Origin of the sequence: Aminobacterium sp. MB27-C1 (genome assembly GCF_030908405.1) — a bacterium.
GTDB lineage: Bacteria > Synergistota > Synergistia > Synergistales > Aminobacteriaceae > Aminobacterium.
In genome coordinates this window covers 1,614,806-2,076,178 of record NZ_CP133089.1, presented here as the reverse complement: position 1 = coordinate 2,076,178, position 461,373 = coordinate 1,614,806, and the positions used below count along the sequence as shown (strand labels likewise).

427 protein-coding genes, 12 tRNA genes, 6 rRNA genes, 5 riboswitches and 1 other annotated feature (2 of these 451 only partly in view) are annotated in these 461,373 nt (G+C 41.5%); of the genes, 298 read left to right on the top strand and 147 right to left on the bottom strand.

What is annotated here, in order from left to right; all coding sequences use genetic code 11:
- Window positions 1-482, top strand: partial view of an ABC transporter ATP-binding protein gene (locus RBH88_RS10050; RefSeq protein ID WP_307879604.1) — the 3' portion only. It extends 262 nt beyond the left edge of the window; 482 of the gene's 744 nt are visible here — the last part of the coding sequence; its start codon lies off the left edge, out of view; the stop codon is at window positions 480-482.
- Between the two features lie 72 nt (window positions 483-554).
- Here the strand turns inward: RBH88_RS10050 and RBH88_RS10045 are convergent, their stop codons facing one another.
- Together RBH88_RS10045 and RBH88_RS10040 are read right to left on the bottom strand one after the other, a co-directional pair.
- Complete coding sequence (locus RBH88_RS10045) at window positions 555-1,676, bottom strand: aminotransferase class I/II-fold pyridoxal phosphate-dependent enzyme (RefSeq protein ID WP_307879603.1); 1,122 nt, start codon at window positions 1,674-1,676, stop codon at window positions 555-557.
- A gap of 23 nt (window positions 1,677-1,699) precedes the next feature.
- Window positions 1,700-1,981: a MoaD/ThiS family protein gene (locus RBH88_RS10040; protein WP_213690576.1), complete on the bottom strand. Its 282-nt coding sequence runs from the start codon at window positions 1,979-1,981 to the stop codon at window positions 1,700-1,702.
- Window positions 1,982-2,132: 151 nt separating this feature from the next.
- Here RBH88_RS10040 and RBH88_RS10035 point away from each other — a divergent pair, with 151 nt between their 5' ends.
- From RBH88_RS10035 to RBH88_RS10015, 5 genes are read left to right on the top strand one after another with little or no spacing between them, the layout of a single operon-like run.
- The gene (locus RBH88_RS10035) at window positions 2,133-2,549 is read left to right on the top strand and encodes an Rrf2 family transcriptional regulator (RefSeq protein ID WP_213690577.1); all 417 of its coding nucleotides are present in this window, start codon (window positions 2,133-2,135) and stop codon (window positions 2,547-2,549) included.
- A 28-nt stretch (window positions 2,550-2,577) separates the two neighbouring features.
- The gene (nifS, locus tag RBH88_RS10030; RefSeq protein WP_307879602.1) at window positions 2,578-3,768 is read left to right on the top strand and encodes a cysteine desulfurase NifS; all 1,191 of its coding nucleotides are present in this window, start codon (window positions 2,578-2,580) and stop codon (window positions 3,766-3,768) included.
- A 2-nt stretch (window positions 3,769-3,770) separates the two neighbouring features.
- Window positions 3,771-4,214, top strand: coding sequence for a Fe-S cluster assembly scaffold protein NifU (gene nifU / locus RBH88_RS10025; RefSeq protein ID WP_213690579.1), 444 nt, complete (start codon window positions 3,771-3,773; stop codon window positions 4,212-4,214).
- A 2-nt stretch (window positions 4,215-4,216) separates the two neighbouring features.
- A complete protein-coding gene (locus tag RBH88_RS10020; protein ID WP_213695244.1) occupies window positions 4,217-4,903 on the top strand; it encodes a HesA/MoeB/ThiF family protein in 687 nt (228 codons plus the stop codon).
- On the top strand, window positions 4,900-5,484 hold the full coding sequence (locus tag RBH88_RS10015; protein ID WP_307879601.1) for a DNA-3-methyladenine glycosylase I: 585 nt from the start codon (window positions 4,900-4,902) through the stop codon (window positions 5,482-5,484). The genes RBH88_RS10020 and RBH88_RS10015 overlap by 4 nt, the downstream gene beginning before the upstream one ends.
- Window positions 5,485-5,546: 62 nt before the next feature.
- On the opposite strand, the gene RBH88_RS10010 is transcribed toward RBH88_RS10015, so the two are convergent.
- Entirely contained in the window at window positions 5,547-7,370 is a 1,824-nt protein-coding gene (locus RBH88_RS10010) for an aldehyde ferredoxin oxidoreductase family protein (protein ID WP_307879600.1), read from the bottom strand.
- Between the two features lie 101 nt (window positions 7,371-7,471).
- On the opposite strand from RBH88_RS10010, the gene RBH88_RS10005 reads away from it, so the two are divergent.
- Entirely contained in the window at window positions 7,472-8,419 is a 948-nt protein-coding gene (locus tag RBH88_RS10005; RefSeq protein ID WP_213690582.1) for a cation diffusion facilitator family transporter, read from the top strand.
- Between the two features lie 99 nt (window positions 8,420-8,518).
- Window positions 8,519-9,490 carry a DnaJ C-terminal domain-containing protein gene (locus tag RBH88_RS10000; RefSeq protein WP_213690583.1) on the top strand — a complete coding sequence of 324 codons (972 nt, stop codon included), beginning with the start codon at window positions 8,519-8,521 and terminating at the stop codon, window positions 9,488-9,490.
- 1 nt (window position 9,491) lies between these two features.
- On the opposite strand, the gene pbpC is transcribed toward RBH88_RS10000, so the two are convergent.
- Both pbpC and RBH88_RS09990 read right to left on the bottom strand, forming a co-directional pair.
- Window positions 9,492-11,723, bottom strand: a complete 2,232-nt coding sequence (gene pbpC / locus RBH88_RS09995) for a penicillin-binding protein 1C (protein ID WP_307879599.1) — start codon at window positions 11,721-11,723, stop codon at window positions 9,492-9,494.
- Entirely contained in the window at window positions 11,716-17,007 is a 5,292-nt protein-coding gene (locus tag RBH88_RS09990) for an Ig-like domain-containing alpha-2-macroglobulin family protein (protein WP_307879598.1), read from the bottom strand. The genes pbpC and RBH88_RS09990 overlap by 8 nt, the downstream gene beginning before the upstream one ends.
- A gap of 300 nt (window positions 17,008-17,307) precedes the next feature.
- Between RBH88_RS09990 and clpB the strand changes: the two genes are divergently transcribed.
- The 9 genes from clpB to RBH88_RS09945 all read left to right on the top strand — a co-directional run bounded on the left by clpB (window position 17,308) and on the right by RBH88_RS09945 (window position 28,842).
- The gene (clpB, locus tag RBH88_RS09985; RefSeq protein WP_307879597.1) at window positions 17,308-19,920 is read left to right on the top strand and encodes an ATP-dependent chaperone ClpB; all 2,613 of its coding nucleotides are present in this window, start codon (window positions 17,308-17,310) and stop codon (window positions 19,918-19,920) included.
- Between the two features lie 106 nt (window positions 19,921-20,026).
- Window positions 20,027-21,634, top strand: coding sequence for a dipeptidase (locus tag RBH88_RS09980; RefSeq protein WP_307879596.1), 1,608 nt, complete (start codon window positions 20,027-20,029; stop codon window positions 21,632-21,634).
- A gap of 1 nt (window position 21,635) precedes the next feature.
- Window positions 21,636-23,591, top strand: a complete 1,956-nt coding sequence (locus tag RBH88_RS09975; protein WP_213689968.1) for a transporter substrate-binding domain-containing protein — start codon at window positions 21,636-21,638, stop codon at window positions 23,589-23,591.
- Window positions 23,584-24,255, top strand: a complete 672-nt coding sequence (locus RBH88_RS09970; RefSeq protein ID WP_213689967.1) for a response regulator — start codon at window positions 23,584-23,586, stop codon at window positions 24,253-24,255. The genes RBH88_RS09975 and RBH88_RS09970 overlap by 8 nt, the downstream gene beginning before the upstream one ends.
- 239 nt (window positions 24,256-24,494) lie before the next feature.
- Window positions 24,495-25,823, top strand: a complete 1,329-nt coding sequence (locus RBH88_RS09965) for a C4-dicarboxylate ABC transporter (protein WP_213695936.1) — start codon at window positions 24,495-24,497, stop codon at window positions 25,821-25,823.
- Between the two features lie 6 nt (window positions 25,824-25,829).
- Window positions 25,830-25,994 (top strand): hypothetical protein, encoded by a 165-nt coding sequence (locus tag RBH88_RS09960; protein WP_213691305.1) that lies wholly within the window; start codon window positions 25,830-25,832, stop codon window positions 25,992-25,994.
- Between the two features lie 19 nt (window positions 25,995-26,013).
- Window positions 26,014-27,183 (top strand): succinylglutamate desuccinylase, encoded by a 1,170-nt coding sequence (locus tag RBH88_RS09955; protein WP_213691304.1) that lies wholly within the window; start codon window positions 26,014-26,016, stop codon window positions 27,181-27,183.
- 85 nt (window positions 27,184-27,268) lie between these two features.
- On the top strand, window positions 27,269-27,586 hold the full coding sequence (locus tag RBH88_RS09950; RefSeq protein ID WP_213699471.1) for a cupin domain-containing protein: 318 nt from the start codon (window positions 27,269-27,271) through the stop codon (window positions 27,584-27,586).
- A gap of 77 nt (window positions 27,587-27,663) precedes the next feature.
- On the top strand, window positions 27,664-28,842 hold the full coding sequence (locus RBH88_RS09945; RefSeq protein WP_213701548.1) for an MFS transporter: 1,179 nt from the start codon (window positions 27,664-27,666) through the stop codon (window positions 28,840-28,842).
- Between the two features lie 48 nt (window positions 28,843-28,890).
- On the opposite strand, the gene RBH88_RS09940 is transcribed toward RBH88_RS09945, so the two are convergent.
- The 9 genes from RBH88_RS09940 to RBH88_RS09900 form a co-directional block, all read right to left on the bottom strand.
- Window positions 28,891-30,633, bottom strand: a complete 1,743-nt coding sequence (locus RBH88_RS09940) for a histone deacetylase family protein (RefSeq protein ID WP_213699472.1) — start codon at window positions 30,631-30,633, stop codon at window positions 28,891-28,893.
- A gap of 2 nt (window positions 30,634-30,635) precedes the next feature.
- Complete coding sequence (ablA, locus tag RBH88_RS09935) at window positions 30,636-31,922, bottom strand: lysine 2,3-aminomutase (protein WP_213689963.1); 1,287 nt, start codon at window positions 31,920-31,922, stop codon at window positions 30,636-30,638.
- Window positions 31,923-31,938: 16 nt separating this feature from the next.
- Window positions 31,939-32,412, bottom strand: a complete 474-nt coding sequence (locus RBH88_RS09930) for an N-acetyltransferase (RefSeq protein ID WP_213701547.1) — start codon at window positions 32,410-32,412, stop codon at window positions 31,939-31,941.
- A complete protein-coding gene (locus RBH88_RS09925) occupies window positions 32,405-33,454 on the bottom strand; it encodes an ATP-grasp domain-containing protein (protein ID WP_213695250.1) in 1,050 nt (349 codons plus the stop codon). Before RBH88_RS09925 ends, RBH88_RS09930 begins: the two co-directional genes overlap by 8 nt.
- On the bottom strand, window positions 33,451-34,551 hold the full coding sequence (locus tag RBH88_RS09920) for an ATP-grasp domain-containing protein (protein WP_213689960.1): 1,101 nt from the start codon (window positions 34,549-34,551) through the stop codon (window positions 33,451-33,453). The genes RBH88_RS09925 and RBH88_RS09920 overlap by 4 nt, the downstream gene beginning before the upstream one ends.
- A gap of 252 nt (window positions 34,552-34,803) precedes the next feature.
- Entirely contained in the window at window positions 34,804-35,952 is a 1,149-nt protein-coding gene (locus tag RBH88_RS09915; protein WP_213689959.1) for a hypothetical protein, read from the bottom strand.
- Window positions 35,953-36,025: 73 nt separating this feature from the next.
- On the bottom strand, window positions 36,026-36,838 hold the full coding sequence (locus tag RBH88_RS09910; protein ID WP_213689958.1) for a family 1 encapsulin nanocompartment shell protein: 813 nt from the start codon (window positions 36,836-36,838) through the stop codon (window positions 36,026-36,028).
- 13 nt (window positions 36,839-36,851) lie between these two features.
- Window positions 36,852-37,208 carry an encapsulin-associated ferritin-like protein gene (locus tag RBH88_RS09905; RefSeq protein WP_213695251.1) on the bottom strand — a complete coding sequence of 119 codons (357 nt, stop codon included), beginning with the start codon at window positions 37,206-37,208 and terminating at the stop codon, window positions 36,852-36,854.
- A 64-nt stretch (window positions 37,209-37,272) separates the two neighbouring features.
- Entirely contained in the window at window positions 37,273-37,764 is a 492-nt protein-coding gene (locus RBH88_RS09900) for an Hsp20/alpha crystallin family protein (RefSeq protein ID WP_213699475.1), read from the bottom strand.
- Window positions 37,765-37,995: 231 nt separating this feature from the next.
- Here RBH88_RS09900 and RBH88_RS09895 point away from each other — a divergent pair, with 231 nt between their 5' ends.
- The gene (locus tag RBH88_RS09895; protein WP_213689955.1) at window positions 37,996-38,568 is read left to right on the top strand and encodes a flavin reductase family protein; all 573 of its coding nucleotides are present in this window, start codon (window positions 37,996-37,998) and stop codon (window positions 38,566-38,568) included.
- Between the two features lie 102 nt (window positions 38,569-38,670).
- Window positions 38,671-40,500, top strand: coding sequence for an oligoendopeptidase F (gene pepF, locus RBH88_RS09890; RefSeq protein ID WP_307879595.1), 1,830 nt, complete (start codon window positions 38,671-38,673; stop codon window positions 40,498-40,500).
- Window positions 40,501-40,694: 194 nt separating this feature from the next.
- On the opposite strand, the gene RBH88_RS09885 is transcribed toward pepF, so the two are convergent.
- Window positions 40,695-41,603: a LysR family transcriptional regulator gene (locus tag RBH88_RS09885; protein ID WP_213689953.1), complete on the bottom strand. Its 909-nt coding sequence runs from the start codon at window positions 41,601-41,603 to the stop codon at window positions 40,695-40,697.
- A gap of 110 nt (window positions 41,604-41,713) precedes the next feature.
- On the opposite strand from RBH88_RS09885, the gene RBH88_RS09880 reads away from it, so the two are divergent.
- The 15 genes from RBH88_RS09880 (at window position 41,714) to RBH88_RS09810 (ending at window position 59,382) form a co-directional block, all read left to right on the top strand.
- Window positions 41,714-42,907: a YgeY family selenium metabolism-linked hydrolase gene (locus RBH88_RS09880; protein WP_307879594.1), complete on the top strand. Its 1,194-nt coding sequence runs from the start codon at window positions 41,714-41,716 to the stop codon at window positions 42,905-42,907.
- 43 nt (window positions 42,908-42,950) lie between these two features.
- Window positions 42,951-44,192 carry a threonine synthase gene (locus RBH88_RS09875; RefSeq protein WP_307879593.1) on the top strand — a complete coding sequence of 414 codons (1,242 nt, stop codon included), beginning with the start codon at window positions 42,951-42,953 and terminating at the stop codon, window positions 44,190-44,192.
- Window positions 44,193-44,440: 248 nt separating this feature from the next.
- Window positions 44,441-45,907, top strand: coding sequence for a pyridoxal-phosphate dependent enzyme (locus tag RBH88_RS09870; protein WP_213701543.1), 1,467 nt, complete (start codon window positions 44,441-44,443; stop codon window positions 45,905-45,907).
- A gap of 57 nt (window positions 45,908-45,964) precedes the next feature.
- Window positions 45,965-47,005, top strand: a complete 1,041-nt coding sequence (locus tag RBH88_RS09865; protein ID WP_213689949.1) for a DctP family TRAP transporter solute-binding subunit — start codon at window positions 45,965-45,967, stop codon at window positions 47,003-47,005.
- Between the two features lie 38 nt (window positions 47,006-47,043).
- Window positions 47,044-47,619: a TRAP transporter small permease gene (locus RBH88_RS09860; protein ID WP_213689948.1), complete on the top strand. Its 576-nt coding sequence runs from the start codon at window positions 47,044-47,046 to the stop codon at window positions 47,617-47,619.
- Window positions 47,620-47,640: 21 nt separating this feature from the next.
- Window positions 47,641-48,930: a TRAP transporter large permease gene (locus tag RBH88_RS09855; RefSeq protein ID WP_213689947.1), complete on the top strand. Its 1,290-nt coding sequence runs from the start codon at window positions 47,641-47,643 to the stop codon at window positions 48,928-48,930.
- Window positions 48,931-48,948: 18 nt separating this feature from the next.
- A complete protein-coding gene (locus RBH88_RS09850) occupies window positions 48,949-50,169 on the top strand; it encodes a YgeY family selenium metabolism-linked hydrolase (RefSeq protein ID WP_307879592.1) in 1,221 nt (406 codons plus the stop codon).
- Window positions 50,170-50,189: 20 nt separating this feature from the next.
- Window positions 50,190-51,176, top strand: a complete 987-nt coding sequence (locus RBH88_RS09845; protein WP_213689946.1) for an ornithine carbamoyltransferase — start codon at window positions 50,190-50,192, stop codon at window positions 51,174-51,176.
- A gap of 27 nt (window positions 51,177-51,203) precedes the next feature.
- Window positions 51,204-52,199 (top strand): BMP family protein, encoded by a 996-nt coding sequence (locus RBH88_RS09840; protein WP_213689945.1) that lies wholly within the window; start codon window positions 51,204-51,206, stop codon window positions 52,197-52,199.
- 69 nt (window positions 52,200-52,268) lie between these two features.
- Entirely contained in the window at window positions 52,269-53,816 is a 1,548-nt protein-coding gene (locus tag RBH88_RS09835) for an ABC transporter ATP-binding protein (protein WP_213699480.1), read from the top strand.
- The gene (locus RBH88_RS09830) at window positions 53,806-54,882 is read left to right on the top strand and encodes an ABC transporter permease (protein ID WP_213695672.1); all 1,077 of its coding nucleotides are present in this window, start codon (window positions 53,806-53,808) and stop codon (window positions 54,880-54,882) included. Before RBH88_RS09835 ends, RBH88_RS09830 begins: the two co-directional genes overlap by 11 nt.
- Window positions 54,879-55,799 carry an ABC transporter permease gene (locus tag RBH88_RS09825; protein WP_213701540.1) on the top strand — a complete coding sequence of 307 codons (921 nt, stop codon included), beginning with the start codon at window positions 54,879-54,881 and terminating at the stop codon, window positions 55,797-55,799. Before RBH88_RS09830 ends, RBH88_RS09825 begins: the two co-directional genes overlap by 4 nt.
- 2 nt (window positions 55,800-55,801) lie before the next feature.
- Window positions 55,802-57,166 carry a dihydropyrimidinase gene (gene hydA / locus RBH88_RS09820; protein ID WP_213701539.1) on the top strand — a complete coding sequence of 455 codons (1,365 nt, stop codon included), beginning with the start codon at window positions 55,802-55,804 and terminating at the stop codon, window positions 57,164-57,166.
- Window positions 57,167-57,170: 4 nt separating this feature from the next.
- Window positions 57,171-58,115 (top strand): carbamate kinase, encoded by a 945-nt coding sequence (arcC, locus tag RBH88_RS09815; protein ID WP_213689940.1) that lies wholly within the window; start codon window positions 57,171-57,173, stop codon window positions 58,113-58,115.
- 106 nt (window positions 58,116-58,221) lie between these two features.
- Entirely contained in the window at window positions 58,222-59,382 is a 1,161-nt protein-coding gene (locus RBH88_RS09810) for an MFS transporter (protein WP_307879591.1), read from the top strand.
- Here the strand turns inward: RBH88_RS09810 and RBH88_RS09805 are convergent.
- From RBH88_RS09805 to RBH88_RS09790, 4 genes are all read right to left on the bottom strand, one after another.
- Window positions 59,360-61,111 carry a ferrous iron transporter B gene (locus RBH88_RS09805; protein ID WP_213689938.1) on the bottom strand — a complete coding sequence of 584 codons (1,752 nt, stop codon included), beginning with the start codon at window positions 61,109-61,111 and terminating at the stop codon, window positions 59,360-59,362. The two genes, RBH88_RS09810 and RBH88_RS09805, sit on opposite strands and share 23 nt — an antisense overlap.
- Window positions 61,101-61,361 (bottom strand): FeoA family protein, encoded by a 261-nt coding sequence (locus RBH88_RS09800; RefSeq protein WP_213689937.1) that lies wholly within the window; start codon window positions 61,359-61,361, stop codon window positions 61,101-61,103. Before RBH88_RS09800 ends, RBH88_RS09805 begins: the two co-directional genes overlap by 11 nt.
- Window positions 61,333-62,382: a 23S rRNA (adenine(2503)-C(2))-methyltransferase RlmN gene (rlmN, locus tag RBH88_RS09795; protein WP_213689936.1), complete on the bottom strand. Its 1,050-nt coding sequence runs from the start codon at window positions 62,380-62,382 to the stop codon at window positions 61,333-61,335. The genes RBH88_RS09800 and rlmN overlap by 29 nt, the downstream gene beginning before the upstream one ends.
- A 75-nt stretch (window positions 62,383-62,457) precedes the next feature.
- Window positions 62,458-62,757 (bottom strand): NAD(P)H-dependent oxidoreductase subunit E, encoded by a 300-nt coding sequence (locus RBH88_RS09790; RefSeq protein ID WP_213689935.1) that lies wholly within the window; start codon window positions 62,755-62,757, stop codon window positions 62,458-62,460.
- Between the two features lie 123 nt (window positions 62,758-62,880).
- Between RBH88_RS09790 and RBH88_RS09785 the strand changes: the two genes are divergently transcribed.
- From RBH88_RS09785 to RBH88_RS09755, 7 genes are read left to right on the top strand one after another with little or no spacing between them, the layout of a single operon-like run.
- Window positions 62,881-63,693, top strand: a complete 813-nt coding sequence (locus tag RBH88_RS09785) for a ZIP family metal transporter (RefSeq protein ID WP_213701538.1) — start codon at window positions 62,881-62,883, stop codon at window positions 63,691-63,693.
- 36 nt (window positions 63,694-63,729) lie between these two features.
- Window positions 63,730-64,281, top strand: coding sequence for a manganese efflux pump MntP family protein (locus tag RBH88_RS09780; RefSeq protein ID WP_213689933.1), 552 nt, complete (start codon window positions 63,730-63,732; stop codon window positions 64,279-64,281).
- Window positions 64,242-65,279, top strand: coding sequence for a Mur ligase family protein (locus RBH88_RS09775; RefSeq protein ID WP_213695675.1), 1,038 nt, complete (start codon window positions 64,242-64,244; stop codon window positions 65,277-65,279). The genes RBH88_RS09780 and RBH88_RS09775 overlap by 40 nt, the downstream gene beginning before the upstream one ends.
- Window positions 65,272-65,721, top strand: a complete 450-nt coding sequence (locus RBH88_RS09770) for a poly-gamma-glutamate biosynthesis protein PgsC/CapC (protein ID WP_213701537.1) — start codon at window positions 65,272-65,274, stop codon at window positions 65,719-65,721. The genes RBH88_RS09775 and RBH88_RS09770 overlap by 8 nt, the downstream gene beginning before the upstream one ends.
- 3 nt (window positions 65,722-65,724) lie before the next feature.
- Entirely contained in the window at window positions 65,725-66,816 is a 1,092-nt protein-coding gene (gene pgsW, locus RBH88_RS09765) for a poly-gamma-glutamate system protein (protein WP_213701536.1), read from the top strand.
- On the top strand, window positions 66,813-67,448 hold the full coding sequence (locus tag RBH88_RS09760; RefSeq protein WP_213689929.1) for a response regulator: 636 nt from the start codon (window positions 66,813-66,815) through the stop codon (window positions 67,446-67,448). The genes pgsW and RBH88_RS09760 overlap by 4 nt, the downstream gene beginning before the upstream one ends.
- Complete coding sequence (locus tag RBH88_RS09755) at window positions 67,445-68,698, top strand: nickel-dependent lactate racemase (RefSeq protein WP_213695678.1); 1,254 nt, start codon at window positions 67,445-67,447, stop codon at window positions 68,696-68,698. Before RBH88_RS09760 ends, RBH88_RS09755 begins: the two co-directional genes overlap by 4 nt.
- Window positions 68,699-68,770: 72 nt before the next feature.
- On the opposite strand, the gene RBH88_RS09750 is transcribed toward RBH88_RS09755, so the two are convergent.
- On the bottom strand, window positions 68,771-69,526 hold the full coding sequence (locus tag RBH88_RS09750; RefSeq protein WP_213699486.1) for a transporter substrate-binding domain-containing protein: 756 nt from the start codon (window positions 69,524-69,526) through the stop codon (window positions 68,771-68,773).
- A gap of 127 nt (window positions 69,527-69,653) precedes the next feature.
- On the opposite strand from RBH88_RS09750, the gene RBH88_RS09745 reads away from it, so the two are divergent.
- From RBH88_RS09745 to RBH88_RS09715, 7 genes are all read left to right on the top strand, one after another.
- Window positions 69,654-70,850 (top strand): PLP-dependent aminotransferase family protein, encoded by a 1,197-nt coding sequence (locus RBH88_RS09745; RefSeq protein WP_213689926.1) that lies wholly within the window; start codon window positions 69,654-69,656, stop codon window positions 70,848-70,850.
- 344 nt (window positions 70,851-71,194) lie between these two features.
- Window positions 71,195-72,487: a diaminopimelate decarboxylase gene (gene lysA, locus RBH88_RS09740; protein WP_213689925.1), complete on the top strand. Its 1,293-nt coding sequence runs from the start codon at window positions 71,195-71,197 to the stop codon at window positions 72,485-72,487.
- A 40-nt stretch (window positions 72,488-72,527) separates the two neighbouring features.
- Window positions 72,528-73,967 carry a YfcC family protein gene (locus RBH88_RS09735; protein ID WP_213689924.1) on the top strand — a complete coding sequence of 480 codons (1,440 nt, stop codon included), beginning with the start codon at window positions 72,528-72,530 and terminating at the stop codon, window positions 73,965-73,967.
- A 24-nt stretch (window positions 73,968-73,991) separates the two neighbouring features.
- Window positions 73,992-75,650 carry a Na+/H+ antiporter NhaC family protein gene (locus tag RBH88_RS09730; RefSeq protein WP_213695680.1) on the top strand — a complete coding sequence of 553 codons (1,659 nt, stop codon included), beginning with the start codon at window positions 73,992-73,994 and terminating at the stop codon, window positions 75,648-75,650.
- A 95-nt stretch (window positions 75,651-75,745) separates the two neighbouring features.
- Window positions 75,746-76,579: a diaminopimelate epimerase gene (gene dapF, locus RBH88_RS09725; RefSeq protein WP_307879590.1), complete on the top strand. Its 834-nt coding sequence runs from the start codon at window positions 75,746-75,748 to the stop codon at window positions 76,577-76,579.
- Between the two features lie 47 nt (window positions 76,580-76,626).
- The gene (locus RBH88_RS09720) at window positions 76,627-79,998 is read left to right on the top strand and encodes an AsmA-like C-terminal region-containing protein (protein WP_307879589.1); all 3,372 of its coding nucleotides are present in this window, start codon (window positions 76,627-76,629) and stop codon (window positions 79,996-79,998) included.
- 37 nt (window positions 79,999-80,035) lie between these two features.
- Window positions 80,036-80,776 (top strand): flavodoxin family protein, encoded by a 741-nt coding sequence (locus RBH88_RS09715; RefSeq protein WP_307879588.1) that lies wholly within the window; start codon window positions 80,036-80,038, stop codon window positions 80,774-80,776.
- Window positions 80,777-80,784: 8 nt separating this feature from the next.
- On the opposite strand, the gene RBH88_RS09710 is transcribed toward RBH88_RS09715, so the two are convergent.
- The 3 genes from RBH88_RS09710 to malQ are packed head-to-tail and all read right to left on the bottom strand — an operon-like array spanning window position 80,785 to window position 85,498.
- Window positions 80,785-82,236, bottom strand: coding sequence for a glycogen synthase (locus tag RBH88_RS09710; protein ID WP_213695683.1), 1,452 nt, complete (start codon window positions 82,234-82,236; stop codon window positions 80,785-80,787).
- A gap of 15 nt (window positions 82,237-82,251) precedes the next feature.
- A complete protein-coding gene (gene glgP, locus RBH88_RS09705; protein ID WP_213689918.1) occupies window positions 82,252-83,985 on the bottom strand; it encodes an alpha-glucan family phosphorylase in 1,734 nt (577 codons plus the stop codon).
- A 19-nt stretch (window positions 83,986-84,004) separates the two neighbouring features.
- The gene (malQ, locus tag RBH88_RS09700) at window positions 84,005-85,498 is read right to left on the bottom strand and encodes a 4-alpha-glucanotransferase (RefSeq protein ID WP_213689917.1); all 1,494 of its coding nucleotides are present in this window, start codon (window positions 85,496-85,498) and stop codon (window positions 84,005-84,007) included.
- Window positions 85,499-85,605: 107 nt separating this feature from the next.
- Here malQ and glgB point away from each other — a divergent pair, with 107 nt between their 5' ends.
- The 8 genes from glgB (at window position 85,606) to RBH88_RS09660 (ending at window position 96,098) form a co-directional block, all read left to right on the top strand.
- On the top strand, window positions 85,606-87,510 hold the full coding sequence (gene glgB, locus RBH88_RS09695; RefSeq protein ID WP_213689916.1) for a 1,4-alpha-glucan branching protein GlgB: 1,905 nt from the start codon (window positions 85,606-85,608) through the stop codon (window positions 87,508-87,510).
- Between the two features lies 1 nt (window position 87,511).
- Complete coding sequence (locus tag RBH88_RS09690; RefSeq protein WP_213689915.1) at window positions 87,512-89,893, top strand: DUF3536 domain-containing protein; 2,382 nt, start codon at window positions 87,512-87,514, stop codon at window positions 89,891-89,893.
- Window positions 89,894-89,989: 96 nt separating this feature from the next.
- Window positions 89,990-91,114 (top strand): glutamate 5-kinase, encoded by a 1,125-nt coding sequence (gene proB, locus RBH88_RS09685; protein ID WP_213689914.1) that lies wholly within the window; start codon window positions 89,990-89,992, stop codon window positions 91,112-91,114.
- A 27-nt stretch (window positions 91,115-91,141) separates the two neighbouring features.
- Window positions 91,142-92,392, top strand: coding sequence for a glutamate-5-semialdehyde dehydrogenase (locus RBH88_RS09680; protein WP_213689972.1), 1,251 nt, complete (start codon window positions 91,142-91,144; stop codon window positions 92,390-92,392).
- A 71-nt stretch (window positions 92,393-92,463) separates the two neighbouring features.
- Window positions 92,464-93,507: a TRAP transporter substrate-binding protein DctP gene (gene dctP / locus RBH88_RS09675; protein WP_213689913.1), complete on the top strand. Its 1,044-nt coding sequence runs from the start codon at window positions 92,464-92,466 to the stop codon at window positions 93,505-93,507.
- Window positions 93,508-93,531: 24 nt separating this feature from the next.
- Window positions 93,532-94,038 (top strand): TRAP transporter small permease, encoded by a 507-nt coding sequence (locus RBH88_RS09670; RefSeq protein WP_213689912.1) that lies wholly within the window; start codon window positions 93,532-93,534, stop codon window positions 94,036-94,038.
- Window positions 94,038-95,330, top strand: coding sequence for a TRAP transporter large permease (locus tag RBH88_RS09665; protein WP_213689911.1), 1,293 nt, complete (start codon window positions 94,038-94,040; stop codon window positions 95,328-95,330). The genes RBH88_RS09670 and RBH88_RS09665 overlap by 1 nt, the downstream gene beginning before the upstream one ends.
- Window positions 95,331-95,351: 21 nt before the next feature.
- Entirely contained in the window at window positions 95,352-96,098 is a 747-nt protein-coding gene (locus tag RBH88_RS09660; protein ID WP_213689910.1) for a M15 family metallopeptidase, read from the top strand.
- Here RBH88_RS09660 and RBH88_RS09655 read toward each other — a convergent pair.
- From RBH88_RS09655 to RBH88_RS09635, 5 genes are all read right to left on the bottom strand, one after another.
- Window positions 96,095-96,802: a DUF554 domain-containing protein gene (locus RBH88_RS09655; RefSeq protein WP_213689909.1), complete on the bottom strand. Its 708-nt coding sequence runs from the start codon at window positions 96,800-96,802 to the stop codon at window positions 96,095-96,097. The genes RBH88_RS09660 and RBH88_RS09655 overlap by 4 nt on opposite strands.
- A 21-nt stretch (window positions 96,803-96,823) precedes the next feature.
- Window positions 96,824-97,753, bottom strand: coding sequence for an ABC transporter permease (locus RBH88_RS09650; RefSeq protein WP_213689908.1), 930 nt, complete (start codon window positions 97,751-97,753; stop codon window positions 96,824-96,826).
- A 2-nt stretch (window positions 97,754-97,755) separates the two neighbouring features.
- Window positions 97,756-98,826 carry an ABC transporter permease gene (locus tag RBH88_RS09645; RefSeq protein ID WP_213689907.1) on the bottom strand — a complete coding sequence of 357 codons (1,071 nt, stop codon included), beginning with the start codon at window positions 98,824-98,826 and terminating at the stop codon, window positions 97,756-97,758.
- A gap of 2 nt (window positions 98,827-98,828) precedes the next feature.
- On the bottom strand, window positions 98,829-100,397 hold the full coding sequence (locus RBH88_RS09640) for an ABC transporter ATP-binding protein (protein WP_307879587.1): 1,569 nt from the start codon (window positions 100,395-100,397) through the stop codon (window positions 98,829-98,831).
- Between the two features lie 62 nt (window positions 100,398-100,459).
- Window positions 100,460-101,542, bottom strand: a complete 1,083-nt coding sequence (locus tag RBH88_RS09635) for a BMP family ABC transporter substrate-binding protein (RefSeq protein ID WP_213689906.1) — start codon at window positions 101,540-101,542, stop codon at window positions 100,460-100,462.
- Window positions 101,543-101,753: 211 nt separating this feature from the next.
- Between RBH88_RS09635 and gpt the strand changes: the two genes are divergently transcribed.
- The gene (gpt, locus tag RBH88_RS09630; RefSeq protein WP_213689905.1) at window positions 101,754-102,245 is read left to right on the top strand and encodes a xanthine phosphoribosyltransferase; all 492 of its coding nucleotides are present in this window, start codon (window positions 101,754-101,756) and stop codon (window positions 102,243-102,245) included.
- A gap of 52 nt (window positions 102,246-102,297) precedes the next feature.
- Here the strand turns inward: gpt and RBH88_RS09625 are convergent, their stop codons facing one another.
- On the bottom strand, window positions 102,298-102,468 hold the full coding sequence (locus RBH88_RS09625) for a hypothetical protein (protein WP_213689904.1): 171 nt from the start codon (window positions 102,466-102,468) through the stop codon (window positions 102,298-102,300).
- Window positions 102,469-102,570: 102 nt separating this feature from the next.
- On the opposite strand from RBH88_RS09625, the gene RBH88_RS09620 reads away from it, so the two are divergent.
- Together RBH88_RS09620 and RBH88_RS09615 are read left to right on the top strand one after the other, a co-directional pair.
- Window positions 102,571-103,047 carry a hypothetical protein gene (locus RBH88_RS09620; protein ID WP_213689903.1) on the top strand — a complete coding sequence of 159 codons (477 nt, stop codon included), beginning with the start codon at window positions 102,571-102,573 and terminating at the stop codon, window positions 103,045-103,047.
- A gap of 60 nt (window positions 103,048-103,107) precedes the next feature.
- Complete coding sequence (locus RBH88_RS09615) at window positions 103,108-103,431, top strand: DUF3870 domain-containing protein (RefSeq protein WP_213689902.1); 324 nt, start codon at window positions 103,108-103,110, stop codon at window positions 103,429-103,431.
- A 59-nt stretch (window positions 103,432-103,490) separates the two neighbouring features.
- On the opposite strand, the gene RBH88_RS09610 is transcribed toward RBH88_RS09615, so the two are convergent.
- From RBH88_RS09610 to RBH88_RS09600, 3 genes are read right to left on the bottom strand one after another with little or no spacing between them, the layout of a single operon-like run.
- Window positions 103,491-104,306, bottom strand: a complete 816-nt coding sequence (locus tag RBH88_RS09610; RefSeq protein ID WP_213689901.1) for a serine hydrolase — start codon at window positions 104,304-104,306, stop codon at window positions 103,491-103,493.
- 1 nt (window position 104,307) lies between these two features.
- Window positions 104,308-105,612: a Na+/H+ antiporter NhaC family protein gene (locus RBH88_RS09605; RefSeq protein ID WP_307879586.1), complete on the bottom strand. Its 1,305-nt coding sequence runs from the start codon at window positions 105,610-105,612 to the stop codon at window positions 104,308-104,310.
- Window positions 105,613-105,630: 18 nt separating this feature from the next.
- A complete protein-coding gene (locus RBH88_RS09600; RefSeq protein WP_213689899.1) occupies window positions 105,631-106,719 on the bottom strand; it encodes a dipeptide epimerase in 1,089 nt (362 codons plus the stop codon).
- 436 nt (window positions 106,720-107,155) lie between these two features.
- Between RBH88_RS09600 and RBH88_RS09595 the strand changes: the two genes are divergently transcribed.
- Window positions 107,156-107,779: a TetR/AcrR family transcriptional regulator gene (locus RBH88_RS09595; RefSeq protein ID WP_213695710.1), complete on the top strand. Its 624-nt coding sequence runs from the start codon at window positions 107,156-107,158 to the stop codon at window positions 107,777-107,779.
- Between the two features lie 27 nt (window positions 107,780-107,806).
- Here RBH88_RS09595 and RBH88_RS09590 read toward each other — a convergent pair whose 3' ends face one another.
- Complete coding sequence (locus RBH88_RS09590) at window positions 107,807-108,325, bottom strand: type 1 glutamine amidotransferase domain-containing protein (protein ID WP_213689897.1); 519 nt, start codon at window positions 108,323-108,325, stop codon at window positions 107,807-107,809.
- 113 nt (window positions 108,326-108,438) lie between these two features.
- On the opposite strand from RBH88_RS09590, the gene RBH88_RS09585 reads away from it, so the two are divergent.
- From RBH88_RS09585 to thiE, 12 genes are all read left to right on the top strand, one after another.
- Entirely contained in the window at window positions 108,439-109,125 is a 687-nt protein-coding gene (locus RBH88_RS09585; RefSeq protein ID WP_213689896.1) for a DUF5752 family protein, read from the top strand.
- Window positions 109,122-110,369, top strand: a complete 1,248-nt coding sequence (locus tag RBH88_RS09580; protein ID WP_307879585.1) for a glycosyltransferase — start codon at window positions 109,122-109,124, stop codon at window positions 110,367-110,369. Before RBH88_RS09585 ends, RBH88_RS09580 begins: the two co-directional genes overlap by 4 nt.
- Entirely contained in the window at window positions 110,366-111,166 is an 801-nt protein-coding gene (gene otsB / locus RBH88_RS09575) for a trehalose-phosphatase (RefSeq protein ID WP_213689894.1), read from the top strand. Before RBH88_RS09580 ends, otsB begins: the two co-directional genes overlap by 4 nt.
- A gap of 16 nt (window positions 111,167-111,182) precedes the next feature.
- On the top strand, window positions 111,183-112,706 hold the full coding sequence (locus RBH88_RS09570) for a trehalose-6-phosphate synthase (RefSeq protein WP_213695713.1): 1,524 nt from the start codon (window positions 111,183-111,185) through the stop codon (window positions 112,704-112,706).
- The gene (locus RBH88_RS09565; RefSeq protein WP_307879584.1) at window positions 112,687-113,214 is read left to right on the top strand and encodes a nitroreductase family protein; all 528 of its coding nucleotides are present in this window, start codon (window positions 112,687-112,689) and stop codon (window positions 113,212-113,214) included. Before RBH88_RS09570 ends, RBH88_RS09565 begins: the two co-directional genes overlap by 20 nt.
- A 14-nt stretch (window positions 113,215-113,228) precedes the next feature.
- Window positions 113,229-113,756: a nitroreductase family protein gene (locus RBH88_RS09560; protein ID WP_213689891.1), complete on the top strand. Its 528-nt coding sequence runs from the start codon at window positions 113,229-113,231 to the stop codon at window positions 113,754-113,756.
- A gap of 152 nt (window positions 113,757-113,908) precedes the next feature.
- Window positions 113,909-116,362 carry a DNA gyrase subunit A gene (gene gyrA / locus RBH88_RS09555; RefSeq protein WP_213689890.1) on the top strand — a complete coding sequence of 818 codons (2,454 nt, stop codon included), beginning with the start codon at window positions 113,909-113,911 and terminating at the stop codon, window positions 116,360-116,362.
- Entirely contained in the window at window positions 116,362-116,994 is a 633-nt protein-coding gene (locus tag RBH88_RS09550) for a phosphatidylserine decarboxylase family protein (protein ID WP_213689889.1), read from the top strand. Before gyrA ends, RBH88_RS09550 begins: the two co-directional genes overlap by 1 nt.
- Window positions 116,978-117,712: a CDP-diacylglycerol--serine O-phosphatidyltransferase gene (gene pssA / locus RBH88_RS09545; protein WP_213689888.1), complete on the top strand. Its 735-nt coding sequence runs from the start codon at window positions 116,978-116,980 to the stop codon at window positions 117,710-117,712. The genes RBH88_RS09550 and pssA overlap by 17 nt, the downstream gene beginning before the upstream one ends.
- A 26-nt stretch (window positions 117,713-117,738) precedes the next feature.
- Window positions 117,739-117,843, top strand: a riboswitch (TPP riboswitch).
- Between the two features lie 52 nt (window positions 117,844-117,895).
- Window positions 117,896-118,741: a bifunctional hydroxymethylpyrimidine kinase/phosphomethylpyrimidine kinase gene (gene thiD, locus RBH88_RS09540; protein WP_213689887.1), complete on the top strand. Its 846-nt coding sequence runs from the start codon at window positions 117,896-117,898 to the stop codon at window positions 118,739-118,741.
- Complete coding sequence (thiM, locus tag RBH88_RS09535; protein WP_213689886.1) at window positions 118,716-119,564, top strand: hydroxyethylthiazole kinase; 849 nt, start codon at window positions 118,716-118,718, stop codon at window positions 119,562-119,564. Before thiD ends, thiM begins: the two co-directional genes overlap by 26 nt.
- Window positions 119,561-120,181 carry a thiamine phosphate synthase gene (gene thiE, locus RBH88_RS09530; protein WP_213689885.1) on the top strand — a complete coding sequence of 207 codons (621 nt, stop codon included), beginning with the start codon at window positions 119,561-119,563 and terminating at the stop codon, window positions 120,179-120,181. The genes thiM and thiE overlap by 4 nt, the downstream gene beginning before the upstream one ends.
- 70 nt (window positions 120,182-120,251) lie before the next feature.
- Here the strand turns inward: thiE and thiW are convergent, their stop codons facing one another.
- From thiW to thiT, 5 genes are read right to left on the bottom strand one after another with little or no spacing between them, the layout of a single operon-like run.
- Window positions 120,252-120,782 carry an energy coupling factor transporter S component ThiW gene (gene thiW, locus RBH88_RS09525; RefSeq protein WP_213689884.1) on the bottom strand — a complete coding sequence of 177 codons (531 nt, stop codon included), beginning with the start codon at window positions 120,780-120,782 and terminating at the stop codon, window positions 120,252-120,254.
- Complete coding sequence (locus tag RBH88_RS09520) at window positions 120,757-121,701, bottom strand: ABC transporter substrate-binding protein (RefSeq protein ID WP_213689883.1); 945 nt, start codon at window positions 121,699-121,701, stop codon at window positions 120,757-120,759. Before RBH88_RS09520 ends, thiW begins: the two co-directional genes overlap by 26 nt.
- A 28-nt stretch (window positions 121,702-121,729) precedes the next feature.
- Window positions 121,730-122,476: an ABC transporter permease gene (locus RBH88_RS09515; RefSeq protein ID WP_213689882.1), complete on the bottom strand. Its 747-nt coding sequence runs from the start codon at window positions 122,474-122,476 to the stop codon at window positions 121,730-121,732.
- The gene (locus tag RBH88_RS09510) at window positions 122,473-123,210 is read right to left on the bottom strand and encodes an ABC transporter ATP-binding protein (RefSeq protein WP_307879583.1); all 738 of its coding nucleotides are present in this window, start codon (window positions 123,208-123,210) and stop codon (window positions 122,473-122,475) included. The genes RBH88_RS09515 and RBH88_RS09510 overlap by 4 nt, the downstream gene beginning before the upstream one ends.
- Window positions 123,211-123,216: 6 nt before the next feature.
- On the bottom strand, window positions 123,217-123,720 hold the full coding sequence (thiT, locus tag RBH88_RS09505) for an energy-coupled thiamine transporter ThiT (RefSeq protein WP_213689880.1): 504 nt from the start codon (window positions 123,718-123,720) through the stop codon (window positions 123,217-123,219).
- Between the two features lie 51 nt (window positions 123,721-123,771).
- Window positions 123,772-123,880: riboswitch (TPP riboswitch) on the bottom strand.
- A gap of 106 nt (window positions 123,881-123,986) precedes the next feature.
- On the opposite strand from thiT, the gene RBH88_RS09500 reads away from it, so the two are divergent.
- Together RBH88_RS09500 and RBH88_RS09495 are read left to right on the top strand one after the other, a co-directional pair.
- Complete coding sequence (locus RBH88_RS09500) at window positions 123,987-125,312, top strand: methyl-accepting chemotaxis protein (protein ID WP_307879582.1); 1,326 nt, start codon at window positions 123,987-123,989, stop codon at window positions 125,310-125,312.
- 13 nt (window positions 125,313-125,325) lie between these two features.
- Window positions 125,326-126,135 (top strand): alpha/beta hydrolase, encoded by an 810-nt coding sequence (locus tag RBH88_RS09495; protein ID WP_213689878.1) that lies wholly within the window; start codon window positions 125,326-125,328, stop codon window positions 126,133-126,135.
- A gap of 2 nt (window positions 126,136-126,137) precedes the next feature.
- Here RBH88_RS09495 and RBH88_RS09490 read toward each other — a convergent pair whose 3' ends face one another.
- A complete protein-coding gene (locus tag RBH88_RS09490) occupies window positions 126,138-126,818 on the bottom strand; it encodes a prepilin peptidase (protein WP_213689877.1) in 681 nt (226 codons plus the stop codon).
- Window positions 126,819-126,913: 95 nt separating this feature from the next.
- Between RBH88_RS09490 and RBH88_RS09485 the strand changes: the two genes are divergently transcribed.
- Entirely contained in the window at window positions 126,914-127,372 is a 459-nt protein-coding gene (locus tag RBH88_RS09485) for a universal stress protein (RefSeq protein ID WP_213689876.1), read from the top strand.
- Window positions 127,373-127,423: 51 nt separating this feature from the next.
- On the opposite strand, the gene RBH88_RS09480 is transcribed toward RBH88_RS09485, so the two are convergent.
- Window positions 127,424-127,810 carry a hypothetical protein gene (locus RBH88_RS09480; RefSeq protein ID WP_213689875.1) on the bottom strand — a complete coding sequence of 129 codons (387 nt, stop codon included), beginning with the start codon at window positions 127,808-127,810 and terminating at the stop codon, window positions 127,424-127,426.
- Window positions 127,811-127,969: 159 nt separating this feature from the next.
- Between RBH88_RS09480 and mce the strand changes: the two genes are divergently transcribed.
- The 7 genes from mce (at window position 127,970) to sfsA (ending at window position 133,669) form a co-directional block, all read left to right on the top strand.
- The gene (gene mce, locus RBH88_RS09475; RefSeq protein ID WP_213689874.1) at window positions 127,970-128,371 is read left to right on the top strand and encodes a methylmalonyl-CoA epimerase; all 402 of its coding nucleotides are present in this window, start codon (window positions 127,970-127,972) and stop codon (window positions 128,369-128,371) included.
- 17 nt (window positions 128,372-128,388) lie between these two features.
- Window positions 128,389-129,948: an acyl-CoA carboxylase subunit beta gene (locus tag RBH88_RS09470; protein WP_307879581.1), complete on the top strand. Its 1,560-nt coding sequence runs from the start codon at window positions 128,389-128,391 to the stop codon at window positions 129,946-129,948.
- Between the two features lie 21 nt (window positions 129,949-129,969).
- Window positions 129,970-130,413 carry an OadG family protein gene (locus RBH88_RS09465; protein ID WP_307879580.1) on the top strand — a complete coding sequence of 148 codons (444 nt, stop codon included), beginning with the start codon at window positions 129,970-129,972 and terminating at the stop codon, window positions 130,411-130,413.
- Window positions 130,414-130,449: 36 nt separating this feature from the next.
- Complete coding sequence (locus RBH88_RS09460) at window positions 130,450-130,875, top strand: biotin/lipoyl-containing protein (protein ID WP_307879579.1); 426 nt, start codon at window positions 130,450-130,452, stop codon at window positions 130,873-130,875.
- A gap of 21 nt (window positions 130,876-130,896) precedes the next feature.
- Complete coding sequence (locus tag RBH88_RS09455; protein WP_307879578.1) at window positions 130,897-132,018, top strand: sodium ion-translocating decarboxylase subunit beta; 1,122 nt, start codon at window positions 130,897-130,899, stop codon at window positions 132,016-132,018.
- 79 nt (window positions 132,019-132,097) lie between these two features.
- On the top strand, window positions 132,098-132,589 hold the full coding sequence (locus tag RBH88_RS09450; RefSeq protein WP_213691983.1) for an AbrB family transcriptional regulator: 492 nt from the start codon (window positions 132,098-132,100) through the stop codon (window positions 132,587-132,589).
- Window positions 132,590-132,601: 12 nt separating this feature from the next.
- Complete coding sequence (sfsA, locus tag RBH88_RS09445; RefSeq protein WP_213696023.1) at window positions 132,602-133,669, top strand: DNA/RNA nuclease SfsA; 1,068 nt, start codon at window positions 132,602-132,604, stop codon at window positions 133,667-133,669.
- Here the strand turns inward: sfsA and RBH88_RS09440 are convergent.
- Window positions 133,659-134,465 (bottom strand): universal stress protein, encoded by an 807-nt coding sequence (locus tag RBH88_RS09440; RefSeq protein WP_213696022.1) that lies wholly within the window; start codon window positions 134,463-134,465, stop codon window positions 133,659-133,661. The genes sfsA and RBH88_RS09440 overlap by 11 nt on opposite strands.
- A gap of 123 nt (window positions 134,466-134,588) precedes the next feature.
- On the opposite strand from RBH88_RS09440, the gene RBH88_RS09435 reads away from it, so the two are divergent.
- Genes RBH88_RS09435 through RBH88_RS09420 form a run of 4 tightly spaced genes read left to right on the top strand, consistent with a single transcriptional unit; the run spans window position 134,589 to window position 137,845 of the window.
- Window positions 134,589-135,470, top strand: a complete 882-nt coding sequence (locus RBH88_RS09435) for a lysophospholipid acyltransferase family protein (protein WP_213691980.1) — start codon at window positions 134,589-134,591, stop codon at window positions 135,468-135,470.
- A 2-nt stretch (window positions 135,471-135,472) separates the two neighbouring features.
- On the top strand, window positions 135,473-135,925 hold the full coding sequence (locus tag RBH88_RS09430) for an endonuclease (protein ID WP_213691979.1): 453 nt from the start codon (window positions 135,473-135,475) through the stop codon (window positions 135,923-135,925).
- Between the two features lie 24 nt (window positions 135,926-135,949).
- Window positions 135,950-136,435, top strand: coding sequence for a chemotaxis protein CheX (locus RBH88_RS09425; RefSeq protein ID WP_213691978.1), 486 nt, complete (start codon window positions 135,950-135,952; stop codon window positions 136,433-136,435).
- Between the two features lie 15 nt (window positions 136,436-136,450).
- Window positions 136,451-137,845 (top strand): chloride channel protein, encoded by a 1,395-nt coding sequence (locus RBH88_RS09420; protein WP_213691977.1) that lies wholly within the window; start codon window positions 136,451-136,453, stop codon window positions 137,843-137,845.
- 68 nt (window positions 137,846-137,913) lie between these two features.
- Here the strand turns inward: RBH88_RS09420 and RBH88_RS09415 are convergent, their stop codons facing one another.
- Window positions 137,914-139,200 carry a dicarboxylate/amino acid:cation symporter gene (locus tag RBH88_RS09415; protein ID WP_213691976.1) on the bottom strand — a complete coding sequence of 429 codons (1,287 nt, stop codon included), beginning with the start codon at window positions 139,198-139,200 and terminating at the stop codon, window positions 137,914-137,916.
- A 200-nt stretch (window positions 139,201-139,400) separates the two neighbouring features.
- On the opposite strand from RBH88_RS09415, the gene RBH88_RS09410 reads away from it, so the two are divergent.
- The 6 genes from RBH88_RS09410 (at window position 139,401) to RBH88_RS09385 (ending at window position 146,947) form a co-directional block, all read left to right on the top strand.
- Window positions 139,401-141,491, top strand: a complete 2,091-nt coding sequence (locus RBH88_RS09410) for a patatin-like phospholipase family protein (RefSeq protein WP_213691975.1) — start codon at window positions 139,401-139,403, stop codon at window positions 141,489-141,491.
- 46 nt (window positions 141,492-141,537) lie between these two features.
- Window positions 141,538-142,977 carry a proline--tRNA ligase gene (gene proS / locus RBH88_RS09405; protein ID WP_213691974.1) on the top strand — a complete coding sequence of 480 codons (1,440 nt, stop codon included), beginning with the start codon at window positions 141,538-141,540 and terminating at the stop codon, window positions 142,975-142,977.
- A gap of 95 nt (window positions 142,978-143,072) precedes the next feature.
- Window positions 143,073-144,032, top strand: coding sequence for a Ppx/GppA family phosphatase (locus RBH88_RS09400; protein ID WP_213691973.1), 960 nt, complete (start codon window positions 143,073-143,075; stop codon window positions 144,030-144,032).
- A 22-nt stretch (window positions 144,033-144,054) separates the two neighbouring features.
- Window positions 144,055-145,722: a Na/Pi cotransporter family protein gene (locus RBH88_RS09395; protein ID WP_213695691.1), complete on the top strand. Its 1,668-nt coding sequence runs from the start codon at window positions 144,055-144,057 to the stop codon at window positions 145,720-145,722.
- The gene (gene phoU / locus RBH88_RS09390) at window positions 145,655-146,386 is read left to right on the top strand and encodes a phosphate signaling complex protein PhoU (RefSeq protein WP_307880082.1); all 732 of its coding nucleotides are present in this window, start codon (window positions 145,655-145,657) and stop codon (window positions 146,384-146,386) included. Before RBH88_RS09395 ends, phoU begins: the two co-directional genes overlap by 68 nt.
- A 165-nt stretch (window positions 146,387-146,551) precedes the next feature.
- Complete coding sequence (locus RBH88_RS09385) at window positions 146,552-146,947, top strand: rhodanese-like domain-containing protein (protein WP_213695692.1); 396 nt, start codon at window positions 146,552-146,554, stop codon at window positions 146,945-146,947.
- Window positions 146,948-147,040: 93 nt separating this feature from the next.
- On the opposite strand, the gene RBH88_RS09380 is transcribed toward RBH88_RS09385, so the two are convergent.
- Window positions 147,041-147,580, bottom strand: a complete 540-nt coding sequence (locus tag RBH88_RS09380; protein ID WP_213691970.1) for a nitroreductase family protein — start codon at window positions 147,578-147,580, stop codon at window positions 147,041-147,043.
- Between the two features lie 351 nt (window positions 147,581-147,931).
- Between RBH88_RS09380 and RBH88_RS09375 the strand changes: the two genes are divergently transcribed.
- The 3 genes from RBH88_RS09375 to rrf (RBH88_RS09365) all read left to right on the top strand — a co-directional run bounded on the left by RBH88_RS09375 (window position 147,932) and on the right by rrf (RBH88_RS09365) (window position 152,756).
- Window positions 147,932-149,462: ribosomal RNA gene (locus tag RBH88_RS09375) — 16S ribosomal RNA — on the top strand.
- Between the two features lie 127 nt (window positions 149,463-149,589).
- Window positions 149,590-152,574: ribosomal RNA gene (locus tag RBH88_RS09370) — 23S ribosomal RNA — on the top strand.
- 66 nt (window positions 152,575-152,640) lie between these two features.
- Window positions 152,641-152,756 (top strand): 5S ribosomal RNA (gene rrf / locus RBH88_RS09365).
- Together the 16S, 23S and 5S rRNA genes form the textbook arrangement of a ribosomal RNA operon.
- Window positions 152,757-152,838: 82 nt before the next feature.
- On the opposite strand, the gene RBH88_RS09360 is transcribed toward rrf (RBH88_RS09365), so the two are convergent.
- Genes RBH88_RS09360 through RBH88_RS09350 form a run of 3 tightly spaced genes read right to left on the bottom strand, consistent with a single transcriptional unit; the run spans window position 152,839 to window position 155,176 of the window.
- A complete protein-coding gene (locus tag RBH88_RS09360; RefSeq protein WP_307879577.1) occupies window positions 152,839-154,014 on the bottom strand; it encodes a hypothetical protein in 1,176 nt (391 codons plus the stop codon).
- A 24-nt stretch (window positions 154,015-154,038) separates the two neighbouring features.
- Complete coding sequence (locus RBH88_RS09355; protein ID WP_213691724.1) at window positions 154,039-154,785, bottom strand: hypothetical protein; 747 nt, start codon at window positions 154,783-154,785, stop codon at window positions 154,039-154,041.
- 19 nt (window positions 154,786-154,804) lie between these two features.
- Window positions 154,805-155,176: a hypothetical protein gene (locus tag RBH88_RS09350; RefSeq protein WP_213691725.1), complete on the bottom strand. Its 372-nt coding sequence runs from the start codon at window positions 155,174-155,176 to the stop codon at window positions 154,805-154,807.
- A 157-nt stretch (window positions 155,177-155,333) separates the two neighbouring features.
- On the opposite strand from RBH88_RS09350, the gene RBH88_RS09345 reads away from it, so the two are divergent.
- The 41 genes from RBH88_RS09345 to RBH88_RS09145 all read left to right on the top strand — a co-directional run bounded on the left by RBH88_RS09345 (window position 155,334) and on the right by RBH88_RS09145 (window position 184,839).
- Entirely contained in the window at window positions 155,334-156,383 is a 1,050-nt protein-coding gene (locus tag RBH88_RS09345; protein WP_213691726.1) for a homoserine dehydrogenase, read from the top strand.
- A gap of 8 nt (window positions 156,384-156,391) precedes the next feature.
- On the top strand, window positions 156,392-156,910 hold the full coding sequence (locus RBH88_RS09340) for a YfcE family phosphodiesterase (RefSeq protein WP_213691727.1): 519 nt from the start codon (window positions 156,392-156,394) through the stop codon (window positions 156,908-156,910).
- A 30-nt stretch (window positions 156,911-156,940) separates the two neighbouring features.
- Window positions 156,941-157,462, top strand: a complete 522-nt coding sequence (locus RBH88_RS09335; RefSeq protein ID WP_213691728.1) for a chemotaxis protein CheW — start codon at window positions 156,941-156,943, stop codon at window positions 157,460-157,462.
- Between the two features lie 4 nt (window positions 157,463-157,466).
- Window positions 157,467-158,294 (top strand): PHP domain-containing protein, encoded by an 828-nt coding sequence (locus RBH88_RS09330; RefSeq protein WP_307879576.1) that lies wholly within the window; start codon window positions 157,467-157,469, stop codon window positions 158,292-158,294.
- Window positions 158,295-158,360: 66 nt separating this feature from the next.
- The gene (ltaE, locus tag RBH88_RS09325; protein WP_307879575.1) at window positions 158,361-159,395 is read left to right on the top strand and encodes a low-specificity L-threonine aldolase; all 1,035 of its coding nucleotides are present in this window, start codon (window positions 158,361-158,363) and stop codon (window positions 159,393-159,395) included.
- Window position 159,396: 1 nt separating this feature from the next.
- Window positions 159,397-160,755 carry a TldD/PmbA family protein gene (locus RBH88_RS09320; RefSeq protein ID WP_213696058.1) on the top strand — a complete coding sequence of 453 codons (1,359 nt, stop codon included), beginning with the start codon at window positions 159,397-159,399 and terminating at the stop codon, window positions 160,753-160,755.
- The gene (locus RBH88_RS09315) at window positions 160,733-162,340 is read left to right on the top strand and encodes an N-acetylmuramoyl-L-alanine amidase (RefSeq protein ID WP_307879574.1); all 1,608 of its coding nucleotides are present in this window, start codon (window positions 160,733-160,735) and stop codon (window positions 162,338-162,340) included. The genes RBH88_RS09320 and RBH88_RS09315 overlap by 23 nt, the downstream gene beginning before the upstream one ends.
- Window positions 162,341-162,360: 20 nt before the next feature.
- Window positions 162,361-163,101: a GerMN domain-containing protein gene (locus RBH88_RS09310; RefSeq protein WP_213691733.1), complete on the top strand. Its 741-nt coding sequence runs from the start codon at window positions 162,361-162,363 to the stop codon at window positions 163,099-163,101.
- Window positions 163,102-163,123: 22 nt separating this feature from the next.
- Window positions 163,124-163,909: a ribonuclease PH gene (gene rph, locus RBH88_RS09305; protein ID WP_213691734.1), complete on the top strand. Its 786-nt coding sequence runs from the start codon at window positions 163,124-163,126 to the stop codon at window positions 163,907-163,909.
- The gene (gene rdgB, locus RBH88_RS09300) at window positions 163,875-164,459 is read left to right on the top strand and encodes an RdgB/HAM1 family non-canonical purine NTP pyrophosphatase (RefSeq protein ID WP_213691735.1); all 585 of its coding nucleotides are present in this window, start codon (window positions 163,875-163,877) and stop codon (window positions 164,457-164,459) included. Before rph ends, rdgB begins: the two co-directional genes overlap by 35 nt.
- A 61-nt stretch (window positions 164,460-164,520) precedes the next feature.
- Window positions 164,521-164,745: a preprotein translocase subunit SecG gene (gene secG / locus RBH88_RS09295; RefSeq protein ID WP_213691741.1), complete on the top strand. Its 225-nt coding sequence runs from the start codon at window positions 164,521-164,523 to the stop codon at window positions 164,743-164,745.
- A 12-nt stretch (window positions 164,746-164,757) separates the two neighbouring features.
- Window positions 164,758-165,801, top strand: a complete 1,044-nt coding sequence (locus tag RBH88_RS09290) for a nicotinate phosphoribosyltransferase (RefSeq protein WP_213691736.1) — start codon at window positions 164,758-164,760, stop codon at window positions 165,799-165,801.
- Between the two features lie 162 nt (window positions 165,802-165,963).
- Entirely contained in the window at window positions 165,964-166,398 is a 435-nt protein-coding gene (gene rplM / locus RBH88_RS09285) for a 50S ribosomal protein L13 (protein WP_213691737.1), read from the top strand.
- A gap of 21 nt (window positions 166,399-166,419) precedes the next feature.
- Entirely contained in the window at window positions 166,420-166,815 is a 396-nt protein-coding gene (rpsI, locus tag RBH88_RS09280; RefSeq protein WP_213691738.1) for a 30S ribosomal protein S9, read from the top strand.
- A 244-nt stretch (window positions 166,816-167,059) separates the two neighbouring features.
- Window positions 167,060-168,418 carry a magnesium transporter gene (gene mgtE / locus RBH88_RS09275; protein ID WP_213691739.1) on the top strand — a complete coding sequence of 453 codons (1,359 nt, stop codon included), beginning with the start codon at window positions 167,060-167,062 and terminating at the stop codon, window positions 168,416-168,418.
- Window positions 168,419-168,542: 124 nt separating this feature from the next.
- A complete protein-coding gene (locus RBH88_RS09270) occupies window positions 168,543-169,151 on the top strand; it encodes a TetR/AcrR family transcriptional regulator (RefSeq protein WP_307879572.1) in 609 nt (202 codons plus the stop codon).
- Window positions 169,141-170,496, top strand: coding sequence for a TolC family protein (locus RBH88_RS09265; RefSeq protein ID WP_307879571.1), 1,356 nt, complete (start codon window positions 169,141-169,143; stop codon window positions 170,494-170,496). The genes RBH88_RS09270 and RBH88_RS09265 overlap by 11 nt, the downstream gene beginning before the upstream one ends.
- A gap of 11 nt (window positions 170,497-170,507) precedes the next feature.
- Window positions 170,508-171,599 carry an efflux RND transporter periplasmic adaptor subunit gene (locus tag RBH88_RS09260; protein WP_213699426.1) on the top strand — a complete coding sequence of 364 codons (1,092 nt, stop codon included), beginning with the start codon at window positions 170,508-170,510 and terminating at the stop codon, window positions 171,597-171,599.
- Window positions 171,596-174,709, top strand: coding sequence for an efflux RND transporter permease subunit (locus RBH88_RS09255; RefSeq protein WP_213692157.1), 3,114 nt, complete (start codon window positions 171,596-171,598; stop codon window positions 174,707-174,709). Before RBH88_RS09260 ends, RBH88_RS09255 begins: the two co-directional genes overlap by 4 nt.
- Window positions 174,706-175,005, top strand: a complete 300-nt coding sequence (locus RBH88_RS09250) for a PG0541 family transporter-associated protein (protein ID WP_213692156.1) — start codon at window positions 174,706-174,708, stop codon at window positions 175,003-175,005. The genes RBH88_RS09255 and RBH88_RS09250 overlap by 4 nt, the downstream gene beginning before the upstream one ends.
- A gap of 79 nt (window positions 175,006-175,084) precedes the next feature.
- Window positions 175,085-175,160: transfer RNA gene (locus tag RBH88_RS09245), tRNA-Thr, on the top strand.
- Between the two features lie 18 nt (window positions 175,161-175,178).
- A tRNA-Tyr gene (locus RBH88_RS09240) sits at window positions 175,179-175,264 on the top strand.
- Between the two features lie 14 nt (window positions 175,265-175,278).
- Window positions 175,279-175,354, top strand: a tRNA-Thr gene (locus RBH88_RS09235).
- Window positions 175,355-175,751: 397 nt separating this feature from the next.
- Window positions 175,752-177,263, top strand: a complete 1,512-nt coding sequence (locus tag RBH88_RS09230) for a sodium-dependent transporter (protein ID WP_213699425.1) — start codon at window positions 175,752-175,754, stop codon at window positions 177,261-177,263.
- Window positions 177,264-177,692: 429 nt separating this feature from the next.
- Entirely contained in the window at window positions 177,693-178,895 is a 1,203-nt protein-coding gene (tuf, locus tag RBH88_RS09225) for an elongation factor Tu (RefSeq protein WP_307879570.1), read from the top strand.
- 20 nt (window positions 178,896-178,915) lie between these two features.
- Window positions 178,916-179,068 carry a 50S ribosomal protein L33 gene (gene rpmG, locus RBH88_RS09220; RefSeq protein ID WP_213691346.1) on the top strand — a complete coding sequence of 51 codons (153 nt, stop codon included), beginning with the start codon at window positions 178,916-178,918 and terminating at the stop codon, window positions 179,066-179,068.
- Window positions 179,069-179,089: 21 nt separating this feature from the next.
- Window positions 179,090-179,165: transfer RNA gene (locus tag RBH88_RS09215), tRNA-Trp, on the top strand.
- A gap of 31 nt (window positions 179,166-179,196) precedes the next feature.
- Entirely contained in the window at window positions 179,197-179,379 is a 183-nt protein-coding gene (gene secE / locus RBH88_RS09210; protein WP_213691345.1) for a preprotein translocase subunit SecE, read from the top strand.
- Window positions 179,380-179,462: 83 nt separating this feature from the next.
- Entirely contained in the window at window positions 179,463-180,005 is a 543-nt protein-coding gene (gene nusG / locus RBH88_RS09205; RefSeq protein ID WP_213691348.1) for a transcription termination/antitermination protein NusG, read from the top strand.
- Between the two features lie 87 nt (window positions 180,006-180,092).
- A complete protein-coding gene (gene rplK, locus RBH88_RS09200) occupies window positions 180,093-180,518 on the top strand; it encodes a 50S ribosomal protein L11 (RefSeq protein ID WP_213691344.1) in 426 nt (141 codons plus the stop codon).
- A 68-nt stretch (window positions 180,519-180,586) separates the two neighbouring features.
- A complete protein-coding gene (gene rplA, locus RBH88_RS09195) occupies window positions 180,587-181,300 on the top strand; it encodes a 50S ribosomal protein L1 (RefSeq protein ID WP_213699467.1) in 714 nt (237 codons plus the stop codon).
- A 43-nt stretch (window positions 181,301-181,343) separates the two neighbouring features.
- Window positions 181,344-181,503, top strand: a sequence feature (ribosomal protein L10 leader region).
- Window positions 181,504-181,512: 9 nt separating this feature from the next.
- On the top strand, window positions 181,513-182,043 hold the full coding sequence (rplJ, locus tag RBH88_RS09190) for a 50S ribosomal protein L10 (RefSeq protein ID WP_213691342.1): 531 nt from the start codon (window positions 181,513-181,515) through the stop codon (window positions 182,041-182,043).
- A gap of 64 nt (window positions 182,044-182,107) precedes the next feature.
- The gene (gene rplL, locus RBH88_RS09185) at window positions 182,108-182,497 is read left to right on the top strand and encodes a 50S ribosomal protein L7/L12 (RefSeq protein ID WP_374047608.1); all 390 of its coding nucleotides are present in this window, start codon (window positions 182,108-182,110) and stop codon (window positions 182,495-182,497) included.
- Between the two features lie 74 nt (window positions 182,498-182,571).
- Window positions 182,572-183,264, top strand: coding sequence for a deoxyribonuclease V (gene nfi, locus RBH88_RS09180; RefSeq protein ID WP_307879569.1), 693 nt, complete (start codon window positions 182,572-182,574; stop codon window positions 183,262-183,264).
- On the top strand, window positions 183,261-184,100 hold the full coding sequence (locus RBH88_RS09175) for an amidohydrolase family protein (RefSeq protein ID WP_213691340.1): 840 nt from the start codon (window positions 183,261-183,263) through the stop codon (window positions 184,098-184,100). Before nfi ends, RBH88_RS09175 begins: the two co-directional genes overlap by 4 nt.
- Before the next feature lie 173 nt (window positions 184,101-184,273).
- Window positions 184,274-184,348: transfer RNA gene (locus tag RBH88_RS09170), tRNA-Val, on the top strand.
- A 34-nt stretch (window positions 184,349-184,382) separates the two neighbouring features.
- Window positions 184,383-184,459, top strand: a tRNA-Asp gene (locus RBH88_RS09165).
- A gap of 18 nt (window positions 184,460-184,477) precedes the next feature.
- Window positions 184,478-184,553: transfer RNA gene (locus RBH88_RS09160), tRNA-Phe, on the top strand.
- Between the two features lie 22 nt (window positions 184,554-184,575).
- Window positions 184,576-184,650, top strand: a tRNA-Gly gene (locus tag RBH88_RS09155).
- 16 nt (window positions 184,651-184,666) lie between these two features.
- Window positions 184,667-184,740, top strand: a tRNA-Cys gene (locus RBH88_RS09150).
- Between the two features lie 23 nt (window positions 184,741-184,763).
- Window positions 184,764-184,839, top strand: a tRNA-Asn gene (locus RBH88_RS09145).
- Between the two features lie 102 nt (window positions 184,840-184,941).
- On the opposite strand, the gene RBH88_RS09140 is transcribed toward RBH88_RS09145, so the two are convergent.
- Together RBH88_RS09140 and RBH88_RS09135 are read right to left on the bottom strand one after the other, a co-directional pair.
- Complete coding sequence (locus tag RBH88_RS09140; RefSeq protein WP_213701398.1) at window positions 184,942-186,090, bottom strand: double-cubane-cluster-containing anaerobic reductase; 1,149 nt, start codon at window positions 186,088-186,090, stop codon at window positions 184,942-184,944.
- A gap of 15 nt (window positions 186,091-186,105) precedes the next feature.
- Window positions 186,106-186,876 (bottom strand): acyl-CoA dehydratase activase, encoded by a 771-nt coding sequence (locus RBH88_RS09135; RefSeq protein ID WP_307879568.1) that lies wholly within the window; start codon window positions 186,874-186,876, stop codon window positions 186,106-186,108.
- Window positions 186,877-187,050: 174 nt separating this feature from the next.
- On the opposite strand from RBH88_RS09135, the gene RBH88_RS09130 reads away from it, so the two are divergent.
- The 9 genes from RBH88_RS09130 (at window position 187,051) to RBH88_RS09090 (ending at window position 195,237) form a co-directional block, all read left to right on the top strand.
- Window positions 187,051-188,334, top strand: a complete 1,284-nt coding sequence (locus RBH88_RS09130; RefSeq protein WP_213701396.1) for an ABC transporter substrate-binding protein — start codon at window positions 187,051-187,053, stop codon at window positions 188,332-188,334.
- A gap of 97 nt (window positions 188,335-188,431) precedes the next feature.
- On the top strand, window positions 188,432-189,325 hold the full coding sequence (locus RBH88_RS09125; protein WP_307879567.1) for a carbohydrate ABC transporter permease: 894 nt from the start codon (window positions 188,432-188,434) through the stop codon (window positions 189,323-189,325).
- Between the two features lie 24 nt (window positions 189,326-189,349).
- On the top strand, window positions 189,350-190,174 hold the full coding sequence (locus tag RBH88_RS09120; protein ID WP_213701394.1) for a carbohydrate ABC transporter permease: 825 nt from the start codon (window positions 189,350-189,352) through the stop codon (window positions 190,172-190,174).
- Between the two features lie 12 nt (window positions 190,175-190,186).
- Entirely contained in the window at window positions 190,187-191,287 is a 1,101-nt protein-coding gene (locus RBH88_RS09115) for an ABC transporter ATP-binding protein (protein ID WP_374047586.1), read from the top strand.
- A gap of 330 nt (window positions 191,288-191,617) precedes the next feature.
- Window positions 191,618-192,814 carry a M20 family metallopeptidase gene (locus RBH88_RS09110; protein ID WP_213701392.1) on the top strand — a complete coding sequence of 399 codons (1,197 nt, stop codon included), beginning with the start codon at window positions 191,618-191,620 and terminating at the stop codon, window positions 192,812-192,814.
- Between the two features lie 4 nt (window positions 192,815-192,818).
- Window positions 192,819-193,517, top strand: coding sequence for a DUF5058 family protein (locus RBH88_RS09105; protein WP_213701391.1), 699 nt, complete (start codon window positions 192,819-192,821; stop codon window positions 193,515-193,517).
- A 12-nt stretch (window positions 193,518-193,529) separates the two neighbouring features.
- Entirely contained in the window at window positions 193,530-194,225 is a 696-nt protein-coding gene (locus RBH88_RS09100; protein ID WP_213701390.1) for a hypothetical protein, read from the top strand.
- A gap of 238 nt (window positions 194,226-194,463) precedes the next feature.
- A complete protein-coding gene (locus RBH88_RS09095) occupies window positions 194,464-195,087 on the top strand; it encodes a TetR/AcrR family transcriptional regulator (protein WP_213695386.1) in 624 nt (207 codons plus the stop codon).
- A 74-nt stretch (window positions 195,088-195,161) separates the two neighbouring features.
- Window positions 195,162-195,237: transfer RNA gene (locus tag RBH88_RS09090), tRNA-Asn, on the top strand.
- 106 nt (window positions 195,238-195,343) lie between these two features.
- Here RBH88_RS09090 and RBH88_RS09085 read toward each other — a convergent pair.
- The 14 genes from RBH88_RS09085 to RBH88_RS09025 form a co-directional block, all read right to left on the bottom strand.
- The gene (locus tag RBH88_RS09085; protein WP_307879565.1) at window positions 195,344-199,258 is read right to left on the bottom strand and encodes a LamG-like jellyroll fold domain-containing protein; all 3,915 of its coding nucleotides are present in this window, start codon (window positions 199,256-199,258) and stop codon (window positions 195,344-195,346) included.
- On the bottom strand, window positions 199,255-200,862 hold the full coding sequence (locus RBH88_RS09080; protein ID WP_307879564.1) for a Hint domain-containing homing endonuclease: 1,608 nt from the start codon (window positions 200,860-200,862) through the stop codon (window positions 199,255-199,257). The genes RBH88_RS09085 and RBH88_RS09080 overlap by 4 nt, the downstream gene beginning before the upstream one ends.
- A gap of 166 nt (window positions 200,863-201,028) precedes the next feature.
- Complete coding sequence (locus RBH88_RS09075) at window positions 201,029-202,228, bottom strand: HAMP domain-containing sensor histidine kinase (protein ID WP_213691269.1); 1,200 nt, start codon at window positions 202,226-202,228, stop codon at window positions 201,029-201,031.
- A gap of 110 nt (window positions 202,229-202,338) precedes the next feature.
- The gene (locus RBH88_RS09070) at window positions 202,339-203,016 is read right to left on the bottom strand and encodes a response regulator transcription factor (protein ID WP_307879563.1); all 678 of its coding nucleotides are present in this window, start codon (window positions 203,014-203,016) and stop codon (window positions 202,339-202,341) included.
- Between the two features lie 36 nt (window positions 203,017-203,052).
- Window positions 203,053-203,472 (bottom strand): GtrA family protein, encoded by a 420-nt coding sequence (locus RBH88_RS11745; RefSeq protein WP_374047585.1) that lies wholly within the window; start codon window positions 203,470-203,472, stop codon window positions 203,053-203,055.
- Window positions 203,453-204,226 (bottom strand): dolichyl-phosphate beta-glucosyltransferase, encoded by a 774-nt coding sequence (locus tag RBH88_RS09065; RefSeq protein WP_213691271.1) that lies wholly within the window; start codon window positions 204,224-204,226, stop codon window positions 203,453-203,455. The genes RBH88_RS11745 and RBH88_RS09065 overlap by 20 nt, the downstream gene beginning before the upstream one ends.
- Window positions 204,219-205,892 (bottom strand): glycosyltransferase family 39 protein, encoded by a 1,674-nt coding sequence (locus RBH88_RS09060; protein WP_307880081.1) that lies wholly within the window; start codon window positions 205,890-205,892, stop codon window positions 204,219-204,221. Before RBH88_RS09060 ends, RBH88_RS09065 begins: the two co-directional genes overlap by 8 nt.
- A 104-nt stretch (window positions 205,893-205,996) precedes the next feature.
- Window positions 205,997-206,191, bottom strand: a complete 195-nt coding sequence (locus RBH88_RS09055; RefSeq protein WP_213691275.1) for a YwbE family protein — start codon at window positions 206,189-206,191, stop codon at window positions 205,997-205,999.
- Between the two features lie 35 nt (window positions 206,192-206,226).
- Window positions 206,227-207,159, bottom strand: coding sequence for a DMT family transporter (locus RBH88_RS09050; protein ID WP_213691276.1), 933 nt, complete (start codon window positions 207,157-207,159; stop codon window positions 206,227-206,229).
- A gap of 85 nt (window positions 207,160-207,244) precedes the next feature.
- Complete coding sequence (locus RBH88_RS09045; protein WP_213701385.1) at window positions 207,245-208,270, bottom strand: amidohydrolase family protein; 1,026 nt, start codon at window positions 208,268-208,270, stop codon at window positions 207,245-207,247.
- A 13-nt stretch (window positions 208,271-208,283) separates the two neighbouring features.
- On the bottom strand, window positions 208,284-208,928 hold the full coding sequence (locus RBH88_RS09040) for a GntR family transcriptional regulator (protein WP_213691278.1): 645 nt from the start codon (window positions 208,926-208,928) through the stop codon (window positions 208,284-208,286).
- Between the two features lie 36 nt (window positions 208,929-208,964).
- Window positions 208,965-209,627 carry an amino acid ABC transporter permease gene (locus RBH88_RS09035; protein ID WP_307879562.1) on the bottom strand — a complete coding sequence of 221 codons (663 nt, stop codon included), beginning with the start codon at window positions 209,625-209,627 and terminating at the stop codon, window positions 208,965-208,967.
- Window positions 209,617-210,420, bottom strand: coding sequence for an amino acid ABC transporter ATP-binding protein (locus RBH88_RS09030; RefSeq protein ID WP_213695379.1), 804 nt, complete (start codon window positions 210,418-210,420; stop codon window positions 209,617-209,619). Before RBH88_RS09030 ends, RBH88_RS09035 begins: the two co-directional genes overlap by 11 nt.
- Before the next feature lie 15 nt (window positions 210,421-210,435).
- The gene (locus RBH88_RS09025; protein ID WP_307879561.1) at window positions 210,436-211,311 is read right to left on the bottom strand and encodes an ABC transporter substrate-binding protein; all 876 of its coding nucleotides are present in this window, start codon (window positions 211,309-211,311) and stop codon (window positions 210,436-210,438) included.
- A gap of 208 nt (window positions 211,312-211,519) precedes the next feature.
- Here RBH88_RS09025 and RBH88_RS09020 point away from each other — a divergent pair, with 208 nt between their 5' ends.
- The 4 genes from RBH88_RS09020 (at window position 211,520) to RBH88_RS09005 (ending at window position 214,492) form a co-directional block, all read left to right on the top strand.
- Window positions 211,520-211,684 (top strand): hypothetical protein, encoded by a 165-nt coding sequence (locus RBH88_RS09020; RefSeq protein WP_213695378.1) that lies wholly within the window; start codon window positions 211,520-211,522, stop codon window positions 211,682-211,684.
- A gap of 193 nt (window positions 211,685-211,877) precedes the next feature.
- Window positions 211,878-213,071, top strand: a complete 1,194-nt coding sequence (locus tag RBH88_RS09015) for a M20 family metallopeptidase (RefSeq protein ID WP_213691283.1) — start codon at window positions 211,878-211,880, stop codon at window positions 213,069-213,071.
- A 41-nt stretch (window positions 213,072-213,112) separates the two neighbouring features.
- On the top strand, window positions 213,113-213,811 hold the full coding sequence (locus RBH88_RS09010; RefSeq protein WP_213691284.1) for a DUF5058 family protein: 699 nt from the start codon (window positions 213,113-213,115) through the stop codon (window positions 213,809-213,811).
- A gap of 15 nt (window positions 213,812-213,826) precedes the next feature.
- Window positions 213,827-214,492 (top strand): hypothetical protein, encoded by a 666-nt coding sequence (locus RBH88_RS09005; RefSeq protein WP_213691285.1) that lies wholly within the window; start codon window positions 213,827-213,829, stop codon window positions 214,490-214,492.
- A gap of 64 nt (window positions 214,493-214,556) precedes the next feature.
- On the opposite strand, the gene RBH88_RS09000 is transcribed toward RBH88_RS09005, so the two are convergent.
- The 5 genes from RBH88_RS09000 to RBH88_RS08980 form a co-directional block, all read right to left on the bottom strand.
- Window positions 214,557-216,158 (bottom strand): PucR family transcriptional regulator, encoded by a 1,602-nt coding sequence (locus RBH88_RS09000; RefSeq protein ID WP_213691286.1) that lies wholly within the window; start codon window positions 216,156-216,158, stop codon window positions 214,557-214,559.
- A gap of 97 nt (window positions 216,159-216,255) precedes the next feature.
- A complete protein-coding gene (locus RBH88_RS08995) occupies window positions 216,256-216,609 on the bottom strand; it encodes a hypothetical protein (RefSeq protein WP_213691287.1) in 354 nt (117 codons plus the stop codon).
- On the bottom strand, window positions 216,599-217,879 hold the full coding sequence (locus RBH88_RS08990) for a DUF1576 domain-containing protein (protein ID WP_213691288.1): 1,281 nt from the start codon (window positions 217,877-217,879) through the stop codon (window positions 216,599-216,601). Before RBH88_RS08990 ends, RBH88_RS08995 begins: the two co-directional genes overlap by 11 nt.
- 65 nt (window positions 217,880-217,944) lie before the next feature.
- On the bottom strand, window positions 217,945-218,250 hold the full coding sequence (locus tag RBH88_RS08985) for an MTH1187 family thiamine-binding protein (protein WP_213691289.1): 306 nt from the start codon (window positions 218,248-218,250) through the stop codon (window positions 217,945-217,947).
- 16 nt (window positions 218,251-218,266) lie between these two features.
- Window positions 218,267-219,556: a radical SAM protein gene (locus tag RBH88_RS08980; protein WP_213696026.1), complete on the bottom strand. Its 1,290-nt coding sequence runs from the start codon at window positions 219,554-219,556 to the stop codon at window positions 218,267-218,269.
- A gap of 68 nt (window positions 219,557-219,624) precedes the next feature.
- Here RBH88_RS08980 and rarD point away from each other — a divergent pair, with 68 nt between their 5' ends.
- From rarD to RBH88_RS08955, 5 genes are read left to right on the top strand one after another with little or no spacing between them, the layout of a single operon-like run.
- Entirely contained in the window at window positions 219,625-220,530 is a 906-nt protein-coding gene (gene rarD / locus RBH88_RS08975) for an EamA family transporter RarD (protein ID WP_213691290.1), read from the top strand.
- A gap of 37 nt (window positions 220,531-220,567) precedes the next feature.
- Window positions 220,568-221,812 (top strand): HDOD domain-containing protein, encoded by a 1,245-nt coding sequence (locus tag RBH88_RS08970; protein WP_213691291.1) that lies wholly within the window; start codon window positions 220,568-220,570, stop codon window positions 221,810-221,812.
- Between the two features lie 20 nt (window positions 221,813-221,832).
- Window positions 221,833-223,950, top strand: a complete 2,118-nt coding sequence (locus RBH88_RS08965) for an ATP-binding protein (protein WP_213696028.1) — start codon at window positions 221,833-221,835, stop codon at window positions 223,948-223,950.
- Window positions 223,951-223,959: 9 nt separating this feature from the next.
- Window positions 223,960-224,841, top strand: coding sequence for a diguanylate cyclase (locus RBH88_RS08960; protein ID WP_213696029.1), 882 nt, complete (start codon window positions 223,960-223,962; stop codon window positions 224,839-224,841).
- A gap of 20 nt (window positions 224,842-224,861) precedes the next feature.
- The gene (locus RBH88_RS08955; protein ID WP_213696030.1) at window positions 224,862-225,320 is read left to right on the top strand and encodes a hypothetical protein; all 459 of its coding nucleotides are present in this window, start codon (window positions 224,862-224,864) and stop codon (window positions 225,318-225,320) included.
- Window positions 225,321-225,349: 29 nt separating this feature from the next.
- Here the strand turns inward: RBH88_RS08955 and mutY are convergent, their stop codons facing one another.
- Window positions 225,350-226,435, bottom strand: a complete 1,086-nt coding sequence (gene mutY, locus RBH88_RS08950) for an A/G-specific adenine glycosylase (protein ID WP_307879560.1) — start codon at window positions 226,433-226,435, stop codon at window positions 225,350-225,352.
- Window positions 226,414-227,154: an acyl-[acyl-carrier-protein] thioesterase gene (locus tag RBH88_RS08945; RefSeq protein WP_213691382.1), complete on the bottom strand. Its 741-nt coding sequence runs from the start codon at window positions 227,152-227,154 to the stop codon at window positions 226,414-226,416. The genes mutY and RBH88_RS08945 overlap by 22 nt, the downstream gene beginning before the upstream one ends.
- A gap of 84 nt (window positions 227,155-227,238) precedes the next feature.
- Here RBH88_RS08945 and RBH88_RS08940 point away from each other — a divergent pair, with 84 nt between their 5' ends.
- Both RBH88_RS08940 and RBH88_RS08935 read left to right on the top strand, forming a co-directional pair.
- Window positions 227,239-227,910: a protein-L-isoaspartate(D-aspartate) O-methyltransferase gene (locus tag RBH88_RS08940; RefSeq protein ID WP_307879559.1), complete on the top strand. Its 672-nt coding sequence runs from the start codon at window positions 227,239-227,241 to the stop codon at window positions 227,908-227,910.
- A 3-nt stretch (window positions 227,911-227,913) separates the two neighbouring features.
- Window positions 227,914-228,279, top strand: coding sequence for a cyclophilin-like fold protein (locus RBH88_RS08935; RefSeq protein WP_213691384.1), 366 nt, complete (start codon window positions 227,914-227,916; stop codon window positions 228,277-228,279).
- A gap of 88 nt (window positions 228,280-228,367) precedes the next feature.
- Here RBH88_RS08935 and RBH88_RS08930 read toward each other — a convergent pair whose 3' ends face one another.
- Entirely contained in the window at window positions 228,368-230,197 is a 1,830-nt protein-coding gene (locus tag RBH88_RS08930; protein ID WP_307879558.1) for a TonB-dependent siderophore receptor, read from the bottom strand.
- Between the two features lie 123 nt (window positions 230,198-230,320).
- Window positions 230,321-230,496, bottom strand: a riboswitch (cobalamin riboswitch).
- Window positions 230,497-230,596: 100 nt separating this feature from the next.
- On the opposite strand from RBH88_RS08930, the gene RBH88_RS08925 reads away from it, so the two are divergent.
- From RBH88_RS08925 to RBH88_RS08915, 3 genes are read left to right on the top strand one after another with little or no spacing between them, the layout of a single operon-like run.
- Complete coding sequence (locus RBH88_RS08925) at window positions 230,597-231,739, top strand: ABC transporter substrate-binding protein (RefSeq protein ID WP_213691386.1); 1,143 nt, start codon at window positions 230,597-230,599, stop codon at window positions 231,737-231,739.
- On the top strand, window positions 231,736-232,746 hold the full coding sequence (locus tag RBH88_RS08920; protein WP_213691387.1) for an iron ABC transporter permease: 1,011 nt from the start codon (window positions 231,736-231,738) through the stop codon (window positions 232,744-232,746). Before RBH88_RS08925 ends, RBH88_RS08920 begins: the two co-directional genes overlap by 4 nt.
- Window positions 232,743-233,765 (top strand): ABC transporter ATP-binding protein, encoded by a 1,023-nt coding sequence (locus tag RBH88_RS08915; protein WP_213696034.1) that lies wholly within the window; start codon window positions 232,743-232,745, stop codon window positions 233,763-233,765. Before RBH88_RS08920 ends, RBH88_RS08915 begins: the two co-directional genes overlap by 4 nt.
- Window positions 233,766-233,768: 3 nt before the next feature.
- On the opposite strand, the gene RBH88_RS08910 is transcribed toward RBH88_RS08915, so the two are convergent.
- Genes RBH88_RS08910 through RBH88_RS08900 form a run of 3 tightly spaced genes read right to left on the bottom strand, consistent with a single transcriptional unit; the run spans window position 233,769 to window position 235,507 of the window.
- Window positions 233,769-234,479, bottom strand: coding sequence for an energy transducer TonB (locus RBH88_RS08910; protein WP_213690943.1), 711 nt, complete (start codon window positions 234,477-234,479; stop codon window positions 233,769-233,771).
- A 3-nt stretch (window positions 234,480-234,482) separates the two neighbouring features.
- The gene (locus RBH88_RS08905) at window positions 234,483-234,872 is read right to left on the bottom strand and encodes a biopolymer transporter ExbD (RefSeq protein WP_213690944.1); all 390 of its coding nucleotides are present in this window, start codon (window positions 234,870-234,872) and stop codon (window positions 234,483-234,485) included.
- Between the two features lie 2 nt (window positions 234,873-234,874).
- Window positions 234,875-235,507 (bottom strand): MotA/TolQ/ExbB proton channel family protein, encoded by a 633-nt coding sequence (locus RBH88_RS08900; protein ID WP_213690945.1) that lies wholly within the window; start codon window positions 235,505-235,507, stop codon window positions 234,875-234,877.
- A gap of 222 nt (window positions 235,508-235,729) precedes the next feature.
- Here RBH88_RS08900 and RBH88_RS08895 point away from each other — a divergent pair, with 222 nt between their 5' ends.
- Entirely contained in the window at window positions 235,730-237,136 is a 1,407-nt protein-coding gene (locus tag RBH88_RS08895) for a sodium-dependent transporter (protein ID WP_307879557.1), read from the top strand.
- Between the two features lie 71 nt (window positions 237,137-237,207).
- Here RBH88_RS08895 and speE read toward each other — a convergent pair whose 3' ends face one another.
- Window positions 237,208-238,059, bottom strand: coding sequence for a polyamine aminopropyltransferase (gene speE / locus RBH88_RS08890; RefSeq protein ID WP_213690947.1), 852 nt, complete (start codon window positions 238,057-238,059; stop codon window positions 237,208-237,210).
- Window positions 238,060-238,079: 20 nt separating this feature from the next.
- Window positions 238,080-239,267, bottom strand: coding sequence for a type III PLP-dependent enzyme (locus tag RBH88_RS08885; protein ID WP_307879556.1), 1,188 nt, complete (start codon window positions 239,265-239,267; stop codon window positions 238,080-238,082).
- A gap of 189 nt (window positions 239,268-239,456) precedes the next feature.
- Here RBH88_RS08885 and RBH88_RS08880 point away from each other — a divergent pair, with 189 nt between their 5' ends.
- Together RBH88_RS08880 and RBH88_RS08875 are read left to right on the top strand one after the other, a co-directional pair.
- A complete protein-coding gene (locus tag RBH88_RS08880) occupies window positions 239,457-240,407 on the top strand; it encodes an MBL fold metallo-hydrolase (RefSeq protein WP_213690948.1) in 951 nt (316 codons plus the stop codon).
- A gap of 118 nt (window positions 240,408-240,525) precedes the next feature.
- On the top strand, window positions 240,526-241,509 hold the full coding sequence (locus RBH88_RS08875) for a glucokinase (RefSeq protein WP_213690949.1): 984 nt from the start codon (window positions 240,526-240,528) through the stop codon (window positions 241,507-241,509).
- Here RBH88_RS08875 and RBH88_RS08870 read toward each other — a convergent pair.
- From RBH88_RS08870 to RBH88_RS08860, 3 genes are read right to left on the bottom strand one after another with little or no spacing between them, the layout of a single operon-like run.
- Window positions 241,455-242,252 (bottom strand): LmeA family phospholipid-binding protein, encoded by a 798-nt coding sequence (locus tag RBH88_RS08870; RefSeq protein ID WP_213690950.1) that lies wholly within the window; start codon window positions 242,250-242,252, stop codon window positions 241,455-241,457. The genes RBH88_RS08875 and RBH88_RS08870 overlap by 55 nt on opposite strands.
- Before the next feature lie 40 nt (window positions 242,253-242,292).
- Window positions 242,293-242,889, bottom strand: a complete 597-nt coding sequence (locus RBH88_RS08865; RefSeq protein ID WP_213690951.1) for a class I SAM-dependent methyltransferase — start codon at window positions 242,887-242,889, stop codon at window positions 242,293-242,295.
- Window positions 242,886-244,856 carry an ATP-binding cassette domain-containing protein gene (locus tag RBH88_RS08860; RefSeq protein WP_213690952.1) on the bottom strand — a complete coding sequence of 657 codons (1,971 nt, stop codon included), beginning with the start codon at window positions 244,854-244,856 and terminating at the stop codon, window positions 242,886-242,888. Before RBH88_RS08860 ends, RBH88_RS08865 begins: the two co-directional genes overlap by 4 nt.
- Before the next feature lie 137 nt (window positions 244,857-244,993).
- Between RBH88_RS08860 and RBH88_RS08855 the strand changes: the two genes are divergently transcribed.
- Entirely contained in the window at window positions 244,994-246,310 is a 1,317-nt protein-coding gene (locus tag RBH88_RS08855; protein WP_307879555.1) for an MFS transporter, read from the top strand.
- 108 nt (window positions 246,311-246,418) lie between these two features.
- A complete protein-coding gene (locus RBH88_RS08850) occupies window positions 246,419-246,619 on the top strand; it encodes a cold-shock protein (RefSeq protein WP_213690954.1) in 201 nt (66 codons plus the stop codon).
- Window positions 246,620-246,706: 87 nt separating this feature from the next.
- Here RBH88_RS08850 and RBH88_RS08845 read toward each other — a convergent pair whose 3' ends face one another.
- On the bottom strand, window positions 246,707-248,377 hold the full coding sequence (locus RBH88_RS08845) for a DEAD/DEAH box helicase (protein WP_213696038.1): 1,671 nt from the start codon (window positions 248,375-248,377) through the stop codon (window positions 246,707-246,709).
- A gap of 241 nt (window positions 248,378-248,618) precedes the next feature.
- Between RBH88_RS08845 and RBH88_RS08840 the strand changes: the two genes are divergently transcribed.
- The 6 genes from RBH88_RS08840 (at window position 248,619) to RBH88_RS08815 (ending at window position 256,980) form a co-directional block, all read left to right on the top strand.
- On the top strand, window positions 248,619-249,935 hold the full coding sequence (locus RBH88_RS08840; protein WP_307879554.1) for a TolC family protein: 1,317 nt from the start codon (window positions 248,619-248,621) through the stop codon (window positions 249,933-249,935).
- 14 nt (window positions 249,936-249,949) lie between these two features.
- Window positions 249,950-251,008: an efflux RND transporter periplasmic adaptor subunit gene (locus RBH88_RS08835; protein WP_307879553.1), complete on the top strand. Its 1,059-nt coding sequence runs from the start codon at window positions 249,950-249,952 to the stop codon at window positions 251,006-251,008.
- Complete coding sequence (locus RBH88_RS08830; protein ID WP_213690958.1) at window positions 251,005-254,040, top strand: efflux RND transporter permease subunit; 3,036 nt, start codon at window positions 251,005-251,007, stop codon at window positions 254,038-254,040. Before RBH88_RS08835 ends, RBH88_RS08830 begins: the two co-directional genes overlap by 4 nt.
- Before the next feature lie 99 nt (window positions 254,041-254,139).
- Window positions 254,140-255,405 carry a D-serine ammonia-lyase gene (locus RBH88_RS08825; RefSeq protein ID WP_213701375.1) on the top strand — a complete coding sequence of 422 codons (1,266 nt, stop codon included), beginning with the start codon at window positions 254,140-254,142 and terminating at the stop codon, window positions 255,403-255,405.
- Window positions 255,405-256,100 carry a transglycosylase SLT domain-containing protein gene (locus RBH88_RS08820; protein WP_213690960.1) on the top strand — a complete coding sequence of 232 codons (696 nt, stop codon included), beginning with the start codon at window positions 255,405-255,407 and terminating at the stop codon, window positions 256,098-256,100. The genes RBH88_RS08825 and RBH88_RS08820 overlap by 1 nt, the downstream gene beginning before the upstream one ends.
- A complete protein-coding gene (locus tag RBH88_RS08815; RefSeq protein WP_213701374.1) occupies window positions 256,087-256,980 on the top strand; it encodes a DMT family transporter in 894 nt (297 codons plus the stop codon). The genes RBH88_RS08820 and RBH88_RS08815 overlap by 14 nt, the downstream gene beginning before the upstream one ends.
- Here the strand turns inward: RBH88_RS08815 and RBH88_RS08810 are convergent.
- On the bottom strand, window positions 256,965-258,164 hold the full coding sequence (locus tag RBH88_RS08810; protein WP_213690962.1) for a sugar diacid recognition domain-containing protein: 1,200 nt from the start codon (window positions 258,162-258,164) through the stop codon (window positions 256,965-256,967). The genes RBH88_RS08815 and RBH88_RS08810 overlap by 16 nt on opposite strands.
- A gap of 500 nt (window positions 258,165-258,664) precedes the next feature.
- On the opposite strand from RBH88_RS08810, the gene RBH88_RS08805 reads away from it, so the two are divergent.
- The 5 genes from RBH88_RS08805 to RBH88_RS08785 all read left to right on the top strand — a co-directional run bounded on the left by RBH88_RS08805 (window position 258,665) and on the right by RBH88_RS08785 (window position 264,261).
- On the top strand, window positions 258,665-259,963 hold the full coding sequence (locus tag RBH88_RS08805; protein ID WP_213690963.1) for a DUF3798 domain-containing protein: 1,299 nt from the start codon (window positions 258,665-258,667) through the stop codon (window positions 259,961-259,963).
- A gap of 137 nt (window positions 259,964-260,100) precedes the next feature.
- Complete coding sequence (locus RBH88_RS08800; RefSeq protein WP_213690964.1) at window positions 260,101-261,711, top strand: sugar ABC transporter ATP-binding protein; 1,611 nt, start codon at window positions 260,101-260,103, stop codon at window positions 261,709-261,711.
- The gene (locus tag RBH88_RS08795; RefSeq protein ID WP_374047607.1) at window positions 261,711-262,754 is read left to right on the top strand and encodes an ABC transporter permease; all 1,044 of its coding nucleotides are present in this window, start codon (window positions 261,711-261,713) and stop codon (window positions 262,752-262,754) included. Before RBH88_RS08800 ends, RBH88_RS08795 begins: the two co-directional genes overlap by 1 nt.
- A complete protein-coding gene (locus RBH88_RS08790) occupies window positions 262,751-263,857 on the top strand; it encodes an ABC transporter permease (protein WP_374047584.1) in 1,107 nt (368 codons plus the stop codon). The genes RBH88_RS08795 and RBH88_RS08790 overlap by 4 nt, the downstream gene beginning before the upstream one ends.
- A gap of 26 nt (window positions 263,858-263,883) precedes the next feature.
- Window positions 263,884-264,261 carry a DUF6672 family protein gene (locus RBH88_RS08785; protein ID WP_213701373.1) on the top strand — a complete coding sequence of 126 codons (378 nt, stop codon included), beginning with the start codon at window positions 263,884-263,886 and terminating at the stop codon, window positions 264,259-264,261.
- Between the two features lie 75 nt (window positions 264,262-264,336).
- Here the strand turns inward: RBH88_RS08785 and RBH88_RS08780 are convergent, their stop codons facing one another.
- The 5 genes from RBH88_RS08780 to RBH88_RS08760 form a co-directional block, all read right to left on the bottom strand.
- On the bottom strand, window positions 264,337-264,936 hold the full coding sequence (locus tag RBH88_RS08780) for a nitroreductase family protein (RefSeq protein ID WP_213701372.1): 600 nt from the start codon (window positions 264,934-264,936) through the stop codon (window positions 264,337-264,339).
- 23 nt (window positions 264,937-264,959) lie between these two features.
- A complete protein-coding gene (gene mnmE, locus RBH88_RS08775; RefSeq protein ID WP_213701371.1) occupies window positions 264,960-266,327 on the bottom strand; it encodes a tRNA uridine-5-carboxymethylaminomethyl(34) synthesis GTPase MnmE in 1,368 nt (455 codons plus the stop codon).
- Window positions 266,328-266,434: 107 nt separating this feature from the next.
- A complete protein-coding gene (locus RBH88_RS08770) occupies window positions 266,435-267,640 on the bottom strand; it encodes a PLP-dependent aminotransferase family protein (RefSeq protein ID WP_213690969.1) in 1,206 nt (401 codons plus the stop codon).
- Window positions 267,641-267,699: 59 nt separating this feature from the next.
- Entirely contained in the window at window positions 267,700-268,923 is a 1,224-nt protein-coding gene (locus RBH88_RS08765; protein WP_213690970.1) for a PLP-dependent aminotransferase family protein, read from the bottom strand.
- A 184-nt stretch (window positions 268,924-269,107) separates the two neighbouring features.
- Complete coding sequence (locus RBH88_RS08760; protein ID WP_213690971.1) at window positions 269,108-269,737, bottom strand: M48 family metallopeptidase; 630 nt, start codon at window positions 269,735-269,737, stop codon at window positions 269,108-269,110.
- A 327-nt stretch (window positions 269,738-270,064) separates the two neighbouring features.
- Here RBH88_RS08760 and carB point away from each other — a divergent pair, with 327 nt between their 5' ends.
- Both carB and RBH88_RS08750 read left to right on the top strand, forming a co-directional pair.
- On the top strand, window positions 270,065-273,193 hold the full coding sequence (carB, locus tag RBH88_RS08755; protein ID WP_307879552.1) for a carbamoyl-phosphate synthase large subunit: 3,129 nt from the start codon (window positions 270,065-270,067) through the stop codon (window positions 273,191-273,193).
- Between the two features lie 92 nt (window positions 273,194-273,285).
- A complete protein-coding gene (locus RBH88_RS08750; protein WP_213701370.1) occupies window positions 273,286-275,247 on the top strand; it encodes a transglycosylase SLT domain-containing protein in 1,962 nt (653 codons plus the stop codon).
- 99 nt (window positions 275,248-275,346) lie between these two features.
- Here the strand turns inward: RBH88_RS08750 and RBH88_RS08745 are convergent, their stop codons facing one another.
- The gene (locus tag RBH88_RS08745) at window positions 275,347-277,467 is read right to left on the bottom strand and encodes a CDC48 family AAA ATPase (protein ID WP_213690974.1); all 2,121 of its coding nucleotides are present in this window, start codon (window positions 277,465-277,467) and stop codon (window positions 275,347-275,349) included.
- Between the two features lie 119 nt (window positions 277,468-277,586).
- A complete protein-coding gene (locus RBH88_RS08740; RefSeq protein ID WP_213701369.1) occupies window positions 277,587-278,798 on the bottom strand; it encodes a pyridoxal phosphate-dependent aminotransferase in 1,212 nt (403 codons plus the stop codon).
- A gap of 156 nt (window positions 278,799-278,954) precedes the next feature.
- On the opposite strand from RBH88_RS08740, the gene RBH88_RS08735 reads away from it, so the two are divergent.
- From RBH88_RS08735 to RBH88_RS08715, 5 genes are all read left to right on the top strand, one after another.
- Entirely contained in the window at window positions 278,955-280,166 is a 1,212-nt protein-coding gene (locus tag RBH88_RS08735; RefSeq protein ID WP_213690976.1) for a 2,3-bisphosphoglycerate-independent phosphoglycerate mutase, read from the top strand.
- Window positions 280,167-280,184: 18 nt separating this feature from the next.
- On the top strand, window positions 280,185-281,204 hold the full coding sequence (locus RBH88_RS08730; protein WP_307879551.1) for a 3'-5' exoribonuclease YhaM family protein: 1,020 nt from the start codon (window positions 280,185-280,187) through the stop codon (window positions 281,202-281,204).
- The gene (locus RBH88_RS08725; protein WP_213701368.1) at window positions 281,205-282,176 is read left to right on the top strand and encodes an RluA family pseudouridine synthase; all 972 of its coding nucleotides are present in this window, start codon (window positions 281,205-281,207) and stop codon (window positions 282,174-282,176) included.
- Between the two features lie 236 nt (window positions 282,177-282,412).
- The gene (locus RBH88_RS08720; RefSeq protein ID WP_307879550.1) at window positions 282,413-282,535 is read left to right on the top strand and encodes a hypothetical protein; all 123 of its coding nucleotides are present in this window, start codon (window positions 282,413-282,415) and stop codon (window positions 282,533-282,535) included.
- A gap of 268 nt (window positions 282,536-282,803) precedes the next feature.
- On the top strand, window positions 282,804-284,084 hold the full coding sequence (locus RBH88_RS08715; RefSeq protein WP_213691821.1) for a Glu/Leu/Phe/Val dehydrogenase: 1,281 nt from the start codon (window positions 282,804-282,806) through the stop codon (window positions 284,082-284,084).
- A gap of 55 nt (window positions 284,085-284,139) precedes the next feature.
- Here RBH88_RS08715 and RBH88_RS08710 read toward each other — a convergent pair whose 3' ends face one another.
- Both RBH88_RS08710 and asnS read right to left on the bottom strand, forming a co-directional pair.
- Window positions 284,140-285,876 (bottom strand): PEP/pyruvate-binding domain-containing protein, encoded by a 1,737-nt coding sequence (locus tag RBH88_RS08710; protein WP_213696003.1) that lies wholly within the window; start codon window positions 285,874-285,876, stop codon window positions 284,140-284,142.
- A 49-nt stretch (window positions 285,877-285,925) separates the two neighbouring features.
- A complete protein-coding gene (asnS, locus tag RBH88_RS08705; protein WP_213701367.1) occupies window positions 285,926-287,230 on the bottom strand; it encodes an asparagine--tRNA ligase in 1,305 nt (434 codons plus the stop codon).
- Window positions 287,231-287,316: 86 nt separating this feature from the next.
- Between asnS and RBH88_RS08700 the strand changes: the two genes are divergently transcribed.
- Genes RBH88_RS08700 through RBH88_RS08690 form a run of 3 tightly spaced genes read left to right on the top strand, consistent with a single transcriptional unit; the run spans window position 287,317 to window position 291,272 of the window.
- Entirely contained in the window at window positions 287,317-288,708 is a 1,392-nt protein-coding gene (locus tag RBH88_RS08700; protein WP_213691818.1) for a hypothetical protein, read from the top strand.
- Between the two features lie 38 nt (window positions 288,709-288,746).
- On the top strand, window positions 288,747-290,225 hold the full coding sequence (locus RBH88_RS08695) for an AMP-binding protein (protein WP_213691817.1): 1,479 nt from the start codon (window positions 288,747-288,749) through the stop codon (window positions 290,223-290,225).
- Between the two features lie 3 nt (window positions 290,226-290,228).
- A complete protein-coding gene (locus tag RBH88_RS08690) occupies window positions 290,229-291,272 on the top strand; it encodes a bifunctional heptose 7-phosphate kinase/heptose 1-phosphate adenyltransferase (protein WP_213691816.1) in 1,044 nt (347 codons plus the stop codon).
- Here RBH88_RS08690 and RBH88_RS08685 read toward each other — a convergent pair.
- Window positions 291,223-292,077, bottom strand: coding sequence for an HAD family hydrolase (locus tag RBH88_RS08685; protein ID WP_213691815.1), 855 nt, complete (start codon window positions 292,075-292,077; stop codon window positions 291,223-291,225). The genes RBH88_RS08690 and RBH88_RS08685 overlap by 50 nt on opposite strands.
- A 94-nt stretch (window positions 292,078-292,171) precedes the next feature.
- Between RBH88_RS08685 and RBH88_RS08680 the strand changes: the two genes are divergently transcribed.
- A complete protein-coding gene (locus RBH88_RS08680; protein ID WP_307879549.1) occupies window positions 292,172-293,170 on the top strand; it encodes a hypothetical protein in 999 nt (332 codons plus the stop codon).
- Between the two features lie 70 nt (window positions 293,171-293,240).
- Here the strand turns inward: RBH88_RS08680 and RBH88_RS08675 are convergent, their stop codons facing one another.
- From RBH88_RS08675 to RBH88_RS08650, 6 genes are all read right to left on the bottom strand, one after another.
- The gene (locus RBH88_RS08675; RefSeq protein WP_307879548.1) at window positions 293,241-294,758 is read right to left on the bottom strand and encodes a BCCT family transporter; all 1,518 of its coding nucleotides are present in this window, start codon (window positions 294,756-294,758) and stop codon (window positions 293,241-293,243) included.
- Between the two features lie 74 nt (window positions 294,759-294,832).
- Window positions 294,833-296,158, bottom strand: coding sequence for a glycine/betaine/sarcosine/D-proline family reductase selenoprotein B (locus RBH88_RS08670; RefSeq protein ID WP_307879547.1), 1,326 nt, complete (start codon window positions 296,156-296,158; stop codon window positions 294,833-294,835).
- Between the two features lie 16 nt (window positions 296,159-296,174).
- Entirely contained in the window at window positions 296,175-297,485 is a 1,311-nt protein-coding gene (locus tag RBH88_RS08665) for a glycine/sarcosine/betaine reductase component B subunit (protein ID WP_213701366.1), read from the bottom strand.
- 90 nt (window positions 297,486-297,575) lie between these two features.
- Window positions 297,576-298,052 carry a glycine/sarcosine/betaine reductase complex selenoprotein A gene (grdA, locus tag RBH88_RS08660; RefSeq protein WP_213691810.1) on the bottom strand — a complete coding sequence of 159 codons (477 nt, stop codon included), beginning with the start codon at window positions 298,050-298,052 and terminating at the stop codon, window positions 297,576-297,578.
- Window positions 298,053-298,205: 153 nt separating this feature from the next.
- The gene (locus RBH88_RS08655; protein WP_213691809.1) at window positions 298,206-298,871 is read right to left on the bottom strand and encodes a response regulator transcription factor; all 666 of its coding nucleotides are present in this window, start codon (window positions 298,869-298,871) and stop codon (window positions 298,206-298,208) included.
- Window positions 298,868-300,016 carry an ATP-binding protein gene (locus RBH88_RS08650; protein ID WP_213691808.1) on the bottom strand — a complete coding sequence of 383 codons (1,149 nt, stop codon included), beginning with the start codon at window positions 300,014-300,016 and terminating at the stop codon, window positions 298,868-298,870. Before RBH88_RS08650 ends, RBH88_RS08655 begins: the two co-directional genes overlap by 4 nt.
- Before the next feature lie 146 nt (window positions 300,017-300,162).
- On the opposite strand from RBH88_RS08650, the gene RBH88_RS08645 reads away from it, so the two are divergent.
- Window positions 300,163-301,539, top strand: coding sequence for a PLP-dependent aminotransferase family protein (locus tag RBH88_RS08645; protein ID WP_213696007.1), 1,377 nt, complete (start codon window positions 300,163-300,165; stop codon window positions 301,537-301,539).
- On the opposite strand, the gene RBH88_RS08640 is transcribed toward RBH88_RS08645, so the two are convergent.
- Window positions 301,530-301,751 (bottom strand): hypothetical protein, encoded by a 222-nt coding sequence (locus RBH88_RS08640; protein WP_213691806.1) that lies wholly within the window; start codon window positions 301,749-301,751, stop codon window positions 301,530-301,532. The two genes, RBH88_RS08645 and RBH88_RS08640, sit on opposite strands and share 10 nt — an antisense overlap.
- A 192-nt stretch (window positions 301,752-301,943) precedes the next feature.
- On the opposite strand from RBH88_RS08640, the gene RBH88_RS08635 reads away from it, so the two are divergent.
- From RBH88_RS08635 to rrf (RBH88_RS08560), 16 genes are all read left to right on the top strand, one after another.
- On the top strand, window positions 301,944-302,600 hold the full coding sequence (locus RBH88_RS08635) for a GntR family transcriptional regulator (protein ID WP_213691805.1): 657 nt from the start codon (window positions 301,944-301,946) through the stop codon (window positions 302,598-302,600).
- A 157-nt stretch (window positions 302,601-302,757) separates the two neighbouring features.
- Window positions 302,758-303,891, top strand: coding sequence for a DegT/DnrJ/EryC1/StrS aminotransferase family protein (locus tag RBH88_RS08630; protein ID WP_213691804.1), 1,134 nt, complete (start codon window positions 302,758-302,760; stop codon window positions 303,889-303,891).
- Window positions 303,892-303,996: 105 nt separating this feature from the next.
- Window positions 303,997-304,692 carry a zinc metallopeptidase gene (locus RBH88_RS08625; protein ID WP_213691803.1) on the top strand — a complete coding sequence of 232 codons (696 nt, stop codon included), beginning with the start codon at window positions 303,997-303,999 and terminating at the stop codon, window positions 304,690-304,692.
- 88 nt (window positions 304,693-304,780) lie between these two features.
- Complete coding sequence (locus tag RBH88_RS08620; RefSeq protein ID WP_213691802.1) at window positions 304,781-305,476, top strand: DUF6391 domain-containing protein; 696 nt, start codon at window positions 304,781-304,783, stop codon at window positions 305,474-305,476.
- Window positions 305,473-306,801, top strand: coding sequence for an RsmB/NOP family class I SAM-dependent RNA methyltransferase (locus RBH88_RS08615; RefSeq protein WP_213691801.1), 1,329 nt, complete (start codon window positions 305,473-305,475; stop codon window positions 306,799-306,801). Before RBH88_RS08620 ends, RBH88_RS08615 begins: the two co-directional genes overlap by 4 nt.
- Before the next feature lie 2 nt (window positions 306,802-306,803).
- A complete protein-coding gene (locus RBH88_RS08610; RefSeq protein ID WP_213691800.1) occupies window positions 306,804-307,988 on the top strand; it encodes a PASTA domain-containing protein in 1,185 nt (394 codons plus the stop codon).
- Window positions 307,967-308,698: a ribulose-phosphate 3-epimerase gene (rpe, locus tag RBH88_RS08605; protein ID WP_213691799.1), complete on the top strand. Its 732-nt coding sequence runs from the start codon at window positions 307,967-307,969 to the stop codon at window positions 308,696-308,698. Before RBH88_RS08610 ends, rpe begins: the two co-directional genes overlap by 22 nt.
- Window positions 308,667-309,590, top strand: coding sequence for a RodZ domain-containing protein (locus RBH88_RS08600; protein WP_213691798.1), 924 nt, complete (start codon window positions 308,667-308,669; stop codon window positions 309,588-309,590). The genes rpe and RBH88_RS08600 overlap by 32 nt, the downstream gene beginning before the upstream one ends.
- Window positions 309,587-310,879, top strand: a complete 1,293-nt coding sequence (gene rimO, locus RBH88_RS08595) for a 30S ribosomal protein S12 methylthiotransferase RimO (protein ID WP_213691797.1) — start codon at window positions 309,587-309,589, stop codon at window positions 310,877-310,879. The genes RBH88_RS08600 and rimO overlap by 4 nt, the downstream gene beginning before the upstream one ends.
- Entirely contained in the window at window positions 310,876-311,343 is a 468-nt protein-coding gene (locus tag RBH88_RS08590; protein ID WP_213691796.1) for a phosphatidylglycerophosphatase A, read from the top strand. The genes rimO and RBH88_RS08590 overlap by 4 nt, the downstream gene beginning before the upstream one ends.
- A gap of 6 nt (window positions 311,344-311,349) precedes the next feature.
- Entirely contained in the window at window positions 311,350-312,573 is a 1,224-nt protein-coding gene (locus RBH88_RS08585) for a CinA family nicotinamide mononucleotide deamidase-related protein (protein WP_213691795.1), read from the top strand.
- On the top strand, window positions 312,570-313,136 hold the full coding sequence (gene thpR, locus RBH88_RS08580) for an RNA 2',3'-cyclic phosphodiesterase (protein WP_213691794.1): 567 nt from the start codon (window positions 312,570-312,572) through the stop codon (window positions 313,134-313,136). The genes RBH88_RS08585 and thpR overlap by 4 nt, the downstream gene beginning before the upstream one ends.
- 57 nt (window positions 313,137-313,193) lie before the next feature.
- Window positions 313,194-314,309, top strand: a complete 1,116-nt coding sequence (recA, locus tag RBH88_RS08575; RefSeq protein ID WP_213691793.1) for a recombinase RecA — start codon at window positions 313,194-313,196, stop codon at window positions 314,307-314,309.
- Between the two features lie 289 nt (window positions 314,310-314,598).
- A 16S ribosomal RNA gene (locus RBH88_RS08570) occupies window positions 314,599-316,129 on the top strand.
- 127 nt (window positions 316,130-316,256) lie between these two features.
- Window positions 316,257-319,241, top strand: a 23S ribosomal RNA gene (locus RBH88_RS08565).
- 66 nt (window positions 319,242-319,307) lie between these two features.
- Window positions 319,308-319,423, top strand: a 5S ribosomal RNA gene (gene rrf / locus RBH88_RS08560).
- Between the two features lie 165 nt (window positions 319,424-319,588).
- On the opposite strand, the gene RBH88_RS08555 is transcribed toward rrf (RBH88_RS08560), so the two are convergent.
- Complete coding sequence (locus RBH88_RS08555) at window positions 319,589-320,584, bottom strand: FlgT C-terminal domain-containing protein (RefSeq protein ID WP_213690907.1); 996 nt, start codon at window positions 320,582-320,584, stop codon at window positions 319,589-319,591.
- 38 nt (window positions 320,585-320,622) lie between these two features.
- Window positions 320,623-321,390: a Sir2 family NAD-dependent protein deacetylase gene (locus tag RBH88_RS08550; protein ID WP_307879546.1), complete on the bottom strand. Its 768-nt coding sequence runs from the start codon at window positions 321,388-321,390 to the stop codon at window positions 320,623-320,625.
- Window positions 321,391-321,513: 123 nt separating this feature from the next.
- Between RBH88_RS08550 and RBH88_RS08545 the strand changes: the two genes are divergently transcribed.
- The 6 genes from RBH88_RS08545 to RBH88_RS08520 all read left to right on the top strand — a co-directional run bounded on the left by RBH88_RS08545 (window position 321,514) and on the right by RBH88_RS08520 (window position 326,686).
- A complete protein-coding gene (locus RBH88_RS08545) occupies window positions 321,514-322,881 on the top strand; it encodes a uracil-xanthine permease family protein (protein WP_213690909.1) in 1,368 nt (455 codons plus the stop codon).
- A 214-nt stretch (window positions 322,882-323,095) separates the two neighbouring features.
- A complete protein-coding gene (locus tag RBH88_RS08540; protein ID WP_213690910.1) occupies window positions 323,096-323,461 on the top strand; it encodes a desulfoferrodoxin in 366 nt (121 codons plus the stop codon).
- 3 nt (window positions 323,462-323,464) lie between these two features.
- Window positions 323,465-323,980 (top strand): ferritin, encoded by a 516-nt coding sequence (locus RBH88_RS08535; protein ID WP_213690911.1) that lies wholly within the window; start codon window positions 323,465-323,467, stop codon window positions 323,978-323,980.
- 88 nt (window positions 323,981-324,068) lie between these two features.
- On the top strand, window positions 324,069-324,593 hold the full coding sequence (locus RBH88_RS08530; RefSeq protein ID WP_213690912.1) for a flavin reductase family protein: 525 nt from the start codon (window positions 324,069-324,071) through the stop codon (window positions 324,591-324,593).
- A 37-nt stretch (window positions 324,594-324,630) separates the two neighbouring features.
- Window positions 324,631-325,839 carry an FprA family A-type flavoprotein gene (locus RBH88_RS08525; protein WP_307879545.1) on the top strand — a complete coding sequence of 403 codons (1,209 nt, stop codon included), beginning with the start codon at window positions 324,631-324,633 and terminating at the stop codon, window positions 325,837-325,839.
- Window positions 325,820-326,686, top strand: coding sequence for a TIGR02757 family protein (locus RBH88_RS08520; protein ID WP_307879544.1), 867 nt, complete (start codon window positions 325,820-325,822; stop codon window positions 326,684-326,686). Before RBH88_RS08525 ends, RBH88_RS08520 begins: the two co-directional genes overlap by 20 nt.
- Here the strand turns inward: RBH88_RS08520 and RBH88_RS08515 are convergent.
- Window positions 326,673-327,689 carry an asparaginase gene (locus RBH88_RS08515; RefSeq protein WP_307879543.1) on the bottom strand — a complete coding sequence of 339 codons (1,017 nt, stop codon included), beginning with the start codon at window positions 327,687-327,689 and terminating at the stop codon, window positions 326,673-326,675. The two genes, RBH88_RS08520 and RBH88_RS08515, sit on opposite strands and share 14 nt — an antisense overlap.
- Before the next feature lie 28 nt (window positions 327,690-327,717).
- Entirely contained in the window at window positions 327,718-329,001 is a 1,284-nt protein-coding gene (locus RBH88_RS08510; RefSeq protein ID WP_307879542.1) for an MFS transporter, read from the bottom strand.
- A 129-nt stretch (window positions 329,002-329,130) separates the two neighbouring features.
- Between RBH88_RS08510 and RBH88_RS08505 the strand changes: the two genes are divergently transcribed.
- The 10 genes from RBH88_RS08505 to RBH88_RS08460 all read left to right on the top strand — a co-directional run bounded on the left by RBH88_RS08505 (window position 329,131) and on the right by RBH88_RS08460 (window position 339,666).
- The gene (locus RBH88_RS08505; protein WP_213690941.1) at window positions 329,131-329,631 is read left to right on the top strand and encodes a dCMP deaminase family protein; all 501 of its coding nucleotides are present in this window, start codon (window positions 329,131-329,133) and stop codon (window positions 329,629-329,631) included.
- Between the two features lie 30 nt (window positions 329,632-329,661).
- On the top strand, window positions 329,662-330,237 hold the full coding sequence (locus tag RBH88_RS08500) for an HDIG domain-containing metalloprotein (protein WP_213690917.1): 576 nt from the start codon (window positions 329,662-329,664) through the stop codon (window positions 330,235-330,237).
- A gap of 114 nt (window positions 330,238-330,351) precedes the next feature.
- Window positions 330,352-330,987, top strand: coding sequence for a response regulator transcription factor (locus tag RBH88_RS08495; protein WP_213690918.1), 636 nt, complete (start codon window positions 330,352-330,354; stop codon window positions 330,985-330,987).
- On the top strand, window positions 330,984-332,360 hold the full coding sequence (locus RBH88_RS08490) for a sensor histidine kinase (RefSeq protein WP_213690919.1): 1,377 nt from the start codon (window positions 330,984-330,986) through the stop codon (window positions 332,358-332,360). The genes RBH88_RS08495 and RBH88_RS08490 overlap by 4 nt, the downstream gene beginning before the upstream one ends.
- A 38-nt stretch (window positions 332,361-332,398) precedes the next feature.
- Window positions 332,399-334,009 carry an MBL fold metallo-hydrolase RNA specificity domain-containing protein gene (locus RBH88_RS08485; protein ID WP_213690920.1) on the top strand — a complete coding sequence of 537 codons (1,611 nt, stop codon included), beginning with the start codon at window positions 332,399-332,401 and terminating at the stop codon, window positions 334,007-334,009.
- A gap of 86 nt (window positions 334,010-334,095) precedes the next feature.
- Window positions 334,096-335,610, top strand: coding sequence for a hypothetical protein (locus tag RBH88_RS08480; protein WP_213690921.1), 1,515 nt, complete (start codon window positions 334,096-334,098; stop codon window positions 335,608-335,610).
- A 37-nt stretch (window positions 335,611-335,647) separates the two neighbouring features.
- Entirely contained in the window at window positions 335,648-336,931 is a 1,284-nt protein-coding gene (gene tyrS, locus RBH88_RS08475) for a tyrosine--tRNA ligase (protein WP_213690922.1), read from the top strand.
- A gap of 5 nt (window positions 336,932-336,936) precedes the next feature.
- Window positions 336,937-337,833: a hypothetical protein gene (locus tag RBH88_RS08470; protein WP_213690923.1), complete on the top strand. Its 897-nt coding sequence runs from the start codon at window positions 336,937-336,939 to the stop codon at window positions 337,831-337,833.
- A gap of 2 nt (window positions 337,834-337,835) precedes the next feature.
- The gene (locus RBH88_RS08465) at window positions 337,836-338,696 is read left to right on the top strand and encodes a lysophospholipid acyltransferase family protein (RefSeq protein ID WP_213690924.1); all 861 of its coding nucleotides are present in this window, start codon (window positions 337,836-337,838) and stop codon (window positions 338,694-338,696) included.
- Between the two features lie 49 nt (window positions 338,697-338,745).
- Entirely contained in the window at window positions 338,746-339,666 is a 921-nt protein-coding gene (locus tag RBH88_RS08460) for a hypothetical protein (RefSeq protein ID WP_213690925.1), read from the top strand.
- A gap of 43 nt (window positions 339,667-339,709) precedes the next feature.
- Here RBH88_RS08460 and RBH88_RS08455 read toward each other — a convergent pair whose 3' ends face one another.
- The 3 genes from RBH88_RS08455 to RBH88_RS08445 form a co-directional block, all read right to left on the bottom strand.
- On the bottom strand, window positions 339,710-340,363 hold the full coding sequence (locus tag RBH88_RS08455; protein WP_213690926.1) for an amino acid ABC transporter permease: 654 nt from the start codon (window positions 340,361-340,363) through the stop codon (window positions 339,710-339,712).
- Complete coding sequence (locus RBH88_RS08450; protein ID WP_307879541.1) at window positions 340,363-341,139, bottom strand: amino acid ABC transporter ATP-binding protein; 777 nt, start codon at window positions 341,137-341,139, stop codon at window positions 340,363-340,365. The genes RBH88_RS08455 and RBH88_RS08450 overlap by 1 nt, the downstream gene beginning before the upstream one ends.
- Window positions 341,140-341,328: 189 nt before the next feature.
- A complete protein-coding gene (locus RBH88_RS08445) occupies window positions 341,329-341,460 on the bottom strand; it encodes a hypothetical protein (protein WP_307879540.1) in 132 nt (43 codons plus the stop codon).
- A 144-nt stretch (window positions 341,461-341,604) separates the two neighbouring features.
- Here RBH88_RS08445 and RBH88_RS08440 point away from each other — a divergent pair, with 144 nt between their 5' ends.
- Window positions 341,605-342,495: an MBL fold metallo-hydrolase gene (locus tag RBH88_RS08440; RefSeq protein WP_213690928.1), complete on the top strand. Its 891-nt coding sequence runs from the start codon at window positions 341,605-341,607 to the stop codon at window positions 342,493-342,495.
- 88 nt (window positions 342,496-342,583) lie between these two features.
- On the opposite strand, the gene RBH88_RS08435 is transcribed toward RBH88_RS08440, so the two are convergent.
- Window positions 342,584-343,966, bottom strand: a complete 1,383-nt coding sequence (locus RBH88_RS08435; protein WP_307879539.1) for a phosphomannomutase/phosphoglucomutase — start codon at window positions 343,964-343,966, stop codon at window positions 342,584-342,586.
- 103 nt (window positions 343,967-344,069) lie between these two features.
- On the opposite strand from RBH88_RS08435, the gene RBH88_RS08430 reads away from it, so the two are divergent.
- Both RBH88_RS08430 and RBH88_RS08425 read left to right on the top strand, forming a co-directional pair.
- The gene (locus tag RBH88_RS08430) at window positions 344,070-345,011 is read left to right on the top strand and encodes an AEC family transporter (protein ID WP_307879538.1); all 942 of its coding nucleotides are present in this window, start codon (window positions 344,070-344,072) and stop codon (window positions 345,009-345,011) included.
- 32 nt (window positions 345,012-345,043) lie between these two features.
- Window positions 345,044-345,172, top strand: a riboswitch (molybdenum cofactor riboswitch).
- 265 nt (window positions 345,173-345,437) lie between these two features.
- On the top strand, window positions 345,438-346,748 hold the full coding sequence (locus tag RBH88_RS08425) for an HD-GYP domain-containing protein (protein WP_213699892.1): 1,311 nt from the start codon (window positions 345,438-345,440) through the stop codon (window positions 346,746-346,748).
- Here RBH88_RS08425 and RBH88_RS08420 read toward each other — a convergent pair.
- Together RBH88_RS08420 and RBH88_RS08415 are read right to left on the bottom strand one after the other, a co-directional pair.
- Complete coding sequence (locus RBH88_RS08420) at window positions 346,745-347,938, bottom strand: YibE/F family protein (RefSeq protein ID WP_213690932.1); 1,194 nt, start codon at window positions 347,936-347,938, stop codon at window positions 346,745-346,747. The genes RBH88_RS08425 and RBH88_RS08420 overlap by 4 nt on opposite strands.
- Window positions 347,935-348,645 carry a FadR/GntR family transcriptional regulator gene (locus RBH88_RS08415; RefSeq protein WP_213690933.1) on the bottom strand — a complete coding sequence of 237 codons (711 nt, stop codon included), beginning with the start codon at window positions 348,643-348,645 and terminating at the stop codon, window positions 347,935-347,937. Before RBH88_RS08415 ends, RBH88_RS08420 begins: the two co-directional genes overlap by 4 nt.
- 93 nt (window positions 348,646-348,738) lie before the next feature.
- Here RBH88_RS08415 and RBH88_RS08410 point away from each other — a divergent pair, with 93 nt between their 5' ends.
- Together RBH88_RS08410 and RBH88_RS08405 are read left to right on the top strand one after the other, a co-directional pair.
- Window positions 348,739-350,382: a nucleoside kinase gene (locus RBH88_RS08410; RefSeq protein WP_213690934.1), complete on the top strand. Its 1,644-nt coding sequence runs from the start codon at window positions 348,739-348,741 to the stop codon at window positions 350,380-350,382.
- 27 nt (window positions 350,383-350,409) lie between these two features.
- Complete coding sequence (locus RBH88_RS08405; protein WP_213690935.1) at window positions 350,410-351,243, top strand: LacI family DNA-binding transcriptional regulator; 834 nt, start codon at window positions 350,410-350,412, stop codon at window positions 351,241-351,243.
- On the opposite strand, the gene RBH88_RS08400 is transcribed toward RBH88_RS08405, so the two are convergent.
- Entirely contained in the window at window positions 351,238-352,521 is a 1,284-nt protein-coding gene (locus RBH88_RS08400; protein WP_213701305.1) for an ArsB/NhaD family transporter, read from the bottom strand. The two genes, RBH88_RS08405 and RBH88_RS08400, sit on opposite strands and share 6 nt — an antisense overlap.
- Before the next feature lie 153 nt (window positions 352,522-352,674).
- On the opposite strand from RBH88_RS08400, the gene RBH88_RS08395 reads away from it, so the two are divergent.
- Window positions 352,675-353,511 (top strand): Mrp/NBP35 family ATP-binding protein, encoded by an 837-nt coding sequence (locus RBH88_RS08395; RefSeq protein ID WP_213690937.1) that lies wholly within the window; start codon window positions 352,675-352,677, stop codon window positions 353,509-353,511.
- A 54-nt stretch (window positions 353,512-353,565) separates the two neighbouring features.
- Here RBH88_RS08395 and RBH88_RS08390 read toward each other — a convergent pair whose 3' ends face one another.
- From RBH88_RS08390 to RBH88_RS08380, 3 genes are read right to left on the bottom strand one after another with little or no spacing between them, the layout of a single operon-like run.
- The gene (locus RBH88_RS08390) at window positions 353,566-354,687 is read right to left on the bottom strand and encodes a diguanylate cyclase domain-containing protein (RefSeq protein WP_307879537.1); all 1,122 of its coding nucleotides are present in this window, start codon (window positions 354,685-354,687) and stop codon (window positions 353,566-353,568) included.
- A 23-nt stretch (window positions 354,688-354,710) separates the two neighbouring features.
- The gene (locus RBH88_RS08385) at window positions 354,711-355,523 is read right to left on the bottom strand and encodes an MBL fold metallo-hydrolase (RefSeq protein ID WP_213699888.1); all 813 of its coding nucleotides are present in this window, start codon (window positions 355,521-355,523) and stop codon (window positions 354,711-354,713) included.
- 39 nt (window positions 355,524-355,562) lie between these two features.
- Window positions 355,563-357,062, bottom strand: coding sequence for a mucoidy inhibitor MuiA family protein (locus RBH88_RS08380; RefSeq protein WP_213695482.1), 1,500 nt, complete (start codon window positions 357,060-357,062; stop codon window positions 355,563-355,565).
- Between the two features lie 109 nt (window positions 357,063-357,171).
- Here RBH88_RS08380 and ychF point away from each other — a divergent pair, with 109 nt between their 5' ends.
- On the top strand, window positions 357,172-358,263 hold the full coding sequence (gene ychF / locus RBH88_RS08375; protein ID WP_213699886.1) for a redox-regulated ATPase YchF: 1,092 nt from the start codon (window positions 357,172-357,174) through the stop codon (window positions 358,261-358,263).
- Between the two features lie 72 nt (window positions 358,264-358,335).
- A complete protein-coding gene (locus RBH88_RS08370; RefSeq protein ID WP_213691772.1) occupies window positions 358,336-358,776 on the top strand; it encodes a hypothetical protein in 441 nt (146 codons plus the stop codon).
- Between the two features lie 117 nt (window positions 358,777-358,893).
- On the opposite strand, the gene RBH88_RS08365 is transcribed toward RBH88_RS08370, so the two are convergent.
- Complete coding sequence (locus tag RBH88_RS08365; RefSeq protein WP_213695481.1) at window positions 358,894-359,610, bottom strand: lipid-binding SYLF domain-containing protein; 717 nt, start codon at window positions 359,608-359,610, stop codon at window positions 358,894-358,896.
- A gap of 167 nt (window positions 359,611-359,777) precedes the next feature.
- Between RBH88_RS08365 and RBH88_RS08360 the strand changes: the two genes are divergently transcribed.
- The 9 genes from RBH88_RS08360 to RBH88_RS08320 all read left to right on the top strand — a co-directional run bounded on the left by RBH88_RS08360 (window position 359,778) and on the right by RBH88_RS08320 (window position 369,226).
- The gene (locus tag RBH88_RS08360) at window positions 359,778-360,701 is read left to right on the top strand and encodes a hypothetical protein (RefSeq protein ID WP_213695480.1); all 924 of its coding nucleotides are present in this window, start codon (window positions 359,778-359,780) and stop codon (window positions 360,699-360,701) included.
- Between the two features lie 19 nt (window positions 360,702-360,720).
- Window positions 360,721-361,272, top strand: a complete 552-nt coding sequence (locus RBH88_RS08355) for an ATP-binding protein (protein ID WP_213690242.1) — start codon at window positions 360,721-360,723, stop codon at window positions 361,270-361,272.
- 30 nt (window positions 361,273-361,302) lie between these two features.
- The gene (locus RBH88_RS08350) at window positions 361,303-362,118 is read left to right on the top strand and encodes a formate/nitrite transporter family protein (protein WP_213690243.1); all 816 of its coding nucleotides are present in this window, start codon (window positions 361,303-361,305) and stop codon (window positions 362,116-362,118) included.
- A 249-nt stretch (window positions 362,119-362,367) separates the two neighbouring features.
- The gene (locus RBH88_RS08345) at window positions 362,368-363,204 is read left to right on the top strand and encodes a MurR/RpiR family transcriptional regulator (protein ID WP_213690244.1); all 837 of its coding nucleotides are present in this window, start codon (window positions 362,368-362,370) and stop codon (window positions 363,202-363,204) included.
- Between the two features lie 123 nt (window positions 363,205-363,327).
- Window positions 363,328-364,632: a citrate transporter gene (locus RBH88_RS08340; RefSeq protein ID WP_307879536.1), complete on the top strand. Its 1,305-nt coding sequence runs from the start codon at window positions 363,328-363,330 to the stop codon at window positions 364,630-364,632.
- A 24-nt stretch (window positions 364,633-364,656) separates the two neighbouring features.
- On the top strand, window positions 364,657-365,478 hold the full coding sequence (locus RBH88_RS08335) for a carbon-nitrogen family hydrolase (RefSeq protein WP_213690246.1): 822 nt from the start codon (window positions 364,657-364,659) through the stop codon (window positions 365,476-365,478).
- 29 nt (window positions 365,479-365,507) lie between these two features.
- Window positions 365,508-366,671, top strand: coding sequence for a M20 family metallopeptidase (locus RBH88_RS08330; protein WP_213690247.1), 1,164 nt, complete (start codon window positions 365,508-365,510; stop codon window positions 366,669-366,671).
- Window positions 366,672-366,971: 300 nt separating this feature from the next.
- Window positions 366,972-367,949, top strand: coding sequence for an HAD family hydrolase (locus RBH88_RS08325; protein WP_213690248.1), 978 nt, complete (start codon window positions 366,972-366,974; stop codon window positions 367,947-367,949).
- Window positions 367,946-369,226: a replication-associated recombination protein A gene (locus RBH88_RS08320; RefSeq protein WP_213690249.1), complete on the top strand. Its 1,281-nt coding sequence runs from the start codon at window positions 367,946-367,948 to the stop codon at window positions 369,224-369,226. Before RBH88_RS08325 ends, RBH88_RS08320 begins: the two co-directional genes overlap by 4 nt.
- Before the next feature lie 47 nt (window positions 369,227-369,273).
- On the opposite strand, the gene RBH88_RS08315 is transcribed toward RBH88_RS08320, so the two are convergent.
- Window positions 369,274-369,960: a GntR family transcriptional regulator gene (locus RBH88_RS08315; protein WP_213690250.1), complete on the bottom strand. Its 687-nt coding sequence runs from the start codon at window positions 369,958-369,960 to the stop codon at window positions 369,274-369,276.
- 85 nt (window positions 369,961-370,045) lie between these two features.
- Entirely contained in the window at window positions 370,046-370,576 is a 531-nt protein-coding gene (locus RBH88_RS08310; RefSeq protein ID WP_213690251.1) for a cob(I)yrinic acid a,c-diamide adenosyltransferase, read from the bottom strand.
- Window positions 370,577-370,739: 163 nt separating this feature from the next.
- Here RBH88_RS08310 and RBH88_RS08305 point away from each other — a divergent pair, with 163 nt between their 5' ends.
- The 5 genes from RBH88_RS08305 to RBH88_RS08285 all read left to right on the top strand — a co-directional run bounded on the left by RBH88_RS08305 (window position 370,740) and on the right by RBH88_RS08285 (window position 373,292).
- The gene (locus tag RBH88_RS08305) at window positions 370,740-372,029 is read left to right on the top strand and encodes a lipopolysaccharide biosynthesis protein (RefSeq protein ID WP_213690252.1); all 1,290 of its coding nucleotides are present in this window, start codon (window positions 370,740-370,742) and stop codon (window positions 372,027-372,029) included.
- A 61-nt stretch (window positions 372,030-372,090) separates the two neighbouring features.
- Window positions 372,091-372,176: transfer RNA gene (locus RBH88_RS08300), tRNA-Leu, on the top strand.
- 218 nt (window positions 372,177-372,394) lie between these two features.
- The gene (locus tag RBH88_RS08295) at window positions 372,395-372,670 is read left to right on the top strand and encodes an AbrB/MazE/SpoVT family DNA-binding domain-containing protein (protein WP_213690253.1); all 276 of its coding nucleotides are present in this window, start codon (window positions 372,395-372,397) and stop codon (window positions 372,668-372,670) included.
- Window positions 372,664-373,017: a type II toxin-antitoxin system PemK/MazF family toxin gene (locus RBH88_RS08290; protein ID WP_213690254.1), complete on the top strand. Its 354-nt coding sequence runs from the start codon at window positions 372,664-372,666 to the stop codon at window positions 373,015-373,017. The genes RBH88_RS08295 and RBH88_RS08290 overlap by 7 nt, the downstream gene beginning before the upstream one ends.
- Before the next feature lie 53 nt (window positions 373,018-373,070).
- Complete coding sequence (locus tag RBH88_RS08285) at window positions 373,071-373,292, top strand: YdbC family protein (protein WP_213690255.1); 222 nt, start codon at window positions 373,071-373,073, stop codon at window positions 373,290-373,292.
- A gap of 4 nt (window positions 373,293-373,296) precedes the next feature.
- Here RBH88_RS08285 and RBH88_RS08280 read toward each other — a convergent pair whose 3' ends face one another.
- Window positions 373,297-373,431 (bottom strand): peptide-methionine (R)-S-oxide reductase, encoded by a 135-nt coding sequence (locus tag RBH88_RS08280; RefSeq protein WP_307879535.1) that lies wholly within the window; start codon window positions 373,429-373,431, stop codon window positions 373,297-373,299.
- On the bottom strand, window positions 373,391-373,600 hold the full coding sequence (locus tag RBH88_RS08275; protein ID WP_307880094.1) for a hypothetical protein: 210 nt from the start codon (window positions 373,598-373,600) through the stop codon (window positions 373,391-373,393). Before RBH88_RS08275 ends, RBH88_RS08280 begins: the two co-directional genes overlap by 41 nt.
- A gap of 140 nt (window positions 373,601-373,740) precedes the next feature.
- On the opposite strand from RBH88_RS08275, the gene RBH88_RS08270 reads away from it, so the two are divergent.
- From RBH88_RS08270 to RBH88_RS08235, 8 genes are all read left to right on the top strand, one after another.
- The gene (locus RBH88_RS08270; protein ID WP_213690256.1) at window positions 373,741-374,295 is read left to right on the top strand and encodes a helix-turn-helix domain-containing protein; all 555 of its coding nucleotides are present in this window, start codon (window positions 373,741-373,743) and stop codon (window positions 374,293-374,295) included.
- Window positions 374,296-374,318: 23 nt separating this feature from the next.
- Window positions 374,319-376,691, top strand: coding sequence for a formate C-acetyltransferase/glycerol dehydratase family glycyl radical enzyme (locus RBH88_RS08265; RefSeq protein WP_213701316.1), 2,373 nt, complete (start codon window positions 374,319-374,321; stop codon window positions 376,689-376,691).
- The gene (locus RBH88_RS08260) at window positions 376,678-377,481 is read left to right on the top strand and encodes a glycyl-radical enzyme activating protein (protein WP_307879534.1); all 804 of its coding nucleotides are present in this window, start codon (window positions 376,678-376,680) and stop codon (window positions 377,479-377,481) included. Before RBH88_RS08265 ends, RBH88_RS08260 begins: the two co-directional genes overlap by 14 nt.
- 69 nt (window positions 377,482-377,550) lie before the next feature.
- Window positions 377,551-378,345 (top strand): mechanosensitive ion channel family protein, encoded by a 795-nt coding sequence (locus RBH88_RS08255; protein ID WP_307879533.1) that lies wholly within the window; start codon window positions 377,551-377,553, stop codon window positions 378,343-378,345.
- A gap of 294 nt (window positions 378,346-378,639) precedes the next feature.
- Window positions 378,640-379,431, top strand: coding sequence for a nitrilase-related carbon-nitrogen hydrolase (locus RBH88_RS08250; protein WP_213690391.1), 792 nt, complete (start codon window positions 378,640-378,642; stop codon window positions 379,429-379,431).
- Between the two features lie 19 nt (window positions 379,432-379,450).
- Window positions 379,451-379,900, top strand: coding sequence for a hypothetical protein (locus RBH88_RS08245; RefSeq protein ID WP_213690390.1), 450 nt, complete (start codon window positions 379,451-379,453; stop codon window positions 379,898-379,900).
- Between the two features lie 31 nt (window positions 379,901-379,931).
- Window positions 379,932-380,834, top strand: a complete 903-nt coding sequence (locus RBH88_RS08240) for a PhzF family isomerase (RefSeq protein ID WP_213701317.1) — start codon at window positions 379,932-379,934, stop codon at window positions 380,832-380,834.
- 37 nt (window positions 380,835-380,871) lie between these two features.
- Window positions 380,872-382,083, top strand: a complete 1,212-nt coding sequence (locus RBH88_RS08235) for a PLP-dependent aminotransferase family protein (RefSeq protein ID WP_213695553.1) — start codon at window positions 380,872-380,874, stop codon at window positions 382,081-382,083.
- A 31-nt stretch (window positions 382,084-382,114) separates the two neighbouring features.
- Here the strand turns inward: RBH88_RS08235 and mprF are convergent, their stop codons facing one another.
- A complete protein-coding gene (gene mprF, locus RBH88_RS08230) occupies window positions 382,115-384,664 on the bottom strand; it encodes a bifunctional lysylphosphatidylglycerol flippase/synthetase MprF (protein WP_213690387.1) in 2,550 nt (849 codons plus the stop codon).
- Window positions 384,665-384,819: 155 nt separating this feature from the next.
- On the opposite strand from mprF, the gene RBH88_RS08225 reads away from it, so the two are divergent.
- The 8 genes from RBH88_RS08225 (at window position 384,820) to RBH88_RS08195 (ending at window position 391,402) form a co-directional block, all read left to right on the top strand.
- A complete protein-coding gene (locus RBH88_RS08225) occupies window positions 384,820-386,046 on the top strand; it encodes an aminotransferase class III-fold pyridoxal phosphate-dependent enzyme (protein WP_213690386.1) in 1,227 nt (408 codons plus the stop codon).
- A gap of 12 nt (window positions 386,047-386,058) precedes the next feature.
- Window positions 386,059-386,289, top strand: coding sequence for a DUF1848 family protein (locus RBH88_RS11740; RefSeq protein WP_213690385.1), 231 nt, complete (start codon window positions 386,059-386,061; stop codon window positions 386,287-386,289).
- A gap of 400 nt (window positions 386,290-386,689) precedes the next feature.
- Window positions 386,690-387,262 carry a 2-oxoacid:acceptor oxidoreductase family protein gene (locus RBH88_RS08220; protein ID WP_213690383.1) on the top strand — a complete coding sequence of 191 codons (573 nt, stop codon included), beginning with the start codon at window positions 386,690-386,692 and terminating at the stop codon, window positions 387,260-387,262.
- A complete protein-coding gene (locus RBH88_RS08215; protein WP_213690382.1) occupies window positions 387,259-387,585 on the top strand; it encodes a 4Fe-4S dicluster domain-containing protein in 327 nt (108 codons plus the stop codon). The genes RBH88_RS08220 and RBH88_RS08215 overlap by 4 nt, the downstream gene beginning before the upstream one ends.
- Before the next feature lie 16 nt (window positions 387,586-387,601).
- On the top strand, window positions 387,602-388,768 hold the full coding sequence (porA, locus tag RBH88_RS08210; RefSeq protein WP_213690381.1) for a pyruvate ferredoxin oxidoreductase: 1,167 nt from the start codon (window positions 387,602-387,604) through the stop codon (window positions 388,766-388,768).
- Window positions 388,769-388,781: 13 nt separating this feature from the next.
- Window positions 388,782-389,726, top strand: coding sequence for a thiamine pyrophosphate-dependent enzyme (locus RBH88_RS08205; RefSeq protein WP_213695555.1), 945 nt, complete (start codon window positions 388,782-388,784; stop codon window positions 389,724-389,726).
- A 53-nt stretch (window positions 389,727-389,779) separates the two neighbouring features.
- Complete coding sequence (locus tag RBH88_RS08200; RefSeq protein WP_213690379.1) at window positions 389,780-390,580, top strand: acetoacetate decarboxylase family protein; 801 nt, start codon at window positions 389,780-389,782, stop codon at window positions 390,578-390,580.
- A gap of 15 nt (window positions 390,581-390,595) precedes the next feature.
- On the top strand, window positions 390,596-391,402 hold the full coding sequence (locus RBH88_RS08195) for an SDR family oxidoreductase (RefSeq protein WP_213690378.1): 807 nt from the start codon (window positions 390,596-390,598) through the stop codon (window positions 391,400-391,402).
- A 15-nt stretch (window positions 391,403-391,417) separates the two neighbouring features.
- Here RBH88_RS08195 and RBH88_RS08190 read toward each other — a convergent pair whose 3' ends face one another.
- Entirely contained in the window at window positions 391,418-392,623 is a 1,206-nt protein-coding gene (locus RBH88_RS08190) for a hypothetical protein (protein WP_213690377.1), read from the bottom strand.
- A gap of 170 nt (window positions 392,624-392,793) precedes the next feature.
- Between RBH88_RS08190 and RBH88_RS08185 the strand changes: the two genes are divergently transcribed.
- The 4 genes from RBH88_RS08185 to ftcD all read left to right on the top strand — a co-directional run bounded on the left by RBH88_RS08185 (window position 392,794) and on the right by ftcD (window position 397,057).
- On the top strand, window positions 392,794-393,384 hold the full coding sequence (locus RBH88_RS08185; RefSeq protein ID WP_307879532.1) for a GrpB family protein: 591 nt from the start codon (window positions 392,794-392,796) through the stop codon (window positions 393,382-393,384).
- A 187-nt stretch (window positions 393,385-393,571) separates the two neighbouring features.
- A complete protein-coding gene (locus RBH88_RS08180) occupies window positions 393,572-394,813 on the top strand; it encodes an amidohydrolase family protein (RefSeq protein WP_307879531.1) in 1,242 nt (413 codons plus the stop codon).
- Window positions 394,814-394,894: 81 nt separating this feature from the next.
- Window positions 394,895-396,127: a sodium/glutamate symporter gene (gene gltS, locus RBH88_RS08175; RefSeq protein WP_307879530.1), complete on the top strand. Its 1,233-nt coding sequence runs from the start codon at window positions 394,895-394,897 to the stop codon at window positions 396,125-396,127.
- A gap of 33 nt (window positions 396,128-396,160) precedes the next feature.
- On the top strand, window positions 396,161-397,057 hold the full coding sequence (gene ftcD / locus RBH88_RS08170) for a glutamate formimidoyltransferase (RefSeq protein WP_307879529.1): 897 nt from the start codon (window positions 396,161-396,163) through the stop codon (window positions 397,055-397,057).
- Window positions 397,058-397,155: 98 nt separating this feature from the next.
- On the opposite strand, the gene RBH88_RS08165 is transcribed toward ftcD, so the two are convergent.
- The 8 genes from RBH88_RS08165 to RBH88_RS08130 all read right to left on the bottom strand — a co-directional run bounded on the left by RBH88_RS08165 (window position 397,156) and on the right by RBH88_RS08130 (window position 403,979).
- On the bottom strand, window positions 397,156-397,677 hold the full coding sequence (locus tag RBH88_RS08165; protein WP_307879528.1) for a GNAT family N-acetyltransferase: 522 nt from the start codon (window positions 397,675-397,677) through the stop codon (window positions 397,156-397,158).
- A gap of 196 nt (window positions 397,678-397,873) precedes the next feature.
- Window positions 397,874-398,431, bottom strand: coding sequence for a DNA protection during starvation protein (gene dps, locus RBH88_RS08160; RefSeq protein WP_213699831.1), 558 nt, complete (start codon window positions 398,429-398,431; stop codon window positions 397,874-397,876).
- A gap of 94 nt (window positions 398,432-398,525) precedes the next feature.
- Window positions 398,526-399,212 carry an ATP-binding cassette domain-containing protein gene (locus RBH88_RS08155; RefSeq protein WP_307879527.1) on the bottom strand — a complete coding sequence of 229 codons (687 nt, stop codon included), beginning with the start codon at window positions 399,210-399,212 and terminating at the stop codon, window positions 398,526-398,528.
- 1 nt (window position 399,213) lies between these two features.
- Entirely contained in the window at window positions 399,214-400,032 is an 819-nt protein-coding gene (locus tag RBH88_RS08150) for an ATP-binding cassette domain-containing protein (protein WP_213699832.1), read from the bottom strand.
- Window positions 400,029-400,829 (bottom strand): ABC transporter permease, encoded by an 801-nt coding sequence (locus RBH88_RS08145; RefSeq protein WP_213695562.1) that lies wholly within the window; start codon window positions 400,827-400,829, stop codon window positions 400,029-400,031. The genes RBH88_RS08150 and RBH88_RS08145 overlap by 4 nt, the downstream gene beginning before the upstream one ends.
- Complete coding sequence (locus RBH88_RS08140; protein ID WP_213691215.1) at window positions 400,826-401,755, bottom strand: ABC transporter permease; 930 nt, start codon at window positions 401,753-401,755, stop codon at window positions 400,826-400,828. Before RBH88_RS08140 ends, RBH88_RS08145 begins: the two co-directional genes overlap by 4 nt.
- Window positions 401,743-403,281, bottom strand: a complete 1,539-nt coding sequence (locus RBH88_RS08135) for an ABC transporter substrate-binding protein (protein WP_213691216.1) — start codon at window positions 403,279-403,281, stop codon at window positions 401,743-401,745. Before RBH88_RS08135 ends, RBH88_RS08140 begins: the two co-directional genes overlap by 13 nt.
- Window positions 403,282-403,295: 14 nt before the next feature.
- Window positions 403,296-403,979 (bottom strand): class I SAM-dependent methyltransferase, encoded by a 684-nt coding sequence (locus tag RBH88_RS08130; RefSeq protein WP_213695563.1) that lies wholly within the window; start codon window positions 403,977-403,979, stop codon window positions 403,296-403,298.
- 132 nt (window positions 403,980-404,111) lie between these two features.
- Between RBH88_RS08130 and RBH88_RS08125 the strand changes: the two genes are divergently transcribed.
- Entirely contained in the window at window positions 404,112-404,852 is a 741-nt protein-coding gene (locus tag RBH88_RS08125) for a 4Fe-4S binding protein (protein ID WP_213691218.1), read from the top strand.
- Window positions 404,853-404,855: 3 nt separating this feature from the next.
- Here the strand turns inward: RBH88_RS08125 and RBH88_RS08120 are convergent, their stop codons facing one another.
- Window positions 404,856-405,326 carry a methylated-DNA--[protein]-cysteine S-methyltransferase gene (locus RBH88_RS08120; RefSeq protein WP_307879526.1) on the bottom strand — a complete coding sequence of 157 codons (471 nt, stop codon included), beginning with the start codon at window positions 405,324-405,326 and terminating at the stop codon, window positions 404,856-404,858.
- Window positions 405,323-405,937, bottom strand: coding sequence for an NAD(P)H:quinone oxidoreductase (gene wrbA, locus RBH88_RS08115; RefSeq protein WP_213691220.1), 615 nt, complete (start codon window positions 405,935-405,937; stop codon window positions 405,323-405,325). Before wrbA ends, RBH88_RS08120 begins: the two co-directional genes overlap by 4 nt.
- Window positions 405,938-406,046: 109 nt before the next feature.
- Between wrbA and RBH88_RS08110 the strand changes: the two genes are divergently transcribed.
- Window positions 406,047-406,688, top strand: a complete 642-nt coding sequence (locus RBH88_RS08110) for an L-fuculose-phosphate aldolase (protein WP_213691221.1) — start codon at window positions 406,047-406,049, stop codon at window positions 406,686-406,688.
- Between the two features lie 42 nt (window positions 406,689-406,730).
- Here RBH88_RS08110 and glsA read toward each other — a convergent pair whose 3' ends face one another.
- The gene (gene glsA, locus RBH88_RS08105) at window positions 406,731-407,648 is read right to left on the bottom strand and encodes a glutaminase A (RefSeq protein WP_307879525.1); all 918 of its coding nucleotides are present in this window, start codon (window positions 407,646-407,648) and stop codon (window positions 406,731-406,733) included.
- A 67-nt stretch (window positions 407,649-407,715) separates the two neighbouring features.
- Entirely contained in the window at window positions 407,716-409,110 is a 1,395-nt protein-coding gene (locus tag RBH88_RS08100) for a sodium:alanine symporter family protein (protein WP_213695572.1), read from the bottom strand.
- Between the two features lie 356 nt (window positions 409,111-409,466).
- On the opposite strand from RBH88_RS08100, the gene RBH88_RS08095 reads away from it, so the two are divergent.
- From RBH88_RS08095 to RBH88_RS08060, 8 genes are all read left to right on the top strand, one after another.
- Entirely contained in the window at window positions 409,467-410,432 is a 966-nt protein-coding gene (locus RBH88_RS08095; RefSeq protein WP_213691223.1) for a tripartite tricarboxylate transporter substrate binding protein, read from the top strand.
- A gap of 33 nt (window positions 410,433-410,465) precedes the next feature.
- On the top strand, window positions 410,466-410,933 hold the full coding sequence (locus RBH88_RS08090; RefSeq protein ID WP_213691224.1) for a tripartite tricarboxylate transporter TctB family protein: 468 nt from the start codon (window positions 410,466-410,468) through the stop codon (window positions 410,931-410,933).
- Window positions 410,934-410,945: 12 nt separating this feature from the next.
- Window positions 410,946-412,424, top strand: a complete 1,479-nt coding sequence (locus RBH88_RS08085) for a tripartite tricarboxylate transporter permease (RefSeq protein ID WP_213701337.1) — start codon at window positions 410,946-410,948, stop codon at window positions 412,422-412,424.
- Window positions 412,425-412,596: 172 nt separating this feature from the next.
- A complete protein-coding gene (locus RBH88_RS08080) occupies window positions 412,597-413,361 on the top strand; it encodes a FadR/GntR family transcriptional regulator (RefSeq protein ID WP_213699836.1) in 765 nt (254 codons plus the stop codon).
- A 185-nt stretch (window positions 413,362-413,546) separates the two neighbouring features.
- Window positions 413,547-414,074, top strand: coding sequence for a TRAP transporter small permease (locus RBH88_RS08075; protein ID WP_307879524.1), 528 nt, complete (start codon window positions 413,547-413,549; stop codon window positions 414,072-414,074).
- On the top strand, window positions 414,068-415,375 hold the full coding sequence (locus tag RBH88_RS08070; RefSeq protein ID WP_213695566.1) for a TRAP transporter large permease: 1,308 nt from the start codon (window positions 414,068-414,070) through the stop codon (window positions 415,373-415,375). Before RBH88_RS08075 ends, RBH88_RS08070 begins: the two co-directional genes overlap by 7 nt.
- A 53-nt stretch (window positions 415,376-415,428) precedes the next feature.
- Window positions 415,429-416,451 (top strand): TRAP transporter substrate-binding protein DctP, encoded by a 1,023-nt coding sequence (dctP, locus tag RBH88_RS08065; protein WP_213691228.1) that lies wholly within the window; start codon window positions 415,429-415,431, stop codon window positions 416,449-416,451.
- Between the two features lie 106 nt (window positions 416,452-416,557).
- Window positions 416,558-417,844, top strand: a complete 1,287-nt coding sequence (locus RBH88_RS08060; RefSeq protein WP_213691229.1) for a serine dehydratase subunit alpha family protein — start codon at window positions 416,558-416,560, stop codon at window positions 417,842-417,844.
- 67 nt (window positions 417,845-417,911) lie between these two features.
- Here RBH88_RS08060 and RBH88_RS08055 read toward each other — a convergent pair whose 3' ends face one another.
- A complete protein-coding gene (locus RBH88_RS08055) occupies window positions 417,912-418,991 on the bottom strand; it encodes an NAD/NADP-dependent octopine/nopaline dehydrogenase family protein (protein WP_213691230.1) in 1,080 nt (359 codons plus the stop codon).
- A 133-nt stretch (window positions 418,992-419,124) separates the two neighbouring features.
- Here RBH88_RS08055 and RBH88_RS08050 point away from each other — a divergent pair, with 133 nt between their 5' ends.
- From RBH88_RS08050 to RBH88_RS08040, 3 genes are all read left to right on the top strand, one after another.
- Entirely contained in the window at window positions 419,125-419,901 is a 777-nt protein-coding gene (locus tag RBH88_RS08050; protein WP_213691231.1) for a transporter substrate-binding domain-containing protein, read from the top strand.
- A gap of 15 nt (window positions 419,902-419,916) precedes the next feature.
- On the top strand, window positions 419,917-420,909 hold the full coding sequence (locus RBH88_RS08045; RefSeq protein ID WP_213691232.1) for an ornithine cyclodeaminase family protein: 993 nt from the start codon (window positions 419,917-419,919) through the stop codon (window positions 420,907-420,909).
- A 78-nt stretch (window positions 420,910-420,987) separates the two neighbouring features.
- Window positions 420,988-421,200, top strand: coding sequence for a hypothetical protein (locus RBH88_RS08040; protein ID WP_213691233.1), 213 nt, complete (start codon window positions 420,988-420,990; stop codon window positions 421,198-421,200).
- Here RBH88_RS08040 and RBH88_RS08035 read toward each other — a convergent pair.
- Window positions 421,189-422,490, bottom strand: a complete 1,302-nt coding sequence (locus RBH88_RS08035) for a GGDEF domain-containing phosphodiesterase (RefSeq protein WP_213695568.1) — start codon at window positions 422,488-422,490, stop codon at window positions 421,189-421,191. The two genes, RBH88_RS08040 and RBH88_RS08035, sit on opposite strands and share 12 nt — an antisense overlap.
- A gap of 356 nt (window positions 422,491-422,846) precedes the next feature.
- On the opposite strand from RBH88_RS08035, the gene RBH88_RS08030 reads away from it, so the two are divergent.
- Window positions 422,847-423,506: a helix-turn-helix transcriptional regulator gene (locus RBH88_RS08030; RefSeq protein ID WP_213691235.1), complete on the top strand. Its 660-nt coding sequence runs from the start codon at window positions 422,847-422,849 to the stop codon at window positions 423,504-423,506.
- Between the two features lie 27 nt (window positions 423,507-423,533).
- On the opposite strand, the gene RBH88_RS08025 is transcribed toward RBH88_RS08030, so the two are convergent.
- Window positions 423,534-424,439 (bottom strand): DMT family transporter, encoded by a 906-nt coding sequence (locus RBH88_RS08025; protein WP_213691236.1) that lies wholly within the window; start codon window positions 424,437-424,439, stop codon window positions 423,534-423,536.
- 114 nt (window positions 424,440-424,553) lie between these two features.
- Here RBH88_RS08025 and RBH88_RS08020 point away from each other — a divergent pair, with 114 nt between their 5' ends.
- Window positions 424,554-425,084 (top strand): L,D-transpeptidase, encoded by a 531-nt coding sequence (locus RBH88_RS08020; protein WP_307879523.1) that lies wholly within the window; start codon window positions 424,554-424,556, stop codon window positions 425,082-425,084.
- Window positions 425,085-425,088: 4 nt separating this feature from the next.
- Here RBH88_RS08020 and RBH88_RS08015 read toward each other — a convergent pair whose 3' ends face one another.
- A complete protein-coding gene (locus RBH88_RS08015; protein ID WP_307879522.1) occupies window positions 425,089-426,870 on the bottom strand; it encodes a C69 family dipeptidase in 1,782 nt (593 codons plus the stop codon).
- A 102-nt stretch (window positions 426,871-426,972) separates the two neighbouring features.
- Between RBH88_RS08015 and RBH88_RS08010 the strand changes: the two genes are divergently transcribed.
- A complete protein-coding gene (locus RBH88_RS08010; protein ID WP_213691238.1) occupies window positions 426,973-427,644 on the top strand; it encodes a phenylalanine--tRNA ligase beta subunit-related protein in 672 nt (223 codons plus the stop codon).
- Window positions 427,645-427,693: 49 nt separating this feature from the next.
- On the opposite strand, the gene RBH88_RS08005 is transcribed toward RBH88_RS08010, so the two are convergent.
- Window positions 427,694-428,812: a M20 family metallopeptidase gene (locus tag RBH88_RS08005; RefSeq protein ID WP_213695570.1), complete on the bottom strand. Its 1,119-nt coding sequence runs from the start codon at window positions 428,810-428,812 to the stop codon at window positions 427,694-427,696.
- Window positions 428,813-428,959: 147 nt separating this feature from the next.
- Here RBH88_RS08005 and RBH88_RS08000 point away from each other — a divergent pair, with 147 nt between their 5' ends.
- The 7 genes from RBH88_RS08000 (at window position 428,960) to RBH88_RS07970 (ending at window position 435,941) form a co-directional block, all read left to right on the top strand.
- Complete coding sequence (locus tag RBH88_RS08000) at window positions 428,960-429,289, top strand: cupin domain-containing protein (RefSeq protein WP_213691240.1); 330 nt, start codon at window positions 428,960-428,962, stop codon at window positions 429,287-429,289.
- A 168-nt stretch (window positions 429,290-429,457) separates the two neighbouring features.
- A complete protein-coding gene (locus tag RBH88_RS07995; RefSeq protein WP_213691241.1) occupies window positions 429,458-430,732 on the top strand; it encodes a TolC family protein in 1,275 nt (424 codons plus the stop codon).
- The gene (locus RBH88_RS07990; protein WP_213691242.1) at window positions 430,729-431,904 is read left to right on the top strand and encodes an efflux RND transporter periplasmic adaptor subunit; all 1,176 of its coding nucleotides are present in this window, start codon (window positions 430,729-430,731) and stop codon (window positions 431,902-431,904) included. The genes RBH88_RS07995 and RBH88_RS07990 overlap by 4 nt, the downstream gene beginning before the upstream one ends.
- Window positions 431,882-432,577 carry an ABC transporter ATP-binding protein gene (locus RBH88_RS07985; protein ID WP_213691243.1) on the top strand — a complete coding sequence of 232 codons (696 nt, stop codon included), beginning with the start codon at window positions 431,882-431,884 and terminating at the stop codon, window positions 432,575-432,577. Before RBH88_RS07990 ends, RBH88_RS07985 begins: the two co-directional genes overlap by 23 nt.
- On the top strand, window positions 432,571-433,794 hold the full coding sequence (locus tag RBH88_RS07980; protein ID WP_213691244.1) for an ABC transporter permease: 1,224 nt from the start codon (window positions 432,571-432,573) through the stop codon (window positions 433,792-433,794). The genes RBH88_RS07985 and RBH88_RS07980 overlap by 7 nt, the downstream gene beginning before the upstream one ends.
- 26 nt (window positions 433,795-433,820) lie before the next feature.
- Window positions 433,821-434,702: a GyrI-like domain-containing protein gene (locus RBH88_RS07975; RefSeq protein ID WP_307879521.1), complete on the top strand. Its 882-nt coding sequence runs from the start codon at window positions 433,821-433,823 to the stop codon at window positions 434,700-434,702.
- A gap of 111 nt (window positions 434,703-434,813) precedes the next feature.
- A complete protein-coding gene (locus tag RBH88_RS07970; RefSeq protein WP_213701350.1) occupies window positions 434,814-435,941 on the top strand; it encodes a C45 family peptidase in 1,128 nt (375 codons plus the stop codon).
- A gap of 54 nt (window positions 435,942-435,995) precedes the next feature.
- Here the strand turns inward: RBH88_RS07970 and RBH88_RS07965 are convergent, their stop codons facing one another.
- On the bottom strand, window positions 435,996-437,252 hold the full coding sequence (locus RBH88_RS07965; protein WP_213691247.1) for a hypothetical protein: 1,257 nt from the start codon (window positions 437,250-437,252) through the stop codon (window positions 435,996-435,998).
- 110 nt (window positions 437,253-437,362) lie between these two features.
- The gene (locus RBH88_RS07960; protein ID WP_307879520.1) at window positions 437,363-438,376 is read right to left on the bottom strand and encodes a homoserine dehydrogenase; all 1,014 of its coding nucleotides are present in this window, start codon (window positions 438,374-438,376) and stop codon (window positions 437,363-437,365) included.
- 370 nt (window positions 438,377-438,746) lie between these two features.
- Here RBH88_RS07960 and RBH88_RS07955 point away from each other — a divergent pair, with 370 nt between their 5' ends.
- The 7 genes from RBH88_RS07955 (at window position 438,747) to RBH88_RS07925 (ending at window position 445,053) form a co-directional block, all read left to right on the top strand.
- Complete coding sequence (locus RBH88_RS07955) at window positions 438,747-439,001, top strand: cold-shock protein (RefSeq protein WP_374047583.1); 255 nt, start codon at window positions 438,747-438,749, stop codon at window positions 438,999-439,001.
- A gap of 153 nt (window positions 439,002-439,154) precedes the next feature.
- Window positions 439,155-440,195: a metallophosphoesterase gene (locus RBH88_RS07950; protein WP_213691250.1), complete on the top strand. Its 1,041-nt coding sequence runs from the start codon at window positions 439,155-439,157 to the stop codon at window positions 440,193-440,195.
- A 176-nt stretch (window positions 440,196-440,371) separates the two neighbouring features.
- Complete coding sequence (locus RBH88_RS07945; RefSeq protein ID WP_213691251.1) at window positions 440,372-441,598, top strand: NRAMP family divalent metal transporter; 1,227 nt, start codon at window positions 440,372-440,374, stop codon at window positions 441,596-441,598.
- Window positions 441,599-441,630: 32 nt separating this feature from the next.
- Complete coding sequence (gene pxpB / locus RBH88_RS07940) at window positions 441,631-442,383, top strand: 5-oxoprolinase subunit PxpB (RefSeq protein ID WP_213691252.1); 753 nt, start codon at window positions 441,631-441,633, stop codon at window positions 442,381-442,383.
- On the top strand, window positions 442,380-443,459 hold the full coding sequence (locus tag RBH88_RS07935) for a biotin-dependent carboxyltransferase family protein (protein ID WP_307879519.1): 1,080 nt from the start codon (window positions 442,380-442,382) through the stop codon (window positions 443,457-443,459). Before pxpB ends, RBH88_RS07935 begins: the two co-directional genes overlap by 4 nt.
- A gap of 26 nt (window positions 443,460-443,485) precedes the next feature.
- Window positions 443,486-444,259: a LamB/YcsF family protein gene (locus RBH88_RS07930; RefSeq protein WP_213699846.1), complete on the top strand. Its 774-nt coding sequence runs from the start codon at window positions 443,486-443,488 to the stop codon at window positions 444,257-444,259.
- Window positions 444,256-445,053: a putative hydro-lyase gene (locus RBH88_RS07925; RefSeq protein ID WP_307879518.1), complete on the top strand. Its 798-nt coding sequence runs from the start codon at window positions 444,256-444,258 to the stop codon at window positions 445,051-445,053. The genes RBH88_RS07930 and RBH88_RS07925 overlap by 4 nt, the downstream gene beginning before the upstream one ends.
- 64 nt (window positions 445,054-445,117) lie before the next feature.
- Here RBH88_RS07925 and RBH88_RS07920 read toward each other — a convergent pair whose 3' ends face one another.
- The 10 genes from RBH88_RS07920 to RBH88_RS07875 all read right to left on the bottom strand — a co-directional run bounded on the left by RBH88_RS07920 (window position 445,118) and on the right by RBH88_RS07875 (window position 456,008).
- Window positions 445,118-446,986 (bottom strand): aldehyde ferredoxin oxidoreductase family protein, encoded by a 1,869-nt coding sequence (locus tag RBH88_RS07920; protein WP_307879517.1) that lies wholly within the window; start codon window positions 446,984-446,986, stop codon window positions 445,118-445,120.
- Between the two features lie 8 nt (window positions 446,987-446,994).
- Window positions 446,995-447,115, bottom strand: a riboswitch (molybdenum cofactor riboswitch).
- 109 nt (window positions 447,116-447,224) lie between these two features.
- Window positions 447,225-447,629, bottom strand: coding sequence for a VOC family protein (locus RBH88_RS07915; RefSeq protein ID WP_213701150.1), 405 nt, complete (start codon window positions 447,627-447,629; stop codon window positions 447,225-447,227).
- Window positions 447,619-449,223 carry an amidohydrolase family protein gene (locus RBH88_RS07910; protein ID WP_213691180.1) on the bottom strand — a complete coding sequence of 535 codons (1,605 nt, stop codon included), beginning with the start codon at window positions 449,221-449,223 and terminating at the stop codon, window positions 447,619-447,621. The genes RBH88_RS07915 and RBH88_RS07910 overlap by 11 nt, the downstream gene beginning before the upstream one ends.
- Before the next feature lie 5 nt (window positions 449,224-449,228).
- A complete protein-coding gene (locus tag RBH88_RS07905) occupies window positions 449,229-449,906 on the bottom strand; it encodes an aspartate/glutamate racemase family protein (RefSeq protein WP_213691179.1) in 678 nt (225 codons plus the stop codon).
- Window positions 449,907-449,926: 20 nt separating this feature from the next.
- Window positions 449,927-451,288, bottom strand: coding sequence for an allantoinase AllB (gene allB / locus RBH88_RS07900; RefSeq protein ID WP_213691178.1), 1,362 nt, complete (start codon window positions 451,286-451,288; stop codon window positions 449,927-449,929).
- Between the two features lie 18 nt (window positions 451,289-451,306).
- Window positions 451,307-452,632 carry a TRAP transporter large permease gene (locus RBH88_RS07895; protein WP_213691177.1) on the bottom strand — a complete coding sequence of 442 codons (1,326 nt, stop codon included), beginning with the start codon at window positions 452,630-452,632 and terminating at the stop codon, window positions 451,307-451,309.
- 24 nt (window positions 452,633-452,656) lie between these two features.
- Complete coding sequence (locus RBH88_RS07890) at window positions 452,657-453,181, bottom strand: TRAP transporter small permease subunit (RefSeq protein ID WP_213691176.1); 525 nt, start codon at window positions 453,179-453,181, stop codon at window positions 452,657-452,659.
- Between the two features lie 75 nt (window positions 453,182-453,256).
- On the bottom strand, window positions 453,257-454,312 hold the full coding sequence (locus RBH88_RS07885) for a TRAP transporter substrate-binding protein (RefSeq protein ID WP_213691175.1): 1,056 nt from the start codon (window positions 454,310-454,312) through the stop codon (window positions 453,257-453,259).
- 105 nt (window positions 454,313-454,417) lie between these two features.
- The gene (locus RBH88_RS07880) at window positions 454,418-455,110 is read right to left on the bottom strand and encodes an aspartate/glutamate racemase family protein (RefSeq protein WP_213701146.1); all 693 of its coding nucleotides are present in this window, start codon (window positions 455,108-455,110) and stop codon (window positions 454,418-454,420) included.
- A gap of 220 nt (window positions 455,111-455,330) precedes the next feature.
- Window positions 455,331-456,008, bottom strand: a complete 678-nt coding sequence (locus RBH88_RS07875) for a GntR family transcriptional regulator (protein WP_213691173.1) — start codon at window positions 456,006-456,008, stop codon at window positions 455,331-455,333.
- A gap of 229 nt (window positions 456,009-456,237) precedes the next feature.
- On the opposite strand from RBH88_RS07875, the gene RBH88_RS07870 reads away from it, so the two are divergent.
- The 7 genes in view from RBH88_RS07870 to RBH88_RS07840 are tightly spaced (at most 15 nt apart) and all read left to right on the top strand, a layout consistent with a single transcriptional unit that may run on beyond the window.
- Window positions 456,238-457,395, top strand: a complete 1,158-nt coding sequence (locus RBH88_RS07870) for a 2-oxoacid:acceptor oxidoreductase subunit alpha (protein ID WP_213691172.1) — start codon at window positions 456,238-456,240, stop codon at window positions 457,393-457,395.
- On the top strand, window positions 457,395-458,210 hold the full coding sequence (locus tag RBH88_RS07865; protein ID WP_213691171.1) for a thiamine pyrophosphate-dependent enzyme: 816 nt from the start codon (window positions 457,395-457,397) through the stop codon (window positions 458,208-458,210). The genes RBH88_RS07870 and RBH88_RS07865 overlap by 1 nt, the downstream gene beginning before the upstream one ends.
- Entirely contained in the window at window positions 458,207-458,755 is a 549-nt protein-coding gene (locus tag RBH88_RS07860; RefSeq protein ID WP_213691170.1) for a 2-oxoacid:acceptor oxidoreductase family protein, read from the top strand. Before RBH88_RS07865 ends, RBH88_RS07860 begins: the two co-directional genes overlap by 4 nt.
- 4 nt (window positions 458,756-458,759) lie before the next feature.
- Window positions 458,760-459,893 carry a succinate--CoA ligase subunit beta gene (locus RBH88_RS07855; protein ID WP_213691169.1) on the top strand — a complete coding sequence of 378 codons (1,134 nt, stop codon included), beginning with the start codon at window positions 458,760-458,762 and terminating at the stop codon, window positions 459,891-459,893.
- Window position 459,894: 1 nt separating this feature from the next.
- Complete coding sequence (gene sucD / locus RBH88_RS07850; RefSeq protein ID WP_213691168.1) at window positions 459,895-460,761, top strand: succinate--CoA ligase subunit alpha; 867 nt, start codon at window positions 459,895-459,897, stop codon at window positions 460,759-460,761.
- 5 nt (window positions 460,762-460,766) lie between these two features.
- On the top strand, window positions 460,767-460,967 hold the full coding sequence (locus tag RBH88_RS07845; RefSeq protein WP_213691167.1) for a ferredoxin family protein: 201 nt from the start codon (window positions 460,767-460,769) through the stop codon (window positions 460,965-460,967).
- A gap of 15 nt (window positions 460,968-460,982) precedes the next feature.
- Window positions 460,983-461,373 carry the 5' end (the start) of a pyridoxal phosphate-dependent aminotransferase gene (locus RBH88_RS07840; RefSeq protein WP_213691166.1) on the top strand. The gene runs 812 nt beyond the window's last position, so 391 of the gene's 1,203 nt are visible here — the first part of the coding sequence; its start codon is at window positions 460,983-460,985; its stop codon lies off the right edge, out of view.

Genomic DNA, 461,373 nt, shown 5'->3' with positions numbered 1-461,373 from the left:
CTGAGGGGCGGCGGGTCTTTGCGCCGCTAAGTGTGTACGAAAACCTGATGATGGGAGCTTTCCCCCGCAAGGATTCCAATAAAGTGCAAGAAGACCTCGAATGGGTCTACTCTCTCTTTCCTCGCTTAGAGGAGAGGCAGAATCAGTATGCTGGAACTCTTTCTGGAGGAGAACAGCAGATGCTTGCTATTGGCAGGGCTCTCATGTCGAGGCCTCGTCTTTTATTGCTTGACGAACCTTCTTTAGGGCTGGCTCCAATCATTATTAAAGATATTTTTAAGGAGCTTCGGCGAATAAATTCTGAAGGAGTAACTATCCTCTTGGTAGAGCAGAATGCTCGTCAGGCGTTGTTGCTCTCTCACAGAGGCTACGTTTTACAAACAGGCAATATCGTTATGACAGGAATTTCTGAAGATCTTTTGAATAGCGCTGATATTCGGGATGCTTATCTCGGAACAGGGCGAAAAAAGGGTCTATTGTAGGCGAGTACGTATAAAGATCAGGAGCCTTTTGTTCAAATACAGGCTCCTGATTCTTTCTCTCTTGAGTAGCGTTTACCCTTTCCAGTTCTTCAGAAAGACTGCAAACTGTTTCAACGCCTCAGAAAAAGATGCCCGTCCAAAACCGACTCTGAACCGATTTTCTACTGAGCCGAATACAGTGCCTGGCAAGATCATAACTCCATATTGCTCAATAGCTTTTTGGCAGAAGGTTTCAATAGAAATATCACTTTTCAATTCAGGATAGGCGATAGAACCGCCTTTTGGCGGTGTCCAGTGCAATAAATTCCCATATTCGCTAAAAAGTTTTTCTACTTCTTTAAGATTCTTGGCAAGAAGAGTTCTGTTTCGATGCAGAATTCTTTCTTTGTTTCGCAACCCTATAAGAGAAAGAATTTCTGCCGGGGAGCTTGCACAGATAGTTGTGTAATCCTTAAGCTGAGCACATATATTAAGGAATGTGGAGTTTTGACTGGCCAACCATCCCATACGCAAACCTGGAAGGCCGAAAGCTTTCGAAAGTCCGCCCAACGTAATGGCTTTCTCGTAGAGGGTACAAGGAGAAGGAAGGCGGGAAGCTTCATCAAACTCTAAAAAGCGGTACATTTCGTCTGAGAAAAGGTAGAGGTCATGATGAGATGCAATATCAATTATTTTTAAAAAATCCTTCTCAGTCGGCATATATCCTGTTGGGTTGTGGGGAAAATTTACAACAATCATTTTAGTTGTTGGCCTGATAAGAGCTTCAAGTCCATCTATATCTATAGTCCATTCTCCCTTTTCTTCTCTGACAGGCCAGGAAGTTACTGTACATCCCATGCTTTCTGGAATGGAATAAAGAGACTGATAGGCTGGTGTAAGGGCAATAATATGATCGTGAGGTTCTAGTATACTGTTAAAGGCTAGAAAGATTCCCTCTTCGGGAACAGCAAGCAATATATTTTCGCTCGAAAGGCCAGTGTAGAGGGATGCTATTTCTTTTCTCAGCAGAGGAAGCCCTTGCGATTCTGTGTATTCCAACCGTAGATTTTCCCAAAGAGTACGGCTTTCATCATCAGCCATACTCAAGAGTTCTGAGAGAGAAAAACTTTCACAATCCGATGGGCAAAGGTTAAATTCGGTTTTAAATTCGTAGCGGGCGAAGTATCGTTCAAGTTCAAAAGCTGGAAGTTTCATGTGCTTTTCCTCCTTACCTTATTTTAGCCGCCTCCGACAGGTGGAAAAATATTAACGACGTCATCATCACAAAGGGCAGTGTCAATCCCATTAAGATGAGCTATGTGTTTGCCATTGACCATGATAATAGTGCCCATCATGAGTTTTTTGCCATCTTCTTCTTCCGACCAGATCCATTTATCAAATTTTTCTCCATATTCGGCAGAGAGTTTTTCTAAAAGTTCTTTCACAGTAGCAGGGGCTTTTATAGAAAATTCTCTTTGCCCTGCAACGTACATAAGAAAAGCATGTAAACGAAGTATCATGTGCTTTCCTCCTTTTATCTGTTTCTCTATTTATATCATTATCTATTTTCGAGACATAGATTGCAAATATAGAGCTGTTTATTCTTGACAAATCTAGTAGGGTATAGTATGAATACCTATGTAGAAGTTGAGAAAAAGTAGGTGGAATCGTATGAAACTTTCAACTAAAACGCGGTATGGTCTTCGGGCCATGATTGAGCTGGCTCGACAATATAATGGGCGTACACCTTTAAGTATTGTCGATATAGCGTCAAGGGAACATATTTCAGAGCGATATCTTGAGCAGCTCTTTTTGAAACTGAGACGGCAAGGATTGATAGAGAGCATTCGTGGCCCTCAAGGCGGTTATCTTTTGAGCCGCTCCCCTGAAGAAATAACAATTTCAGAAATAGTCGAAGTTCTTGAAGGACCAATTCAAATAGCAGATTGTCTGGAAGGAACAGAATGCTTGCGTGAAGGAGTATGCCCGGCTCGTAAACTTTGGGTCAGGCTTCGAGAGAGTATGGATGAGGTTTTAATGTCAACAACTCTTAAGGATCTTGCAGAAGACGAAGAGTCTCTCGAATAGATTTATAAAGAAAGGCAGGCTAAAAATAATGCGACAAGTCTATATGGACCATGCAGCAACAACGCCAGTGGCTACAGATGTTCTCAATGCGATGATACCTTACTTTACTGAATCTTTTGGGAATCCATCGTCTCTTTATACAGTGGGTCAGAAGAACAAAGAAGCAATAACTGCTGCCCGCGAAAAGGTAGCGAAAGTTTTGAATGCATCACCAGACGAAATCTATTTTACAAGTGGAGGAACAGAGTCTGATAACTGGGCTCTTAAGGGAACGGCATTTACGTATCGCAGTAAGGGAAACCACATTATTACAACAAAGATTGAACACCATGCGATACTACATTCTGCCGAATATCTAGCCAAGTTGGGATATGACGTAACGTATCTTGATGTAGATTCTGAAGGCCGAGTTTCTGTAGAGGATGTAGAGAAGGCCATTACAGATAAGACAATTCTCGTTTCAATTATGTTTGCAAATAATGAGATTGGAACGATTCAGCCAATCGCAGAGATAGGAAAATTGTGCCATAAAAAGGGTATCCTTTTTCATACCGATGCAGTACAGGCTGTAGCCCATGTTCCTATCGATGTGAAAGCTATGAATGTTGATATGCTTTCTCTTTCGGCCCACAAATTTTATGGCCCTAAGGGAACTGGCGTTATGTATATCAGAAAAGGTGTTAAGCTCGACAACTATATTCACGGCGGAGGTCAGGAACGAGGTCGCCGGGCTACGACAGAGAATGTAGCAGGTATCGTTGGTTTAGGAGCGGCTATAGAGCGAGCAAATCTGAAAATGGAAGAAGAGAGAAGACGCCTTTCTGAGTTGAGAAATAATCTTATAGCTGAAATCATGAACCGGATTCCATATGCCAAGCTTAACGGCGCATTGGGGGAAAACAGACTTCCCAATAACGTCAATGTCAGTCTTATTGGAGTTGAAGGGGAAACGTTAATTATGGATCTCGACATGTTTGGAATTTCGGCTTCCACTGGAAGTGCCTGCTCGTCAGGTTCTCTTGATCCATCTCATGTGCTTATGGCAATAGGTTTAAGTCACGAACAGGCTCACGGCTCGCTTCGTCTTAGTCTTGGAGAATCGACAACGAAAGAAGATATAGACTACGTAGTGGAGAAATTAATAGGAATTGTCGAACGCCGTCGTAACATGTCGCCGCTGTGGGAAGATTTCATAAAAGCTCAAGAGAGGAGTAATTAAGTATGCTTTATAGTGAAATTGTAATGGACCATTTTCAGAATCCCCGTAACGTGGGAGAGATAGAGAACGCCGATGGAATAGGAGAGGCAGGAAATCCCAAGTGTGGAGATATTATGAAGATCTATCTCAAAGTAGAAGATAATCGCATTGTCGATATTAAATTTAAAACCTTTGGGTGTGCTTCTGCTATAGCTTCTTCAAGCATGGCTACTGAACTTGTTAAGGGGAAAACTATAGAGGAGGCATGGAATCTGACGAATAAAGCTGTTGCCGATGCCCTTGATGGTTTGCCTCCTGTTAAAATGCACTGTTCTGTATTGGCGGAAGAAGCAATTCATGCAGCTATTAATGATTATCGCCGACGTCAGAAACTTGAACCCTGGAGCGAGAAAAGCCACGATGAACTGGTGGATGAACATAGCCACCACGTTCATCATCACGAATAGTTATGTCTTTTCACCGCTATGATCGAAATCGTGGAACATTGGGGATCGAAGGCCAGGATCGGCTCTTTCGATCCCGTGTTCTTGTCGTAGGATGTGGCGGTTTAGGTGGAGTTGTTGTTGAAATTCTGGCCAGGGCGGGTGTCGGGATGCTTACGTTAGTTGATGGAGATGTTTTTTCAGAGAGCAACTTGAATCGCCAGCTTTTAGCCAGAGAAAAGGATATAGGAACGCTCAAAGTTGAAGTTGCGCAAAAAAGAGTTTCGGCTATCAACAGTGAAGTGCAGACTCGTGTTATTCCTTTTATGTTATCTGAACAAAATTGTCGGGATTTTTTACAGAACGTAGATCTGGTTATTGATGCTCTCGATAGTAATGATGCGAGACAGATTTTGTATCGTGAGTGCGCGTCAGCGAAGATTCCGGTTATTCACGGGGCTCTTGGAGGCATGATTGGGCAAGTTGGGCGATATAAACCGTGGCAGAAGACTCATTTCGATCTCTTTGAAAATCCCCTGCCGAATCAGGGAATAGAAAAAGATTTGGGAACTCCTAGTTTTACGCCTTTTGTGATAGGCTCTCTCGAAGCATCGGAAGCTATAAAATATCTGGCTGGGGTAGAATCTGTGAGATGGGGAACTTTAACTTTTATAGATCTCGCTATGATGAGTATGGAGACTATCGAGCTATGAAGAATCAAGATAAGACCGTGTTGAATCGATGTCCTTGGGCTGAGGGGCATCCATTATTGATGGCGTATCACGATGAGGAGTGGGGTATTCCACTCTATGATGACCGGCGTCTCTTTGAACTTTTAATTCTTGAATCAGCTCAGGCTGGATTAAGCTGGCTTACCGTTCTGAAGAAACGAGAGGCTTATAGAGAGGCCTTTGAAAATTTTGATGTAGACAAAGTTGCTGCCTTTGATCAAGAGAAGATAGCAACATTGTGTAATCACCCCGGTATCATTCGAAATAGGCTGAAGATCGCGTCAGCTGTCAAAAATGCTCGCTTTTTTATTGATACAGCGGAGAAATTTGGTTCCTTTTCTACATTTTTATGGAATTTTGTTGATGGAAATCCGATTAAGAATCATTGGAGAGATGAACGCGACGTTCCAGCAACTACTCCTCTTTCAGAGAAGCTGAGCAAAGAACTGAAGCGAAGGGGGTTTACCTTCGTAGGTTCCACTATTTGTTATTCGTATATGCAGGCTATAGGAATGATTAACGATCATCTCGTTGACTGTTTTTGTTATTCCAGGGAAAAATAAGGTTTGTAAAAGAGCCATATGAAGAGAGAATCTCTTCATATGGCTCTTTTCGATGTGTTTATTCATATGGCTAAAAATTCTTCAATACCAAGTCTTTTCAGTTGTTCATAGGTAGGGAGCCCATCTTCATTCCATCCCCGAAGGCTATAGTATTCTTTTAGTTGCTTTTCAAGGTCGGGTAGGGTATCTGCTGCTCCTCCTGTTTTGCGTGGTTCCTTGAGAATCCTTTCGGGCAGGGTGTCATCTTTTTTTGTAAGACCACACCGGCCATTGAATAGTCGCTTTAATGTGAATATCCGGTCGGCAATTTCTTCGAGCTCTTCTCGTGTCATTTCCCAGCCTGTAATACCGTGAATCCACGTGAGAAGATCGTTGATCGATACGGTAGCCAGAAATGGAAATTTGCATATCTTCAGTGAGTCGAGAATTCCCATGTAATTTTGAAAAGGAACGTTCAATTTTCCTTTCTCTTCATCTGTTGATCTGTCGAGAACTTCTGTGATGCCAAAATCAGGGTATGTTGCATTACGTTCGCAAGCGTAGGTATAGCCAGAGAGATGACAGGCTCCCCTATTTGACGTGGCATATCCGGTGGCGAGACTTTTATAACAGCGAGGGTCGTGGGCGGGCAATTCAAGTCCCTTTACGTGAATGGCATAGTGCTCGGCACCCTTACCAATTTTTTCAGCAGCTTTTCGAGTTCCCAAACTGAGAATAGCGCCGATTCCTTCTCTTTTCCCAATGGTTTCTACCATTCGAATAACAGCTTTTCCATCTCCCCATCGAAGAGGAAAGCCAATTTCCTCTTCTGTAATAATGTGGCGATCAAAAAGCTCCATGGCAAAGGCTATGACAGATCCAGTTGAAATAGTGTCGAGGCCGTAACGGTTACAAAGATCGGCAGCACGGGCAACATCCTTAAGATCATTCACGAGGCAGTTGCTTCCAAGCATACCAATCGTTTCGTATTCAGGGCCAGCTCCTGCGACAGTATCGAAGGCGACTTCCCGACCGCAACGAATAGGACATGCCATACATCCGTAATTTTCTGTAAGAATAGTATCGGCCATGGCTTCTCCAGTGAGTGATGACACTTCCGGTTTCCAAGAACCCTGTTGCCAGTTTTTAATTGGCAGGTCTCCATATTCTTCAGCAAGCGAAACGCCTCCTGCTGTTCCGAAACGAGTCATGCCTTTCAGCTTTTGCGAAAAAAGAAGATGTTTTTCCTTTGAGAGAGCATTAACTTCTTCTTTGTCAAAAAGATCGGGACGATAAGATCCTCCAGCAACTATAGCTTTGAGTTTTTTGCTTCCCATAACAGCACCGAGGCCACATCTTCCTGCAGCTCTGGCATGGGAACCGTCGTGCATTATTCCAGCAATCAGGGCGAGCTTCTCTCCAGCCGGTCCAATGCATGAAACCCCGCAGGGCGCATTAAACTCTTTTTTGAGAAATTCTTCCGTTTCAAAAGAGTCTTTTCCCCAGAGAGACGAAGCGTCGCAAAGAGAAATTTCACCATCTCGAATAGAGAGATAGAGAGGTGTATCAGCTTCACCTTCAATAATTATTCCGTAATAGCCGCTTCGTAAGAGATGATATCCAAAGGTGCCTCCGGCATCCGATTCGCCGAATGTCCCCGTTAAAGGTGATTTCGAAATGATTTGGTGTCGTCCAGAGGTTGGAATGCCTGTCCCCTGAAAGGGGCCGTTCATGAATATGAGTGAATTCTCTGGACTTAAAGGTTCAACTTCGGGCTGAGAGTATTTGAAAAAGAAATAAGTGCCGAGGCCTGAGCCGCCAATATAGCGACGAGCAATGCTTTCTTCAACGGAGAATGTTTCAATCGCCTTTGAAGAGAGATTTACGTGTACCATTTGCATTTTCATAAATCAGTTCCCCCCTTTGTTGCTTGTTACACCCTTTTCATTATATACTGCAACTATTTTAAGATTTTGATTGAAAGAATGAAAAGAGGGGATAGGTGTTGGTGGAAATCAACAGGGGAGATCGCGCCCTAGCCGTGACGCTGCGAGGTTTCTGGGTCAATTTGATCCTCACTATTCTGAAGTATATTGCAGGTTTTGTCGGCCATAGCGGAGCCATGGTTGCTGACGCAACTCATTCCCTTTCAGATTTGATAACCGATGTGGTTGTATTTTTTGGCTTTAAAGTTGTAAATAAGCCTGCAGATAGCAGCCACAGATATGGACACGGTAAAGTTGAAACGCTATTGGCTTCCTTGTGTGGCGTTGTTCTCTTTATAGCTGGAACAGGTATTCTTCTTGAGGCGGTGCATAAAATTCTCTTAGTTTTAAAGGGAGAAACCTTTCCGCGCCCCGGATTGCTTGCTATAGGAGCTGCGGTTGTGTCTATAGTTGTGAAAGAGGTTTTATATCGCTATACGGCTGTCTGGGCTACTAATATAAACAGCCCGGCTCTTATGGCGAAGGCTTGGGATCATCGTTCAGATGCCTTTTCTTCCATTGGTGTTCTTTTTGGCATTGTTGGCGCTCGTTTTTTTGGTGCGGGAGGACGCATTCTTGATCCTATTGCGGCGGCAGTAGTGAGTTTCTTTATTATTCGAGTATCTTTGCCTATTATGATGGAGAGCCTGAACGAGCTTCTGGAAGGTTCTTTGGATAAAGAGACTGAAGATCGAATTATGGCTCTTATACGGGAATCGAAGGAAGTACGTGATGTTCATCGTCTTCGTACTCGTCGGGTCGGACCGTATATTGCCATGGAAACTCATATTCTTGTAGATCGTACAATGGGGCTTGTAGAGGCTCATAATATTGCCTCTACAATTGAAGATAGAATTCATAACGAATTTGGGTCTGAGACTCTCATTTCTCTTCATGTGGAACCTTTGCCTGAAAAAGGCGGCAATCACAATGACGATCATGTAACGAATGAAGCAGTCTCTTCTCACTAAAGAGAGGAAGATAAGAGCCTGGACAGAGAGTTGCCCGGGCTCTTTTTTTGTCGTATAATCTTTGGTTAGTAAAGGTCAAATTAAAAGAAGGTGGTAAATATGCCTGTTACATATAAAGATTACTACGCTATTCTCGGTGTTGATCGGAAAGCTTCTCAGGATGAAATTCGTAAAGCCTATAGAGCTTTAGCGAAAAAATATCATCCTGATGTAAACAAAGAGCCGGGAAGCGAAGAACGCTATAAAGAGATTAATGAAGCTTACGAAGTTTTGAAAGATCAAGATAAGCGGCAACGATATGATACTTTAGGGAACCAATGGAGTGAAGGTCAGAATTTTACACCGCCTCCCGGATGGGGAGATGGTGGCACATTCCGTATGGACTTCGGTAATGGAAGTGGCGGTTTGGGAGATTTCAGCGATTTTTTCAAAACCATCTTTGGAGGATTTAATGGCTCGACGGGTGGGGCTGAGAGCTTTTTCTTCGGAGGGGCCCCTCGCCGGCGTAAGGGGGAGGATATTGAAGTTCAGATGGAACTTTCCCTGATAGATGTTATTCGCCGTGAGCCAAAATCTATTTCAATAGAAAAGCATGACGTGACTTCTGATGGGCGGAGGATTCCCCGAAGACAGACATTGACGGTGAATTTTCCCCAAGGAATGACTGATGGAAGTCGCATTCGCCTTCCTGGAAAGGGAAGCAGAGGAATAGGAAATGCCTCTAATGGAGACCTTTACATTACTATTAAATTGCGAGAGGATTCTCGTTTCGAAGTGAATCAGTACGACCTGACGACAGTTGTGAAGGTTACTCCGTGGGAAGCGGCTTTGGGAACGTCTCTGAATATTGAAACGTTGGAAGGCGGCGTAACGATGAAATTGCCGGCAGGAACCCAGAGTGGTCAGCTTCTTCGCTTGAGGGGAAAGGGATTGCCTCGTCGTAAGGGGGCTCAGCCTGGAGATTTGTATGTGAAGATAGAGATCGTTGTGCCGAAAAATCTTTCACTTCGTGAAAAAGAACTGTTTGAAGAGTTGGCGAAAATCTCTTCTTTTAATCCGAGAAGGCAGTAATTTATTGAAGCTCCAGAGGTTTCAAAGGCAAAACAGCTGGAGAAGAGAGAGAAAGAACTTCAATAGTGATTGAATCGGAACGGCCTTTTTCATCCATTACGGATATATTATGTTGCCCCGGAGAGAGTTGCCAGAAAATCTCTTTCGGGGCTTTTATTTTGCCGAAAAATTGATTATCTATATACCAGAACAAGAAGCCACTTGCACCTTCGCTGCGAAGGGCAATCTTTTGTTTTCCCCCAGTCGGTGTTATAAAAAACTGGGTATTATTTAGTGGAGACGTAATTGTTATAGGAGAATCTTCTGTATAAACTCTTCTTGTTGAACTCATGAGAGCCAGTTCGGAAGGCCAGACAATCACAGGCTCCCCTCTCCGCATTTGATGAATGGAGCAGCGGTCATTTCTAGATATTCCAGGAATATACCAATCAATTCTATGTGTAGGACAACTTTCCGAGGGTGGAAGCCCAGATAGAGCGCAGACTGTTCTGCGACCTAGACTACTTGGCGGAGCATACCATTTTATTTTGTTTTGTGTTGCCCAGCTCAGCATTTCTATTGCGGTAGGAGCAGCTAGTTTCAAACCAGTAAGAACAGGATTGGGAAAGCCCGCCGGATCCCCAAACCAAACGACGATAGTGTATTCAGGGGTATACGCAGCTGTCCAGGCATCTCTTAAACCGTAAGACGTTCCTGTTTTAAAGGCTATGTTCATATTCTGATCGACTAAAGCTTCTCTACGCATGGGGAGGAGACGGGTTTGATCTTTCAGAATATCGGCAATAAGAAAGGAACTTGCTTCGTCAAAAATTCGTTTCTCGTAAGAAGGAGTCGAACCTTTAATCATCTGAAGAGGTCGCTGAATTCCCAAGTTGGCTATAGTTTCGTATGCCAAAGCCATTTGCATAACAGTTGTTTCGCACCCTCCTAAAATAAGGGAATCTCCGTAGTAGAGAGTATCTTCATTCAAAGAGGTGATTCCCGCAGACCGTAATGTTTGGAGCAAAGTTTCTCCTCCTACTTTTCGGAGAACTCTTACGGCTGGAACATTCAAAGATTGGGCCAGGGCTTGTCTGGCTGAGACGGGGCCTCTATATCGCAAGTCGAAGTTGCGAGGGGAAAGCCCTCCAAAAGAAAGAGGAGTATCGGCTAAAAGAGAAGAAGGGGTAAGAATACCTCGACTAAAGGCTTCAAGATATGCAAAAGGCTTCAAAGCTGATCCTGGAGAACGCAGAGCCTGGCAACAATCAATCCAGCTTCCCGACTGGCGGGTTCCAAATCGGCCATTCCCTACATATGCCAAGATATTACCGGTAGGATTGTGAATGAGTAAAGCAGCTCCCGTAATTGAAGATGGAAGAGTGTTGAGTGTTCGTTGAAGAGTGTGCTCTATCTGATTCTGAAGCTCTACATCTAGCGTCGTTTCTATGCGCGAGCTCGTTACTTTCTGCAAAACTTCATGCGCAAAATGAAAAGCCATAGCGGGCATATCAAAAGAGCGTTCAGGAAGTGGTGCTTTTTTCCCTTCGATACACTTTTCTTCTGAAATAATCCTCTGTTCGACAAGAGAGTTCAATATAGAGTCGCGAAGTGTTTTTGCTCTTTGAGGGTTGCGATCTGGACGGTAGAGAGATGGGCCACGCAACATTCCGATGAGAAGAGCCGCCTCTTCCACAGAGAGAGATGATGCTGGTTTCCCAAACCACATGCGACTTGCAGCTTCTACGCCTCTTATATTGCTCCCAAAGGGAGCTCTATTCAGGTAAATTTCAAGAATATCTTTTTTTGATACTCCCTGTTCGAGTTTCATTGCTTGAAGAAATTCAGCCGCCTTGACAAGTATCGTTCGAGGACGGGGATTGGAGAGGCGAATGACTTGGCTCGTAATGGTAGAGGCTCCAGAAACAACTCTTTTGGCCTTTATATTTTGCAACGCGGCACGAATAATGGCCTGAAAATCAACACCATGATGTGACCAGAATTTTCGGTCTTCGATAGCTACGGCTATTTGAGGAAGCCATGGGCTCATCTGTTCGTAAGGTATTGGAATACACCATTCTGATTCTGGAGAGAGCCCCACGTAAAAAGTTTTTCCTGTTCTGTCAAGAAGGACTCGCGATACTGGCCAATGTTGCACTTTTTCAATTTGGAGCGGGACGAAAGAGGGGCTGGCCCAAAGGAGCAATAAGAGAGAAGTTCCAATAGCCAGCCCTTTTATCCATTTCTTATTCAATAGTGAATATGCCTCCACGACTCAAACTTCTGACACCTGGATTGTACATGTCTTCTATATAGACGGGAGGAAGAGCAAAAGTACCTTTTGTTACAGCGCGCACTGTATAACGATAGATAAGAGATTCTTCAATGTTTGAGATAAAGAGTATCAGACGATCATCTCGTTTCTCTGCTCGCACATTGGCTCCGCTGGCAGGCATGAAGTAGATTTCTCCAGCAGATTCAATCTCAACGCCGCCAGGAAGGATATCAGAAAGAACAAGAGAGGTTATTGGTGCCTGTGGCCTTATGTGCAATTCTACAGTGATTTTTTCTCCCAAAGACGCATGTTCTTTTATGAGCCGTTCTACCTCAATTCCTTTGTTATAAGGATCTTGAGGAGTTGTCGGTATACCAGAAAGAGTCATGCCATAATGGAGAACGCCGTTGCCACGTTTTTGAAGTTTAAGGTCTGTAGCAACATCATCAAGAGATATTGCCGTACTCTCTTTTTCTGTAGTTTTGGCGAGTGTCGTTCCATCAGCAGCGAGAATATCTGCTGTAAAGGGTTCTTTTTGAAGAGCGTAGGTTTTCTCTATATATCGTCCGAGAGCAATAAGGGCAAATGCATTTTCCTGTGTTGTTGACCAGCCCTCTTTTTTCATATTTTGTATAAGTCCAGAAGCCAATGCCGTAGTTTCCGGTGCCATTGGATCAAGACTATTCCACATGAGAAGAAGTAATGCTCTGTTTCTCCAATAGAGTTCAAAGGTTTTACCAGGAGTTGTCTCTTCCTTTCCTTCATCTGTGGGCGCTACCACATCCCCAAGTTCTTTGAGGGGAGCTGTGTTTTTAGAATAGAGGGCATAGGCTCCAGCAAGGAAAATCCGTCCCGAGTCTTTCATATTCTCTTTCTGACTTTTAAGATGCTCCATCCATCCCAATGGTGGCTCCCCATGAAGGGTGAGGACGTAAGCAGCGTAGGCACGGGTAGAGAAGCCATCAGCACCTTCTTCGTCGCTCAAAGAAAGAATTTGGCGCATATAAGATAACGCTCCGCTCAAAAGGGTTTCGGAAATAGGTATATTCTTTTGAGAGGCTTCCACAAGGAAATGGGTAGCATATATGCTGCCCCACATATTGGCAATTCCATCTCCGCTCCATGAAACAAAACTTCCATCGAAGAGTTGCAGGTTAGCGAGACGACGCAGAATAGCTTCAAGTTGGTCTTTTACTTCTTTCTCCGACGAGAGAAGGGGATCAAGTTTTTGAGCCAGATCGGGCAGTACAAGAAGTGGCCATCCCTTTGATACTGTTTGTTCCAGACAATCATAAGGATATGTTCTCACGAAATTGAAAGCCCCTGTTAGATTGGCAGTAGGAAGCCCCGAAAGAAGAAGAGTGCCTTTCTGTGTTCCCGGGAACCATGATGTGTCAATATGAAGGAAATGATCTCCCTCTTCTGAAATCGTGCCATTTTTTACAATGGAGATTCTGGGGAACGGTGGCCGGATGGTAATCTCTTTTGAAAGCGTAAAGCTTTTCTCTCCCCATGTTGTTTTTATGTCAAGGGACCCAATTTGTGCCTTTTCGCCAATAAAAACTGGTACTTCTGTGTGTGTGCGCCCATTGGCAGGAACAGTAAGGCTCAGCGTATTGTTTTCTTCAACGGTCAGTCCTTTTGTTTCTATAATTTGAAGAGTTACCTTTTGTTCCTTATCACTTCGAGAAAAGACGGTAATGGGCATCATAAGACAATCTTTTGGTGCAACAGCTCGAGGAAGAGTCGTCTCTACAACAATATCTCTTTGAATAATGACGGGGCGGGATGCAGATCCAAAAGCTGAGTCTGTTGCAGCGATAGCCATTAAACGTCCCTTCCCGCTGAATTCAGGAATATCGAGAGATATGCTGGCTTTACCATCGTTATCTGTCTCGATGTCTCCCTCAAAAAGTGACAATATTGTAAAAGACTTTCCTGTAAGAAGAGGAGAGAGTAGTCCCCCCATAGCGGCACTGTACATGGCTTCTGCGCTGTCTCCTCCAGCTGGATGAAGCTGCTGTGTTTTTCGAGATTCAAGAGGCATCAATTGGTCGTACATATCGTTTGTCAGGGGCGACAGCTCTCTTTTACTTAAGAAAAATGTATCAGGTGAAGGTGTCGCATACCCTGTCAGACCAAGAATTCCTTCATCGACCAAGGCCAGAGCTACGTGTCCCTTTACAGGTTTATCTTGATAATTTTTAAGCTGAATGGTGACAGGAAGCGTTTTCCCTGGTTCGACCTCTTCTGAGCTTTCAATAGAAACAGATAGGTGACTTTCCGGTGAGTCAACAACGAGTGGTACTGTTCCTAAAGCTCTGTGAGCTCCCCAAGCATCATAATCTTTTTCAGAAACCGGCCGAATAACCCAAGCCGTGCAGTAAGCATTAGGAATCATTTCATCAGTTATTTTTACCTTTAATGTCGTTTCGCCAGATTTTATCTCCTCAATTTTGCGAGTGATCTGTTTATCTGTTTCTACAGTGAAAAGAAGCAGCCCCTCAAAAGGAGATCTGATTTGGATAGTTGCCGTTTCTCCTGGAACGTATTTTTCTTTATCTGTTGAGAGAAGCACTCTATCGATAAGGGGAGATCCTCCATCACCCTCTCCAAAGGCGTACCATACCTCAAGTCGTGTAGAGGCGGAACTTCCTGTTGCCTGATCTTCAAAACGGACGAGATATTCTCCAGGATCTTGTGGTGTAAAAGAAAATGTTCCGATGCCTTCTGAAAGAGCGATTTCTTTTACATCTGGTGTTCCGATTTCTTCCTGTTCTTCCATACGAGTTTGTTCACCGTAGCGTTTGAGAGTATAGTGTTTCATTACTTTGGCTACAGAGGCGGTAACAGAGTTCAGAGGGGCAGCACCTCCGTCTGGAGTTACTGCGGCTACGCGCATTTCGTATGGTTTTTGTGGAACAGGAGTCTCTTTGCTTTTCTCAATTCCCAACATATAGAGAGTGGGATAATAGGGAATCTTTATTGTTTCAGGAACCCAACGTCCACCTTCTTCTCTGACTTTGACGGTAAAAAGAAAGTGAAGTATTGATGGCGCTTCTAGCCCTTCTTTTATCGTGTAATTCAGTGTTCCCTTGCCTTCTTCATCAAGGTTGCCTTGTCCAATAAATTCTGTAATACTCTTATGCTCTTTTTCTGCATCTCCGAAAGTGTAGGCTGCCCATTGGGAATTAGTGAAAGAGACGGGCATGGTCCTAACCTCCGCCTCCCATGGAAGATCGGATGCTGGAGCTCCAAAAAGATACTGAGAGGAGAAGGAAAGAGTAACATCTTCTCCCGGTTCAAGAGTCTTTATACTTTCATCTATTGCGACTTCAAGACGAGGTGGAGCAAATTCCTCTATATAAAATGTCATTGTTCCAAGAGGAGCTTTTTCATTTCCAGGTAGAGAGAGGGCCAATTGGTAGGTGCCCGTCATGCTGTTTTCAGGAACAGCCCATGAATAGAGCAACGTTCCCTCTTTTGATAGTTCCGCCGTAGAACGGGCAAGCTCTTTCCCATTGCCAGATCGAATAGTTACAAGAAGGGGGAAAGGCTTGGGAGCTTGTCGTTTCTCATCTCTGACGATAGCCTTGAATTGAGCTGTTTCTCCAGGTCTGAATATATTCCTTGGGGCGAAACAAAAAGCTTCATATCCCTTTCTGAGATATGGACGGCCGGATATATCGAAGCCGTTATCTGCAAGAATATTTCGGTCAAGACGCAGAAAAGAGAGATCATCGTCTTTTTCTACGGTGAGCAGATAGGGGTGTTGATTGTCATCCCATGGAGAGGTTCGATGAAGCATAAAAACACCGTCTCGGCCCGTTTTCCCCTCTGCTATGAGTTGATTACTTCGTGAATAGATTCTGACATTGGCTCTAGATGTAGGTGTGAGTTTCTGAATAGAATTAACCCATACCATAATTCCCTCTGAATAGGTTCTTGCCACAATGCCAATATCTGTTACGGCAACAACCTGCTGTGCTTCTTGCCACGTGTTGGGGTCAGCATTTTTAGCAGTAAGCAGGAATACGCCTTTATGGTCTTTTGCCAAATCGCGAATGTCTACGGCACGTCGTTCAATCTTGTTGGGAGCGCCGGAAATTCGGGCTTTCTTTTGCACAACAAGGCGAGAGAGCTCTCTTGGGATAGCGTTGGTGCCTGTGAGCATTGCGTAGGAAATATTGTTTTCGTAGAGACGCCAAAGAGTCAGGTCAACTTCATTGATATTGACAGTTTCAATAGGAATCCTCAGATCTTCTGCCGGTGTCAGAAACATCCCAGCGTTAGGAAAGTCTATAGCTGCATCAATATCTGAAAAAACAAAAGCCTTTATAAAATCTTCTTCCAGTGTGCTTCCTGAACGGGCAGCTAGTCCTTTCTTAAGCGTAACCACGTATCTTTGACGAGGTTGAAAAGCCCCTTCGATAGAGAAACCACTGTACTCTGGATTTAACGTAAAAGGTATTTCAGGTTCAAGAGAAATATAATTTTTCGCTTTTGCAACATCAACCGGAGTAGATGTCTGCATCGTAATTGATCCTCGGCGTGGAGATTGAGCATATGCCCAGGAACTACGTATAGTTAACCTCTTTGAAAGAGAAATTTTCTGCAATATTTCCTTTTCGAGTGGAAGAGGACCACTTTCGCTTGTAAGTCCAGAGGCAATATTTAAAGTCAAGGAGTCTCCGTCAAAAGAACGTGTAGTAAGAGATATGGAACGAGAAGGGCGTTCCCCTATAACAGCATATGGAACAGATCGCCCCAGAGAATCTTTTAGAGTTGCAAATCCCCTAAGCCTGATGGGTGAGACGGGAAGGGAAAAGATAAGCTCAAGTGTAGCGCTTCCATCTTCTGTGAAATCAACTTGACGGGCTTCCATAAAAGATAACGGTTCCGTATTGAAAGAAAATGTATGCCGTCCGGCAAGCAACCTCCCCTTCTGATCACGAATATTCTCTTTGAGTTCCACGTTATATTGTGTGGCTGGAGAAAGTGGAGCGAGAGGCTTTAAAGTAAAGGTTTGAGAATCGTTCCACGTTCCTTCTGCAGGAAGCTCAGGCCGGATTATTATGGGCCATGAGTCGGTGGTTGTTACTGGCGAAGAAAAGACTACCGTAATGTGAGGCGTTCCTTCTTTAACTTGTCCTTGAGGTTTAAAGTCGGTAACGACGAAGTCTTCTGCTCCAAAGGCGTATCCGGAAATAAGAATGGAGAGAAGAACACCCAAACACAGAAAACGAATTATTTTTTTATTCATGGAAGTACCTCCATATCTATAGGTCTACCATTAATTGTACATGCTTATGGACATGATGAATATTGTTTCCATTATATCCACTCTTGTTTTATTGGCCTAAAAGATAAAATTTCACCTAATTTAAAAAACAAAGAAAAAAAGAGAAAATAAGATGTAAATAGAATAAATCATAAATAAAATGGATTAGTTCAAACTCTGCTCTCTTGAATGACCAATCCTGACCTTTATAATACTTATTGGTTAGTAAAGGTCAAAGCCGTCGAAGATAGAGTGAGGCGGTCTTTCGGGGAGGTTCTAATTATGGATATAACGAAATTTACACGAAAATCACAAGAAGCACTCTCGTCTGCTCAGGATATGGCTCTTCGATGGGGTCATCAAGAGGTAGATGGCGAGCATTTGCTTCTTGCTCTTCTTGAACAGTCGGAAGGTTTGATTCCCCGTATTCTTCAGAAAATGGACGTATCTGTAGATGCCTTGAAAAGGGATGTGCAAAGAGAACTGGAGAAACGACCGCGAGTTTCTGGGCCTGGGCTTGAGCCCGGAAAAATTTACATTTCACGGCGAGTTTCCCAGATTCTTATTGAAGCACAGGAACGGGCAGAACGTTTAAAGGACGAGTACGTTTCTGTCGAACATATTTTTTCGTGTCTTTTAGAAGAAGGTTCAACAACGGTTTCTGGCCGAATTCTTGCTCAGCACCATATTACGTCAGAGGCTTTTTTAGAGACGTTGACTGCTGTTCGAGGAGCTCAGCGTGTATCGAGTGAAAACCCAGAAGAGACATATGAAGCCCTCGACAGATATGGACGGGATCTCGTGAAAATGGCTCGTATGGGCAAACTTGATCCTGTTATTGGCCGAGATGAAGAGGTACGAAGAGTTGTTCGTATTTTAAGCCGTAAAACGAAGAATAATCCTGTCCTTATCGGAGATCCCGGCGTAGGAAAGACAGCTATAGTTGAAGGACTCGCGCAACGTATTGTACGTGGCGATGTTCCTGAAGGGTTAAAAGATCGCAGTATTTTTGCCCTTGATATGGGCTCACTTGTGGCTGGTGCGAAATTCAGGGGAGAGTTTGAGGAGAGGCTAAAAGCTGTTCTAAATGAAATAAAAAATAGTGAGGGTCGTATTATCCTCTTTATTGACGAACTACATACAATCGTTGGAGCCGGGGCGGCAGAGGGGGCAATTGACGCTGGGAACATGTTAAAACCCATGCTGGCCAGAGGCGAGCTTCATTGTATAGGGGCTACAACGGTAGACGAATATCGCAAACACATAGAAAAAGATGCGGCTTTGGCTCGTCGCTTTCAGCCTGTTTTAGTTGAGCAGCCCGACGTGGAAGATACAATTTCAATTTTGCGAGGTTTGAAAGAACGTTTGGAAGTTCATCACGGAGTGCGTATTCGAGATAATGCCCTGGTTGGAGCTGCCGTTCTTTCCAATAGATATATTACTGACCGTTTTTTGCCAGATAAGGCTATTGATTTGGTCGATGAAGCCTGCGCCATGATTCGAACGGAAATTGACTCTTTGCCAGCAGAGCTTGATGCAGCATCTCGAAAGGTTATGCAGCTCGAAATAGAAGAAGCTGCTTTGAAGAAAGAGAAGGATGAAGCAAGTCTTGAGCGGCTGAAGACACTTCAGAAAGAACTTCAGGAAGCACGGGAAGAAGCAGATACTCTCAGAGCCCAGTACGAAAGTGAAAAAGAAGTTATAACACGTGTACGCTCGTTACGAGAAGAGATAGATACAGTAAAAAGAGAGATCGAAAAAGCTGAGAGAGAATACGATCTGAATAAAGCTGCTGAATTGAAACATGGACGTCTTCCCGAGCTTCAGCAACAGTTGAAAAAAGAAGAGGAGTCACTTGCTTTAAGGCAGGGAGGTTCCCGGCTTTTAAGAGAAGAAGTTACTGAAGATGAGATCGCAGATATTGTTAGTCATTGGACTGGCATTCCCGTGACACGCCTTATGGAAGGGGAGCGGGAAAAGCTTCTTAAGCTTGATGAAATTCTTCATAAGCGTGTGATAGGACAAAACGAAGCGGTAGATCTTGTGGCAGATGCTGTTATACGGGCACGATCAGGAATTAAAGATCCTCGTCGACCTGTTGGTTCCTTTATTTTTCTGGGGCCCACAGGTGTAGGAAAAACAGAGCTTGCCAAAACATTGGCAGAGGCTCTTTTTGATAGTGAAGAGAACATGATCCGAATTGATATGTCTGAGTATATGGAAAAGTTTTCTGTATCTCGTCTTATAGGAGCCCCTCCCGGATATGTGGGCTATGAAGAGGGAGGTCAACTTACGGAGGCCGTTCGACGCAGACCCTATTCTGTTATTCTTTTCGATGAAATAGAGAAGGCTCATCAGGATGTTTTTAACGTATTGCTTCAAATTCTTGATGATGGACGTGTTACCGATAGTCATGGACATGTAGTGGATTTCAAAAATACCGTGATTATTATGACGAGTAATATAGGCGCCCCCTATCTTCTTGACGGAATTACAGCGCAAGGTGAAATTAAGGAAGATGCACGAAACGCTGTTATGAGAGAGCTTCGTCAGTCTTTCCGTCCGGAGTTCTTAAACAGGGTTGATGACATTGTCCTTTTTAAGCCTCTTCAGAAAGAAGAGATAGAGAAGATTGTGTTGTTACTTACAGAGGCGTTACGAGATCGCTTAAGAGATCGCCGTATCGATCTAGAACTTACAGATGAAACTGTTCAATTTATAGCGGATGCTGGATACGACCCTGTTTTCGGAGCACGTCCCCTGAAAAGATACATTGTGAGACAGCTTGAAACCCGTATAGCTCGAGCTCTGATCTCTGGAAAGATACGGGAAGGGAGTGTCGTTTCTGTCACTGTTGAAAACGGGGCTCTTGCAATAGATACAAAAACTAAGTAACAGTTCGGATCAGAACTGATCGTAATATAGAGAAAAGCGTCGGAGGACATTCCGACGCTTTTTTGTATATAATGAGTATCTGAGGGGTGAGGAAGGAGTTGACATAGTGAAACGCAGTGTACACGGTTTATTTTTGATTTTCTTAGCAGTCTTTTTTGTCGTAAATCCATATCTTGCGGAAGCATGTACCACTGTTTTAGTTGGTAAAGATGTGAGTATTGACGGTTCGGTTATTAACTCTCATACGGCAGATAGTTGGTATGATTCTAATTTGAGAGTTGTTCAAGGTGCAAAGTATCCAAAAGGAACAATGATGGATGTCTATATAAACCTTTTGGGAGAAGATAGAAATCCTCCACGTGTTATTGGACAAATACCCCAGGCAGAAGAGACATATACCTATTTTCATGTTGGGTATTCATGTTTCAATGAACATCAACTTTCTATTGGCGAGAGTACTGTGGGGCAGAAAGATGAATTACAAGCATTCTTACCAGATGCGAGGGGAATTTTAACTATAGAGCAACTTGAGATTTTAGCCCTTCAACGAACCAAAACGGCTCGCGATGCAATTCGTCTTATCGGTTCAATGGCTGAAAAATATGGCTTTCTTCCTTCTTGTGCAGGCCAGGGGGAGTCTCTTACAATTGCAGATCCCTATGAAGCCTGGATTTTTGAAATACGCAGTGTGGGCTTTGGCTGGACACCAGAAAGTAAAAAATCAGGTGCTGTCTGGGCTGCTCGGCGTGTTCCCGATGATGAAGTTGCTGTTGTAACAAATGGTAGCGTTCTTACATATATAGATCTTTCAAAGCCAGATTATTTTATGGCGTCAAAGAATTACATAGATGTAGCTATTGAACATGGTTGGTACGACCCTAAAAGGGAAAAATCTTTCAACTGGAGAAACGCCTATACCCCAAAAACGGGATATTGGTCGATGTACGCTCCATGGGTAAGAGAACGTTTGCATTACCTCTATAAATCATTGGCACCTTCAAAAGAGTGGGATCCCAATGGTGATCTCGCCTGTTATCCTTTTTCTATTAAACCAGAGAAAAAACTTGGAGTTCGAGACGTCATAGCTTTGCTTCGTTCTCCCCTTGAAGGAACTCCATTTAACATGGAGGAGCATCCGGCGTGGCTTGTTCCTGATGTAAATGGTCACTTGTCAAAAAGTGAGTTGGCAACGCCATTTCCAGATAGGGCCATGCGGACTCTTCTAAACATTCCTTATCACAGACCTGTATCGGCAAGAACGTCTTATAGCTTTGTTTCCCAATCGCGATCGTGGTTGCCTGATAGTGTCGGTGGAGTCATGTGGTTTTCGTTGGGACACCCTCACATGAGTACGTATGTTCCTGTTTATGCCGGTGTGACGCAAACTCCAAGTGAATGGCGCAATTTCAATATGGATCAGTTTTCACCTTCTTCTGCTCGATGGGTTTTTATGCTCACGGGAGATTTGGTCAATAAGAGATATCAGCAGGCTTTTCGTGATTTAGAAGAAATGAGAAGGCCAATAGAAGGTGACATCTTTAAAAGGCAGTCAGAAGTGGAGAAGAGGGCTCTTGATTTATTGAAAAAAGATAAGGATGCGGCTGTTAGTTTTCTAAATGAAGAGACAGAAAAAAATATGAACGAAGTCAAACAAAAATTCTGGGATTTTTGTACATTCCTTATAGCTAAATATACGTGGAACAGGTCTTGGTAGTATGAGCTTTGGGAAAAAATGCGGGTTGTATTTACTTGTTGTAATATTTTTGGCAGGGTTTTTGCTGCTTTTCCCTCAACATGGATGGAGCAAATCTTCTGGGCGTGTGATCTATGTTGTTGGGGACAAAGCATTGACTCCCTTTGAGTATCTTAACGATCGTCAGTTGCCAGAGGGGTTCTTTATCGATGTTTTGGAAACCATTGCCAAGAAGCAAGATCTTTCTCTTAATTTCCAAATGGTGCACTGGACAGAAGTGGAGTCTCTTCTTTATTCTTCTCGCGTTGATTTGATACTTGGCGTGGTAAGCGCAAGAGAAGAATCAGCTATTCTCCCCCATATGGCACCTATTATAAATATCCCCTCCGTTCCAGATGTATCTCAGAGAGAAGCAGCTTTTTTGCCTGATGTTTCTGGTAAGGAAATAGGCGAGTTCTATTTTTCTTTACCTGTCATCAAAGTTCCATACGCTGTTTTTACAAGAAAAGGTCTTGAAGGCAGCCGCTTAAGTGACGTTGCAGGAAAGACGGTGATTGTGGAGCAGGGAAGTGCAGAAAAAGCATATCTTCAATCAAGCTACCTCACGTCGAAAGTTTTAATCGTAGATAATCCTGTCGAAGGCATACATCTCGTTTCTTCGGGACAGTATGACTTTGTGCTGATGGGGCTTTATCAGGGATTATCTATGTGTAAAAAGCTCAAAATCAATAATGTAGTTCCGTTGGAATCCTCTCTTTTTACCAAAGAGTGGGGATTTACCATTACTCATGGGGATATTACATTGGCTCGAATGCTTAAACAAGGTTTGAGTCAAATATACAGTGACGGGACATATGAGAAACTTTATAAAAAATGGTTTGATCAATTTAAGCATGAAGGATTTGTTGATAAAACGCTTCTCATAAAGGTACTCAGTGCCTTTGTCGTTGCCATTTTCCTTATCCTTTTATGGAATTTCTCTTTGAAAAAACAGGTTGCACGAGTTGTGAAAGAGAGAGAAAAGTTGATCGACTTCATTCGAGATGGAATATTGGCTGTCGATTCTGTGGGACGTATAACTCTCATTAACCATTCAGCTATGAAGTTGCTTGGAATTCATTATGATGCTGAAGGTGAGGATGTCGACTCATTGGTTCCTGAAATTAATCTGAAGGGAGTTCTTTCTTCAAAAGAGGCTGTTTATGACCTTGAACAAAATGTAGGTGGCGCCCCTTTGATTATTAACAAGGTTCCAGTGACGATCAATGGTCAGATTTGCGGTGCAATAGCCAGTTTTCGTGATATGTCTGAAATACACGCCATGGCTGAAGAAATGACAGGTGTGCGCATGTACGTTGAATCGCTTCGCGTGCAGAACCATGAATTTATGAATAAGTTGCAAGCTATAGCAGGGCTTATCCAGCTGGGAAAATATACAAAGGCTCTGAATTTTATTTCTCAGGAACAGGCTCCAGGGCAAACAATGGCTTCTATGATAGCTGAACGAATTAAGAATCCGGCAGTAGGAGGTATTTTGCTTGGGAAAATGGGACGATGCCGAGAGCTTGGCATAGGTTGTGAAATTACCCCAGATAGCTACTGTGGAGAATCAATTAAAATTAGTGATCAGGCTCTGGTTATTATTGTGGGCAATCTTATGGAGAATGCTATCGAAGCCATGCTTCAAGCTTCAATAAAGGTTCCTCGTATCAGCTTTTCCATTTTCGATGAATCGAACCAGATTATGTTGAGTGTCTGGGATAATGCCGGAGGGCTAACGGAAGAAAATGCAGAGAAAATTTTCGAAAAGGGCTTTTCAACAAAGGCGCGACCACGAACGTCAGGTTATGGCCTATATAATATCAGGCGGATGGTTGATGCTTTAGGTGGCGATATTTGTCTTGATTTCAAATATGGAGAATATACTGAGTTTATAGTGACTCTCCCCAACGGAGAAGGAGGAGATCTGATTGAATAGAATAGACGTTCTCGTTGTGGAAGATGATCCAATGGTGGCAGAAATTCACCAGAACTTTATTAATTCACTTGAAGGGTTCCGTGTTGTAGCTGTCGCGGGAGATGGCCAAAAAGCGCTGGATTTACTCGACACGCTTTCTATACGGCTATTAATTCTTGACATTTTCCTTCCCGGACTTGATGGTCTCAATGCACTGCGTAAAATAAGAGAACAGAAGAAAAACGTTGACGTCATTATTGTCTCAGCGTCACGCGATGCAAATACAGTAAACGAAGCAATACAAGCAGGAGCTTTTGATTATATAGTGAAACCCTTTGTTTATGACCGTTTGAAAGCCTCTCTTGAATCTTTTAGGCAAATGGATAGTAAGCTTAGAAAAGGATCAGGAGATTTTGATCAATCAGAGATTGATAGCTTGTTTCAGGTGAAAAATAGAAAAAACTATCAGACGACTCTTCCCAAAGGACTCAACCCCGAGATGTTAAAAAAAGTTATCACCTTACTAAAAAAAAGCAATTGTTCGCTTTCTGCGGTGGAAACGGCAGAAGTCTTGCAGGTTTCCCGTATTACTGCTCGAAGATATCTTGAATATCTCGTCGCTTCTGGAAAGGCGACGATGAAGCGAGAGTATCAGGAAATCGGCCGTCCTATCAATAAGTACTGACTTCTATAACTTGGGAACCGGATGGTTCCCTTTTATTTTGTTCATTTTGTTCATTTTTACGAAATACGCAGGGCTCGCACCTGAGAGCTTTTTTAAGCAGTGTAGTATTGTACTAAACATTACACTTTGAAACAATAGGTTCAAATCTCTTGTCGTAATAAGGTTTCCTTACCTAAAATAGAGACGTTTGTTACTAAACTATCAATGTTCTCATCCTTTATGACAGGAGATCGGATCTAATGTTCACACACTCAGTAGTAATTTTATTAGTCATAGCCGTGGCTTTCATCATTCCGAAAGTCATGAAGCTGAGCACGGAGCTTTCGATGTTCGTAGCAGCCTTGGCAGGAGCTGCCGCTCACTCCATCATGCTCAGCGTAACGGGAAGTCCCCACAATCCCGTGGCCCTTCTTCCCATTCGTCACATTGTGGAAGGCGCTTTCACCTACTTTGATGTCTGCCTCATTTTTCTCACGGCTACCTTCTTCATGGCCCTTCTTCGGGAAAGTGGCGGCGTCGCCTTTATTGTTCGGAAGATCGTTTCGACCTTCCATTCAAGACGAACCATCTGCCTTTTGCTGCTCACCTTCGTGCTGCTTCTTCCCGGAGCCCTGACCGGTTCCGGTGCAACAACGGTTCTTACCGTAGGAGCCCTCGTTGGTTCTGTTCTGGCTGCCATGGGTGTCGATGAAACGAAACGGGCGGCCATCATCTTTTTAGGAGCAGCCATGAGCGCTGCCGCTCCTCCTATCAACCTCTGGGCCATGATGGCTGCCGCTGGTGCCAACATGCCCTACGTGGGATTCGGCAAACCGCTGTTTGTCCTCTCCGTTGCCGGAGCGCTCTTCTCCATGTTCTGGCTTGCAGGACGAGGAACGAAGAAGATTGATCTCGACCAGGCTCTGGCCAATCTTCCGGAAGCGCCGGAAGGACAAAACTGGTTCAGAGTTCTTGCCCCATTCATTCTACTGTTGGCTTGCGTTATTGCGGGACGAATCTGGTTCTTCTCACTGCCCGTACTGGGATTGCCCCTGCTCTTCATGGTCGCTTCTTTCGCAGTGGTGCTTCTCAGCCCGCGCAAACTTCAGTTCTGGTCTATCGCCTGTTCCACCGTTCACGGCCTTCTTCCTCTCGTAGGCATCATGGTGGTTGTAGGTGTACTTATACAGATTATGGCCCTGAGCGGAGCGAGAGGGCTCATCTCCCTGGCGGTGGTTACCCTTCCCCTGGGAGTGCTCTACCTCACCCTCTGCATTATTCTGCCCCTCTCTGAGGGACTGGTGCAGTATGCTGTTGCTCCGTTGCTGGGCGTACCGCTCATCATGCTCTTCAACATGCGCGGTCTCGACCCCATCATCGCCTTATCGGCCATGGCGGTCATATGGCCTCTGGGAGACTGTTTGCCGCCAACCGCCGTCGTGGGACGGGCCACAGTTATGGAACTGGGGTATAAGGGACGGTATTTCGGGGATTTTGTGAAAGCCTGTCTGGTGCCCATGGCCTTCATCGCCATCTTGGGAACGCTCTTTCTCATCTTCAGCACCAGACTGTCATTTCTTGGAGGCTAGAGAATCATGATATTGGCAAATACCATCATTATGTACCTGTATTACGCTATGGTCCTCTTCTTCGGAGGCGCCATACTCTGCAACTTCATCAAGACAAGGAATGCCCAGGAAGCAGTGCTCTACAGCATTGTGCTCATGCCCTTCGTGCTGAGAATCCTTCGGCTGAAGTAGGAAGAGGGGTGAAGAGAAGATGAAGGGAAAACTGAATGGCATCAAGATACTTTCGTTGGTCGTAGCCCTTGTTTTCGTGGCTATTGCCGGACGGGAGTTTTACGGACACCGACATTTCAAGGAACCGGTAGTTCCCTCTCCCTCACTTACTGAGGTGAAGAAACTCTCAGACTACGAACCGACGTTGAAGGGAACGCCCAACGACAGCAACGTCTACATTTTTGACAGTGGTGTTCCTGGCGGAACGGCTCTGCTTATTGGAGGAACCCACCCCGAGGAGCCGGCGTGCAACCTCGGAGCCCTTCTCGTCGCCGAGAACGTGAAGGTGGAGCAGGGACGGCTCATCGTCATTATTCGGGCGAACCGAAGCGCTTCTACATGCACTCGTATGGGCGAGGCCTACCCCACGTACTACTACGTAAAGACGCCGTGGGGACAGAAGCAGTTCCGTATGGGCGACCGCTGCACCAATCCACTGGACTCGTGGCCCGATCCCGAAGTGTATATCCACTATCCCAGCCGTCAGATGTTGGCCTATATGGATATCAGAAACCTGAACAGAACCTGGCCGGGTCGACCCAACGGCGCCCTTACAGAGCGAACCACCTGGGCCATGACCCAGCTCATTCGCCAGGAGAAGGTGGATATCGCCGTGGATCTTCACGAGGCCGAGCTTGAATATCCGGTGGAAAATACCATCGTAAGCCATGAGAAGGGGCAGGCCGTAGCGGCCATGACATCCATGACCCTCACCGCCGAGCTTTTCGAAGTGCCCCTGAGCATGGAGTTTTCACCCAAGGCCCTTCACGGCTTGTCTCACAGAGAGATCGGCGATCATACCGACGCCATGTCTCTTCTCGTTGAGGTTGCCGAACCCATGCTTGACCGTATTCGTGGCATTACCGACGAATATCTGCTCATGACGGGCCGCGATGAGTTTGTTATGAAGGCGGGGGAACACAAGCTCCTCTACGCTCCTATCGACGAGCGGGGCTGGCCTATCGATGTTCGGGTGGGACGCCATTCCTCCACATTCCAGAAAATGCTTGAATTTTATTCTCTTACAGCCGTTGATCGCCCCGTTGTTATCTCTGGGGTTCCAGGCTATACGGAAGTTATAGAGAACACGCTGGGCACCTATATGAAAAACCCTGAGGATGCACCAGCTCAAAACATCTACTACGATTAATCCACAATAAGATCGTTCCCCTCAGAAGCGGGTCTTTTAAAGACCCGCTTTTTGTGTATCATAATATAGGGTGAGGAGGGGAAAAATGAAGAATCTTTTTGATAAAAAGAATATTGATTGGAGTAAAGAGATTTCAGAGATATTAGCGGCAGGTAGCAACGTTAGAGTTGAACGTATTGTTTCTACAGGTCAATCTTCCCCGAAGGATTTTTGGTATGATCAGGAAGAATTCGAGTGGGTTTGCGTAATACAAGGCGAAGGTATAATCGATTGGGCTGATGGGGCTCGACGTACTTTAAAAGTTGGAGATTGGGTTCTTATCTCACCTCACGAAAAACACCGTGTCTCCAGCACTACAAAAGAGCCACCGTGTATTTGGCTTGCTTTTTTTTGGAAAGAGTAATACACCCCTACGGTTCTTTTTTTTATTAAGACGTGTTACGATATAAAAAGTTTTTGTTATTCAGGGGGCAAAAAATCATGATAGACAGAACCGTATGTGTGGATCGTCCTAAATTTAAACTTTCTCTTCTTTCGATTGGACATTTTTTCAATGACCTTTATGCAGCGTTTCTCCCGACATTTGTTCCAACTCTTATATCTCGACTTGGTATTACTATGGCTCAGGCGGGATTACTTAATTCTGTGGTTGGTATTATACATATTTTTCTTCAGCCATTACTCGGATATGTTTCAGATCGGACTGCACGTTCATACTTAGTTATGATTGGGCCCATCTTGACATGTCTCGGGGCAACCTTTCTTCCAAGTTCTCCTACGTATGGAATGGCTCTTTTTTTAGTGGGACTTTGGGGAGTAGGTAGTGCCACCTTTCATCCTCAGGGACATGGAGGAGTGGGACATGTTGTTCCTCAGGAAAAATTAACCGTTTCATTGGCAATTTTTAGTGTTGCCGGAAATATAGGAGTAACGATAAGTCCTCTTTTTGCAGTTGCTTTGGCAAAAATAGTGGGGGTAGAGAAAATCCCTTATATTGCCATTGTACCTGTTCTTATTCTCGCGATTGCTATTTATCGGTATATGCCTGTTTTAAGTGAAGAAGCGGCCGAGTTCCCTAAGAATCAGGGGGGACTTTTTCACTCTTTATTTTCAGTGCTTGGAGTAATCTATCCAGTATGGATGGTTTCTATGGCGCGAGATGCAACGAGCCAGGGAATTCGATTCTTTCTCCCCATCCGTATTGTTTCTGAAGGCGGCAACATTAGTATGGTTGGAACTATTCTCTTTTTGATTATGCTGTGTAGCACAATTGCTATGCTTATTAGCGGTAAACTTTCTGATAGATGGGGAAAGGTTCGAGTTCTTATATTTGTTCTTATCGCTGGTCCCATCTGTATGATTCCTGCTGCTTATATAGGTGGAAAAACATCAATAATATTATATATTCTGGGAACATCTTTTCTTAATTCAAGTATGCCTATAACGGCGGCAGTAGCTCAGGAACAGGTTCCTCATTCTCGAGGTATGGCGAGTTCCATTGTTATGGGATTATCGTGGGGGGTAGCCAATTTGTTGACAGGGCCGTTAGGAAAGTTGGGCGATGTCTTTGGAATTACCAGCACAATGCTTGTGGTTGCGGCACTTCCTCTTCTTGCTCTTCCCATGGTTTTTATGAAGTCGTTTCGATCCGCTGAATAAGAAGATTTAAAGACAAGAGGCATGAATATTGTTTGTGCCTCCTGTCTTTTATCTAAAAAATGTTCCTTCCCATAAACCTGTAAAAAAGGAACGGGCGTTTATTCCTATCCTTTTGGTATCGTATCCGCCCTCTTGAACGACAAGAGTAGGGTATTTCTCCTTACCAATATCTCTGCCATTTGCGTAAAAATCTTTAGCTGTTAAGTTCCAACTTCCTGTAGGGTCTTTTTGTGCAGTATCGAATCCAAGAGCTACAACAAGAAAGGAAGGAGAGAAGCGGCGTATTATTTTGAGGGCACGATGAAGGGCCTCTCCATATTTTTCCCCGTCAATATTCTCCGATAAAGGAATATTAACGTTATATCCCTTTCCTTCCCCTTCCCCTTTTTCGTCTTCAAATCCACTGAAATAGGGATAGGCAAAGGATGGGTGACCGTGAATCGAGATTGTGAGGACGTCATTTCTTTTGTAGAAAATATTTTGTTGTCCATTGCCGTGATGATAGTCAATATCAAGGATGGCTACCGTACCCCTATGACTGAGATACTGGGCTGCAGCGGCTGTACTATTTAGATAACAGAACCCTCCAAAGGCTCTTCGTTCACTATGATGGCCTGGAGGGCGAATTAAGGCATAGGCAAGGTGATGGCCTTCTTCGAGAAGCTTGGCTCCAGTAATGGCACAGTTTATTGCTTGACGGGCCGCTTGCCATGCAGGGCCGTTTAGAGGTGTAAATGTATCTATACAATAGTATCCTGCACGTATAACAAGTTCTTTGGGAGGTCGGGTTGCATTTCGTATGGGGAAAACATAAGGATAGACTGACGGATTTTTGCCTATAGATGTGCATACTTTTTTAAGATAGTCTAAAAAATCTCCATCGTGAATATTACGAAGCCATGAATCAGGTATAGGGCGAAGTCTTTCTTCTTTGAAAAGCCCGCTTTTCTCTAGATGGGAAAGAATTCGACCAATGCGAACAGGGGATTCGACATAACCTCTTTCATGTACATGATGAATAATATGTTCTTTGTTCATAAGTAGCGCTATCTTTTCATCATCTGGAATATTTCGAACAGGTAAGGATGCCTGTGCTTCTTTTATATAAACAAATGGACGTAAACGTATAGGATCGTCATTGAATGAGTTAACGACCATACTTATATACTCTGGTGGACAGATCCCTTTGTATTTCTTTTCAAGTATTGTTCGTACAATGCGTCGGGCCAGACCTTTTGAAAGAGGTCGGTTTTGCCCCAAATCATCAAAGACAAGATATGGAGGATTGTCTCCCCCTTCTTTGAGAGGTGTTTCATAGCGAGTTCCGATTATGGGGCGGGCGCCAAAGTACTCATAGAAGTGGAGGCGGGCTCTATTTTCTTTTCGTATCTCTGGGTTTCTGGAAATGGCAGGATCATCAGGTAAACATTCAAAAAATATTCCACGACACTCTAAGAGAAGAGCTTCTTGTCGTATTCGTTCATATAGAGCTCCTCCTATGCCTCGCCCTGTTGTCAATTTTGCGGCTGCAAGATAGTCAAGATACATAAAGTGAAGAAGGGGATCCACAAGAGTCAAAGCAAAACCCTGAACCTTGCGATGAGCCCCTTCTGCTACAAAAAGTATAGTTTGAAATCCATATTTTAATTGATCCCTGATTCTAAAAGGGAGTGCTTCTATTTCTTCTGACGTCAGTCCTGGAAATTGTTGTCTCAAAATTGCCTGAATCTGAATAAGAGCTTCTTTGTTAATCAAGAGCGTGTTATCGTAGATTCGGCGAATTCTGAACATAGTTACATCCTTTCTGTCTTTTCTGAAGACCACATCTCACTTCTTTTCTTGCGGGGAAGATTTTCAGGCTCCATTGAGGCTCCTTCCCGTTCAAAAAGAGTTGCGACTCCTCCTGACGAAAGTTCTTTTTGATGATTGCATATAGAGCTGCATTGGCCGTTGCAGCGACTTTGGTTGTCATCTGGCTCAGTATAGACCGTAAGGACACCCTCAAAGTTACGTAAGACTGTTTTGCGATCTGATTGAGAAATAACATAATTGGGCATTACAGGAATTTTCCCTCCACCGCCAGGCGCGTCGACAACAAATGTAGGAACAGCAAGCCCGGAAGTATGTCCTCGAAGAAATTCCATAATTTCGATGCCCTTTCCAATAGACGTTCTGAAATGTTCTATTCCTTGTGAAAGATCGCATTGATATATGTAATACGGCCGCACGCGAATCTTCAATAACTGCTGGTTGAGTTCTCTGAAGATATAGGGACAGTCGTTAATGCCTCTTAGCAGTACGGATTGATTTCCCAAGGGGATTCCGGCATCCGCCAATTTTCTGCACGCTTCAGCAGATTCTGGCGTTATTTCCTTAGGATGGTTGAACTGTATGTTCATCCAGAGGGGATGATATTTTTTTAACATGTTGCAGAGAGTATCAGTGATTCTCATTGGCATAACGACGGGAACACGAGTTCCTATTCGAATGATTTCTACATGGGGAATGGCCCGTATTTCACGAAGAATTGATTCGAGATAGTCGTCTGCTAGAGTTAGAGGGTCTCCGCCAGAGATAAGAACGTCGCGTATTACCGGCGTTTTACGAATGTAGTCTATGCATGCTTCTATCTCTTTTTCACTTCGAGGATGATCTGTTTGGCCAGCAAAGCGTCTTCGAGTACAATGTCGGCAATACATGGAACATTGATCCGTAACCAACAAAAGGCAACGATCAGGGTAACGATGAGTCAGGCCGGGAACAGGTGAATCAATCTCTTCGTGAAGAGGATCTCTACGATCAGTCTGAGCAATAAGTGTTTCTTGCAGTGTGGGGATGCACTGCTTGCGTATAGGGCACGAAGGATTATTCCTATCCATAAGAGAGGCGAAGTATGGAGTGATAGCCATTCTAAGCACGTTAAGGCTGCGTTTAATGGTAGCCGACTCACTCTTCGTCAACTCTACAACGCGTTCAAGTTGTTCGACATTTGTAATACGGTTTGCCAGTTGCCAATGCCAATCATTCCAGTTTTCTTCACCTGCTTCCTCTCGCAGATTCCGAACTTGGGTTAATTGCATCGGTTTTCTTTCTAACTTAACACGAGGTTTTAATTTCTTTTGTGTAGATGACAAGGTCATCACCTTCCCCATAAAAATTGTGGATTCGACCACTTTCTTCATATCCGGCATGCACATAAAAGTGACGTTGCCCGGCATATGCTTGTTTCCCAGATGTCTCTACACGTATAACCGCATTTTTATGAATATTGAGAAGCTCTGCCTCCATTTTTTCTTGAAGGACTAATCCAATCCCTTGTCTTTGAAAATCAGGGCTCACAACAATCCAGTACAAATCCCATGCGAATGCTGTCATAGGAGTAGCGCCGTAAATGAGGAATCCAGCAAGAATTCCCTTTCGATATTCTTCTAAAAGTACATAATCTTTTGATGGATAGGCTTGCCATTCCAAAAGGACTTCTTTTAATACAGAGCATTCTTCGGTTGTAAAAGCCTTTGTTGCTTGTGCAATGGCAAGATATTCATCGATTGAGAGATGACCGCTATTCATGACCTGACCTCTTTTCACTGTTCTCTATTGCCAGCTGGAGTATCTCACTCACAAGTTGTTCATAGGTTCCGCCATTTTTTACATATTGTCTGGCCAGTCCGCTATCACGTGTAAGAGCAGGATTGGGGTTAATATCGATAACGAAAAAATTCCCGTTGTGTTCTCGTATATCGACGCGAAAATATCCTTTACAACCTGCAACCTCTGCGGCCGAAGAGGCCATAGCGAGAATGTTTTGCTTTATGGAGCCGGAAAGGTCTACATGTTCAGGCCATAGATTCCATTCAGGGCTCTCTTCGTCCCATTTAGCATCATAAGATAGATATGCTGGAACGTTTGGATAGCGGCTGTAGTCAAGGGTCCACAGTGCAATTGTCTTAAACGGGGCATTGCCAATAAAACTTACGCTGTACTCTGAGCCTGAGAGAAACTCTTGAGCCAGAATTCCTTTAGGGAACATCTCCAGCTTTTCTTCAACACTTTCTTGAAGTTCCTTCTCGTTACGGACCAAGGATTTTGAGTCTATACCTACGCTCCCGTCTTCTGATCGAGGTTTGATAAACAACGGAAAACGTAATTCATGTATTTTCGCGATATCTTCCCTAGTTTGTAAGTAATATGTTAACGGAACGGGAATGCCCTCCTTTTTAAGTTGAGACTGAAGGGCAAATTTATCAATACATAGGCGGAGTGCTGATGATGGATTTCCTGTGTAGGGAATGTGGTTTTTTTCTAAAAGTTCACAGAAGGTAGCTTCAAGCCATGGGGCAGATCCAAAACCTTCAAAGAGATTAAAAATACATAATGGATTTGCATTTTTAAGATGCTCTATAAGGTGCTTAGGGTGAGCCATATCAGCCTGAAAAATGTCTAGATTGTAGACAAAATACCCCTCAGAACTGAGCGCACGACCAACTTCTTCGCGACATAAAAGGCTGTCGAGAAGATCTTGACGAAGAGTATTTTCCTTAGCGGCAGTTATGAAAACTGGACGTTGACCGCAACCAGGAGGTTCTATCGATTGTTCTTTGGTATTCATCATAGGGCCTTCTCTCTTTGAAGTTCCTGTTTTTTCAAGCAGGCGGCACTTAAGTTGTACCGTGAGAAGGCCTCGCGAAGGAGCATTTTAATAAGATGTGTATATTCCCCTCCGCTAAGGCGATAAAGGATGGGTAAATCGCTATATGCAGGTGACAATCCAGGCAGTGGATTGATATCAATAACACGAGGTTCTCCACTTTCGTCGAGGCGAAAATCAATTCGTGCTATATCACGAAGTTCAAGGGCTTTAAAAGCTTCTACTGCTAATTTAGCCACTTTTTGCCGAAGATTGGCACTGATTGTTTCGGGACCGTTATATCGAATTCGCTCGAGATAATTTCTTTTTTCTTCAAGAGAGTACAAAAAGGTTTTAGTTTTGTTTACTGGCGAAATAGTCATCATTCCAATACACTCTGGATTGGAATTCCCGGCAACTCCAGCCGTTATCTCAACACCAGGTAAGAATGCCTCCACTACAGCAGGCTGATCGTAGCGTTTCCAGACTCTTTCTATACACTCTTCCATTTTTTGAGGAGTATTTACAACTGAGTCGAGGAAAATCCCCTTTGACGACCCTTCCCAGCGAGGTTTTACTATGCATCTTTTACTGACGGAGAATAGCTGGCGTGCTTTATCCAAGTCTTCTGTGGATCTTACTACGTAGCTTTCCGGTACGGGAACATTCGAGGCACGAAGAACGTGTGTGGTCAAAACTTTATCCAGCCCTATAGCCAAAGATGTGGAGTCTGAACCACTAAAAGGAATGCCAAGACTTTCGAGAATGCATGGTACCTGCGACTCTCTTCCTCTGAAGTTTCCTACCCCTTCGGCTATATTCAATACAAAATCCGGAGCAACGGATTCAAGTTTCTGTACGAGGAATTCATTCTGTTCAAAAAGAAATACCTGAAATCCGAGACGGGTCACTTCTGTACAGAGTGATTCCACGGTTTCCAGGCAGTCATATTCTTCATACTTGTCATCAGGTTCTCCCATTTGGGCTTCCTGACGTAAGTTATAGGTAATGCCAATAATGTTTACTTCTTTTTTCGTGAGAGGTAGAGGATTCTCTCGTTCCTCTTCATATAACCCTTCCATAATTTTTAACCCCCGATTATGTTTCTTAGTAGTTCTCTCCCCCAAGAGGAAGGTCTTTATTTAAAAAGTTCTTAAACGTCTTTATAAGCCTTTTGGCTCATTATTCCCCTCCTATAAGCGGAAAAATCCGCTTTCTAATCGCGGGTCCTTCTTGAGCGGATTATATTCCTTTTGTGTCTAAATACAAGTAGGAAAATAAAGGAAGCGGGACAGAAAAAATCCCGCTTCAATTTTATTTTCTAGAAACTTTCTTTAGAAACGGAAAAGAGATGCAACGCTTGATGTGTCAGGCATATGTTCTGGGAGAAGAGCATATACTCGACCTCCCCGTAGCAACGTGTGAGATGCTATGAAATCTAGCAAGTCAATATCTCCGACTTGCTTTTCAGAATGGATTGTAGTCTGTAATGTTTTTTCGTCGAATGTTCCCCATATCTGATGATTGAGGGCGACAAAAACAGTATCTACTTTTCCAGTGAAAGCGGCACGAGTTGTTTCTTCTACGTCACAGGATGTTTTACCCGTTCCCTTCATTTCCACATATCGTTCTGCCAGTGTTTTTTCTTCTTTTTTGAAGTGGATATGTGCAATTTCCCAACCTTTTTCCCCAAGTTCCTGTGTTGAAAAAGTGTCAGGATTTCCGTAGATTCCTTCCTCTAGCAAATCGGCGTATGTATTGGCTTCTTTATATATGGGATGAAGATAATCTACACCTGCGAGAACAAGGGGAGCATGTTCCCCTTCAAGGAGGTCTGAAATTCCTTTATCTATAGTTTGAAAATATTTAAGAATATATTTTTTCTCTACTTCGGCTCCCATAGCCTGGCCTCTGGTTACTGTCCCTTTCATTCCTGAAGGACTATAGCCAATGACAGGGTATTGAAGTTGCCGTTCAGGAGAATCGAAACCAAGTGCTTCTGTTACATTTTGAGGTAAATTCTCTACGTTTAATTCTCTTATACTCGTGCGGGTTCCTTCTAGCAAACGGACTCCTTTTTGACTCAGACCGAGAATAAAAAATTTACCATCTCCACTTAACAACGGGAAAAGGGGTTTTAAATAAAAGTTTTCACCAGTTACCACAATATCTGAAAACGGAAAAGGTTCGTTGAATGTCTCGAAAAACTGAGAAGAAACAAACATTGCCAAACCGTTTTCGAGATTTTGCCAAAAGACAGAATTAGAAAGCAATGCTTTGGCTTGAGTAAGAAGGTTATCAATTTCTTGATCTTTCATCCCGAGGTCTTTAAGAGCTTTTTCACCATTTTGAAGTAAGCTTTTAAATCGTATTTGAGCCTGACGAGGATCTCCTGGTGCTGGGTTGGTCATGTAGAGAGAGAGGCACGGTTTCTGACCTTCTTCTAAAAGATTCTTCAAATCATCTCTGGTCAGTATTTTCACATCTTCATCCTCCCTTCAACTTACAAAATCGAGAGGAGGTATGTAGAAGACCTCCTCCCATATTAAAACAAAACTACGAGATTCTAAGAGGAATGATAGCTTCAGGGTTAATTACTCTAAATGTAAAAGATTCTGTAAAGAAGAATGTTCCCTTACGTGAATCATTGCCAACGAACCCAAGAGAAAGATCTTGTCCGATAACAAGTTCCATATCGTCCCCTCGTGTGGAGACAAGGAAAGATTCTTTCTCATGTGTGGAAAGAATAACCGGACCATTGAGGACTTCCTTTATATTTTTAATAAGAGGATAGCATTCAGATACAGAGTAAATGATTTTCCATAATTCGGGAGAAGCTACCAGAGCATAGGGGCCCTCTACGGCGTCTTTTTGAAAACGGTAAAGGGCAGAACTGATAGCATCCATTATTCCTCGTACAGAAGAAGTATCGGTCATAGGCATCATTCTGTCTTTAGCCGCTTCTGCAAGACCAACAATACCAGCAGAGGGTAGGCCTTCATAAATAGCGCGTTCTTCAAAGATCGCAATATTTCGAGCTGCTTCTTCTAAAGGGGCGAGATCGGGGTTTTTCAGCCCGCGAGTTATGTTGTCTAATTCCCATAAATCAAGATCAAATGTAATTCGAGGTTCCACTAAGGGGAGAACCTGATGAATGCCGTAGGCTACGTTATTTTTTGTCGTTTCCGTTTCTGATTGCACTTCAAGGCGGCCACATGGATGGGCAGCATAATCCCAACCTTTGGGAGGAGCAACGTCAATGAACTTTCGTGCTGAAAGGTGCGATTCTAAAACCCGTTTGGCCTGCTCATCCATTTCATGCCAAGCCTCTTGACTGACCATTTCTGTTGTTCTTCGAAGTATATCCATATAGGAAACCTCCTTATCTTTTAAGACTGCCAATATTCAAGGTTCCTGATAAAGATTCCTCTGTTTTCGATGGAGAGTCGGATGCACCTTCTTCTACTTGGAGTAAAGGCCTTTCTGTAAAAAGATATTGGCGTAATTCATTATCCCATCCAGGCATATTTCGCCGTAGCCACTCAATGAGCATAGCCGCATGTTCAATTTCTTCATCTCTGTTATGTCCCAGTAAAGATTTGAGTTCGTCGTCTTCAGTAGCGGCAACCCTCTGGTTATACCAGTTAATGGCTTCTAGTTCTTCCTGTAAACTTTTGAGCACCATAGCGCAGCGACGAGTAGTGTTGTCCAGATGTTCTACTGGTTCCGTATACTGCATTCTTTCACTCCTCTCAAAAGTAAAAAATGGCGGGCAGATTCCATAATCCACCCGCCTTTCTACATTAGTTGGTCTCTTCGTTCTTTATCTCAATACTTTTATATTTTTCTGGTTGTTTCTTTTCTGTGATTTCTATGGTCAAAATACCATTTTTGTACGAAGCTTTTGCACTTTCCGGATCCACTTCTTCGGGAAATTGCAAGATACGGGAAATATTTCCATAGTATCTTTCGGCTCTGTAGTAATTCTCGTCTTCTATTTGCCGTTCGTCTTTTTTCACCACATTAAGAACGAGTCTATCGTGGTAGATTTTTAAGTCGACCTGGGCAGGATCTACTCCTGGTAGCTCAAGCTCCGCAATAATCTTGCCGTCTTTCCTGTACATATCACCACGAGGAGTCATGGATGTCGAAGCTGACTCTTCATTCCATGGGAAAGATGACATCACGTCATCAAAACTCCTAAACATGTTTTTCATCATATTCTCCATGGGAGAACTAAAAAAAGTTGAAGGAAACACTCTGTCTAAAGGCCTCCGAGCTAAATATCGTTTCATAAGCTCCACCTCCTAAAATACTGACCTTTATTGACCTTTCAGTAATTATTATATACGTCAGCATTGGTTAGGCAAGTTCCCATGACCTTCTAAAAAGGGGAATAATCCAATTTATTTCTTAAAATATGAAGTAACGTTAAATTTCCTTGTGTAATCTCGTTTTTCTGCAGGAATTTTTAGGTTCAACCTTACGTTATAATGAAAAGGATGAAGAGAGAGGAGGTTAATAATATGAAAAAAACTATTGGCATTCAGATGCCACTCTATCCGGCACCTGTTCTTATTATCGGGAATTATGACGAAAAAGGCAAGCCGAATGTTATGACAGCTGCGTGGGGAGGTATATGTTGCTCTGTGCCTCCTTGTATAACTATCTCTGTGCAGAAGATTCGTTATAGCTACAAAAATATTCTGGATAGGAAGGCTTTTACCGTCAATATACCGTCTGATAAATATGTGAAAGAAGCAGATTTTTTTGGTATGGTTTCAGGGCGCGATCATGATAAATTTGAGGAAACCAAACTTACTCCAATTCGGGGAGAAAAAGTAGATGCTCCCTATATTGAAGAGTTTCCCATCTCCATTGAATGTCGGTTAGTACACACTCTTGAGCTAGGAACTCATGTAATGTTTGTTGGGGAGGTCCTTAATGCATTGGCCAGTGAAGAGTGTCTTGCCAATGATGGCTATCCAGATCCGACTCTTGTTCAGCCTGTAATATTTTCTCCGAAATTTCGCCACTACTATGCTTTAGGTTCTGATTTGGGAGAAGCATATAAATTAGGAAAGTTTTTCATTAAATAAAAGGTACGTTTTCAGTAAAGATCCCGCGGGGTGTACTTTCTTTCCTCGCGGGTTTTTTTGTAGGGATATAATAAAGTAAGTTTTTAAACAGGAGGAGTAAAGATGCTTTATCAACAAGAAAATAATTCAGCTTTTTCCGGAGTGCTCCCTAAAAGAGAAGATATGGATTCTATGTATATGTGGAAATTAGAGGATATTTATATTTCTATTGAAAAATGGGAAGAAGACTTTAAAAATCTCGAAAAAATGTTGCCTCGTTTTCAAGAGTATCAGGGGCATCTTTTCGAATCTCCCCAAAAATTGTTTGAGAGTATTCAACTTATGGAAAATGCCGAAATTATAATGGGGAAGCTTTATGCATACGCAGTAATGAAAAGTCATGAGGATACGTCAAAAGAAATCTATCAGGCATTGGCAGATAGGGCAGGTTCTCTGCTTACCAAATTGTCTGCAGCTGTTTCTTTTTATACCCCAGAGATTTTATCTGCAGAGGATGGTCTTTTGCAGAGCTTCATAAACCAGTCTTCGGACTTGAAGAAATACGTTTTTTTCTTTGAAAATATTTTACGAATGAGACCTCATACTCTCTCTCAATCTGAGGAAGAATTGCTTGCTCGCGCTGGAGAAGTGGCCCGAGGACCAGAAGAGATATTCTCTCTTTTTACCAACGCAGATATGAAATTTCCCACTGTCGTTGACGAAAAGGGAAATGAAGTGGAACTCAGTGAGGAAAGGTACATTCGGTTTATTCGCTCAAAAGATCGTCGTGTTCGCCAAGACGCTTATGAAAGCCTTTTTGATACGTACAGCAAGTATAAAAATTCTTTGGCAGCCATGTATAGTTCAAGCGTCAAAAGCGACCTTTTTTATGCTCAATCAAGAAAATATGAAAGTTGTCTGGAGGGGGCTCTTGATTCAGATCATATCCCCTTGTCGGTTTACGATGCTGTTGTAGATACTATTCGTGAAAATCTCGCTCCTCTTCATGAATATGTGGCTTTGAGAAAAGAGGTTCTCGAGGTTCCTGAGTTGCGCATGCACGATCTTTATGTTCCCCTCGTTGATGAACCGCATAAAGATATTTCTTACGATGAGGCGTGCTCTATGGTTTTAAAGGGATTAGAACCTCTTGGAAAAGAGTATCTGTCGATTTTAAAGCATGGATTTGAATCTAGCTGGATTGATGTTTATGAAAACCAGGGGAAAAGAAAGGGTGCCTATTCGTGGGGGAGTTATGGAACTCATCCCTATGTTTTGCTGAATTATAATGGCACCATTAATGACGTTTTTACTATTGCTCATGAAATGGGACACTCTATCCATACGTGGTATTCTCATAAGAATCAGCCCTTTATCTATGCGGATTACACTATATTTTTAGCAGAAGTTGCTTCGACTACAAATGAAGCGTTGTTACTTCATTATCTTATTGAGAACTCTACAGACCGAAACACTCGAATCTATTTATTGAATTACTTCCTTGAACAGATACGTACAACTGTATATCGTCAGGCCATGTTTGCAGATTTTGAGCGAACATCTCACTCTATGGCAGAAAAAGGAGATCCCCTTACGGCAGATCGTCTATCTACTATATGGCATGATCTTAATGTTGCTTATTATGGGCCGTCTATCTCTGTTGATAATCGTATTGATATTGAATGGGCGCGAATTCCCCATTTCTATTCTGCCTTTTATGTGTATAAGTACGTTACGGGATATGCTGCTGCAACATCTCTTTCACAACAGATTTTGAATGATGGGGAAATAAAAAGAACCCGCTATCTTGATTTCTTGAAACAGGGAAGTTCTTCTTATTCCATTAATATTCTTAAAAATGCGGGAGTAGATATGACATCATCTGCACCTCTCGAAGAAACAATTGCTGTTTTTAAAGAAAAGATGGCAGAGCTTAAAGAGTTACTTGGATAAAATTAGAAAGAGAGTTCCTGAGGGCACTTCAGGAACTCTCTTTTTTCTGGGGAATCTCTTAAACATCTGGAGGTGGTGATTTCCATATAAATTACATATCTATAGCATATACAAAAAAACGTTCAATTACATGGGACTAATATACAAAATACAAAGAAAGTACAGCCCCTTTTTTAGACATTTGCACCATGTTCTTAATATAAAAACTGAGGCGCTATATTTTCTGCTATTTTCCCCATCTCCCACCCTGCATAAGTTAACCCCTTTACTTTTGAATGAACGATCAATATCTCACGGTTTATATCATTAAGTCCCTCCAGAGGGAGTATCACTACATCCTTTTGCTTCACTTCTTTTCTTGCCGCTGTTTCCATTACAATGCCGATACCAAAACCTCTCGAAACAAGTTGAATAAGCAGTTCTTGATTATCTACTTGAATTAAATGGGGCATTTTCAATTTATTTTTGATGAAGAAATCATTTACAAAGTAATGCAATGGCGTATCTGCGCTATATGAAATGAAGTGTTGGTCTAACAATTGCTCTGGGTAAACTATTTTTGATTTTGCCCAAGGATGCCCTGTGGGAGCAATAAGAGCAAAAGCGCTTCGTCCCAATGTTTGGCTTATTAAAGATGAAGAGGGGGTGAGAAGAGGATTATGTTCCCAAAAGGCAAGTTCTATATTGTCATTTTCTATCATGTCAATAAGGGCTTGTTCGGTTGCTGTTTTAATTTGAAGCTCTATATGAGGAAATTTACTCCTATATGTAGAGATGATTAAAGGTAATAGTGTCTTTCCGCAACTTGGTGTCGTTCCGATACAGAGCTCTCCATATTTGAGAAGTTGCATTTCCCGAAATTTTTCTGGAATGGAATCTACTCGTTTTAACAGGTCCTGAGCCAGAATGTACAGAGCCCTGCCTTCGGGGGTCAGAGAGATAGAGCGTCCACGGCGAACAAACAATTTTACATCATATGATTTTTCAAGTGTTGCTATGTATTGGCTTACAGAAGGCTGTGAGAGAAATAGTTTTTCTCCCGCCAGCCGGAAGGATCCCTCCTCAACAATAGAACAGAAAACACGTAATTGATTAAGGTTCATAGGTATCCCTTCTTTTCCATAAGATTTATATGATGATTCATATTAGGTATTGTTTATTGAAATAAATAGTAACAGATGTATGCTTGTTTATAAAATAAGGAGGAGGCAATATGGTTCTCAGTGGAAAACGACAAACTGATTTGATCCGATTATGCCAAGAATTAATCCGAAGGCCGAGTCTCTCAGGAAAAGAGCGGGAAGTTGCACTTTTTACGGCAGAAATAATGCGGTCGGTAGGGTATGATGATGTAACAATAGATGCTTATGGAAATGTAATTGGACGTATTTTTTTTGCCACCCCTGGGAAAAGACTTTTATTTGAATCTCAAATGGATCATGTTGATCCAGGAATCCCGACGGATTGGAGCTATTATCCTTACGGAGCATTTATAAAAAATGGTTGCATTTATGGCCGAGGAGCGTCAGATCAGAAGGGGTGTCTGGCTGCTATGATTATGGCTGGGGCAGCTTTGAAAGAGGATCAGCATAAAAATCTTCAGGGTGAGATTGTTGTTGCAGGAACGGTTTTTCAAGAACGTTTTGAGGGAATCTCATCGCGGGCAGTTGCTCTTTCTTACCCTCCTGATTTTGTAGTTATAGGGGAAGCTTCTCAACTTGAAGTAGAACGTGGGCAGAGAGGTCGAGCTGAAATTGTTATTGAAACACAAGGACGTATGGCCCATTCTGCTCAGCCTGAATACGGAACAAACGCGGCGGACGCTATGACCCGCATTCTTTCTTCTATTCATTGTTCCTTTAAACCTGATTCAGATCCTTATCTTGGACAAGGCATTCTTGTTTTAACGAATCTTCGTACTTTCCCCGAATTTACGAATGGAATGGTGCCTCAAGTCTGTAAAGCTACGTACGATCTTCGTCTTCTTCCTTACGATACTCCCGAAAAAATATTAGATCGACTTCAAATTATTGTTAACACGAAAAAAAACGATATGGAAGGTATTCGCGCCTTAATTTATATATCAGCTACAGAAGATCGCTGTTATACAGGTGCCCCTATACGTGGAAAACATTTTGCCAGAGCATGGGTTTTACCTGAAGACTCTTTCTATTTGAAAAAAGTTTTAGAAGGGGTGGAAAAGGCAGGGCTTGCTCCTCGTCTTTCAGAATCTCCTGGTTTCGGAACGAACGGTTGTTACTATGCTGGTGAAATGGGAATTCCTACCGTGGCTTTTGGCCCTTCTTGTCGGGAGTTAGCTCATACTGTTGATGAATATATTGAAATAGAGCAGCTTGCCTTAGCTTATCGAGGGTATTGCGGTATAGCAGAATCTATTCTTTCTTGAATATTAATTTTTAGAAAAATAGATGAAAGGGGCGAATAGAGGTATGGGATATCCGTTAGAATTGAAGTGTGTTCTATGTGGAAAAACCTTTAAGCTTGAAGAAGTAAAATATACGTGTCCTTTTTGTGGGCAAGATGGAACACTGGACGTACTTTATGATTATGATGAAGTGGCGCAATCTTTCTCCCGTGAACGTCTGAAAAAAGATTCTTCTCCTTCTTTATGGCGTTATGCTCCCCTGCTTCCTGTTATCAATTCTGAACATATTCCTTCTTTATCCGTAGGTTGGACACCTCTCTATATGAGCAAAAAGGTGGCGGAGACCTATGGAGTTTCGGCTGTTTTTATAAAAGATGACGGCAGAAATCCCACTGGGTCTCTCAAAGATCGTGCAAGTGCCGTTGGCGTAGCAAAAGCTCTTGATTTTGGATATACAACAATCGCATGTGCCTCTACGGGAAATGCGGCTAGTTCTCTTTCAGGATTTGCAGCGGTGTCGGGGCTTCCCAGTTTTATTTTTGTGCCGGAAAAAGCTCCAGAAGCAAAAATTACACAGCTTCTTGTTTATGGAGCTACTGTTGTTCTTGTAGAAGGAGATTATAGCGATGCTTTTGACTTGGCAGCTGCCGCTATCGATCGTTACGGTTGGTACAACAGAAGTTGCGCTATAAATCCTTACCTTGTAGAGGGGAAAAAGACGTGTGCGTTAGAGATAGCCGAGCAATTAGGATGGCAAGTCCCCGATCGTATTTTTATTTCTGTAGGAGATGGTTGTTGTATTGGTGGATTATATAAGGGGTTTTGGGATCTGCTGAATATCGGGTTTATTGACCGTATTCCCAAAATAGTTGGAGTTCAGGCTGAACATGCAGCGCCAATTTATGAGGCTTTTAAAGCTGGTTCTGAGAGGGTTTTATTTGGCCCTGTTCAGACTGTTGCCGATAGTATTTCTGTGGGAGCACCCAAGAATTGGGCAAAAGCTCTTCGCGCTGTTCGAAAAAGTAACGGAGATATGGTTGTTGTTTCGGACGAAGAAATTCTTTCTGCTATACCCGAATTAGCTCGATCAACTGGAGTCTTTGGTGAGCCGGCAGGTGCCGCTGCTTTTGCTGGTTTTAGAAAGATGGCAATGGCAGGAATGCTTGAGAGTTCCGAGAGCGTAGCGGTTGTAGTAACAGGTAACGGTTTGAAAGATATTTCAAATGCAAGAAAAGCTGCTGGGGCGCCTCTTTCTGCACCTCCTGATATAGATGCTTTTGAAGAAATCCTGAACGCCCATCTTTGACAATTGGTATCTTTAAAAAATTTTTATGTATTTCATAAGTAACTCATTATTGAAAGTAATAGTATTAGATGTATCCTTATACATACAAATCTAAAATATCCGTCATTCCTATCTACCTTCTTCCATTGCGTATTATTTCTGCAAATTAGCATTCATAAATATCGCTTCTTTAACGTTCTCCTTTTTCTTTTTTAAAAATGAGGCAATCTGCTTGAGGATAAAAAATAAAAGAACAGGAGTGAGCACGAATGATCGATTTGACCATTCATGAAGAGAAACTCAAGAAAGCGGTAGCGCGGGCAAAAGAGCGAAATATTATTATCCCAACCTTTAAACAGATGAAGAATCCAGAGCGTTACACACCTGAAAAGATCAAAGAGCGTCTCAAAAAGACTGGCCTTTGGGATGTGGATTCAGCTAATTTATTCCGCATCACCTGGAAAAATGAACCTAAAAAGCAAGGTGGGCTATTTGGGAAAGTTAATTATGTAGAAATTCCTAAAGAAATAACAGGTGTGAAGGCTCGGATTGTTGCTCTTGTCGGTAAGTGGTTTCCCACAGGTGCACATAAGGTCGGAGCCAGCTTCGGATGTTTAGCCCCGCGTCTTGTTACAGGTCAATTTGACCCTACCTCACAAAAGGCCGTGTGGCCATCTACTGGAAACTATTGCCGGGGAGGTGCATATAACGCGCAACTATTGGGGTGTGAATCAATAGCTATTCTTCCAGAAGGAATGAGCCCGGAACGATTCGAGTGGCTTAAAACAGTTGCAGGCGAAGTTATTGGAACTCCCGGAACAGAGAGTAACGTGAAAGAGATTTATGACAAAGTTTGGGAGCTTCGCAAGACCCGTGACAATATAGTAGTTTTTAACCAGTTTGATGAATTTGGTAATCATTTATGGCATTACGAGGTTACTGGACATGCTATGGATGAAGTTTTACAGGAAGTTTGCGGTGAAAAGGATCGTTATTTTGGAGTTGTTCTCACATCAGGGTCTGGAGGAACTCTTGGAAGTGGTGATTATCTCAAAGATAAATATCCATGGAGCAAAATCGGAGTGGGAGAGGCATTGCAGTGTCCCACGTTGCTTTGGAACGGTTTTGGAGCTCATCGGATAGAAGGCATAGGCGATAAACACGTTCCCTGGATTCATAACGTAAAAAACACCGATATGGTTATTGATATAGATGATGCAGACAGTATGGCAATGATACGTCTTTTCAACGAACCTGCAGGTCACGAATATTTAAGGAAAAACGGAATAACTGAGCAATTTATCGAGAGTCTTCCTCTTATTGGTATTTCCGGAGCGGCCAATATCTTGATGGCGGTAAAAATGGCTAAATACTACGAGCTTGACGAGCATAATGTAATTATGACCGTTTTGACAGATTCTATGGAAATGTATGGTTCTAGAGTGAAAGAGATGGCCAAAGAGATGGGAGAATACAGTGAGATGTGTGCTGCTGTTGACCATCATCGTCACATTCTGGGTGTTGGCATTGACTACATGCAAGAACTTTCCTATTACGATCGCAAACGAATTCACAATCTTAAATATTACACATGGATAGAGCAACAGGGGCGTTCCTCCGACGAATTAAATGCTCAGTGGTATGACTACGATGAGTATTGGGGATCTATTCATGGAATGGCTGATGCTATCGATGAAAGAATAGATGAATTTAATGCGTTGACAGGGCTTCTTTAATGTTTGGGAGAAAAGGAATAGCCTATATAACATAGGCATAAAAGGAGGCGAAAAGTAATGAAAAGAAGGTTGATTGCCCTTGGACTTGCCATGCTTTTACTAACTGCTTCTGGTATGGCCCTAGCTGCTGAAAAGACAATTAAACTCGCGCATTTGAACCCTCAGCAACCCTTCGAAGTGGCAACTGCAGCTATGGCAGCTGTCTTTAAGAGTATGGTCGAAGCAGAGAGTAACGGAACTATTAGCGTTGAGATTTATCCTGCAGGACAGCTGGGTAACGAACGAGAGACAATGGAGCAGGTAAAAGTTGGTGTCGTTCAGAGCTACATTGCTTCAGCGGGTGGCATGGCTTCCTTCTATCCGCTGTATAGCATTCTCGACATTCCTTTCGCTATTCCAAACTATGATATCGCATGGAAAGTTTTCGATGGTTCCTTTGGAAAATACCTTGCTAACGATATTGAAACTAAAGCAGGATATAAGGTTCTGGGGTTCGCAGAAGCAGGTGGTTTCTTCCAGCTTTCCAATAGTAAGCGGCCAATAAAAACTGTAGCAGATATGAAGGGCTTGAAGATGCGTACCATGACTCTGCCCTCTCATCAGCAGTTGATGAAGCTTTATGGAGCTGCTGCAACACCAGTAGCCTGGGCCGAGGTTTATACAGCTTTACAGACAGGTGTTGTTGATGGGCAGCATAATCCCATTCCTATTATTCTCACCGGCAAACTTTATGAAGTTCAGAAATATCTCACTATAACCAACCATATTTACAGTACATATTGCTGGGTTATGAATAAGGAATTCTATGAGGGGCTCTCTGATAACGAAAAAGCCATTATTCACTCTGCTGCACAAACAGCTATTGTTGCAAGTCGCGGTCTTAACAGAATAATAGAGGCTTCCGATAAGGGGTTGCCCGCACTTGCAAAAGCTGGCATGGAAATTAATACTCCAACACCAGAAGCAATGGAGGAATTCCGCGAAGTTGGACGAAAAGGGACCATGGAATTTATTGAGACAACATTTAAAGATGAAGGGGTAGATATGGCGGAACGTTTCTTAAAGGCCATTGATGAAGCTATTGAAGAGAGTAAGTAGGGGCATTTGCCCCTACTTTTACCCTAGAGGTACGTATCATGGGAAGTAATGGGAATAACCGTACTGGTCTTTTCAAAATAATTGAGAGGGTGGGAAATACTCTTGAACGTCTTATTGAGATTCCGGTTTTTATCCTTTCCATTATTATGACAATGACAGTCTTGCTTGGCGTTTTTTCTCGCTATGTTATTCGTTCTCCTCTCGGTTGGACAGAGGAATTCTCTCGATATGTAATGATTTGGATGGCTCTTCTCTCAGTTGCTTTATGCATATGGAGACATGAACATGTGGGAGTGACCATGGTCATCAAAAAATTTCCTCGTAAGATTGCTAAAATCCTCATTTTTATATCAAACGGTTTTGTCTTCTACTTTCTTTACATTTTGGCAAAGTATGGCTTCAAGATGGCTGAAGGAGGCAAAGTTCAGCTTTCTACAGCTCTTAATACCTCTATGAAATGGTGGCTTATGGCTGTTCCAGCCAGTGCTGTTATCTGTATGGTTATGTTACTCTGCAAAATGATACTTGATGTCCGCAGAGAGAACCTCGATGAAATACTGATGTCCGAAGAAGTAGTCGATACGGTAAGAAGAGAAGAAGGTCTTGATTTTTAATAGGGCGAGGGGGGACTCTGCATGACGGGATTTTTATCAGGAGTATTTCTTCTTTTTATAGCAGTGGGAATGCCCATTGGTTTTGTTTTGGGCGTAACAGGCTTGTTTGGTATGATCAAAACAGGTATTCCCTCTGTTTTACAGCTTGTCCCGCAACGTTATTTTGCTGGAGTAGATATGTTTACCCTTATGGCTATGCCGTTTTTCATATTAGCCGGTGAGATTATGAACAAGGCAGGGATTACACGTCGCCTTGTAAAATTTAGTAATGTTTTAGTGGGTCACCTTCAGGGTGGTCTGGCTCACGCAAATATTGTTGCCTCTGTTTTCTTTGCAGGAATAACTGGAGCGGCAGTGAGTGATACGGCGGCTATTGGTTCTATGTTAATTCCTGCAATGGTGGATGAGGGGTATGACAAAGATTTCTCTGCGGCTGTAACCGCAGCTTCTTCCATTATCGGTCCGACTATTCCTCCCTCAAATATTATGGTGATATATGGAGCTTTTATGCAGGTTTCCATAGCAGGGCTTTTCCTGACAGGATTCCTCCCTGGTCTGATTCTTGCTGGAGCAGAAATGCTTCTTACAGCGAGAATAGCTAAGAAGAGAGGATACCCTGTGGGGGAACGCAGGGCAACTCTGAAAGAGATATGGTTGGCTTTTAAAGAGGCGGCAGTAGCTTTGCTTATGCCGGCTATTATCTTGGGAGGAATTTTAAGCGGAATGTTCACGCCGACGGAAGCGGCAGCAGTTGCTGTTGCCTATGCCTTTTTTCTCGGCTTTTTTGTGTATAAAAATATTACATTGAAAGATATGTGGCCTCTTTTTATGAAGATGGCACGTACAACTGGTGTCGTTTTTTTGGTCATAGCCGCGGCTTCTATCTTGGGATGGGTTTTGACCATGGAACAGATTCCAGAAAAGGTAGCTACCATGATGCTGAGTGTCAGTACAAATAAGTGGATTATTATGTCGATGATTTTACTGCTGTTGCTTTTTATCGGCATGTTCATGGATATAGCTGCTGCCCTTATTATATTAGGTCCCATTCTTCACCCGCTTGCAGTAAGTCTCGGATTTCACCCGCTTCATTTTGGAATTATTATGGTGCTTTCTCTCAACATCGCTCTCATGACACCTCCTGTAGGTGCTTGTCTCTTTGTGGCATGTGGCATTAGTAAGCTGACAATTGAGCAGCTGAGTCGAGAAATACTTCCCTATATTTTTGTAGCTTTGATCGTGCTCCTTGTAATTACCTTCATTCCTGATATACCGCTCTTCCTCCCTCGCTTGATGGGGCTGGCCAATTAATTAAAAGAAGGGAGTTTGATGATTGTGGATTTTGAAAAAATCCTTCAACAGGCAGAGGAGTATCGTTCAGACATTTCTAAATTTCTTCGAGATATGGTTGCTATTCCGAGTGAGAGTTGCCAAGAGGAAAGGGTGATACAGCGAATCAAAGAAGAGATGGAGAAAGTGGGATTTGACAGAGTAGAAATTGATCCCATGGGGAATATCTTAGGTTATATAGGACATGGCTCTCATCTTATTGCTATGGATGCTCATATTGATACCGTTGGTGTCGGAGATCGAAGCCTTTGGAACGTTGATCCGTATGAAGGCTATGAAGACGACGACATTATCATGGGTAGAGGCACGAGTGATCAAGAAGGCGGCATGGCCTCTATGGTTTACGCCGGGAAGATTATAAAAGACCTTGGACTTGAGGATGATTACACTCTTCTTGTAACAGGAACGGTACAAGAGGAAGATTGTGACGGCCTTTGTTGGCAGTACATCATTAATGAGAGTGGAATTCGACCTGAATTTGTAGTGATAACAGAGCCAACGTCTCTTAATATCTATCGGGGACAGCGTGGACGAATGGAGATTAAAGTGGCGACTAAGGGAATAAGTTGTCATGGATCTGCTCCTGAGCGGGGAGATAATGCCATCTATAAAATGGCCCCTATCCTTGAGGAACTGCGTGCTCTCCACGAAAATCTTCATTTTGATCCGTTCCTGGGGAAGGGGAGTCTCACTGTTTCTGAGATTTTTTTCAGTTCTCCTTCACGATGTGCTGTAGCTGATGGGTGTTCCATATCTATAGATCGTCGTCTTACTGATGGAGAAACATGGGAAAAAGCGTTACAGGAGATTAGAAATCTTCCATCTGTCAAAGAACGAGGTGGAGATGTATCAATGTACACGTACGAACGTCCTTCATACACGGGACTGGTGTATCCTACAGAATGTTTTTTCCCCACATGGGTTCTTGAAGAAGAACACCCTGCCTGCCAATCCTTAGTGCTGGCCTATCAGAAGCTTTTTAAAAATGAACCTCTCGTAGATAAGTGGACCTTTTCCACAAATGCTGTCTCTATAATGGGACGTTTTGGTATTCCATGTGTAGGTTTTGGACCTGGTCATGAAGATCAGGCACATGCTCCTAACGAAAAAACCTGGAAGGATGAATTAGTAAAAGCTGCTGCTATGTATGCGGCTATTCCTACAGTTTATGTTCAGACATATGGAAAGTGGACGAAATAGAGAAGTAGGAGGGGAAAAAGATGCAGACAATATTCAGAGGAAAACATTTTATTACCTTGGAAGAGTGGAGCAAAGAAGAAGTCGATACTCTTCTTGACGTGTCTTACGAATTAAAACGTGCTTTTGCTATGGATCGTCCTACTAGCTATTTACCGAACAAAACGGTTTTTCTTATGTTTTTCGAACAGTCAACACGTACTCGTAACTCTATGGAAGCTGGTATTACCCAGTTGGGAGGACACGGGCATTTTCTCGATACAAGCAACATGCAGATTGCTCACGGGGAAGTGGCAAAGGATACGGCCATTATTCTTTCCAGAATGGGACATGCCATAGCGTGCAGAAATTGTTTCTGGAAGATAGGGAATGCCTATCTCAGAGAAATGGCCAAATGGTCAACTGCACCGATTATAAATATGCAAGATGATTTATATCATCCCCTTCAGGCGATTGCTGATCTTATGACAATTCAGGAAAAGCGCGGCCGTTCTTCCAGAAATTTGAAAGTATCAGTTATATGGGCTTATGCTACAACTCATAAAAAACCCATATCTGTTCCTGTAAGCCAGGTTCTTCTTTTCCCTCGTTACGGAATAGATGTTACTTTGGCCTATCCAGAAGGATACCAACTTCCTGATTGGGTTATAGAAAAAGCGAAGAAGAATGCTGAAGAAAACGGCGGATCTCTTCGGATTACCCATGATCAGGAAGAAGCATACAAAGATGCGGATGTGGTATTCCCTAAAAATTGGGGAAATTGGGTTACAAATGAAGGAACGGATGTTATTGATTCCCTTCTTGAAGCGAATAAGCATTGGAAATGTACCGAAAAACTTATGCAGCTTACTGCCAAGGATTCTCTCTATATGCACGCTCTTCCAGCAGATCGTGTAAATGAAGTAGAAGACTCTATTATTGATGGACCTCATTCTGCTATTTATGACGAAGCTGAAAACAGACTTCATACGGCTAAAGCCGTTATGGCTTTGACCATGGGAGGACGTTAGGTCATAAAGATAAGGGAGGTGTTTCATGTGAGAACGTGGAAAAGGGTGTCTCTATTGTTTCTTGTTCTTTGTTTGGCAATAACAGGTTCGGTTGTTTCTGCTTCAGCGAAAGCCCCAGGGGAGTATAAAATGGTGCTCATTCTTCCTGGGCCGATTAACGATCAGAGCTGGAATGCGACGAACTATGCCGGTCTTGTTGCGGCCAACGAAGAATTGAAAACAAAAATAGAGTATGTCGAAAATGTACAGGCAAGTGATTATGAGTCTACGTTCCGTAACTACGCCGAGCGAGGGTATGACCTTATTATGGCAGCCGGGACTCAGTTTGATGAAGCTGCCCAGCGCGTAGCTCCCAAATATCCTAAATCAACGTTTTGTGTTATCAATGGCATGATAGCTGTAGAACCAAACGTATGTCCAGTCTTACCCAAGGAGTATGAAGGCAGCATTCTCGCAGGAATAATTGCTGGTAAAACAACAAAAACAGGAAAAATAGGTTTGGTTGGAGGTTTTCCCAACAAGCTTATGATTCGTTTGCTGAATACCTATGAATTTGGTGCCCGTGTTGGAATGCCTGAAGTAAAGGCGCTTCGTGCCTATGCGAACTCGTGGAGTGACGTCGCTCTTGGCAAGCAGATGGCAAGTTCCATGATTGATAACGGTGCCGATGTCCTTTTCTTTTATGCCAACCAGGTTGGACTTGGAGCTATTCAGGCTGCAAAAGAGAAGGGCGTAAAGTTCGTGGGTTTTGCCAGTGACCAAAACAGTGTTGCGCCGGGAACAGTCGTCGCCAGTGTGTTTTTTGATTTCAAGGCTATGTATGTATGGGCCGTTGGGAAATTCCTAAATGGAGATTTGAAACCTATAGTTAATGAGGCAGGTATTGCTGAGGGCATTGTTAAGGTTGCCTATAGTGACGAAGTAGCTTCGGAAGTTCGAGATCTAGTATCTCAGGCGGAAGAGGCTATAAAAGAAGGACGATTTGTAAAATTCCTTTCACAGTTCCCAGAACCCTTAGATTGATAACTCCTTTTATGAAGCGGGGGGAATTCTCTCCCCGCTTATCCAGGTTTTGAACAGACGGTGATAAAAATGCCTATAAAAGAGACAGATCTAGCCGTAGAGCTTATAGGAATTACAAAATATTTTCCTGGAACTATTGCTAATCACGACGTATACCTCAAAATTAAAAAAGGCGAAGTTGTTGCACTTCTCGGCGAAAATGGTGCGGGAAAATCAACATTGATGAAAATTTTGTACGGGATGTATCAACCTGATAGCGGATCTATAAAGGTAAATGGAAAAGATGTCAAAATACGTTCTCCACAGGATGCCATGGCGTTGGGGATTGGAATGATTCACCAGCATTTTACGTTGGTTCCCGTTCATACCGTAGTGGAAAACGTTCTTCTTGGAGCAGGGGCAGAAGATAAAGGTCGAGCCTCTGTTTCAGAAGCGGTAAAAGAAATAGAACGTATGGGGAAAGCTTATGATCTTGAGGTTGATCCCTTTGCTTTCGTTCGTCAGCTTGCTGTTGGTATGCAGCAACGTGTAGAAATATTAAAAGCTCTTTATCGAGGTGCTCAGACTCTTATTATGGATGAGCCCACAGCTGTTTTGACCCCTCAGAATACAGAAAGACTTTTTTCTTTTATTCGTGATTTTCGAGAGGCCGGTCACTCCGTTATTTTCATAACGCATAAGCTTAATGAAGTTCTCGATATTGCGGATCGTATTGTTGTTCTCCGTAGCGGAAATGTCGTTGGCGAACTTTTACGTTCAGAAGCCTCAGAGCGAGAACTTGCGCAGATGATGGTGGGGCGTGAGGTTGCAGACCTTTCATCAGAAGTTAAAGCTCAAGAGAAAGATGTACATAAAAAAGAAAGTATATTACGAGTTGAAAATATAAAAGTAAAAGGAGACCGGGGGCATTGGGCCGTGGACTCCCTGAGCATGAATATTGATGGGGGAGAAATTTTTGGAATTGCCGGTGTCAGTGGAAATGGGCAGGAAGAACTTGCTGAAGCTCTTTGCGGACTTCGTGCTGTTAGTGAGGGGCAGATTATTCTTAGAGACAACTCACTTGTGGGGAAAAGTGTACATGATCTGATTCATGAAGGGATAGGATATATTCCGGCAGATAGACATCGAGAAGGGCTCGTTCTTGATATGTCGGTAGAGGAAAATCTTATCCTAAAACGTTTCTCTTCTTCGGAATTTGCAAGCCGTGGCGTTCTTTCTGAAAAAAATATTCAGCTTTACGCACAAAAAATTATAGAAGATTACGCCATTAAAACCCCTTCTTCTGCTACGAAGGCTAAGGCTCTTTCCGGAGGTAACCAACAGAAAATTGTTATTGCCAGAGAACTTGGCATAGCTTCCTCTCTTCTTGTAGCTGTGCAACCTACGCGAGGTCTTGATTTGGGAGCTGCTGATTATGTGCATAGAGCTCTTCTTAATGTTCGTAACGAGGGGCAGGCCGTTCTTCTTATTTCTACGGAATTGTCAGAAGTTCTAACACTTTCAGATCGAATAGGTGTTATGTATCGAGGCCGTATCCTCAAGGTCTTTAGGCGCGAAGAAGCAGATATTGAAGAGATAGGTCTTCTTATGGTGGGGGTGACTCACGATGAAACATAATCGGCGTCTCTGGCTCTCACTTTTTCCTCTTTACTCTGTTTTTTTAGGCCTGGCATTAAGTGGGATTATGATGCTTTTTCTTGGACAAAATCCTTTGGTTGTATATAAGGAGCTTGTCATTTTTGCCTTTCGAGATATATACAATATTGCTGATATTTTTGCTAAAGCAACTCCTCTTATTCTTACGGGGTTGGCTTTTGGATTTGCTTTTCGGTCTACTCTCTTCAATATAGGCGCACAAGGACAGTTTTATATTGGTTGTCTTGCTGCCGTCTCGTGCTCACTCTTTTTTCAAGTGTTGCCTTTGCCAATTTTACTTCTTATTTGTTGTGTCGCCAGTATGCTTGCAGGAGGTCTATGGGGATCTTTTGTCGGCTATGCCAAGGCGCGTTTCAATGCTAACGAATTCTTGCTGAGCATGATGTCGACGTATGTGGCAGTGGCCATAATGAACTATCTTATCCGAGGTCCTCTTATAGAAACGAAGGGAGAATATCCACAAACAGATGTTATTGTTGAAAATGCCTGGATACCTCAGCTTATTCCCCATACTCGCCTTCATTGGGGGTTTATTCTTGCTCTTTTAGTTGCGTTTTTTGCCTATTTTATCCTTTGGAAAACAACGTTGGGTTTCAAAATACGCGCGGTAGGAATGAACAGAGATGGTGCCAGATATGCTGGCATTAATGAGAAGAAGGTTTTTGTTACAGTCTTTTTTATAAGTGGGGCTTTTGCGGGTCTTGCTGGTTTTATGGAAGTCAACGGCATTCAGCATATGCTTGTGCAAGGTTTCAATCCATTTATTGGAGCAGAAGGCATAGGCATTGCCATTCTTGGGAATGCCCATCCGCTGGGGATAGTACTCTCGGCACTGCTTTTCGGTGCTCTTAAGGTTGGTGGAAATCTCGTTGTACAAACGTCACCTATTCCCTCAAGCATTATTGGCATTATGGAGGGATTTGTCATGTTATCTGTTATCGTGTCGTACTTTATTCGAGAGCGGATTATTGTTGCCAGCGAAAAGAAGCGACTTCGAGAAGAAGAGAGAAGGGAGGAATCCCAATGATTTTAGTAGGCCTTTTGGCCCGCGCAATACAGATGAGCACGCCTCTAATGGTAGGAGCGCTAGCAGAAGTATTTGTAGAAAGAACGGGTGTAATGAATATTGCCATAGAAGGCATTTTTCTCATGGGGGCCTGGGCTGGTTTCGTGGGAACCTATCTCTCTGGAAGTCTCTTTGTAGGATTTTTGAGTGCTGCTGTTGTCGGTCTTTTCGTGGGAAGTTTTTACGGGATTCTTACTGTGTATCTTAAACAACATCAAATTGTTACAGGTACTGCGATAAACATTCTTGCTCCAGGTTTGGCTCTCTATCTCTACCGTGTCTTTTTCGGAGTTCCTCTTCTTCCCTTAACTGTAGAACCTTTACCTGTTTTTGCTATTCCCGTGTTAAGTCACATTCCTATTATTGGAGAGGCCCTTTTCCGGCAAAATATAATGACATATGCAGCCTTTATATTTGTTGGTATAGGGTATTGGATTCTTTTTAAAACAAGAACAGGGCTTATTCTCAGGTCGACAGGAGCAAATCCAGAAGCAGTGGATGCTGCCGGTATAAATGTAGAAAAGATTCGATTCAAGGCGGTTTTATTTTCTAGTGCCATGAATGGGCTAGCTGGTGCTTTCTATTCCATAGGTTTTTTAGGACTTTTTACAGAAGATATTATAGGCGGTCGTGGCTGGATAGCTTTTGCTATCTGCTTTCTGGGAAATTGGAATCCTTTGGGTGCGATGATTGGGGCTCTTGTTTTCGGATTGGCAGATGCTACCTCTATCGCGATACAGACCTCAGGCTTTAGATTGATCCCGAATGAATTTCTTATAGCTATTCCTTACATATTAACGATTATTGCAACTATCTCTCGAAAACAATTTAATGTGCCGGCTTTTCTGGGTATTCCGTATATAAAAGAGAGGAGATAGGAATGTATGATCTTGTAATAAAGAAGGGAAGAGTTGTTACTGAAGAGAAAATTCTTGACACGGATATAGCGGTAGAGGGAGAAAAAATAGCAGCTATCGGCGAGGGTTTGACGGGAAAACGTGAGATATTAGCGGAAGGAAAGCTTGTACTTCCCGGAGGAATAGATATACATACTCATATGGCTTTGCCCGTGGCAGGAACGGCTTCTAGCGATAGCTTTTATACTGGTACTGTGGCTGCTGCCTGCGGGGGGATAACCACAATTGTTGACTTTACGGTAGGTAGTTCCGATACATCGCTAATACAAAATATAGAAGAAAGAATAAATATGGCTCGTGAAGCAGTCATCGATTATACTTTCCACTGCGAAATTGTTGGCTGGAATGATCAGCGCCTTCGTGAAATATATGAAAGTTACAATAAGGGATTGCGGAGCTTCAAGTTTTTTACGGCTTACGGAGATTCAGGCCGGAGAACGGATAATGGGGCTCTTCTTGAAGCATTTAACGCCATTGCTTCTTTAAATGGCGTGGCGCTTATTCATGCAGAAGATGACGATATAATAAGGCAGCTTGAGAGAAATCTTTCAGAAAAAGAATGGGGAAAAATGTCGAGCCTCGCCAGAACACGGCCAGATGTATGCGAAGCTTCCGCTATTTCGACTGTCTCTTGGCTTGCCAGGCAGAGTAGAGCTCATGTTCATATCGTTCATTTAAGTTCGGCTTTGGGCCTGCAAGAAGTTATTCAGGCCAGGAGATTGGGAACATGTATTTCAACAGAGACATGTCCTCAATATTTGTTTTTGACTGAAAGTGTATATGATTCTCCTGAAGGGTACCTTTTTTCAGCGAGTCCGAGTTTAAAAACAAAGCAGGACAACGAGAGACTTTGGATGGGACTTCTGAACGGAGATATAGATATAATTGCAACTGATCACTGTCCTTTTACGAAGAAGCAAAAGGAGTGGAAGGGGTCTTTTAAAAAATTACCCTATGGATTACCAGGCGTAGAGACGTCACGCGTTCTGCTCTTTTCGGAGGGGGTTCGGAAAAAGAGGATTTCTCTTTCGAATTTTGTCCGTTTGACGGCGGGATCTCCTGCAAGATTGATGGGAATGTATCCCCAAAAAGGGGTTCTTGCCCCTGGTTCTGATGCTGATATCGTTATTTTTGATCAGGAAAAGAAATGGACACTTTCTGCTGGTACACTTCATATGGCAGTAGACTTTTCTCCCTATGAAAATGTACCCGTTATTGGAAAAACGTGGTGTACTCTTTCGCGAGGCACCGTTATCGTTGAAAATGGAGAATATGTTGATTTACAACGAAGAGGTCACTTTCTTCAATATAGAGAGACTGGAGCGTGAGGGGATGAATAAGAGAGTTCTTGTGGCTTTAGGTGGTAACGCTATTCTACAGCCGGGACAAAGAGGAACAGCTGTCGAACAGATGGCAAATATCGATCATACTGTAAAACAACTTTTGGATGTCGTTGAAGAAGGATATGAATTGGTATTGACTCATGGGAACGGTCCCCAGGTTGGTGCTATTCTCATTCAACATGAAATGGCGAAAGATAAAATTCCGCCTATGACTCTTGATCTCTGTGGGGCCGAAAGTCAAGGGCTTATTGGGTATATGTTGTGCCAAAGCATTAGAAATGAATGTGCTGGTCGAGGATTGAAAAAAGATGCAGTATGCCTTGTAACTCAAGTGGAAGTAGATCCTCAAGATAAAGCCTTCCGTAATCCCACAAAACCTGTGGGGCCATTTTATGCGCAGTCAGAAGCGGAACTTCGTATGGCGGAGCGTGGAGAACGGTGGATTGAAGATGCGGGACGAGGATGGCGTAAGGTTGTTCCTTCTCCCAATCCGAAGAAGATTGTTGAAAAAGACGTTATCCTTGCCCTCGTTGAACAAGGAACACTGGTAGTGGCGTCAGGCGGCGGGGGAATTCCTGTGTGCCGCGATCAGCAGGGGCTTTTATATGGAGTAGAAGCTGTTATTGATAAAGATTTAGCAGGTGAATGCCTAGCTCATGATGTACGGGCCGATATTTTTGTTATATTAACAGATGTTCCCAACGCTATTCTTTATTACAATACGCCCGATCAGAAACCTTTGGGGAAAGTTTCTGTAGAAGATATGGAAAGATACGTGGAAGAGGGACATTTCAGAGCTGGTTCCATGGGGCCTAAGGTTGAGGCAGCGCTGCGTTTTGTCAAGAATGGCGGGGAGCGAGCTATAATAGCCAGACTTGATCAGGTTATAGCAGCATTGAAAGGAGAAGCGGGAACACAGATTATACGTTCTTAATACGTGTCGAAAAATACTTATAAGTCAGGATGAGGGGATTAAAACGTTACATTCTCAAAGAGTTGATCAAAGGGTAAGTCGCAACACTCATGTTATTTTTTCTATTTTGTTATTGGCATATTTTATGTCGTATTTCTTTAGAATATCCCCCTCTGTAGTTATGCCTATTTTCTCAACACGTTTGGGAATGAGTGCTTCTTTAACAGGTTTTGTCGCAAGTTTTTATTTTTATGCCTATGCTGCTATGCAACCTGTTTGCGGCCTTCTTCTTGATCGTTTGGGGCCTTTGCGGGTCGTAGCTTTAGGTCTTTTGATTACGGCGTCTGGCACGGCCTTGATTTTATTTACTCAGACGCCTTTTTCTATTGCACTCTGGCGTCTTTTAACAGGCTTGGGGTTAGCTCCTATGTTTTTAGGCGCTTTAGTCTATCAATCAGCGGCTTTTCCTCTTGAACGATATGCCTTTTATTCAGGATTGACGTTAGCAGTGGGAAATTTCGGAGCCGTTGTTGGGGTTGCGCCTCTTGGCTGGGCCATAGATTCATGGGGGATATCGTTTGTCTTTGCTTTTCTGAGTTTCTTATGTGTTGTTCTTGCTTTGTCTCTCTTTTTAAAGAGAAAAGAGGATCCTATCTTTTGTAAAAAGGGAAAGGCGCAGAAGAGTTTGCTGCAAAATCTCAAGGAAACAGGTGTTTTTGTCTTTACGTCACCCGTCGTTCGTTCTATTGCTCTTATTTGGAGCATGTTAATGGGAGCTCTTCTCTCTTTACAGGCTCTTTGGGCTGTATCGTGGTTTGCCCATGTGTACGACCGCCCCTTTGCAGAATGTCGCATTTGGGCAACGTCCATTGGAATAGGTGTTATGGTTGGAACTCTTGCAGCTGGCTCTTTGGGGACTTCAAAATCGAGTCGTGAGAAGTTGCTTTTTTCTTCTACTGCCTTGTTTGTTATTGCTCTTTTTCTTCTCAACATATTTTTGTTTTTACGTCTTCCTGTATTTATTGCCGGAGGTGCTAGTTTTGTTCTGGGTGTAAGTTTCGGATCGGGAGCGGTGTGTTATGCAGCTCGCATTAACGAAGAAGCTCCGCAACATCTGCGCGGAGCTGTAATGGGAATAGTTAATTCCCTTATTTACGTATCAGTTATCTTCTTCCAATGGGGAACTGGCACTCTTATTGACAAAGAAGGTTATGCCGTTACATACTTCATCGTTTTTTTACTTGTAGCAATGAGTCTCTTCTCCCTTAAGAAATTATGGCAACATTAAGGGCAAGTCGTAAAAGTGTTCCTGCAGTTAAGGCCGAGAGAATCATAATAGCTAAACTTGCAGCGAGTTTTTTGCCGCCGAGCTCTTTCCATAAAACAATGAATGTAGCAATACAAGGGAATGTCATAGCTAAAGTCACAGTTGCTATAACCAGTTGTTGCGGCGTCATATTGAGTGTTGCCAACATTCCGACAGCAACGTCTTTGCGCAAAAGCCCCATAATAATTGGTCCTGCTGCTTCTGCCGGTAAACCGAGTAGCCCGGTAAATATGGGTTTGAGCAGTTGCGTAATAACGTTTATAAAGCCTGTCATATAGAGAAGATTTACCAAAAACACTCCCACCATCACAAGAGGAATAGCTTCAATAAAAAATCCCTTTAAGCGAAACCAGAGTTTATACAAAAGGTCTCGTGCTGATGGAACTCTGTATGGAGGTATTTCTACAATAAGTTCAGGACTGTATCCTGGCATAAATAAGTGCAGTATTCGCCCGATAACAACCCAAGCGAGAAAAAGAACCCCATATGTTATGAGAACATATTGTATTCCTAGGTGCCCGATAACGCCTACGATCATGGCCTGCAACCCTGCGCAGGGTATTGCTACTGAAATGAGCGTGGCAGCAATAAAACGTTCCCGATCCGATTCGAGAACTCGTGTTGCGAGAATTCCGGGGACATTGCAACCTAATCCCAACAAAGCCGGAACTACAGCGTATCCATGAAGGCCAAGTCGGTGGAAAAGGGCATCGAAAAGAACTGCAAAACGTGGCAAATAACCAACATCTTCCAAAAAACTCAATGCCAGATAAAACGAAAGAACGTAAGGTAAAACCATAACGACTGGTACATAAAGACCTGTAGAAAGCAACCCGAAACTTTGCTCCATATCTATAGCGCCATTAAAGAGTGTGCCAATAAGAAGCTGATGAACAAGGGGCCATCCTGCCACGAGAGAGGAAAGTTTCATAAGTAATGGAATCCATACCCGCTCTACCAGTGGATCAAGAAGCAGATTGATCAAACCCTCTCCAATGAGACGAATCACATAAAAACTTATAGAGATAACGAAAATTCCTATTATTCCTCCCCATATAGGGTGAACAGATAGGTCTTCAAGAGTGTCTCTTAGAGTATGATGCCGGTGAACAACTTTTTGAGTTTGTTCGATAATTGAGCCAATTCGTTTCCATCGTTCTTCGCTTGTAAGCGTTGGAAGATTACATTTTTTAGCTTCCGGTATTCGTGCAATAATCTGATTTATTCCCTGCCCGGAAAGCGCTACAGTAGGAACAACAGGAACGCCAAGAAGTTCTTCAAGCTTCTCTACATTGATGCTAATTCCACGATGGCGGGCTTCATCAATCATATTTAACGCCACAATAGTGGGAATTCCTCTTTCCATTGCCTGAAAAGCCAAATAAAGATTGCGTTCAAGTGCTGTTGCGTCGAGAACGATAATAGCCAGATCCGCGCCTTCATCAATCATGCGACGAGCTACGTGCTCCGCTTCATTTGTAGGATCGAGTGTGTACGCACCAGGAACATCTATGATTCTATATACCTCAGAATCATAGCGAAGCCAGCCTTCCATAAAACCTACTGTCGTTCCCGGATAATTTGAAGAAAGGGCGCGAACTCCTGTTAATCTTGAAAAGATAACGCTTTTCCCAACGTTTGGGTTTCCAATAAGGAGTAGTGTTTTTGTTAAAGGAGGTTCAGTTGCCATGACAATTCTCCTTAACTGGTACAACCATTACTCGGGAAGAGATACGCCATCCAATAGCTATCTGACGACCATCCACAATAATAGTAATTGGTCCATGAAAGGGCATGCCCGAAATTTTTTCTATAATTTTCCCCTCGCGAAGGCCAAGGGCTTCCAAACGCCGTCGGCTTTCGCCTAAAGGCATTTGGACAATTTGAGCCCTTATTCCATTTTCGAGATCTTTAAGATTTAGACTTAGAGTCTGATTCATCCCGTCTTCGCAGTTGGCCACATGCTGCATTGATATCAGATCCTTTTTCTCGGCGTATTTCATATTCGATGTTAAGCTCTTTGAGAATAGAGCCAAAAGCTTTTATCCGCTCCGGTGTTGAACGTTTATATCTGGAATCGACCGGATTATAAGGAATTAGATTTACGTATATTGACAAGTTATTTGTCAAAGCCGCAAGTTCGTATGCCTGCTCACTGGAGTCATTTACTTTATCGATCATAACGTATTCAATGGTGATACGATCGCCGGTTTTTTCCTGATAATAACGAAGGGCTTCTATAAGAGAACCCAAAGAGTACTTCTGGTTTACTGGCATAAGCTTGTTTCTCAACGTGTCATTTGTAGCGTGAAGAGAGACTGAGAGACGAACAGGAATGTCTAGCTCTGCCATAGCGCGAATACCAGGAACTATTCCCGATGTTGAAACAGTTATGTGGCGAGCGCCAAGTCCCCTCATTTTAGGATGGTTCAGAATCTTTATGCTCTTAAAAAGAGCTTCTTGATTGAGCAACGGTTCTCCCATACCCATAAATACAATATTCGTAATGTTTTGTCCTGCCACCTTTTCCATAGCAAGAAATTGTCCGACGATCTCTCCTGCAGTGAGGTCCCGAACAAAACCGCTCATTCCCGTAGCACAGAAAGTACATCCCAGAGGGCAACCTACCTGGCTTGAAATACAAGCTGTGTTGTGATTCCCATGAGAGAGAAGAACAGATTCTATCTTCTGCCCGTCCTGCAACTGCCATAGAAATTTTCGTGTGCCGTCTTTTGATGTCTCATGCCTTACCAGAGTTGGAGGCAATACCAATAGCTTATAAGAAAGATCCTCTCGCAGGTCTTTCCCAAGATTTGTCATGTCATAAATATTAAATACTTTCTTTTGGTATATCCATTGGCAAAGCTGATCTGTTCTGTAACGCTGAAGCCCGAGTTTTTCTGTGCACAACTCAAGCCATTCATCGTAATTCATTTCTAGAGCTACAATGGCTCCATCCATATTTGTTCCTCCTGACTCAAATAATCTCAATAACAAATAGTATATATGTTCATGGTAAAAAATGATATGCGAAAATTATGAAAGGGAAAAGGAAGACTTGAGCAGCGAAGCAAGCTTTTCTTTTGTCATGAACCCATATATTTCTTTTCTCCACTCTATTGCAGGAGGAGAAGCGCAGGCTCCCAAGCAAGTCGTGATCTTTATTTGAACACTCTCTTCAAGAGAGAGCTCTTGTATAACCTTTTCTGCTACAGGGGCGAAATCCCGACTACATGGTCCACAGATATATAATATTTCTGGTTTTCCTCCAGCTAATCCTGAGAGGGACGAGAAAGAGACTGCTACTAAAACCAGTATAAATAAAAGTCTTTTCATTTTGTTCACCCTCTTTTTTATATAGTATTATAAATATACGTATAGCCCCTATTTTTATTTTATACAGCAGCTTTTTCACTGTATTAGAGGCACGTATTATTACAGAGAAATGGAGTGAGAACGGTGTTTGATTTCTTTATATCACTGAGTCCTGTTGTACAAGCTCTCATTGGCACTCTCTTTACTTGGGGATTAACTGCTCTTGGTTCTGCTGCTGTTTTTTTACGAAAAAATCCCAGTCAGAAGATGCTCGATATTATGCTGGGATTTGCTGCTGGCGTTATGATTGCTGCCAGTTATTGGTCTTTACTTGCTCCTGCCATTGATATGTCCTCGGAAATGGGGATGCGGCCGTGGCTCCCTCCTGCTATAGGTTTTCTCTTCGGAGGTATTTTCCTCAGAATCATAGACCGTTTATTGCCTCACCTTCACTTGGGACAGCCTCGTCAAGAAGCCGAAGGAATTGCTACGACATGGAAAAGAACAACATTGCTTGTTTTGGCCATCACTCTTCACAATATTCCTGAAGGAATGGCTGTAGGAGTGGCGTTTGGGGCTGTCGCCTATGGTATCCCTTCTGCCTCGCTGGCAGGAGCCATTGCTCTTGCCTTGGGAATTGGCATTCAAAACTTCCCTGAAGGAATGGCTGTCTCCATGCCATTGCGACGGGAGGGGTTTTCTCCATTAAAAAGCTTTTGGTACGGGCAGCTTTCAGGTATAGTGGAACCTATTTTCGGAGTTTTGGGCGCTATCGCTGTTGTTGCAGCCAGACCGATTTTACCATATGCTTTGGCTTTTGCAGCTGGAGCCATGATTTTTGTTGTTGTAGAAGAGGTTATTCCTGAATCACAACAGGGAGGTAATGGAGATCAGGCTACAATGGGAGTCCTTTTGGGTTTCACTATAATGATGATATTAGATGTGGCTTTAGGGTAAAATAATAAAAAGCTGGTTTTGAAGGGACGGAAGATAATGTCAATTATAGAGCTTTTGTTGACAGCAGCGGCTCTTTCTATGGATGCCTTTGCTGTGTCGCTTGGCGTGGGGGCATGTTTACCTCTGTTAAGTCCCGGCCCGGCGTTTCGAATGGGGGCTGCCTGTGGTGGTTTCCAGTTTTTAATGCCCGTTTTGGGATGGGTTATGGGAATACGGTTACTTTCTTTTATAGAAGCTTACGACCATTGGGTTGCCTTTATTATCCTTTTTATTCTTGGTGTCAATATGATCAGAGAATCGAGAAAGGAAGAGACATGCGAAGGGAAAGATAGTACTCATGGATTGACTCTCCTTTCTTTGGCTATAGCTACCTCTATTGATGCGTTAGCTGCTGGTATCGGTGTAGCAGCCTTGAAAGGACCTGTTATGATCTTGGCTGTTCCCGCAGGTGTTATCACCGGTTGTCTATCAACGGCAGGTGTATTCTTGGGGTTCCAGGCAGGACGTTTTCTTGGCAAGTATGTTGAAATTGTTGGCGGAGTCGTTTTGTGCTCCATTGGGTTGAGAATTCTGCTAACCTCAATATGACCCAGATACAAATTGTTGTAACAGGAAGCCGTGGAAAAAGTAGTGTAGCAAGATTATTGTTTTGCGCCCTTTCTTCCTATGGGCTTCAGACATGGGCGAGAATTACTGGCGTTGTTCCTAGGGAACTGTCTCCTTTTGGAGAAAGAGCTATTTTGCGAAGTGCGGGGGGGCATGTAGAAGAGATGCGCTGGTGGCTTCGTTCTCTTCCTCCTCATGCAGAAGCAGTTGTTTTGGAAAATAGCGCGGTAGCGCCAGAACTTCAGAAACTTCCATCATGTTGGCTTAAAAATCCCATTTTTGTCATAACCAACGTGCGGTCAGATCATCAGGATGCATGGGGACCAGGAGAGGAGGGGGCTGTCTTAGCTCTCACCCAGGGAATTCCGCGGAAGAGTACTGTTTTTATTCCTGAATCAACATCCTCGTCTCCTTTGCTACTCAGCGTTTTGACTCAAAAACAATGTCAAATACATATAGCTGCATTTTCTTCTCTTGAAACATGTGTTATGTGGAAAGAAGAAAACATGGCGATAGTGAGAGATATTCTTTCTTTTTTGGGGCTTGATCCCAAATTGGGAGAAGAAGCAATGACGCGTCTTCTCCCTGATATAGCAGATTTTCAGGAAATAAAGTTTGGAGAAAATATTTTAGCAGTTGCTTTTTCAGCCAATGATGTAGAGACAACGCAGCGACTTTTTGAAAGTCTTCGATGGCCCGTGGAGGATACGACTCTTCTTTTCAACAATCGAAGGGATAGACCTGAGCGATTAAAAGCTTTTCTCCCTTGGCTTAGGCGAAAAGATTGGAAGAAAGTCTATTTAATGGGGGCTCGTCCCTTTTGTGGTCATGAGGGGATTGAATATATAAAAATGGTATCTACACAAGAATTCGCGAGTTTTATGAGGCAGAAAAAACGAGTATTAGGATGCGGAAATGTGGCAGGTCTACCACTCGAATATCTTCTTGAATATACATATAAAAGGTGTAAACATGCATAATCTTCAGTTTGCGACAATAGGGATAGGAATTGCTTTAGGAATGCTTTTTTATCGTCGAACGGGACGTTCTTGTGGTGGAATTATTACCCCAGGTTTTATCGCCCTTCAGTTAGGAAATCCTCTTTCTGTAGGAATAGCTATAGGAACGGCACTTTTTCTTGCTTTACTTCTTGAGATAATTGTCCGTTTTACGGGTATATATGGTCGACAGCGCATTGCACTGGCAATGCTCATGGCTTTGGGATGTAAAGTACTTCTCGATCTTTTCTTCCCCTCTACATCTCTTTGGCTTGGCTGGGTGGTTCCTGGCCTTTTAGCAGCCGATATGCAACGCCAAGGGATAGGGGAGACCCTTATTGGAGCGGTTATCGTGACTTTGCTTACGGCGATGTCTTTTGATGTATTGGTTGGTTTAGGGCATCTTTTAGAGAGGTCGATATAAGTTATGAACGAAGAACATATCCCGTCTTTAAACGATTATCTGAAGAAACAACGAGCCTTTGTTTTGAAAAGTCGTATGCGTCTTTTATTTTTGGCTTTTGTTCTTGTGCTCTTATGGTTTTTGCCGAGACGCTGGGGATTTTCCTCTGAAGAAATGCGATTATGGAACGATGTCCGTCAAGCAGAACTTTATATCTGGCAGTTGCGAGAAGATCAACAGATAGGAGCAGGGGGAGCAGATCCGTGGAAACTTGGACTTATAGGTGTGGAGTGGAGTCCTCTTTCGACGACTCTAGGAAGTCTTGAATCTAAGCGAACAGCGTGTCATCCTGGCTGGTCTGTGACCATTCTTAGAAAATTTGATAGTATGGGGTTGAAAGAAGGAGATCCAGTGGCAATACTTTCTTCATCCTCTTTCCCGGGATTATTGCTTAATGCATTGAAAGCTGCGGAATATCGAAAACTAAACGTGCTTCTTATCGTCTCGTTGGGATCGTCAACATGGGGTGCCAATGTGCCTGAAATTCCTTGGCCCATAATGGCAGAAGAACTTAGAAAAAACGGATTATTACATACGAAAGCTAATTACTATACCCTTGGCGGTGATGACGAAAATGGAGGAGGAATTGCTCCTGAAGGGGTAGAGATAATGATTCAAGCGGCGGAAAGGGAAGGTGTGCCCCTTCTACGTGAAGAGAATCTCGAAAAAATGATAGAAAAGAAGATGAATATTGTAGAAAACTTTGTTCCCAAACTTGTGATGAGCATAGGTGGTTCTCATGCAAATATGGGTAATGATGATGAAATCTTGACTCTCTCAGGAGGTTTACATCTTCCTTCTGGAAGAGAAAACGCAGGAGATGGCATTATAGGTCGGGCTCTCTCTGCAGGGTACCCTGTCTTCCATTTTCTCAATCTTCATGATTTGAGCCTAAAATATGGTATCCCGTATAATTCCTCTCCTTCGAAAGAGATGGCATCTCAAAAAAGTTGGTTTTTTTCTTTACTTGGCGTTTTCTTGGGCGGATGGGTTTTGTTTTCTCATCGAAGATGGATGCTCTTTTGTGACAAGAAAAATGGGGGAGAAGAAAAGTGACTCTATATTTGGGAGCTATAGACAACGATCGGAAAGTTCTCTACCAGCTTGAAAAAATGGCGGAAGCAGAAGAGTGGCGTTTTTACGCTACAGTTGATCCCGAAGAAGCTCTTGCTTGGATACGTGATGATGAAATAGATATCCTTCTCTTGAATATTAAAATGCCCATTGTTAGTGGGTATCAGCTTATACAAAAAGCGAGGGATCTTTCGGAAAAAGTGGTTCTCATTGCTTTATCAGAAACAGAAGAAGAAGATACGGCTTCAAGGGCCTTATTGGTAGGAGCTGATGATTTTATTATAAAACCGTTACGGCTCTCAGATTTCAGAGCTCGTTTGCGATTACATGAAAAGTTGGTTAGCTATAGGGAGCAGCTGAATTGGGATATACGTAAAAAAGGCATTAGTGTCGATACTATGAGGGAAGTTATATATTGTGTTAAGCGAAATAAGGAAGCTATGGATTGTGATGAAGTCGCAGCTCAGACCGGACTTGCTTATGTGACTGCCCATAGGTATCTCGATTTTCTAGCCGATCGGGGAATGGTAGTGCGTGTATCTGCTTCTTTGGATGGTCGTCCTGGGCGTCCTAAAACGTTTTATGAATGGAAAGGTGGACTTAAAACAGTATGAAATCTCTTCACAGTTTTGCTCTTGGCCGTCGAACTCTTGATATCTCTTTAGAACGGCCAATATTGGAAACTCAGATTCTGGGAAACCGTCCAATCCCTAATTCTCCAGAGAAAGCTTTGGCTCTTCCGTGCGAGAGTCCTCTTTTGCGTAATATGGCTAGAGAAGTTTCAGATATTACTGTTGTTATTCCTGATGCAACCCGTTCTTGGCAAGATGTTCCACGTATGGCTCAGGCTATTCGAAGAGAACTACGCGAAGGCGGTCGTATGCCGGTGACGTGGATTATTGGCGGAGGGCAGCATAGATTACCTACAAAGAACGAAATACAAATGCTTCTTGAAGATATACCATTGAGTGGTGACAAAATTCTTTGCCATGACAGTACTCAGGGAGTCAGAACTGGAGATGTGACTTCTCGTGGAACTCCTGTGATTTTGCACCAATCTGTGGCCAGGGCTGACTTGATTGTTCCCATTGGCGGAATAGCCTATCACGATCTTGCTGGTTTCAGCGGTGGTCGTAAGGCACTGCTTCCCGGTATATCAGGAGCAGAAGCCATTCAGCATAACCATGCACTTTCTCTTGTGGGCGCGACAATTGCTTCTTCTGTTCAGTGCGGAGCATTAAAGGGCAATCCCGTAGCTGAAGATATGGAGGAGTATGCACAAATAGTTTTTTCTGAACGAAAAGGATTTTTGCTAAATGTGATTCCTGATGAAAATGGGAACCCATATTGTTATGTAGCAGGAGATCCTTTCCAGGCATGGTTGAAAGGAACAGAGTTGGCGCAACAGCTTCAGACCCTTTGGATATCTGAAAAAGCGTCTTTGGTTCTGGTTTCGTGTGGTGGCTATCCATACGATATTGATCTATACCAATCGACAAAAGCTATTTCAGCCGTACTTCATGCACTGGATTCCAAAGGAGGTCTAGTCCTTTTTGCAGGTCTTGAAGATGGCGCTGGACCAGGAACTTTCGGCGAAGATTTTCGCCTTGCTATAGAAGAGCCCGAGAGGGCTATGCAGAAATTGCAACAAAATTTTTCCATTCCTGCTTTTATTGCTTCGAAAATAGTGGCAGACCTTAAGGGGCATCCAGCGGCACTTGTTTCGGATCGTTCTGACCTGCCTTTTCCAGGGGAAGTTTTTACCAATGAAAAAGAGGCTTTGGAATGGATCGAAAAAAAGATTCCAGTGGGTCCTGCTTTGTGCGTTCCTGCAGGAAATTGTGTGACAGTAAGAAGAAAATAATAAATAATAAAGGGAAGCACATAAAATAAAGTGTGCCTCCCTGTGTTCTTTCTTCGTGTGTTTCTATTTAGTTTATTGTTTAAACCATTTGTTTCTGAGATTTTCCAGCTCATCAGAGTTTTGCATTTCGTTAAGGGCTCCATTTACAGCATCTAAAAAGTCTTTTTCTTCAAGATGAATAGCTAGCGCTTTGCCAGCTCCAGTAATTTCTTGTTCAAATGCGATAGAAATTTTACCGTCAAAATCTTTTTGATCGAGGAATTTTTTAGCTACTGGAACATCCATCAATGTAGCATCAGCCCTTCCCAGCGTAACTTCTCTCACACAATCATCAAATTTTTGGAAGGTCTTTACGTTTGCTCCTTCTATTGTGCGAGAAAAAGTTTCTTGAACAGTTCCAAGCTGAACAGCTATAATTTTCCCCTTCATGTCGTTTAGTGTTTTGAGCGAAGTGTTCTCAGTTTTTGCTAAAAAAGCGCTCATAGATATTTCATAGGGGGTAGAAAAAGCTACTCGTTTGGCTCGTTCGGGGGTTGCGCTCATTCCTGCGGCGACAATATCGATCTTATGGGCTAGTAGCGCTGGGATAAGACTATCGAAGGGCATATCTACCCACTCAATCTTTTTCCCGAGTTTATTTGCAATACTTTCCATAAGTTCAATGTCAAATCCCTGAAGATTGTTCTTTTCATCCCGAAATTCATAGGGGGGATATGTGCTCTCTGTTCCTATAACTATGGTATCTTTATCTAGAACCTTAGCATGCGCAGAAATGGGTGAGAGAACGAACAAATAAAGAAATAGTACTGAAACGATAATTTTTTTCAATTTCCTACACCTCCACCTTAAACAAAGGTTTACAGATTGATAAAAATATGTTTTAAAGTTTATGGAGAGATGGTATCAGATTTATCATCTCTGTCAAGTGAATTTTTATGTTGAGGTGATTGTTATTATGCATTGGGAATCTCTCTTTAACGCCCGCGCTCAAAAGCTACAACCATCGGGGATTCAGGAAATGATGGTTTATGCTTCTCGTCCAGGAACTATCTCTTTCGCTGCAGGTCAACCTTCCGAAGACCTCTATCCGGTTGAAGTTATTAAACAAGGGTTCAATGAGGCACTGAACGATATGTCTGTTTTGGCTTATCCCCATACAGCAGGCGATCCTTTGCTGCGTAAATGGGTTTCTGATTGGATGGCTGATGAAAAACTTGTTTTAGAAGCTCCAGGCGAAGATCGCATTCTTTTGACTACTGGTTCTCAGCAGGGATTGAATATTCTTTCGCAGCTTTTTCTGAAAGATGGGGATGTCGTTATTGTTGAAAACCCCTCCTATCCAGAAGCAATGCTGACCTTTGAAAAAGAGGGGGCTCGTTTTCTTACCGTTCCCATAGATGAAGAGGGACCTGACCCTATGCGACTTGAGAAAGTTTTAAAAAAAGAAAAAGTAGCCTTTTTTTATACGATCCCTACATTTCAGAATCCATCAGGGGCAAGCACTTCTTTAAAACGAAAAAGAGAAATTCTGGCTCTTTTGAAAAAGTATGGGGTGACTCTTGTTGAGGATGATCCATATAGACAGTTGTGGTTTGATAGCCAGCCTGAGGCCACTTATCTTAGTATTGCAGAAGAAGATGATCCTGTAATTTATCTTGGCAGCTTCTCTAAAATTGTAGCGCCAGGACTTCGTTGCGGATGGATGGTTTTACCTCCTGAGGTTATGGAAAAAGCTGTTCAGCTACGTCTGACTCTTGAACTGGGATCTTCGGCGCTTTTGCAGAGAATTGTCTTTTTTGTGGTATCACAGCCTTCTTTTGACGAACATCTTCATTCACTCAGAGATGAGTATAAAGAGCGGAGAGATGCTATGGCCGAGGCGATTTCCAAATATTTAACCCCCTTAGGCTTTTCCTTTTCTCTTCCCCATGGTGGTTTCTTTTTTTGGGGAGAAAATAAAAAGATAGATGGAGTGGCTTTTGCCCGTTTTGCTGCAAAAGAGCACAAGGTTGCCGTTATCCCAGGAGAAATTTTCTTCGCGTTTCCAGAGGAAGGGAAACACTTTATACGTCTCTCCTTTGCAAAGGTAAAAGCTGGTGAGATGTCTACGGGAATAGAAAGGATTGCTGAAGCTTTCAGAGAATTCTGTTAAAAAGATAAATTCAAACACTATGTTGACGTAGTAAAGTGGGTTCGTTATAATACCTCCAAATGTTTTTAAGAAACAGCGATGAAACAGGGCGCGCATTTGGCATATCGTGATACCAGGGATGAACATTCGATGGACTGAGAGGTGTTCTTATCACGGCTGAAGAGCTTAAAACCTGTGGAGCTGGAGCGGAAAAGATAGAGCCATATCTGGAGTACGTTCCCGGGTAGTCTCCGTTATAAGACCAGAGCGAGATACGTGTATGTATCTAAGCAGGGTGGTACCGCGAGTACAAGGACTCGTCCCTTCGGGGACGAGTCCTTTTTTTATATTGAGGAGGAAACAAAATGAGTTCGAGGGAACATTTGGTTTTTGATGGTTGCGATACTGTAGAGCTTGCCAATACTTTTGGCACGCCGCTTTATGTGCTTTCGGAAACAGCAATACGTGAGCGTTGCCATGAAGTGAAGGAAGATTTTCTTCATAAATATCCCAACACAAAAGCTGTCTATGCGAGCAAAGCCTTTCTTACTATGGCTATGGCCAAAATTATTGCCAGTGAGGGATTGGGGCTTGATGTTGTTTCCGGAGGAGAGATTTATACGGCTTATAGGGCCGGTTTCCCCATGGAAAGAACAGTATTCCACGGAAACAACAAAACGTTGGAAGAGCTTCAGCTTGCCTTGGAAACCGGGGTGGGACGTATTGTTGCAGATAGCGAGTCTGAAATAGATATTATCGAGGAAGCGGCACGACGAAGAGGCAAAAAAGCAATTCTTCTTCTTCGGGTGGCTCCAGGAGTTGATGCAGAAACCCATAAATATATTGCTACAGGACATACCACATCCAAGTTTGGCTTTTCGCTAGCTGGTGATACGTTGCTGCGAACGATTCGCCGGATCATGGCTTCCGATCTTCTTGAACTTAAAGGATTCCATTTCCATGTAGGCTCTCAACTTCAGAGTAATCGTTCTCATGTTTTGGCCGTAGATGCTTTAGTGAATGAAATGAATCTGATGTTCAAACAACTGGGGTTTGTTACAGAAGAACTCAATATAGGCGGAGGGTTTGGCGTTCCTCAACATCAGGGAGATACGAGAACCACTCTCAAATACTTTATCGATCCCATTATGTCTCACGTAACAACAGAGTGTGAAAAGGCAGGGCTTGTTCGTCCCATGATCATTATTGAGCCAGGTCGATGGATCGTATCTGAAGCTGGCATCACTCTGTACAGAGTCGGGAGCATAAAGGATGTTCCTGGGGGCATTACCTATGTCGGTGTGGATGGAGGAATGACAGATAACCCAAGACCAGCCCTATATGGAGCTCAGTATTGGGGAGTTGTTGCCAATAAAGCCGATGAACCTGCTGAGAAAAAAGTAACAGTTGTAGGTAAATGTTGTGAGTCTGGTGACGTGTTAATGCGAGAAGTTTTTGTTGCTAACACCATCAGCCGTGACGATATTTTAGCGGTATTTAATACAGGCGCATACAACTTCTCTATGGCGAGTAATTATAACCGTATTCCGAGAGCAGCTGTTGTTCTTGTTCGTAATGGAGAATCTCACGTTATTGTGAATCGTCAAAGCTACGATGACCTCCTTTTGGGAGAGGGTATTCCTCAACATTTGCTCTAAAAATATTTCTTATCAATATATAACGGAAAGGATGTAAAGAATGACCGACACAAACACCGACACGAATACTGAAACAAGTACCGGAACACGAAAGAAGTTTAAACTTCCTCACGTCTTTGTATTGCTTTTTATCATGATCTGTCTGGCTGCCGTTCTGACTCATCTTCTGCCAGCAGGGCAATTTGACAGACAAGCTATGGAAATAGGCCCTAATCAGGTACGCCAAGTTCTTGTGCCGGGAAGCTATCATACCGTTGAATCGTCGCCTGTAAGTCCTTTTGAAACGATGATTTCAATTTATAAGGGAATGGTTGCTGCTGCTGACATTATTTTCCTTGTTTTTCTGCCGTATGCGTCTTTTTGCATTGTTGTCCGGACAGGAGCAATGAACAGTTTTGTCGGTTGGTTGTTACGCGTAACGCAGGGGAAGGATGTTCTTCTGATTCCTTTGTTCTCTATCGTATTCAGTCTTGGCGCATCTCTTTTTGGGATGTTTTCAGAGTTTTATGGTTTTATTCCTCTTTTTGTAGGTTTGGCGATTGCGCTGGGATACGATGCCATGGTGGGATTAGCCATTGTCGGTCTCTCTACCGGTGTTGGCTTTGCAGCATCCATGACCAATCCTTACACTGTTGGAATTGCACAGAAAGTTTCTGAGGTTCCTCTTTTTTCGGGGCTTGGCTTTAGATTTTTCCATTGGGCTCTTTTTACTGCGATTGCTATCTGGTGGACTCTTCGATATGCTCGAAAGGTAAAAAGAAATCCAGAATTAAGCATTGTAAATGGAACCGATTTTAGCCATATCGCGATGAACAGAGAAGAAATAATGAGCAACACGACAACATGGCGAGACAAAGGTGTTTTGGCCATTGTTGCAGTAACGATGGTTCTTCTTGTTTACGGAACACTTAAATTGGGGTGGGGATTCAACGAGCTTTGTGGTCTCTTCCTAACCATGGGAATATCAAGTGGACTTGTAGCTGGTTGGTCTCCAAACAAAATAGCGAAAGAATATGCAAGTGCATGCAGTGATGTTGTGGGTGGAGCTTTTGTAGTGGGACTGGCGCGAGGCGTATTGGTTGTATTGGCAGAGGGAAATGTTATAGATACCGTTATATATGGTCTTTCTTTACCTCTTTCAGGGTTGCCTCGTTTTATATCGGCGCAGGGCATGCTTATAACGCAGACTCTCATTAACTTCTTTATTCCTTCCGGGTCTGGACAGGCGGCAACTACAATGCCGATCATGGCGCCTTTGGCTGATATTTTAGGCGTGACAAGGCAGACAGCAATTCTGGCTTTCCAGTATGGCGATGGATTTTCCAATCTTCTTTTCCCTACATCAGCCAATATCGTAATTATGTGTGGTATTGCACATGTAACGTTAGATCAATGGTGGAAATTTTTTGTTCCTCTTTTTGGATTTGCGTATCTTATTCAAATGGGACTTCTCGCTCTTGCACAGGTAATAGGGTACTAACTCTTAAATAAGGGAGGTATGGTGATGGACGAGAGAAACAGAGGCAAAAGAGTTTTTATCCTGAGTGTATCAGCAATTCTGGGGTTGCTGTTTATGACCGGGATCGCATGGGCAGCGGAAGGTGAGGTCAAGCCTGACTTCGGAATCCTTTCTTTGTTGCCTCCTCTTATTGCCATAGGGCTCTGTATTCTTTCAAAGGAGGTAATTCCTTCTCTTTTTATTGGTGCATGGTTTGCAGGAACGATGATGGCAGGATGGAACCCTATTGTAGGTTTTGGAAAAGCTGTGGAGTTGCTGTGGAATAATTTAGGTGATCCTTGGGGAGCCAGAATTGTACTTACCAGCCTTACCATGGGCGGACTTGTAGGGATAATGCAAATTGGCGGTGGTATTGAAGCCACTGTTCAATGGATTACCAAGAAGATCAAGAGTGTTCGCGGAGCAATGCTCGTTACCGAACTTGCAGGTTTTATCATCTTCTTCGAAGATTACGTCAATACGCTCGTTGTGGGAACGACAATGAGTCCTATTACTGATAAATATCGGATTTCTAAAGAAAAATTGTCGTATATCGTTGATTCGACATCGGCTCCTATTGCCTGTATTGCAGGTATTTCTTCATGGGTTGCCTATATGGTTGGACAGATTGGTAATCAGTTTAATGCTCTTGAGATAGGCTACTCTCCGTATGTAGCATATCTTCGTTCTATTCCATATGTGTTTTATAACATTATTGCCCTTGTGCTTTTAACCTTTGTTATTTATACACAGCGAGATATGGGACCTATGCTTCATGCAGAGCGGAGAGCCAGACAGACGGGGCAGGTTCTTCGGGAGGGAGCAAAACCTCTTATTACAACTAAGCATGCAGATTTCGAACCAGAGGAAGGAACGCCGAGACGCATTGTTAATTTTTTGGTTCCCCTCGCATTTATGGTTGGGTTGATTTTCCTCATGCTTATTGTTACCGGCGGGTGGCCAAATGTCTCTTTGGCTACGGCTGTAGGAGAAGGCGACAGTTCAAAGGCTTTGGTTTGGGGGTCTTTCGGCGCTGTTTTCCTTACCCTCGTTTTCTTTAAAGCTCAGAGACTAGCTTCCTGGAACAGACTTTTCGCCGGTTTCATGCAAGGAATGAGTTCTATTTTCTTTGGAACCCTGATCCTTATCTTTGCCTGGGCTATCGGATCGGCTATTAAAGAGGTAGGAACAGCTCAGTACATAGTCAGAATAGCAGGAAATGCCCTTTCGCCAGCATGGATTCCGCTTTTGACTTTCTTTACTGGCGCTATCATTTCATTCTGTACGGGAACATCATATGGAACCATGGGCGTACTTATGCCAATAGTTGTTCCACTCGTTTATAACGTTACGCAAATTCATGATGCAGGGTTTATTGAAATATTACTTCCTACGATTGGAGCTGTCTTTGCTGGCGCCGTGTGGGGAGATCACAGCAGTCCCATTTCTGATACTACAATCATGAGTTCCATGTTCAGTGGTTCTGACCACGTTGATCACGTGAACTCTCAGATTCCCTATGCTTTTGTGGCTGCGGCAGGAGCGGCAGCAGGGTATGTCCTCATTGGTTTCGGACTTCCTGTTTTCTTCTCTCTCGTTTTGGGAGCAGTTGCGTCATGTTCTCTTTTCTTCTTTGTTTCGAAACCAATCGAAGAAAAAGCCTGAGTTTTTACTGACGCGAACTTTTAATTGGTACGGTACAATAATGGCAGAGGAGAGATTCCTCTGCCATTTTTAATGCAGAATACGAGGTGTCGGTTATGTTAGAATTTACAAAAATGCAGGGTAATGGCAACGATTTTGTTGTTATTGATAATAGAGACAATCAGATGGGGACATTAGCTCTCTCGCAATTGGCAGAACGTATCTGTCGACGTTGCGAGTCTGTTGGTGCTGACGGCCTTTTAGTTGTTGAGAAATCGGAGCATGAAGATTTTAGAATGCGTCTCTTTAATAGGGATGGCTCTGAGGGCGAAATGTGTGGAAATGGGGCTCGATGTATTGCTCGTTATGCTTGGGAAAAAAAATTAGCGGGAGAAAGTATGTCTTTTGAAACCTTGGCAGGCCCTATTCGCGCTAAAGTTGAAGCTCCCTTTGTGGAACTCGATATGGGGAATGTTGATTTATCAGAGGGGTTTTGGGGAGAAAGCCTGAATGTAGGTGGTGAGACATTTCCTTTTGTCTATCTGATCGTAGGCGTTCCTCACTGCGTTCTTTTTATAGAAAATATTACAGATTTTTCAAGAGAGACGTTAGTCGAAATCGGGCGAACTGTTCGTTATGATACACAACGTTTCCCCAACGGAACAAATGTTAACTTTATTCAGCGAGTAGGAGAATCTGAACTCAAGGTAGTGACATACGAGCGTGGAGTTGAAGATCTGACTCTCTCTTGTGGAACGGGGTCTGCGGCTTCTGCCGTAGCGGCATCTATTGTGTTGGAAATGACTTCTCCTATACATGTGCATAATCCAGGGGGAGACAACTGGGTTTCTTTTTCCTTTGATGAAAAGCGAAATTATTGTAAAACCTACCTTAAAGGCAAGGCTGTTATGGTAGCCGAAGGAAAACTTTATGATGAGTGCCTGGCGTAGAGAAAAACGGAAAAACGTTTTTTGTGGCGTATAAGGAGGTGTAATAAATGAAGCGAAGTAAAAAAATGACACTCGCGCTTTTTATAGCCGTTGGAGTTGTCGGAATACTTCTTATCATAGGGAGTATGAACGTTGGTGGAGATATTGTCAGACGGGAAGCGACAACAGCTGTCTCTGAAATTCTTGGTGCTGATTTGGCTATTGAAAGCGTTACAGGTAATCCTTTAAAAGGCTACAACCTTTATGAAATCACCCTGAGTAAAAAGGGAGCATTATTACTTTCTGCTGATTCTTTGGGAGTAAAAGTGAATCTTATGTCTGTTTTTTCAGGATCACCCCGACTTTCTCGGGTTACTATTCATGGTCTTGATGTTGATGCAGAGAAGCTCTCTAAGGAATTCGCTGCAATAAAGATGAAACCTGGAGAAGGAGAAGCTCCTATAGAGGCTCTTTCTATTAGAAATGGCAGAGTCCATACTCCTTGGGGAGAGACAACTATTGCTCAAACGGATTTTGATCTAAGCAAAGATGGTATAAAAGCCGATGTAGATTTATTAATGAATACCGTTCCCATTAAAGGTGGAATAAACCTTAGACGTGAGAAAGAAGTTCTTGAATTCAAGGATCTTAATATGAAAATTGGAGAGGGAAGGATAATGGCGAAGGGTGCTATTCTTCCAAGCCTTTCCATTAAGGGCGAGATAGAGAAACTGAACGTAGCTCAGCTTGCTCTTTTTTGGCCCACATTACGAGGAAGCGCCTATGATGGTCTTTTCTCGTCATCCTTCATTGCAGAAGGGATATGGAATAACCCTATTCTTTCCGGTCATCTTTCCTTTTCTGGAACGTCTCTTGCAGGATATCCCGTACAATCAGTGGAAAGTAATTGGAGGTATGAAGCTTTTCGTTTGAATCTTGAAGATTTAAAGGGAACAGCTTTGGCTCTTCCTCTTAGTGGGCGTGCTGCTTTTGCTTTTGTTCCGGGGAAAGCCCCATTTATTGATATCGCACTGGAAGGGAAAAATGCTTCTTTGGAAGAGTTAAAGAAAACCGTTCCAGCATTAGCTTCCGCTAAGGGAAAAGTTGATATTTTTTCAGTGGTTGTGAAGGGGTCTCCGACAACTCTTGCAGGGAATATAGATCTGAAAGCCGCTCAGATAGAAGCTTATGGTCAGCAGCTACAAAATACGTCTGCCAATGTGGCTTTCAAGGGAAGCACAGCAACAATCAAAGGGAATTCCGTTATTGATGGAGGGGCACTTGCGTTAAGCGGATCTGTGAGCCAATTACAAAAAAATCCTCGTCTTGATATTCTTTTCAAGGCTCGAAGTATAGATGTAGGCAAAATAACAGCTTCTCTTCCTAAAGCCCCGAAAATTGTTCCTAAAGGGGCCGTGAGCGCTGATGTTGGTATTAAGGGTGTTGTAACTGCCCCCCGCCTTGAAGGCAGAACATGGTCTGATCGACTCTCTTATGGAGAAGAGGCTTTTAATGATCTTAACGTTGTCTTTGTTTTCGAGAAAGATGTGCTGACTCTCTCTTCGGCTCGTGGACGTTGGCGTAACATACCAATGACTGGTAAAGGTGCGATAGCAGGAGTGGGAAGTCCCTCTCCCTCTTTAAACCTTACCGTGCAGGCAGCTGAGGTTGACCCTAAAAATCTTGAACCCTTTTTCCCTGAGTTGAAAAATTATGCTTTACGGGGAAACGTAACAGCGACGGCTCGCATAGAAGGAAAGACAACTTCTCCGAAGATACAACTTTCTGCTGTTTCCCCTCGTTTAGGTTTTATGGAACAGGGGCATGTAGCAGATTTTTCTTTGCAAACAGATCTCGCTCTGAAAGAGGGGATTCCCAAACAGGTTCAGCTTGATGTTAAGGCTGGATCCTTGGGGTTTGCAGGTGTAGGAGCAGAAAAGATAGCGGCTCGTATCGATGCCTCGAAAGAGAGTATTTCTCTTAGTACACTTACGGCTCGTTTGGGATCTGGAGAAATATCTGGCTCTGGATCTGTGAAATTGCAGCCTAAGGCCCCAGCAGATCTTGATCTTACTTTTGAAATAAAAGAAGGAGATTTAGCCGTGCTGGCGAGGGCAGGAAAGCTTCCCTACTCTCTCTCTGGAACATTAAGCGGAAAGACGGCAGTTAAAGGTAAGGCCGATAACCCATCGATATCGGCAGAGTTCTCTTCTCCCAGAACTGTTTTCTCTGGTTTTGCTTTTACAAACCTTAACGGTGCTGTGGAAGGCAACATGGGGAAAATGTCGTTGAAAAACTTTAATGCATCTGTAGGAGGAGGTACTGTCTCCGCTCAAGGAACGTTTAATTTAAAGAAAGATGTTCCGGAAGCGACCCTTTCTCTTTCTGGAAAAGGGTTGGATGCGGCTGCTCTTACTTCCGGTGTAAAAGAGATGGCTGCGTATAAACCCTCTGGAACGATTAACGTTGATTTTGATGGAACTTTTTCTGGAGTGTCAAGTGAGGGGAAAGGATCATTATCAGCTCCTTCTCTATCTTTTGCTGGCCTCAAGCTTTCGAATATTTCTTATCCTTTCACATTAAAAGGTATGAATGTTATATTTGCAAATGCGCACGCAGAACTTTATGGGGGAACAGCTTCAGGTAAGGGTGAAATTGATCTTGCCAAAGGCACATTTACAAAATCTGTACATATGGAAAATGTAAATGTTGATCCTCTCTTGCAAGATGCAACAGGAGGACTTGAAGGACATATTAACGGCAAAGCTAAGGGCGATGTGTCGCTTTCAGGGCGCATGGCAAAAGGATTGAGCTTTAACGGTAAAGGAGAGGTACATATAGGTGAAGGCTCTATTAGTGACTTCAAAGCGGTAAAACTGGGAGCATCACTTTATGGCCAATCTGCAATTCGTTTTGCTTCAGTTGTGGCTCCTTTCCGGGTTGAAACGCGACGTATTATACTCGATAATGCAAAAGCAACAGCGTTCCAGAATGATCCTATATATCGTTTCCTTAAAGCTTCAGGGCCTGTAGGTTTCGATACAACTTTAGCTCTTCAATGTCAGGGAAACGCTAATATTCAGGTTTTAAACGCTTTGTTCGGAGGTGTTGCCGGTATTTTAGGCGCTGGTGGAACGTCATCTCTTGAGGGTATCTTGAAGGGAGCTCTTACAGGAGCAAAAGCTGGACTTGAAAAATCTGATTTTAGAGATATTTCTTTTAATGTAGGCGGAACGATAGGGAAGCCATCTGTTTCTAATGTCAAAATAGCTCCGGCGCCTCAGACAGTGGATAAAACAACGCCTCAAGGAACACAACCTTCAGCTGTTGAAGAGCAGATAGCTCCGCCTAAAGATTCCACTGGAGAAACAGAAAAGAAGCCTGAAAACCTTTTAGAAGAAGCTATTCAGGAAGGTTTAAAGAATATACTAAAGAAATAGCACTATAAAGACTTATTGTGAAAAGCAGGTGGGATGTTTGAAAATTGTAGCTTTTAATGGTAGCCCTCGTGGAGGACGAGGCGCTACCTCGATTATGATAGAAAATTTCTTGTTGGGAGCTCGAAATGGAGGAGCAGAAGTATCTTCTGTTGTGCTTGTAGATAAAGTTATCCATTCGTGCTTAGGGTCTCTCTATTGTTGGACAAAGACCCCTGGGCGTTGTATTTTGCAGGATGATATGCGGGAGTTGCGGAAGAAAGTTATAGAATCTGATGCTATTTTGCTTGCCACTCCCCTTCATTTTTCGGGTATGACTTCTATTATGAGAGTTTTTATTGATCGACTTATGCCCTGCTTCCAGCCTGAAATTTCTGAAGAGACAGGCCAAGTGAAGCTCATTTTCAGAGATAGGGAGAAGCCTCTTTCCCTCATTGTTATGGCAAGTGGAAGTTTCTCTGAAAAAGAGGCTTTTGTTCCTCTTCACAGCTATTTTGAACGTTGGGCACAAAATATATCAGGAATGCAGCTTGATCTTGAGATGTACAGGTCTCAGGCCGACTTCCTTCACAACAAAAATGAAGAGGTTCATGATGCCGTCTCCTTGTATCTTTCTTCTTTGACAAAAGCGGGGGAACAATTTGCTCATTCGGCAAAGATTTCTAACGATATAAGAGTTCAATTGGAAAAGCCACTTGCTGATAATAAACAGTACGCACGTTTTTTCTCAGACTATTGGAATTCCATTTTTCAGGTTAATGGAGTTAATGGTGGGCGGTAGAAGGTTTTCTACCGCCTTTTTTCGCGTAACATTTTTTGATACAAGTCAAAATACTTTTGAGAAGAGTTTTTCCACGAAAAATCTTTTACCATGCCTCGTTGCATAATTTCTTCCCAGCGTTTCTGATTTTTGAACGCATCAAGGGCCCGTTGTACCGTTTTAACGAGAGCTTCTGTTGTATATGGTGAGAAAGTGAATCCGTAGCCATCAGAGAAGTGATCTGCATCGAGAATCGTATCTATAATTCCACCTGTCATTCGTGCAACCGGCACAGTTCCATATCGTAGGGCTATGAGCTGGGAGAGGCCACATGGTTCGAAATGTGAAGGCATAATGAGCATATCTGCTCCCGCATAGGCAAGGTGAGAAAATTTCTCATGAAAACCGTTTAAAAAAGAGATACGATCTGGGTAAAGTGTGGCTTTTTCACGCAGAGAAGTGGAAAAGAGAGGATTGCCGCTTCCTATAAAAAGACATCGAATTCCCATATCTCTTATAGTATCAAGAGCTGGAATCAGTATGTCATATCCTTTCTGCATGGCTAAACGGCTAATTGAAAGAAGAAGCGGAGATTCGTCATCTTCCCATCCCAGTTGTTCCAGAAGGTTTTTCCGGCAATTTTTCTTGCCATTTAACTCTTCAGATGAATAGTGACATGAGAGAAGAGGGTCTCTTTCAGGAGACCACGTATCATCTATTCCATTTAAGATTCCATATAATTTGTTTTTATTTTCTTTGATAACACCATCAAGTCCGAAGCCCATTTCCTGGGTTTGAATTTCTTCTGCATATTGCGGACTGACTGTTGTTACACTATCTGCAGTTACAATACCTCCTTTTAGAAGGTTGACATGCCCGTAAAATTCAAGACCATCAATGGAGAATGACTGTGTATCGATTCCCCACTCTTCAAGTACGTGAAAAGGAAGCACTCCCTGATGGGCAATGTTGTGTATGGTCAATACAGTTAGAGGATAGGGCTTTTGGGTACGATAAAATTTATGCCACCTAAAACTAATAGGGACGAGGGCCGAAGGCCAGTCATGGCAATGGATAATATCGGGATCCCAACGGCTCTTTTGTTCGAGTTCAAGAGCAGCAAGAGAAAAGAAAGCAAATGGGAGAGAGCTTTCAACAGTGAGTTCATCTGGATAAATAGGTATTTTCTCAAAGAGCGAGTTATTTTCAATAATATAAATAGGAACATCTTCTATTATCGTTTTCCATACTTTAGCGCTAATGACATGCCACTGTAACGCGACATGAATAAGAGGAGGAAGGCGAGTAATCTTTTTCCCTTCTTCACGAGCTTTGTCGAGAACGCCAGGCCATGCCGGAGTTATGATTCTTACATCAGCTCCGAGCCTGTGGAGAGCTTTGGGAAGAGAACCGGCAACATCGCCGAGACCTCCAACTTTTGAAAGAGGTGCTACTTCACTGGCTACATGCAAAATTTTCATAAAAGTAGCACCTCCTTATATTCCACGAAATGAAATCCCATAGGCTTTTTCACAATACTCTTTTATAACTCTATGAGTATGGAAATAGCTGCCATTCAGCGCGATTGCATTTTTCATCATTCTTATCCAATGCTCCCGATCTGAATAATAGGCAGGGATAATTTTCTTTTCGAGTTTTTCGTAAAGATCTATGGCGTCTTTCGATTCGTCATAGGCATGAAGATCTGTATCGCTGGGCGTTGGGCCAATGGCCCAGCCTGTAACGTCTTCTATCCAGCCTTCAATCCACCAACCATCAAGAACAGAAAAATTCATGACCCCATTTAAAGCACACTTCATTCCGCTTGTACCTGAAGCTTCTCTTGGACGAAGTGGAGTGTTGAGCCAAATATCTACTCCTTGGGTAATAAGACGACCAAGCTCCATTGTGTGATTTGGAAGGTAAACCATGAGTATAGAGTCTTTGATTTTATTTGACGTATTCATTATTCTTTGTATAAGGGCTTTGCCCCCATCGTCTTTAGGATGGGCTTTACCGGAAAAAATAAGCTGAATTTTACCTGTTCCTATCTCTATGAGTTTTTTTAGATTAGAAAAAATGAGGTCAGCTCGTTTATATGTAGCAGCTCGACGTGCGAAACCGATTGTTAAAATGTCAGATTTGAGAGATACTCCCGTTTCTTCGAGAATATATGCAAGAAGTCGCATTTTAGATGCTTGATGTACAGACCAGAGTTCGTCAGAGGGAAGAGTCAGAGCTTGGACAAGACGACCTGGATCATTTTCCCAACCCGGAATGTGACGAGAAAGAAGCTTTCTCATCCCAGGACTGACCCATGTTGTAGGATGTATTCCATTGGTGACACTTTGAATTGTAGGCGCATTGAAAAGTTTACGGCTTATTTCTGCGTGCTTTTTTGAGACTCCATTTACAAATCGACTATATCGAAGGCCTAATTCGGTCATAGAGACGCCCTCTGAAGGAATCATTCTCTTAAGTGTTGTTAAAGCATCTGAAGACATAACCTTTTCAATGAGCTCGTATTTAAAAAAATCGTGCCCTGCTGCTACAGGGGTATGAGTTGTAAAAACAACGTGTTCTCTGACTTTTGCCGGATCGTAATATCCCATTTCTCTCATGAGTTCCAAAGAGAGGAAGCCGGCGTGCCCTTCGTTGAGATGGAATGTTTCTATGTTGTTGTAGCCTAAATCTCGCAACATTCGAAGTCCACCTACACCAAGAACTATTTCTTGGCATAGGCGGTAGAGGGTTTCCCCACCGTAAAGATACCATGAGAGTTGACGATCTTCCGGATGATTTGACTCTATATCAGTATCAAGAAAGTATATTGGGATAGAGTATCCGGATGAACCTGCAATTTCGTAGAGCCACGTCTGTATGTTGACATCCCGATTTTGAATTTTAATAGAAACTTTATTGTGGAGGGGCGTAAGTTCCTGTTCAGGATGCCAAAGAACAGGTTTTTCTGTTTGCCATTGTTCATTATTAAATTCTTGTTCAAAATACCCTCTTCGATAGAGCAAAGTGATTCCAACCATGGGAACTCCCATATCTGCAGCGCTTTTTAATATATCTCCGGCGAGAATACCTAAACCACCGGCGTATGTGGGGATAGATGTTTTTATTCCTATTTCCATGGAGAAATACGCCACAGTTCGAAAGGAGGGATCTTGCTCAAGGAGATCCTGTATAGATTTTCCTAAATTTTTTTGAGGCTGAAACTGCATTGGTCATCACCTTCTTTCTTTATATCCTTCCATAAACGGTCATGAGGGAATGAAGAGATGCAGCCAGAGAATCTGTTAATTCTTTTCCCGTTAACATCCATTGCCAGTTCCCTTCTATTGTTGATGGAGTATTGATTCTTCCTTCGCTCCCCAGATTGAGATAATCCTGAAGAGGAATAATTGCTGTGTCAGCTACAGACATGAGGGCGAGCCGGGTAAGAACGGTTGTTACGTTGTTGCGATTGAGAGGCGTATTGGTATAGGTGCTTAGCCTTTCTTTTTCTTGGGTGGTGGAGTCTTCGTCAAACCAACCTTTTACAGTATTATTATCGTGTGTTCCCGTATATATGAAGTTGTTGGGAGTATGATTATGCAGAATATATGGGTTACGAGGCATCGATTCATCAAAGGCAAAGAGTAAAACGAGCATCCCGGGTAGATCGTATCTTTTCATGGCTTCAGTTACGTCAGGGGTAATAATTCCCAGGTTTTCGGCAATGAAGGGCATAGTTGAGAATTTCTCTTTTATTGCGGAAAAAAAGTTGTCGTTCGGGCCTTCTTCCCAATGTCCCTTTACAGCAGTTTTCTCTTCATATGGGATACTCCAGTAGGCAAGAAATCCTCTAAAGTGATCGAAGCGGACCAGATCGAAAAAGTGCAACGCATGTTCGAGTCGTTTTATCCACCAATGAAAAGAATTATCTTGAGCGTAATCCCATCGATATAGAGGATTCCCCCATCGTTGTCCCGTAGAACTGAAATAATCAGGTGGAACTCCTGATACGGCGATGGGAGTCATATCAGCATTCAGTTGAAACATTTCAGGACAACCCCATACATCTGCACTTTCAAAACTTACGTATATGGGAAGATCTCCAATGAGTTCAACATTTCGGGAACGACAGTAGGAACGTAATTTTTGAAATTGAGAAAATACGACATACTGAACAAATACGGTAAAAAGGATATACTCTTTTTCTTCTGATCTGATCGTATCTAAAGTTTGCTTCTCTCTTTGTCTGATGGAAGCTGGCCATAAGTTCCATCGATCATCTTCTATTCTATGGCGAATAGCCATAAAAAGGGCAAAATCGTTAAGCCACCATCGCTGTTCTTCCCAAAAAAGATAAAGGGGATCCATGTTAGCCCGTTGGATAAAGCGCTGAAAGGCTTTCTCCAAAAGAGGCATTTTCAGCTTTTCAGCCAGACCATAGTGCACCTTGCCGACCTTTTCTTCATTGAAGAGGGGAATTTCATTGGGGTAGATCAAACCTTCATCAATTAAATCTTCAATGCTTGCAAGTAGGGGAGAACATGCGAAGGCAGAGAGACTGCTATAAGGAGAATTCCCGAAGATTTCTTTTGTATGTGTCAGGGGCAGCATTTGCCAATAGTGTTGGCCTGCCTGGGCAAGCCAATCTACGAAGTTCCTGGCACGAGATCCCACATCGCCAATGCCCCATGGAGATGGAAGAGAAAAAACTGGCAGCAAAATTCCACCATGTCTTGTCATATTTTCCCTCCTCTCTCTTTTTCTAAGTATTGACATTCTACACCACAGAGGGTAGAGATTGTTATAATTTAAAAAATAATTTTATTTATTTTGCAAGGGGGACAATTATGAGCGGCAAAGATTTACCATTATCCCTTTTTTCAGATATTGATACTTATCTTTTCAAAGAGGGTACCCATTTGAAACTCTATACAAAAATGGGAGCTCACGTCGTGTCTATAGATGGTGTCGAGGGGGTATATTTTGCAGTATGGGCTCCTAATGCTGCTGAAGTTTCTGTCATTGGAGATTTTAATAATTGGAATCCTGAGGCAGATCATCTCTCTAATAGATGGGATGAAAGTGGCATTTGGGAAGGGGTAGTCTTTTCTGCTTCTTGTGGTGATTTTTATAAATATCATATCCGTTCGAAGAAAGGAGAAATTTTTGATAAGGGAGATCCCTTTGCCTTTATGTGTGAAAAGCCTCCTAAAACGGCATCAGTTATTACATCCCTCAATTACGAATGGGAAGATACTGAGTGGCTGGAGAAAAGAAAAACAATCAATTGGTTTTCTTCCCCCCTTTCTTTATACGAAGTCCATTTAGGTTCTTGGATGAGAAAAAAAGGAGAGTGGTTTTCGTATAGAGATATTGCAGATCCTTTGGTTGCTTACGTAAAAAAAATGGGATTTACGGCTGTGGAGCTTATGCCTGTTATGGAACATCCTTTTTATGGATCCTGGGGCTATCAGGTAACGGGTTTTTTCGCTCCCACGAGGCGTTATGGAGCTCCACAAGATCTTATGTTTCTTATAGACATGCTGCACAGGGCCGATATTGCTGTTTTTCTCGACTGGGTTCCTTCTCATTTTCCTTCCGATGCTCATGGTCTTGCCTATTTTGATGGAACATCTTTATATGAACATTCAGACCCTCGACAGAAAATTCATCCAGAGTGGAGAAGCTATATTTTTAACTACGGTCGAACTGAAGTGCAGGAATTTCTCATTAACAGCGCTCTTTTCTGGATTGATTATTACCATGTAGATGGACTTCGTCTCGATGGCGTTGCCTCTATGCTCTATCTCGATTATGCGAAAAATGACGGAGAGTGGATTCCCAACCAATATGGGGGGCGTGAAAATATGGAGGCTGTCTCCTTTTTACGTCGTCTTAATGAAGCAATTTATCTCTATTTCCCTGACACTTTGACTATTGCTGAAGAATCTACGGCATGGCCTCTTGTAACTCGTCCACCCTATGCAGGAGGATTGGGTTTCGGAATGAAGTGGAATATGGGCTGGATGCACGATATTTTGGAATATATGAAGAAAGATCCCTTTTATAGACAATACCATCAAAATGACCTGACCTTTAGCCTGATGTATGCCTTCTCTGAAAATTATATTCTTCCCTTTTCTCATGATGAAGTTGTCTACGGAAAAAGATCGTTGCTTGAAAAAATGCCTGGAAATCTCGAAGAAAAATTTTCGCAGCTACGTTTGCTTTTGGGATATATGTATGCCCATCCAGGGAAGAAATTAATTTTTATGGGAGATGACTTTGCGCAAAGGAGAGAATGGAGTCATGAGGAATCCTTAGATTGGTCTCTTTTGGATTTGCCTTTTCATAAGGGAGTTCAGCGATGGGTGCATGATATCAATAAGATATATGTTAGCGAAAAAGCATTGCATGTTAATGATTTTAAACAGCAAGGTTTTCAATGGATTGCATGTTCTGATAGCAGCGCAAGCATTGTCGGCTTTATTCGGAAAGATGAAGAAGAGAATATGATTTTGGCCATTTTTAACTTTACTCCTGTTGTTCGTTATAACTATCGTGTCGGAGTTCCTGTTGCTGGATATTGGCGAGAGCTCCTTAACAGCGATGGAGAAATGTATGGAGGAAGAGGAGAGGGAAATTTCGGCGGAAAGGAAGCCATTCCTGAACGTTGGAAAGAACACTCCGCTTTCCTCTCTTTGACTCTTCCTGCTTTTGGAGCTCTTTTCTTCAGAAAAGAGGAAGAGTGAAATGAAAAATATATGTGTACATGGACATTTTTATCAACCGCCACGAGAAAATCCGTGGCTTGGCGATATTGAGTTGCAAGAGTCAGCAGCTCCTTGGCATGATTGGAATGAACGGATATCTGCCGAATGTTATGCTCCGAACAGGGTTGCCAGAATTCTAGGCAAAGACGGCAAAATAATTAAAATTATCTCGAACTATGAGCGAATGAGTTTTAATGTAGGGCCTACTTTACTACAGTGGATGGAACGACACGACCATGACACATATGAAGGATTGCTAGAAGCAGACCGTAGAGGAAGAGAAAGATTTTCCAATCATGGTCCTGCGCTTGCTCAAGTTTACAACCACATGATAATGCCTTTGGCCTCCATGAAAGATAAAGTAACTCAAGTAGTTTGGGGTATTCAGGATTTTACGTCTCGTTTTGGACGTTTCCCAGAGGGAATGTGGCTTCCTGAAACGGCTATTGATGTGGAAACTCTGGATGTTCTGGCAGCTGAGGGTATTCGATTTACTCTTTTGGCCCCTCATCAGGCTAAAAGATGGAAAAGTATAATCGAAACGAATTGGCATGATACTAGCCAAAAACCTATTGAAACATGGCATCCATATTTATGCCATCTTCCGTCGGGAAGAAGTATTGCTCTCTTTTTCTACGACGATTTTTTAGCAAGAGACATTGCATTTGGTTCCCTCTTACAGAATGGCCAGCTTTTAGCTCAAAGATTTCTTTCGTCAATAGAGAGAGTGAAAGAAAAAGCACCTCTTGCTCATGTTGCTACTGATGGGGAGACCTTTGGCCATCACCATAAATATGGAGATATGGCTCTTGCCTGGTGTTTGAACTACATGGAACAAAGAGAAGATACACGACTTACCATATATGGAGAATATCTTGATAACTTTCCGCCTCAATATGAAGTACAAATTCGTGACGAAACATCATGGAGCTGTGTTCATGGCATAAAACGATGGAAAGAGGATTGCGGCTGTAATAGTGGATTACATCCAGGATGGCATCAGAAGTGGAGGCAGCCGCTGAGAGAATCTTTGGATTGGTTGCGGCAAAAAATAGATGAATTTTATGAAAAAGACGCATCTTCTCTCTTTACGGACCCATGGCAGGCGAGAAATGTCTATGTGCAATGTCTACTGGGCAATTCAACTGGATCTCGCCAAGAATTTTTCTCTGCTGTTTCTCCAAGGGAGCTCTCTTCAGAAGAGCAAATACGGGCGTTAAAGCTTTTGGAGATGGAACGTAGCGCTATGTTTATGTATACGAGCTGTGGTTGGTTTTTCGATGAAATATCTGGTATAGAGGCTCTTCAAGTTCTTTTATATGCATATCATGCTCTATCGTTGCTTGAAGAATTGTCAGGTAAAGGTATAAAAAACAACTTTATGTCTTTGCTCGAAAAAGCTCCAAGTAACGTACGAGAGTTTAAAAATGGTGGCGTCATTTTTGAAATTTTTGTGGTTCCTTTTTATGTTGACTTTTTCCGAGTTGCGGCCCATTATGCTGTAAAGACGCTTTTTGAAGAAGATGTTGCGGAAGAAGATATTTTTTCTCTTTATAATTATCAAATACAAGCCGAGAAGAAGGTTCTTCTTAAAGAAAAAGGAGAACGTCTCTCTTTGGGTGTTGCCACTCTTTTACATATGGTGACAGGTGAGAAACAGAGAATCTTTTTCGCAGCATTCCATAGGGGAGGACACGACGTCCTTTGCGGCGTTCGAGCTTCGGCGAGGCAGGAAGACATGCTCCAATGGCAAGAATCTCTTCAAGAGAAATTTCCTCAAGAAACAGAGAAATTTTTCGTAGAACTCTTCGGGCATCGCACTTATTCACTTCGACATCTTTTTAAAGATGGACAGCGGCGAATTATGCACTCTATTATTGATAGAGATGTTACTCGTATAGAAAATTATTTGAAGAGTGTTATTCGTGATTACGATAGCCTCCTTGCTTTTATGGGATTAATACGAATGCCTTTGCCTGACGTGCTTCTGAGTGCTGCTGAAGTTGTCTTGAACGGAGAACTCAAAAGAGTTATTTGGGATGGCGATCCCGATTTGGAACAAATAGAAAGGCGACTTACACAAGCACATTCGTGGAGAGTTGATATTAATGAGGCAGAGTTGCAACACCATATTCGAGGGCGTCTTGAGCGAGAAATGATCTATCTTGCTGAGCAGACAGATAGGGAATTGCAATTTTCTTCATTGGCCAAGGTGGAAAGAATGCTGGAGTTTGTTCGTCGTCACCATTGGGATATTAATTTATGGAAGGTACAAAATGTATATGCGTCTCTTTTTGATCCTTTAATCTTTGAAACCCCCGCATATAAAGCGGTTGGAGATTTACTTAATATGAGACTTTAAACATTTAAATTTTTGTTCTATAAATTATAGTTATATCAAGTGTTACACTTGTACGTAATCGTTAATTTGGAGAGTTGTGCGGAGGGTGAATCAAGAATGGTACAAAGAGAACGTTTAAAGTCGTGTAAACGTGTTGTTATAAAAGTTGGAACGAGTACTGTAACCCACTCGACGGGGAAAATAAATCTACTTCGCATGGAGACTTTAGCGAGGGAGATTTCAGACTTGCAAAGTAGCGGGCGTGACGTTTGTCTCATCAGTTCGGGAGCGGTTGGAGCTGGCGTGGGTAAAATCAATTTTCCAGACAGGCCTAAAACCTTGCCGGAGAAGCAGGCTCTTGCCGCTATCGGGCAGGGACGGCTTGTTCACATGTATGAAAAATTCTTTTCAGAATACGGCAAGACAGTGGCTCAGGTTTTGTTGACTCGTGACGTCTTCTCTAATCGTCTTCGCTATTTGAATGCTCGACACACTTTATTGACCCTCTTTGATTTTGCCGTTGTCCCCATTATTAATGAGAATGATACTGTCGCTGTAGACGAAATAAAATTTGGAGATAATGATACTCTTTCAGCAATGGTGTCGTGTCTTATCGATGCAGATCTTTTAATTATCCTTTCTGATATAGATGGGCTTTTCAGCGATGATCCAAGAATCAATCCTGAGGCCCACCTGCTTCCTGTTGTGGAGGAGGTCTCTCAGGAATTATTGGCTCATTCCCGTACGAAGGGAAGCAAGCATTCCAGTGGAGGTATGTTTACTAAGCTCGCAGCAGCACGAATTGTTATGACCTCAGGTATCCCCATGATTATTGCAAATAATAAAGAGCCGAATATCTTACGTCGTCTTTTGGATGGGGAAAATTTGGGAACGCTTTTCCTTCCTTCTGGGGAGCCTGTTCAGGCTCGAAAACAGTGGATTGCTTTCGGAAGTACTCCCCATGGACGAATTGTTGTTGATGATGGCGCTGCTGAAGCAGTTCGCAATAGAGGGAAAAGCCTCCTGCCATCAGGTGTTGTTGCAGTGGAGGGGAATTTTTCGCGAGGTGAAGTCGTATCAATTTTTGATGGTAGCAAAGTGGAAATAGCTCGGGGAATGGTTAATTTTTCCTCCGATGAAATTGCTATTATTGCCGGCCATCATACTGATGAAATAGAAGCTCTTCTTGGAAATACCGATTATGACGAGATTGTTCATCGTAATAATTTAGCTTTGATCTAGAGTGGAGGAGGAATAGTATTGAAGAAGATGTCTGAATATGTTCGGGATATGGGTAAAAAGGCTAAAAAAGCATCCCGTTTTTTGGCAACAGCTTCATCTGAAGAAAAAAATAAAGCATTATGTGCCATGGCTGGAGCCCTTCGAGATCATTGCAGCGAGATATTATGTGCAAATAAGAAGGATTTGGAAGAGGGGCGTCAAGCTGGGCTTTCTTATGCTCTTCTCGAACGTCTAACACTCAATGAAAAGCGCGTGGAAGCCATGGCTGTGGGGCTTGAAGAAATAGCGGCCTTCCATGACCCGATAGGTGAAGTCTTGGGGATGTGGACAGCACAGAGTGGAATTCGTGTAGGTCGGGTTCGTGTTCCTTTGGGGGTGATAGGCATAATCTATGAATCTCGTCCCAATGTAACGGCGGATGCTGCAGGGCTTTGTCTTAAGGCTGGCAACAGTGTGATTCTTCGCGGGGGAAAAGAGGCTCTTCATTCGAACAGAATTATTGCTCAGATAATATCTGATGCTGCCGTAAAGGCTGGAATTCCGCAAGGAGCTATTAATCTTATAGATAGTCCTGATCGAGAAGCGACAATGGAATTGATGCGATTGAATGAATATCTTGACGTGCTTATCCCACGTGGTGGAAAAGGCTTAAAGAAAGTTGTGCAGGAAAATGCGACGGTCCCCTTTATTATGACGGGTATGGGCAATTGTCATATTTTTATTGATGAAACAGCTGATTTTGAGAAAGCTATCCCCATTGTTATAAATGCGAAGACCCAGCGTCCATCTACATGTAATACAGTAGAAACCTTGCTGATCCATGCCAATGTTGCATCTCGTTTTGTTCCCCTAGTTGCGGCAGCTCTCCACGAGAAGAATGTGGAAATACGGGGGGATGAGGCTATATGCAAACTAGACTCGCGTGCAATTTCCGCAACAGAGGAGGATTGGGCGACAGAGTATAACGACCTTATTCTTGCTGTAAAGGTTGTGGAAAGTATTGATGAAGCTATTGAGCATATTGCAACATATGGTACTGGACATAGCGATGCCATTTTGACCGAAAGTTATAGCAATGCGCAGAAATTTCTGGGAGCAGTTGATTCTGCTGCCGTGTATGTCAATGCCTCGACGCGCTTTACTGATGGCGGAGTTTTTGGTTTCGGAGCAGAAATTGGCATTAGCACACAAAAACTTCATGCGAGAGGTCCTATGGGCGTAGAGCAACTAACCTCAACGAAATTTATTATCTATGGTGATGGACAGATTCGCGAATAGTTGAAGGACCTATCTTTTAAATGTACAATTATTTGGAAAAGAAACGACAATTTATGGGGAGAGTGATAAGAATGTTGCGTGGGAAGGTGAAATTTCTTCACGTTATTGCTGTTTGTCTTTTGATTCTTTGTCTTTCTTTGCCGGCATGGGCTCAGGAAATAAAAATGTCATACAACGGCCCTGCAGACATAGAGAATAATGCAGTACACTTATTTGCCACAAACTTTAAAAAAATGGTTGAAGAAGAGAGCGCTGGATCACTTAAGATTTCTCTTTATCCTGATAGCCAGTTAGGTAACGAAGAAGAGCGAATGGAGCTTCTTGCTCGAGAGGGAATGAACCAGCCAATCATCAATATCGCTTCTTTTGGAGGGATAGCACCCCTCTTCCCCGAAATATATGCCACCGCTGTTCCCTTTATGTTCAATTCTTATAAAGCTGCCCATATCTTTTTTGATCAGAGTCGCTTTTGGAAACAGGCACAAGAGGAATTCAAAAAAAGAACAGGTGCTGTTTTGCTTGAAGCTATAGAAGAAGGGGGATTCCTAGCTTTTACTAATTCAAAGAGAGGAATTCGCTCTCCTCAGGATTTTGAAGGATTGAAGTTTCGGGGAATGGACGAAGGCCAGATCACTCTCTACAAAGCTTTCGGTGCCAGTGGAACGCCCATCCCATGGACGGAGCTCTATATGGCTTTAAAAACAGGAGTTGTTGATGGTCAGATGAACCCCGCCATGTACATAAAAATGGGAAGTTTGTACGAAGTGCAGAAGCACCTTACATTAGCTAATATTCAGTATTCTGATCAATTCCTTGTTATTAATGGTGATCTTTTTGATTCTTTGTCAGAAGAAAATCAGCATATTGTTCTAGAAGCTGCAAAAAAGGCAAATGCCATGAATAGAGAGGCTGTTGAGGCACAAGATTCAAAGGATGTTCAATTCCTTTCAGATCATGGAATGCAGGTTTATACGCCAAATGAGGAAGAGATGAACGCATTTCGTGAAAAAGCTTTACCAGCTTATCATGAGTGGTTGAAAACTAAAGTAAGCAAGGAGTGGCTTGACCTGGCTTTAGAATGTGCCAAGAATGCCAATGCAGCAGCAAGTAAATAATGAATGGAATTGAAGGTTGATGATATGAGAGAAAGGTCGAAAGCCGCTGTTTCTCTGAATCAGTTAATATATTTCTTTGAGCGTCTCAGCGCCTGGAGTGCTGGGGCGCTTCTCGTTATTAATGTCGCCGATATTTTGTTAGGAATTTTTATGCGTTATGTCTTGAAAAGCTCTATTGTATGGACTGAAGAAGTAGCTCGTTTTTCCCTTGTATGGCTTGTAATGTTGGGAGCGACTGGAGCCCTTTGTCATGGCGATCATATGGTTATAGACTTTGTAACGCCAAAGCTTTCTCGACATATCCAAAGGTGTATTCTCTGGATAAAATTCTTTATCACCGTTGGGATTCTTTCTCTTGTTACCTATTTGGGAACTGTCAATGCCTTGAATATGTGGAAGATGAAGACTCTGGCTCTCAATATACCTAAGACAATTCCTCTTCTCTCTGTTCCTGTGGGTTTTGCATTGTTGTTATCGGAAGTCATTCTTCTATTTGTTCGATCTTTCTTTAAGCAGGAGGAGCGGTTGTAATGGTTTTTATTATGCTTATTGTTTTTTTTGCCATGATGATTTTTGGCATTCCTCTTTATCTATCCCTTTTAACGACCTCGTTTTTAGGAATAGTCTTGCTTGGTGATTATTCATTATTGCGAGTAATAGCGCAGCAGTTTTATGGAGGAATGGATATCTTTTCTCTTATGGCAATTCCTTTTTTCATATGGACGGGGATTCTTATGAACCGATCCGGACTTACAGATCGCCTTCTCGATTTTAGTCGTCTTATTGTTGGTTCTGTGCGAGGTGGCCTAGGCTATGTCAATGTCGTTGGTGGAATTATTTTAGCTGGAGTCAATGGTTCGGCGGCAGCAGATGCTTCTGCTCTTGGCTCTATTTTGATTCCTGCCATGGTTAAGGATGGGTTTTCTCCTGCCTATTCAGCGGGATTGACAGCAAGTAGCTCTCTCATTGGGCCTATTATACCTCCGAGTATTTTTATGATTATTTATGCCACAATGACCAATACATCTATTGGGGGACTTTTTGCAGCAGGAATTCTCCCCGGCATTGTTCTTGGCGGGGCTTTTATGGTGATGAATTATTTTTACTCACGTCGACATCAGATGGCAGTTTCAGACTTTAACGAGGTTCGCAAGAATGCCAAAGAGATTCTTCGTCGTTCCCTTGTCGGTCTCATTGCGCCTCTTATTATTATCGGAGGTATTGTAACGGGTATCGTGACTCCTACGGAATCTGGCGCATTAGGAGTTGCCTACTGCCTTTTGGCAGGTTTCTTTTATACCAGAAAGCTGACAGCCAGAATTTTGGGTGAGACCATTTATGAAACAGTGAGGCTTACAAGCTCTATTTTCCTCATTATGGGAGCTGCCACTGTTATAGGCTGGATATTGAAATGGGAACAAATCCCCCAGCATTTTGCACGATTTATTACACAATCGGGGCTTATAGAGAGTCCGTGGCTTCTCATGCTTTTACTTTCAGCAATTATTTTCCCTGTTGGAATGTTTATGGAAGAGGTGTCTACGTTGACGCTGCTTACTCCTATTTTTGCGCCTTTAGCCCAAAAGGCTGGCATCGATCCTCTTCACTTTGGTGTTGTCATGACACTTAATGTGACTATAGCTTTAATAACGCCTCCAATGGGGGCGTGTAATTATATTGTTGCAGCTGTAGGAGGAGTGAAGTTAGGCGATGTGTTTAAGTATATATGGCCTTTCATCGGTGTAGCCCTTCTTGTGCTTTTTCTTATAATATCTTTTCCTCCCATAACTACAGCTATTCCAAGGCTATTGAACTTGTCGTAAAGGAGGAGGGATGAATTCATAATGGATATATATGGAACGCCTATTTCTTCTCCGTCCGTTTGGATTTGGGAAAAAATTCAAAGTATCCCTATCGAAGAGAGCGGAGAAGAACTTGTTCCATTAAGCCTCTATCCAGAACGTATTCTTGTTCGATCCCAATATTACGTCCAGTCTGTTCCTGATGCTCTTTCAGAGTGTTTTATTCGGGAGAGTGCCTTTTTCCGTTTAAGAGAGGCTGTTGCCATGCTGCCTTCAGGATTTAAGTTCGTCATTTTTGATGGTTGGCGGTCTTTGAGTATACAGAAGCATCTTTATGACAGCTATTACGAAGAAATAAAACAATTACATAACGAAATGACCGAAACAGAATTGTCAAAACTCGTGTCGCAGTACGTGGCCTTGCCATCAGTTGATCCGAGAAAACCATCTCCCCATCTAACAGGAGGGGCTGTAGATCTTGGCATTGTCGATGATGAAGGGTGCCTTTTGTATATGGGGAGTAACTTTGATGAAACATCTCCTCGTTCTGCTACGTGTTACTACGAAAATGTCATGATACAAAGGGGAACTCTTGATGAGAAGGGGTTTACTGCCTTACAAAATCGCCGTCTTTTATATCATTGCATGAAAGAGGCGGGGTTTACAAACTATCCGGAAGAGTGGTGGCACTATGATTATGGCAACCAGAACTGGGCATACTTTTCTAACCAAAAGATAGCTTTTTATGGAATGACCCAGCCCTGGATGCGTTGGCGTTCCTTTAATTAGTGTACAAAATAAGAAGCCAGAATCCCTGCAAGGATAAGGGCTGGCAGCATATTTGTTACTCTGAAGCGTTTGATTTCAAGAATGGAGAGGCCAAGGGCGATAAGCATAAGTCCCCCTGCTGCTGAAATTTCGTTTATGACGCCCTCAGAAAGAATAGGTTGTAACGTGCTGGCAAGAAGAGTAATACTTCCCTGGTAAAGAAGAACAGGAAAGGCTGCGATTAGCACGCCTCCGCCCAAGGATGTTGCTAAGGCAAGGGAGGAAATCCCATCAAGAAGCGACTTTGCTATAAGCAGATTCGGGTAATTTCCCAGTCCTTCTTCTATAGCGCCGAGGATAGCCATAGATCCCATGCAGAAAAGAAGGGTTGCGGTGAGAAATCCTTCGGCAAAGGTTGGGCCGCTCGATTTGAATTTTTGGCTGATTCCATCAGAAAAACGGGCAAAACGACCGTCAAGATCGAGGGCTTCACCAATGATGGCTCCTCCAACCATACTGAAGATAAGAATAAGGAAATTGGATGTTTTTTGTGCCATTAAAAATCCAAGAAACAGCGTAAAAAGCCCCAACACTTGGAAGGCCATATCTATAAAACGTTGAGGTAGCTTTGATCTAAAAAGCAAACCAATAGAACTACCTACAATAACGGCAGCGCAGTTTACAATACTTCCTGATGCTGGAATATCGCCAATAAAAAAGCTCATGAGCAGACCCCCTCGTACTCTCTAATCTCTTTCTTCTCTAAAAAATGGCTGACCGAGAGAAGACGGGGCTCCAAAAAGGATACCCTTCCCTTGGCTCACCGAAATGAAAAAAAGAACTGAAATAGTCAAAATATAAGGCAACATCATGAGAAGAGGGGTTGGAATGCTTGTTCCTGCCGCCTGAAGGCGAAGTTGAAACGCCTCTACACCTCCGAAAAGGTACGCTCCCAATGCAGCCCGGAAAGGATTCCAAATAGCAAAAATGACGAGGGCTACGGCAATCCAGCCACGACCAGCTGTCATAAGTTCTGCCCACATCTTGGTGTAGGCGATAGACATATAGGCTCCACCTATTGCTACAATTCCTCCTCCAATAAGGGTGTAGATATAGCGAGTTCTGTCTACGTTTATTCCCATGGCATCTGCTGCTCGTGGATTATCCCCTACAGCACGAAGATAAAGACCATTTCGAGTGCGGACAAAAAACATATATAAGATAACGACCAATACAAATGAAACATAGATAAGGGCATCATTATTGAATAAAACCGGCCCTAGAATAGGAATATCTGAAAGAAGGGGTAATGGAATTTTATTGAGTCCCTTAATAGTAAAGCCAATATATGATCGACCTAATAGAGAGCTTGCTCCTGTTCCAAACATAGTCAAAGCTAATCCGCTGACTACCTGGTTCCCCTTTAATGTGATTGAAATAAAGGCGTGTATAGTAGCCATCATAGTTCCAATGATAAAAGCTGCTATTACACCGATCCACGGGTTTCCTGTCTTATATGTGACGGAAAATCCCGTGTAGGCGCCAACAAGCATTATTCCTTCAAGACCGAGGTTCAAGATGCCTGCTTTTTCTGTAATAATTTCTCCTAATGTAGCATAGAGGATTGGCGTACCGCTTCTTACGGCAGCAGCAAGAATAGGAATAAGAATTTCCATAGCTAGTTATCTCCCCTCTTGATAAAACGAATACGATATCTTCTGAAAAATTCTCCTCCAAGAACAAAGAAGAGAAGCAGGCCCTGAAGCACTAGAATACTAGACAGAGGCAAGCGCATAACAATTTGCAACGTATCTCCTCCTACCAGAAGAGATCCTATAATAAAAGCAACAAAGAGGACGGCTAAAGGATTGAGACGCCCTAGCCAAGCGACAATAATAGCCGTATAACCGTATCCAGCAGAAGCTGCATGCTGAAGACGACCTTGTAATCCTGCAATTTCACACATTCCGGCAAGACCTGCAATTGCTCCCGATATAAACATGATGATGACTGCATTGCGTAAATAGTTTATTCCGGCAAAAGTCGCGGCGCGAGGATTTTCTCCAATGACTCGAATCTCATATCCCCATCGTGTCCATTTGAGAAGAGCCCAGAAAAAGATCGCGAGAAAGATGGCAATAAACAGACCAAGATGAATACGTGTATCGCCGAAAAGAGGCAATCTGGCGGCATCTGGAAAGGGTGCTGTCATTGGGAAACCAAGACTGGCGGGATCTCTCCAGGGGCCGTAAACAAAGAAATCAATGAGATGGAGTGCAATGTAGTTGAGCATGAGGGTTGTGATTATTTCATTGACATTCCAACGCGCTTTCAGATAGCCAGCAAAAGCGGCCCAGAGTCCACCTGCAACTGAGGCTGAGATAAACATGATCCAGAACATAATGAAGGGCTGATCGACAAAAAAATAGCGAACAGCCGCAGCCGTAGCCAGAGATCCCATAAAGATTTGTCCCTCTGCGCCAATATTCCAGATAAGCATTTTAAACGAAAGAGCTACGGCTACACCTGCCATGGCCAGGGGAATAGCCTTTACAATTGTTTCTGTTAGGCCGTAGGCATCACCAAGGGACGCTTTGAACATTGAAAGATATGCTTTTACAGGAGAGACACCCATAAAATTTAAAAAAACGGCACCTGTCAGGAGTGCCAAAATAATAGCAAAAATAGGAATGACGCCAGAAAACCAAACTGGTGTAACAAGACGTTTTTCAACCTTTAAATATTTCATCGCTATTTTGCCCCTTTCTTTATAGAAGAGAGGGGAGTTCCAGCCATCATGAGGCCAATCAATTCAGGAGTGGCCTCTTCGGGGTGATTGAGTATACCCATAATTTCCCCCTTGAATATAACTGCGAGCCTGTCACTTAATGAAAGGAGCTCTTCCAAATCTTCAGATACGAGAAAAATGGCTGCGCCGCGATCACGTTCTTCGAGAAGCTGCTCTCGCACAAAGTGGGTAGCGGCAACATCGAGTCCCCACGTGGGGTGAACTGCAATAAGGGCTTTGGGTGCATCGCACAGCTCTCGTCCAAGCATAAGCTTTTGAAGATTACCTCCTGAAAGATTTTTTACTGGAGTTTCCATTGATGGTGTACTCACGCTATATTTTTTTACAAGGTTCATCGCATGAGTGAAAACCGCTTTCCAATCAATCATAGGCCCCTTGGCTACAGGTTTGTTCCAGTACTTTTTCAAAATAGAATTTTCTTTTACGTCCATGTTGGGAACAAGTCCCGTTCCTTTGCGATCTGCGGGAATGTATCGAATTCCTCGATCTATATATTGCTTTGGAGAACGATGAGTCATCTCTTCGTTCTCGATAAAAATACGACCTTCTTTTAAAGGACGTAACCCTGCCAGAGCTTCACAAAGTTCCTGTTGTCCGTTTCCTGCAATTCCAGCAAGGCCCAAAATTTCCCGTTCTTTCACTGCAATAGAAATATTTTTTACAGTAGGGAGACCTCTTTCCCCGAGAACAGTAATATTATCGGTTTTCAAGATATCTTTTCCCGGGGCAATACTCTTTCTAGCAACAGTGAAGGTTACTTTTCTTCCCATCATTAATTCGGCGAGTTGTTCTTTTGATGTGTTTTGAGTTTGAACAGTTCCTGTTTTTTCGCCTTTGCGAAGAATAGTTATGCGGTCTGAGAGAGAAAGAACTTCATCAAGTTTATGAGAAATAAAGACAATGCCATGTCCCTCTGCGGTCATTTGTCGTATGGTCTTGAAAAGATGAAGCGATTCTTGAGGTGTAAGTACTGCAGTGGGTTCATCAAGAATAAGAACCCGCGCTCTACGATAAAGCATTTGTAAAATAGCAACACGCTGCTGTTCCCCAATAGAAAGCTGCCATATTTTTGCGTCAGGATCGACTTCTAAACCGTATTGTTCTGAGATATCTATAATTTTCTGGTGAATTTCCTTGCGTGGAAGAATTTGAGGAAGCCCCTCTAATCCCAATATCATGTTTTCCCAGACAGTTTGACTGGGGATGAGCATAAAATGTTGATGTACCATACCTATTCCAGACGCAATAGCGTCTTTAGGAGAAGAGAAAGAGACGCTTTTACCGTCAATGCACACGTGCCCTTTATCTGGGCGGTACAGGCCGTACAATATATTCATGAGTGTAGATTTTCCTGCGCCATTTTCGCCAAGTAATGCGTGCACTTCTCCGCGTTTTACATCGAAATCGATGTTACGGTTTGCCACGACACCGGCAAACTCTTTCGTAATGTTTTCCATATGTATAAGTGGTGGAGCCGATATGACTTTTTCCATGGCAACGTTTCCTTTCACAGCGATCTCTTTCAAAAAAAAGAGGGCGCGAAATGCGCCCTCCCTCTATATTCTAGGGGTTTCTATTTGGGCATATCTCCCTTAACCCCTTCTACGAACCAGTTCATGGAGAGCTTATCTGCATCTGAAAGCGATTGTCCAGATTCAACTTTTATTGTACCGCTTTGATCTTTAATAGGACCATTGAAAACATCCCATTCGCCAGAAATGATTTTAGCCTTTTCCTCTTCTACAAGACCTTTGACTTCTTCTGGCACATCTTTGCCGTATCCAGAAAGAGTTACCATTCCTTCCTTAAGTCCCCACCAAATATCTTCTGATTTCCAGGTTCCAGTGGTAACTTGTTCCATAACACGTTTATATACAATTCCCCAATCCCAAATTGGTGCAGTGAGATGTTTGGTCGGTGCATATTGGCTCATGTCGTTATTATAACCGACAACATATACTCCAGCTTCTTCTGCTGTCTGAGGTGCTGCCCCGCTATCGGCATGCATAGCGATAACGTCGGCACCAGAGTCGATAAGGGCTTTCGTTGCTTCCTTTTCTTTCCCCGGATCAAACCAAGAGAAAAGCCACACGACCTTGACTTCTGCTTTCGGGTTGGCTTTTCGAACACCTAGTGTAAATGCATTAATGCCACGTACAACTTCAGGTATTGGATGAGCAGCAACGAAGCCAATAACATTGTTCTTTGTCATCTTTCCAGCAACAAGACCAGAAAGATAGCGAGCTTGATACATTCTTCCGAAATAAATTCCTACGTTATCTGCTCTCTTATAACCGGAACAGTGCATAAACACAACATCGGGATAACGTTTGGCTACGTCTTGTACGAAGTCCATATATCCAAATGATGTGGCGAATATGACTTTAGAGCCGTTTCGAATGAAAGTTTCCATTACGCGTGCAGAGTCTGGGCCTTCTGGAACAGACTCGACAAAGCTTGATTTTACTCCAGGAAACGCTTCTTCCATTTCTAATCGTCCCTGATCATGCATATATGTCCATCCGCCATCTCCTACAGGACCAATATACACAAAACCAGGATTTACTTTTTCTGCGGGAATAGCTTCAGCTGCAAAAGCTGTTCCGCAGAGGGCGATACTCAGTGCTACGAACAAAACAACAAGACTCTTCTTCATTATGCATGCCCTCCTTGAGCGTTCTTTTGGTGTGAGAACTTATCAAAAATAAAGATGATTGTTAACAATTATACTAAGATTATGATAAAAGAAAAGGGAAAAAGTGATAGACGAGAAAGTAACAGAAAAGAAATAAGCAATTCCACTAATTCAGAAAAACTTGTAATATAAAGTTTACCATTTTTTATTCTATTCAGGGAGGCACTAAACGATGGGAAGTGAAGAGCGGTATCATAAAACGTATCCGGTTTCTTGGGATCAGCTTCATCGGGATTGTAAAGCTCTTGCATGGAGACTTCTATCAAGAAAATGGACGAAAATAATAGGGATTGCTCGTGGAGGCCTTATTCCTGCGGCTATTATTGCGAGAGAATTGAACATTCGTCTTGTAGATACGGTTTGTATTTCGAGTTATACAATTCGAACACAGGGAGAAACCAGTATACTAAAAGAAATTCAGGGTGACGGGGAGAATTGTCTTATTATTGACGATCTTGTGGATACTGGAAAAACAGCACAGATTGTAAGAAAAATGCTTCCCAAAGCGTATTTTGCAACAGTATATGCCAAACCGGAGGGAAGTCTTTACGTTGATACCTATATAACACAGGTAAGCCAGGATACGTGGATTCTTTTCCCGTGGGATTCTGAGACAGCATATTCAAAACCTCTCGTTGACAGAGAGACTGATAATAATGAATAAAGATGGGGGATATGGATCCCCCATCTTTACAAGGGGTTTCTGGATAGAGACGTTATGCTTTAATATTCAAATTTTGCCCTATTCCCATACTTTCAAAAAGTTGGGCCATCATCTTTTCTTGAAGCTGCGTGACGCTCTTTAATGTGTATGCTTGCGTTGCCATCATAACGTTTTGACAAACTTCCTGTGCTTTTGCACTTTGAACAGCATTTACGGCATCCATATAAATCACCTCCCAGATTTACCCCTTAATTTAGTATCGGCTTTGCGAAGATGATGTAAAATAAATAAGCAATATAAAGGTTCTAGGGGAGGAGGAACATCTGTGCTTTATATCAAGTTCGCTCTACCGTTTATTCTTTGGGCCTGGGTTTTATCAAGTTCGTACAGCCGCTATATTGTTCCAAGAGTTTTATCAGTTTACGATTTACTTGAAGGTTTGGAAAACAAAAAAAGTGGTAAAACGCGATCTCTTCATGTTCAAGGTACTTCCTTTCTCTTAAGAATAGTTCTTTTCTTTACCCAGATGTATGTTTTAACGGCGTGGTCGGCATATTCTGTTCTTCGAGCTATGCGCTTTGCTCAGCTTCCAGAAACGAAAGGATGGATTTATTATCTTTCCGCTTTCTTTATTTGCGAGGGTGCTTTAGGTGTCGTGGCCAGAAAAGAGGAGTATCGAGGATTCTTTTCTATTCTACATACTATTATGGCAATGGGCTTTTATGTTATTTTTGCCTTCAACCCATATCTTATGAAGAATTCTTATGCTTGGTTAATGCGGGTTATGGGGATGAATTTCTAGAAATAGTCAAATTTGTTGACTATCTATAATTTTGTGCTATATATTTCGTAGGTGAAGCGTATGGAAAAGTATTATCCTGACAATTCAGTTCTCATTGTAGGCAACTCACGAACGACAAGCGATAACCCAATTACTTTTCAATTTAATGCTTTCTTTATTTCTTTCATTGTAGAAAGAGAATCATCTCTTATCCTGGATTGTCAGAGTTCTGTTACTCTTGATGTTACTCACCGTTTTATTCGAGACCTTTTTGTAGGACGCTATTTGCTTCAAGATGAACAAGAAATAACAGAAGAAATTCAGTCACGATACTTCGGTTCGTCTAAAAAGGCTATACAGGTTGCATATAAAGATGCACTGAAGAAATATCGAGAAGGACTCTAAAATAACGACGTTGCTTTATCTTATGAGACAAGGGGCTGCATTGTTGCAGCCCCTTGTTATTATGCGTCGAAATAGCCTTTCCCAAAATGTTCGAAAATAATGGCTCCTATTTGGGCGCATAGATCAACTCCAGCTACTCTGTTTGAGAGGTTCCTTGTCAGTACAGTGACAAGAATGGGATGATCTGAATTGTAGAAGAAAATTCCTGCATCATGTTCTGAGCCAGGTAGTTCCCCCGTCTTATGAGCGAGGAAGCCTTCAATTTCATCAACGTCATTGAAGGGAACTAAAGAAGGAAGTTTAATATTTAGCTTTTGAGCAGAGAGCATCTCCAACATTCTCTTTCTACGTGAAACGGGAAGAGATGTGCTTGTTAGTATCTTTCCCAGAAGATTTGATATATCTTCTGGTGTCGTGTAGTTATCTTTTCCTGCTTTTTTAGCCTCAAAATCTAACATTTTTCGTCCAAGTATAGTTCCTTTTAACCCTAGCTTTTTGATTTCGTTATTGATTTGATCAATGCCAAGTCGATCTATAATAAGGTTTGTTGCCGTATTGTCGCTAACTGCGATCATCAAAAGAGCAAGGTCTTCAAGGCGAAGTTTTGCCCCTTCTTTATAAAGATGAAGGAGACCACCTTCCACTTTATCCGCTTCTTTTAATGTAATGGTTTCATTAAGAGATAACTCCTCTGCGTTCTCCTTGGAGAAAAGAGTCCATAGTATAGAAAGCTTAATGAGACTGGCAGAGGGAAACGATTGCTCTCCGTTGAGAGAAAAAGTTTCATCATTTTTAATATCTTTGATAATGATTCCAGCCTTATTGGTCATCCCTTTTGAAATGAGAACTTGTTCTATTTGCTTTTTCCAGCTCATCTTACATCGCCACTATAATTGCTCGAATAAGAACATAAATAACGGTGCAAACAACAATGAGCCAACCGTTACATAGTACGGACTTAAGATCGTCAGATCTGGCAAGTCCCATTTGCCCCTGCATATCTCCTTCTGGAACGGCAAAAGAAGTCATTTGAGATCCAACCAGAAGAACAACAACCCATAGCGTCATGGGGACGTTGAGTGATTCAACCAGCGGTCCGAACATTTTATTTATAACCTCTGCCTGAGCTACGGCAGCTCCTGGAACACCAAAAATGCCAACCAAGGTGGACAGGCCGATGAAGCCTACAGTTCCGCTCTGTTTGACCAGAGGCTCAAGCATTGTGGCTAAAGCCTGGAAAGCACCTGTGTCTGAAATGAAGTTAATGAAAGGATCAAGCAATACGAAGAAGAAGAAAAGCCAAATAAGTCCCTTGGCGCCTTCACAGATAGCATCAATGATCTCTACAATCTGAAGACGCCCAGCAAGGCCTGTGAGAAGAGAAGCAAGAATCATGACGGCAACAACAAATGTAGAGCCGCCCTCTATATAGATTCCGTAGCTTACGGTGCAGAGCATTGTGACAAGAAAAACAAATGTGGCTCGTTTTACATGAGGGGTAGATCTCAGTTCATTGGCATCAATTTTTTCCATGTCAGCTTCGGAATAATGATTTTTACCAGCTGTTTTCTTCTGAACTCTTGATGCCCAGAAGAAAGTTACGATCCACATGATTACAGATATTGGCAATCCTGCGTTAAGCAAAACCTGAGGATATGAAAGTCCGGTAAACTCCATTAATGCAACCATAGGAGGAGTAAAGGGCCCAAGAAATAGGCCTGAAGCGCCTGCTCCGTGAAGCAATACTGCCATTGCATTAGGTGTGACTCCAACGGAGGCTGCGATAGGAATCAATATGGGAGCTAAAATAGCATTTCCGCCAGCCAATGTTCCAAGTAAGCTGACGATGAAAACAGAACATGTCATCGTGACTAAAAATGCCTTTTGAGGGGAGTTTACGTTCATTCTCCGCGTTACCATATAGACAAGTTCTTTTACAACGCCTGTTTTCTTTAATACTTGTCCCAATCCGCCGCCGAGTAAAATAATAAGGCCTATATACCCTAAAAAGGAACCGAGCCCACCTCTTAATCCTTGCGCAATGTCCATAATCCCATGATGGCCTATGATTGCTGCCACAACGATACCTACAGAAACAGCAAAAATCTGCCCGAAACGACTAAAGCATAATACGATGTACACAAGAAGAGGAATAAGACCTAACAATGTTCCATGCTCCATAATAATGCCCTCCTTTTTTTAATTCCATTGTGTGCCGGGTACATTTGTAATTCCCAGCCCGGCATCTTCTCCTAAAACGATTTCAGGACCTATGAAACGGGCGTCACCAACATCTAGTAATGAAGAACAAAGCAGGGGGCCATCTATATCGATACGAGTAATGTTGCTTTTGGCGAGAGCGAGATGGACAGCTGCACTGGCGCTAATCTGACCTTCTAACATGCTTCCTAACATGACTTCTGCTCCAAATATTTCGGAGATAGCAATAATTTTTATGGCGTTTGAAAGGCCGCCACATTTCATTAATTTTATGTTGATCATATCTGCCGCTTTGCGCTTCAGAATTTCTAAGGCGTCTTCGGGACTCCATGCGCTTTCATCTGCAACAACGGGAATATAGGTGCTTGCTGTAACATAAGCCATGCCACCTAAATCGTGGGCTTTTACCGGTTGTTCCACAAGTTCTATGTCAAACCCGGCATCTTCCATTCTTGTTAAAATGCGTACAGCTTCTGAGGGTTGCCAGCCTTGATTGGCATCAATGCGAATCTTGACATCGTATCCTATGGCCTCTCGTATGGCTCGAATACGGTCAAAGTCTTTTTCCGTTTCTTTCCCTACTTTGATCTTTAAGATTTTGTACCCTCCGTTAACAGCATTTATTGCATCTTTTGCCATTTCATCGGCTTCATTAACACTTATGGTTACATCAGTCTCTATACTTTTTTTGTTTCCTCCGAAGAGTCTATAGAGAGGTGCGTGTAAGCTCTTGCCCCAAATATCAAAAAGAGCCATATCTAAAGCTGCTTTTGCACTTGTATTCCCGATAATACATTCATGAAGGGCTTGAAGGTTTCCTTCCAGGTCTTCTGCGTCTTTTCCGATAAGAGACGGACGAATATGATCATTGATAGCTCCAAGAATTGCACCTGTAGTATCGCCGGTGATTTTACCGGTAGGAGGAGCTTCTCCATAACCGACAACACCTGCATCTGTTTCTATTTTTACGACCACGTCATTAATAGAATTTACCGAGCGAACTGCAGTTTTAAAAGGTTTTTTCAATGGGAGTGACATATTCCCTGTTTGAATTGAAACGATTTTCATCCTTTTCTCCCCGATCTTTTGAATTCAAACAAATGAGTATTGTAATGCCTGTGCCGTGTCTCGTCTTGTCAATTCATCCCCCTTCTGATTAAAAATAAAAAAACAGCAGGTATATTCCCTTCAATACAAGGGGTACACCTGCTGTTTTTCATCTTCTTTGCTGATCGGGCTTTTCGATCAGGCCGACAGATAAAGCAGCTTATTTAATTGTACAAACTCTACGTTGAGCTATTTCAGGAACAGATTCTCATCTGTTGATCTTAAATAGCGTGACTAGAGTTTCGAAGCAACTTAAAAACATATGCAAAACTGAGTATATCTATAATTGAAATTTTTTTCAAGGTATAGTAAATCTGTAAAGAATAATTAAACTTATTAATATTGAGGTCATCCACGTAATAAGTGACTTTGTGGTACATTAATTATGAGAAAAGGGGTGAGGATCATCAGGAATAAGGAGCTTACAAAAAAGAAAATTTTGCAAGCAGTAGAAAGAATTCTTTCTCAAGAGGGTTTCCAAGAGCTAGGAATTAATCGTATTGCTCGAGAAGCTGGAGTCGATAAAACATTAATTTATCGATACTTTGGCGGTCTATCACAATTACTTAAAGCATTTGTTGCTCAGGGAACATCCTGGCCTTCTTTTGATGAGATAGTACAAGAAGCGAAACAATGTGGAGAAGAAACAAAAAATATGGCAGAATCAAGCCTATTCCTGTTAAAAGGGTACATTAGAAAACTGCAAAATTCTGTTCTTGCGCAAGAAATACTAAAAGGAGAATTACTTTCGCAAAACGAACTATCAGAAGAAACTGCTCCTGCAAGAAAAAAACAGGGCATTGCTCTTGTTGAGCAAATGAAAAAATCTCATTGTCACTCTTCTGTTGATACATCGGCTATTGTCGCTTTACTCTCTGCAGGCCTAACATATCTTATGCTGCGAAGTCAGACGACTCAGACATACCTCGACATAGACATTCGTTCTGAAGCTGGATGGAACAGAATAGAACGTGCTCTGGAAAAACTTGTTTACGGGGTCTTCCAGGCAGATAGCGAATAGATATAAATTCTGTTTCGATGGAGCATATTACTTTTTCCCGAGCGCTTCGAGTATTGCCTTTGTAAAAAAAGGCAGATCCGATGGCTTTCTGCTCGTTATTAATTTGTCGGATATAACCACTGGTTCATCTACCCATATCGCTCCAGCACACTGCATGTCATCTTTTATGCTGGGGAAAGATGTTACTTGATGTCCTTGAAGTATGCCAGCTGAGACAAGAACGCTGCCCCCATGGCAAATACTGGCTATGACCTTTCGAGTTCGATGCATTTCTGCTACTAATGAAACAATCTCAACAGACATTCTCAACTTGTCAGGAGCCCAACCTCCAGGAATGATAACCGCCGAGGGCAAGTTTTCCATAAGGCTTTGAGGTGAGTATGTTGCGTCTACTGCAGTATTGTATTTCCCCATATAATGACGGGGTGCAACAGGAGCTACAACTATTGGGAAGAATCCTTCCTCAATAAGACGATAATAAGGATACCAAAATTCAAGATCATTAAAATTTTCCTCTACAAGAATGGCAACTTCTCTTCCTGTCATTTTCGTTGTCCCCTCCCTTTTTTTATCTGTGTTACAATTTTACTGCATATTTATACTACACCAAAAATACAGAAAACTCAGCTTTGTCTTTTTCAAAAGGAGGCTGATATTCTATGGTCGCTTTTGTGCAAAACGGAAACTTTCAGTTCAAAGAATGTACTCTTATTCCTATCAGTACGGGAATCCAGGCTAGAAATCTCCAAGAGCTTCGTGAGGGGATAGAAGAAGTTCCTATAAGTTGCCTGCATTACCATTTCTGGGGAAGAATCCTCAGCCCTCAATTTCCCGAATCTGAATATGTTAACGATTTTGCATCATGGACACGAGAATATCTTCATGAAACGGCACTTTCTGAAAAATTAAGTGCTTTAAGCCCCGATTACAAAGGAGATTTAGAGGAACTTAGAGATGACCTTATCGATCTTCTTGACGAATCTCTTTCATCAGAACATTTTATGAGCTGGAAGCAAGCCGATAGAGCTTTTCATTTTACACAGACACAACTGATTATCGTAGAGACCTCTCTGGTGGCAGAGAGCCCTGAGAATTTAGCTGAAGCAGTAGCTTCTTCGAGCCGGGGAAGTATTTTTTTCCACTTTATAGAGGCGAAACGTCGCGTTCGGGAAGATAGAAGAGATGATTTCTCTAGATGGCTTGAACATTTTGGAGAAACGACTGCTGAGGCGAGAGAAAAATTGTCCATTCTTGATCCGTATTTGTATTCTCTTACGGAGCTTCGGGAAAAGATAGTGGCAATTCTCGGGAAAAGTCTTGTCATAGAGGGGGTAGAGAGGCTATGACAGAGCTTTTGGAACAATATGGGTCTATCGCAGGAGAACAGGTTATAAGTAGTTTGTACCGTTTTGCAAATTTCCTTCAGGGCAAAAAAGTGGTTCATGTTAATTCGACGCGAAAAGGAGGTGGCGTTGCAGAAATTTTACGATGTATGGTTCCTCTTTTGAATGAATTAGGCATCGAAACACGTTGGGAGGTTATAGAAGGATCTGAATCTTTCTTTGTTGCGACAAAGTCTATTCATAATGCCTTGCAGGGATTAGAAGTTCCTTTTCCAGAGTCATATCGTGAAATATATATTGAGACAAATAGAGAAAACGCGGAGAAAATGCGAGATCGTTTGGAAGATGCAGATTTTGTTTTTATTCATGATCCGCAGCCTGCGCCTCTTCTTTCTTTGTGTCCTAAACGGAGGGGAAAATGGATTTGGCGTTGTCATATAGATGCAAGTTCTCCCAATAGGAACGTTTGGAAAATGCTTCGTCACATTGTATCTTCTTATGACGCCTCCGTTTTCTCTCTTGCTGATTTTTCCCAGCATTTACCGCACTCCCAGTATCTTATCCCTCCAAGTATTGATCCCCTCAGCGAAAAAAATATTATTCTTTCTGAACGGGAGGTAGATGATGTTTGCCAACGTTTTGGAATAAACAGAGCACGTCCTCTTATAGTTCAAATTTCACGATTCGACCTCTTTAAGGATCCTCTTGGGGTAATTAAAGGGTATCAAATGGCAAAACAACATGCCGACATGCAACTTGTTTTAGCGGGAGGAGGCGCGACAGATGATCCAGAAGCAGGGGCTGTTCTTGAACAGGTTAGAAATGTTGCCTCTGATGATTCGGATATTCATGTAATAGAGCTTCCTTCTGATGCCCACAGAGTTATTAATGCACTACAGGTTGCCGCAGATGTGATTATTCAAAAATCGATCAGAGAGGGGTTTGGACTTACTGTTGCTGAAGGAATGTGGAAATATAAACCAGTTATTGGCGGAGATGTTGGTGGAATTCGTCTCCAAATTATAAATCGTTACAACGGTTTTCGTGTGCAATCTGCAGAAGGTGCTGCCCTTCGATTGCGCTATCTTCTTGCACATGGAAGACGATGCAAACGGATGGGGCAAAATGCTCACGAATATGTACAAGAGAATTTTTTAATTACAACTCATCTTCGTGCCCTTCTTGCTCTAATGCTCTGTCTTTCTCAAGATAGTTCAAATGACTTTGAAATGTGTATGACATCATGACAATGCGTGAAGTTCCTTCAATTTTTTGGCAAGAAATGATGAAGAGCAAACAGCCGCCTCTTTTATTATGTGATTATGATGGAACTCTTGCTCCCTTTACATCAGAACGAGATAAGGCTTTCCCCTGGCCTGGAGTGATTGAAGAGTTACGCACTGTTATAGCAATTTCAGGAATCGTTGTCTTGATATCAGGAAGGTCTATCGCAGAAGTTAAAGAGCTTTCACAATTGGAAACAGGCATTGAGATTTGGGGATATCATGGTGCAGAACGTATGACAGTAGATGGCATTATTCATAGAATAAATCTTGCTCCATTATACGAAGCGGGGCTTGAAAAAGCTTGGCAAAAGGCTATGGAAGAGTCTCTTCAGACATGGATCGAGAGAAAATATGTCTCTTTGGCACTTCATTGGAGAGGCAGGAATATTGCGCTTTATCAAGATAAACTCAAAAAAATTATGGAGTATTGGAGTAAGTTACAGGTCGAGTATGGTTTAAAAATTCTTTCTTTTAACGGAGGAGTAGAAATTCTAGCACCAGGATTTGATAAGGGGAAGGCTGTCAAGACAATACTAAGTGCATATCCAGATTCTATTTGTGCTTATTTAGGTGATGATGCTACTGATGAAGATGCCTTTGCGGTTTTGCAGAAAAGATGTATGGGAATTCTTGTCTCAGATGAAGATCGACAAACATTAGCTGATGTAAGGCTTGTTCCTCCATGCGAGGTCTTATCTTTTTTCAGATGTTGGAAGAGATGTCTGCAAGAGAAGAGAGGGGAGATGAACCACGACTAATGCTGATAGCCACCGTATGGTTGTCGTTTCCAATCGTTTGCCTATAATTTTGCAGAAGAGAGAAGATTCATGGTTCGTGGAACCAGGTTCTGGCGGGCTTGTAACGGCTCTTACCCCTGTATTGCGAGATCGCGGCGGAATGTGGATAGGGTGGCCGGGAACAAAAGAGAGAATAAGTTTAAAAGCTTTACGAAATGTTTTGGGCCCCATTTCGGAAGAGACTGGATTCAGAATAGTTCCCGTTTTACTTGAGAAGAGCGATATTGATGATTATTACTACGGTTTTTCCAATTCCATAATTTGGCCTCTTTTTCATGATTTGGAGGCTCACTGCCGTTTTAAGGCCGAATATTGGAACGCCTACGTCAGTGTCAACCATAAGTTTGCCTCTATCGTAGCAAAACACTCATTGGAAGAAGACCTTATATGGGTTAACGATTATCAATTAATGCTGCTTGCAGGCAGGCTTGAGCGATTAGGTGTGCAACGCCCAACAGCTTTTTTCCTGCATATTCCCTTTCCTTCCCCTGATATCTTTATGAAACTTCCATGGCGTAAAATGCTGATAAAAGAGCTTCAACGTTATTCTTTCCTCTGTTTCCAAACTCTTCGTGACAGGCGAAACTTTATTGAATGTGTAAAATCTTTTTCCCCTTCAGCTCATGTCATAGGGCGTGGGGCTATTGTCGAACTAGCGATTGGGAATAACAGAATTCGAGTAGGTAGTCTTCCAATCAGCATCGATTATAAAAAATTTCGCTCTTTGGCTTCGACAAAAAAGGCTGCGCTGCGTGCTCAAGAGATACGTAAAGAAATTTCAGGCGATTGCCTCATGCTTGGAGTTGATAGGCTTGATTACACAAAAGGTTTACCTGAGAAATTGAGAGCTTTTGCTCGGGCTCTCGAAAAATATCCAGAACTCCAGGGGAAAGTGACTCTATTCCAATTGGTGATTCCGAGTCGTGAAGGAGTTGTGGAATATTGTGTGCTTCGTGACGAGACTCAAAAGCTTATCAGTCAAATAAACGGACGATTTTCTACAACGGCTTGGATCCCTGTTCTCTATCGTTACGGAACAGTGAATCAGGAGGAATTGGCAGCGATGTACAGGGCAGCAGATGTAGCGTTGGTTACTTCTCTTAAAGACGGAATGAATCTCGTTTGTAAAGAATATTGTGCTTGTCAGCCTCATTACAAAGGAGCTTTGATTCTAAGCGAGTTCGCGGGAGCGGCTTCCCAGCTTCGTAACGGAGCTCTTCTCGTTAACCCCTATGATGTAGAGAGTACTGCCGATGCTATATATTACTCTGTTACAATGAATGAAACGGAAAAAAGGAATAGAATGAAAAGAATGTGCAAATCCATACGAGAACGGGATGTCTATTGGTGGGTTGATAATTTTCTGCGTGGAGCAGCAGGTAAAAAACTTGAAGATTTTCCAGAAGCAACTATTCCTGAAATATGGCCAGGATTGAGGAAAAGGGGCTATGCACAAAGAGAGAAAAAAGGCGGTGAAAGCAATGGGAATCAGAGATCATGAAGCAATTCGTGCAATATTAGGTAGAAGAAGCATTCGGCGTTTTGAAGAGAAGCCTGTAGAGAAAGAAAAAATAGAGCTTCTTATTGAATGTGGGTCGGCGGCTCCCAGCGCAGCTAACAGCCGTCCATGTCATTTTGTTGTTGCTACGGATAGGCCTATTCTTAATCGTCTGGCGGAGGATCATCCCTATGGCAAAATGCTTTTTGAAGCGCCTCTTGCCATTATTGTGTGTGGAAATCCAGAAAAAAATGATTTTGCCCGACGTTATTGGGAAGAAGATTGCTCTGCTGCCATGCAGAATATTCTTGTTGCAGCTCATGCAATTGGTTTGGATGGTGTTTGGCTTGGCGTTCGGCATGCGGAAGGTTGCGAAGAAGCTATTCGAAAAATTCTTCCCATACCAGCCCATATCGCTGTATTAGGAATTGCAGCTTTAGGGTATGGAAAGGAGAAAAAGGATCCGCATAAGGGAATCGAAGAAGGAACGTTGCATGTAAATGGCTGGTGAAGGGGTGTATATCAGTGAATAAAAGAGATAATACGACAATACAAATAATACTTGGGCGTAGAAGTATTCGAAAATTTACTCAAGATACGGTAGATCAAGATATTGTAGATATTCTTCTCGAATCAGCTTTTGCAGCTCCAAGTGCTCATAATAGAAGGCCGTGCCATTTCATTGTTGTACAACAGAGAGAAGTTCTTGACAAACTCGCAGAAGCTCATGATTCGGGGAAAATGTTACATGAATCACCTCTTGCTATTGCTGTCTGTGCCGATACGTTGTCGTGTCCAGAGGAAGATTTGGCCTGGATTGAAGATGGAGCGGCCGCACTCGAAAATATATTGTTAGCAGCCAGGGCATTTGGCCTTGAAGGTGTATGGCTTAAAGTTATGGATCGACATCCCCGGGAAGAGCTCGTAACTCCTATTTTAGCAGTTCCTGATGGTGTCAAAGTTATTGGAATAGCTGCATTAGGGTATCCGGCAGAACATAAAGCTCCCCATGAAGGTGTAAATAAAGAGCGAGTGCACCGTGAAAAATGGTGAATAATGTAAATAGTTAAGAAGAGATATGGCGGGGGAGAGAGCTTTTAGGCCTTCTCCCTTTTTTAGTAAGCTTGCCTCGAACGTGTTAAAATACTATAGTTTGCTATTCTTTCGATTGTTTTTTAGGAATTTATTGTGGAGGTAGAATCTATATGGAAGAGAAAAAAGGCGAGCCCCTATTTGGAAAAGTCCTCCCTTTACCCTTGGTGGAGGAGATAAAGCATAGCTATCTTGATTATGCGATGAGCGTCATTGTAGGGCGGGCTCTCCCAGATGCCCGAGATGGGCTGAAACCTGTACAGAGAAGAATCCTCTATGCCATGACGGAGTTGGGACTTCGTCATAATACGGCGTATAAGAAATCTGCTCGTGTCGTCGGAGAAACGATGGGTAAATATCACCCACATGGTGACTCGGCAATCTACGATACTATGGTTCGAATGGCCCAAAATTTCAGCATGCGTTATCCCCTTGTCGATGGACAAGGTAACTTTGGATCTATTGACGGAGATCCTGCGGCAGCAATGCGTTATACAGAAGCTCGGTTGTATGAAATTGGAGAGCTTATGCTTGCTGATATAAATGAAAATACGGTGGATTGGGGACCTAATTTCGACGAATCACTCGAGGAACCCCTTTGCCTTCCGGCAATGCTACCCAACCTTCTTATAAACGGAAGTTCGGGTATTGCTGTAGGAATGGCTACCAACATTCCTCCCCATAATTTGGGAGAAGTTATTGATGCTCTTTGTTACATTATTGATGTTGATCCAGAGCATATTGATATAGGAGAGATATTAGCAAGGTTACCTGGTCCTGACTTCCCTACCGGCGGCGTCATAATCGGCAGAGATGGAATCATAGATGCCTATCGTACGGGACGGGGCAAAATTACAATGCGTGGCAAGACCCACGTAGAAGAGGGAAAAAGAGGTAAAACCTCTGTAGTAATCACAGAAATTCCCTACATGGTCAATAAGACGAATCTTATTGAAACAATTGCCAAGAATGTTCAGGACAAAACGATTGATGGCGTTATGGACATTCGTGATGAATCTGACCGTGACGGCCTTCGAATTGTTCTTGAAGTCAATCGTGATACAGATCCTAATTTGGTCTTGCGGCAGCTTTATCGTCGAACACAACTTCAGAGCACTTTCGGCGCTATTAATTTAGCTTTGGTGGACGGTCATCCTAGAGAACTCTCTATAGAAGAAATGCTTTCTATTTTCCTTGACCATAGGCGAAGTGTTGTTCGTAGACGAACACAGTTTCGTCTGGAAAAAGCCCAGGCCAGGGCGCATATTGTTGAAGGTCTCGTAAAAGCACTCGATATTATTGATGCGGTTATCGCTCTTATTCGAGGATCAAGTACCACTGATGAAGCCAAGAAGGGGCTTGTGGAGAAACTAGAATTTTCAGAACTTCAGGCTCAAGCTATTCTTGACATGCGCTTGCAGAGACTTACTGGACTGGAGCGAGAAAAACTTGAGGCTGAGTTAGCCCAGCTTTTATCAGATATAGAACGCTTCCAGACGATTCTGGGGAACGCGAAGGTTCTCGATACAGTCATTAAAGATGAGTTACTTGATATGAAAAAACGTTTCGGAAATGAGCGAAAAACAGACATTATAGATGCTGTGGAAGATGTCTCTTTAGAAGACCTTATCCCTGAAAGTGATATTGTTGTTGTGCTTTCAAGAGATGGATATCTGAAACGTAAAGATCTTGAAGAGTACTCTCTCCAGGGAAGAGGGGGTAAAGGAAGAAAGGGAGCTTCTTTGCAAGAAGAAGACGAGATAGCTCTGGTTGCTGTGACAAGTACTCACAGAGATATCTATCTCTTTACCTCGTTGGGTCGTGTCTTTGCCTTGAAAGGTCATATGGTTCCAGAATCGAAAAACGGACGTGGTAAGTTAATTAACCGCTTTGTTGCCTTGGAAGGAGAGGAACGAGTGGTGACCATGCATGGCCGTGCTGTAGAGGGGGCAGAATATGCCTTCTTCATTACGAAAAATGGAACGGCTAAGAGACTTGATCTTTCCGAACTTAAAAATCTGACACGAGCTGGACGGAGAGTTTTAGGACTTGACGAAGGCGATGAAATCGCAGAAATCGTCTTGACGTCGGGAGACGATCACTTGCTCATAGTAACGGCTCAGGGACAGGCCCTTCGTGTTCATGAATCCGAATTCCGACCTATGGGGCGCATGGCCAGAGGCGTTCGGGCTATGCGTTTAGGGCAGGGAGACTACGTTATTGGGTGTGATGTAGTTGCCGAAGGCCGATGGCCTTTGCTTTTAAGCGAAAAAGGGGTTGGAAAACGAACGCGCTACGAAGAGTTTGCTCTTCGGCATCGTGGTGGTAGCGGTGTTATCGTAATGAATCTAAGCGAGAAAACAGGAATGATAGTAGGTTGCTGGAGCGTTGCAGAAGATGACGAGATCATGGCCATTACCAGCAGAGGTCGAATTATTCGGCTCGCAGTTTCAGACACGCCTGTTTTGGGAAGAACTGCTATGGGGAGTATTATCATGAGACTGGATGAAGGCGATATTCTAGCTAATGCTAGTGTTGTAAATACAAAAGAGGGCGAAGACGAGTAATGATTGCTCGTGATGGTTGGCCTCTCATTATCTTTACAGGATTTTTAACAGGGGGGAGCTTTTTGCTCTCCCCCTGGATGGCCGTTGTTATGGGTGTCTTTTTTGCCCTTGTTGTTTGGTTCTTTAGAGATCCTGAAAGAGACCTTCCAGAAGATGTCGAAATGTGGGTTTCTCCTGCAGATGGTAAGGTTGTCGAAATAGAAGAAGTGGAACATCCCTACACTGGGCGGGCGTTAAAAGTTGGAATTTTTATGTCTCCTTTTAATGTGCATGTCAATCGAGCCCCTTATGAAGGAACAGTAGAGTTCCTAGAGTATGTTCCAGGTAAAAAATGGATGGCTTTTAATCCTAAGGCATCTGAAGAGAATGAACGCATGTATGTCGGATTGAGAACAGATCATGGCCCAGTTCTTCTTGTACAGATTGCTGGCTTCTTGGCGCGAAGAATTGTTTGTCGACTGAAGCGGGGCGAAAAAATCTTACGCGGACAACGTTTTGGAATGATAAAATTAGGCTCTAAGGTTGACGTCTATCTGCCTTTGAGTGTAAAGTCCACAGTAACTGTGGGGCAGAAAGTAAAGGCGGGAAAATCTGTGTTGGGAGTGACGGCGAGTAATGAGGAAAATGAATAAAAAGCGGCATCTTTCTTTTAGAGAAATTGCGCCCAATATGGTAACAAGTGGAAACTTGCTGTGTGGCATGCTGTCGCTCATTCTTTCTTTTCATGGGCGCTTTATTCCGGCAGCATGGCTTATCTTTTTTGCAGTCTTTTTTGATTTTATGGATGGCAAAGTTGCCCGGAGTTTGGGTGGCGGAACACAATTTGGCTTGGAATACGATAGTATTGCTGACGTGGTGAGCTTTGGTGTTGCTCCTGCCATGCTCATGTATACCAATTATCTGAATGGGTTTGCGGGAGTCACTGGTGCGCTTACTGCCTGTTTCTTTGCTCTGTGTGGAGCTTTGCGTTTGGCGCGATTCAATGTCGTTCATGTCCCTGGACCTTTTCAGGGATTGCCCATTCCTGCCGGGGGGCTTTTTCTGGCTTCTTTCGTTATAGCTGGCCTTGCAATTCCTTCTGCTTTTGCTGCTTTTCTGGCAGTTGGGACTGGCATCCTTATGATTTCAAGTGTTCCATATGGCAATTTAAAGGGACTTCGTAAGGGCAACACGAATAAGAAGAAATTCCTTTTCTTGGGAATGGTTGCTATGGGACTCATTGCCGTTTTACATACATCGGCGCCTCTCGCTGCCATTTCTATCTATGTAGTAAGTGGGTTGCTCCACTTTGATTGGGGAAAGTGGCTTTTATTGAAAGAGGACGAAGACCCACTGAAGGAAAGTATTTAGATCGACATAAGAATCAAATGTAAATAAAAATATTACAGGGGAGCACTAAGCTGAGAGGAAAGTCGGTAGACTTTCGACCCTTATAACCAGATCCGGATAATGCCGGCGCAGGGAGTCTTTATTCAGGAGGAGTTCGCCGAAATACGGACGCTCCTCCTTATTTTTTGAGGAGGTGCACATTCTTTGGCACTATATCGGGGAAATGCATTGACTATCGCAGGAAGTGATTCGGGTGGTGGCGCTGGAATTCAGGCAGATATTAAAACTTTTGCCGCCCTTCGTGTTTTTGGAATGTCTGTGATTACTGCAATAACGGCACAAAACAGCCTAACAGTAAAAGAAGTTCATGACGTTCCTCCCAGCACTGTCGCAGCTCAACTAGATGCCGTTTTGTCCGATTTTAGAATTGGCGCAGCCAAAACAGGCATGCTGAGCCGACCCGAAACTATCGCTGTTGTATGTGAAGCTCTTCGTAATTATCAGGTATCAAATCTTGTTGTTGATCCTGTTATGATCTCCCAAAGTGGGGTCAGCCTTATTTCTGATCCGGCAATTCAGGCTTTAAAAGAACAGCTTTTGCCTCTTGCTTTAATCGTGACGCCTAATATGCCAGAGGCAGAGAAGCTGAGCGGAATAGAAGTTCATACTACAGAAGATATGGAGAGAGCTGCTCGATTGATTTCCGGCTTGGGCCCGAAGGCTGTTTTGGTTAAGGGTGGGCATATGGACGTTGAGAAATCGAAGGATACAGTTGTTGATGTCTTGTATTGCGAGGGAAAAACAACTGTTTTTGAGGATCCTCGCATTGATACTCAAAATACCCATGGAACAGGGTGTACTTTAAGCGCTGCTATAGCTGCTGAACTTTCTGCCGGAAGAGAATTGTTGGAAGCAGTGTCGCTTGGACGTCAATACTTGCGTTTGGCATTGCTCCACAGCTTTAAACCAGGCCATGGATGGGGTCCCTTGGGGCACGCTGTAACACCAGAGTGGATAAGAGGCTATGAGGCAGAAGAGAGCAAATTATAAAGGCATTTATCTCTCTGAAGTTTGGGAAAGTGTTAGGCAACATCGTCCCCTCGTGTACCATATAACAAATATGGTTGCGGCAAACTTTCAGGCGAATGTGTGTTTGGCTGCTGGGGCTTCTCCTTTAATGTCTTTAAAGACGGAAGAGGCACCTCTTTTTGCCGATCAAGCTGATAGCATCCTTATCAACACGGGAACGCCAACTACTGAAAGTTGCGACTCTATGCGTGCTGTCTTGCCGGTTATAAAAAAGAGGGGGAAACCACTTGTTCTTGATCCTGTTGGATATGGAGCGTCTCCCTTTCGTATTTCTATAGTTAAAGAAATACTTGAGAGCAACGTCGTCTCTGTAGTAAAGGGTAATCGTGGAGAAATGAGCCTTCTAGGTGAGGAAAAGGGGGCTGTTCTCGGTGTTGACTCTCTTGGCAGCGATAATATTGAAAGGGCTCTTTTGCATATAGCTTCCAGCTATGATGTGGTTGCTGTTGCGACAGGAGAAGACGATATGGTGGTCACAAAATCGTCACCTTTTCTTCTCTCGCTTCCAGGAGGGAATAGTCTCTTTCCCCAAGTAACGGCCAGCGGATGTGTCGTTGGAACATTGATTGCTGCTTGTGCGGCAGTAACAGCTGATTTCGAGCTTGCTGCGACAACGGCTCTTGTTGCTGCTACGCTAGCGTCTGAAAGAGCATCTCAAAGAGGGAATGTAGAAGGTCCAGCTTCTTTTCAAAATGCTTTCATCGATGAAATATATCATCTTTCGCCAGGTGCTTTCTCAGAATATGACGAACGTTTTGTTTGCAAAGAGGTGGAAGAAAGATGAATGTTAGAGATTTTTTGAGATTATATGTTATTCCAGATTTGAAAATAGGGGCGCCAAGAACTCTTTTGGAACAGACAGAAGCTGCTTTGAAAGGGGGCGCTACTTTGATACAGTTACGTGATAAACAGTCAAATGGGCGTGAACTCTTTGAAATCGCTGTTGCGATGAAAAAGATTTGTCACAAGTATGGAGCTCCTTTAATTATTAATGATCGCTTAGATATTGCCTTAGCAGCAGAAGCTGATGGAGTACATCTTGGTCAAAATGACCTGCCTTTGGAATCCGTTCGTTCTTTTTTACCTGAAGATTTTATTGTCGGTGTTTCTGCTCATACAGTGAAAGAAGCTCAGGAAGCACTGCATAATGGAGCGTCGTACATAGGAATTGGTGCGGCTTTTCCGACAGGAAGCAAAGGCGATGCCGATGTGGTTGGAGTATCCCGAATAGGAGAAATCATAAAGGCTGTTTCTATTCCTGCTGTTGGTATTGGCGGCATAACGGAAAAAAATGTTAAAGATGTAATGGCAGCTGGTGTTGATGGTGTTGCGGTTATTTCTGCAATAGTCAGTTCTGAAGATATTGAAGAAGCGGCACGCCATTTTTTGAGCATTATGTAATTTCGAATTTGAAAAAGAGCCGGCAGAAAAATTGCCGGCTCTTTCTTTAGGGGTACTAAGGAAACGTGTCTTAAATAAGATCTTTGAAAAGGCCCATTTTTTTTGTCATAACGACAAGGGCAAAACCGAGAAGAGCTCCTGGAATACTACTTGCTAAAAATGCTATCTGAAGGGCTCCAAGAGCAGGTGTCTTCCCTATAGCAGGCCCGATAACGAGAGCTGATATTGTAGCTCCGATGGGTCCGGTTCCGAGAGGTTCTACCAAGGCTGCCCAATTCTTTTTGAAGAAGCGATATGCAAAACCCACCATAAGAGCCCCAGGAATACTTCCAGGAAAAGCAAAGAGGCTTCCAGTTCCCATCATGTTTCGAATAAAACTCGTTACGAAAGCTATAGAAGCCGCCCACCATGGCCCCAAAAGAATTCCAGCAAAAACGTTGATTGTATGCTGAAAGGGAAAGCACTTTGTTGGACCAAAGGGAATATATATACCTGAAAGAAGAACCCCTGCTGCCGCAAGTAATCCTGCAAAAGTAAGCTTCTTTATATGTAGTCGTGATGAAGCTACTGCTGTGTTATTTTCCGTTCCAGAGAATGCCATTAATTTGTACCTCCTTTGATACCATTCCTATAGAAAGGGCAAAATCTGCAAATTTTTGCCATTTCTCAACGCTGAAAGTCTGTTCTTCAGCATAGAGGTCGATTGTCTTCCCAAACGCTGCTGTTTCCAACTCCCTCGAAGCTTCAGGAACAGCCTTGAGATAGGCTTCCAGAGCCTCTTCTGGGTTTTGTCGCGTCACGTTTATTGCTTCTTGAACAGCTTCCTTGAATCTTCTTATCGAATCTTCCTTTTCTTGTAGCGTTTTATTTCCTGTAACGAAAACAAGCTCGTCATAGTCTGGTATTCCATGTTTTTCGAGTTCAAAATATCCGGGAGTATAGCCGTGCTGTTCAAGCTCCACAACTTCATAGTTCTTGTAAGGCCCCATAATAGCGTCAACTTTTCCACTGGTGAGAGAAGGAATAATAGTAAAACCTACATTGATCAGTTCATAATTTTTTAGACCATTTTCTTTCGCGAAACCATCAGTGAGATGATCCATCATTCCGGGCACGGTATAGCCAATTTTCTTTCCTTCCAGATCAGAAGGAGTCTCAATATCTTTCCCCCCGATAAAAAGTAGTGTCGTTAATGGATGTCCTACGAGGCGTCCAACAGCTTTGATTCCAATGTTTGATGAGGCTGCAATAATGATTTGGGGCTCATAGCCAATTGCAATATCAATGTGAGATGCAGCAGCCAATTTGAGTGGGTCTGAAGTTTCTGAAGGACTCACTATAGATACATCAAGATTAAATTGATCAAAAATGCCCTTTTCTTGAGCAACATAAAGGGGTAAATGATCGATGTTAGGGAACCAATCAAGCATAACAGTCAGTTTTTCTTGTGCAAAAACAGTCCCAGAGAGCAGCGTAAGCAACATTATCAATGCACACAGTAAGGCACGTACTTTTTTCATATTAAAAATCACCTTCTCAAAAAAGATTTTATTTCTTCCATGCAAGTGCTTTTTTCTCGATAGCACCCACAATTATCCAGAGAGAAACTCCTATTACTGTCAGCCATAAAATTGAAGCAAAAACGAGGTCTACTCGAAGTCTGGCATTTGATTGAATCATGAGATAGCCAAGTCCACGCTGCGCGCCTACCCACTCTCCGATCACAGCTCCTATTGTTGCTACCGAAACTCCAACTTTTAACCCCGCTAAGAAATAGGGCAGGGCCCACGGCCAATAGAGATATTGAAAGGTTTTTAGAAAGGGAGCCCCCATAAGGGTAAAGAGCTTTCTGTAGTCTTCATCGCAGCTTTTCAAACCTTCGAGAAGATTGACGACGATGGGGAAAAAGATAATGAGAGCTGCCATAAAGACTTTGCTCCATATGCCATATCCGAACCAAACGACGAGAAGAGGTGCCAACGCAAAAACAGGAATGGCTTGTGATGCGACGAGAATTGGCGAAAAAGCTTGTTCCACAGATGGAAATACGAACATCATTATGGCAAGGGGAATAGCTATGGCTACGGAGAAAATAATACCCAGCAGAATCTCAGCACCTGTCATAACAGCGTGATAGGTAAGAAGAGGTGCTTGTTGAATCGCGACATATAAAACTCTGGAGGGAGCTGGCAATATAAATGGTGGAATATCTCCATATCGACAGACCAGTTCCCAGATAAGAATTAAGAATGTTAAGAAGCCTAGAGATAGTGCCGATCTCTTCATAAATTTCATGATTTCATTTCCTCTTCCAACTCCAAGAGTATTTTTTTCTTGAGGGCAATATATTTTCCTGAATTAAGATCTCGTGGTTTTTTTGACGATAGAGTAATAGTCTCTCGTATATTCATTGGAGGTTGAGTGAGAACAATAATTGTATCAGCGAGAAAGAGAGCCTCGTCTATGTCATGTGTAATCATAAGAACGGTTTTATGAAAATCGTTTTGAAGAGTAAGCAACAATGTCTGCAAACTCTTTCTCGTGATTGCATCAAGGGCTGAAAGAGGTTCATCTAATAACACTATTTCCCGCTCAAACATAAGGGTGCGAATCAAAGCGCAGCGTTGTCTCATGCCTCCTGAAACAGCACGAGGAAAATATGAATCAAAATTTTCCAAACCAAAACGCTTAAAAAGTTCCTTTACCTTGTTTTGAATGTCACAACTATTTTGCTTAGCAAAAGCACGAGGGAGCAACGCATTTTCATTAAGAGTGAGCCAAGGTAAAAGTAAGTCTTTCTGTTGCATATAAGCAGCAGCTTTTCCAAGATGTGGCAGACTTTCTCCTAACCATGTAATAACTCCCTCGTCTCTGTCTATCGTTCCAGTCAGAAGGTCAAACAACGTGGTTTTTCCACATCCTGACGGGCCGATTAATACAGTGAAGGAACCTCGCTTCATATTTAAATTGAAATGATTGATAATGGGTTGGCCGTTATAGCTTTTCCCTATGTGATCGAGACTGAGCATATGCTATTATTGCCCGATTTTATTGAGTCTTCCCCAAACGAGGTAGGTGATGATAATACCAAGGGCAAGATTGGGTATCATATAACTGGCATTGTAGACTGTAGAGTATAGCCATACATTTGTTCCTTCGGGAGCATAACTTGCAAAGAAAACGACGCCAGAGAGTATATGGCATACAAGACGAGCAAGTGTTCCTAAAGTGAGACCGGCCCAGAGAGGTTTGCGTATCAATGCAGCTAACCCAAGAACGCCAAAGGCAAGAGGATAGTCGAGAAGAGCCTGAACGGGGTGGACAACATATCCACCGAGAAGAAGCTGTATAATTCCGGCGACAGTACCAGCACCGAACCCATATTTCAAGCCGTGTCGGAGTGCAAAAATAAGCAAGGGGATATTTTCAAGGGTAACAGAGCCTCCCTGAGGCATTCTCCATAGCTTAATGTATGAAAAGGCCACGGTCATGGCTACAACAAGAGCCCCTTCAACAAGAATCTTAGTTTTATTACGCATTAGAAATTCCTCCTTGATAGGCCTAGCCGGAGGAAGGTGAGGTAGTGTTGAAAATATTACGCTGGACTTCCCTTCGCCGGCATGACCCGGATCAGGTTCCAGGGGTCGAGACCATCCGTCTCCTCTCAGCCGGTATACGCCGACTCCCCCAGTACTCTGTATTTGTCAACGCTATTTTGACCCCTTTAGACTTCTTTGTCAAATCGTAAGGAAAGAGTACTATAATTAAAATACTATGCATTTAATCGCCGATGGGGGTGACGAGTGTGTTCGAAACTATAATGAAGATGTTGCGTCAGGTATCCATCAAGTGTAGATTGGCAGTACTTATTCTTTTCCTTTTTATATCCTTAGGTGGTCTTTCTCTTCTTTCGATCTTTAATAAAGTTCAAGGCCAGCTCCTTTTAGGGATGCTTGCAGCCTTTTTATGTGTAGGTGGAATTATAAGTTATTTTATTTCTTATTCAATTACGTCTGCTACGACAGCCACAGCTGAGGGGCTACGGGAGTTGGCAGATGATTTAGATCTGACTTTTAGAACCTTTACATGGGCAAAAGATGAGATTGGAGATGTGAGTCGATCTCTTAACTATTTTCTTATAAAACTTAACGAGGCTATGGTAACAGTAGATGGCGTGGCGGGAACTCTAACTGAATCTTCAGATTCTATGAAATCTCTTACCGAAGTATCAAGGGGAAAAACAGTATCAATTAGTGCTAAGATGAAAAATGCTACAGAAAATATGGAAAAATTGGCGCAAGGAGTTGAAGAGATTAATCAGACGGTTTCTGAAATTTCTGAAGTTGCTCAGCGTTCTGCTTTGAGAAGTGCTGAAACGGCAGAATTGGTGAATATGGCTCACCGTTCGGGGAGTTCTGGCCGTAGCCGATTACGAGAGACGACAGGAACAGTTCATACTGTAGCAAATCATGAGAAAATGTTTGCTCAAAAAGTAGAAGCTCTTTCTGAGAGTGCCAACCAGATACAGTCTTTTGTTGCTACTATTTCTCATATAGCTGATCAGACAAATTTACTTGCTTTAAATGCAGCTATTGAAGCATCCAGGGCTGGAGAACACGGCAAGGGGTTTGCTGTAGTTGCTGAAGAGGTTCGGAAACTCGCTGAAGAAAGCCGGCAGGAAGCTGGTCGTATCGATATGCTAGCTCAACAGATCAGCACAGATTTAACAGAAGTTGTAAACACTGTAAAAAGTAACGTAACCTCAGCGCTAGAAGCGGCCCAGTCTGCTGAAGAGACAGAAAAAGAGATTGAGCAGATTCTTCAGACCTTGGAAAAAATAAATGAATCAACTCAAGATGTTGCTTCAATAGCTCAGGAAGAAGCTGCTAGCTCCGAAGAGATAGCGAGTCGTATTCATCTTATAGCAGAAAAAGCTGGAATTATTTCAGAGAATATACATTCTGTGACGCAAGAAGCATCAGTACTAAAATCTCTTGGAGACGAAGTCTTTGAATCTTCAGAGAGTGTAAAAAAAGTAGCCTTAAAAATGAGAATGGATGTCGGGGCTTTTAAAATACTAAAAGAGGATGAGTCATCCTCAAGGAGAGTAAAGGTTTTATCTCCTGATTAGGGGAGGAGTATTAATGAAAAAAGAAACATTCACTATACCAGGAATTTTCGGGGATCGACACGTCATTATAAATCGCCTTTCTCAAAATGAAGATACCAAAAAAATCATAGTCCTTTTCCATGGAGTTCATGGTTGCGCTTCTCTTGAGGAGGGAAATAAATATGCTGTACTCGCAGAGATGCTTCTGCCGTTGGGCTTTACGGTATATCTCACAGAGACTAGTCGGATTCGGCGCGATCGGAGCTTCTTCGGAGACGACAGAGAGTGTTGGGCCCGTACTGCATTTAAAGGAAAAACGTATGCTATGGATCTATTCGATGTGAGCGCTGCCCTTGAGGAGATAGAGAAACGTCACATGAATGATGAAATATATTTATGGGGTTTTTCTCTGGGAGGAATTCATTCTATTTTGATGGCAGGTGGAAGTTACCGTGAAAAATTAGTAAATGGTGGTCTTTGTGCGCCTTCCCTTGATGTTGCACCGGCAGGTATTATTGTCTCTGGCAGCGGCGATAGCCTTGATGATAGGGATGAATCGTTGGCTTTAAAGTTACCCATTCTTGACACTATTGGTGATAACACTCTTCTTTACAAGTCCGCTCATTCCATTAGGTCCGGGTGGTTTGTTAGTTTTTACGGGGAAAACGATCAGACATTTAGCATGGATGCTTGCCGCCGTCTCTTTGATGCCGTTAGTACATCAGATAAAGAGTTTATTGTTATACCAGGTGCGGATCATGCTTTTAGAAAAATGAGAGGACTTGCCTCTATTCAGCCATTGAAGAAAATGGTATCTCACGTAAAGGCTCGTTTGATGGAGTAAATTTATAAATTCCATGGCCAGGGGAGCGAGATGCTGAAGAAACGCTCTAAAAATGAAAAGGTGGCAATGGCAATTATTCCTCCAAAGGCAAGAAAAGGGGCAAAAGGTATAGGTTGTTTTTTGTGAGCCCGACGTAGAAGTAGCAGCAAGGCGGCAACGAGTCCTCCTGTAAGAATGCCAATATATATGCTATATAAAGAGAGGTGGAGACCTAAGCCAGCACCCATTCCCCCCATGAGCTTAATATCTCCGCTACCTAAGCCTCCCTTGCTGAGTAAACGAATAAGCAACATGATTATCATGCCTGCAATAGCACCTGTTATGCCATCTATAAAAGGAGATAATCCTGCAATAGCGCGAATGAATAAACATATCCCTCCCATCAGAATTGGTACGATATCAAAGATAAAACCACTATATAAATCTGTGAGAGCAGAGAGAAAGAGTCCCATTGAAAGAAGTATTGTAATAAGAAAAGAGAAAGAAACCCCTTCCCGTAGAAAGAAAAAAGAGCAAGGAAGAGCAAATATGAATCCTGCAACGAAAGGTTTTGAAAGTACTTTTCTTAGAGCAGATGTTTCAGGAAGAAAAGTTTCTTGGGTCATGCGAAAAGCTAATTTTTCTATATATATTCCCATAAAGAAGAAAAAAAGAAACATAAAGACCAAAAATAATGTATCCATTCCTTCCTCCATGAAAAAATTTTTAGAGTATTGAAAATAGTCTCAGCCTATCCTTTATAATAGTGTTACTATAGATCTTAAAGGGGGGAAGAACCATGCCGAAAAAAATTCTTGTAGCTGTCGATTTAAGTAAGGTATCAGAAGAAGTTTTCGCTTACGGGTGTTCTTTAGCCCTGCGTTTGGGAGTTCATGCAACCTTTATTCATGTTATGCCTCATCCCACCCTGTGGAAAGGATATGAACCCTGGCTGCCACCAGAAATCGACATGGAGATATCTGAGATAGCTCGTAAAAAACTAGAATATTACTTTAGAAAAGCTAAAGAGCGCATGCCGGAACTTGCTAACGTAGATTTCGATATGGTTGTTAAAGAGGGCAGTCCCTCTGATGTCATTATTGATTACGCTAAAACTGGAGATTACAACCTTATTGTCATCGGTTACCGAGGGCAAAGCACAATAGAACGACTAGTCGTTGGTAGTACCGCTGCAAATGTGGCACGTTATGCTCACTGTTCAGTACTTATTTATCGCCCTGGTTTAGAGGTTTTCTAAGAAAGAGGGGCAAAGGCCCCTCTTTCTGTTTCTTTATGTTTTTATGATTACTTACTTTTTAGTTCTTCCCTTACTTCCATAACGTTCTTGTCCATATGTGCGTGTTTTTTCAGCAGACTCATGCCTGCGATTACCTTTATCAAGGTTTTTTTGAAATTCCTTCAGCAATCGATCCTTTTTTTCTTGTTCCTCGTCTTTGAAATTAGACTGAACATCCCTGTCGATATATTTTAAATCGATAAGAGCCTGAATATAACGAATATCAATGCCTGTCGCTTCTGATAAACTTTCTACATCATAATTCCGAGAGGCATTATCTCGCAAAAACTCCCTTACTCGTCGATAAAGGTTATCAACTTCATCAAGACATTCGGGACAAATCTTTCCTCGCGACGAAGAAAATACTTTTCCACAAAGTTTACAAGTAACAAGATTCAAGGAGTTTCCCCCCCTTCTTTTTATTTCCCTTAAATTATAATTGTACATTATAAATAAGGATTACAGGACGTGGCAAATCTATTTTTCTTTGTTAAGATTAGTAGCGCTGATATTTCAGGACATGATGGAAAAAAGAATAGATAAAAGGAGGACTGTTTCATGAAGGTAACTGTTGTTGACCACATAGGTGTCGCTGTAAAAAATATTGAAGAAGCGTTGAAAGTATGGGAAACCGCGTTGGGAATTACATGCGCAGGTGTGGAAGAAGTTGAAGAACAGAAAGTTAAGACAGCTTTTCTTCCGGTAAAGGATACTGAAATTGAGCTCCTTGAGCCGACTGCTGAGGATAGTCCTGTTGCTAAGTTTATTGAGAAAAAGGGAGAAGGAATCCATCATCTTGCATTGCGTGTTGAAAATCTTGAAGAAGCACTCGCAGAGTTAAAGGAAAAGGGCGTTCGCTTGATTGATGAAAAGCCAAGATATGGTGCTGGCGGAGCGAAAATTGCCTTTGTCCACCCCAAAGCTACAGGGGGAATTTTGCTTGAGCTCTCAGAACGTTAGAGGGGGCAACTAGAGTTATGACGAATCGGAGTATCGAAGAACTTTGTGCAGAACTGGATCGCAAGCGCGCCGAGGCCCAGCAGGGCGGTGGAGCGAAGGCCATAGAGAAGCAGCGATCGAAGGGGAAGGGGACAGCGCGCGATCGTATCGCGCAGCTTCTTGATGAAGGGACCTTTATCGAACTCGACGAGCTGGTCACCCATCGTTGCCATCGTTTTGGTCTTGAGAGCAACACCATCCCTGGTGATGGCGTTGTGACGGGCTATGGAGAGATTGACGGTCGTCGAGTCTATGTCTTCAGCCAGGACTTCACCGTCCTTGGAGGCAGTCTCGGCGAGAAACATGCAGACAAGATCTGCAAGGTTATGGATCTGGCCGTGAAGAACGGCTCGCCCGTCATCGGCATCAACGATAGCGGCGGAGCGAGGATTCAGGAAGCGGTAGACGCACTGAACGGTTACGGGAAGATTTTCTACAGGAACACCATAGCGAGCGGCGTCGTTCCCCAGCTGTCGATCATCATGGGTCCCACGGCAGGCGGAGCGGTCTACAGCCCAGCATTGACAGACTACATTTTCATGGTGGAGAAGACGGGGATCATGCACATAACAGGTCCGGCAGTCATCAAGGCGGTGACGGGCGAGGAAGTCAGCAGCGAATCTCTCGGCGGAGCGCTGACCCACAACGCGAAGAGCGGCAACGCCCACTTCATGGCGAAGAGTGAAGTCGAGTGCTTCTCTCAGGTGAAGAAGTTGTTGAGCTATCTTCCCAGCAACAACGTGGACAACGCCCCGTGGAAAGAGACGAACGACAATCCCAATCGTCTTGTGCCGGAACTTCGCAACGTAGTTCCCACCAATCCGAACAAGGGATATCGAGTTCACGACGTCATCGAGAAAGTGGTTGACGACGGAGACTTTTTTGAAGTACAGCCTTTATGGGCCAAGAACATGGTCACAGGCTACGGTCGCGTCGGTGGCGAAGTGATAGGCATCATCGCCAATCAGGCGGCCAACATGGCCGGTTGCCTCGACATAGACGCCTCAGACAAGGCGAGCCGTTTCATTCGGCATTGTGACGCCTTCAACATTCCCATTGTCACCTTTGTAGACGTTCCAGGATACCTTCCCGGCACGGAGCAGGAGTGGGGTGGCATCATCCGTCACGGAGCGAAGCTTCTCTATGCCTACAGCGAAGCCACCGTTCCCATGATCACGGTGGTATTGCGAAAGGCCTACGGCGGTGCCTATCTCGGCATGTGCTCCAAATCGTTGGGAGCCGACATGGTTCTGGCCTGGCCCCAGTCGGAGATTGCCGTAATGGGAGCGGAAGGAGCAGCGAACATCGTGTTCCGCAAAGAGATCGAAAAGGCGGAAGACCAGGTTGCGGAGCGGAACAAGAAGATAGAGGAGTACAGAGAGGCCTTTGCCAACCCCTACGTGGCGGCGGAGCGAGGCTACGTGGATCGGGTCATATTGCCGGAAGAGACACGCCGCGAGATCTACCTGGCATTACAGGGAACGGCGAACAAGCGCGAACTTCGACCGAGACGCAAGCACGGCGTCATGCCCCATTAGTGCGAGGAAGGGGCGATAGCAGTGACAGATCTTCATACCTATTTTGAGACGGGAATAGGCGGGGCGATCACCTTGGCGCTCATAGCCTTTTCCACGGTTTTTCTGGTTTTGGGAGGGCTGACGGCCATCATCTATGCCATCAAGTATTTTGGTGGTGTGAAGGCGAGCCCGACGGCACCGAAGGGGAATGGCGGCACGCCTCCGGCACCTGCAGCGAAGCCTGCATCAGCGCCTGTGGCAGCGCCAGTATCGGTACCGTCGGCATCAGGAGACCAGAAACGTCTTATAGCCGTTATCACAGCGGCGTTAGTGGAAGCAACGGGCCGGCCCTGCCGCATCACGAGCATCGAAGCGACAGGTACCACATCATCGAAGAGACGTGGTCCACGGGTGAGCCTGTGGAGATCGAGCGCCATCATGGAAGGGCTCGAAAGCTTAAACAACCAGACCTGGTCAGGTCGGTAAAGACAACGACAACACAGCAGTGTGGAGGGGAAAAGAATGAGCAAACTCTATAAAGTGACAGTGGACGGAACAAGCTACAACGTAGAAGTGGAAGAACTCGGCAGTGGAGCGCCCGTAACCGCTCCTGTGGCACCGGCGGCAGCGCCAGTTCAGGCGGCAGCACCAGCACCAGCGCCGGCACCAACACCGGCCCCCGCACCGGCAGCAGCTCCTGCTCCGGCACCAGTTGCAGAAGCGCCCGTAGCTGGGGGGGAAGTGGTGTCAGCCCCCATGCCTGGCAAGATCCTTCGTGTAAGTGTCAGCGTCGGCGCGACAGTCAATGCTGGAGACGTGCTTCTTATTCTCGAAGCCATGAAGATGGAGAATGAGATATCCGCCCCGTCTGCCGGTACGGTGAAAGAGATCCGGGCACGGGAAGGGGACAGCGTCAATTCCGGAGACGCCCTGGTAGTCCTCGGCTAAGCCGAAGGGAGACAGGCGATTATGGAAGTCTATCTAAACTCACTGGGAACGATCCTTCGATCCTCGGGATTCTCGGGACTCACGTGGGGCAACGTCATCATGTTGGGGGTGGCCTTTGTTATGCTCTATCTGGCCATCGTGAAGGGGTTTGAACCCCTCTTGCTGGTCCCCATCGGATTCGGCTGCCTGCTGGTGAACCTTCCCCTCTCGGGAATCATGGACGACGGAGGCTTTTTGCGGTATATCTTTTTCGGAACGGAACATGAGATCTATCCGGTCATTATCTTTATGGGGATAGGGGCCTTGACGGACTTTGCGCCCCTTCTGGCCAATCCCATCACCTTCCTGCTCGGAGCAGCCGCACAGCTGGGCGTATTCATCGCCCTCTTCGGAGCGCTGCTCATGGGCTTCAACGTGAAGGAGGCGGCATCCATCGCCATCATTGGCGGAGCGGACGGCCCGACGAGCATCTACCTGACGGTGAAGCTGGCTCCCCAGATTCTGGGAGCGGTGGCCGTTGCGGCGTACAGCTACATGTCGCTGGTGCCGCTCATCCAGCCGCCGGTAATCAAGCTCTTCACCAGCAAGGCTGACCGGGCTATCCGTATGGATCAGCTTCGACCAGTCTCCAAGCTGGAGCGAGTGCTCTTTCCCATCGTGTGTACTGTCTCTGCGGGATTGCTTCTCCCGTCATCGGTGCCTCTGATCGGTATCCTCATGTTCGGAAACCTGTTGCGTGAATGCGGCGTGACAGAACGACTGAGCCAGGCGGCACAGAACGAGATTCTCAACGCCACCACCATCTTCCTGGGCTTGTCAGTAGGTGCAACCATGAGCGCAGAATACTTCCTCACCTGGGGAACGATCAAGATCATTGTTCTGGGACTCGTTGCCTTCATCTGCAGCACAGCTGGCGGCGTTTTGCTGGGGCAGGTCATGAAAGTGGTAAGCGGCGGGAAGATTAACCCCATGATCGGAGCGGCTGGAGTCTCTGCCGTTCCCATGGCGGCACGAGTGGTACAGCGAATGTGTCAGAAAGAGAATCCTGGCAACTTCCTGCTTATGCACGCTATGGGACCCAACGTGGCTGGTGTTATCGGCACTGCCGTCGCTGCGTCCGTTATGCTTACCCTCTTGAGCTAAATCTTTAATAATATAAACGTCAGAAATTTATTTAGGGGGCTTTTAAAGCCCCCTTTTCTTAAAGGGTGATGGAATAGAAATGACAAATGTTTTCCTTTATGTTGGCATTATAGCGGGAGGAGTTGTAGGGTATAAGTTAAAGATCCCATCTGGGGCACTTGTAGGGGGCTTGTTAGGGGGGTTGTTTATCAAGGGCTTTATGGGAATGGAAGCGCAACATATGAAATTCTTATCCTTTCTTTCTCAATTATTCGTAGCTTTTGTTATAGTTGCTCAAGCTGATATGGCTACTGTTCGTCAAATTCCTCGATTTATTCCAATAGCGATTGTGTATAGTCTTGTCATTTTACTTTTTAGTATTTTACTTGCTTTTTGTATCTCCAAGTTAAGTGGAATAGATATAATGACTGCTGTCTTTTCAACAGCGCCAGGAGGACTTTCCGGCTTAGGGTTGGCTGCTGTAGAATCTGGCGCTAATGCTCCTGTTGCTCTCCTTTTTCACGTCATTCGTATTTCCGTCGTACTCATTTCTATCCCCTTTATAGCAATCTTTTTTAGTAGTCCTCATTAAGGAGAATAATATATGGCAGATATATTTCATATAGGAGAAAGGAACGCTCTTATCGAAGCACGTTTTCTGGAAAGGCCAAATCGCTTCTTAGTCATATGTCGTCTCTCCGATGGAGAAAGAGTTCAGGCATTTCTCCCAAATCCAGGCAGATTATGGGAGCTATTGTACCCTGAAACAACTCTCTATTTAATCAAAGAGAGCGCAGCGGCAGCGTCTCGAAAAACGAAATTTACTGTTGTGGGAGCCCTTGCGGAGCATGGACCGGTTATGCTTCATACCCATAAAACTAATGACGTTGCGGCGTGGCTTTTCAATCAGGGGCAAGTTCCAGGACTAGAGGCATATAGAGTTGTAAGAAGAGAAGTTTCTTGGGGAAACAGCCGATTTGATCTTCTCATCTCTAACGGAAAAGAGCCCATGGTCATAGAGGTAAAATCGTGTTCTCTATTTGGAAAAAAGATAGCTATGTTTCCAGATGCTCCTTCAACACGGGCTCTAAAACATCTAAATGAATTGCGCCGCATAAACGAGCAGGAAATAAGAGCAGGGATTCTTTTTATTGTGCAATCCGGTCATCCTGATTTTTTTATCCCCGACTATCATACTGACTTTGATTTTTCAATGGCTCTAAAAGAGAATCAGTTCGAAAGCAGTCAAAATGAGAGACTTATGATTAAAGCCTTGAAAATTTCATGGGATAAATTATTTACGATGAGACAAAAAATAGAAGAAATTCCCATTCTTTGGAATCTCCTGAAACAAGAGTGCACAACAAAGGGTTACTCTCTTTCTATTCACATGTTAGAAAATGGACAGTATGGAATACATGTTCTACCACAGATAAAAAAGGCCTCTTCTCGAATTCTGGCCATACGAACAACTCAACCTATAGAAGAAACACTTTTCAATAGGCTTTCCCTGCTTTGTGACGATGCAAAATTTCTCGAAGATAGAGGAATAAAAATGTTTATTTTCAACAAAAATCCTTTAAAAGAGCCTGATTTTGTTCAGTTTTTGATTGATATGCGCATTAATCGTTTGGAATCTATGATTGCCTCAAATCTTCTGGTCAGGCAGTAGGCAGAACCAAAACGGGACACGTCGTTCCTTCTATAAGGGCTTCAGCTGTGGAGCCTAATATTAACTGCCAGATTTCTCTTTGCGTAGAGAGACCGACAACGAGAAGACTCGGAGAAGTCTTTTCTATCCAGGAAGGAAGCTCTATTTCAGGCTGCCCACTTACGATTTGCATCGAAGTTTCGGTGTTCCATGAACTTACATCTTGTGTTACCACTTCCAGCGCCTCTTCTGCTGCATTTATGAGAGTCTGGGAATCTTCTGCGTCTTCAAGGGGAACGCCATGGACAAGAGTCAGAGTCGGAACAGTATCCACCTGCTGAAGAATGTCTCTGAGTTCATGAAGCATCATATCTGTCCGTTCCGGCGATAAATCTACTGCGACGGCAATGTTTTGATATATATCTTCTTCGGGAAAATGTTCATTGCGGGAACGTAAAATAAGTTGAGGAATAGCAAGTCGTCTTACAAGTGGGGTCAATTCGCCTGCTTCTTGTGAGGGAATGACAGCGAATGTACATTCTTCTTTTGATGCGTATTCAGGAATAATTTCTAGAGATTCTCCTGCAGCTACGATTACTTTGTAAAAAAGCTTTTCTGGCAGGTTTTTCTGGCAGAATTCGTTGAGAGTCGTTTCTGCTTCTTGTACAAGTTGGGGAATATTCATCCCAGCGGCCGGGCTGACAACATGAACGATAAGAATGTCCGATTGTCGCTGAAGAGCTCTTCTGGAAACCCACAAAAGAGCTTCTTTTGAGAAAGAAGACATATCCATTGGGAACAAAATTCGCCGTAACATATTGCGAATCACCTCCTGAGGAATTTTTTCTTCTTAACTTTCTCAATAAGTATATCGCAATATATATAGTGTTACACTTGAATAAGGTATAATAATCGGCGAATTTTTATGGAGGATAGATAAGTGGGATTAAGTCAGAATACAACATGGACTTTAATTCAATATATGCAAAAGTTGTTTCAGGCATTACCACATAAGACGGCTCTTCAGTTGGGTGGTGCTTTAGGAACAACTCTTTGGGCTTTGAGCAAGAAGCGAGTTGATAAGGCCGAAAAAAGATGTGTGGAAGCCCTTGGTGTGGGAGTTACTACCGCTAGACACATAGTAAGGCGATCTTATCTGAATCTTGGGCGTTCTGCTGCCGAGTTTGTTCGTTTGCCGAAATTCATTTCTTCTCTCGATTCTTTTGTAACTGTTCATGGAGAAGAAAATCTTCGTCGAGCATATGAAAAAGGAAATGGCGTTATTCTTATAACAGGGCATATAGGCAATTGGGAGATTGCAGCAGCGAGCATTGCCCGAATGGGATATCCAATGAATGCCATTGGAGCAGAACAGCGAGATGAACGAATTACTGACATGATTATCGAATATAGAAAGAAATGTAATGTTTCCACTATAAGCAAGGGGTTTAGTTTAAAAGCGGCAATGACATGCCTTAGAAAAGGAGAGGTACTTGCCATTTTGATTGACCAGGATGTTCGCGACAAAGGGATTATCGCGCCTTTTTTAGGTCTTCCCGCAAGCACTCCTTATGGTCCTATAAAAATGAGTCTTAAGTATGAATGCCCGATGGTTCCAGTTTTTATTATAAGAAGGGTGGATGGGGTACACCACGATCTTTATTTTTTACCTCCTTTTGAAGATTCGAATTCTGAAAAATTTGGAGAAAATCTGGCAAAAGCAGTAACTATATGTAATAATTCGATAAGTTCGTGGATTTCTCAGTACCCGGATCAGTGGATGTGGTTATATCCTCGTTGGGCATCCACCATGGGAAAGTAAAAATGTTGTTGGGCATAGATCCTGGAAGAGATAAGATTGGTTGGGCTCTAACTGATGATAATGGAGTTTTGCTTATTTCAGGCATAGTAAAAAAGCAAGATCTGCCTCTCTTTTTGGAGAGCCTTTTGAAACGTGAATGGGCTCTTTTAACCCCTTGGATCAGGGAAAACAGAAAGAACTATTTTAACCCCGATACAGACCTGAGAGTTGTTGTGGGGAATGGAACAACGTGTCAAGAGATTTTATCTTTTTTAGAAGGGCAAGGAATATATGCAGAAATAGTGGAAGAGCGAGGTTCAACTCTTGAAGCGAGGAAAGTGTTCTGGAGCTTACATCCCCCTAAGGGGTTATGGAAGTTATTTCCAGACTCTCTTAGAACACCCAATCGAGATATTGATGATCTGGCTGCTCTTGTAATTGTTCGTCGCTATATAACATTAGAAGCGAGGGAATAGATTGAGGAAGGGAGATTCTGGTTTATGGGCGTAGAAAAATTGGCGACTCTTGTTAATACTTTTGGGTCATCTCTAATTTCAGTGAGTCGTGAAATGGGGGTGGAAGTATCTCTTCTCAAGTCAGAGGTGGCGCAAGGGGTTCATGTTCATGGAAGTTGCTTGGCCTCACTTGTCGGTGTTGTTGGGGGAGGACTTCAGGGAACGGCTGTAATTATGCTTGATCAGGCAGGTTTCAGCGCTGTCGTATCAGCAATGTCTGGTGGCATGATACAACCTGACATTGAAGATCCTGTTGCAACAAGTGTCATTGGGGAACTTTCAAATATGGTGAGCGGTCGGGCGCTTACCCAATCTTCTCTCGAGGGGGTAGACGTAACTCCTCCTCAAATTATTACAGGAGCGGGCATCCGGACGGTTCCAAGTGAATCTCTTGGAATTCGTAATTTTACTTTGCCTTTTTCCATTGCACAGGGAGGTTATCTCTATCTAGTTCTCTCTTTTCATTGTTAATTTTGTTTTTTTGGAGTGAGATTATTGCAGGAGGATTCGTGGGCGAGGTTTTTTAAAGAAGAATTTGCGCTTTTTTACAGTGTTTTCAAGTGGTTGGTGTTGGCAGTTATTATTGGTATTTTCGTGGGAACGGGTACCTCTACCTTTATGCTTACTCTCGAAAAGTTTTCAACAGAAGTCGGTACGCTTCCTCCATGGAGGATTGTTTTGCTGCCTGTCGGGCTTTTCGTGAGTGTTTTGTTGGTGAGGTACCTTAAGTTCTCAGATGATAGCAGTCAAGGAACGGAAAGCGTGATAGAAGCTGTTCACCATCATGATGGACGGATCAATGTCTATAGTGTGGTGGTTAAGGTGGTAGCGGCTATTATCACTATTTCTACAGGGGGCTCTCTCGGTAAGGAAGGGCCGAGCGCACAAATTGGTGGGGCTGTTTCAAATCTTTTTGCGACAGGATTGCGCTTGAATGATGTAGATCGTAGAAAATTGGTCGTTTGTGGTGTATCTGCAGGTATGGCGTCTGTCTTTGGAGCACCAGTTGCAGGTGCAGTTTTCGGTCTTGAAGCGTTGTACGTTGGGCAGGTCTTTTACGATGTTCTTTTGCCGTGTATCGTGAGCGGCATGGTAAGTTATCAAGTTTCTTTGAATCTTGGCATGGCCTATATCTATAAACCTCTTTTTTATATCCCCCGTTTAACAGGAGCAAATATTATTGTCTGGGTTGTATGCGCGGGGGTCTTTTTTGGTCTTGTTTCTCTTCTTTTCATTGAAATTCTTCACACGGCTCAGAAAATATATAGAAAAATAGGACTCCACCCCCTTTTAGGGTCAGTTCTTGGAGGAGTTGTTCTCGTTCTTTTATCGTTGCTCGTAGGTCCTAGGTATTTGGGTCTAGGATCTCAAACTATATCTGAGGCTATTACTGGTGCCAAGGTTCCAGCGTTGGCTTTTATATGGAAATCTCTCTTCACAGGTGTAACTTTGGCAGCTGGAGGAAGTGGCGGACTCGTGACGCCTACTCTTTTCATAGGGGCGGCCTCTGGTGCAACCTTTGCATCGATCTTTAGTTTAGACCCTGTTCTTTTCAGCTGCATCGGTTTTGTAGCCGTTCTTGCTGGAGCAGCTAATACTCCTATTGCGGCGGCTATTTTAGCTGCGGAGCTTTTTGGTTCTAGAGTGGCAAGCCTTGCGGCTATTGCGTCAGTTATCTCTTTTGTTGTTTCTGGATATAGAAGCATTTATCCCGATCAGATTGTGAAGTGTCCTAAATCTCCCGTTCTTGATATTTGCGACGAATATCAACGTGTTGGGGAGTGTGACCCTGATCCTGCCTTAACGCGACTTCCTTTAGTTCGTTTGATTGTTCGAAGTTATCGACTTTGGAAGCATAGACAAAATCTCAAACATAAATAATGAAAAGAAGAGGCTGCTTTCAAAGCAGCCTCTTCTTTTTGTGCTTTTTAACGTATTTACTTCATTTTCTACTTACTCCATTTCGATAGATCAAGCAGTTTTTCACTCTTGGCTACGACAGTAGATCCTACCAAGTCGCCAGTGACATTGAGGCAGGTTCTTCCCATATCAAGAATGGCGTCAATACCCAATATCATGGCATATGCAGCCGCTACAGGAGATCCTTGTTCTATGGGAAGTCCCACAGAATCAAGAACAAGAAGAAGCATAATCGCGCCAGCTCCTGGAACGCCTGCTGTTCCTATTGAAGCGAGAACCGCTGTTAAAATAACAGTCATTTGTTGTGCAAAGTTGAGAGGAAGACCAACGGCAAAGCCAATGAAAAGGGCGCAAACTCCCTGATAAATGGCGGTTCCGTCCATGTTGATGGTGGCTCCCAGAGGAAGAGTGAAGGAATATACGTTTTTTGCTACGCCTAGATTTTCGTCAGCATTGCTCATACTGACTGGTAGGGTTCCGCTACTACTTCGTGTGACAAAGGCTGTGATCATAGCTTCCTTTGCTCCTCGTAAAAAGGTAAAGAGGCCAAGTTTGTTCAGTGTGAGGATTCCTCCATAAACAACAATAAGATGAATGATATATCCCAGGAAGCAGGCAAAAGTTACAGTTCCCAAGGGGCCAATTGCCTTGGCTCCCTGTTGTGCGAATACAACGGCAAGAAGGGCGAATACACCAATGGGGGCATACTGTAATACCCAGCCGACAATTTTGTACATAGCTTCTGCTGCACCATCAAACATTTTGAATAGTAACTCTCCAGCCTCTTGAATACGACTGTTTTTGCTGATTTTAAGATAGCTGATGCCAAGACCAAACATAATGGCAAAGAAAATAGTGGGAAGAACATCTCCTCCAGATAGAGCACCGAAGGGGTTTGTAGGAATGATATTGAGGAATGTTTTTGCAAGGGATGGTTTTTCAAGAGCGCGACCTGCCGCTTCCCCTATAACGCCGAGGTCTAATCCAAGTCCCGGATGGAATAAATTTCCCATAAGTAAGCCGACAGCAACTGCAAAAGCTGATGTAAGAAGATAAAAGACGACAATTTTGACTCCGACTTTGCCGAGTTCCGCTGGGCTTATACTTGCAGCCCCGACAACAAGTGTTGTTAGAATAATAGGCATAACGATCATTTTTAATAGACGAACAAAAATGTCCCCTAAGGGTTTCACCCATAAAATCGAATCTCCGGCCACCATCCCCACTATTGCGCCAAGAACAAGACCAATAAGAATCCGTATTAATAAATTACTTTTGAAATACCAATCGAACATACCTTTTTTTTCGCTTTCCATACCCCTTTCCACCTCCCATTAATATTGAGTGGCTATTTTGTAATATTTTCTTATTACACATTGTTATGTAAATATCTAAATTGTACATTCTTTTAGAGAGCAGTACAAGAAGATGATTAATTAAAAGAGTTGTTCCTTAGCACTGTGTACGTTAAAATTCACTGTAAGTATTATTGTATAGACAAGAGGAGGGCCGATCGATGTCAAATCTGAAACGTATTTGTGCTGGCTTTATAATTTTGAGTTGCCTTCTTTTAAATGTTTCTACCTGTTCAGCTTCTTCTCATGGAGGAGTTGTTCTCGCTCTTTCTGGCGGAGGAACAAAGGGACTCGCCCATATCGGTGTTCTTCAAGTGCTTGAAGAACAGAATATTCCTATAGCTGGAATTGTGGGAACAAGTATGGGGGCTATCATTGGGGGGTTGGCTTCTAGCGGCTACAATGGTTTTGAATTGGAAGAAGTCGTTAAGAATATTGATTTAAGCAGTCTTCTTTCTGAGCGGTCTTCTCCGATGTTTTTACCTTTGGGAGAACGCGAGGGAAGTTCTGTCCCATGGATCTCCGTTGTTCATCATGGAGGTGTGGGGGGCTACTTGGGAGGGCTTTCCGGTGTTAAGCTGCTAGAGAAATTTTCACAGATGGCATCGAGAGTACAGGTAGTTCATTTTAATGAATTACCCATTCCTTTTGCAGCAGTTGCAACAGATTTGGAGACTGGGGCGAAGGTTGTTTTGCAGAGTGGCAGTCTCGCCTCTGCTATGAGAGCTTCTATGGCTATCCCAGGTCTTTTCGAGCCGTGGCCAGTAGGAGGGCGTCTTCTTGTTGATGGAGGATTAGTTTCAAATTTACCGGTTATCACTGCGAAAGAACTCTTTCCAGGCTATCCAGTTCTTGCTGTCGACGTTACAAGCTCTCTGAGAACAAGAAAAGAGCTGCGCACCGTAGTTGATGTTATTGATCAGTCTATAACGGTTTTAACTCAGCAAAACGTTGCCAATGAAGTGAAAGAAGCTGATGTGCTTTTGACCCCACAAGTGGGGAAAATGCCCTTATTTGACGCTTCTAAGGCAGAAGAAATTATTGCTGCCGGCCGTAATGTAGCATTGGCCCACATCAAAAAGATACGAGAGTTATCGAATCTTGCACCGCCTCCTCAGCTACAGCCCAAGGAGAGGCAGGAAATTGTTGCCGAAGTAAGTGTTGAAGGTCTTCCGGAAAACGTTTGTAATGAATTTAAAAAACACTACCAATCCTGGATAGGAAAACCAATAGATTCTTTCAAAGTACTCAAAGCGAGTTATGAGATTTCTAAACGTATAGACGTTCTTGCTGTAGACTACCGTCTTGAGAAGAGAGAGAAAGGAACGGCGATAGTCTTTACAGCCCAGCGTCGTCCGAGCTCTGAGCTTCGATTAGGTGGGTATACAACAAATCTTCATCCCTATAGATGGCTTTACATAAATGGAATAAAGAGAGATATTTTAAAAGATGGTGATGCTATCAAGTTGAACTTGAAGTTAGGGTCACAATGGGCGGCCGACGTGGGATATTTGTCCTCTTCGGATATTTCTAAAGCTTGGGAGTTCAATTTATCTGCTCAGAATTGGAAAGTGACACCTCGAAATGCCTTTGAGAAAAACTGGGATAGATACGGTCTGGGACTCGTTCATCATTTTTCCATGGGTGATGTTCGAGCGGGAGTTGGTATTGGCGGAGAGAGAGTGCATTTCAATGGAAGAGATGAAGACGCTCTAGGCCCTACCTTTTATGTGGCATATAATACTCTCGATGATACTGTGGATCCCACCAAGGGCGGTTCTATGAAAGTTGCATTTTGGTGGCCGGAACATGATGAACTTTTGTACAGAGTAAATATCTTTCAGGCTCTTTCTCTTTCAGAAAAGTGGAGGCTCTATTTGCGAGGTGGTTTTGCTGAAGGAGATGTGACCGAGCCCAGCCATGCCGTTTATTTAGGTGCAGCAGAAGAACTTTATAGCTACGCAGATCGACCAATAGAAGCAGAACGGATGGTGTGGTTAAATCTTGCTTTTCGCAGGGTCTTCATGCAGAGTTGGTGGGGGAGCCTCACTGCAGAAATTTTTGGAGGAGCAGGGTGGGCTTATGACGATAACGGATCAAAGTCTGATAGTGTTTGGGAGAGCGGTATATCTTTCTCTGCTCCTGGACACTTTTTCGATGGGCGCCTTATGTTCCTGTATAATGACCAAAGTGATTTTAAAGTGGGATTCTTTATCGGGAAACCGATTTGGGGGCACCATCCATTACCATAAAAATATTTTTCCCGAAAGGGTTTTTGTAACGGAGGTTGAAAAAAACATGGCACGAAACATAACACCTAAAGAGAATGATTATTCTCAGTGGTATCTTGATGTCATTAAGGTCGCAGAACTTGCCGACTATGCTCCAGTAAGGGGTTGTATGGTTATTCGTCCAACAGGGTATGCTCTATGGGAATCTATTCAGCACCATTTCGATGAGGCCTTTAAAGAGACGGGGCATGTAAATGCGTATTTCCCTTTGCTTATTCCTAATTCTTTTCTAGAGAAAGAAGCAGAGCATGTTGAAGGATTTTCTCCCGAGTGTGCTGTCGTTACTCATGCTGGTGGGGAGCCTTTAGAAGAACCCCTTGTCGTTCGTCCGACATCGGAGACGGTAATCGGGCATATGTATAGCAGATGGATTCAGTCCTGGCGTGATTTACCTCTTCTCATCAACCAGTGGGCGAATGTTATGCGTTGGGAAAAACGGCCACGTCTCTTCCTCCGTACGTCAGAATTTTTGTGGCAGGAGGGGCACACTGCTCATGCCACAAAAGAAGAGGCTATGGAAGAGACATTAAAAATGCTACAGGTATATAAAAACATTATGAGTGATATATTGGCTCTTCCTGTTATCCCTGGTGAAAAAACGGCAGGAGAACGTTTCCCAGGAGCTCTCAATACATTTACATGTGAAGCAATGATGAGCGATACTAAAGCTCTACAGGCGGGAACAAGCCATTTCCTTGGACAAAATTTTGCTCATGCTTTCAATATACAGTATCAAAACCAAAAGGGAGAGCAGGAGTATGCCTGGACAACAAGCTGGGGAGTTTCTACCCGACTTATAGGGGCTTTAATAATGACTCATTCAGATAATGACGGGCTTATACTTCCACCTCGAATTGCTCCCGTGCAGGTAGCCATTCTTCCTATCAGTAATAAGGATTCAGCGATACAAGAAGAGCTTCTTCCGAAGGCCCGAGAGTTCTCTGATAAGCTAAACCAAGCATTAGGTGGTCGTTTTACATGTGTTGATGAACAGTTCTTTATGCGCCCAGGTGATCGTTTCTTCTACCATCTTCAAAAAGGGGTACCTTTGCGTTTGGAACTTGGTGAAAAGGATATGGCTGCCGGAACAGTACGGGCGGTTCGGCGAGATACAGGTGCCAAAGAAGACATTCCTTTTGAAAATGTTGTTGTCAGAGTTCAAAAGCTGCTTGATGAAATACAGCAAAATCTTTATAGAAAAGCGCTCAATTTCCGTAATGAGCATACAGCTTCAGCCTCTTCCCTGCAGGAATTAAAGACTATTATTGAGGAAAAGGGAGGATTTGTAGAGACATATTTTGCTGGAACGCCAGAAGATGAAAAGAAAATAAAAGAAGAAACGGGTGCGACTCCGCGTTGCATTCCATTAGATAGTACAGAGAGAGGAACTTGTTTCCTCACTGGTGCTTCTGATGCGAGAAAGACGATTTTTGCTAAAGCCTATTAAATCTTGTCGATAATCTTTTAGCGATTGAAATATACTTAAAAGCGGGGGCCCTTGCGTAGGGAGCCCGCTTTTTGCTTAAAATGGGGGGGAGAGTTATGGATAGAGAGAGAAGAGTAGCAGTCATCGATGTTGGATCTAATTCCTTAAAGCTTCTTGTTGCTTCTCGCATTCATCATGTTATTTCTACATTATTTGAGAGGACAGAAATTACTCGCCTGAGCGAAGGCCTTTTTAAAGATAAGATACTTTTAGATAAACCGGTAGTAAGGAATGTTGAAGTGATTGATTCCATGGTTCACCAGGCAAAAGCGCTGGATGTAGATGGAATTGAGATAGTAGGAACCATGGCTTTGCGAGTTGCCGAAAACTCAGACTACTTTAGTACTCTCCTTGAAGAAAAAACAGGAATTCTGCTTCGCGTTCTTTCTGGAGATGAAGAAGCCGAATTATCCTTTATCGGAGCTCTATCAGGGTTGCCTCAATCTTTGAAGTTCGAAGAAGTTACTCTTTTTGATATAGGTGGAGGCAGTACAGAGTTTGTTCGAGGTAAGGAAAGCTCTATTGTAGATAGATGCAGCCTCTCTTTAGGATCCGTTCCTTTAACGGAACGATATTTACAAGTCTCTCCAGTATCAGACGAGCTCTTATCGAGAGCCCGTTATGCAATAAAAGAAGAGATAGAACATCTTGACCATGTTTTCCGCCAAGGCCCCCTCATTGGTATAGGCGGCACAATCACGACGCTTGCAGCTGTTCAGCTTGAACTTGAAACATATAAGGCAAGTAGAATACATGGGATTAATTTATCGAGAGAAGATGTGCATGATCAATTGCTCAGGTATGCTTCTAGAACAATAGCAGATCGATGTCAAATACCAGGTTTATCTCCTGGTCGAGCTGATATTATCCTTGCCGGAGCATGTATTGTCGAAGAAATTTTAGACATGACGAGAGAAGAATCTTTTACAGTAAGTGACAGAGGTTTACGCCATGGTGTTGCGATGCATTATTTTGAGAAAGATTCCGAAGGGGAAGAACCGCTTTTGCTTCCATAGCTTTTTAAAAGGGTGATGATGAATGTATTCAGATCTCTCTTCTTATGCCTTAATGCTTGGAGGAATGACCATCCTTTTATATGGTCTTGAAGAAAGCAACAAAGCATTTAGAAGAAACCTGGGGAGCCGCGGCAAAGAACTGTTAACATCCATGGGGCATAAAAAATCGTCGGCTTTTACTTTGGGTGTTTTGCTTTCCGCCGTTGCGCAGAGTGGAACTGCCGCTACAGCGTTTGCGGTAGGTCTCGTTGACATCCATGCTCTTCCTTATGAGGGATCTATTTTGGTCATGATGGGAGCTGGAGTTGGATCTACTTTGGTTGCTCCTTTGCTTGCTCTTGACGTTATTGCCCTTGCTCCTTTCTTTTTAGCATTAGGATTTTTTCTCTCTCACGGGAAAACTGAGAAGCTTAAGAAAGTAGGGGCAATTATAAAGGGGTTAGCTTTTATTTTGACAGGGATGTTCTTCTTAAAGCTTGGATTTGCCCCTCTTATTGAAACCCCTGCATTTGGAGGTTTTATCGCACAACTTGTTACAAAGCCTCTTCTTCTCGCTACCGTAGCTTGTATCGTTTCATCTTTTACTCAGGGATCTTCGGCTGTTATTGCCATTGGAATAGCCTTGATTTCTTCTGGTGTTGCTTCAGCTGAAGCTTTCTATCCTTTAGTTTTAGGTGCTCGATTAGGAACGTCTGTTACCGTCCTTTTTTTTAGTCTTGGCGCACGTGTTAATGCGCGAAGGCTTGCTTGGCTTTCTCTTGTCTATCGTTGTTTAGGAGTTGTGGCAGGAATAGCTCTTGCGCCCTTTATACTGCGTTCGGTTTCTTTGCTTATTGCAGATTCAGAAATGCGTTTAGCAGCTTATCAAGTAGGGTTGAGTGTCCTCAATGTTGTTGTTTTTTTGCCTTTTGTACGTCGCTCTGCTGTTATGAGTGGGCAGTGGTTCTCTTCTGAAATTGCGAAAGATCCGGGAGAAGCTATCTATCTTGATGAAAGTCTTACCGATTTTCCGCCTCTTGCCGTTCCTCTTTTGGAAAAAGAAATTACACGGTTGGCAAATTACATTGAAACTTTTATCTATATGCTTTTTTTTGCCCCTGATTATAAAAGGCAGATTTATCAATTACAGCGAGGGATCCCGTCTCTTTTAGAGCAGTGTTCCGACTATATGTTTGCTATACCGGCACCAGTCGATAATACTTCTCAAATGGAGTCATATGCAACAATTTCGTATTCGCTTATATCTATGGCAGAGCTTGTTGAAACTGCGACAGGCAAACTTTACACCTTATGGCAAGAAGGAATAGAAGATCGTCTCTCCAGTGAATTGCAACGAGAGGAGTGGCAAAAGTATCTTTCTCTCTCAGTTGATGTTGTCCGTTATAGTCTTCGCGCTTTTGCGCTTGATGACGCTGTAAGTATTCAGAAGGCGTTGGAACTTGCGAAAGAATTTCGATCTCGTGATGAATTGTTAAGACAGATTATGGTTTTTCGCGGACATCTTTTTAATTGTCGCCAAGATGCCGTCCTTTGGAGTCTCTTAGCGACCTTACGAGTAATAGTTGCTGCTTCGTTAGAAGTTGCCAAAGGAGGAAAAATCAGAGAAAGAGGTGAGGACGGTGATGCTTTTTGGGAAGAAGAAAGAGCCAGAGCAGGAACTGACATCGGAAATGATTCTCTACTCAAGTGATAAAAAAAGAATTCTTTCTATGGTTCATAAAATGGGAGAGGAATGTATAAAAGCCGTTGCCTCTGCCGTAGAGGCTTTAGTTGAAAGAAACAATGACCTTGCGCAAAAGGTAATAGACAATGATGATGTTATAGATAAATTGGAAGTGGAAATAGATCAAGAGTGCTTAGGGTCTATAGCGATGAGACAGCCAGTTCGAGAAAATCTCCGATTTGTTTTTGCTGTAGCAAAAATAGTTACAGATCTTGAAAGAATAGGCGATGAAGCCGTTAACATAGCTGAACGAGTACTTTTTCTTAACAAATATCCTCTTTTAAAGCCGTTGATAGATATTCCTAAAATGAAGAATATTTCGACAGAGATGCTTCGAAATGCACTAAATGCTTTTGAGACTAATAATCCTGCATTAGCCGAGGAAGTTTACTTAAAAGATCAGGAACTTGATATTCTCTATTTCAATATTTTTGAAGAACTTATTCAAATCATAGCCCTTAAACCGAAAGGGGATAAAGTTACTGCCCAATGTGCAGCTGCTTTGATGTGGATAGGCCGTCATCTTGAACGAGTGGGAGACCATGCATCCAATGTTGCGGAGAAATCATACTTTATTATTACTGGAAAACGCTTAAAACAGATCATGGAAGAAAAACAGCAAGAAATGTAAGTAATTCTTTTAAATACAGTTTAAAAAATAATGCAAAAACGTTTTTATAAATAACGTTCATAATAGTTATGAATTTTCTGTTTCTTATTGACAATTTCTCTCTCCTCATGCAATATTGATATTGATTATCATTACTTACAACGATCTCTAAAGGGAGGTTTTGTCTTGAAAACAATCGTAGAAGCGGTCGCAGATTATTTCCAGGATCTCAAAAAAGGGTGTAACAATCTCATTAGTTGTGAGCAATTGAAAGAAGTAATGAAAAAAGAAGAAGTTTACATTCTCGACATTAGAAAACCTGAAGACTATGAAGAAGAACATCTCGAAGGTGCTGTTAATATTTTTTGGAGCGAAGTGGGAGATCATTTAAATGAGATTCCTAAAGATAAGAAAGTAATTGTCTGTTGTTATTCGGGGCAGTCTGCTGGGCAAGTTGTTTCTCTAATGAGATTGTTAGGATATAATGCATGTTCCCTTAAGGGTGGAATGAAATGTGATCTTACATATTTGCCTTTAGAAGCTCGTTGTTGTGATATAAAAACAGAAAGTTGCGAAGCCTGAGGAATTTAAAAATAAATTCTCCGTGTGAGATTGTAGGCGTAGAAAAAAGATGGACGGAGCTCTTTATGAGCCCTATCCATCTTTTTTTATAAACTAAAGAAATCGTCTTATATCATCTAATGTTTTTCTTGTTTTAGATCGAACGACATCATTATTTTCAGGATAGCCCATACTTATTACAATATCTATTTTTGCAGATGAGGGAAGAAGCAATTCTTTTTTTAAATTTTTCTCATCAAGCCATCCCAGCATGCATGTCCCCAATCCTAGTTCTGTCGCCTGCAAGCAAATATGTTCGCAGGCAATAGCTACATCCATGAGACTGAATTGTACCCCACGGAAAAAGCCGCCTAAAGCTGCACTGTATCGAGAATGTTGAGCAACGACCACTATAAGGACGGGGGCTTTTGCAGCGAAAGAGTTCATTGAATATATGCCGCTGAAGGCTGCTTTTGCCAAAGCGCTTACTTTTTCAGGGGTATTAGCGATAATAAAAGACCATGGCTGGGAGTTGCAGGCAGAAGGAGCTAACCTTGCAGCTTCCATGCAGTTTTCGATGAGAGATATGGGGACAGGACGAGAATCATATTTTCTTACACTATATCTTTTCTTTACAAGATCTGTAAAATCCAAGACATTCCCTCCCAAAGTACAATATCTATTCATTTTAATATTATATATTAGCATGCAGAAGCAGTCTGCTTTATGGATAGTAGCCAGGGAAACAGCGTGTTTTTTGAGATGTCGAAGGTATTCAATATTTAGACAATAGTTGTTTAAAATAAGAAAAAATATGGTTTTATGGTAAAAAACCAGTGGTAGCAAGGGATAGTACATTTTTTGTGGTTTTAGAGATTTTGCTTTTTTAGTGTTGACTTCTTCTGGAAAAATGATATCATACCCTTCGCGCCGCTCGAAAGGCAGCGCAGAACCTTGTAAAGTGAATAGGTGAGACGAAGAGGAAGCCAGTCAATTTAAAAGAAATTCATGGAGAGTTTGATCCTGGCTCAGGACGAACGCTGGCGGCGTGCTTAACACATGCAAGTTGAACGGAGGCATATCATCACGACTTTTCGGAGGAGAGATGATGTGTTCTTAGTAGCGGACGGGTGAGTAATGCATGAGAACCTGTCCTTCAGAGGGGGACAACAGTTGGAAACGGCTGCTAATACCCCATATGCCGAGAGGTGAAAGGAGTAATCCGCTGAAGGAGGGGCTCATGTCCTATCAGTTAGTTGGTGAGGTAAAGGCTTACCAAGGCGATGACGGGTAGCCGGCCTGAGAGGGTGACCGGCCACATTGGAACTGAGATACGGTCCAGACTCCTACGGGAGGCAGCAGTGGGGAATATTGGGCAATGGGCGCAAGCCTGACCCAGCGACGCCGCGTGAGGGAAGAAGGCCTTTGGGTCGTAAACCTCTGTTGTATGGGAAGAAGGAAGTGACGGTACCATACGAGGAAGTCCCGGCTAACTACGTGCCAGCAGCCGCGGTAATACGTAGGGGACGAGCGTTGTCCGGAATTACTGGGCGTAAAGGGCGCGCAGGCGGATATTTAAGTCAGCTGTAAAAGGCATGAGCTCAACTCATGTATGCGGTTGAAACTGGGTATCTAGAGTGCTGGAGAGGTAGGCGGAATTCCCGGTGTAGCGGTGAAATGCGTAGATATCGGGAAGAACACCAGTGGCGAAGGCGGCTTACTGGCCAGCAACTGACGCTGAGGCGCGAAAGCCAGGGGAGCGAACGGGATTAGATACCCCGGTAGTCCTGGCCGTAAACGATGAATGCTAGGTGTGGGTGTCGAGAGGCATCCGTGCCGGAGTTAACGCGATAAGCATTCCGCCTGGGGAGTACGATCGCAAGATTGAAACTCAAAGGAATTGACGGGGGCCCGCACAAGCGGTGGAGCACGTGGTTTAATTCGATGCAAACCGAAGAACCTTACCTAGGTTTGACATGTACGTGGTACGGATCTGAAAGGTGAAGGACTGTACCTTCGGGTACAGAGCGTACACAGGTGCTGCATGGCTGTCGTCAGCTCGTGTCGTGAGATGTTGGGTTAAGTCCCGCAACGAGCGCAACCCCTGCATCCAGTTACCAGCGAGTAGAGTCGGGGACTCTGGATGGACTGCCAGCGACAAGCTGGAGGAAGGTGGGGACGACGTCAAGTCATCATGGCCCTTATGCCTAGGGCGACACACGTGCTACAATGGCCGATACAGCGGGAAGCAAGCCTGCGAAGGCAAGCAGATCCCACAAAGTCGGTCTCAGTTCGGATTGTAGTCTGCAACTCGACTACATGAAGGAGGAATCGCTAGTAATCGCGGATCAGCCAAGCCGCGGTGAATCCGTTCCCGGGCCTTGTACACACCGCCCGTCACACCACCCGAGTTGGGTGCACCCGAAGCCGGAGGCTTAACCAGCAATGGAAGGATCCGTCGAAGGTGTGTCTGGTGAGGGGGGTGAAGTCGTAACAAGGTAGCCGTACCGGAAGGTGCGGCTGGATCACCTCCTTTCTAAGGAGAAATGACAAGGGGATGTATATTCTCTTGTAGATAATGACTGTGAAGAATTTTCGTCTTACCTGTTTCGCTTTTGTACCTTGACATAGGAATAGAGGGAAGTAATCGAGGGAAAGTAAGAGAATAAGGTATAAAGGGCATACGGTGGATGCCTTGGCACCAGTAGCCGATGAAGGACGTGGCAAGCTGCGAAAAGCTGTGGGGAGGTGCAAGCGACCATTGATCCGCAGATATCCGAATGGGGCAACCCGCCTGTAGGAGTACAGGCATCCCGTAAGGGAAGGAACCCGGCGAAGTGAAACATCTCAGTAGCCGGAGGAAGAGAAATCGAAGAGATTCCCTGAGTAGTGGTGAGCGAAAGGGGAAGAGCCTAAACCGAATACATGTCAAGACTGCGGTCGTTGTGTATTTGGGGTCGAGGGAATGTCAAAGTGAGTCCGCAGGCTCACGACAGAGTTATCAATACATTTTCTAGTTGAAGTGTGTTGGGAAAGCACGCCATAGAAGGTGACAGCCCTGTAGGTGACAGGAAATGTACTCTGTAGACATCTCCCGAGTAGGCCGGAGCACGTGGAATTCCGGTTGAATCAGGGTGGACCATCATCCAAGGCTAAATACTACTGGTGACCGATAGTGAATCAGTACCGAGAGGGAAAGGTGAAAAGCACCCCTGGCGGGGAGTGAAATAGACCTGAACCCGTGTGCCTACAAGCAATCGGAGCGCAACCATACAGCGATGTATGGCGCGTGACGGTGTGCCTTTTGTAAAATGAGCCGACGAGTTATTAGACGTAGCGAGGTTAAGGTGCGTTAGCACTGGAGCCGTAGGGAAACCGAGTCTGAATAGGGCGCGAGTTTCGTTTAATAGACCCGAAGCCGTACGATCTATCCATGGCCAGGTTGAAGTCCGGGTGAAGCCGGATGGAGGACCGAACCATTGTCTGTTGAAAAAGACTTGGATGAGCTGTGGATAGGAGTGAAAAGCTAATCGAGTGCGGTGATAGCTGGTTCTCCCCGATATGCATTGAGGTGCAGCCTTGCGAGTTCAGTTATGGGGGTAGAGCACTGGATGGATGCGGGGGACTGGGGTCCTACCAAATTCAACCAAACTTCGAATACCATAACTGTATTGCAGGAGTGAGACTACGGGTGAGAAGGTCCGTGGTCGTGAGGGAAACAGCCCAGACCGTCAGCTAAGGTCCCAAAGTGTATGCTAAGTGTGGCAAGGATGTGAGAGTGCCTGGACAGCCAGGAGGTTGGCTTAGAAGCAGCCACCCTTTAAAGAGTGCGTAACAGCTCACTGGTCGAGGACTTTTGCGCCGAAAATGTAGGGGGCTAAGCATACTGCCGAAGCTGCGGGATAATTGATGAGTATCAACTATCGGTAGGGGAGCGTTCTGTACGGGGTGAAGCCGAACCGAGAGGTCGTGTGGACTGTATGGAAGTGAGAATGTCGGCATAAGTAACGAGAAGTGCGTGAGAAACGTACTCACCGGAAGCCCAAGGGTTCCTGGGGAAGGTTCATCCACCCAGGGTTAGGCGGGACCTAAGGCGAGGCTGAAGAGCGTAGTCGATGGATAGCAGGTAGACATTCCTGCCCCAGCCTGAGACCGTTATTACTGAAGGGGTGACACAGAAAGCTAGGTGATCCGGGTGATGGAATACCCGGTCCAAGGGAGTAGGAAGGCATTGCAGGCAAATCCGCGATGTTAGTTCTGAGACCTGAAGGGGAGGTTCTACGGAACCGAAGTCATTGAAGCTCGGCTGTCGAGAAAAGCCTCTAGGGAGGTCTTAAGCTGCTCGTACCCGAAACCGACGCAGGTGGGCTAGCTGAGAAGGCTAAGGTGAGCGGGAAAACCCTCGTTAAGGAACTCTGCAAGTTGACCCCGTAACCTAGGGAGAAGGGGTGCCACTCTGGTGATGTGTATATACGATACAGAGCTAAGGGTGGTCGCAGAAACCAGGCTCAGGCGACTGTTTACTAAAAACATAGGTCTCTGCATAAGGCGCAAGCCGAAGTATAGGGACTGACACCTGCCCGGTGCTGGAAGGTTAAATGGAGAGGTTAGCGTAAGCGAAGCTTTGATATGAAGCCCCAGTAAACGGCGGCCGTAACTATAACGGTCCTAAGGTAGCGAAATTCCTTGTCGGGTAAGTTCCGACCTGCACGAATGGTGTAACGATCTGAGCACTGTCTCAACGAGGGACCCGGTGAAATTGTGGTACTGGTAAAGACGCCAGTTACCTGTGGTGGGACGGAAAGACCCCGTGGAGCTTTACTGTAGCCTGATATTGGATTTTGGTCTGTTATGTACAGGATAGGTGGGAGGCTGTGAATGCAGGACGTCAGTTTTGCAGGAGCCGTTGTTGGGATACCACCCTTGACATGCCGAAGTTCTAACTTTGAGGTCTGAAACGACACAGAGGACAGTGTCAGGTGGGCAGTTTGACTGGGGCGGTCGCCTCCTAAAGAGTAACGGAGGCGCGCAATGGTCACCTCAGGGCGCATGGAAATCGCCCATAGAGAGCGCAAAGGTATAAGGTGGCTTGACTGTGAGAGAGACGTTTCGAGCAGGAACGAAAGTTGGTCTTAGTGATCCGGCGGTTCCGAGTGGAAGGGCCGTCGCTCAACGGATAAAAGCTACCCCGGGGATAACAGGCTGATCCTGCCCGAGAGTTCCTATCGACGGCAGGGTTTGGCACCTCGATGTCGGCTCGTCGCATCCTGGGGCTGAAGCAGGTCCCAAGGGTTGGTCTGTTCGCCCATTAAAGCGGTACGTGAGCTGGGTTTAGAACGTCGTGAGACAGTTCGGTCCCTATCCACCATAGGCGTAGGGTATTTGAGGAGATCTGCTTCTAGTACGAGAGGACCGAAGTGGACGAACCTCTGGTGTACCGGTTGTAGCGCCAGCTGCATAAGCCGGGTAGCTATGTTCGGGTCGGATAACCGCTGAAGGCATCTAAGCGGGAAGCCGCCTCCAAGATGAGATACCCCATTCCGATAGGGAAGTAAGGTGTCCTGAAGACGACAGGATAGATAGGCCGGGAGTGTACGAGTTGTGAGGCTCTTAGCTGACCGGTACTAATACATCGAGGCCTTATTCTCACTTTCTCTTGGTTTTCTTTCCTCGATTTCTGTGTTTAGAGTACGAAAGAATAAAAGTTTGAGATCTCTGGTGGTAATAGCGGAGGGGTCACACCCGGTTCCATGCCGAACCCGGAAGTTAAGCCCTCCAGCGCCGATGGTACTGCAGAGGCTATCTGTGGGAGAGTAGGTCGCCGCCAGAGATCTTTTTTTATACCCTCATCCTTCCTTACTATAATTTCCTATGATAATTCCTTTGGTTTCTCTGGCATGAAACAATTTGAGTTAAATGCTTTCTTCGTTTTGTTTTTTAATTGATCTTTTCAGTGCAGCTATAAAATCTTTATATGTTATCTTTTCATTCCCACTTACAAAAACACTTCCTATTCGTAAATTGATTTTGCAACAAGTTGATAAGTGACTGATACTGTTATCATTTTCTATAAGTATTGAAGCCATATCTTCTATACGGCTGCTTATGGTTTTTAATCCGTCACGCGGCGTTTCTGGTAGCATAACAAGTATTTCATTATTTTCGATTAGGAATATGAGATCCGTATGTCGTAGATTCTTAATAAGATGGGAACTAAATTTTTCAAAAAGTTGAGTATGCTTGTTTTCGTCTATGAGGTTATTAGAGTCAGAGATGGAGTAATTTATAAGAAGCCCTGAAAGCCAGCGGCGATATCTATACGATCTTTCTAATTCTTGTGTCCCTCGAATTACAGCATATTCCTTTGTGTAAAGCCCCGTCTCATCGTATATTCCCAGAGTTTTTGTTGCATTTTCTTTTTCGTTACTCATATGTGGTATTAAAAAAAGGGCTTTCATATCTTCTTTTGAATGTTCAATAACCTTCCATTCTCCAGAAGGCAGCGTTATAACACCATCTGAATTTTTTTGTTTTTTTATAAAGGCGGAGGAAGGGGGTTCTATTGAATCAAGGGAAATTAGTTCTTCCATTTTCCCATTGGGAAAACTCTCCTCATCTTTTTCAATAAGAGCTGGAAAGGGAAAAATTTCGAGAGAATGCTCGCAAGAGAGTATATCTATAGGTTGATAGGCACTATTTTCTATGCTTTCAGTAGCGTTTTTACACTGAAAGTGGAAAGAAATATGGGAATAAAAGCTATTTCCCATAAGGATAAGACCTACCATGGTTAAAGTTACACCTAGCCATGAAACTAGGAAATGCTGACCAAGTATAGATCCGAATACCGCAATGATGAGCCCTTGCGAAAAAAATTGATACCCCCAAACTTCGTGATTTTGTCCCCACTTACTCGAAAAAAAATAGTAAATACAGCTGGCAATATAACAAAGTAAGAGAATAGAAAATAAGGGAGTGAGTTGTATTTTCGAAGAGGAATTTCGAGTTGTAATGAAAATGAGGATAATTAGTATAGAAATAATTGGTGGAATAGAAAGTCGCTTTATATAGCTTGATGAATTGCTATTCATTACCATGCCCCCATTATTTAAATTTTAAAATTTAAAATGAGAAGGATATCGAAAAAGATCAGGTTGACAACATGTAATGACCATATCAGCTCCGGCAGCATTTAATGTTTCTATCTCTTGCCAGGATTTGCTATTTCCTAAAAATCCCACACTCATTGTGTCGGGAGAAGCAGAGCGTAAAAGAGCTATATTCTGTAAAATATGTTGTTGTCTCGTGTACTTGATACAAATGATGCCAGAGGCGCGAGCGATTTCTGAATATCTGGCAAAAGTGATGATTTCCTCCTCAGATAAAATATACGAATTAAAAGCAAAATAGAGAGGGAAATCAAAAGGTAAAACGTTTCTGTATGAGATAAGCGCTTGACGTAGTTCGTTATGATCACTGTTCTGATGCATGACGTCAGATCTTATGAGGACAACAATTACATCTGCCCCATTTTTTGCCGCCCAGAGTATGGCGTCTTGTTTTAACGATGGAGGGAGCCCTGCTAAGGGGTAGTCTATAATAGCTCCCACCTTTATTTTTTCTTTTGAAAAACGCTTGGACACATAAGGAACAGCAAGAAGTGGAACAAAAAGAGTATTTATCTCATATTGGATGCATGTATCGCAAGTTTCTGAAAGTTGTTGTTCATTGAGAATGTCAGAAAAAATATAACTCATATTACTATATAAGACATCAAAAGAGGCTGATTTTTCTAACCCTGCCTCAGCGAGAGCCGCTCTTCTGCGAGCCTTTTTTGACAAGAGTTGTAAATCTGTTGCCATACTATCACCTCATTATTTTTTATGAACGGAGGCAGTGGCACAATTCCTGATTTTCACCCTTTCCTTTTTTTACTGTGACGTTTTCAACAATTATTGATCCATTTCTTTCAAGGTAGAGAAGCAGAGAAAGAATTGTCGTTTCGCACACGCCAATACTCTCTGCCACTTCTTTTACGTTGACAGTTTCATTTTTATTGGCGATGTTTAGAATTTCTCCAGCAATATAGTTGATCCACTGATGAAAGAGATCCTGCATTTCGGGGGTGGAAGAGGATGCAAGCTGGGAGTTAAGTGAGACTGCTTCTATTAATCTGGCTGTTACAAGAGAAGAAGACTCCACGAGATTTTTAAGTTCCTTTAAAACGGATTCCTGAGAAATGTGTTCGCTCATAGATAAGAACTCCCTCCGTATGATATAGAACTATTCTATTTTCTATTTAGAAATAATACAACATGAATAGACATAAGACGAAGCACTACCTAAAGTGATAAAATAAAACATTATCCAAGCTGAAGCACTGTAATGATTATGCGTTGGAGGAGTTTGTATGAATTTATCTATTCTTCTTCTTGGTTTTGGCAACGTTGGGCGTGAGTTTTGTTCTCTACTGATACGAAAAAAAGAAGAAATTTTTTCTCAATTTAAAAGTTCAGTGCAAATTAACGGAATAGCTACGCGAAGAAGAGGAAATATATATTCCCCGCGAGGACTTGATATTAATGAGGTTTTTAAGGCAGAAGAAGAGACAGGGCGTATCGATGGTAAGATACTGTACGCTAAGGAAAATCGTGATTCTGTTTCTCTTGAAGAGTTACTTTGTAACGGAGAATATGATGTTCTCATAGATACAACATCTTCAAGTTTGGAAACAGGAGAGCCGGCTCGTTCTTTTATCGAGAGAGCCTTCTTGCGAGGAAAATCAGTTGTTACATGTAACAAATCTCCAGTAGCTCTTTGGTATCACCCTTTATCAAAACTGGCTCAGGTTAATAAAGCTCATTTCCTTTTTGAGGGAACTGTTATGTGTGGAACCCCTCTCTTTTCTTTAGTCCGACATGGATTGCCTGCAACTCAAGTTCTGTCTTTTGAAGGAGTTTTGAATGGAACATGTAATTATATTCTTGAGCAAATGCGTCAGGGAAGCACTCTTGATGATGCACTGCTTGATGCGCAAAGGCGAGGATATGCAGAAGCTGATCCCAGTATAGATATTGATGGTTGGGACTCTGCTTATAAGGCAATGATTGTAGCTCAAGCACTTATGGGCTCTCCCATGCTTACAAAAGATAAAATACATGTAAAAGGAATTCGTGAAGTTACTCCTGAAATGCTTAACAGGACAAGAACTAAAGGTGGAGTGGTGCGTCTCCTTTCAAGAATAGAAAGGAAAGGCCAGAACGTTTACATAGAAGTAGCCCCAGCGGCCTTACCGGCCAATCATCCTCTCGTTACTCTTTATGGCGTAACAAATGGTGCAGTTATCTCGACTGATACAATGGGGGAGATATGTATAGAAGGTGCTGGTGCTGGCCGTCGATCAGCAGCTTTTGCCCTTTTACGTGACGTTCTTTCCATTGTCGATTCTATGAGGAGGTGAGAGAAAGGATGTCTCGTCGTCTTGGTGTTATTGCCGATACACATGGTCACGCAGATGCATGGGAGAAGGCTTTGAATATATGGGGTGATGTGGAGGCCATTCTTCACGCAGGAGATGTTTTAAAAAGTGGAGTTGATACTGGACTAGCCGATATGATGAATGCTTCTTCTGTTCCCGTTCTTATTGCAAAAGGCAACGGTGATTTTTCTCGGGATCAGGAGTGGCTGAAGTGGCCTATACTTTCTCCTTACGTGACAATATGGTGGGCCGGCAAACTTATACTCTTAAATCACGGCTCTCATTTCTCTCAACTACGACATTTAGCATTAAATGCAAAAGCAGATCTTGTCATATCTGGTCATACTCATGTAGGTTCACTTGTCAGAGAAGGGAAAACGTGGTTTTTAAATCCGGGAGGGGCTTCTTTACCCCGCGGGCGAGATCCGGCAAGCATAGCTCTAATCGAAGAGCATGATATACGGATCATTACGTTAGATGGCGTTCTTTTGCATCATGAACAGTGGTAGATAAGGATTCCACAAGGAGGAGTACCTAAAATGGATGTATCTCAGACGCAGAATATTGAAAATGTAGCTCAGGAAGATAGAGGAGAAGAGCAAATCATTCTTGTCTTTTCTCTTGGCAAGGAAGAATTTGCTCTGAACGTAAATGAAGTGAAGGAAATTGTTCGAGTCCCGCCAGTAATTACACGCGTTCCTAACGCTCCAGATTACATTCGTGGAGTAATAAATCTTCGTGGCACGATCGTCCCAGTATTTGATATGGAATTGAAGTTGGGGATGGAAGAAAAAGCTTTGACTGAAGATTCTCGAATCGTTGTAGTTTCATGGAATGATATTCAATTTGGTATTTTAGTCGATTCAGTTCGCGAAGTATGTACTGTCTTTGACTCTCAGATAGAACAGAATATTCAACTGGATACCTCTATGGAAAAGAAATATCTTTTGGGAGTTATAAAACAAGAAGGCGGACGGCTTGTCGTGCTTCTTGATCTCGTTACGCTTTTTGATCTTGATGTTATTCTTGCTGATGAGCTAGACTCGGAAATCGCAGGCTAGCAAGATGATTTTCATTGATTTACATCTTCATAGTACCAGTTCCGATGGAACTCTTGCTCCTCGGGATCTTGTGGTCAGAGGAAAAAGGCGAGGATTGTCTGTCATGAGTTTAACAGATCATGACACCACGGAAGGTGTAAATGAATTTTTAACAGCTTGCAATAAATTGGGAGTGCGTGGAGTTTCGGGAGTAGAGCTTTCAGCAGAGTTTAATGGCGTTATGCATATTCTTGGATATAGGATTAACGTTGAATCTCCTCTCTTCCAAAAACATATGAAAGATTTGCGAGAAGGACGAGACGAAAGAAACATAAAAATATGTGAAAAGCTTCAGAAACTGGGGATGTCTGTTTCTATCGAAGAAGTAAGAGCAGAAGCCAACGGAGATGTAGTAGCGCGTCCGCATATTGCAAGAGTCCTCATTAAAAAAGGATATGTTCAGAATATGTGGCAGGCCTTTGACAGATATCTTGGCCACGATGCTTCTGCATACGTTCCTCGCTATCGTCTTTCCCCTGAAGTTTGTATTGATGTTATACAAAAAGCGGATGGAGTGGCTGTTTTAGCTCATCCTGCCCAAACGACAGATGATTATGGTGTTCTTGTCGATATTTTGAAACAATTAAAATCTTTAGGTTTATGGGGAATAGAGTGTCTTTCCCCCAGCCATTCTTCACAACAAATATTTCAGTATCTTCGTATTGCAAAAGAGATGGATCTCTTTACTACGGCAGGTTCAGATTTTCACGGAACGAATAGACCCAGTGTGTCAATGGGGATTCGTGTAAAGACTGATTTCTTACCTTGGGCGCGTTTAGGTATATCCCTGTAGATAAATGGTAGTATAACGTGATAAGGTTAACGAAAGAGTCTAAATGATGTAAGGAGGAGAATAGAGATGCACTTTCCCATCGATCTAAAAAGTGACACAGTGACAAAACCTAGTGAAGCCATGCGTCGAGCAATGTATGAATCTGAAGTAGGAGATGACGTCTATGGAGAAGATCCCACAGTCATAAAACTAGAAGAAAAGGCTGCCCAACTAACAGGAAAAGAGGCGGCTTTATTTGCAGTCTCTGGAACTATGGGGAACCTTGTTTCTCTTCTGACTCACGGCAATCGAGGAGATGGTGTCATTCTTGGGACCTATTCTCATATCAATAATTACGAAGGTGGCGGTCTATCCGTTCTCGGCGGATTATTTCCTATGCTTGTAGATGACTCTGTGGGGATTCCGAGCCCGGAGGCTGTTCAAGAGAAATGTCTTCCTCTCAACGTTCATTTTGCTCCTGCCAAGCTTCTTTGTCTTGAAAACACTCACAATAAATGTGGTGGAATAGCTCTTTCTCCTGACGTCTTTGCCCAAACAGCTTGCAAGGCTCGAGAACTCGGGCTATCCATTCATTTAGATGGCGCACGGCTTTTCAATGCTGCTACAGCGTGGGAAACAAATGTTTCTGCTTATACAACTCTCGTTGATTCTGTGCAGCTTTGCTTATCAAAGGGGCTTGGGGCTCCTGTTGGGAGTATTATTTGCGGCTCTCGCAATTTTATAGAAAGAGCGCGCCATTGGAGGAAACGTGTAGGTGGAGGAATGCGGCAGGCTGGAGTTATTGCAGCAGCTGGCCTCTACGCTTTAGAACATAATATTGAACATTTGAAAGAAGACCATGATAATGCCAGTCTTGTTGCTCAGATACTTGAAGCAGCAGGCATAGCTGTAGAGAATAATGGTAAGCGGACAAACATGATCTTCTTCTCTTTACCTGAAGGTGATCTTACCGCAGATATGTTGATAGATCGTTGCTCAAAGAGAGGCGTATTTTTTACGGCAATGGGAGAGCGGCGTATACGTCTTGTAACTCATCTTGATGTTTCTAGGGAACAAGCCGTGGCGGCCGCAGATATTATAGTCGAAGAGGTTAGACAATAGAATGGTTGTCCCTTGGTATGATGAGATAGTTCACTGTTCAGAATTTCTAATAGACGAAGCAACAAAAAAAGGAGCGTCTGGGGCCGATGTCCTCTATTATTCAGGATGTAATTCTTCCTTATCTCTTCGAGATGGGAAACCGGAGCAGAATAATTCAGGCTGTATTACAGGTATTGGACTGCGCGTTCTTGATGGGGAAGGTCGTCAGGGTGTAGCACATGTTAATGCCATAAATAAAGTGGCGTTACAGCAACTTGTCGATTGGAGCTTGCACAATTGTTCTCTGGTTGAACCCGATCCGTGGGTTGTTCTTTATGAAGACGCCCCCTCCTATTCGGAAGAATTAGAGCTCAAAGATGATGCTGTTCAGTCAATCACACCAGAACAGCGTATGGAGTGGTGTAATGAAATGACTCGTTATGTAAGAGAAAAGGACTCTCGGGTTGTTTCTGTACGAAGTGCTTCATGGGCCGATGGGCAAGGGGATACTTTTTATATGTCCTCTGCAGGTATATATGGATGGTATGAAGGAACGGCTCTTGCTGCTGGTGTTAGCCTTGTTATGAGCGACGGCGAACATATGGAGATGGGGGGTTTTGGGGAAGAGTTTCGTTTTCTTGAAGATTGTTCTCTTCAAAAGATAGCGGAAAAGGCTGTGAAACAGACAGCCTATACATTGGGGGGAACGCCTCTCCCTACTAAAAAATATACTTTGATTTTTTCTCCAGAGGTTTCATCATCACTGCTTTCTGTCATTGGGGATCTTTTTTGTGCTTCAAACGTCCATAAAAATCGTTCCCTTTACAAAGGGAAACTCGGGAAAAAAGTTGCCAGCCCTCTTCTTTCTCTCATAGATGATGGTCTTATGCCACGGAAACTTGGAACCTCTCCTTTCGATGGAGAGGGCGTTCCTTGTCAGAAAACGGTTGTGATGAAAGAAGGTATAGTGGAAGCTTTTCTCTATAACCTTAAATATGCTCGAAAAGATGGGGTACGTTCTACAGGAAATGGGGCAAGAAGTTTCTCCTCTCTTCCTGATGTGGATATTTCCAATCTTTATATGGAACCGGGGACGCTCTCACCTGAGGAAATTTTCCATTCTGTTCAGAATGGACTTTATGTAACAGAGCTTCTTGGACTTCATACAGTTAATCCTGTAAGTGGGGATTTTTCCCTTGGAATAAAAGGAGTACGTCTCTTTGAAGGCCTCCTTGATCGTCCTATTGCAGGAATGACAATAGCTGGGAATTTACTTGATTTGTTGAATCGTATCGTTTTAGTAGGGGGCGATCTTTCCTTTTTTGGCGATATTGGGGGATGTACGATGGTGATCGATAATGTTACAGCGGCAGGTTTGTAAAAAATTTATATTTATTTTTATTTTTCTTATAACAGCACTTGTTTTTATTTCCGATTCGGCGATGTCTTCGACGGGATGGAATTTGGCTCTTAACGGTCGTGTCCTTGGAGACGTTCCAATAAAAGAACAAGGCAGATTGACCATGGTTTCTATTGGGACTATGGTGAGACTTCTACAGCTTGATTTGGAGCAAAAAGAAGATACACTTTTGATTTATTACAAAAACAATAAGTTACAACTTGTTCATAAAGCTACAGCAGTATGGTTGAATGTTCAGCTTCTACCGACAGCCTCAGCACCCGTTTTGGAAAATGGACATTGGTGGCTTGATTCTCGATCTGCCATGAAAATTCTTCAATCTTTATATCAGGCAGCGGGGGATAAATCTACGCTATCGTGGATGGGGGCTTCTGATATTCCTGTTGTTATAGAAGAGCTTCAACCTCTTCAAGAAGAAATTAAGCCAGCGATTCAGCAACCGGTTCAGCAACCGACATGTGAGCTAAAGTCGCTGAGATGGGGACGTTATGAAGAAAAAATTAGGGTAGTTTTTGACTATTTGGGTGTGGCCGAACCTAAAGCAAAAGAGGTAGATACGTCGGTTTCTATTGTTTTCTCTGGTTCGAGTCTTTCTCAAAACGATCTTTCTTCTCCGTATCCTCAAGATGTATCTGTCAAAATGAATACTTTAAATGGGAAATATATAGTATCCTTGCATTCCGTTCAGGGCGGGAAAATGAACATCTTTACCCTTCCTAATCCGACGCGATTGGTGGTTGACATATTCCCCGAAAAACAGAAAGAAATTCTGGAAATAACAGCACCTGGCGGGAATATTCCTGAATCTCAGAATGTTTCTGTTCCTCAACGTGTTGCTGTGCCACCTCAGAAGAAATCAAAAAAACCCCTCATTGTTGTTGACCCTGGTCATGGGGGGAAAGATCCTGGCGCCGTTTCAAACGGCTTGAGAGAAAAGAATTTAAACCTTCAGTTTTCGAAATTATTAGCGGAGAGTATTAAAAAACGAGGTTTTGATGTGCGTTTGACTCGAAGCACAGATATTTATCTAAAGTTGAGAGAGCGTACTGAGTTGGCGAATAATTGGGAAGCTGATATGTTTATCAGTATTCATGCCAATGCTTTACCTAAAGGCAGGCATGCGACTGGCACGGAAATATACATTATGGCTTTGCCTACAGATAAAGACGCAATGCAGTTGGCTTTAATTGAAAACCGAGAGTTGACAGGCGATAATGGTAGTGAGAGTTCAGCACAAGTTGATAAAAAGACAAAAATGCTTTTGAATATTCTTGGAAATATGCAGCAAAACGCTAAAATTAGTGATAGTACTGACGTAGCGGAATATCTATTTAAAGCAGGAAAAAATAATCGTTTAAATATGAGACGAGTTGCGCAGGCCCCATTTTTTGTTTTGCGTGGTGCTTCGATGCCGGCAGTGCTCATAGAAACAGGTTTTATTACTGAACGAAGTGAAGCGAAAAAGCTTGCTTCTACGTCTTTTCAAAGACAGTTTGCCGAAGCTATTGCGCAAGGGGTAGAGGCCTACTTCAATGGAGGCCGATAAAATAGGAGATGTGAGAGGAGGTGTGTGGCGCGTTAGCGCTATACAACATGGTTCGTAAAGAAGATCGTTTTTCTGACGATTTTGAAGATGATTTGCAAATTCGTCGTAATTTAGATAGACAAGCGGAGTTATCAAAGACAAAGCCTCGTTCTAAGCGTGGGCGGAGGTATGCAGAAGAGACATCGACACATAAAGCTCCCATGGTCTTTCGTATCATAGCGTGGGTTGCTATTGTCTTTTTGTTTTTTGGAGTGGGTTATTGGGGAACATCTTTTACGTTGGATCTTTTGAATAAGAAAAATTTGGTAAACCAGAGTGATGTTGTTGAGAATCAGCAGGAGCTTTCGGAATTTTTGGCAGCAGACTCAACTGTAGGAAGAAAGGTAACCTTTCCTATCTATATTCCTATAGACGGAAATATCGTTAAAAAAGATGCAGTTGTAGTTTCAAGCATTATGGAAGATGACATGAAGCGTCTTATTGCGAAACTTTTTGAAGAGTGCGGCGATCCATTGCGCGGAGTGAGCGTTCAACATGTTTTTAGAAATGGAGATACGGCATATCTTAATGTAAATAATGCCTTTATGGCTTCACTTAATGCTCTAGGGGAGCAGACAAGTACTCTGCTTATAACGGGGATCGTGCAGACGGTGAAAGAGAGTTTCTCTCCAGTTGCAAAAGTGAGATTTCTCGTAGAGGGGAAAGTTCCTCAGAGCGGCGCGCCTGTAAATCTTTCGGTTCCTTGGGAAATTCGTTCGTAAAAGGAAGGATCAACGCATTATTATGGAAAATATTTATGTACGAAGTGATGGTAGAAAGTTCAACGACATGCGCCCAATAACTTTTGAGCGTGGATACACATGCTATGCCGAAGGGTCAGTTTTAGCCTGTTTTGGCCAAACTAAGGTTATTTGTACAGCCTCTGTTGAAGAAAAAATTCCATCCTTTTTGAAAGGGAGCGGCCAGGGGTGGATTACTGCAGAATATGCCATGTTGCCTCGGGCTACTGCTGAAAGAACAACGAGAAGCACCACTAAGGGAACGATTAACGGAAGAAGCCAAGAAATTCAGCGTCTTATAGGGCGTTCTTTACGTGCTGCAGTTGATCTTTCTCTTTTGGGAGAAAGAACGATCTGGCTAGACTGTGATGTTATTCAAGCTGATGGTGGAACTCGTACCGCTGCCATATCTGGAGCTTTTATTGCATTGTTTGATGCCCTGAGATATTTAAGGGAAAATAAAAAAATAAATACATTGCCGCTTAAATCTTTTATTGGTGCTGTCAGCGTTGGCAAAATACAAAACGGTCTTTGTTTGGATCTTTGTTACGAGGAAGACAGCAGAGCTGAAGTCGATTGTAATGTTGTAATGAATGGCAATAAAGAGCTTATAGAAATTCAAGGGACAGGTGAGCAGGGAATTTTTGCTAGAGACGAACTCAATGCAATGCTCGACTTGGCAGAAGAAGGACTTCAATCGATAATGCAGCATCAGGTAGCAGTTCTTGATATTACGGAAGAGGAGCGACAGGCTTGTGTTGGTGAGATCTGTTCTTTTTGCCAGCAGTAATCGTAATAAATACGAAGAAGTTGTCGCTTTACTTGCCCCCTTGCAGATAAATCTTGTTTTTGGTCCAGAACGTCTATCTCTTGATGTGGACGAAACATACCAGACATATATGGGGAATGCTTATCTGAAAGCTGCGGCGTGGGCGGAAGCAAGCGGTATGCCTTCTTTAGCTGACGATAGCGGTCTTGAAGTTCGCGCCCTGCAGTGGAAACCTGGTATTTTTTCTGCTCGAGTTGCTGCTTCCAGCGAGGCGAGGAATAAGTGGCTTCTTCAATCTCTTGAAGGGAAAGAAGATCGAACAGCAAAATATGTAGCTGCTTTTGCTCTCTGTTTTCCTGAAGAGGGGCATACTATAATAACGGAAGGCGAGTGTTGGGGAAAAATTGCAGAGGAACAACAAGGAGAAGGTGGATTTGGTTACGATCCACTCTTTATTCCTCAGGGGTTTGATAGTCCATTTGCTGATCTTCCTGATAAAATAAAAGCTCGTATTTCACATAGAGCTATAGCTTCTTATCAATTAATACATATTCTTCAACAACAAATGTGATAGAATAATCTACTGTTTGGATTTTGGGTGCCTTATTGTGTAGGGGGTGTAGTAAGTGAGAATGTTTCTTGGCATAGTTCATATCCTTTTGAGTATTGCCTTAATGGGAGTAGTTCTTCTTCAACAGCGTAAAGAAGGCGGATTCTCCGGCATCTTTGGAGGAGGAACCCAGTCGGATATGGGTGGAAGTCAGTGGCAGCGTTTGAGTGGCTTGACGAAAATAACGGTTGTGTTAACCGGCCTTTTCATGTTAACTTCTCTTGTACTTGTAATAATGACAAAATAAAGGAGAATAGGTATGACCAAAAACGGGAACTTAAATTCCCTCGACGATCTTTCTTCTATTACGGTCGATACAGATCGCTTTTATAGTGCAACGCACGAAGAAATTTTGAGTGGATTGACCTCCGATGTCTATTTTTTGAAAACAAAAGATGTGCTCCATCGAGCTGGAAAAGATAATACTCCGGTTGTAGCGGAGTTTTTTGCTCGTGGTAATGGTGTTTTTGCAGGACTTCCAGAGGCAATGCGAATTTTGCAGAGTAAAAACGTTTCTGTCTCTTCATTACAAGAAGGAGATACTTTCGCTCCTAAAGAAGTTGTTATGAGAATAAGCGGGGCTTATTCCGAGTTCGGTCTATACGAAACGGTTCTTCTCGGAATTTTGGCAAGTTCCAGTGGGTGGGCAACGGCTGCCCGTCAGTGCGTTGAAGCTGCGGAAGGAAGGCCGGTTCTTTGCTTTGGTGCAAGACACGTCCATCCTGCTATTGCTCCAGTAATGGAAAGAGTGGCTGTCGCTGTTGGTGGTTGTTCCGGTGCGAGTTGCATGTTAGGAGCCAAATTAGCTGGGCATGAGCCGACAGGAACAGTTCCTCACGCTGCAGTTCTTATTGTGGGAGACACCGTTGAATTAGCCAAGTATTATGACCAAGAGGTTCCGGAAGGGGAACCGAGGATCGTTCTTATCGATACATTTAAAGATGAAGCTGAAGAGTCGCTTCGTGTAGCTCGTGCTCTCGGAGACCGTCTTTTTGGAGTTCGTCTCGATACCCCCGGCGAACGAGGCGGAGTAACACCTGAGCTTGTAAAAGAAGTTCGGTATCGTTTAGATATAGCAGGATTTTCACATGTGAAAATTATTGCTTCAGGCGGCCTTAATCCAGAGCGAATTAGAATTCTTTCTGAAGCGGGTGTTGATTCTTTTGGCGTTGGAAGTTATATTGCTCATGGAACTCCTCGAGATATGACCATGGATTTGAAGGTTATCGATGGAATTCCTATAGCAAAACGAGGAAGATTGCCAGGGATTATTGAAAATTCTAAGCTAAAACGTGTAAAATAAGTAAGTTCTACGGATGCTTCTAGAATATAGAAACGTTTCCTTTTAGTGGGAGTGCCGCCACCATTCCCAGATGCGACTATAAAGAAACAGTTTCGTGTCTATGAGTGTCCTTTGGGGCTTTTCCCTATATATTTGAATTGAAGTATAAAGGAGGAAATGAGCATGGCGAGCAATCGTACCTACATGGCTACTCGCGACAAAGTTGCGCGTGAGTGGTATGTAGTAGATGCCACCGATAAACCATTGGGAAGACTAGCTGTCAAAATAGCTAGAATACTGATGGGGAAACATAAAGCGACCTATACCCCACATGTTGATTGTGGAGATTTCGTGATTGTTATCAATGCGGATAAAGTAAAGTTGACTGGTAATAAGCTGATGAATGCTAAAAGATATCACCACACAGGATATCCTGGCGGAATTAAAAGCCAGACCTACGGTGAAATCATGGCGAAAAGACCAGAGCGACTTGTCGAGCTTGTTGTGAAAGGGATGCTTCCTTCCAAGACACGCCTTAATTTCCAGCGGAAACTTAAGGTCTATGCGGGAGCCAATCATCCTCACGAAGCACAACAGCCAGTTACTCTTGACATTTAATATAAGAAAGGAGGAAAAAGAATGCCAACTCCTTCCTATTTTTGGGGTACAGGAAGACGTAAAAATGCTATTGCTCGCGTGAGAGTTTGCCCGGGCGATGGAACTATAAAAATTAATGAAAGAACAGTTGAAGACTATTTCCCCCGCGACGTATGGCAGGTACATGCTTTAGCTCCTTTAAAAACTGCTGGCGTAGAAGGAAAAGTCAATGTTTTTGTCAGGGCTAATGGAGGCGGTCTTACCGGCCAGGCCGGAGCGGTTTGCCTTGGTATTGCCAGAGCCCTTCTTAAGCTAAATCCAGAACTTCGTCCCGTTCTTAAAAAGGCAGGGTATCTTACCCGAGATCCTCGTATGGTCGAAAGAAAGAAATTCGGTCAGAAGGGTGCCCGAGGACTGCGACAGTTCTCCAAACGTTAATTACTTTACGAAAAGAAAAACATACGGGGTGTTTTCATATGCAATGCCCCGTATGTTCTTTTAAAAGAGGTGTAACATGGATAGCGGTATAGTCCCTTTATCGTGTAGTTTTATAAGGTTTCTCATGAACTAACAGGCGTCGAGTTCGTTCTATTATCCCTCATTGCAGGTTTGATAGCGCCCGGCGCCCGTCGGGTGTGACCTGTTTCTCACCCTTTAAAAAAATATAGGAACAAAGGGGGAGATGCCAGTGGATAATTTGCACCACAAATTCCTCGAGAGCATCGATAAATTATTCCTTAGCAAAAAATTTAAAAGCTTAAAAGAGCTTCTAAGCACTATTGAGCCAGCTGATGTTGCTGAAATTTTGGGAGAAAAACCTCCTGTAGAAAGGGTCTTTCTTTTCAGGTTGCTGGCAAAAGATCAGGCTATTGACGTGTTTGAGTTTATGGATAGCACTGAAATAGAAGAAATGCTGAACCATTTCACTGATGCGGAAGTATCAGAGATTATGGAAGAAATGTCTGATGATGACAGAACAGCTCTTTTTGATGAGTTACCTGCAAAGACTGTTAAAAGATTGTTATTACGTCTTTCTTCAGATGAACGTAAGGTTGCTAATATGCTTTTGAACTATCCAGCGAGCTCTGCCGGACGAATAATGACTCCTGAATATATAGATTTAAAGGAAGAAATGACAACAGAGCAGGCTATTGAGAGAATCCGTAAGCAAGCACGAAGTAAAGAGACTATTTATACATGTTTTGTTGTTGATACCCAGCGATACCTGAAAGGGGTTGTCGATTTAGAAACGCTCATAATGGCTGAACCTCATACTACAGTGGCAGCCCTTATGGACGACCCTATATATGCAACAACAACAACCGACCAGGAGGAAGTTGCTCAGATAATGTCGAAATATGACTTACAGGCTATCCCTATAGTCGATAATGAGAAGCGCCTTGTCGGTATTATTACCTTTGACGATATTCTCGATATTATTGAGGAAGAGGCAACGGAAGACTTTGAACGTATGGCTGGTATTCAGCCTGTAGAAGAGAATTATCTTGATGCGAGTATTTTTACGTTGGCTAAAAAACGTTTTATGTGGCTTTTCATTTGTATATTAACGGAGGCAATGACATCTGTTGTTTTAAAACGATATTCTTTTGCTTTGCAAAGTGTCGTTGCTTTAACCTTTTTTATCCCTTTGCTTATTGGTACAGGTGGAAATGCTGGAACGCAGGCCTCCACTCTCGTAATAAGAGGTCTTACCCTTGGTGATATTGAATGGAAAGATATAGGAAAAGTTATTTGTAGAGAAGCGCTAACAGGAATCTTATTAGGCGCAGCTTTAGCCGTTTTAGGCTTAGTTCGGGCATATATGCTTCATACAGGATATGGCGTAGCCTTAACTGTAGCTTTTGCTATTGTTGCCGTAGTTTTACTTGGAAATCTTGCTGGGACACTCTTACCTTTTATAGCCCGAATGGTGCGTATCGACCCTGCCATTATGTCTGGTCCCTTTATTACAACTATCGTCGATGTATTTGGGCTAATCGTCTATTTTGAAATAGCAAAAAATATTTTATCCCTTTCGTGAAAATCAGAGAAAATGTTAAAAGGGGTGCTTTATAAAGCACCCCTTTTTTTATATGCTTAATATTGACAGACCGTTCGGTATGTTGTATATATCATAACATACTAAACGGTCGGGAGGTGAATCCGTGAAGGATAACGCACAAGATACACGAACGCATATATTAGATATAGCTCGTAAACATTTTGCAGAAAAAGGTTTTTACGGAACGAGTATTGATGTCATAGTAAGAGAAGCCGGGTTGAGTAAGGGAGCCTTATATTGGCATTTCCCGGGGAAACTTGACCTTTACAGAGAGGTGTTAAAACAGGAGGTAGAACGGATTAGGGGTATTATGCTCCCATCTGAAGCGGAAGAACCAGAAGAACGTGATGGACTCTTTATTCGGAGGGGTGAACAGCTTATTGATGCAATGATGAACGATAAAATTTGGCGTATGTTCAGCGTTCATATGGCTCTTGAATCCATAAGGGGAAATAAGGAAATTCTGGAGCTCAATAAGTCAATTAGCGCTTCTTTGGTAGAAGAGCTTGAATCAACCCTTATACGAATGTATCCCAAGCTTAAAAATGGAGCAGGTGAATTAACTGTGAAGGAGTTAATTCGGCTCTTTGAAAGCTTTCTTTCGGGAGTACTAGTCAATTTGGGAACAATATACTCTGCCGAAGAAGCTAAACGTTCTTGGAAATTTATTGTTTTGCGTATTCTTAAGGGAGGGGCGTCATATGCGCCATAACAGAATATTTTCTTTTTTTATTTTAGTGGTGGCTATTTTTGTTCTGGTCCTTTCATGCGAGAGAAAGCTTTGGGCGCAAAGTCCTCAAGTCCTCACTGAATCTCTAGTGTTAGAACTAGCTCAAAAAAATAATCCTGTGTTAGCTGCCGAGGCAGAAAGGGTAAAACAAGCACAAGCTCGTTTTGAGGGAATAAAAGCTTCACAGCTTCCACAGTTATCAACATCTATAACATATCAACAAGAAAAAGAAGCTCTTTGGTATCCCGTCTATTTGAATGGCAGTCCGGCTCCTACAGGTAGAGCTGTTGCCGGTTTTGAAAAAACATACAGAGCTGCTATTTCTCTCAACTACTTGCTTTATAGCAGCGGAGGAGTTGAGAATTCGATACGGAGTCAAAAGCTTGCCTTTGAGGGAGCCAAGGCTCAAGAGACCAGAGTTTCTCAAACAGTACAAAATAATGTTTTAAAGGCTTTATATAATTTACAAAGAGCCAGAGCTAAATTGGTTATAGCTGAAGATGTTTGGGACTTATCACAAGAGCACTTAAAACAAGTCGAGTCTTTTTATAAACATGGAGTAGTGGCTAAGAACGAGCTTCTCAGAGTTGACGTGGATGTTTCAGAAGCAGAATTAAACCGCATTCGTGCTGTTAATGCTGTAGATGTGGCATGGAATGCTCTAGAAAGGGCCGTTGGTTCTTCTCTTCGAGAAAAATATGTTCTTTCAACTCCTGAAGAGAGTGTAAAAAATGTATATATTCCAGAGAAACCACTAGATGTAGCACTACAACAAAGAGCTGAACTGAAAGCTCTAGACTATGCTCTTAAATCTTCTCTTGCTTTGGCTCAGGCGGCATCAGCAGAAGGACGTCCTCAGGTAGTGTTGCAAGCTGAAAGTTACGTTGTAGACGATACCTTTTTCCCAAGTGAAAAAGATGATTGGAAAATATCTGTTACAGCCTTGTGGACCTTCTTTGATGGAGGAGCGAGTAAGTCGAAAGCTAAAGAAGCACGAGCTGCTGCTGATGAATTTCTTTACAGAGCAGAAGATTTTAAAAAGCAAATTTGTCTTGAAGTTTCAGTTGCAAAGTTAAATCTTGAGTCAGCGATGCAACGTATCAATGTAGCTCAGAAGCAAGTAGAAAGTGCAGAAGAAGACTACCGAATGGCGTTGAAGCGGTATGGAGCACAGGTTGGAACAAACATTGATGTGCTTGATGCCAGAGTTGCGTTAACTAACGCACGAACCCAACTTGTTGATGCTGTATATGACACATATACATCTGAATCTGAGCTTTTATACTCAATTGGTTCTAACCATATGGTTGCGGAGAATAGGGAATAGGAGTGGTTTCGATGAAAAAAGTGTTATTGCTCTTCAGTATTGTCATTCTTTTTCTTGGGCTCATAGGTTTTCGTGCTTATCAACAACATCAGCTAGAGCAACAGCCTATTGAACGAGAGCGAATTAAAGTAGAAACGGTTTCTCCCGAAACAAAGCTTTTTACTGAAAAGCTTCATTTTGCAGCAACTTTAGAACCAGAGGAAGAAGCCGCTGTAGTGTGTAAGGTTCCCGGTAAAACTGTTTTAAGAGTATTTGTCAATGAAGGCGACATAGTTAAAGCGGGTACGATTCTGGCTGAACTTGATGAGAGCTTGATAAGTGAGCAGATTAATCAGGCGGCAGCGACGCTATCGAAAGCTAAAATTTATTATCGGACAGTAAAAAACGATTTTGAACGTTTCTCAGCACTTTATAAAGAAGAAGTTATTAGCAGGCAACATTTTGAGCATATAGATGGTGAGTACAAAACATCTAAAAAACAGGTAAAAGAAGCTCAAGCAGCTCTTGAACAACTCAAAATTTTAAAAAGCTATCACAAAATAGAAGCGCCTATTTCAGGAGTTATCACCGCAAGGAATCTAGATCCCGGCGATACGACGTCGTCAACGCCTGCTTTCATGATAGCCAAGAATATGAAAGTCAAGGCAGTAGGTTCCGTTCCAGAAAAGGTATACCCTCGAGTTCGAGTTGGTCAAAAAGCTTCTTTGCAGCTGGATGCTTTTCCGGGGAGGCAATTTGAGGCTTCTGTCTCTCGAATTTCACCAACCCTTGATGCAGCGACACGAACTGGAAAAGTTGAGGTGTTGCTTGATTCCCTTTCAATATTAAAACCGGGGATGTTTGCCCGCACAGTTATTGAATTGGAAACGCATGAAGGTTTAGCCCTTCCTCTTGAAGCTGTGGGACAAATGGCTGGAACTGGGCAATCCATATGTTATGTGCGAACAAAAGAGGATACGGCTGAATTGCGTTATGTAACATTAGGGGACGAGTCAAAAGGAATGATTGAGATTCTTGATGGCCTTTCCTCTTCTGACGAAGTTATTTTGACTAGGTCAGAAAAAGTTTCAGAAGGCGTTGCTATTGAGGTGGTTCATAAATGACGTTACCAGAATTTTCTGTAAAACGCCGAATTACGACACTAATGGTTTTTCTGGCAGTATTACTTTTGGGGGGGTTGGTATTTACAACTCTGAAAGTAGACTTATTGCCTGAAATTGAACCCCCTGTTATCAATATATTGACAACATGGCCAGGGGCTTCCGCAAGCGATGTGGAACAACGAGTAAGCAAAATTGTAGAAAATCAGGTTTCTATTATAGAAGGCGTAGATACAATTTTTTCTAAGTCTCAGGATAATCTCTCTGTCGTCTCTGTAAAGTTTAAATGGGGAGAAGATCTTGATGTAAAAGTAGGGGATATACGTGACGCTGTTAATTTTGCAAAACGAGACCTTCCTGACGATGCAGAAGAGCCGATAATTTTGAGAATTACGTCAGGTACAGTTCCCGTATTGAGTATGTCGCTTACAGCGGGAAGCTCATTTCAGGGTCTCTATCATTTCGCAGATAATACAGTAGCGGAAACGCTTTCACGGATTCCAGGAGTGGGAGAGGTTCTTATTTATGGAGGAGATCGTCGAGAAATACAAGTTCAGCTCGATATAAACAAAATCGAAGCTTTAGGGCTGTCTACTCAAACAATAATCAAGGCTATTGAAAGTGAAAACATCAATATCCCAGCAGGATCAATGAAAGAAGATCAGGTAGAGTATTATCTTCGTGTTCCTGGACGATTTAAATCTGTAGATGAACTTAAAAAAGTTATTGTTGGTGTTATACGGGGGCGGCCTGTTTACTTACAAGATGTAGCGACAATAGTCGATGGCCTTAAAGAAACAGAAATTGAAGGTTTCCATGATGGTCAACGATCTGTCATACTTATCGTTTTAAAAAACAGTGACGCAAATACAGTGGAAGTCAGTCGTTCGGTATTGGCCAAAATGGAGGAAATGAAAGCTCGGGAGTTTCCCTCTGACGTTCAATATTACGTGGGACTCAATACTGCTGATTTTATACAGGATTCCATTAAGAATTTGGGATCGTCACTATTTGTAGGAATTCTTTTGGTGTTTATAGTGACTTGGGCCTTTTTAAAACGGTTGCCTGCTTCACTTATTATTTGTTCGGCAATACCCTTCTCACTGATTATCACTTTTATTGTTATGGGATGGCTTGACTATACAATCAATATCTTCACTTTATCGGCCCTTGCAGTTGCCAGCGGAATGGTAGTTGACAATTCTATTGTTGCTACTGACCAAATTGTTTATCACCTTGAATTAGGTGAGCGCCGGTCTGTTGCGAGCGTTTTGGGAGCGAGAGAAGTTCAATCTGCACTTGTTGCATCTACCCTTACAACAGCTGTTGTTTTGTTACCTCTGGCCTTTATCTCTGGCCTTGTTGGTGTATTCTTCTCTGCTCTTACTATCGTTATGGTTTTAGCAGTTGTTGCGTCTCTTTTCGTAAGTCTCTCTTTTATCCCTATGATGGGAAGCCGCTTTTTTAAACGAGAAGAGGATCAATTTCGAATACATAAATTTACAGAACGGTGTCTTGTCTGGCTTGAAAAAACGTATCGTAATATTCTTTCGTGGAGTTTAAATAATCGGAAAAAAGTTGTATCCGTAGCCATTTTACTTTTAGTTTTGACCTTTTGGGGATTCCGCTATATAGGAACTGAGCTTACTCCTGAACCTGATACGGGAGATATTTCAATTACTTTTGTCTTGCCTGAAGGAACGCGACTCGAAAAAACGACAGCTCTCTTGAACGATATTATGGCGCACGCCAAAGAGACAATTCCCGAGGCAACAAACATTTATGCTTACGATGGAAAAGATGAGAAGGGGTATGCTGTCGCCGTAGGTCAGGAAGCTGGTCCCAATATAGGAACAGTGGGAATAAAGCTTGTTCCTAAAAAAGAAAGAAATCGAAGCGCTTTTGTCGTAGCCAATGAATTGCGCTCATGGCTCAGAGCTAAACCAGGAATTGAAAAAATGACAGTAATTGTTACATCTCCAATAAAAGCTATGTTTTTAGGATCTAAACCGCTAAACATTGAAGTTTATGGAGATAATCTGAGCGAAGTTTTAAGCACAGCAACACGAATAAAAGATAGCTTGGCTCAAATCCCAGGGGCTGTCGATATAACGTTGAGCCAGAAACAAAACAGGCCAGAAGTATGGGTTGAATTAGACCGTGAAAAAGCCGCTCTTTCCGGAGTCAGCACTGCTGCTGTAGCTCAAACGTTGCGAACCTACTACTATGGATATGAGACAAATGAAAGTTATTGGGAAGGTGACGATGACTACCCTATTCGAATTCGCCTAAACAATGAGCAGCGGGATTCCAGAGATATTCTTGATCGTCTTATGGTTCCAAGTGTTACGGGAAAGCTTATTCGTCTCTCCTCTATAGCCAGTCTTGATGATACCGTAGGGCCGCCTGAAATACAGCGAAAGAATAAGCAACGGTATATTATCGTAGAGGCGAATGTTCATGGTCGGTCATTAGGTGAGGTTACACAAGATGCGCGAGATATGATACGTAATGTAGAGATTCCACATGGTGTGCGTATCAACTTTGGCGGAGAAGTGGAAGAACAAGCCGATGCATTCAGGCAGATGGGATATCTTGTCCTCTTGGGAGTTCTTCTTGTTTACATGGTCATGGCCGGGCAATATGAAGCATATCTTGACCCCTTTATTATTATGTTCAGCATACCATTTGCTTTGACGGGTGTTGCTTTTGCCTATCTTTTAACGGGGACGTATCTCTCGTTACAGGGGTTGTTGGGGGTCATTATGCTAATCGGAATAGTCGTCAATAACGCCATAGTTCTTGTAGATTATATAAACTTGCTTCGTGCCAGAGGATTAAAACTGCGCGAGGCTTTGTTAGAGGCAGGAGAACGCCGTTTACGTCCTGTTCTTATGACAACATTGACAACGTTCTTTGGAATGTTGCCTATGGCTGTGAGCCGTGGACAAGGGGCTGAATTGTGGCAGCCTTTGGCAATATCAGTAATGGGAGGATTGCTTGTATCGACTATTGTTACGCTTGTACTTGTTCCTGTAATTTACAGCCTTTTTGAAGAAAAACTACGTCGAACCAAGCGTTTTGAAGAAGGGCGGCAGGTGAAAACAGCATGAAAATGTTTTGGATTTTTTGCAATGAAAGCGTAGCGGAAGATTTGATGGAAATTCTTGACGCTAATGGGCTTGATGGCTATTTTGTGTGGAAAGATGTTCTTTGTAAAGATCGAAAGAATGGAAAGACTCATTGGGGGGATGCTATCTTCCCTGGAAAAGAGTGGGCATTTATGGTCTTTTGCGAAGAATGTGATGTAGCCCTTTTACACGAACGTTTAGCGCAATTGGCTGAGGAACCGTATATACATCAGGCTGGAATAAAAGCTTTTGTTGCAGAAGCAGAAAAAGTACTGTAGAATGATATTCCGTTGAGAATAAGAGTTGACAAAAAGTGTTGACAGATTATTTTCTCCCGCTATAATATACCAGCGGCGAGCCGGTGTAGCTCAGTTGGTAGAGCAGCTGACTTGTAATCAGCAGGTCCCCAGTTCGAGTCTGGGCGCCGGCTCCAGTAAATAGTTAAAAATGTGGTGGGATGGCCGAGTGGTCAAAGGCTGCAGACTGTAAATCTGCCGGCGTTCGCCTACGTAGGTTCGAACCCTACTCCCACCACCATTTATATGTGAAAAGCCGACTTAGCTCAGCAGGTAGAGCACATCCATGGTAAGGATGGGGTCTCCGGTTCGAGTCCGGAAGTCGGCTCCATGGATTAGGAAGGATTCCTGACGTTTTCAGGGATCCTTTTTTTGTGCTTCTTTCTATAGCTTAGAGTAAAACAATTCGTACTCTTTACTTTATATTCAATATGCTTTACTATTAATATAGTACAACAAGGGCTCTGCTTCCTAGTAACATTTTAAGTAAAAGGTAGTAATTTTTCTATTGCTATCATGAAACCTAAATCGCATTTTTTAGGTTCTTAAAGCCTCCATTTATTTTTGTTCCCCATCCGCGATCTTTCTATTTTCATAAAGCCCATGTGAACATAAATATGCGTTGCACGTAGCTAGGCTTCTTATTGGAGCCTTGCTTATGTTAATTCGTAGAACGAGCGTGAAGGCTCGAAGGTAGGGGCGTGGTAATTTTTAAAGGAGGGAGATAAATGGTGGAAGTTGGGCGTGAAAAGTTTTTAAAACGGCGTCATTTGATATTTGCGGCTATCGGATCCGCTATCGGGCTTGGGAACGTCTGGCGTTTCCCTTACATGTGTTACAACTATGGTGGGGCAGCCTTCTTGGTGGCGTATGTTATAGGCCTCTTTGCCATTGGTATTCCTTGGCTCGTTACAGAATTTGCTATGGGGCATTATTTTCAGAAGGGAGCTCCCGAGGTTTTTTCAAACATTGGCAAAAAATGGGAGTGGGTGGGCTGGTTTCCCGCTGTATCAGCCTTTTTGATTGACTCATACTATTGTGTCATTATGGCATGGACCTTGATTTACATGTTCAGTTCAATGACTCTTGCTTGGGGAGTTGGCCCGGCAGGAGCAGAAGGGGCAGGTCCTTACTTCTTTGAACAAGTTCTTCAAATCACCGATGGGCCAGGAGTTCTCGGTGGTATGCGGTGGCAGATCGTTTTGTCTTTGGCTTTTACATGGATTGTGATTTATTTTGTTATTCGACGTGGTGCTGAAATTATAGGCAAGGTGTCAGAAGTCGTGATGACATTAGCGTGGATCCTTATATTTGCAATCATAGCCAGAAGCGTAACTCTTATAGGTGCTGTTGACGGACTTAACTATTATCTGGATATCGATTGGTCTGTTCTTAAGGGGCCAGGTGTTTGGTTTGCGGCCTTTAGCCAGATTGCATTTACCATGTCTTTGGGAATGGCCGGTATGTATGCTTATGGCCGGTTTATAGCAAAAAAAGGTGATATTACAAATAACGCAATTATTACAGGTCTTGCAGATTCAGGTTTTGCCTTTCTTGCCGGTTTTGCAGTCTTCAGTACAGTAGGATATATTATGCAGGCTTTGGGAGTTCCTTTGCAAGATGTTACGATTTCTGGAATAGGATTGGCTTTTGTAACATATCCTGTTGGTGTTTCTCTGATGCCTGCCTTGAACACGCTCACTGGAGTTTTGTTTTTCCTTATGTTCTGGATTATAGGCTTGAGTTCCGCTTACTTTTTGGCATATGGTGGTTTCATGGTTCCATTAATTGATAAATTTGGCTGGAAACGTGAAAAAGTGGTTTTCTGGGGCTGTCTCGTATGTTTTTTAGTAGGACTCCTTTATTGTACAGGTGGAGGACTGTATTGGCTGGACATTATAGATAGAACTGTCGCTTTCTATACGCTCCTCTTGGGTGGAGCTATTGCTTCGCTTGTTGTTGGATGGGTCTTTGGTGCTGATAAGTTGCGAAAGCACGTCAATGCTACATCTGATATCAAAGTTGGACCGTGGATGGATGTGCTCATCAAGTATGTTGTTCCTGCTGGTCTTCTTTTTGTTGTGATTTATGGAGGTTTTATGCAGGATTTAAAAAAACCCTACGGAGGGTATGGAGTATGGGCTAATTTCATTTGGATTCTTATAGCTGTCGTGCTCATCGTTAGTTTTATTTTACAAAATATGAAATCAAAAATAGAGATCGAGAAGGAGGGGAAGTAATATGACTGGTACTGCGATCTTTTCAGCGATTTTTATGGCGGTTGTAATTATCGGAGGATTGTTATATTGCTTCAGTAAAATGGGAAAAGGAGGAGGTGAATGGGAGGATTAATGTGAATTTATATTTTCTCGATCTTAAGTTTGCCAACTTGTAATCAAAAGCTTTTGGGTTCAAGTTTGTGCATTAAATTCTTTTTTGAAAGTCAGACTCGGGAGGAATTCCCTTCCGAGTCTTTTTATGTATAGAGATGTGGATATTCTTGACTCGTATGGTAAAATCTCTTCCGAGTCTTTTTATGTGCAGAGATATGGATATTCTTGACTCGTATGATAAAATCTGTTCAGTACGATTTACAGTTGAGTATTAAACATGGAATACAGAGCCCGAAAGGGCAGAGATTCTATATACGCAGGGAGGCCTGAGAAGAAATGGCAAAAGAGAAGTTTGAAAGAGCGAAGCCCCATCTTAACGTGGGAACGATAGGACACATAGACCACGGAAAGACGACGCTGACAGCAGCGATCACAAAATGTTTGTCGACGAAGGGCTGGTCGAATTTTGAGGCGTACGACATGATCGACAAGGCGCCAGAAGAGCGTGAGAGAGGAATCACGATCAACATTTCTCACGTAGAGTATCAGACGGAGAATCGTCACTATGCTCACATAGATTGCCCTGGTCACGCAGACTATATTAAGAACATGATCACGGGAGCAGCTCAGATGGATGGAGCCATTCTTGTTGTATCAGCAGCAGATGGTCCAATGCCTCAGACACGAGAGCACGTACTTCTTGCCCGTCAGGTTAACGTTCCAGCCGTAGTCGTGTTCATGAACAAGACAGACCAGGTTGATGATGAAGAGCTTCTTGATCTTGTTGAGATGGAGATTCGTGAGCTTCTGAGCAAGTATGAGTTCCCCGGAGACGAGGTTCCCATCGTCCGCGGATCCGCATTGAAGGTATTGGAAGAGGGCACAGGCGAAGAGAGCGATCCTATAAGCAAGTGCATTTGGGACTTGATGGCTGCATGTGATTCTTATATTCCGACTCCGCAGCGAGAGACAGATAAGCCCTTCCTTATGCCGATAGAAGACGTATTCACCATCACTGGCCGTGGCACAGTAGTTACAGGCCGAGTGGAGCGAGGAATGGTCAAGGCCGGCGAAGAAGTTGAGATCGTAGGCATGAAGCCAGATACGACGAAGACAGTAGCGACCTCCCTTGAGATGTTCCGTAAGATTCTTGACGAAGCCATAGCGGGAGATAACGTAGGAATACTTCTTCGTGGTATCGACAAGGAAGACGTAGAGCGTGGACAGGTATTAGCGAAACCAGGTTCTATAACACCCCACACGAAGTTTAAGGCTGAGGTATACGTGTTGAAGAAAGAGGAAGGCGGCCGTCACACCCCGTTCTTTGCTGGTTATAAGCCGCAGTTCTATTTCCGAACAACAGACGTAACCGGAGGTATCAAGCTTCCTGATGGAGTAGAGATGGTTATGCCGGGAGACAACGCGACCTTTGAGGTAGATCTGATAGTGCCAATCGCCATGGAGGCAGGACTTCGTTTTGCCGTTCGTGAAGGTGGACACACTGTCGGAGCTGGCGTTGTTACCGAGATTCTTGGCTAAATTAAGAGAGGGGAACAACTATGGCAGCTGACATTATTGGTCTGCAGTGCACGGAGTGTAAGAGAAGAAATTACACGACCACTGTTAATAAGAAAAAGCAGACTAAAAAACTTGAACTAAACAAATACTGCAAATGGTGTGATAAACACACCTTGCATAAAGAAACTAAGTAGTGTAAAATACACACTGCTCGCAGGTCCGTAGCTCAATTGGCAGAGCACTGGTCTCCAAAACCGGGGGTTGCAGGTTCGAGTCCTGCCGGGCCTGCCATTTTTTTTGTTTAAAGATAGGAGGCCGAGGTATGGAAAAGATCCTCAGCTTCGTGCGAGAAGCAAAAGCAGAACTTAAGAAAGTGACATGGCCAGGAAAAAAACAAGTGTGGTATTCTACGCTTGTCGTAATTGCTTTTACCCTTTTTGTTGCAGCATATCTTGGCATTGTCGACATGGCATTAACTGGAATCTTCTCGAAGGTTATCAGTTAGGCTTTCGTGTTTATGGAATTATTAATGGGGTTAAATAGATTGAGTAGGGAGGTGAGGGGGCCAAGTGAGACCCCCTTTGCGTGATGGAAAGTAGCAGCGAGAGACGCTGGTATATAGTTCAGACATACGCTGGATACGAGAATAGAGTAAAGGCAAATCTTGAACAGAGAATTGCCACTATGGGCATGGAAGACGAAATATTTAGTGTCTTGGTTCCTGTAGAAGAGCGTGTTTTTGTCAAAGACGGCAAAAGCAAGAAAGTTACTCGCAAACTTTATCCGAGTTATGTGCTCGTGGAAATGCGACTCAATGATCAGTCCTGGTATGTCGTACGTCACACTCCCGGAGTAACAGGCTTTGTCGGAGCAGGGAACCACCCCATTCCTCTTTCCGAAAAAGAAGTTAAAGAAATTATGAATAAGATTGGGAAAGATCAGAGTAAGCCGAAGATTGAGATGAACTTGAAACCTGGAGATATTGTCAAGGTGAAAAGTGGTCCCTTTGAAGGACAAGTTGGTCCTGTTGTCGAAATTGTTCCAGAGAAGGGAAAAGTCAAGTTTACAGTTACTGTCTTTGGGCGTGAAACTATAGTAGAGACTGACTATATGGAGCTAGATAAGCTCTAAAAATAAAGGAAATTTAAAAGCGGGCACACCTCGTTGTAGATGTTGTTTAGAGGGGTGCTCTGTGCTAATGAGAGGAGATTTGTAGTAATGGCGAAGAAAGTAATAGCGCAGATCAAGTTGCAGCTGCCTGCCGGTAAGGCTACACCAGCGCCTCCTGTAGGTCCAGCCCTTGGTCAGCATGGCGTAAACATCATGGAGTTCTGTAAACAGTTTAACGCCAAAACATCTGATCAGGCAGGGATGATTATTCCTGCAGTTTTAACTGTTTATGCTGACCGAAGCTTCACCTTCATTCTGAAAACACCTCCGGCAAGCGTTCTCTTGAAGAAGGCTGCTGGCCTTGAGAGAGCATCAGGTGAGCCGAATAAGGTGAAGGTCGCAAAAGTTAGTCGCGATAAAGTTCGTGAAATAGCAGAGCTTAAGAAAAATGATTTGAATGCTAACGATGTAGAAGCAGCTATGCGCATGATCGAAGGTACCGCACGGTCTATGGGTATAGAAATCATTGACTAATAGCTTTTTTTAAGTTTTTACCCGTGGCAGGGCTGAAAACCCGTTACGACCACAAGGAGGAAATTATTATGGCAAAGAAAAGTAAAAGATATGTTGCTATAGCAGAAAAAGTTGACAGTTCGAAGCTTTATGGATTACGAGAAGCTATTGAGCTATTCAAAGAAGTTGCTACCGCGAAATTTGATGAGAGTCTTGAAATTCATATCCGCCTCGGCGTTGATCCCCGCCATGCAGACCAGCAGGTTCGTGGGACAGTTGCATTGCCCCATGGAACTGGTGTAACCAAACGAGTTTTAGTTTTGGCTATGGGCGAAAAGGTAAAAGAGGCAGAGGAAGCAGGCGCGGACTTTGTCGGCGGAGATGATATGATTCAGAGAATAAGCTCTGGCTGGCTTGATTTTGACGCGGTTATTGCGACCCCCGACATGATGAAAAATGTTGGCCGTCTTGGTAAAGTTTTAGGTCCTCGTGGCCTCATGCCAAGTGCCAAGGCTGGAACAGTTACATTTGATGTGGCTGATGCCGTTAAAGAAATCAAAGCGGGTCGTGTGGAATTCCGTGTTGATAAATCAGCAATAATTCATAATATGGTCGGTAAGAAAAGTTTTGAAACACAGCAACTTTTCGAAAACATAAAAGCCCTTTATCAGACAATATTGAAAGCACGTCCTGCATCAGTAAAGGGAACCTATGTAAAAAGCTTTTATATTGCTCCGACTATGGGCGTAGGGATTAAGATTGATCCTTCTGCTGCTGCAAAAGAAGTAATAGATCAAAAGTAGCAGGTCAGTCATTGTAAGTTAAGGTATTTAGATTTAAAATAAAATATCGAAATTCAACAAACCAGAGACAGTGGGCGCCGTGGCGCTTAATGGTAAATACCGCCCACCGAGGTTTGGGGATACGTACATAAAAGAACGCTGAGTTCCTTTTCGTGTATAAAAATCTCCCGGCCTTGGTGTCGGGAGATTTTTTTTAGGGAGGAGGTGAACCCATGCCTGCAAACGTTAAATTTGAGCAAGTTGATGAGTTAAAAGAGATGTTAAGCAAAAGTGAGGCTGTTTTTATAGCAGAGTATCGTGGACTTACCGTTGCCCAGTTTACAGATCTCCGTTCTAGAGTTCGTCAAGCTGGTGGTGAGATGAAAGTTGCCAAAAATACACTCTTTAAGATTGCTCTCCGAGAAGAAAACAAGCCAATTCCAGAAGATATTATGACAGGACCGAATGTCTATACTTTGGCTTATGAGGATCCTGTTGCTGTGGCGAAAGTCTTCAAGGAATTTTCTAAAGATAAGGCAAACAAAGCATTTATCACCAAAGGTGGCGTGTTAGGAGAAAATGTCCTTAATGCTGCTCAGGTTGATGCTTTGGCCGATCTCCCATCCAGAGAAGTACTTATCGCACAGGTTGTCAGCACTATTGCTGCTCCTCTCTCTGGACTTGTTACCGTTCTTTCTGGTCCTATCCGAGGTTTGGCTACATGCCTTTCTCAGATCAAAGAAAAGAAAGAGCAGGCTGCATAAAGGTTGCATAACCCCATATTGGGGAATCTAAAATTTGAGAAAAGTTTTAATTTAAGGAGGAACAATAGAAATGACCCATGAAGAGATCATTCAGGCTATTGAAGGTATGACAGTACTTGAGCTTTCCGAACTTGTGAAGGCTCTTGAGGACAAATTTGGAGTTTCCGCTTCCGCTCCTGCCATGGCTATGCCCATGATGATGGCCGGCGCTGGTGCAGCTGCTGGTGCAGCAGAGGAAGAGAAAACAGAGTTCGACGTAGTTCTTAAGGGCGCCGGCTCCAACAAAATCGCGACAATCAAAGTTGTTCGCGAAGTAACAGGCCTTGGCTTGAAAGAAGCTAAAGAGCTTGTTGACAATGCTCCCAAACCTGTTAAAGAGGCTGTTAGCAAGGATGAAGCAGAAGAGCTTAAAAAGAAGTTCGAAGAAGCCGGAGCTGAAGTCGAAGTTAAGTAGTTTCAATCATAACGTAGCATATGAGAGGGCTGTCCATTTAAGGACAGCCCTTTTTTGCAATAGGAGGGGTCCTTTTGGAATTCAAAATACCACCGTCCTATAAAGAGGCTATTGCAGAACAGCGAAACATAGCTTCGAACGTTTATGTAAATGATGAAGATTTTCCTCTTAAAATTGTTGCTGGAACAGATGTTGCGTATAGTAAAAAGGGAAAAAATGCCTGGGCTATCGCAGGGATTGTCGTTATGGAATGGGGATCATTTCGCCCTATTGAGCATGTTCATGCCGTATATCCCGTTTCCTTTCCTTATTTGACAGGGCTTCTTTCCTATCGCGAGCTCCCTGCCCTTTTAGAAGCTTATAAGAAGTTGAAAAGTAAACCTAATTTCTGGATGGTTGATGGCGCTGGAATAGCCCATCCCCGTAAAATAGGCTTAGCCTCTCACTTTGGAGTTATAACGAATTCTGTTACTATTGGTGTTGCTAAAAGTCGGCTCATTGGGGAGTATTGTGAACCTAGAGAAGAAAAAGGGTCTTTTTCCTCTCTAGTGTTCAATGAAGAACGCGTAGGAGTTGTTTTACGTTCTAGAACAGCAGTAAAACCTTTATTTATAAGTCCGGGACATAAAATATCAATCGAAAAAGCAATGCGTCTTGTTTTAGAGGCATGTATACGTTACAGATTACCTGAGCCAACACGGGCGGCTCATAATTATGTAACAGAGGTGCGTCGTAAGTTTATTGAAAAGGGCGGTGAAGTTTTATGATCGATACTCATGTTCATGTTTACCCCCCAGATGTTATTAGGGATTTTGAAAAAATATCGGAGCGTGAAGATTATTTCAGTTTGCTCTCTCACGGTAAAGTACATAAATGGGCTACTGTGGAAGACGTTATCAGACAAATGGATGAAGATGGCATTCAACAATCGTGGATATTCGGTTTTGCCTTCAGAGATTTAGGGTTGTGCAAACATTGCAATGACTATGTTATTGAATCCATAAAAAAATATCCTGACCGTTTAAAGGGATTGGCTGTTGTTCCTCCTCTAGATCCCAAAGCAGAAGAAGAAGTAGTTAGGTGCGCAGAAAGAGGTCTTATCGGCGTAGGTGAACTCTTCCCTGGAGGGCAGGGGTTTGATATAGATGACGTTCGTCAGACGTGGCGTTTAGTAGCTGTTACCCAAGAGGCAAACATGGTGCTTCTCTTTCACACAGCAGAACCTGTTGGGCATGATTATCCCGGAAAAGGAAATGTTGGGCCTCGTGAAGCCGCTCAATTTTGTATAAATCATCCTGAAGCCAAAGTTATCTTTGCTCATTTTGGTGGAGGGTTATGGCTATATGAACTTATGCCGGAAATGAAAAGATATCTTAAAAATGCTCGTTATGATATAGCTGCTTTGCCATGGTTATATAAATCGAAAATTTTAGAAGCCGTAAATAGCGCCGGAATAATGGGAAAATTTTTTTATGGATCTGACTTCCCTATCCTCTCTTTTGAAAGGTATAAAGAGGCTATAAATGGCCTTTTTGAGAAAAATAGAGATATAAAGAAGCTGTTTGTGGAAAATGTAGAAAAGTTTCTGGTGTCGGAGCGTTGACTTTTTTGTCATAGTGAAGAAAAACCAGTGATGAAGGCTATTGGTAGAGAAGTAGAAAAAGTGAAAAGACAAAAAGTGTGAATATTTGTTCTTTTTTATTCAATACTTTGTGGGGGTTGACGGGTGCAGATTCAGCCTATATACTATCCCTTGCGTTGGTCGAGTGGCGAATAGGGCGGATAGTTCAGCGGAAGAACACTTGCCTTACACGCAAGGGGTCACAGGTTCGAACCCTGTTCCGCCCACCAATTGCCTTTTTGTGAATTTTGACAGTCTCATGGTGGGGTCGTAGCTCAGTCGGTTAGAGCGTCGGCCTGTCACGCCGAAGGTCGCGAGTTCGAGTCTCGTCGGCCCCGCCATTTAAATATAAGGGACAAGGCGGGATAGCTCAGTCGGTAGAGCAGCGGACTGAAAATCCGCGTGTCCCCAGTTCAATTCTGGGTCCCGCCACCATTCACAATTTACGAGAGAAAATGCGGAAGTAGCTCAGGGGTAGAGCACAACCTTGCCAAGGTTGGGGTCGCGGGTTCAAATCCCGTCTTCCGCTCCATGGAATTTTCTGTGGCGGCGGCATAGCCAAGTGGTAAGGCAGAGGACTGCAAATCCTTTATCCCCGGTTCGAATCCGGGTGCCGCCTCCATTTTCAAAAGAATATAATGACATTCCTCGGTAGCTCAATCGGCAGAGCGGGTGGCTGTTAACCACTAGGTTGCAGGTTCGAGTCCTGCCCGAGGAGCCAGATAATTCAAGCCGTTTCGAAAAATCCGAAACGGCTTTTTTGTTTATTAGAAAACTTGTTAAGACAAACAGAAAAAAATCACCCTGCTCAAAACTTGAAATCTTAAGAAAGCATCTCTAAAAAAGCACTAATCCTTGTATTAATTTGACCTGTATCTGACTGAGAGAAATCTGTTTCCAATGTAAGGTATGGAATGTGCTTTTCTTCGGTTACAAATTTTCTCATTCTGTATGATTCGATAGCAAAAGTATGGCATGCATGGAGAAGTACCTCTATTACCCCGTCGACGCGATATTCATCAAGCATTATTTCCATATCTTTTATTCGTCCCGGGTTAGGACTCATTACTGAACAATTTACCCGCAAATATTTTTCAGCTAGTGCCAAATATGGTTCCTTATTTTCATCAACTAAATCTTTTTGAGCTCTTGGGCCAGAACAATTTTCAAATGCAACTATATCAGCTCCAAGTTCTTCGATTTGACGGATGATCTTTTCTCTTACTCCCCCTGTAGGACACCCTGTAATTAAAATTCGAGGACGAGATGCTTGCCCTTTATAGTTGCTTTCGTAATCGTTGCGTAGCTGATTTGTTCTTTTTTCTAGAAGATTTATTTTCTCTTCAGTGTCAAAAAGAAAACCATTGGCGTCTACTACTGTATTTATTTCATATCCCGAAATAGGTGAAGGTTTTAATTTACCTATTTCAAAAAAATCAACGAGGGCCTTTCTTTCTCTGTTAACAAGTTTAATAGCCTTATGAAGGTCATCTTCAGTGATTTTTACGTTGAATTTACTAGAAAGTGCATCCTTAAGTCTTATCATTTCTCCACGCCAGCTATTAAGGGCACCATATCCGTCTCTTCCTTGCGGTAATTGCATTACATGCGTATCTTTAATTTCATTCATCCATTCGTACATTTTCTTTTTTCCATCACATGTTGTTTCAGCTACGATTATGTCTGAGAAGTAGAAATAGGGGCATGTATCAGATATTGCTGAACCAAAACTTGATTTAATCAATGGGCATAAGTTTTTAGGTAAAATCTTCTCCGCAAAGTGAATTGATTCTTCATTTACTCCGCATAAACCAACAGGAACTGCACCTGAGGCCAAAATAATCTCTGTAGGAGTATAGCTACAAAATAATCCGACGACCTTCTTTCCTGTTTCCTTCAATTCTTTTAATCGTATAAAGCCTTCTTTTCGTGCTTCGGAATAACTATGAAAATTTTCGGGTAGCTTTAGCATGATAAAACCTCTCTTTTATTTTGTGAGTTTTTCTGCGGAGATAAGTGCGGCTCCTAATGCTCCTGCGTATTTCCCTAAGGTGTGCGTATATATTTTGTGCCCTAATTTTTTGGAAAGCTGATCTGCAAAATAAGGAATATGACTAAGTCCTCCAGTTAAAATACAAATTCCATTAATATCATGCTGATTGGCTAACATGACTACCCGTGATACCACTGATTGGATAATTCCAGCGGCTAAATCTTCTTTGGGACGTCCAGCACCTATGTAACTTATAACTTCGGATTCAGCAAATACCGTACACATTGAGCTTATTGGGATAGGATCTCCTTTTGCCGCTAAAGAAAATAAGTAATCAATATCGACATTTAAGCGATTGGCCATAACTTCTAAAAATTTTCCAGTGCCAGCAGAACATTTATCATTCATTAAAAAATGCGAGACGGCTCCCTTTTCTATTGTGATAATTTTGGTATCTTGCCCGCCTACGTCAATAACTACGCTATCTTCAGAGAAAAGATAATAGGCGCCTTTCCCATGGCAGGTAATTTCAGTTATTACCTTATCTGCGTAATCTACAGAAATACGCCCGTAGCCTGTAGCTACTATTTTGGTACTTTCGGAATGTACATCAATTCCTAGAGAGCTGAGTTTCTGTTTTACCCGAAGAGCACTCTCTTTGCTACTCCAACCAGTAGGTAAGTCAAAATAATGTACAATCTTTTCTCCATCGAATACGAGTGTTTTTGCTGCGGTTGAGCCAATATCAATTCCTATGTAATTCAACAAATTCCCCTCCGTATACAAATTCCATTTAATTATATTAATCATAAACAAAGTGTCAATGAAAATATTAAGTAAGAATCGTAAATGAGAATTGACAGATAACGTAGAGCAATATAATATACCGAAGTTGAGTATTCCTATGCTTGATAATAATTATTCTGAAAGGAGATCTAAATGCGAAAAAATTTTGCACGCGTATCTATTCTATTCATAGCATTGATGATAATTAGCATAATATCAGGAGTTGCCGCTGCTGCACAAAAGCAAACTCTCAGAGTTGGTGTAGAGGCGTGGATGTTGAAAAAGTTTGATCTTCAGAATGCTGCTCAAATTTTTATGAAAGACCATCCAGAGGTAGAAGTTGAATATGTGCAAGTAGAAACAGCTGATAATACATCATATTTACTGCAATGGTCTCAGAAGAAAACAAGCGTAGATATGGTTATCGGCGGAAGTCGCGAAAATGCAGTTCCTTATGTAGCGAAAGATTTATTAATGAATTTTGATGAAGGCTTTTTTGACCAAAAAGTGGCAAGAGAAGATTTTATCCCAGCCTTTCTTGATTTAGGGAAAATTGAAGGAACGCAATATCTTATTCCTATTCAAGGACAAATTATGTATGTGACAGTAAGAAAAGATCTCATGAAAAAAGCTGGATTAACAGATAAAGAAGGGAATGTTATTCCAGCTAAAAATTGGGATGAATTTTATGAGTATGCTAAAAAATTGACGGAAAAAGAAGACAATAAAGTTGTGACTAGCGGTTTGGCAATAGATTGGGGTAAAAACTTTATGGCATATTCCTATCTTTCTTCTTTACAAGGAGTTAGGGGAAGCATTTATGCAAATGAAAAATCGAATATAATTGATTTTAGAAGCGATGAAGCAAGTCATATGTTGAAGGTTTGGAATAACCTTGTAAAAGATGGCTACACCCCTGTTGATACTTTTGCTGATATGGATGCTGGTAGAAGTAATTTCCAAGCAGGAAATGTAGCAATGCATATTTCTTCCGTTTCCAGATGGAAAGAAGCATCAGAGATTTTAGGGGCGGATAAGGTTACCGGAATGCCTTTACCTGGTGCCGATAGAAACGGAACGATAGCATTTGTATCGGGGATAATGATTCCTAAGGTTTCTGAAAATCCTGAGCTTGCAAAATTATTTATTAAAGAAAGGCTTATGGATAGAGAGTTCCAGCTTTGGACTTTGAACAAATACGGGAAAATGCCTGTTTTAAAAAGGAATTATGAAGGTGCAGATGCCCCCATATGGAGCGAGATTTTGAAGTCTGCTGTGAAAGCTGGGAGTTGCCCCCTTTATAAAGATTGGCCGCGATTAGATAATGAAATGAATATTCAGCTTCAGTCAGCTATTATGGGTAAAACACCGATAGAAAAGGTTTTGAAAAATTTAGATGGGTATGTTCGTTCTATAAACACTTCATCTGGTCTATAGTCTTTTTAACATTGAAAAGAGGAATAACCAACAACCACAAAGCAAGTATAGTCTTGCTTTGTGGTTATTTTATCATATCTTTTGAGGTGTTTATATTTTGAAAAAAGACGACTATCATTACGATTTTCGAAAAAAAAATAGTTTTTTGTTTGTCCTGCCTGCCTTGTTTTTTATTTTTGTGTTTATGGTTTATCCCTTAGCACGGTCTTTTTATCTCAGTTTGACAGAATACAATTTTGTTTTTGATAACGAACCTCGCTTTATTGGTTTTTCCAATTATATAAAATTATTTTCTGATAAATATTTCATAGATGCTCTAAGCAATACATTGTTTTTTTCTTTTTGTTTTTTCCCTTTATTAATAGTGATTTCTTTTACTCTAGCCTTATTAATTAATAAACGCTTAAAAGGAGTAGCAATCTTTAGAACATCAATATTTTTACCAGTTATAGTGCCATTAGCACTAACAGGAATTATTTTTCAATGGATTTTAAACGAAAACTATGGCTTAGTTAATCATTTTTTGGTTAATATCTTGAATATGCCTCAGCTAGCATGTAATTGGCTTACTCATGAAAAATGGGCTATGTACAGTATTATCTTGATAAGTTTATGGAAATATGTAGGAATTGAAATGATATTGTTTTTGGCAGGCTTACAGACAATTCCCAAAGAGTTACATGAAATGGCGAGAATGGATGGCTTAAATCCTCTGCAAGAAATTTTTTACGTGATTATTCCAAATCTTAAAGAAACATTTGTTGTTGCTGGAATCTGGGGGATTTTAACGTCTTTAAAAATATTCGAACCCTCATTTGTTATGACACAGGGTGGACCTGGAACTTCAACATTAGTGTTGTATCAATATTTCTGGCAAAGTGCTTTTAAATATTACGATATGGGCTATGCCTCAGCTATTGGTTATTTTATGGGGCTTATGGTTATTACTTTGTCTTTAATTAATGTATGGCTAGCCCAGAAGAAAGTATAAATTTTTGAAGAAGCGGTGATTATATTGAATAAAAAAATAATCCATCTATTTCTTTATTATCTTATTCTTGTTGGGTGCTCTTTTCTTTTTCTTCTTCCTTTCTTATGGACGTTAACTACGTCGTTCAAACCTGATTCTGAAATTTATAGTAAAACTTTTAATTTCTTCCCTATAAACTTTGATTTTTCGCATTATGAAAATCTCACACAAGGATCTAATAAATTTTTTTGCTATTTTTCTAATACAGTAGCTATATCCATTGTTACTATTGCGTTGGTGCTTCTGTTAAGCGCGTTAGCAGGATATGCTTTTGCTTCACTGGAGTTTAAAGGGAAAAAATATTTTCTTTTCTTTATGTCTATTGTTATTACTGTTCCTTTAGCTACATATTTAGTTCCTATATATATGATGGAAGATAAGTTTGGGTTGATAAATACGCGATGGGGATTGATTTTACCCTATGTAGCTGTGAATTTACCTTTTGCTTCATTAATTATGAGAGCAAGCTTTAAAAAAATTCCCAATGAATTGATAGAAGCGGCAGTTATTGATGGTTGCAGTTTGTTTCAAGTGTGGCTCAAAATACTGCTTCCACTTGTGAAACCAGGTTTGTTTGTAGTTACTATACTTACCTTTATTAACGTGTGGGGTGAATTTATGTTTGCTAAAACGCTTGCGAACACTTACGTTGCACAAACTCTTCCTGTAGGAATAACTTTTTTGAGAGATGAAGCGGCATCATGGCAGTACGGGACGTTGTCTGCTGTTATTATTTTATCTTTAATTCCAGTTGGGAGTTTGTTTTTAATTTTACAAAAATACATCGTAAAAGGTCTCAACAAAATTTAGGAGAGTGTGACATTGAAAAGATTACAACTAAACAACGTTAATAAAATTTATAAAAATGGAGTTCATTCAATAAAAAGTTTAAATTTGGATATAGAAGATAGGGAATTCATTGTTATTGTAGGGCCTTCTGGATGTGGAAAGACGACTTTACTCAGGATGATTGCAGGACTTGAAGAAGTTACTTCTGGAGATCTATATATCAGTGGTATAAGAGCAAATAATATTGAGCCTAATAAAAGAGATATTGCCATGGTTTTTCAAAATTGTGCGTTATATCCTCATATGACAGTTTATGAAAACCTCGCCTTCGGTCTTAAGATGAAAAAAGAGAAGCCATCAAAAATTGAAGAAAAGGTTATGGCAGCTTCCCATATATTAGATATAGAAGAGTTGTTACAAAGAAAACCTGATCAAATTTCGGGAGGTCAAAGACAGCGAGTTGCGTTAGGTCGAGCAATAGTCAGGGAACCCCAAGTCTTTTTAATGGACGAACCTCTTTCGAGTTTGGATGCTAAACTCAGAGTTCAAATGCGTGCTGAAATTATAAAACTTCATAAAAGATTGAAGGCTACATTTGTTTATGTTACTCATGACCAAACAGAAGCGATGACTATGGGGTCTAGAATTATTGTTATGAGAGATGGGCTTATACAGCAAAATGATACTCCTAGAAACATTTACAATGATCCATCTAATATTTTTGTGGCGAGTTTTATTGGTTCACCTCAGATTAATTTGGTGGAAGCAAAAGTTGTTGAGGATAAGAGCGAAATAAAATTAATTTTTAAAGAGGGAATGCTTTTTTTACATAAAGAGCAGCAGAAAATTCTAAAGGATAAAGAATACGTAGGGAAATCGATAGTATTGGGAGTTAGAGCGGAAAACGTTTCTTTCGAAATACCCCCTGTCGAAATGAAACCTTTAACAGGTTGTGTAGAGTTCACAGAACTTTTAGGTTCTGAAACGCTCGTGTATATAAATACCCAAGTAGGTAGTGTTGTAGGTAAAATGCCGGCAGATTATGATATAGAGGTAGGTAAATATGTGAAGATATACTTTAATTCCTCAAATGTTAACTTGTTTGATAAAGAAACTGAATTACGTATCATATGAAATAATATAATTTTGTTAGTTGCATGTTCGAGTCTTGCACGAGGTACCAGATAATTCAAGCCGTTTCGGATTTTCCGAAACGGCTTTTTTTGTTATTTTCTAACCAGTTTTAAATGCATTAGGTTAACAAGATAACTAAATAAGATAAATATATAAAAATATACTAGTGAATTTATTGACGAATCAATATTAGGGTGTTATTATCCAGTTATCTTGATAACATATTTTGTTTAACGCAAGTTGATGAGAAAATTTTAATGAAAAATCTTTGTATTTTTCATGCTCTTATAAATTAAGCTAACTAATTTACTTACGTAAGGAGGAAACGATGTGGCAGATAGAAAAGAGTGTATTCGCAGCTATAAGGGAGAGATGGTTTGCTGGCGAAGAGATTTTCACAAACATCCTGAAACAGGATTTGAAGAAATTCGTACGTCGAGAAGAATCGTAGAGATATTAGAGGATTTCCCGGGTGTTAGCGTTGTAAAGAATTTCTGCAAAACTGCTGTCATCGCGACAATAGAAGGAAATAGCGATGGGCCAGTAATTGGCATAAGGGCAGACATTGATGCTTTGCCCATAGTGGATCAGAAAGATGTAGATTACAAATCGCAGAATCCTGGCGTGTGTCATGCTTGTGGACACGATGTCCACACTACGGTTGCCCTTGGTGTACTGAAATACTATTCAGAACACAGAGATGAGTTGAAGGGAGCATTGAAAGTTGTTTTCCAGCCTGCAGAAGAGGGGCCGGCTCCTGGTGGCGCCAAGCTGATTACTGATAGCGGACAGGTTGATGATATTGATGTAATGATTGGGTTCCATACGAACCCAGACCATCCTGTTGGCACTATGCTTCTGCGGAGAAATGAAATGTTGGCTAGTGCAGATAACTTCATAATAGCGATCAAGGGAACTGGTGGTCACGGCGCTTATCCTCATCAGACAAAAGATGCTCTCATGACCGGAGTGGAAGTTTATAACGCGTTGCAAAACATGTTGACTCGAGAGCTTGATCCTGTGAAATCTACAGTGTTATCCATATGTTCCTTTAATGCAGGAACTCCAAAGGGAACAAACGTTATTCCTCCTGTAGTCACTATGAGCGGAACGGTCAGGACCTTTGATAGTGAAGTCAGAACCTTTGTCTTGAAGAGAATAAAAGAAATACTTGAGAGTGTCTGTGTATTAAGAGGGTGTTCCTCTGAAATTGATATAGAGACTATAAGCATTGCACTTAAAAACGAAGACGACATGATTGATATTTTTGAATCTGTAGGAAATGAAGTTCTGGGTGCTGAAAATGTCTCGTATATGGAACTGCCTGAGATGGGGTATGACGATTTTGCATATTATGGTTTGAAATCTAAAGCAAGTTATTTTTATTTTGGAACCTCTAAAGTAGATGATTTGGGCAAAATTACATTCCATCATCCATTATTTGACGTTGACGAAGAATGTCTATGTATCGGGGTTGAATTACTAACCGGGATCATGGACAAAATAACAGAAAACATGGAGGTATAGGCATATGGAAAGCTACGCATCGATAGCAAATAGTCCTCTTCTTTGGGGGATAACAGCACTTGCGGTCGGATTAGTGTTATTTCAAACCATAATCTTTTTGAAAAAGAGCTTTAAAGCAGGAAAAGAGATGGGAATAAGCGAGGAAAAAATGAAAACAGCGTTTATAACAGGCTCTATTTCCTCAATAGGTCCATCGATAGTCATCGTTATTGGAATGGTTTCTTTGCTTATTGTTGTAGGTGGCCCCACTGCATTAATGAGATTGGCATATATCGGTAATGTAGCTTATGAATTGCTTGCGGCTCAATTTGCTGCTGATGCTTACGGAGTAGTGCTCACAGATCCCTCTATTCCTCAAGGTGTTTTTGTAACAACCTTATGGGCAATGGCAGTAGGTTGCATTGGATGGATTGTTTTTACCGCCTTGATTACAGACAAAATGGATAAGTTCAAAAATAAATTTACTGGCGGTGCTTCTAGAATGGTTCCTGTTATATCAACAGCTGCAATGTTGGGAGCCTATGGATACTTAAATGCAGGATATGCAATTAGTATGGATGGAAAGACAGTTGCTTTGTCGGCGGGGTTCCTCCTTATGTTGGCTATTATGATTTGTTACAAGAAAACGAAAAAGAAATGGTTGAACGAGTGGGGACTTACGATAGCTATGGTAGGCGGCGTTTTGTGCGCAGTACTTATCTAGGAGGAAAAAACGATGAAAAACTACTATAACGATACATATATTCCACAAATTACAAAGGCCGGAAAATGGACATGCTGGATAGGTGCTTTCCTCGTTTTCTTTCCTGCCTTGGCAGTTACATACCTTTTTAATATCGTTCCCGAGAAAGGGCCTCTTATGGTTGCATTGGTAGCCCAGTTATCCGTGAATGCAGTATGGTGGTTCATTGAGCCTATTTCTTTCTTTCCGATACTCGGTATTCCAGGAACATATATTTCTTTCTTATCTGGAAATATAAGTAATCTTAGAATTCCTTGCGCAGCAGCAGCTCTTAAAGCGACAAATACGGAAGTTGGATCTGAAGAGGGCTCGGTTATATCGACGATAGGCGTAGGAGCCTCAGTTTTTGTTAATATTATTTTGCTTGTTGTAGGAGTTATCGTAGGAACCAAGCTTATTGCTATGCTTCCCAAAAATGTTACCGATTCTTTTTCATTTTTGCTTCCGGCCCTGTTTGGTGCAGTTTTTGCCCAGTTTTCATTGGACGATGTGAAGTCTGGTGTATGCGGTATGGGGCTCGGCATTCTCTGTTTGACTCTGTATAACAAAGGGTTGTTTAATTGGCTTCCGTTAGATCCATATATCATAAATATTTTGGTTCCTATTTTCGGTACGATGTTATTTGCCAAACTTACATATAAAGATAACAGTGTTGATGCTAGTGAATAAAAATTAACACTATAATGTCTTAGCTTCACTGAGGAAAGATAAAAATTTATTTGCTATTAATAACGACCCTGTCTCTGATTAGAGCTGGTTTTATCTAATCAGGCACAGGGTTTCTTTTATCCAGTCTTCAAGACTATCTTCTCTTTGTCTTCTGCGGTAAGATGATAACAATTAATGTGTATGGCTCTTATAGAGCTTCATTGCTAACGCCGGTTTTATACGAGAGGTGGATATGTTAATGAGTAATAAGGCAGTTAAAAAAATTTTAATAAAAACTACCTACGATATGATTGGAGATCAGGGAATTACCAACGTTACTATACGTAAAGTAGCAGCAAAAACTGGTTATAGCTCTGCAGCCCTCTATCGACATTTTGAAAACTTCGATCATTTATTGACCTATGCGTGCATTGGTTATTTGGAACCTTACGTAGAGGACTTCAAATACTTTAAAAGATTGAGTAACAACTCTCTTGAAATTGCCATACAAATGTGGGCAAATATCGCTCGTTCTTCATTCTTTACGCCAGAGATATTCGCTCAACTTTTTATAGGTCCTTATAGAGATCAGGTGTATCAGATAATAAAAGATTATTATTATATTTTTGATATGGATGTCTTTAACGTAGGAGAAGTATCTCAACTTATGCTTCAAATGGGGGAGCTTTTCTTTGAAAACGAAAACTATATAAAACACTCCAGCACAAAATATACAGAAGAACAGATAAAAATTTTAAGTGATCTGACCGTATATACGTACTGCGGAATGCTTGGTACGTTGATGAAAAAAGAATATAAGGTTGCTGAAATTGAAAAAATGGTCGATAGTTTTCAGGCATCACTAAAATATTTATATTCATAGAACTTGGTGCGTTTCTTCCTTAAAGGGACTTGCCAAAAGAGTATATTAGGTGTTTAATAAACGAGTTTTGATATTCCTCGGTAGCTCAATCGGCAGAGCGGGTGGCTGTTAACCACTAGGTTGCAGGTTCGAGTCCTGCCCGAGGAGCCAAATTTTAGAATTCAAGATGTTTTTACATATAAGAATCCCTTGCAATCGCAAGGGATTCTTTTTTGTCCTTTTGGTGCTTCTGAGTATTAACGTACGAAAATGTATGTTAATTATTAGCAGGTAATGGAATATTATACATGTATTGTGCGTTAGGCCATTGTAGCCAAAATAGATTACCATTACTATCTTTAGCCAAGAAGTAAATAGGCTCTTCTTGCGGATAAGATGATGACATGTTATGCCGAATATAATCGTTTAAACGCCAATTGTTGTTGGAAGAAGAGAGTATCCTTTTTCTTGGGTCACTGATTTTATCTTGAAGAAGTTCGTTATATAGATCTACATGGGCCATACGTAATATGAATGGATTTTGTTTTAATGGAGAAGCACCTTTATTGCGAATACCGAGAAGGAATTCCCTCAAATGGAAGAGACGGTGGCAATCCTTTGTGTTTCTGATATAAAAACCTACGTTTGGAGGAACAGGCAGCCCTGACAAAATAGTATTTTCCAGAATTTCAAAGATATCCGGATTATCCCAGGCACAGTCTACATAACACTGTTCTCCATCTCCAGTTACATGGATCCATTCTTCCAAGTCTAGATTAGCTCCAATTGAAGAGTTCCAGTCGGACATCCCTGTTCGAAGATTAGGTAGACAGCTATTCAATGAATAGAGAAGTTGATTACAATATTCCACAATGTCTTTCTTGCCTTCATCGTCAAGAGGAAAGTTAAAATCTTCTTCCAGAAATGCAAGTTCAAGAAATGTCGAGCCTTCCATTGTTGTTGAGAGGGGGACCTCTCCTTCAGGGGTAAGCGTCACCGCTCTGCATAAATTTTCAAGTAGATTAACATAATCTTCTTTGGCAATGTGTGAGGCATTCTCGTTTGCTGTGTTGATGCAGAGAACGATAGCTTTCTCTATTGACTCGTAACTTATTGCATGGCATCTAACTTGAAATGGGTTGAGTTTTATTCCCTCTTGTACCGATTTGTCAAAATCTAGTCTGCCCGGAGTTATATCCAAAACTGGATTCCCTGACGTTATCTTTGTGAGAGGGAGTGTGTTCATTTTAAGAACATTTATTTTTAATCCCACTTGGCAAGTGTTGAACGGCATACATAAAAGAGAGCGATATTGTTTATCATCTTTTGTTCCTACTAAATCACTTTTCCTATCACCAGCTCCAAAGGCTATACCGGTTGCGGTTATCCATTTGTTGTCGGAGCCCTTCAACTGCAGGAAAGCATCCCAAATTTGTGGAATTTTGCCACTTCCAGGATAGATTCCGCAGACGGAATAGGTTCCCCTTATTCCTTTTTCCATAACGATGCCGTCAGGTCCTTTACCGCCTCTAAGCAAGAATCCTGATACATTATGTCCTGGAGAAAGTTCCAGAATCTTTATGCCTTCCACTCCTTCCAATCGGGCAAGTAGGCAGTGGAAACAAGCTGTTTCCAAATCGTTGAAAGCGGCCTTGTTCTCGGTTTTTTGGGTTTTTTCGAAGTTTTGAATAGATGTCAAGATAGCCTTGCCGTCTATGGTAAGGATGCGGTGGAAATTGGTCCATCTTGCATTCTGTGGGCTATCTAGCCTTTCTCTGGAAGCAAATTTCCCGCAGCTTCTGAACCATTTTACGAACTGAGACGCAAATTTTCTATCTTTTGCAGTCTCCGTACACTCCTGTTTGGTCACTTCGTTGCATAAGTCTATCATGGGGTAGACAGGCAAGTTGGCAGTATCTTTCTCTGTTGTCCATGGAGATAAGGGCTTTCCTAAGATGACGTAGATTTTATGTTCTGTGGTTCCCAGCGGTTCGACTTTTCCTTTTACCTTGAAATACCATTCCCATTGTTGAGTGTAACATTGGGAATGTGCTCCAGAAAGAGTATTATCCTTCAAAGGAAGTTTAACAGTATAGTTTCCGCTTTTCGTAACTGTAAAGTTTATCTCTGGGATTCTTCCTAAAAGGGATTTCTCAGGTGTCCTGGCACCTATAGTGACAACAATTTTCTCATTGGTGAAATTGTTGCAGTTGAGGGTTGCCTTGACGAATATGTTTTCTGTCTTTTCTCCCTGATTATGATAGAGAATCGATGCGTTCTTAAGTTCCGAAGAATTCCATTCAGGAAGCACAGGATCATGGTCGAAATCAGGTCTCCCTAACAGCGCTCCTGCATCGATAAGTGTTTCATCGTAGAAGGCGATGGATTTAACTAAAAGGGTGCACTCTTCGCTACCAGTAGGTTGAGATGGATCGGTGTTGGGAAAATGGTGTATTTCCCTGTATCCCTTTATTCCTCTACTGACAGCCAGGATAAAGGCTCCATTTGCTGCAAGATATTCCGGACTTTTTATGCATTTGCTTACACAATAGAGGAATCGTACCATGAAGGGTCTTGTCCCAAAGGGGTTATGTGTGATCCAAGCACAATAAAACGAGTATAGTATAACGCTCAGTTCAAAGCACCCGTATATGGCAAGAATAAACTCGAGAATATCTTTAGAATCTGGCTCGTCTTCTATCATTAGATTCGATAGTGAAGGATCAGAAGTTAAGCAATTCCTCAGTAGTAGCGACATTGAACCGTTGAGTTTCTGTTTCTCCTCGTCTTTAAATCCCCTCGTAGCTTCAAGACCTGTTACGGAATGCAATATTTGCAGGAAGACTTCAGCGGCGAAACGATTTTGCCATTCTTCCATGTTGCTAAATCCTGTTTCATTATCGGGCATGGCGAATTCGAACGGAGGTAGTTCTCTGTCTAAGACAGTATTTTCAATAAGGGTTACTTCTGTTTTCGAATATGCGAGGTTCCCACCATGGAGGATCTCTGCGCCGTTGCCTTCTTGAGAAAATATCCATAGAGCCTTTAGATCGGGGGCGAAGTAGTAAGGTGCTACATCAGCGTATTCTGTTAGCTTCTCTGCTGTCAAGGCAGAGGAAAAGATACAGATACTATCCAGATGTCCTTGGAGGCCGTTGTTGAAAGTTCTTCCCTTCTGACAGTTGCCCAAGTATATTTCGGCTCCTTCTGTTCTTGCTGGGGACGTTGAGATGGTATGGCTCCCAGCGGGGGATCCATCTATGTGAAGGCTTACTGAGGTACTAGAGACAGTCGCGGTTAGGTCTATCCATCTCTGAGCTTTGATCTCTCTGTCGAAGGTAAAACGTTTCTCTCCCAATGAAAAAAATGGGCGAGTCTGTTTATCGGATAAACCCAAACATACGGATCCTGGTTTTTCAGGTGTGCCGTTACAAAAGATATATGTGTCATTATCCTCTGTCGTAATGCCAAGATACACTTTAGCTAATAATGTGAACGTTGAACACTCTTTACTTCCTGGGTTGACGGGAGCGGTTCCTATAGGAACAATACAACCTTCTTTCCCCGGCGTAATACCATATACCAGATTCACTATGTCGCAACCTCCCGTCAGCTGTAGCTTATGTTTACGGGAACTGCGGTCAAGCGGTTCGTACTCCCCAAAATCGGCCCATAATTCAATCTTATCTCGGGAAATATGATGATTGGAGAAGAAGAGTTTTTGTACTTCATCTTTATCTAGAGCTTGGGAGTAGAACTCCACATCTTGTAAATAGCCCTCCATAAGGCCCATTTTCCATGGAGTATTCTTGTCGATGAAAGAAGATTGAGAGGAAGATGTTTTGGCTGACAGTGCGGGAAAACCTTGTAAATATATTATGACGTTGGTTTTGTCGTAGACGATGTCAACTTTGTTCCAGTCCCTTTCTGCAAGAGGGTCTTTAGCGATGTCAAGAGTGAAGGTTCCTAGTCCCTTTGAGAAAAAACGAAGAGCACCCTTTACTATTTCTAAGGAAAAAACGCCTTCTTGGGTGATTATCGTGGCATTTGATTCCCGGCTAGAGATATAGAATCTTGCGCTAAGGGTGAAAGGAGTACTGCCGCATAGGGATATGAGTGGGGGATCATTTATGATGGCACAGTCGGGAGGGTTGCATTTCAGAGAGAAAAAACTTCTTCTCTGATGGCTCATTTCATTGCCTCCCACAGAGTTTGCTTGACTGCGGCGCTATCTCTGTGGGGATTGTCGAATATCTCATTCGTAGGTGCTTTTACTAGTGCTTGCATATTGTTGTCTCCTACAAGGATACCTTCAGCGAAAAAAGTACAGCCTTCTTTTGAGGAAGGATCATTTTCTTGGGGGCATAGTTCCAAGTTATAAACCTCGTCGCCGGGCACTTCCCATATGCCTGTAAGTTTAAGGATTTCTCCAGTTTGATGTATAAAGTGGCAGTTGCCAGTTACTTCTGATGCTCTCATAGCTCCCTTGTCAGTAACAATCGGATGGTCTTTAGTGCAGACAAGGTCAAGACCGTTTAGTGTGTGGAAGTGGATCATGTCATCTTTTTCATTACCCCTAATACATTGTGTTACTACAGCAGTATAACCGTTGGTGTTCATCTGTACTAAGTCACCGATCTTTATAGTTTCGATAGGGCGTTCACATCCGTCAGCCATGAGAATTTTAGTTCCCTTAGACAAGCATCCCCACAGAATATGCAGGCATCTGGAAAGGGCGGCATTAGAAGGTATAGGGGGGGCCAGCGTGCTACTGATCTGTATGCTGCCTCTATCACCGCTCTCTCTTACATATTGAACAGTGAAGTAGATGTCGACTTTGTCTTTTTGAGGTAATCGGTTAGAAGGAACATTTGTCTTCCAGTCTGGATCAAGGTCGAAGAAAAAACCATTTGTGTACTTTGCCGGTGCATCCTGACCTTTAACGAACCTGTCTTGCAGCGGAATTTCTCTGTCTGTCTTCGTGTAGCGTGCAATACCATTTTGGCAGTCTAGTTTCAGATCAAAGGTACTAAGATCAATACATCTAAAAGGATCACTGTCATCTTCGAACTCCACCCATGCGGAGAGAGGCGCGAAGAGACGTTGTTTTCCAGTAGCAGGATCGAAGCTTTCCTCATAGATGTAATCAATTTCCTCTTCGGCAACAGGTCTGCGGTTGTAGCAAATATTGATGGGGCTCTCTTGGGTGGAATCCTTTTTGACGGGTTTTAGTAAGTGTACTTCTTTTACTTCGCCAGATAGATATATTTGCGACTCTATATTGCGGCTGCTCAGAAATCCTTTAAGTTGTCCATTTGTCGCTTCTGCCCAATGGGAAGTATAGTCTATTTCCAGTACGTTTGAGGCATAGTCCGCAGGATCGAAATCAGAACAGAGTACCAGTTTCGTGTGATCTGTCTCCTCAGTCGTTTGGGCAAAGGTAGCTACATGTTCATCTTTTGACGTGCGTACTTCGATTTTTTCGTCTATATAAAGAGCTTTTGAAACGAGAGATGTTGATGCTTTGATTACGAGAGAGTGGCTTTCCTTATCCCATTTGATGATTCCTATTTCAGCTCCATCTTCGAATCCTTCTGTCTCTTTCTCCTTAACTTCCCCTTGGGAAATCAATGCCGTTGTTCGTAAAGCATTATAGAGAACAGGCAATTTTTCTTTAACGATTTGTTCGCCACCATACATGTCAAAAATCCATTGGTCATGATGAGGATCACCAAATTTTATAGGTATGCTTTCTCCGGGTTTTCGCAGAATCCTTGCTAACTCCATTCTTTTCATGATACTCCTCCTTTTGTTTGTAGCAGATTTGCTGGTGGAGATCAAAGTGTTGTAGATGCTGCTTGTAAAATATTAATGAATTTTTAAACAATTTATTTTGTAATTTGTTATTAACTTAATTTTGCTAAGAAAAAATTTTTGCTGAAGCTAAAATAATTGACAATCTTCAGTTAGCTCTAAAAGGGAAAAATACACTGACTTTTAATCCTTTCCCGTCGAATCCATCTTCAAGAGAGATAGTTGCATCATGAAAATCAGCGATATCTTTTACTATCGACAATCCTAAGCCACTTCCCTGTACACTTTCTCCTTTGTATCGATAAAACCTTTCAAAGACTTTTTTTCTTTCTTCTGTTGGAATGCCAGGGCCCTGATCTATTATAGAAATGGTAACTCCATTAGTATTTCTTAACGTATATATCCAAATGTTCGCTTTTGAAGGGGAGTATTTAATAGCGTTATCAAGAAGTGATGAAAGCATTACTTCTAAACTTTTTGCATTTCCTTGTAAAAGAGTAGCCCCTCTTTGAGGTTGGAATGTTATCGTTATGTTTTGTTCTGCAGCTATCATAGAATAATCTAATAATACTCTTGAAATTAATTCCTCTATATCAATACTCATGACCTCATTTTCTAAGAAATCAGATTCCATCCGGGATATAGCGAGTAATTGATTAATTACAGCACTAGCCCGATTAATTCCTCGTTTTAATTTTTGAATAACTAAGGTTCTTTCTTCTTCTGAAGTGGCGTAACGTGCATTTTGAATTTGAAGATCTAGTGCTGTAATAGGGGTTCTTAATTCGTGAGCTGCGTCAGCTAGGAATCGTTTTTGATTTTTTAAAGCCTTATCAAGACGAGAAAGAAGAGAGTTTAATTCTTTTATAAGGGGACGTATTTCTTCTGGAACGTTCTTATCATAGATAGGTGTAAGTAAAGAGGCTTTTCTTTCACCTATTTGTTTGCGAACGTTATTCAATGGATTAAAGCTAATTTTAATAACGAGTAAAACCCAGCCTCCTAAAAAGAATAAGAAAATAAGCATTATAAAAATAAATTTGGTAGTAATAGAAAAAATGACTTTTTCTCTTAACTTCATTGCTTGGACTATCTGTATTGTTTCTTGCCCTTTTTCTAAAAGAATTCTCCATTTTTCTCCTTTCCAAGTTATTATGGAAAAACCGCTTTGAGTTGTTATAGGAAAGGATAAAGAACTATCGGAACTATAAATGAGTGTAGTTGATTTATCCCAGATTTGAACGAGAGAGTCTATTTTGTCTTCTTCAAATCCACTTTTTGTATTTATCTGTCGGGGGTAGTTTTGAAGCCTATGCATAAAAGCTAATTGTTCCATTTGGTAATCCATAATTTCATAGACCTCGTCTTTTATCTCAAAAAAAAGGATGAGCGTTATTAAGGATATGCTGAAAGTAGCCCCTATAAGAAGGCCTAAGAAGAGTCTTTTCTTAATAGACATCATGAGCCCCTCTTTTTTAAGATATATCCTACCCCATGAACATTATGGATAAACTTCTTATCGCTAAATTTTTTTCTTAGACTATGGATATATACTTGGATTGTGTTGCTTTCTACCTCTTGTTCCCATCCATAAAGAATTTTTTCCAATTCTGTTCTAGAAAAAATCCTATCAGGGTTTTCTAGAAAAGTGACGAGAAGGATATATTCATTTCTAGAAAGGTGTACTACTTTCCCATTTGAGGTAACCTCCATAGAAGATGGATCGACTGAAATATGGTTATATTCTATTGTTGAACGAACTCTTCCAGCATATCTTCTTAAAAGAGCCCTGATTCGAGCGGCTAACTCATCAAGATCAAAGGGCTTTACCATATAGTCATCAGAGCCTGCATCTAGACCACTAATTCTGTCTGATATGGCATCAAGTGCTGTAAGAATAATTGTTGGTATTCCATTTTTGTTTCTTCTTAGTGTTTGTAACAGTTCTAGCCCAGATCCGTCAGGAAGGCCGAGATCAAGGATTAGAAGGTCAAAATCATCAATTTTTAAAGCTTCCTCTCCTGAACTTTTTGTTCTTACCCACTCGACAGTAAAACCTCTATAAGAAAGGCCGGTTTGGATTTCTTCTCCAATCATCTGATCATCTTCAACGAGTAAAAGACGAATAATTTTCACATCCCCTTTGATACGTAATATAAAAGACTTTATATCTTATTGTTTAATAAATACTATTAATTTAATAAAAAAATAGAATACTATAGTGTATGCGATGCCAGCTATTATCTGACTAAACATCTTGTTGACATGAAAAAACTCTGCTGCAATCCAAAGAATAATAATATTAGTAGAATAAGCACATCCGAACGCTGCTAAAAAAAGAGGGAATTCTTTTTTTAAAGAACCTCTACTTTTGAAGTTCTTATATTTATTAAGAGAAAAAGAAATTATTAATCCCACCGCGTAACCTACTATATTGCTCATTAAGTAGTTTATTTTTAAAAAGTACATGAGCACGAAGATTGTGGAGAAACAGAAAATAGTGTTTATGACTCCGATAATGCAATATTTTACAAAGGTAAAGTCAAATAGAAAAGGATGAGGGGAGATGTTTTTAAAGGTAAAAGGTTTCATGACGAGATCTCCCTCTATAGTGAATGAAAATTCTCCCAAGATCAAGAATCATTTTCATACTATCTTTAAAGCGAATTTTAGATTCAGGGATTTCCTTCCATTGTTGTAAGGGGACTTCATAAATGGTTTCTTTTACCCGTGTTTGCCCAAGTAAATTTCGGAGTCTGGCGAAAATTTCAACATCAAAACACCATCTGCTTATAAATGGAGCCGTAAAAATTTTGAGGGCTGTTTCCCGTTCAATTACTTTAGCTCCACATTGTGTATCTCTAAATTTTAACCCAAGTACAAACGAAGAAAGGATTGCAAAAATTTTCCCTTCTAAATTTCGTAAAAAAGTTCTTTCAATAAGAGCTCCCATACGAGAAATTCTTGAACCACTGGCAATAATAATATTTTTATTAGAATTGAGTATTTGAATAAAATCTTCGATTTCTGAAAGAGGAGTAGCAAGATCTGCATCCCAGAATCCTATGTATTGAGAATAAGATAATTGCGATACATAAAAAAAGCCCGACCTAACAGCTTCTGCCTTTCCTCTATTTTTTCTACTGTTCAGAAGTGCTACTTGTGTTGGGAATTCTTTTTGGATATTTTCTAGCACTCTAATTGTTCTATCATGGCTTCCATCATTAACAAAACATATGCCGATGTCTTGATGGGAAGCAAGAAATTCTGTAAATAATTTTATACTAAGCCTTTTTTCTTCATTGTAACAAGGGACGATAATCCATGCTGAAAATTTTCTAAACACCTTGAGTTACCCCCTTCATTGAAAAGGGCTTATTTGAATAAATACATTTATTACCAATAACGATAAGAGGTTCTACCTTTCTGCCACTTATAGACTTAATTTCTTCTTTTTGGCTTACATACGCCACAATAAAAATACGTTTGTTACTATTCCAAAGTTTTTTTAAGTTTTCTGTGTTTATAAAATAAAATCTATTGGTTTCATGCTCATTGCCAAATGACATATCATTAGAGTGACTTAGAAGAATCACTCTTTCTTGTAAATAGAATGGCAATCCTTGGTCAAATCCTTTAAGCTGAACTATTAAATCTCCTGGTTTCTTTTGATAGTTAATAAATGTAGCTACATATTTAGATGTATGTTTTTCCGCATAAATATTGAGGAAAAAATGGCTTGCGATGCAGTTTGTAATGCCTAATATAGTTAAGATAATAATAACTTCTTTCAACTTTCCTTTTTTATAAAAAATAAAGAGAGAGAACACCCCAATTCCAATGGCTAAGAACAGAGAAAGACTGATTGGTAAGATTTCTCCTAATAAATAATCTCTTTGAATAAATGACAATGATAAAAGAAGGGTACTAAAGGTGAAAAGAAATAATGAATTCCAAATAAGGGCTGTTTTAAATTTTAAAGTTTCTTTCTTACTAAGTATAGAGTCTATTTTGCCTCCGACGAGGACTGCAAGAGGAGAAAAAACTGGGATTATGTAAGGGACAAGTTTTGACTTAGAAGCAGAAAAGAAAAGGAAAATAAACATAAACCACATAAGAAGAAAAAGCTCGCTGTCTTTTTGTTTAGAAGGTGGTGTCCATAACAAAAGGAAACTTTCTTTGAATGAGGTCCAAATAAAACCTGCCCATGGAAGAAACCCCAAAATGATAATAGGAATAAAGAACCAAAATGGCTCATATCGGTTATCAGCAGTTGTAAGATAACGAATAAAATGCTGACGAACAAAAAAGTAGTGAAAAAAATCAGGATTTTTGTAGCATACTATGATAAACCATGGCAAAGCGATGGCAAAAAATAGCATGATACCTTTTAATGTAATTACTTCTTTATATATTTCCCATTTTTTTGTAAAAATACTCCACCAAAAAATAATTCCGCAGGGGAAAATTATTCCTATAAGACCTTTTGAGAGTAGAGCAAGTGCCATTCCACAATAAAACAGTAAATAGTCTCTGCTTCTTTCAATATATCCAATATAAAACCCTGAAAGAGAAAGAGTGATAAAAAAAGCAAGGGGCATATCTGTGATGGTTATATGAGAGATAAGGAAATACAATAAAGAAGTTCCTATAATTAAAGATGTTATTAGTCCTGCACGTTTGTTATAAATGATTGAAGCAAGCTTATAGAGGTAAAACATGCCTAATAAGGCTAGAAGCGCAGGGCTTAAACGAGTGGCAAATTCGTTTATTCCAAAGAGATGAAACGAAATAGATGTAAGCCAATATGGTAAAGCTGGCTTATCAAAAAACTTCACATAATTTAAATGTGGAGTTATATAGTCCCCTGTTTCTACCATTTCTCTCGCTACTTCTGCGTATCTTCCTTCGTCTGGATCGATGAGACTGTAGCCTCCGAGAGTAAATAAATAAACAAGAGCGGTGAGTAAAATAAGAAGTAACAATATTTTTTCGAAGCGAGCATTAGGCATTTCTTCTTTTATCATAATGAAAATCTCTCCATTACTTTTACGTTTTTGTTCGTAAAAGTAGAATAGCGAGTAGAACTTAAGAAATGCTTAAAATATGAGGATAGCTATCCCAATATCTCTTGAACTCTTCCTACAATGCCACTTTCTAGGCGAACCTTTATCCCGTGGGGATGCGTCGGGCTTTTTGTAAGTATATCTTTAACAATACCTTCAGTTAATTGCCCCGTTCTTTGATGTGGTTTTTGAACGATTTTAACTCGAAGGCCCGGAGTTATATCTTTTCGTATATTTCCTGACATTTAAAATTCCTCCTGTTGCTTATTTCTCTATGCATCTAGTTATTATGACACTTTTCGACGCAAGGAACAGCCTGACGATTTGAATAAGAGTTGAGATATATTCCAGCTAAAATCAACATCCCGCTGATAATTTTCACAGTGGAGAGACTTTCTCCCAAGAAGATCATTCCAAGTAGAACAGAAAGAAAAGGAGTTAGATTTAAGAAAGCAGCAGATTTACTTGCCCCTATGCTTTTTATGGAGATTTGCTGGAAAATATAACCTAGAGCAGATGCGAATACTCCAAGATACAGAATGGAGAGCCATCCCTTATATGTGGGGGTAACTTGAAGGTCAAGAGCACCAGTTATTAACAAAAGCGGAATGGTGATAATGAGAGAAAAGAGATTTTCGTAGCCCACCATAGTTATTGGAGCATAATTATTGGCGACCTTCCTACTTATGATTGTAAAAACGGCCAGGGCAAAAGAAGCTCCAACCTCATAAAGATCTCCAATGTTGAAGTTCATATGAAGCAGAGCGTGTATGTCTCCGTTTGTAATAAGAAAGATGACCCCCGAAAGAGCTATTATCAGAGCACATATATTTTTAAGTCCTAAAGGTTCTTTAAGAAAGATAAAAGCCAGAATAGCTGTCATGAACGGCGTTGTGGCAAAAATAATCGCAGCATTTGTTACTGATGTGTAGAGTAACGCAAGAAAAAAGAAAAGGTTATTTGCAAAAACGCCTGTAAAACCAAGTATAAATAATACGGGGATGTCGTGTACTGATATTTTCCATTCTTGTTTTTTTCGCAAAGCAATGACGATAAAAATAAAAATAGAAGCTATAAGAAAGCGGAAAAAAAGCAGATGTAAAGGTATGAATTCATCAACACCTAATTTACCGCAGATATATGCTCCAGCCCATAGCAATGTAGCACTTAACATGGGTAGATATGCTCCGTAGTCTTTTATAAGACGATTCATGTACGTTTTTCCTCCTGCGATTTTGCTTATGTTAAAGCAAAACATTCCGCCAGTATAGGTGTTTTAAGCAAGGAGTCAACAGGTTTTACCAAGGTCCCGCATTAGAAAATATTTCTTCTAGTTCTTCATTGTTGAAACCGAGTTCTTTACACATAAGTTCACTGTGTGGTTTAGGTTGAAGAGTGGCAGATCCGCCATAATCACTTCCAAACAAGACGTTTTTTAGGCCGAAAGCCCGAAGAGTTTTGGCTAAGTTTTGTATCTCTTCCTTTGTGGATCGTGTAAAAAAACCTTCATATTCTTTAGCTGTCGGCTCATCGATAATGGATCCTGAAATATCAACCCATATTCTGTGCTTAAGTTCAGCATTTCGATCACAGTACTCTTTAAGCTTTTGCATAATACGCTGTGTCATTTTTGGGAAACCGCCTGTTCCAAGAACGTGAGCAAATTGGACTTTCAGATTGCTGATGGGGAGTATAACATCGTCCATAAAGAGGGAAAAGCTCTCTACGTCGTATGATTTGTTTAAAGCATGGTAGTGAATAGCGACAGGCATATTATGCGTGGCAGCTTTTTGAAAGAGGTCTTTTAGCCTTTGGCGATGTTTTGCGTTTTTTACCTCGATTTGTGCCACATTGAAGTGTACTTTTAAGCCTTTCATATGTAGCTCTAAGGCGCATCGATCCACCTCTTGAAGAGCAAAGTCAAGTAGAGGGTTTATACTCGCTACAACTATTAGTCTGCCTTTGGCTAAGATTCCTTGAGAAGCAGCATAGTTGTTTTCTTCTTGCACGCGATGCACTAAGTTTGTTCGCGGAAGCAGCGGACTACCCCAAAAATATGCTCCTGAGAATGCAACCCCTTTGGCAAATTTTGCCTGATCCAGAGCGTGTACAAGTGTTTTGGCGTTTCCATCTTTTGGCTTCTCATATTCTTGCTTCTCTCGTTTGTTGTCTGGAACTAGTTCTATTTGTGGTGTTATCTTTTCCCTCATAAGTTTCTCTAATGCGCTTTTGACATTTTGGGGATAACACGACTCAAGATATGGACTCCATAGATGCATGTGGCAGTCAATATATTCTCGTGACTTGGCTTGAGACTTTGTCATTTGCTTTCTCCTTTTAAACGCGCAGTTTTGTGTTTCTTAACAGAGAAGAGAATCTAGGAAGATCTCTCTTCTCGATAGATTCGATAATATCGTGGTATATATCACATATCACGCTAAATTCCTTTTCCCCCATTTTTTGACGAAATGTCTGAGATGTATAAAGGCCCAAATATATCCACCCAATGTCACCTAGTAAATCCCATATGAAGAGCATTGTTGGGCTTTGTGCTTCTATAAATATTCTTCTATGAAAGGAGATGTCGTTTTCACGGTATGTATTGCTATTTGTATCTGATGATGATTTCCTCATTTCTTTTAAAATTTCTTCTAGATCTTTAACAAGTAGAGAGAGATTTGTTTGGTTCTCTAAAATCCATTTGAAAGCGAGTTCTTCCATTTCTGTGCGAACTTGAATAGCGTCTCGTACTTCCTCTTTAGATAGGTTGCGAATATATGTTTCTTTATATGGTATGGATTCGATTACTTTTTTCACTTTTAATTCGGCCAAAGCTTCGCGTACAACAGATTGGCTGACGTCAAGTTCTTGTGCAATCCCTACGACAGTAATCTTCTCTCCAGGTTTATATTTGCCTTCATATATTTTCCCCATTAGAAACTCTTTTACGTAATCTTTATACGTAACAGGCTTTGCTGGCATCGTAGTTTCCTCCTTGCTCATACTTTTTGAAAATGCTCACAATTTAGAACTTCTCGCTAGTTTCCTTTCAAGCAAGCCTATTCCCTGAGAAAGGGTGGAAGTTATGATGAAATAAAACACCGCTACAATGATGTACGATTCCAATACCCTAAATGTCATCATACTTACCCGTTGAGCAACGTATGTGAGATCTTCCAAAGCAAGAAGAGATACGAGAGATGATGTTTTGATTAAGGTGATCAATTGCCCAGCCAAGGCAGGTAAAACACGTCTTAAGGCCTGGGGAAAAACTACATATCTTGCTACCTGTATAGAACTCATGCCAATGGAGAATGCCGCGTCTTTTTGTCCGTTTGGAACTGCATTAATTCCAGATCGTATTATTTCGGCGACAAATGAACCTGAAAAAAAAGCAAGAATAGCTACAGATGGCCAAAATATGGTTTTATATCGAATAAGCTGTCCTATTCCGAAGTACATAAAATAAACTTGAATAAGGATTGGTGTATTCCTTATGATTTCGATATAGAAGATAGCCAGATATCGAGGAATACGAAGATGGCTTATTCTGCAAAATGCAGCTATTGTTCCTATAATAAGAGCGAAAATCATTGCCGTTAAAGAAATAAGGATTGTATTTTTCAATCCAAGAAAAAAGAGTTCTCTATATGCCAGCACGGCGGTGAAATTAAATGTCATCCTTCTCACTCCCTTCTTTTTTTTCATAATGATTAATAAAAAAATCGTGATGGTCTGGCAATCTTTTTAAAAAACATTGGATTCTGGTGTGGCTGTTATTTCCAAAGAAATGAGCAGGGGAGGAATCCGCTAAAATTTTTCCATTTTCGAGGAAGATCATTCGATGGGCGATTTGTCTGGCAAAGGCCATTTCGTGCGTCACAATGATCATCGTTGCTCCCTTTTTTGCGATATTTTTGATAACGTCAAGCACATCGCAGATCATTTCCGGATCAAGAGCTGAGGTAGGTTCATCGAAGAGAAGCAGTTGTGGCTCCATGGCAAGAGCTCTCGCTATAGCAACACGTTGCTGTTGCCCTCCAGAGAGTTCTGAAGGATACGCTTCTGTCTTTTCACCCAACCCTACAGACTGAAGCAGTTTTTTGGCACGAGTATATGCTTCTTTTTCCGATTCTTTCTTTACCTTGAGAGGTCCTAGAGCGATATTGTCAATAATATTGAGATGGGAAAAGAGGTTAAAATGCTGAAACACGACGCCAATTTTTTCGCGAATATGTCGTGTTTTTTCACTGCTTACTCCACAGAGAGGAGCTCCAGAGAGATATATTTGCCCAGTATCACATTTTTCAAGGCCGTTGATACATCGCAGAAGAGTGCTTTTTCCACAGCCACTGGGGCCGACAAGGCAGAGTATTTCTCCTTGTTGAAGAGAGAAGGATACTCCATTGAGAACTCTTTCTTTCCCAAAGGATTTATAGATATTTTCTACCCTTAAAAGAGAGTGTTTTACCATGAAAGAGGCCTGCGATTATTGCCCTTTAAGGGACGGGGATAATTCTTCCCACCACCAATGGTTGGTAAACCATTTATCGTAGTTTTCTTTATATTCAGGTGAATCCATATAATTACGTAAGTATGTGTTCAGCCATAAAAGCAAGTCTGGTTGTCCCTGTTTAATGGTGATTCCATGTCCGTTATTTGTAAGTTTTTCGTAGATGGGATAGGTTTTTTCTGGCTGGAGTAGAGAAAAATACATTGCTAGGGCTTCGTCGGCAAATACGCCATCTATTTGCTCTGCTAAAAGAGCCATGAAAGCTGTCCCTAGATGATTAAACTCTTTTACTATTGCGTTGGGACACGCTTTCTGAGCTTTTTCGACGGTAGGAGTTCCCATCATAGCGCCAAGAATGATGTCCTTTTGATTGAAATCAGCTATAGATTGAAGTTCGTTTTTATGTTTCATATTTGCCAATAAACAGTATCCGGTATGGAAATAAGGAATAGTAAAGTCTACGGCCAGGGCTCTTTTGGGAGTAATCGCCATTCCCATAATAAGCATATCAATATCACCATTTTGCAGTGAGGGAATAAGCATGTTGAATGCAGGTTGCTTTATTTCTAACTTTACGCCTAGTTCTTGAGCAATGTTTTTCATGAGTTCAATATTGTAACCAAAAAGCTCTCCATCTTTGTGTACCATTTGAAAAGGGATGTAGTCTGGAATTGTACCTACTTTAAGAACGCCAGATTTTATTATTCGATTGAGATTAGGTGTTGGATTTTCTGTCGTTGGGTAGGTGGCATAAGCCGTTTTACTGCAGAATAAGAGAGGAAGAGCAAACAATACCAATAGATAGAATTGAACTAGCCGAAACCTTACTTGTGAATTCCATACGTTGCTCATAGAGACACCTCCTGTTTAAATATTCTGATTTAATCATATTATAGATTATCGATAATAGAGTCAAGTATACAAATCTAGTCAAATGTTGGTGAAGATGGCAGAGTGTATGCAGTTGATACGAATAGAAAATATTTAAATTTTGTAGAAAGGCAAGCAAGGAAGAGAGCGTTGAGTAATGTGGTAACTGTTTTAGGAGGAAATCATGGATTTGACTTACCAGATATCACCATATGGAGTGGTTGTTATTATTGATCATGCTCCATCACTCTTTGGTCTTGCTAGCTTTCCTAATATGTTAGTAGAAAGTTTCATTTATCTCAGTAAATATTATAAAAAAGTTTCATTTGGAAAATGGGTTACTCTCTCTGTATAAAACTAACAAGAAAGCCCCAAAATAATATATTTTTTATGCAGAAAGAATAATAAGTAAAAATTTTTTATAGTAAAAAAGCATTTTGCTATAAAAAAATATAAAAAAGAAATGATTCTTTGTTTCCGTTAAAAGTTTATCATTACCCCCTAAGAGGATAGTCCAAATTATTAAATGTAATAAGGGGGTACTTGTTATGCTTTTTAGTAGAAAAAAAGAATATGATGAGTGTATATCTTTGTTGGATGAGCAGGAGGTCATTGAATTCCTTTCTGAATTAATTCAAGTGAATAGTTCTAACCCTCCAGGCAATGAAATAAACGTAGCCTACAAAGTTCATGAGAAACTAAAAAGTTATGGGATAAGTTCAGAAATATGGGAATTAAATCAAAGCAATCGCGCTAATTTAATGGCAAAAATTGGGAATAATTCTAATGGTCCAAATCTTGTTTATAGCGGGCATTATGATGTTGTTCCTGCTGGAGAAGGATGGAAGCATGCTCCTTTTGGTGCAGTAATAGAAGGAGACTTAATGTATGGCCGCGGAACCAGTGACATGAAAGCTGGTGTTACCGCGATGACTTTAGCTATGTGTATTCTTAAAAAAGCTAGAATTGAATTAAAAGGTTCTTTGAGTTTATTGGGGACGTCTGGAGAAGAAGTGGACCTTTATGGCTCAAGAGCGTATGTAGAAAAATATGGAGCAGATGGCATCGATGCCATTGCTATAAGTGAGGCAAGTAATGGCACTGTTTTTGTCGCTGAAAAAGGTACATTGTGGCTCAAGTTCATTTCAAAAGGGAAAAGGGCTCATGGTGGACAACCTAAACAAGGAGTTAATGCACTAACAAATATGATTGAATTTATGAACCAGCTTAAAGACCTTAAATTCAAGGAGATGGAAAATACCTATCTTTCCGCCCCCACTTTTAGCCTTACAACGATGCATGCTGGAGATCTCACTAATATTATTCCTGACAGATGTGAAGCTAAAGTTGATATAAGGACAATTCCAGGGAATGATCATGCTGCACTTCTTGCTCAAATTGATGCCATAATAGAAAAGTTAAAATCGCAAAATAAAGACATGGATATAACGTATGAAATTCTGCATAATCTCTTGCCTATTGAAACAAATCCTAACAACCCTCTAGTAAAAAGTGCTGAGAATTCATATGAGCAGCTTTTTTCAAAAAAACCAGATTTACAAGGTGTTGTGTATTACACAGATGCAGTGCCATTTCGTGAAATTAATCCTGAAATACCTGTCATTATTTATGGCCCAGGGAATTTTACAAGGAATCATAAGATTGACGAATACGTTGAACTTTCTAGTGTTATTGATGCCACTAAGTTCTACATTGCTTTAGCTCTGGATTATCTTTCTTAATGGCGATTTGTTTGTTCTTTCTTGGGAGGTGAATGTTGATAATGCCAGATTATTTAGAAGTAGCCAATGAATGGGGTTTCTGGGTTATTGGTATTGTTATGGTTAGTATCGTTGTTTTCCAATCCATTATTTTTATGAAAAAAGCATGGTTTACTGGTTTGGAAATGGGGCTTAGACCAGAGCAACTGAAGAGTGGACTCCGTTCGGCAGTAATTTCATCATTAGGTCCATCATTTGCTGTTCTTATCGGTATGGTTGCTCTTATTGCTATTATAGGGGCTCCGATGGCATGGATGAGACTTTCTGTTATAGGAGCAGTGATGTATGAAGGTTATGCTGCTGAATGTGGAGCTCAGGTGTTAGGTACATCTGTGGGGTCTGAAGGATACGGAGTGCTAGAGTTTGCAAACTCATTATGGGTTATTGCTTTGGGATCTTGTGGATGGTTGTTAATTACGGGGCTTTTTACCCACAAACTAGATGGATTAAGGTCTCGCATTGTAGGGAAGAGACAGGATCTTTTACCCGTAATATCGATAGGTGCTATTTTGGGTGCTTTTGGGTTTCAGGTGTCAAAAGCTCTTGTTACTGTCGGTCGTCCTAGTATTGCTGCTATTGTGGCTGCTTTGACAATGGTAGTGATGCAGATAGTTGCGGATAAATTGGGTAAGAGATGGCTTAAAGAGTGGTCCTTAGGTGTCGCCATGGCTTTAGGTATGTTCTCCGCAGTCCTTTTTTAGGAGAGGTGAGCAAAAATGTCACAGAAAGAGATTTTCTTAGAAAAATTCCAAAAACCAATTGTTTTCTGGGGGATATTGACATGTCTGTTTGCTTTTTTGTTGAGTTTTTCCCCTCCCCTTTATATTTTTGCAAAATATAATATTATGCCTCCGTTGCAGGCCATAATCTCTGGTTTTGCCTTAATTTTTGCTTACTCTGGTCCATTATGGTTTGTTGAACCTTTGGCATATTTCCCTATTTTGGGGGTTCCTGGAACCTATATGTCTTTCCTTTCTGGTAACATTTCCAATGTCAGACTTCCTTGTTCTGCCCTTGCTCAAGAGGCAGCTGGAGTGGAAGAGGGTTCTTATGAAGGGGCTATTTTATCTACCTTGGGTATTGGGGTTTCCATATTGATAAACATTTTTATTCTAACAATTGGAATTGGCTTAGGTGCAAAGCTTGTTGCTAGTTTTCCACCTCTTGTATTAGAGGCATTTAAGTATATTCTTCCGGCTATTTTTGGAGGGGTTTTTGGAAGCTTTGTCATTCGAGATTTTAAGCTTGGAGTCATTGCACTTGTTTTAGGTATTATTGCACTTAAGCTTGGTTGGTTTCCTATATGGATCACAATTCCCTTATGTGTCTTTGGAACAGTTTTATTTGGAATAATGCTTCAAAATAAGAAAGTAGCATTATAAATGTTTAAAGGCCTCCTTCGAAAAAGTTCCATAAAGGAGGCCTTTGTAATATTAAATTTTCGATTTATATACTTAAGTTATTGTTCATATAGTAAATGATTAAAGAGAAAAGAATATTAACCCTTTGTTCATGATTGTCGATGTCGAGATCGATAAGTTCATGTATTTTGTCAACTCGATATTTCATTGTATTGTAGTGAATGTGAAGTTTCTGTGCTGCCTTATTCAATGACCAGTTATTTTTTACGAGACAATTTAACGTTGGTAAAAGGGGATAAGATTTGTTTTTTAAATCATAATCGATAAGTTTTCCTAAATGAGATTGATAGAATGCCACTGCCGGATTAGTGTCATATATAGGATTAAGTACTCTGTATATTCCAGTATCCTCCCAAAAAAGGATTTTATCCTTCTGGGAAATGCTACGAGCAAATTGGACAGCACTGCGGGCTTCTTCAAAACTTTCATGACATTGAAAAACACTTTCTTTTATAGACCCGAGTCCTATGGTGACCGTAGTACCGCTTTCGGTTGTTATCTTTTTTTGGATTGATGAGAGGAATTTAGAGAATTCCTCTTTATTAAAACTTTTTTTGTCTTCACCAATGCATAATAAGAAAACAACAGAATCACTCATTGTAACGTACGGAATCTTTGGAAATTTGGATTCCATCATAGCAATTGCAATGCTGAAAATACGTTCTCTTAGCGATTCATGTTTGCTTTCTCCTTTAGTATCTAGAAGAGTATTGAAATTATCAATATCAAACGCTATTACCTTAACAAAGCCCAAAAAGTCCCATCCAAAAATTTTAGCTCTATTCCAAACTTCATGGGCATATTTGACATTGTGAAAAAGAAGGTCATGAACAAATACACTTTTATATTGTTTTTCTGTTTCGTGAGATGAAATTCTCTTCTTTATAGCGAGAAGAAGGGCTGTCCTTGCGTCTTCAATTGCAGCTTTATAATTATCAAAATTCATTTTTTCTTTTTCAGCGTTGAGTAAGATGTATCCGTATATTTTATCTTCCGATGCCACAATTTCATTAGGAAACATCCGAAGCAATTCCGATAATGACGAGTTTAGAACGTTTTGTTTGAAACCTTCATCTTTGGAGAAAATATTCGTTATGCCTGCTGAAACCTCGTGAAACGCAATATCCGTTTGTAAAAAATACCCAAGAGCAGACAAAATCTCTTCTACGCCACCTCCGTGGGCGATGAGATCAAAAAATGATCGATGTATGGTTTCTGAGTAGCGCAGATTATCCACTTCTTTGTGAAATAGTTTCGATATTATAGGGTTAAAGACATCGCAAAAAGTGAATTGGACAGGTATATGAAGTAGCGGAAAGTCAAGTTCATCTGCTTTTTGAATAACTTCTGCAGGAATTTCATTGAGAAAACGATGTACTTTTATTCCAAAAGCAGCAGCATTTACGCTATTCATATCTTGTATCAGTTGTTTTAACTTTAGTGGGTTTTCACGGATAACGTAACCACTGGTGATCAGCAGTTCACCACCATGAAGCCAATTTAGGATATCAGGCGCATCCATAACAGTAACTTTTGTGACGACTCTATTGAGACCTTTTTCTCCTGCAATAACCTTAACGCCCTTAAGTTCAGGAAAAAATAATATTTCCCTTACGGTTAAAGACAATCTATGGAGCACCTCTTTCCATAAAAACAAGTAGTTTTAAAAGACGAAATAGCATAGTATCATATTTTCTTCCAGGTAAGTTTTTCCCTTAATCTCCCTACGATTTCTTTCTTACCAAGTTTATTGATAAAAGCCTGTTTTCTACGTCTCTTTCAATTGTTACCTCATCTGTCATAATTCCTACAAGATGAAGTTCAGCATCTGTATCGCTCTCTCCTGATAGACTCCAGTACATTTCCTCAAGTTCGTAGTTCCGAGGTTGGCAAAGCAAGTTTTTTACTCGCTCAAGTCGTTCATCTGGCAGGTAACGATATGTTCCTGTAATGTGAATTCTGAAAGCATCCGGATCTTCTTGAATATCCAGTTGAATCTTTTCACATTTTAGGAAGGTAAGAAAATCGTTAATCAGTTCCCCTGCCATCTTCGTCACTCGTATCCGTTCATGTTTCATTTTTATTTTCACCTCCGGCAAAGGTTTCGATTAATGGAAGTAGCACAGCGGCAACTAGTCCACCTGAAAAGCCATTATTGTAAAGGTTAAATCCAGAATGGAGTATACCGACATTTAAAACGACAGATGAATGAACAAAACCGGCAAGAAGTCCGTATTTCCATCCGAATTCACCGCTTATAGGTGCAAGAGTAGTGCCAAAGAGAGCTGCAAGTTGTATAGCTGGTTCAGCAAGGCTCCAATGTTTCGTTGCTGCACCCAAAATAATTCCGGCAAGCACGGGAATTGTATTTCGTGGGTGTTTCCCAAAAGCGCTAAAACCTACAACTGTAAGAATCCCCCCAATAGTGGGGCCGTTAAGATTTCCCCTGATAGCAATAATGTAGAAAGTTGTTATTATCCCCATAAGGCCCATATTAAAAAGAGCGGAGCCCCATCCTTCTAGGATTACAAAATCTGAAACTGCTCTTCCACTATACCCCATAATCCACTTTATTCTGTTCCATCGGGGTAAGAAGAAAGAAAAGATAATAAGCGTTGAAAAAAGTATGATGAGAAAGCTGCCAAAAAGAAGATTGTTGCCAGTAGTCCATATAATTCGGGATTCAACTAAAAGACCATATGAGCGCAAAATAGAAACATATACTGTTCCGAGAGCACCTGCCACAAAACCTACGTTATAGAGGTTGTACCCCTGGTGAAAACGTAGAAAGGCAGTGGAAAGAGGAGGGAGAATAATGCCTATGGAGAGTCCTATTAAGATACTTGCAATAAGACGAATAGGTAATGCTGAGAACAAGTCTCCAAATAAGAGAAGGCTCACGAGGGGAGCCAAGGCTGTTCCAAAAAGCGCTATGTAAATATATCTAGAGAAAGGTTCCTTTTGATGTTTTGAGAAAAGGTACACCCCTGCCAATATTGGCCATACATTCAGTATGTTTTTCCCGAATAGGGCAAAACCTGATACAGTAAGTAGTGCAGCAATAGAAATTCCGGTTATTTGGGTGCCTGACAAGAAAAGAAGAACGACCATGAATAAAGTCAATAGACCGCTGTTAAAAAAGGCAGCGCCTATTCCCCCTACACCGATGTAGTCACTTATGAGGTAGTCTGGATCTTGAATGATAGCAAGCAAGCCTTTGAATATGTCGCTGGGGGAAGTTGTGATAAAAGCAAAAGCAATGAACAGGAAGCAGTAAATGCACATTCCTACGTATGGGCCATAACGTATGTGCTGCAAGGGTTCTTTTTTCTTGACGAATTTGAACAATGTGTTCTCCTCTCTTTCTGCAAAAAGCAGGGGGTATAGCCATGTTCCCTCTGCCTTTTGGGAGATTATTTTAACTTTTCTTCTACTGATTGTATTTTACCTTCCATAGTGAGTTCTTTGTCCCGACGTTCATCTATTTTTAATGATGTAGAGACTCGTAATGCCCCATTTTTGAAAGGAATTTCATGTACAGCTCGTACGGCTTTGAGTACCTCATCAAGGTCTCCTTCAAGAATAGTTCCCATCGGCGTCAAAAGGCGTTTTAAGTTAAATGTAGCAAGAACCTTTTCCACATCAGCAACATAATGACTTACGCTGGGGGTTCCTGTTCCCAAGGGAACGACTACCAGTTCTGCAATAACTTTTCCCATAATTTCACCTTCTTTCTTATTTTTTCTCTAGAGGTGTTCGATGGGCCATGTCCTTTAATATTTGAAGCTCCTCTGGAGTTATATCCTTAGAAATGTATCCGCAGTAGGCTGTATTATTTTGATAAAGAGGTTCGTCTTGTAATTCAGGATGCTCTTTGGCGCTGATCTCGAACATTGCTGTTCCAGGAATAGGAGAGAATTCCGCCGTTTTAGCAACAGCCCCAAAGGAATGTACAAAATCTATGGCTTTTTTAACACTTTCAAAATGTTGTCCAGGTAAACCTATGAGAATATATGTTTCAATATCTTCATGAGTATATCCTGCCCTGAGTAGGTTTTCTACAGCTTTGACGTATTGATGCTCTGAAACTTTCCCTGAACTAGCTTTTTGTATAACAGGGTCAGTGCTTTCTAGACTTAAGCGTATAGTTTTAAATCCCGTATCAAATAATATTTTTGCGCATTTTTCGTCAATTTCTCTTACGTGTAGCCCATTGGGTGTGTGAAAACGGAGGTTAGGAAAATGATGTCGTAAGGCATTGCATAACGGATAAAAATGAGCTTCTTTGTTAATGAGAAGAGCATCGTCGTAAAAAGCCATATCATGAACAGAAGGAATTCTTTCCTGATAAGAAATCTCCTGTATAATCTCTTCTGCCGGTCGTTGATAGTACTTGGGCCAGAGTATTTTCGATGCGCAATATTTACACTGTAATGGGCAGCCCCACGATGTCATAAGGACTCCGTATTCAGGCTTGTCATATAGGTCGAGGGCTGGATAAGAACATTCAATATGGAGTGGTTTTGTTTGAACTCCATCTGCTCCAAGAGAGTGCGCGTGTTCAGAACAAAGCTGGGCGTATATACCTCCAAGTATTACAGGGGAATGTGGAAATATCTCTTTTATGTGTTTCAAGCACCATTGAATTCCTGGATACCAATATGTCATTCCTGATGTGAGAAAGATAAAATCAGGGGTGGGGATTTGAGATAATCTCTGAATAAAAGCTTCTTTTGTCATGCCAAAATGGTAGTATTTTCTCGGTATATGAGCATAAGGAAGTGGTTTCTTTACCTGTTTTCGCAGAGGTTTGTATCTGCCGTATGTTTTAGGTGTTTGACGGCCTTCGTAAATACAGTCAATGAGGTAGACTGAATTATCTTGTCTGCGGAGGGTTTCCAAAATATACAAAAGCCCCAGTGGCTTTGCCCAAAAATCGAAATAAGCAAAGTCGAATACTGGAGGATTAATTCCTAAAATAGTTTTGTCGTGAAGATTATGTAAAAGTCTGCTATAGTCTTCCATTGCAAAGAGAGTATAGCAGATAAAACTAAGTGATGAGAGATAATATCTGTTCAGGGAGTGAATATAGAATGGGACGTATAGATTTTGAACGGGGATTTTTAGCTGCACTTGCAGCCCTTGTATCTTGGGGATTGCTCCCTATTTATTGGAAACAGTTGGAAGGTTTGGCCCCCCTGCAGATTTTGTGTCATCGTATTATCTGGTCTCTTCTTTTTGTTATGCTTATAATCACAATGCAGAAGAAATGGGGAGCTGTTCGCAAGACCTTTAAATCTCCCAAACTTATTTTGCTACTTATGATAAGCGGACTCACGATTGGAGCAAATTGGTTTGTTTATATTTGGGCCGTTAATTCTGATAGAGTGATTGAAGCAAGTTTGGGGTATTACGTTAATCCTCTTGTGAGCGTATTTCTAGGAGTAATTTTCCTTAAAGAAAAACTGGGGAGTCTTCAATGGATGGCAATTTTTCTTGCAACAGCTGCCATTCTCTATCAAATTATTCATATCGGTGTAGTTCCTCTTGCTGCTTTGAGTCTTGCCTTTACCTTCGGTTTTTATGGCTTAATACGCAAAATAGCAGAAGTGGAATCTTTGGTGGGGCTTTTTATAGAAACCTTGTTTTTAATTCTGCCAGCTTCATTTTATCTTTTTGTGTATCTTTCTGATGTTCCCTTTCTTGCAGGTCAAACTTCAATGCAGAATATATGGCTTATAGGGACTGGCGTTATAACGTCTTTACCTCTTATTGGCTTTGCCTATGGTGCGCGTCGTTTGCCTTTGAGCTTCTTGGGGATTATGCAATATATACCTCCCACACTATCGTTTTTGTTGGGGTATTTCCTTTACAAAGAACCTTTTACTATGCCTCAGTTCATTACTTTTATCTGTGTATGGATTGCTTTAGTGATGTTTACAGTCGATAATGTTAGACAATGGAGGAAAATTCAACGTTCTAATCGACGTGTTGTATAATATTAATTGAAGAGAACGAGAAAAGGAGCGTTTTTTTATGGGGATCGTGAGTATTGGTAATCTCGAAGAGGGAATGGTTCTCAAAGATGATGTATATGCTCCTAACGGTCGTTTTATTCTTGGTCAAGGGACGGTTCTCCGAGCTAAATACATTAAGATGTTTAAAATATGGGGTGTTAACGAAGCAGATATCAATGGGGTAGACGATCAGGAAATTATTCTGAAGCGAGTTGTAGAAGAAGAAAAACAACAGAGGGCAGAGCTTGAAGTCCGTTCATATTTTCCTGAAGAAGATTTATGGACACCAGAGATGAGAGAGCTTTTTGACTTACGTGTGTCCAGAGAATCTACTTTACTTGATTTCCCATCTGAGTATGAAAAAGAATATGGAAAAAAGACAGAAGTAGTTATCCTTGATTTCGATAATTTAAGTTTGTCTCGCCCTTCTCTACAAGAATTACTAACAAGCCAGGTTCGGCTTTTTTCTCTTCCCGATATCTATTTTAAAATTAGAGATGTTCTTAACTCTCCTGTAAGTTCGGCAATTCATATAGCTAAAGTTGTTGGTACAGATCCCAGTCTGACAGTTCGACTTTTACGGCTGGTGAACAGCTCTTTTTATGGTTTCCCTTCTCCGATTCAATCTGTTTCTCGGGCTGTTGCCATTGTAGGAACCAATGAACTTACCACTCTTGCTCTTGCTATCTCTACCATGAGTGTTTTTAAACATATTCCAGCTGATCTTGTTGATATGAAGTCTTTTTGGAAGCACTCTATAATGTGTGGAATTTTCTCTAGATTATTGGCTTATATGAAGCGTGTGCCATCTGAAGAGCGTTTTTTTCTAGCAGGATTATTGCATGATATAGGACGCGTTGTTTTGTATACAAAACTGCCGCAGCATATGACATTTGCCATAAGGGAGGCCAGGGCGAAAAAAATACCTCTTCTGGAAACAGAGAGGAAATATCTTGGCTTTGACCATGCCGATTTAGGGCGAATGTTGCTTCAACAATGGAATATCCCAGAACCTATACGTGTACTGGTAGGAAGTCATCACCGTCCTCTTGAAGCAGAGAATATAGAGGAGGCTTCTATCATTTGTGTTGCGGATGTTTTGGCTAATGCAGTTCGCCTTGGGACAAGCGGTAACTTTGTTGTTCCTGCGCCTTCTCATGACGTGTGGGAGCAACTAGAACTTTCGCAAGGATCTCTTGAAAGCATTCTCGTACAAGGAGAGAGACAAATAGCAGAAATTATGAAAATATTTTTGGTGGCGTAAAGGAAACGAAAGGAATAATAATGACACCCTACGACAAAATAAAAGCTTTAGAGAAGAAGATAAATGATCTTACCAGTGAAAGAAACACTGTTCAGCAGGTGCTTGAGGCTGCTGTTAGTTCTGCTGGTTTTACATCGGGATTAAGTCGTTCTATTGATATTAAAACTATTCTTGAACAGACTGCAGCTCGAGTTCGTTCTTTTATTCGAATTAAGGGAGTGGCTTTTTATCTTTTTTCAGAAGATGGTCTCGATTTTCCTTGTTATTATTGTGATCCAGATAGATTTTTACCCTTTATAGAGCGAGAAAAAGAGGTTTTGATAGAAGATCATACAATAGCATGGACTATTGACAGAAACAGGCCCATAATACTTTCGTCATCTCAAAATGAAGAACATATATTGCTTCATACGATCATGAGCCAAGGGCGTTCTTTAGGCTTATTGATTGGAATTCTTGATGAGGATCCATCTCAAATTTTAGATATATCATATGCGTTCTTAACGGTAGCGTTGAATTCCACTGCAAGTATCTTGCGTGATGCTGAGTATTATCGGTTGATTCAAAATTTAAATGAAGAACTTAAACAAAAAGTTGCTAAGCTGGAACAGTCTGAACAGCAATTGGAATTGGCAGTTCACGCTAAAGACCGTTTTTTAGCAAATGTAAGTCACGAAATTCGAACCCCAATGAATGCGATTCTTGGCATGGCACGTCTTTTACTTGATTCAAATCTTGCTGAAGAGCCTCAAGAAATGACACGTATTATCTTTAAGGAAGCAGAGAGTTTACTTCATCTTATAAATGATATTCTTGATTTTTCGAAAATAGAGGCTGGAAAAATAGAGATGGAGCGAGTTCCTTTCAGCGTTAATAGACTTGTAAAAGAGAGCTTAAAGGGAATTCAGCCTCTTATGGAACAAAAATGTATCGATCTTCGTTTGTCTATAGATAAGGATGTGCCTCCTATATGTGTAGGAGATCCGAGTCGTATTCGTCAAGTTCTTTCAAACTTACTCAGTAACGCTTTGAAATTTACCCATAAAGGATATATTGCCCTTAGTATTTCTTTGCCAGAAGACAATGGATTTACACATAAGCTTGCTTTCAGAATAGAAGATACCGGCGTTGGCATCCCAGAGAATCAATTTTCCAAGCTATTCCATTCCTTTACTCAGATTGATGCTTCTACAAGCAGAAAATATGGAGGAACGGGATTGGGGCTTGCAATTGCTAAAGAGTTAATTGAGCTTATGGGAGGAGAGATCGGAGTAGAGAGCCGGGTGGGAAAAGGCTCTGTATTTTGGTTTACTATACCTTTTGAGCAGGTCGAAGATGGAAGTGTCGAATTTGTAACAGAAGAGGAGCATTTTACGGACGAAGTATTACCGATGCAACCGCTAGACAAGCGGTTTAAAATTCTAGTCGTAGAGGATTCAGAAACAAACAGAAGAGTTGCAGTTGGTTTTTTAAATAAAATCGGCTGTGATGCAGATGCAGTAGAAAGTGGAAAAGAAGCACTTGAGGCTCTTTCCCAAAAAACGTACGATTTAATACTTATGGATATTCAAATGCCAGAAATGGATGGCATAGAGACAACTCAGAGAATACGAATGGGGTTTGATGATGGGACATATAGAAAAATTCCTATAATAGCGATGACTGCTAATGCGCAGGCAAGTGAAAGAGAGCGTTGCCTACGTGATGGGCTTATGGACGGGTATCTTACTAAACCAGTAATGCTTCATGAGTTATCCTCTGTTTTGAGAAAAAACTTGAGACAAAAGGATAAGATTGTTTTTCATAAAGAAAGGTTACTTGAACGGCTAGCAAATGACCAGAATTTGTTAGTTGAAATAATAAAGTCGTTCAGAAGAGACCTTCCATCTCTTCAAAAGTCTTTGAAAGAAGCTATAGATAAGGAAGATTGCCAGCAAATTTCTCGAGTTGCTCACACGTTGCGAGGTGCCGCTCTTAATGTAGGTGCAGATGAAATTGCATATGAAGCTGAAAGATTAGAAAAAAATGAGGCGTTATCCCTTTCTATGGAAGATGTGAAAAAAAACTGGTTAGAAGTGGATCAGGCGATACTTATTTTTATGAAAGGTACAGAGGAGCCTGATTATTTACTCAAATGAGGAGGAGCTATGAAAGTTTTAGTGGCGGAAGATGATGTAACATCACGATTTATGCTCAAATCTCTTTTAGAGAAGTGGGGGTACGATGTTATAACAGCTTCTAATGGCGAAGAAGCTTGGCATATTTTACGCGAGGAAAACGCTCCTAAACTTGCTGTTGTAGATTGGATGATGTCAGGCTTAGAAGGGCCGGATATTTGTAAAAAGCTAAGGGTGCTTGAAGAGGAGAAAAAGCACTCTACATATACATATGTCATAATGCTTACTGTTCGAGATGAGAAAGAGAACATTTTGGCGGGGCTTGAGGCAGGAGCTGATGACTATATTACAAAGCCATTTGATGCCCAAGAACTTCGTTTGCGTGTTGGTGTAGGAAAGAGAATTGTCGATTTACAGGAGGCTCTTCGTTTTTACGCAGATCACGATCCACTTACTGGGCTTTTAAATCGACGTGCAATATTTGAACGTCTTGATCATGAAATGGCTCGTTCAAGGCGTGAAAACCGTGCTTTGAGTGTGGCAATATTAGATGTCGATCACTTTAAGCAAGTTAATGATACATATGGTCATCTCGCGGGGGATGATGTACTTAGAGAAACGGCGTTGCGGATACAAGACCAGCTGCGTAAGTATGATGTAGTTGGCCGTTATGGAGGAGAAGAATTTTTAATAGTTCTTCCAGGCGTAGCACTTGGAGAAGCTTTGAAAATTGCAGAGCGAGTTCGAAAAAATATTGTAAAAACCACCTTCGGAGAAAAGGAAATTTTGCTTTCTGCTAGTTTAGGCGTGGCAGAGTACGATAAAATATCAGGAGTGGATGAGATTATATTTGCTTCCGATACGGCTCTCTATAAAGCAAAAAAGAGGGGGCGTAATCAAGTAGGAGCGTAGAGTAAGAGGAGGAGAGTGCCATGAAAAAGAAAATCATAACATGCCTTGCATTGTTAGCCGTGTTTGTTTTAGGTATAGCGACGGTAGGAAATGCAGCAGATTTTTCGATTTTTGAAATTCGAGAAATAGCGATTAAAGGTCATAAACTCCATATTCGAGGAGATGTTGATCTTCCAGAAGGAGCCATGTTACATTTAGCGCTTCATTTCCCGGGATTTGATGGTAAACCAGGGAATAAAAAAGATATAAAAGTACATGTTAATAAGCATCATTTTTTTGTCCAGATACGCCTGCCAAAAGGAGAGAAAAATGTATCTTGGGCAGGGATATTGCGTGCTTTCTTCAGACCGTCTTGGCAGAATGAGCAGATAAGGAAGCAAGTTGGAGCTAAGGGGGAGCATTTAAAGGGGCCTAAAGTTCGTTTTGAAAATGGAGAGAAGATCTTTTTTGATCAAAAAAATTTTTCAATAGATATTTAGCCAAAGATTAAAAAATTTTTCGAAAGATATCATCCCTCGATTCGGGGGATGATATCTTTTTCTGATAAAAATAAGTTCAAGAGTTTTCGGCTTCCAGCTTGAAAGGTGTATTTTTGAAGATTTTGTAAAGAAACCCATAAGTAAGGATAATCGAGATGAATATAGTGGGGCAGAATAACGAAGTATCCGCACAAGTCAATACGTGTATTCATTATTGTATGATTTACGGAACCAATCTCCTTAAATTTTAAGAGTTTATGATTGATAATGTTATTTATTTCAGTTATCAAAAGTTCATCTTTTGATGTGTTTTCGGAGTTAAAACTCCATGGCAGTTCCCACAAGCTTGCCCACGGTCCATTTGTATCTCTTTGTCGAATTAATATACTGCCGTTATAATAAAGAACTTCAGCAGTCGCTTGCTTTTTTTCAATACGAACTCGTTTTTTTTGTACGGGACGTTCATGCTGTACCCCTTCTTGAAAAGCTTTACATACTTTTTGAAGAGGACATTCATTGCAACGTGGAAATTTGGGTATGCAGATAAGTGCTCCCAATTCCATAAGGGCTTGATTAAAATCACGAGGTGTGTCTTTGGCAAGCATGTCTTTTGCAAAATTTTCAATTTTTTGAAGGCTGCTGTTTTTTGAGATAGCGCTCTCTATATTGAATAGTCGAGAAAAAACTCTACGTACATTCCCATCGACAGCAGTATATGGCAAATTATAGGCGATACTTAAAATAGCTCCAGAAGTGTATGGCCCGATACCAGGAAGCTTTTTCAGTATCTCTTCATAGGGTGGTACTGTTTCAAAGCCCATAGTTCGTAGTTCTTTGGCCGCTTTCAATATATTTCGAGCACGAGAATAATAACCAAGCCCTTCCCAGCATTTTAGAACTTCTTCTTCTGTTGCTTTTGAAAGAGCTTCGAGATTAGGAAAATATTCTATCCAGCGGTTGAAAAAGGGAACAACGCGATCCATTTGAGTTTGTTGCAACATTATCTCAGAAATCCAGACGTCGTAAGGAGCATATGTTTTACGCCAAGGCAAATCTCGTTTATTATACTGAAACCAAAAGAGTAGTTCTTTTTTTATAGTGGCATATTTTTCCATGACGTACGAATCCGCGTTATTTCGCGGGCATCAGACTCCCTTAAAATTACGTGATCGAAAACGTTAGATGCGGTTTTTTCCTTTTGTGTCTGAACAACAGCCTTTTCGCCGTATGTAAGCTGTTCCTTAAAAATGACATCAATTTCAGAAGGACGCATTGATTGTAATATATTTGTTGGAACGGTTTCTGCTGCCCATTCGACATAAACGGCGTTATTCACATGATTATTAATGTCCAAGTCTCTAATTCGAACGGGGTAAATATCTTCAAGGTCTATTCTTTCTAAAGGAGACAAGGAAGAAAAATCAAATTCAAAAGGAATAATTTCTTTATAATATTGGGATGTTACATGACGGTCTAGCCGCATAGGACGTTTTGTAGAATAATTTATAATTATCCAAGAGGTTGTTGCTTTTGCTAAAACCTCGCCGAAAGAAGTTGTCATTTCAAAGGCTCGAAGGGAATAAAGATTTTTGTATGGGGAATGCCATGTCCTGATTGAGAGAGCTTCATCAAGTTTGGGATATCGGATCATAGAGAGATGATAACGATGAAGAACCCATGTATACCCTTTTTCCATGAGCTGAGGAATCGACATCTCCATTCGAGAGGCATCTTTATCTGCCATATCCTGAAGGTAGTTAAAGATAGGCCCTATTTTAAGCATACTATGGCCGTCTACTTCGAAAAAACGTATATGTAATGATTCTTCATACATGGTAATTATCCTCCTGGCTGAAAGTGTAACATTTTGCATTGTTTATTATAAGGCTTTTGCAGAGATGGAGGAGGTGTTATAGCGATGGAATTCGATAGTTGGAAACAGTTTGCTTCGTTAATGGTAAAGACGCAAATCGAGAGCAGAGGAATACGAGATGTTCGGGTTTTGAAAGCGATGGCAAATGTTCCACGACATCTGTTTGTTTCTTTTGAAAATCAAGCTTTGGCATATATTGACGCACCTCTCCCTATTGGAGAAAATCAAACAATCTCGCAGCCATATATGGTAGCGAGGATGACGGAGCTCCTTTGTGTTGAACCTGGAATGAAAATTTTGGAGATAGGAACAGGCTCGGGGTATCAAGCTGCCGTACTAGCAGAGATGGGAGCCATAGTTTTTTCTATAGAACGCATTTCCTCTCTTGCGCAAAAGGCAAGAAATGTGTTATGTAATTCTGGCTACGATATTAATGTTATTACTGCTGATGGTAGGGAAGGCTACGAGAAAGAGGCTCCTTACGATGGCATTATTGTTACTGCAGCTGCAGATGTAATTGAAGAAACTTGGAGAGAGCAACTTTCATCTGGAGGACGTATTGTTGTTCCATTAAGTGTTGACGTTGGTATTCAACGTTTAGTCGTTTTGTTGAAAGCAAAAGAAGGTTGGATTGATACTCGGTATGATTATTGCCGATTCGTACCTCTAATAGAAGGAACGAGTAAAGAAGAAATGGAAGATGGAAGGAGCCGATGAGTAATGGACATAAGAATACGCTCAGGAGAAATTGAAATCGATGCAACACTCAATAACACAAAGACTGCTTCTCGTATCTCAAAAATATTGCCAATAAAAAGTAGAGCTAATACATGGGGAGAAGAAATTTATTTTACAATTCCCCTTATTGCAGATTTAGAGGACGGAAAAGAAGTAGTTGAAGCGGGAGATCTTGCTTTTTGGCCTACAGGAAGCGCTTTTTGCATCTTTCTGGGGCCTACACCTGCAAGTCAGGGAGATGAGATTCGACCTGCTAGTGCAGTAACGGTTATAGGAAAGGTCAAAGGAGATATTCAGGAATTAAAAAAGGTGAAGAATGGAGACCCTATCTTTATCGAACGGGCATAAATTTTTCACTAGTGAAGATATGTAGGAAAAAAGGGACGGTTTTCAAACCGTCCCTTTTGCTTCCTTCAAATTACTTATTATAGCCGACCTAAAAACTATATCTCCATGTAAGGTAGATGCTTCGTTCGGGTCCGTAGTAGTCCCAGGTGCTAGAGCTATAGATAAATTCTTTATCAAACAAGTTATAGCAGCTTAAGCGAACTGTATGATCTCCAGATTTCCATTCCGTAAAAATATCTGTCTGGAAATAATCGTCACTAGAAGAATAACCATTTCTATTTGCCAAATAAGAAAGAGCGAGTCCAGATGTCCAGGAACCAGAATGATGTTCAATGGATGTTTTAAAGAGCCATTCAGGGAAGCCATAACTGTTGACCCATTCATTACTTTTCTTTTCTTGTGCTTTCATCCATGTCCCGCTAAGGCCCCAAGTCCAATTACGGGCGATGTTCCATTGTCTCATGATTTCCAAACCATATGACTTAAATTGGTCGACATTTTCATAGGTATTATTACGCCAGATGATTTTATCTTCCATGTCTGAATAAAATAGACCAACATTCCAGTTTCCCGTTGCGTCTGATCCCTTTATTCCTAAATCATAATTCCATCCTTTTTCTGGTTTGAGATTGGGGTTGCCAACTGTTCCCCATGGCCCCTGAGCATGCAGCTCGTAGATACTTGGCATGGCGAAGAAACGTCCTGCAGCTATATACCACATACTTCCGTTGTCAAGAGGATATTGAAAGGTTAGCTTGGGCATAAATTCATTATAATTTTCGGCATCATCTTGTCTCCAGATTTCATAGCGGAGACCAAGTGTTCCGATAATATCCCCTATCGGACGGGAGAGTTCTACGAAAGGAGCATAGTTTGTTCGCTTTTGATCAACTTCTGGATCAAAAAAGGAAGAACGGAAGGTTGATTCCTCTCGTCTGAAATAAAGCCCCCAAGAAGCTAAGGTTGATCCCCATTGGCTTCGTTTTGCAAATTCAGTTGTAAAGGCACGATCTTTGTAATAATTGTCATCATTTTGCAGTATAAAATATTTTTGATCATCATAGCCCATTAAAATATAGTAACTGTCTCCGTTGAAACGAAATGTGTGTCGTTGGTACTCTCCTTTTTCTTTGTTCATTTCGATTGGGGTTAGCCAACCTGGTGTTTCATAGTCATTTTTATATTCGCCTATTTCACTTTTAAAGAACCAGTTTTTTCCAGAAAGATTGAGACCGTAGGCATCTTCTTTATATTTGAGAGCGTTAAAATCTTTGTTAGAGAAAGTATCTTTTAGAAGGCGATGTGCTCCTTCCTCTTTATGAGAGTACCAGATGCCGGCGTTAAGACCTTCTCCACTACCTTCTCCACGAACATAATATCTTCTCCAGTCATTGGAGCCGATTTCCCCCTCTATTGTTCCACCCTGAGTGGCTTTTTTAGTAATAATATTAATAACGCCACCTGCAGCCATAGAACCATAGATGGCAGAACCAGCACCCTTTACAACTTCTATTCTCTCTATGTTTGTAATGGGAAAGTTTCGGAAATCTACTGAGGCAGCTCCAGCTGCGTGAGAAGATCTGTAATATGGAACACCATCTACGAGCACTAGAATTTCTGTTACATAACCTCTAATAGTAACTTGTGAGGAATTGGAAAAACCTGATTTTTGTTTTACATACATCCCCGGAACGTTTTGTTCAAGAATGGTTGCTAAATCTCTAGATCCGCTTCTTTCAATTTGCTCTTGGGTAATAACATATGTCGGAGCTGGAACCTCTTCCAGACTCGTTGCCAAACGACTTCCAGTAACGGTCTCTTCGGGAACAGTATAGACTTGTTCCGCTCCTGCTGCTGTTGCGAAAGAGACAAGCAACATAACCATGCACCATACTATGAGTTTCCTATTGTGAATCACTGTAGTCCCCCCTAATAAAGATAAAAAATAAGTGGCGAGGAGCACGATCGATACGATAACCACTCCTCGCCACTACAAATAGGGCGACAAAGACAGTTACCACATCACGCCCTCGCATGATAATGATATGTATCGTTTTTTAATCGGTCTCCTGACTCCAGTTCATCCTTTCTCGCGCCTTCCCAGTCTTCCCAGTGGCTATAGCGAGATTGTCCCTGTTACAGTGGCGGGGCCGTTCTGGTCTTTCACCAGATTCCCAACATCAAAAAACGATCTTTATTATTTGATTTTATGAGTTATCATAGCGATAATTGATGTTCAGTCAAGAGTTTTAAGCCTCACTAAATTCTAAAAATTGCTTTTCTTTCTCTCTTTAAAGGGGTATATGGTGAAAAAAATATGATAAAAACTATAAAACAATTGTTGTTCATAGTGGTATTGCTTTTATTTTCTTGCGCTACTGTGTCGTGTGCAGAGTTTTCTCAAGTTGAATTAGATTATGCACGTGGTTTTAATGTAGAAGAAGGTAATGGTTATTATGTTGTTACTGTATATCGTCCCTGGGGAGATTCTGTTGAACCTGAATCGTATCTATTGATAGATCGCGATAAGCCGATTCCCTTAGAGTATAAGAATCTACACGTTATAAAAATTCCAGTAGAGCGAATTGTTACTGCATCAATGACGATGCTCCCCTTTATAGAAAAGCTTGCCCCTCAAGAAGCTCTTGTTGCTGTCGGTGGTAAACGTTATGTTTATTCAGAGAAAATACGAAATATGGATCTTCCTGATGTGGCGTCAGATGCAGGATCTGGTTTGCGTCTTGATATAGAAAAACTTTTAGCTCTTCAGCCTGACGTTGTTTTTATCTATACATATACAGCAGCAGAAAAAGAATCGGTTGATCGCTTGAGAAAATTAGGAATACCGATTGTTATTGCTTCTGATTATTTGGAAGAAACACCTCTTGGGGTGGCAGAGTGGATTAAATTTGTCTCTCTTTTTCTGGGAAAAGAAAAAGAAGCTCAATCTTTCTTCTCAGAAATTGCCGAGAGTTATATATCGTTAAAATCCCTTGCAAGCCAGAGTTCTGATAGGCCGACTGTCATGGTTAATGCAGCCATAGGTGGAACGTGGTATGTTTCTGGAGGTCAAAGCTGGCCGGCTCATCTTATTCGAGATGCTGGAGCATGCTATCTTTGGTCTGAAGTCGAGAAGAGAGGAAGTGTTCCTATCGATTTTGAAAAGGTGGTGGAGAGGGCTCTGAATAGCAATTTCTGGATAAATACTTCTACATGGCAAAGTCTTGCCGAAGGCGAGAATGAAGATTCTCGTTATACGATATTTCGCCCTTTTAAAGAAGAAAGGGTATATAACAATAATGCACGAGTTACATCTGAAGGAGCAAATGACTACTACCAACAAGGTATAATGCGCCCCGATTTAATTCTAAAAGATCTAATTTCTATTTTCCATCCAGATCTTTTACCAACTCATAGCCTCTATTTTTATCGCCATTTAGAGGAGCGTTCTTTCCCATGAAACGTTCGTCTTTTGTTTCTATCTTTTTTTTAAGTGTCTTCTTTACAGGTTGTATTGTTGCTATTCTCTCTCTTTCCTTAGGATCTGTATCCATCCCCCTACGAGATGTCATTCGCGTACTTTTGGGGGATGGAGGAGTGGAAAATGGGTGGAAAATAATTCTTTTTGAGTTGCGTCTGCCCCGAATTTGCACATCATTAGTAGCTGGAGGAGCTCTTTCTGTTGCCGGTCTTGGAATGCAGACTCTTTTTCAAAATCCTCTCGCAGGGCCTTTTGTTTTGGGCATTAACGCAGGTGCCAGTCTAGGCGTTGCCTTGGCAACGCTTTTAGCGGGAAGTTTGGCAAGTTTAGGACTCGCAACTTCCTCGTGGCTGGGAAGCACTGTCGTTCTTATTGTGATGATGGGAGTGGCGGGCAAAGTAAAAAACAATACAACCCTTTTGATACTGGGACTTATGATTGGGTATGGAGTGAGCGCTTTTGTGAACGTTTTAATTCACTTTAGTTCTCCAGAACGAATTCAACAATTTATAGTTTGGAGTTTTGGCAGCTTCTCTTCTGTAAGTTGGCGTCAGCTTTTATTTCTTGTCCCGGCAGCATGTGTCGGATTTTGTGCCATGCTTTTCTTTGCCAAACAGCTTAATGCCCTCCTTTTAGGGGAAGCGTATGCCTCTACTATGGGAGTTTCTGTATATAGAGTACGCCTGGCTTTAATTGTAATAACGTCTCTTTTGGCTGGAAGTGTTACTGCTTTTTGCGGTCCTGTCGCTTTCCTCGGGGTTGCTGTTCCTCATTTATGTCGCCAAGCTTTGAAGACAGGAGACCACCGTATTTTAATTCCAGCATGTGCTTTATCAGGTGGCGTTCTCGCCCTTACAGCTGATTTTGTAGCTCATATGCCAGGAAGCGCGATGGTCTTGCCTCTTAATGCAGTTACGTCTCTTGTAGGGGCTCCCGTAGTGATATGGATAGTGCTTCGAAGTCGCCGTGGAGGAAATGTATCATGAAGCAAAAATCGTTTCTTCTTTCTGCAGAGAATCTTTCTATAGGATATGGAAAAGGTGGAAAAAGGCGAATTGTAGCCCAGAACCTTTCTGCGACTCTTTATGAAGGAGAGCTTGTCTGTCTTGTCGGTCCAAATGGAGCTGGTAAAACAACACTCCTAAAAACTCTTGCTGGAACTCAAAAACCTCTTGCAGGAAAGAGTAAAGCGATGGAAACTGAGATTTCGACTCTTACTCCTATCAAGCGAGCACAAACATTAAGTTTTGTTTTGTCTGGCCGACCTTTTGTACAGGGCTTTACCGTTTTTGAGCTTGCATCTTTAGGGCGTTACCCCTATACAAATTGGAGAGGAGAGCTTCAAGAGAGTGACAAGAAAACTGTTCTTCAGGCACTTTCAGATGTTAAGGTTCAACATCTGATGGAACGAGATTTTTCCGAGCTGAGTGATGGTGAAAGTCAGCGGGTGCTCATTGCCCGAGCCCTTGCCCAGGACACACCAATTTTACTGCTTGATGAACCGACGGCTTTTCTCGATTTACCTCGGAAAGTAGAGCTTCTCTCTCTCTTACGTCAATACGCTTGGGAAAAACGTAAGGGGGTTCTCATGTCGTTGCATGATATAGATTTGGCCTTGCGTTTTGCAGATCGCCTGTGGGTAATGAATCCGAGTGGCTCCTTTGTTGTAGGAACGCCGGAAGATTTGGCTCTTTCTGGTGTGATCGGAGAGGTTTTTTCTACCGATACAATCCATTTTTCAGAAGATACAGGAGAGTGGAAACTCAAAGAGAACTTGGGGGCTAGGGTCTGTGTTGAAGGAGATACCATTCCTAGTTTTTGGACAAGCAGAGCTTTGCAGAGGAAGGGATATACTCTCGTTTCTGTAAGTCAAGGGAGCTGTACCTTAATAGAAATTGAAGTTTCATCAAATTCTATTCATTGGTCGATTACTTTCCCTTCAGGGGAGAAGATCATAGCTCCTTCTATTGAAGACGTGCTTTTTGCTTTATCTCGTTCTTTTTAATCATTATTCCTTAAAAGAAAATGATATAGGTACTCTAACTTTTCCTGTAAAACTCTCTTCAAAAAGCCATGCTTTAAGGGCCTGAGTGGCGGCACGGTCCAACCGATTAAAACCGCTGCTTTGTTCAGTGTTTACCGCTACAACTTTCCCATTCTCAACGTCTGCTATGCAGATAATTTTCCCCTCTTCTCCTTTGCGACGGCTTAAAAGAGGATATTGGGGGTGAACCTTCCTTTTCACCACAAGGGAAGAAACATCGAAAAGTGTATTTGCTTGTTTTCTAGCATGTCCAGAGTTTCCGCCAGATAGCTCACTAAAAGAAGTTGTTGAAGATTTTGTTGATATATTGGTACTCTGCATGTTCCCTTCTTGCGTACTTTGCTTGTCTTCGGTCAATACTTTGTTATTTTTGCGGGTTTTAGAGAAAGTTTTAGGTTCAGGTGCCTCTTTTTTTTTCGGTGTGGTATCTTTTTTCTTTGTGACTGGAACCTCTTTTTTCTTTTCTGTTTGTGCGTTTTCACCCTTTTCTTTTTGTGGAACAGGAGATGAAGCTGATGTGCCTTTCCCCTCAGAGGAAAGAGAGACAAGACGAAGAGTCATTACTTTGGGAGCAGCGATATTAGTTTTTGCTTCGTGGGGTAGTGTAGAAAGACATAGCAATATAAAGACATGAAAGATAAGGCTTAAAAGAAAAGGACGCCTAAAGTGTTTCATGTCTTATTCCTCCTGAAGAGCAAGAGATATTTGCCCAAGTCCCTTTTCGTGAAGGCGGCTTAAGAGAGTGGCAACTTTTCCATAAGGAACGTTTCGGTCTGCAGCAAGCAGTACAAGCGTGTTACTTTTTTCCGCTTCCATTATTTTGATTGCAAGCTCTTCTTCTGATACTGGAATCTTATCCCAAAGGAGAGATCCATCTATTTGAAGAGTAACATATATAGCTTCTTCTGATCGCAAGGCATCGGCTTTCCCTTCTGGAAGTTGCACTTGCAGCTGACTTTGACCAAAAGAGGTGGTCAAAACAAAAAAAATGATCAAGATAAATAAGATATCAATTAGTGGTGTAATGTCTATTTCTGGCAAATGTTTTCTTGTTGGGCGTAATGCCATGATTACTCACCTTGTTTATATAAAGACGGATCAGTTGTTCCCATTAGCTTTTCGCGAATCAAAAAGTCAGCGCCGCGATAAAGGGTCTCTTCCTGGTCGTCAATTTTTGCAGAAAGGTAGGTGTAGGCTAACACAGTAGGTACAGCGATACTTAATCCCGCAACAGTCGTTAAAAGTGCTTGCCAAATTCCTCCTGAAAGAGCGATCATGGGAGCCTGATTTGCTTGGGGCAAGTCTCGAAAGATTTGAACCATGCCAAGAACAGTCCCCAGTAATCCCAGTAGTGGTGCTACTCGTGAAATCGTTGCCAGAAGAGAGAGACCTTTAAGCCATCGAAAGAGTTCTCTTCTTATTTGCTGTTCGAGCAAAAGTTTAAAAGCTTCCGTATCTACTTGCCAGTGTGTTACGGCTGCTATAAAGAGACGATGAAGAGACGAATCTCCTGAGCGCACAATTTTAGTGGCCTGTTCTGCATTATTTTCATAGAGAGCCTTACAAAGAGAAAGTTCAAGTTTTTCGGGATCAGTCGATGATCGCCGGAAAAAGAAAAGTCGTTCTACAAAAACAGCAAGAGCAATAATAGAGAGGAAAAATATAATCCACATAATTGGGCCGCCGGCTCTCATTATTTCCATACTACGTCACCTCTAAAATATAAAGTTATCATAAAAGTATGATGAATATCTTAGGTATTGTCAAAAGCAAAACAATTCAGCGGTTGACTCCAAAGTCCAACTATCTTAAAATTCAATACAATTTAATTCTCTCCCGAGTACGCAGTATACATGACTTTAACTCTTGGAGACATTGCTATTAGCGTTTTGTCAGACATTATCATATAAAGGGAGTGGTTCATAGTGGAAAGTTCGTCAAAACCCAGAGAAGGTTTTTCGTCTGGGTTAGCTGTTTTTTTTGCAGCTTTAGGTTCTGCTGTAGGGTTAGGTAATATCTGGAAATTTCCATATTTGACTGGTTCAAATGGTGGAGGGGCTTTTTTATTCGTTTATTTTATATGTATTTTGTTTGTAGGGATACCTGTTTTACTCTGTGAATGGTATATAGGTCGTCGTACTCGTCGAAATGCTATTGGTGCTTTTGAGACGTTAAAACCTGGAACTCCATGGAAAGGTATCGGTTTTATGGGGGTCTTATCCGCATATCTTATTATGTTTTACTATACATGTGTTGCGGGGTGGGTTTACTTTTACTGCTTTAAGGCATTTACGGGGGCTTTTGCCGCAGTAACAGCAAGTAGTGCAGGGGAGCTTTTCGGTCAGGTTATTGGAGTTGGGACAGCAGGTCAGTCTTTCTTCTCCAAAGAAGTGCTTTCGCCGATTTTTTGGCAGGTTATAGTCCTTTGTGTTGTGGGCACAGGTATTTCCATGGGTGTTCGAGCTGGAATTGAACGAATTACCAAAACACTCATGCCTCTACTCTTCATCCTCATCATTATTTGTGATATTAGAGCTCTTACATTACCTGGAGCAGGCCAGGGTATTCATTTCTTATTCCATGTAGACTTTTCGAAAATTACACCAGCAGTTATGTTAAGTGCTTTAGGACTTGCTTTCTTCAAACTGTCTCTTGCTATGGGAATTATGATTACGTATGGTTCATACTTCACAGAAGATGTTCACATGTTTAAAACGGCCGGGAAAGTTGCTCTTTCTGATACTCTTGTTTCGATGTTAGCCGGATTGGCCATATTCCCAACAGTCTTTTCTTTTGGCATGGAGCCCACAGCGGGGCCTGGTTTGCTTTTCATGACCATTCCTTTGGTCTTTTCCAAAATGCCTTTGGGAACACTGCTTCTTGCGGCTTTCTTTTTGCTCACATCTTTTGCAGCAACGACAGCGTTGCTTTCTTTGATGGAAGTCCCCGTTGCTTTTTGGTCTGAAGAGTTTAATGTGTCAAGGAAGAAAGCAACATTTCTCAATTGCCTTTTTATCGGTCTTGTTGGAATCACAGCAACTCTGTCTGTTGATAGTTCCAGCCTTTTAGGTGGCATTAAATTCTTTGGAGATGGGTTCTTTGATTTTTATGATCATCTTTCCGCTAATATAATTATGCCGCTCGGAGGTTTTTTAATAGCTGTTTTTGTTGGTTACTTTATAAAGAAAGACGATATTCAGTACGAATTATCCAATCATGGAACATTATGTAACGAGTCATATATTTCCTTTTTCTCTTTCGTTGTTCGTTATGTTTCACCTGCACTTCTTATCATCATTTTCTTGAACACGATCGGTGTCATTGCTTTTTAGTTTATAACGAAGCAGAAATGGAAAAGCCCTCACTTTTCATTGTCAAAAGTGAGGGCTTCTTTATTCATTATTTACGCGTTATCGAGAAGATTTTTCAAGAAGGGTGGCAATGTAAAAGCGGACCTATGTATATCTTCTGTATAATATTTCGTTCCTTCTGGAATAGCGCTTCGGGGAACAGACGGATCTAGTTTTTTAGAACCTATAGTATATGTCCACATCCCAGTGGGGTAAGTGGGCATAGCCCCCCAACAAACAGAAACGACTGGGTAGACTTTTTTCATCTCCGTGTAAGCTCCTGTCATAACATTAGCATCGGAAAAAGGAGATTCGGTCTGAGCTAACATCATGCCGTCTTCTTTCAGAGCATTCTTTACATCTTCATAGAAATTAGCTTCAAAGAGTCCTGCGGCGAATTCAACTGGGTCCGTACTATCAACTATGGCTACGTCAAATTCGTTAGAAACTGAACGAATATAGGCCAAAGCATCCATGCTTCGAACATCTGCCCTTGGGTCGTCCATAGCACAACTCAGTGTCGGGAGATATTTTTTCGCTGCATCAATGACGTCTTTATCAATGTCGATCATTGTTGCTTTTTCGACATTTTTATGACGTAATACCTCTCGCAGAACTCCGCCATCACCTCCACCAACAATAAGTACTCGTTTGGGGTCTGGATGAGCGCAGAGAACAGTGTGTGCCATCATTTCCGAGTAACAAAACTCATCTCGTTCGGCAATTTGTATTGCACCATCAAGAATAAGCATGCGGCCGTATTCCATAGTCTCAACGAGAGTAATATCCTGATACTCAGATTTCTTATTGACAAGAACTTGATTAATACGAAGACTGAGCTTCATATTGGGGGTTTGTTCCTCTGTAACCCAGAGCTCGTTGAATCTTTTAGCTCGACGTTCCAATATTTCTCATCTCCTTTGACTTATTTTTCTCGTGGCAAAATATATGCCGATAGAGGGGGGAATCCATTAAAATACACAGAAGAATAACTTTGTGTGTAAGCTCCAGTAGATAATACGTATATTCGGTCCCCTTCCTCAAGAGTTAATGGCAATTCGTACTTGTACTGTTCATAGAGAATGTCCATACTGTCACATGTAGGACCTGCAATGATAACGTCTTGTGCAAGCCCCTTCTTTTCAACATAAATGGGGTATTTTATTGATTCATCAAGTGTTTCGATAAGTCCCCCAAATTTTCCTGCATCGAGATAGACCCATCGGTACTGGTTAAATTCTGATTTCCTTGAAATAAGAACAACTTCAGAGATTAAAACACCAGCGTCACCTGCCATATAACGTCCAGGCTCAAGAATAATGTCAGGAAGATTTTCTCCAAAGTCTTCTTTCAGGAATCGTGTGATTTCAGTTCCATATACATCAGGCCCCACTGTAGGGTCAATATAACGGGAAGGAAATCCTCCTCCGAGATTTATCATCTGGAGATGGATACCTTTTTCTGCTGCCGAGTCAAAAAGATACTTGCATGTAGAAATAGCGTGATCCCATTGTCCTATATCGCGTTGTTGAGAGCCTACGTGAAAAGAGACTCCGTACGGATCAAGCCCGAGGTCTTTGGCCATAAGTATAAGTTTGTAAATTGTGTCGGGATGAGCCCCAAATTTTCTGGAAAGTGGCCAGTCTGCCCCACTTCCATCAGTAAGAATTCGGAAGAAAACTTTCGAGCCAGGGGCATATTTCGAAAGTTTGTAAAGATCGTTTTCCGAATCTGTTGCGAAAAGTCGAACGCCCTTTTCATAGGCATAAGCAATATCTTTAGCTTTTTTTATCGTGTTGCCGTAGCTTACACGATCTGGTGTAGCTCCCAGAGCTAGAACTTGATTGAGTTCATAGACTGATGCGATATCAAAACAGCTGCCCTTTTTTACGAGCAGTTTCACCACGTCATCGAGCGGATTGGCTTTGACGGCATAATAAATTTTTGCAAAAGGCATGCCTTTTTGTAGAGAATCGTATTGATTTTCGATGACATCAAGGTCAACGACAAGGCACGGCGTTTCTTTATCAGCCGCAAATTCCTTAATACGTTCGAATCGTTCTCTCGTCATAAATCGTGAGAGATCAAATTCGTAGTGATGGGATGTTTCCACTGCAGCACCTCCAATAAATATTTTAGTTTATCTGTACTTATGGTAACGGTTTGATGCTTTTTGTACAAGAAAAGAAAGTGTTATTCTTGACAGCTTCGTCAGACTCTTCTTACACTAGTAACCTAAAACATCAAGTATAAGAAGATACATGATTTTTCTTTAAAAAGATAGACCATGGAGGGAAAAATAATGTTGAACGTTCATACACTTTGTAAAAAATCGTTATTCCATCTCGTAGCCACCTTTTCTAGTGGCTCTTTACATCTTATCGACTTGCCTTTGCCACGCCCTGGCTTTGAAAATTTCCTTTCGACCTGGCTAATCAGAGACACTAAAAGAAAGAGAATCCTTTTAGTAGATCCAGGTCCTACGTCAACTTTGCCTCAGCTTTATGATTCACTTGAAAAACTCGGTATTTCTACCATAGATTATGTATTACTTACTCATATTCATATGGATCACGCAGGAGGAATGGGAGATTTCTTAGCAACCTTCCCAGATGCAAAGATTGTTGCTCCTTCCAATGGGATTAAGCACCTTATAGATCCTTCCAGGCTTGAAAGAGCAAGTAGAGAGACATTGCGAGAAATGGCTGAGACCTATGGACGGATGAGGCCTGTTCCTGCAGATGCTTTTATAGATCCGGAACAGATAGAAGGTATATCATTTATGATGACGCCTGGCCATGCACCTCACCACCAGTCAATTTTTTATGATATTGAAGAGGAGGCTCCTTTGCTTTTTGTTGGAGAGGCAGCGGGCACATATATTGGTGATGCAGAGGGAGTAAACTTCTACTTGAGACCTGCAACGCCCCCTCGATTTTTCTTTGATAAAGCTGAAGGCTCTGTTATGAAATTGATGGAAAGAGCATCGTCTCTTTTATGTTATGCACACTATGGATATGTTCGGCATTCAGAAGTGTTTCTTTCTAGAGCGTTAGCGCAGTTGAGGTTGTGGAAAAGCATACTTGAAAAAGAGTCTGGAACACTCGAAGAATTAATGGATATAATATTAGAAAAAGATAGCAACTTAAAATCTTTTTCATCTTTGACAGCAGGAGAGCAGGCACGAGAACGATACTTTACTTTGAATAGTCTCAAAGGTTTTGTAGAAGAAATTGCCTCAAAAAAAGAATAAGGAGATTTTGAATGAAAGAAAAAATAATGCGACTTTGTTTCATTCTCCTTTTTATAGCGTGTATTGCGTGGCTTCAGATTTTCTTGGCTCGTCTTTTTTCGAACTGAGGAGGCAAATAATGCTGATATTAGCAGCTGATATTGGAGGAACATCAAGTCGTTTTGCCCTTTTTTCCATATTGAAAGGGAAACTTTCTCTCGAAAAAATAATACAAAAAAAGACAAAGGAGTATGCATCTTTTTTTGAGATTTTGGAAGAGATTGCTAGTGAAGATTCCAGCTTTTCTTTTGACAGTGTATCGAGTGGTGTTCTTGCGCTGCCTGGTCCGGTAAACAGTAAAAATGACGTTGTTTTAACAAATGTTTCATGGTCCGTTCCTATACGGGCCCTTCGGCAGCAATATAACAAAACTTCTTTTTATGTCGTTAACGATTTTATTGCTCAAGTATACGGTTGTCTTGCTCTTAAAGAGGAGGATTGCATTATTATTCAGAAAGGGAAACCTGATCCTGGCGGAGTTCTTGCGGCCATTGGCGCAGGAACTGGATTAGGGCATGGTGCAGCAATTCCTTTACCTTCTCAAAAATATATTCCCCTTCCATCAGAAGGAGGACATTCGACGTTTTCTTTTCTTCAAGAAGAACATTCATATGAGTCTTTTTTAAAAAAAAGACTTTCTCTTTCATATATAACGAAAGAGATTGTTGTTTCTGGAAAGGGACTTTCTCTTTTACATGAATTTTTAACGGGGCGCTACCTTTCTCCGCCAGAAGTTGTTTCGAATACTGTCGGTTCTTCACTTACTACAATGCTTTTCTCTTCGTTTTATGCGCGGGCATGCAGAGATTTATGTCTCTACACTTTGCCCACAAGAGGACTTTTCATTACAGGAGGCATAGCCATTTCCAACCCGTGGATCATAGATAACAATATGTTTAGAAAAGAGTTTAATTTTTCCTTTTCACACAGCCAGCTTTTGGGTCAGATCCCTGTGTATCTTCTCAGAAATGAGGCCAATGGCTTGTGGGGCGCTATCTATTATTTTCTTCAGTGTCTCTCTGGTGCTGAACACATAATTGGTTTTAATGATTCTTTTTCATAACGGTAAATAATGCCGTCAAAAGGTTCAGGTTCTTTTGCACTGGAAAGCGTAATAGACGTGTCATCATACGCTATAGAAGTAAGCTTTAACGGAAAAACAAATTTGCTTAAATCTAGAAGAGGTTGAATTTGTGATACAGCTTTTTCTGTAACAAAATCAGGAACATCGACTCGATTGACCCGAACTTTATAATCGTCAAGCCAGATTTGTTGTTGGTTTACTATTTTTAGGCGGCTTTCAATTTCTATAAGGATGTCGAGTTTCAGAAGCAGACGAACAAGGTAATATCCCTTAGCATAAATTCCATCGGGACTAATATCTAATTGTATATTATGCCAATGATCATCATCTCCAAATTCTTTTTGGAGTAAGTTTCTGTTTATGTCATCTTCACAGATGACACCTTTAGCATGGATATTCATAATATAGTTAACTTGAGGGCCTTCTTCGCCCCATGTAGTTATGGGGGAGAGTTGTACTCCCATGGCTCTAAGCGAAAGACTTTTGATACGAACTCCACCAATAATAGCCCCCTGTATATCCATGTACATATCACGAATATATCCATTTTCGTTGGGTTCTTCATCAAAAACAATAGTCATCTTTTCGGGATCAAGTTCTTTAATGAAATGATGTTGAAGACGTTGACCTGTAGTCAGCGCTGATATTTCTTGCCCCCAAAGAGGAGCGGAATGAAATATGAGGATAATGGAAAGCAAGCACAGAAGAGAGTTTCGCCTCATTGTATACCCTCCTAAGGAATTAAATAAAATAGACCTAAAGTCATTTTATCATTAATAGATTCTTTTTTTGATAGAGATGGATAAACCAATATCCTTTGTTAATTTCTTTTTGCAAAATATAATTTCGTTGAGAGACTTTTTCTTTTAGTTTTTGGGGAGTAACGTAAAAAACAGGAGAGATGAATTTTTCTTCAAGCCAGCCTATCATTGTGGCAAGAAGAGAGCTTTTGTTAAATTCGTAAATGAGTAAAAATCCATCAGGAGAGAGAATACGGTCAATTTCTTCAAGAAGAGCGTCTTGTTGTTCTATATGATGATATGCGTCAGAGAGGATTATTCCATGAAAATAGTTATCTTTATATGGAGTAGATTTGCCGTCACCAATAGTAGTTATTACAGGGGAATCGTCTAAATAACGGATCATATCTGGACTCGTGTCTATAACATGTATTTCTCGCTGTTCTCCAAGGAGCTTGCGAGCCAGATAACCGGTTCCTCCTCCTATGTCAAGAATGCGTTGATTAGCCTTGAGTGGGGCTAATTTTAAAATATGTTTAGTTTTATAAAGGCCTGTGACGATCATGAAAAAATCGTAAAAATGAGCAAATCTTTTGAAAGGATCCTGAACTTTTTTCATGATGAAGTCTCTTGCATCACTTCTTTTTCAACGAAGTCTATCTGTTCCATAAGACTTTCCCATTCTTTCATATATTGACTCAACAAAGCATTAATTTCGTTATATCGAACCATGATTTTTTGCACTTCCTGAGAATTTTCCAAGAAAGTGGGGTCGCAGAGCATTGATTCAATCTCTTGTTTTTCTTCTTCTGTCTTCTCAATTTTTTCTTCAAGAGGAGAAAGATGTTTCATGATTTTTTGCTTCTCCCTGTAAAGCAGATTTCTTTGTTCTGCTTCTTTGCGTTTTCTTTCTTTTTCGTCATTTTTGCTTGATACGTTTTCTTTTTCTTTGCTAGCTTCTATATCTTTTTGCTGGTTAAGCCGTTCAGCTCTTTTTTCTATGAAATATGAATAATTTCCGGGGTAATCAAATATTTCCCCATCTCGAATTTCTATAACTCTCGTTACAAGATTATCAAGAAAATACCTGTCGTGAGAGACGATAATGACAGTCCCTCCATATTCAGTTAGTGCTTGTTGAAAAACATCACGAGTTTGCATATCGAGATGGTTTGTAGGTTCGTCTAGGATAAGAAGATTGGTTTCTTCTAAAAGAAGTTTCAACAGAGCTACTCGCGATTTCTCGCCACCGGAAAGAACGGAGATAGATTTATATATATCATCCCCAGAAAAAAGGAAGGCCCCGAGAAGGCTTCTTTTTTCCATATCTGTTCCAAGATATCCTGTATGTGAAATTTCTTCCCAGATTGTACGGGAATAGGTTAGGTTTTTAGCACTTTCCTGAGAAAAGAACCCCATTTTTACATTGTAACCAAGAGATACTTCTCCGTATGTAGGTTGTTCCGACAAGCTAATAAGGCGAGATAGAGTGGATTTCCCCGCGCCATTGACACCAACAAGGGCAATTTTTTCCCCGCGATGAACAGTAAAGGAGATGTGTTGAAAAACGGTGTGATTCCCGTAATCCTTTTGCACGTCTTTTACAGATAGAACTTCATGCCCGCTACGGGGAGATTGAGGAAAATGAATGCCAATAACTTTTTGAGAGTCATCGATTTCAACAATATTCATCTTTTCAAGTCTCTTTATTCTGCTTTGGACTTGAGTTGCCTTTGTGGCTTTATAGCGAAAACGTTCTATAAAAGCCATTTCTTTCTCTATTTCAGAGCGTTGTTTGCGAGCTATTCGTTCTAGCTCCTCTTCTCGTCGTGCTTTTTCTTCCAGATACCATGTAAAATTCCCTTTATATACAGTAATGTTTTCATGAGAGAGTTCTGCGATTGAAGAACAGATTTTATCAAGAAAATGTCTATCATGTGAGATCGTTATAAGCGTTCCGCTAAAATGAGAGAGCCAGTCTTCAAGCCATTCCATACTTTCAGTGTCAAGATGGTTCGTAGGTTCATCAAGAAGAAGAACGTTAGGGGAAGAGAGCAGAATGGCAGCCAGAGAGATTCGCATTTTCCATCCTCCAGAAAACTCCCCTGTATATCGTTGTCCATCTTCTTCTGCGAAACCAAGCCCCTTCAGTACTTTTTGTGCCATTGCCGTAAATTCATATCCACCCAGTTGCTCATATTGGTGAACGAGAAGATCGTGTCTTTTTAAAAGAGTTTTGTATCCTTCCCCTTGGTTTTGAGCTGTTTGAGCAACGTTTTCTTCAATGATTCGGAGCTCTTTTTCCAAAGAATCTATTCCAGCCTGTTTTTTCAGATAGTTGAGAAGGGGGATATTTTCTATCTCTACCAGATCTTGCGGAAGATATCCGATACGCGAATTTCTGGGAAAGGTTATATTTCCTTCTTTGGGCTCAATCAGCCCCATTAAGATTTTAAGAAGGGTTGTTTTCCCACTTCCGTTATTTCCTACGAGCCCAACTTTACTGCCCATATTGATGGCCCAGTTAAGATTGCTATAGAGTTGTTGTTCCCCAAAGAAATGCGTAATATTTATTAATTGAATCATTCTTCTCACCTTTTATCCCTATTCTGCGGCAGGAATTATACCATGTAAACATAAAAGAAGAAGAGTCCTCTTGTGTATGCTATGATACTATTTTCTGATGATTGTAGAGAGTTGACCGTTTATCGGAGGGATTTGTAATGCAAAGTAAGGATGGAATGAGCAAAGGATTACATTATCGCTGGGTTGTTTGGGGAATTATGGTTCTAGTCTACATGGTTGTTTTTTTCCATCGTCTTGCAGCGGGAGTTGTTCGCAGTGATCTTGTAGATTCCTTTGGTTTGAGCGGCGCAGCTTTTGGTACATTAGCTTCTCTCTATTTTTATGCATATATGATTATGCAAATTCCTGTTGGTCTTTTAGTTGATTCTCTGGGAGCAAGGATCACAGTTTCTGTTGGTATTTTTATAGCTGGAATAGGAGCTCTTCTTTTTGGGTCTGCCCCTACCACTTTTGTTCTTTTTTCAGGCCGTTTTTTTGTCGGAATAGGCGTAGCCACAGTTTTTGTATCTATACTGAAGGTACAATCAAAATGGTTTAGGGAACGTGAATTTGCTACGGTTTCTGGCATGACGTCTCTTATTGGTAATGGAGGGGGCCTCTTGGCTCAAACACCTCTTGCCTGGGCTGTTGCTCTTCTTACATGGAGAAACACCTTTTTGGCAATAGGCATATTTTCCATCTTTTTAGCTGTTGCATGCTATCTCTTAATTCGTAATACTCCTCAAGATTTGGGATTCCCTCCCATTAACGAAGTTGATATATCAAATAGTGATGTTCTAAAAAAAGAGATAGAGAAGAAAGAGAGCCTAAAAGAAGGGTTTAAACAGGTTCTTCGAGTTCGGCGTTTATGGCCTGTGATCCTCTTCTTCGCATTAAATCAGGGAGCAAGTCTCTCTTTTACCAGCGCTTGGGGCGTTGCCTTTATGGAATCTGTCTATGCTCTTCCTACATCTGTGGCTTCTTCGTATATAGCAATTATATTGGTGGGATTAATGCTTGGCAGCCTCTTTTCAGGTTGGTTTTCAGATAAAGTGGGGCGAAGAAGATGGCCTATGTTTTTGCTCGTTTCTTTAAACATTGCAACATGGGGTATTTTAGTTTTCTATAATGGAGGACATCCGCCGATTTGGTTGTTAAAACCCCTCTATTTCGTGATGGGGGTGTCAACTACTGCGTATGTAATGTCATGGGCTCTTGCGCGTGAGTTGGCTCCCTCACGCTTTACAGGTATTGCCATATCCTTAATGAATACAGGTTGTTTTTTATCTATAGGGCTTTTTACGACACTCATTGGGAAAATTCTTGATCGTTACGCTGGTATTCTTGATAGTATTCCCCTTTTCCAACGGGCATTGCTTCCATGTTTTGTTGCGGTAGTCTTAAGTTTTATTTGTATATTTTTTATTCCCGAGACAAAATGTATAAATATTTATGAAAAGAATTGTGCAGGATGATAAAACCTTAAATATTGCTTGACAGTATTTACTCGATCAGGTATCGTTTAATGGCCGTATTAATGTGTATAAACGGCTCTATATTCTGCATTAGGAGGATTCATTTTTATGGCTCAGGGCACAGTGAAATGGTTTAACGATAGCAAGGGTTACGGTTTTATAACAACAGATGAGGGTAAAGATGTTTTCGTGCATTATAGTGCAATTATGGGTGACGGATTCAAGACCCTAAGTGAAAATCAGAGAGTGTCTTTTGACGTTACTCAGGGGGATAAGGGGCCCCAGGCTGCTAACGTTCAGAAAATGTAATTACGATCATACTTTACATTCGTTGAAATAGACATTAGTCAAAATAAAGAGAGGAGCCTAGGCTCCTCTCTTTTATATTTAATGTTCCTATCGTTTTTTACGTTGTCTTGGGGCCTTATGTCCCCATTTCTCACTGGATTTACGTTGTGGTTTCTTTTCTTCGGCAAGTAAACCTCGCTCGATAAGGCGATTTCCCAATCGTTCAAAGTCTTTTTCTGCTGCTGGTAACAGTTCTACATGGGCATGATCATTTTTAAGGCGAATAGCGCCAACTCCGGACTTATTAATGTTCAAAGTTGAGCATATGACTCTTAATATTTTCCCTACATCCCAACCGTGATCAGTGCCTCTCTCTATTCGTATGACGGTTTTATGAGAGTGACCAGAGCCAAAGCTTTCTTTTTTCCTGTTTCTTCTAGATGTCCGTCCTTGTTTCATTTCTTGATCAAGGTCTGCTGAGAGTTCATAGCCAGCATTTTTACGAGAAAAAAGAAGGCCAAGTAGCCGCGAAGCTAGAGCACGACTTTCGTGACACTCGAGAAGAGAGTCTGCCCACTCGAGATTCTCCTGTGTTTCATAATGTTCAGCAGCAAAAATTTTTTCTTCATAAAGAATACGTTGTTTCTTACGGATATCCTTGGGGTCGGGAACATTTTTCCATGTTATGGAGATATTCGAAGTTCGTACCATACTCTTGAAGGCTGCGGCTTCTTTGGGAGAAAGTACAAGTAGATCTCGTCCTTCATGACCAGCTCGTCCTGTTCTTCCGCTTCTATGTACAAATGTTTCTCTGTTATCGGGCAAGCCCATCTGAATAACGTGAGAAACTCCCTGAATATCCAGCCCTCGAGCAGCTACGTTTGTAGCAACAAGAAGAGGAACACGTCCACTTCTAAATTGAGAAAGAGCCATATTTCTTTCCCTCTGGCTCATTTCACCATGAAGGCAGACAGCCTGAAAATTCTCATCATGAAGTTTTCGTGCCAGTTCTACTGTTTCCGCACGTGTATGGCAGAAAAGAATTCCCCTCGTTGGTTTTTCCCACAAAAGGGTATTGACAAGCCCTTCTTCTTTGTGGCGAGATGGCACCAGGTATACTTCATGAACAATGTCCTCATTGGCCTCGCCCTCTTTATTCAAAGCGATAAAGAGAGGAGTTGTAAGGTATCTTTTTGTAAGGTTCTTGATTTCTGCAGGCATAGTTGCAGAAAAAAGCCATATTTGCTTTCGATCTGGAAAACTATCAAGAATGGCTTCTAGTTCCTCTTTGAAGCCGAGATCAAGCATATGGTCTCCTTCATCAAGAACAACAGTCTCTATTCCTGACGTGTCGAGAGTTCCTCTTCTGATATGGTCTAAAACTCGTCCAGGCGTTCCCGTTACTACGCAAGAACCATCTCGCAGAGAACGAATTTGCCTTGACATGTCCATTCCACCGACGAGAGATGCTGTAGAGATATTAAGATATCTCCCGAGCCAATCGGCTTCTTTCCATATTTGTTGAGAGAGCTCTCGGGTAGGTGAGAGTATTAACGTTTTTGATTTTCTATCACCAGGGGTAACTCTCTGTAGTAAAGGGAGAAGAAACGCCAATGTTTTACCAGAACCTGTTTCTGCTCTGACAAGAACATCTTTCTCCCAGATATTTTCAGAAAGAACTCGGTCCTGCACTGGGGTTGGAGAAGAAAAACCTCTCTCTGAAAGGGCTTTAAGAAGTTCTGGCCGAAGTTCGTATTGCTCAAAGTTGTTTTGTTTCATGAATACAAAAATGCCTCCTGTTTCTCATTGGGCATAAAAAAGTGGCCACCCTCAAGAGGGGGCCACTATCTAAAATACCCGTTCTTGTGTTCTCCTATTATGCAGAAGTTTTGAACTTTGTCAACTAAATTCAAAAATAGTCTTATTATAGTTTGTTTACTTTCCAGACCTCTCTGCGACTTGACAGTAATGAAATTGTTAGAATATTATACTTTTAAAATTAGAGTTTTATAAAGAGGAGATGAAAGTGAAAAATAAAGGATGGAAATGTATATTTCTTTTGTCGTTTTTATGCCTATGTCTTTTTTTACAGCCGAATCCTGTTCTATCTTCTACTCTCATAAATAGAGAGGAGTATCTCAGAATAGTGGATACTCAGAATCCTACTCTTTTAGCTCTTGTGAAACAAGCAAAAGCTAAATTCTCAGAAGTTCAGTCCTTAGTTGCCCATCAGAGGCTTGCCATAAATCTTCAAACAGAGAATATCGTTTTTACTGGAAGCAATAAAAATGAACAGACATTATCTTTAAACGTACTTCAAAAAATAGATATTGCTGGAAAATATCTTCCTGAAGAAGAATACTATCTTATTGAATATGAGAAATCTATTTTCCAATATAAAGATGAAAAAAATAAAATTCTTGCGCAGGCCGAAAAGGCCTTTTGGGAAGCTGCGTGGGCTAAAGAAAATGTAGAGTTACAAAAAAATATTCTTTATGAGAGACTTGAACTATTAAAAGTAGCTCAAGAAAAATATAAGCAGGGAATGGTTCCAGAACTTGATGTTATTAGAGCATCTACACAAGTAGAAGAAAGCCGAAGCTTTTTGACTGAAGCTGAAGCTTTTTTCCAAAATGCTTTGACCTCCATGAATGTTCTTGCGACAAATCAACATTTGAATATGATTCCAGAAACAGCCCTTTCTTCGTTGAGCATATCAACCTCGTTTGTTCTATCTGTAAATTCATCAACTATTGAACTAATTTTAGCCAACAGAGATGATTTGAACATACTCAATTTGACGTTAAGACAACTGGAACTCTCGCGCATTCTTGCAGCCAAAGGACTTTCTCCAATGCTTGAAGCTAGTTTAGGATATGTAGCCCTTACCGATAGCGAGCAAAAAGAGTCTTTGGAAGGTGATATCCGTCTCTCGTTAGTAATGACAGTGCCTATTATTGATGGACAAAAATCGAAATTGCAACAGAAGCAATATGAAGAGTTAATACAATCGACTCATTACAATATACAAGCTAAAGAAACCTCTATATATCAAGAAGTGGTAGAAGCTCAAAATGATTGGGAAAAATCGCTAGCTTTGGAAAAAAGCAGAAAACAGCAATTGGATCAGAGTACCCGAGAGTTGGCTATTACAAGGTTGATGTACCAAGAGGGAATGGGTAATCAACTTGATCTTTTACGTGCTCAAGTAGAGAACCAGAGAGTCCAGACGGAATATTTGGCAGCCATTCGGGATGTGTATAAATCCTTAGCGGAATTAAAAAGAGTTGCTGGAGGGTATAGTCATCCTGAAAGCGGACCAGACAAAGAAAGTTAGAAAAGGTGTCTATGATGAAGACAAATAAACGTTTTATGTTGTTTCTTATCATATTAATTTTCTCTGTATTGATTATGATCACGTATAAAAAAAACAATAAAAAGCTAGATTCTGAAGAGATTAAAACGGTAGCTGGCATACAGGCTATTCCAGTTACATCGTATGTTGTTGAGCGTTCCTATTGGGATTATTGGAAAACATATTACGGAAAAATTCGATCTGTATCAGAGCAATCAATAACTGCCTATGTTCGAGAATTTGTATCTGCGGTCTATGTAGATGTGGGGGATAAAGTTTCTGCTGGTCAAGTGCTTTGCGAGCTTGAAAAGATTACTCAAACGACGGAACTGGCATCTCAATTAACAGACTTTCAAAATGCAAAACGTGATTTAGAGCGAAAAAAGCGTCTTTATGATGCTGGTGGAATTTCAAAAAAGGAAGTTGAGCAAGCTTTGGCTCTTCTTAATGAAAGGAGGGCTCGATTACAGGAAGCTCAGACAACAATGCACAGAACAGCTATACGGTCTTCAATGGAAGGGGTCGTTATTTCTAAAGATATAGATGTCGGAGAGGTCGCAGAGCCGGGAATAGAACTTTTTCGCTTAGCAGATTTAAACAAGCTTGAAGTAGAGGTTATGTTGGCTTCTTCCGATGCAGTTACTCTTGATGTAGGTAGTCCCTGCCGTATTTTATGCAGAAATACCATAACTCGTGGATCTGTTAAGAGAATTGATCCTGAAGCGCAGTCTGAAACAGGTATGTATAAAACCGTAATCTCTCTTGAGCGGCCGGTTAATCTTTATCCCGGAACGTTTGTGGAAATCCAGATACGTTTAGATTCGAGGAAGAATACAATAGTTATCCCAGATGATTTATTGAGGAGAGAACGTAATGAGGTCTATGTTTTTATAATTAAGGAGAATCAGGCATTTAAGAGGAAGATTGTTCCAGGTCGTGCACAAGATGGTCTTTTAGAAGTAAGAAGCGAGCTTGAAGAAGGAGAAATTTTAGTCAGGCGAGGTGTAGATCAAGTTTATGATGGGGCTCCCATTCTTGAAGAGGTGTCTCCATGAAATTCTTGAGAGTCTTTATAGAACGTCCCGTTTTTACTAGCGTAACAGTCTTACTGGCAGTTGTTCTTGGTCTCTATAGCTATTTTAATATTGGTGTAGCCCTCGTTCCCGATGTGGATATCCCCGTTGTCTCTGTTATGACGGCTTATAGTGGAGCAGGCCCTTCTGAAATTGAACTTTTGGTGAGTAAGCCTATTGAAGATGCGGTTTCCAAGGTCGAAGGAGTGAAGCGTATTCGTAGTTATTCCTTGGAAGGTGTTTCTTTTGTTGTTGTTGAATTTGAGTATAACGTGAATATTTCAGAAGCAACTATGGATATTTCTAACCGTGTCAAAGCTATAAGCGCCACACTGCCAGATGATTCGGAAGATCCTGTTACTGAAAAATTCGATATCAATGCCTTTCCCTTCATGACCATTGCCATTTCGTCAAATCTTCCTCCTGAATATGCTTATGACATTGTAGAAGATAAGGTTCAGCGCAGATTGACACAGATACAGGGAGTTGCCAGTGCTGAAATTCTTGGTGGATTACAGCGCGAAATTCACGTGTACCTAGATCCTGTAAAACTCTATCAATATAAAATATCCCCAGAGAAAATTATTCAGGTTCTGAATGCGAATAACGTTAACGATCCCTCTGGACATATTATTCAGGGTAGAAAAGAACGTTCCGTTCGTGTGTTAGGAGAAGTGAAGGATCCGGATGAACTCGAAGATATCAGAATCTCTCTTGAAGGAACCACCTCTATTCGTCTTGGAGACGTAGGACAGATTGTTGATACGACAGAAGAACCACGAGGATATGCCAAATATGAGGGAAAAGAAGCCATACTTATCGATTGCATAGCTACTCCCGGGAGTAACGTTGTTGAGGTTAGCGATAGGATCAGATCAGAATTGGAAGATATTATCCCCTTTTTGCCGACAGGATTTGAAGTTACCATTACTGATGATATCTCCACCTTTATACGAGAGGCGATACGCAATGTTTTCCGAGATATGCTAATTGGAATTCTTTTGACAGGCCTCGTCCTTTTTCTATTTTTGCAGCGTTTTTCCCTGACTTTCGTTGTGGCGGCTGCCATGCCTACAGCTGTTATCTCAACATTTATTCCTATGTATATTTCAGATATAACTATGAATATGATGAGTACTCTTGGTTTAGCTATTTCCGTTGGAATTCTCGTTAATAATTCTATTTTGGTTCTTGAAAATATTTACAGATTCAGAGACTTGGGAGAGGAAGCATTTGTAGCATCAGAGAAAGGAACGGCAGATATTGCTCTTTCTGTTTTTTCCACTACGGCTACAAATTTAGGGGTCTTTATCCCAGTAGCTTTTATGAAAGGGATAGCTGGACAATTTTTACAGGATTTTGCCCTCACTATTGTTTTTGCTACTATTTTTTCTCTATGGGTTGCTATGACATTGACACCCATGGTTGCTGCCAGAGTGCCCTATGGTACTGAACCATCTGACTTCAGTCGAAAGGCGACAGCATGGTGGTCTTGGCTTTATTCTAAATTTGATAAAGCCCACGATGTTCTTGTTGATAAAGCTCTTGACCATAACTATCTGACTCTTGGCCTTTTTGCACTTGCATTTTTGGCTTCGCTTTTTTTAGTTCCTTTTTTAGGTGTTGAATTTATTCCGCGAGTGGATAGAGGTTTGATGGAAATATCTCTTGAACTTCCATCTGCTTCATCCCTTGCCTATACAGAGGAAGTTACAGAAAAAGTTGAAAAATACGTTCGTTCTTTGTCGGGAGTGAAGGCTATAGAAATTGCCGTTGGCGGCAGTCGTTCAGAAGTTGGCGTGAATAGAAGCAGGCTCAAAGTGGTTTTGACCGACGATCCGAAGCGACCTTCTTCCTTTGAATTAGCAGAACGTCTTCGTGAATATTTTGCAGTTATACCAGATGTTACAGCAAGCATAAGTGCCTCCGTAAGTGGAGGGGGATCACCTGGTAAACCTATACAGATTCTCATTTCAGGCGAAAATATAGGTGAATTGAATAAAATTGCCGGTCAAGTTATGGAAAAGATGCGCCAGACTCAAGGCGTTGTGGATGTCGATACGAATTGGCGGTTGGGGCGTCCTGAATTTCAAATTCTTCCAATACCATGGAAGCTCGGGCTTTTAGGAATTTCTGTTCGGGATGTTACAGAGACGGTTCGAAACTATATTACCGGGAAAAAAGCAGGTGTGTTCAGAGTTGAAGGGAAAGAGTATGATATTGTCTCACTTCTTGATTTCCAGCGTAGATCTTCTCTTAATAAAATTGAAGAATTCCCTATTGCTACACCTTCAGGTTTTGTCCCCCTTTCTTCTTTAGCTGAATTTACCTATGGTGTTGGTCCGACGAGTATTCTTCGATCTGATCGGATACGTGCCATAACTATTGAAGCTGATGTAAATGGACGTAGCGTTGGAAGTGCTTTTGAAGAAATACAAGATAAAATCCACGAAATTTCTTTGCCCACTGGCTATCGCTTTTCTTTTGCAGGAGAAGTGGAGGATATTCAAGAAAACTTTTATTATCTATACGTTGCTTTTGGCATGGCTATAATTCTCACATTTTTAATGATTGCTGCTATTCTTGAATCATATCTCTATGCCTTCGTTATTATGATTACTCTTCCTCTCTCAGCTATTGGAGTTATACCCTTCTTATATTTTACAAGAACGGCTGTCTCCCTTTACGGCTTGCTTGGTGTCGTTATGCTTGTGGGACTTGTTGTTAATAATGCAATCGTTATTATTGACTATGCAGAAAAAAGCAGAAAAGGAGGTCTTGCACCCCGCGAGGCTATCCGTCAGGCCTGTCTTGTCAGATTACGTCCTATTATTATGGCTGATTTAACATCCATTATTGCCATGATTCCATTAGCGCTCGGGCTAGGTGCAGGTGGACCGTATCGAGCTCCCATGGCCATAGTGGTTATAGGAGGTCTTATAGCGGGGGGGACACTAGCACTTTTTGCTATTCCACCTATTTACACCATTCTTCATAGAAGGACTTCGGTATAATAGCGGTTGATGAAGATTCAATATTCTATTAGAATACCTCCTATTGTTAATTAAACTTTATGGCGACACTCTTTCCAAAGAAAAAGAGGTGTTGATTTTATGGAGAAGACGAATACTGTGCTTCAGCGTGTCTTGAAAATGGAGCCTGTATCATGGGTTAACAATCAAAAAGAGGACGCAGTAAAACTTCTTGAAACGCTTCCCATTTCATTTATGCAAATAAAGGATGCAGGCGATCGTTTACAACGGTTTGCTCCATTCTTAAAAAAAGCCTTTCCAGAAACGGAAGATGGCATAATCGAATCTCCCCTGTGTGAAACCCCCAATCTTAAAGAAGCGATGGAGACTCTTTACAAACATAAAATAAATGGCCGATTTTTTGTTAAGTGCGATAGTGAACTTCAAGTTGCTGGTTCAATAAAGGCACGGGGCGGCATTTATGAAGTGTTGAAACATGCGGAAGAGTTAGCTCTGGAAGAAAAATTACTTTCTCCTGATGACGATTATTCTGTTTTTTATGAACCACGATTCCGTCACTTTTTTTCTCAATATAAAGTGGCGGTTGGTTCGACAGGGAATCTTGGAATGAGCATTGGAATTATTTCGGCCACCCTTGGCTTTCAGGTAACAGTGCATATGTCTCGAGATGCGAAAGAATGGAAGAAGTCCTTTTTGAGGAATCATGGAGTTATAGTCAAGGAATATGATGACGATTACTCGAAAGCCGTGGAAGAAGGGAGAAAAGAGTGCGCAAAAGATCCTAGAGCTTACTTTGTAGATGATGAAAACTCGGTGGATCTCTTCTTAGGATATGCTGTAGCGGCTTTTCGACTTGAAAAACAGCTTAAGAAATATGGAATTGTCGTAGACGATCTTCACCCTCTTCAGGTTTATTTACCGTGTGGTGTTGGGGGTGCGCCAGGTGGAATAGCTTTTGGGTTGAAGCATCTTTTTGGCGATGCTGTACGTTGCTATTTTGTGGAGCCGACTCATGCTCCCTGTATGCTTCTTGGAATGCTTAAGAATGATGATTCTATTCGAGTTTCAGATTGTGGTATTGATGGAGTAACTGAAGCTGATGGTCTGGCTGTTGGTTCTCCCTCTAAACTAGTAATGAAGCTTGAAAGAAATTTGATAGAAGGAATCTATACAATAGAAGATAAAGAACTTTATCGTCTTCTCGCCCTTCTTTATGATACGGAAGAGAAAAAAATAGAACCTTCTGGAGCTGCGAGTATAAAAGGGCCGTTGGTTACACCAGAAATTCCAGCAGAAGGAACGCACATAGCCTGGCTTACAGGAGGGCTTTTTTTGCCAGACGATCTTTTTAATAAAATGTATGCTAAAGGGAAGGGGCTCAGGTAATGAGTAGTTTGACTTCAAAAATAAATGTCAAGAACATTTCACTTATCATTTCACTTCTTTTCGTAGGATTTTTCTTGTCTTCTCCAGTTTGGGCAGAGGGGCAGTGTTTAACTCTTCCCTCGGAGATGTACGCACAACAAGAGAGAGATAAAGAACTCAGCAAAGAAAAAGAAATAGAAGAGAAGCGGCAACAAAAAGAGATGGAGACTCAAGTACGAAAAGAAGCCATTGCCGAATTTTTTAGAGAAAAAAATAAAAATCTCGAAGTAGATCGTGCAGAAAATTATGCACACTATGTATTAGAAGCAGGAAGTCAATTTGGTGTCGATCCCTTTATTATCGCTGCCATTATTATAAAAGAGTCAAAAGCCCGTCACAGCGCTCGTTCTAGAGTCGCTTATGGTTTGATGCAGATCAACTGGCGTGTTCATAAACAAAATATAGCGAAAGCCTTCTCCCATATAAAAACTCTTTCAGATATGATGAAACCCAAAAATAACATTATGGTAGGAACATATATTTTTTCGTGTTATTTAAACTCTTCAGAAGGTGATATTATCCGTGCTTTATCAAGGTACTATGGTGGGAAGAGTGAAAGGTACGTGAGAGGAATTTTTTCTTACCGTCAGGAATTGGATAATCGTTTCGCTCAAAAAATAAACTTGCTTATCGAAGGTGCCTATGGTGACATGTAATCCTAATGTACGAGCTCGAATAGAAGCCCTTCTGGCTGTACTTTTTTGGGGCGGTTCCTTTACTGCCATCAAAGTTGCGGTATCACAAATATCGCCAACAACCTTGTTGTGGCTTCGTTTCGGAATCGGGACTTTTGTCTTAGGTGGCATCCTTTACATTAAAAAATCATTTATACATCTTCCGCCACGTCAGCTTGTTGAACTGTGTGGCTTAGGTTTTTTGGGAGTCTTTTTACATAGCTATATACAGTCTGCTGGACTTCGAACGGCTGCTGCAGGGATTTCTGGATTGATCATTGCCGGGACTCCCATTCTTATTGCTTTACTTGGTAGTTTTTTTCTTAAGGAAAGAATTACAAAGAGACAATCTTATGGAATTATCTTAGCTGCTTTTGGGGTTTTGGTGATTCTTTCGAAGGGGAATATACACTTTTTTACGAAGGCTAACTATAATTTCGGAGAATTACTTGTTGTTTGCTCAGCTTTTACATGGGCGCTTTTTTCAGTTCTATCGAGAAAAACTGTGCAAACTCTTCCACCTGCTTTGTCCATGTTTTTTGTTATTGCCTCTGGGTGGATTTTTTGTTCTATACCTTTATTTGTTCATGGTTTACACGATATTTCCTATCTTGATGTTGCAGGATGGGGAAGTGTGGCCTTTTTGGGCGTTCTTTGTTCTGCTGTCGCTTATGTATTTTGGTACGATGCCCTCAAGGCTCTTCCCGCGTCAGAAGTCGGAGTTTTTCTTTATCTCAATCCTATAGTTGCAGTATCAGTTGCATGGTTATTTCTTGGAGAACCCCTTCTTTTTTCCAGTCTTTTGGGAGGATTGCTAGTTTTAGTGGGTGTAGGAATTGTCAATTATCACAAGAAAAATTGATGGTCACTCCTATTGAAAAGTTCATTGATGAGAATGGCTGTATAGAGAGAAAGTATCTCTTTGAAATTTTGAGAGTCAAGTCCACATATGGATTCGATTTTATTGATTCGATAGTTTAGGGTATTTTTATGAATATTGAGCGTGCGGGCCGCAGCACTGGGGCTGAAACGATGCTCACACCAAACTCTGAAGGTGTGTATAAGTTCTTCACCATCAGAGGCTTTTTTCAGAGGGGTCAGATGAGATGCCCTAAAACGTTCAGCAACATCTCGGCTGGCAGTTGTCAGAAGATCTTCCAACATCATTTCGTTAATAGAGTAGATTCCTGGTTTTTGATAAATATTTTTGCCAATAGTGACAGCTTTCCATGCATCTCGATGTGAAGCAGGAAGTCTTGATGTATCGTGAGCAAGAGTTCCTATGCCGATAACAATTTCCAATCCTTTTTCGTTTAAAAGATTTTGTAACGTTTCACATTCCTTTCGCGTTCTTTCCACCACTTGTTTCTCGTTGAGCAAAGCATTTGCCGCTCGAAGTATTTCGTAACGGTCGGGATCAATCATTGTTGAAATATCCTGTGGTCTGTTAAAAGCTGTTCGTATAGCCATCAGAACATCCATTTGTGTATATGGAGTAGAACCAACGCCAATTTCGTCGTCGGTCGCTCGAGAATAGAGCAGTTCTGCCGCAATAGCAATCCGAGGAATTTGAAGTTCAAAACCTAATCCGCGAGCGGAAACAAAAAGTGATGTTTCATCATCTTTTTCAGGGTCGAAAGCGGCAATTTGTTCCATAAGAGTTTGTATAGCCCGACTTCGAAGAAAAAAAGCTTCAGAAAACATTTTTTCACTCAAAATAAGTTCTGTGTGTTTTTTTACAAGCAAACCAAATTGGGTAACTTTTGAGGGCATCCCAGCAAGAGCTATTGTTCCAATTCTTTTTCCTGCGAATTCTATAGGTAAAGTGACTCCTGGTCTTATTCCGTCTAGAAGTAACGTTTCATTTTCTTCCTGTATTGAATTTATTCCCGTTCTTATAACATCAAGAGAGGGTTTGTGAAGACTTCCTTTTCGGCTAGGATCGCTGGCTCCAATAATAATTCCTTTTTCGTTTGTAATGATAATGTCGATGTTAATGAGTTCTGCTGTAGAAGATGCTATTTTTTGCGCAATTTTATCAAGCATTGGTAGCTGCTCCTTTTAGTTTGTTGTGGAAAAATATTGTTCAAAAGCACAAATATATGTGTTTATAATACATAATAACTGTTCATTTGTCTCATGTCTTCGTGTCTTTCTTGTGTATAATATAACTAAGCAATAAAAAAGACAACTTGTTACTAAGGAGGCAATAACCATGAATGACAGATTTGTTCTGTCAGCCTGTGCCGGAATAGCCTTTCTGTGCGTCGTATTTATGGCAGGTTTAGCAGAGGTTATATAACTATAAGGTAGAGGATTGGTTCTTTATGAATGGCCTGGCCGTGCCATTAAAAATATATTCCCCTTTCCCACGGGAGGACAAAAGTGTCCTCCCGTTTATTTTTTCTTAAATTTGTTTACTTTGGTAAAGAAATAAATAGTTAAAATAACAATTCTCTTGTCTTTTCTATGCTTTGACAATAAAATACTATAGTAGACTCTTCAATCATGTGTATAGATCTATACTATAGGTGGGGGGTAGGGTAATGAAGAAACAGAAACTTGTCATTTTAGTTATCGTTATTTTAGTAGCACTTGGTGGTTGGATGATGGTGGGGAACAAACCCCAGGAACAGGCTCCAGCTCCTCAACAGCAGGCTGAGCAGCCAGCTGAGAAAACAGCTGAAGCCCCGGCGGAGAAGCCGGCTGAAACTTCAGTGGAAAAAGCGGCTTTCCATATTGGTATTTGCACCGGTACCGTTTCTCAATCTGAAGATGACCTTCGTGGTGCAGAACGGCTTATTGAAGAGTACGGCAGTGTAAGTGACGGCGGAATGATTCAGCATATTACTTATCCGGATAATTTCATGGTTGAAATGGAAACCACTATTGCTCAGATAGCTGGTTTGGCCGATGATCCCATGATGAAAGCCATTATCGTTAACCAGGCTATTCCGGGAACAACCGAGGCTTTCAGAAGAGTTCGGGAAAAACGCCCTGACATCCTTCTCTTTGCCGGAGAAGCTCATGAGGACCCAGGTGTTATCGAGTCTGCTGCTGATCTTGTAATTAACTGCGATAATATCGCCCGTGGTTATCTGATCGTAGCGGCTGCCCAGAAAATGGGTGCCAAGGAATTTGTTCACATTTCCTTCCCGAGACATATGAGCTACGAACTTCTTTCTCGCCGTAGAAACATTATGGAAGTTGCATGTCAGGATCTGGGTATGGGATTCCATTTTGAAACAGCTCCAGACCCAACAAGTGACGTGGGAGTTGCCGGAGCTCAGCAGTTTATTCTTGAGAAAGTTCCTGCCTGGCTTGAAAAGTATGGTAAAGACACAGCATTCTTCTGTACGAATGACGCTCATACAGAGCCATTGCTGAAGCGTATTGCTGAAGAGGGTGGATATTTTGTAGAAGCAGACCTTCCTTCTCCTCTTATGGGATATCCCGGAGCTTTGGGGATAGAACTCTCTGACGTTAAAGGCGATTGGCCTGCAATACTTAAGAGAGTAGAAGAAGCAGTTGCTGCTAAGGGCGGATCCAAGAGAATGGGAACATGGGCCTACTCTTATGGTTACACCACAACAGCAGCTCTTGGCGAATTTGCCAAACGGGTTGTTGAAGGGTCTGTTGAACTCGAAGATTCTGATGCTCTCTTTGAATGCTACGGAAAATATACGCCTGGCGCAAAATGGAACGGAAGTCTCTACACAGATATCGCTACTGGCGTTGTCAAGAAGAATCACGTTCTCGTTTATCAGGATACCTATATATTTGGCCTTGGCTACCTTGGCATGACCGATGTTACGGTTCCTGAAAAGTATTTCTCTATTAAATAGTCAAATAGGCCCCATAGAAATAGCGACCTAAAAACGAGCCTTTTCTTAGGGGAGGAAAATCCTTTCCTCCCCTTTATTTCTGCTCCTAATTTTCCAGGAGAATTTTTCCAAGGCTTGGAAGTGGAGAGGTGACAACAATGGCTTTATCTGAGCCCTTATTAAAGATGGAAAAGATAGGCAAGGCGTATTTTGGCAACAGAGTCTTGAAGGATGTGAGCTTTACCCTCGAGAAAGGCCAGATTCTCGGGCTTGTTGGAGAAAATGGTGCGGGGAAATCTACATTAATGAATATCCTTTTCGGAATGTCTGTAATCCAGGAAACTGGAGGGTATGAAGGTAAATTCTTCATTAATGGGGAGGAAGCTCAGTTTAAGAATCCTCTTGATGCTCTGGATGCTGGTATCGGAATGGTGCACCAGGAGTTCTCTTTGATCCCTGGTTTTACCGCTGCAGAAAATATTGTATTGAACAGAGAGCCTACACAATATAACGTCCTCGTAGAATCTTTTGGCGATCGTCTTCGCACTCTTAACACAGATGAAATGGAACTTCGTGGAAAAACTGCAATAGAGAAACTTAACGTTGTTATTGACTCTGATACTCTCGTTTCAGAAATGCCTGTAGGACACAAACAATTTACCGAGATAGCAAGGGAAATTGATAAAGAAAAGACCCAACTTCTTGTCCTTGATGAGCCTACGGCGGTGTTGACAGAATCAGAAGCAGAGATACTTTTGGCTTCCATGCGAAAATTAGCAGCTATGGGAATTGCCATCATCTTTATATCTCACCGATTACATGAAATCATTGATGTGTGCGATAAGATTGTTGTTTTACGTGATGGACAAGTTGTTCATGAAACGACTCCGGCACAAACAAACGTAATGGAAATAGCCACTCATATGGTGGGACGGAATATTGAGTCTGCTTTTGCTAGGGAAGAAACAGTAAGATCATTTGCTAAAGACATTCTCAAAGTAGAGCACCTTTGGGTAGATATGCCAGGTGAAACGGTGCGAGATGTTTCTTTTTCAGTAAAAGAGGGAGAAATATTTGGTATCGGGGGATTGGCGGGTCAAGGTAAACTTGGAATTGCTAATGGCATAATGGGAATGTACCCTTCAGGCGGCAGTGTTGTTTTTGATGGAAAAGAAGTTGTTTTAAATGATCCTCGTTCCCCTCTCTCTATGGGAATTGCGTCTGTTTCCGAGGATCGTCGTGGTGTTGGTTTACTACTAGAAGAGCCCATTTCATGGAACATTATTTTTACAACCCTTCAGATGCAAAGTAGATTTTTGAAACCAGTTTTTGGCGGTTTGTTTAAAATTCGTGATGAAGAAGCCATAAGAGAAGCTACACAAAAGTATATCGAGGCTCTTGAAATCAAGTGCACAGGTGAGCATCAGCGCGTGCAGGAGCTCTCAGGTGGTAACCAGCAGAAGGTTTGTCTGGCGAAAGCCTTTGCGCTTCACCCTAAATTACTCTTTGTTTCAGAACCTACACGAGGTATTGACGTGGGAGCAAAGAGAGTTGTACTCGATACATTGAGAGAATACAACCAGAAGAGAGGCACAACAATCGTCATGATCTCTTCAGAACTTGAAGAATTACGGTCTATTTGTGACCAGATAGCTATTGTCAATGAAGGCAGAATCGGTGGCACACGTCCTGCTACATGCCCATCAACTGAGTTTGGACTTCTTATGCTTGGTGAAATTAAAAATGGTGTGGAGAAGGTGGGTGTATGATGAACAACATACGCAGTTTTATTGAAAAAGCCGGCTGGCCAAGGGTTATTATAGCCCTTTTTCTTCTCGGACTTTTTGTCATGGCCCCCTTTGTTAGGGTTCGGGTAGACACTTCAATTAGCGATACTCTCGTTCGTTTTGGCATGAACGGAGTCATGGTCCTTGCTATGGTACCTATGATACAGGCAGGATGTGGTCTTAACTTCGGTTTGCCTTTGGGTATTATCGCCGGCTTGCTTGGCGCGGTAACTAGTATTGAATTAGGAGTAACAGGTCTTCCCGGGATTTTTACAGCCATGCTCATCGCTACTCCCATAGCGATTGTTCTAGGATGGTTGTACGGCCAGCTTCTAAACAGAGTAAAAGGTGGCGAAATGATGATTGCTACCTATGTAGGCTTTTCCTCTGTTGCTTTTATGTGCATTATGTGGCTGGTTCTTCCGTACAAAAGTCCTAATATGGTTTGGGGATATGCCGGAGCAGGCTTACGTACGACTATTTCGGTAGATGGGTACTGGAGTAGGGCTATTAGTGACATTTTGGCCTTTAATATAGGCGATTTCTTTTATTGTCCCACAGGGATGATGCTCTTCTTCGCTTTTCTTTGCTTTGCAATGTGGATGTTTATGAAGACAAAAATAGGCACGGCTATGACGACAGTGGGGTCGAATCCTGAATATGCAAAAGCAGCAGGAGTAAATGTCGATAGAATGAGAACTCTCTCCGTTGTTTTGTCAACAGTTCTTGGTGCTATAGGTATCATAATGTACGAGCAGAGTTTCGGATTCATACAGCTGTATATGGGGCCTTTTTATATGGCTTTCCCTGCAGTAGCAGCTATCCTCATCGGGGGCGCATCAGTAAATAAAGCGTCTATACTCAATGTTGTTATTGGTACGATTCTCTTTCAGGGAATCCTGACAATGACTCCATCCGTTATCAATAGTCTCATTGAGACTGACATGTCAGAAGTTATACGAATCATCGTTTCTAACGGTATGATTCTGTATGCTCTCACGAGGGTGGTGAAAGTGAAATCATGATGACTAAAAAATCGTCTTTTCAGGATAATTTATCCCATTTCTTTGTTAGTAACGCGGTGCCAATTATCTTTTTGGCGCTAAGCGCAGTGGCTATCCCTATTTCTCGCTTTTCGACTCAGTATCTAGTACAGGAAATGCTTGTTCGTCTGGCGCGAGACTCTTTCCTTGTCCTTTCCCTGCTTATCCCTATCATGGCAGGAATGGGCCTTAATTTTGGAATGGTGCTGGGAGCAATGGCAGGAGAGATCGGGCTTATTCTCATTACTGACTGGAACATTGTTGGTATTCCTGGAATGGTTCTGGCAATGATCATCTCTACTCCTCTTGCTGTCTTGTTAGGCTGGATGTGCGGAGTTATCTTGAACAGAGCCAAAGGGCGGGAGATGGTTACATCCTTTATATTGGGCTTCTTTATGAATGGTGTATATCAGCTTATCGTTCTTTATGGTTTTGGAAGTGTATTTCCGATAAAGAGTCCAGATCTTGTTTTATCGAGAGGTTTTGGTATTCGAAATGTAACGAACCTTGAGAATATCAGAAAATGTCTCGATAACCTTATTCCTCTTTCAATTGGTGGCGTAGCTATTCCTATTGCGACATTTCTTGTTATCGCTGCTTTTTGCGTCTTTGTCGTATGGTTCCGCAAGACAAAGTTAGGGCAAGATATGCGAGCTGTGGGACAAGATATGGATGTAGCCGAAGCAGCAGGTATTCCGGTAGAAAGAACTCGTATTATTTCTATCGTAATTTCAACGGTACTCGCATGCTACGGCCAGATTATTTTCTTGCAGAACATTGGTACTATGAATACATATAATAGTCACGAGCAGGCAGGGATGTTTGCTATAGCTGCTCTTCTCGTTGGTGGCGCCAGTGTTACTAAAGCGACTATTCCCAATGTGTTTATAGGTGTTATCCTTTTCCACCTTATGTTTGTTGTTTCTCCTATGGCAGGGAAATATCTCATTGGACAGGCGCAATTAGGAGAATACTTCAGAGTCTTTGTCTCGTATGGAATTATAGCCATAGCTCTTGTTTTGCATGCGTGGCGTCGTCAGCAAGATAAAGATAGAGCGCGGCGAGCCTTACGTGGGAATGCCTGACAAGGCATAGACAGGAGGCATAGGATATGAGACGATCAACGGTTAATGTGGGGATAATCATATTTTTTGTGATTATTTCCGTATTTCTTTATAACGCAGGAAAAGGATATAACTTACTTGTAGATAATAAGGCTATTACGATTGATGGGCAGGAACTACAGCCCTATGCTTGGGTCAATGTGGATGTGAGCACATCTAAAAAGCCAGTTCTATTGAAAGCTGGCGGACGAGACGTTGTTTTTGTCATCGGAAAATCTCATCAGATTCATGTAGAAATCATGGATGAACAAAAAAACGTTATCAAGAAGATCGAAAAGAAATTCAAGCTGACACGACAGTCGGGGGATCTTCTTAGTATCCCTGCCCTCGGATCAGATGTTTCGCAGTGGATTCAGAAAAGATAGTAGCGTTTAAAAAGACTGTTATATAGTTATAAAAAAGGAGGAGCTAAATAACTTTGCTCCCCCTTTTTTTATGCTTTATTCTGATATAAAGTTTTCGCCCCATGTGCAAGCGAAAATAAAATCTTTTAGACTTTTTCTTTGTCGTGGCTCCATTTCCTTTTCTCTAAGAGCAGCGGGAAGAGTGTTCGGATCTCCTGGAAATCCTATGGCAAGAGCTGTTACAGGATCGTATCCCTCGGGAATGTTATACGTTTCCCGAGTACACTTTTTTGAAAAACCGGCCATCGGATGTATCGCCAATCCCATTCCTGTTGCCTGAAGGGCAATGTTTTGTATGGACATTCCAAGGTCATGAAATGCATGAGCGTTGGGTTTGCCGTTAAGAGAGAATGTTATTCTTGCCACAGATATAACGAGTACAGGTGCTTGTCGAGCCCATATCCTGTTTTGCTCAACAAGACAGGATAGCATTTTTTCGTATTCCTTTGGGTTTTCTTTTGTGGCGACAATAAAAAACCACGGTTGATCGTTATAACATGAAGGAGCCCAACGTGCTGCTTCAAAAAGGGAAAGAAGTTGGCTTTGACTTGGCATCATGTCTGTGAAGGATCGCGGACTCCATCTGTTTCGGATGAGTTCGTGAATAAGATATGCACTATCTGCGCTTTTTTCCATTTTTAGGCCTCCTCATATTCTTGTTATTTGCCTACGCAAAATTGGCTGAAAATTGTATCAAGCAAAGCATCATCAATGGAAAGCCCTAGAAGACGCTCCATACATCCTCGCGCGTCGTATAAACAGGTTGCTACAATATCTTGCCCAAGACCTTCTTCAAGAGCTGTTACGCCTTGAGCTAATGATTGAATAGCTCGTCTAATTTCCTCAACTTGTCGAGATGAAGCATTTAAACCGGAAGTTAGCGTTCCTCCACCAGCAATATTTGCCACAATGGTATCTTTTAATGTCTCTATGCCTTCTCTTTTTTCTGCTGAAATATTGCAAATCAGGCTTTGGGGTAAAAGGCCGCTCACCATTTCCTCACTTATGACGAGTGGAAGATCTGACTTATTGATTGCAACTATATGGTTTGTTGATGATAGTTTAGGAATGAAAGCTAGATCTGCAGGTGTGAAGGGTTCACTCCCATCTATTACCCAGACACGAATATCAGCTTCTGCCATAGCTTTTTCAGCTCGGGCAATGCCTATAGCTTCAATTTCATCAGAAGGGGCATCAATTCCGGCAGTGTCAATAAGACGAATAGGTATTCCGCGATATGTAAGCACTTCTTCTATTACATCTCGCGTTGTTCCTGGTACAGAAGTAACGATAGCCCGTGATTCTTTAAGTAATGCGTTAAGCAGAGATGATTTCCCCACATTTGGGCGGCCAACAAGAGCTACTCTGATACCTTCACGAAGAAGGAATCCCGTATTGCAACGATCAAGCAAATCTTCAAGACTTTGTTTGAGAGTGGATAAAGATGCTTCAACGTCACTGCTATCCATATAGGGAATATCTTCTTCAGGAAAATCAAGGCCGACTTCTATAGATGCAGAAATTTCCATAATTTCGTTGTAAATATCACGAGCAAAGCTGGAAAGTTCTCCCCGTAACGTACGAGTGGCGGCGCGAAGGGCTTCTTCACTTTTTGATCGTATTATTCCTAATACTGCCTCTGCCTGAGAAAGGTCAATTTTCCCGTTTAGGAAGGCTCGTTTTGTAAATTCCCCTGGTTCTGCCAAAACGGCTCCCTTGCTGATAAGTCGTTCAAGACATTTTTGAGCGACTAATGTTCCTCCATGGGTGGATATCTCGACCATATCTTCACCGGTGTAGCTTTTAGGAGCTTTAAACCATGAAAAAAGAACCTGATCAATTGGTTCTTTATTTTCATCAAGCAAAAAACCATTTCGCAAAAAACGAGGAGAGGTTTCTGCTAATGGGCGGACTCCTTGAACCACTTCGTCAGCCAATTGCCGGGAAGCTGGTCCTGAAAGTCTTATAATTGCAATTCCTGCTTCTCCCCAGGCTGTAGATATAGCAGCTATTGTTTCTTCTGACATGAATGTCTCCTCCCCATCTTCGGGTTTATATTTGTTTCTCCATGCCAGTATCTTATAACAAAAAGGACCGCTTCTGGAAAGCGGCCCTTGAATTGAATAAAACAAATTTAAAGAAGCTCTTCCATCGATTCTGCTAGTCGTCGAATTCCTTCATCAATCATTTCAGGCGATGCAAAAGTATAACAAAGCCTAAAATGATGTTCTCCACCTCCATTGGGGAAAAAGGGCGCTCCTTTAACAAAGGCTACATTTTTTTCGAGAGCTTTTTCAAAAAGATCCTCTGCCAAAATGTCAGGAGTTTTTACCCAAAAGAAAAAACCACCTGATGGAATGTTGTAAGAAGCAGTTTTTTGGGGAATATGAAATTGAAGAGCATCTTTCATATGATTTCGTTTTTGACGGTAATGCTCGACTATGCGTGGTAGAAAGTTATCAAGGTGACCTAGGCGACAATATTCGTAAACTAAGGCCTGGGCTACAACACTTGTACACGTATCGACTCCCTGCTTGAAAACAGCCATTTTTCTTATAATATCTTTATTTCCACAACACCAGGCTACTCTGGTTCCAGGCGCTAAAATTTTGGAAAAAGATCCTGCATAAATAACGAGTCCTGATGTATCAAGAGAGAAGAGTGAAGGTAAATGCTCTCCTTCAAATCGAATATATCCATAAGGGTCATCTTCCAAAATAGCAATGCCGTACTGATTGGCTATAGAAATAAGTTTTTTTCTCCTCAGAAGGCTCATAGTGGCGCCAGAGGGATTGTTGAAGTTAGGGATAGTGTAGATATACTTTATTTTTTTGCCTTCAGAACGAGCTTTTTCTATAAGCTCTGGAAGTTGCTCTACTTGCATGCCTTCGGAGTCACATGGAACGCAGATAAAACGCGCTCCGTGGTTATACATATCAATGGTTGTGCCCAAGAATGTAGGTTCCTCAGTAATAACATAATCGTCCTTGTCTATTGTAGAGAGGGTAAGAAGATCTGCTGCCTGAATAGACCCTGAGGTTATAAGCATCTCATCCATCTCTACCTTGTGCCCAAGTCGTGGTTTCAGCCATTCTATTAGAAATTCTTTAAGTGGAGGGTACCCCTCCGTAATGCCATATTGAAGAATATCTCGTCCTTCTCTTTTGATGATTGAGGTTGCTTCGTAGAATTGCTCAATAGGAAAGATGTCAGGATCAGGCATACCTCCTGCAAAAGAAATCATGCCTGGTTTGCGTATAACGTGGAAAATATCTCTAATGGGAGAAGGTTTGATTTGTAATGCTGAATGACTATACAAAGCATCCCAATAGGTATTCACTAGTTCTGATTTCCCTCCCTTATAGAATAAGGGGCCTTTTGAAAAGGCCCCTGGAATATCTATGCGGTAACGGTTTGTGCAAGTTCTTGTATGGCTTCTGCCAAACGTTTGACTCCTTCCTCTGTGACTTCCGGCGTCGGGAAAGTGTAGCAAAGTCGAGCATTGTGAGCTCCGCTACCAGGATTAGTACAGAAGGGTTCACCAATGACAAATGCAACTTTCTTTTCAATAGCTTTATTGAAAAGATCCTTGGTATTGACCTCAGGGAAGTGCAGCCAGTAGAAGAACCCGCCTTCAGGTTTAACCCATGTTACGCCAAGTGGTTCCAGATGGCGTTTAAAGCTTTCTTGCATAGCGTCACGTTTTACGCGGTAGTTATCAATTATGACAGGAAGATGTTTATCAAGATATCCGTTACGGCAATATTCAGCGACAAGAGCTTGTGTGATGGTACTGGTGCACAAGTCAGTAGCCTGTTTGAACACAGTCATCTTTCTGATGATTTCTTTAGATCCGGTAACCCATCCTATGCGGCTTCCAGGAGAAAGAATCTTCGAAAATGAACCAGCGTAAATAACGCCATCATTATCGTCAAGAGAGAAGATAGACGGCAAATGTTCTCCATCATAGCGAACATAGCCATAAGGGTCGTCTTCAAAAATTGGAATAGAATATTTGTGTGAAATCTCAACAAGTTTTTTGCGCCGTTCTAAGGTCATTGTAGCGCCGCCTGGGTTTTGGAAGTTGACGATGGTATAGATAAACTTTACGTTTTTACCCTCTTTACGAGCTTTTTCGATGATTTCAGGAAGAAGATCAACCTGCATACCATCTTTGTCCATAGGGACTCCTAAAAACTTAGCTCCATGGTTATAAAAAGTGGTGAGAGCTGCAAGATACGTGGGATCTTCGGTGATGACATAATCACCTCTATCGATCATTGCCCACGAGAAAAGGTCTAAAGCTTGCTGTGATCCTGTAGTGATCAACATTTCTTCTAGGGTTGCAACTTTCCCCATACGAGGGGCTGTCCACTCGGCAAGGAATTCTTTTAAGGGAGGGTATCCTTCTGTTGTTCCATACTGAAGAATATTTTTCCCATCCTCTTTAAGAATATGTACCCCTTCGTAAAATTCGTCCACAGGAAATACTTCTGGTGCAGGCATGCCACCGGCAAAAGAAATCATTCCCGGTTGTTTAATAACAGCCAGCATTTCTCTTATTGGTGAAGGCCTGACATTCTTAGCATTGTAGCTAAAATTCCCTTCCCAAACCTTACTCACGCATATCGCCTCCCCATCAGCTTTTAATAAAATACATCAATTCTGAAAACGATGAAGTAAAAGGCAGTAAATTGTAGACTACATTGATATAAATAAGAAAAGACAAGACAGTACACGACAATTATAGCATTGAAAAAAGAAAATAAATGCTTTTAGAAGAAAGGATAAAGTATACAGAGAGAGCCTATTGCTGACTATATGTTCGTGCCGTAGCACGTATATGTTGTAAGCGACGTTCTGTTGGTGGGTGTGAGTTGAAGCCGCTTGGAGATGTTTCATATCCGGCATCTCTCATTTTTTCAAGAGCATTGACGAGTCCCCAAGCGCTATAGCCAGCCTTTACGGAAAGTTTAATTCCGTAATCGTCGGCTTCAACTTCCTGTTCCCTGCTGAAACCAGATTCTGCTAGGCCGACTCCGAGACTTGCCAAAAGCTCAGAGTTGCGATCTCCCTTAACATTTTTAAAGAGGAGAGCCCATAGCAAATTTCTACCTATAGTGCTTCCATAGTGGTTAAGCTGTATATGTCCTGTTTCATGACCAAGTATACCGGCTATTTCGTCTTCCTTATTGAGAATTTTTAATAAGCCAGTCGTGACATAAACAGCGTGATCGCTTCCTGAAAAGCGAACCCATGCATTAGGCTCCTTTTTATCTTCTATTGTTATCGACGTTGTCTCTATGCCAGCAGCCTCTGAAATTCGTTTCCATGCTCGCTCAAGCTGTTGCGGGGAGAGCGCAGCCTGGGCAGCTTCTGCAAACAGGCAAAGCACAACGGTTATCAACACAGTGGTTACTGTAAGGTGTTTTTTCATATTCTCACCCTCTTCCTCTATTTTTCAATGCTATCATAGAATAGTTCTGCTCTCCAATAGGTAAAATTGTAGATTTTTTATATTAAGGAATTGACGAAAATAACGTTACGTGGTATAAAACCTCTTCGGATCAGATTCTATTGACCTTTACTTTATATTCCGAGGATGATAAAATGTTTGTATACAAGAAACCTGATGTTCTTCTTTCGACAAATAAAGAAAATATAATGGGAGAAGGAATTGGTGTTTTCTTTTTTGGAAATAAGGCTTCAAAGCGTTAGGCTTTGAGGCCTTTTTTTTATATTCATTGAAAGTGAGGCTTTTATTATGTATAAGAAGGTTCTTATTTTAGGTTCGGGCCCCATTCGTATTGGACAAGCAGCAGAGTTTGATTATTCTGGAAGCCAGGCATGTAGAGCATTAAAAGAAGAGGGATGCGAAGTTATATTGCTCAATAGTAACCCTGCAACAATACAGACAGATGTTGAACTTGCAGATTATGTGTACATCAAACCTCTTACAGTGGAAACAGTAGAACAGATTCTTCAGGTTCATTCTCCCGATGGAGTTATAGCAACTCTGGGAGGGCAAACTGGTTTGAATCTATGTGTAGAATGTGAAGAACGTGGAATTTGGCAAAAATATGGTACCAAAGTTTTGGGAACCTCCGTTACGTCAATACGTGAGGCAGAAGGGCGACAGGCTTTTAGAGAGCTCATGATAAAAACAGAGCAGCCCATCATCGAGAGCGTTTACGTTTCTTCTATTGATGAGGGAGTAGTTTTTGCCGAAGAGACGTCATTCCCTTTGATTATTCGTCCAGATTATACATTGGGTGGAACGGGCGGTGGTGTTGCTTACACCATGAAGGAACTAAGTGAGCGCCTTGAAGAAGGATTACGTGCATCCCCTGTTCATAGGGTACTCCTCGAAAGATATTTAGAGGGATGGCATGAAATAGAAGCGGAAGTTATCAGAGATGAAGCTGGTAATAAAATTTGTGTTTGCGGTATGGAAAATATTGACCCCATGGGAGTTCATACCGGTGATTCAGTTGTTGTTTCTCCCGTTTTAACATTGACGGACGATCAGTGGCTAAGATTAAAAAAAGCTGCTCTTGATATAGTGGAAAGCCTTGAAGTTGAAGGGGCTTGTAACGTTCAGTTTGCTCTCTCCCCCGATGGTGAAGAATATGCCGTAATAGAAGTCAATCCTCGTGCCAGCCGTTCCAGTGCTCTGGCAAGTAAGGCTACAGGATACCCCATTGCTCGTATTGCGGCGAAAATAGCATTAGGGAAGACCTTGCCAGAAATTCCCAACCCAATGACGGGCAATGGAAATGCCATGGTTGAACCTGACCTTGACTATATAGTTCTCAAGTTACCTCGTTGGCCATTTGATGCCTTCCCAACAGCCAATATGGAACTTGGAACGAAAATGAAAGCTACAGGAGAGGTAGTCGCTGTAGGGAAAACCCTTCCTCAGGCTCTTCTCAAGGCCTTCCGTTCTATTGATGGTCGAGACCAGCTTTTTGGTGATGATCTGAAAGAATTGGCGAATGAAGATCTCTGGGACCACGTTACAACTCCAACATCTCAGAGAATCCCTGCCATGTTCGACTTATTGCGAAAAGGTTTTTCTGTTTCTGAGATTGCACAGCGAAGCGCTTTTGTTCCTTATTTTATAGAAATTATGAGTCATATTGTAGCAATGGAGAAAAAGTTGAGAGACGAAGGTCTTTCCATTTTGGCAGAAGCCAAAAAGCTAGGTTTTTCTGACCGCGTTATTGCCACTTTAACGAAGCACGCGATAAAAGAAATAAGAGAAGAAGAAAACCGTCAGAAAATAAATATGATTTATAGGGAAATAGATGGTTGTGCCACAGATGAGCCGGCAGAATCTGGATACTACTTTGGATATTACGATCAGGCAGAGGTTCAGCACAAAGAGGCGTCAGAACGAACAATTGCCGTTCTTGGTTCAGGTGCTATCCGTATAGCTCAGGGAGTGGAGTTTGACTATTGTTGCGTGAAAGCTGTAGAAGCACTTCGCCGTCGAGGAATTCGAGCCGTTATGATCAACAATAATCCTGAAACAGTAAGTACCGATTACGATATCTCCGATGCTCTCTATCTTGAACCCCTTACCGAAGAAGATGTGGATCATATCTTATCCCAAGAGGGAGCGGAAGGAATTCTGGCTTCTTATGGTGGTCAGACGTCTCTGCGTTTAGGACAAATTTTAGCTTCTCAGGGAGCTCCTATTATTGGTACGTCTTTCAATTCAATTAATATGGCCGAAGATAGGGGAGCCTTTGCCAAACTCCTTCGCCAGCTTAAAATTCACTATCCTGAAGGCGATGCTGTTACATCCTTGGAAGAAGGAATTGCTTTAATAGAAAAACTTGGTTTCCCTCTTATGGTGCGGCCAAGCTTTGTTATAGGTGGCGTTGCCATGCATGTAGCAACACGATTTGAAGATTGTGTAAAAATTTTGGAGATGGCCTTTTCAGCGGAACCCGATCAGTCTGTCATGATCGATAGATTCCTTCCGGGCAAAGAATTTGAGGTTGATGCCGTTTGCGACGGGAAAGACATTTTGATTCCTGGTATCTTTGAACACCTTGATCCTGCCGGAATACACTCGGGAGATTCAATCAGCATCTTTCCCGATATCTCTTTGAATCAGCGACAGCGACAAGAAATAGTTGATATAACCAGAAAACTTTCAGAAGCCCTTGACGTACATGGCTTGCTCAATATCCAATTTGTGCTTTCCTCAGGAACTCTTTACGTTATTGAAGCAAATCCGCGTGCCAGCAGAACTGTACCTATTGGCAGCAAATTAACAGGTATTCCTTTGGTTGACTTATCCGTGGGAGTTGCTTTGGGAGAACGACTTGTAAACTCTTCATGGGGGACAGGCCTATATCTTTATACAGGGCCTTTTGGTGTTAAAGCCCCAGTCTTTTCCACCGAAAAACTTCCGGGAATAGATTCACGACTTGGCCCACAGATGCAATCCACAGGAGAATCTTTAGGCGTAGCCGATACGGTTTCAGATGCTCTTTTCGATGCATTACAAGGTGCTGATCTTTCCATACCAGAAAAGGGTCGAGTCCTTTTCTCCGTTCGTGATGATGTTAAAGACAGAGTCTATCCTGTAGCTTCCATGTTATCAGCGTTAGGATGGGATATAGATGCTACTCCTGGAACAGCTACACTTTTGAAACGATGGGGCTTGCCAGTGAACCCCATTAAAAAAGATGATTCCCTTTTTGAAGGAGTGCGGAACGGTCGGTGGCAGTTGATTGTCAATATTCCTGGCTTATTCATAGAGCCTTTGACGGATGGTGCAAAAATTCGTAAAGCAGCGCTCGACGGATCTATAGTGTGTCTCCATTCCCTTGAAACAGCAGCTGCTGTTGCTTCGGCGGCTATTGCCAGGAAAAAGTAAAGGTATGAAATAAGTAAAATTACTTCGATAGAAGTTCGTTCATCATCTATAATGGGAAACCACGACCCAGAGCGGAAGAAGGAGTGATATGGATGATAAAAAAACTTCATGTTCTGGTGATAGTGTTTCTTTTTGTCTTCATAGGAGAAGGAGTAGCTCATAGTTCAGCTTTGCCAAATGCGCTCTCTATGGAAGAGGCTTTTTTGAACAGAGATTGGGAGACAGTAGACATGCTTCTTCTAAAAGAAGGTTCTTCTCTCTCTTCAAAAGAGCAGTCTTTGGCTGCAAATGCTCTCTGGCTACAAGGTCGCTGGGGAGAGGCTCTTTCCCTTATGGAATCTATGGATGATGAACAACTTCCATCTTTGATCTCTCCTTATAGAGATATGATGACTCTTCTTGCATATGAAAGAACCGGCGAGAAACAAAAGGCATATGAAGCGGCAGAAATTCTTTTACCCAAGGCCCCTGAAGAGTTAAGTTATTATGTGGCTTATGCTCTTGCTCGACTCTCTTCGGACCCGGCTCTTCACCGGCATTGGCTAGAAATAATGCTTCAAAAAGCTTCCAATCGATCTCAAACTACACAAACGTTAGGCGAACTGCTTGAAACTTCTGGAGATAATATGGCGTATGCGCTGCAATTGTTGCAATTCGAGCCGATGAATAAACGGGCTTTAGCTGTTTTGCAAAAGAGTAAAAAACCATTTAGTGCCCCGATTTCCAACGCGTTGGGATATGGTGCCTATCTTAATGGAAACTACTCTCAGGCTATTCCTCTCTTTTTGGCTGTTCCGCTGAATTCAAAGGAAGGACTTAAATCTCGTTATTACAGGGCTGTTTCTCTTTATCGACTTGAACAGTATGAAGAGGCGCTAGATCTTTGGGAGTGGCTGGCGTTACATGGTAAAGGCTATGCAGAGTCTTCTGTGCGTCGTATTGGAATACTTGCCGGTCGAAACGAAAAAGAGAAATCTCTTTCTGCTTTGGAACATATAGTCAGAGAGGGAAATGAGACTGTTCGAGCCAGGGCTCTATATTCTCTTTATACGCTTGTGGAGGAAGAGAAAAAGGAACTCTTTAAGCGAGAACTTATAGAGAAGTATTCTACTTCGGAAGGCGCTCAATCTATCCTTTGGGATGATGCCTGGCGTGCCTGGAAAAAAGGACAGATAAGCGAGGCTCTCGGCATATGGGAAAAACTTCTTTCACAGAGTAGCGGAATTTGGAGAGAACGTCTCTTATATTGGACGGCCAGAGGGTATGAAAAATTGGAAAGAAAAGAAAAAGCAGAAGAGGTATTTCATACACTACTCTCAGAATATCCTCTTTCGATCTATAGCTTTTTAGCTTCGCCAGGAGGGCCATCTTTTACTTCAGACACACCCGAGGAGCTGCAAAAAAGACCGGATATTCTCGAAGATTGGGGATTCATTTTTTATGCGAGATTAAGACTCCTACGGGAAGGAAGTCCAGCGGCACTTTATCGAGCCGCAGTGCTTTCCAAATGGCTCGAAGATGAACCAGGGGCCTATAGTGCGGCTTCTTCCTTAATGTCTTTGTTTTTAAAATTTCAGCCCTTGCCCAAAGAGGGGATTCGCTTTTTATACCCACGTCCCTTTGGGGGGTTTGTGCAGCAGGCTACAACCCGATTTGGTGTTGAAGCAAACCTCATTTGGTCTGTAATGCGCCAGGAGAGTGCTTTTGATGCAGAAGTAAATAGTTGGGTTGGCGCCATAGGTCTGATGCAACTTATGCCTGCGACAGGGAAGGAAGAAGCTCGTCTTGTTGGTATGGAAAACGCTGATTTATGGAATCCAAATACAAATATTCTGCTCGGTGCCTCTCATTTGGCAAGACTTCAGAAGCGTTTCCGTCGCTTGGAGTGGGCTGTTGCGGCCTATAATGCTGGAAGTGGTGCAGTAGGACGTTGGATTAAAGAGGGTGAGGAACGTCCTTTCGATGAATGGATGGAAGATATTCCCTATAATGAAACGAGGAATTATGTGCGGAAGGTAATGGGAAATCTCTTTATTTATCGCATGCTTTATTAGGGCTTTCGGATCATATATGCTTAACTGTGTTTTTAAAAAGTAAGAGGGATCTTTCGTTAACGAAAGATCCCTCTTACTTTTTTAGTATAGTATGGATTTTTATCCTTTTTGAAGATTGCTTTTTAAAAAGGATAAGGCTGTTTCAAAATGTTCTTTCTCAATACGAGGAATATCGCTTTTCCCATTTTTAAGATAGTCTCGAATAGCGAGAGCTGATGCTTTTCGACATATAAAATCTATATCGCCACCGCTTCGACCTTCTGTGACAGAGACCAGATCTTCGATATGAATGTCTTCCGCTAGAGGCTTTTTCTGCAAATGTATCTGGAAAATCTCAAGTCGAGCTTTTGCATCAGGCATGGGAAGTTCAAGAACAACATCAAATCGACCGCTGCTCAGAAGAGCGGGATCAATAAGATCTATTCTGTTGGTTGTTGCCAGGACTGTCACTCCCTTAAGCTCTTCAATTCCACTCATTTCTGCGAGAAACTGACTTATGACACGCTCTGTGAAGCTGGCCCCAGATCCACTATCTCGTCCACGAATAGGAACGAGGGATTCTATTTCGTCGAAATAAAGAATAGAAGGAGAAGCTTGCTTAGCTTTTTTGAAGACTTCACGAATGGCTCTTTCACTTTCTCCAACATATTTAGACATAAGGGCAGGACCTTTTACAGGAATGAAGTTAACGCCGCTTTCGTGTGCCAATGCGCGAACAAGCAACGTCTTTCCTGTTCCGGAAGGTCCGTATAACAAGATACCTTGTGGTGGAGTTATTCCAAATTTTTCATAAACATTACTGTGTTCAAGAGGCCATTGAACAGCTTCTATAAGCTCTTGCTTTATTGATTCAAGTCCTCCAATATCATTCCATGTTACGTCAGGTACCTCAACAAATACTTCGCGTATTGCAGATGGTTCGACCTCTTTCAATGCGTCAAGAAAATTCCCCATAGAGACATTCATTGAAAGGAGTTCATCGTAAGGAATATCGGCTTTTTCATAATCGATACTGGGAAGAATACGTCTAAGGGAAGACATGGCTGCTTCTTTGGCCAATGCTTCAATATCTGCACCTACGAAACCGTGGGTAATTTCGGCGAGACGCATTAAATCAACGTCTTCTGCCAACGGCATTCCCCGTGTATGAATTTGTAAAATTTCAAAACGTCCATTGCGGTCGGGAATAGGAACAGAAATTTCCCTGTCGAATCGTCCGGGACGACGAAGTGCTGGATCTAAAGTGTTGGGAATATTGGTGGCACCTATAACGATAACTTGTCCTCTAGATTCAAGTCCGTCCATCAGAGCGAGAAGTTGCGCAACGACACGTCGTTCCACCTGCTTTTCCCCGCCCATTTCTTCTCGTTTGGGAGCAATTGCATCTATTTCATCTATAAAAATAATAGCTGGAGCATGTGCCTGTGCTTCATCAAAGACATTACGAAGGCGCTCTTCGCTTTCTCCATAAAATTTTCCTATAATTTCAGGCCCTGAAATATGAGTGAAATATACATCTGTTTCGTTTGCGACAGCTCTGGCAATAACAGTTTTACCTGTTCCTGGCGGGCCATATAAAAGTACTCCTTTGGGTGGTTGAACGCCGAGTCTGTCAAAAACTTGAGGAAAACGCAGGGGAAGCTCAATCATTTCTCGAACGCGCTGTATTTGAGGCCCAAGACCGCCGATGTCTTCATAAGAGATACGTGTAGCTTTTTGTTCTTTTGTCATTTGTTTTTCAACGTTTATATAGGTAGCACTGCTGATAAGAACAATATTCTTAGGCGTAGTGTCAACAACAAGAAAATCACATGTCCTCGTACCGTAAAGGTTGGTTCGTATGCGATCTCCTTCTACAACAGGCAGACCTTCAAGAAGAGAACTAAGATAGACGGAATCCCGTTCTTTTTCGAGAAGAGGGGTAGACGTCAGAGGGCGGAGAGTAATGCTGCCCGCAAAGTGATGGTCAGTCTTCCGTATAGAAATCTTTTCGTCGAGACCTACGCGAGCGTTTTCTCGGGTTATTCCATCGATTTGTATCGTTTTTTGTCCCATATCGCCAGAATCGCAAGCCAATACTCTGGCTGGAGTCTTTCTTTTGCCTGCAATTTCTATGATTTGACCTTCAGACAGTCCATATCTTTTAATATCTTCTGGGTCTATTCGTGCAATACACCTTCCCACATCTTTCGATAGAGCTTCTTTGACTCGTAGTGGCATTCAAAAGCGCTCCCTTCTAAAAAATCAACCAGAGTATATGCTACCACAAAGGCCCTTCCCGGTGAATCTTCCGGAAAGGGCCTTAAAGAAGTTTCTATTAGTCTTTTAATTACCGATTTTTACTGAGCTGATACAGGCTCTACACGTCCTGGATAGGCTTCAAGAGCACCTTTAAGAATTTTCATGGCTTTTACAAGATCTTCATTGTTGAGTACGTAGGCAAGGCGAGCTTCGTTTTTGCCCAGGCCTGGAGTGCCGTAGAAGCCTTCAGCTGGAGCAGCCATCATTGTTTCTCCGTTGATGTCATAATTCAGAAGCATCCAGATGACAAACTTTTCGGCATCGTCAACGGGCATTTTGACTACAACGTAGAAAGCGCCTTTAGGCTGTTCGCAAATGACACCGGGTATTTCTTTCAGTGCATTGTAAAGAGTGTCTCTGCGTGTCTGATACTCCTTATTTACATCTTCAAGATATGAAACGGGGGTGCTATACAGGGCAGTAGCTCCTACCTGCTCAATGGTAGGAACACAGAGACGACCCTGGCAAAGCTTGAGAATTTCTTTCATAAGAGCTTCGTTTTTCGAAGCTATACAACCGATGCGAGCTCCACATGCGCTATAGCGTTTTGACACGGAATCAACGATAATAACTCTATCTTCCACGTCAGGAAGATTGCCAAAACTTGTATATTTAAGTCCGTCATAGACGAACTCTCTATAGACTTCGTCAGCTATGATATACAGGTCGTGTTTCTTGGCAATGTCGGCTAGCATCTTCATTTCTTCTATTGTGTAGATGGCACCTGTGGGGTTACCGGGGTTGGAAATGAGAATGCATCGTGTCTTGGGAGTAATGACCGCTTCGATTTTTTCCTGCGGAGGAAGGTGGAATCCTTCTTCAGCTTTTGTAGTGATTGGGACAATATTGACGTTAACGCATCTTGAAAAGGCGTTGTAATTAGCGTAGAAAGGTTCGGGAATAAGAATTTCATCACCAGGGTCGCATGTAGCCATAATAGAAAACATAATGGCTTCGCTTCCGCCGTTTGTTACGAGAATGTGATCTCTTTCGAAGTGGATGTCATAGCTTTCGTAATATTTTCTCATGGCATCTCGAAGTTCATTGCTGCCCTGAGAAGTGGAGTAGGCGATAACATCCTGTGCAAAATCTTTAATAGCCTGGAGGAAAGAGGGAGGAGTCTTGATATCCGGCTGTCCGATATTCAAATGGTACACTTTTTTCCCTTTTGCTTTTGCCTCATCTGCGTATGGAATGAGCCTTCTGATAGGAGAAGACTGCATAGCGGTGATTCTGTTAGAAAACCTCATGTAACAACGTCCCCCTTATACGTATAATTTGAAGCAGAACCTCTTTTGAATGATAGCATAAGAGAGTGAAAACGTTAACTCATTCTCAAAGCATAGAATACAGTAAAGAAAAATAGAGCCGAAGGATATATAATGCAATGTTTTGGAGGTGTAGGCATGATTTCCCGTATGGATTTATTGCAATCATTAGCGATTGAGAACGAAAAAAAGATGGTTTTACTTGTTATGGACGGTCTTGGCGGACTTCCGGGGGAAGATGGTTTGACGGAGCTTGAAAAAGCAAAAACTCCTTTGATGGATCGTCTTGCCGCGGAATCCGAGCTAGGGCTTCTTTCTATGGTTGATGTAGGCATTACTCCAGGAAGCGGGCCGGGGCATCTTTCTCTTTTTGGATATGACCCATTGACATGGTCTATTGGCAGAGGAATTCTCGAAGCTCTTGGAGTAGGAGCCCATGTTGGGGCTGGGGACATTTGCGCTCGGGGAAATTTCTGCACGGTCGATGCTGATGGCGTTATTCTTGATAGACGGGCGGGGAGGATTCCTTCAGAGGAGAGTGCCCGAGTTGTTGAAAAGCTTCAGAAGGAAATAAAGAGTATAGAAAATGTGAAAGTAACATTTTATCCAGGTAGAGAGCACCGTTTCGTCGTTGTCTTTTCAGGAGAAAACCTTTCTGAGGAAGTAAATGACGCTGATCCACAAAAAGAAGGGCTCCCTATGCGCTGGGCAGAAGCACGTAATGAAAAAGCTCTTCGTACGGAAAAAATTATAAATGCTTTTATTAGAAAAGTATGGGAAGTTTTGAAGGATGAGAATCCTGCCAATGGTTGTTTGTTGAGAGGATTTTCTTCTGCCCCTCACATTCCGTCATTGAAGGAGCTTTATAAAATAAAACCTATGGCGTTGGCAACATATCCTATGTATAGAGGGCTTGCACGCTTGGTTGGCATGGAAATCGGAAATGCCGGAGAGACGCTGGAACAGTTATTTGACGCTGTTGGGAACTACTGGAAAGATTACTCGTATTTTTATGTTCATGTAAAATATACAGACAGCCGTGGAGAAGATGGTAACTTTGCTGAAAAGGTAAAAATTATAGAAGAAGTGGACCGTCTCTTGCCCAAAATTCTTGATTTGAAACCAGATGTGTTAGCTATTACTGGCGATCACAGCACGCCTTCCCTTCTTTCTGGTCACTCTTGGCATGAAGTTCCTCTTTTGTTGTGGAGCCCCTTTGCACGACGTTGCAATGCTGTAGAATTTGGAGAGAAAGCCTGCTCAGCAGGGACGTTGGGACGTATGCAGGGAGATAAACTTATTGGCCTTATGATGGCTCACGGTTTGAAGCTTAATAAATATGGTGCATAGAAGATTGGAAGTGTTATCGTGGCTGAATCAGGATATTTGAGTACTAGTTCGATTAAAAAACTACAAAAAGACAATAAATTTTATTGTCTCGGTGTTGTTAGCAAACTGATTTCTAAAAAGGACAAAAATAACAAAACATATTGGGAACTTTCTCTTATGGATAGCGACGGAGTTATCGAAGGGAAAATATGGGGCAATGCTCAGTGGTGGGATCGGAGAACGGATCCTCAGAAAACAATAGATCCCCTGGAATGGGAAGAAGTATCTGATCTCTCAGGTCAGACTATTGGAGTGCTGGGGCAAGTTTCCGAATTCCGGGGGCAGCTACAATACAACTTCAATGCTATTTATTATGTAGATCAAAATCAATATCCGCCTCATTCTTTTGTGCAAAGGTCACCGTTCCCTTTAGATGAGATGGAAGCTGAATTTGGGTCTCTTATTGATAGTTGTGCATCTCCAGTTCACGACTTCTTAAAATTTGTTTTTAGCGGTATTTTCTGGGAACAGTTTAAGGATTGGCCAGCGGCTGTTTCTCACCACCACGCCTATGTTTCCGGATTGCTAGAGCATACACTCGGTGTTGCGCGGTTGGCTTGTTCCATGGCTGATGCCAGTAGCAAATCAGGGTACGGGGCGAATCGAGATCTTGTTGTAGCAGGAGCTCTCCTTCACGATATTGGTAAAGTCGATTCGTATAAACTCTCTCCTGCTCCAGAAATGACGGTAGAGGGAACAGTTATAGATCACATTGTTTTGGGGTATCATCGTCTTTCTCGCCTCGTAGAAGAGTTTGGCCTCGAAGATAAATATGCATCAGCTTTAGGTCATATCATCGTAAGTCACCATGGAAGCAAAGAATTCGGATCTCCAGTCGTTCCTGCTACTCCAGAGGCGATGATTGTGTCAGCCGCAGATGAACTTGACTTTAAGCTCTATTGTTGGCGTGATGCTGTTGATCAGATTGACGATGGCAAAGAGATATCTGAATGGAACTACTCTGCTCAGCGGCGTTTCTGGAAATGGGAGCAAAATTAAATGTCTTATACCTTTACTGTTTCCGAGCATCATGACGGAAGAAGGTTGGATAAAGTCATTCGAACATTGTGGCCAACTCTTCCCCTTGGAGCAATGATGAAGGGAATTAGAAAAGGGCTTGTTCGAGTAGATGGGAAAAAGGTTGCGTGCTCTGTTCGTTTGGAGGAGGGACAATCTGTTTATGTCCCTTGGGAGAGGCCAGAAGAACATAATCATAGTTTCGCAATGCAAAAAAATGAAAAGAAAAAGACAACAGAGAGAAGAATTCCCCTTGCTGTTGTTTATAAAGATCAATTTCTTATGGTTCTTAACAAAAGAGCTGGCCTTCTTGTTCAACCTGACGAAAGTGGAGAAGAGAGTCTTATTGAGCAGGTTTGGGCAGAAGTGCCTCCCGAAGAAGATTTTCGTGCCTGTGCCGTACATCGTCTTGATCGGAATACAACTGGTCTTGTTGTAGTGGCTCTTCATGGGCAGGCAGTGAGGGAGCTTCAAAGAGCTTTTAGGGATGATGATGTACGAAAAACATATTTAGTTGCAGTATATGGAAAAACGCCTCAGGAAGGAGATATTACATTGCCCTTGCTTAAAGATAGGGATAAAAATATTGTAAAAGTTGATCCTTCGGGGCAGGTGGCTCACACCCATTTTGAGAAGATAGCAGGAGATGACAAATATTCTCTTCTAAAGGTGCATTTATTGACGGGACGTTCTCACCAAATACGAGTGCATTTGGCCTCTTTGAATTACCCTGTCGTTGGCGATGTCAAATATGGAGCGTCTACTGTCAATAAAGAATGGTATAGGCGAATCCACCTGAGTCACCCTCTTCTTCATGCTTGGTCCATTTCCTTTCATAATATGAAAGCGCCTCTTGAGTATTTAGAGGGAAGAGTATTTCCTGCGGAGCCTGACAACCTTTTTTATAAGTTTTTGCAAATTAAGGGTTGGCAGAAATACTGCAAGGGGGTATAATACATACAGACAAGGGGTATGGAGGTGTGTAGCGAATGAGAGATTTAAAAATATCGGTTTCTGACAAGGCTTTTGAACGACTGTCAAAAATGGGAGAAGGATTTCTTATTGAGAGAAATATAGGCGGAGGATGAGCCGCTGTTCGAGCCGTTCTCGTTGAGAATGGACAACCACCTGCAAAAGAAGGATATTCTTCATACAATGTAGATGGTGTAACTCTTTGGATTCCTGATTTCATGTCTTTTCAGAATGACGAGGTAGTAATAGATTTGAAGGGCTTTTTGTGGGCAGCAAATTTAGTTGTTGTTTCTGCCCTCTCAAGTCGAGGCTCGGGATGTGGTAGTTGCAGCTGCCATTAAAAAGAGATACAATATAAACTATTAAGAAGGGACTGTTCAAAAGGACAGTCCCTTCTTTGATGTAAAGGATTGAATAAAGAATACAGTATAATTTATACTTTTTTCAGATTGGAAGTCCTTTTTTAGGTATTAAGGATTATTTGCAGGAAAAGTGCGTATTTTATTGGTTGGTATGTAAAATTCGTGATATCATTATCAACAAAGTGCTCCATTCAATGGAACACGACTAGCGGCGTGAGCCGTCAGCATATCAGGAGGTGTTTGTTAGATGTCCGTGGTTAAGCGTACGTCCTCTAATGTGCTCCTTGACACAGCTCTGAACAACTTTTATGCAGCAGCTGAAGAGATGGGTCTTGAAGATGGACTTATCGAAATTTTAAGTCATTCCGAAAGGAAATTAGCGGTTTCTATTCCAGTGGAGATGGATGACGGTACAGTCAAAGTTTTTGAAGGCTATCGTGTACAGCACTCCTCGGCTATAGGGCCATCCAAGGGCGGAGTCCGTTTCCATCCGGAAGTTTGCCTTGATGAATGTGAAGCTCTTGGAATGATGATGACCTGGAAATGTTCCTTGGCTGGTATTCCTTACGGCGGCGGCAAGGGTGGAGTTTGCTGCGATCCTCTCGAAATGTCAAAACGAGAGAAAGAGCGTGTGGCAAGAACATATGCTGCTCGTATAGAGCCCATGGTTGGTGCATGGACAGACGTTCCTGCTCCAGACGTGAACACAGGTGGTCCCGAGATGGTATGGTTCATGGATACCATCAGCAAAATGAGAGGCCGTCTTGAGCCTGCGATTTTTACAGGTAAACCCATAGGCATGTGGGGTTCAAAGGGCCGTACAGCAGCAACAGGTTACGGTGTTGCTACATGTGCTCTTGAGCTTTTCAAGGCTTTGAAAAAAGACGTAAAAGGCGCTACTTTTGCAATTCAGGGCTTTGGTAATGTTGGAACCTACGCAGCCAAGACCTTGCAGGATGCCGGCGGAAAAGTAGTTGGTATCAGCGATATTACAGGAACATACTATTGTAAAGATGGTATTGATATCGATAAGGCTATGAACTATGTACAGAACGTTCATCCAAAGAGACTTCTTGAAGGTTACGAGCAGCCTGGCCTTGAGAAGATGGGTCTTACCGATATTCTTTTCCTTGATGTCGATCTCTTTATCCCAGCCGCTCTTGAGGGCGTTATCAATGAAAAGAACGCAGATAAAGTAAAGGCAAAATATATTGTTGAAGCAGCTAACGGCCCTCTCACTCCAGGAGGAGACGCAATTCTTGATGAAAAAGGCGTAATGATTGTTCCTGACTTCCTTGCCAACTCCGGTGGCGTTATCGGATCTTACTTTGAGTGGGCTCAGGATCTTGGTGGATATTTCTGGAGCATCGAAGAGTACAACGAGCGTCTGATCAGCATTATGAAGGGCAACTTTGCGAAAGTCTGGGACTATTCTCAGGAGAAGAACGTAAGAATGCGTCGCGCAGCCTTTATGGCAGCGATTCAGAGAGTTGCAGATGCTGTTCGTATGAGAGGTATTTTCCTTTAGGTTTTAATTATGTACAGAGAAAGGAGCGGTTTTTAGCCGCTCCTTTTTTTATGGTTTATTCATTTACTATGATAACGCCCTTTTCCTTGTCACCATCCAAAAAAACAGAAAAATCTCCAGTGTAAAATCGAACAGCAGGGTGTCTCTTTTGTTCGTATGGAGCAGTGTTAAACCATTCATGATTAAAGATGTTGTCTTTGAAACCGGAAAAAACAGGTAAATAAAGAATTCCATCGTTATCGAGATCTAAAAAGAAATGAGTTCCATAAGAGAGTTCAGGTGTATAGTTTTTTTCTGTGATTCCGACTTCTATGAGACAGCCGCAATTACAGATTTCGTTGTAACGTACTGGTGTTCCCAATTTGGGGTTTGAACTTCCCCATCGACCAGGACCCACCAAAATATAGTTAGTTCCGGCGAGTTTTTCATTAATTCGCCCTATTTCTCGGGCAACTTGATAAAAAGTGTCATCTTTGCCATATAAATATGGGTCTACATATACAATATGTTTTATATGTTCAAGACGGCCATTGCTGACCATTCTGTTCCCTCTAAGTATGATCTGATCTTCTCTGACCTCTGGAATGCGTACTTTTGCCATTTCTTCATAGGCTGCTAAAGGACGCAACTGTACAATGAACAATTGCTCACTTGCTGTGTCGTAGGTAAACTCGAAATCGACAGGCATTCCCATAGATTCTTCCAAAAAGTGAGCGAGATCCTTCATGCGAGAGAAAAATTTAGGATGTCTTTGAGGAAAGGATGAAAATGTAAAAAGAGGTAATCCATCTTTTCTTCCAAGACTTGATCCTGCCCAATATAGAAGATTATCACAGTAAATTTCTATAAAGGATGAAGCCATAGGATGTTCTTTTAAAATAAAAGAAAGATGATCTCCTACGTTTGCTGTTGTAAATTCACCTCTGTTACGGTCAACAAAGTCAAATTCAATCTGGCTCGTTTGTGCAATATCTTCTGGTTGGTTCCCCTGAGGGCGCAGAGAGGGGTGAGACAAGAAAACCTGACATGCTTTTGCCCTGTCTACTGTTCGAGTTCCCATACCGAAACAATAGCGCATAATACCATCATCTTTTTTTATGCGAGTAGATGGTCTTCTATACACTTTAGAAAAGACAGTTCCTGCTATTTCGGGATAAAACATGTTCCCGTGAGGCTTTCCCATCACGGGTTGAATAATCACGGCCATTGCTTCATTTTCGTCGCAGAAACCATGTTTTTTCCTGTATGCCCGTGCAGCGGGATTGTAAAGAGACGCCCAAACTTCCCGTATAGCCAGCTCAATTTTTTCGTAACGTTCTTCTATAGACCCTGTATTGGCAGAAAAACGAGTTCCGTACTTACCTGCAAAAGAGAGTTTTTTTGAGTCTTCGAGAAGAGAGCTTGAACGAATAGCCAGAGGAATGTCTCCAATCTCTTCTATTACACTAATTAGGTTTTTTTTGAAAGACTCTCTGACCTTTCCGTTTCGAAAAGCTTCTGAAACAACGGCAAAGATATATTCAGCACCGTCTTCCTCACTACTTTCAGGAGCGGCATCAATTGCGTCAGCAAGAATTTTTTTAATCAAATTATCCTCGACAAATTCTTGAAAAATGTCTGTTGTTATCACGTAGTTTATAGGAGGCAGATCCACAAAGGATTCGAAGGTGCTGCCTGTTATGATGGTATGAGCAAAGGCTAACCCTTTGGCCTTACCTCCCACCTTACCTGTGCCTATAAGTCTTTTATAATGCCTATAAACAGGAATGGGATCAAATTCTTGATATGACATTGCCCTCCTGCCTCCTTTCTACGTTGATAATAAAATAATAATTACATTATTATGGTTTTATCCTATAAATAGTTCTGGGCCAGGGAATAGCTTCCCGAATATGGTCAAGACCGCAAATCCAGGCTATAACGCGCTCTATACCCATTCCAAAGCCGCTATGGACGAAGGTTCCATATTTTCGCAGGTCAAGATACCAGTCATAAGATTCTTCTTGTAAACCTTCTTCATGAATTCTGGCGAGAAGCCGTTCTAGATCATCTTCTCGCTGAGAACCTCCGATGATTTCTCCGTATCCTTCAGGTGCAAGCAAGTCGTCACACAATACTAAATCTGGATTTTCAGGATGCTCTTTCATGTAAAATGCTTTGACTTTTTTGGGATAGCATTCTACGAAGATAGGTTTATCAAATTGTTGAGTAAGAATTGTCTCATCTTCATTTCCAAAGTCATCTCCATAGGGAGTAGAACTTCCGAGTTCGTGAAGCATTTCCATGGCTTTGTCATAGGTTATCCTATAAAAAGGAGCTTTTACCTTTTCCAGTTTCGTTATATCGCGGTCAATAGATTCAAGTTCTTTCCTGCAATGGAGAAGCACTTGTTCCACGATGTAAGAGACTAAATTCTCTTGAAGTTCTATGTTCTTTTCGTGATCATAGTAGGCAACTTCTGGTTCGAGCATCCAGAACTCTGTTAGATGCCGTCTGGTTTTGGATTTTTCAGCTCTGAATGTAGGGCCAAAACAATAGACTTTTCCAAAAGCAGCAGCTGCTGCTTCTGCATAAAGCTGTCCAGTTTGTGCAAGATAGGCTTTTGTATCCTCGAAATAATTAAGCTCGAAAAGCCCTGATGCACCTTCTCCTATAGAACCGGTTAAAATAGGGCTGTCTATGAGCATAAAACCCTCATTGTGCAAGTATTCTCTTGCTGCCCAAATAACTCGTTCCCGTATTTTCATAATAGCTTGCTGGCGGCTGCTGCGTAACCAGAGATGTCGGTGATCGAGAAGAAAATCGATGCCATGATCCTTTTTCCCTAACGGGTATTCTTCAGTGGGGTTTTGAATAACATGTAAAGCTGTGACAGTCAATTCCACCCCGGATGGCGCCCGTTCATCAAGCCGAACAATGCCTTCGACTTCCACAGATGCTTCAAGCCAGAGCCGTTTGGCATCTTCGAAAGCTTCTTCTGATACTTCTTTTTTTACCATAACGCCTTGAACTGTTCCTGTACCATCTCGAAGTTGAAGGAAGTGTATTTTCCCAGAACTTCGTTTGTTGTACATCCATCCCTTTACGGTAACCTTTTGGCCTTCATGTTTGACCAGATCTTTGATATAAATCCATGATTCGGACATCTAGACCAACCTCCGTCTTGTCATGTATATTACGAGTGACTTATATGATACACTAAGTCACATATCTGTAAAAAGGAGCGTTTTCTTTGGATATTCCCCGACTTATAATTGCGGATGAAAGAAGAACGGGTTTTATCCCTCCTGCAGTTTTAATAATCAGTGCAATGCAGCAAATGGGATATCCTGTTCGTATCTTCGTTTCCGAGCCAGACGAAGAACTCATCCAGATTTTACAACTTGTATGCTCACAACCTGTTACAGTTATTGATCCCTTTCTTTGTGGTAGCCAAAAAACGTTAAAAATCCTTTTTCAACATGCTGCTCAAAAAGATGCAATCAATTTCATTGTTGCGCCACTCGGAGAACGTCAACGTGAAGATACGTTGACAGTATCGTCTGATACTCTTGAAATTGCAAGAGCTTTAGGATGTGGAATTGTTCCTGTCCTTTACGGAGATACATCTGCGACTCTTACTGCCCGATCAGTTGAACACATTGTCTCTCAATGCAATGGCATAGCAGGTGGCGGTGCTTCTATCTTGGCTATTTTATATATGTCTGTCTTTAATCCCAGAGAGTATCAGCTTTTAGAGATTGAACAGGGAAGAAAAACGCCTTTAATTGGCCTTGGCTATATTCCTAAATATCTGGAGCGAGAGAGTGTTTCTTTGTTACACCTTTTGCTTGAAGACAGGGGAAGACAGGTTGCATTGTCTTTAAAGACAGCAGCAGCCCAACTTATAGCTCTTGTTGACCAAGTGGAATGGGCTACTTTTGCAACATTGTCGAGAATTGATGAGAAGTTTGAGGCAGTGAGTGATTCAAATCGACGACAGTTGCCTTCTTTAACAGTGGGTATTTATGATCACCCGGCTTTTTGCCTCAATGGCGATAACGCAACTCAGCTTTTTTCGTATTTGGGATGCTCCGTGGAGAAATTTTCAGAGCTAGACGAAAAGAAGCTTCATAATGCAGATGCTCTTTACATCCCGCATGGTATGGGGTTTCTTGCTGCCGAGATGTTAATAGGTTCTAAAGAAAAATCGAATGTGCTAAAAAATCTTTTCCTTTCCCGAAAACCAATATTTGTCAATGGTGGAGCGGCTCCTCTTTTTGGCAGTCGCTTTGCTCTTTCTCAAGATCGTTCTTATGAAGGTCTCTCACTTTTCGATTTTGAAAGCAAGTATAATTTTAATATGTCCCAGAGAGAGTCTTTAAAATATCATATCAATGCCTTTACTCGAGGAATTTTCTTTGATAGAGGAGGAAAAGCAAGGGGATATTCTGTTCCTTATCTATCTATATCATCCCAAGATTCCTTGGAGAAGGGGTTATGGAGTTGTATTGATGCAGAATCATTAAAAGAGACGTCTCAAACAGGGTGGGAAATAGGGTATGGGGCTGTCTCCCACGTTGTACTTGAGCTTTGGAGTTGCATAGAAGCTGTTGTTCACTGGCTTACATTAAGAAAACGTTAAACACACATACAACCGGGTATAGGGGGAGGCTTTATTAAATGGGGAAAAATTTGAGTGATGTTGTTGGTAATCTTTGCCTCGAAGCTCCGGACAGAGATTATATATGGTGGAAAGACGAATGGTGGAGTAGAAAACGTTTTTATGATATTACGTCATCTGTTGAAAAAATTCTCACAGAATCAGGTTTTAGTTCTGGCCAGAGAATTGTAACATTGCTTCCTAATTGTCCCCTTCTCTTGGCTCTTTCCGTCGCATGCTGGCATCTGGGGGGAGCAATTGTTCCCCTGAATATGTTAGCAGGGCCGCAATCTCTTAAACGGAGCATAAAGCATGCAGAACCCTTCGTTATTGTTGTACCAGATTCTATTCCTTTGGATATGGAAACCTTGCAAAAGACGCAAATTCCAGTGATTCCTGCAAATATAGATGGACAAATGCCTTCTTTTAAGGGAGTGTGTCAGACTCCCTCCAATGATGATGTAGCTGTCTTATTTTATACTTCAGGTACAACAGGTTTACCCAAAGCGGTTCCTTTGAGTCACGAGAATATTTACAGCAATGTGGAAGCGGCAGCTCTTCATTTTTCTGCTTTTGAAGCTGACGAATGCGTACTGCTCAATGCTTTACCTAATTTCCACACTCTAGGATATTCAACAAGCGGACTTTTGCCTCTTTTAAAAGGTGCACGTCAAGCGATTGTTCCATCTTTTATGCCTCCAGATAGAACATTAAAGGCTATTTCTGCTGCGAAAGTTAATTTCATAGTTGCTGTACCGGCTATGATTGCTTTATTAGTAGCTGCAGCAGTACGAACGAATGGTAACGTGCCTAAACATGTTTCTACGATAGTGAGTGGTGGGGACCGTTTCCCAGTGGCTCTTGATGCTCGCGTTAAAGAATATTTCGGGGTTAATGTTATGGAGGGCTACGGATTAACGGAATGTTCTCCTGTGGTTGCTGTAAATCCCGATGTTACGAGGCGAAAAATAGGTACGGTAGGAACACTATTGCCAGGTTTTGAATATGAATTGCGGGATGAAAATAACAATGTTATCTCAGAAGGAAAAGAGGGCATTCTCTGGTTGAAGGGGAATTCAGTAGTTAGAGAATATTTCAGAGATCCTGAAAATACGTCTCAGAAATTTCACGAGGGTTGGTTTAATACAGGAGATTTAGTCCGTATTGATGATGAAGGGTATATAACTATTATTGATAGAGTAAGCGATATTATCATCGTAGGAGGATTCAATGTTTACCCTCAGGAAGTTGAAGAAATTCTGAATAACTATCCCGGCATAAAGGAGTCGGCTGTAGTAGGTATTCCTCACTCTATAAGCGGTCAGATTGTTAAGGCGTTTATTATACGAGACGATCCTGCTGTTACGACAAAAGAGTTGATGGCATATTGCAGAAAACAGCTTGCCCATTACAAGGTTCCTCGTCTTTATGAGTTTGTAGAAGATTTTCCTCGTAACAGTTTAGGAAAAGTTTTGAGGAGAAAACTGAGAGAAGGATAATAAATGGAGTCATTTGATTTTTTATCAGAACTTTTGCGGAATGTACATGTAGTTGTTATTGGCGATGCTATGCTTGATCATTATATTTGGGGAGGGGCTTCTCGTCTCTCCCCAGAAGCTCCTGTTCCTGTCGTTGTAGTGGGAAATGACGAGTACAGAGCAGGAGGAGCTGCGAATGTAGCTTCGAATATAGTTGCACTTGGAGGGAAGGCAACACTAGTTTGTCCTGTCGGAGCTGACCATGCGGGAAGTATCCTTTTAGATGTTGTGAAGGAAAAGGGTGTTAACGTAGAGTGCTCTTTGAAAAGAACAGAAGTTCCGACAATAGTAAAGACGCGAGTATTAGCTCTTAATCAGCAAGTTGTTCGGATTGATCGGGAACGTAAGGTTTCGTTGACACGAAAAGAAGAAGAAGGCATTTTGACCTCCCTTGATAACATATCCCCGTTACCTACAGTACTTGTTCTTTCAGACTATGCAAAAGGGGCAATAACGTCCACCTTGGCGAGAAAACTTATATCGTGGGGGCAATCCCGCCATATACCGGTTATAGTTGATCCCAAACCTCCTCATATCCATCGTTTTATGGGAGCGTCACTCATGACTCCCAATCTTTCTGAGGCAGGCCGACTCGTAGGTCGGGACCTTTTACATCAGGAAGATGTAGAGCAGGGAGCTCAGGAACTGAGACAGGCTTTATCTCTTGAAGGTATCCTTATTACTCAGGGAAGTGACGGAATGACCTATGCTGGTGTGGATAAAACCTTTCATTTACCTGCTCTTTCAATGGAAGTCTACGATGTATCTGGCGCTGGTGATACTGTAGCAGCTGCGCTTTCCCTTACTATTGGCGGACAATTCCCCATAGAAGAAGCATGCCTTTTTGCGAATATGGCAGCCGGTATGGCTGTTCAAAAACGCGGAACATCCATTGTCAGTCTTCAAGAAGTTCTGACAGGATGTTACTCTGAAGATATGGCAGCTATGGCTTCTCGTCTCAAAACTGTTTTGACGAATCAAAGAGAGAAGCAAGTGCTTGAGATGTAGTTTCAAATCTCAAATCATGATCAGAAAGAGTATTACCAATAGCTATAAACGCTCCCTTTCCAAAAGCTTGAAAACTTCTTCTGTCACTTTCTGCATCACCAAAATAAAGAGGATACGAAGCTTTAAAAAGGGAGCAGAGCTTTTCTAACCCTTTGGGGGAAGGTTTTGTGATGCCAGATTCTGGCGTTATAATGCGGTCTTTGGGAAAATCCTCCCATCCTAATAATGAAAGGGCCAACTTCATTTCGCCTTCCGGCCTGCCTGTATAAATAGCAGATGGCAGGGGTAATTCTTTCCAATGATAGTTGAGCATTGGTGTTTCTCTCTTCCAGTACCCTTGAGATGAAGTTACAAAGAGGCATTTTTCTCCCGTAATTGTCTGCATCTCTTCTTTCCCATAATAGAATTCTTCACAGATCCTGCGAACCATGAGACGAGAAACTCTTTCTCCGAAACTTTTTTCAACCCATTCCTTAACGTTACTTCCTTTGCATGTTTTCAAAAGTTGTTTCCACTCTAAAAGAGTAGGGGCGGAATCGGCAAGATTCTCTCTTTCTTTTGTCAGCGTTATACATAAAAAAACCCATGCAATGTCGTAATCGTCATTAAAAGAAGGGTGTTGTTTTGCTGCGTAAAAGTGATCCATTGTGAAACCGTTACTGTCAATGGAATGATTAAGAATATTTTTCCAGACCCAATGTACGCTATCTTGAGCGACAAATGGGTATGAAAGGGATGTATCGATGAGAACTCCATCTACATCGAAAATAAGAAGATCTGCTTTTTGCCCAATTGAAAAGTTCATATCCTAATCTCCTTTAATAAACAATCGTTTTCTTGCATAATAATACATGAGGAAAGGCATTTTGGAAAAAGAGAGAAGAAGGAGTTGATAGGGTATGAGTGACGAAATGGTCCTGTTACTTTTTGATCATCTTCATCCTTGTTGGAATGAAGAGAGCGTTTTTTTAGCAGGAGAAGACCCTGAAAGCCTTGGTCGCCTCCATGTAGAGGGGCTTTTGGATAAAAATACTGATCGTTATTTTTTATCTGCAAAAGGAATTGATGTTTTTAAAACTCTTTCCTCTCAATGGTTTTGCGAAACTGTGCCGGTAGAGGAATCTTTAGATGAAGCCGCACAAAAGTATTTTTTATGGCGTACAACATTTCAGAGCTTGCTTGATCGTAGTTTTGTTGCGCGGTGGGGGGCGAAAGATTATCATTTGGGCCTTCACCTTGAATATTCCCCAGCTCTTTCAGGTAAGGATTTTTTCGTGAACGAATCATCACATATTGTCTGGACATACGATTCTCACCCTCTTGTTAAAAAGATGAAGGAAGACTTTTCTCTCTCTGGTGTCAAGGCGAGAGAAAAGACTCCTCGCACACTAGAAGAAATTAAAGAATGGCATAAACTTAATAATGTGCCGAGCAGTTTTTTCTATGTCGATCTTCTTCTATTGGGGCGTTACGATTTTGCTTATTATATGCACTATCCTAAACATCCGAATGACGTGTTAGGCCTTGTCAATGCAGATAAATTTTTTTGCTTCCAGGCACCGAAACCTTTTGAACATGTCGATTCTTATATTGAAACAATAGGAAAGGTTCACCTTTTTCTTCTTAATCAACGTCGCATGTACATCCCCGGATATGTAGATCTGGATTCTGCTGACCAGGATTCTCTGAATTGGATTATTTGGATAGTTGATACTGAAGAGGAAGCCTTATCCTTGCATAAAATTCTTGATCCTATGGAAGAAAGCCTTATCGGTCCGGCTCGTCCACTTGACGTATGGATTTTAAGCCTTGAAGCATTGAGGAATGTACATGAAAAATATGAAATGGTTTATGACCTTTTTCCTCACGTTGCACATTCAGTTATACGAAGTATCTAGAAAGAGAAGAGTATATAAAGAAACGGGCCCTTTGAAAGGACCCGTTTCTTTTTCGGGGGGGAATCAAACTTTAAATCTGCACTATTTTTTCTTCTTCTTCATCCTTCTTTAATGCCTTAACAAGAGAGTAACAGGCAAGAACCATGATGATGGCAAAAGGAGCGGCTGCAGCTATAGACGCTATTTGTAGCGCTTTCAAACCTCCAGTCATAAGAAGAACAAAGGCAAGAGCTGCCTGAAGAACTCCCCAAATTCCCATTTTCGATTTGGGAGGATTGAGGTTTCCTCGGGTAGAGTACATTGAAAGTACAAATGTTGCTGAGTTTGCAGATGTAATAAAGAAAGTAGAAATGAGGACGACCATAATAATCGACATAACCATTCCAAGAGGGTAATGGCTGTACATTTCAAAAACTCCAGTGGAAATATCCGCACTGACCTTTGATGCAATTTGAGCTATTCCACTTAATTCCAAGTGAAGTCCGGACGTGCCAAAAATGGCAAACCATGTAAAACTTCCGAGAGCTGGCACTATGAGAACACCTGTTACAAATTCACGGATCGTTCTTCCTTTTGATATGCGAGCTATGAAGGAGCCTACAAAAGGAGCCCAGGCTATCCACCATGCCCAGTAGAAGAGTGTCCAACCACCCATCCACTCTTTATAGCCGCCACCATATGGTGCCATAACAAAGCTTTCTGGAATAACATTAGCGAGATATTCGCCTATACCAGTTAAGAGAGATTCTATAATGGCAATAGTTGGTCCGAGCAAGAAGAGGCTTACCGCAAGCAAACAGGCAATGAAAAGATTGAGATTAGATATAAGCTTAATACCCTTTTCCAGTCCAGATATGGCGGAACCCGTGTATAAAATTCCTAAAACGAGAATAATGATAAACTGAACCATAATCGTTTGGGGAATGCCGAAGAGATATTTTAAACCACTATTAATTTGGAGTACGCCAAGACCTAACGATGTGGCAATACCTGCTACTGTAGCGAAAATTGCGAGAATATCTATGGCTTTACCAATAGGGCCCCGAACACCCTCTTCTCCCAAAACGGGAAGGAAGAGACTGCTGATGAGTCCTGGTGCATTCTTTCTAAATTGGAAATAGGCCAGAGGAAGAGCGATAACGCTATAGTTGGCCCATGGGTGAAGACCCCAGTGGAAAAAAGAAATCCTCATGGCATCAGTTGCTGCTTTTACTGAGCCTGGTTCTGCTCCGAAAGGAGGATTGAGAAAGTGAAAGACAGGTTCACCTACACCATAAAATACAAGGCCAATACCCATTCCTGCGGAAAAAAGCATAGCGAACCACGAAATTGTACTGAATTCAGGTTTAGAATCATCTGGTCCTAATTTTAATTTTCCAAAACGGCTGCAAGCAAGGCAGATGGGGAAAACTACGAAAATGCTCATAGCCAACATGTATCCCCATCCAAAATCTTGAATGAGGAAGTTGAAAAGTCCTTTAGCTGCAGAATCAAAAGTTGACGGAGAAAAAAGTCCCCAGGCAACAATGATTAAAGTAAATATCATAGAAATAATGTAGACAGAATTGTTTTTTGATTCGTTATTCATTTCACGACACCTCTCTGCCATTTTATATACAATGAGGGGGGCGAGTTTATTGCCCTCCTCATTGTTATTAGAAGCTAGATTTTAACTGGAAATACAGTCTGATCAGAAATATCAGTTTCGAGAGCGCCCAGTGCCACTCCTACTCGATGATATCGTAGCTTCCACTCATCTTCAGGAAGAAGAGCTGGATTGCCGAGAGGATAAGGAACCGAAACTGTAGGAACGATACGGTTGACTCCAACAGTTTTAGCAATATTTACGAGGTTACACATAACTACGACTGGAAGACCTGCTCTTTCAATTTCTTTTGCCATCGTTGACCCGCAACGAGTACAGGTTCCTCAGGTGGATGTCAGAATAACAGCACTTACGCCTCTTTCTTTGAGCTTTTCTGCTATTTCTTTACCCATACGTGCAGCTTCACCCTGTGTTGTTCCTGTCCCTACAGTTGTATAGAAGTAATCATCGACTTCACCTATACGACCTTCTTTTTGATATGCGCGAATAGCATCAAGGGGAACAACTACGTTAGGATTTTTATCTGCCTGCTCAGGGTCATACCCGGCATGTATGGTTTTATATTCTGGGGCAGGTAGTCTATCAAGCTTGGAAACATCATATTCGCCCCATTTTGTTGCAGAGCAAGACTGAATATGATCAGGGTTCTCTCGAGGAACGATACCGCCAGAAGTAACGAGAGCAATTTTAACCTTTCGAAGATCTGCTACGGCAGGAGCAATGTCTACTCGATCCTGCTTTGGAATAGGAAGTTCTGTTATAAACTCTTGCCCTGTAAGTTTTTTGACGAGCATGTCGACAGCTCTATCCGCTGCCATCTTAGGCTCAAGGCCTAAATCTTCAAGGAAGACTTCGTGACGTATTCCACGGGGGAAATAGCCCTCTATAGAAGCAGGAAGAATCTTTTCACCCTTTGCAATTTTATCTGCAAAAGAGGCAAGCTTTTCTATATCCTGTTTCATGTAGGTCGCTCTTCGTCCACCTTCAAAGATATAAAGATGTCCTTTAAACATTTCTACTCCAGGGTTCTCAACATTCATGGAACTGAATACGGGCACGTTGAATTTTTCCTGTACAGCTTTGCATATTGTTCCGCAGGCTGTTCCATAACGACCAGCAAGGAATGCTGGACCAGCTATAAACATGTCAAATTCAAGGCCTTCAAGCATGCTGAGAATTCTGGAAACAGCTTCTTCTGGGTGAGATGCCATGAAGTTATCTCCGCAGATCACTGTATGAGTTACTGAAACTTCTTTCATGCTCTGATCTAATAACAGGCTGGGACCTACTGTTCCTTCATGAATAACAGGTTCAAAATCAGCCTTGTCTTCGCCGCCTATTTGTCCAAAAAACTGATTTATATAATGGATAGTTTTTTTCATCAGGAATTCACCTCTCCTAGAAGTCTGCACAGGTTTTTACGGAGAATCCACTGATATGATCAGCGCAGAACATAGCGTTATTCTCCATGATTATGGACCCGTCTTCTCGAACGCATCCTTCCCATCCACCAGAAAGTCCGTCACGTGCAAGAGATTCAAGTTCTCCGAGAACTGTTTTCATCGGAGGAAGTTCATGAATCTGAGAAACGTTTCCTGATGATACGAGGGCTGTAGCCTTTTCATCAAGGGCAACGAGGGGCTGAGAGGCTCCATCTCGACCTGTACACTCGTTGGAGAGTCCGACTGTTTTTATCCCGACGTTTTCAAGCTCAACTATTGTCTGAATATAGTCTACGTCGGGGTTTCCATATCCTTCTTCAGCTACGATTGCCCCATCAGCACCAAGGTTTAATGCCATACGTGCTACCATATTGGCTGAACGAATTTTTTCTTCCATAACAACATTAAGGTTTGACATAATGACGCCTAGGAAGTTGATAGTTTTTCCATGTTCCTTCATAAGACGCTTAACTGTTGGATTGTTAACCCATTCATAGGTAGAGATTTTTGATGATACAGGCATGAAACTTCCAGAGACGACAGCTCCGTCTAAAATTTCATTGGGATGCATAAAGGTGGGGAGCATATGGTTTCCATCCCAACCGTAAACAAGAGTGTTGTATCCCATGGCTTCCATCTGCGTTTGAGGCTGAGCTACGTACACAACTGAAGGTAATTGCTGTACTTCGGAAGTTCTTCTGTTAACTGGTTCAAGATCCCATGTTTCAATGCTTTCAGGTGTCATATCTTTTACACAGCGGCCGACATACTCAGAGAGTCTCATACCAGCCCAGCGAAGAGCTTTGTTTTTCTTCTGCTGCTCGCGACGCTCGAACTCTTCATCTGTGTCACCAACGAGAACGAGGTTAGGCATCAAACCGTAAATGGTATTTCTCTGTGCGGGACCGCTCATATCGATAAGGCCATCCTGGAATGAGCCCCAGTGCTTTCCTACAACAAGGAGAGAACAACCAGCCAAGGCATGCGTGCGACCAAAACCTACTGGAGCAACAGGAGATGTGCAACCAGGGTAAACTCCTTCACTTCCAGAGACTTTGCAACGCATCTCAAAGGCATCTTTTACAGGTACAAGACGAACTTCATCTCCTGGACGGACGATATGAAGATCGGCTTCGGTCATGTGGCTGTCTTCCATAACGACTTGCAACGCTTCTTCTTTATTTATAGTGAGAATACCGTTGTTGTAAGCTGTTTCGTCTCCGAAAACGATATCTTTCACAAAAAACTTTCCGATCTCGAGTTTCATCGAGTCACGCTTCCTTTCACTTTTGGGAGTAGCTCTTATCGAGCCGTAAAGTTCCAGCAACAAAAGATCTGTTGCCGGAACACAACAGACCTATAAAGGATACTGGCTATGTTCTTCTCGCATGCCTTTAACAGCTTCGACGAGAGCATCGACGTCCAGTACCATTTCCATCATGCCAAGCTGTTCTTCCCATACAGCCTGATCAATTTTGTCTTTAAATAGGGGATCAAAAATGTGAAAAACTGCGAGTCCCAACGGGACTCCTGCTAATGGACCTGCAAATGTAGGATCTCCAGCGGTAACAGTTTCAGCGTAAATTTCAGCGCCTTCTGCATCGGAACTTCCAAGAACAACGACTACGTTTTCTGGACCAAATTTATCTGCGGCATCTTTAACTCGCTGTTGATTTTGCAAATCCATTGCACCTGCTGCGGTTCAAACGAAGCATTCAGTTACAGAAAAAACAACCTCACATCCTATGGATTTGAGAATTGTTTCCATAACAGGACCGGCTATACCGTCTCTTTCACCAAGAAGTACAAACTTTTTGCCTTCAAATGGAGCCATAGTTACACCTCCTTCCGCCTTCTTTGAACTTGTTTTCGTTTTCACTTGCGAAGACGAAAACAAACTATTTTTTTGTTTTCGCAGGCTAAGTATAAAAAGAAGAAGGTGTTAGACGCTATAAGTAAAAGTATGATTTCCTATTCACAAAAAACACTATAGGTCTTCGTCTAAGTCGACAAGTCCCTCTCGGAGAGCGTATCGGGTAAGTTCCGCCATGTTTGCACAACCAAGTTTATCCATAATATTTCTTCTGTGAGTGTCGACAGTGTTTTTACTAATAGATAATTCAGAAGCAATTTTTTTCGTATTTTTGCCTTCTACTAAGAGCTTCAAAACTTCTGCTTCCCGAGGAGAAAGCTTATTTTCTTGTGGGTGGAAGGCTTCATTGCGAAGACGTAAATAATCTTCAAGCAGTATAGTTGAAACTTTAGGAGTAAGGTAGACATTTTCTTCCATAACAGTCTTAATGCCTTGTACGAACTCTGAAATGCTGCACTCCTTTAAGATATAGCCTCGTGCACCTGCACTTAAAATTTCTGAAATAATTCGTTTATCTGAGTGCATAGATAGTGCAATAATCTTTATATTAGGGTACTTTTTCGATATTATACGTGTTGCTTCGATACCGTTGAGGCCTGGCATTGTCACATCCATGATGATAATATCGGGTTGGCTTTGGGGGATAAGCTCCAAAACTTCCAGGCCATTTTCAGCAATGGCAATGACGCTGAAATTTTCTTCTTTTATGAGTAAATCTTTCAGTCCATCGAGAAAAATTTTATGATCGTCGGCGAGAAGGATGCGTATTTTCTTATTCATGCGAATGCCCCCTTACGAATCTCCATATGTGTTGGTGCAACAAGAGAAATGGTTGTTCCTTTTTCAGGTTCAGAGATGATTTGAATTGAACCGTCTATAGTGTGAAGCCTCTCGCGAATACTAAAAAGGCCATAGCCAGACCATTTCCCCCAGTGTGGTTCGTTTTGTTTTTTAAACCCTTTTCCGTTATCTTCGACAACAACTCGCACTCTTTTTTGTCCCCGATAGACACGTACTGATACATGACTTGCTTCTGAGTGCTTGATTACATTTATGAGAAGTTCACGAGTCATTTGATAGAGTAAGATACTGATATTCTTATCTATTGTATGGCTTGGAATGCCGTTTTGCTTAAAATCATAAGTAATGTTTCGCGGACGTAGAAGTTGTTCGGTGAGAGATTCCAGGGCGGCCTCAAGACCTACTTCATAGAGAATAGGGGAACTTATCTCGAAAGTCATTGCTCTAGTATCCTGAATAACATCACTGAGCATTCCCATTGTATTTTCTATCTCTTTTTTAAAAGATTCACTGGGAGCTTCTTTGCTTAACTTTTCAAGGCGATGCATAATAGTTGCCAAAGAATACCCCACACGGTCATGAAGGTCTGTTGCAAATTTGCGGCGCGTAGCTTCTTCTGTTAGCGAAAGTTGTGCTGCCAGGTTTCTAAGTTCTTCCCTGTACTCTATAAGTCGTGCTTCACTTCGTTGCAAGGCATCTTCTGAGCGTTTCCATTCTGTTAGATCAAGGAAGATCACAGCTACTTGACGTTCCAGTGGGCTGAACGCCAAAGCATGAAGATACTTTCCTGTCGCTGGACTAAGTCCTTCGTAATGAGTTGATTTTCCTGTTTTTGCAACTTGTAAAACTATATCGTGCCATTCCTTTTCTGAAGCCCCCCAGACTTCGCTAAAAGACCGCCCGATAATATTTTGTCTTTTGACCCCCATTACACGTTCATATGCAGGGTTGATATCGAGAAAAACAACGCTGGTTGCCTTTCCTTTCGCGTCGTAGTTAACTTTATATAATGCGAGCGGGTCAAAAATTCTGTAAAAAAGTTGACGGTACAATAAATCTGTATCTTTTAAAGAAACATCTTTTGACACGTCATGGGAAAAATATGAATTTTTCTCATATTTCATTTTATCTCACTCCGTATTTATGTAATTGATCATATCTCTTGATAGTATCTGTTGAATGTTCTTTTTTTGCAACGTAACAATTTCGCATTTTAATTAGCTATAATGTTTTGTTGAAATAAATACATTTTTTAAAAGGGGTAAATATAATGATCGAAATTCCTCTTGATCACGAATCTGAAACACCTTTATATCGGCAAATAGCTTTTCATCTTAAAAAAATGATAGAAAAAGGAGCCTTACCGGCAGGTTTGAAATTGCCGGGGTCTAGAAAATTAGCTAAAGATCTTGGTGTCGGAAGGGTTACAGTCACAGAGGCGTACTCGCTTTTATCTGACTATGGCTATGTTATAGAGCGTGGGAGAAGTGGAACATATGTCACCCCAAAAGTGATAGAGAAAGAGAGCATAGAAGAAGAAACCGATACATATTGGAATCTAGATACAGTTCGACCTTCTGCAGATCTTATTCCTTCTTTAGACTTATCACGTATTGCACGGGATGTTCTTGCTTTTTGGGGACATAATGCTTTATGTGAAGCACCACATGCTGGACTTAACTCTCTTAGACAAGTTTTAGTTGAACACAGCGCATCAAGGGGAATCCCTGCATCTTGGAAAGATGTTTTTGTCACTGCAGGGGGACGCCACGGTTTGGCTCTTTCTATTGAAGCCCTAAAAAATATTGGTATACGAAAAATGTGGGTGGAAAAATTGACCTACCCTGACGCTGTAATGATTGCTCGTTCTGAAGGGGTATGTATTGAAGTGCTGCCGCCTCTTGAAGAAATAACTGAAACGTGGTATGAATGCCTGTCTGGATCTGATGTGTTATATTTGGTTCCCAGTTTTCAAAACCCTACGGGAAAGACCATTTCTGTTGCAGTTCGGCAGATGATTTTGCAGGCGAGTTCCCAAAATGGATTTTGGATATTGGAAGATGATGCTTACGGGGAATTACGTTATGGTGAGGCAAGTGTCTCGGCTCTCAAGGCTATGGAAAATTCAGAGAGAGTACTCTATCTTGGGTCTTTCAGTCAGGTCTTGTTTCCTGGATTGAGATTGGGATATGCTCTTATTCCAGATCGATTGATGGAAGTTTTTCTTTCTCTCCAAGCAAGTAAATGGGGGCCTGTATCCTCGCTTGATCAGTTTATAGTGCAGAAATTTATAGAAAATAAAGGGCTTGAATCAGCCCTCGAATCGGCTCGGGGTATTATGGAATCTCGAATGAAAGCTTTAGGTTCCGCTTTATCGGCGATACTACCGACATCTTTTTTTACGATACCTGACGGAGGAATTTATCTCTGGCTTCATTTGCCAGGTCTTGATGGGTGGGATGCAGCACAAAAAGCCTGCCACCACGGAGTTCTCGTAACTCCTGGAAATGTTTTTTCTTTAGATGAGAAACGAGTCGAAGCTGTCCGCTTGTCTGTTTGCGGTGTTTCGAGTGAACATATGAACTGTGTTGTTCAATGTCTCTATGATGCATGGGGTTCTTTTTTACGTCCTTCAGTCTATTTGTGAGCGTTTTTATAGAGGTCATTTTCTTCTTGAAGGGCATGTAAATACTTTTTCCACAGCCATATGGCTAAAATGCCACATACTGTACCTCCTGGCAGTCCGAGACCGATGTATAAGACGTTTCCTTTTCCAAGAAAAAAACCTCCAAGCCCGGCAAGGGCATATCCATAACAAATAATAGTTGCAAAAGAGAGTAACAATACACATTGTCTCATGGGAGACCTCCTATTGTATGCGTTATTAGGTATGCTGTATAATGAGATCAATTCAGTTATTTTTTTATTTTTAGCGTATTTTACCATTTTTACATCTTGTAGAGCCGTATGACGTATGTTAAAGTTATTTATGCAAAAGACAGACTCTTATACAATTAAAATTGTTTACTTGAATCAAGGAGGAATTTTTAAATGCGAGAAGCGAGATTATATACAACCTCTGCTGACTATGCCTATCAGGAATTACGTCACAAAATCATAACAAAGCAGTTAAAACCAGGGCAGAGACTTCCGGAGGTGAATATTGCTGTTCAGATGGGGGTCAGCCGTACTCCTGTCCGCGAGGCGCTACGAAGATTAGCGAGCGAGGGTCTGGTTATTATTATCCCTAATAGTGGAGCTCGTCTTGCTGCACCTACAGCGCGAGAGATAGAGGATACCTTTTTGGTACGAGACCAGTTGGAGACTTTAGCAATCAAGCTTGCTGCTGAGAGGATTGGAGACAGACATCTTCGCCGCCTGGAAGAGGCGATGATAGAAGAGGGTCGAGCCATAGAAGAAAAAGACCTTGAAAAGTATCTTGAGGTCAATGAAGCCTTCCATAAAGCTATTGCCGACGCAAGCGGTAATAAAGTTTTATCCGAATATGTAGAAAATATTTTGGCTCGCACAAATGCTTATGTAGTATTTTATGATCCATTTTATCAGCTTGAGACGATGCCCAGCATTGATGCTCATAGAGAAATTTTAGTGGCGCTTCGTCATCACGATTCTGAAAAATGTGTAAAACTTTTAAGAGCCCATCTTCAAGATGCTATTGAAGGTTTACGAAGAGCAAGAGAAGAGTAAAACTTTACTTCAATATTTTTAAGATGAGAAAGGCTGGAGCAATCCAGCCTCTTTTTTTTGCCAAAAATACATGGGATCATGTGAAGATATATAGCAGAGAAGGGGCTTTTTTGTCATAATGCCTTTTATAAGTTTGTATTTGAGGAGGAAATATAATATGGAAATGAAAATACCAACACTTGATCTTACTAGAAATTATGCTCGTATTAAAGATGAGGTGCGAGAAGCCATAAATGAAGTTTTGGAGAGCCAATACTTTATTCTTGGCCCTGCTGTGAAGAATTTTGAAGATGAAGTCTCCAGTTATCTTGAGGGGGCAACTGCTATTGGTTGTGCGTCGGGAAGTGATGCCCTCTATCTTGCTCTTATGGCTTTAGATATAAAAGAAGGGGATGAAGTAATAACGACCCCTTATTCCTTTTTTGCTACAGTAAGCTGTATAACTCGACTTGGAGCTGTCCCTGTTTTTGTAGATATAGATCCGCGAACCTATAATCTTGACCTCAATCAGGTTCGCGAGAAAATTACGTCTAAGACAAAAGCCCTTATCCCGGTTCATCTTTTTGGACAAATGGTTCCTCTTGAAGAGATAGAGGAAGAATTGAAAGGAAAGGGAATTGCTGTAATAGAGGATGCTGCTCAAGCTTTTGGAGCTTGGAGAAAGGCCAATGGGGGAATAAGACGAGCTGGCGCTTGGGGGACTATAGGTTGTTATTCATTCTTCCCCACTAAAAACTTGGGAGGATATGGAGACGGTGGCATGGTTGTAAGTTCGGATGGAGAACTGGCTGAACGTCTGAAAAAACTCAGAGTACACGGGGCAGGAACAACATATATACACGAAGAGGTGGGACTTAACAGCCGTCTTGATGCTATACAAGCAGCTGTTTTAAGAGTTAAACTGCATCATTTGGATGAATGGAACGAGGAACGACGTCTTGTTGCAGATCGGTATAAGACGCTTTTTGCTGAATATGACCTTCTCGATAAAGTAGATGCTCCAGAAGAATTAGAAGGAAATTATCATATTTATCATCAGTATGTTCCGAGAGTTTCTGATCGTGATGGCGTTTCTTCTTATCTCGCAACGAAGGGAATAACGACGCGTGTATACTATCCGCTTTGCCTTCATCTTCAACAGTGTTTCGGCTCGTTGAATTATAAAGAAGGGGATTTCCCTATTGCAGAAAAGTTAAGCCATGAATGTCTTGCGTTACCTATTTTCCCAGAGCTGACGGAAGAGGAGCAAAGATATATTGTTTCTTCAATAGCCGATTATTACTCTAAGTAATTTGACCAATATTGCTCTTTATCCTCCAACCGTGTAAAATACGGATGTATAAAAATAATATTTCTATAAAATAAACTAAAATGCCATAGTGTTGGAGGTGATGGCGTGTTTCCGTTGTTTTTCGATCCTACTTTTGTTTTGCTGATTCCAGCAGTAATTCTGGCCTTTTGGGCTCAGATGAAGGTTAAAACAGCCTATTCGGAATATAGCCGTGTTCTTTCACGAAAGGGAGTAACGGGAGCTCAGGCGGCTCGAGCACTCCTTGATCAGTTTGGAATGTACAATGTGCCCATTCAAAGGGTAGCGGGACAACTTACGGATCATTACGATCCTCGAGATAAAACATTACACTTATCGGAAGGAGTCTATAACAGCACGAGTATTGCTGCTATAGGTGTTGCCGCTCACGAAGTTGGACATGCAGTGCAGCATCAGAAAAATTATGCTCCTTTGAAGTTTCGTAATGCTGTAGTCCCAGTAGTTGGAATTGGTTCGTCACTGGCTTTCCCACTTTTCTTCTTGGGGTTGCTTTTTAGAGGACCGCTTCTTATGGACGTGGGTATTCTCCTCTTTGTGGGAGTAATAATATTCCATCTCGTTACTCTTCCGGTGGAATTCGACGCAAGTTCGAGAGCCCTGAAGCTTCTCGGTGATACGGGAATTCTTGGTTCCGACGAAGTTGGTGGAGCAAAGGCTGTTTTAAACGCCGCAGCCTTAACATATGTCGCCGCAGCCGTCATGGCTTTTGCACAATTAGCTCGTCTCTTACTTCTTCGTGGAATGTTTGGTAATCGCGATTAGTGGCTTTCGTCCCTGCAAAAGGTGCGATATGATGGTGGGGTGGCGATAATGCTGCCTCACTTTTTATTTTAATAAGAGGATGGTTTTTATGCCTTTTTTACTTTTACTACTCATGTTTTTTATTGCTCCGTGGGCAGGGTTGGTTGCATTACTCTTTTTTGTTGTTTTTTTCCTCATCCTTTTACCGTTAGGCTTTGCCGCGAGTTCTTTTATGTGGCTTATTGTTGGTCCTACACAGCTTTTTCGAGTGTTATTTAATAAAAAAGTGCGGAAAAATCACGCTTTAGAGCACGGGGCAATACATGTTCTTGAAGAGTCTTTGGGACGGTGCAATATTGAAGGAATGTCATATGAAGATGGCTTTTCTTTGAAAGGGTTGGTAGAACCCTCAGTAGCTCTCTATGCTGCCCAGGAGGCTCTTGAGCGAATGAAACGTGGGGAGTCGTCGTTGGCGATTCATCCTCGGTGTGGCACGACAGTTGTTGTTGTCAATACACTCTCTTCTCTGTTGTTCATCCTATTGCTTTTATCTACAGGATCTTTGAGTGTGCTAAATGTTGTAATAGCTTTGTTCATTGCTCATATATTGGGGCCAATGACAAGCTCACTTGCTCAACGATATATTACTACAGATTCTAACGTTCGAAGTCTTGAAATATCGGGTATAGAGGTACGATCTGCTCATAAGAGCTTGGGCGGGATGTATGTATATGGCCCGACGCAGCTTTTTATTCGAACGCGACAAAAATCCCAAGTGCTTGAACCGGAGGTTCTTTTTTCATGAGAGGAATAGAAGCAGCTTTACATGTATTAACAGACGTTTCAAAAGGGCGATTTGCTAGCGAATCTCTTCGTCGCGTGTCAAATCATATGACGGAAGGCGATAGAATATTAGCTTCAACCCTTATCTATGCAGTTCTTCGACGTCAAACACTTTGGAGAAAAATCAGTGAAACTTTTTTACGCCATCCTTTCGATTCTCTTTCTTGGCCGACACGTCACGCTCTGGTTGTCGGTACAGCGGGGATTTTAGAATTGAAACATTTTTCTCCTCAGGTGCTTGTAAGTGCCTTGGTTGACGAAGTAAAAAGAAAAGGCCAACAGAACGAGTCTCGTATAGTTAATGCTGTTCTTCATAGAGTGGAAGAGCGTGGACATATAGTCATGGAAGAAATTCACAGGAGCACTTCTTTTCAAGATAAAGCTCTCTTTGGGGGAATCCCTCTTTGGGTTGCTTACCAATGGAAAGATGCTTTCGGTCAGGGTGAAGCCTCTAAACTGATTAATCTGTTTCGTGTACGCCCTTATGCCTCTTTAAGGGTTTTGCCTCAGACAAATATCCCCGATCTTTTGGAGAACCTGAAAAAAAATCGCATATACGGTTGGCCTTCTCCGTTGGTCGACTATTCTGTAAGAACGGCTTCCTTTGCCTTTCCTCCGGAGATCCCAGGTTTTAACGAGGGAACAGTTACAGTGCAGAGTGAATCGTCTATGCTCGTTGCTGAAATGGTACGCCGTTTGTGGAAAGAAGGTTCCATTCTCGATATGTGTGCTGGCAGAGGAATCAAAACTGGACAAATAGCAACATTATTACCCTCTACTTTAATAGAAGCATGGGAACTTTCAAAGGGAAGAAGCATCGCCTCAAAAAAAGAAATGCAGCGTCTTTCTTGTGCACGAAACGTTACGATACATCAAGGTGATTCTCTTAAGATGACCCCTCGTTCTACACCTAATTTAGTCTTTTTGGACGCCCCATGCTCAGGAAGTGGAACGTGGAGCAGGCATCCTGAATCAAAATGGATTTTTACTAAAGAAAAACTAGAAGAGCTTGTATTACTTCAGAAAAAACTTTTGAAAAAAGCAGTTGAAATTGTTGCACAAGGAGGAATTATCCTCTACTCTACATGTAGCTTGTTGCGGCAGGAAAACGAGCAGGTTATAGCAGAAATATTGGCAGAAGATAAGAGCCTAGTGGAAATGTCTCTTCCTATTTCAGGACGATATTTACGTAAGGGACGGCCGTGGGGAACATATATATGGCCACAGCTGCCGTGGCTTGACGGATTTTACATGGCTGCAATCCTGAAAAGAACTCAGGAGGGTTAAAAATGAGTAAAATGTATAAATGGGTCATGGTCCTGATTCTTCTTATTATTGTAGTTTCTGGTGGAATGGCCGTATTGACTATCTGGAAGGGTGGCAAGGGCATAGCTGTACCACCATTAAAAGAAATGTCTCTTGTTGAGGCTGTTGATGAGGCAAATCGCATTGGTTTTAAAGTAAAGGTAGAACAGATAGAATCTAATCTTCCTGGCGGAACCGTTTTAGCTCAATGGCCAGATCCAGGAGCCAGAATGAAAAAAGATACCACTGTTGTGCTGAAAGTAAGCAAAGGCGGGAACAGATTGGCTCTTCCCGACGTGCGAGGTCTTGAGTATTCTCAGGCTCTTAAAAAGTTAGAAGAAGCTGGATTCCAGGTTGGAGATATTATACGTGTCAATGATGATTCAAGAGCGGCAGGAACTGTTATAGCTCAAAGTCCGGCTGCTCCTGTCATGGTAGAGAGCACGAGGAAAATTGATTTACTCGTAAGCCAGGGACAAATTTCTCAGAATGGCTTGATAGCTGTTCCTGATGTTTTGCAACGTCAGGAACAAATTGCCAGAAAGCTAGTGGAGGAGTCGGGGCTTTCTGTTGCCAATGTAGAATATGTCTACACTCAAAATTCTCCAGAGGGAATGGTTATATCTATTCGTCCGAAAGTAGGAACATCTTTGAAACGGGGACAAGGGGTCATTCTTCAGGTAGCTTCCATGAAAAAAACTGTGACGGAACAAAAGGCTGAAACGGAACAGCTACAGATTGCTGCTCCCGGGCTTGCTCCGTCAGTATCTGTGAAGCAATCGGAAAGTCAGGCGGAGGTCGCTTCCAAGCCCAAGTCTGTAACGCAAACAGGAACGCTCGTTCCTGTTATGCCGCCGTCTTCGAAGCCTCAATCTCAGCAGTCATCGACGGTAGCTCCTGTTTCGAAGCCTTCTCAAAAAGAGGCCATTACAAAACCTGCGCCTTTACCAGCGGGCAGCAAAATTGCAAAAATACGGTATCAAGTGCCTCCACTTACTAAACAAATGCCATTAAAGATTGAAATGGTTGATGATCGCGGCACAACAGTTCTTTTAAACCGTGATGTAAAAGGTGGAGAGTACATTTCTCTTGAAGCTCCTTATGTAGATGAAGGGGTAGTTACTATCTTTCTCGGAGGTGAATTTGTATGGCAGGATCGTTACCGCTAGAGAAAGAACGGAGGTCTTTTCTTGTAGCCCCGTCCCTTCTTTCTGCCAATGTTTTATATATGGAAAAAAGTATTGCTTCCCTTGAGGATACTTATGATTGGCTTCATCTGGATATTATGGACGGTCATTTTGTTCCTAATTTGTCTTATGGGCCTAGTTTGGCAAAGGCCCTCCGAAAAAAATATCCATCTGCTGTTATAGATACGCACTTGATGGTAGAGCCACCAGAAGATTTTATTGAGGCTTTTGCAGCGACAAAAACTGACTATCTTACTGTTCATGTAGAGGCAACACCTCATCTCCATCGTGTAATTTCGCGAATACGGGAACTTGGTTGCCGGCCAGGTGTAGCTATTAATCCCGCGACGCCGATAGAATGGGTTTCTCCTATTCTATCGATGGTAGATTTAGTTCTTGTAATGTCTGTTAATCCAGGATTTGGCGGTCAATCTTTTATTGGTGAGACGCTACAGAAAACAGTAGATCTCTTTAGGTATCGTGCAGCTCACAACCTCTCCTTCCTTATTGAAATGGACGGAGGGATCGGAAGAGAAACGATAAAGCAGGTAGTGAACTCAGGATGCGATGTAGTCGTTATGGGAAGTTCCGTCTTTGGAACTCCTGACCCTGCTGAAACGATTCGTGAGCTGAGAGAATGTGTTAGGGGGGCAGCGGTCTGTGAAAAAGGAACGACGTCAAATAACTCTTGAAGAACTAGGTAGAGCTATCAAAACGAGAAGAGAAGAATTAGAGTTAAGTCTTCAGGACGTAGCAGATCTGACGAAAATACGTGTTCAATTCTTAGAGAGCATTGAGGAAGGCCGCTTTGAGAAATTGCCGGGGTTGGTCTATGCTCGGGGTTTTTTACGGACTGTATTACGAACAATAGATGCTGATGATTTATGGGAATATTACAAGCCTCTCCTATATGATATGCACAAACAAGATGCAGAGGCGGATAAAGTTGTTGGCGCATGTTCTCCCCCAGCGAAGGGGTTTCGCCAAGCATCACGTTTTTGGGTAATAGTAGTATTGATTTTGGCCGTAATTGGAACAGGATGGTATGTATGGTATTCATGGAGAGAAGGTGGCTTCTCTGTTGACCAGGTAGCCCAACAAAATGAGGAAAAGATGCTGGGAGAAAGAAATAATGTGGTTGCCTCTTCCGATGTGGTTTCCCAAGATACCTCTCCTCTTTCTGATGGGGCATCTATTGATGTTACTGAAAAGAGCGGTGACGCAGCATCTCTTGTGACAACGTCACAAGGAGAAGGTCAATCTTCTAGTGAAAATGCGGAGAAACCTGAAAAAGAAGATATTGAATCTCAAGCTGTTTCAAAATTGCCTGTTCTTGATATAACAAGTAAAGGTGAGTGCTGGGTGCGTGTGCGCTCCCAAAGTGGAATCCTCTACCAAGGAATTTTGAAAAAAGGGAAAAACTATACACTTGAAGTAAAAGAGAGAGTAACGGTTACATATGGGCGTGCAAGCGATGTTCTTGTTTCATGGAAAGGTGAAGATCTCGGTCGCCCTGGTGATGGCTCTCGTGTCGTTCATATATTTTATTCTTCTGATGGAAAGACAGGCAGGGTGAGCGAGTGAACATTTATTTTATAAGTCTTGGATGTGCAAAAAACTCAGTCGATAGCGAAAACCTTATCGGGATGATGGAATCTGCTGGTTTTAAGGTTGTTGATACTATAGATGACGCGGAAGTAGCAATTGTTAACACATGTGGCTTTATTCAACCGGCAGTGGAAGAGAATATAGGCGTTATTCTGGATCTGGAAAAATTAAAAGAAGAAGGGCAGCTTCTTCGGATTGGTGTAGTTGGTTGTTTGGTCAATCGTTACGGAGAAGATTTGAAGAAAGAATTTCCTTCTGTCGATATCTGGGCTCAGGCCGAAGATTGGGAAACAGTTATTCGTCAACTAGGAGGTGCACCTTCCTCTTCTTGGCAACGAGGAATATTGCCAGAAACCAAGATTTGGACTCGATATTTGAAAGTAGGAGAAGGGTGCGATACTTTCTGTTCGTATTGTACTATCCCCTCTATTCGAGGAAGAGCACGGAGTAATCCTATAGAAAAACTTACGCACGAAGCATGCCAGCTTGCAGAAAAAGGTGCCAAAGAAATTTGTCTCGTAGGCCAGGATCTTACCATTTACGGACGAGATCTTTATGGCAAATCGTCTCTTGTTCCTTTGCTTGATGCTTTGACAGAGGCATTGCCAAAAGATATATGGTTACGTCTTTTATATCTTCATCCAGCACGAATAGACGAAAGATTCGTGGATTACATTGCATCGAAGAAACAAGTTTTACCTTATCTTGATATACCCATACAGCATGTTGACGGGGAAATCTTGAAGGCCATGAATAGAACCGAGAACGAAGAAAGCCTTCGTAATTTATTTGGTTATATCAGAAAAGAGTATCCTTCTTTTGCTTTGCGGACAACATTCATCGTTGGTTTTCCCGGAGAAACAGAGAAACATTTTCAAGAGGTTCTTGATTTTATGGAAGACATGGAAATTGACAGAGTTGGTGCCTTTACATATTGCGCCGAAGAGGGAACTGTTGCTGCTAAATTGCCTGACCAAATCCCTCAACACATTAAAGAAGAGCGTTATGCACGACTTATGGAATTGCAGAGCGAGATTTCATTGAAAAGACAGAACTTTTTTGTTGGAAAAGAATTAACAGTCTTGATAGAAAATATCGATATGGAAGACAATATGGCATGGGGACGTTCATACAGAGATGCTCCGGAAGTTGATGGCCTTGTAGGCGTTATCAACGGTTCACATTTAGCGAAAGGCTCCTTTGTTAATGTTAAAATCACAGATGCGCAGGAATACGACCTTCTGGGTTTGGAGATAAAAGAATGAAACAAAAACTTTCAATAGCGGGAAATATTGCGACTTTAGGGGGTCTTGGCTTCTTCTCTTCCATGCCTGGTACAGTGGGGTCAGGAGCGGCCTTCCTTTTTTATGTTTTTTTGCCGGTGCCCTTGCTGGGCATTATAGCTGTGATGTTGCTTGGTATTTGGGCAGCTGATGTATATGCGAAAGAAACACAACAAAATGACCCGAAAGAAGTGGTCATTGATGAGGTTATCGGAACATGGATTTCTATGTTTTGCCTCCCCAGGGGGTTTTGGCTCCCTGCCCTTTTCCTTTTTAGAATTGTGGATATTATAAAACCCATACCAGTTTCTACCGCTGAAAAATTTCCCGGTGGGCTTGGAATTATGGCCGATGACGTTGTTGGCGGAATAATAACAAATCTAATCCTATGGGGAATACATTGGCTCTATTATGGAGGAGGTTTTCAGCTTCTTCTTGGGAGATGATTCGTTGTGAAACGGGCAGTACTTTTAGCTATTGGTGATGAGTTACTCAGTGGAATTCGAAGAGATATAAATTGTTCGTGGTTAGCTTCTAAATTTGCAGATGCAGGGTGGCAAATCAAAGAGATAGAATTTGTTTCCGATGAAAAGGAAGATATTGTCGGTGCTTTGGGTCGCTGGGCAGGTTCTGTGGATATGCTTGTTCTCTCGGGAGGATTAGGCCCTACTCATGATGATAAAACACGGCAGGCTATTGCAGATTTTCTCGGCGTATCTTTGGTTTGCGACCATAAGGCCTATAACAAAATAGTGGAGAGATATAATCCTTCAGAACGAGAAGCAGTTGAAAGGTCGAGAGATACTCAAGGAACCGTTCCCCAAGGAACGACGTCGGTTCATAATTCCAAGGGATCGGCACTAGGTATTTTTTTCCCTTACAAGCAGACGAATATTTTTTCCTTTCCGGGAGTTCCAGATGAATTTCAGCGCATGGCTGAAGATCAGATTCTTCCCTTATTGGCTCAAGATTACGGGGCGCGGCTTTCAATTTTTGTTACGGGATGGGCAGAGAGCCTTTTAAAAGATCATTTATCCTCTGTCTTATTAAGAAATGATTTGCATATTTCAATTCTTCCTTCAATCAACCTTATTGAGTTGGCACTCAGTGGCAGTGAAAAAATTGTTAACGAAGTAGGAACTCATGTTCTTTCTTTACTGCCCCATGACTGTCTTCCTGCCGGTTGCCGTTCAATTCCAGAGGCTATCTATCATGAAGCTTCACTCAAAGGTATTACTCTTTCTGCGGCAGAATCTTGTACAGGAGGAATGGTTGGTGCTGCATTGACGGATATCCCAGGTATTTCTCGTTGTTTTTGTGGAAGTGCCGTTTGTTATAGTAATGATGCCAAACACAATATTCTTGCTGTGCCAGTCCATATTCTTGAACAATTTGGAGCAGTGAGCTCTGAATGTGCAGCAGCCATGGCCGAGGGGGCTTTAAAAGCTTATAAGACAGATATAGCTGTTTCTGTTACAGGCATAGCAGGGCCTGATGGAGGGTCGTCGGAGAAGCCGGTTGGGACAGTTTGGTTTGGAGTTGCTACTTCTCAGAAAACTCGTACCTTTGTAAAATGCTTTTCAGGGGATCGTGATAGAGTCAGAAAAAGGTCAGCGGCTGTAGCTCTTGAGCATATGTGGAGATCTTTAAAAGAGGAGGGATGCTCAGGCATATGAGGACCTTCGTTTGCGTAGATATACCAGAGCAATATCGTAAAATATTGGCTTCCAAGCTTGTCTTTTTGAAAAAAAATTTCCCGGACATAAAATGGGTCCATCCAAAAACTCTTCATCTCACTTTAAAGTTTTGTGGTGAACAGCCTGAAGATGTGGTGAACTCATTTTCTTCCCTCATAACACAAGAACTTCAGAACTCTTCTCTTGGCTCTTTCACAGTTTCTTTGAATAGTGTCGGAGGGTTTCCTTCTTTATCAAGACCACGAACTCTTTGGATTGGCGTAGATAAAGGAAAGAAGGATCTTTGCTTTTTAGAGGAACTTTTAGAAAGGGCAGGAGAAAAAACGGGTTTCGAAAAAGAAAAAAAGACATTTCATCCCCACCTGACTCTTGCTCGAATAAGGACAAATTCGTCTATTACCCCAGAGCTCATAGAGACATTAAAAAAATATACGTTTCATGATATTGTTTGGAAAGTAGAATCTATCACTCTAATGAAAAGTGATTTACGTCCTGAAGGTGCAAACTATACCCCACTGGAAACATATTTATTAAAGTGTTAAGGTATAGATAACGTTTAAGAGACCTTGGGGACTGAAAAATCGGGAGGTTTTTACTTTATGGCGAAAAAGAAAAATCCACAAACACGGGAAGATATTCTTGAACAGGCAATAGATGACATTCGTGGAAAGTTTGGTGAAGGTTCCATTATGCGTCTGGGGGATCCCCTCAAGATTCAGGTGGAAGTCATCTCAACTGGAATACTTCCTCTTGATGTTGCCTTGGGAATAGGGGGTCTTCCAAAAGGGCGGATTGTTGAAGTTTTTGGGCCTGAAGGATCGGGAAAAACAACTGTCGCTCTTCATGCAATAGCGGAAGCACAGAAGGCGGGAGGAATAGCAGCTTTTATAGATGCTGAACACGCTCTTGATCCAAGATTGGCCGCCTCTCTCGGCGTAGATGTGCAATCTCTATATGTGGCACAGCCAGATAGCGGAGAACAAGCTCTTTACGTACTTGACACGTTGGTGCGCAGTGGGGCTGTCGATTTAGTTGTTGTTGACTCTGTAGCAGCTTTAACGCCACAAGCTGAAATAGATGGGAAAATAGGAGATAGTCAGCTTGGTTTACAAGCCCGCCTTATGTCTTATGCATTGCGACGTTTGACATCGGCTATTTCAAAAAGTAACTGTGTTGTTGTTTTCATAAACCAATTGCGGGCAAAGATCAGCACAGGGTACAGCAGTGGCCCCCAGGAAACGACTACAGGTGGCCGGGCTCTAAAGTTTTATAGTTCGGTTCGTATAGAGGTTAAACGTGGAAAGACTATAAGCAAAGGTGACGAGGCTATAGGGCATGAGTTGTGGATGAAAGTAGTAAAGAACAAGCAGGCTCCTCCCTTCAGAACTGCCCATGCCAGTCTTATTTATGGGAAGGGCGTTCCTGTGGGAATGTCATTGCTTGATATGGCTATTGACCTTGAAATTGTTAAGCGAAAGGGTTCATGGCTTGCTTATAAAGGAGAGACAATAGGCCAGGGAAAAGATAATGTAGCCCAATACCTTGAAGAACATACAGACCTCATGGAAGAGATTAAGAATGAAATTATGTCAAAAGTAGCTGAAGGATTAGGCTTTGTCATCGGAGAAGACAAAGAAGGTGATGACGAGGATTCTCTTGAAAAAGAGGACGAATTGGCTATTGAAGAAGGAATTCTTGAACTGGACGATGAATAAAATAATTTATACAGAAATATTTTAGTCGAACTCAATATTCTTATCTTTTAAGATAAAAAAGCATTTTATGTAACATATGTCTTGATAAATTCTAACAGAAAATAAATATATGTAAGCTTTTGCAGTCAAATGGATTGCTATGCTACTTAAAAGTAATCCATAAGTAGGTGTTGACAGTCTCGCGTTTCTCAAGTATTATCTTCGGGCACTGCGACGGAGAGCGGCGCAGCGCAGGACCTTGTAAAGTGAATAGGTGAGACGAAGAGGAAGCCAGTCAATTTAAAAGAAATTCATGGAGAGTTTGATCCTGGCTCAGGACGAACGCTGGCGGCGTGCTTAACACATGCAAGTTGAACGGAGGCATATCATCACGACTTTTCGGAGGAGAGATGATGTGTTCTTAGTAGCGGACGGGTGAGTAATGCATGAGAACCTGTCCTTCAGAGGGGGACAACAGTTGGAAACGGCTGCTAATACCCCATATGCCGAGAGGTGAAAGGAGTAATCCGCTGAAGGAGGGGCTCATGTCCTATCAGTTAGTTGGTGAGGTAAAGGCTTACCAAGGCGATGACGGGTAGCCGGCCTGAGAGGGTGACCGGCCACATTGGAACTGAGATACGGTCCAGACTCCTACGGGAGGCAGCAGTGGGGAATATTGGGCAATGGGCGCAAGCCTGACCCAGCGACGCCGCGTGAGGGAAGAAGGCCTTTGGGTCGTAAACCTCTGTTGTATGGGAAGAAGGAAGTGACGGTACCATACGAGGAAGTCCCGGCTAACTACGTGCCAGCAGCCGCGGTAATACGTAGGGGACGAGCGTTGTCCGGAATTACTGGGCGTAAAGGGCGCGCAGGCGGATATTTAAGTCAGCTGTAAAAGGCATGAGCTCAACTCATGTATGCGGTTGAAACTGGGTATCTAGAGTGCTGGAGAGGTAGGCGGAATTCCCGGTGTAGCGGTGAAATGCGTAGATATCGGGAAGAACACCAGTGGCGAAGGCGGCTTACTGGCCAGCAACTGACGCTGAGGCGCGAAAGCCAGGGGAGCGAACGGGATTAGATACCCCGGTAGTCCTGGCCGTAAACGATGAATGCTAGGTGTGGGTGTCGAGAGGCATCCGTGCCGGAGTTAACGCGATAAGCATTCCGCCTGGGGAGTACGATCGCAAGATTGAAACTCAAAGGAATTGACGGGGGCCCGCACAAGCGGTGGAGCACGTGGTTTAATTCGATGCAAACCGAAGAACCTTACCTAGGTTTGACATGTACGTGGTACGGATCTGAAAGGTGAAGGACTGTACCTTCGGGTACAGAGCGTACACAGGTGCTGCATGGCTGTCGTCAGCTCGTGTCGTGAGATGTTGGGTTAAGTCCCGCAACGAGCGCAACCCCTGCATCCAGTTACCAGCGAGTAGAGTCGGGGACTCTGGATGGACTGCCAGCGACAAGCTGGAGGAAGGTGGGGACGACGTCAAGTCATCATGGCCCTTATGCCTAGGGCGACACACGTGCTACAATGGCCGATACAGCGGGAAGCAAGCCTGCGAAGGCAAGCAGATCCCACAAAGTCGGTCTCAGTTCGGATTGTAGTCTGCAACTCGACTACATGAAGGAGGAATCGCTAGTAATCGCGGATCAGCCAAGCCGCGGTGAATCCGTTCCCGGGCCTTGTACACACCGCCCGTCACACCACCCGAGTTGGGTGCACCCGAAGCCGGAGGCTTAACCAGCAATGGAAGGATCCGTCGAAGGTGTGTCTGGTGAGGGGGGTGAAGTCGTAACAAGGTAGCCGTACCGGAAGGTGCGGCTGGATCACCTCCTTTCTAAGGAGAAATGACAAGGGGATGTATATTCTCTTGTAGATAATGACTGTGAAGAATTTTCGTCTTACCTGTTTCGCTTTTGTACCTTGACATAGGAATAGAGGGAAGTAATCGAGGGAAAGTAAGAGAATAAGGTATAAAGGGCATACGGTGGATGCCTTGGCACCAGTAGCCGATGAAGGACGTGGCAAGCTGCGAAAAGCTGTGGGGAGGTGCAAGCGACCATTGATCCGCAGATATCCGAATGGGGCAACCCGCCTGTAGGAGTACAGGCATCCCGTAAGCAAAGTAACCCGGCGAAGTGAAACATCTCAGTAGCCGGAGGAAGAGAAATCGAAGAGATTCCCTGAGTAGTGGTGAGCGAAAGGGGAAGAGCCTAAACCGAATACATGTCAAGACTGCGGTCGTTGTGTATTTGGGGTCGAGGGAATGTCAAAGTGAGTCCGCAGGCTCACGACAGAGTTATCAATACATTTTCTAGTTGAAGTGTGTTGGGAAAGCACGCCATAGAAGGTGACAGCCCTGTAGGTGACAGGAAATGTACTCTGTAGACATCTCCCGAGTAGGCCGGAGCACGTGGAATTCCGGTTGAATCAGGGTGGACCATCATCCAAGGCTAAATACTACTGGTGACCGATAGTGAATCAGTACCGAGAGGGAAAGGTGAAAAGCACCCCTGGCGGGGAGTGAAATAGACCTGAACCCGTGTGCCTACAAGCAATCGGAGCGCAACCATACAGCGATGTATGGCGCGTGACGGTGTGCCTTTTGTAAAATGAGCCGACGAGTTATTAGACGTAGCGAGGTTAAGGTGCGTTAGCACTGGAGCCGTAGGGAAACCGAGTCTGAATAGGGCGCGAGTTTCGTTTAATAGACCCGAAGCCGTACGATCTATCCATGGCCAGGTTGAAGTCCGGGTGAAGCCGGATGGAGGACCGAACCATTGTCTGTTGAAAAAGACTTGGATGAGCTGTGGATAGGAGTGAAAAGCTAATCGAGTGCGGTGATAGCTGGTTCTCCCCGATATGCATTGAGGTGCAGCCTTGCGAGTTCAGTTATGGGGGTAGAGCACTGGATGGATGCGGGGAGCTGGGGTCCTACCAAATTCAACCAAACTTCGAATACCATAACTGTATTGCAGGAGTGAGACTACGGGTGAGAAGGTCCGTGGTCGTGAGGGAAACAGCCCAGACCGTCAGCTAAGGTCCCAAAGTGTATGCTAAGTGTGGCAAGGATGTGAGAGTGCCTGGACAGCCAGGAGGTTGGCTTAGAAGCAGCCACCCTTTAAAGAGTGCGTAACAGCTCACTGGTCGAGGACTTTTGCGCCGAAAATGTAGGGGGCTAAGCATACTGCCGAAGCTGCGGGATAATTGATGAGTATCAACTATCGGTAGGGGAGCGTTCTGTACGGGGTGAAGCCGAACCGAGAGGTCGTGTGGACTGTATGGAAGTGAGAATGTCGGCATAAGTAACGAGAAGTGCGTGAGAAACGTACTCACCGGAAGCCCAAGGGTTCCTGGGGAAGGTTCATCCACCCAGGGTTAGGCGGGACCTAAGGCGAGGCTGAAGAGCGTAGTCGATGGATAGCAGGTAGACATTCCTGCCCCAGCCTGAGACCGTTATTACTGAAGGGGTGACACAGAAAGCTAGGTGATCCGGGTGATGGAATACCCGGTCCAAGGGAGTAGGAAGGCATTGCAGGCAAATCCGCGATGTTAGTTCTGAGACCTGAAGGGGAGGTTCTACGGAACCGAAGTCATTGAAGCTCGGCTGTCGAGAAAAGCCTCTAGGGAGGTCTTAAGCTGCTCGTACCCGAAACCGACGCAGGTGGGCTAGCTGAGAAGGCTAAGGTGAGCGGGAAAACCCTCGTTAAGGAACTCTGCAAGTTGACCCCGTAACCTAGGGAGAAGGGGTGCCACTCTGGTGATGTGTATATACGATACAGAGCTAAGGGTGGTCGCAGAAACCAGGCTCAGGCGACTGTTTACTAAAAACATAGGTCTCTGCATAAGGCGCAAGCCGAAGTATAGGGACTGACACCTGCCCGGTGCTGGAAGGTTAAATGGAGAGGTTAGCGTAAGCGAAGCTTTGATATGAAGCCCCAGTAAACGGCGGCCGTAACTATAACGGTCCTAAGGTAGCGAAATTCCTTGTCGGGTAAGTTCCGACCTGCACGAATGGTGTAACGATCTGAGCACTGTCTCAACGAGGGACCCGGTGAAATTGTGGTACTGGTAAAGACGCCAGTTACCTGTGGTGGGACGGAAAGACCCCGTGGAGCTTTACTGTAGCCTGATATTGGATTTTGGTCTGTTATGTACAGGATAGGTGGGAGGCTGTGAATGCAGGACGTCAGTTTTGCAGGAGCCGTTGTTGGGATACCACCCTTGACATGCCGAAGTTCTAACTTTGAGGTCTGAAACGACACAGAGGACAGTGTCAGGTGGGCAGTTTGACTGGGGCGGTCGCCTCCTAAAGAGTAACGGAGGCGCGCAATGGTCACCTCAGGGCGCATGGAAATCGCCCATAGAGAGCGCAAAGGTATAAGGTGGCTTGACTGTGAGAGAGACGTTTCGAGCAGGAACGAAAGTTGGTCTTAGTGATCCGGCGGTTCCGAGTGGAAGGGCCGTCGCTCAACGGATAAAAGCTACCCCGGGGATAACAGGCTGATCCTGCCCGAGAGTTCCTATCGACGGCAGGGTTTGGCACCTCGATGTCGGCTCGTCGCATCCTGGGGCTGAAGCAGGTCCCAAGGGTTGGTCTGTTCGCCCATTAAAGCGGTACGTGAGCTGGGTTTAGAACGTCGTGAGACAGTTCGGTCCCTATCCACCATAGGCGTAGGGTATTTGAGGAGATCTGCTTCTAGTACGAGAGGACCGAAGTGGACGAACCTCTGGTGTACCGGTTGTAGCGCCAGCTGCATAAGCCGGGTAGCTATGTTCGGGTCGGATAACCGCTGAAGGCATCTAAGCGGGAAGCCGCCTCCAAGATGAGATACCCCATTCCGATAGGGAAGTAAGGTGTCCTGAAGACGACAGGATAGATAGGCCGGGAGTGTACGAGTTGTGAGGCTCTTAGCTGACCGGTACTAATACATCGAGGCCTTATTCTCACTTTCTCTTGGTTTTCTTTCCTCGATTTCTGTGTTTAGAGTACGAAAGAATAAAAGTTTGAGATCTCTGGTGGTAATAGCGGAGGGGTCACACCCGGTTCCATGCCGAACCCGGAAGTTAAGCCCTCCAGCGCCGATGGTACTGCAGAGGCTATCTGTGGGAGAGTAGGTCGCCGCCAGAGATCTTTTTTTATACCCTCATCCTTCCTTACCATAATTCCCTATGATAATTCTATAATTATGAAGTCTTTGATATAGGAAAAGACATCTAACCAACCTTTAAACTTGAAAAGTGGCTAGATGTCCTAATGTATTCTTCTGACTTATTTTCTTTATTGTCTATTTTATTACTGCCTAATGATGGGGATAAAAACTATATCAGAGAGAGTAACCTCGTCTCGTTCTCCTTCTTCTTTTAACACCGTTTCTACAATGGCATTATGTGCTGATACTTGAACAACCACAACTTTTCCTACCTCTTCTGGGAATGTTGTTTCGTGCTTTTTGGAAGAGATTCCTTTGTATGTTTTTTCTCTAAATACTGTAAGAATATCGCCTTTCTTAATTCCTTCAAAGTGACCTGCTGAAATGATGTATTGCACATGAGGAGTAGATTTCTCTTTCCCCTTTACATCATTAGTTGTTATACTTCGCAAAATGCTTGCCGTATGATAAAGACCCGTAAAGCCTTCTGTAACTTCGTCGAGCATCGCATCTATTGCTTTTTTACAGGCAGCCCATGTTGTAGAGTGCTTAAAGTCATCCCAGACCGGATGAGTAAAATTGTTTTTGTCTTCTCGGGGAGCAAGTCTGAACAGATCTATACCATCTTTATATAAGGGATCAAAAGGAGAGAAGCCTCGAGCTGAGAGAAAAAATAACCGGTCATCTCCTGGAGAGGGGATAATACGTTGATCTTTTTTTACAACACTTGTAACATAAGGAATTTCTGTTCCTAAAGTGTCGTAAAGTTTCATTCTCATACGTACAGTACTTCTCTTGTCTTGTACGAAAAAATCTTTATCTTTTTCTAACAACGAATAAATCTCAAGCTGAAGAGATATATCTTTTTTAGCCTGCCCAGTTGATGCCGTTTCATTATAAATCCTAATAAATGGAGATCTCTTCAATTGGGAAATGCAGTATGAGGTGATTTTTTCTTCCAACACATCAATTGGATAAAAGCGACTATGCCAAACCTCATAACCACTGGTGTTCATCGTTTGCATAACTTCTACAGAAATAGACGCTTTTTGAAGCTCTCTAGAATGTCCACTTGCTGTTATTAGCGTGATTGTTAACATAGAGAGTCCCCAAATTTTTAAGCAACGTAATATTTTCATCTCTTCACCCCAGGAAAAATCTACTCTTTCTCCTTTATTTATCGGTGATTTAGTTCTTTATCTAGAGCTTTAAAAAATTCATCAATATCACAATCCGCACGAATAAAGAGACGTCTTGGGCTAATATACGACGTAGATATTTCCCCTTTATTGACAATAACAATTTTCCCGTGGCACATAGAAGGAAGAAATGCTGCTGGGGTTACCGTCAGAGATGACCCTACAACAAATAGAAGGTCAGCATCTTCTACAAGAGCTTGACATTCATAAAGATATTTGACGTTTTCGCCAAAAAACACTATGTCAGGTTTTATAATGCCACCGCATTTATCACAATGAGGAACTTCTTCTTTAAATGTTTTTTCATATGACAAATCATAATCGTATCTTTGACCACAATGGGTACAGAAACTTTCCCATGTACTGCCATGGATTTCAAAAACTTTCTTTGAGCCTGCTTTTTGATGAAGCGCATCGATATTTTGTGTAATGATTCCTTTCAGTACCCCCTTCTTTTCAAGCTCTGCGAAGAAGTGGTGTGAAAACGTTGGGCGTATTGTATTTATGGTATGAAGAAATTCTCTGTGAAATTCGTAAAAGAATTTAGGGTTTTGGCGAAAATAATCAATATCAAAAATAAGTTCGGGGTCGGTCTTCATCTTCCTTTTATAAACACCATTTGGACCTCTGAAATCAGGAATGCCAGCATTGGTAGACATGCCCGCACCGCTGAGAAGAACAACCTTTCGTGATTTTGAAAGTGCCTCTGCGCATTGTTGAGTGAGTGTCTCTATGTTTTCTTCCACTCCGATCACCTCCATGTGACATTATATCCCAAAATATTTCTTTGTATTTTTAATCAAAAATTTATGCAACCGATTGACCAATTTGTTACAATATCGCCAGCTTAATAACGGGGGTGTTATAGAATGGCTATAAAAAATCTCATTTATGGTGTTGATGATAAGCCGCCTTTCCCTATTATGGTCTTGGCGGGATTTCAGCACGTCTTAACTTTGTTTGGTGCTACTACTCTTGTTCCTCTTATTTTTGGACCTGCCATGGGTATGACAACGGCAGAAATAGGCTTTTTTATTTCTTGTGTATATCTAGCGATGGGAATCGCGACTCTTATACAGACTCACCCTAAACTAGGATCGGGGCTTCCTATCGTTCAAGGGTCAAGTTTTAGTTTTATTCCTCCTATTATGACAATCATCGCTGCATATGGTGCTTCTGGACCATCAGTTGTTATGCAGCATGTTGGTGGAGCACTCATTGCTGGAGGACTTATTCTTTCTGTTATCGGGTACAGTCGGATAGTGGGTATTATTAGAAAAGTTATCACTCCCGTTGTTATCGGACCAACCATTATGGCTATTGGCTTCTCTTTGGCGCCTGTTGCCATCCAGTTCAACGCTGCCAATTATTGGCCTATTTCCCTTATTGTTGTTTTTTGCGTCTTTTTCTTTAGCCTCATGAGCAAAAATAAATACTTTAATATATTCGCAATTCTTGCATCTATTACAATTGCTTATCTGGTAGCACTTGCTGGTTCTCTCTCGGGCTTTTTCCCGGCTGATCATCCCGCTTTTATTAATCTTGCCAGTGTTGTAGAAGCTCCATGGTTCCGTTTCACTGGTTTCATGCCCTGGGGGGTTCCTAAGTTTGATCTCGTTTCTTTCGGAGCAATTATTGCTGGATTTTTCGCGGTTATGATCGAGTCGATTGGAGATTATCACTCTTGTTCCTATGTGGCTGGTTTACCAGATCCTGAACCATCTACAATCAATAGAGGAATTGGTGCGGAAGGTCTCAACTGTGCTATAGCTGGAACACTTGGTGCAGTTGCTACCACTTCATATACAGAGAATATTGGTCTTATTGGCTTAACTGGAGTTGCTTCTCGCTGGGTTGTTCGTACAGGAGCTGTGCTTCTCATCATAATGAGCTTTATTGGAAAAATTGGAGCTCTTATTGCAACAATACCTAGTCCAGTTATTGGAGGAGCTTATATTGCCCTTTTCGGCATTATCGGAACGTTGGGAATTCAGGTATTGCTTCGAGCCGATATGACGAGTCAGAGAAACGTTCTTATTGTTGGTTTTGCTTTTCTTATGGCATTAGGTCTTCCTGGCTGGGTAGAAGCTCAGAAGGATGCCTTTTTTGCACTTGGTATCGGTGGCCAGGTTCTTTGGGCCGTTATGAAAACCCCCATGGCAGTGGCAGGAATTTGCGCAGCTTTTTGGGATTCGATTGTTCCTGGAACGAATAAAGAACGAGGAATAACAGACTAACATTACAAAACGTAATTAAAGAACAATTTCTTAATACGAAGATCTAAAGCTGCCTTTAAAGGCAGCTTTTTAATTTTTAAAACTTGACAAAAATACCCATCTCCCCTATAGTGTATATAAACAAAATTAACTCTACTATTTTAGTAGGGTAAGCCATTCAATAAAATGTTATAATGAAAAAAATGTTTGAAAATGGATTAAGGGAGGTACAAGGATGGCTAAAAGATTAGAAGTATATAAGTGTGAGTTGTGCGGCAACATTGTTGAAGTTCTTCATGCCGGAGCAGGCCAACTCGTTTGCTGCGGCCAACCTATGAAACTTCTTGAAGAGCAGACAGCAGATTCTGCTACAGAAAAACACGTTCCTGTTGTCGAAGGTAACAAAGTGAAGGTAGGAAGTGTTCCTCATCCGATGAAAGACGAGCATTACATTGAATGGATTGAGGTTATATCTGGAGATAAAATTTATCGTCAATTCCTGAACCCAGGAGAGGATCCCGAAGCAGAATTTGGTGAAATTACTCCAGAGATGAGTAGAGAATATTGTAATGTTCATGGATTATGGAAGGCAGGTAAGTAGAATATGATATCTAAAAAAATGCAGGATGCAATAAACGATCAGATTAATGCAGAGCTCTATTCCGCTTATTTATATTTAGCTATGGCTGCCTATTTTGAAGAAGAGAATCTTATGGGCATGGCAAATTGGATGCATATCCAGGCTTTAGAAGAGAAAGACCATGCAATGAAATTCTATAATCACATTGTAGAGCGTGGAGGAAGAGTAAAGTTACAGGCTATTGCCGAGCCTCCCTTTGAATGGAAATCATGTATTGATGTTTTCAAAGCGGCACTTGACCATGAGCGCTATGTTACTCGGCGCATTAATGACTTAGTTGATCTTGCCATAGAAGAGAAAGATCATGCAAGTAACATTTTCCTTCAGTGGTATGTGACGGAGCAAGTGGAAGAAGAAGCAAATGCTGAAGAAATTATTCATAAACTAGAGTTTGTTTCTGAGTCTAAGCATGGCATATATATGCTTGATAAAGAATTGGGAGCAAGGGTATATACTCCACTTGCAACTGAAGAAGAATAACTTCCTATTATTAACGAAGAAATAGATGATCAAGGGGCAAAGCAGATTATGCTTGTGCCCCTTTCTTGTGAAAAGGGAGGGTTACACCATGGCGCATATTGATGCCAAAGCTCTTTTCTCTTTAAGTTATGGGATGTATATTTTAAGTACGGAATATGAAGGTCAAAAAAATGGACAAATTCTCAATGCTTTGATACAGCTGACAAGTAAGCCTATCTGTATAGCTGCGTGTCTTCATAGAGATAATTACACTACGGAATTACTTGAAAAAAGTCGACGCTTATCGATTTCAGTTTTGGAAGAAACAGTTCCCTTAAAATTTATAGGAGTATTTGGCTTCCGTTGCGGACGGGATTTTGACAAGTTCAGTGCCTGTATATATAAAAGAGGAGAAACAGGAATTCCCATAGTTACAGAATATTCGTTGGCTTCTATTGAAGCACGTGTTCTTTCTGTAACAGAAGTTCATACCCATAAATTGTTTATAGCGCAAGTTGAAGCCGCGGAGGTTATAAAAGAAGGTAAACCCTTGCTTTATGCAGATTATCACACTATTAAAAAGGGAAAATCTCCAGATAAGGCTCCCTCAGCTATATTCAATACTATAAAATAAGAATAATCTTAATAGGTAAAGAGCAAGGAGGATAAGAATGACACCACTTGAGATAAAACCTGGTATTTTTTGGGCAGGCGTTTTGGATTGGACCTTAAGGGATTTTCATGGGTATTCTACAGAAAAAGGTTCAACGTACAATGCGTATGTTGTTAAAGGGCGAGATAAAATAGCCCTTTTCGATACAGTAAAGACAACCCACTTTGACGAATTTATAGAGAGATTAGAAGAAATAGTAGACGTAGAGAAGATTGACTACATTGTTGTCAATCATGCGGAAATGGATCATTCAGGTAGTCTTCCTATGGTTGTAGATAGAGTAAAACCTGAGAAAATTTTTCTTTCTAAACCCTGCAAAGATGCACTTATAGCTCACTTTGGAGATGTTGTTGAAAGTTGGCCCTTGCAGATTGTTGCCACAGGAGATGAAGTCTCTCTCGGCGGAAAAACTATCTCTTTTATTGAAGCGCGTATGCTTCATTGGCCCGATAGCATGTTTTCGTATATAAAGGAAGACCGCGTTCTTATTTCCAACGATGGTTTCGGCCAGCATTATTCCACAAGTGTTCGCTTTGATGACGAAGCTGACTGGGGAGAGTTGATGCACCAATCGGCTAAATATTATGCGAACATTCTATTACCCTATTCTCCCATAATGCTTAAGAAACTTGACGAGATAGGATCTATGAATATAGAAATAGATATGATAGCCCCAGACCATGGCATTATTTGGAGAAGCCACATCCCTGAAATTTTATCTGCATATCGTAAATGGGCTGAAGGGAAATGTCTCGATAAAGCTGTAGTAACATACGATACGATGTGGCATAGTACAGAGAACATGGCACGCCATATTGCAGAGGGGCTTATCAATAAAGGTATCGAAACTCATGTTATGGATTTACGGGTGACGCACCATAGCGATGTAATGACAGAAATTCTTGATGCGAGAGGACTCCTTCTCGGTTCCCCGACATTAAATACTGGATATTTACCGAGAATGGCCGATCTTGTCTGCTACGTGAAAGGATTACGTCCCATAAAAAAAGTTGGAGCTGCTTTTGGTTCTTACGGATGGGCAGGCGAATCGCTTAAACTTCTCAACCAAGAATTGGAAGCTATGAAGATCAACATCGTTCATCCAGGAATAAAGGTAAAATATGTTCCCCGGGAAAGCGATCTACATGAATGTTTTGCTATGGGAGAGAGCGTAGCTGAAGCAATTTATGAAGCAAATAAAGCCTGATAAAGTAGCGATATCAGCATTCAGGGGAGAATTCTCCCCTGAATGCTTTCATACCGTGTTGGAAAATATATATAAGACCTACACACGAGCCGAACTTATCTATCCAGACCCCGTGGAGTTCCCGCGGAGGTATGCAGATGTAAGAGATAGAGAGATTGTGGCGCTTATAGCGTCATCTCTTGCATACGGAAGAGTTCAGCAGATTCATAACAGTGTAAGCAAAGTCCTTACCCCCATGGGAGATAAACCGGCTTCTTTTATACTTTCTACGTCCGAAAAAGAGTTGGAAAGGCTCTACTCTGATTTTAGACATCGTTTTACTTCGGGCAGTGAATTGGTACAGTTTTTATTAGGGGTACAGAAAATTTTGAAAAGGTACTTATCTCTGGAAGAGTGCATTATTGCTTGTTTGTCTTCAAACAGTAGCATTTTTGATGGATTGACTGCTTTTGCAGATAGCATAAAAAAAGCAGCAGGAGGAGCAACCTCTCTTATCGCTTCACCTGCTGATGGGAGTGCCTGCAAACGTTATTTTCTTTTTCTTAAGTGGATGGTACGGCACGATGCTGTTGATCCTGGTGGATGGTCTGCTATTTCGTCTGCTGATCTATATTTTCCAATAGATACACATATGCATAAAATTGCGAGGTCTCTTCATTTTACAGAACGAAAACAGGCTGATTTAAAAACCGTTATAGAAGTAACTCGTGCCTTTCAGAAAATAGCTCCCCGCGATCCTACACGGTACGATTTTGCTTTAACCCGTTTTGGAATCCGTTCAGAACTACATATAGCTGAACTTATTGAACAATGCAATGATGGCGTATCGTCTTCTATTCGAGAGTAATCTCGTCGCAAAAATTAGTGTGTAACCATTTTTCAGTTTCGTAAGGACGTATATGAGGTAATAAAACCATAAGTTTAGTAATAATGCCCTCTCGCGTCATGTCTTTTCCTGAAATAACCCCCATTTTGAGGGTCTTTCGTCCAACTTCATACACATTCAAATCAACGCCGCCATAGACACATTGAGTGGTGATGACGACGGGTATTCCCATATCTTGAGAAATTTTCAACGGAGGGAGCAAGCTTTCTCCAAGGTAAGGGACACCTCCAAGACCGAGAGCTTCTATGACGATAGCTTTAGGTTCCATGTTAACAACATATTCCAGATACTTGGCGGGAAATCCAGGAAAAAGAGTTACAAGAAAGACAGCTGTTTCAAGGTCGAAATCATGATTTTTCGTACGTAACGGAAAAGGTTCCATTTCTAGGTTAGGTACATGTGTTAATAAAGCTTTCCCTCTTTCAATATGGCCTAAATGAGGATAGTTAATACTTGAAAAGGCTGTATAGTCATGGCTTAGAATTTTTTGAGATCGAGGTCCATGTATGAGTTGATTTCCGAAAGAGATAGTTATTCCTCTACGCTTGTTTTCTACCATGGCCTGGGCAAATAGGAAAGACGTATAAATGTTGTCTACCGCGTCTGTTCCTGGAACTATGATAGGTTGCATTGAGCCTGTAATAATTACAGGTTTGGAAAAATAGGGAATCATGAAAGAAAGGGCAGAAGCTGTGTAAGCCATAGTGTCTGTTCCATGAAGAATAATAAAGGCGTCGTAATTTCTCTCTTGTTCGAGAAGAAAAGACGCGATTCTTTTCCAATCGAAGGGCGACATATTCGAGCTGTCTTTAGAAAGTAGATCGTGAATATCAATATCTCCGAAATCTTGCAACGCAGGAATATAGTTTAAAAGCTCATTACCTGTTAACGCAGGGGCAAGGCCATCTTCTCCTTGCGCAGAGGCTATTGTTCCTCCTGTGGAAACAACAAGAAAACGATTCAAAACCAGCACCACCTTTCAGCAAAAATGCTTATAAAGAATTTTGGAGCGATGCATTTTTGATACCTCGCATTACATTAACTCCAAAAAGAATAATGGCTCCTATAATAAATGTTATGCTTATAACAGCGATGCCCATTCGACTTGATCCTGTAATATGGGTAATGAAGCCAAAAAGTGCAGGCCCCATTACTCCTGCAAATTTACTTGAAATGTCGTAGAAGCCAAAAAACTCGGCACTACGCGAAGGAGGAACAAGACTGGCGTATAAACTTCTGCTTATAGCCTGCGTTCCACCCTGAACTGTTCCTACGGCAAGAGCTAAGAGCCAAAAATGCCATGCTTTTGATAAAAACAGGGCGCCTATAGAGATTAAAACATAGCCGCTCAGCCCTGTAAGAATAGCCTTTTTGCTTCCGACCTTTGAAGCGAATTGACCGAAGAAAAGGGAAAACGGCACGCCTATAAATTGGGTCATAAGAAGCGCTCCTACGAGGTGAAGCTTGGAAATACCTACATTGGCACCATAGATGGCAGCCATCCGTATCATGGTGCCAATGCCGTCATTATAAAACCAAAAAGCTATAAGAAATCTGAATAAGTCGCGATATTTTCTAATTTCAGAAAATGTTTGTCGAAGGCGAAGCCAGGCTTCTCCTGCAATCCATTTATGACGCCTGTTAATAGGAGGTTTCGCGTAGGGCTCAGGTACAAAAATAAAGAGAGGTATAGAGAAAAGTCCCCACCAAAGAGCTACGGAAAGAAAAGAGAGCCGGGGGCCGAGTGTTCCTGGAAAGATAGAGATCATAACTAGATTGATGGCTAACAATATGCCACCACCTAAATATCCAAGGGCATAGCCTTGAGAGGAAACCATATCTATTTCATTAAGAGGAACAATGTGAGGCAAGAGAGAGTCATAAAAAATCATAGAGGCTGAAAAACCAATTGTACCTAGAACCATAAAAAAAAGCGCGGCTTTCCAGTGACCGTGTTGTACAAAAAAAAGTGCAGCTGTAGAGATAATCCCCAATAATGTAAAGAGGCCCAACATCTTTTTTTTCTTTTGGCTGATATCTCCAATGGCACCGAGGAGAGGTGCGACGATGGCGCTGCATAGTAGGGCTAAAGCAGAAGCATATCCCCAATATACAGTGGAAAGATTGCCTTTAAGAAAGGGTGTCGCAATTTCTTTGAAATAAACAGGAAGTATGGTTGCCATGATTGTTGTTGCAAAAGCCGAATTTCCGACATCATAAAGGCACCATGATGTTGTTTTTTTGTCTTTGGGAAGTATCCGCCTCAATTTTTTCACGAAAGTCCTCCTATAGAGGGAATATAATTGATAGTACCATAGCGACGGATGACAGTGCAGATATATTTTGAATGATATAATGTCGATTAATTGAAAACTTTAAACACTTTAAACATTATGGAGGTTATGATGACATTTCATCGTCCAGATTGGGATTCGTATTTTATGATGATTGCTGCGGTGGCAGCTACTCGGGGAACATGTTTACGGCGAAAGGTCGGGGCTGTTATCGTTAAAGATCTTCAAATTATCAGTACTGGTTATAATGGAGCTCCCAAAGGATTACCCCATTGCTCAGAAGTAGGGTGTTTAAGAGAAAAATTAGGTATCCCTTCAGGAGAACGACATGAGATATGCAGGGGATCCCATGCAGAAATAAACGCAATTGCCCAAGCGGCTGCTGTAGGAACTAGTACCGAGGGTGCGGTTCTCTACTGTACCCATGAACCTTGCTCCTTTTGTACCAAGGCCATTATAAACGCGGGTATCCATCGGATTGTCTTTGTGTTCGGGTATCCCGACCCATTGGCGGCTCAAATGCGCCAAGAAGCAAAATTGGAAGTATGTCAGCTTTCTGAGGAAGTTTTTCAGGAGATGGATGGAGCTCTCAAAGCCTTCTTGGATCAATAAGGTTAGAATATAGATTAGGAGGGGAATATTATGACATTTACTCGTGAACAGGCTATGGAACATTTGAGAGAATATAACAACGAAGACGCTCACATTAAACATGCTCTGGCTGTTGAAGCGACCATGAAATATTTCGCTAAAAAAGCTGGAGAGGACGAAGAGAAGTGGGGGCTTGTCGGTTTGCTTCATGATATTGATTGGGAACAGACTGAGCAAACGCCTGAGAAGCACACCCATCTTGCAGCTGAATGGCTCAAGGCAAAGGGATATGCTGACGATATTATCAGAGCTATTCAAGCCCATGGTTGGGGAATAACGTCAGATGTGGAACCTCGTTCTCTTATGGAGAAGACACTTTTTGCCGTTGACGAGTTGACTGGTCTTATTATTGCTGCAGCCCTTGTTCGACCTTCCAAGTCTCTTCAGGATCTTACCGTAAAGTCAGTAAAGAAAAAATGGAAGGATAAGGCATTTGCGCGGGGTGTCGATCGTGATGTAATCCAAAAGGGAGTAGATTTGCTCGATATGAATTTAGAAGAAATGGTTAACGGAGTTTTAGAGGCACTTCGTCCCATCGAGCAGGAACTCGGATTGGGGTTAGCGTAATAACGGCGGAGCTATAGTTCAGTCAATTCGCTGATTGTCAAATAAGGTCGATTCGCTATTATAAAAGGGAATCAAAAATATTAAGCGAGATATATAGACCTTGGAGGGAGTACTATGACAATACGTGTCATATTGGCAGACGATCATCCCCTTACCAGAGCGGGTCTTTCTGCGTATCTTCAACAAGAGAGCACCATAGAGCTTGTTGGAGAAGCAGATGATGGGGAAAAAGCGTGGAAGCTTATTAATGAACTTAAACCAGATGTAGCTTTGCTTGACATACGAATGCCAGGTGAAGATGGTGTTTCTATAGCACGACGTATTAAAGAAGAGAAGCTTCCAGTTATTCCGGTAATGCTTACCTCTTATGATGCTCATCAGTATGTTGTTGCATCTTTGCGGGCAGGGGCTCGCGGATTTGTTTTAAAGACTGCGACGCCACAAGATTTAATTCGAGCTATTCAGACTGTAGTACAGGGAGGGCTTTACCTTGACTCTGAAGTTGCTACAGTTGTGGGTGAGCGAGAGCTTGTGCCAGAGTCTCTTTCTGCAAGAGAAAGGGAAGTTCTCGTTTTGGCATCGAAGGGATTGTCGAGCAAAGAAGTAGCAGGAGAACTTTTTATTAGTGAGCGAACTGTTCAAACTCACCTGGCTTCCATTTACGACAAACTTGGAGCTCGAAATAAAACGGAAGCGCTTCTTTTAGCGCTGAAATATGGTGTTGTTACTCTTGAGGAATTGCTGGAATGAGGCGTCATCTGCTCTTGCTTCTTGTCTTGGCCATTACTTTGCCGACCATGGCTGTTCTTGTAGTTTCAAGTGTTGCTATGATTCATCAGGAATGGGCTATGGAGGCTGTTACCCATTCATATGTTGAGGATTTGGCTGAGAATGTAGCATCATGGCTTAATCTCGAACCACCATTGTGGGGGGGAAGAGATTCTTTTTCATCGATAGTAAAGAAACTTCGAGTCTTTTCGTGGGGGCCTTCTTTGCCTGGATGGGTGGCTGTAATAACGTCAGAAGGAAAAATCTTGATGGCTTCTCCTGGCGTTAGCAACTTGGCAGCCATCTGGGACCCGCGTATCCCTATAGGGCGTGCGGTAGAGGTTCGTGATCGCCAGGGAGATCGCTATACAATAGCTGTGTATCCTTTAGATGGGGGCAACCATCTAGTTATTGCTGCTGTGGCGTGGCGTCAGCTTATCGGTCCAATGCTTCGCTTTGGGCATATTTGGCCTGTTCTCATCGTGCTCATGACACTGACCACTCTTATTGCCGTATGGGCGATGTGGCACTGGTTGATTCTTCCTCTTCGAAAAATGGTAATAGAAGTTGATTCTCTCATCTGGGGAAAGGAATTGCCAGAACAAGATGATCCGCAAGCAGTCTTTGAACTTGGACGTCTTCGCAGAGCACTTTACCGTCTTGCCAAAACAGCTATTGAGCGTGACGATTTAAGGAATCGTTACGTTCATGATGTTGTAAGCGTGCAGGAAGAAGAGAAGAAGAGGATAGCCAGAGATATTCATGATGGCCCGCTGCAGGATATTACGGCGATGATCCAGCAGATGCGTCTTTTCAATATGAATTCGTGTCCCTCTGGAGAGACGTCTCATTTAAAATTGGCTGAAGAAGCGGCTCAGATAGCCGTAAGGGATTTGCGGGAACTTTGCGATGAACTTTCACCTCCATGGCTTGATCTCGGTTTAGAGCATGCTCTTACAGAACTGGCCGATCGTTTATCTAGGCATAATGCCATTGATGTGACAATAGATGTAGACGAGCAGATATACATGCCGTCGGAAGTTGTGTTGGCCTTCTTCAGAATATTTCAAGAGGGTGTCTCGAATGCTGTGCATCATGGAAGGGCGACGCAGGTAAAGGGAGAAGTAAGCCAACTTGATGATACGACAGTGATGTTTGAAATTCAGGATAACGGAAAAGGTTTTGAACCTAATAAAAGCTATGAAGAACTTCGTCTTAACGGTCATCGCGGATTAGCGAACATTATGGAACGTATAACGACGCTTCGAGGTGAATTTGAAGTAGAGTCGGTACCAGGCAAAGGAACTCTTTTGCGTTGTCTTGTACCTATTGTACAAGACAACGATGAGAATTAGGATTAGGAAGGGAGGCAGGCCCATACGGGGCGAACAGTATGAGATTAAAAGTTCTAGGCGCAGCAGGAGAAGTAACTGGTTCGAACTATTTGCTTGAATGTGGATCAAGTCGAGTATTGATTGATTGCGGTATGTATCAGGGAAAAGGTGACGACGAGAAAAATAGAGCACAGTTTGATTTTGTTCCTTCGAGTCTTAACTCTGTTTTGCTTACCCATGCTCATATAGATCATTCTGGGCGAGTTCCTCTTTTAGTACAGAAGGGATTTAAGGGAAAAATTTGGGCGACACTTCCTACTGTGGAATTAGTCAGTGTCTTATGGCAGGATTCAGTTCGCTTAATGAAGGAAGAAGCGGCATGGAAGACTCGAAAGAACGAACGAAAGGGACTACCTCCTGTCGAGCCACTCTATAAAGAAGAAGATGCCCAAAAGGCTGCTCATCTTTTAACTCCGGCTACATACGACGATAAAATTGAAGTGGCACCTGGCATTACCGTTCGTTTCCGTGATGCAGGCCATATTCTCGGAAGTGCCATTATAGAAGTCTGGATGGAAGAAGATGGAAAAGAAGTAAAAGTTGTTTTTAGCGGAGACTTGGGGCCTCAACAGACAGTAATGGAACGCAACCCTGCAGATATTTCACGGGCTGATTATGTCATTATTGAATCCACATATGGAGATCGATCGCATAAATCGAACAAGGAAACACGAGAAGAATTCAGACAGGTCATTACGGAGGCGTTAAAGTCTAAAGCCAAAGTTATGATCCCTACATTTGTTGTTGATCGGGCACAGCGTCTTCTTTACGAAATGATGTTGTTGCAGAAAGAGGGTATTTTAAGAGACAACGTTCCCATCTTTTTTGATTCCCCCATGGGAGTCAAGGCGACGGAAATTTATAATAGTCATTTAAGCCTTCTTTCCGGGGAGATACAGAATCATGTAAAACAGGGAGATGATCCCTTTACTCCGAATCAACTTCATTATGTAGAAAGTGTTGAAGATTCGCGGAGAATTAACGATATAAAGCACGCCATTGTTTTGGCCGGAAGTGGAATGTGTAACGGTGGACGAATAGTGCATCATTTAAAGCATGGAGTATGGAACCCCGATAATAGAATTATCTTTGTGGGGTATCAGGCTCGTGGAACATTGGGTCGTCGCATTATCGATGGTGAGAAGATACTTCGAATAGCCGGTGAAGAGGTTACAGTAAATGCACAACTTCATACTATAAATGGCTTTTCTGCTCACGCAGATCGGGAAGATCTTTTAGCATGGGCTGGAAATTTCGAAACATCGCCTGTCTTTTTTGTAACCCACGGCGAACCCAAATCATCCCAGGCTTTAGCAGCATCTCTTCAGGAGAATAATTTGAAAGCAGTTGTCCCAGTTATTGGTGAGGAGTTTGAGTTGACACCGCAGAAGGATATAACCACGTCGGTTATTTCTCCTATTTGTATAGAAAAAAAACGTTGTGAGGAAGTTAACACTCTTCTTGCCAATATTTCAGGATTAGCAGCGTCTATTCGAACAAAAGCAGATAAGGCAGAAGATCCGGGAGATTTAATTCCTTTGCTTCAATCTACGGTTGTTCTTCTTGAAACAGTTAGTCAGAAAGCGGGAATTGTAGAAGAAAAGGAATAGGATAAACTGGCTTCTCTGGCTTTTAAGCCGTTTAGAGCTTATGATACACTTATAGTCTTATTTTTACCGCAGGGAGGGAGAATACTATGCGGAAAGGACTGTTTTTTTGGAGTGCTTTCGGACTCTGTTTTGCAATCATTGCCCTTGTCATTTTTTTAGTAGGTAAAGAACCTGAACAACGATCCATAACAGAGTCTATTCCTGTTCCTGAAGCATCATCTCCCTATGTTTATCTAGAGGGAGACGGAGCCTCGTTCAAATTTGATTTTCCAGAAGAGCTTCTTGAAGAGTCTGGACAGGCTCGTCCATTTTTGTTGGCCGTTCAGGGTGTTTCTCCCATTCTTTCATTTTCAAAGGATAGCGCATGTCTTGTTGCTTGGGATAAAAACGAACCTCATCTTTACGCTTCGGCTCTATTCAGTGTCTCTGTTACGGAAAATTTAAAGAAGGCTGAACTCCCTGCCGAATGGAAAAATCTTGAAGAAAGACTGACCTTAAGTAAAGATGAAAATAATATAACCCTTCTGACATGGAAAAACGGAATTCCTTCTTTATACATGGATGTTGATGGTGGACTTTCTCTTCTTTCGACATCAAAAGAAGGACTTCAACTAATGAAAGATGTTCTTCACAAGACTAAAGAGAATTTGGATATGGAATGGAAGGTCTCTTCTGATTGGAAAAACCATTTCCGTTTTTACGACGGGGGGTTGCTCTCTCAGCTTCTTTCGTTAGATGGAGTGAAAGTATCGCTTGTCCCCTTTATTTTTAATGCATCATGGTACAAGAACGATGAAAAGGGAGAATTGAGTTGGAAAACATCTGGTATAGACGGTGTTATTCCCGCTACCCTTTATGAAAAACTTATGCCAATTCAGTGGAATCAGAGAATAATTGCCCCCGAACCTCTTCTTTTAGCGGCAGGTATCAATATTCCTGATATCCGAGAAACGGAAATGGCAAGTGAGTTGGTTAAGGAAATGCCAGAAGAATTTCCTTTTTCTGCTGAGGAACTCTTAACGTTGCTTCATGGACCCGTATGCCTTACAGTCGCAGGTAATAGTAAGGTTATTTTCTTTTCTTTGCCAGGCTTTGTTTTACAACTACCAGATAGAGGAACAGCGGGCGTAAAGCTTGTGAACGAATTCTGGTCGCAGGAGTGGAGAATGCTTGTTCCGTCAATAGAAAGCCTGGAAGGGTTTCATACAGGGGGAACCGCCAGCGTTCCTTTCACTATTTTGGGAGCGGCAAGAGATGACCTCGCAGTTCTTGGCATTATTCAGAAAAGTGATATAAAGGTTGAGAAAAAGATCAACAACGCTATCCCTTCCCTTAAAAATAGTGGTGGAGCCTTTGCTTGGGGGTACGCTCATGGGGAACGTCTTGCAGATGCCCTTGATGTTGTTGCACGGGCGAGTGCTATGGCAGACAAGTTGGGAAGCGATGTAGGGATCAATGCAGATGAATTGACGAAAGCAGCGGAAGAGCTGCGTCAAGTGGGAGAAATTTCATTAGTGATGCCTACAATTGATGAAGGTTCCTTAAAGTGGACAATCCCACAAGATACAGACGAAGAATCTGAAGAAAAAACAGAAATGTAAAATTATTGAATTATATAAAACGGGAGGATATGTATCGATGGTCAATGCTTTCCGCGCTCTAGAAGAGCGAGGTCTAGTGGAATGGTGTAGTCATCCAGAAGATTTGGATGCTTTTTTTAACACGGGAGAAAGGATTACAGCGTATATAGGTTTTGATCCTACAGCTGACAGCCTTCATGTGGGACATCTTATTCCTATTATGACTCTGAGCTGGTTGCAACGTATGGGACATAGACCTATTTGTCTGGCCGGTGGAGGAACTGGAATGATTGGAGATCCATCAGGGAAAAGCAAAGAAAGAAATCTCCTTTCTCCAGAAGCTGTTCAGGAAAATATTAAAGGTGTAAAAAAACAGCTCGAGCATTTTATGGATTTTGATTGTGGTGAGAATTCCGCCATTATCGTTAATAACTATGATTGGCTGAAAAGTATTTCCTTTCTTGATTTTTTAAGAGACGTGGGAAAATATTTTTCAGTGAATTATATGATTAATAAAGAGCACGTAAAGTCTCGTCTCAACGATCCTGAGAAGAGTATCTCATATACAGAATTTTCTTATACTCTCCTGCAGGCTTTTGACTTTATGCATCTGCTTGAGAGTTACGGATGTCAAGTTCAAATGGGTGGAAACGATCAGCAGGGGAATATAGTTTCTGGCATAGATCTTATTCGCAAAAGAAAAGGTGAACAAGTTTATGGGTGGACCAACCCCTTGCTTTTAACATCTTCAGGAACTAAGTTCGGGAAGACAGAAGGTGGAGCAGTCTGGCTTGATCCTAAACGAACATCTCCATACCGATTTTACCAGTTCTGGATTAATACTGAAGACGAGATGGTCGAAAAACTTCTTAAATTCTTCACGTTCTTGCCTTTGGATGAAATTAAAGCAATTATGGAGAAACATGCTGCTGCTCCTGAAAAACGTGAGGCACAAAAACGTTTAGCTTGGGAAGTAACAGCTTTGGTTCATAGCTCTCATGCAGCTGATACAGTTGCGCGAGCAAGTGAAATTCTCTTTAGCGGAGAAATTACGCACGAAGACATGACGGAAGAAATGATGGAGATGCTTGCAGAAGAGGTCCCATACGAAACTCTTGATGTTGCTCTTCCTGTTGCGGTAGTAGATATCCTTGCTTCTGTAGGAGCATGTAAGAGCAAGGGGGAGGCTAAGCGTCTTCTTCGTGGTGGCGGAGTATATATTAACGGAGACAGAATTGAAGATGAAGCTGCTTCTATTGATGAAGATCATCTTATTGGCGGTCGCCATATCTTCGTTCGTCTCGGTAAAAAAAGATTTTTCCTTATTGAGATAAAGAGGTAGTATTTTTGTCACCAATATGGTTTCTTTCTCAAAACTTTCCAACGTGGGAACTTGCGATTATTTATTCCTTCGCTCGGAATATGAGAGAACGTGGAATAGCTCTCTCTATATATGCGGAAGAAGAATTAGATAGATCTTTCATATCAACAGAATGTTGGTCTTCTTTAACGGAGAGAGAGAAACTTTGGGTGGCGCTTTCTCAAGGTAATGTATGGCACTTTTGGGGAGGAACTCCATGGTGGGGTTCCTTCCTTTCCCTTCGTTCTCGTTTATTTTATGGATTATGCGAAAAAACAGTACCTTCAAGAGGAACTCATTTAACATTCTTCTCTTCTGATGAGGATGAAATGAGTACATATATTCCGCCTATTTTTGAATCGAAGATTGCTTGGACAATGTCTGAAAGAAATAGTTGTGAAGGAACTCCTTCTCTATACATGGCAGGTTCCCCTCACAAAAAAAATCGTTGGTATAAAAATGTTTTATCTGCGTGGGAAGCCCCTCTTTTTAAAATTCCCTTTCCTGAAGCGAATATGTGGCCAGGTAGAATCTTTCCCAATTCTTCTCTCGTATCATCTTATATGGGGCAACGAGGTGGTGCGCTTTTACTGTTATCTTCTTCTCCTTCACTTGCTTTGTTGGCGGCTCATGCGACCATATTGGGGGTTCCTATTATAAGTACCCCTTCGAAGCGCCTTGATGAGCTTTTGAGCAGGGAAGGTTATATAACGATAACATCTCAGGAAAACGAGAGGGAACTTCTTCATACTCTCCAGAGTGCTTTTGATTCTATGGGGAAAGAACATGCCCTGAAGGGGAGAAATTATCTTCTTTCTTCATGGGCAATTGATAGGGGGCTTCAGGCCCTCATGTCACTTTATTCTCAGGAAGACGGTGTATAAAGGTGAGTTCAGGCTCTTATTTATTGGAATTGTTTCAAAAATTTACTGCTCAAGGATGGAGAGCTCACGTTACGGCCAGCCTTTTGAACGGACTTCTTCGAGGGTTTCATCCCAGGAAAGCTGTTGCTCTCGAAAATATGTCAAAATCATCTTTCCCTCACGAAGAGGGATGGAGAGATAAAACTCTTTCTGGCGTGTATCGTCATATTGCCTGGACTGTTACAGAATTTTTAACGTTAGTTGATAATCCAGCAGATGTTCTCGATTGGGTAGTAGACGTTGAAGGTGAAGAAATATTAGAGCAGCTGGCCAAAGAGAATAAAGGTGCTGTTATTCTTACAGGGCACCTGGGTAACTGGGAACTTTTGGCAGCATGGTTATGTCAACGGGGCTACCCTCTTTATGCCATAGTAAGAGATCCAGACGATGAAGACGTAGCAGATGTTGTTGAAAAGTATCGTTCCCGTGTTGGTCTTCAGACATTGAAGAAAAGATTTGTAATGAAAGAAGCTGTTCGTTTAGTACAGAATGGTGCTTTTTTAGGAGTTTTAGCTGACCAGGACGGAGGGCCTTCAGGGATTGCCTCAACTTTTTTAGGGCAAAAATGTACGACTGTGAACGGGCCTGCTGCAATATCTCTTATGGCTAACGCGCCTATCGTTCCTGTAATTTCATATCGTGTTTCACCTTTTAAGCATCAGATTATAATTTCTCCGCCGTTGTGTCTGCCTACAGAGGGGAAAAGGAAAGAAAGAATAGAGAGTATCACTCATATGGCAGATGAGACTCTTGAAAAAATGGTATGCAGGCATCCAGATCAATGGCTTTGGCTCCATCGTCGTTGGCATACCCGTTTACCTTGATAACGTTATCCCCTCGTGGTATGCTTCTTTAGGAAAGGAGGGGATTTCGGTGATCTATGAATTAATGTCTACTGGTAACATTGTAAGGCTTCCAGATGCAATGACTATTTCTGGACTACCGAAGATAGAAGCTCCAAACGTTGTTCTTCTCCTCCCGTACAACAGGGTTTTAATAGGAACCTCATCTTCTTTAAACCTTGAAAAGTGGGTGTGGGGAAAAATCGGAGAAGAACAAATGGCAGAGGTGTTTTTGTATCAGAATAAGCCTCTGATATTGTCTGTAGAGGGTCTTCGTCCCATTTCCCTTAGCGAAGAAGTTGTCGCTGAGCTTCGTAAATTGTTACTTTCGCAAACAGAGCCTCCTGGCGAACATATGCCTGCGGTTTTGATTCTTAAAGGATTGCTTCGTAACGAAATGGCTGATGTTATAACAGAAGAAACGCTCAAAGATGAGCAGTTTATTTTAGATCTTATAGAGCGAGATTTATCTGTAAAACAAGCCTACTGGGGTATACGTTTTGCCTTGGCGAGAAATGATTATACGTCAGTTGCCCGTATAAAGGCATGGCTGAAAAGTGTTGGAAGCCTTTTTGATGAAGTTGCACAAGGAGTACATTTATGGTTCTCCTTAACAGATTTGCCTGGCCGAAAAGAATTGGCTGATCTGGAAAATTTGTCCTTTACTCTTGATGATCTCCAACGCATGAATTCTCAACGTTCTCGACCTGTAGTGTTATTTAGCCGTTCTGGTTATCTTGTTCTTTCTGAGCAATCTTTCGAGAAGTCTGAGACAGTATTCAGAATTTGGCTCTATCTTCCTCTTCACCTTTGGAATGAACTTCGTGAAAAGAGAAAACTTTCTATACGGGAAATAATATCTGCTTCTTGGGGGTATTTAGAGGCGAAAGAAGCGATGAGGGAAATGGAACTTTACGGCAAACGAAGAGAAACAACAACATATCCGCATTAAAAAAGCGAGGAAAAGTTCCTCGCTTTTTTCTTCTTTTATGATTTTAATTAACTTGCCAGTGTTTCTCAAGAAATTGAAGTGCAATACTTGTACAGCTTGTTAAACAGAGATAGATGAGTCCCACCATAATGAAAGTTTCAAAAGAAGCATAGGTAACACTTCGAACCTGTTGCCCTACCATTGTCAATTCAGCAATGGCGAGTGTAGATAATAAGGATGATTCCTTTATAAGAGTGACGAATTCATTCCCGAAAGCCGGAAGCATATTTCGTATAGCTTGAGGAAGAATAATGTGTCGCATTGTTCTGAAGTACGAAAGGCCAAGGACCTGAGCGGCTTCCCATTGTCCCTTAGGCACAGCTTCAATTCCTCCTCGTACTATCTCTCCGACATAACCAGCTGAATTAATAGACAAACCTATAATGCCAGCAGCAAAAGCCGGAAGATTAATTCCGAGAGATGGTAATCCGAAGTAAATGAGGAAAAGTTGTATGAGCAACGGTGTTCCTCGGATAACATAAATGTAAGCTGCAGCAATACTTTTAAGTGGTTTAAAGGGCACAACGCGAAGAGCACCAATCAAAACACCAATAATTGATCCAAGTAAAACAGCAAGGATTGAAGCTTTTACTGTAAAGAGGGCACCTGTTAAAAACATATGCCAATAGGGAGTTATTGACGTGAAATCCAACATCATTAGTATGCACCTCCCTGATTTTTTGTAAGATCTTCCCCGAAGTGGGCCAGCATCCTTTGCAAGAACACTTGTGTTCTCGGATGAGAAGGATTCACCATAATATCTTTTGGTGATCCTTGTTCAACAATATTTCCATCTGCCATAAAGACGATTCTATCCGAAACATCTTTAGCAAAGAGCATCTCGTGGGTAATAATGACCATTGTCATTCCTGTCTCTGCAAGTTGAGCAATAACATCAAGAACTTCCCCAACCAACTCGGGGTCAAGGGCGCTTGTTGGCTCATCAAAAAGCATTATTTTAGGTTGCATCGCAAGAGCTCGAGCTATAGCTACCCGCTGTTGCTGGCCTCCTGAGAGCTGAGTAGGCTTTGCACTTACTTTATCTCCAAGGCCGACTCGTTCGAGAAGACGGACGGCTAAATCTTCAGCATCACTCTTTTTCATTCCCTTAATCTGTATAGGGCTGAGCGTAACATTATCCAAAACTGAAAGATGAGGGAAAAGGTTAAATTGTTGAAAGATCATCCCTACAAGATTTGCTACTTCTTTGTTAGAATGTTTACCGTTGTCTATTCGTTGTCCGTAGAGATATATTTCTCCATCATTAATATCTTCAAGACGGCAGATACAACGGGCGAGAGTGCTTTTCCCAGAGCCGCTTGGCCCGATAACAGAAACAACTTCACCTTCACCTACGGAGAGTGACACTCCCTGTAGAACGTGAAGGTCTCCAAACGATTTATGTAAATTTTTAACTTCGATTGCAGTTTGCAACAATCGTCACCTCCTGTTTGTCGCGGGAATTATAACTCAACTTTAGGTTACTGGCAAACATTTTTTTGAAAAATAATTGAAAAAATAAAATAATCCGGTGTATCACGAACAATTCATTGAGGAAAAAGTAGTATAAAAACATAAAAAAAAGGGGCCCTTTGGCCCCGACTTTTTAAAGACAACTATGTCTTAGGAATCGTAACGGCAACGATATAGTTCCTGATTAAGATCTGACATTGCGTTAGAGAAGGCGTCGCTCTGATCGTTCATATATTTAGTACGAATATTCTTCGAGCTCTCTTTTGTTTTCTTAACTTCCACCTTTACCCACCTCCTGAAAAGCGCTACATACGAACCATTAAATTCAAAAAATTTATTGGTACGAACCACCAAGCTCATTTTATCATGGAGAAAAGGAAATTGGAAGTTTATCAAAAAATTAGAGTTTTGAGAGGTGATTATCTTATGGAAATTAACATTTTAAATAACCGAAGTTGTTATATACCAGGACGTGTCAATATTGGTATTTGGAAGGATGGCGAGGGAGGATGTTATCTTATTGATAGTGGTGGTGACGAGAGTTCAGGGCGTAAGCTTTTTCGGCTATTACAAGAAAACTCTTTGACTCTTAAAGGAATTATAAATACTCATTCCAACGCTGATCACATTGGTGGTAATGCATATTTACAGAAAAAAACATCATGTGTCATTATGGCGAGTAGTATCGAAAGAACGATTATTGAAAATCCTGTTTTGGAGCCTTTAATTTTATGGGGAGCCTATCCTTTTAGTGGGATACAGACGAAGTTTTTACAAGCTGTTCCCTCTGTTGTCGGGACAGAACTTACAAGAGGGCAAGTTGTTCCCAATACAGACCTGACGGTGATTGATCTTCCTGGCCACTTTATAAACATGATAGGCCTTTTGTCGTCTGATGGAGTGTGCTATATAGCAGATAGTGTTTTTTCTGAAGAGATTATCAATAAATATCGTTTTATAGTTACATTCGATGTTGAGGCAACTCTTTCTACTTTAGATAAACTAGAAACAATAGAAGCATCATGGTTTGTTCCGTGTCATGCCGAAGCTATTAAAGAAGACATTACACCCATCGTTGAAGTTAACAGGAAGGGAATCCTTTCTTTAAACGACGCAGTTTTGCATTCTTGTTCTGACCCACACAGTCGCGAAGAGGTTCTTGCTCACTTAGCAGCAACATGGAATATTGATATGAACCCTGTTCAATATGTACTGAATCTCTCGACAATATCTGCACATCTCGCATTTCTTGAAAAGAGAGGCCTAGTAGAAACTTGGGTCGAAAAAGGCTTTTTATTGTGGAGGAAAAAGATATAAATTAACTAAAAGGGTCCTCGATGTTTAGTTTGTTGAATATGTTTTTCTTTGAGAGGACCCTTTTTCGTATCGTTATTATTTCACATATTTAATATGTCCATTCAAAATCTGAAATACCCACATCGAGCATTCGTTGTTTCATATCTTTTGTTATGGCATCAAGAGCTTCTTTTGTTTTCCCTTCACATCGTGTTACAAGAACAGGCTGTGTATTTGATGCCCTTACGAGCCCCCAACCTTCTTTGTAAAGAATTCGAACCCCATCAATAGTTATAGCTTCGTGGTCTTTAAGTGCCTTTTCTTTAATGGTTTCAATAACCTCGAATTTCTTTTCATCGGGGCAGTCTACTCGAACCTCAGCAGTGCTGTAATAGACTGGATAATCAACAAGCATTTCAGAAAGAGAACGACTATCGTTTGAAAGAATGCGAAGCAAACGTCCTGCGGCATAGAAAGAATCGTCAAAACCATAAAATTCATCAGCGAAAAACATGTGTCCTGAAAGCTCTCCGGCAAAAAGAGCATCAATCTCTTTCATCTTTGCCTTGATAAGAGAGTGTCCAGCCTTGTAATAGAGCGGAGCCCCTCCTAGACGACGGATTTCGTCTTCCAAAGCTTGTGAGCATTTTACCTCTATAATGGCGGTTGCTCCTGGATGCTGTGGAAGAATTTCGCGCCAATAGAGAGCCATAAGGGTGTCTCCCCATACTACCGATCCCTTTTCGTCTACAACTCCGATGCGGTCGGCATCCCCGTCAAAAGCGAGCCCGAGATCTGCCTTTTCCATTCTGACTTTTTCTATAAGTGACGTGAGGTTTTCTCGCTTCAGAGGATCGGGATGATGGTTGGGAAATGTTCCATCTGGTTCGCAGAAAAGAGGAATAACATGACACCCCAATTTTTCAAGGAATGTTTGGATATAGAGTCCTGCCGTTCCATTTCCTGCGTCAGCGACAACTTTAAGTTTACGTGTGCCCAATTTTATCTTCGATACGAGCATATCTATATACTCATTCCAGATATTGGCTTTTCTTACTGAACCAGGTGTTTCTGTCTGCACAAAATCATCTTTTTCAATCATAGAAAGAATGTCTTGAATCTGTTCTCCATACATAGTGCTCTTACCAAATGCTAACTTCAACCCGTTCATATCTTTAGGATTGTGGCTTCCCGTAACCATGATGGCACCATCAAGATTAAAATGATATTGGCTCCAGTAGAGAAGTGGCGATGTAGCGACACCTATGTCAATAATATTAATACCTGCCCATGTAACACCACTAATAACGTTCTGACGTATTCTTTCTGTAGAAAGGCGTACATCTCCTCCAACAGTAATTGTTCTTATTCCTTCTCTGCGAAGGAAGGTCCCATAGGCTTTTCCTATGGCTGTAACAGTTTCTGCTGTGAGTTCTGTATCGGCTATCCCTCTAATATCGTATTCTCTGAAAATATGTGCTGGGACTTTCATCAGGATTCATCACCTTCCCCTGATTATATTTTGCTGAATATTATATCGTAACCAGATCTTTTCTGTCTGTGCAATGTATAATACCACTTGTAACAAAGGGGGAGTGAGATTTCAGGTGGGTAGCTTTCTAATAGTTCTTCCTATAATTCTTATTGTTAGCATTGGGTGGTTTATACGGCGAAGACACTTTGTAGGGGAAGAAGCTTTTGCGGGCATGAATTTTATTTTGTATTGGATTGCTCTTCCAGCACTTCTTTTCAGAGTGACTTATGGAGCAGACGTAGAAGTCCTCGTGGGGGGAAACTTCGTAAAGGCCATTTATATCTCTCTTATGGTTACGCCTCCTCTCGCTCTTTTATTCGGGCGCTTCCTGAAATTAAAAAGGGAGCGAGTCTCTGTACTGACTATGGTTTCTATACGTTCAAATAATATTTTTATGGGTGTTCCAGCTGTATCCGTGGCATTGGGAGAAGCTGGTCTTCAGGCCCTTTCCTTGTATCTTGCTGTTGTCATGGCTGGATACCAACTGATCTCCATTACTTGGGGGCAAGTTGTTCTTTCTGGAAGTTTTCGTTTGAGTGCATTAAAAGATACAATGAAACGAATTCTTACAAATCCTCTTATCATGGCGTGTGTTGTAGGTGTTTCGTGTGCATTTGTAGGAACCGGTCCGTTACCAGCGTGGCTTGATGAAGCGTTTAAGGTACTCGGCAATGTAGGAAGTGGTTTGGCGCTGTTATCGTTGGGTGCCTCCTTAGAATTGTCGCGTGTAAAAGAGCTACTCAAAGATACATGGGAAGCCATTTTATTCAAACTTCTTTTATTCCCGGCAATTGTATGGTTCTTTTTACATCTGTGGCCAGTAGACTCTATGTTACTTAAAACGACAGTTCTTGTATCTTCAATGCCCATAGCCGTTAACTCTTACGTTGTTGCTCGTGGCATGGGCATGGATGAAAACTATACGGCTGAGTCTATTGCTGCTTCAACGCTTTGTTCTATAGTGACAATTCCTCTATGGGCAAATCTTTTAGGTATATCTTGATTTCTTGTTTTTAATGAGGTACCATTATTAAAAATATGAAGAACCTCCGAGCCTGACAACCTAAAGATTTTTTAAAAAATTTCTATGGTTCAGGGCCGTTAGGGTTTTTTCGGAAACGAGAGAGCCTTCCATGTTTGAAAAGGAGGAACAAAAAGCTTATCTTTGCATATAAAGAGAGGCCGTTTCTCCTGTGAGAAGAAGCGGCCTCTCTTTTTGAGATCTATTCCCGTACCATTTTGCAATAGATCAGCCGGGGGATTTGCTTGAAGCAAATCCCCTCCCCTTAATCATACCTTTGTGCAACTAAAAGGGTCAAAAGTACCACTTTTAAACAGGCCTTGGTAGAGAGAGTCCTGTTTAATATGTGTGTTATTATGAACTCTGGTTTTGTATCTAATTATTACGGACTTTGCAGGGGACAGGAAAATGCCGCTTATCGTTACGTCAGATCACCTCAGGGCGGGAATGCGTTTAGCTCGATCTGTTCTCGGCTGTGAGGGGCAACTTTTATTAAGTGCAGGAATCATCCTTACCGAACAGATGATAGTTAAACTTTTGCGCCGAGGCGTTGAAGCTTGTTTTGTCTATTTGCCAGGAGAGACTGAGATAAATGAGAGTGAATGGCAGTCTCTGGTGCCTGAACATATGGAAAGACAGTTGCGAGGGCATATGTCTCAAATAGTTCAAAACGTGGTTCATAATCGTTCTTTACATGCTAAAGAGCTTGAGAGTCTTCAAAAATGTGTTTCTCAGGTCATTTCGATTATATTCGAAGACTCTACGGCGGTACTGTTTGGTTTAAAGAATATTAGTAGTCATGATCAGTACACGTATGAGCATATGATAGGTGTAATGACTGTAGCTTTGTTGTTGTCTCGCAGAGGAGAAGAAGAGGGGATTTTTGTCCTTTCTTATCAGGATAAGATCAACATAGGCCTTGGTGCACTTTTCCACGATATTGGCAAACTTATGCTTCCCTCATCTCTGATCAATAAAAAAGGTTCATTGAATAGTGAAGAGTGGGCTCTCATGAAAAAACATCCCTACGATGGCTTTAAAATCGTAAGGGAATTTCCGTGTATTAACCCCATGGCGAGAGCTATTGTTTTGAATCATCATCAATATTGGAATGGGGAAGGCTATGGACGTGTCGGACTACCAGGTCTCTATGGAGAAAAGATTCCCCTTCTCGTCAGACTTGTTTCTGTAGCTGATAGTTACGATGCCTTGGTTAGCGATCGTCCTTATCGACGTGCTTTTCTTCCGGCAGAGGCTCTCAAAATTATACGTAAAGAGGCCGGAATAAAGTTTGACCCTGCTATTGTCCCTCTTCTTGAAAAAGTTATAATCCCTTACCCAGTTGGGAGTATCCTTTTTCTCTCTGACTGGACACTATCAGCAGTCACTTCAATTGTTGATGGAGAACCTCAGGTAATGATTTTAGGTACTTTCCGACAAGAAGATGAACACAAGTTGGGATGTGTTTTTCCTCTTAAAAATCAGGCGGCACAGATTATTATCGGAGCTCCTTCTTTGGAACATCTCGCTTTAAAAACTGCTGAGATTTTAACATCACCAAAAGACTTCGGAACATCGGCCTATCGCTTCTTAGAAAGTATACAAAAAGCATTCCATGACAGAAAAATTTCCCTCGCTTCTTTGCCAAGTTGGGAACATATTATAAAAAATGGTTTTATCCCGTCACTTCTTGAGCATATTCCTACAGGTGGAGATTAAGCACTTTTTTTTCGAGGTTGTAATCGGAACTCAAGCCACCAGACGCATACCCCTGTTGTTATTGGAATTGTTAGCAAAAGACCGATTGTACCAGCGACACTTCGCACGAGTTCCTGTGCTATATAGGGATCATTAAAGAGTGCCGTAGCATCAATTCCTGCATTTGTAATGAGGATGGTAAAGGGCAGCGCGCTACCTAAATAGGCCAATATCAACGTATTAATCATACTTCCCAAAACTTCACGACCTACTCCGATTCCTGCCTGCCATAATCTATGCCCTTCAATGTTGTTATCATATGAGAACATTTCGGCAAGAGTCGATGTTACAGAAATAGCAACATCAAGAACAGCTCCAATTGATCCAATCATAACTGCAGCGAGAAGCAGTCCCTCCATTGACATTCCAGGGATGGTAGAAGCTAAAAGACTTGCACTGTCACTTGCCAGTCCGGTGAGTTGCCATGTTTTGACCATGGCCCAGCCTACGAGAGAAGAAGCAACAGCACCACCTAGTGCGCCTAAAAATGCAACGATCCAAAAAGCCGGTCTTCGTACAACAAGAAGTACTGTAATAATAGAAACGGCACCTACAGCAAGAATAGCGAAGGGGACAGGGGCAATTCCCTGAGCCAGCGCTGGAACGTACCAACCTAGAAGTACAGCTAAAGAAAGAAGAAGGCCAGCAAGGGCCCTGAATCCGGCTTTTCCTGCAGAGGCGATTAGGCCTCCAGAGGCTAAAATAAGAAAAGCGGCGACCCATGGTATTCTATAACGATCGCTAATAGAGTATTGAATACTTCCATCTTCGAACAAGTCACTTACAAGAAGGTATCGACGCTCTTCTATGAGTTCTAGAGAAGACGTTGACAGCTGAGTTATGAGAAGATCTTCCTTAGTTCCCTTTTTTTCTCCGTTAAGAAAGGTAACGGTAATGTCGATGTACTCAGTTTGCCAGAGTCCCTCGTCAGAGCTGGAGGAGCTTTCCGAAGATTCATTGGAGTTGTTGAAAGAGAGGGGGCTTTCTGTCCCTCTGACTTTGCCCACCCTATCGATGCGAACAATGAGAGAATCGTCAGTATTCCAAGAATTTAAGACTACTTTATCGACGGAAACGGCTGCTAGAAGTGCAATGAAAATGACGGCAATAAAGGCTAGAATATAGTTTTTTATGCTTTGATTCTGGTTCATAGTAAAGAAATATCCTCCTTGTGATCTTCAAGAGCTATGCCGTCAAGCAGTGTCTTATATACCCTGCTGACATGGTTAGTCATCAGGCGGCGGGCTTTCTTGATATCACGATCAAGAATGCTTTGATATATTTGATTATGTTCCTTTAAAAAAATTTCTTTGTCATCAAGTAGAGAATAAATTCGCTCATGAGTTTCCATAATAAGATTGAAAGTCATCTTTACAATGTTCACGAAAACAAAGTTATGTGTTGCTTCGGCAAGAAGCAAGTGAAAATCATAATCGCACTGTGCTCTATGTTCAAGAGATTCTACATCTTTGCTTGTCAGTGTCAGAATTTTGCGTATGCGCGTTAAATCGCTTGGAGTAGCATGTTTAACTGCTTCGGTAACTATTGCTGGTTCTAATGTCATTCGAGCTTCAACTAACTCAAGTATAGCTTCATCTTGTAGGGGCATTTTAGAATGTTGTGTTTCAAATCTTGATTTTCTTACGAAGCGTCCCTTTCCGGGAATACTTTCGATAAGACCTACAAGTTCAAGAATACGAAAAGCTTCCCTGAGCGAGCTGCGGCTTACATTTAGCTCTTCGATTAGCTGGCGTTCAGGAGGAAGGGGATCACCTTGGATCAATTGTCCAGAGGCTATGAGATTCTTTAATTTCTCTGCGACTTGTTCATATATTTTCGTAGATTTGTTTTTCGTCATTCTACTTACCCTCCCCAAACAACTCAAGACGTATTCTTCTTCTTGTAGTAAAGTAAATCATACCAGATAGAAAGGCACGAGAGGAGGCTAAAAATGTCTTTTCAGATACGTATCCGTAACCATGATATTTGTGAATGCTCCAGCCCTATGAATGGCAAAGACGTTCTTTCTAAGGCAAATATTGACGGAGGATCTCATATTGTGGCTTGGCGCGTCAACAATTATCTTAGACCACTAGGCTGGATTGTGGACGATGATGCTGATGTGGAATTTGTTGATACTTCTTCTTTTGAAGGGATGGAAGTCTATCGCCGATCCTTGAGCTTTCTACTTGTTTTAGCAGTGCAGAGAGCTTTAAATAAAAAAATTGTTATTAAACACTCTATAAGTGATGGCTATTACTGGGAGCTTCCAGAAGGGGAGCTAAAAGAAGACGATGTGCTTATTGTAGAGAAAGCTCTTCGCGATCTTGTTAATCGGGATGTTCCTATTACAAGAGAAGTTGTTCCTCTCGATAAAGCACGGCGTATTTTTGAACGTCAGGGAAATCCAGAGAGTGCGCGACTTTTCATGTGGGCAGCCGAAGACCCAGTAGAACTCTATCGTTGCGAAGACAATTACGGCTTTTATTACGCTCCACTCGCTCCATCGACAGGATATTTACGTGTCTTCCAACTGAAATTGTTTTCGCCGGGCATGGTACTTCAGTTTCCTACTGTGTCGTATCCTAAACGTCTTCCTCCATTCAGAGCTTCTAAAAAACTTTCTGGAGTTTTTCTTGACTACGCTAAATGGTTGGAGGTATTGGGCCTGAGGACGATGGATAGCTTTCATGCTCGAATAGCCCAAGGAAAGGGACTGGAGCTTGTGCTTATTTCCGAAGCTTTTCATTCACAGCGATTAAGTCGTATTGCCGAGGAAATTGCTCTGCGGGAAAGAGTTAAAATAGTTGCTATTGCGGGTCCTTCTGGATCTGGTAAAACAACGACGGCCAAACGATTGAAAATACAGCTACAGGTGTGTGGATTGAATCCGACGGTTATTTCTCTTGACAATTACTTTGTTGATAGAGAAAAAACACCTTTGGATGAACATGGAAATCTCGATTTTGAGGTTCTTGAAGCTATAGATCTTGATCTCTTGGAAAAACAGCTTTCTGAACTCCTGAAGGGGAAAGAGGTTCGTATTCCTGAATTTGATTTTATCAAGGGGAAAAAGTTTGAGGGGCCAACTCTTCGTCTAGCAAAAAATGATGTTTTGATTCTCGAGGGTATTCATGGCCTTAATGAAAATGTTACAGCTGTTGTTCCCGAAGAAAATAAATTTGGTATCTTTGTGTCGCCGCTAACTGGAATAAACCTTGACGAACACAACAGAACAAGCACTACCGATAATAGACTGCTTCGACGTATGATTCGAGATAACAGAACGCGAGGACATTCAGCAGAGCGGACACTTGATTTGTGGCCTTCTGTAATTAAAGGGGCGAAGGAGTATATTTTCCCTTATCAAAGTCGTGCAGATGCTATGTTTAACTCTTCGTTACCCTACGAACTGGCCATATTGAAGGGGTACGTGCAACCTCTTTTGCAGACAGTATCTGAGTCATCCTCCATGTATGGAGAAGCCCGGCGACTTCTTTCGATGCTGAAATTCGTCCCGCCGCTATCGTCTGAATATGTTCCATCGAATTCTATTTTGCGAGAATTTATAGGGGGCGGATGTTACGAACACTAAAAGGGTAAGTCTAAAGAGGTGCCAAAGATGAAAGTAAAGATGGAAGATGTAGCTAAATTAGCTAATGTGAATAAGGCAACTGTAAGTCGAGCCTTGAAAGGTGATTCCCGCATATCGTCGACGACAAGAGAAAAAGTATGGCAGGCAGCCAAGGCTTTGGGATATCAGCCTGATGCCGTGGCCAGGGGATTATCAAGCAATCGTACCGGGTTGTTAGGAGTTGTTTTTGAAGACCTTTCACGTCCGTGGGTGGGACTTTTTTTATCAGGACTCGACAGAGTCATATCGAGACAGAATTATAGCTTGTTAGTGAAATGTTCAGGGGAGATTTCTTCTCAAAGAAATTTGGTAGCTCGAGATCTTCTTTCGCGTAATGTTGATGGAATTATATGGATAGCTGGATCGACTCCAGATATTTCATTTGAAGGATCTTTTGTTTCAGTTGGAACGGAGAGTCTACTGGGGTCTTCTGTTATGATCGATCTGGAACGTGGTGCTCAAAAACTTCTCAAAATTGCTCAAGGGAGACCCTTTGTTGTTGATGAAGGAGCATCTCCCTTCTTCAAGGGGATAGAAAACTTTTTAGAAAAACCGACGATGAAGAGCGCTCTTCCTATTCATATATTAGATTCAACTCATGAAAAAAATATGATTGGCGGAGGAGAGAATATTGTTCTTTGCGGGTATCCAGATCTCGCCAGAATTTTAAAGTGCTACTGTCTTGATTGGCCTGCTTTTGACCTGGGAGCCATTGCAGGTCGTCTTTCTCTCAACGCTATTCAGGAAAAGGGAGTACGACCTGAAAAAGTCATGGTCGTTCCTCCTCTTTATAGTCCTGATGGGGAAGTTATATCTTTATAAAAAAGCTCTGTAACGGATAACGAGGTAAATGCTGCATAGAATCATTGCTATAAATACACTAAGCATACCTGTCTTCATAAATGCTTTGAAGGTAATGGGATATCCGAAACGATTGGCGACATCTGCAACCACAACGTTAGCAGCTGCGCCGAGGAAGCTACCGTTGCCTCCAAGACAGGCTCCTAGCGCAAGAGCCCAGAAAAGAGGCTCGGAGGGCATGCCCACCTGTCCAGCCAACTCGTCAATAACATAGACAAAAGTTGCCGTAAATCCAATGTTATTTACGAAAGCACATGTTAGGCCTGAAAACCACAGAACGGTAAGTAACGCTGCCATGGGGTGTCCGTGGAGATGGCGTCCTAAAATATTTGAGAGAGCAGAAATAACTCCCGTTTCTTTGAGGGCTCCTACAATAATGAAGAGTCCTGCGAAAAAAATAAGAGTAGGCCACTCTATGTCTTTGTGAATGATCTCGTCTCCGTTGTCTGGAATGATGGCGAGAAGCAAAGATGCTCCCATAAGAGCAATAACGGCTGCTTCAACATGTAAAAATCCATGACTTAAGAAACCAATAAGAATAAAACCAGTTATAATCAGGGCTTTTTTCAAAGTCAGAATGTTTTTCACAGCAGCATTCTCATCAACCTTAAGAATTTTCTCATATTCTTCGGGCTGAATCTTGAAGTCTCTTTTATATATGAGGGCAATGATTCCCACAGTAACAAATAGAACGACAAAGGTAATGGGAGTCAGATTCACAATAAAATCCATAAAAGAAAAGTGGGCATGAGAACCAATAATAATGTTTGGTGGGTCTCCAATAAGAGTTGCCGTCCCTCCAATATTCGAAGCAATAGCTTCTGAAATAAGAAGGGGAACCGGGTTGAATTTCATAATATCAGCCAGAGAAAGAATAATAGGGCTGATGAGCAATACTGTCGTGACGTTATCAAGCACACCAGAGAGGACTGCTGTTGTTAAAGTAATGGCAAAAACAGTAACAAGCCAATTACCTTTGGTCATCTTAAGACTTTTAATGGCTATATATTGGAAAATACCTGTTTTTGAGAGGACTCCGACAACAATCATCATTCCCATTAACAGGCCAATAGTGTTAAAGTCGATAAAACGAACAGCGACATCTGCCGGAAGAAGCTGTGTTACCATGAGAAAGGCTGCCCCAAGAAGAGCAGCTACGCTTCTTGAGAGTTTTCCCGTTCCGATAATAGCTAAAATAGTAATAAATATACCTAATGTTATCCAGGCTTGGATTTGCATTTTTCATCATCGCCTCCTGACAAATTTCTCACTATACAACTATTCAGGAATGGCGACAAGAGTGTGAATAACTTGACGCTCACAATCTCTAAGAGTATAAAGAAACAGACAAAAAGCCCCTCTGAGGGGATTCCAATAGGGGAGGATAAATGAATGTCAGATAATGTATGCGGCGAACAATCTTGCGGGAAATCTTCTTGTGAAGGTTGCAGCGGATGCGCTAAAAAGAAAAAGAATGTTGGCCACGTAATAGCTGTTGGTAGCGGTAAGGGCGGAGTAGGAAAAAGTTCCGTATCTTGCTTGTTGGCTGTTGCTTTGGCGAAAAAAGGTTTTTCTGTAGGAATTCTCGATGCAGATATAACGGGACCTTCTGTTCCCAAATTAATGGGAATTTCTGATGCTCCATACGGTACCCCCGAGGGAATCGTTCCTCCAGCTTCTTCTATTTTCAATATAAGAGTTATGTCTGTCAATCTTCTTCTTGACGATCCTACTAAACCAGTGGTATGGCGTGGCCCTATCATTGGAAATGTAATAAAACAGTTCTGGGAAGATGTAGCATGGGATGGCACGGATTTTGTTATAGTTGATCTTCCTCCTGGAACGGCCGATGCGCCTCTCACAGTTATGCAGACTATTGACTTGAACGGTTTCCTCGTAGTTACGTCACCTCAGGAGCTTTCCGTTATGGTAGTGGAGAAAGCTCTCAATATGACTCAAATGATGGAAATTCCACTTCTTGGTGTTATTGAAAATATGAGTTACGTTAAGTGTCCTGATTGTGGAAAAAGGATGGAAGTTTTTGGACCGAGTCACGTACAAGAGATTGAAGAGGAGTTCTCTATACCTGCTCTCGGGCGATTCCCCATTGACCCAGAGCTTGCACGCCTGGCAGATCATGGCGATATAGAGAAATATAAGAATGAAGAGCTTTTTAACTCTCTCGCCGAGGGTGTTTTAAGTCGGTTGGGAGTTTCAGTAGAAGTTTAATTTACGTTGATAATAAGAATGGGAAAGGTAACTTTATTCAAGCTGCCTTTCCCATTACGCTAAATTGCTGTACAAGGCTTGAAGAATTTTTTCCGCAGTCGTTTCTTGATTTCCATTATAAAAGGTAATGCTTGAGTAGACCTGTGCTGTTTCGGCGATATCATATTCTTCACTGACATCCTTCGGAAAATGTGTCAATCGTATAGCTAATTCTTTTGCTCCATTTTGAGGCGTTTCCGGCATAAGGACAAGCACTTCTCTATTGCCCATCCGAAAACAAAGATCACTTTCTCTTACTTTTTCAAATACATAGTTGCAAAATGCCTTGAAAAAATCATCTTCATCATCTGAAGAAAAAAGTCCTGTTTCTGTTTTATGAAAATCCATTTTGAAAAGGGCAGCAGAAAGCCACCGTCGATATCTGTGAGCCCGACTTATCTCTTCAGGAAGACGACGCTCGCTATATTTAAAAGTATAAATTGGCAGATCGGAATCCAATAAGTCTGAAAAACCTTTATGTGGCTCATTATTTTCATTAAGCTCGGAATCCTCGGAAAGAAAGAAAAAAAATGCACCTTCCTGCTGCTTTTGCTGAATATGCCACTCTTTCCCTTTTAAAACCATCTTTTCCGTGTCAAGAGAAATAATTTCTGTGACAATTTTCCCTAAAAGGGATTCTTTTTTTTGATCGATAAGGGAAAGAAAAGCTTCATTAGCATTCGTAATAAGTCCATTCTCATCCGTGACTAGAATAGGTACGGGAATGGTGCAGAAAGAAGAATCATCTGTAAGAACATCTTCTGGTTTCGGTGTGCTCTTGCTGAAATCTACCGAAACATCTGATTCGCGTTTACGAATAATAATGTTGGCGAAAAGTATAAAGCCAACTGTTGATGTTGCCACTCCCACCCAGATCAACGATTCAGGATTTCCTAAATGTTGCGCTAGCATTGTTATCAGCATTCCCTGCGCTAAAAATTGAAGAGGAATATACCCTTCTTTATAATTTTGAGTGACGAAAAAAGCGTAAAGAAACGTACATGTAATATAACTCATAATAAAAAGCGCCCAGAAGGGAAGACTAATAAAATACCTTTCCCCACCTCCAGCTAAGAGTATTGTCCCTATCAAAATAGGAAGGGAAATGAAGGGGGGCAACGTTGACCATGAGAGCATAAAAAGATCCTCCTAAAGTTGGTTTATACCTCGTAGTTAGAGCCGGAAGGGGCCCAATCCACATCGTTTAGAATTTTCCCAAGTGTAAAGGCTGCTTTAAATCCTGTGCAATGACATGGTCTCCAGTATTGCACGGAGAATTTATCCTTGAATTCCGTGGCCGAACGAATAAGAAACTCTTCATTCTGACTTCTGAAATGCATGCCTCCAATAACACTATAAAAATCCCGGGTATTAAAAAGGCGGGAAGCTCGTTCGAGAATATTAACGCTTCCTGCATGTGCACACCCTAATATAATACTATATCCATGAATACCACGAACAACAAGGGAGAGGTCGTCTTCCATCTGATCAGCTTTGAATTCTCCCTTTTCTTCAACAACAAGATCAGAGTCTACTGGAATAAAATCGGTGTTTCTTTCTGAGAGAGGAACAGTGATAGCCCATACCCCTTCTATAATTTCGGCACTATCACCTACTGAATGAAAGTTTACGTCATCTTTTCGAAGAAGACTTCCTGCAATTTCTTTTTCTTTTCCCCTTCGTGCAAATCTTTGCTGATCAAAAAGGGGAGAAGCCCATACGGGAATATTTCCCTCTCGTCTTAAAATTTCGGGTAAACCCCATGTATGGTCAAAATGGCCATGGCTAAGAACCACACCGTCAAGGTTGCCAAGCCGAATTCCGAGGGTGGATGCATTAGGATAGAGGGCCATACCCCTACCAGTGTCAAAAAGCAGATTACCTCTCGGTGTTTCAATGAAAAGGCTTAAACCATGTTCTCCTAAAAGCTTTGATGTTCCGCAATAATCATCTACAACTACAGTTATATTCATCTTCTTTTACGCTCCTTTTCAGGGTGTTTCTCCACATGTTTATTGAATCCATATTTCCTCTTCCGCGGGGAAGGAAAGGCGATAAATTACAGAAAGTTTCTTTTGTTCTCCCGATCGAAGCTTTAGCTTCCACGTGAGAAAACCCTTTTTAGAATCTTGCTCTGTAGGTTGAGGGTCTAGACTTTCTGCACTAACAGTTATTTTCTCTTGAGCTGAAACAGGAATTCTATCTTTAATAACTAACTCTGTTTCGTAGGGTAAACCGTTGGTTACGTTTATAGTATAGCCCTGGGCTAATTTCCCCTTACCCAACCAATTGCTACCTTCTTTAGGGATAATTTCCTCACGTGCCGCAGTAACCGAAGGTGTTTGTCCAAAGGCCAATCTTATTATTTCACCACGTGCAACTTGCGGTACTGATGTTCTGCCTGATCCCACGCCGTCTATAAAGAGGTCCGCTTGTCCAGCAAGCAATGGATCTTCTACTTTTTCTGTAGAGGCTACGATCCAAGCTTGGGGAGAAAGAACGGGAATGCATTCTATAGAAACCGTAATCGGCAAAGAAAGCTCGTTTAACAGCAGCATCGTTTGTGAGTTATCTCCTTCTACATTGCCTTTGGCTGTAAATATACGATCTGTCAGAGTTTCTTCCATAGGTGCAAGGGAAGCTTCATCTTTTGCCGCTGTTTTCAGCATCATAGCATTTTCCATGCTCCGAGTTTGATAGGTGGTTTTTTTAAAATCAGCTATAAGCGGAAATAGCTCTGGCGTTTCCACTGAAGAAATCGGGTAGGCGGTATGTAGTTGTATAGCACCGTCCCATGTCAGCCCCGTATGTTGCGTAACTTTAGCTAGCATTTGTCCTTGTATAGTTTGATCTTTTGTGGAAAGAGACAATATATATTCAGGAGTCCAGCGAGCATAGTTAGACCACGCTTCAATGTAAAGGTCTCCCTTGGCTAATGCTGTATATTCGACGGTAATGACCTTTCCCTGTGTTTGAGGTTTCTTCTCTTCTAGTTCTTTGGTTAGATCGGCAATAATTTGCTTTATATCTTCAATAGCGTTTACTACAGATGTTTGTTCTTCTTCTTTCGCTTCACGGGTTTCTTCTGTTGTTTTCAAATATGAAGACATATTAGAGATAGAAAGATCTGAAGGAACCGCTTTCTCCATAAGAAGAGTAGATTGCTTAAGGGCCATTAATCGGGATTCCAGAACTGAAAGCTCTTTTTTCTTTTCTTCAATCTGATTAGACAAAGGGGTAAGCGTAGGGGGAAGCCATTGAGTATTATTTCGTACTTTCACCTGAGAGTTTTTTAAAAGCAGTCCATCTCCTGGAATTACTTTAATGCTTTCGAGTGTAAAAGTATTGGGAAGGATAATTTCTCCCTTTCCATTGACACTTGTTTTTAGTCGTATCTGTGCTCCTCTTGGATAGACGTGAACCTGCTCTATAGCTACATCAGTTGCCCAAAGAGTTGCGCTTGAAATCAAAGTAAAAATGATCGTAAAGCACACCAAAAATAGTTTTTTCATGAAAGAAAAGACCTCCTTTTCTTTTTCAGTTGGCATAAGCGTATAATACAATTATAATGCAATCTCATCATGGAAAAGATGATATCGAATAATCAGGAGGTATGTCCTCATGCTGAAATGCGGTATAGTGGGTTTGCCCCTTTGTGGTAAAAGCACTATTTTTAATGTTATAACGCGGGCTGGAGCGGAAGTAAAGGCTTATGCCAGCGGCAAAACAGATCCAAATAGAGCTATGGTTGCTGTGCCAGATGTTCGTTTTGATAATCTCGTTAAGGTCTTTGAGCCGAAAAAAGAAGCTCCTGCCACTGTCGATTTTGTCGATTTGGCGGGACTCTCAAAAGATGCGAGCAAGGGGGCAGGTGTAGGAAATGCTTTCCTTTCTTTCGTTTCAGAATCAGATGCTCTCGTTCATGTGGTAAGAACATTCGATAATGCTGATGTTCCCCACCCTGAAGAGACAATAGATCCTGCAAGAGATTGGAACATTGTTGAGATGGAGTTGATCTATCGAGATCTTGGCGTTATAGAAAATCGCCTTTCTCGTCTTGCTGCTAAAAAGCGTCTTATGCCTGAAGAGGAAGAAGAGAGAAAACAACTTGAGCGTTGTCAGGCCTTTTTGATGGATGAAAAACCCCTTCGCGAGCTGGGGCTCACTGAAGAAGAGCAACGGAAGTTAAGTGGTTTCGCGTTCCTTACCCTTAAACCAGAGATGATCGTTTTGAATCTCGACGAAACTCAAACAGGAGAAAATATCCCCGGTCTTGATGAAATCCGTTCTATAGCAAAAGAGCGTGGCCTCGGCCTTGTTCAGGTCTTTGGCCGAATGGAAATGGATATGGCTGATCTTTCAGAAGAAGAGCAACAAGAATTTATGGCCGAACTTGGCATTGAAGAGGCTGGGCGAAACAGGCTGATACAAGAAGCTTATAGTCTGTTGGGATTGATTTCCTTTTTCACGACAGGTAAGGACGAAGTCAAAGCTTGGACTTTGAAGAAAGGTTCAACTGCTGTTGATGCAGCTGGGGCTATTCATTCGGATCTGGCGAGGGGCTTTATCCGTGCTCAGGTAGTTCATTATCAGGATTTTATCGATTTCGGTTGCTCCTTGTCTGCATGTCGTGATAAGGGGGTATTACGCCTCGAAGGAAAGGATTATATAGTACAAGACGGAGATATGATCGAAATTCGATTTAACGTATAGAATTTTTATTCTGTTTTTGTTCTATGTTAGAATGAATAACTGAATTTTACGAGAAGAGAGGAGGATCGACACATGCCAATGCAGATTAGTCTTGATGAGCTTTTAAGTGCCTTACTTGCTCGTGTAGACGGTATGGCTATGAATGAAGAAAATCTGAAAAGTCGTCTGAACATCATCTTCAGAGTTCTCTATAAAAAAGGGCTCATTACAGACGATGATGTTGTCGAGTCCATTCGTGATGAGCATCGCTTGATGAAAGAACTGGGTCTCATAAAAGAAGAGCCAGAAGATGAAGTCGTAAATGCTATTGCTGATAGCATTTTGCTTTGGATTAAGGGAGACTCAGAGAAGCTGAAAGAGCAGATTAAAGAATATGAAAAGAAGATGCAGGAAGCTGCTATGGAAGAAGCACGAAAACCGAAGATTGACGTAGCTTCACCTCAGATGTTGCAGCAGCTCGATAAGATGAGTGGCAACTCTCGGCAGGGTGGCGGAGGGAAACTTATCATCTAGTTAAAAGTAATTATCTAGTTACAATGAATACGAAAAGCGGGGAAGAATATTCTTCCCCGCTTTTTTAGATCTTTTTGTTGGCGTTCATTTTTTGAAGCAGCGTTATTCTGAAGATTTCTATTTTGCTTCTTTTATAACTTTCTCAAGTTCTTTTATGAGGCTGTTAATTTTAGCGCTGCTTGCTCGTTGTTTCAGAGCTTGTGCAGCGGTTGTGGGTTTTCCCCAATATACTGTATTTGCATTTTCGTCAACATTGATTGCCGCGCCTTCAAGAGACATCCCAGCAAAAAGCCCCTTGGCAATAGAATAGCTGTAGATAGAAGCTTTAAGCTTAATATCTGTTCCAAGTTCACCTCGACGTCCCACTGGGCCGGCAGCAACTCCGAGATCCCCACCGAGTTTAACGTTGTTTCCCATAAACCCTTCAAGACCTCGTTCATTGGTAATAACAAGAACCAGACCTATAGATTCTGCTCCGATTTGCAATCCCCACGAGGCTCCCGCTATTGTTGCAAAACTGGGCCCATACCATCTTCCTGTAGTGGCATCTCTTTTGAGCACAAGTCCTTCGCCATATTTCCCCCCAAAGACAAACCCCGCCTTGATCACTGATGGAAATATAGCTACTCCCTTTGCACGCTCTAACAAATCGGCCATAGTTCCAACATCTGATTGTTCTTGCATCTCTCTGAGAAGCTTAACAGAGCCAGAAATTCTTTCTTCTGGAGTTTTAGCCCAGGCAGCCTGAGAAAAAATACCTCCGCAGCTCAACAGAGCCAGGAGGATGAATACCCCTATTATAGAATGGAGGTTCCTCTCTCTCTGCAATGTCATCTTTATCTCTCCTTTCACAATAGCTTCTTTATCTTAGAATCTGCTTCGTCTATATTATTCGCATGTTTTCTTTTGCGCAAGAATCTAAAGAATTGACGGAGCTCCACTTTTTCGCGTACACTGACTAGATATATATAATATTGATTATAAGGCTGGAGGTACCCTATATGTCTTATTCAGAAATGAAACAAATTGAAGAGTTACTTGAAGAAGCGTATCAAAGTGAAGAGATAGAAGAAATAGCGCGCATCACCCGGCAGATTCTTGAGCTTGATCCCGAGAATCCAGAGGCGTTAATGCTCCTTGCCGATACGTTGGAATACTCGGAAGAAAAGCTCGAACTTTTGCAGCGTGCACTAAAGCCCATGCGCAGCATGATGGAAGAAGCCGGACTTCTCAATAGCGAGGAGCTAATGGATGAAGATGAAGGACTCATCTATATTGGTCTTTTACAACGTTTAGGATTTGCTTTGCTCTCTGAGGCACACATAGAAGAGGCTCTTGGTGTCGCAGAAGAGATCATTTCGTACGACCCTGAAGGACTTACCCTCGGAAAAACACTTATGTATCGTTGTCTTGTAGAGCTTCAGCGTTTTGGCGAAGTTCTGGAAAGAGCAATGAAAGACGAGGAAGTTTCACCTGCTCGTCAACATTCGATTGCCATAGCTACTTTTATGCTTTCAGGTGCAGATAACGCTTCGTATAAAGCTCTTTGGGATGCATTTAAAGTCGGACCAGATATTCCTCTTTATATATTGGGTTACGTTCCTGAGCCTGACCTTGATTCTATTGATGAACAGCAGGAAGAAGATTACAATTTTTCTATACTCTTCGAAGACGCCTGGACAATTTCACAAGAACTTGCCAATTGGCTTGCTTCTGCGACTATTCTTTTTGGAATGCTTACAGGCCGCTTCCTTGAAGAAGATAAAGAAAATTTCCTTGTACTTATGGATTCCCTTGGAATCACTTCTTTCTATGAGAAGGCAACGCAGGACATGGGGTATGACGTCGATGCTCTTGACGCTGAATCCTTTGACACAACTGTTTTAGATATGCTGAGGTCAAACGTCTACCTTCCCCTAAAATAAAAAATGGAGGGGTGGCGCCGTGTTAGAAGATTTTTCTCAACACGTATTAGACATAGCGGAAAACAGCATTAATGCGGGAGCTACATGGGTTGATATACGCATAACAGAAGATCGTAAGGGGGGATGGTTTCTTTTCGAGGTAAAAGATAATGGAAGAGGAATGAATCAAGAGGTTTTGCGTGTTGTAACAGATCCTTTTTATACAAGCCGCACAACGCGCAGGGTTGGGCTGGGTCTACCTTTTTTAAAACAATTAGCCGAATTATGTGATGGAAAATTGGTTATAGAGTCTGCTCCCGGAAAGGGCACCTGGGTGCGGGCCAGTTTTCGCTATGACCATATAGATCTTCCACCGCTCGGCAATATTCCAGCATCTTTGATCTCCCTCCTCATTGCATATCCCGAAGTACAGCTGATCTATCGCCACAATCTCAATGGTAGAAATTTTACTTTTGATAGTTTTGAACTAAATAATGTCTTGGGGGATATAAGAGAGGTACAGAATCCATCAATAGCGCGCTGGCTTCAAGAGTATTTTAAAGAGAGTATAGAAACCTTACGTCAGCATTGATCTTTAGGTTTTCTGGAGGAGTGATACAGTATGAACTACAAGTCGCCCTTTGAATTGGCGAAAATGGCTTGTTCGACATCACAAACAAAAATATCATGGAGCATCAGGCAAATGCTCTTACTTGGAATACTAGCCGGAGCATATATTGGCTTTGGCGGTTGGCTCATGACATGTGTAACCTATGATATCCCTGGTGGGATGGGGAAATTTATGGCAGGATTTGTCTTTTCAGTCGGCCTTATTCTGGTAGTTATTGGCGGAGGAGAACTTTTTACCGGGAACTGTATGATGCCTCTGGGTGCCATGGTTGGATGTACACCTATGAAGAGTATTCTGCGCGCTTGGTTTTGGGTTTACGTTGCGAATTTTATAGGGGGCACACTTGTAGCTTTTCTTATCTATAGCACAGGCTTATGGAATGGCCCCATTGGGGCCAAAACACTTTCTATTGCAGCTGGGAAGATGAGTTTGCCTTTCGGACAGGCTTTTTTCAGGGGAGTACTTTGTAATTGGCTTGTTGTGCTTGCTGTATGGTTAAGCATGGCAGCAACGGATGTCACTGGCAAAATATGGGCTATTTTCTTTCCTATAATGGCTTTTGTAGCCTCAGGTTTTGAACACTCTATTGCAAATATGTACTTTATGGGAATGGGGCTTCTTTTAAAAGGAATGCCGTCTTTAGTGGCAGCTGCACATCTTACGGAAGCTCAGTTACATGCTATTTCTCTAGGCGGCTATTTTAAAAACCTTATTCCCGTAACATTAGGAAATATCGTTGGTGGTGTTCTTTTTGTCGCTGTTTTTTATTTCCTTATATTTAAAGAGAAGCTACGGGCGTCGGAATAGTGTTTGTTGAATAAAATAACGAATATATGAATATTGTTGCCGTTAAAGGAACCTGTGAAAGCAGGTTCCTTTCTTTTTGATTAAAGATTATTTATTCATTGAATATATTGACTGTCATACAATAGGTGCTAAAATGAAAAGAAATTATTTTTTACATCAAAAAACGATAATTTATTTTCATTTTTAAAAACTTTAGTTCCTTCAAGTTCAGAAAATCTCTCTATCCAACAAAGAAAGGGATGTTAAGAAATGAATAAAAATGTACTAAAGCTCATAGAAGAACGTTATGAATCACTTTCAAAAACCCATAAAAAACTTGCAAATTACATTCAAGCGAACATTCATGACTTACCCTTTCTTTCTATAAACGAACTAGGAGATCGAGCTGGTGTCAGTATTGCCAGTATCACTCGTTTTACACGAGAAATATCTTTTGCAGGGTATGCTGATTTCCAAAGAAGTTTAAGTCAATTAGTGCAGAAGGATATAACGCCCTTTCATTCTTTGAAAAGTTTAATACAGGAAGATTCCAACGGAAGTTTTCTAATGCAGACTATAAAAAATAATGCGTATGCTCTTGATACGCTATACAACGAAAATTTAGAGAAGAGCTTCGAAATTGCAATTCAAAAAATACAGAAAGCGCGAAAAATATATATTATCGCTTCCCGTTCTTCATATTCTGTTGGGTACTACCTCTATTTTATGCTTCAAAGATTTCTCGATAATGTTTGTCTTATTAATGGAGTAGGCGATCTTTCTAATCATTTACTCTATGTTGAAAAGACGGACTGTCTTATTGCCGTGAGCTATACTCGCTATACGAAAACTACATATAAAGTGGTAAATCATTTCTTTTCCAAAGGTTGTAATGTAATTTCTATAACAGATACTCATACCTCCCCTATTGCATTGAAATCATCGCAAATATTGCTTGCACAAAATACAGCTTCTTATTCTCTTGTGGGTGCAATGACGCTTGCAAACTGTTTAGTTGCGGCATTAGCCAAAGCAAATCTTCCAGAATCATTAGAACGAATGAAACAACAGGATCAGATAGCGCTCGAAAATGGTATCTATCTTTAGTCTTTAATTTCTTATTTCTATGTTCTTACTCTTCAGCATAAAAGTGCTTGGCCTTAATAACCGCATGGGGCTGTGGTTGACCATCGTACTTTATGACTAAATACAACTTGAGGAGGTTATAACATGATTCTTGGGTTACCACCAATTTTAGGTTTTCTCCCTCTCTTGCTTTATATCGTTTTAATGCTTAAAGGCAAGGACATGAATTTATCGGTGTTGGTTTGTGTTATTCTTGGGGCTATTTTGACTGGAGAAAGTATTACTGGTTTCGGTGCCGTATTACAGCAATCGTTAAGTTCCTTTTTATCTTTAATAGGTTTTATTATTGTTCTGGGGGCAGGTCTTGGGGAAGTCTTAACAGAAACCAAGGTTGCTCACAATATTGTGTATCAAGTTGTTGGCAAAGCAAGACTTAAATCGAAGAAACAGGCTATTTTGATTGCTATGCTTACATCTACCGGGTTGGTTAGCATGCTCGGAACTCTCGCTGGTTCAAATGCTATTATCGCCCCTATCCTCATCCCCATTGTGGCCAGTCTTGGTGTTACTCCCAATACCCTTGGCGTAATTATGCATGGTGCAGGTGCGACTGGTTTATACATAGGTCCCTTTGTTCCTCCTGTAGTAACCATCATGGGATTAACTGGAATAGGATATTGCGAATATCTTATGACAGCAGGAATACCTCTTGCAGTCATAGTTTGGGGAAGTACCTTCTTCATGGCTTGTCGAACTCAAAAACTTACAGAAGGAAAGTTTTCTTATAGTGAAGAAGATGCAGCCAAGACAGATTTTGTGGTAACTCCTCAAATCAAACGCGCCACAATTGCTTTTGCTATCGCCATGGCTGTAATGCTTACCTATGGTATTTTTGCGAAGGCAGGAGCTTCCTATGCCATTGTCGTTATGCTAACAGCTGCTTTAGTCACTGGAGTAGCTGCTGGTATGAGCCTGGATATGGCACTTAAAACTCTGGTTAAAGGGAGTTCTAAAATGTATTGGATGTTCTTTATGTTTGTTTTGTTTGATCCCTTCCTGAATTACGTTGCCAAATCTGGTGCTTTTGATGCGATAGCAAGCTATATCCAGCCTTTGATTGCCGCAGGCGGAGAGGTTGCATTCATTATGCTTAGCTCTCTTATTGGAGTTTTCGGGATTTCTGGCGCTGGTGTTGCTCAAGCTCAAATTACTCATGAACTCTTTTTGCCCTTGGTAAAGAGTTTGCATATCAGCATGGATATGTGGGCTTTAGTAGTATTGGTTGCTTGCCAGGTTACTTTTTTTGTTACGCCTACTGTTGATATGGTTGGCCAAATGGGGCTAGCTCGATCTAAAGATCTAAAAGCCATGCTTAAAAATGGCTGGCTGTTAACGATCATTACATTTGCTTTTGTTTTTGTTCGTGCAGTGCTTTACGTTATGAAGTAAAAGATAAAACAAGGAGGCAGAATAATGGTTAATTTTGCATTGTTGCAGACGGATATTAAATTTTGTGATCCAGAGTATAACCATTCACACGTAAAAGAAATGATTGATAAGGCCATGTCTGCTCAAAAACGTCCGGATATGATCGTTTTACCCGAGGATTGGAGCACAGGTTTTTCTGATGAGATGTTTCACCATATGGAAGATTTCATAGAGCCGATTGATGGTCCTTCAGTAACTCTTCTTAAGGAGTGCGCTAAAAAGCATAACGTATGGATTCTTGGTGGATCTATTGGAACACAATTTGAAGATGGAATGCGCAATACTGCTTTTCTTATCAATCGTAACGGTGAGATTGTAGGGGATTATAGCAAGATGCATTTATATAGCGATATGGACGAAGACGTTGCCTATAAGCATGGAACTGATATGAATGTATATGATACCGAGCTTGGAAAAGTGGGGATCGCTATTTGCTATGATCTTCGCTTCTGTGAACTTTTCAGAACATATGCCTTACGTGGGGCAGATGTAGTGATTGAGACTTCCGATTTTCCTAATCCAAGAGTAAACCATTGGAGAACTCTCCTTTTAGCTCGTGCTATTGAAAATCAGATGTTTATTATTGCATGTAATCGTGTGGGAGCTAGTCCTATGGGGACCTATTGCGGACATTCCATGATTATCGATCCGTGGGGTGAAGTTATTGCAGAGGGTGGGGATCAGGAAGAGATTGTTACGGGAAGTGTTGATTTTTCAGAGACACAGAAAATTCGCGATACAATTCACATGTTCCGTGACAGACGGCCTCAAAGTTACCCTGACGATATGTGGAAAACTAATCGTTAAGCCACATTGAAAGGTATGTAGTACTAATAATGACAGAGTGTATTAAACGAATCGTACAAGAGAACATTAATGACATTGTTGAGTTACGACGACTTATTCATCGCTATCCAGAGCTTGGAGGCAAAGAGATAGAGACGACCAAACGGCTTCAAGCTTTCTTTAAGTCGCGAGGTTTAACTCTTCATCCTATTGCAGATTTAACAGGAGGGTATCTATTTATAGACGCAAAAAGTAATAAAACCATCTGTTTCCGTGCCGATATAGATGCTCTTCCAATTGTTGAAGCCACTGGGGCGTTGTTTACTTCCGAAAGCAAGGGCACGATGCATGCTTGTGGTCATGATGTACATACTGCTGTAGCAGCAGGTGTTGCATTAACTCTTGAAAAGTTAAAAGAATCTTTGAAATGCAACGTTATTGTGCTTTTTCAACCTGCAGAGGAGTGCAACCCCATTGGGGGAGCTTTGCCCATAATAGAGACAGGCTTTTTACGTGGGAATAACATTTGCGAGATGTACGGACTCCACGTATGGCCCTCATATCCAGTAGGAGAAATAGCACTCAAAACAGGAGCTCTTATGGGGTCTTCAGATCGGTTCGTAGTGGAGATACACGGCAAAAAATCTCATGCTGCAGAACCACATAACGGTGTAGATTCCATATCAATTGCTTCTGAGATAATTAACGCCCTTGTGCATAAAATTAGAAGGGAACTCAACCCATTTGACGTATTTCTTATCTCTATTGGATCAATATCGTCTAATGGAAGATACAATATAATTTGCGATAACGTTAAATTAGAAGGAACAATTCGCACCGTTTCAGAGCCAGTACGAGACTTTGTTCACAAGAGAATTTGTGCCCTCTCAGAGAGTATCGCCGCATCATATTGTGGAAGAGCTGATGTAGAAATTCATCGAGGCTATGACGTTGTTCAAAATGATTTCAAGTTAACAGAATCATTCGTAAATTTTGCACGTATGTCATTGGGGAATGAGAAAGTACATCAACTCGACGAACCTTCTTTAATAGGAGAAGATTTTTCACGTTATAGTCAAGAAGTTCCATCTCTATACTTCTTTATGGGGTGTGAAAATGACTATCCTTTGCACAGTGATCATTTTTTGCCAAAGGAAGAAGTCATTCAACAAGGGGTAGAGCTTGTTGCAGGGTACCTTCTACAGCGGCAATAGACGTACATAAGGTGTAAGTTTATGCTATAATTTAGTTGAATAAAGATGAAAATGACCCTGCGATGTACGTGATCATGCACTTAGTCTTGAGCCAACACTCGATCTCAGTAGGGTCGGACGTTCGGGCCGGCGGAAGAGATGGGTGACCATCACCAACGCTAAGGCGCGACAGACCTAATCATACTAGGGCCGGGTCAAGACGACCATGACACGGCATTGCGGGGAGGCGTAAAGGGGCGCAGGTTAGCTTGCGTCCCTTTTTAATTTAAAATTGTTGTGTTTGACAGGAGGCTTCATTATATGAAGACTATTTGTCCCCCCTTTTGGCACCCTATAATTAGCGAGGGCTTTATTCTTGATTGGGATGGCGTTCTCGCCGATACTCGCCTTGATTTCTCACAAATTCGGATGAAATATTTCAATGGACAGTCAGTTCCTATAATTGAGGGAATGAAAACTCTTGCAGAAGATAGAAGACAAGAGTTATGGCATGATATTTATACTCTTGAGATGGAAGGAGCAGAACAAGCTACTCCTGTTGAACAATCTGTCGAATTTGTGAATTGGCTTAATAATCATGATATCCCATGGGTTGTTGTCTCTCGAAATTGTATGGATTCCATACGTTTAGCTGCTGAAAAAATTAAGTTTCCACTTCCCTCCAAAGTGTTTAGTCGTGATGATGGACCTGTTAAGCCCGATCCGAAAGCCCTTTGGCTTGCTGCAGATATGCTAAAAGTTCCTGCTGAGAAGTGCGTAATGGTGGGAGATTTTGTTTATGACCTCATAGGAGCAAGAAGAGCTGGAATGAGGGCTATTCTGGTAGAACGTCCACGAGTTGAATGGCAGCATTGGGCTGATGTTGTCTTTCCTACTATGGGCGATTTTTTAAAGGATCTTTGCTCTCCTTCTCCGCTTGTTCCATGGGAATATACCTCATTGGTAGAAGAAAAAGGGGAAAAGTGGCTTTTCCAGACGTGGCAGCTCTCATTGCAGGTTCCAGATGATATTCCTAATATTTGCAGTTTTTGTGAAGAGGCAGCTCGTCTTGGCATTGGAAAGCTTGTTGTTACTCCCGATGTTGCTCTTTCTGTGGAACAGTGGAAGAATTGGCCAGGGTTGTCTTCTGCCTATCTTGATGTTGATCAGGTAACGGTAATACACGAAACAGTACGACGACGGTACCCTTTTATTACCGTTTATGAAGGAAGCGACGGTATTCAGCTTTCAGGAAATGTCGCTTCAATGGAAAGCGAATTGGAGGATATTGTCTTATGAGTTCAAACTCTCATTCTTTATGGGAGCGTCCCTTAGCAGATAGAATGCGTCCTGCACATCTTGACGATTTTGTAGGGCAGGAACACCTTCTTGCTTCAGGGGCACCGTTACGCCAGATTTTGCAAAGTGGCAAGGTACCAAGCTGTGTGCTTTACGGGCCTCCTGGAGTAGGAAAGACTACCCTTGTGCGTCTCATGGCGACAGAAACAGAGCGTAGCTTGCTAGAAATCAATGCTGTGTCAGCGAAAGTATCAGAACTTCGTGATCTTGTAGAGGAAGCGAAAAATCTCAAAATTCTAAGTGGTTATGCTGCTATTGCATTTGTTGATGAGATTTATCATTTTAATAAAAGTCAACAAAATGCCCTCCTTCCGTCAGTAGAGAAGGGGGACATTATTCTTGTTGGAACCACAACAGAAAATCCATGGTTTGAAATTAATAAAACCCTTCTATCCCGACTTATTGTTTTTCAGCTTAAGCCTCTAACGGAAGATAATCTTGTTGCTATATTGCAGCGTGCACTTATAGATGAAGAAAGGGGCTTAGGCGTTCTTAAACTTGCCGCATCAGATGACGTGATGCGTGTTTTGGCTAAAATGGCAGGTGGTGATGCTCGCCAGGCTTTGACTCGTCTAGAGTTTATCGCTTCATCTGCTGCTACGTCTGGTGCTTCTGAAATTACTATGGAACACATAGAGAGACTTGTTCCGTCGGCGTCAATTCGTTTTGATCCTAAAGCTGATGATCATTATGCCATTATTTCAGCTCTCATAAAAAGTTTACGTGGCTCAGATCCTGATGCAGCAGTCTATTGGCTAGCGCGACTTTTAGAGGGCGGAGAAGATATACGCTTTATTTGTCGCCGCCTCATGATTTTTGCTGCAGAAGATATTGGGCTTGCTGATCCCCATGCACTGCAAATATCAGCAGCTGCTTCTTACGCTGCCGATATGACGGGGCTTCCAGAAGCACGAATTATTCTCTCAGAAGCTGTTATTTATTTGGCGGCATCTCCTAAAAGTAACAGTGCATATATGGCAATTAATAATGCTATCCAATCTATACAGAAAGGGAACCTGCAAGAGGTTCCAGAATGCTTAAAGCCAGGTGGAAAGGGCTATATCTATCCTCACGATGATCCACGACATTGGGTTCCTCAACAGTACGTTCTTTCGCCTCAACGTTATTATTTCCCAGGCAATTTGGGAAAAGAGCGGGCTTTTCACGAGCGGTTAAAAAAATTCTGGCGACGTTTCTCTAGTGATGATGAAAAATAAGAAGAGGTCGGAGGGCGATGGAGTATGCCGCGACCCCTTTTTAATGGTTAATCTTCGTTAGTATAATCTTCGGGATGTAATTTTAGGAAGGTTAAGAGACTCTTCTTCGTATCTTCTATATGCTCACTCATCTCAGCCTTTGCTTTGTCGCAATCTCCAGCAAGAACTGCATCGATAATTGAAAGGTGCCCTTTCAAAAACACACTCAATGCAGTTGGTTCTGACTGCATTGAATAAGGACGGCAGAGGTTAATAAGATCGACGATATTATTAAGAGTTCGATGTAAATATTTGTTCCCGCTACACTCATAAAGAAAACAATGAAAGCGGCGGTCTTCTGACAAATATTCCTCATGTGGTGTCTTGCTTGACATCTCTGAGAAAACCTCGCGAAAAAGTTGTAACTCCTTTATCGGCGGATTTTCGCAAACATTTTCTATCGCTATTACTTCTAATGCTTGACGTAATTCATAAAGGTCTGCTGCATCTTTTAAAGAAGGAAGGGTTACGAAAGCACCTCTCCGAGGAGTTAAAGTGATAAGTCCAGTTTGACTCAACTGCCGTATAGCCTCTCGTACGGGAGTTCTTGAAACAGCTAATTGCTCAGCTAACTCAATTTCGGAGAGTTTTGAGCCAGGTTTAAAAATTCCGCTTACTATTGCATCTTTTAATCTTTCATAAACAATCTGTCTTAACCCTTGGTTAGTTGCAGGGGTCAGTGGTTTGTGGTCCATAGTCACAGTCCTCCTCAAAACCTAGCACTTTGCACCCATTATACACCATGGAAGCATTCTTATTAGTCTATTCGTTCTATTCTGTTTATTGGCAACTATTAGCCTCTTCTTCTTGACGAGTTACATAGTCGTACCACAGTGATAGGGCGTAAATAACATCTGAAAGCCTATTAATGTATGAATAACTATCTTCTTGTAATTCTTTAGTGCGGAAAAGTTTTACGGCTAAACGTTCAGCCCTTCGAGCTACGGTTCGTGCGACGTGCAATGCGGCCCCTGCCTTTGAGTCGCCGGGTCTAATAAAACGGAAAGTTTCACCTGTTATCTTTCCAACTTTACCAACAATAGCTTCGAGATCTGAAATGTTCGGGCATGGTAACCCGGGGAAAAGTGCTAAATGCCCCATTAAAATTCCCATTTGTTGCTCAAGCCAGCAAAGAGTTTCGCAAATTTCTTCATTCTCACAGAATGCCCGGGCCATCCCAACATGGGCCTGACATTCATCAATAGTTCCGTAAACTTCTACGCGTAAATGATCTTTAGGAACACGTTCTCCATTACCAAGGCTAGTTTCGCCAAAATCGCCCCCTTTAGTTGTAATCCACGTTTTGGCCAACCTTGTTCCCCCCCTCTGTAAAGAATTCGCTCCTTGGGCACATTATACACAACATCGGGAAAGATGTAACTATTAAATCTCCATAAAATTGGAGACGTAACCCATAATTTCTGTTAATCTATAGCGCGGTAGTCTTAAAAAATAACTGTAGGAGATAACATATATGTCTGGGTTGCGCCGTAGATTGCTTCCTTTTCTTGAAACTGTTTCTCAGTCTTCTTCTACCAGGGATATGTGGATTCTTACCCTTGGTAATTCAATAGGGCAAATAGCGTTACTTGCGACTATGCCCTTCGCCTCTCGATTGTATTCTCCAGCAGACTATGGGATGTTAGCCCTTTATTCGTCCATACTCTTAACAGGAGTAAGTCTTTCAGGTTTGGCCTACCATCAGGCAATACCAATCCCTTCCAGAGAAGGAGATGGAACGGCCCTTTTTATCCTCAGTATTATTATAGAGGTAGTCTTAGTAGCCCTTTTCAGTTTCCTTTTTGTTGTGTCACGCCCATTTTTTAAAGGTATCCAGCCAACGGGAGGTATAAGTTTTTGGCTTTTCCCTATAGGCATTTTATGGGCAGGTATGTATAAAATTATTACGAGCTGGTGCACTCGGGAAAAGAGATTTAGCGAACTAGCTCTTTCGAAGGTTATTCAAGGGATTATGAGTAGTTTTGTGACTTTAGGTATGGGATTGGCTTTTTTGCGCCCCTTGGGTCTTATAGCTGGATATATGATCAGTCAAGGAATGGGCGTAATCTATCTTTTAATTAAGACCTTTTCGTGGCGTCAACTTAAAGCTGCTTCACCAGAACGTTTACGTTACGTTGCTGCAACCTATCGGCGGTTTCCTCTTTATAATACGTGGTCAGATCTTATGAATACCCTTAGCAGCCAGCTTACTCCGCTTATTTTGACTTCTGTCTATGATGCACAGGTTACAGGCTATTTTGCTCTCTCGTTTCAAGTGATCAACCTTCCCATGTTTTTTATTGGAATGGCCGTAAGACAAGTGTTTTTTCAACAGGCAAGCCGGGCGGTACATAATGGAACACTCGCCGAACTCACTCGATCTACCTTTAGAAGGCTTTTTTGTATAGGTTTTGTGCCCTTCTTTCTTCTTACGCTTTTAGGGCCACAGATTTTTTCTTTTCTCTTCGGGGAACGTTGGTATATGGCGGGAGTTTACACGCAATGGATAGCACCATGGTTCTTTATCGTTTTTTGTACAGCTCCTCTTTATAGCATTCTTTATATTCTTGAAAGACAGCGTCAAAATACAATTTTTCAGGCTGTGATTTTGGTCTCTCGTATTGGGGCGCTTTACTTAGGAGTTTTTTGCGGAGGTGCCGTGTGGTCAATTGCTATCTTTGGAGTGGTAGGGCTTGTATTATGGCTCTTTCTTCTATGTTGGATAATACATTTAAGCGGAAACACCGTTAAATCGATGTTTTAAGCTTGAAACTTCAACTTCGCACTAGACATCATGCTTTATATGTGGTAGAAATATTGGCGTTGCCGGAGTGGCGGAATGGTAGACGCAGCGGATTCAAAATCCGCCGGGGGCGACCCTGTGGGAGTTCGAGTCTCCCCTCCGGCACCATAATAAGAAAGAGTAAAGGACTTCAACGCTTTTATGTGTTTGAAGTCCTTTTTTAATTATAGCTGGCTACAGAAAAATGGCAGACGCAAAGACACTGATAAAAAGCTTGGACAGATGGATTAGAAGTTGCATACGAATTGTGGCTAAAACAGTAGAAGTTTTTTAAAGGGATAAATGATATACTATGTATATCATTTGCGAGCAAAGGAGGCAAGAACATGTTGTCAGCTTCTACTTATAAGACAAAATTATCAGATCCAGTTGTACGATTGGCGAAATGGGGCAATAGTATCGGCGTAAGGATTCCTAAACATGTCGTGAAGGCACTAGGACTTGCGGCAGGTCATTCTCTAAAAATTAGGATAGAAGGTAATTGTATTGTTTTTTGCCCAATTCGTAAATATTCTTTAGAAGAACTTGTGTCAAAGATAACAGACGAGAATAAGCATGAAGAAATAGATTGGGGAAGTGACGAAGGAGCAGAACGATGGTAGAAGAGAAGCGGCGTTTTCCTGATCGTGGGCATGTTATACTTGTCGATCTCAAACCGGTTAAAGGGCATGAACAAGGGGGACAAAAACGGCCAGTTCTTGTCTTATCGCCATTTGAATACAACATCCGTTCAGGCTTATGTCTTATTGTTCCTTTTACAAAGCAAGAAAAGGGGTATCCTTTTGAAGTAAAGATAGACGAGCTCAAAATGAAAACAGATGGCGTGGTACTTGCAGACGCATTACGTAGTATTGACTGGAGAGCTCGCAATGCCTCATACTGTGAGTGTGCAGATTCGATTTTCGTTGATGAGGTTTTGGCGAAAATTGTTACGTTGCTTGATATGTAGATTATCTTTCCTTTTTTTATATCATCCATATGAAAAAACTAAGGAGAGTTAAAATGACAGATATTAAGTATGAAATCAAAGAAAGTTACGGTGTCCTTGCTGAGTCGTCGAAAGGATGGCAAAAAGAATTAAATCTTGTTAGTTGGAATGATAGAGAACCTAAATACGACCTTAGAGACTGGGATCCAACGCATACAAAAATGAGCAAAGGCATAACACTGACATGCGAAGAAATAAAGAAACTACGTGATATATTGAATACTCTTGAACTTTAGCTGTTTAGCGGGGAATAAATTTCAAAGCAGTTGAGTTTATGCAATATCGCATTCCAGTTGGTTTAGGCCCATCTGGAAAGAGATGCTCTAAGTGAGCGTCAAAACCGGGCGCAAAGCACTTCTGTTCGTTCCATTCCAAAAAAGAGATCTTGCCTTGCTGTTATAGGAGCATCTTTTACGGTTGCCCAGAAGCTTGGCACCACAGCAAACGCAAACATAAATACCCTTTTTATAGATGCGGCATACGTACGTGTTGCCATGAAAAATATAATTGATCCAGTGAATAACAAAAGTAACGTGCATTTCATAGTAACACCCTCCTTCTTCATCAACATGCTATATCCTCTTAGTTATAGATACCTTATTGACGCAAAATAGCTTAAGTGCTATGGTTTTTTTGACCGTTATAACGCACAAAATAAGCGTTTTAGCGTAGGGGATGATGTCTATGGAAGATATGAAATTAGTTTTAGCTGCTAATCTTCGATGTATTCGAGAAGAAAGAAAGCTTAGTCTCGATAAGGTTTCAGAAATGACAGGTGTCAGCAAAAGCATGTTGGGGCAGATAGAGAGGGGCGAATCAAATCCTACCCTCCAGACTGTGTGGAAAATAGCGAATGGGCTTAGGGTTTCTCTCGTCGATCTCACTGAATCTCACCGTTCTGATACGGTAATAATTTCAAAAAAACATATCTCGCCTATTGTCGGAGATAACGGACTTTTTCGCGTCTATCCTGTCTTCCCTTTTGATGGAGAAACCCGATCTGAAATTCTATCTATTGAGTTAGATAAGGGAGCTTATTCTTCTTCTGAGCCTCACAATCCAAGGACTGTTGAATACGTTTTAGTTTTTGAAGGTGAGTTGACTGTAACTTCTGGGACGGAAGAGCACTCGCTGAAAGCAGGTGAATCGATTAAATTTCGTTCTGATCGCCCCCATTCCTACCATAATTCCGGAAATGGCATAACGCGACTTTGCGTTATTATGTTTTACCCAGAATAGTGTGGTTGTAAGGAGTGATAATAATGAGTATTAGCCAAAGGACTGAGAAAATTCGAAAGGAATATATTAATAGCAAACCATCTATTAGTTGTTTACGAGCTGAGATATGGACAAACTCCCATAAGAAAACAGCGGGAGAACCAATAGCAGTGCGAAGGGCAAAAGCTTTTGCTGAAGCGTGTGAAAAACTCCCAGCTCTTATTTTTCCTGAAGAACTCCTTGTAGGAACCCCAGGTGAGTTCCGACGAACAGCTATTTTGACTCCAGAGTTTTCGTGGATGTGGGTTGATAGGGAGATGGATTCCTTTGATAAGCGGCCTCAGGATCCTTATGTCATTACAGAAGAGCAGAAAAACTTTTTACGAAAAAATGTATGGCCATATTGGAAGGGAAACTCTCTGGAAGAAACTTTTCTTACGCGGGTTCCAAAAGATACGGCCAAAATTCTTGTTGATACAGGTATTCTCGACAACGACTCAAAATGGCGTCAAGCTGTGGGAGAAGTCACTCCTGATTATCAGGATGTACTTTTCCCTCGGGGATATAGAAAAATACGTGATGATGCAGAAAGAAAGCTGTCGTTGCTTAAAGCCGATTCTTTTTCGAATATAGAAAAAATTGATTTTTATAACTCTGTGATTATTGCCTGTAATGGCATTATGCGCCTGGCGGAACGATATAGTGAGATGGCTAGAACAATGGCTCTTTCAGAAGAAGATGAAATAAGAAAGGTCGAACTTCTTGCCATTTCTGATGTGTGCAAGCGTGTTCCAGCAGAACCACCTCGAACATTTCGCGAGGCTTGTCAGTTCGTATGGTTTGTGCAACTCGGCGGTATTATTTCTGAAAATCCTCTGGCCCTAAATCTAGGGCGTTTTGATCAATACATGTACCCTTTTTATAAATCTGATGTAGAAAAAGGCCAGTTGAATAGAGAAAAAGCACAAGAATTAATTGAATGTCTCTGGCTCAAGCTTTCTGAATGGGTGTGGACAATTTCTTCTAATACGGCTAATTATTTTGCAGGGTACAATCAGTTTCAAAATTTGACAGTAGGAGGACGTAAAAGAGACGGAAGTGACGGAACAAATGATCTCTCTTATATTTGTCTAGAAGCTACAGCCAGTGTAAAAACGCACCAACCAGGTTTGAGTGTAAGAATACATCCAGATTCTCCACATAAGTTTGTAATGGCAGTAGCAAAGCTTGTAAGTAAAGGATTAGGTTTCCCCGCTATTCATAACGACAGAGCAGGAGCCGACATGCTTTTGCAAGCTGGATACGATCCTGAAGATGCACGAGATTGGAGCAATTGTGGCTGTGTCGTTCCTCATTTTAGAAAAACTGGAGAATGGACCTCTGCTGTTAATGTAAATTTCGGAGCGGCTTTAGAATATGCGCTAAATGAGGGAAAGAGTCGCCTCACAGGAGAACCTTTAGGTCTTTCTGAAAAACCTGCCAGAGAGTTTAAAGATTTTCGTGAGGTTAAAGAGGCTTTTATGCGACAACTTTCCTATTTGGTCGACCATTCCGTAATTGGAACAGTTACAGCCCAGAAAATTCATATGGAGATGGTTCCTCGTCCCTTCCTCTCAATTTGTGTAGATGGGTGTCTCGACAAGGGGACAGATCTTAGCAAAGGAGGAGCTAAATATAATATAGGTCCTGTTCTTACGGGAATTGGCCTAGGTGTTGTTGCGAACTCTCTTGCTGCAATAAAAAAGCTGGTTTTTGATGACAAGAAAACTACTATGGAAGAGATCTTTTCTGCTTTAAATAGTAATTGGGAAGGGTACGAAAACTTGCGAGAGAAAGCACTTCACGTTCCTAAATATGGAAACGATGACGACTATGTAGATTCGCTTGTGACAGAGATTTCTGATTTCTATTATCGTGAAACCCGTAGACATAAAGATATATTGGGGTCCCCCTTTAATTCGGCTTTTATGGGTATTTCCAACTATGTCCCCACAGGGAAAATTGTGGGAGCTCTTCCATGTGGCAGAAGAGCGAAAGAACCTCTTACAGAAGGTGTTTCTCCCTTTGCCGGAAGCGATGTAACGACTCCCCTTGCAGTGATGCGTTCAGCAGCGAAGGTGAATCATGATGTTCATGCTGGAGGTACTCTTCTTAACTTGAGATTGAATAAAGAATTGGTTAGTTCCGATAGAGGGCTTCGTAATTTGGGTGCCATGATCCAGGCGTATTTTTCCTTAGGGGCTTTTCATGTTCAATTTAACACAATTTCTACAGAGGAATTAAGAAAGGCTCAGGCAAAACCAGAGCAATATCGCGATCTGCTAGTAAGAGTGGCTGGATATAGCACCCAGTTTGTCAATCTTTCTCGGGAGATGCAAGATGCTATTATAGCTCGAACGGAACATGGATCTTTCTAAGTTAGATATGGCAGATAGAAAAATTTGTGTCTCTCAAATTCAGCATTTTTCTGTCAATGATGGAGAGGGAATCCGTTCAACAGTTTTTTTGAGCGGGTGTCCTCTCCGCTGTCATTGGTGCTGTAACCCTGAAACATGGACGCCATTCCCCAAAGAAGTTATCTTGTCTTCTGGTAAAGGTGAAGTTATGGGCCGTTTTATGTCTGTAGATGAAATTGTTAGGGAACTTGAACGATATTCTCTTTTTTACCGTCACTCTGAAGGGGGAGTCACATGGTCGGGAGGGGAACCCTTTTTTTACCCCAGAAATTTACGGCAACTTGTAAGAGAGTGTTCTTCATCCAGATTTTCTCAGGCGGTAGAAACGTCGTGTTTTTTCAATTGGCAGGATGCATCAGATATTATTGAAAAACTCGATTTTGTCTTTGCCGATATTAAGCATATGGAGAGTATTCATCATAAGAGGCTGACAGGTGTGGAGAATAAAATAATTCTTGATAATCTTAAGTGTATAGGTGCAACTGGAATAAAGACAGTGATTCGTGTTCCGCTCATAATGCATGTTAATGATAGCGAAGAAAATATTAGAAATACTGCTCGATTTGTTTCGCGCCATATGAGATGGAAGATAATGGAGCTGTTGCCCTATCATAATTTCGGCGCATTCAAATACGGACTTCTTGGCCTTGAAAAGTATTGGCATGACTTTGAAACCCCGTCGAAAGAACATGTAAAAAAGCTTGAAGAGATTATCACTGATGAAGGAGTGGCTGTTGTTCACTATAGATAGGCGGCTAAGAATATAGTATTTTTCATGGTATGCTGTGGTGCCATAGCCAAGGAGAAGGGAGAATGTCTCATGAATAATATCATTTATTTGGTTATGCCAATTATTAAAAATATCATATTAGCTCTTTTGACAGTATTAGTAGGATTAAAAGTTATTCAATGGATTACCGAAGGTGCAGAAAAGTTTGTTGAAAAGTCATCCTTTGACAAAACGTTGAAGCCATTTGTTGTTTCTCTCATCAACGCTTTATTAAAAGTTCTTTTGGTTATATCGGTAATTAGTATTCTGGGAATAGATACAACATCTTTTGTGGCAGTCATAGCGGCAGCAGGTTTTGCCGTTGGATTGGCCTTCAAGGGGTCTCTATCTAATTTTGCAGGTGGAGTTTTACTCCTAGCTTTGAGGCCCTTTAAGGTAGGGGACTATATAGAAGCAAGCGGATTTAGTGGAACTGTTCAGGCTATACAAATTCTCTATACAGAACTTGTTTCCGTTGATAATAAAGTAATATTTATTCCTAACGGGAGTCTTTCAAATTCCAGTATTGTAAATTATTCCATTAAGGATACTCGCCGTGTAGATTTCAAGTTTGGTGTTGGGTATGAATCGGATACCAGTATGGTTAAAGAAGTTTTAAAGGCAGTGGTAGGAAGCCACCCATTAGTATTAAATGACCCAGAGCCCTTTGTCAGAATGTCTGAGCACGGGGATAGTGCCATTGTTTTTGCCGTTCGAGTTTGGGTGAAGGCACAAGATTATTGGACAGTATATTTTGATGTAGTTGAAACAGTGAAAAAGCGTTTTGATGAAGAAGGCATATCGATACCGTATCCTCAGATGGACGTGCATTTGAAGCAACAGTAACTTTTTCTATAAATATGTAATTTATAAGAGCGGGTCGTCTCTCTTACTTGTTATTAGGGGAGGCCCGCCCTTTAATTTTCTTAATTTGCAAAAATAGTATCCTTATGTTATAATTGTATATACAATAAAGTGCATTGTTGTAAATAATCCTCGAAAACTAGATCACGACCAACCCAGTAATCTTGTGAATATGGCCATAGATTTGTTTTCCCCAGAATCAATTACTTCTTATTTGTCATGTTTTTTAAGGCGTTTTCTGACGCCGCTTTTCTTTTTTTGTAAAGGAGGTTTATCGTGCGTATTAGTAGTATTCAAATGAAGACGAAGCTGGCTGATGTTGATCATAACTTTTCTCGTGTGCAAAAGTTGATAAGAAAAACAGTTGAAAATGAAAAGCCAGATGTAATAGTTTTGCCTGAGATGTGGAACATCGGTTTTTTCCCTAAGGAAAATCTAGACGTTCTCTGCGATAATGAAGGTGAACGTACTAAGCGTGAATTAGGCTCATTAGCTAGAGAGTTAAATATCAACATTGTTGCTGGTTCAGTTGGCAACAGACGTGAAAATCAAATTTTCAATACATCGCTTGTCTTTAATAGAGCGGGTATATGCATTGCTGAATATGATAAAGCTCATCTGTTTTCTTCCATAGGCGAAAATGACTATTTTTCTCAAGGAAATCACTCAACTATTTTTAAACTTGATGATGTGACGTGCGGAGTTGTTATTGGATATGATGTGTATTTCCCAGAGCTGACAAGAACTTTGGCACTCCAAGGAGCAGATGTATTATTTGCCGTTGCTCAATGGCCAATGACTGATATTACGCATATAAATGTGCTTGTAGAGGCAAGGGCTATTGAAAATCAGTCTTTCTTCGTTTTTACGAATTCATGTGGCACTGCGGCTAAAGTGAAATATGGAGGGAATTCATCACTAACAGGTCCTCGGGGTGAGATTCTCGGGCGTACTGGATTGGTAGAGAATACACTTACAACTGATATAGATCTTGCCATGATTAGCGATATTAATAACTCAACTAACATGTTTTGTGATCGCCAACCGATGATATATAGAGTGAACTAACAGGTGAGGAGGGGGGAAGATGCGCCATTTAATGCTCTTGGAAACAATGAATTGGATTGCATCTGGCATCTATTTTGATGAACATGGGAAAGAGTATAAAGTTAATGGCCAGAGCAAAGTAAAACGCGACAAAGAACGTTGGTCAATATCTGGTTTTATGGAAGTTTTACTCGATACCCCCATTAAGTTCTATAACGATTATGAAGTGGAACCAACCGATGATAACTGTATTTTGAAATGGACGTCTTTTAACCCCGGTCTCGGCAAGTTATGTGGCAAATTCTCTTTTATTGATGATGCAATAATTTCTGATTTTGTATCAGAAGACGAAAAATATTCAGGCTTCGAAGTCCTTACACTTCTTAATGAAAAAACCTATAAAGCTATTGGAATTTGCTTTGATGGCGAGAAAAGAATATCCTCATGGTCTGTAATTCTAAAAGCCGATAATGTTTTCTGCAAAGAGTAATCACTTTTATAATGAATAGGGGACAAAACATATGACAAGAGAATACCGTTGTTATCAAATTGATTCCTTTACGAAAGAGAAATTCTCTGGAAATCCGGCAGGAGTGATTACAAACGCTGACAGACTCACAGAAATGGAAATGCAGAAAATTGCCAGAGAACTTAATAATTCGGAGACAGCTTTTATTTTTCCATCTTTGGAAGATGTGTATGACGTAGAAGTCCGTTTTTTTACACCAACAAAAGAAGTTCCAATCTGTGGCCACGCAACAATTGCAGCGCATTACGCACGTGCTGTTGAAAACTCTATGGGAACAGTGAGGATTTACCAAAAAACCGGTGCGGGAATTTTGCCTGTTGATATTATTAAAGAAAAAGATGACTACCGAATAGTAATGACTCAAGGCCAAATTGAGTTTGGGGATACTTTAACTGGCGAAATTTTGGACAAAATACTATCTGCTTTGAATATAAGCTATGGAGATTTGCTTGAAAATTATCCAGTCCAAATTGTTTCTACTGGCCACTCAAAAGTTATGATTGGCATAAAAGATAAAGAAACACTAGACTGTCTTCAGCCTGATCTTTCCTTTTTGGCAGAAATTAGCGGAAAAATTCAATGCAATGGATTTTATGTCTTTACGATAGATCATGAGAGCGATATTTTAGTTCACGGAAGGATGTTTGCACCTGCAATAGGTATTTCCGAAGATCCTGTTACTGGTAATGCCAACGGGCCTTTAGGGGCTTATCTGGTTCATTACAAAAAAGTTGACTGCACAAGCTCACGATTCTTTTTTAGAGCAATGCAAGGAGAAGCAATTCATCGACCTGGAGTTATAGACGTTCAAGTAGATATAAATAATGGAGAACCTGACGAAGTTAAAATTTCGGGGAATGCAGTTATTGTGTTCCAATCAGAAATTTTATTGTGAGGAAATCTGTATAACAAATAGGGGGTGTGCTATAACCATGTCACGATTTGCCGAACGAATGAAGACTATGGAAAAGTCCGCCAAGATTATTCGAAACCTCTTCGGTGCAATGAACGATCCAGATCTTATCTCCTTCGGAGGTGGCGCTCCAGCAAAAGAGGCTCTTCCAATTGATATCGTTCGAGAAATTACCAACGAAGTTATGCGAACTGATAAAAGAGGGGTAGAAGCTCTCCAATACGGCAATGTTATGGGATTGCTCGACCTTAGGGAAGTTGTTGTGAGTGAGCTGTTGGCTCCTAAAGGGGTAAAAGCGAAGGCTGACAATATATTAATCACAAGTGGTGGTTTAGAAGGTATGAACCTTCTCTGTCAGCTTTTTATCGATCCGGGAGACGTGATATTGGTAGAATCCCCCACCTTTGTGCATTGTGTGGAAATATTTGAGATGTTCCAGGCTAAATGTATTGGCGTAGATATGGATAATGATGGAATGATCCCTGAAGATCTCGAAGCCAAAATTATGAAATACAAACCCAAGATGGTTTACGTGATTCCGACTTTTCAGAATCCTTCAGGAAGAACCCTTTCCCTTGAGAGACGAAAGAGAGTGGCGGAGTTGGGAAGCAAATATGACGTTATTATTCTCGAAGACGATCCTTATCGAGATATACGTTATAGTGGCGTTGATTTGAAGCCTATTAAGGCATTCGACGAGACGGGGCATACTGTTCTTGCAAATAGTTTTTCGAAAATATTTTCACCAGGCAGCAGACTTGGATATGTGTTTGCCAGCGACGAAGTGACAACAAAATTATTCGATGCCAAGACGGCTACAAACTCTCATACCTCTATGTTGCCTCAGGTTATTTGTGCGGAGTTTTTTAAACGAGGCTATTATCCAGCTCACCATAAAATGATTTGTGACCTGTATAGAGAGAGAAGAGACACAATGATTGAGTGTATCGATGCATTTTTCCCGAAAGGAACCAAGAGAACCTTCCCTGATGGCGGTCTCTTTACATGGGCGGAGCTGCCGGGAGGAATCAATACAACAGATCTTCTAGTGGAAGCGACATCAAATCCCAATGTAAAAGTGGCTTATGTGGCGGGAGAAGGCTTTTTCGTCGAAGGTGGCGGTAAGGGAAATAATTGCATGAGACTGAGTTTTGGCGCAGTTGCTCCAGAGAAAATTAAAATAGGGGCTAAGAATTTGGGCGACTTGATCTCTTCAAAGTTGAAAGAATAGCATGGAATTATCGAATTCTTGCCGGAGGAGTCTATTTCCTAAAAATGCCAGTTATTCCTCCGGCAATGAGGGATGATATATCTGCTAATACTTTAGGTAAAGATAATTTCCCAGGAAAAGCAAGATATCGTGCTTCCCACTGAGGTGTAAATTTATCTTTATACATTCTTAAACCCTGAAAATTATAAAAGTATTCTCCATGGCGGTAGAGAAAATTACCGAATTTATGCCATAAAGGTGCCATTTTGTGCCCTTCTAATCCGGAAAGTGGGGCCATCCCAAGGTTGAAATATGCAAATCCCTGTTCTTTTCCCCATATCATAGTCTTTAAAAAGAGGTAATCCATAACTTCCATTGGAACATCCGATGTATAACGCATAAGGTCTGGAGAAAGTTCTTCCCTCCCATAACTGGTCCAGAGATTGCAAAAGGCTACTATTGAAGAATCAATCTCAACTATACCAATTGGGAATTTGCTCATGTAATCCCTATCAAAAAATCCCAATGAAAAGCCTTTCTCTCTTGTGTTTTTATCAGCCAGCCAAAGGGTTGAAATTTCTTCGATACGATTCATTACAAGTGCGCTTTCTGATGGCATGAGAACTCTAAAACGCAGGCCTTCCTTTTCTGCCTTTCTCAGAACCCATCTGAATTTTTTCTTTGAGCTTCCTTCTAGATCGAATTCACCAAGAGAGACTCTTCCAACTTCCCCAAGCTTAACAAGCGTTAAGCCCATATCTACATAGTTTGCAATTTGAGACGGTGATACCTGATAAAACACAGTGTTTCCTTCGTATTTATCGGCAAGCTCTCGAAACCCCCAAAGTAAGTCTGAAAATTCTTCTTCAGTGCCAATAGGGTCTCCCATGGAAATCCAACTTTTTCCGTGAATGCCGTACATTATCATAGAGTTTTCAGAAGCGCTGAAGTAAAACTTTTTATCGCCTAACATGGCAAGATAAGACTCGCTTTTGGTGGATAGTGACACAATCTTTTCTACAGCGGGCCAATTGGTTTCTTCTTTAGGTCCTTTTATGTTTGCGTGTTTGAACAGCTGTTTCATGGCGGCGATGCAGAGAAAAATGAGTATTCCTACCTGAGCTCGAAGGAATCTCGGAGCATTACTTTCAAGGGTAAATTGCCACCATAGTTGGGAAGAATAGTTTACATGGCGATAAGAAAAAAAGCCGACCCAAGTTGTTGCAATTAAGACAAGAAGCACACTTATCAACCATTGGGTGCTCATGACATTTCCGAGTAACATCCCTTTTCGGGTAAAGTGTTTTTTTGCAGGAATAAGAGAAATAATCATGGTAACGAGTATTCCCACCTCAATGTACCGAGCACCTCTAAACAGAGAGAAGACAATTCCCGATGCAAGCAATACACATGTAAGGAACCATGCTGTATCTATCTTTCTCAACAATCCTTGAGAGAGAAAAATAAGAGCCATACCAGTGATAGCGCTCAAAAAGTGAGATGCTTCAATAAGGGCAAGAGGAATGTATTTATCCATAAAATGCAAATATCCCATGGGGATGGGAAGAGATCCCGATACAAGAAGAATGGCACCGGCAATAAATGTTCCTAACGAAAAAAGGTAGGGAATTAATATAAGAAGTGTTGACGTTAGTTTTTTCCCTTTGGTGACTAAACGTTTTCCATTTGATACGGTTTCTCGTAAACCAAGGCATACGATTGCCGTGAAAAAGGGAACGATGTAATAAATACCTCTATAAACGAGAAGATTTCCCATAAGAGTATGTTTATCAATAGTTGGTGGCATAAGTAAAATTATGACTGTTTCAAAAACTCCAAGTCCTCCTGGTACTTGGCTGATCACTCCCGATAATTGTGCGAGGAGAAATATTCCGAGAAAGTAAAAGAATGATATGCCCGAAGTATTTCGTATCAGTATAAATAATACTGAAGAGGCAAGAAGCCAGTCAGAAATGGCAATGATGGCTTGAGGCAAAACTATGCGAATATCAAAGGGAGTACGATGCAAAAGGGAAAATCCGAGATAAAGAATACCTGGAATGAGAATAAGCACTCCCAAAAAATGAAGAGAACCGAAAGGAATGTGGAATTGCCCCGGTAAAACAAGAGGATCAAGTAAAAAAGCAGCTCCACCAATAATGCTATAACCTAACCAGAAGGTGCCACTAGTGAACCCGATTATGCGTGCTATTTCAATAGGAGAAAGCCCTAACGATGTGTATATCCTATAACGTATAGACCCACCAGAGACTAAGCTGAATCCGATATTATGGCTGAATGCGAAAGAAATAAACGAAGCTAAACAAGCGCTGCCATAATTTAACGGATGACCTATACTTTTAAGGGCAAGGAAATCATATAATGTAAGAACGAAGTAGTCGCATATCATGAATAAAAAAGCGAAAATAATATATTTAAAGGGAATTTGTGTTAGCTGAAATAGAATATCGTGAATATGGTAATCTTTGAGTTCTTTGTGAAGAACCCACAAGGCAGTGATAAAAAGAGAAAGTCCAATAACGGGTAGTAAATTTTTTATTATCGTTTCGAATGCGTTTAATTTGCTCAACAAACGTTTCATAATATTTCACCTCTTAACGAGGAATTATGTTCGTTTCTGAAATATTATCACACTCACTCTTCTCGCATATAGATGCAGTAAATTCCAGAATTTTCTATAACCATAGTATATTTTCGTTGTTTCATAAACGAGGAAGATATAGGAGGAATGTGAGAATGGAAGAAGTTAAAGAAAGTTGTTCCAGTAGTGATAAACGTTTGCGCTTATTCGAAAGTCCTCATGTTAGCTTAACTGTGTTGAGTGCCCAGGGAAACCGTATCCAGACAGCAGAATACGGAACTTTAGTCGATATGGAATCGGGTTGTTGGGCTGCTGTTTTGGGACATGCTCATCCAGAGATATTGGCGACAATGTCGAGTCAGTCTGTGAAGTCTATGCATTTACATCAGTTTTTTACAACGGAACATTCTGCTTGTCTAACGCAGGAAGTTACAGATGCCGCTGGTCTTCCATGTGATTACGATGGTACCTATCTTTCTTCCGGTAGTGAAGCTGTCTCCATGGCTGTATGGATGGCTGAAAAATTGACGCAGCGAAGAAAAAAATTATGCACAACGTTGTCGTATCTTGGAACCTCTTCAGAATTGCGGATGCCGCGTGATCCTAAAACGTGGGTAGATCTTAATGTAACAGAATGTATAGAGTGTGATAAAAAGCAGGATTGCGAAAGTTGCGGCAAATTCAAGAATGTAGATTTTATGTCTTGTGCTTGTTTTGTATTTGAGGCAGGTAATGCTGGCGGACGTGTGCTTTGCCCTCCAGAAAAGCTAATCTCTTATTTGACAAAACGAATTCGCTCTACTGGAGGCGTTGTTGTTTCAAACGAGGTCACTACTGGATTCGGTCGCACTGGTCGCTGGTTTGGTTTTCAATACTACGATTGTTTGCAAGGAGAGAGTCACTCTCCAGAAATCATTGCGATGGGGAAGGGACTTGGTAATGGCTATCCCATAAGTGGAGTCTTGATTCGTTCGCAACTTGGTAAAAAGATGACGGATCTCAAATTGCGTTATGTTCAATCTCACATTGATGACCCACTTGGATGTGCAGTAGCGAGAAAAGTTATAGAGGTCATGAAGCGGGGTAAACTTGTTGAGCGTGGCAGTAGAATTGGGGAATATCTGCGTCAAAAGCTTCAAAAACTGAAGACATGCGTTGTTGGTGTGAAGGAAATTCGCGGCCGAGGCATGATGAATGTAATTGACTTGGAAGCCGATTATATGGCGGAACAAGTTTTTGAGGCGCTTCTGAATAAGGGATATTTTACAGGGTATTCACCCCTGTTTAATTTTATACATTGTTATGCGCCGCTTACGTTGGGAGAGGAAGAAGTGGATGGCTTCGTTCTCTCATTGAAACAGATTTTAGAAGAGAAAAAATAGAAAAGGTAAAATATGTGGAGCAAAACGACTATCAAGACACAAAAAGGGCCTCAAGAAGCTATTTGCCCTATTTTACTTTCTGCCAGTCGAGCGACTGATATTCCAGCTTTTTATATGCCGTGGTTTATGAGGCGGCTAGAGGAAGGATATGCCCCGCCGAGGAGTTGTTTTTTGGTCAAAAAATCCAGCCCCTCTTTTGTTACATATACGTTTTCGGGGCTATTCAGCCGCAAGATCTTTTAGAGAAAATATACGTAAAGTTCGATCAAACCTCAAGAAAACGGGAATTCATTATCGAAATTTTAGTGAAGACGACATGATTTTCATTGCTCAAAAAATTTCCAAGAACATGATGAGAAAAACGACGCAATTTTGAGCTAATCCACATTAGAGATTATATTCCCCATAGTTTATGCCACTCTGCATAAAAGAATCTATTTTATATAAAAGGATAAATACGCTATGATATTGCAAGAATTCTCCAATAAGTTTTATAAAAATTGGTTAGCTTTTTAATGTGATCTAGTTTTCCCGATGCGCTGTCCTACTTCTGAATTTACTTTTCGATGATCTGGCGTTGCTCATAAGACTGCTTTTTACATGTACTCCGATTTCACCAAATTTGAAAGGAGTTGATGTAGTAATGCCTCTCGCCATTGAAATCAGGTGGCATGGACGAGGAGGCCAGGGAGCCAAATCGGGTTCAGCAATACTTTCTGAGGTATTGTTTGGAGCCGGGAAATTCGTCCAGTCTTTCCCCGAGTACGGTGCAGAACGTCAGGGAGCGCCTATGAAGGCCTACAACAGGGTTTCTGATCAACCAATCCGCAAACGCTGTGGAGTTCAGAATCCCAATGTAGTTGCAGTCATAGACCCCACTTTGCTCGATGCTGCTCGTCCAACCGAGGGATGCGATGACAATACGGTTTATCTTATCAATACTCCCATGTCACCTGCCGATATTAAGGAAAAACTCGGCCTTCCAGATGCAGTCAAGGTTATAACAATTGATGCGACAAAAATCACACTGGAGGAATTTGGCCAGAATCGCCCCAACGCTCCTATGCTCGGAACTTTTGCTCATATTTTTACAGAGGTTCCCATTCAGGCATTTGTTGACCACTTCTCTCATAAGATGGCAAAGCTACCTGAAAAGGTGCTGGCCGCCAATCTCAGGGCCATTAAGAGGGGCTATGAGGAGGTACAAATCGGATGAGTACGTGCAAAAATTGGAAAGAAATGAAAGACATGGGCAAGCCTAAAAGATGGCAGGATGTTCCTATGGGAGGAATTACTTACGGGGCTTCGGCTGAGAATGTTGAAACAGGCCAATGGCGAAGCATTCGTCCGGTATGGAATGGAGAAGAGTGTATTTCTTGCATGCTTTGTTGGGTTCAGTGCCCGGATCGTTCAATTACAACCGATGAGAACGGAAAGGTAACGGGTATCGACTACTTCTATTGTAAAGGCTGTGGAATATGCGCCCAAGTATGCCCCAAAAAGGCGATAGAGATGCGGCCTGAATCAGATTTCGCGTAGAAGGGGGCGGAAAAAGATGCCACGTAAAGAGATTACATCAGGAAATTGGGCTTTTGCTGAAGCGATGCGTCAGATAAATCCAGACGTAGTCGCAGCTTACCCCATAACTCCATCGACAGACATAATTATGAAGTTTGCAGAATTTGTTGCAAACGGTGAGGTCGATACAAATTTCGTTACGGTGGAAAGTGAGCATTCTGCCATAACAGCCTGCGTAACAGCCTCAGCTGCTGGAGCCCGTGTTATGACTGCTTCAAGTGCAAATGGAGTAGCACTTATGCATGAGGTTTTTCCTATCGCAGGCTGTTTCAGAACACCCATTGTTTTTGGTCTAGTAAACAGAAGTGTAGGGGCACCCATAAATATTCACTGTGATCACAGTGATAGTATGTCCCAGCGAGATTATGGCTGGATACATCTATATTGTGAAGATGCCCAGGAAGTCTATGATTCTGCCATTATGGCGATACGGCTCAGCGAGAACAAGGATATTCTCACCCCCGTATTTGTTTGTCAGGACGGCTTTATTACAAGCCATGGTTTTGAACCTGTAGAGTTCCTTGACGATGATGTTGTGAAAAATTTCGTGGGAGAAAGAAATCCTATCAATCCTCTGCTTGATGTCGAAAATCCCGTAACATATGGATCCTTCGCTATGTCTGAGTATTACTTTGAAATTAAACGTCAGCAGATCGAAGCACATAAAAAGGCCCTCGCTCTTTATGACAAGATAGCGAAAGAATTCGAGTCTATATCAGGTCGATATTATCCCATGATCGATTGTTACAAAACTGAAGATGCTGATTTTGTTATTGTTGTTATGTCTTCAGCGTCAGGAGCTGTCAAAGATGTGGTTGATGAGATGAGAAATAAGGGGCATAAGGTCGGTTGTCTTCGCGTTCGTATGTTCCGTCCCTTCCCTGCTGAAGCGATAGCTGCTGTTCTTAAAGGGAAAAAGGCTATTGCTGTTTTAGATAGATGTTTAAGCATTGGCGGAACCGCGCCTCTCGTTGCAGAAGTAAGAAGTGCCCTCTATGCTGCCGGGGACTTGGTTCCTGTCAATAGCTGCATTTATGGTCTTGGGGGAAGAGATTTCTTCCCGCAGTATGCAGAAGGAATCTTCATGGACCTCATCAATGGCAAGATTTCGCATGAAGAGCACTATATCGGCCTTCTAGAATAGGGGGATGGCGAAGATGAGTATAAAAATCAGCGATGTTGTTCATAAAAAAAGCCCTATGACGCAAGGACACCGCATGTGCCCTGGATGTGGCGCCCCGACGGCCGTACATCAGGGACTCATGGGCGTAGATTCCCCTCTTGTCATAATCAATGCAACAGGTTGCCTTGAGGTTTCTACAACTGTATATCCCTTCAGTGCTTGGCGTGTGCCATGGATTCATACGGCCTTTGAAAATGCTGGAGCGGGAGCTTCCGGTGTTGAGGCAGCCTATCAGGCTTTAAGAAAAAGAGGGAAGATAGATAAAAAGATTAAAATTGTTGCCTTCGGAGGCGATGGTGGAACGTACGATATAGGTTTGCAGTCTCTTTCCGGGGCTTTGGAAAGAGGACATGATTTTACCTATATTTGTTATAACAACCAGGGATATATGAATACGGGGGCGCAACGAAGTAGTGCTACTCCTCGTGGAGCTAATGCAACTACTTCTCCTGCTGGCAGCGTTATTCCCGGAAAACTACAGAAACCTAAAGATCTTACAAGTATTGCTGCTGCCCATCATATTCCCTATGTGGCTCAGACAACTCTCTTTAATCACATAGACGTTGCCACTAAGGTCAAAAGAGCCATAGAAACGCCCGGCCCAGCTTTCGTTAATATTCTTGTTCCCTGTGTTCTTTTCTGGAGAATTGATCCGGCGTTGCAGGGAGATATTTGTAAGAAGGCTGCTGAAACCCGTTTTTGGCCTATATATGAAGTTATAGACGGGGAATGGAAACTTTCGTATAAGCCTAAAAAACGTGTGCCTATTGAAGAGTTTTTGAAACCCCAGGGACGTTATTCTCACCTTTTCAAAGGGGAGAAATCCAAGGCTCTTTTAGAGCAAGCTCAGGCAGATATAGAGATAGATTGGAACTACATACTAGATCGTTGTAAAGAGACTTGGATACCGCAGGAGTAACGAAAAGGCCGACTTTTTAAAGTCGGCTTTTCCTTTTGGCTGGAGGTGATATTTTGAGAGGAAAATTTAAATTCCGAGAAGACTTTGTTTATAAAATGCCGGTACATTTTTGGGGATACCCCTTTTACCCGGTACGGACAGAGTATGGAGATATGAGGTGTATTAGCATTCAGTTTGAAACAGAACAAGAGCCCTTGTTGGAACTCATTCCTGAAGATTTTAATCTTCTTCAGCCCTTAGTAAACGTTCAATATGCAAACTGTCGAGATGTTGATTGGATGTCAGGTGGCGAGTATCGGCTCATACAGCTTAGCGCTCCAGTTGAATATGTTGGAAATTCTGATGGATTAGCTGGTGAATATGTATTTGTCATATGGGAGAACAAGGCGTGTCCTATTATTGGGGGACGAGAAGAGGATGGCATGCCCAAACTTTTTGCAGACATTGCGTTTGAAAGACATATTAAAGATCATTGGTACACTGCAGCGAGCTATGAAAGTTGTAATTTCATAAAACTTAATTTTGTAAGAGGAGAAGAAGTTTCCGAAAAGGATGTTGGTAAGGTCAACGAACATTCTAAGGTTAACCTCTTTGGATGGCGTTATTTGCCCAATTTGGGTAAAGGAGGTGCTACGTTAAGCCACGCAACACTTTATCCACAAGAAATGATAGCAAAACAGGTCTGGAAAGGTGAGGGTAAGATTGAATGGACTCGGCTTACCCAAGAGCAACATCCGCTACAGAGCAGAATCATTGATACCCTTTCAGCGTTACCAATAGTGAAATACACAAATTCCTTGATGATAAAAGGGGTATCCAGACTCAATGTAGGCGACTCTAAAATGTTGCCATAAAAAGGGGGGGTTGCTATGAGTGAATATTTTGAAGGTAAGGTTGCAGTTGTAACTGGAGCTGCCGCGGGTATAGGCTTGGGATTAACGGAGCATCTACTTATGCGAGGAGCGACAGCAGTATTTATGGGCGATGTGAACGAAGAAAATCTTGAAAGGGAATCTGAACGTCTAAACACAAATTATGATGGGCAAGTTTTCCCGATGAAGACAGATGTGACTATGCTAGCGGATGTTGAAAAACTTATCAATGCAGCAAGAGCTTTCGATGGGCATCTTGATTTTGTGTTTAATAACGCAGGGAAGGGGATGACTCTTCCTACAGAGAAAATAACTTTTGACATTTGGAAATCAATAATTGAGTTGAATCTAATGGGGATTGTTCATGGAACATATACAGCAATTCCTATAATGCGAGAGCAAGGGTTTGGACATATTATAAACACGGGTTCTATTACAGGACGTATTCCTGTGCCTTATCAAGCTGTATATGCAGCAAGTAAAAGTGCAGTTATTTCAATGACTGAGAGTTTGAAATACGAGCTAGAAGCGGAAGGGCTACAGTTCAGCGTTTTTTGTCCCGGCAATGTCGCTACATCGGCATTTGGAGGTATGGCTCCTCCTCCAGACGCAATAAGTGTTGACGAGGCTGTTGATTATATTCTTGAAGAAATTGAAAAAAAGTCTCTTGTTATTATCTTTCCTCAAGTTATGCGAGATATGGATGCTCTTTATAGGGAAAACAGAGAAGAATTCGACAAAATTGCTAGTGAAATAGCGAATGTACGTCGTAAAAATTATCAAACAAAGGGCGTCTATTATTAGGCAAAGAGAGCAATGTTAGTTAGTAATATTCATTTCTCTTTGCATTTTGTCTATAAGTTTCAGTATATGTAATAGGTACAGAAGAACGAATCCGTTTGCTGCGAGAATTACACCAATTACCCATCCTGAAATCAGATGGGCAATAAGCATTGATGTACCAAAAAGAATAGAGACCAGATTTAGTGTGAGTTGGGCTAATGTAAGTCTAACTAATATTGGAGGGACAGGAGATTGTGATTTTCCTAGTTTTTTAAAAATAGGAGCGCATATTTTCCAGAGCATAATGGCTCCTCCAAGAATGTTGAGTACTCCGACAAGCATAGTAAGAGGAGAAACAAGTATTTCAGGAATGATACAAGAAGTAATTCCAAGTGCTGCGAATAGGAGGCCAAGAAAAATCATGAGCCACGAGCGTGGAAATGGCCCTAGTGGTGTGTTTCCGAAGGCGAGCATCTGAATCGCAAAGATAATCATCAATAATCCCAGTTGCGCGCTTCCAGAAAATGGAAGTAGACCGAAATTGACAGGGAGTAATAAAAACCCGAGTAATACCATGAAGATTCCTGTCAGTAAAATCATTGTCTTATCAGTAGAAAGGTCAATGCTAGTTTCGTTATTTAAATTCCCAGCCTCTGGATAGTTGAGATATATTTTCCGAAGAATTTTTGCAAGGTAGATAATGGCGATTCCGTAAATTAGTATTACTACTGCTGTTTTAGACGTTGTTAGTAAATCCTTTTTTAAGATGAGTATCCCGATTAGCATTGATAGTAAGTAAATAGTTGCGCAGGCGAAGGAGAGTGAACGGAATATCTTTCCATATTTTAACCATGATCGAAGTTTGTCTTTAGAAAATATCATTTGAAGAAGCAGCAAGAAACCGCCAAGGCCGAAGCAGAAAAAAAGTAGCATTCGGGGAATATTGTTGAACATGTCTGGTATAAAACATGTCATAATGCCTATAGCTGCAATGATCAAGCCAACAACAAGTAATGATTTTGTTCTGCGCATATCTCCGAATGGAGTTTTACCGAGAGTGATCATCTGCAAAGCGAAAATGAACAAAAGCAAACCGTATAGGCCGTTTTCATAATAAGGAAGTCTTCCTGTTGATACTGGAAAAAGCAAAATTCCAGTAAGCAACATAACCATCCCGATAATTATCAGAATGACGACATCGAAGGAGATATCTGCCATTGCCAATAGATTATTTTTTTTCATTTTACAAATTCTCCTTATAATTTAAGGTTACGTTACTCGACTCATTCTATGTATAACTTGTTCTTTAGCTTTAAATGGGAGTATTTTTATTTGCATAAGATAATTATTAATATAATATTTACGCTCTACCGATTAATTGTCAAACTATTTTAGTAAAGAGGTATATAACAATGGAGAAAGATTTAAAATCAATGTCGAACGAAGAGTTGTGGGCTTTGTTTCCAATTATTTTAAAAGAACACAACCCCGAGTATGCTCGATGGTATTTGGAAGAGAAATTGAATATCATGCGTATTGTTAAAGAAGAGAACATAGAGAGAATAAACCATATAGGCAGTACGTCAGTTCAAGGTTTAGTGGCAAAACCTACGATTGATATATTGCTTGAAATACGAAAACGATGCGATTCTAACTTTTTAATTCATTTATTAGAGAATAATGAGTATATCTTTGTTCCTCAGCCAGATAATCCACCTCCACATATGATGTTTATGAAGGGATACACATTAAAAGGATTTGCTGAAAGAGTATTTCATCTTCACGTCAGATATTTGGGAGATTGGAACGAATTATATTTTCGTGATTATCTTTTGACACACGCAAATGTAGCAGAAAAGTATGGGAGATTGAAAGAAAGATTAAAGAAGGAATACGAACACGATAGAGATAAATATACTGAAGCTAAAACCGAATTTATTATGCACTACACTAATATTGCTAGAAAATTATACGCAGGTCGGTATGACTTAGAAGGCAAATAGAAAACTATTACCTCTCAAAACTAACATATTGTATTGACATGTTAAATGAAATGACCTAATATAATGTTTCGTTAATTTATCGTATGGTGAATTAAAAAACATAAAGTTGCTTTGGAGGTGAATTGCCGTAACTAGTGAGCGATTTGCGATAAAAGGTAATTTTATTTTTGAAGGCCAAAAAAAGCCCATGGTTGCAGTTATTGATAGAAATAGAGGTGTATTTGAAAATTTTATTTCTACCAATGAATGGAAAAATCTGAAAATCCCTTCTAGTGCAAAAAAAGACTACGGCTCTTATACTATCTCTTTAGGAGACTTTAACGCCCATTCCCACCCTGAGCAGTCAATTTATGTAGAACTAGTAGATCCTACGTGGGATCTAGCTACGTGGTGTAAAAACACTATATATAAATATAGTTGTCGAATGACTCCTAAATTAGTTTATTTAGCCAGTGCACGGGCCTTTTCCCGAATGGCGTCTTATGGCGTTACATCCGTAATGGTTTCTTTCTATTGCCACAACCAGCGTGGAAATGACCTCGATAGAGAGGTCATACGAGCTGCCAGAGATGTTGGGCTCCGCCTTTATTTTGGAAGAATGCACTATGATATCGTGTTAGAAAACGCTTATCCTGAAAAACATCAATCACAACATTCTTACTACGAAACTATTGAACAAGCTACTAAGAATTACCATGCTCTGCAGAAGGAAGTAGAGAAGTTAGAAGACCCTCGAATTGTTATTGCCCCTGCCTTACATAGTTTTCATGCTAACACATTAGAAGCCATTATTCATGGTATCAATCTTGGCTTTGAAAAGGATAGAGTTGTTCAACTACATCTTTCGGAAGATGAGGGAGATGTGCTTTTGAGTCAAAATTTATATGGGAAGCGCCCTGTAGAGGTTCTTGATCAGCTTTATCACAATGGAAAAATTCAATCATTGCGTCATGTTATGCTTTCGGATTGCATTTGGACGAATGATAATGAAAAAGATCTGATAGCTCGACATGGAATGAAAGTTGTCTTGAATTCTAGAATGAATAACAGAGTGAATGCCGGTCAAGCAGATTTAAAAGCCTTTTTAGCACGAGGAATTTTTGTCTACGTAGGAACAGATGGAGAGGCAAGCAATGATGATCTCTCAATACGTAATGAAGTTGCCTATCTTAAAAAGATTAACATAAATATCTCTGTTGAAGAATCTCAAAAATTAGGATCTCTTCCCTTTGATTTTCATACGTACAAAATTGGTGTTATGGAGCCTGGGGCAGCAGCTGATTTTAAAGTTCTAGATGGAGAAAAGCTTGTAGATCTCTACGTCGGAGGAAAGAAAATAATAGAAGAAGGTGTGGTGAAAAATCTCGACGTGCAAGAAGATATAGAAGTTCCTTTGGAATTAGAACGAACCAGAGTATTTGGTTTGTAATTTTCTTCCCAGACGAAAGCTCCCGTAACCCTTTTAGAGAAAAATGTAACTGGAGTAATTATCTTAAGAGGAGGTATTCTCATGACGTGGGAATTTGTTGATAAGATCCTTACTCTTCACCTTGATGGCGTATGGACTACTGCTCTTGCAGCCATTTTGCTTATGTTGGGTTATGGTTTGCGTCATAAAGTTCGTTTTTTTGAAGTTTTTTGTATTCCTGCACCAGTTATAGGTGGCGTTCTTATGTCTTTAATTGCATTAGTTTTGCATCATCAAGGTGGTGGCGCTATTAAGTTTAATACAGCACTTCAGTCACCAATGATGATAGCGTTTTTTACCACAGTAGGAATTGGGGGTAGTTTTGCGCTCCTTAAAAAAGGAGGAAAAGCTCTCATTGTTTATTTAATTTTCTGTTGGTGTCTTGCAGTTTTCCAGAATGGTTTTGGTGCAGGTTTGGCAAAATTGCTTGGAATTCACCCAGCTCTTGGAATTATGGCAGGTGCTGCTTCTCTTGAAGGGGGACACGGAGCTGCTGCGGCTTTTGGGCCAATGGCAGAAGAGTTGGGCGTTGCTGGAGCAAAAGTGGTAGCTATTGCAGCGGCGACTTATGGTCTCATTGCTGGAGGCCTTCTTGGCGGACCTCTGGCGAAATGGCTTATTGATCGACATCATGTTTCTATTGAGGCAAGCCAGGAGGCTCTCTATATTCAAAAAACTGAAAAAGAAAAATTTGACCAATTTTTTTCTAGTTTCGACTTTTTGAAAATGCTTACACTTGTTCTTGTAATCATGGTTTTAGGGAGCTTCTTATCTGGCAAAATTAAGGAATGGTACAATTTCAGTCTCCCTGGTTATGTAGGAGCTATGTTTGTTGCAGTTGTATTCCGTAATTTTAATGACCATTTTTCTTGGGTCAAAATTCATGATAAAGCTATTGAACTTATCTCTGATGTCTCTCTTGGATTGTTTCTTACCATGGCTATGATGAGCCTTCGCATCTGGGAACTTTACGATCTTGCCATTCCTTTAATCGTAATTTTGGCTTTACAGACAATAGCCCTTTTGTTAATCGGAGCATTTCTTCTCTTCCCCTTGTTGGGCAAAGATTATGATGCTGCTGTCATGTGTGCCGGATTTATTGGTCATGGATTAGGAGCTACCCCCAATGCAGTGGCCAATATGGGGGCTGTATCTGAACGATATCAAATGATGTCTCATAAAGCTTTTCTTATTGTTCCTCTTTGTGGAGCGGTATTGATTGATCTCGTTGGATTGCCCAATATAGTTTGGTTCATTAACTTTTTGACAAAATAACCAGATAGGACGATGAGAGGGGAGAGTGTGTTTATGACGAAAAAACTCGTAGAATGTGTTCCAAATTTTAGTGAAGGCAGACGAAAAGACGTTATTGAAGCCATAGTCGATGCTGCCAGAAAAGTGTCTGGAGTTAAAGTTCTCAATTATTCTTCCGATGCTGATCATAATAGAACGGTACTAACGTTTGTGGGAAATCCAGAATCTGCCAAAGAGGCAGCCTTTTCCTGCTGTGCTAAGGCGGCAGAATTGATTGATATGGAAAAACATCATGGAGAACATCCTCGTATCGGTGCGACCGATGTAATTCCATTTATACCTGTTGCGGATGTAACAATGGAAGAGTGTGTTGATCTCGCACATTCTTTGGGAAAAGAAATAGCGGATAAATTGAATATCCCCGTCTACTTTTATGAAGAGGCTTCAAAACGTTCTGATCTCAGGTCTTTGCCTCAGATTAGAAAAGGACAATATGAGGGGTTGAAAGAGCTTATAAAAACGCCTGAACGTACTCCCGATGCGGGACCACATACTATGCACCCAACTGCAGGAGCGACAGCTGTCGGTGCCCGTCCTTTCCTCATCGCATTCAATATCAATCTCTCTACAGGTGATTTGTCCATTGCTAAGAAGATTGCCCAGACGATTAGAGAGGCTAAGGGCGGATACAAATATTGTCGTGCTATGGGGGTAATGTTAGAGGAGCGAGGAATAGCTCAAGTTTCTATAAATATGACAAATTTTGAAGGAACCCCGCTACATCGAGTTTTTGAGACGGTGAAATCTGAAGCCACTCGATATGGAGTAAATATTGTAGGAAGCGAAATAATCGGTTTAACTCCCATGCAGGCATTGCTTGATGTTGCTGAATTTTATCTCAGACTGGAAGACTTTAGTCGGAAACAAGTTCTTGAAGCAAATCTCGATTAAAAAGTAAACAAAGAAATCCCCTCAAATTTACAATAAATTTGAGGGGATTTCTTAATCTATAGGGATAAGTTATTTGCTATTATGGAAAAAGTAGATATTTACATGTCTAGAGAAATCCAATATCGTTGTGTAATTCTTGTCTCTTCATTTATTTCATTTTCAAGTATTCCGCTATTTTTTATGATCGTTTTAGCTGAAGCGATGTTTTGCTTGTCACATGTAAGTAGTGCTTTTGTAATCCCCAAATTTCGAGTTATAGGAAGTGCCAAGGCTAGCATATGAGTTGCAAAACCATTACCACGAAAAAAAGGACGTATACCGTAACCGATATGCCCTCCTGTACGTAATAATGCTTCGTTCAGATAATGTCTAATGTTGATTGCACCGATTATTACCCCATCAGTATTTATAAGAAAAAAGGTACTGGAAGGAACCAGATGAGGGGGAGGAGTTTTTTCATTTTTTTTAGTTTCCTCTACCCATGATTTATAATCTTTTCCCATCAGCCGAGCTGCCCAGGGAATAATCTCTTCATCATTCTTTTGCCATTCCCTTGCGAAATCTAAATATTCTTTTTTTATATGCAAAGAGGGTTTAATCAGTTGTAGCTGCATTCCCATTCAGTATTCCTCTCTTATAGATACACCAAGCCTTAATTCCTCTGGTCAGTACGGCGTATAAAGATAGTTGATTTTACCACATGATTAAAGATCTGTTTGTTCTCTTTTATATGCCAATAGGGAAGGAGAGTAACAAAATAGAAAAAAGGACCTCAATTTAAATTTTGAGGCCCTTTGATATTTAGTGAAAGAAAGTTTATACAGATGGCATGAAAGGGCGTACGAAAGGTGATGTTTCTCCTCTTCTCATAAAGTGACCTGAAGGACCTTCACCTAGAAATTCAGAGAACCATGATTCATGCTCAATTTCTTCTTGTAAAATGGCTTGAGCTAAAGCATAGGTGCGGTGGTCTTTTCCTGCTGTCATATTACAAATGTGAGTATATCCCCGAACGGCGCAACGTTCGGCTTCCACTAATACTTTTAAAATTGCTTTTACATCTGTTGAGTCTTCCGGTAATCTGGCTGGGGGACATGCCGAAATGTCATGGAATGCTTTCATATCGTCGGGAAGTTTACCTCCAAGTTCATAAATACGAGGAACGAGAGCTTCAAAATGATTTCTGTCTTCAATACGAGCAGTCTCAGCAATCTCTTTTATCCCTTCGCCTTCCAGACCAATAAGGTTCGCCCTCAAAATTGTGTAATAGTAGAATGTAGTGAGTTCCGCAGCTGCATTTGATATTAAAAGCTGAAGAAGTTGGTCGACATTGATCCCTGCTTTTTCTACCATTTCTCTTGCAACTTTTGCCACGTGACTCGCCTCCTTTTACTATTTCTTGATAGAGCTTTTATACTCTTTGGAAGTCGGCACGTTTAAGTTTAAACTTTTTGTTTTATTCTGACAACTATTCGAGGTGAATGATCCTTGAACATATAGCCCTTAAAAGAGCTTTGTCGTGAGAAATGAAAAGAATAGTCACGTTTCTTTTGTATGCATCTTCTGCAATCATGTGTGCGACTTTGGCTTGGACTGAAGGATCAAGACGAGATGTAGGTTCATCAGCTACAAAAAAAAGGGGGGAGAAAAGCATTGCTCTAAGAAGGGCAAATCTTTGAAGTTCTCCACCAGAAAGCTGACATGGATATCTATCGAGAAGTTTTTCTGAAAGTGATGCCTTTTTCATTCCTTCATGTAGAGAATCCCACCAATGTTGTTCCGAAGAAAAGACTGCGTGTTTTCCCCATTTATAAAAGTCTCTAAAAACAGTTTGCATCTTTAGATGAGAGGGAAAAGATGAACCTGGATCTTGGTGAATTTTTTGAAAGAGGGGACGAAGTCTTTTTTTCTCTTTATGAGATAGAGTAGATATGTTTTCACCTTTCCATAATACATTTCCTTCATCGGGGGAGATAATGTCGAGTAACAAATTCCCGAGAGTCGTTTTTCCTTTTCCTGATAACCCCCATAAACCTACAATCTCTCCTCTGTATAAAGAGAGAGATAAATTAGAAAAAAGAGTAACACGAGTGTTGTTTTTCCTTGTAAAAATCTTAGAGAGATGTTGCCCTTCTACTACGGGAATATTCCCCATATTAAAGCCACGTCCTTTCAAGCTTTTCCAGTAATTCTTCTGGAATAGGATGTAGCCCACGTTCGGGAAGGGCATCTAGCAGACCTTGCGTGTATGGATGGGTAGGAGACCCCAAGATATCTTTTGATTTTCCCTCTTCCACAAGTATTCCTCTAAAAAGGATGCCTATATTCCCTTCTATCGCAAGAGGGAGAGAAAGGTCGTGGGTAATGCAAAGAAGCGTTTTCCCGTTATTTAAAATTTCTTTTATGAGAAGGATGGCATCTTTTTTTCGTGACGAATCTAGACCTTTGGTGGGTTCATCCAATAGAATAAATTTTGCTGGAGATGCGAGTGCCATTGCCAAGAGCACTCTTTGGGCCATTCCTCCCGAAAGCTTATGAGGTTTTTCTTTAGAAACTTGATAAGGAATGCCTAATATTGAAAGAATGTCTTTTGTTGATTCATTTGCTTGATTCCTTTTCATTCCTTTCGTATATTCAAATATCTCTCGTACTTGGTGGAAAACAGAGAGTAAGGGGTTAAGAGCAGAAAAAGGTTCTTGTGGCATAAGAAAGAGAGATTTTCCCCAGAGCTTTTGCCTTTCACTGTCTTTTAGCAGGAGAAGATTCTGCTTTTCAAAAAAAATTTTGCCCTTGGCGGTGAGCCTTTTAGGAAGTGTTCCTGCAATAGTTTGGGCGATGAGACTTTTTCCGCTCCCTGTTTCGCCTATCAGAAAAAAGACACTTTTTGAGGAAATGGAAAAAGAGACATTTTGTACGAGAGGTTTCTTTTTCTCATCAAGAATAAAAAGATGCTGTACAGAAAGAGAAGAGATCATATGTGATATCCTCCTGTACAATTACGATTTTTCCCGTCCCCAAGAAGAAGAAAGGCAAAGACAAAAAGAAAAATGACTGTTCCTGGTAAAAAAACAACTTGTGGAGCTGTTCTCATGTACGACATTCCTTCAGATATCATGGCTCCTAATTCTGGTTCTGGTGGTGCCATCCCAATTCCTAAAAAACCTAAAGAAGATATTTCTAGAATAGTCTTTCCCCATGCAAGAGCAGCCATTACACCAATGGTAGGAACAAGTTTTGGAAATACGTATTTCCCTAAAAGAATAGGGGTTGGAAACCCTGCTATTTGAGCGGCTTCAACGTAAGGGCTTCCTAAAATTCCCTTAAGTAGGTTGCGTACCATTCGAAAATATTGAGGCCATCCTGTAAAGATAAGAGCAATGACAACTGCGCAAGGTCCTCCTTGAGTAAGAGCGCTTAATACAATTGCCAAGACAATTCCAGGGAAAGCCATAACAATGTCTGTAAATATTAAAAGCCCCTTTTCAATATTTGATTTTTTGTATGCTGCGAGAGAACCGAGAGATAGCCCTATAAATAAAGACCCCAAGACACATATAGCAGACAAAAGAATAGAATTGAAAGCCCCTTTTGCGATGCGAGCACCAAGGTCTCTTCCCAAATGATCCGTTCCTAAAATATGAGATTTAGACGAAGATTCCAACGTATGTAAAAGATTTTGAGCAAAAGGATTCGAATTTCTTAAAAAGAGAAACACTAAACCCAAAATTAGGACAATGAGAATCAGGATCGCTCCTTTTTGTTTTCTTGTCATAGAATGAACCCCTCTGATAACCAATCTGTTAATGTGTTTACCGTAACATAAATCCAGCCTAACAATAATCCAGCACCTTGAATAACAAGAATATCTCCAGAACGGAGAGCGTCTAAAAGTAAACTTCCTAAACCAGGCCAGGCAAAAAGCGTTTCAATAACCACAACGCCGTCAAGAAGACCTGCCGCTTGTAATCCTACGTAAGTTACGATGGGAACAGAAGCATTGAGAAGACCATGAGGGAAGAAGAGGTTCTTTCCACAAAGTCCTTTGTGTTGTGCGAATTTATAATGCTCAGTTTGGCAGGCTTGCTGAATGGATGACGCTATGACTCGTGATGAAGTTGCTGCAAGGCCGATGGCAAGTGTAATAGCAGGCAATACCATGTGGGAAAAAGAAGAAAAACCGGCGACAGGAAAAAAGTGAAAATTGACAGCCAACAAGAGTATAAGAAAGGCTCCTCTGACAAAAGAAGGGAAGGAAACAAGAACACTCGATGCCAAAGAAGAGAGGATATCAACGTAATGGCCAGGGTGACGTCCACAATAGATTCCGAGAGGAAAGGCAAATAAGAAAGACAAGAGTAACGAAAATCCTGCTAAAAGGGTTGTACGTTTGAAAGAGCGTAACAGCATAGGGAAAATTTCTTCGCCTCCTACAAGAGAATGCCCCCATCTCCCCTGAATGACTGAAAAAAGCCAGGCCTTGTAGCGAATAAAGGGATGTTTCTCTAGTCCTTCGCTAGTACGAACATATTCAACAGCAGAAGCTGTTGCACCGTCTAGACCATAACGAGCCATAGCGACATCAAGAGCTCGGTCTCCGGGAGCGAATTCCACTGCAAGAAAGCACAGAGTACTCACTCCCAGAGCAACTATTACCATACGAAAAAAGTATGTCCGAGCGAAAAATATTATTTTGCCCATTCTACCCCTTCTGGATAAGGCCTTACTTCTGAAGGATCAAGAGAGACTCCTTGAATCCTATGATTAACCGTAACATGGTTGTCATACCACGCTATTGGAATAGCGGGGAGCTCTTCTTGTAGAATGCTTGTCATAGTTTTCCGTAACGAAACTTGTCTTTCAGTTTCGAATGTTTCTATGTACGTTTTAACTGCTTCATCAAATGTTGTTGAATTCCAGTTGATAGCTCCCCATCCACCTCGCCCTTTCTCAGGGCCGAAGTCTGAGGTTAATGTACCTATAGGATCGGCAACAAAACCAAAATTTCTAGCAATGAAAGCAGATTCAAGTGTTCCGTTTTTGTTTCCTTCGGGAACCATTCCCGATTTTTCAACTCTGATTTTTACAATAATTCCCTCATTCCGAAGTGCTTGCTGAATGACCTCTGCAATAACAGGAAGGTCTGGACGGCTTGAATACGTTAATATTTCAAAAACAAACGGTTGTCCATTTTTAGTTAGAATTTTTTGTTTTCCTTCAGGAAGCCAGCCTTCTTCTTTAAGTATCTTACGTCCTTTTTCAGGATCGTAATTTAAGGGCGTCAGTTTGGGATTATGCCAAGCAGAAACAGTTGGAAAAAGTTGAGTTGCACCTGATTTGTTGTTTTTTAATAGTGCTTTTGCGATGCCTTCCCTATCGATGAGATACGAAAGGGCATGGCGCAAACGGCTACTTGAGAAAAAGGGGAGTTTAGCATTCACTGTGAGAAGACGAACGCGAGGTAAGGGGTCACTTATAACTGTAAGATTTTTATTTTCTCGAAGCCGCAAAGCTGCATCAGCAGGAATGTCTACAACAATATCTCCTTCTCCTGATTCCGCAAGGAGAACTCGAGTTTCAGGATTAGGAACGGCGAAATATCGGGCATGAGAGATTGATGCGTTGTCTCCCCAATAATCATTAAAGCTTTCGAAGTCAATAACTTTCCCTTCCTGAAAAGATGTCAAGCGATAAAATCCTGTTCCTACCACTTTTACAACTTTACCTTCTTTGTCGAAAGAGGAAGGAGCGCAAATAGCTGAAGCATAATGAACAAGGTACGCAGGTAGAGCAGAAAAAGGACGTTCTGTTGTTACTATAACGTTCATTCCTTCTCCTGAAAAACTTTGAATAGGCGTTCCTTTAAAGAGGCTGCCTTTGGCGAGAGTCCGATTTAATGAAGCGGCAGCAACTTCTCCTGTAAGCGGAGTTCCATCATGAAAAATAACTCCTTTACGAAGTTCGAAAACCCATATAAGCCCATCTTCAGAAACTTTCCATGTTGTAGCAAGACGAGGTTCAATCCCACCTTTTTTATCAGATGTTACAAGAGTTTCAAGACATCCCATACGGGTAAAAACAAATCCTGAAACAACAGGATCTATTGTAGAAGCTTCCCATGCAGAAACAATAGTAAGTGGTTGCCCTTGAGCGCTTGAAGCCGGAGATCCAGAAAAAAATAACAACATAAAGATAAAACAAAAAATTAAGCAAATATTTCTTCTCATATATATTACCCTCCCTATATTTTGGCTGATAAAACAAAAAATTTGTTTTTATACTCATAAGGATTTTCAGAGAAAAGATGATCATATCTTTTGATTTGGGAAAAACCAGCTTGCTTTAATAGGGAAATGCCATTTTCTACAGAGAGACCAAGAAAAAATGGAAGCTGCTCTCTTATTTCAGAATAAGCTTCTTTGAATTTCATAGTGACGGGCTCTTCCTTTGCAAGATAAAGTCGGGGCTCCCACAAACCATCTGCTATAACAAGTTGTCCATGTGGCTTCAAGAGCTTTTTCCAGGAGGTAAGAGCTTGCAACGGATTTGGAAGGGTCCATAAGAGATTTCGACAGGTTATTCCATCGAATAGATTGGGAAAATAAGGCGGTTCCTCTGCATTCCCAAGAAAGAATTCAACGGAGAGATTCTGTTTTTTAGCTTCATTTTTTGCGAAGCTTACCATCTCTGGAGAGAGATCTATGCCTATAACTTTATGACCTTTTTGGGCAAATCCGATAGCAAGAAATCCTGTTCCAGAACCCATATCAAGAAGATCAAGAGGTTGCTTCCCTTTGAAAGGAGTAAGAAAAATATCATGCCATTGATGATGTTTTGAGCATGCGTTGTCGTATACCTTAGATCGCCAACTCCAGTATGATGCTATTTTTTCAGAAGTTTTTTCTTGAGATTTAAATATATTCATGAGGTCCTCCAAAGATGAGGTAGTTATTGCCTTGTAATGGTAGCACATTTTTTGTTTTTTGTGTTACTATTGTTCTTGTATATACCCAAGTGGGTATTTGTGGTATAGTCGTTTAAAGTAAGGAGGGATTATATGAAACGTCAAAATATACGTAAGACTTTGCTAGTTATTTTTATTCTCTCTCTTCCTATAACAATGTTCTACCTTTCACCTCTACTCACTTTGCAGGGGGCATTGAGGGGTATTGTGACCTCAAGTCTTCTTTTTGTGGTTATTTCAGCTATTATTGCTTTTTTTGCAGGGCGGATTTTTTGTGGATGGATTTGTCCCGGTGGGGCAGTACAAGAAGTTCTTTTTCCTGCAAACGATCGTAGAGTAGTTGGTGGCAAATATGATTTCATTAAATATGGCATAGCTATGATCTGGCTTGCTATTCTTATGTTCTTATTTGTAAAAGCCGGGGGAATAATGGCTATTAAACCATTATATGGTATAGAAGGAGGGTTTTCTCTCAGAACATCTACATCATATCTAATGTTTTATATTGCCATGGGGGCTATCGTTATATTGTCTCTTCTTATAGGGAGAAGACCTTTTTGTCATTATGGCTGTTTACTTGCCCCTTTTATGATTGCTGGAAAGTGGGCAGCCACAAAAACAAAAATGCCTCACTTACATCTTGAGGCAGATTCGTCTAAATGTATTGATTGCAAATTATGCACAAAAAGTTGTCCCATGAGCTTGGATGTCAATGCCATGGTTCGCTCAGAAAACATGTATTCCCATGAGTGTATTTCTTGCGGCGCATGCGTAGACATTTGCCCTAGAAAAGTTATTTCATATTCTTTTTCTAAGGCAGGAAAACAAGCATAAATGCTAATTGCTTTTATGTTTTTTTTCTAGATCTAAAAGAAACGATTTTATTTCCAGACCGCCTCCGTATCCAACTAACTTGCCGTTTGCACCGATAACTCGATGGCAAGGAATAAAGATGGGAATAGGATTCCGATTATTAGCGATTCCTACAGCTCGTGAAGCTTTTTTATTTCCGATGCTTTCGGCAATTTGTTGATAACTACGTGTTTCTCCATAAGGTATGTGGCAAAGGCTCTCCCATACATTTTTCATAAAGTCTGTACCAGTCGGAGCAAGAGGAATATCAAATTCTTTGAGTTTTCCTAAGAAATAGTTGTGTAATTGTTCTCCTGCTTTTTTAAGTAACTTTGTTTCGTGAAAAGGTGCCCCTTCAGGAATTTCTTTTTCGAAATAAAGGTTTGTAATTGCGCCTTCGTTTTCAGCGATTGCGATTTTTCCAAGTGGGGTATGATAAAAGAATATATTTTTCATATTTCACGTCCTTTCTTTAGCCACATAGCAACTTCTACTGTTCTTTTTGCCTGATGAAAGATGGCATCTTTAACATCTTCAACCATTCCTAATTTTGAGCTTTGAGTAACGGATGTTCCATATGGGTTTCCTCCAGCCTTGAAAATAGAGCTGTCTGTATAGCCAGGTGGAACGATTATAGCTCCCCAGTGCATCATTGATATATACAGATTTTTTATGGTTGCTTCTTGTCCTCCGTGTGGGTTTTGAGCAGAAGACATGGCACTCACAACTTTGTTTGCAAGTTTTCCCTGAGCCCATAATTCTCCCTGGAGATCTATAAATTGTTTCATCTGTGCAGCAACGTTACCAAAGCGAGTAGGAGTGCTGAAAATTATTACATCAGCCCAGTCTACATCTTCTGAAGAGGCTACTTTAACGTCTTTTGTTACCTCTACATGTGCTTTCCATGCGTGATTTTCGGAGATTACCGATTCAGGAGCAAGCTCTTGTACCTTGCGTATGCGAACATCGGCGCCTGCCATTTCTGCAGCTTCGGCTGCCCAGGTAGCCATTTGATAGTTTGTTCCCGTCATACTGTAATAAATGATGGCACATTTTACCTTCTCCATACGTTATACCTCCTTTTTTATAAAACAATTTTCTTTATTTTACCCTAATACTTTCTATAGTGTACTATGATAAAAAGCTCAATGTGAAACAGTATTGGGAGGCGAAAGAATGCGGCTTCAGAAAGAACGAGAAATGATCGTGGAATATTGTCAAAAAATGGTTACGGCTAGGTTAACTACAGGAACTGGCGGGAATATGAGTTTTTATAATAGAGAAACGGGAGAGGTTGCAATTACACCTACTGGTGTTGATTATTTTGAAATGAAAGCAGAAGACGTCCTCATTATGGATATAGACGAAAATATTATAGAAGGAACTCGAAAACCATCTAGTGAGACGGCAATGCATATGACTCTTTACAAAAAAAGAAAGGATATTAATGCTATAGTCCATACTCATTCTGTTTTTGCGACAACTATAGCGTGTCTACGTTGGGAGTTGCCAGCAGTACATTATCTAGTAGGATTTTCAGGGAACAAAGTTCCCTTGGCACCGTATGCTACCTATGGAACTTCAGAATTGGCTCGTAATGTAGCTGAAAGTATTGGTCATTATAATGCCGTTCTTATGGAAAATCATGGATTATTAGCTGTTGGTTCTTCCATACCACAGGCTTTTGGAACGGCAGAAGAAATAGAGTTGGTAGCTGAAATCTATTACAGAACTAAATGTATTGGTAATCCTGTGATTCTATCAGATGAAGAAATGGAGAAGATTGTTCTTAAATTCAAAGGCTATGGTCGACAATAGGATAAAGAGAGGGCCCGATGAAAAGGGCCCTCTCTTGTCGTCTTAGAGAATGCGTAAATTAAATTCGTTTACGATATCTTCTAAGACACGTATGCCAGTGACAGAGTTCCCTTTTGAGTCAAGGGGGGGACCTACTACTGCGATTCCTCCGCGATGAGGTACAGTAGCAAGAATGACTCCGCTTACACCGCTTTTAGCAGGTACTCCTACGCGAACGGCAAACTCTCCAGAAGCATTGTACATACCGCATGTAGCCATAAGAGATCTCAAAATTTTACACGTTTTATCAGAAAGAACGTGTTTCTTAGTTTTGGGGTTAATTCCTCCAGAGGCAATTGTAGCTCCCATTATCGCGAGATCTTCAGTGGTAGCTTCTATGCTGCATTCTCTAAAATACACATCTAGAATGTCTTCTATATTGCCTTTTAATGTTCCTACACTTTTCATAAAGAAGGCAAGTGATCTGTTACGATCCCCTGTCGCTTTTTCAGACAGAAATGTCTTCTCATTAATTTTTAAATTGTAGTTTCCTGTCATTTCCCGAGAGAGATTAAGGATAGCTTCAAAACACTCCTTAGCACTTTCATAGGGCAATATTGATACGATTACTATTGCTCCAGCATTGATTAAAGGGTTATGAGGAATATGTGGATAGTCTATTTCAAGACGTACTATAGAGTTAAAAGAATCGGCGATGGGATTCATCCCTACATGAGAAAAAACAGTTTCTTCTCCAAGAAGCTCTAATGCTAGGGCTAAAGAAAGAAGTTTAGAGACAGATTGCATGGAAAAACGAAAGTCTCTATCTCCTGCACTAAATATATCCCCTTCGAGATTTGAAACAGATGCGCCGAGTATCTTTGGATCTGCCTTTGCCAGATCTGGAATATATCGAGCGACTTTTCCTTGTGTGTATAATGGTCTGCATTTGTCTATAATTTCGGTTAATCTTTCTCTCATTTCTTATTTCCCCTCCTATCAAACCAAACGCTATCGCTAAGGGTAGCGGGCAAAAAGCAGAGGAAGATTACTTCGATTCGGGGTTCCTATATACTGGTTCTACATTAGGGTGCAGCTTTAACTGATTTTCGTAATCTTTGAGAACTTTAACAACAATACCGGACAAAAGAAGTATACCGATGAGGTTTAACAAGGCCATCAACCCATTAAAGAAGTCGGCAAGCTCCCATACGAAAGGAACGGAACTAACAGCTCCAAATATAATCATACCTAATACAGCGATTCTATACACTAAAAGTATGGAGCTTTTTTGCGCATTAGGGAAAAGATACATGAGGTTGCTTTCTCCATAGTAGTAGTTTCCGAGGATGGTTGTCCATGCGAAAAAAGTTAACGCTATAGCTATAAATGTCGGTCCCCACGTACCCAATGTTGTTTTTAAAGAGAGTTGAGTTAATTCAACTCCTGTTTTCCCACTGCCAAGTTGTCCAGAAATGAGAATTAAAGAGGCTGTAACCGTACAAATGATAATAGTATCAGTGAAGACGCCGAACATGGCTATAAATCCCTGTCGGGCTGGATGTTTGACGTCTGCTGTTGCATGAGCGTTAGGAGTGGATCCCATACCAGCTTCGTTAGAAAATAGCCCTCGAGCCATTCCATATCGGAATGCTTTCGCAACGGTATGTCCTAAAACACCTCCTGCTACTTGTTTGGCACCAAAAGCACTCTTGAAAATATCTGCTATGATCGTGGGGAGTTCATGTATATTTAATACAACAACGATAATGGCAATAATAATGTAAATAGCGGCCATGAAGGGAACAGTAATTTCCGCTACGTGGGCTATCCTTTTTAGGCCACCGAAAATAACGGCAGCAGTAACAGCTGCAACAATAATCCCAAGGTAAAGTTCTGTATTGCCTCCGTTGGTGTTTGGGAAAAATGCACCTCGTATTCCTGCGACAATAGAGTTGCATTGTACAGCATTAAAGACAAAGGGCATGGCGACAATAATACTTATGGCAAACAATATTCCCATCCATCGTTGTCCAAGGCCTTTTTCGAGATAGTAAGCAGGGCCGCCACGATATGTTCCATCGTCGTTTTTTACCCTGAAAAGCTGGGCAAGAACGGCTTCTCCGAATATTGTTGCCATTCCTAAAAGAGCAGTAACCCACATCCAGAATACGGCACCAGGTCCACCAGATGCGAGAGCTGTTGCTACTCCAGCGATATTTCCTGTTCCTACTTGTGCGGCTAAACCCGTACATAAAGCCTGAAAGGAAGTAATGCCCCCTGTTTCAGACTTACGACTTCCAAAAAGGACTTTGAATGTATGTCCAAAGCGGCGAAATTGAGGTAAGCCAAGTCTGATGCTGTAAAAAATACCTGTACCCAAGAGGAGCCATGTCATGAGTTTCCCCCATAGGATTCCATTAGCAAACTTCACAATATCCATGAGCAATACTAAACACCTCCAAATATATTTGTTGATTAGATTTAAATTACCCTCCTTTGTTTGAAATAAAGCTGCTTAATATAAATAAAATAAAAAATAATGTTTAAATTGCTTTTATTTCTGCATAGTATCATTTTAAAAGTTGTAATACAATAAAAATACTATTTAATAAATAAATTTTAAGAAAAAAGAATGATAAAAATAATGGCGCCTTTTTAGATAATGCAAAAGAGTTTTCATTGACAGTAAGATAAGAATGAAATACTCTTGCTACGCATAACAGAATATTGAGACAATATGGTTGAAGTTGAATAGGAAGGGACGGTTTGTAAAACATAGAAAGGATGTGTTTACTTATGAGAAGAAAGTTATGTGTCATTCTTTCAGTGGCAATCGTTCTTGTTTTAACAGCATCTGTTGCTTTTGCAGCATATCCGACACGTAGTGTCACTGTTGTATGCCCTTGGGGAGCAGGTGGCGGTACTGATCGATTAACGCGATTTATGGCTTCTCAACTGGAGTTGGCATATGGTAAACCTTTTACTGTTGTTAACAAAACAGGGGGGAATGGCGCTGTAGGACACTCTGCTGGAGCCTATGCTAAGCCCGATGGGTACACTATTACTATGGTGACCCTTGAATTGGCGACGATGCATTGGATGGGGCTAACAGAGTTGAACTATGCAGATTTTGACTACGTTATTCAGCTTAATCAAGATCCAGCGGGTGTTACTGTAAAGGCAGATGCCCCTTGGGCTAATCTACAAGATCTTCTTAACGATATAAAGAGTAAGCCCGGTACCTTTAAATTCTCAGGAACTGCAGCTGGCGGAGTTTGGGATCTTGCTCGTATAGGCATGCTTGATAAGGCAGGTCTTGATGTTAAATCCGTAGATTGGATTCCTACAAAAGGAGCGGCGCCTTCCATTATCGAACTCTTAGGGGGCCATGTTGATGTGGTGACGTGCAGCCTTCCAGAGGCAGCTTCTCAAATAGCAGCCAAGGAAGTACGTCCTCTGGCTATTATGGATGATGAAAGAGCAGCTAACTATCCTGATGTTCCTACACTAAAAGAGCAGGGTGTGGATTGGTCTTTAGGCACGTGGAGGGGATTTGCCGTTCCGAAGGGAACTCCCAAGGAAATTATTGATGATCTATATATGGCGCTTAAGAAAATTGTTGAATCAGAAGAATATAAGAGCTTTATGGAGAAAAATGGCTTTGGAGTAAAAGTAAGAGATTCTGCGGCTTTTGCAGAATTTGTTAAACAGCAAGACGCAGACCTCAAACGAGTAATGGAACTCGGAGGCTATCTCAAGTAGCACCTAAATATTTGAGGAGGGGGAGGTTTTTTTATGCAGCGAAAAGTAAAAATATGCTTTGGCATTTTGTTAATTATAGTGGCTATTTTAGTTATTTCTATAAGTTACACCTTCCCCTCTTCTGTTTCAGGCGGAAAAAGGATTCCTGGACCAGGATTTTTCCCTACTCTTTTAGGTGTTATTCTCTTCTTGGGAGGTTTGTATCAATTTGGGGAAGCCAAGAGAATAACAGATTCAAACAAGACTCCCTTCAAATGGAGCTGGGGCAGTCTTAACATTGTTATTATAGTTGCAGCCTTGATCGTTTATGGCTTGTTAATGGGAGTGCTGGGATACGTTATTTCTACATTGCTTTTTTCTATTTTGCTCATGGTGAGAATGAAGGCGAGCTGGATTTCAGGAATTACGGTTTCTGTAGTTGTGACTATTTTTATAGTTTTGATTTTCGGTCAGGTTTTTAGAATTCAATTGCCCATGGGAGTTTTAGGGTTGCCTTGGTAGGAGGCGGGAATAATGAGTACGTTACTATCAGTTTTTAAACCTGGCATTTTGGTTCCGTGGCTTCTTTCTATGGCTTTTGGCGTTTTGGTTGGAGGAACTCCGGGTCTTACTGCAACCATGGCTGTGGCTCTTATTGTTCCTGTAAGTTACTACCTTCCTCCCTTGGCTGGATTAGCTATGATTATTGGAGTTTCCTTCACAGCTATTTTTACCGGCGATATTCCTGCGACTCTTTTGAGAATACCAGGGACTCCTGCATCAGGTGCCGCTGTTTTGGATGGATATGAACTTTCCAAGCAGGGAAGGGGAATGGAAGCTCTTTCTTTAGATCTTGTCTGTTCTTCTTTGGGGGGCACTATTGGTGTTTTGGTTCTTATTCTAGTGGCACCTCCATTGGCTCGTTTTGCTCTTAAATTTACTCATTTTCAATATTTCTGGCTTGGAGTTTTCGGCCTTAGCATGAGTGCTGCTTTAAGTACTGGTAATTCTGTAAATGGTGTTATTTCTGCAGCATTGGGATTGCTTGTTTCTACCGTAGGTATCGATATTACAACAGGGTTTCCCCGCTTTACGTTTGGCAGTATGGAACTCATGGGAGGTATTAGTTTTATTCCGGCTATGGTCGGCCTTTTTGGACTTTCGGAAGTGCTGAAAAATGTTACTAATATTGAACTTCTCAAAAAAAGCAGCATAGGTCGTCCAGAAAAAATATCACTTTTACAGACAATGAAAACAGTGATGAAATATAAAATGGTTCTTTTTAAATCGGCTTTAATTGGGACATTTGTAGGAGCTCTTCCTGGTGCTGGTGCTGATATAGCAGCGTGGGTTGCATATGGAATGGAGAAAAAAACATCAAAGGAACCGGAAAAGTTTGGAAAAGGGGCGATTGGTGGAATTATTGCTCCTACGAGTGCTAATAATGCGGCTCTTGGTGGAACGTGGATTCCCGCGTTAGTCTTTGGTGTTCCAGGAGATTCTATTACTGCGATTGTTCTAGGAGCTATGTTGATGTATGGACTGAGGCCTGGTCCTCTTATTTTTCAGGAGAATTTAGACCTTGTGCATGGAATTTTTTCTATCGCTTTTATTTCGCAATTATTGCTCATTCCTGTAGGTCTTATTGGAATAAAGGTGTATGGTGCTATATTGAGGCTCCCGAGAAATATTGTTATGGTCATAGTTTTAATTTTCTCTGTCATAGGATCTTATGCTATACGAAATAGTTTTTTTGATATTTACATTATGGTTATTTTTGGTGTTACTGGCTTTTTCTTTGAATACATGGATATTCCTCTTGCACCTATGATTTTAGGTATAATTTTAGGACCAATGATTGAAGACAATCTTCGTGTCGGTTTGCTTAAAAGCCATGGAAGCTTACTTCCATTTATAGCTGATCCCATCTGTTTTTCCCTTATAATATTAATTCTTTTCGTCTTTTTTGGACATCGTTTTATAGCACTTCTTAAATCCTTTAAAAAAAGTTAATAGCTCCAGAGGAGACTTCAGCAACGTAAAAACGACAAATTTTTACAATAAGTATCCTGTTTAAAATTGCATTTTGTAAATGAATGTGATTAATTTATTATTGTGAAGTTACTTGTTTAAATAATTAGAAATAAAGTGAACATGTTTTATGTCTTTAGATCGGGAGGTAAAAATGGTTGAGCCTGTTCAGAAACTGAAGTTATTCGAGAGTGTTTTGAAACAACTTATAGAAACAATTAAGCGGGGGGACTATTTACCTGGAGAAAAGTTGCCGCGTGAAGTTGATTTGGCAAAACAGTTAAACGTCAGCCGAAATTGTGTTCGTGAAGCCCTTAAAACTTTAACGTGGTTTGGGGTTATTGAAGCAGTGTCAGGACAAGGAACGTTTGTGTGTGCTAATGCAATTCGTCGTATAGAAAATACGGAACTTTTACGCCAGTTTAATGATGATTCTTCTTTGATGGACTTGTTAGAAGTACGATTGTTATTAGAAGCCCAGACGGCTTTCTTGGCAGCACAAAAGGCAACGCCTGACGATATTGAAGAGCTTAAACAGATTGTAGACAAGGAAAATGCTCTCTTGAAAGATGAAAAAGATTTGTTGGTGCGAGATCTCGATACCCCAACAAAATTTCACTCGACAGTATTGAGGATAGCTCGTAATGAACTTTTAGTTCGCTTGTTAAATTCCATTAGTGGAGAAATTGATACTCAACGGCAAAAGTATTTAAGAATTCCTATTGAACAATGGGCGCAAATGATGAAAAATCACGAGCTAATCTTGAAATATATTATCGAGAAAAATCCGCGTAAAGCTAGTGATGCTATGTTCAGAGATGTTTTAAATGGAATTGTTATCTTAGGAATGGACGAAGAAAATAAACTGGGATTGCGTGAAAGTTACGAAGAACTACTATCTAGTATGGAGGATGCCTAGAAAGCTATTAAAGTATAGTTTGAGTAGAAGAATTTAATATAAATATAAAGAGCTGGACTTCTGAACAGGAGCCCAGCTCTTTATATTTTATACATTATACGTTTATTGAATTAACTTTTTTTATTGACAAATAACCTCTTTAAGTCTATAAGTAGGACATATAGACTTAGGTGGAGGTGGTACTTTTGAAGATAAATAGTATTTTTTCTTTCATGGATTTTTACATTGAAAAAATATTGAAAATGTCTTTGTATCTTCTTTTTTTGGCAACAGCTGTTCTCATCGTTGTCCAAGTTTTACTTCGTTATGTTTTTTGTGCCCCTTTAATGGGAACTGAAGAAATTCTCGTTTTTCCAACCATTTGGCTTTACTTTTTGGGGGCTGTTAACGCTTCAAGAGACGAAAGTCACATTACGGCCAAAGTGTTAGAAGTCTTTATTAAGAAAAAGAGTTCGTTGTATCTGGAAAGAACAATAATGTCGATTTTGTCTTTAGCCGTTGTTTTATGGCTGACATATTGGGCGTGGGATTATTTTCTGTATTCTTTCAAAGCATGGAAGTTAAGTGCCTCTTTATATATCCCCATGTTTTTTGCTGAAAGTGCCTTTTTGGTAGGACTTGTTCTCATGTCTGTTTATACGTTTGTCGAATTACTTAAAAACATAAAGCAATTTCGTTTCAATAGAGAAGAGGAGGCTGTTTCATCATGCTAGACGTTGTTCTTTTAGCAATGATTGTTCTCGTTGTTTTGCTTGTTTTAGGTGTTCCTCTTCCTTACTGTTTTGGTGGAAGCCTGCTGACCATGACTGCTTTAGGCGGAGTTACCATGAAAGGTATGATGATGTGGGGGTTCAATCAGTTGGCAAACCCCGTTTTACTTTGTATTCCTCTGTTTATTCTTGCAGGTAACTTAATGAGTGAAAGTGGAATAGCAAGAAGCCTTTTAGACTTTGTGAATGTTTTTGTAGGAAGAGTTAAAGGTGCTTTGGGAGTAGTTGCTGTCATAACATGTGCGATTATAGGCGCCATATCTGGAAGTGGTTTTACTGGTGTAGCCGCAACTGGTCCCATTCTTATCCCTCGGATGGTCGAAGAAGGATATCCTAGAGGATATGCAACTGCATTAATTACAGTTTCATCTATTCTGGGGCTTCTTATTCCTCCCAGTGTCATAATGATAATTTATGGCTGGGTTACAGAAACGTCCATTTTAGCCTGTTTTTTAGCTACGATAGGTCCAGGACTATTGATAATGTGTCTGTTTTCTATTCTTAACTTGGTTTATGCACATCGCTTGCCCAACCTAACATTAGTTAAGAAGCTCCCTAAAGGTCAGAGACGAAAAGTTGCACTTAGAAAGACTTGGAAAGCTCTTCCTGCATTAATGATGCCTGTCATTATACTCGGTGGAATTTATGGTGGTGTCTTTACTCCAACAGAAGCTGCTGCTGTCTCAGTAATCTACTCTCTTCCCGTGGGGTTTGGTGTCTATAAGGGATTGACTAAAAACAAATTGAAAGAGTCTATTGTTGATTCTGCTACTTCCGTAGGGGCCATTATGTCTATGATTGTTTTTTGTCTGATGTTAAGTCAAACGTTCATCTTCTTGCGGGTTCCACAAGCGATTATAAAAATAATGTTTGGTTTAACTGAAAATAGAGTTGTGCTTCTTATTCTCATTAATTTGTTACTTTTTCTCATTGGCATGATTGTAAACGACGTAACAGGAATGGTGCTTGCTGCTCCTATGCTTTTACCTCTCGTTATAGAGTTAGGAATTTCCCCGATACAGTTTGCTGCCATTATGGGAGTTAATTTGGCTATGGGGGGTGTAACTCCTCCGTATGCAAGTCTTTTATATCTGGGAATGCGCATTGGTAAAGTTGAGTTTCTTGACATCCTGAAACCTGCAATGACTTTCCTTTGCTTGGGATATCTTCCTGTTGTCTTTCTTACGACATTTTGGCCAGATCTTTCTCTTTTCTTGCCTAAGTTAGCTGGGTATATACATTAATTCCCCTGGCTACATACATAGAGATATACAAAAAATGAAGAGGAGGTTTTTTTATGAAAAAAGGATTTTGTACTACTTTAGGAATTTTAGTCGTAATTGCTTTGACAGTAGTTGCTTTTTCTAATCCAGCGTTAGCAAGAGAAAAAAAATACCATTGGAAAATTTCTCATATGCGCCCAGAAGGTGCAACTATTGACAAGGATCTTCATTGGTTTGCAGATCAGATTTACGAAGCTTCTGATGGCAGAATAACAATTGATGTTTACCCTGCAAACCAACTTGGAGATTATACAGTAGTTCAGGAAAGAGTCAGTGTTGGTGCTATAGAGATGGCGTGTCAAAGTCTAAGCACATCAAGAAATCCTAAGCTCCAGATTCAATACATGCCGTATTTGGCGAAAGACTGGGAAGAGGCGAAGGTCGTTTTTGGAGCAGATAGCCCTGTCATTAAATCTATTCAGGATATGCTCCTCAAAGAGGATGTTGTCGGTCTTGTTAATTGGCCTGTCTATTTTGGGGGTATAGCTACTGTAAAAGCTGCTCAAGATCCTGCAACAATTGGGGCAAATAAAATGACAAAGATCAGAGTTCCTTCTATTCGTGTATTTACACTCCTGACGCGCGAATGGGGATACCAAGGAACTCCTATTCCCTGGGCTGATTTATTCACTTCCATGCAGACTGGGATTGTAGATGGGGCTATAGGCGCTGGTGCAGAAGGCTATTATTCTAATTTTAGAGATATTATTAAGTACTATTATGCTGTTAATGATCACTTTGAAAACTGGTTCCTCATTATGAACAAAGATCTGTGGGAATCGCTTTCAGAAGATGACAAAAACTTGATTATGAAGTATGCAAAAGAACTGCACAATAAGAGATTTATGGAAGCGGAAAAAGAAGAGGGAAACTATATGAACATGCTTGCTGAAAGGGGCGTAGAAATAGTAAAGTTTTCTTCCGAAGAACTGGGGGCTTTTGCTGAAAATAGCAGAAGTAAAATTTGGCCACAACTCAAAGAAGATATTGGAGCAGAGCTTATAGATGGGTGTTTAAAGTACATAGAGGAGAAATAGCATCAGTTTAAGTAAGAAGGCGTGGGGAGATATGTTTTTCTCTCCACGTTCCGATGAAACGAGTTATAAGAATTAAGATCCTAGTAGAAATGAGAGGGCAAAGCACATGGATAAAGAACTTCTATCTATCTTACATCAAGAAATATCACCAGCTTTGGGATGCACTGGACCCACTTCGGTTTCCTTCGCGGCTGCAGCAGCAAAAGATGTTGTTGGAGGAACACCGCGTCGTGTTCGAATCATTATGGATAAGGACGGTTATAAAAATTCTATCGCAGTTGGCATTCCAGGGACGTCTCTTTTTGGTCTTGAAATAGCTGCTGCTTTAGGGGCTTTGGCAGGAAAATCTTCGTATGGACTTGAAGTTTTGAAAGATATTACACCAAGTGATGAGAAAAAAGCGCGAGATTTTCTTCCCTTTGTTCAAGTTGATATAAAGTGGGATCTTAAAGGCGTTGGTCTTTATAATGAAGCTTTTGTTGAAACAGAGAATGGCGTAGGTCATGTTATAGTTCGAAAAACGCACACAAATATTGTCTTTAAAGAAGTTAATAACAAAGTATTACTTGATTCCGAAAAAGATATTTCTAACCAGATAGATTACAAGAAAGATACGATAAGACAGTATACGGTTAAAGATTTTTTCAATTTTGCTAAAGATGTTTCCGCAGACGAGCTTGTTTTTCTTAAAGAAGCTATTTCGCTTAATAGTGCTTTAGCTAAAGCGGGATTTGATGGAAATATTGGCTCAAATTTTGGGCAGACTTTCAAGTCATTTGGAGAAGATAATATCCTTTTTGAAATCAAAGCTGTAACAGCTGCTGCTTCAGATGCGCGAATGGCAGGATTGAATCTTCCTGCTATGAGTTGTGCTACCAGTGGAAATGTAGGAATTTCTTCTTCGCTTCCTCTTATTGTTTTTGCAAGGAGAAAGAATATTCCAGAGGAAAAATTGCTGCGAGCTCTGGCATTGAGTTTCTTAATGGTTATTTATGTTAAAAGTCATATCGGTCGTTTATCTGCTATATGTGCTTGTTCCATAGCATCAAGTTTAGGAACGACATCAGGGATGACTCTTCTCCTTGACGGGGACTATGAAGAGGCAGAAAGGGCGATTAATAGTGTTGTAGGAAGTATCGGTGGCATCCTTTGTGATGGTGCAAAATATGGATGTGCTTTGAAATTGGCTCATGCTGCAGGAGTTGCTATCGAATCAGCGTTTATGGCAAAAGAAGGCGTTTCAATTCGCCCAGGTGATGGCCTTGTTGGTGATTCTGCAGATGAAACCATACAAGCAGTTGGGAGAATAGCTCAAGAGGGAATGATTGATACAGATGAGGTAATGGCCCGTATCATAATTGAAAGAGAAAAAGAAAGATCTCGATACTCTTAAGTTTTTTACATATATCAACAAAACATAAAAAGACTCCGGTGCTGTTCTGTTCAGCACCGGAGTCTTTTTATAATGCTCGTATTTCTTCTACAGATGCCTTTTCAAGGCCAAGTTCTTTTAAACCTATTCCTGTTTCAAAATAATTTTGCCCATTAACAATGCTTGCCAAATGAATAATACTATTAATTGTAGGTGTAGAGATTCCCAACTTTTGAGCCAGAGATGCAACAGGAACGAGAAGATATGGCACGTCTTCAGAGAGATACCGATATGTCATAGACGTAGGGGCATCTGTTCCATGTCCGCAGTAAACTACATTATTCAAAATAGTCTCTCTTAATGTCTTTCCTTCTAGATTATATAACTTTTTCATATCATCCATAGTGGATAGAAGTTTGATTCCCAGTACGTTCCCAATAAGTATCCGCTCTTTATCCATAGCTTCCATGACGCTGCATACAGCTTCTGTCATTCCATCACCATAGAATCTGAAATTTCCATTTTCAGATTCTATTCTTCCTGCATTCATAATCATAGTAGGGCAGTGGAGAATCATGTTTGTGTTATACAAGCCGATAGCTATAACGTTAGGAGCAGCTTTTAATCGAATAGGGAAAGCATGTTGTATTTGGGATATAAAAGTTTCAGTGTAGTGACCAGGTAACGCAGCTAAAGAAAGATGTTGTTTAATTCCCCATATATTGACTCTTCCAGCTGCCTCTAATCGACATGCGTAAGGCATAGTATCAGCTTCTGCCATCTCTATGGTAGCGATGTTTCCGATTTTTTTAAGGTAATTTTTAAAAACAAGTGAACCGAAATTTCCTGGCATGAGCACGAGTTTTTGGTTGTCTTCTATATAAGGGGCTATTGACTCCAAAATAGGTTTTTGAGCGAAACTCGGAGCTAAAAAATATATAATCTGAGCTCCTCGTATTGCTTCTTCAGCACATGTGGTTACTTTCGCCAGATGGCCTTTTTTATCCATTATTCCTGTTAACGTAATTGTTTTTTCTTTTTTTAAATCGGTTATTTTATCTTCTAGTTGAGGATGTTCAAAAAGCGTTACTTCAAAATTTTGAGAGGCGAGATCTCCTGCGAGAGCTTGTCCTCCATTTCCGGCTCCAAGTACAGTTATTTTAGTCACGGTTACGACCTCCATTCTAAAACTGTAGAATAAACTAAATTACAATTATAGACTATAAAATAAAACCAAGTTATAATAAACTCCTCTTTAGTTTTTTACAAAAAATATACTACCATATATGGAGGTGCTACAAATGTTGAAAATATCTAAAATTTTTATTTTAAGTGTCGCCATATCTTTGATGGTTGCGGCTCCTTCCATAGCAGCGCAATCTGTTATGGATAGCGATGTAATTCGTGTGGGAACAGAAGCAACATATCCTCCCTTTGAGTACAGAAATGAAAAAAATGAAATTACAGGCTATGACATTGACGTTGTTAAGGCTCTTGGAGCTCATTTAGGGAAAAAAGTTGAACTTGTAGATATGGCTTTTGACGGTCTTATTCCTGCCTTACTTACAGGTAAAATAGATATGATAGCTGCTGGAATGACAAACACGGAAGAACGCAGAAAAAAAGTTGATTTTTCAGATGTTTATTATGAAATAGAAAATGCTTTCGTTACAAAGGCCGATGATGCATCCATATCAAAGATAGAGGACTTTACCGGTAAAGTAGCTACAGTTCAGATAGGAACTGCCCAAGATACATTTATTACAAATACGAAACTTCCCAAAGAAATAAAACGTTTTCAAAAAAATGATGATGCCTTGAGAGAAGTCTTATTAGAGCGTGCTGATTTTTGCGTTGTAAATCTTACCGTTGCCAATGCATATCTTCGAAATAATGAAGTGTTTGGTGGAAAGTTGAAAATTGCCTTCCGTAACTTTATCCATAAACAGGGAGAAGGCATAGCTTTGGCTATTCCCAAAGGAGATGTACATCTTAAGGAAGCTATTAATGAAGCTATGGATGAAATGAAAAAAAGTGGAAAGCTTTTGGAGCTTAAGAAAAAATACCAAATGGACTAAGGAGAAGTGGATAAAATGGCTCGGTTGTTGTGTCAGTCCCAGATTGAAAAAATGATTACAATGCACGATGTGGTAGAAATAATTGACAAAACATACAAAGGAATGGGAGAGGGAACAGTTATCAATCCAACAAAAGGAACATTGGATTTAGGAGAAAGTTCCCCATATCCCCCTTATCATGCAGATATTAACTCTATGCCTGCATATGTGGGATGGGTGGATACGGCTGGCATTAAATGGGCAGGTGGTTGGATGGATAACCCCAAGCAGGGGTTACCTTATGTAAGTGCCATTATAGTTTTAGTTAACCCCAGAAATGGTGTCTTTACTGGAGTTCTTGATGGTACATTAATTACGAACATGAGAACTGGAGCCCAGACAGCTGTTGCTTTGAAATATCTTTATCCTGGACAACGCTCTTTGACAGTAGGGCTTTTTGGAGCAGGTGTCCAAGGGCGTACTCAAATAGCTGCTATTTCAGAAGTTTTTAATATAGACGAATTGAAGATATATGATGTTATGCCTGAAGCGGCTAAATTATTTGCAAAAGAGATGGCTAATAAGGTGGCTGGGAAAATTACAATTTGTACTCAGCCCCAAGAAGCTGCGCAGGGTAATGCTGTCATAACGGTGACTCATGCAAAAGATGGTTTCTTTAAAAAATCATGGTTTGAACCCGGAACGGTGCTTTTCCCCATGGGATCCTATAAAGAGTGTGATGATGAAGCTCTTCTGGCTGCTGATTTTATCGTTGTAGATCATGTGGCGCAATGTTTTCACCGTGGCGCATTAAAAGATTTAGCTGAAGCAGGTAAAGTCTCTCAAGAAAATATTACTGCAACGTTAGGTGAATTGGCGGTAGGAGCGAGACATATTTCTACCTCATCATCTTCGCGTATTCTTTGTGTTCCTATAGGAACGGGGGCTATGGATGTTGCTGTAGCTTCTGTTGTCTTGCAGAAGGCGGAAAAAGAAGGAGTAGGAGAGACATTTGATTTCGCTATATAATTTATTCGATTAGGTTTTTATTATTTTGCTCAGGTGATATAATCCTCTCTATGTTTTCTTGAAAGGAGGTTAGTCACGATGAGCAAAGCACAAGAGATTGTAGATAAAATTGAAGAGACAGGAAAAGATCCCAACGTTTCAAACGCTGTGATTGATGGACTCCTTAATGAAATGGTTACTCTTTTGAACAAAGAGCCGGAAGCATGGGATCTTTGTACTGATAGAGTCCGATTTTTGCTTAATGAACGTTTTTGTTATACGGGCCCTTCTTCTTTTGGGTCATATCGTTAAATTTGATAGCTTTTGACAGCCCTCGAAAGAGGGCTGCTTTTTATACTGAGAAATGAAACTTGGAATATATTCTGGTCTTAAAGGCTTACTAAACAAGAAACCTTGAATAATGGTTTTCCCTTCGTCTATATGAAGAGCTTCTAGTTGGGCGTTGGATTCGACCCCCTCTATTACAATATAGTTTGCTATACTTCCGGCAAGTTGGATAAGGGAATTTGCGAATTTTTTGTTTCTTGAAGAGTCAGCGATATCCGTAATAATTGAGCGATCAATTTTGATTCCGTCAAAATGAAATTTTCTTAAAAAATCAATAGAAGATCTGCCTTTACCAAAATCATCCAAATAGACCCTCATTCCCATAAATTGAGCTTGCTTTATAAATTTCTCTAAAAAGCCACAATGATCTTGTAAGATTTTTTCAGTAACTTCAAGGTCTACTATGGATGTTGGTATTGATGCGTTTGAAAGTTCACGTTGCAACTTAGTAAAAAAGTAGTAATCGCTGTATATTTGAACAGGAGAAATATTTATAGAGAGTCGAAGATTTATTCCTTTGTTTCTCCACTTTGTAGCTTGTAGACAAACTTCTTTTATAACCCAGTCTCCTAAATTTGTAATATTGCCAGAGCTTTCAGCTAAGGGAATAAACAACATAGGAGCAATAATTTTCCCATCTTCTCTTTTCCACCTGAGAAGAGCTTCAACTCCCACAATATTGTTGTTTTTCATATCAACTTGTGGCTGATATTCCAAAAAAAGTTCTCCTCTATCTGCTGCATAATGAAGGTCTCGTTTTAGTTTAGTGTAATTTTTCTGGTGATCTCTTACAGTGCCCGTGTAAAAAGCAGCATTAACGTGACTCTCAGAAATTCGGGCCCACTGTAGAGCTATATTTGCACTTTCAATTATATCTGACGCTTTAATCCCATCTTTAGGATACGAGCTAATGCCAATGCTAGCGGTTACTTCAAATATTTCGTGATCAATAGTAATGGGATGGGTAAAGAAGTTTTTCATATCCTTAAGAAGTTTATGATATTGTCTTGTTTTTAAAGACGTTGGAGTAATAATTGCAAATTTATTATGGTCAATCGTAAAAAAAGTGTCTTTTTCCGTAAGAAAGCTTTGTATTGCCCAAGAAGCTTCTTTATAAACTTTACCACCAGTAAAGTATCCCCATCCTTCGTTTAAGGTTCGAAACATGTCAAGACTTAATAGGGTGAAGACGACAGATTCATTTTGCGACATTATTCTTTCCAGTGTTTCTTGGAGGATTGATTCATTCGGCATGTATCTTCCCTCTTTGCTAATTTTACATTTTTTACTTTTAGTATTGAATTCCCTGAATAAAAATGTAAAAGTGATGTGCTTTTATGTGTCTTAAGACCTAATATCCTATCTTAAAGACCTTGATAATAAGCAGGTTTTTGACTTTTCCCCTAATCATTATTGATTATTTATAGAGATCAACTTGTATCTTTTAGAGTAAAATGCCCCTTTATATGTGTGTTTTTATTTAATTATCCGATTTTATTAATATTAAACAACAATACGGATAAATACAAGAGGTTAAATTTATATGCTTAAAAAAATATCATAAGAGATAACTCATAGTAACAAAAGAGAGTATTGAGTTATCTATCTCGATGGATACAGTAGATTATGAACAGAGTATGAAAGCTTTGGTCGAAGAGGAGAATGAAATGATTGGTTTTAGACTAAAAGAGCTTCGTCAAAGAGAAAGAATGACACAACAAGAATTAGCAGAACAAATAGGTGTTACAAAACTGACCATTTCACGTTGGGAGAGAGAAGAGCGTTGTCCAAATGCTGAAATGCTTCTTGCCTTGGCAAGAGCTTTAGGAACGACAGCATCCTACCTTTTAGGAAGCGAAGAAAGTTCGAATTTTTCACCAAGATCTTGCGAAGTTTTACGTTCTCTCAGACAGCATTTAGGGCTTAGATTAGACGAAGTAGCGCATTATTTAGGTCTTTCTAAAGAAAAAATGGAATATATAGAGCATAACGAAGCACAGGTTTCTTTAAGTGAAAAAATATCGTTATATAAATATTACGGTCTCTATATGGCCCACATAGAAGGAGATATTGATTTTTTAAAAAGGCAAAAACAGAGTGCCATTGATTTAGAGAATCTTATAAAAATGCTTGCAGCACAAGATCCAGATGTAGTTTTAGTCCTCAGGGAGTTTTTGGAAAATTCGGATAAAATCCTTGATGCAGATAAGGAGTTTTTAGCGCAATTATTGAAGATATCATTACAATCCATTCTAAATCGTATAAATTAGAAGTAGCAATCTAGTAGAAGATGTAAATTATTGCTTTCTACTTAATAATGCTAATAAAGATCCAAAGAGAATAAATGTGCCTCCTATATATTGAGGAATAGCAAGGTATTCTTTGAAAAATAAAAGAGAGAGAATTACCGTTACCAATGGTTCAGCCATACTTAGTACGGCAGCTTTCGCTGGATTTGTCAATTTTACACCTAAGAAAAATGAGAGGAATCCCAAGAGAGAAACAAAAGAAATGATGCAAAATAGAAACCATGTCGATGTTGATCGAGGGAAGAGTAAATTACGAGTTATCGTCCCAATTGTGAAAAAGGATAATGCAGAAAAGAAACAGACGTAGGCAACCACAATTTGATATGGCGTTTTTTTCATGATGGAATTTCCATAGAGTATATACGAAGTATAAGAAATAGCAGCGAGACCCGCTAAGAAAACACCTTTCATATTTATAGTAGCGACAGCTTTCCCTGAAAGAAAGATCAATCCCAAAAAAGATAAAGCGATAGAGAGCAAAAGCATTATTGTAAGAGGTTCTTTATTAACATATGAAGAAGTTATTGCTACTATGGCTGGATATGTATAAAAGATAAGCGGCGCCATTGATGCGGGAATATACTGAAAACTTGAGAAGTAACTGAAACTGGTAAGTGTGAAAAATACTCCTCCAAGTATAAATAGTTGTAAAAGATTTTTCTTTCCTATTCGTATTACTTCGTATCCCATTCGAAAAATAATAAGGCTGAAAAGAGCTATAGAAGCAATTGTGAATCTCATAAAATGGAATGTCATTACGCTGATACCATTTTTGTAGGCAAAAACTGCCAGAATAGGAATAAAACCGAATAAAAATGCAGATAAAAGAGCTGCAAATGCCCCTTTATAGTAGGTATGTGTATTTGCTTGTTTTATTTTTACGGCATTATTCATAGAAACCCCCTCAAATATTTATCGTTATCTAAATATATACAATTTAGATAAAACAAACAAGTTAATTTATGTTGGTTCTTAAGGTGTTAAAATTTTTGCAAGGTGGTGAACAATATGCATATGTTTCTTGAAAGAGAATTGGAGGCTGCTCGTTATTTGTGCCAATTATTGCTAATACTTATGCTAGGTGTCATTTGCAGCTTTTTTGAGATGCGGGAAGCTTTTGCTTCTCATGTGGAGCCTTCCCCTCAGATAGTTATTGAAAAAAGTAAGTTTTTACTTTCTTTTTATGAGGGGAGAACAGCTGTTTTTTCTTTCCCCATCGCCGTCGGGTTATATTCAGGTAATAAAAAAAAAGGCGGAGACATGCGTACTCCTACAGGACATTTTGTAGTAGAGAGCATTCATGACTCTCGCCATTGGGTTCATGATTTCAAAGATGGCAAAGGCCCGATTAAAGGTGCGTACGGCCCATGGTTTATTCGCCTAAAAACAGGATGGTCTGGAATTGGCATACATGGCACTCACGCTCCAGATTCTATAGGTAAAAAAACAACAGAAGGATGTGTTCGATTGCTTAATGAGCACATTGAACTTCTAGTAAAACGCATTCAGCCAGGAGTACTTGTTACTATTAAAGAATAAGTAGCTACTTTACAGTAATAACACTCTTAGCAACAAAGATTTTCTCATTTATGTTGCGTCCAGCCAGCCAAAAATCGGCACGACAGATATGTGCTTTTTCTGCTAATTCTCTAACTCTAAATTTCAGAGACCATCCTTGATCTGTTTTCATAAGGCTACCTTTTATGGGTCTTGCCCAAACTTCAGTACTAAGTCCTCCTTGTCCCATGCGAATAGAGTTCTCAAGAGGTTCCTCCCGAAGAGGTATTTCTATTTCAAGTTCAGAAGAATAGTCATCTTTTCTTATCTCTTTCATATGAGGTTCAGCTACATAAATAGGAAATGAAGAAAGAACCTCTTTCATTTTAGTTTCTGATTCTAGGGCTATTTGGCGAGCCCAAGAGGTAAGGATATTGGAAGCTTCCCCTTTTTTCTCTTCTTTGATGAGTTTTTGGGCCTTATTACGAATTTGTTCTTCTTTTTCTTTAAGTTCTTTTTCCCAAAGGTTAAGTTTTTCTTGTAGTAACGAGTGGATTTCCTCATGATATAGATCGATACATGTCTGGCGCTGCGTAATATTCCACCAATTTTTGTCATCAATGTTAAGTAAATCGCTATCTCTTTGGCAATGTTTTTCTAAGGCTGTTTCTGGATTTTCTATAGGGGTGAATTCTTCGGGAAGTGTATTAACCCCTCCATGAATAGGAATAAACAGTTGTGAACAGGGTCGCCCCATGGCAATCCAAAGGCATGTAAGTTCAGCTATTGGATTTAAATCTGCGATGATACCTTCGATAGTTGTTCCAGCACAGATTTTTCGTAAAGAACTGTGATGAGGGGAATTCCCCGCGAAATTCGTTGTTGAGTAATCGGGAGTATTTTCATAATGAGAACGCAAAATAGCTTTTACTTGAGATATGGTTATTTTCTCTTCGGGCTTTATTGCGAAAGGAAGCTCTTCGTCGCAAAGCCATTCTCGTTGCGTAAGAATTTCTAATGCATGACGATGGCGGAAAGTGTTAAATGGATGGCGCCATCGATCAGGATGTTGAAAGGCCTTTGCAAAGTCCAATTCTTTTTCTTGGCATATTTCCGCAGAAACCCAGCCTTTCCTTTTTACATAGTTAAGTAGGTCTTTGGAACAATAGAAGGGTCTGTTCTCTAAAACTCCAGCTCGTATAGTGAAATGGTTAGGAATAAAGGCCGCTTCATTGTCATCTATTCGAACAGCGCAATAGTGTTGTCCATGAGGTATTTGAACCATCCATGCATCATTGGCATCGGCGATAATGTAGCAACGGCCAGAATCTCGATATCCATATTTCTCGATAAGTTCTATGGCAATTTCTACTCCATGATTGGCACTTGTAGCTCGTTCTGCAATGATGCGGCGAAGTGAGTAGCCAATTCCACCATATGCGATATCAGGTTCGTGATCAGCTCTAATTTGTCTACAACTGTCACTAAAGATTCCTACACCATGGTCGTTATAAAAAAAGTCAGCATTTGAAAGTCCTCTTTCATTTCGTACCTCTGTCCAAAATAGTCCGAAGGTGGAAGGGGTTTGTGGAATGCGGGCAGATTCTTCTTCGGCAATAATAATACTGTCAGAAGTATACTGTCGTGATGGGATAAGCCCATGCCGAACAAGAAGCCTATTACTGTCATCTTCATTATGAGCCACAAGAACTCGACCTGTTGGAGAAATATTTTTGCCTAAAACTAGACCGCTGCACCCATAAGCTTTTTGTGAAGAAAAAAAAGAAATCAATAGAATAGAGGCGCATAGTACTATCAGAAATACCATAGATAAAAACTCCTTTCGATGTAGGAACTTTTTCTTCAATATATAATCTATTTAATCGTTATGTTACACTATTTATGAGGATTAAATCAGGGGGGGATGTGTATGATTACATTAACAGACTCATTCCGGAGAAGGTTTCCTCAATCTTATGTTGGCTTTTTGATTCTTAAGGGAGTAACAAATGCCTCATGCCATGATTGTCTTGACAAGATACGAGTGGACCTCGAAGAAAACTTACGAAAAAAATACGGTAATATGTCTCGGTCAGAACTGCGAAACCAGCCTATTCTCGATGTTTACGACGCATATTTTAAGTCATTCGGTCAAAATTATCCGGTGCTCTATCAAATTGAGTCGATTGCTTCAAAAGGAAAAAACATTCCTATTGTTAATTGTCTTGTTACAGCTATGTTTATGGCAGAACTAAAAAATATGTTGCTCACTGCAGGTCATGATCTTGATAAAATTGACTTCCCAATAAACGTTGATATTGGAAATGGAGACATTTGCTATACATTGATGAATGAAAAAGAGAAAGTTGCCTGTGATAATGATATGCTCATGTGTGACGATACAGGCGTTATTTCTAGCGTTATTTATGGACCAGATAAGCGCACTTCTATTTCTACAGAAACGAAAAATGTTCTCTTTACAGTTTATGCACCCAAAGGTATAGATAAGGAAAACACCTTAGTCCATCTCAACGACATAAAAAATAATGTTCTTCTCTTTTCTCCTCGCTCTATTGTCGAATTGTTAACTATATATCCTTAAAAAGGGATGGCAGGTATTTGCGTACCATCCCCAACAAGAACCCTTTATACTATGCTAAATCTTTTAGAAGTTGAATCAAGAGTGTAAATCTGTCATTAAGACTTTTTACGTCCATGTATTCATCTACGCTATGAGTTCTGCCTCCGACGGGGCCCATTCCATCTATAGTTGGAATCCCCATAGCTGCTGTGAAGTTACCGTCTGAGCCCCCGCCTGTGGATTGCCACTGGAATGAGATGTCAAGAGTAGCTGCTATTTCTTCTACTTTCTGACATAGCTCAAGAGTCAAAAGACTTGGGTTCATAGGAGGTCTTGTCATGCCTCCCGTAACTTCGATCTTTATTCCGTCGGAGAAGGGGTTTCTTTGAAGGTACTCAAATTTTTCTGCGACTTTAGTTGCTTCTTCAGCGGATTTTACTCGCATATCGAATACGACCTGTGCCTTTTCCGGTACAACATTAGCAGCGGTACCTCCAGTGACGCAACCAGCGTTAAGATTTGTTCCTTTTTTAGGATCTGAAAGTTTATGTATTTCTAAAATCCAGTGGGCTAATTCCTGAGTGGCGCTAATACCTTTTTCCGGTTCAACTCCTGCATGGGCGGCTTTACCAAGGATATCAACAGTATAACGACCAATTCCCTTTCGCTGATTAACTAAATTACCATTAGCCCTCGCCGGTTCAAGAACGATAACATTTTTGCTTTTTGCGGCGGTGTCCTCAATCCACTTGCGGGCAAATTTAGAACCAACTTCTTCGTGACTATTGAAAGCGACACAAATAGAAGGGACCTTATCACATTTTTGAAATACTTTTGCTGCATACAGGGCAAAAAGACACCCAGATTTCATGTCAACGACTCCAGGTCCAAAAGCTTTGCCGTCTTCTATTTTGAAAGGACGTTCACTTGCAGTTCCTTCTGGAAATACCGTATCCATATGTCCTAAAAGCATAACATCGTAGTTAGAAGATGTTGTATTGCTTATTTCAAGGCATGGACCGACTGACGGATCAAAGTTATGGGCGCGTACATTCCATCCCAACTTTTCAAACTCGTTTTTAAAAAAGGTTGCGACGCGCTCGACACCAGAAACATAAGCGGTTCCGCTATCTATATTGACCAGATTTTCCAGATCTTTAAGGAACTGTTGTTCATCGAAAAGTTGCATTATATTGAACACCCCTTTGAACTGATTTTTGATTTCATCAATATAGCATGAGTATAAATGGGAATCAAACACTACAAAAATAGTAGGATTTATGCTAGCATAATTTAAACGTACTGGTTTTAGCCTATTTAGTGAAGGAGTGACAAGATGAGTCAGAGAACGTTTGAAAAGGGAAAAAAGTTTGAAGCAGAAAAAATGGTTGAAGTTCAAGATGGAGCTATTGTGAGCCGAACTCTTGTAGATCACCCTACTGGTACGGTAACACTCTTTGCCTTTGATAAAGGTCAGGCTCTCAGTGAACATACAGCTCCTTACGATGCTTTAGTAGAAATTATTTCGGGGAAAGTAGAGATAAGCCTTAATGGAGTATCACAAATTCTTGAACAAGGTGAATGGCTTATTATGCCGGCAGAGATCCCTCATGGTTTAAGGGCTGTTGAGAGCTTTAAAATGGCTCTTGTAATGATTCGTTCATAAATATCTCTTCTATAACTTTGGAGCCTGAGAGGTTGTGCTGATTATTTTGGCCAACCTCTTTTTTGATTAATCGGCAAATTCACTTATTGTATTTCAGATATCTTATTGTATAAAAGGGGTGTGGCTTCCAGTCTGGTACACTAATAATTTTTCTTGGAGGAATCTCGTGTGAAAAGGTATTTTTGCTTGATCTTAACGGCGTTTTTATGTGTATATAATCCTTCCGTTTCGCTTGGAGGGAGTATCTCTTCTTTTCCCTCATCTCTAGACCTTGAACAATGTCTTTCTATAGCTAAAACTCACCATCCTGATATTAAAAAAGCCCTTGCAGAGATTAACGTTGCTGATAGTCAGGTTGAACAGGTTCTTTCACAAGAAAGGCCAGGTCTTGATTTCTCCAGTAGCTATAGTCGGCAAGATGCTTCAGGAACTCAGAGAGATCATGCTTATTCCTCAAATTTAAATCTTTCACAATTAATATCTGATTCTGGAAAGACCGCGTTGAAGAAAAAGGTTGCACAAATAGGTCGGGAGGGCAGTGAGCAGAAAGCCAGAACGACGGAAGAACAAGTTGTATATGACGTGAAAAATGCATACTTTGATGCTTTGGAAGCTCAGAAAAAGTTGGATGTAGCAGAAGAGACTTTGAGGCTATATACCTTGCTGCGTGAACAAGCGCAAGCTTTTTATGATGTAGGATCTGTATCAAAATATGATGTAACGACTGCTGAGGTTGAGGAAAGTAAAGCTGAACTTGAAGTTGCTAAAGCTCAGACGGTAATTAAAACTGCAATAACAACTCTTAACAATGCTATGGGACTTTCAAATGCTCCTACTTATACTCTTGAGGATATAGAAGAAGAGGCTTCACTTGCTCTCTCTCTTAATGATGTTCAGACTATGGCTTTGAAAAGACGGCCAGACCTTTTGGCGAGTGACAGTAGTCTTCTCGCTGCGCAGAAAAATCTGAAGTTAACGGCAAAAGAAAATTCCCCAGAGATAAAAGCGTCAGGTAAATATTCGTTTGGTGGTGAACGTTTTAGTGGGGAAGAGGATTGGTCTGTTGGAGTTTCTCTTCAGTTTCCAATTTTGGATGGTGGTCTTGAAGCGGCTAAAATAGAGCAAGCAAAATCGGAAATAGTTATAAGTGAAGCAGAAAATGAGGCTATTCGCTTAGAAATTTATAAGGAAGTAGAACAAGCTTACTTGGAATTTACAGATTCGCACCATGTTTTGGCAGTAGCTCTACAAACTGTAAAACAGGCTGAGGAAAATCTAGACATAGCACAAAATAGGTATAAAGTCGGAGTAGGTTCACCTATTGAGGTAGCAGATGCTACTGAAAAATATAAAGAAGCGAAGTTAGGGTATTGGTCTGCTCTCTATTCTCATCGTAGAGCGTTGGCGGCTCTTGAAAAAGCTGTAGGAGGAAGTTGGGAATGAAAAAATGGTTATCTCTTTTTGTATTAATTGTATTGATTTCAGGGGCTTTTTTCTTCTTTAGAAAAGATTCTTCTAAAGCAACTACAGTAGAAACTGTTCCCATAATTCGCGGCAATCTTTTAAAGACGGTATCTGCTACAGGAAGCCTTCAGGCAGTAAATACTGTCAATGTAGGAAGCCAAGTTTCTGGAACCATCAAAGCGATTTATGTAGATTTCAATACTATCGTTAAAAAAGGAGAACTCATAGCTGAAATAGATCCGGCTCTCCTTGAGGCTGCTGTGGAAACTGCGAAGGCTGATGTCCTTGCAGCTCAGGCAAATATTGCAAAGGCTGAAGCTACTGTGAAAAATGCACGAAAGACAAGAGATAGAAACAAAGAATTATTTACGCGAAATCTTATAGCCGAAAGTGAACTTGATACGGCACAAACAGAGTTAGATACTGCTCTTGCCTCGTTAAATGCCGCATACGCAAGTTTAGCTCAGTCTCGAGCAAATTTAAAAAATAAAGAGATTAACTTAGGGCATACAAAAATAAATTCACCTATTAATGGCGTTATCATCGACAAGGCTGTAGAAGTTGGTCAAACTGTCAATGCAAGCCAATCTGCTCCTACACTCTTTACGATTGCGGAAGACTTGACACAAATGAAGGTAGAGGCAGACATAGATGAAGCAGACATTGGCTATATAAAAGCTGGCCAAAACGTTGAATTTACAGTTGATGCGTATTCAGATCTTTCTTTTGAAGGAAAAATAAAGGAAATCAGGCTTGCTCCAAATACTGATGGAAACATCGTGACATATACTGTTATCGTAATGGTAGAAAATCCTCTACTGAAGCTTATGCCAGGAATGACAGCTAATGTTTCTGTTATTGTTGAAAAGAAAATGGGTGTTTTGAAGGTTTCAAATGCGGCGCTCCGATTTAAACCGAGTTCTGATGTTCTTGCCTCAAATGGAAAAAATGGAAATGGAACGTCTCAAAGGACACTCTGGGTTTATGAGAGAGATATTTTTAAACCACTTAATGTAACAATTGGTATCTCTGACGGGTTATACACTGAAATTTCAGGAGAGGTTCAAGAAGGGATGAATGTTGTTACGAGTGTAATGGCTGGAAAGAGTAACGGAGGAGGGTCTCCCTTTGTGCCTGGTCCGCGTCGATAATATTAGTAAGAAGTATGTTTTAGGAGAAGTAGAAGTAACAGCACTTAAAGAGGTATCTTTTTCTGTAGAGAAAGGGGAATTCCTTTCCATTATGGGAGCCTCTGGGTCTGGAAAGTCAACACTCATGAACATTCTCGGATGTCTCGATGTTCCTTCTCAAGGTCATTATTATCTTAATGGAGAGGACGTAGCAACACTTGATGAGAACCAATTGGCAGATATACGCAAGTACACTATAGGTTTTGTTTTTCAAGGGTTTAATTTACTTGCTCGAATGTCTGCTCTTGAAAATGTGGAGCTTCCTATGCTCTATAACGGGATTCCTACAAAAGAACGTCATGAACGTGCTCATCATGCTCTCAGCATAGTTGGTCTGGAAGACAGGGCAGATCATCAACCACAGCAGCTTTCTGGTGGACAACAACAAAGAGTAGCTATAGCAAGAGCCTTGGCAAATGATGCTCCTCTTATACTTGCAGACGAGCCAACAGGAAATCTCGATAGTAAAACGGGAATAGATGTTATGAATCTTTTTGTTCGTCTCAATAGAGAGTCAGGAAAAACTATTATCCAAGTAACCCACGAGCGCGATATGGCCCAATTTGGTTCAAGAATAATTACTCTCAAAGATGGAATCCTTATAAAAGACGAAAGAGTGGAATCGTTATGTTAAGCGTATTTGAAACAGCAAAAATTTCCTTTCGTTCTCTTCGAGCTAATAAGACCAGATCTGCATTAACAATGCTGGGTATTGTTATTGGCGTTATGGCCGTGATAATTATGTTTGCTGTAGGGAGTGGGGCCAACAAGGAGATAGCGGCTCGTTTTTCAAGTTTGGGAAGCAATATGATAATTGTTCGTCCTGAAACAAGTGCAGTAGGAGGGTCTCGAAGTTACACTGCATATACTTTAACGATAGGTGATGCAGATGCAATTCGAACTGAATGTAGTGCTGTTTCATATGTTGCTCCATACTACGGCGGAAGTTTTCAGTCGGTTTATGGCAATGAAAATTATCCAGCGAGGATTATAGGTACAACGTCGGATTACCTCTTCGTTAGGGATTGGACTCTCGCTTCTGGAAGAACTTTTACAGAGCAAGATGTACGGAGTGCAACGAAAGTATGTATTATCGGGCAGACAATTGTCGATAATCTTTTTATTACAGAAGATCCCATCGGGAAAATCATTCGTTTGAAAGGGGTTCCCATGGTTGTTATTGGTGTTATAGATAAAATAGGTGAAAGTGCAATGGGACGAGACGAAGATGATGTTGTTCTTGTTCCCATAACAACGGTACAAAGAAGATTGGTGAGTCCACCTAAAATGGGGATGACATCATCTATTTCTGTGAAAGCTCTATCTAGTCAACACTTAGAGGTTGCACAAGAGCAGATAGAAGCTCTTTTAGCTCAGCGACATCGTATAAGACCAGGAGAGGAAAATGATTTCACAGTTCGAAATTTGGCGCAAATGGTTGAAAATGCAAAGAGTGCAACACGAGTAATGAGCTTACTTCTGACTGCGGTGGCAGGTGTTTCTCTTTTAGTTGGTGGTATTGGGATAATGAACATAATGCTGGTATCTGTAACCGAACGAACTCGCGAAATAGGAATCCGTATGGCGATAGGTGCAAAAAGAACAGATATCAGATTGCAATTTCTCGTCGAAGCACTGACTCTTTCCCTTTTAGGAGGTGTTTCAGGAATTATTCTTGGCATTGCTGGCGCACAAGCTCTTTCAAAAATATTAGGGTGGACTGTTGATATTTCGATTCTTTCTATAGTCCTTTCTTTTGGGTTTTCCGGATGCGTAGGTATATTTTTTGGCTTTTATCCGGCATATAAAGCTTCCTTACTTAACCCTATAGAAGCGCTGAGATATGAATAAATAGTAAAAGTAAGGCGTGTGATGAAATGTCTGGTTCTTCCAATTACGTATATCGAATAGAGAAAACAATTGCATATATTGAGCAACATCTTTCCGAAGAACTGAAGTTGCAGGATATTTCTCAAATAGCGTGTTTTTCTCCATATCATTTTCACAGAATTTTTACGTCTATTGTGGGAGAAACTCCCTATGAATATATAACTCGTTTACGACTAGAAAAAGCTGCAAATATGCTTACAAAGATGAATAATTTATCTATAACCCAAATTGCTTTCTCATGTGGTTTTTCGTCGCCTGCAACTTTTGCAAGAGCATTTAAAAAATATTATGGTGTTTCCGGATCGAAATATAGAGATTCTGGTGGAGAAGTACAAGGGAAACAGCATGCTTTTACCTTTGATGCGGAAGCTATAGAGAAAAAGATACACCTTCAAGTTAGTATAGAGAATCTTCCCGGATACACTGTCGCCTATGTTGCTAATTTGAAAGGATATTCCCTCTCTTCCATTTGTAAGGCATGGAATAAATTGATGTCTTGGGGAAGGGAACGTTGTTTGCTAGACAGTACAACTATGATCGGTGTATCTTTTGATGATCCTACAATTACGCAAGAAGAAAAATGTCGCTACCATGCATGTGTTGTTGTTCCTGATAATGTAGCTATTAGTGAGAGCGATAGGGGAGTAGGAAAAGAGTATATTCCTTCTGGCGAATATGCTGTTGGTCGTGCAGTTTGCCATGCAGAAGAGATACGTCTTGCTTATAGATATCTTTACGGAAAGTGGTTTCCAGAAAATGGGTATCAGCCAGCAGATACTTTTTCGTATGAACTTTATCGGGCTCTTCCGAGTGAAGAAAATGGTTATACTTATACCATAGAGGTATGTATTCCACTTAAACCTATTTAAAGGAAAGAGTTTAGCAAGAAAGGCAAAATTAATAGCAAAAATCGTAAAGCAATAGAAACGTCTTTCTTCTACCATGTGTATTGTTAAAAATGATTGAAGGAGGCGTTATATGTGCAACCAAGAGTAAGGCGCACAGAATTTAGGCATGTTATTTTAGAAGGATCCCATTATGAAATAGGCCGGCAAAAAGCAGATTTAATACGACATAACAAGGAATTAGTACGTTGCATGTCTTCAGGTCGTCTTAAGATGACGGAAGAAGAATTTAAAGAATCACACAAACTAATAGAATGTAGTTGTCCAGGGTTGAATGAGGAAATTATGGGAATGGCAGATGAACTTCATATATCTCCTCGTGATGTAACATTCTATAATGCCTCATATTTAAAAAGATGTCATTGTAGTCAGCTATATGTTTCCCCCTCTCAGACTTTAAATAATCACGTTCTTGTCGGTCGCAACTATGATTTTACAGATAAATGTGATGATTTGATGCTTTGCACCGTAAAATCAGCTGGTTGCTACGCTTTTATAGGTTTCTCTGTAATGTTATTCGGTTATCAAGAAGGCATAAATGAGCATGGTCTTACTATTACTATGACAGCTGGAGGTATTCCTGTTGGAGCAGGTGTTCCTCCTCGCCCGCCACTTCAAACAGGGGTTCAATTTTGGGTTCTTATACGAACATTACTTGAACGATGTGCAACAGTGGAAGAGGCAATTGAGCTTTCTCAGGATATTTCTCTTTGTGGGAATACTATTTTTTTAATTGCCGACGAAGAAGGAAATGCTGCAATAATTGAATATTATGGAGCTCAAAAACATGTTACACACGTTGTTAAAGATGATGCATCTCCATTTCTCGGGTTGTTCTCGACAAATCACTATATTTCGTCTGAAATGGCAAAGTGCGATGATAAAATTATGGAGAATTCTTTGGTACGATTTAATATCATAAAGAATTTCTTCGAGAGAAGAAAAGAAGGAATAGGGTACTCGGATATCGAGAACTTATTATCCACACCTTATCCAGAGGGACTTTGCCTTCATTTCTATGACGAGTACCTAGGAACATTGAGATCTGTGATTTATGATGCAACGGAAAAGGGATTATTCGTTTCTTTTGGTTCCCCTGTAAAAAACCCAAGATATCATATTAATTTTAATTCTTTGCCGCGACTATATGAGGTCTCCATCCCTCTTGAAAAAGCAGATTCAGACTTTTGGAAGTTTATATAAAAGTTCTATGGGAGGCCGTTTAGGAACGGCCTCCTTTATTTATATAGTAAATTGCTAGAGACGATGTACTCCTGCTGCAATAAATGAGAAACCAGCCTTGGTCAATGCTTCTGCAGTGCTGTTTACTGCTTTATGTTTTAAAAGATAGTTTAAAGAAAGGGCATTCCAATCTCCAGAAGCTTCAATTTCCTTTTTATCTCTGAAATAATCCAGAATGTCTGATGGATGAGTAAGCTGTTCTTCGTCTTCTGGGTTTCCACCCTCATGTTTGGCAGAGATATTAGGTATAGTTTCCACGAGTTTAAGTAAATCCTCTCTTCTGTTATAAGGTTGTAGGACGATACTTTTCCACGTTTCAGTAATGTGGTGTTCTATCCGAACTTGCTCTTCAAGTTTAAGCTCTTTGCGGATAGCAGCTGCTTTAGCAAGATGTTCAACATCGATAGAGTTAGAAAGATTAAAGCCAGCGAGTGGCGTTGATCCATCTTCTCTCGCGAAAAGTCGAGCTGCTAATAATGTCCACAAAACTGCATAGGGATTATCATTTCCCATAAAAACGGAAATTTTAAATCGAATGTTTACTCCCAATTTATAGAGGAGATATCCGAGAAAAACCGTTCCGGGATTGATGTTCAGAACTTCATCTACTCCGTAATTTACGTAATAATAAAGAACTTCATCTATCCATTTAAGAGGATGCCCATTAGGCTGTCCGATACCACCAAAATATCCCGTAATAGTAGCTGGTCCTCCTAAGTGAATGTTAGAACCGTCTGTTCCTTTTGTATCTAATGTTTCTACGCAACTTGCCCCCAATATTTTTATGGCTGCTCTGACAGCTGGCAAATCTCCATTATCTGCTTCTTGTTCTTTCATTTTTCGAACGCGAATAAATCGACCTGGAAGAATCTCTCCTTTTTCTATCGCTTGTTTTGCTTCTGCTATGAGCCATGGAAAATATTGAAGGGCACTAATCTCTAATGTCGGGGCTTTTGTTTCGTCATAACTCCAAACTGGACGATCAGGAGCTATACGAGAACGATACTCCGAAAGAGAAATAAAGCGCCCTTCCTCTTTGATGCCTGCAAGCCACTCCAAATCTTTGACATAAGAACATTGAATTCGTTCCAGTTTTTTAACAAGGGTATCGATTTTTCCAGCTTCGCATGCTTTTTCGTTGATCTCAGCTACTGTTCCATATTTGGAAACGACTCTGCGTAGATCAGATAAAGAAGCATTGTGTGGATCAGTGAGAAAGTTATTAATATCCTCAAGAATAGCAGGGGTGATACTGAATTCTTGGTGGGTCATATCTAAACTCCTCCTCACATATGAAATGACATTCCCTATGAAGCCAGACTATTCAGAAAAATTATTAATAGCTTAATTTTAACAAGTAATAGTAGATATTACAAAAATCCTTAGTGAGTAACAATCGAAATAATGTCAGAAAGAAGAGCTTGTCCTGTCTCTTCTCTCCCCGCCCCAGGCCCTATTATTGTTACATCCTTAAGATTATCAGTTGTCAGTGTTATTGCGTTTGTTGCACCATTAACTCCCGATAGAGGATGGGAAAAGGGAAGGGAGACAGGAGCGACGGAGGCAAAAATCTGCCCCGAATTTTGTACTATTTTCGCTACAAGCTTTATACGTTCGTTTTGGGAAAGAGCTTTTTCTATATCTTTTCGTTTCAAGCCAGAAATCCCCACTCGGGATATATCTTTTAGGGAGATATATTTTCCCATGAAGACACTCGCAATAATTTGAACTTTTACGGCAGCATCCCAGCCATCAACATCACCTTCAGGATTTGCTTCTGCATATCCGAGAGCTTGAGCTTCTTTAAGGGCATCGTCATATTCCAGCCCTTCTTCCATGCGTGTAAGAATGTAGTTTGTTGTTCCGTTAACGATACCTTGCACCTCAGTAATATGGCATCCAGCCATGGATTCTCTCGCTAAATTGATTGCTGGTGTGCCACTTAAAACTGTTCCTTCAAAACGATACTTGCTTTTATGTTCAGAAGCAATTTTTAAAAGGTCTTTCAAAGCTAAAGATGCCGGACCTTTATTACTTGTAACAACGTGACGTCCTCTTTGTAACGCTTTTTTTGTAACAGACAGCCCTGGTTCACCGCTTTTTAAATTAGTTGGAGTTACGTCTATTACAATATCTACTTCAGGTAGACAAACGGTTTCTTCAGGGGTAATAGTACAAGGTCCGAGAGTTTGATCATGGTTTATTTCATCAAGAAGTTTGGATAGTGACAACCCATTAGGATCAACACGGCTTCCCTTACTTTTTGTAACTACGGCTATTGTCTTGAAACGGAATCCAAAGTGGCTAAAAAGGTTTTCTTCTTCTCGTACTAAAATACGTGCAAGTCCTTGACCTACATTGCCAAAGCCAATAAAACATAGTCCCCAAACCTTCATAATTTCATTCCTCTTTTCATCGTAAAATAAAAAAGCCGGGGATCTCCATATAAAGCGGAGACCCCCGGCTGAAGTTTCGAAGCAGAGCGAACTAATCGCCCGCCACTCCAGGAGGGGTTCCGCATGTCGTCATAGTAGTTATTGTTACGTTGTTATTGTTATGTAACTGAAACACGAATACTCCTCCTTTCAGACGTTAAAAATTTTAAAGAAGGTAACATAATGTTTGATTCATGTCAATTGGAATGTCGTTGATTTATTGAAGTATGAGGAAGTAATGTGTCCAGGTGATATATGTATTTGTAAAAGATGAAATTGGGATATTTTATTGATTGAAAAAAATTTCTTGACAAATATACAGAAAACCTGTATGCTTACCAAGCTGCAGAAAAGTCGCAGTAAAAACATTTTAGGAGGCAACATCTTGACACAAGGAACAGTAAAATGGTTTAACGGCACAAAGGGCTATGGTTTTATCACAGGTGAGGACGGAAAGGATTATTTCGTTCATTTTAGCGCCATCCAGGTTGATGGTTTTAAGACTCTTGATGAGGGACAGCAGGTTTCTTTCGATATTGAGACCGGCAAGAAAGGTCCTCAGGCTGCCAACGTTAAACCTCTGTAAGATAATTTTACATTGATTTTAGGCAGAAGATAGTTAAAGACGCCCTTCAAGGGCGTCTTTTTTTATATCTTTTTTTGAGATTTTCTCTGGTGTTTGATGTCCTTTTCAGTGATAATAATTAAAAAATATAGTTTGTAAAAAAAGGAGGCATTCATGTCCCTTTATGTCACCGGCGATAAGCACGGAGTCATAGAAATGGATGAGTTGTTACCTTTTTATCATGCGATAGGTAAAAATTTAAATGCGCAAGATTATTTGCTCATTGCAGGTGATTTTGGCCTTCTTTTTGCTCCAGAACCGACAGAAAAAGAAATACAATGGATGGATTGGCTTTCGTCCGCGCCATGGACGACTCTTTTTATAGATGGGAATCACGAGAATTTTACAAGACTTGACGCCCTTCCCACTGAGATACGTTTTGGAAACCCTGTTGGAGTAGTAAAAGACAAAAAAATATTTCATCTGAGGCGAGGTTATATATATACCATCGCTGGTTACTCGTGTTTTGCGTTTGGAGGAGCACTGAGTTTAGACAGATGTTTTCGAAGGCCTGGCCTTTCATGGTGGGAGAGAGAAATACCTTCCGAGGAGGAAATTGTACGAGGATGGCAGTCTTTAGAAGCCGTACACTGGAATGTCGATTATGTATTTACTCATATGGCACCTTTATCTGTTTTAATAGAGTTGCTACGAACAAAATATATTGGGGTTCAGATCAATCCGTGTCACGTTCCTCGAGATCCAGTAGCCATTTATTTTGATACGTTAATTCCTCGTCTTCATTTTCAAAAATGGTATTTTGGTCATCTTCATGTTCAAACTCCTCCTTTCGTTCTTCAAACAAAAAAACAAGGAGCTTTTCAGGGGGTATACCGCCATGTTTTACCTATTGAAGTAGAAAATAAAGAGCAATCTACGGAACTAGCAGTTAAAGAAACATGCACGTATAGCCTTTCTCAAATTCTTCTCAAAAGTAAATCTCTCATAAAATTAATAGAGCAGCATGGAGAAGTGCTCAATATGTGGTTAAAATTTAGGAAACCTCCTCAGGCTCACGATATTATGGCTTTTCAATCTATTGTCCGCCGATCTACATGTAACGAAATTGAAGAGTCTATACATATATCTCAAAATAAAGGCTATTATCATCTTTTACTTATACTTAAGGTTGAATATAAAGAAAAGCAACATTGAAGTTCTTCGGTTTTTCCTTTCAAATCTATCTATTTTTTATTTAAAAACTACTTATTTATATATAAAAAGTATTTATCATAAATTTCCCTTAAAATTCTATAAAAATAAAATAAAAAAATCTAGCCTGACTTTTCTTTATGATACTATTAAATTAAATTGACTTGGAGGTGGTGCTTATGAACGGTACAACGAAAGAGATGGGAGAAAAAAAAGCTCTGGACAAGAAAGGAACATTAAGTGTTTTGTTGGGAGCTGCTTTTCTCATGGCTACTTCAGCAATAGGACCAGGGTTTCTAACACAATCTGCGGTTTTTACGCAGAATTTAAAAGCCGCCTTTTCGTTTGGAATAATTCTTTCTCTTATCTTAAGTTTTATTGTGCAGATCAACATTTGGAGAATCCTTGCCGTATCAGGCATGCGTGCGCAAGATGTTGCTAATAAGGTGCTACCTGGACTCGGTTACTTTTTGGCCTTTGCTGTAGCATTGGGGGGACTTGTTTTCAATATAGGGAATATTGCAGGTGCTGCCATGGGTCTGAATGTAGTAGCAGGCGTTCCGTTAAAAATAGGAGCTGTCGTTAGTGCTGCTATCGCTGTTCTCCTTTTCTTGCGTAAAGAGCTTGGCAAAGCTATGGATACTTTTACCAAGATCCTTGGCTTTATGATGATTGCGTTAGTGTTGTATATGGTTTTCAACACAAAACCACCAGTTGCCCTTGCTGTAAAAGAAGCAATCCTTCCTTCTAAAATTGATTGGATGATTATTTTAACTCTAATAGGTGGAACGGTAGGAGGATACATTACTTTTGCCGGGGCACATCGTATTATAGACGCAGGTATTGTAGGGCAAGAAAATTTGGGAGCGATTACACGAGGGGCTTCTAATGCTATAGGTATTACAGGTATTATGCGTATTTTGCTTTTCCTTGCTGTATTAGGTGTTGTCGCTACTGGGCAAACACTTGACCCTGCTAATCCACCTGCATCAGCTTTTCGTCTTGGAGCGGGCGAGTTAGGTTATAAAGTTTTTGGTGTAGTTATATGGGCAGCTGGAATTACTTCGGTAATTGGCGCTTCATACACGTCAATATCTTTTCTTAAAACGCTCTTTAGTACAGTAGAAACACATCTTAGATGGTGGATGATTGGGTTTATAGTAGTTTCAACAACTATTTTTTCTACAATTGGACAGCCAGTCACCCTTCTTATTTTTGCAGGTTCAATTAACGGGCTTATTCTTCCTCTGTCTCTTGTATCAGTACTTCTTGCTGCTTATAAGAAAGAGGTAGTGGGTTCTTATCATCATCCAATATGGATGACAGTTTTAGGATATGTAGTGGCAGCTTTTACTCTTTGGATGGGTATAAAATCATTTACAAAAATCTTTACTCTTTTCTCTTAAAACTATTCTGATCTGTTGGAGGTGAATGTAATTTGGAAGACCAACAGTGGCCGAAAGTTCTTCTTGCTGGTGATAGTTGCATAATTGTGGAATACGGCAATTCCATTGGATTGGAAATCAATGCTAGAGTTCAGGCTTTGCGGCGTATTTTGGAAAAAAGAAAAATTTCCGGAGTGCATGAGTTCGTTCCTACATATCGCTCTCTTGCAATTTACTTTGATCCTGTAAAGGTAGAACAACCAATGCATTTTCTTTCTCTTTTAAAGCGTTTGGCAATTGCTGCAGAGTCAGAGTCAGGTGTTGAAAAAGGGGTTGGTATCATTATCCCTGTCTGTTACGGTCGTGATTTTGGACCGGACCTTGATAATGTTGTTCATCATACAGGACTAACGGAAGAAGAAATTATAAATCGGCATTCTTCTCCAGATTATTACTGTTATATGCTTGGTTTTACTCCTGGTTTCTCATATCTTGGTGGAATGGATGAAACAATTGCGACACCTCGTTTGAAGGAACCTCGAGAAAAAATTCCTGCTGGAAGTGTGGGAATAGCCGGTAAGCAGACAGGAATTTATCCGATTGATAGCCCTGGTGGATGGCAGCTTATAGGACGAACACCTTTGCGTATGTTTGATGCAGGCCATGAGCCTCCCACATTAGTTGATGCCGGGTTGTGGATACGTTTTCAGCCCATTTCGGAGGAAGAGTATAAAAATATCGAAATACAGGTTGCTCATGGAACATATACTCCCGAAATGTTCAATAAAGGAGAGGTTCCGGCATGAAGATAAAAATTATACAGCCGGGAATGCTTACGACTGTTCAAGATGTGGGAAGATGGGGATTTCAAGGCAAAGGAATGCCAGTTGCTGGTGCTATGGATCTTTTTGCTTTGAAAATTGGCAATGTTATGGTGGGAAACAATAAAGATGCTGCATGTCTTGAAGTGACAGTATTAGGCCCTACCTTATCGGTGTTAGAAGGGGAGGGGGCTGTAGTTGTTACAGGTGCTGATCTTGGTTTCTCTATCAACGGAATAGCTTCGTGTTGTAACACGGTTTATAAAGTTAAAGAAGGCGATATCCTTTCTTTTAGCGGCATGAAAGGTAATGGATGTCGTGCATATGTCGTTTTTTCAGGCGGAATAGATGTTCCTATTATTATGGGGAGCCGCTCAACATACCTTAGAGCTCATATAGGTGGCTTTGATGGACGCGCACTTGTAAAGGGTGACGTTCTTAATACTGGTGAACCTCATATTTTGTGGCAGCGGTTTATAGATTTCAAATGTCCTTCCGATGTTTTGCCTGAGCGGAGAGAAGGTCAACCCCTTCGTGTAGTTCTAGGTCCTCAAAATGATGCATTTTCCCCTAAGGGAGTAGAAACATTTCTGTCTGAATCATATAAAATTACTGATTCTGCAGATAGAATGGGATACCGTTTGGAAGGACCTGTTGTTGAGCACCTAGAGGGAGCAGACATTATTTCTGATGCTATTCCACTTGGCTCTATTCAAGTTCCTGGACATGGACAGCCAATTGTGATGCTTGCTGATCGTCAGACGACAGGGGGATATACGAAAATAGCTGTTCTATGTTCTCCCGATATTTCGGCGATTGCACAACGTTTGCCAGGAGAAAAGGTTTCTTTTAAACAAGTATCCTTTGAAGAGGCTGTTTTGATTACCCAAAAAGAGGCTGGTCAAGTTTCCAAACTAAAGCAAAATGTAGCAACCTGGATTACAAGAATCCCAACTTCCACAATTGGGCATAAATCGGAAATGCCAGTTTCGTCTGGTACGTGGAAGCTTACTGTGGACGGACATTCTTATATGGTTGACTGGGAACGCATTGAAAATTGATTTTTACGAGAAGAAGGGATGATTCCATGTTCTCTGTAGATTTAAATAGCGACTTGGGTGAAAGTTTTGGAACATATGTTTTAGGGCACGATAGAGATGTTATGAAAAGCATCAGTTCTGCTAATATCGCCTGCGGGTTCCATGCTGGAGACCCTCAAGTTATGTTAAAAACAGTAGAAGAAGCCGTTAATAGTAACGTTGCGGTAGGAGCTCATCCGGGATATCCAGATCTTATGGGATTTGGGCGAAGAAATATGGCGTGTTCTGCAGATGAGGTGTATGCCTATTGCCTATATCAGGTAGGAGCTATTCAGGCTGCCTGCAAAGCACGCGGGGCTTCCTTGCAACACGTAAAACCTCATGGAGCTATGTATAATCAGGCTGCTAAGGATTTGTCTTTAGCTGAAGCGATTGCTCAGGCAGTAAAAGATGCAGGCGATGATCTTATTCTGCTGGGGTTGGCAAACTCATCCTTTGAAAAGGCTGCTAACAAACTAGATGTACCCTTTGCAATTGAAGCTTTTGCTGACAGAGCATATCAGGCAGATGGTTCACTAGTTCCTCGCAAACAACCGGGAGCTGTTATTCATGATATAGAGATAGCTGCGAAACGTGTTATTAAGATGGTAACAGAAGGTGCTATAGAAGCTATAGATGGAACAACTATTCACCTGAGGCCTCATTCTATATGCCTTCATGGTGATACACCAAGTGCTGTTGCAATGGCCGCATCTATAAGGGAAACTCTTCTTAAAGAGGGGATTGCTATTCGAAGTATTAGGGAGGTGTTGAGAGCATGAAAGGATCGGCGTTTTCAGAATACTCTCCGCAGCAAGTTCGAGAAATAATACGAAAAGGCGATTATGACCTTCCTACCCCTGGAATGGCAAAAGGTCATGTACAAGCTAATCTTGTAGTATTGCCTAAAGATTGGGCATACGATTTTTTGGTTTTTGCCCAGCGAAATCCCAAACCTTGTCCTGTGTTAGACGTGACGGAGCCTGGAGATCCAGAACCTAAAATAGTTGCTCCAGGTGCAGATATAAGAACAGATATTCCCAAATATCGAGTCTGGATAGATGGTCAATGTGTTGATGAACCTAAAGATATTCTTAAATATTGGCGAGATGATTTTGTCGCCTTTCTTCTAGGTTGTTCTTTTACCTTTGAAAGCGCTTTGCTTGACGCCAAAATTCCAGTGCGACATATAGAAAAAGGTTCTAATGTCCCCATGTATATTACAAATATTCAGTGCAAGCCTGCTGGACGTTTATCTGGACCTATGGTAGTCAGTATGCGTCCCATTCCTTACAATCAGGTGTCCACCGCTGTCCTGTCGACAGGCCGGTTCCCGGCAGTACATGGGGCGCCTATTCATATTGGCAATCCAGAAGCTATTGGAATTAAAGATGTCAATTCTCCGGACTTTGGAGATGCTGTACCGATTTACGATAATGAAGTGCCTGTATTCTGGGCTTGTGGTGTTACTCCACAAGCAGCACTTATGGCGAGTAAACCGCCTTTGGCTATTACCCATGCTCCTGGACATATGTTTATTGCTGATCCAATGGATTCTTCTTATGCGGTATTTTAAAGAAAGATTATAGGAGAAAAGTGAGCGGAGCTGCGTTGTAGCGATGCAACTCCGCTTTTTGGTTTTACATTTTCTGGGCTATCTCGGTCAGACCAAGTTCCTTAAGTTTTTCTTTTGTTGGAATACCTTGCTTGTCCCAGCCTTTTACAGTGTAGATAAGATCAAGAAGGCGTTCTTGGTCAACGACTTGTCCTTTGCCTGGTCCTTCTTCCGCTGATTCTTGGCTAAAGCGTTCAGGAAGGTAGTCATCTTTTCGTGTAAATCCTTCTCGGATGTTAAAGAGCCTTTCTAAATTAATAACGCGTTCACTGACTTTGAACAGATCAGCGTAGGTATAGCTTAATCCAGTGGCATTGCTAAAAAGTTCTGCCCACCGTTTCCCCTTTATAGCGATGGTTATGCTTGCAAAAAGGCATACCCCTAGAAGATTCGTGGACATAGATAATTCTTCTAAAGGCTTAACCCAATCTTTGTTTTCTTCGCTGAGAGGATTCACTTGTTCTTTAACTCCTAACTCTTCTTCTACATATCCAAACGCGTCTATCGTAGCTCCATAAGGCCTAAGGTGATCTGCACCACGAGGAGAAATCATGTGAGAGAGAGCTTCTGCCTTGCTTGCTCTTACGCCGTCGGCGGCCATTTCTTGTCCTTTTACGTGCATTACATATTTTATGGCCTCTCCTCCGAGGGTCTGAGCTGCGCGCAATGAGCCTTCTCCTAACAAGGTTGCAAAATCACCCTGTCGATACGCTATTCGTTCTACGAGTTTGACTATAGCTTCACTATTCCCCCATGTTAAATCAAGACCGTCTGTGGCTTCCTTATTGATAATTCCCTTTTCATACCATTCCATGGCAGTAGCTATGACTTGACCTGTAGATATGACGTCAAGACCAAGATTATTCGAAATATAATTTGCAGCTGTAATAGAGTGTAAGTCAGTATTGCCGAGTTTTTGTCCGTAAGCTGCTACTGTTTCGTATTCGGGGCCACTTCCCGAGAGCCCCTTATATTTCCCCTCTGGAATAGTTGTTTTACGAACGCAGCCAATGGGGCAGTTATAGCAACGATCTTGTTGGACGTCTAGCTTTTCATGATACGCTTGATGTCCTAGATATTGATTGAAATCTGTTGTTGTATGTTGCCAGTTATAGGCAGGAACAAGTCCAAGATCGTTCATGGCATCAAAGAAGGAAGGAGTACCAAATTTCATCATTTCTTCTCTTACAAAAGCTTCATTATGTAAATCCTGTATTGCTTCTTTTACATTTTCATTAAATCTTTCTGGGTTATGAGGGGTGAGGGGAAGAGAAGAACCATATACGGCTATGGCCTTAAGATTTTTACTCCCCATTACAGCTCCGCCCCCACCTCGTCCAGCTGCATGGTCACGTCCCATCATAACCGTTGCATAGCGAACCTTTTTTTCTCCAGCAATTCCGATACTTGTCACTTCTGCTTTTGAGTTATCGATCTCTTCTCGTATCAAACGCTCTGTCTCATGTGTGTCTCGTCCCCATAATTTTTCAGCAGAATAAAGATGAATTTCTTCGTCATTAATAAATATATATGTGGGTTTTTGAGCACAACCATGAATAACGAGCATGTCATAACCAGCTCTTTTAAGTTGAGGCGCCCAGGCCCCACCTGCATTTGATGCACTAATTGTTCCTGTCAGAGGAGATTTAAACATGACAACAGTACGCCCCGAACAGGGGGCTTTTGTGTCTGTGAGAGGACCACAAATAAAGAGTAATTTATTGTCTTTTGAAAGGGGGTCGATTCGTGATTTTAGGTTTTCCGCGAGATAAAGTGTTCCGAAACCTTCTCCGCCAATATAATTTTTGATCCAGTTTTCAGGAAGATCGTCAATCCAGTGTTTGCTATTGGTCAGGTCAATGTTCAAAATTTTACCCGTGTAAACATTAAACACTTTACATCCCTCCCTGGATAGGTTTTCCTTTCCAAGAATGGGAGGCATGGCCGTTTCCAGCTATACCCTGACGGTTGGTGGCCATCTCAATAAAGAGGAAGGTCATACAACTCGGAAAACGTTATTTAATATTTTAAATTTTCTTACATTATCATGATATCAGCAGAGAAGAATAATTTAAAGGGTTGCCTAATAGGCAGCCCTTTAAAAATAAGATGAAGGAGTTTAGGTTTGAATTTTATTTATGAAAAACTTTACGAGTATCTTCTTTAAGAAATTTTTGTATTTCAAATTCATAACCGCCTGGTCCTTTGAAAAAGAAGCATTCAACAGGGAAATCTTTAGGGCGTTGAATAGCGGTTTCTAATTGTATGTTGTAATTTTTTAATCGTTCATACCATACTTGCAAGTTGTCTGTAACGAGAGTTATGAGCACTGCATTTTTATTTAGAGCTTTACAGTGACCAGTTTTTTCATCTACGATTCCTATAAAAGCCCCTGTAGAAAGTCGGTATAAACGGGCTGTTCCTTGATCATCTACAAGCTCAAGGTTCAAAGCCTCTTCAAAAAAAGGGATAGCTTCATTCAAATTTTTAAAATATAAGAAGGTTATTTGGGAATCAAATTTTTTTTTATTTTCCATGACGGAGAACCTTTCCAGGTCGATTTCCTGTAAACCCTTGTTTATTTACAACTAGGGTTCCATTTATAAAAACTGCATCAATACCTGTGGGGTAAGCTGTTGGGTTCTCGTACGTAGAGCAATCACTTATTGTTTTGGGATCAAAAATAACGAGATCTGCCCAATAACCTTCTTTTATGGTTCCTCTATCATGAATTCCAAGAATAGAGGCTGGATAGGAAGTAACCTTGCGTATAGCTTCTTGAAGCGTAAGCCGTTTTTCCTCGAGAGCGAAAGATTTCAGATATCGAGGATATGTCCCGTAGAGCCTTGGATGGGGTTTCCCTCCGAATATTCCATCTGTTCCAACTGTCCCGTGTGGGTGAGTAATAACTTTTTCTAGGACGTTTTCAGAACCATAGAAACTTATCATAGTTACAGCAAGCTTTTCTTCTGCGAGAAGGTCCATAACCATATCGATGGGATCTTTTTTAAGAGTGTCTGCTATTTCTTGGCAGCTTTTGCCTTCCATCCATTTGTTGTCAGGAATTTGTACTGCTGTAACAATAATATTTTCCCAACCTACTGAGATTTGTCTATTGTGCCAAACATCTAATCCCTTGGTAAAATCTTGATGAATTTTTTCTCGAAAATCTTGCTTTTTAAGGTTGCGAACCAAAGCTTCGGTTCCTTCATTAAAAGTCCAATTTGGAAGGACGGCTGTTAAAACTGTGCAACCTGCTAAGTAAGGATATCTATCCCAAGATATGCGCAAACCTCTATCTATAAGGTGATCTGCTTTTTCTAAAACCTCATCTATGATTGGCCAATTTACCTTTCCATAAGCTTGTAAGTGTGAAACTTGGAGTGCGACTCCCGATTCCTGTGTTATGCGTGTTACCTCATCAAAGGAACGTGAGAGATAAAAACCTTCGTCTCTTTGATGTACTACATATATTCCGTCGAAAGCGGCAACTTCTTTGTTCAGTTCTATAAGTTCCTCTGTATCTGCAAAGGGACAAGGCGGGTAAATAAGGCCAGACGATAAGCCAAAAGCGCCTTCTTCCATACTTTCGCGAACAATAGATTTCATGCTGCTAAGTTCGGATGCTGTTGGTTGACGTTCATCCATTCCCATAGCTGCAATTCGTACTGGTCCTTGGCATAAAAGTACGGCCATATTGTTATATGGAGCTGCTTTTTCTATGGCATTTAGATAGCTTCCAAAACTGTTCCATGTCCATTTTGATTCAGATAGGATTCCGTCAAGACCTGCAAGAAGTTCTCTGATAGTGGAAATACTTGTGTCATTTATTGGGGCAGGACCAAGACCATCTTGCCCTAAAACTTCAGTCGTAATTCCTTGGCGTATTTTAGCGTCCGATGGAGAATCAGAAAAAATCTGTAAATCAGAATGACTGTGCATGTCGATAAAACCAGGGCATACAATGTGACCATTAGCATCTATAATTTCTTTGGCTTCCGAGGGCAGTTTAGAAAGATATTCTTCTTTTATAAGAACAATTTTCCCATTCAATATTCCGACCTCACCTTTGTACGGTTTTTTGCCTGTGCCATCAACTATTAATGCATTTCGTATAATGGTATCTAACAACGATGTCACCTCCACGTAGAAGGACCAAAAAGACCTTTTTTGCTTGTTTTAGAATGTGTTTTTACATGAGTTTCTGCTAAGCGTATCGCATAGGGAATTCCGTCTATAACAGGTACACCTATGCGTTGAGAAAGTTCTGTATCTAATCCAGAAAGAGCAGCGCATCCGAGAGTTATTACCTCTGCGCCATCTTCTTCTATGGCTTTAAGAGCAGCAGGTGCTATTTTGTCTGCCAAGCTTCCTTTAATCGAATCGTCCATAACACGAACAGATGCACAACGATATCCAAAACCAAGATTGTGAATCATCCGCTGTTTCATTGGTAGAGACCGTTGCGACATTTGAATAACAGAAAATTTATGGCCCAATGTCATAGCTGCCAACATTGAGGCTTCTCCAATGCCTACAACAGGTTTTGTCGTGCATTCTCTGAGAATATGAATGTTTACGTCACAAGTACAACAAAGAACGATAGCGTCAATTTGCGATTCGTTTTCTTTTACGATTTTTAATAATCCAGGACCGCACATAATTTCATCAATGAAATCTTCTATTAAGGGCGGGGCATCAAAAACTGCTTTACATATTATTTCTGTGCCCAAAGAGGCTATTTTTATTGCTGATTGATAAATCAATTGGGTAAATTTTTCATCAGAATTAGGATTGATCGCTAATATCCTCATTTCTATTTCATGCCTCCTGACTATTTTGCTGCAATATCCATTTTGTAATAATGCCCATAGCCTGGCTTTACCTGTATTTTGCCGTCTATAAACACTGTTTTACCTCGTATGATAGTGCGTTTTATTTGTCCTTTGAATTTTTTGTTTTTATAAGGACTCCATTTATTGAGGTAGAAAAGCTTACTATCATCTTGCACCCATTCTTTAAGAGGGTCAAAAAGAATAAGGTCTGCATCGTATCCTATCTGGATATCACCTTTTGCATAACCTAATCCAAATCGTCTAGCTGGCTGTGTGGCGCAAAGTTTAACTAGTTGAGTCCAAGAGAGTCCTCTTTTTCGTCCCTCTGTAGCAACGACAGGTAAGAGTGTCTGGACACCTGTACATCCTTCTGATACGGTCCAGAAATTATTATTTTGAGGAGTTTTTTTCTCAAAAGAATGTGGAGAATGGTCTGAAACAATCATGTCAATAGTGCCATTTAAAACCATTTCCCAAAGTCGTTCTACATTTTCACGAGACCTGACGGGAGGATCACATTTTAATAAAGCACCATCTCGAATGAGATCTTCTTCATCTAGAGCGAGATATTGAGGACAAGTTTCGGCTGTTATATTGGTTATGCCGTGTCCTCGAGCTTCTCTTAGTGCTTCGGCTCCACTTGCAATACTGAGATGGCATATATGTGTTTTGCAATTAGGAACAAGGGAAGAGAGGAAGATAAATCTCTTTACTGCTTCTAACTCTGAATATTCAGGGTGAGACTCTAAATAAGCTTGTGCGTCATCACGGCCAGATAGCAGAAAATCATCAACTAACTCTTGTATAAGAGTGTCGTTCTCTGCATGTGCACAAACCATTCCACCTAACTGGCCTATTTTTTTCATTCCTTTGAGAAGTAAGCCATCGTAAGTCATAGGGTAGTTTGAACATCTACAGGTGAAAATCTTATAACATTGAGCTCCAGCTTCAAAAGTGGCCTCTATATCGTTCATATGATGGGGAATAATTCCACTATACAAAGAGAAATCAACAACAACTTGAGGAAAAGCAGATTTTTTCTTTTCTTCAAGAGCATCAACTGTTACAGTACTAGGTTCAGAGAGAGGCATATCAACTATAGTCGTTATTCCTCCTGCTGCTGCGGCTTTAGTTACACATTCAAAATTTTCTCTTTCAGGCGTTCCATGACCGCAATGAACATGTGTATCAACAAGACCAGGCATAACGAGGTGATCTTGGGCATCGATATATTCAGATGCTGAAATGGTAGATTCGCTTGAGAGAATAGCTGCTATTTTCCCGTCTTTAACAGCTATCTTGCCTTTATATTCGCCTTGTGATGTTACTAGTGTTCCATTTTCTATAACGAGATCGTACATTCCATGAACACCTCCAAGTTATTTACCCATGAGAAGATTCGGAAGCCATAGTGAAATTTGAGGGAAAGCTATCAACAGAATCAGTACTACGATGTCACACAGACAGAAAGGCCAAATTCCCTTAAAAATTTGTTCTAGTGTTACTCCTTTTCCGGCAACTGCTTTTGCCATATAAACATTAAGCCCTACGGGTGGGGTTATTGCTGCTATTTCACTGAGCTTAAGGACGATAACGCCAAACCATATGGGATCATATCCGAGAGAGATTATGATGGGCATAAGTATTGGAAGGGTTAGAGCATAGATGCCTATTTCAACCATAATCATTCCAAGGAAGAAATAAATAAGTAAAATTCCGAGTAAGATAACAAATCTAGGAACATCCCAATTTTGAACAAATAGCGCCATGTTTTGAGGAATATCCGTAAGAGCAAATATTCTTGAAAACAGGAGCGCCCCTACATTTATGATAAACATCATAGCTGTAGTATTGGCAGAATCTCTCAAAGGATCTCTCAAATCTTTTATATGAGTAATACTTTTTTTAAGAACTCCCGTAACAAGTGTTACTAAACAACCTGCTGCTGCAGCTTCTGTCGGGCTGAAAACTCCTGAGTACATCCCTATGAAAACTACTCCTACAACAAGGAGAATTGGCAAGAGATTTTTGAATGCATCGCTTTTTTCTTTCATGGTAAGTTTCGCTTTGTTTATTTCGAGGGGGGCCAGTTCAGGATGTTTTTTGACGCGATAAATAATTGATACAGAGTAAACGAAGGCAGTAAGTATACCTGGAATTACGCCTGCAGCAAATAACCTTGCTATAGATTGTTCAGTAAAAAGAGCGAAAATAATAAAATTAATACTTGGAGGGATCATATTAGCAAAAGTACCAGCAGAAGCTACACATGCAATCGAAAAACTTCTATCATATTTGTATCGATCCATTTCTGGCAGAACAAGTTTTCCGAAAATAGCAGTATTAGCTAATGAAGAACCGGATATTGCTCCAAATATAGCAGAGCCAAAACACGTAGCAATTGCTAACGCTCCTGGCCATCGGCGAGTAAGTTTATATACACCATCGTAAATATAAGTTCCGAATCCTGCGATAGTTGCAAAGGCTCCCATCAGAATAAAAAGGGGAATGGAGCACCAGCTTGGGGCAGCAATACAGTGGTACATAGTTTGTCCCAGAATAGAAAGGGCAGAGCCTAAACCCCCTAACAAAAACATTGATGTAATAAAACTTACTAAAATAAAAGCAAGTCCAATGGATAAACCAAATCCCATGGCCGTTAGTAGAAAAACTATAGAAAACAATCCTAAAGTAGTAGGCTCCATATTTTAGTCACCTCAATTTACAAATTAAGCATTCGTATGGTCTAGTTCGTGAGGAGTATCAACAATAAAATCTGTGCTTTTAATTTTCTTATAATCTTCGATAACACAGGTTGCTAATTGAAGCCAATATATGATTAAACCTATTACCATAATCCATTTTACTGGCCAAAGGGGCATGGGAACTATTCCTGTAACGGATGCTTTTTTTATAAAAGCCCGAAGGGCGTCTCTATATACAGCTAAGAGACAAATGTTTATGATAATCCACTCTATACAGTGAGTGACAAAACGCATTTTGTTTTTTATTCTTGGTGATACTCTGTCTGTGATAACTTCTAGTCGAACGTGTTGGTCGTTTTCCTCTGTATGAGCTAGCCCGAGGTATATTAGAATGACCATGGCGAAAACAGCAAGTTGCAATAACCCTTGTATAGGTTTATTAATTTCTCGTGTAATTATATTAATGAGGAAAAGTAACATCATGATGGTCATAAGTAGTCCACCTAATTCAGCAAGCATTGCATTAAGTTGTTTTAAAAAATTCTTCATTTTTAAGAAACTCCCTTTCTTTCCCCCATAAACTATTGAAGAAGGGGAAGAAACAAAAAACTTCCCCTTCCTTTTTTATTTTTCTTTTGCGATTCCTTCTTCAATAATGGATTTTAGCTGTTCCAACATTTCAGAAGAATTATCTACGCCGTCTGTTGACAATTCTTTTGTGAAAACTTTTCGTAATTCGATGAGGCATGTTTCATCTGCCCAGTTATCCACATCTTCCGTGGAATAGAAATTTACAGTACAGCCAGCTTCTTTTTCTGCTTCTACAATGCGGTTGAATTCTGCTTCATACATTTCTGCAAACGCTCTTTCGGTATTCTCACTTGCTCTGAGAATTCCTTCCTGAATATCTTTAGGTAAAGAATCCCATTTTTTCTTATTTACACAGTAAAACATTGGTTGCGACCAACCGATTGCTTTTCCTGTGAGTATATTTTTAGCTGGTTCATCAAATTTCTGCCGATGCATTCCATCATAATTAGAAACGATTCCATCAACAGTTCCTGTTTCCAATGCCATGTAGCAATCTCCCCACGGAATAGAAACAGCAATAGCTTTTTGATTTTCTAGCAGTTTTAAATTCCAGCGATCTCCTGCTCTCCATTTTTTACCTGAAATGTCTTTAAGAGAGGTTATTGGATAGCGAGCCATATAGGCCATAGGAAGGCCATTTTCCATTAGGAGTATTTTGATTCCAGCTTCTTCTAATTCTCTTTTGAATTCTGGAATTCTTTCTATACTTTCTTTATATATCCAACGAATGTTTTCCCATTGTTCCGGCCCTTTGGGAAAAAGCCAAAATGCTCCAAAAAGAGGAAGTTGTTTAGGATAAAAATCAGGATAAATTGCAGCTATGTCAACAATACCCTCTGAAAGAGCATTCAATTCTTCCTCAGCATTAAAGAGGACACCACCCCAGTAAGCCTTTATTTTTGCCTTGCTATTGGTTTCTTTTTCTATTTGATCAAACCAGTATTCCCCAATCTTTCCTTTAAGGCCACCGCAAACGTCATGGTCAGATAGCTTTAATTCAATTGCAGCTTGTGCTGAATTAATAAATGGTGCGGAAAAGAATATAACAGCGACTAAAGTTACGAGAAAAACTTTCAGGATCTTTTTCATTGTGTGCCCTCCCTTTTATTTTCTCTCATCAGCTATGCTTTTCACGCTTTACATTGAACTCTAATTCTTATTGTTTCCACTATTCACCACCTTTTCTATTATTTTTTATGACAATGAAAATGTAACAGCTGCCTGTGAATGAAGATAAGTACTATCAAAAAGAGGAATCAGGGTATCTTTTTGCTTAAGAAGCAATGGAATTTCTGTACATCCTAAAATAATTCCTTCCGCTCCTTGTTGAACCAATTTGTTTATAATCTTCAAAAATTCTTCTCTTGATTTAGGATTTATCTTTCCTACACCAAGTTCATTTTCAATAGTGTCCATAATGAATTTTCTTTCTTCTGAGGTAGGGATAATAGAATGGATGCCATATTTCTGAAGATGTTCTTTATAGAAAGGGAGTTCCATAGTAAAAGTGGAACCGAGAAGTCCAACAGTATTAACATGTTTGTCTATAATTTCTTTAGCTACAACATCAATAATATTTATAAGATGAGCTTTAGTTAGCGCCTTTGAGACGTCTTGTGCTACCTTGTGGAGTGTATTGCAACAAATAAGGATGCAGTCAGCGCCACTGTTTTCTAGTTTTAATGCCATATTTGTCATTTCGTTAGTTATTTCTTCCCATTGTCCTTTTCCCATAAATTGGTTAATAGGATCAAAATCGAAACTCCCAATCAACATAGACGCGGAGTGTCTTCTTCCCATTTTTTCATGTGTCATTTCGTTAATAATTTTGTAATACTCACTAGTTGATTCCCATGTTAATCCCCCAAGAAGCCCAATTGTTTTCACGGTAGATCACCTCATTAAATATATGTCGAACTCTAAAAAGGCGAGCAAGGTTTTATATTTTTTATGATCTGAATTGCATAATAATATTATTTGTTATTGACATTATATATCACGTGTTATTGTTAATGTCAAAAATATTTTGCATTTTACATATTTTCAATATTAAAAAAATATGGGAGAAGAAATCTTCTCCCATATCCACATAATCTAAGTTAAAAAGTTATTCTTCAGTATCTTTCTTTGTTTGAAAAACGAGGGAATTCATTGTTCGTTTTTCTGCATTTTGAAGGTGAGATTTGACTCTTTGTTCTACAAGGTCTGGATTATGCGTTTTTAATGCATCTACGATTGAGAGATGTTCGTAAGTTACAGGAACAATAATTTCTTCAGGGAATGGACCTTCTTCAGCAAAGTAGCGAATCCTTCTTGCATTTATGCTCAGGTTGTTAAGAGAGTTGATAATGAGGTAGTTAGCCGTATATTTTGATAAAAGGGCATGAATAGCTAAGTCCGACTTTTTATACAATTCAAAGTCGCTTGGATGTTCGAGTACTATTTTTAAAGTGTTTTCTATAGAGTCTAGTTCAGCATCAGAGCAATGGCTTGCAGTGTCTCTTGATGTATGAGCTTCAAGAAGTCTGCGAAATTCCCATGTATATTGGGCCAAATTTTTGCTTATTTGTGTAACAATAGCACCTTTGTTTCTTTCGATGGATACAAGCCCAACACCCTCTAAACGAAGTAGCGCTTCCCGAACAGGAGTGGTACTTACTCCAAATTCACTTGCTAATTTGTCAATCTGCATGAGTTCGCCTGGTTTATACTCGTTGCTAACGATTTTTTCTTTAAGAGTTTCAAAAACTTGGTCTCCAAGTGATTGAAAGACTTTTACGCCCATGCTCTTCATCCTTCCTATTTAATTTCACTACGTGAACTATCCAATACTTTCGTCTTTTTTAGCGGCAATGTCAAGTGCAAAGAAATAAAGAATGCAAAGTGTTTTAAATATTATCTGTAAAGTATGTAATATATTTGACATTAAGCATTTTACATGATATGAATATTCCGGAAATTAAAAGCTTAAAAATAGGTATAGCGGTAAAAACAAGGTGAAAGGAGCTTTGTCTATGGGAACTTTTGATAAAAACAAGGAAGGCAGAGTTTTATCCGGTGTTCACTTCATGTTAGGCAATTACGCCTGCGTAGAAGGAGCCTTGGCTGCAGGATGTAATTTCTTTGCCGGATACCCAATTACTCCGGCCAATGAAATTTCAGAGAGAATGTCACGACGTTTGCCTGTTTTAGGGGGACATTTTCTTCAAGGAGAAGATGAGTTGTGTTCTATTTACGCTATATCAGGAGCGTCGCTGGCAGGTGCCAAAGCTATGACAGCAACGGCAAGTGCCGGTTACAATTATATGCAAGAAGGAATTGGCTATGCTATTGCTGTTGAAGCTCCTATTGTTATTGTTGATGTTCAACGTTGTCGAGGAGAGAATTTTGCGACGCAAGCTGACGTTATGCAAATGAGATGGGGAGTTAGCGGCGATCACGAAATGATTGTTTTAGCCCCTTCTTCTGTACAAGAGCTTTTTGATTATACTGTTCGAGCTTTTAATTTAGCTGAGGAGTATCGTACTCCTGTAGTGGTTATGTCTGAAACAACTATTGCTTTGATGAGAGAACGGCTTTCTATTCCTGCTCTATCAGAGATTCCCATAGTACATCGGAAAAAAACAACCTCTTCCCCTGAAGAATTCATGCCTTTTAAAGCCGACCCTTTTGGTGTTCCTGATTTTGCTGAACTTGGAGAAGGGTATCATACGATCTACTCTCTGAATCCCCATGATGAAAGTGGAAGCATAGATTGGGATCCCGATGTTTTTGAAAAACTATATAAAAGAATAACGGGGAAAATTTGGGAAAACAGACATGTCATATCTACGACGCAAGAATTTGGCATGGGTGATGCAGACATAGCTCTTATAGCTTATGGAAGTGAAGTAAGGCCGTGTCTTGATGCAATGGACCTTGCACGTGATAAGGGAATAAAAGTAGGAGTTCTTAAACTTGATGCAGTTTGGCCTGTTCCAGAGGAAGCAATACGGGAAGTTGCCAAAAACGTAGGTGTTGTTATTTCTGTTGAGATGAATATGGGCAAGTATGCAAGAGAAATAGAGCGAGTATGTGGAGGGCTCTGTAAGACAATAAGAGCTACTCGTAATAGGGGACTTATTCATTCTCCGCAAGAAATATTGGCAGCCATAGAGGAGGTCAGGGCATAATGCGAAAAAATCCTTTGCGAAAATACGTTCGAGAAGAGAAATTACCTCATATGTTCTGCCCAGGTTGTGGATGTGGTCAGATATTAAATACTTTTTTACAAGTAGTTGACGAGCTTGAAATTGATTTAGATTCCATGGTTGCCATAGGCGGAGTAGGATGCACTGCTCGTATTCCAGTCTATATTAAATCAGATGTATTGCATGGTGTACATGGAAGGACTCTAGCATGGGCTACTGGGATAAAACTTCATAAACCTCAGACAAGGATTGTTATATTTGCAGGAGATGGTGACGCTGCGGCAATAGGTGGTAATCATTTCCTTCAGGCAGCACGGCGAAATCTTGACGTTACGATGATTGTTGTCAATAACTTTAATTTTGCTATGACAGGCGGGCAAGTTGCACCTATGACCCCTCCTGCGGCTATCACAATGACAACTCCTTATGGGAGTGGGGAACCTCCTTTCGATTTATGTAAAGTAGCAGAAGCTGCTGGAGCAAGTTATGTTGCTCGAGCAGCGACCCCTTTCCAGCCTCTTATGAATAAATTAATGAAAGTGGCTCTTCTACATGAAGGTTTTTCGGTTCTTGAAATTTTGTCACAATGTCCAACTCACTTTGGACGTTATGCCTTGAATACAGGACAACCCCAAAAAGTTTTTGATTGGGTTCGATCTATATGTGTTACTTCTAAACAAACAGAAAGTATGAGTTCAGAAGAACTGAAAGGTAAAACTATCTTGGGAGAATTCGTTAATAAAAAACGTCCCATTTTTGAAGGGAGTTCTGTATATCGAGAGGGGGGGCAGGCATGAAGCCTTTAAGCATTCGTCTATGTGGCTATGGTGGCCAGGGGATTATTCTTTCGGCCATTATTCTTGGTGAAGCTGCTGTTACCAAGCGAGGACTCTATGCAGTGCAAACACAATCCTATGGATCAGAAGCACGAGGAGGGCAGTGCCAGTCTGAATTGATTATCTCTGATAGTCCGATTCGGACTCCCATTCAAGAAAAAAATGATGTTCTGGTTGCGCTTTTTCAAACAGCTTTTCAAACATATATCACAGGGCTCAAAACTGATGGTTTGCTTATTGTCGATAGTGAGCTTGTTCCAGATCTTTCTAAAGTTAGTTCACAAATCACTGTTTATAAGATTCCGGCAACGGAGATTGCGATTGGTTTAGGCAATAAGATGGCAGCCAATATGGTGGTACTCGGATATCTTCAGACGAAAACAAATCTGTTTACGAAAGAGCAACTGCTAGAAGTAGTACAAGATAACATAAAACCTCGTTTTTGGGATTTGAATAAAAAAGCTGTAGAAGCTGGCGTTCAATTTGCTCTAAATTCGGAGGAATAGAATAATGAAGCTCTATGAATTTCAGGGAAAAGAACTTTTTGTACGCTGTGGTATCCCTGTTCCACAAAGAATCCTTGTCCGTTCTATCGAGGAGATAGAATCTCTGAATGCTCCCTTAGTTTTAAAATCTCAGATTCTTTCTGGTGGACGTGGAAAAGCTGGGGGCGTAGTCGTATGTAATGATAATGTTTCATTACAACAAGAAGGTCGAAGATTATTGGGTGCTGATCTTAAGGGAGAAAAGGTAACGGCTCTTCTAGCGGAAGAGAAGATTGATATTTTGCAAGAATTTTATCTTTCTTTTGTCGTCGATGGAGAGTTAAAGCGGCCTCTTATTGTTGCAAGTGCAGCAGGAGGGATGGAAATAGAAAAAATTGCTGAGGAAGCTCCCCAGAAAATTATTAAGTTGCCATTTGATCCCCTGGTTGGCCCTTCTGATTATCATTTCCGTAAGGTTGCTTCTTTCCTGAAGCTTGATGATGGAATCAAGACATTGCGTAAAGTTTTACAGGCGATGTATGCCTTGTTTAAGGAATATGATGCAAGTCTGATAGAAATCAATCCTCTTGTTAAAACTCCTTCCGGTCTCGTTGCTCTCGATTCAAAAATCAATCTTGATGATGACGCAAAATATAGGCAAAAAGGGACTTTTCAAGAACTTCTCGAACAACAAAAAATGCTAGCAGATGACAAAAATACAAAAAAGGATGAGGGAACGATTACATATGTTTCTCTCGATGGCAATATCGGACTTATTTCAGATGGAGCTGGAACAGGAATGCTTTCTCTAGACCTTATTCGTGATTTTGGTGGAGACGCTGCAGATTTTTGTGAGATGGGAGGAATAACGAGTCCTGAAGTTATGTACAAAGCTATGGAGACTGTTTTTACACGATCAGAAACAGAAATTAAAAGTTTGTTAGTAGTGCTCATTGGTGGTTTTAACAGAATGGATGAAATGGCAGAAGGAATTATTCAATATCTAAAGGATCATACTGTTTCTATTCCGTTTTTTGTTAGATTATGCGGAACAATGGAAGAAGAAGGCAGAAAAATGATGAGAGACTCGGGCCTTCCTGTTTTTGATGACCTTGAGCAAGCAGTTGTTTGTGCAGTCAAGGCAGCGGAGGAAATATGACATGTCTATTCTTGTTAATGCCGAGACAAGGGTTCTTATTCAAGGAATTACTGGTCGTTCTGGAGCGCTTCAGACTCAAACACTTATTGACTACGGTACCCGTGTGGTAGCAGGAGTTACTCCTGGTAAAGGCGGTTTGACTGTTTACGATGTGCCTGTCTTTGATTTTGTGGAAGAGGCTGTTTTGACATGTGGTGTGGATGCAGCTATTAGTTTTGTTCCTCCTGCTTTTGCTAAAGATGCAGCTTTTGAAATTATAGATAGTACAATTCCACTGCTTGTTCTCACAATGGAGGGAATTCCTCAAAAGGATGTTCTTGAAATTTTAAGTTATGCTTCTGCCCACAACACTAAAGTGATAGGTCCTGGAGCTGCTGGCTTAATAGCTCCAGGGAAGTGCAAATTGGGGGCACATCCAGCTCGCATGTTTAAAGAAGGATATGTGGGGGTAGTTTCCAAGAGCGGCGCTCTTTCTTACGAAATGGGTAAAACATTGACTGAGGCTGGTATTGGGCAATCTACTGTTGTGGCTTTAGGCGGAGGACCTATTTGGGGAATGAATCAAAAAGATATAGTTGAGCTTTTTCAAGAAGATCCAGAAACAGAAATAATACTGCTTTTGGGAGAGATTGGCGGAACAACTGAGATAAAAGCAGCAGAATTTATTGCAAAACATGTAACAAAACCTGTGGTTTCTCTTATTGTGGGGCGGTCAGCTCCTGTCGGTAAATCTTTGGGTCACGCTGGCGCAATTATAAGAGGAAACAAAGGTACAGCTGCTTCTAAAATAGAATCTCTCGAAAAATCCGGAGTGCATATTGCTCGAAGTCCCAGAGAAGTTGTTGAGATTATACGTACATTGAGGTGAAATTTATGACCATACATATTGATAAAGATTTATGTAAAGGATGTGGACTTTGTGCCAATGCTTGTCCCGTTAACGTTTATGAAATTACGGGAGAAACAAATCGTAAAGGTTTTGCTGTTGTAACAGCCCTTCATGCAGAAAGGTGCGTCGGATGCAAAGTATGCGAAAAAACGTGTCCTGATTTAGCTTTATTTATTGAAGTATAGATGGAGGGTAAACTTATGGCACGCAAAGTTTTATCAAATCTTGTCTCTGGAATTAAACCATCACCTACGGAAGAGACGTCTTTTTTGGCCAATAGTCTTAAACGTAAGGGTATAGATATTATTAGTTTTGCTCAAGGTGAACCAGATTTTGATACTCCAGATTATATAAAAAAAGCTGCAATCAAAGCTATTGATGAAGGTTTCACAAAATATACAGATGTTCCAGGAATTTGGGAACTTCGTGAAGCCGTGGTAGAAAAACTAAAACGTCGAAATAATCTTGACTACGACGTGAACGAAATTCTTGTTGGAAATGGTGGCAAACAACTTCTTTATGAAGCTTTTGCGACGTTATGTGATCCAGGAGATGAAGTGATAATTCCCACCCCTTGTTACGTAAGTTATG

Coding starts and splice junctions, on each gene's coding strand:
- RBH88_RS10045 (WP_307879603.1), bottom strand. CDS start 1,676: ATGAAACTTCCAGCTTTTGAACTTGAACGATACTTCGCCCGCTACGAA.
- RBH88_RS10040 (WP_213690576.1), bottom strand. CDS start 1,981: ATGATACTTCGTTTACATGCTTTTCTTATGTACGTTGCAGGGCAAAGA.
- RBH88_RS10035 (WP_213690577.1), top strand. CDS start 2,133: ATGAAACTTTCAACTAAAACGCGGTATGGTCTTCGGGCCATGATTGAG.
- nifS (WP_307879602.1), top strand. CDS start 2,578: ATGCGACAAGTCTATATGGACCATGCAGCAACAACGCCAGTGGCTACA.
- nifU (WP_213690579.1), top strand. CDS start 3,771: ATGCTTTATAGTGAAATTGTAATGGACCATTTTCAGAATCCCCGTAAC.
- RBH88_RS10020 (WP_213695244.1), top strand. CDS start 4,217: ATGTCTTTTCACCGCTATGATCGAAATCGTGGAACATTGGGGATCGAA.
- RBH88_RS10015 (WP_307879601.1), top strand. CDS start 4,900: ATGAAGAATCAAGATAAGACCGTGTTGAATCGATGTCCTTGGGCTGAG.
- RBH88_RS10010 (WP_307879600.1), bottom strand. CDS start 7,370: ATGAAAATGCAAATGGTACACGTAAATCTCTCTTCAAAGGCGATTGAA.
- RBH88_RS10000 (WP_213690583.1), top strand. CDS start 8,519: ATGCCTGTTACATATAAAGATTACTACGCTATTCTCGGTGTTGATCGG.
- RBH88_RS09990 (WP_307879598.1), bottom strand. CDS start 17,007: ATGAATAAAAAAATAATTCGTTTTCTGTGTTTGGGTGTTCTTCTCTCC.
- clpB (WP_307879597.1), top strand. CDS start 17,308: ATGGATATAACGAAATTTACACGAAAATCACAAGAAGCACTCTCGTCT.
- RBH88_RS09975 (WP_213689968.1), top strand. CDS start 21,636: ATGAGCTTTGGGAAAAAATGCGGGTTGTATTTACTTGTTGTAATATTT.
- RBH88_RS09965 (WP_213695936.1), top strand. CDS start 24,495: ATGTTCACACACTCAGTAGTAATTTTATTAGTCATAGCCGTGGCTTTC.
- RBH88_RS09960 (WP_213691305.1), top strand. CDS start 25,830: ATGATATTGGCAAATACCATCATTATGTACCTGTATTACGCTATGGTC.
- RBH88_RS09955 (WP_213691304.1), top strand. CDS start 26,014: ATGAAGGGAAAACTGAATGGCATCAAGATACTTTCGTTGGTCGTAGCC.
- RBH88_RS09950 (WP_213699471.1), top strand. CDS start 27,269: ATGAAGAATCTTTTTGATAAAAAGAATATTGATTGGAGTAAAGAGATT.
- RBH88_RS09945 (WP_213701548.1), top strand. CDS start 27,664: ATGATAGACAGAACCGTATGTGTGGATCGTCCTAAATTTAAACTTTCT.
- RBH88_RS09940 (WP_213699472.1), bottom strand. CDS start 30,633: ATGTTCAGAATTCGCCGAATCTACGATAACACGCTCTTGATTAACAAA.
- ablA (WP_213689963.1), bottom strand. CDS start 31,922: ATGCAATTAACCCAAGTTCGGAATCTGCGAGAGGAAGCAGGTGAAGAA.
- RBH88_RS09930 (WP_213701547.1), bottom strand. CDS start 32,412: ATGAATAGCGGTCATCTCTCAATCGATGAATATCTTGCCATTGCACAA.
- RBH88_RS09925 (WP_213695250.1), bottom strand. CDS start 33,454: ATGATGAATACCAAAGAACAATCGATAGAACCTCCTGGTTGCGGTCAA.
- RBH88_RS09920 (WP_213689960.1), bottom strand. CDS start 34,551: ATGGAAGGGTTATATGAAGAGGAACGAGAGAATCCTCTACCTCTCACG.
- RBH88_RS09910 (WP_213689958.1), bottom strand. CDS start 36,838: ATGGATATACTTCGAAGAACAACAGAAATGGTCAGTCAAGAGGCTTGG.
- RBH88_RS09905 (WP_213695251.1), bottom strand. CDS start 37,208: ATGCAGTATACGGAACCAGTAGAACATCTGGACAACACTACTCGTCGC.
- RBH88_RS09900 (WP_213699475.1), bottom strand. CDS start 37,764: ATGAAACGATATTTAGCTCGGAGGCCTTTAGACAGAGTGTTTCCTTCA.
- RBH88_RS09895 (WP_213689955.1), top strand. CDS start 37,996: ATGAAAAAAACTATTGGCATTCAGATGCCACTCTATCCGGCACCTGTT.
- pepF (WP_307879595.1), top strand. CDS start 38,671: ATGCTTTATCAACAAGAAAATAATTCAGCTTTTTCCGGAGTGCTCCCT.
- RBH88_RS09885 (WP_213689953.1), bottom strand. CDS start 41,603: ATGAACCTTAATCAATTACGTGTTTTCTGTTCTATTGTTGAGGAGGGA.
- RBH88_RS09880 (WP_307879594.1), top strand. CDS start 41,714: ATGGTTCTCAGTGGAAAACGACAAACTGATTTGATCCGATTATGCCAA.
- RBH88_RS09875 (WP_307879593.1), top strand. CDS start 42,951: ATGGGATATCCGTTAGAATTGAAGTGTGTTCTATGTGGAAAAACCTTT.
- RBH88_RS09870 (WP_213701543.1), top strand. CDS start 44,441: ATGATCGATTTGACCATTCATGAAGAGAAACTCAAGAAAGCGGTAGCG.
- RBH88_RS09865 (WP_213689949.1), top strand. CDS start 45,965: ATGAAAAGAAGGTTGATTGCCCTTGGACTTGCCATGCTTTTACTAACT.
- RBH88_RS09860 (WP_213689948.1), top strand. CDS start 47,044: ATGGGAAGTAATGGGAATAACCGTACTGGTCTTTTCAAAATAATTGAG.
- RBH88_RS09855 (WP_213689947.1), top strand. CDS start 47,641: ATGACGGGATTTTTATCAGGAGTATTTCTTCTTTTTATAGCAGTGGGA.
- RBH88_RS09850 (WP_307879592.1), top strand. CDS start 48,949: ATGATTGTGGATTTTGAAAAAATCCTTCAACAGGCAGAGGAGTATCGT.
- RBH88_RS09845 (WP_213689946.1), top strand. CDS start 50,190: ATGCAGACAATATTCAGAGGAAAACATTTTATTACCTTGGAAGAGTGG.
- RBH88_RS09835 (WP_213699480.1), top strand. CDS start 52,269: ATGCCTATAAAAGAGACAGATCTAGCCGTAGAGCTTATAGGAATTACA.
- RBH88_RS09830 (WP_213695672.1), top strand. CDS start 53,806: ATGAAACATAATCGGCGTCTCTGGCTCTCACTTTTTCCTCTTTACTCT.
- RBH88_RS09825 (WP_213701540.1), top strand. CDS start 54,879: ATGATTTTAGTAGGCCTTTTGGCCCGCGCAATACAGATGAGCACGCCT.
- hydA (WP_213701539.1), top strand. CDS start 55,802: ATGTATGATCTTGTAATAAAGAAGGGAAGAGTTGTTACTGAAGAGAAA.
- arcC (WP_213689940.1), top strand. CDS start 57,171: ATGAATAAGAGAGTTCTTGTGGCTTTAGGTGGTAACGCTATTCTACAG.
- RBH88_RS09805 (WP_213689938.1), bottom strand. CDS start 61,111: ATGGCAACTGAACCTCCTTTAACAAAAACACTACTCCTTATTGGAAAC.
- RBH88_RS09800 (WP_213689937.1), bottom strand. CDS start 61,361: ATGAATCAGACTCTAAGTCTAAATCTTAAAGATCTCGAAAATGGAATA.
- rlmN (WP_213689936.1), bottom strand. CDS start 62,382: ATGGATGGAGCCATTGTAGCTCTAGAAATGAATTACGATGAATGGCTT.
- RBH88_RS09790 (WP_213689935.1), bottom strand. CDS start 62,757: ATGAAAAGACTTTTATTTATACTGGTTTTAGTAGCAGTCTCTTTCTCG.
- RBH88_RS09780 (WP_213689933.1), top strand. CDS start 63,730: ATGTCAATTATAGAGCTTTTGTTGACAGCAGCGGCTCTTTCTATGGAT.
- RBH88_RS09770 (WP_213701537.1), top strand. CDS start 65,272: ATGCATAATCTTCAGTTTGCGACAATAGGGATAGGAATTGCTTTAGGA.
- pgsW (WP_213701536.1), top strand. CDS start 65,725: ATGAACGAAGAACATATCCCGTCTTTAAACGATTATCTGAAGAAACAA.
- RBH88_RS09755 (WP_213695678.1), top strand. CDS start 67,445: ATGAAATCTCTTCACAGTTTTGCTCTTGGCCGTCGAACTCTTGATATC.
- RBH88_RS09745 (WP_213689926.1), top strand. CDS start 69,654: ATGCATTGGGAATCTCTCTTTAACGCCCGCGCTCAAAAGCTACAACCA.
- lysA (WP_213689925.1), top strand. CDS start 71,195: ATGAGTTCGAGGGAACATTTGGTTTTTGATGGTTGCGATACTGTAGAG.
- RBH88_RS09735 (WP_213689924.1), top strand. CDS start 72,528: ATGACCGACACAAACACCGACACGAATACTGAAACAAGTACCGGAACA.
- RBH88_RS09730 (WP_213695680.1), top strand. CDS start 73,992: ATGGACGAGAGAAACAGAGGCAAAAGAGTTTTTATCCTGAGTGTATCA.
- dapF (WP_307879590.1), top strand. CDS start 75,746: ATGTTAGAATTTACAAAAATGCAGGGTAATGGCAACGATTTTGTTGTT.
- RBH88_RS09720 (WP_307879589.1), top strand. CDS start 76,627: ATGAAGCGAAGTAAAAAAATGACACTCGCGCTTTTTATAGCCGTTGGA.
- RBH88_RS09710 (WP_213695683.1), bottom strand. CDS start 82,236: ATGAAAATTTTGCATGTAGCCAGTGAAGTAGCACCTCTTTCAAAAGTT.
- glgP (WP_213689918.1), bottom strand. CDS start 83,985: ATGCAGTTTCAGCCTCAAAAAAATTTAGGAAAATCTATACAGGATCTC.
- malQ (WP_213689917.1), bottom strand. CDS start 85,498: ATGACAAGACATGGTGGAATTTTGCTGCCAGTTTTTTCTCTTCCATCT.
- glgB (WP_213689916.1), top strand. CDS start 85,606: ATGAGCGGCAAAGATTTACCATTATCCCTTTTTTCAGATATTGATACT.
- RBH88_RS09690 (WP_213689915.1), top strand. CDS start 87,512: ATGAAAAATATATGTGTACATGGACATTTTTATCAACCGCCACGAGAA.
- proB (WP_213689914.1), top strand. CDS start 89,990: ATGGTACAAAGAGAACGTTTAAAGTCGTGTAAACGTGTTGTTATAAAA.
- RBH88_RS09680 (WP_213689972.1), top strand. CDS start 91,142: ATGTCTGAATATGTTCGGGATATGGGTAAAAAGGCTAAAAAAGCATCC.
- dctP (WP_213689913.1), top strand. CDS start 92,464: ATGTTGCGTGGGAAGGTGAAATTTCTTCACGTTATTGCTGTTTGTCTT.
- RBH88_RS09670 (WP_213689912.1), top strand. CDS start 93,532: ATGAGAGAAAGGTCGAAAGCCGCTGTTTCTCTGAATCAGTTAATATAT.
- RBH88_RS09665 (WP_213689911.1), top strand. CDS start 94,038: ATGGTTTTTATTATGCTTATTGTTTTTTTTGCCATGATGATTTTTGGC.
- RBH88_RS09660 (WP_213689910.1), top strand. CDS start 95,352: ATGGATATATATGGAACGCCTATTTCTTCTCCGTCCGTTTGGATTTGG.
- RBH88_RS09655 (WP_213689909.1), bottom strand. CDS start 96,802: ATGAGCTTTTTTATTGGCGATATTCCAGCATCAGGAAGTATTGTAAAC.
- RBH88_RS09650 (WP_213689908.1), bottom strand. CDS start 97,753: ATGGAAATTCTTATTCCTATTCTTGCTGCTGCCGTAAGAAGCGGTACG.
- RBH88_RS09645 (WP_213689907.1), bottom strand. CDS start 98,826: ATGAAATATTTAAAGGTTGAAAAACGTCTTGTTACACCAGTTTGGTTT.
- RBH88_RS09635 (WP_213689906.1), bottom strand. CDS start 101,542: ATGAAGAAGAGTCTTGTTGTTTTGTTCGTAGCACTGAGTATCGCCCTC.
- gpt (WP_213689905.1), top strand. CDS start 101,754: ATGGGAAGTGAAGAGCGGTATCATAAAACGTATCCGGTTTCTTGGGAT.
- RBH88_RS09625 (WP_213689904.1), bottom strand. CDS start 102,468: ATGGATGCCGTAAATGCTGTTCAAAGTGCAAAAGCACAGGAAGTTTGT.
- RBH88_RS09615 (WP_213689902.1), top strand. CDS start 103,108: ATGGAAAAGTATTATCCTGACAATTCAGTTCTCATTGTAGGCAACTCA.
- RBH88_RS09610 (WP_213689901.1), bottom strand. CDS start 104,306: ATGAGCTGGAAAAAGCAAATAGAACAAGTTCTCATTTCAAAAGGGATG.
- RBH88_RS09605 (WP_307879586.1), bottom strand. CDS start 105,612: ATGGAGCATGGAACATTGTTAGGTCTTATTCCTCTTCTTGTGTACATC.
- RBH88_RS09600 (WP_213689899.1), bottom strand. CDS start 106,719: ATGAAAATCGTTTCAATTCAAACAGGGAATATGTCACTCCCATTGAAA.
- RBH88_RS09590 (WP_213689897.1), bottom strand. CDS start 108,325: ATGACAGGAAGAGAAGTTGCCATTCTTGTAGAGGAAAATTTTAATGAT.
- RBH88_RS09585 (WP_213689896.1), top strand. CDS start 108,439: ATGGTCGCTTTTGTGCAAAACGGAAACTTTCAGTTCAAAGAATGTACT.
- RBH88_RS09580 (WP_307879585.1), top strand. CDS start 109,122: ATGACAGAGCTTTTGGAACAATATGGGTCTATCGCAGGAGAACAGGTT.
- otsB (WP_213689894.1), top strand. CDS start 110,366: ATGACAATGCGTGAAGTTCCTTCAATTTTTTGGCAAGAAATGATGAAG.
- RBH88_RS09570 (WP_213695713.1), top strand. CDS start 111,183: ATGGTTGTCGTTTCCAATCGTTTGCCTATAATTTTGCAGAAGAGAGAA.
- RBH88_RS09565 (WP_307879584.1), top strand. CDS start 112,687: ATGGGAATCAGAGATCATGAAGCAATTCGTGCAATATTAGGTAGAAGA.
- gyrA (WP_213689890.1), top strand. CDS start 113,909: ATGGAAGAGAAAAAAGGCGAGCCCCTATTTGGAAAAGTCCTCCCTTTA.
- RBH88_RS09550 (WP_213689889.1), top strand. CDS start 116,362: ATGATTGCTCGTGATGGTTGGCCTCTCATTATCTTTACAGGATTTTTA.
- pssA (WP_213689888.1), top strand. CDS start 116,978: ATGAGGAAAATGAATAAAAAGCGGCATCTTTCTTTTAGAGAAATTGCG.
- thiM (WP_213689886.1), top strand. CDS start 118,716: ATGAGGCAGAAGAGAGCAAATTATAAAGGCATTTATCTCTCTGAAGTT.
- thiE (WP_213689885.1), top strand. CDS start 119,561: ATGAATGTTAGAGATTTTTTGAGATTATATGTTATTCCAGATTTGAAA.
- thiW (WP_213689884.1), bottom strand. CDS start 120,782: ATGGCATTCTCTGGAACGGAAAATAACACAGCAGTAGCTTCATCACGA.
- RBH88_RS09520 (WP_213689883.1), bottom strand. CDS start 121,701: ATGAAAAAAGTACGTGCCTTACTGTGTGCATTGATAATGTTGCTTACG.
- RBH88_RS09515 (WP_213689882.1), bottom strand. CDS start 122,476: ATGAAATTTATGAAGAGATCGGCACTATCTCTAGGCTTCTTAACATTC.
- RBH88_RS09510 (WP_307879583.1), bottom strand. CDS start 123,210: ATGCTCAGTCTCGATCACATAGGGAAAAGCTATAACGGCCAACCCATT.
- thiT (WP_213689880.1), bottom strand. CDS start 123,720: ATGCGTAATAAAACTAAGATTCTTGTTGAAGGGGCTCTTGTTGTAGCC.
- RBH88_RS09495 (WP_213689878.1), top strand. CDS start 125,326: ATGAAAAAAGAAACATTCACTATACCAGGAATTTTCGGGGATCGACAC.
- RBH88_RS09490 (WP_213689877.1), bottom strand. CDS start 126,818: ATGGATACATTATTTTTGGTCTTTATGTTTCTTTTTTTCTTCTTTATG.
- RBH88_RS09485 (WP_213689876.1), top strand. CDS start 126,914: ATGCCGAAAAAAATTCTTGTAGCTGTCGATTTAAGTAAGGTATCAGAA.
- mce (WP_213689874.1), top strand. CDS start 127,970: ATGAAGGTAACTGTTGTTGACCACATAGGTGTCGCTGTAAAAAATATT.
- RBH88_RS09470 (WP_307879581.1), top strand. CDS start 128,389: ATGACGAATCGGAGTATCGAAGAACTTTGTGCAGAACTGGATCGCAAG.
- RBH88_RS09460 (WP_307879579.1), top strand. CDS start 130,450: ATGAGCAAACTCTATAAAGTGACAGTGGACGGAACAAGCTACAACGTA.
- RBH88_RS09455 (WP_307879578.1), top strand. CDS start 130,897: ATGGAAGTCTATCTAAACTCACTGGGAACGATCCTTCGATCCTCGGGA.
- RBH88_RS09450 (WP_213691983.1), top strand. CDS start 132,098: ATGACAAATGTTTTCCTTTATGTTGGCATTATAGCGGGAGGAGTTGTA.
- sfsA (WP_213696023.1), top strand. CDS start 132,602: ATGGCAGATATATTTCATATAGGAGAAAGGAACGCTCTTATCGAAGCA.
- RBH88_RS09440 (WP_213696022.1), bottom strand. CDS start 134,465: ATGTTACGGCGAATTTTGTTCCCAATGGATATGTCTTCTTTCTCAAAA.
- RBH88_RS09430 (WP_213691979.1), top strand. CDS start 135,473: ATGTTGTTGGGCATAGATCCTGGAAGAGATAAGATTGGTTGGGCTCTA.
- RBH88_RS09425 (WP_213691978.1), top strand. CDS start 135,950: ATGGGCGTAGAAAAATTGGCGACTCTTGTTAATACTTTTGGGTCATCT.
- RBH88_RS09415 (WP_213691976.1), bottom strand. CDS start 139,200: ATGGAAAGCGAAAAAAAAGGTATGTTCGATTGGTATTTCAAAAGTAAT.
- RBH88_RS09410 (WP_213691975.1), top strand. CDS start 139,401: ATGTCAAATCTGAAACGTATTTGTGCTGGCTTTATAATTTTGAGTTGC.
- proS (WP_213691974.1), top strand. CDS start 141,538: ATGGCACGAAACATAACACCTAAAGAGAATGATTATTCTCAGTGGTAT.
- RBH88_RS09400 (WP_213691973.1), top strand. CDS start 143,073: ATGGATAGAGAGAGAAGAGTAGCAGTCATCGATGTTGGATCTAATTCC.
- RBH88_RS09395 (WP_213695691.1), top strand. CDS start 144,055: ATGTATTCAGATCTCTCTTCTTATGCCTTAATGCTTGGAGGAATGACC.
- phoU (WP_307880082.1), top strand. CDS start 145,655: ATGCTTTTTGGGAAGAAGAAAGAGCCAGAGCAGGAACTGACATCGGAA.
- RBH88_RS09360 (WP_307879577.1), bottom strand. CDS start 154,014: ATGAATAGCAATTCATCAAGCTATATAAAGCGACTTTCTATTCCACCA.
- RBH88_RS09355 (WP_213691724.1), bottom strand. CDS start 154,785: ATGGCAACAGATTTACAACTCTTGTCAAAAAAGGCTCGCAGAAGAGCG.
- RBH88_RS09350 (WP_213691725.1), bottom strand. CDS start 155,176: ATGAGCGAACACATTTCTCAGGAATCCGTTTTAAAGGAACTTAAAAAT.
- RBH88_RS09345 (WP_213691726.1), top strand. CDS start 155,334: ATGAATTTATCTATTCTTCTTCTTGGTTTTGGCAACGTTGGGCGTGAG.
- RBH88_RS09340 (WP_213691727.1), top strand. CDS start 156,392: ATGTCTCGTCGTCTTGGTGTTATTGCCGATACACATGGTCACGCAGAT.
- RBH88_RS09335 (WP_213691728.1), top strand. CDS start 156,941: ATGGATGTATCTCAGACGCAGAATATTGAAAATGTAGCTCAGGAAGAT.
- RBH88_RS09330 (WP_307879576.1), top strand. CDS start 157,467: ATGATTTTCATTGATTTACATCTTCATAGTACCAGTTCCGATGGAACT.
- ltaE (WP_307879575.1), top strand. CDS start 158,361: ATGCACTTTCCCATCGATCTAAAAAGTGACACAGTGACAAAACCTAGT.
- RBH88_RS09320 (WP_213696058.1), top strand. CDS start 159,397: ATGGTTGTCCCTTGGTATGATGAGATAGTTCACTGTTCAGAATTTCTA.
- RBH88_RS09315 (WP_307879574.1), top strand. CDS start 160,733: ATGTTACAGCGGCAGGTTTGTAAAAAATTTATATTTATTTTTATTTTT.
- rph (WP_213691734.1), top strand. CDS start 163,124: ATGGAAAATATTTATGTACGAAGTGATGGTAGAAAGTTCAACGACATG.
- secG (WP_213691741.1), top strand. CDS start 164,521: ATGTTTCTTGGCATAGTTCATATCCTTTTGAGTATTGCCTTAATGGGA.
- RBH88_RS09290 (WP_213691736.1), top strand. CDS start 164,758: ATGACCAAAAACGGGAACTTAAATTCCCTCGACGATCTTTCTTCTATT.
- rplM (WP_213691737.1), top strand. CDS start 165,964: ATGGCGAGCAATCGTACCTACATGGCTACTCGCGACAAAGTTGCGCGT.
- rpsI (WP_213691738.1), top strand. CDS start 166,420: ATGCCAACTCCTTCCTATTTTTGGGGTACAGGAAGACGTAAAAATGCT.
- mgtE (WP_213691739.1), top strand. CDS start 167,060: ATGCCAGTGGATAATTTGCACCACAAATTCCTCGAGAGCATCGATAAA.
- RBH88_RS09265 (WP_307879571.1), top strand. CDS start 169,141: ATGCGCCATAACAGAATATTTTCTTTTTTTATTTTAGTGGTGGCTATT.
- RBH88_RS09260 (WP_213699426.1), top strand. CDS start 170,508: ATGAAAAAAGTGTTATTGCTCTTCAGTATTGTCATTCTTTTTCTTGGG.
- RBH88_RS09255 (WP_213692157.1), top strand. CDS start 171,596: ATGACGTTACCAGAATTTTCTGTAAAACGCCGAATTACGACACTAATG.
- RBH88_RS09250 (WP_213692156.1), top strand. CDS start 174,706: ATGAAAATGTTTTGGATTTTTTGCAATGAAAGCGTAGCGGAAGATTTG.
- RBH88_RS09230 (WP_213699425.1), top strand. CDS start 175,752: ATGGTGGAAGTTGGGCGTGAAAAGTTTTTAAAACGGCGTCATTTGATA.
- tuf (WP_307879570.1), top strand. CDS start 177,693: ATGGCAAAAGAGAAGTTTGAAAGAGCGAAGCCCCATCTTAACGTGGGA.
- rpmG (WP_213691346.1), top strand. CDS start 178,916: ATGGCAGCTGACATTATTGGTCTGCAGTGCACGGAGTGTAAGAGAAGA.
- secE (WP_213691345.1), top strand. CDS start 179,197: ATGGAAAAGATCCTCAGCTTCGTGCGAGAAGCAAAAGCAGAACTTAAG.
- nusG (WP_213691348.1), top strand. CDS start 179,463: ATGGAAAGTAGCAGCGAGAGACGCTGGTATATAGTTCAGACATACGCT.
- rplK (WP_213691344.1), top strand. CDS start 180,093: ATGGCGAAGAAAGTAATAGCGCAGATCAAGTTGCAGCTGCCTGCCGGT.
- rplA (WP_213699467.1), top strand. CDS start 180,587: ATGGCAAAGAAAAGTAAAAGATATGTTGCTATAGCAGAAAAAGTTGAC.
- rplJ (WP_213691342.1), top strand. CDS start 181,513: ATGCCTGCAAACGTTAAATTTGAGCAAGTTGATGAGTTAAAAGAGATG.
- RBH88_RS09175 (WP_213691340.1), top strand. CDS start 183,261: ATGATCGATACTCATGTTCATGTTTACCCCCCAGATGTTATTAGGGAT.
- RBH88_RS09140 (WP_213701398.1), bottom strand. CDS start 186,090: ATGCTAAAGCTACCCGAAAATTTTCATAGTTATTCCGAAGCACGAAAA.
- RBH88_RS09130 (WP_213701396.1), top strand. CDS start 187,051: ATGCGAAAAAATTTTGCACGCGTATCTATTCTATTCATAGCATTGATG.
- RBH88_RS09105 (WP_213701391.1), top strand. CDS start 192,819: ATGGAAAGCTACGCATCGATAGCAAATAGTCCTCTTCTTTGGGGGATA.
- RBH88_RS09100 (WP_213701390.1), top strand. CDS start 193,530: ATGAAAAACTACTATAACGATACATATATTCCACAAATTACAAAGGCC.
- RBH88_RS09095 (WP_213695386.1), top strand. CDS start 194,464: ATGAGTAATAAGGCAGTTAAAAAAATTTTAATAAAAACTACCTACGAT.
- RBH88_RS09085 (WP_307879565.1), bottom strand. CDS start 199,258: ATGAGCCATCAGAGAAGAAGTTTTTTCTCTCTGAAATGCAACCCTCCC.
- RBH88_RS09080 (WP_307879564.1), bottom strand. CDS start 200,862: ATGAAAAGAATGGAGTTAGCAAGGATTCTGCGAAAACCCGGAGAAAGC.
- RBH88_RS09075 (WP_213691269.1), bottom strand. CDS start 202,228: ATGGATTACCAAATGGAACAATTAGCTTTTATGCATAGGCTTCAAAAC.
- RBH88_RS11745 (WP_374047585.1), bottom strand. CDS start 203,472: ATGAAACCTTTTACCTTTAAAAACATCTCCCCTCATCCTTTTCTATTT.
- RBH88_RS09060 (WP_307880081.1), bottom strand. CDS start 205,892: ATGCCTAATGCTCGCTTCGAAAAAATATTGTTACTTCTTATTTTACTC.
- RBH88_RS09055 (WP_213691275.1), bottom strand. CDS start 206,191: ATGTCAGGAAATATACGAAAAGATATAACTCCGGGCCTTCGAGTTAAA.
- RBH88_RS09050 (WP_213691276.1), bottom strand. CDS start 207,159: ATGAATCGTCTTATAAAAGACTACGGAGCATATCTACCCATGTTAAGT.
- RBH88_RS09045 (WP_213701385.1), bottom strand. CDS start 208,270: ATGACAAAGTCTCAAGCCAAGTCACGAGAATATATTGACTGCCACATG.
- RBH88_RS09040 (WP_213691278.1), bottom strand. CDS start 208,928: ATGCCAGCAAAGCCTGTTACGTATAAAGATTACGTAAAAGAGTTTCTA.
- RBH88_RS09035 (WP_307879562.1), bottom strand. CDS start 209,627: ATGACATTTAATTTCACCGCCGTGCTGGCATATAGAGAACTCTTTTTT.
- RBH88_RS09030 (WP_213695379.1), bottom strand. CDS start 210,420: ATGGTAAAACACTCTCTTTTAAGGGTAGAAAATATCTATAAATCCTTT.
- RBH88_RS09025 (WP_307879561.1), bottom strand. CDS start 211,311: ATGAGCAACGTATGGAATTCACAAGTAAGGTTTCGGCTAGTTCAATTC.
- RBH88_RS09015 (WP_213691283.1), top strand. CDS start 211,878: ATGCTTTTTAGTAGAAAAAAAGAATATGATGAGTGTATATCTTTGTTG.
- RBH88_RS09010 (WP_213691284.1), top strand. CDS start 213,113: ATGCCAGATTATTTAGAAGTAGCCAATGAATGGGGTTTCTGGGTTATT.
- RBH88_RS09005 (WP_213691285.1), top strand. CDS start 213,827: ATGTCACAGAAAGAGATTTTCTTAGAAAAATTCCAAAAACCAATTGTT.
- RBH88_RS08995 (WP_213691287.1), bottom strand. CDS start 216,609: ATGAAACATGAACGGATACGAGTGACGAAGATGGCAGGGGAACTGATT.
- RBH88_RS08985 (WP_213691289.1), bottom strand. CDS start 218,250: ATGGGAAAAGTTATTGCAGAACTGGTAGTCGTTCCCTTGGGAACAGGA.
- RBH88_RS08980 (WP_213696026.1), bottom strand. CDS start 219,556: ATGGAAGACTATAGCAGACTTTTACATAATCTTCACGACAAAACTATT.
- rarD (WP_213691290.1), top strand. CDS start 219,625: ATGGGACGTATAGATTTTGAACGGGGATTTTTAGCTGCACTTGCAGCC.
- RBH88_RS08970 (WP_213691291.1), top strand. CDS start 220,568: ATGGGGATCGTGAGTATTGGTAATCTCGAAGAGGGAATGGTTCTCAAA.
- RBH88_RS08965 (WP_213696028.1), top strand. CDS start 221,833: ATGACACCCTACGACAAAATAAAAGCTTTAGAGAAGAAGATAAATGAT.
- RBH88_RS08960 (WP_213696029.1), top strand. CDS start 223,960: ATGAAAGTTTTAGTGGCGGAAGATGATGTAACATCACGATTTATGCTC.
- RBH88_RS08955 (WP_213696030.1), top strand. CDS start 224,862: ATGAAAAAGAAAATCATAACATGCCTTGCATTGTTAGCCGTGTTTGTT.
- mutY (WP_307879560.1), bottom strand. CDS start 226,435: ATGGAAAAATATGCCACTATAAAAAAAGAACTACTCTTTTGGTTTCAG.
- RBH88_RS08945 (WP_213691382.1), bottom strand. CDS start 227,154: ATGTATGAAGAATCATTACATATACGTTTTTTCGAAGTAGACGGCCAT.
- RBH88_RS08940 (WP_307879559.1), top strand. CDS start 227,239: ATGGAATTCGATAGTTGGAAACAGTTTGCTTCGTTAATGGTAAAGACG.
- RBH88_RS08935 (WP_213691384.1), top strand. CDS start 227,914: ATGGACATAAGAATACGCTCAGGAGAAATTGAAATCGATGCAACACTC.
- RBH88_RS08925 (WP_213691386.1), top strand. CDS start 230,597: ATGATAAAAACTATAAAACAATTGTTGTTCATAGTGGTATTGCTTTTA.
- RBH88_RS08920 (WP_213691387.1), top strand. CDS start 231,736: ATGAAACGTTCGTCTTTTGTTTCTATCTTTTTTTTAAGTGTCTTCTTT.
- RBH88_RS08915 (WP_213696034.1), top strand. CDS start 232,743: ATGAAGCAAAAATCGTTTCTTCTTTCTGCAGAGAATCTTTCTATAGGA.
- RBH88_RS08910 (WP_213690943.1), bottom strand. CDS start 234,479: ATGAAACACTTTAGGCGTCCTTTTCTTTTAAGCCTTATCTTTCATGTC.
- RBH88_RS08905 (WP_213690944.1), bottom strand. CDS start 234,872: ATGGCATTACGCCCAACAAGAAAACATTTGCCAGAAATAGACATTACA.
- RBH88_RS08900 (WP_213690945.1), bottom strand. CDS start 235,507: ATGGAAATAATGAGAGCCGGCGGCCCAATTATGTGGATTATATTTTTC.
- RBH88_RS08880 (WP_213690948.1), top strand. CDS start 239,457: ATGTTGAACGTTCATACACTTTGTAAAAAATCGTTATTCCATCTCGTA.
- RBH88_RS08875 (WP_213690949.1), top strand. CDS start 240,526: ATGCTGATATTAGCAGCTGATATTGGAGGAACATCAAGTCGTTTTGCC.
- RBH88_RS08870 (WP_213690950.1), bottom strand. CDS start 242,252: ATGAGGCGAAACTCTCTTCTGTGCTTGCTTTCCATTATCCTCATATTT.
- RBH88_RS08865 (WP_213690951.1), bottom strand. CDS start 242,889: ATGAAAAAAGTTCAGGATCCTTTCAAAAGATTTGCTCATTTTTACGAT.
- RBH88_RS08860 (WP_213690952.1), bottom strand. CDS start 244,856: ATGATTCAATTAATAAATATTACGCATTTCTTTGGGGAACAACAACTC.
- RBH88_RS08855 (WP_307879555.1), top strand. CDS start 244,994: ATGCAAAGTAAGGATGGAATGAGCAAAGGATTACATTATCGCTGGGTT.
- RBH88_RS08850 (WP_213690954.1), top strand. CDS start 246,419: ATGGCTCAGGGCACAGTGAAATGGTTTAACGATAGCAAGGGTTACGGT.
- RBH88_RS08845 (WP_213696038.1), bottom strand. CDS start 248,377: ATGAAACAAAACAACTTTGAGCAATACGAACTTCGGCCAGAACTTCTT.
- RBH88_RS08840 (WP_307879554.1), top strand. CDS start 248,619: ATGAAAGTGAAAAATAAAGGATGGAAATGTATATTTCTTTTGTCGTTT.
- RBH88_RS08835 (WP_307879553.1), top strand. CDS start 249,950: ATGAAGACAAATAAACGTTTTATGTTGTTTCTTATCATATTAATTTTC.
- RBH88_RS08830 (WP_213690958.1), top strand. CDS start 251,005: ATGAAATTCTTGAGAGTCTTTATAGAACGTCCCGTTTTTACTAGCGTA.
- RBH88_RS08825 (WP_213701375.1), top strand. CDS start 254,140: ATGGAGAAGACGAATACTGTGCTTCAGCGTGTCTTGAAAATGGAGCCT.
- RBH88_RS08820 (WP_213690960.1), top strand. CDS start 255,405: ATGAGTAGTTTGACTTCAAAAATAAATGTCAAGAACATTTCACTTATC.
- RBH88_RS08815 (WP_213701374.1), top strand. CDS start 256,087: ATGGTGACATGTAATCCTAATGTACGAGCTCGAATAGAAGCCCTTCTG.
- RBH88_RS08810 (WP_213690962.1), bottom strand. CDS start 258,164: ATGCTTGATAAAATTGCGCAAAAAATAGCATCTTCTACAGCAGAACTC.
- RBH88_RS08805 (WP_213690963.1), top strand. CDS start 258,665: ATGAAGAAACAGAAACTTGTCATTTTAGTTATCGTTATTTTAGTAGCA.
- RBH88_RS08800 (WP_213690964.1), top strand. CDS start 260,101: ATGGCTTTATCTGAGCCCTTATTAAAGATGGAAAAGATAGGCAAGGCG.
- RBH88_RS08795 (WP_374047607.1), top strand. CDS start 261,711: ATGAACAACATACGCAGTTTTATTGAAAAAGCCGGCTGGCCAAGGGTT.
- RBH88_RS08790 (WP_374047584.1), top strand. CDS start 262,751: ATGATGACTAAAAAATCGTCTTTTCAGGATAATTTATCCCATTTCTTT.
- RBH88_RS08785 (WP_213701373.1), top strand. CDS start 263,884: ATGAGACGATCAACGGTTAATGTGGGGATAATCATATTTTTTGTGATT.
- RBH88_RS08780 (WP_213701372.1), bottom strand. CDS start 264,936: ATGGAAAAAAGCGCAGATAGTGCATATCTTATTCACGAACTCATCCGA.
- mnmE (WP_213701371.1), bottom strand. CDS start 266,327: ATGTCAGAAGAAACAATAGCTGCTATATCTACAGCCTGGGGAGAAGCA.
- RBH88_RS08760 (WP_213690971.1), bottom strand. CDS start 269,737: ATGAAAAAACACCTTACAGTAACCACTGTGTTGATAACCGTTGTGCTT.
- carB (WP_307879552.1), top strand. CDS start 270,065: ATGTATAAGAAGGTTCTTATTTTAGGTTCGGGCCCCATTCGTATTGGA.
- RBH88_RS08750 (WP_213701370.1), top strand. CDS start 273,286: ATGATAAAAAAACTTCATGTTCTGGTGATAGTGTTTCTTTTTGTCTTC.
- RBH88_RS08745 (WP_213690974.1), bottom strand. CDS start 277,467: ATGCCACTACGAGTCAAAGAAGCTCTATCGAAAGATGTGGGAAGGTGT.
- RBH88_RS08740 (WP_213701369.1), bottom strand. CDS start 278,798: ATGAGGTTTTCTAACAGAATCACCGCTATGCAGTCTTCTCCTATCAGA.
- RBH88_RS08735 (WP_213690976.1), top strand. CDS start 278,955: ATGATTTCCCGTATGGATTTATTGCAATCATTAGCGATTGAGAACGAA.
- RBH88_RS08725 (WP_213701368.1), top strand. CDS start 281,205: ATGTCTTATACCTTTACTGTTTCCGAGCATCATGACGGAAGAAGGTTG.
- RBH88_RS08720 (WP_307879550.1), top strand. CDS start 282,413: ATGTCTTTTCAGAATGACGAGGTAGTAATAGATTTGAAGGGCTTTTTG.
- RBH88_RS08715 (WP_213691821.1), top strand. CDS start 282,804: ATGTCCGTGGTTAAGCGTACGTCCTCTAATGTGCTCCTTGACACAGCT.
- RBH88_RS08710 (WP_213696003.1), bottom strand. CDS start 285,876: ATGTCATATCAAGAATTTGATCCCATTCCTGTTTATAGGCATTATAAA.
- asnS (WP_213701367.1), bottom strand. CDS start 287,230: ATGTCCGAATCATGGATTTATATCAAAGATCTGGTCAAACATGAAGGC.
- RBH88_RS08695 (WP_213691817.1), top strand. CDS start 288,747: ATGGGGAAAAATTTGAGTGATGTTGTTGGTAATCTTTGCCTCGAAGCT.
- RBH88_RS08690 (WP_213691816.1), top strand. CDS start 290,229: ATGGAGTCATTTGATTTTTTATCAGAACTTTTGCGGAATGTACATGTA.
- RBH88_RS08685 (WP_213691815.1), bottom strand. CDS start 292,077: ATGAACTTTTCAATTGGGCAAAAAGCAGATCTTCTTATTTTCGATGTA.
- RBH88_RS08680 (WP_307879549.1), top strand. CDS start 292,172: ATGAGTGACGAAATGGTCCTGTTACTTTTTGATCATCTTCATCCTTGT.
- RBH88_RS08675 (WP_307879548.1), bottom strand. CDS start 294,758: ATGAATAACGAATCAAAAAACAATTCTGTCTACATTATTTCTATGATA.
- RBH88_RS08665 (WP_213701366.1), bottom strand. CDS start 297,485: ATGAAACTCGAGATCGGAAAGTTTTTTGTGAAAGATATCGTTTTCGGA.
- RBH88_RS08655 (WP_213691809.1), bottom strand. CDS start 298,871: ATGAATAAGAAAATACGCATCCTTCTCGCCGACGATCATAAAATTTTT.
- RBH88_RS08650 (WP_213691808.1), bottom strand. CDS start 300,016: ATGAAATATGAGAAAAATTCATATTTTTCCCATGACGTGTCAAAAGAT.
- RBH88_RS08645 (WP_213696007.1), top strand. CDS start 300,163: ATGATCGAAATTCCTCTTGATCACGAATCTGAAACACCTTTATATCGG.
- RBH88_RS08640 (WP_213691806.1), bottom strand. CDS start 301,751: ATGAGACAATGTGTATTGTTACTCTCTTTTGCAACTATTATTTGTTAT.
- RBH88_RS08635 (WP_213691805.1), top strand. CDS start 301,944: ATGCGAGAAGCGAGATTATATACAACCTCTGCTGACTATGCCTATCAG.
- RBH88_RS08630 (WP_213691804.1), top strand. CDS start 302,758: ATGGAAATGAAAATACCAACACTTGATCTTACTAGAAATTATGCTCGT.
- RBH88_RS08620 (WP_213691802.1), top strand. CDS start 304,781: ATGCCTTTTTTACTTTTACTACTCATGTTTTTTATTGCTCCGTGGGCA.
- RBH88_RS08615 (WP_213691801.1), top strand. CDS start 305,473: ATGAGAGGAATAGAAGCAGCTTTACATGTATTAACAGACGTTTCAAAA.
- RBH88_RS08610 (WP_213691800.1), top strand. CDS start 306,804: ATGAGTAAAATGTATAAATGGGTCATGGTCCTGATTCTTCTTATTATT.
- rpe (WP_213691799.1), top strand. CDS start 307,967: ATGGCAGGATCGTTACCGCTAGAGAAAGAACGGAGGTCTTTTCTTGTA.
- RBH88_RS08590 (WP_213691796.1), top strand. CDS start 310,876: ATGAAACAAAAACTTTCAATAGCGGGAAATATTGCGACTTTAGGGGGT.
- thpR (WP_213691794.1), top strand. CDS start 312,570: ATGAGGACCTTCGTTTGCGTAGATATACCAGAGCAATATCGTAAAATA.
- recA (WP_213691793.1), top strand. CDS start 313,194: ATGGCGAAAAAGAAAAATCCACAAACACGGGAAGATATTCTTGAACAG.
- RBH88_RS08555 (WP_213690907.1), bottom strand. CDS start 320,584: ATGAAAATATTACGTTGCTTAAAAATTTGGGGACTCTCTATGTTAACA.
- RBH88_RS08545 (WP_213690909.1), top strand. CDS start 321,514: ATGGCTATAAAAAATCTCATTTATGGTGTTGATGATAAGCCGCCTTTC.
- RBH88_RS08540 (WP_213690910.1), top strand. CDS start 323,096: ATGGCTAAAAGATTAGAAGTATATAAGTGTGAGTTGTGCGGCAACATT.
- RBH88_RS08535 (WP_213690911.1), top strand. CDS start 323,465: ATGATATCTAAAAAAATGCAGGATGCAATAAACGATCAGATTAATGCA.
- RBH88_RS08530 (WP_213690912.1), top strand. CDS start 324,069: ATGGCGCATATTGATGCCAAAGCTCTTTTCTCTTTAAGTTATGGGATG.
- RBH88_RS08525 (WP_307879545.1), top strand. CDS start 324,631: ATGACACCACTTGAGATAAAACCTGGTATTTTTTGGGCAGGCGTTTTG.
- RBH88_RS08520 (WP_307879544.1), top strand. CDS start 325,820: ATGAAGCAAATAAAGCCTGATAAAGTAGCGATATCAGCATTCAGGGGA.
- RBH88_RS08505 (WP_213690941.1), top strand. CDS start 329,131: ATGACATTTCATCGTCCAGATTGGGATTCGTATTTTATGATGATTGCT.
- RBH88_RS08500 (WP_213690917.1), top strand. CDS start 329,662: ATGACATTTACTCGTGAACAGGCTATGGAACATTTGAGAGAATATAAC.
- RBH88_RS08495 (WP_213690918.1), top strand. CDS start 330,352: ATGACAATACGTGTCATATTGGCAGACGATCATCCCCTTACCAGAGCG.
- RBH88_RS08490 (WP_213690919.1), top strand. CDS start 330,984: ATGAGGCGTCATCTGCTCTTGCTTCTTGTCTTGGCCATTACTTTGCCG.
- RBH88_RS08485 (WP_213690920.1), top strand. CDS start 332,399: ATGAGATTAAAAGTTCTAGGCGCAGCAGGAGAAGTAACTGGTTCGAAC.
- RBH88_RS08480 (WP_213690921.1), top strand. CDS start 334,096: ATGCGGAAAGGACTGTTTTTTTGGAGTGCTTTCGGACTCTGTTTTGCA.
- tyrS (WP_213690922.1), top strand. CDS start 335,648: ATGGTCAATGCTTTCCGCGCTCTAGAAGAGCGAGGTCTAGTGGAATGG.
- RBH88_RS08455 (WP_213690926.1), bottom strand. CDS start 340,363: ATGATGTTGGATTTCACGTCAATAACTCCCTATTGGCATATGTTTTTA.
- RBH88_RS08440 (WP_213690928.1), top strand. CDS start 341,605: ATGGAAATTAACATTTTAAATAACCGAAGTTGTTATATACCAGGACGT.
- RBH88_RS08435 (WP_307879539.1), bottom strand. CDS start 343,966: ATGAAAGTCCCAGCACATATTTTCAGAGAATACGATATTAGAGGGATA.
- RBH88_RS08425 (WP_213699892.1), top strand. CDS start 345,438: ATGCCGCTTATCGTTACGTCAGATCACCTCAGGGCGGGAATGCGTTTA.
- RBH88_RS08420 (WP_213690932.1), bottom strand. CDS start 347,938: ATGAACCAGAATCAAAGCATAAAAAACTATATTCTAGCCTTTATTGCC.
- RBH88_RS08415 (WP_213690933.1), bottom strand. CDS start 348,645: ATGACGAAAAACAAATCTACGAAAATATATGAACAAGTCGCAGAGAAA.
- RBH88_RS08410 (WP_213690934.1), top strand. CDS start 348,739: ATGTCTTTTCAGATACGTATCCGTAACCATGATATTTGTGAATGCTCC.
- RBH88_RS08405 (WP_213690935.1), top strand. CDS start 350,410: ATGAAAGTAAAGATGGAAGATGTAGCTAAATTAGCTAATGTGAATAAG.
- RBH88_RS08400 (WP_213701305.1), bottom strand. CDS start 352,521: ATGCAAATCCAAGCCTGGATAACATTAGGTATATTTATTACTATTTTA.
- RBH88_RS08395 (WP_213690937.1), top strand. CDS start 352,675: ATGTCAGATAATGTATGCGGCGAACAATCTTGCGGGAAATCTTCTTGT.
- RBH88_RS08390 (WP_307879537.1), bottom strand. CDS start 354,687: ATGCTCTCATGGTCAACGTTGCCCCCCTTCATTTCCCTTCCTATTTTG.
- RBH88_RS08385 (WP_213699888.1), bottom strand. CDS start 355,523: ATGAATATAACTGTAGTTGTAGATGATTATTGCGGAACATCAAAGCTT.
- RBH88_RS08380 (WP_213695482.1), bottom strand. CDS start 357,062: ATGAAAAAACTATTTTTGGTGTGCTTTACGATCATTTTTACTTTGATT.
- ychF (WP_213699886.1), top strand. CDS start 357,172: ATGCTGAAATGCGGTATAGTGGGTTTGCCCCTTTGTGGTAAAAGCACT.
- RBH88_RS08370 (WP_213691772.1), top strand. CDS start 358,336: ATGCCAATGCAGATTAGTCTTGATGAGCTTTTAAGTGCCTTACTTGCT.
- RBH88_RS08365 (WP_213695481.1), bottom strand. CDS start 359,610: ATGACATTGCAGAGAGAGAGGAACCTCCATTCTATAATAGGGGTATTC.
- RBH88_RS08360 (WP_213695480.1), top strand. CDS start 359,778: ATGTCTTATTCAGAAATGAAACAAATTGAAGAGTTACTTGAAGAAGCG.
- RBH88_RS08350 (WP_213690243.1), top strand. CDS start 361,303: ATGAACTACAAGTCGCCCTTTGAATTGGCGAAAATGGCTTGTTCGACA.
- RBH88_RS08345 (WP_213690244.1), top strand. CDS start 362,368: ATGAATAAAAATGTACTAAAGCTCATAGAAGAACGTTATGAATCACTT.
- RBH88_RS08340 (WP_307879536.1), top strand. CDS start 363,328: ATGATTCTTGGGTTACCACCAATTTTAGGTTTTCTCCCTCTCTTGCTT.
- RBH88_RS08335 (WP_213690246.1), top strand. CDS start 364,657: ATGGTTAATTTTGCATTGTTGCAGACGGATATTAAATTTTGTGATCCA.
- RBH88_RS08330 (WP_213690247.1), top strand. CDS start 365,508: ATGACAGAGTGTATTAAACGAATCGTACAAGAGAACATTAATGACATT.
- RBH88_RS08325 (WP_213690248.1), top strand. CDS start 366,972: ATGAAGACTATTTGTCCCCCCTTTTGGCACCCTATAATTAGCGAGGGC.
- RBH88_RS08320 (WP_213690249.1), top strand. CDS start 367,946: ATGAGTTCAAACTCTCATTCTTTATGGGAGCGTCCCTTAGCAGATAGA.
- RBH88_RS08315 (WP_213690250.1), bottom strand. CDS start 369,960: ATGGACCACAAACCACTGACCCCTGCAACTAACCAAGGGTTAAGACAG.
- RBH88_RS08305 (WP_213690252.1), top strand. CDS start 370,740: ATGTCTGGGTTGCGCCGTAGATTGCTTCCTTTTCTTGAAACTGTTTCT.
- RBH88_RS08295 (WP_213690253.1), top strand. CDS start 372,395: ATGTTGTCAGCTTCTACTTATAAGACAAAATTATCAGATCCAGTTGTA.
- RBH88_RS08290 (WP_213690254.1), top strand. CDS start 372,664: ATGGTAGAAGAGAAGCGGCGTTTTCCTGATCGTGGGCATGTTATACTT.
- RBH88_RS08285 (WP_213690255.1), top strand. CDS start 373,071: ATGACAGATATTAAGTATGAAATCAAAGAAAGTTACGGTGTCCTTGCT.
- RBH88_RS08275 (WP_307880094.1), bottom strand. CDS start 373,600: ATGAAATGCACGTTACTTTTGTTATTCACTGGATCAATTATATTTTTC.
- RBH88_RS08270 (WP_213690256.1), top strand. CDS start 373,741: ATGGAAGATATGAAATTAGTTTTAGCTGCTAATCTTCGATGTATTCGA.
- RBH88_RS08265 (WP_213701316.1), top strand. CDS start 374,319: ATGAGTATTAGCCAAAGGACTGAGAAAATTCGAAAGGAATATATTAAT.
- RBH88_RS08260 (WP_307879534.1), top strand. CDS start 376,678: ATGGATCTTTCTAAGTTAGATATGGCAGATAGAAAAATTTGTGTCTCT.
- RBH88_RS08255 (WP_307879533.1), top strand. CDS start 377,551: ATGAATAATATCATTTATTTGGTTATGCCAATTATTAAAAATATCATA.
- RBH88_RS08245 (WP_213690390.1), top strand. CDS start 379,451: ATGCGCCATTTAATGCTCTTGGAAACAATGAATTGGATTGCATCTGGC.
- RBH88_RS08240 (WP_213701317.1), top strand. CDS start 379,932: ATGACAAGAGAATACCGTTGTTATCAAATTGATTCCTTTACGAAAGAG.
- RBH88_RS08235 (WP_213695553.1), top strand. CDS start 380,872: ATGTCACGATTTGCCGAACGAATGAAGACTATGGAAAAGTCCGCCAAG.
- mprF (WP_213690387.1), bottom strand. CDS start 384,664: ATGAAACGTTTGTTGAGCAAATTAAACGCATTCGAAACGATAATAAAA.
- RBH88_RS08225 (WP_213690386.1), top strand. CDS start 384,820: ATGGAAGAAGTTAAAGAAAGTTGTTCCAGTAGTGATAAACGTTTGCGC.
- RBH88_RS11740 (WP_213690385.1), top strand. CDS start 386,059: ATGTGGAGCAAAACGACTATCAAGACACAAAAAGGGCCTCAAGAAGCT.
- RBH88_RS08220 (WP_213690383.1), top strand. CDS start 386,690: ATGCCTCTCGCCATTGAAATCAGGTGGCATGGACGAGGAGGCCAGGGA.
- RBH88_RS08215 (WP_213690382.1), top strand. CDS start 387,259: ATGAGTACGTGCAAAAATTGGAAAGAAATGAAAGACATGGGCAAGCCT.
- porA (WP_213690381.1), top strand. CDS start 387,602: ATGCCACGTAAAGAGATTACATCAGGAAATTGGGCTTTTGCTGAAGCG.
- RBH88_RS08205 (WP_213695555.1), top strand. CDS start 388,782: ATGAGTATAAAAATCAGCGATGTTGTTCATAAAAAAAGCCCTATGACG.
- RBH88_RS08195 (WP_213690378.1), top strand. CDS start 390,596: ATGAGTGAATATTTTGAAGGTAAGGTTGCAGTTGTAACTGGAGCTGCC.
- RBH88_RS08190 (WP_213690377.1), bottom strand. CDS start 392,623: ATGAAAAAAAATAATCTATTGGCAATGGCAGATATCTCCTTCGATGTC.
- RBH88_RS08185 (WP_307879532.1), top strand. CDS start 392,794: ATGGAGAAAGATTTAAAATCAATGTCGAACGAAGAGTTGTGGGCTTTG.
- RBH88_RS08180 (WP_307879531.1), top strand. CDS start 393,572: ATGGTTGCAGTTATTGATAGAAATAGAGGTGTATTTGAAAATTTTATT.
- gltS (WP_307879530.1), top strand. CDS start 394,895: ATGACGTGGGAATTTGTTGATAAGATCCTTACTCTTCACCTTGATGGC.
- ftcD (WP_307879529.1), top strand. CDS start 396,161: ATGACGAAAAAACTCGTAGAATGTGTTCCAAATTTTAGTGAAGGCAGA.
- RBH88_RS08165 (WP_307879528.1), bottom strand. CDS start 397,677: ATGGGAATGCAGCTACAACTGATTAAACCCTCTTTGCATATAAAAAAA.
- RBH88_RS08155 (WP_307879527.1), bottom strand. CDS start 399,212: ATGGGGAATATTCCCGTAGTAGAAGGGCAACATCTCTCTAAGATTTTT.
- RBH88_RS08150 (WP_213699832.1), bottom strand. CDS start 400,032: ATGATCTCTTCTCTTTCTGTACAGCATCTTTTTATTCTTGATGAGAAA.
- RBH88_RS08145 (WP_213695562.1), bottom strand. CDS start 400,829: ATGACAAGAAAACAAAAAGGAGCGATCCTGATTCTCATTGTCCTAATT.
- RBH88_RS08140 (WP_213691215.1), bottom strand. CDS start 401,755: ATGGGCAAAATAATATTTTTCGCTCGGACATACTTTTTTCGTATGGTA.
- RBH88_RS08135 (WP_213691216.1), bottom strand. CDS start 403,281: ATGAGAAGAAATATTTGCTTAATTTTTTGTTTTATCTTTATGTTGTTA.
- RBH88_RS08130 (WP_213695563.1), bottom strand. CDS start 403,979: ATGAATATATTTAAATCTCAAGAAAAAACTTCTGAAAAAATAGCATCA.
- RBH88_RS08125 (WP_213691218.1), top strand. CDS start 404,112: ATGAAACGTCAAAATATACGTAAGACTTTGCTAGTTATTTTTATTCTC.
- RBH88_RS08120 (WP_307879526.1), bottom strand. CDS start 405,326: ATGAAAAATATATTCTTTTATCATACCCCACTTGGAAAAATCGCAATC.
- wrbA (WP_213691220.1), bottom strand. CDS start 405,937: ATGGAGAAGGTAAAATGTGCCATCATTTATTACAGTATGACGGGAACA.
- RBH88_RS08110 (WP_213691221.1), top strand. CDS start 406,047: ATGCGGCTTCAGAAAGAACGAGAAATGATCGTGGAATATTGTCAAAAA.
- glsA (WP_307879525.1), bottom strand. CDS start 407,648: ATGAGAGAAAGATTAACCGAAATTATAGACAAATGCAGACCATTATAC.
- RBH88_RS08100 (WP_213695572.1), bottom strand. CDS start 409,110: ATGGATATTGTGAAGTTTGCTAATGGAATCCTATGGGGGAAACTCATG.
- RBH88_RS08095 (WP_213691223.1), top strand. CDS start 409,467: ATGAGAAGAAAGTTATGTGTCATTCTTTCAGTGGCAATCGTTCTTGTT.
- RBH88_RS08090 (WP_213691224.1), top strand. CDS start 410,466: ATGCAGCGAAAAGTAAAAATATGCTTTGGCATTTTGTTAATTATAGTG.
- RBH88_RS08085 (WP_213701337.1), top strand. CDS start 410,946: ATGAGTACGTTACTATCAGTTTTTAAACCTGGCATTTTGGTTCCGTGG.
- RBH88_RS08080 (WP_213699836.1), top strand. CDS start 412,597: ATGGTTGAGCCTGTTCAGAAACTGAAGTTATTCGAGAGTGTTTTGAAA.
- RBH88_RS08070 (WP_213695566.1), top strand. CDS start 414,068: ATGCTAGACGTTGTTCTTTTAGCAATGATTGTTCTCGTTGTTTTGCTT.
- dctP (WP_213691228.1), top strand. CDS start 415,429: ATGAAAAAAGGATTTTGTACTACTTTAGGAATTTTAGTCGTAATTGCT.
- RBH88_RS08060 (WP_213691229.1), top strand. CDS start 416,558: ATGGATAAAGAACTTCTATCTATCTTACATCAAGAAATATCACCAGCT.
- RBH88_RS08050 (WP_213691231.1), top strand. CDS start 419,125: ATGTTGAAAATATCTAAAATTTTTATTTTAAGTGTCGCCATATCTTTG.
- RBH88_RS08045 (WP_213691232.1), top strand. CDS start 419,917: ATGGCTCGGTTGTTGTGTCAGTCCCAGATTGAAAAAATGATTACAATG.
- RBH88_RS08040 (WP_213691233.1), top strand. CDS start 420,988: ATGAGCAAAGCACAAGAGATTGTAGATAAAATTGAAGAGACAGGAAAA.
- RBH88_RS08035 (WP_213695568.1), bottom strand. CDS start 422,490: ATGCCGAATGAATCAATCCTCCAAGAAACACTGGAAAGAATAATGTCG.
- RBH88_RS08030 (WP_213691235.1), top strand. CDS start 422,847: ATGGATACAGTAGATTATGAACAGAGTATGAAAGCTTTGGTCGAAGAG.
- RBH88_RS08025 (WP_213691236.1), bottom strand. CDS start 424,439: ATGAATAATGCCGTAAAAATAAAACAAGCAAATACACATACCTACTAT.
- RBH88_RS08020 (WP_307879523.1), top strand. CDS start 424,554: ATGCATATGTTTCTTGAAAGAGAATTGGAGGCTGCTCGTTATTTGTGC.
- RBH88_RS08015 (WP_307879522.1), bottom strand. CDS start 426,870: ATGGTATTTCTGATAGTACTATGCGCCTCTATTCTATTGATTTCTTTT.
- RBH88_RS08010 (WP_213691238.1), top strand. CDS start 426,973: ATGATTACATTAACAGACTCATTCCGGAGAAGGTTTCCTCAATCTTAT.
- RBH88_RS08005 (WP_213695570.1), bottom strand. CDS start 428,812: ATGCAACTTTTCGATGAACAACAGTTCCTTAAAGATCTGGAAAATCTG.
- RBH88_RS08000 (WP_213691240.1), top strand. CDS start 428,960: ATGAGTCAGAGAACGTTTGAAAAGGGAAAAAAGTTTGAAGCAGAAAAA.
- RBH88_RS07990 (WP_213691242.1), top strand. CDS start 430,729: ATGAAAAAATGGTTATCTCTTTTTGTATTAATTGTATTGATTTCAGGG.
- RBH88_RS07980 (WP_213691244.1), top strand. CDS start 432,571: ATGTTAAGCGTATTTGAAACAGCAAAAATTTCCTTTCGTTCTCTTCGA.
- RBH88_RS07975 (WP_307879521.1), top strand. CDS start 433,821: ATGTCTGGTTCTTCCAATTACGTATATCGAATAGAGAAAACAATTGCA.
- RBH88_RS07965 (WP_213691247.1), bottom strand. CDS start 437,252: ATGACCCACCAAGAATTCAGTATCACCCCTGCTATTCTTGAGGATATT.
- RBH88_RS07960 (WP_307879520.1), bottom strand. CDS start 438,376: ATGAAGGTTTGGGGACTATGTTTTATTGGCTTTGGCAATGTAGGTCAA.
- RBH88_RS07955 (WP_374047583.1), top strand. CDS start 438,747: ATGCTTACCAAGCTGCAGAAAAGTCGCAGTAAAAACATTTTAGGAGGC.
- RBH88_RS07950 (WP_213691250.1), top strand. CDS start 439,155: ATGTCCCTTTATGTCACCGGCGATAAGCACGGAGTCATAGAAATGGAT.
- RBH88_RS07945 (WP_213691251.1), top strand. CDS start 440,372: ATGAACGGTACAACGAAAGAGATGGGAGAAAAAAAAGCTCTGGACAAG.
- RBH88_RS07935 (WP_307879519.1), top strand. CDS start 442,380: ATGAAGATAAAAATTATACAGCCGGGAATGCTTACGACTGTTCAAGAT.
- RBH88_RS07930 (WP_213699846.1), top strand. CDS start 443,486: ATGTTCTCTGTAGATTTAAATAGCGACTTGGGTGAAAGTTTTGGAACA.
- RBH88_RS07925 (WP_307879518.1), top strand. CDS start 444,256: ATGAAAGGATCGGCGTTTTCAGAATACTCTCCGCAGCAAGTTCGAGAA.
- RBH88_RS07915 (WP_213701150.1), bottom strand. CDS start 447,629: ATGGAAAATAAAAAAAAATTTGATTCCCAAATAACCTTCTTATATTTT.
- RBH88_RS07905 (WP_213691179.1), bottom strand. CDS start 449,906: ATGAGGATATTAGCGATCAATCCTAATTCTGATGAAAAATTTACCCAA.
- allB (WP_213691178.1), bottom strand. CDS start 451,288: ATGTACGATCTCGTTATAGAAAATGGAACACTAGTAACATCACAAGGC.
- RBH88_RS07895 (WP_213691177.1), bottom strand. CDS start 452,632: ATGGAGCCTACTACTTTAGGATTGTTTTCTATAGTTTTTCTACTAACG.
- RBH88_RS07890 (WP_213691176.1), bottom strand. CDS start 453,181: ATGAAGAATTTTTTAAAACAACTTAATGCAATGCTTGCTGAATTAGGT.
- RBH88_RS07885 (WP_213691175.1), bottom strand. CDS start 454,312: ATGAAAAAGATCCTGAAAGTTTTTCTCGTAACTTTAGTCGCTGTTATA.
- RBH88_RS07875 (WP_213691173.1), bottom strand. CDS start 456,008: ATGGGCGTAAAAGTCTTTCAATCACTTGGAGACCAAGTTTTTGAAACT.
- RBH88_RS07870 (WP_213691172.1), top strand. CDS start 456,238: ATGGGAACTTTTGATAAAAACAAGGAAGGCAGAGTTTTATCCGGTGTT.
- RBH88_RS07865 (WP_213691171.1), top strand. CDS start 457,395: ATGCGAAAAAATCCTTTGCGAAAATACGTTCGAGAAGAGAAATTACCT.
- RBH88_RS07860 (WP_213691170.1), top strand. CDS start 458,207: ATGAAGCCTTTAAGCATTCGTCTATGTGGCTATGGTGGCCAGGGGATT.
- RBH88_RS07855 (WP_213691169.1), top strand. CDS start 458,760: ATGAAGCTCTATGAATTTCAGGGAAAAGAACTTTTTGTACGCTGTGGT.
- sucD (WP_213691168.1), top strand. CDS start 459,895: ATGTCTATTCTTGTTAATGCCGAGACAAGGGTTCTTATTCAAGGAATT.
- RBH88_RS07845 (WP_213691167.1), top strand. CDS start 460,767: ATGACCATACATATTGATAAAGATTTATGTAAAGGATGTGGACTTTGT.